Raw genomic sequence first — 461,373 nt, 5'->3', positions numbered from 1 at the left:
TGGAGAAAATAGTACAAACTAAAAAATTTGACTATTTTAGCTCAAAATAGGAAAGCAGCCGAAAAAAGGCACTTCTCCTAGCCCGAAACCGTTGTAGGTCAGTTGTGCCGAAATTACGCAGAAATCTATTTTAAGTTTACAAATTGTTTTCGCAAGATAAAACGCCGACGCTAAATAGCTGCTTAAAATTCAGAAAAGCAGAATCCTGAAAAGCAGAATCCTGAAAAGCAGAATCCTGAAAAGTGGAAACCGAAAAGTGGAAACCGAAAAGTGGAAACTGAAAAGCAGAAACTGAAAAGCAGAAACTGAAAAGCAGAGACTGAAAAGCAGAGACTGAAAAGCAGAAACTGAAAAGCAGAAACTGAAAAGCAGAAACTGAAAAGCAGGAACCGAAAAGCAGAAACTGAAAAGCAGAAACTGAAAAGTGGAAACTGAAAAAATAGAAACCGAAAAGTGGAAACTGTAATGTTGAAACAAAAATGCAACAACCGAAAAGCAGGCGCAGAAAATAGCAAAATAGAATTACGTTAGTTTAGTAATTTCTACTTCACAACCGCCCTACAACACACACTACAAGCGATTTGGGTATCTGTCTTGACGGGAAAATGGTTTTGTATTTGGGAATTTTGGCTAATCCGAAAAATAACGCTAATTTAGTCCCAAACCGCGTGTAGCGCGGGAACGTTATAGGCAAGCGTGTCACAAAATTGCACATATTTTAAAATGGAAAATTTCGAAGAAATATTAATTGAAAAAGGATGGTCAAAACGTGAAAAAAAAGCGTCTATTGACTTCAAAGATATTGAAAAAAGTATTGGTTTTAAACTTCCTACTGACTATAAAAGTTATGTGGAAAATTTTTATGGCAACGAAAATTTTATTGGAAATGAATATGTAAAACTTTGGGATGCAGAAAATGAATTGCTTGAAAATAATGAAGGCTACAGAATTACTGAAAATTTAAAAAATACATTTGGAATTGGCGGAAATGGAAGCGGAGAATTTATCGCAATTGAATATTTTAAAAATGACAATTACAGAATTGTATTGTCGCCTTTTATTGATTTAAGCAAAGAATCTTTTATAGAAATTGGAATTTCATTTTCTGATTTCTTAAACCGACTGAAAAATGGAAAGAATTGGTTTGAATAGATAAAACGCCTGCCTATAACAGCGGTTTAGTCTTAATACGCTTGTGAAGTATATATTTTATTGGCACTCACAAAATTTAAAAATCCTTTAGTACAACATAAGTACAACAAATCAAAAACTTTTTACAGAACTATAAATACCCAATTGATTAAGCTGCGCTTGGCGGTTCATCATTTGATATTCTGCGAGCTGGCCGCAGTAATATTGTTGTGTTGCTTTTGCATACCCATTGATCAAAAGCAAATCATTCAAACATTCTCCTCCTGGTAATATTACATATCCTAATTGTCTGTTCCAGTAGTCGTAGTAGTTCTCCTGTTCTGTAATGATAGTTACAGCCGTTTTAGGCGGTGCAACCGACAAAACGAAGTGTAAGGATTGCAAACCAAATTGGAGCAATAATTGGGCAGGTAAACTGCTTTTCGCCTCATCCTCTATCATCTTCCTATTAATCTTTACTTCTGGTGCATCTAAACCATAAAGACGGATTTCTTTTTTCATTTGAGTGAAACGATGGCAAATGATGATGCTATCCCCATCAAGGACTTCTTCAATTTGCCAATGGGTTTCCACTATGCACGGTGCTTTTGCGTTGTATTGCATTGATTTACAGTTATTTAAGTTATTGATATTCAAAGATAATCATTGAAATTTGTCTTATGAATTTTATCTAATTATTAACTTTTTAAATCTTAAAAAAATGGCAAGACAAAAAGGTGTTATTAAGTACGTTGGAACTCTTGGAGATATCCGACACTTCAAAATTAAAGGACAGGAAGGCTACTTCGCTGGAATGGTTGGTGGACCAACTGGCGACCAAGTATTATCTGCTCCTGAATTTGAGAGAACTCGTGAGAATATGAACGAATTTGGCGCTTGTGCCAAAGCCGGGAAATCTGTTCGAACTGGTTTATCTCAAGTGATGAAACAAATGGCGGACAGCCAAGTAACTGGAAGATTAACTTCTATTATGAAGAAAATCAACCTTGAAGACCAAACGGAAGCCAGAGGTTACCGTAAAATTGAAATCACTACGCAACGTAGTTACTTGAAAGGATTTGAGTTTGACAAAAACTCTTCTTTCAATGGGATTTTCAACGCTCCTTACTCATTAACTCACGGAGTTGCTAGAGAAACTGGTGATTTTGTTGTTGATGCTTTTAATCCAGCGAATTTGGTTAATGCTCCATCAGGTGCAACTCATTTCCGTTTGATTACTTCGCTTTCTGTAGTGAGTGATTTTGAATACAACGCTACCACAAACAGTTATGATCCTATGGATGCAGACTTGAATGAGGTAAACGATATTCAATACAGTGCTTTCTTGGACTTGTATGCTCCAGTTCCTTCTACAACTGTAACAGCAACTTTACCTGGTGCAGTTCTTCCGACAGCAAATGTTACTGTTTTGCAATGTATCGGAATTGAGTTCTACCAACAAGTTGGTGGAAATTACTACTTGTTTTCTAGTGGTAACTGCTTGAAAGTTGAGGATGCTTTTTAGAAAAACCTTCCGAAAATCCCTCGCCAAAAGTGAGGGATTTTTTGTTTAATCTCAAATCTATCAAAACTATGGAAAGCAAAATAATAAGAGTAGCACAAGGCAAAGAAAGTACATTGAGCCAGTTATACATTAACGGCATCTTTCAATGTTATTTGTTGGAGGATAAAATTAGAGAAGTGAAAATTCCTTCTCAAACTGCTATACCAAAAGGTGTATTTAGTTTGAAATTGAACACTATTGGAGCTAAAAATGTGGATTACAAAAAAGCTTTTGGAAAGCTGCACGAAGGAATGATTGAGATAAGTGGTTTACCAAACTATAGTTTTGTTTATATCCATACCGGAAATACCATAAAAGATACTGCCGGTTGTCCGCTTTGTGGTTTTGGTTTCCAGTTTGTAGATGGTAATTATCAAGTTACCCAAAGTGTGGCAGCTTACAAAATGATTTATCCCAAATTGGTAGCATTGGCAAAAACCACATTCAATTCAATGATCATTGAAAATAATTTTCAATTCTAAAAAGTTCAAACAATGGAAAACATAAACATCATCGCAACACTTTTTGGAACACTCATCACCTTACTACTGTCTATTGTGGCTTATTTTATCAAGCAATTGCACACTGATTTTAAGAGTATGGAAAAAGATTTGGTTGAAGTAAAAACGATGGCTTTAATTATCAAAACCGAGTTTAAAAGTGGTAATGACTTACTGAACCAGAAAGTAGAATATTTAGAAAAAAGAGTACAAATAATTGAATTAACAATCTTAAAAAGTCAAGATTATGAAAAATAAAAATATGAATATAGTCGAGCGTGTTGTCGCTCCTACTCCAAAATGGTTTAAAATTCTTCGCACTGTTGGAATTGCTTTGGCTTCTGTTGGAGGTGCAATCATTGCTTCTCCTGTTGCGTTGCCAGTCGGATTAGTTTCGGCAGCTGGTTACTTGGTTCTTGGTGGAAGTATCATTTCGGTAGTTTCACAAACGGCGGTTAAAGCTGAAGAGCAGCCAGAACCAAAGGAATAAAAAACCAATAAAATGACTTTAGAAGCTCCGTTTTTCGGGGCTTCTTTTGTTTATAGCAGTCAATAAATTACAATTGCTTTGCTTTTCTCCGTTTTATTTAAGTGGTGCAATCATATTGCACTTATGCGTTGGTTTGCTTGGGAATAAGGTGCAAACAATCCTAGTCCGAAAGGACCAGGATTGTTTTATTTTCTATGGTAGCGGTATAAAATGGCTCTGCGAAGGTCATTAATGAGCATCATATCTTCTTTGTATTGCTTTTCTTTTTTCTCCAAAAGTTTGAGAGCTGCAACATTTTTTTGGTGCTGCTCGTGTTCCACCATCAACAAATTAGCTTGTGGATTGAATTGTTTTTTGAAATCATTAAGGCGTAAAAACGGAATTACAGAACCAACTAAATGTTGATGCCAGAATTTTGTTTGCCATAAACTATAAGCAATGAAAAAAAGGCTTTCGCAGTCCTCCTCGTTTTGAAAAATGATAACAAAACTGTTAGTAAATGGCTCTTTTTGTGGCTTTCCGCTGTTCATCCCTTTGTTAAGTAGGAATAGATGCGGTTTTGAATAAATCGTTCCAACTCGGTGAGTTTTGATGATAAAATTGGTCATAACATTCGGCTTTAAAAATTGATTAGATTTTCAATTTTTCGCGGATTTTCTCTTGAAATGCAGGTGTGCCTCGCTACGCTCGACCTATAAAATTTTTCAAAAGAAAAAAAAGAAAAAAAGAAAGCCGTCTGTTCAAGTGGAAGGTTTCAGATAAAAAAGTTTTTTAAAAAAAATACTACCCGATACATCATCGGAAGTGTGGGCGTTAAAGCGGAATTGAATGTTGATGCGAAACGTTATGGGTGGAGATTTTTTTTAAAACCCGTAGGGCTTGAACTTTTTTTTCTGAATACCTGGAACTTATCTTTGCTCTCTTTTTTTTTATTTTTTGTTTTGAATATCCAATCGAAGTTTTTATTGTTTTTTTAAAGGTGATTGAGAATAGCCATTTCAATAAAATCGGAATTGTGTTTTTTTAGTTGGCTATTTCCAATCGGAATGTTCTTGTTTAAACGGATTTAATCTGAAGGAATGGGAGTTGATTTGAAAGATGGTCGTCTTCGGAAAGGGTATCAAATTCTTTGGATGGATGAAAAAACCAAATTAAAAAATAAAAATGCTTTTCATCCGGCCAAAGAATTTGATACTCTTTCGTTTGCAAGAGTTTATTGATTTTTATTGGTCAAACGTAATGGTCTTTTTTATTGGAATTGTTCTTGGTGACCATTTCTTGGATTTGATTTTTGAGGATGCTTAATCGTCTTATGAAATGAGAAGTTTCAATTTAAACGGAATGTTGTACTGAAAATGGAAAGCATCTTCAAAAAACAATGCATTATAATACCGAGTGCGACGGTGCAGTAGCGCGTGCAAGTGTATCATTATTTTATTTGCTGACTGCGATGTTTCTGATTGCTTTTGTGGAAAAGTTGATGCCATAGATTTGAAAGAAAGATAATGCTTCAAGCTTATACCATTTATTATTAGGAACGGTATGGCATCGGCTTTTCCGCTGAAGTAATTACTTGGGATTTTCTGGCAAATAAAAAAATGATACTCTTGCTGGCTTCTCTTGATTTTGTGGGTGTTGAAAAATGCTTATACCTATATCGTGAATATTAGAAATAGAGTTGATAAGCATTTTACAACACTTACAAAAGCAATGCAAATACTACCGATTTATGCGTAAAGTTGTTAAAAACAGTTACCGTGAACGTTCTTGAAAGCAAGTATAACCGTAAAGTTTCCGATGAAATGGCGGACGTTGTTAAAGACAGTGGCGAAGGACGGTGTTTTTTGTGGCTGGGTGATGCGATGGGAGCTGCAAAAAATGTTGTCCTGGAGCCACTGGCAAGCGCGTTGGGTGTGGCGGCTGTTTTACATAAATGATATTATAGCTTCATTGCAAAAACCAAAAAAACAATAAACTCGCTTTGTGATGAACTATAATACTCAATTATGTAACACAGCTTGGGGAAAAAAATTACTGGCGCAAGTTGCGAAGCGTACGTGTTTTTTCTAAAAACTGTGCCAGTAATTTTTTTTGGAGCGTTGGCGAAGGAGTGGCATTTGAAATGTAAAACGTTCTTTTTACCACCGGACGAAAAATGATATTCTTGTTACTGTAAATGAAATTAGCGAAATGAAACAAACAAAGATGTGAGTTTAGGAATACTTGGACTAAACGAGGATTTTGTGCAGATGAATGAGATAATGAGTTATTTTAAAATTATGTTAATTGATAATTTAAGAATAATAGATTTTATAATAAACATAATACTACATAGAAGCTTTATTTTCTATTTCGTTTATTAACTTAATTAATTTATTAATTGGATTAACTTCCTTGTTGAAAGCAATAGAGTAAAACAATTCAATATCCAACTCCTTGCATTTTTCAATTATTGATGGGTTTGGCAATTCTCGACAAACAAGGATAGATTTAGCAATTACTCCACCATAGGTTTGCTTTACAATTTTCATTTTATTTATGTCCTCTTGTTTTACTAAACCGGATTTACATTCGATAAATATTAATTTTTTACCCGTATTGATTAAAATATCAATCTCGTTTTTTGTTGTATTCTTATCCGATTTGAAATTAAGTTCAAAACCTAAAAATAATTCTTTAAACTTTATTGATTTAGCAATTTCTTGAGCAATTATTAATTCCCACCAAACTGCCTTAAACATAATGTCTTGGACAATCTTTGAATTTAATTTTAAAATATTCTTATTATTAGATTCAATATTTATTGAAGTTTCATCCCAAATAACTCTAAGATTATTATTTACTAATTCATTACCCTTTATTGGTAGTAAAGTATTTTTATTTAAATATTTCTTTCTAAAAGCACCAATAATCACTTTGTATCTATTGTCGTTATTAGCAAAATTTTTGATTTTTTCAGCTGTTTTAAAATCTTCTTCTTTAAAATCTGTTATTGCTTTAAAATTATAAGTTTTATGACCGCTTAAATCAAAAAACTCGTTTGCCGCTAATTCTATACTAATATTTTTCCTTTCGTAAGACGGAAGCACTAAATACGAATCATCTTGATTTATATAAAATCCATTTAACCCTTTTTCATGGATAATGGCTTGACATGCCAATACCATTATTTTAGTACCACCAGTTAGATTAAAAGTAATTGAATCTTCGGGATTTATTTTTTGGATTATTTTTTCACAAATCGACTTTATTTCATAAAAATCAAAGGCATTACATCTATACTCATTTTGTGAAATACCCTTAATCATTGGTTTTAAATTATTAAGACTTTCTATTGATTCCTTTGATACAATAAAGTGAATTTTATCAGGGCTAAACTCTTTAATACCAACATATATTGGTAATAGTTGGCCTCCTACTAAAGCTATTTGATGTTTCATAATAGAAATATTTCGGGTTGATTTACCAGAGGATCATAAACGATATTTAAAATTTCAGAACCTGGCATCGGTTTTCTTAATTCTTTCAAATATTCTTTAAAATCAACATATACAATTTTACAACCATAATCTTTACCAAAGATACTTGCGGCAGCTACCATAGATTTTTTTCCTCCAGTTATATCAAGTGTCACATTAGAATTTGGATTCAAAATCAAAGTTTCTTTTAATGCTTTATAAATAGTATCAAAATTTTCATCATCGATATAAATCATTTCATAATTTGATTCCAAAAATTTCTCTAAATAATCATTACCCTCACTTTGATTATTTGTTGTGAAAATAATATGCTTTTCTGGTTCAACAGCTTTGGCAGTTAAAATAATTGGTTCCGGAGAAAATCCTAAAATTGAAAATAGCACACCTCCTGAAGGAATACTATCTTGATAATTAGTTTTAAAATTATCGATTACTGCCTCGAAAAGATTATCATAATAAAGCTCTTGTGCTTTATTGAAATTTCCTGAATTTGCTAATTCAAGCCATTCATTTAAATATGGTATGTTCTTTTTCATTATTCTATTTCTAATGTTAAATTAAAAAATTTAAGAAAATATTTTTCTATATTAAATTGAAAGTATTGCTTTTTAACGATTGTAAAGGTATTCCCTTCAAAAACACAATCATAAGTATAATTACCAACTGTTAAATGAGTATTTTTTTCTGATATTCCATAAAAAATCGGAAGTTTAACAAAATCGCCTTTTTCAACATTAATACCTGTATTTGCTTTTACTACAAGGTCTTGTGGGATTAAAGGAGGAGATATATTTTTATACTTTTCATAATTTATATATGTTTTAATTAATTCCATTCTTTGAGGAGCAATTTTATATATATAATTACTGTGATTGATTAAATATTTATGAAAATCAAGGAAATCTGCTCTTTGTTTTTCATCCAATTTGCAACCTACTTCAAACCCGTTAATTAAACCGTGATTTCCATCAATATTGGCAGTAAAAATTAAACCATCAGCTTCGGATATTACTCCTTTAGAATGATTATCAAAATTACCGAAAATATTACAACCTTTTTTTGCTAAAACTTCCGAAGCTGATAAATGATCATTTCTATAATTCATACCTCTACAGAATATGAACACTTTAACTCCTCTTATCACAGCATTTTCTAGCGTATCTACTAGCTTTTGAATATGTTCTAAACCAACAATACTATAGGTCGATAAATAAAGGTATTCATTTGCATTATCAATAATATTAATAATTTCGTCAAGAAGATTTAATGTGATATCTAAATAAGTAAATCTCAAATTAGAGTCTGTTGCTTTTGGCAGATTATCAAATGCATAATTTATTTGAGAATAGTTGACCATCATTTTCCCCTTCTTTGACGAATCAATAAATCCAGAATAATTAGTCCCCTTGATATAAATAATATCAAAAAGTTTATCTAATTCCTCACTACTGTTTTTGTTTAAGTAAATTCCGGATTCCGTATTTTCATTTAAGGATGGCGTGGTTAAATTAGCACTCATAATGAAACCAAATCCTCTATCAGCAATAATAAACTTAGCATGAGCAGATTCAGATGCTCTGACATGAACTCCATTATCTGTTAATTTTTTTATATTATTTAAATGAATTGAAGATGTTTTATCACTCATTTCCTCTTCCGTTAAAAATTCACTTAATGATGAAAGATTATTTAGCTTTGATTTATCTAGTTGTGTTAATATAAATATTGCAACATTTGTACTTGTCGCTTTTTCTAGTATTAAATCAAATAATTCTTTATCTGTTATAATAAAACTACAGATTTTAAGAACAGTGGTACTATTATTAATAATTTTAATTATTTCTTCTTTTAGTCTTACATTATTATTTTGGGTTATAAAGACTGTTTCATTTTTAGTATAATTTTTATACGTTTCAGCATCAACGTTACTTATAAACGCTCCTGTTTCTAAATTATCTGTATGTTTTATATTGATTATCATATTTATAAAGCTAACATGTGTTGATTGACATCTAATTTTTCTAATACCTCATACTCACCTGCAGCTACCATATAATTTCTTAGGTTATCTTTATATTCAGGGTAATTAATTAGGAATGTGTCTACGTCCATTTCAGAAACTTTAATATTATTTAAAATGCTTTTTAATGCAACAACTTTCTTGACAAATTCGTCAGTAGTCTTATAATATATATACAATATAAATACATTATTATCAGTGTTTCCAAACTTGTAATCTCTCTTTCTAATAATATTAGAAATTAATTTTTTGCGATCTGGAGCATTTAATAACATTTCTTTATTAATATCTATACTTATTTCTGAATCTTCATTAACAATGTTTTCGGAATGAGCATTTTTTATATCAAATGTTTTTTCAATTACCTTAATTAAATCTTCGCTACTAAAAGAGAAGCATTTATTTTCACTTTCGTTATGCCTATCAATTTCTTGCCAATTAGATGTTAGTATTGGTTTAAAATTTTCATTATTTTCTTCTCTTTGTCTTGGTACAACTATTTTGAACTGAAGATTTTTAATTCGGTCTTTTAAATTATTTTCAAAAGAATAAACATTTTTCCTTGCTGCATCATAATATGTTGTGCTATCTGATAAAGAAAAAATAGGATAACCATCTAAAAGTTCCTTCTTCAGGGTGTTGTCTTTTTTTGTAACATTAACGATGCAGTGAAGAGTCAACTTTGAGAACGATAAGTCTTCAATTTCCATCAATCCCAAAGGAATATTCATTTCATCTCTATTTTGAAACTCTATGCTTTTGATTTCATCAATTATTTTAGATTTGGAAAGTGGTGTGTGAACAATATCTGGACCAAATGGTTTTATTAATTTGGTTACTCCATATGAATTTGTCCTCAAATAAGAATCACTTTCATTTAAATATTTTGAACTGTAAAATGTATAAAAGATTTTTGAAAGTGGTTTTAATGAAATGCCATCAATAAAAAAATCATATGACTTTTTGTGCTGTCTTATAATTGATTCATGTACAAAAACTTCAGTCCCAAGTTCGCTTAAAAAATAATTATTGTTTTCTGTTATCAAATGCCCATCATAAATCAACTTATTTATTCTAAACTCAATTAATGATTTTGATGCTCCTAATAAAGCACCTAATTGTTGAAGTGAATAATTCGGTTTAGCAATTAAAAAATCAACAATAACTTTATCTAAACTATCTAACGGATCTTTAGTGCTATCTAAAACAACAGAATGAATGCAATAAATCGGATATTGAATGCAAAACATACCCAAAATTTGCTCTCCTTTTGAAGACAAATCTTCATATAACTTTTCAAAATCTATACTAAATAATCCCATATTATAACTTTAATGAAATTTGTTGTTTTTTATAATCTATTTCAAAGATTTCTACTTCAATAAAATCATGTAATTTCAAATTCTTGTTTTTAGGAATTTGTCTATTATGTAACAATCCTTCGTATTCACTTTCAAATTTAATGAAATAGCCAAAATTTACTTGATTCACAACTTTCCCTTTAATTTTTTTTCCAATTACTAAATCATCTTTGATTTGAGACCAAATTCTTTTCCTTTTTTCAATAATAGATTCTTTACTGTAGCTATTATTTTCAACTACACTTTTTTTAGGTCTTATTTCTGCTTTTGGGAAATTTAAAGTAACTCTTTCGTTTTGCGTATCAAAACCATGAATAATTAATCTTAATTCATAACCAATATCTAGTAATTTAACTGAATTTTTAAATTGCATTGACATAAACGAAACTGGCAACAAGCATTCGAATCCATCAACTAAGAAAAATGCTCCAAAAAAGACATCCTTATTAGTTCCTAAAGATTTGAATGTTGCTTTTACTTCATTACCGATTTGATATCTAGTTACTATCTTTTCAAATGGAGAGGAGCCATTATGATAATCAGCTATATTTATGAAATTACCCATTTCATCATTTTTACTTAACTGGACTAACTTTCTAAAAAGGTTTGTATAATTAAATATTCCATCAAAATGAGAACGGAAGTCAATTAGCGTCACTTCGTTACCTACTAATATCAATTTCTTTTTAGCTCTACTAAATGCGACATTTAACCTTCTTGCATCATCTAAAAATCCTACTTTGAGATATTTTTTCTTACCATCAATAAATTTTACTTTACTGTGATCTGTTGACCTAGTAAAACTAAAAATAATAATATCGTATTCTTTTCCTTGGAAGGAATCCAATGTAGCAACATCAATATTTTTATTTTGACAAGCAACAGACTTTTTTATAAATTCTTTTATGTTGGATACCTGAAACTTATATGGGGCTATGATAGCTATATCTTCTGTTTTGACATTGTTATCTAATAATTTAGGCAACACAAACTCTGTTATGATTTCCGCCTCAGTATCATTCTTTACAGAGTTTCCTTCTTTCTGTTCATAAGGGTTTTTAGAATTTGATGTATCAAAAAACACGATTTCTTTATCAAAAGGATTTGCCATATCAATTCTATTTAAATGGGTTCTACTACCCATAAAAACTTTAGAACCATAAAATGACTCTGAAACAAAATTTCCAATATTTGGATGCATTCTGTGCTGGTAATTTAGCATTTCTTTATTCTCAGAAGGAAATTGTTTACTGTCAATTCTGTTAATCAAGAACTCAAAAAAAGATGTTTTCAAGGCGTGCGTGATTTCATCAGGGGCATACTCTTTACCATAAATTGAATTTGGAAAACTCTTTGGGTCTTCTTTATCAATTAAAGAACTATCCATATATGGTGGTAATTGCATTTGATCACCTACTAATATTACTTTTTTACCAAGCTCTATGGCTACTAATGTTTCAGCAATATTTGCTTTACCAGCTTCATCAATAATTACTGTGTCAAATTTGAAATTACTTTCTTTGAATATTTTATCGCCTTTAATGCCAATACATGTGGCAAAAACAACATCAACAGAATTATAAATAATAGGTTGAAGTAAAATTTCATATTCGTTGTTAAATGAATTTTCCCAATGTGAAAGTGCCTGGATTGTCTCAAAAAGTTCTTTTACTGATAAACCAGATAAACTATCTCTTAAAATAAAATGCTTCTGTTTAAAAGTTTCTTTTAGATAAATATAATCTCGTGTGAGCTCATTCACTTTCTCATTGAAACCTTCTAAAATACTTTTCTTATCCATGTCCGTTTTAATAAACTTCAAAAACACTTCTGTTAGCGTTTTTTGATTTTTAATAAAACACTTATAGTCTATTTTGTATTCTTCAACCAGATTCTCGTAGCAATATTTTAATAAGTTTTTATCAATACGTTCAGGATTACCAACTCGAAGTAAATTTAAATTAGGGTTTTTAGCCATTTTTTCAAGAACATTGTCAACGGCAACATGGTTTTGACCTGAAACTAATATCTTTTCATTATTGGCTGTTAATTGCTCTATTATCTCGGCAATTACTGTTGTTTTTCCAGTACCAGGAGGACCTTGCACTAAAAAAATATTTTGGTTTCCAATTGCCTTTTTAACTGCTCTAACTTGAATGTTATCCGGCTGTTCAATTTCTGTTCTTACTAAATCACTATTCTTAAAATTTATACTTTTTAAAATTGGAGTTTTAACTTTCGATGGATTTACCAATAAAGATTCTATATGATCAATTTTAATCTTTTTGTCTAGAAAATCTTTTATTATTTCCCTTTGTATATCAAACTGTTTAGTAGAAACCCTCTTATCAATATAAAATCCATTTTGCAATAATTCAACAAGAATATCTCTATTGAAGTTTAAGATGTAATTTTCCTCTTGTATTGCAATAAAACCATCTGATAATTTCGACAGTTTCTCTTTTTCATATAATCTAACATTTAAAACGGTTCCTTCCTCTAACTCTAATTTATCTCCTATCTCTCTCGGGAGTTTGATTGAAATACCACCAAAGCTACTATTGATTTTCTCGAATTTTTCAACAAATACATTATTCTCCTTTTCATTAGCCAATAAACTAATTTGATATTCTAGAAATTTGTCAATTATTGCTAATGTTCTGCCTTCTTGTCTTAATATTTCACTAGTATCATTCCTTAATTGTTCAATTATTTGAAAACACTCTAGCTTTGTTAAACTGTAGTTCAAGAACTCTTTCTGAGAATCATCAAAGGGTAATGCTCCCAAAGGAGAAATTATTTTTAATTTATTAGAAAATAGAAATGAACCATATTTTGCATTGTTTTTCTTTGCATTTGTTGCGGCCGAAAAACTTTGTCCGAAACTAAAGTTTTTAATTAAAAATCTAACATCTTTCTTGTCTTTTGAAATTACTACTTCTCCAAAAAAATTGGTTTCATCATTATATAATGAAAATTCAATAGTTTCAAATTTATTTGCATCATTCTTGGAATTACTCTTCTCTCTTTTGTTTATTTTGAACCAATACTTTTCATTAGACAGCTTTTCAAGTACACTTTTTTCATTTTGTTCATTGTATAGTTCGCCCTCTAAAAAATATGGAATTGCTTGATTTTTGAATGTATTTTCAAAAGAACCATCACTCATCAAAAATTGAATATAAAGTGTTATACCTGTATCAATTTCTTTGCTGAAAATATTTATATCTAAATCAAAACCATCTTTTATTTTTTGAACTTGTTTATCTGTAGCCTTTTGTCCTAAAAGTGTTTTTTTAAATTTATTAAATGATTGTAATTCATCTTCAATAAAATTTAAATGATCTTTATATTGTTCTTCAATTTCTAAATCATCGAATTGTTCCTGATGGGATGGAACAAAATCTATCAAACTAGATTCTTCAAATTTGCTGTTAATTTTTAATCGTAACTCTTTTGTTTGATTATTAAGAAGTGATTTTCTAACAATCCCAAATAATTTATTTTTGGTTTGAACTAGGTAAGTATTATTTAAGTCCTGAATGATTTCGACATCAAACTCTTCACCTCGTTCTAATCTTTCCCATTTAACTGTTTGAATTAATGGCTTAGCAAGATGTTTTTGCGTTATTATTACTTGTTTACTATTTTCATCAACGTTGAAAATAACACATTCAATTATATCCCCAATTTTATATTTTTTAAATAGCTGTTCACTTTGAGGTAATGACCAAGCAATATCAACTAAAGAAAGTCTTCCTATGTAACCGCCCACATAGTCCGTAATGATTTGAGATGGAGCAACAATTTTTGATATTTTAACTTTTACAACATTTCCTGGTGTAAATAGTTTTTTATCATTTTTAATTTCTTTTATTTTCGACTTTATTGAAATATTTTGGGGAACAACTATATTTTCTAAATTGCCAATTATTGATGAACTAATCGTATTATTTGAGATTTCATCCATTCTCTTTTTAAATGAGAACTGATATGCTAAAATTTCATATTCCTTTTGATTGATTTTAGTATTTGGGTTACTTTCAATAAAAATACCATTCTCCTTTAAAAAATCCACAGCTCTTTCAAGAGAAACATTTAATTCTCGAAGGACTTTATTAATGCGTATATTCCTTTCTGACATATTTAAAATTTTCTAATCAATAATGCTTTTAAATCTATTTTTTTTGACCAAAAACATAACTGTAATTGTCTTTCGATTTATCAATTAATTCACTATTTATTTTTTCAAAGTCTAATCTAACAAAATCTAGAATTGATATTGTGTCAGTTACTCCATCTGAACATATAACAAAACTGGAATAATCATAATTCATAATTTCAAAATATCCCTTTTCAATTATTTCTCTTTTACCAGAGATAGACTTTGTTACAATATGTTTATATTTTTCTATATTTTCAGAAGAAATAATATTTCCCATATCCAACATTTCATTTATTAAAGAATGTGATTTTGATTTAAATATCTGATTATCATCTTTAAATAAATACAATGAAACATCACCAACCCAAAATAGAAAAGATTTTTCTTGACCTAGTATTAAACATCCTAAAGTTGCTCCAGACTTAGTGTCATATTGGTCAATTAACCCCTTTATTGATAAATTAGCTTTTTTTATAGCTTCATCTATTGATGTTGAGTTGACTTGGTTACAATTCCTTAGGTAATTAAAAACTGTCCCTGCAACTAAATCAGCAGCTTTCTTCCCATTTTCATAACCACCCATACCATCAGCAATTAAATAAATTTGAGTATCCGAAGATAATTCCTCAATGAGAATAATATCCTGATTTTCCTTTCTTTTACCGATACCTGTATGTGAAATAATATTCATTATTTTCTATCTGCTTTTAAAGTTGCTCCACCATGTTTAGTAAATCGAGGTCTAGTTGAGATTTTAACTGGATTGTTTGTGATACCTAACTCTGTTGCTTTAGATGACCAGAGAAAACCTTCTCCTGGTTTTAACATACTTAAATCATTAGCTGATAAGTTTCCTAATTGATTTATTGACTTTTGTATATGCTTTAGCCATTGAGGAGAATTAAATTTATGTAATAAAACAACTGAGCTTAATTCAATTATTTCATTTGGTAAACTTGGTGGGTCTTGACTTGCTATCATTATACTAACACCTTTATGACGCATTTCTCTAATAGCAGTCACAATATTATTTGTTAAATCTTTGTTGTCCATGTACTTGTGAGCTTCATCAAATACAATAAACTTATTAAACGGTTTTTCATTATAAACTTTTACCCCAGAGAAAATGTTTAACATTATTACAAATAAACCTAAAGCTTCATCTTTTACAATAAATTCATCTCTTAAGTCTACAATAATTAATCTGCCTGGTCTTATTATTTCTTTAATATACAAATCATCATTAATATATTCTTGAGCAAAATTTAATTTCTGACGTGCTAAAGCTTTTTGAGAAGAAGTAAGCAGTTCCGATTCTTCAACACTCTCGCGTAAACCAACTAATGAAAGATCATTTCTTTGAGCTCTCATAATAGCTTTAAGTTGTCTTATGTATGCAGAATCGTTACCAATTGCACCTAAAAGAAACATCCAATCTTGAACATTTAATTCTTTTGAATTAAAAGAAATTGGCAAGACTTCAATTGAAGGAAACTCAAGTCTTCTCTCTTCAATTTTATCTATAGGTGATAATAAGACAACATCTTCAATTGATGCTGGATTTGCCCCATATTTTTCTTTTAAGATAGCAAGTTCACGTTGTTGATCATTTTCAAAAATCATAGAAGTGAACTCTGGCTCATAATCCATGCTTTCACTATAATGAAAAATAACTCCTGCCAAAGGTGAGTTCAAAATATTTACATTTTGAACTTGTTTTAATACCATTTCTGAAATGGTACCAATTGTGTAACTTTTACCACCACCTTGAATACCAAATAAACTTATGGTATTTGTTTCAGATAAATCTATTGCTATTTTTTTATTATGAATTGACGTGCCCAGTAAACCAAACTGTTCAGACGATGACGATTTACCTATTAAAATATCATATTCAGGAGCTGTAAAACTTTCAAAATTGTTTTTTTTATCTGAATCTATTTCAACAATTTCAGATTTTTCAATTGCTATTATTTCATTATTATCAAGCAAATGCTCATCTTCCAATTTAGGATTTTCCTCGATTTCTAATTCTTTATTCTCATCCTTTTTCTCAATAGTGTGATTTTGTGAACCGGGTCTTTTTTCCTTCTCCACTTCAGAATCACTTCGCATATTTTCGTCGTTTGACGGTTTTAGTTTCGGTTCATATTTTTTTAGAAATGGTTTTAGTTTTTCATTTGCATTAATACTAATAGCTAAATCTTTTGTTAAATCAAGGTCCTCTAATCTTTGTGTATTTAAATCTGAATCGACGTCCAATATTTCTTTAATTAGTGAATGCCCAAAAGTAAAGATTGTAGTGTTTTCATCTAAAATCTGTTTTAAATGTTTTTTATCAAATGAAAAATCAAAAATAAATCCAACTCTATTAAATTTTAAAGTATAACCATCATTCAAGGTTTGAATAAAGTTAATATATGAATTATAGGCATTGTCAGAAAGATATTGATATCGAAAAGCTCTCTCAATGTAAAATTCTAAGATACGTTTAAATTCTAAATTTTTTATTTCTCTATCTAATCTATCTTGCGATTTATAGTTATTTGGGTCAAAATGTGTTTTTAAAGCAAGTATCGTATTTTCGATTTGCTCCATCATCTTACTTTTTAATTCATCTCTTTCACTTGTACTTAAATATGTTCTACATTTAATTTCTAAAACAGAAATGTTTATTTCTCTTGTTTGAGTATTTACAGTAAAAACTAAATTATCAGCTCTACTTTTAGAATTTGAACTTAAATTCTCAAATAATTCTTGATGCAAGTCTATTGGAACTATAAAAGCATTTTCTAAAAGACCTTTCTTTTGCAGAACTCTTTTTGAAAAGGCAGAACCAATAACTTCAAATGCTTTATTTTTTGAAGAATTTAATTGTAAAACCAAGGAACTACTAATTGCTCTTAAATCTTCTAATAAAGTTTTAATACAGATTATATCTTTTTCATTAGTTACATCTAAACCAAATTCTTCAAAATGTGGACTCAACAGACCTACGATTTCAGATGAAGGTTTTGTTGTTAAATAAGATGAAATCCCAGAAATATCTTCACTTGGTATATAATCTAAGAGGAAAGGTATTTCATTATCAACCGATGGTTGGTCAAATATTTGAGGACCTAAATTTTTATCAAAAGTTATCACCCAATCTGAGTATTCATGTAAATGAGAAATTAAGACTTTATCGCGGTCATTTAAATCCAATTGTATTGCTGGTATTGCATCTGTATTATGTGAAGCTAGTGCACATGCAATATTTTTTTGAAAATTAGTAAATATTGAAGTTGAAAAAATTGATTTTGCTTTATTAACATCAATATAATTTATCCATCGCATCGTATCTGTACCTTTATCAAAGAATGCATCCGTTGTATTTATTGTAAATAAACCATTTAAGAAATCGGATTTGAAATCTAAATTTGGTTTAGTTAATGTAATTTTTGATGTAAAAGGATTTACAAGGAAACTTAAATGAGCATTGAATTCTTCAGGTGTTGTAAGGAAATCTTCAATACTATTAATTGAAAATCTCAACTTTGGAAACAGTCTATTTTCAGAAGCTTGAGAAAACAATTCAGCTTCTTCAGATATATTAGTCTCTGGATTTATTAACTCTTTTAAAGCATTTCCAGGCTCAATTAAAGAAACATTACCAATAAAAATACGAACCTCAAATTTAGTGTCAGAATATTCATTTATTCGGCTTAGTTCCACAAAAGCATCTGCAAATTTGTCTGCATCGCCAACGTTGAATAAATTAATAACTAACTTATCTGTATATGGGTGCTGAATCAAAAAGTTTTTAAGATGTTTTACCAATAATGTTTTACTTACTTCATTATCAGTATAATTATCTTTAGATATATTTAGAATTGATTTATAATAATGCTTTAATTGATGGGTTACAGGTACAAGGTTGTCTTTACCTTTTAGATTTTCAACATTAAAATAAATACCCCAACCAAAAGTTATTTCACCAGAATATTCATAATTAATAAAATTTGAAGGATCGACAAATACATAAGGATTATTGCTAGGATGTATTTTACCAAGAAAAATCTCTTGTAATCTATTCCAATCCTTCGCGTGATCGATATATTTTATAGTTTTATCTTGCCAATTTTCAAAGACTTCTATTAGATTATAAAACCACGCTAACCTTAATGGATGCAATGGCGATATTAAAACTGCACTAACACTTTCATTATTTGGTAACTTTGTTTTAACTTTAACTAGATCTAAAAACTGAATTTCTGAATAAACTAACTTAAGCTTTTCTTTGTCACTTTCGTCAAAATCAGTCTTACTAATTTTTTTGTTTAATTCGTTAATCCAATTATTATATCTGTCAAGATATTCTTTAATTTCTTCTTTGAAATCAGCGATATTAGCAGTTTCAAAAATTCCATTTTGATTATTGTTTGATGCTAATATTTTTTTAAATAATTTCTCTCTTGCTATTAGTAATTTTTTTGGTGCAATCTCATTTAAATTACTTGGTAAAAATTCTATACTTTCAAATCCTATTGAAGTCTGATTGTTGCTAACTTTAGCATTCACATAACCAATTGAAGAAGAATTTTGTAAAAACTCTTCTTCAATTTTACGAAGTTTCGAGGAAACTATAATTTGATAGTTATGTTTCTGACTATAATTTATATGAAATATTGAGTTTGTTTTCTCTTTTTCATCATTTAGCCAAATATTTGATGTTTCACTTGGTGTAGGATTTTGAGAGTCTGAACCTTCTTTCAATAATTCAATATTAAATTTAAAGTGACCTTGTAAGACATTATTCAATTTATCCTTTCTTTGATTTTCTTCTTTATCAGGATTCTCACTTATTTCATATTCAAAGTCTTCAGTATCAGAACTTAATTTGAAATTATAATTTTGTTTGGATTCTTTTGTCTTACCATCCTTTTCCCATGCTTCTTGAATTTTATCACTCAAAAAATCATCGTTTATATTTAAAATGTTTCCATTTTCATCTTCAGCAATTATTTTAAAAAAATAGGACCCTTCTTCTAAATTATTTGTGTTTAATTGTACAGTAGCTTCCCTATATTCTTGTTTAGCATTTGAATTTCCTAATTTTCTCAAAGTATTTATTTCAACACCAGCATAACCATCTACTTCCATTAATAGAACTCTAAAAAACTTTAATTCATTAACTTGATTTGGTGGTGGTGTTGTTTTAAAACGTATAGTGACATTTGAGTTAGAGTTTTCTTTCGCTTTTAAAACTTTTCTTCCTTCTTCTTCTACAAAATCTGTTGAACGAACTTCTAATACTTTTAGCTTTATTTCTTTAAAATTTAAATTTGGTATTTTCCAATTGTTAAACCACAGATTTGGATATTTATTTGAGACAATATCTACTAAATCAGAAATTGATTTAAGTTCCGATTCTTTTTTAAACAAATCAACAATCTCTTTTTGAATTGAATCTTTTTCAATCTCTAAACTTTCAACTCTTTCATATAGTGTTTTGTTAAAAGTAGAAAGCGTTTGACAACTTTGAAGATTAAGTGATAATCTTGATCTTATTGAATTAAAATCATTTAAGAGTGCTTCATCTGGTAGAATTTCTAAAAAATTGAGTGATTTACCAAATGATATTTTGTCATACGAATTATCTTTAATACTAATTAAAAATAATATGTAATTAAATTTGTTACTTTTTGAAGGTTTTAAGATGTCTTCAATTGCTTTTATTACAATTTTGAATTCAGAAGGTATATCACTAATCAATTCTTTCAATAACTCATTTTCTATATTATCTAAAGCTATTTCCTTAAATGTCGCATTACCATATGAATCCTCTGCAGCTGTCCTATTGTTGGCTGGGATTAAAATTAATAGAGGTTTGCTTTGATTATTTCTTAATTCAATTAATTTAGTTGCTGAAATAAAACAATCTTGTTCTTCAATTTCATTAACAATAAAAACATCAATATTAGGAAAACAAATAGTAAGTTCTTGCCACAGTACCTTTAATTGATCTTCACCTAGACCAGTTATTTTCATACAATGCCCAGGCTTGGCAGTTTCAAATTCATTGTTATGTAGCTTAGTTATTAAGCTTACTATTCTTGAGTAATATATTTCTTTATAATTATTTTTCATCTTAAAAAAATTTAATCCATTTGATATCTAGGTCTTACCTTTTGTAGAATATATGCATCACTTAAATCGTTATAAAAGCCAATTTGTCTTAATTTAAATTTAAACGCTTCAACATTTTCTTTGAAGGCCAAAATAGTATTTACATCAGCATTACTAAATCTTTCCTCACTTAACCCATTGATAACAAGACCGTATCTTTCTCGTAAATTCTTAGTTAATTCTTCTATTGACAAACTTTTTGTAACAAAACGATCGTTCTCTAAATGTAAAACCTGAATTTGAACTAGCGTTTCTAAAAGTCTGGTTCCTAAGACATATCTTCTAGGGTGTTTTTTGCTTCTACCCTGTGCGAGATAGCCTCTTTCATTATTTTTTTGAGAAATACTATCCATAAATTGAGGATAATATTTCAATTGATATGGCCCCTTTATTTTCATTAATAATTCTACATATCGATCAAAATAAGTAGTTTCATATTTTACCATTTCGTTAACCAAGTCTTTATCTTCTTGTTCGAAGTTTCCATAAATGTAATCCCAATGTGTTTCAAACTTTAACTCGAAAGATTCGCTTTTTTCCTTTAATATTCTTAAAACTTCTATTAATGAATCTGAATCGGTCTTATCTAATTTAAATCTTGCAATTACTGCATTTATTTGAAAAGTAGCTTTTATGTAATTATACAATGAATTATAATTTTTAGCAGCATCTTCGATGGCTATTGAAGATATTTTACTTTCAAAATTATCGGTAACATCAACTACAATGTTCCAATCTTCTTCCATTTTTAGATTACCTTTTTCTATTAATTGAGGTAATGAAGAAATAACTTTATTTACGTACAATGACAAATGAAATGAAGTGATTGTTTTTAAATAATCAATTAGAACATTTCTAGGAATTTCATTTTTATAAACTAATAATTTATGGACATCATCACAATACAGTTCCGCCTGTTTTTTATTAATTGGAGATATTTTATTCAGTTCTGAATTACTTTCTAAAAACCCAGGATTAATATTTTTTATTAAATGTAAAATCCCTAAGCTATCTACATCCAAGTTATTACCATTTAAAAATTGACTTTGGCTTGCATCCCAACCCTCCATTAAGAAATTTTTTAATTCGTTTTTAACTGCTGGCTTTTGACTTAACATTAAATATAATTGATCAGCACTAAAGAAATCTCTAGTTTGTTGCGCATTACGAACTCTGTAGCTTTCAAGATGAATTGGTCTTAAAGAAGATATTTTTTCTTTTTCTGAATTTCCTCTATTTACAAGATTTATTAAATTTGTTCTTAACCATAATTCAACCGCCTCGGGGTTTTCTTTAAATCCTTCAATACCTCCATCTTCTTCTAACTTTATAAAGATTTCTTTTAGTTTTTCCAATTTAATGAATACATTTTCGCCTTTACGTGCTCTTTGTTTTGGTCTTACGCCATTATGTTTTAACAGCATAAACAAATTTACTAGTGTGCTATCTATATTGTTTACTTTGGCATCGGCAGTAAATATTAGTTCATTACGGAAAATGCCTTCATCTTTATTTAAATTTATTGCCATACCTATATTGTTACTTTTTTAATTGCTATTTTACTAGAACCCATTTTTTTGATTGAAAAGAATTCCTTATTGTTTGGAGTTACAACAATTTCATCATATTTAAGATTTTCTAATAGATTTTTAAACACTATTAGTTCCACAAATTTTCCTTTTAAATCATTTAATGATGGGCTAAATCCTTTTTGAATAAAATGAAGCATTTCATATAAATCTAAAGAAATGGTTAAGCTAATATGTTTGTGTTTTTTATGCCTAAAAATTAAACTATCCGCTTCATACTCTATGTATTTTGTGAGATGCTCTGATTTATTTACAAATAAATCAAATTCTTCTAATGGGAAGAGTTTGAAAGATTTTCCATAAAGATCTTTAATTTCAGTTGAAGCTAATACTAAATTTTTCTCATCTAAATCTTGATTGTTACAACCTTCATTTAAAGAAACCGCACGAGATATCGATTTTTTTATAGAATCATCTAATTCTGATTTGCTCAAAACGTTGACGAAATCATAAACTGATTTATATGGCAATCTTAATAAGTAGCCGGGTTTACCTAATTCAACATCTTTATTTTCACCTTCATTACTTTTATGTATTGTATTTATCTTGCCAAAGAATTTACCTTCATAGAATTGGTGTCTAACAAATACTTTTTGTCTGTTTCTTATTCTTTCAATATACTCATCACTTTGGTCATAAGCAGCCTTATAGTTTTTTGCTTCATTGAAAATTTCTAAAAAATCAAAATTCCTTTCTTCAAATAGCAAATAATCTTTATGGTAATGTTTGTTAAAAAATAATTCTCTATCTAAATTAGGAATCGCTACTTCACCAATATCTGTTTCCCTTATTAATTTAATAAGACGGTCTTTGTTTCCCGAATCTATTATTTTAGGGTTAGAAATATTGAAATAATAATATTGCCATAAACTTTCAATGTCATTTTTATTGTTTTCTAGTAATTCCGGAATGTCTTCACAAGCGACATCTCTAGTTAAAAGAAAAGCGATGAAAGATCTTACATCACGCATAGTAATATGTAATTCTCTTTTTAAGCTGACAGTTCTCAAGAGCCATTCTAACCTGTTTATAACTGAATCTCCAGAAATATCATCATTTAAGGTCTTTACATTGTAATTAATAAAACATGAATTAGCTAAATCACAACCTTCACAATTTCTCCAAAGTTCTTTTCTTGTGAGTTGTTTGACTTGTTTTTTAAACAAACTACCAATTGCATCATTATCTGAAACAACAGAACGGAGATTAAGATTTATAACTAAAATACCTTCTGGAAGGTCAACATTACCCTCTTCATAAAAATAATCTTCAATGCTTTTTGATAATTTTTTATGTTTTGTAGAAGTTGTCAAAAATTCTACTAAACGACCTTCGTTGATTGCTATTATTCTTCCTTCAGAAGCTCTGTTGTAATTTAAAAGATTTTCGAATGGATTAAAAAACTTCTCTAAAACTTCTGTGTTATCAATATCTTTTTCGTCTTGAGATCCATCATAATTACTTTCATAATTAACACCATTTATCATGAAACGTGCCCCATTATTATGTTCAAAATGTTGGATGTTTTTTACTGATGGATTTTGCTCAATTTTTTTTACGAAAGCTGTTTTACCATCACCTGCATTTCCTGTAATAATTACTAGTTTATATTTACCATCAATTATTGCTGGCAAAAGCGTTTTATCAAGTTTTGTTGGAGTATAGGTTTCATCATCTAATTCACTTGTTTTGATATTTACTCTAGTACCAAAATTTCCATATTTTGATTGACTATACAATGAATTGACATAATCAACCATGTTTATTCCTTCTACTGAAATTTTATGCGACTTGATTTTGTCTTTGTTTTTATCAAACAAATCTTTAATTGCATTATAAACTCTATCGACATTGCCAGGATTAAAATTACGGGCACCACCATTCCAAAAGACTTCATTGATAATCATTTCATCATCTACCTTTAGGACTAACTTAATTTTTTCTCCTAAGTCAATAGAGGTTTTGTATTTTTCAATATTATCTTTAAATCTTTCAAGTGCGTTTTGTATGGCAGCATGTAAGTCAACATAGGTATTATTACTATTGTGTAATTTTAAATTGAATGACGGTGATTGTATTATTGAAATTTGGGTATGATATAATTTGTTTCTTGAACTAGCTTCCTTTATATTTGGAACAATTTCTTCTAATAAATTTGACTCTAAATTTTTGAGAGTTGAAAGCATTTCTTCAGCTGTTTTGAATCTATCTTCCGTATTAGTTTCAATTGCTTTTGAAATGAAGTTTGAAAATTCATTTGAAATACGAGGTTCAATTGATTTTGGAGTATTGGCTTTCCTATCTCGTATAGGCATTTTATTGGGATGCCAAGGATATTGTTTACAAATTAACTCAAATAAAGTAACACCTAAAGCAAACAAATCAGCGGATAAATCCCAGTTTACTTTATAATTACTTTCTATTAAATCAGGAGCTAAATATGGGTTCGTACCTACAAAATCTTTGTTTTGATTCATAGTTGAAGCTACATTAAAATCAATCAACACAAAACGTTCACCATTATCCCAAATGATGTTTTGCGGTTTAATATCCCTATGAATTATTGGTTTTTCTCTGTTTTGCATCGCAACTAATGCGGAAAGAATATCTACGCCAACATTATACGCTTGATGTATTGGTAGACTTATATCTGTTGAAGTATATTGTCTTAGATTCTCTCCTTCTAAGTATTCCATCAATGTGTAAAATTGACCGGAAGGTGTTTCACCATTCCACTTAAATTTGACAATATTTTGATGGTTTAATTCGATTAAAGCTGCGTATTCATCTTTTACAGAATTTACATTTACACTATCGTTAAAAAGTTTCAGCGTATAAAAATTATCTTGCAAACGATGCTTTACCTTAAAAACTTTAGAATATCCACCTTTGCCTAAAACTTTATGTATTGCAAAATCGCCAATTGTATCTCCTTCTTTAATTTCTTCAAAAGATATTATTTTCGATGGCTCGTTTTTTTCCTCATCCTTTTTACTTTTAGTTGTATTTAAAGATATAGCATTGTCAATTATCTCTTGTAGTTTTTCAATACTTTTAATACGCTGAAACTCATCTGTAATTATAGTCTTAGAACAAATTTCGTCAATCCATTTAGGAAGATTAGTGTTTACATGAGATGGCATTAGATTATCTGTTAATTTACCACCTAAATTATTTAGCTCAAAAGGTGAAGAAAAAGGCTCTTTGTCTGTGAATAACCAATAAATCAATACACCTAAAGAATAAACGTCTGAGGCAATAGAAGCATCACCAATAGTCAATTCTAATGGATGATATGCAGTTGCATTACTTTGATTTATGGTTGGCATAACCGTATAACCTTCATCTGAATGGTCCATAAAATATGACTTACCAAAGTTTCCTAAATAAGCATATCCACTGTTTAAATAAATGTTGTCTGGATTGATGTCTCTATGGAAAATATTTTCTTTATGTGCTTCTTTTAAAGCCACCATTACGTTTTTGATAATATCAACCTTTTCTTTGAACGTAAATGTTTTAATTCGAGATTCAGAACGCAAAGAGTTTTCATCCATGAGATCTGATATTTCGTAGAATAAATGGTTTTCCTCATCAATTCTAAAATCAACGTTCAAAATAAAAGGTTTTCCTTTTATATTTTTGAGTGCATTGTATTGGTTTTTAATTTTGTCTTCTCTATTTTTTAATTCCTTAGGAGACAAACCAACCACCTGCATAGCGTACTCTTTTATTCTTCTGTTTGATGATGTTGATCCGATTTGCTTCGCCAAGTATTCTACAAAATTGTTTTCTTGATGAAGTATTTTGATAATTTCAAATTCATATATGCGTTTCTTTTCTTCTGCTCTTTTTTGATTTTGCTGACCCGTTAGATAATTAAGAATTGGTTTTTGAATGTCTTCAATTGCATCTTCACTTTTATTTAATTCACCGGCATCTGTAATAAAATTGATTAACCTTTTATTTAGTTGAAAGGTTAGTTTATCGTCTTCAGGAGTAATAATAGGAAATGTATAGTTATCATAGGAAAGAGTAACGATATTTTGAACCCAAGCTCTTGCCCAAGATGGATTGAACTCTTTTAGCTTTGATGCTAAAATTGCCGATTTTTGACGGTTGGTTCGTAAAGGATTTCTACGAGGTTGGTCGTTTAAATACCAAGTATTATCATCTCCTTCTATACGACCACGCCAATCTTTATTTTCAATATTAAAAATCGCATGTGGTGCAATTACAATTAGATCATATTCCCAATATTGAGTAAGATTATTTTTTGTGTTTGTAGAAATTAATTCAACATTAGGAATTAAATAGAAATCATCTGGAAGATTGACTTCTAAAAAATCCATTAGTTTTTTTTCTCCAGCGTTTACTACACTATCAAAATAGGTTGGTTTAACTATTATTGCCATGCGTCTATTTCTTTTTCGATTAAGTCTATTGCTTGGTTTTCTTTATTGGTAGCTTTGTCTAAAGCATTTATATAATTTTCAACTTTTTCTGAAATTAGATTTTGTAATTTCTCATCTAAAATAGGAATATCAATGTCTCCTATTAAATCTTCATTCAACGTTATTATAACAGAGCCAAAAGATGATGCCTCCATTGTCTTTTTACCAGTTTTTGTTTTAAGAAATGCAAAAACATAGTTTGGCGAAATTTTTGCTGAATCAATTTTTAATCGTAAAGCATGCTCTGATACCACAATACCATTAAGCGAATCTCCAACTAAAATAGTATTACCAACTGTCCCAGATCTCGAAATTAAAATATCATATTTTTCTACTTTCATTGACTTTAATCCTGGCGTATTATTGCTAATATACTTTGTAGTTCTTACAGGATTAAATAGCATCATATCAGAAGATGACAAAAACGGAGTGCCATTAGAAACATAATTTCTTTTACCTCTACCGCCCACAAATATGTTACTCGCTAAATCATTGATTTTTAAATATTTTAATTCCTTGTATTCACTTTTAATTTTCTTCCATAAAACTTGATATTGGCTATCAAATCTTTTATTTTTTGAAAAAATATTACTAGATGAAATTCTATCAAATTGATAACCTAAATTTACTTCACAATCGTTTAATTCATTTTCAAACAATTCTATAGATTCTCGCAATAAATTATTTGCTTTAACTCTTATCTGAGCTGAATCCATAATTAAATTATGGACTTCTAATTGTTTGTTTTCTGGTAGTAATGGAACAGGAACATCTTTAATGTGATTTGGTTCAATATGTTGAATTACTGCGCCATAAGTTCCTTGAGTTAAAAAACTATAACCATATTTAGAAGATAAATAAGCGTATAAATATCCCGATTTAATATTATCATTTGGTATAACTCTCATTATATGTTGTGAGGCAGTTTTCCCTATAAAATCATCATTTGTATAAACAGTGTTTCCTATAGTGCCAGAACATGAAACTAATATCCAATTTTTTTCTAAAATTAATTTGTTAATATTCTTAGAATATTTATTTGAAATGTATTTCAAATCATCAATATGCAACTTAAGCATATCAGAACTGCCCATAAAAGGAATCCCAAATTGCCTATCTCTAACATAATATCTTTTAAATCTAGCACCATTAAAAATACTAGATGTTAGATTTTTTAGGAATTCTATTTTATATTTTGATTTATAAATTTTGATTTGATTTAAACTTCCTTCATTAAGATATGATTTAGAATCTAGTCTTTTATCTTTTTCAAATAGATGTTTACTTGAAACTATTTGTGTATTCATAAAACATTATTTTAGTTATTATTTTTTAAATATGCCTCCACAATTTTTGGTAAATCGTCGTCTAACCTTTTTTGTTTTTCTCTACGAACTTTTACTTCTTTAGTTTCGTCTTTATTTGTAATTACATATTTGTTGTCAACTGTGTAAAGAATTTCGGCACCATCTTCATCACGAACATAAATAGGATTTCCTCTTCGGTCTTTGCCTAATTTTTCAGCGATAGCCATAAACACTTCATAATCTTCATCTGTTTCTCGTGCAATACTTTTAGTATTATCAGTTTTCTTTTCTAAAAACAAAAGTGAAGATTGAACTCCTACCTGTGGCAAGAAGGCTTCAACTGCTAAATCTATAGACGCTAAAATTTTGAAATTTTCTAAAATCCATTCTCTTACTGGTAAAGTATTAGGGTTTCCTAAAATACCATCGGGTAGAACTATTGCCATTTTACCGCCTGGTTTTAATAAATTGTAACAAGCTTCTATAAAGAGTACTTCTGGAGCATCTGAATATTTAGATAAATAGTATTTAGCAGCAATTTCTTTTTCTACTTTAACTTTAGCACCAAAAGGAGGATTCGTGAAAATCATATCGAATTTACCGCGAGCATCATCCGTATAATTGTTATCGATGTCTTTCATTTTATCTAAGCTCTTTTTTATAGATGCTTTAATTTTTTCTAATTCGTTAGGATCTTCCCAGTCTGGGTAATCTAAAGAATTTACGTGAAAAATATTTGCGTGACCATCACCAGCCATCACCATGTTCATACGAGCTGCTTTTTTTAAATCTGGATCAAAATCAAAACCATAAATATTGGTTTCGGCATATTTACGAACTCTTTCATTTACTTCATATGTATTGAATTTTTCAATTAGCAAAACCTCTTCCAAATCAGGATATAATTCTTTTGCAATTTGTTTCCTTACATGTTCTAATACCATAACTAAAAAACCTCCTGAACCACATGCTGGGTCCAAAACACGAGTTTTTTCGTTAGGATTAAGCATTTCAACCATTGCTCTAACGATGTTTCTTGGTGTGAAAAATTGACCTGCTTCTTGTTTTAAAGTGTTGCTTACAATAGTTTCATATGCCATTCCTTTAACATCAACAGTTGCATCTAGAAATGAATATTTAGCTAATTCACTAGCAATAAAAGCAATCCCTTTATCTGTAAGTGCTATTGCTTCGTTTCCATCGAAAACATCTGAAAAGGTACTTTCACCTTTTAATTCTTCAAATATATCTTTTATACGTTTGGCGACACTTTTTCTTCCTTCATCAGTATTTTTTTCTTTTATTCCAACCCAAAATTTTCTGCGGTAAGATTCACCAGTTTCTATACAAATAAATCGTCTTTTTTCATCGTATAGTTTACAAAAGATAAGGTATAACAATTGCCAAAAGGCATCTTTTTTTCGCCCTTCATTGCCATAAATATAGTCGTGAGAACGTTTGAAAACCTTTATTAAAGAGTCATTTGCTGGTTTACGGCTATGAGAACGGTCAGCACGATCAAGATCATCGATAGATTCACCATGTCCTGGAATATCTGCTAAATCAGAAAAGATAAAATCGAAACCTAAAGTATCGTCTTCTTTTTGAAGGTATTTTAAATCATTGCCATTCGTCCAAAGACCGAAATCACAATTATCTAAAGCAGCTAGAGCATTCTCTAAAGTGATGGTAACACCTTTCTTTTTATCGTTTTCCTTTATTTTCTCATCTTGAACGACTGCGATTCTAATAATGTCTTCTTGATTTTGATTGGAATTTTCTTGATAAACAACTACTTCAACTTTTTGTTTTTTTGTCTTAGCAGTGTCCGGATCTACGAATGTTATATTTATATCACGAGCAATGTTTTTTAAATCAAAACCATACTCTTCACTAAGCATACGGATTATAGATTGTATATTTTTTTCTTGTGAAGTTGCTTTTTTTGGTTTGTCTGTTAAAAAACAAACTAATTGATTGTCTTCAATAATAATTTCTTCAGTTGCCATATTTAGTTTTGTTATTTTTTTAATTGATTTACGATTATTTGAATACATTCGTATAATTCATCGAATTGTAAACCTGTGTGTGTTTCTATCATTTGATTTAAAAGTATGCTCCCTTCTTTCTTTTCTAGTTCAACATTTAGCGTGGCAATTAAAAAATCTAGAAGCTTTGCATTATCTTTAACTAACTCTTTTAGATCAATTCCTATTAAACTTGAACTAGCTTTAAGTTCAGTATAATTTTCAATATCATATACTTGATCATAATATTCTGTTGCTGCTCTTTCATCATTAATATTTAAATAGTTCTTCATAATGAAGACTAAGTCATCAGCATCTTTATTTACTTTTTGATTTCGGTCTCTCCAGGCAACAATTTTTAAAAGGAAGATGCCTATTAGGTTTACTACATCAAATTCAATTTCATCATCTAATGTTACAGAAACAGTTGCTTTTTGAACTTCATTAAAGCCTAATACAGTCATTGCGAAGTCTTGGTCTGGAGGCCAATAGATTTTATCATTTTCCTCCATTATATCTCCATACGGAACAATATCTAATTCAAATTTATCCAAATATAAAAACCTTTGTTTTTGATTTTTATCCTTAGAAAAATTATCAAGTTTAGTAAGCTCTTCTGAAATTTCTTTGAACTTTTCCCATTTATCAATAGTAATTGCAATATCAATATCTTGAGTTCTTCTTCCTGATTGCTCACCATTTATTTCTAAAATAATATCTCTTGCTGTTGCACCTATAACAAAAAATTTAACTCCTTCTTTTTCAAAAAAAGGAATTAATTCTTCGAGTAAAGGCTTCAATAATGGATGCTCTATTTTTTCGCTACTTATTTTATAACTCATTTTCTAATATCATTTTAGCAGCTTCTATATTTCTACTATTATTTGTTCCCATTAAATCGGCATAAACAACCAGAGATGGTGCCAGATTATTATTAATTTTTGATAAACTTTCTAACCAACAAGTGTTATAAATCTTAACATTACCGTTATTATCAGGGATTAATTTTAACTCTTTGCCTAAATTTGTTAATTCCTCGTTTGAATAAATTGTATATTCTAGAGGTTTAAGGTAGTTTGTTATTTTTTCAGCAGCAGGTTCACCTCCGAAAAATATATTATTGTTTTTATTATTATTTACGGATAACCGTAATTGTTCAATATTTATAGCCTTATATGCTTTTCTAAACAATCTAGGCTTTAAGGTTTCATTGTATGCAATAAACCATCTTTCTATAAGTTCATCAATATTTTTAAGGATTCTTTTTTCTTTTGATTTTAAGATATAATTATTATTCTCTAATTCTTTCATTATTTGACTCACAGAACCTAACGCAATATTAGATTGATCAGCCAATACTCTGTATGAAAAATCAAGAGATTCTTTATTAGTAATTAACAATAATATCAACTTCAAACCAGCTTCTTGAAATACTCTAGCTTGATTAACATTTTTAGGTTTGATATGTTTTCTTCCTTCAATAATTATCTTTAAATCTTTTGTGTTTATATAACAATTTCCTGCTACATCTAAATAATTGATTTTGTTTTCAATTAATGAATCTGCGACATCTTTTGCTATATATTCACCAACAAAAAGTGTGTTTTTATTGTTTATTATTGAATTCCTAAATTCATTTATTTGATTAATTATTATGCTCAAATTAGAATTTCTGGCGTTTTTCTTGGCTATACAATAAAACGTTTGATCATTGATTTGTATAACAGCGTCATAAGGCTTCCTATTACTATCAATAGTAATTTCAGACTTTATAAGTTCTTGTAAATTAGAGAAGGCTTCGTAGACAAAATCATTATCCTTATACATGGTGTTCAATATTTATTACTGTTCATTGACAATGAACGTTCAAATATAATGAACATAATATTAATAAAAAAATTATTCTATGAAAAAAAACAACTTCAAATGTATTTAATATTAAAAAGGCAAGGAGGGTAAGGTAATTAGGGATAAAAGATTTTTTATTTTTTTAAAAAATAAAAAACAGATTTATGTGGCTTTTCGGGCGCAAAGTGGAACTGCAACTTTATCTTTTTGCATTATTGTAGTCTTATGCTACCCGATTTTTTGAAAAGGAAAAAAATAAAAAATGTTTGTTGCGTTTTTTGCTTACCCTGCCTGCCCTTTGAATTTAGTGCAAAATGGTAGAAAGAAAAGAAACAAAAAAAAGTGACTAAATATTGAATTTAGTCACTGATTAAATTGATTAGCACAGATAACAATTGCTATTGTTCTTCGTCTACAGTTTTGTTTTTATTGTCAACTTCTTCATAGGTGTTTTCGATTAAAGCATATACTGCCAAGCCATTTTTTTTTAGTCTGATGAAGTTGTGTTTTTTTAATGCTTTCCCTAATTTGTTTATTGTTGCATCATTAATATTTATTTTAGCTTTTTCAGCAATTTTTGATGCTATCTGAGAAGCATTTAAAAAAATATTTGCTTTGTCTCTCTCGCAAGGTGAAAACCACGTTAACAATAATTCTTCTTCTGGGCTATGTAGTTGGTATTGTTCGTTATTTGCTGTTATATTCTTGATTTCTTCCTGGTCAAACCAAAATCTAAATTCACTTTTGAAGAGAAATAAAGCTTGTGAAAAAGCCATATTAATATCTACTTCGTGTTGGTATTTTATGCCTTCTAATTCAAAACAAAGAAACCTTCTGCTTCCTGTACTATCATTTAAGAACTGTGCTGTATTGACACTTCCGGCAAAGGATGCGCGTCTTGGCATTGTTTCATTGTTGTGACCGTAGGCTTTTCTCATTCTGATTTGTGTTTTTGTTATTATTTCTTTGAGGGATCCAATTTCGGAACGGTTTAGGTTTTCGAGTTCGTCCAAGTTGATTAACATACATTCCGCCAGTTGTACCAATGTATCTTTATTGTTTGGGTTTATAGTACCAGAAAATAAATACTCTTTCAAAGGTTTTGGGACTAGCTTTTCAACCCAAGTTGTTTTACCTAATCCTTGTTTGCCACTGAAGACAATAACCGTGTGATTGATTACTTTTTCATCGAGTACACAACCGACCATAGCCACTAACCATTTTTTGAAACATTGTTGCCAAAGTTCTTGTTTTGTGGTTGTTATTGTGTTGGCTAATTCGGTAATGTAATCTGTCTTTTCATCATAGGTTGGTAAATTGAAAAAGTAATCTTCAAAGGGATTGAACAGCTCACAGAAATCAGAATAAAGCAAGTTTCGTAATGAGGATAAGTTGGTTTTAATTCGACCTTTGAGACATTCTCTAAGCATTGAATTTTCAATAAAATCATTCATCACATTCCATTTCTTTTTACCGAAATACTGGAACTCTAACTTACCTGAAACGATATTATGACGAAATACATATCTTGTTGATAAAAACAGTTCTAAACGGTCTATTTGTGTTGGTTTTGGTTTGTCTTCGTCGTCTTCATCAGTTGTATCTGTAATTGAAAAATTGGCTGCCTTTTTTGGTTTATTAGGTTGCTCAAATTTTTCATTTTTACCAAACTCGTGAATGTTTCCATAGGCACTGTTGACTGCTTGTGTTACTTCTTTTTCATCATAGCCAAAATCGGTTAGAATATATCCTAGAGCTTGTTGTAATGCAATACCTTTTCGGTTTAGGTTACACGCCAATTGATGAACGAATACGTTGCGACTACCATTCACGAATTGCACTTTTTTTTCGGTGAAATTTACGCAGTGGTTGTAAATAGCGTCGCTGTTGTTGGTTGTCGGTTGTTGAGTTCCCTCGACTACGCTCGGGATGACAGTTTGGGCAGACACTGAAACAAGTTCAGTGTGAAAAGTTGAAGCGTTTTCGTTGCGATATAAATTTTCATCCCAGGAATAAAAGCATAACCTGGTTAAATCTTTGCCTGATTTGTCTATTTCTAGTTTTAAAATATTCTCATAATGAGCTTGAACCTTTAGGAACGTTTCTTTATGTTCGGTTTTTGGAGTTTCTATTTTTACTAGAATTTTTAAACCGTTTCCAGAAGGACTTATAAAACACGCATAAGTAAACTCACTTTGTGCAGCTATACTTTTTGATTTTTGTAAATCGTTTGTACTTAATTTGTCAATGTCTAAGATTATAAACTTTGAATATTCTGTTAGGAATTCTAATTTACGACCACCAACAAATTTTCCTGAAGGTGTAAATGCTGGAAGTGATTTTTTGGCTTTGTTGTATGCTTCCTCTTTCTTTTCAGCCAATGATTTACGCAAGTAAATTATGCCGGGTTTGTACTTTCCTGTTTTGATTTCTTCTAAAATTGTTGGAATTGTTTTGTGTTCTACAACTTCGTTGAAATTCTTGAATATAGTTACCATAGTTTAAAGTTGATAGTTGTTTGGTGGCAGTTGTTGGTTCTCATTTTTGTGAGTTTTGAAATCGAAAAACTCACAAGTTCCATTGCAGCTGCTCATACTATCGTCCTTTGAATGATTTGTTGTAATGCTCTTGTAATAGCTTTTCAACATCGGAAAGTTTGTAGTAGATTTTGTTTCCTACTTGACTGAATGAAATTTTGCCTTCGTCTCTCCAGGTTTGAGCTGTACGTTTTGAAATTTTCATCAGTAATAGGAATTCTTGATTGTCTAAAAAGGTTTCTTTCTTTGGGTCTGCCTTGATTGAAAGTTGGGATTGAATAGTGTCTAATTTGGTCATTAGATCTGTGAACTGGTCTTTTGTGAAGATAATTGCATCCATTTTTAAAAGTTTTAAATTGTTATGATGCAAATGTGAGAAGTAGTAAAAAGTCCAAAAGTCCTGAAATGGTCTTTCAGGACTATTTTGTTTTAGAGCATTTTGTCGATGTCTATTCTTTTATGGGGTTTCGGACGTTTTTCGGTTCTCGAAGGAGTAAGTATTGTTTTGACTGTTTCAGGACTTATTTCTTTTCCGTCTTTGTCAACATAGGAATTTACGATGATTGCCACCAAGTCATTCACTGAACCATCAATCATTGATTTTCCATCTACAAATAACTCTCTCGTAAACTGGTAATGGATATCAATAAACTGGTTTAGATTGCAATTGATTTGCATCTTTTTGAATGGTAATTGGTTTTGATTTTGTTCTCTTTTGGTTTGTTCTACAGCTGCTTGTAATTTTTGTAAGGCATAAATATGCTCGATTTCTTTAGCACATTGCACATCATACATTGGCGTTTTTTGATTGATAAACTCGATACTTGCTTGTTGGTATTCAAACATTTCTTTGGTTAACAATAGTATTTTTTCATCATCGCTTTCACAATTGACCAATTGCTTTTTGATTTCATAAAACGAAAAATGACGGTCTTCACTTTCGGCATTAATGAATTTCTTAGGTGTTTTTGCAACTGGTTCTTTTACGCTCGAAGATTGCAGCTCTGTTCGTTTTTTTTCGATTAAGATATAGAGTTTATTGTATCTACTCATTGCCGTTTTGGAGCTGAAAAAAGCTTCATTGTTGGCTAATAGTTTTTCGAGTTTGCAAATCCATACCTCTGGGTTTTTCACCAGGTTGAATTGATAATCGATAAATGCAGGAAATTGAGATTGTTTGAGTTCTAGAATTTTTGCAATTATAGCATTGCAATAATTTTGAATGTTGATTTTGTCTTCGACAATAATATCAAATAAAGGATTTTTGGCTTGTGCCGCAGGCACTGCCAATAATTCTACAAACTCTGCGGTTTGCATATTTTGATCCTTTGAATTCAATTGTAATATTGTCTTTTTTGTTATTCATTTATTTAAAAATTGTAACTAAAAGCGGATTAAAATTTGATGTTTTCTTGTTGCTGTTTGGCTTATAAAGAGCAATCATCTTTTTTTCGATTTGTTTGCTTTGAAAATTACTAGATTTCTATTTCGCAAAAATATAAATTTAAAAAAATCCTTGTTAAAAGATTTTAAATGAGTTATTAACAACTTTGATTTACCTTGATTTTATTGGCTCTACAGAGTACGAGAGTAAAAAACAATGAATTTTACTCTCGAAAAAAAAACGAAGGTAAATGTTACCTTCGTTCACTTTTAGAATATGTAATTGTCAACTGCTTTGTCCAATTCTTCGCTGATGATTTTGGCATATATCTGCGTTGTGCTGATGTCTGTGTGGTCCATTAATTTAGAAACGTGCTCAATTCTCATTCCATTATTTAACGCATTTGTTGCAAAACTGTGTCGCGATAAATGGAACGAAAGTGGAAACGGTAGTTTCAACATTTTACCCATTCGGTTGAGTTGGAAATTTGCAGAATGATTTTCTCTTTGTGAAATGAAATAACGTATTTCTTCGCTCTTGTTGTATGATTTTTTATCGGTGATTATTGGGAAAATATAATCGTCAGCTTGTGCATCTTCTTTGATGTATTTATTCAGAATATCTATCGCCACTTTACCAATTTTAAACTGGTGTAATCTTCCTGTTTTGCGGATTACTTTTTTTATTCGTTGCTCTTCGCTATTGTAATTGGTGTATTGCAGCTCGATAACATCGCTAAATCTTAATCCTCCGGCATAAATAGAGAAAAGGAATAAATCACGCCATAAGTCGGCTTTCTTTCCTTCTTTGAGCTCTAAATTGGTTAGTTTTTCGATTTGGTCTTTGTTTAGGAATACTCTTTTCTCGGTATCTTTTTTTAATGTCAGTTTGTTGAATGGATACATATATTCTGGAATGATGTCTTCTTTGATGGCTTCCTTGAACATTATCGCCAAGATCATTATGGAATAGCGTTGTGTTGTCGCTCCGTTTTTTGAAACATTTCCCATATGAGCCATATAGTCCTTTAAAACCGAAACGGTAATATTATCAAAATAAACATCATTAGTTCCAACATACTTTTCAAATTTCTTAGTGTAAAGCATATAATTTTTATAGGTTCCAAACGAAACGCTGCCTTTAATTTTCTCACATCGAGCATAAGCATATTGAAAAAAGTTTGGCACTTCTTTTCCCTTTATGGCTTCTTTTAGTTTTTTGATGGAAACGGTTTTTACCTTTCTTTCCATATCGGCAACCTGACCTTCAGCATCTGCAATTTTTTGAGATAGGTTGGCATTCATCCTCGCGCTGTTTGGATGGTTCTTTTTTACTTTCTGCTTTACTTCATCCCACTCGTTCTCTTTGAGCTTAACTCCAGCAGTGATAAATTTCGTTTTTCTATCTTTTATAATTCGAATGTACAAAGGGCTGTGTCCGGTTTGGTCTGCCTGGTGTGTTCTTAAAATTAGTTTAATTGATGCCATAGTGCTAGGAAATTAGAAATGTTGTACTATATTTGTAAAGCAATGCAAACGAGTGAAAGTATTGTAAATACTAGGTTTTCATTCGGGTGCATCGTGATACGAAGGTACAACATTGGGTACAACAAAACAAGTATTTCATTGCTTTTTTATGCTTAAAATTGCATTGTCAAATTTCATAAAGTCAATAAATACAACACTTTAAGTGCAATTGAGAACTGGCAGTTATAAAATGAGGATAACAGCCGTTTCAAGAAATGGCGAGGCACGGGATTTATCAGAAATTGGAAAGGTAATTAATTAAAAGTTTTGTCTATATTTGTGAAGGCTTGGTCTTGGTTCATCGCCACTTCTTGAAGCCGCGACACGTTATGCCTAAGCTTAGGACCGACTCAACACAAGAAAAGACAATGAGAAAAAAACTAATATTATTGACAACTGTTTTGACAATTTTGATTTCTTGTAACCGAACAGAAAACAAAGAAATTAATAGTTCTGTTTATTCTGTTAGAACTGTAAATAAGGGTAATGTAGAAAAAAACCACAAAACAGATACTCTTGAGATAGCACAGACAGATCTTGGGCTTGGATTAGTTGTGATAAACTTTGACGACAAAACGACCTTACAATTCTATTCGACACCTAACGATAAAGAAGCCAAAAGAACAATTCAGTTTTTTAACGACAAGACAATTAATAGTTGGAATATTCGTGACCTTGACAAACAAAAAAAATGGTTAAAACCAGAGATTCTGTGGCTTGACTACTCCCAATTCGTTTTTCGCTGCATAGCAGTTCAGGACAATTGGTTAAAAGTTATGGTTAACAATGAATCCGAAGAAACTTTATGGCTCAAAAAAAGCGACTTGACAACTTTTAGAGATTGGGGAAACTTTTTAAAGGAAATGTTCGGAGTTGCAAGAATAATTGACAAGCAACAAAAAATTAGAACTTTACCATCTGAAAGTTCAGAAGAAATTATGTACGAAGGACAAGACTGTTTTCAAGTAAAATCAATAAAAGGAGATTGGATTGAAATTTTTACGGCAGATTATTGTGACGAAAGCTACACAGAAAGCGAAACGAAAATAAAATCAGGTTGGATAAAGTGGAGACAAGGAAATAAACTATTAATTGAATATTTCACAACGAGCTGACAAACAAATGAAAAAAAAGCCTAGGCATAACACACGCTACAAGCAATTTGGGTATTAGGCTTAATGGAAAAATGGTTTTGTAGTTGGGTATTTCAGCTAATCCGAAAAATAGCGCTAATTTAGTCCCAAACCGCGTGTAGCGCGGGAACGTTATGTGCAATTATGAGCTCGAAACCTGATAAATAGCTTAAAATTGGATTAAAAAGGAAAACGTTTAAAGCGGAAAATAAAGAATTTAATTTTTCGTCAAGCCTTGCAAACGAGATTTGCTGAAAATGTATTTTCAAAGCGAAGACGCTTAAAGGGCTTGCCAAAGTTATAAGAAAAAAACCAGAAAGTCAAGTGTTTTTTTATTCTAACTAATTAAACGTTAGACTTTAGCAATTTTTAAGCTAAGATTTTAAAAGACTACTCCTATCCGTACGGTAGGATAAGATCAATCTTTTAAAATCATTTATCTAGTTTTCTCACATCCTAACTGTTCCTGCTTTTCTTTTCGCGGCAGAAAAGAAAACAGCACATAACACGGGCTAAGAGAAATGCCTTGCGCTTTCCTGGAGAAAATAGTACAAACTAAAAAATTTGACTATTTTAGCTAAAAATAGGAAAGCAGCCGAAAAAAGGCACTTCTCCTAGCCCGAAACCGTTAACTGCCATTTTACCAAACCGAGAAGAATTAAGAAAATAATTTAAAAACAGAAAATTTGAATATAGAAATAAATATTAATGAAGTTATTTCTTTAAAAGATTTTGAATTAGGATGGAGATTTGAAAAAACTCATAATCCAAATATAACAGAATTAGAAAAGCAACAAATTCAACCATTATCTGAATCTGAATCGAAACGATTAAACAAAATCATCGATTACTTTGAAATTGAACAAAACTTATTAGAAAAATATTCTCAAACAGATTGGTTTAGTGCGAATTCTGAAAATAATCTAAAAATTGAAAGGTTTAGAAATGAACTTGAAAGAATTATTAAACCTTGGGATGAAGAAATAATAATAACTTGGAAAAGAGGTGTAACATTAAAAACAACTAAAAATATATTTTTAAAATATTGGACTGATTTCCTATATCCAAGTTCAGATGATGTTACAATTATTTCTAAAAAAACGAATTGGATAATTTTTTATCGACATTTTGAAGTTGCAAATATTTGGACAAAAAAATAGAAAAAAAATGATGTCAAAAAAACAATTATTATTACTCTTTCTAATATCGTCTGAACCAGGAATAAGAGGAATTTATTCACTGACAAAATTTTTTAATAGAGTAGATTTTCCAGCAAGAATTGAAGAAAGTCTTAACCATTTAATTGAAAACAACCTAATAATCGTTTCTGAAAACTATGAAAATGGAACTGCAAAAGAATTTCAAATTTCAGAAAAAGGCAGAATGATTTTAATAAACGAATTCATTGATTCCGAAATCATTGATTATGTAAAAGAATTGGACGAGCCAAAATTAATTTTAGAAATTACAGAAATATACATAAAGAAAAAAAACGGCAGTTAACAGGCGTTTGGCAAGATTGCGAATTTTGTAGTAAATTCACGTTTATTTCTCGCAAGAAATTTTATCTTTGATAGAAAATAATCGGTTCCGAACTTCGCAACCTCGCCAAGCGCCGGACCGTTAGCGGATAGACTACCAAAATTGCGGTAAAATATGAAAATACCAAAAAAAAGAACATTAATCGATACAAAAAATATATTCATAATCTCAATGCTTGTAATTATTATTACAATATTATGCGTTTGGTTTTATGGAATTGGAAAACACAAAACAGTTATTGAAAACTCATTGATTTCAACTTCAATTATTTCAGTTGCTTTTTTCCTTTTCATCTCAATTAGTTTATTTAACGGAACTAAACTGAAAGACAATGTTGGAAAAATAAATGATAAAATAGAGTCAAAAAAATTAGACATCTTAAAAGATTTAACACCGACGAATTTAAATGGGTTGGAACTTGGAGCAGATATTGGGGAAGGTATTGGAGGAATTATTATAAGCATAATTTTATGGATTATTGTCACTATTGTTTTAAGTTTTTTATTTTACGCATTAGGAACAATGATTTGGTTTTCAATTTTAGTATTTCTAGGAATGTTGTATTGGATATTTTTTAGAGCTTTGAGATTAATATTTAAAAAATCTGCTGAATGTAGCGGGAATTTTGAACTGAGTTTATTTTACGGAATTGCATATACAATTTTATATAATTTTTGGATTTACGGAATAATTCTGTTGACAAAAATATATTAAAAATGAAAAAAGTCCATCCGCTAACAGGCGTTTGGCAAGATTGCGAATTTTGTAGTAAATTCACGTTTATTTCTCGCAAGAAATTTTATCTTTGATAGAAAATAATCAGTTCCGAACTTCGCAACCTCGCCAAGCGCCGGAACGTTATGTGCAATTATGAGCTCGAAACCTGATAAATAGCTTAAAATTGGATTAAAAAGGAAAACGTTTAAAGCGGAAAATAAAGAATTTAATTTTTCGTCAAGCCTTGCAAACGAGATTTGCTGAAAATGTATTTTCAAAGCGAAGACGCTTAAAGGGCTTGCCAAAGTTATAAGAAAAAAACCAGAAAGTCAAGTGTTTTTTTATTCTAACTAATTAAACGTTAGACTTTAGCAATTTTTAAGCTAAGATTTTAAAAGACTACTCCTATCCGTACGGTAGGATAAGATCAATCTTTTAAAATCATTTATCTAGTTTTCTCACATCCTAACTGTTCCTGCTTTTCTTTTCGCGGCAGAAAAGAAAACAGCACATAACACGGGCTAAGAGAAATGCCTTGCGCTTTCCTGGAGAAAATAGTACAAACTAAAAAATTTGACTATTTTAGCTCAAAATAGGAAAGCAGCCGAAAAAAGGCACTTCTCCTAGCCCGAAACCGTTACCAGCAATAGAACCGCAACTAACCGCTTAAAATGAAAATCTCCAAAACTATCTTAGAAACTATATTACCAATTACAGTTGGAACGTTGCTTTTTATCTCATACTTTTTTGTTTCTGACAAGTTTGCGACAAACGAAGCTGAATTAGAAACGTGTGAAAGATATGAATTGAGTACTTCAGTATATTTAATATTCGCATTTGTAATAATATTAATTTCAAGCTTGTATCAAATAGTTGTTGGAAATTGGATTCTGAAAAGAAACTGGAATAAGTTTGTGTTAAACATTGTAAACAGCATAGTTTTTAGCATAATTTTCGTCTTAATATTTATTGGAATGAAATTTTTTAATGGTAAGACAATCGAAGTAAAGTTTAGCGCTGGATTATTTTTAGCAATGTTACTTTTAGGATTGCTAATCTCAGTATTGAAAAGTATTACCGAAAAGTATTCGAACAAATTTTGAGGAATAAAATCTACTGCTGGTAACAGGCGTTTGGCAAGATTGCGAATTTTGTAGTAAATACACGTTTATTTCTCGCAAGAAATTTTATTTTTGATAGAAAATAATCGGTTCCGAACTTCGCAACCTCGCCAAGCGCCGGGACGTTATGTGCAATTATGAGCTCGAAACCTGATAAATAGCTTAAAATTGGATTAAAAAGGAAAACGTTTAAAGCGGAAAATAAAGAATTTAATTTTTCGTCAAGCCTTGCAAACGAGATTTGCTGAAAATGTATTTTCAAAGCGAAGACGCTTAAAGGGCTTGCCAAAGTTATAAGAAAAAAACCAGAAAGTCAAGTGTTTTTTTATTCTAACTAATTAAACGTTAGACTTTAGCAATTTTTAAGCTAAGATTTTAAAAGACTACTCCTATCCGTACGGTAGGATAAGATCAATCTTTTAAAATCATTTATCTAGTTTTCTCACATCCTAACTGTTCCTGCTTTTCTTTTCGCGGCAGAAAAGAAAACAGCACATAACACGGGCTAAGAGAAATGCCTTGCGCTTTCCTGGAGAAAATAGTACAAACTAAAAAATTTGACTATTTTAGCTAAAAATAGGAAAGCAGCCGAAAAAAGGCACTTCTCCTAGCCCGAAACCGTTAGTGGCAAGTTCCCAAGATTGCGAAAAATACAATATGAAACATAAAATCTTAATATTCTTTTTAACTATATTCCTTAACTGCTATTCTCAAAAAATAGAAAAGAGAATTGGTGCTTTCAAAATTAAAAAAGAAAGTTTCTTAATCGAAAAGAAAAAAAAAATTAGTAAATCAGATTTTTATTTCAATTCTTCTGGAATGATTCTGGAAAAAATTAAATATGGAAAACATCATTTTAATAAACTTAATACCATAGGTGAAATTGAGCAATTTTTATATTCAAATGATAAATTAGAATTAACGAGAAAATATATTTCAGATTGTCAAAATTGCTCGTATTATCAATACTATTCAAAATTAAAATACAATTTTGATAATAAGTTAATAAACCAAAATACATTTCGAGGAGAAAATGATTCTCTTTTTATGTCGGCTCAATATATCTATAAACCAAAAATTGAGGAAATTCATTTTAATTCGTTAACGTATTATGAAAATAAATATGATAATGAAAATAGAATTATTGAACAGAATCAAATCTTTGAGAAAACTAATAAAATTAGATGGAAAAAAGAATTTGCATATTTAAAAAATAAAAGAGTATGTAAATTTCAAACTTATTATGGTGATAACAATGAAAATTCTGAAGTAGAAATTACAACCTATAATTCTGAAAATGAAATAATTTCGAGAGAAACATTTCGAGAAAAAAACAAAACAAGACTTCAATATTACTACAATAAACGCGGAATTATTGAAGAAATAGAAGAATATGAAAGTATTGAAAAAAGTGAATATGAATTAAAATATAGCACAAAATTTAAAATCTGTAAAAAAATAAAAAATATTAATAAAAAAGTCATTGAAGAGATAAACAAAGAACTTATTGGAGAAAAAACCAGCCACTAACAGGCGTTTGGCAAGATTGCGAATTTTGTAGTAAATTCACGTTTATTTCTCGCAAGAAATTTTATTTTTGATAGAAAATAATCGGTTCCGAAGTTCGCAACCTCGCCAAGCGCCGGAACGTTAGTGGTAATGCCTCAAGAAAACGAGAAAATGAGTAGAAGAAACAAACAAAATTCATTAACAAAAAGAAAAAAAAATGAACCACAAAAGTTAATTTATATTTTCTTGATTGGTTTAGTTGCGATGTTTTCATTTGTTTATTCGTTGAGAGAATATAATAACTTTACAATTATTAGCTTTAAAATTTTGGTTTTTATATTTCTAATATCAGGTATTATAATTTCAAGTATATTTTATCTTTCAAGAGAAAAAGAAAGCAAGAAAAATGTAAAATTGTATGATTATTTCGCATTAAAAACAATCACTTATGGTTCTATTTTTTGTTCAATATTTTTTCTCACAAATAAATATTTATCAACTGAAAAAGAATATTTAGTTAAATCATTAATATTAGAAAAGCATAAGGAATATAGAAATTCGCCGAATTATATCATTACAGAAATAAAAGGAACGGAAAGAGAAATTAACATTCATAATTATAGTTTTGAAGAACTATCGGAATTTAACAAAATAGAAATTAAAATGAAAAAAGGTTTTTGGGGTTTTCAAATTATTACAGAAATAAAATTAACAAAATAGAATTGAAACAAGCACTACCACTAACAGGCGTTTGGCAAGATTGCGAATTTTGTAGTAAATTCACGTTTATTTCTCGCAAGAAATTTTATCTTTAGCAGAAAATAATCGGTTCCGAAGTTCGCAACCTCGCCAAGCGCCGGAACGTTATGTGCAATTATGAGCTCGAAACCTGATAAATAGCTTAAAATTGGATTAAAAAGGAAAACGTTTAAAGCGGAAAATAAAGAATTTAATTTTTCGTCAAGCCTTGCAAACGAGATTTGCTGAAAATGTATTTTCAAAGCGAAGACGCTTAAAGGGCTTGCCAAAGTTATAAGAAAAAAACCAGAAAGTCAAGTGTTTTTTTATTCTAACTAATTAAACGTTAGACTTTAGCAATTTTTAAGCTAAGATTTTAAAAGACTACTCCTATCCGTACGGTAGGATAAGATCAATCTTTTAAAATCATTTATCTAGTTTTCTCACATCCTAACTGTTCCTGCTTTTCTTTTCGCGGCAGAAAAGAAAACAGCACATAACACGGGCTAAGAGAAATGCCTTGCGCTTTCCTGGAGAAAATAGTACAAACTAAAAAATTTGACTATTTTAGCTCAAAATAGGAAAGCAGCCGAAAAAAGGCACTTCTCCTAGCCCGAAACCGTTGTAGGTCAGTTGTGCCGAAATTACGCAGAAATCTATTTTAAGTTTACAAATTGTTTTCGCAAGATAAAACGCCGACGCTAAATAGCTGCTTAAAATTCAGAAAAGCAGAATCCTGAAAAGCAGAATCCTGAAAAGCAGAATCCTGAAAAGTGGAAACCGAAAAGTGGAAACCGAAAAGTGGAAACTGAAAAGCAGAAACTGAAAAGCAGAAACTGAAAAGCAGAGACTGAAAAGCAGAGACTGAAAAGCAGAAACTGAAAAGCAGAAACTGAAAAGCAGAAACTGAAAAGCAGGAACCGAAAAGCAGAAACTGAAAAGCAGAAACTGAAAAGTGGAAACTGAAAAAATAGAAACCGAAAAGTGGAAACTGTAATGTTGAAACAAAAATGCAACAACCGAAAAGCAGGCGCAGAAAATAGCAAAATAGAATTACGTTAGTTTAGTAATTTCTACTTCACAACCGCCCTACAACACACACTACAAGCGATTTGGGTATCTGTCTTGACGGGAAAATGGTTTTGTATTTGGGAATTTTGGCTAATCCGAAAAATAACGCTAATTTAGTCCCAAACCGCGTGTAGCGCGGGAACGTTGGCAGAAATATTACCAAAAAAACCGCAAAATAGAATAACTACTTATGGAAGAAAGTTTAAAAACTTACGAGAAAAATATTGAAAAAAAACATAGTTTTGGTTGGACACCAAAATATGAAGAAGAATTTAGAACTAACTTAAATGAAAAAGTTTTTATACCAATTGCAGAAAAAACGTTTGAAAAACTCGATTGGGATTTAGTTTTTAAAGACGACACAAATATTGAAGCAAAAAGGAAAGAAAGTAGTTTAGGATTTGAAAAATGGACAGAGTCTATTACAATTTCATATAGCCACGGAAAAATTAATGTAAAAAGTGAATCTTTGGGAAATGAAATGTGGGATAATGGTAGAAACTCAAAAAGAGTGAAATTATTTATTCACGCATTTAAGGAAACAGAAAAAAGTTTTGACAGAGAATCTCTTGAAAAATTAGAACTTGAAGTTGAAAGAAAAAATAATTGGGATGATTATGTTATTCCTGAAAATTTGCCAAAACCAAATGAAATCAAAAAACCAAATTTTGTAATTCCGATAGTTGGTGGAATTTTCGTATCTATTGTTTTAGCGTTCGTTTTAGCCAAAGTTTCTGTAAGTGGAATTTACATAATTGGTTTATTTGAGGTTTTGGTTGCAGTAGCAATCGGTTTTTCTTTAAAATATCTTATCAAATTGTCAAATTTTACAGAGTTTTTAAAACTTAAGTATTTATTGATTGGAATGATAATTCTAATTTATGTTTTAAATCAGTATTTCCAATATGAAATAATTTTAAGAGAAAATAACTACGACAGAATAGGATTTTTTGAATTTATTAAATTAAGATTTGAACAAGGAGTGACAATAAAAAAACTTAATACAGGTTGGATTGGGTTAATTATAAGTTGGGTTTTACAAATTGTGATAACTTACTATGTTGGATTGTTGAGGCTTATCACAAGTATTACATCCTATCAATTAGAAAGAATTCCAATGGAAGTCGTTGATTTCGCATTTTATCATTTTGTAAAAGAAAAAACAGAAGAGCAAGTTAGAAATGAATTAAAAAATAAAGGTTGGACTGAAAAGCAAAATCAAGACGAGGTGTTTGAAGCCATTGAAGCAATTTACGGTGCGAATGAACTGAATCGTATGAAATAAATACTTCTGCCAACACACGTTTGGCGCAATTGCGAATTTTGTAGTAAATTCACGTTTACGTTTCGCAAGAAATATTATCTTTAACAGAAAATAATCAGTTCCGAAGTTCGCAACTGACGCCAAGCGTGGGAACGTTATGTGCAATTATGAGCTCGAAACCTGATAAATAGCTTAAAATTGGATTAAAAAGGAAAACGTTTAAAGCGGAAAATAAAGAATTTAATTTTTCGTCAAGCCTTGCAAACGAGATTTGCTGAAAATGTATTTTCAAAGCGAAGACGCTTAAAGGGCTTGCCAAAGTTATAAGAAAAAAACCAGAAAGTCAAGTGTTTTTTTATTCTAACTAATTAAACGTTAGACTTTAGCAATTTTTAAGCTAAGATTTTAAAAGACTACTCCTATCCGTACGGTAGGATAAGATCAATCTTTTAAAATCATTTATCTAGTTTTCTCACATCCTAACTGTTCCTGCTTTTCTTTTCGCGGCAGAAAAGAAAACAGCACATAACACGGGCTAAGAGAAATGCCTTGCGCTTTCCTGGAGAAAATAGTACAAACTAAAAAATTTGACTATTTTAGCTCAAAATAGGAAAGCAGCCGAAAAAAGGCACTTCTCCTAGCCCGAAACCGTTAGCAACCATATCAGAAATGAAGCAACTAAATATCATAATTATAATTTTGACTTTCATCTTTTTTGGATGTGAAAAAAAAGTCTCTGAAGCGGAATTTGAACAAAATGTCTTTGACGAAGTGTTTATAAAGATTGTAGATTCAACCTACATCGACAAAAGACTTTATACTCTTTTTCCAAAACAAGGAAAACCTATCTATGACAAAAAAGGCAAATGGATAGGTTTGGATTCGACAGGGCAAAAACAAAGAGATAAAGAGTGTGAAATTAAAAGGACAGCTTTGAAAAAAGACACACTTAATCTTGTTATTGCAGTTGGAAATGACGGTATAATAAACAGCAAAACTAACGTCGAAAAATACAACAATAAAAAATTTATTTTTAAGCATTTTGATGAACTTCCCAAAGTTGAAGAATATAAAAATTGGGAAACTAAATATCCAAAATTTGCTGGTACAATGTCTTTCTCTCATATAAAATTCGATGCCAAAAAAGAATCTGGTGTTTTAAATGTAAGTTATAGTTGTGGCGGAAAATGTGGCTTAGGATATTCAGTTGTCATCAAAAAAATAAAGAATAAATGGTTTATTGCTAAAATTGAGGAAACCTGGATTTCATAAAGATACGGTTGCTAACACACGCTACAAGCAATTTGGGGATTTGGCTTAATGGAAAAATTGGTTTGTATTTGTGATGATTTGGCAAATCCGAATAATGGGCTTAATTTAGTCCCAAACTGCCTGTAGCGCGGGAACGTTATGAGCCATTAATCAAGAAATTCGGTGAAAAGACAACATTTATTTACATTGTTAATTATTACAGCATTTTCTTCTTGTTCAGAAGAGAAGGAAACTGTTTTTTGGAATTGGTTTTCAGCAAACGAATACAAAATTTATGACAATCTGGAACACTTGACAATGAACGACCCGATAGTCGATGAGTTAGCTGAAAAACTAAAGGAAGTTGACAGCAATCTGGTATTTGAAATTGGCCCGAAAAAAGTTAATGGAAAAGCCGAGATTTCTATATCTGCGGATGGTATGGAGGAATCCTTTTCGTCTGTCATAAACCTTGTCCAACGCAAGCCAGAAATTCACAAGTGGAATATTATCGCTTTTAGACAACGTAATCAGGGTGATGAGTTATACTTGGAATATCAAAATTATAAGATTGGGTATGACGATATCTACTTCGAGTACGAAATGAATCAGAATAGTGAGCTAGATATTAAGTTATACATTTCAAATTATGACAACTCTGGAAATATGCAGAATGCAGTCTTTCTACTATTGGATTCTCTACATGGTGAATATGACGCTGTAAAAAAAATTTCTAGTATTGAATGGTATAATTTATCTGGACACGAGAAAACCAAATTTCATAAATTAGTTGCACTTCGGAAAGTCGTGGATAATATTAACGGCTCATAACAGCTAGTAAGCAATAGTCGGGAATTAGGCTTAAATGAAATATTGTTTTGTATTTGGAAAATTTGTGATAATCCGAAAATAATTGCTTTACTTAGCCCGACCATCGCCTACTAGCAAGACGTTATGTGCAATTATGAGCTCGAAACCTGATAAATAGCTTAAAATTGGATTAAAAAGGAAAACGTTTAAAGCGGAAAATAAAGAATTTAATTTTTCGTCAAGCCTTGCAAACGAGATTTGCTGAAAATGTATTTTCAAAGCGAAGACGCTTAAAGGGCTTGCCAAAGTTATAAGAAAAAAACCAGAAAGTCAAGTGTTTTTTTATTCTAACTAATTAAACGTTAGACTTTAGCAATTTTTAAGCTAAGATTTTAAAAGACTACTCCTATCCGTACGGTAGGATAAGATCAATCTTTTAAAATCATTTATCTAGTTTTCTCACATCCTAACTGTTCCTGCTTTTCTTTTCGCGGCAGAAAAGAAAACAGCACATAACACGGGCTAAGAGAAATGCCTTGCGCTTTCCTGGAGAAAATAGTACAAACTAAAAAATTTGACTATTTTAGCTCAAAATAGGAAAGCAGCCGAAAAAAGGCACTTCTCCTAGCCCGAAACCGTTAGCGGATATTTTCGAGAAACCGAAACTTAAATAAATATAAAAACTATTAATTGAATATTTCTTGAGAAAAAAACGAAACCAAAAGATAACAGAAAATAGAAAGTATTTTAACAATGAGAAAAAAATAGAACGAATTCATTATTTTCTTTTAGTATTTTCTTTGATTTTTTGCGTTGTAAATTTAGTATTTATCGAAAGTGAAACTATTGGACACGATGAAAAATATGAAATTTATATATTTTGGTTGCCAATAATTGTAGGAATATTTTTTTTCGGAATTTACAGAAAAGATTTTTTAATTAGAAAGTATTTAAGTTTTAAGGAAACATATGCCAAAATATATGTGATTGGATTTTATTTTGTACAAGGAATTTTGGTTTCATATTTAAGTTTCGGACAAATAGCAAGTGTAATATGGAATTGCATAAATAAATTTGAAGCAAAAAAAAATCAAACTGAAATAATAACTTGTAAAGTTACTGGGTTTTACACAAAAAAAAATCCAACTGTAAGTTTTAATTTTAAAAATCAAACTGAAGTTTTCAATGTTAGTTCTGAAACAAATCGTGATAATTATGATCGCAATCCAAAAGATTATGAAATAGAAATAAGTGTGAAAAAAGGAATTTGGAATTACTATATAGTTGAACATTGGGAATTAAAAAACATCCGGTAACACACGCTACAAGCAATTTGGGTATTAGGCTTAATTTAAAAAATGGTCTTGTATTTGGAAGATTTGGCAAATCCGAAGAATGGGCTTAATTTAGTCCCAAACTACTTGTAGCGCGGGAACGTTAGCGGCAAGACCACAACATTGCACAAAAAAAGACTTACCAGTTTTGATAAGTCTTCTTTGTTTTCTTGAACTTGGTTACGTTATCCGAAGATAAGAGGCTTGACCAAGCATCACAGGACAAAATTAAGTATATTTGTCGATATAACCAAATAAAAATATGAAATATAACGATTTTACTAAATTCTTTTCAAATTCAAGAATAAATAGATATTATGTTGCGTGTGGAAATTCCAAGCCTAAAGCAGCCAAACTTTACAAAGCAAATTTAAAAATTGCACAAGCTTTTCACCCATTATTAGGAGTATTAGAAGTAGTATTAAGAAATAGCATAAATGATGTTCTATCCAGCCATTTCGGAGATAATGATTGGATAATTAATCAGAAAGCAGGATTTATGATTGACCCATCATTAACTTTTACATATAAGAAAACTGGAACAGTTAAAACAAACAACTATCTCTTACGAGAAGTTAAAAAAGCTGAAAGCAGATTGAGAAAATCGGGAACTGCGATAACAAGTGGTAAGGTTTTATCCGAACAAACATTGGGATTTTGGACTGATCTTTTTGCAGTTCATAATTATAAAATATTAAGAGGTAAGCCAATTAAAATTTTCACATCGCTTCCTGCTGGTCATGGAAGAAAACAAGTAACAGATGAGTTAAATAATATAAGGCGATTTAGAAATAGAATCAATCATAATGAACCTATTTGTTTTTCTGGAATAGTAATTGACTTTGCTGACACAGAAGAGGTCTATCAATCTATAGTAAATTTATTAAATTGGATTAATCCTGAACTCATTAAGTTTTGTTCCGATATAGATAAAGTTAATAAAAGTATAGAATCTGCAAGAAAAATATAATGTCCTGCCGCTAACAGCCGTTTCTCGCAATTTCGAATTTTGTGGTAATTCACGTTTGCGTTTCGCAAGAATTTTTATCTTTAACGGAAAATAATTCGTTCCGAAGTTCGCAACTGACGAGAAGCGGCGGAACGTTGGCAGTAATTTTAAAAATCCGAATGAAAAAGACATTTATCTTATTATTTACATTTTTTTTATTTTCTTGTAGTTCAGAATTTAAAGTAATTGAAAAACCGACAGACTACTCCGAAATAATAAAACGAAGACAAATAGTTGGTGCCAAATTTTCTGAAAATGGAGACTGTTTTATGCGTTTACAACACGTAAAAAGATTTACACCAAACCTTGACGAAATTAAAAATACCGAAAATATTTTGAGGAAAAATATTCGAAAAACTAATTCAAAAAAAATCAATCAAGGAGACGGTTGTCCAAGAATTCATAATAACCTAAATCTTTTTAGAAGACAATATTGGGGCTATTATAACGAAAAGAATGAAAAAGTGATTTACGTAACTTTTAATAAAAATAAACTCAGACTTATAGAAAAGATTAAAGGTTTTCAAAAAGACGAAAGTGATAGATGGAAAAAGGAAAGGGAAAGTTGGGAAGATGGTTGCAGTAATCATTGGGAAATTAAAATTAACTTAACAACAAAAGAATTATTTGAATTTGGAGTTAATGGAATTGGATAAAAAAACTACTGCCAACACACGCTACAAGCGATTTGGGCATTTGTCTTGACGGGAAAATGGTTTTGTATTTGCGAATTTGGGCTAATCCGAAAAATAACGCTAATTTAGTCCCAAACCGCTTGTAGCGCGGGAACGTTGTAGGTCAGTTGTGCCGAAATTACGCAGAAATCTATTTTAAGTTTACAAATTGTTTTCGCAAGATAAAAACGCCGACGCTAAATAGCTGCTTAAAATTCAGAAAAGCAGAATCCTGAAAAGCAGAATCCTGAAAAGCAGAAACTGAAAAGCAGAAACTGAAAAGCAGAAACTGAAAAGCAGAAACTGAAAAGCAGAAACTGAAAAGCAGAAACTGAAAAGCAGAAACTGAAAAGCAGAAACTGAAAAGCAGAAACTGAAAAGCAGAAACTGAAAAGCAGAAACTGAAAAGCAGAAACTGAAAAGCAGGAACCGAAAAGCAGGAACCGAAAAGCAGGAACTGAAAAGTGGAAACTGAAAAAATAGAAACCGAAAAGTGGAAACTGTAATGTTGAAACAAAAATGCAACAACCGAAAAGCAGGCGCAGAAAATAGCAAAATAGAATTAAGTTAGTTTAGTAATTTCTACTTCACAACCGCCCTACAACACACGCTACAAGCGATTTGGGTATCTGTCTTGACGGGGAAATGGTTTTGTATTTGGGAATTTTGGCTAATCCGAAAAATAACGCTAATTTAGTCCCAAACCGCGTGTAGCGCGGGAACGTTGTAGGTCAGTTGTGCCGAAATTACGCAGAAATCTATTTTAAGTTTACAAATTGTTTTCGCAAGATAAAAACGCCGACGCTAAATAGCTGCTTAAAATTCAGAAAAGCAGAATCCTGAAAAGCAGAATCCTGAAAAGCAGAATCCTGAAAAGTGGAAACCGAAAAGTGGAAACCGAAAAGTGGAAACCGAAAAGTGGAAACTGAAAAGCAGAAACTGAAAAGCAGGAACTGAAAAGCAGAAACTGAAAAGTGGAAACTGAAAAAATAGAAACCGAAAAGTGGAAACTGTAATGTTGAAACAAAAATGCAACAACCGAAAAGCAGGCGCAGAAAATAGCAAAATAGAATTAAGTTAGTTTAGTAATTTCTACTTCACAACCGCCCTACAACACACGCTACAAGCGATTTGGGTATCTGTCTTGACGGGAAAATGGTTTTGTATTTGGGAATTTTGGCTAATCCGAAAAATAACGCTAATTTAGTCCCAAACCGCGTGTAGCGCGGGAACGTTATGCGGTATATCACGCCAAATGCAGAAAATCGACCAAAATAGATACTTGAAAATGGGAATACTTGAAAAAATATTTGGAAAGCCGAAACCGAAAAATCCTGAAGATAATTTTATAGTGACAATTACTGATGAATTCATTAGAGTCGAGCATCCGAAAAGAGAAACCGAAGAAATTTTATGGAATGATATTGAAGAAATAAAATTAATAAATACTGATGCGGGACCTTTTGCACCTGATGTTTGGTTAGCATTGCTTGGCAACAACTCAGGATGCCTAATTCCACAAGGCGCTAAAGGATTTGAAACTGTTTATGATATTATATCAAAATATGAAAATTTCAATTTTGAAAATTTTATTTCTTCAATGTCATGTACTGATAATGAAGAGTTTTTATTGTGGAAAAAGAAATAAATACACCGCATAACAGCTAGTAAGCAATAGTCGGGAATTAGGCTGAAATGAAAATGGTTTTTTACTTGGAAAAATAGTGATTATCCGAAATAATGGCTTTACTTAGCCCGACCATCGCCTACTAGCGGGACGTTATATGCCACTTATCTGCGGCAAAAAACATAAATTCGTCGAACATCACTTCTACCCTACTTTTCGACTTTAAAACGCAACGGAATAATTCTGAAAAGTAGAAACTGAAAAGTAGAAACTGAAAAGCAGAAACTGAAAAGCAGAAACTGAAAAGCAGAAACTGAAAAGTGAAAACTGAAAAACGAAACTTGAAAGCAGAAACCGAAAAGCAGAAACCGAAAAGCAGAAACCGAAAAGCAGAAACCAAAAAGTAAAAACTGAAAAGCAGAAACTGAAAAGCAGAAACTGAAAAGCAGAAACTGAAAAGCAGAAACTGAAAAGCAGAAACTGAAAAGCAGAAACTGAAAAGCAGAAACTGAAAAGCAGAAACTGAAAAGCAGAAACTGAAAAGCAAAAACTGAAAAGCAATAACTGAAAAGCAGAAACTGAAAAACAGAAATCGAAAAGCAGAAACCGAAAAGTGATATTTAAAAGTAGAAACCGAAAAGTGGAATCTGAAAAGTGGAATCTGAAAAGTGGAATCTGAAAAATGTAAACCTGAAAATTGGTCAAGAAAAAAGTTTAAGCGGCATATAACAGCCGTCTCAAGCCATTGCGAATTTTTTCCTAAATTGACGATTTCGTTTCGCAAGTTTATTTATCTTAGCCGAAACTGATCGGTCCCGAAGTTCGCAACGGCATGAGGCGTCGGGACGTTGTGCGTTATCTTACCCGAACTAAATGGAAAATATGGAATTATACAAAAGAATTGTTGAAATTATAGATGCGAATACTATTCACTGTATTATTCCAATAATTTTGACATTAATTGTCGTTGAATTTATATTTAAGAAACGTTTTGAAACAAAAAAAATACTGAATTTGATTTGTAAATTTATCATTTTGTATTCTATAATTACTTGGACTTATTCATTAATTGGAATGATATTTTATCCTGAAAAATTTGCTTTTATTCAAAGAGCAACTGGTCCATATGCATGGGCATATTGGATCATGTTCTTATCTGCTTTAATTTTACCATTTACACTATTTATTAAGAAAATTGCATCGAATTTTTATTATGTAATGTTTGTCGCAATTTTTATGAAAATCGGATTTTATTTAGAGCGTTTTGTTATTATTGTGACGAGTTATCACAGAGATTATGGAGAAGAAATCAGAAACGTTGAATTCATAGATTCATTCACATTTAGAGTAATAATGCTATTTATTCAAGGATTTATAATAGCTTTAACCTTATTAGGAATATTTGAAATTTTAAAAAAGAAAAGATTACAAAATAAGGGTTTTGTAAACGGCTTGTGAAAATAATCTTGAAAATTTAATGCTGAAATATAAAAACTGAAAAGAATTCATCGACAATAATAAGAAAAAGACAACGCACAACACACGCTACAAGCAATTTGGGTATTAGGCTTAATTTGAAGTTGGTTTTGTATTTGGAAGATTTGGCAAATCCGAAAATAGGGCTTAATTTAGTCCCAAACTGCTTGTAGCGCGGGAACGTTATGTGCAATTATGAGCTCGAAACCTGATAAATAGCTTAAAATTGGATTAAAAAGGAAAACGTTTAAAGCGGAAAATAAAGAATTTAATTTTTCGTCAAGCCTTGCAAACGAGATTTGCTGAAAATGTATTTTCAAAGCGAAGACGCTTAAAGGGCTTGCCAAAGTTATAAGAAAAAAACCAGAAAGTCAAGTGTTTTTTTATTCTAACTAATTAAACGTTAGACTTTAGCAATTTTTAAGCTAAGATTTTAAAAGACTACTCCTATCCGTACGGTAGGATAAGATCAATCTTTTAAAATCATTTATCTAGTTTTCTCACATCCTAACTGTTCCTGCTTTTCTTTTCGCGGCAGAAAAGAAAACAGCACATAACACGGGCTAAGAGAAATGCCTTGCGCTTTCCTGGAGAAAATAGTACAAACTAAAAAATTTGACTATTTTAGCTCAAAATAGGAAAGCAGCCGAAAAAAGGCACTTCTCCTAGCCCGAAACCGTTATGCGTGAGTTTTGGAATTTACGCAGACATTAAGAATTAGAAATAAAATTAACTTTCCGCCAGAGTTTTTGAAAGCAGAAACTTGAATGCAGAAACTTGAAAGTGAATCTTGAAAGCAAAAACCTGAAAGAAGAAGCCTGAAAGCAGTAAACTGAAAGCAGAAACTTGAAAGCAGAAACTTGAATGCAGAAACTTGAATGCAGAAATTTGAAAGCAGAAACTTGAAAGCGAAACTTGGAAACTGAAATTTGAAAAGCATTATCCGAAAAATAGATAGAAATAAGTTTTTCCAAAAAAATAAACCCACGCATAACAGCCGTCTCAAGCCATTGCGAATTTTCTCCTAAATTGACGCTTACGTTTCGCAAGTTTATTTATCTTAGCCGAAACTAATCGGGGCCGAAGTTCGCAACGGCATGAGGCCGCGGGACGTTAGTTGCAACCATAGACGACCAACAACAAGAAACAACTATTAATATTTGAAAGCAGAAAGATGAATATTGAGCTAATATTTCAAGACAAAACGTCTAAAAGAATAAAAAGTGTAAATGACTTTATCTACAACATTAATGACATTGTGAACATACAATTTATTAATTATGACAAAGAGGATATTAAGGTCATAGAAAGCAAATTCAATTTAGATACGACTATTTTAAATACCGAGGACGACATTGAAATTAGCTCTCATTACTGGGAAACGGAAAATCAAATTGCGATTAATTTTTCTGTGCCTTATTTCAATACTGAATATAAGATTAGCGAAGCAATAGTTAGCATAATTTTAAAAGACAATACATTATTCACGTTTGCTACGGTCGCCTTTGAAGACATTCTACCTTTCAAACAAAGGCAATTTCATTTGGACAAATTAGACAGTTTGATAGATACTAATGCCTTCTTCGTATTGATTGTTGGTTTTGTTTCTGATTACTTTGCCGATTTAACAGAGATAATTTCAAAAAAAATAAAAAATTGTTACTTCGAAATTTTAAAAGAGAATAAATTTTCCGAACAAGAATTAGATAGACTCACCACTTTTAGCTTCAATAATTTAATAATTGAAGAAGCTAATAATGAATATAGAAGAATAATACATCTACTAAGAAAAAGTAAAAAACTAAACAGCGAAATAAAGGAAAATTTTTATACTGAACTCAATGACTTATCTGTAATAAATGAATACTTACAAAATAACTTTAAAAGAATTGACGACTTAAAGCAAAATATATCCAGTAAAATAGAGTTGGAACAAAATAGAATTTTTAAAACTCTTACAATTGTAACTATGTGCATTTCATTGCCAATGTTAGTAGCTGGAGTTTATGGTATGAACTTTAAATTCATGCCTGAATTGGAATGGAAATATGGCTATTTATACGTGTTAATATTAATAGTGCTAAGTTTTACATTTCCTATTCTTTGGTTTAGAAAAAAGAAATGGTTTTAAAAATGGCAGCAACTAACACAAGCTACAACGGATTTGGGCAATTGGCTTAATGGAAAGTTGGTTTTGTATTTGGGATAATTTGGCAAATCCGAATAATGGGCTTAATTTAGTCCCAAACCCGCTGTAGCGCGAGAACGTTACCTGCAAGCTTAAGAGAACCAAAACATGAGAAGAACTGTAATACTTTTACTGACAATTTTTATCTCAAATCTATCTTACGGACAGAGAACAGAAACAGTTTACTTAGATGAAAAAGACAGCACCTCAAATATGTTCATAGCTGTTTTTCCAAAAAATGAAAGTGTAAAATCGTTTATGATACTGTTGGATGGTTTTGGAAATTCACCAAATACTGTATTATCACAAACAGAAATTCCAAAATTCGCTTCGAAAAATGGCATTTTGACAATTATGCCAGTTTTAAAGACAGGCTCTACATATTGGGGAAGTGATAAGGCTTCTCAAGAATCATTAAAAGAAATTATTCATATTGTTGTTTCTAAATATCAACTCAAAGACAAAGATTTTTATATTGGCGGATTTGGAATTGGCGGGACTTGTGCTGTAAAATATTCTGAATTAGCAGTTCAAGAAAATTATGAAATTAAACCGAAAGCAATTTTTGCAATTAATCCAATTCTTGATTGGGAACGTTATTATAATGGAGCAAAAAGAGTTATAAGACTTTCAGACACTACAAAAGTTAATGATGAAGTTTTCTATATGATAAGCCGAATAGAAAAAGTAATGGGCGGAAAACCAGAAACAGCATTGGAAAATTATCATTCTCAATCACCATATTCGTTCTCTGACACCACACAAAAAGCAATAAAAAACTTAATCAAAATTCCAATTATGATTATTTCAGAACCTGACATTCAGTGGTACTTAAAAGAACGTAATTATGATTGTTCATATAACAACATTTTTGACCAAGTAGCAATGATTAATGAGTTACAAAGATTAGGTAATAAAAATGCTGTTTTAATTACGACAACTAACAAAGGTTACAGAATGCCGAATAAAGTTAGACATCCTAATTCTTGGAGCATTGCAGACCCGAAACAAATAATAAAATGGCTAGAAAGACTCTGATAACAAAGTCAGCAGGTAACAGCCGTTTGGCAAGATTGCGAATTTTGTTGTAAATTCACGCTTGCGTTCCGCAAGAAAAATTATCTTAGTGGAAAATAAACGGTTACGAAGCTCGCAACCTCGCCAAGCGGCGGAACGTTGTAAGCAATTTTCAGAAACTCGCATAATGAAAGACATTCAGAAATTATTAAAACCAAAAGTCACCGAATTCAAGAATAAGTTTCCTGCTTCAAATCCTGAAATCTTTAATATAAGTTATGATTTGTGGACTTTGAAAATATCATTGGGTTTTGATGGAATCAATAAACCAATCTATATTATTTTTAAGAATGTTATTGGATTTAGAGTATTAGACGAGGGAAATCTTTTAGAATTTTGGGATAAAGAAGTTAGAGCTTCTGGATGGCTTTGGAAAGTTGAAAGTAGAGGTTGGTTTGAACTTGAAAAATTAAGGTCAGGATTTTTAGCACAACATCATGGAGAAAGTCATAATGAATTTTTAGTTGCTGGAATCAATGATTGTGTGAGTGTGTTAGCGGAATCAGAACCGATAATTTTTGATTCAGAATAAAAAAACTGCTTACAACAGCCGTTTCTCGCAATTGCGAATTTTGTGGTAAGTTCACGTTTACGTTTCGCAAAAATTTTTATCTTTAACAGAAAATAATTCGTTCCGAAGTTCGCAACTGATGCCAATGTGCGGAACTTATGTGCCATTTTGCAAAACTGCTAAAATCTAGTAGATAATGATATTAGAAACTGAAAAAATATTATCGAAAAAGGACCCTATACTTGCAAAGATAATCCTTCAAATTCCAAAGCCAGAAATTGAATCCACAAACGATGTTTTTCACGATTTAATGAGTTGCATTTTTGAACAACAAATTCATTACAGAAGCACAAAAAGAATCTTTGCAAAAGCATTAGAAAAGTCATCCATTAAACACTTGACTTTAGAAAACTTTTATTTGGTAGAGGAACATTATTTGAAAAACTCAAATTTGGCAACAGGCAAGTATGAAACCTTACTTGCTTTTATCGATTATTGGAGCAACAATACCAAAGATTTCAACTCACTTTCAGATAATGAAGTAGTGAAAGAACTATCATCTATAAAAGGTATTGGAAAATGGACACTAGATATGATTTTGTTGTATACCTTACAGCGACAAAACGTTTTTCCGTATGATGATTTTCATTTAAAACAAATTATGGTTCCATTGTACGGACTTAATGAAAAAGTAAAACTGAAAGCACAAATGTTGGAGATTGCTGAAAATTGGGGAGAGCATAAATCATTAGCAGTTTTATATTTGTTAGCTTTTAAAAAATTCGGAACACAACTATGAAAACAGAACGAATCATTTGCCAAAATTGTAAAAGGTCAATACCAAACTTGAAAAGTTATCACTATTGTAAAGAAGTGGCAATTGACGAATTGTTTTTGAAAAAATCAGATGAAGTCGTTTTAGTATTTGATAGACTATTAGAACATTTGTCCGCTTACGAAAATATATAAATAAGTGCAACCAAAAATTGTATCGTTTTTGTGAGAAACAAAACATTTGTAGTAGCCAAACCAATGACAAAATGTTTAGAGATTAAATTTTATTCCAATGTACCAATAGACGATGAAGAACTGTACAAATGCCATTTGTGGAGTAGTAAGTATGAATCCATCATTAGAATTGACAATGAAAGTCAATTAAGACCCAGACATTTTCAGTATTTTAGAAATTCATATTTAATATCATAGGTAGTGAAAAAGCAGAATAAAACTTTACAACCAACGACAAATTAGAAGCGCTTTTGCAAAAAGAAGAAGACGAATCATGGAAAAATGGTTGAAGGAACTATAAACGGATTTTCAAAAAATGAAGAAAATAAAAACGATACATAACATATTTTGGCAAAAGTGGGGCTTTGTTGCTAGGCTGAACATTTGTATTTTCTATTAGCTGTTGTACTAAATTTGAACATTAGTACTTTTTAAACCCCACCTTCTTTAAACAAAAAAAACGTTAGTGCTGATGCCTTAATCCTGATATGAAGAAATTATCAATTTACGAGCCAAATCCGCTTTATCCAAGCCGTACTGTGATATTGTACTCTATTATTATAGTTCTATTAGCTTCTGCAATAATCACTCAAAAAATATACGACACACACGAAAATATTATTTTTCAAACCTTAATCTATTTAGCTGGAGGGGCATTTATATTTGGATTAATGATTTCATTTTTTGGAGTAGGAAAAACTAAACCCTTATATGGTAAAATCATAGGTTACATAAATTTCACAAAGGAAGAAATAACTATCGGACAAAAAGTAATCGAAATTACTAAAATCAACAAAATAGAATTTGAAGGCGTTGATTGGTTAGAATTATATGACGGTTATCAGACATTCTCGTTTGAAAACAAATTATCAAACGGAACTAAAAACTGGCTTATAATTAACACTGAAAGTGCAGTCATAAAAGTTAGATTTCAAAAAAATGGAGCCTGTGAACTATCAGAATTTCAGGAAGAGTTTATGGAATATTATAAACTTGGAAAAATTAGTTATTTACAGTTAATCGATAATCTTTGTATAAACTCTACAGAAGAACAAAAAGAATTGAAATCTAGCAAATTATAACGGCACAACTACTAAAAGCCGTTTCACGAAATTATGAATTTTGTGTTAAGTTCACGTTTTTGTTTTGCACTAAATTGATAATCGAAAATAATAAAATCTAGGACAATATTGGATTGATTATTTACGACAACTAATTAAAAAATCGCGCAACAACAATGCATATAAAATTGATCTCTTGACTTTACTTTAAAGTTTTTGTTTACATTTATATATGATTCTCAGTGATTCCAGTGAGATAAGTAATTACAAATATTCAAGATTTAACATTTAGCAAATTTTATTTACACTCTTTAACTTTTAAAAATAAAGTAAGTATGGAAAATACCTCGATCCTCATTAAAGAACTTCGTAGAGAGTGGATGGATTCAGTTGGCTTTTGCTTGGGATGGTTTGCAATATTTGGGCAATTTATTTTGATGCTATAAAACAGGCAAACAACTGTTTTAGAAACTATAATTCGGTTTTTCAGTTTTTTTACAATTCTTACCAATATATTTGTTGCGCTCTACTTTACATCACGACTGCCAATATTTGAAAACTCTACACTTGCAAAATTTTATGAAAAAAGATACAAATTTATAACCATAAAAAATCTTATTACAAGCCTAACATACTTTTAACTAAACTATCTAACTAATGAAAAGAGATAAAATTATATTTTGGACAGCAACAAGCATCATTGCATTATTTGAGGGACTGATGCCTGCATTGACTTCACAAACTGAATTGGCAAAAGAAGGTATCAGACATTTGGGCTATCCCGAATATTTTGGTAATGCCTTAGTCGTTTTTAAAGTACTTGGCGTGCTAGCGCTAATAATTCCTAAAATTCCCAAACGTATAAAAGAATGGGCTTACGCTGGTTTTGGATTCGATTTTATTTTTGCTGCAATCAGCCATGGAGCTGTTGATGGCATAAACGGACAAACTTTTTTTCCGTTTGTCGCACTAGCAATTCTTGCGGTTTCGTATTTTTACTATCACAAATTAAATCCACCTCAAATCACATAGTTTAACTATTGGATAACACTATTTTCTGATAATTAACTATTTTTTTTTCATTCATATCAAAACTATAATCCGTTAGTGAATCCAGTAAACAAAATATCAATAATGAATCAAAATCGTAGAAATTTAAACTTTCTACTTCTTGTAGTAATGCTTTGCCTATGGTCATCTTGCAAAGAGAACGATCAAATAAAGGCAATTAGTAAAGGTGTACAAGCTAAATTGATAAAAAAAAGAAGTCCTGGCAATGTGCAAAGCAGTTTAGAAGATAAAAATGGGATACTTTGGTTTGGAACTACTAACAATGGATTGTATCGTTATGATGGGACGAAATTTGATCAAATACTCAAAAGTAATGAACACCAAATAAATGCTATTTCTTGTCTTTTTGAAGATCAAAATGGAGCAATTTGGATAGGCACCGAAAACGGACTTTTTATTTACCAAGGAAAAACTTTCCGAAAAATTACGATTCCTCTTCAAGTCAATCAACCTTCTAACAAAAATAAATATTATGGTAAATCAAAAGCTATCTTTAATATTATACAAACGAAAGACAGAAAAATTTGGTTTGCTACTATTAATGGCGTTTTTACTTATGACGGTAAATCAATCACTCCTTTTGTCATAAATAAAAATGGAGGTGGCTATATGAATTCTAACAATAATATCGAATACATGTTAGAAGACAAATCTGGAAACATTTGGTTTGGTGGTCGCGGCAACGAAGGTGTGTACCGTTATGATGGAAAATCAATCATCAACTTGAAATTACAAGAATTGACGCTGCAAGTTAGTAATCGTAAAGTCAGTCATAACTGGGCATGGCCACAATTACAAGACAAAAATGGAAACATTTGGTTCAGTAACTGGGCTGGAGTATACCGATACGACGGTCTAAAATTTATTAGTTTTACAAAAAAAGACGGACTACCGGGTTACAATGGACTGGTCTCTAAAATCATTGAGGATAAAAATGGGATACTTTGGTTTGGAGGAGATGCTGGACTTTCCCGCTTTGACGGAAAAAAATTCATCAATTATCGAAAAGGATTACGCAATCCCTGGATTTGGACTATTTTAGAGGCTAAAAATGGTGCTATTTGGGTAGGAACCCGAGACACTGGACTGTACCTTTTTGATGGAACTACATTTATCAATTACACAGAAGAACGTAACTAGTTTGCTTTTTTTGAAAATCAAAAACGAAAAACCCCTAACCATTAACTTAAAGAATAAATTTTTCAAAAGGTATTCAAACTCAAATTTTGAAATCATAAAATTTACGATTTTTCTTGTATTTTAATCCTTTCTATTTACATAAATAGCTATATTGCAGCAAATAATCTCGCCTTCTTTAAAGGCTTAGATGCAGCAGTTACTTGAATTGTAAAACTTACAAATACCAATTTACAAATTTATGGCAAAAGCAAACAAAACTACAGAAACAGAGGTCAATATTACTGATTTCATCAACTCGTATGTTGATAATGACCAAAAAAAAATAGAAAGTTTTCAACTAGTCGAACTAATGTCTAAATGGTCAGGAACAAAACCAAAAATGTGGGGACCAACGATAATTGGCTTTGGCAACTATCATTACACATACGCTAGCGGCCATGAGGGAGAGTCTATGTTAATTGGATTTTCACCAAGAAAAGCAGCCTTTTCTTTATACGTGACTACAGAAACCCATGACAACCAAGAATTGTTAGGCCAATTAGGGAAGTTCAAAATGGGTAAAGCTTGCATCTATGTCAAAAAATTAGCAGATATCAACATAGAAATTTTCGAACAAATTTGCTGCACAACAATAGAAAAAATAAAGCAATCAAACTAAATCAAAAATTTAATATACAGTAAATAAAACCGCATACAAAATTTATTTAAATGCTCCAGTGATTCCCAGAAAATGCAAAAACTATGAAAAAAAATTATCTTCTAGTACTACTTTTAATTTTTACAATTAATTTACAATCCCAATGTTGGAAATCAATAGCAGCTGGCGGGAATCATACTTTGGCACTAAAAAACGATGGTACCCTCTGGGCATGGGGTCTCAACGAAAGCTATCAATTAGGAGATGGAACACTAATTGCCAAACCTACATCAACACAAATTGGTATAGAAAATAACTGGGCCTACGTTTCACTCGGTTTTTATCAATCTTTTGCTATAAAAACTGATGGTACACTTTGGAGTTGGGGTCCAAATTTTTTGGGGTTAATTGGACAAGGTGAACTCCTGCGCTCAACAACTCCTATACAAATAGGGACTGATAACAATTGGAAAACTGTTGCAGCTGGCTTACACCATAATTTTGCAATAAAAACAAATGGAACGCTCTGGGCTTGGGGACAAAACGACAATGGCAATCTTGGTGACGGAACATTAACAACACGTCTTTCACCTGTTCAAATAGGAACCGATACTGACTGGCAGCAAGTAAGTCCCGGATCAAATTTTTCTATTGCATTAAAAACTAATGGCTCTTTATGGGGTTGGGGCTCGGAAGAAGATGGTAAATTGGGCAATGATCCGATTTTAAATTACAAAACATTTAAATCACCAATATCTTTAAGTTCAGATACTAACTGGAAATCTATAGCCACGGGAATAAATCACGCAATTGCTTTAAGAACAGATGGTAGCATCTGGACTTGGGGAGATAATGAAGCAGGTCAAATTGGAAATGGTTCTCTAACTGATCAACTAAAAATTACACAACTTGGCACCGATACTAATTGGGTCAATATAGCTGCAGGAGCTTACTTTAATCTTGCTAATAAAAGTGATGGAACAGTTTGGGCTTGGGGCAGTAATACATCTGGTCAATTAGCTGATGGTTCTCAAAACATAGCACGTATCCCTATTAAAACAACCATCACAGGTACTATTTTACAAATCGCAGCAGGTGGATACCATGCTTTATACCTCAACGGAAATAATAAAGTATTGTCTTGGGGTTATGCCGAATTTGGTCAATTGGGCAATAGCACAGCACTTTTTGAGCTTGTCCCGCGTGAAGTTATCTGCAGTACTCTAAGCCTTAATGAATACGCTGATCAACAAGTTATCAAGATTTATCCAAATCCTACCAAAGATTTCTTAGAACTAAATTTTTTAGAGAATGATCAAATTGAGAAGATATCCATTTTGGATATTTCAGGAAAGTTGATCCTTGAAAAAAGTTCAAACGTTAAAACAATTGATGTTCAAAAACTTCAAAAAGGTATCTATTTAGTACAAGTCAAAACAGCAAAAAAAACAATGACTTATAAATTCGTAAAAGAATAGTAAATCAGACTATTTATCACCAGGTTATTAAGTAGTCATTTAACTTTAAATTAGGCCTATGAAGAGGATTATTATCAGCAATTATAATCCTTTTACGGACAGACTCAAAAATAGTAATTCTGAAAGTAATGACTAATGGTACGATGAATCATAATGAAATTTCTTTGAAACATACATTTTTATCCCATTATCAACCGAAGTTTCTTATAAAATAATATATCTTCGCAAAATAACTAAACTTCTTAAGTAAACATCATGCTGGGAATTTTGTGTGATAACGATACACAAAATAGTATTTAAAAAAAATTAAAAAAGAACTTTAAAAAAATGAAAAAACAACTCTTAATTCTACTAATCAGCTTTCTAAGTCTTAATTCTTTTGCACAAGTCATTTTCGAGAAAGGCTATATTATTAACAACAAAGATCAAAAAGTTGAATGTTTGATACTAAATATTGATTGGAAGAACAATCCAACAGAATTTGATTATAAATTAAATGAAAATAGTGAACCTATTAAGGGCACTCTTGGTCAAGTAAAAGAATTTGGGATAGCCAATGCATTTAAATACATCAGAAGAGACGTTAAAATTGATAGATCTGGAACTACTGTCGATAATTTGAGTAATGATAAAGATCCAAAATTTAATGATGAGCAACTCTTTTTAAAAGCTTTGGTAGAGGGAAAAGCAAATTTATACGAATATTCAGATCGTAGCATAAAAAGGTATTTTTACAACAAAGGCGACAATACCATCGAGCAACTGGTTTACAAAACATATTTGGTAACAGATAGTGATGTTGCAAAAAACAATAAATTTAGACAGCAATTATGGATGGATTTGCAATGTCAAAACATTACATTGAGCGACGTGGAGAAAGTGGAATATAAAAAGAAAGACTTAATAAAATTTTTCACAAAGTACGCCGAGTGTTTTAATGATGGTGTGGTAAATTTTGCTCCTAAAGAAAAGAAAGACCTTTTCAATCTCACGCTAAGACCTCGAATCAACAATTCGTCATTAACAATTGACAATTCAAGTTCTAAACAACGAAACACTGATTTTGGTAGCAAAACCGGTTTTGGATTTGGAGTTGAAGCAGAATACATTTTACCATTTAATAAAAACAAGTGGTCTATTGCCATTGAGCCAACTTTTCAAAATTTTAAAGCTCAAAAAACCAGTAATGTTACTGATGTTAGCGGAGGTGTCCAAAACGTAAATGTTGATTATAGTTCAATTGAAATTCCGATTACCTTTAGACATTATTTCTTTTTAAATAAAAATTCTAAATTGTTCTTAAATGCATCTTACATAATTGATTTACCATCAAAATCTACAGTTGAATTTACCCGTAACGATGGTTCTAGTTTTAATACACTTGATATTAAGTCAAGAAATAATCCAGCATTAGGTTTAGGTTTTAAACAAAATGATAAGATTAGCCTCGAACTAAGATACCAAACCACAAGAGAAATTTTAGGAAACTATGTATTTTGGAACTCAAACTACAACACAGTTTCGTTTATATTTGGATACTCCTTTTTCTAGAGCACCAAACCAGCTAAAAAAATAATACTAGGCATCTGGAAAATAAATTTTTCAATAATTTATCTTTTAGATGCTTTTTTCTGTTTACAACATTCAAAATAGATAATTCAATTATCTCTTTTATCCTACTCTATCTTAACTTTACATTTAGAACTACATTTTATTCTTCAAATTATCCTACGCAGATCACAGTAAGTAACAGTATACTTGAAACTGCTTCGAAATTGTGTTCTGTGAAAAAATAACTATCTTTACCCCTAGTTACAAACCTTATAGATCGCTTTTTGTCGAACAAATTGCGCAGCAGCAGTACACACCTTGCATGATAAGATTTGGAACAATAAATATACATTTGGTCACCTTAAATACCACTTAAAAGATGATTAGACTTTATCCCATGGAGGAATTTCGAGAAATCGAAATAGATTATCCTTTGCGCAAGCGCTACGCCGTATCCAACAGAGGGCGTTTAATGAGTTTCACCGAGTCATTCTCCGATGGACAAATACTGAATGGAGGCATGTCGAGCGGCTATAACACACTAAGGTACAAAACCAATAAGAATGGCAAAATTGTAGAAAAAGGCATTTTATTGTACCGCGTCATTGCTGAACTTTTTATTCCAAAACCTTCAGAAGAACATACCCATGTAATTCACTTGGATTTTTCTCGCGATAACGACCACGTCAATAATTTACGTTGGGCAACGCCTGCGGAAATGATGGCACATCGCAACAAAAACCCAAAAGTGCAGGGAATTGTTGATAAAGTACGTGAAACTAAACAAAAATCTGATGGCAGAAAACTAACCATTACACAAGTCATTCGCTTGAAAAAAATATTAAACGATCCTAGTCGTAAAACCAGAGCTAAAATACTTGCCAAACAATTTGGAATTAGCGAAATGCAAGTTAGCCGCATAAAAAGCGGTGAAAATTGGGGACACATCAAAGTTTAAAAGAAGGACAATTATACTTTCCTCATTCTTTGTAAAACGATAGAGCGCAAAGTAGTGTAGCGTTTTGTAATTTGGATTTAAAACACGCCTTATAAAGCGCCTTAAATTAGAGATAAAAGAGATCAAAAGTTACCTAGGAGTGTGAAATTTGTAAGCGCTTATTTTGTCTCAAAAGGAAATTAAAAACAATTGCTATTACTATTAAATTTTATCGCTTTTGAGCAACCTTTACAATCGTTATATCGGTTTGGGTACAAAGCACAAAAAAAGCCTTGAATTTCTTCAAGGCTTTTGCTTTCTGGGTGGAAGACGGGGCTCGAACCCGCGACCCTCGGTACCACAAACCGATGCTCTAACCAACTGAGCTACAACCACCATTTGCTTAGCGGTGGCAAAGATACAACTAAAGTTGAGTTGTGCAAAGGTTTTTTGAAAAAAAATTCAATAAATTTAACGCAAATCCCCTAAACTATTGACAGCCAAATACCTTTCTACGGTAAAACCTTCGGCATATTCTACGCCTGTTAACCTACCTAAATCCCTAGAGCGGTAACTGAGGCTTTCTAGGAAATTTTTACTGGTTATCGGAGATTCTGGTTCATCTGATTCCGGATCATAAAATTGTGTACGGTACGCCAAAATAGAGGCAATCTTTTGTTCATTAAAACCAGTAATATCCACTACAAAGTCGGGCTCTATATTTTTCCATTGCAAATAATGGTAAACTACTTTAGGTCGCCAAGCCAACTGTTTTTGACCGTCAAGCTCTGTTTCTATTTTAATCAGGCCCGACAAAAAGCAAGCATCCGAAACTAATTTACTCCCTTTTGCATGATCAATATGTCGGTCATCAATGGCATTGCAAAGCACAATTTCTGGCTGGTATTTTCGAATCATTTTAATAATCTCGCGTTGGTGTTTTTCATCGTTTACAAAAAAACCATCACGCATTTGCAAATTCTCTCGCACGCTCACTCCTAAAATTGCAGCTGCAGCACTTGCTTCTTGATCCCGGGTTTCGGCTGTACCGCGCGTGCCCAATTCACCACGAGTCAAATCAACAATACCAACCTTTTTCCCTAAAGAAATTTCTTTTAATATGGTTCCTGCACAACCTAGTTCTACATCGTCAGGATGCGCTCCAAATGCTAAAATATCTAATTTCATTCTTCTCTCTTTATTTGTTACTTCAATACCAATTGACCTACTTTAATTAACTAAAAACCTTTTTCATGGTCGATGATTTGTTGACACTCTCCTCCCATTCTTTCGCAGGATTACTATCTTTGGTCACTCCACAACCCATGTACAATTGCACTTTAACATCCAATTTATCTTGTTGTATTCCTTTTTGCATATCAATTTGCATGCACCGTAAATTGACAAACAAATCAGAGTCTTTTCTTTCTTCTCCAAAAGTGACATTTAATTCTCCCAAATAACCAGTATAAAATTGTCTATCATAGTTTTCATTCTCTACAATAAATTGCTTCGCTTTATTTGTTGGTAAACCACAAACCGCTGGCGTAGGATGCAGTAAATCGACTAAATCTTGAATTTTGGTTGCAAGGCCTAACTGCCCCGAGACAACCGTTTTAATATGCCATATTGCACCTGCTTGAATGCTAAATGGTGGCGTAACTACTAAATTTTCCGAAACAGGTTTCAATTTAGCAACCAAAAAATCGGTAACAAATTGCTGCTCTTCTTGCTCTTTCAACCCCCAATTAATTACCTCAACACCAGTTGCTTTTTGAGTTCCAGCTAATGCAATAGTTTCAAATGTAGTCCCGCGAATTTGCAACAACTGTTCGGGAGTTGCTCCCATCCAAAGTCCTACCTGCGGATGGTAAAAACAATACACACAAGTGGCAGGATACAAGTTAATCAATTTTTCAAAAACTTCTAATAGGTCAAAATCATTTACTGAAATGATTTCCGCACGTGATAACACCACTTTCTCCAAAACACCCTCACGAATTTCAGTAACCCCGGCATGAACTAAATTTTGAAAAAATTCTTCCTCTTGCTCAGACACCATTGAAAAATGAGATCCTTTCGAATTTATTGTTTTGGGTACGAATGGGGCTGCAAGTACTTCAGCAGCTTCTTCTGGTATCAAATACTTTTTAGAGCCATCAAATGACGCAAATACAAATCCGCTTTCTGTAAAATCCGCCACTTGATACAAATGATTGTCTTTTTGAAAAAAACCAATGACCTCATCACTTTGCGGCTTGTGATACAAAACAAAGGGCAAATTAGCCTGCCTTTGTTGCTGGGCTCTACGCAGTAGGTTTTCCATTATTTTTCTTGACTTTTTCTTTTTGGGAGAATCATATTTGTAAGCTTACACAAAGAAATTAATTGATCGCGCTCATCTGTAATTTTTATTTCCCATAAGTGAATACTTCTACCTTTATGCACGCATCTTGCAGTTGCGGTAACTATTCCGTCACGCTTTGCTTTTAAATGATTGGCAGCAATTTCAATTCCACGAACTTCGCTAACCTCTGAATTAACAAATAACATAGAGGCTGCACTACCTACGCTTTCTGCCAAGGCCACTGATGCACCACCGTGAAGCAATCCCATCGGTTGATGCACTTGCGGTGTAACAGGCATAGTCGCAACCAAGAAATCTTCGCCAGCATCAGTGTAGACTATGTTAAGTGTTTCCATCAAAGTATTTTTCGAAACATGATTGCACCAATGCAGTATTTTTTCTTTATCAAAAGTCATTTTAGTATATTTTTTTAAAATGTAAAATTAACGAAAAGATGAGAGACAATCCTGATATTGTGATTGTAATTCTGATTTCGAAAATAGTTTTTCGCTATTTTTACCAAAAAAAAGAAGCCATGCGCCTTAGAGTACTTTTGATTATCATCGGAATTGTTGCCAGTTTATCTGCTTGTAGAACTGATTTTGAAACTGTGGCCAGTGCGGGAGATCTTGAATTTTCAAGAGATACAGTGTATTTGGATACCGTTTTTTCTAACATTGGATCAAGCACATACCGACTAAAAGTATACAACCGAAGCAAAAAAGACATTTCAATACCGACGGTACAATTGGGCAAAGGTTTGAATTCAAAATACCGTATGACTGTTGATGGAATGCAAGGTAACAATGGTAAAATTTTTAATGATGTTACGCTTTTAGCAAAAGACAGCCTGTTCATTTTTATTGAAACTACTGCTTCTATTACAGATGCGAATGCAACCGATTTTTTGTACACGGATTTTATTCAATTTGATAGTGGTGAAAATCTGCAGAAAGTAGAACTCGTGACCTTGATTCAAGATGCCGTTTTTTTATATCCACAACTTTTTGCTGATGGTACAACCGAGACATTACCAATTGGCTCAGATAAGATCGAGGGCTTTTATTTAGATGAAAACGACCCGATTAACGGGAATGAACTGATTTTTACGAATAAAAAACCTTATGTAATTTATGGTTATGCAGCTGTGCCACCTAACAAAACAGTCCTTTTTGAAGCAGGCAGTCGGGTGCATTTTCATGCAAACTCTGGTTTAATCGTGGCGAACAAAGCCTCGCTTATGGTTGATGGAAAAACCTCTTTGACGTCACAATTAGAGAATGAAGTAATTTTTGAAGGTGACCGACTTGAACCAGAATTTGATAATATTCCTGGGCAATGGGGCACAATTTGGCTTACTGACGGGAGTACGAACAATAGCATTAATCATTTGACTATTAAAAATGGTACCATTGGGCTTTTGATTCAAAATAATGACAATACGACGGTACAACTCAAAAACAGTCAAATTTATAATAATAGTAATTTTGGGATTTTGGCACAAACTGCCAAGATTAATGCCGAAAATCTTGTTGTAAACACAGCAGGAACAGCTAGTGTAGCGTGTACTTACGGAGGAGACTATACCTTTACCCATTGCACGATCAATAACAATTGGAATAGCTCTGAACAATTAGCATTACTCGTAAGCAATAATTTACGAGGAGCTATACCGGAAGTTAAAAACCTCACCAAAGCACAATTTAACAACTGCATCATTTACGGCCCTTACAACACAGAGCTGAGTTTGAATAAAAAAGAAGGTGCCGCTTTCGAATATCAATTTAATAGTTGCTTGATAAAGTTTGAGACGAACAGCACTTCAGTTCAAAATAATCCACTTTATCAATTTACTTCTGATCCGACACATTACACAGCAATTCTATTAAATAAAGACCCATTGTTTTTTAATGTGAGGCAAAACAAGCTAAATATTGATGAAAAGTCAGCTGCTTTTGGTATGGGAAATCCTTCATTTTTGATACCGCAAGATATTTTAGGATTTAGTCGAAGTTTGCCACCAGACTTGGGTGCTTATCAAAACAAACCCTTTCCAAAAAACTAAAGAAATTAGAAATGGTAATTTAAACATTTCATAACGTTTGAAAATCATTGGAAAAAACTATTTTTGCCACCGAAAATTTTCCAAAACAAACTAATATGAAACAACTTTACAAATTTCTATTTTTATTTATTTGCACCTCAGCTCTAGCGCAAGCTCCTGCAGGCTACTACTCTACTGCAACAGGAACAGGCTATGCCTTAAAAACGCAATTGTACAACATTATTAAAGGACATACAACGCTATCTTACGCTGATTTGTATGTTACCTACGAAACATCAGATGTAGACAACTTTTTTGAAAAAGACGGTTCGGTTTTAGACATGTATTCTGAAAACCCAGCCGGAGCCGATCCTTATAATTATGCTATTACAGCAACAAAAAGGTGCGGAAACTACTCTGTTGAAGGAGATTGTTATAACAGAGAGCACATTATTCCTCAGTCGATTTTTAACGAACAATCACCAATGGTATCTGATGCTCATTTTATCACTCCAACAGATGGAAAGGTAAACGGAATTCGTTCTAACTTCCCTCATGCCAATGTAACTGTTGTTAGTGAGACTTCCCGAAATGGAAGTAAATTAGGAACAGGATCGATATCAGGTTACACAGGTCAAGTTTTTGAACCGATTGATGAATTTAAAGGTGATATTGCAAGGATGTATTTCTATTTTGCCACACGATATGAAAATACAGTTGCGGGCTATAACTACCCAATGTTTAACAATTCTACAGGAAAGGTTTTTACTGATAGCTTTTTAGCACAATTAATTGCTTGGCACAACCAAGATCCCGTAAGCGAAAGAGAAATTGCGAGAAACAATGCTATTTATGCGAGACAAAACAATAGAAATCCGTACATCGACAATCCAAGTTATGTTGCTGCCGTTTGGACAACTGAGCCAGCAGATACGCAAGCTCCGACTGCCGTAACCAATTTAACAGTAAGTGCAACTACGTCTAATTCAGTAACGCTAACTTGGGCAGCCGCCACAGATAATGTTGCTGTAACTGGTTATGATGTATATATGAATGGTTCGTTAAAAACTACGACAAAGGAACTTACAACTGTTATAACAGGTTTAGTTGCTTCTACAAAATACAATTTTTATATCATTACTCGTGATGATGCAAGAAACTCATCTGTGGCCAGTACAAATGTAGAAGGAACAACAACTGCAGCTCCTACGGGCGGAACTGGAGCAAAAGAACTTTTCTTTTCAGAGTATGTAGAAGGAAGCGGCTTCAATAAAGCATTAGAAATAGCAAACTTTACAGGAGCTGCAGTTGATTTAACTGGGTATTCCATTCGTAAACAATCAAACGGAGCCGGACCATGGACTGCGGGCCTTAACTTAAGCGGTACGTTAAATTCTGGTGCCGTATTTGTATTAGTAGACCCACAAATGGCAACAACTTGCTACCCAGTAGCTAGTGCAAATTTATCATCTGCACAAGAGGCTTTTAATGGAGATGATCCAATGGGATTATTCAAAAACGGAGTATTGATTGATATCATAGGAACTTTAAACGGTGGTACCGCTAAATTTGGTGAAAATGTTACTTTGAGAAGAAAAGCAAGCATTACTGCTCCAAATACAACTTTTGATAAAACAGCAGAATGGGATTCATTTGCTAGTAACACTTGTGATGGTCTGGGTGCACATGCTATTTCTAATTTAGCAAATCCTGATTTCGAAAAAAATGGCTTTACAATGTACCCAAATCCTTCTAATGGAAATGTGAAAATCAATTTTGAAAATGCAAATGAAAAACACAACGTTCAAGTTTTCTCACTAATCGGGCAAAAAGTTTTTGAGAAAAATTTTGACAATACCAGCACGGCATTAATTGATCATTTAAATAATGGTGTTTATTTGATAAAAGTATCATCAGAAACAGCTACCGTAACCAAAAAACTGATTGTAAATTAAATTTCACGATCAAAAATATTTCAAGCGGCACAATGTGCCGCTTTTTTTTCACTTAAAATAAATGAAAAATTACATCTAATTAAATATTTAGCCAAATTCTTATGTTATAACAAAAAAAATTAGATATATATTTTTAAATTCACATTAAGTTAACATTAAAAAGGGTTTAAGTTATAAATTTGCCACGGATTACAAGAGACATTGTAAGCCAAATCCAAAAGCAAATTATAATTTAAAACCACAAAAAAACCAATGAAAAAACTTTACGCTGCAGCATTACTATTTGTATTTTTTGCAACACACGCACAAGCACCAAGCGGATACTACAGTACTGCTACGGGTTCTGGCTACACCCTAAAAACACAACTTTACAACATTATTAAAGGTCATACTGATCAAGGGTACTCTGGATTATGGACAACCTATGCTACATCTGACAGAGATCATCAAAACGAGAATGACAACACGATTTTCGATTTATATTCTGAAATTCAAAGCGGACCAGATCCATACAACTATACGCTAACAACAAACCAGTGTGGAACGTACGCCGTGGAAGGTGATTGCTACAATAGAGAGCACGTAATTCCACAATCTACTTTTAACTCTGCAGCACCTATGGTATCTGATGCGCATTTTATCCCACCAACAGATGGAAAAGTTAACGGCATACGTTCTAGTTTTCCACATGGTAACGTTGCAACAGCATCAACAACCACCAGAAACGGCAGTAAACTTGGTACAAGTGCTGTATCTGGCTATACAGGAACCGTATTTGAGCCTGCAGCAGCTTTTAAAGGCGACATAGCTCGTATGTATTTTTACTTTGCTACTCGTTATGAAAACACGGTAGCTGGTTATCCTTATGCTATGTTCAATGGAACGAGTAACCAAGTATTTACAACAGCTTTCTTAAACTTGTTACTTACTTGGCATGCTAATGATCCTGTAAGTTCAAGAGAAATTGAAAGAAACAATGCTATTTATGCACGCCAAGGAAATAGAAATCCTTTTATCGACAACCCTGCTTACGTGAATGCTATTTGGGGTGGAACTACTGGTGGCGGAACAACAGATACTACAGTTCCTAGCACACCAACATCGCTAACATCAACAGCTAAAACGACAACATCTGTAACACTTGCCTGGAATGCCTCTACTGATAACGTAGGCGTAACAGGCTATAATGTATATGTAAATGGTGTTTTGAGAACGACGGTTACCACTTTAAACACGGTTGTGGGTAGCTTGACAGCAGCTACTAGCTATACCTTTACTGTGCGAGCTAAAGATGCAGCAGGAAATTTATCTGCAACAAGTAATTCTTTGACTGTTGTTACTAATTCAAATACTACTTCAACTGAGTTGATGTTCTCTGAATATATTGAGGGTTCGTCAAACAACAAAGCTTTAGAAATTGCTAATAAAACAAGTGGCGCTATAAACCTTTCGGCTTACAGCATCAAAAAACAAACTAACGGCGCTGGAGCATGGAGTACTGGCTTAGCTTTATCAGGAACCATAAACAGTGGTGCAAAATACACTATTGTAAATAGTTTGATGGCTTCTAGTTGCTATGCTACCAGTTCAGCTAACCTGTCAACATCTGCAACTGAAATGGCTTTTAATGGAAATGATGCCGTAGGATTGTTTAAAAATGGAGTTCTTATTGACATAATTGGCACTTTTAATGGTGGAACTGCTAACTTCTCGGCTGATGAAACCATCCGTAGAAAATCAACTGTAACTGCACCTTCAACTACTTTTAACAAAGCTACTCAATGGGATGTATTTGCATTGGACACCTGCTCAAACCTTGGAAGCCGAACAGCTGGTACCAAAAAATCAGCAAGTGCAAACATAGAAGAAACACTTGTTATATATCCAAATCCATCACACGGAACTTTTTACATTAATAATGCCACAAAACCTTACAATGTAGAGATCTATTCTATTTTGGGACAAAAAATATACAGTGCTCAAAACAAAACTCAATCTGAAATAGCAATACCAACCATTGCAAAAGGAACCTACTTGATTCGAATTGAAATCGGAACCGAAAACTTCGCAAAAAAAATTGTTATAGATTAGATAAAAAAGCGGCAAAATTTCCGCTTTTTTTTTGTATCTTTCATCATTGTTCACTTGATAGTATTGTCTTTTAATCGTAACCTGATTTAATTTTGATTTGCTTTTGAACCAAAACAAAGATTATAGATATTAAAAAATAAAGATTATTTTTTTCAATTGAAATCAGAAAATTAAATCAATTGTTTGTTTAAACTGAAAGCAATTTGAGCATTCGTGATAATTTGAAAATCATTTGACCTTTTGAAGATTTTGTAAGAAAGAAAAATAATACTATTTTGCATCCAAATTGTATCTGTTATAGGAACTTTAATCTTTAATAAAAACACTATGAATTTAACCCTTTCAGAAAGCTCTATTATCTCAATAATTATTTTCCTTTTTTTATGGTATCTAGTTTTGACTATTAAGATTTTAAGAAGCTCTGTGAATTTACAAGAAAAAACACTACTGCTTATTTTCCTTTGGTGCGTTCCTATTATTGGACTACTTGCTTTTTTTCTTTTAAAAAAACAAAAAGTAACCAACTGATAATTTTAGTGAAATTTGCCTGAAAAGATTACTACTATTGTAGCATTGATAAAACTGAATATTGTTTTATGATTTGAATTAAAATTTACAACTTCAAGTATTTAATTAGTATTACTTAATTACAATCGGATTGCAACAAAAAAAGCGGCAAAATTGCCGCTTTTTTTATGCACGTAATTTAATCTTAATTACCTAAATTTGCATCACAATACAACAAACTACACAACAATGATTCATTTCTTTGAAAACCAAAGTAAAACCGTTTTTGCAGTACAAACGCAAAACGAAATCTCAGCTCAAGACATATCAAAACTCAATTGGCTTTTTGCCTACGCACATATCCTAGAAAAATCCGTACTTACGGATTTTTTTGTTGGACCACGTGCCGCTATGGTTACGCCATGGAGTACCAACGCAGTGGAAATCACCCAAAACATGGGGATTTCTGGAATTATTAGAATTGAAGAATTCGAAAAAGTAACTGCTGATTTTAATGATTTTGATCCGATGTTACTTCAAAAATACACCGAATTAAATCAAGATATTTTTACAATTGCAATTCAACCAGAAGCTATTTTAGAAATTGATAATATTGATGCCTACAACAAACAAGAAGGTTTAGCTTTAAGTGCAGAAGAAGTAGAATACTTAGACAATTTAGCTACTAAATTAGGAAGAAAATTAACGGATTCTGAAATTTTCGCTTTCTCACAAGCCAATTCAGAGCACTGCCGTCATAAAATTTTCAACGGGACTTTTGTAGTAGATGGAGAAGAAAAACCTACATCATTATTCAAATTAATCAAAAAAACATCTCAAGAAAACCCTAACGATATCGTTTCGGCTTACAAAGATAATGTGGCTTTTGTAAAAGGTCCAAAAGTGATTCAATTTGCACCAAAAAGCGCAGACAAACCCGATTTTTATGAAGAAAAAGAATTTGATTCTGTATTGTCTTTAAAAGCAGAAACACATAATTTCCCAACAACAGTTGAGCCTTTCAACGGAGCTGCAACAGGTTCTGGAGGAGAAATTCGTGACCGATTGGCTGGTGGACAAGGTTCATTACCTTTGGCAGGAACAGCGGTTTACATGACTTCTTATTCGAGATTGACTAACAATCGTAAGCACGAAGAAGCGATGGCAGAACGTCCTTGGTTGTATCAAACACCAATGGATATTCTGATAAAAGCCTCAAATGGAGCTTCGGATTTTGGAAATAAATTCGGGCAACCGTTAATTACTGGTTCGGTTTTGACTTTTGAACATGAAGAAGAAAATCGCAAAATTGGTTACGATAAAGTAATCATGCAAGCAGGTGGAATTGGTTACGGAAAATTAGATCAAGCCATTAAAAAGAAACCACAAGAAGGCGATAAAATTGTCATTCTTGGTGGAGAGAATTATAGAATTGGAATGGGTGGAGCTGCTGTTTCCTCAGCAGACACAGGTGCTTTTGGTTCAGGAATTGAATTAAATGCTATCCAACGTTCTAATCCAGAAATGCAAAAACGTGCTGCAAATGCTATTCGTGCTTTGGTGGAAAGTGACCACAATCCGATTGTTTCGATTCATGATCATGGTGCAGGTGGACACTTAAATTGTTTGTCTGAATTAGTCGAAGAAACTGGTGGATTAATCGATTTAGATAAATTACCAGTTGGAGATCCAACACTTTCCGCTAAAGAAATCATCGGAAACGAATCTCAAGAAAGAATGGGATTAGTGATTGGTGCGAAAGACATGGACATCTTACAAAGAATTGCGGATAGAGAACGTTCGCCAATGTATGAAGTTGGTGTAGTTACTAATGACCACAGATTTACATTCGAATCGAAATCTACAGGTTTAAAACCAATGGATTATGCTTTGGAAGACTTTTTCGGAAGTTCACCAAAAACCATTATGACAGACCAAACTATTACTAGAAATTATAGTAATCCAGAATATAATTCAAACGAAATTCCAACCTATTTAGAACAAGTTTTACAACTTGAAGCTGTGGCTTGTAAAGATTGGCTAACGAACAAAGTTGACCGTTGTGTAGGTGGAAAAGTAGCCAAACAACAATGTGCTGGACCGTTACAATTGCCTTTAAACAATGTAGGTGTAATGGCTTTAGACTTTAAAGGAAAAGAAGGAATTGCGACATCTATTGGCCACGCTCCTATTTCATCTTTAATTGATCCAGTTGCTGGTACAAGAAATGCTATTGCTGAGTCACTTTCTAATTTAGTTTGGGCGCCGTTAAAAGATGGTTTAAATTCCGTTTCATTATCCGCAAACTGGATGTGGGCTTGTAAAAATGAAGGTGAAGATGCTCGTTTATATGAAGCAGTTCAAGCTTGTTCAGATTTTGCTATCGAATTAGGAATCAATATTCCAACAGGAAAAGATTCGCTTTCCATGAAGCAAAAATATCCGAATGATGAGGTAATTGCACCAGGAACAGTGATTATTTCTGCAGCTGGAAATTGTTCGAATATCACGAAAGTTGTAGAACCTGTTTTGCAACGAAATGGTGGAAACATTTACTACTTAAACTTATCACAAGATACTTTTAAATTAGGAGGTTCGTCCTTCAATCAAACACAAAATAAAGTTGGAAATGAAACGCCAACGATCAAAAATGCTGCTTTCTTCAAAAGTGCATTTAATACGTTACAAGATTTAATTAAAGAAAGAAAAATCAAAGCTGGACACGATATTGGAAGTGGTGGTTTAATCACAACTTTATTAGAAATGTGTTTTGCCGATGTGAATTTAGGTGCGAATTTCGACTTAACTGCTATCAATGAAATCGATTCTACTAAATTATTGTTCTCTGAAAATATTGCGGTTGTTTTCCAAGCTGATGCAGAAGTGGAAGCTATTTTTAAAGCCAATGGCGTTGAAATTTTCAATATTGGAACGGTAACGAATTCGGATACAATTTCAATTGTAAATCATAAAGATTCCTTTGAATTTTCTTCAAAAAAATATAGAGAAATTTGGTTTGAAACTTCCTTCTTATTAGATCAAAAACAAACTAAAAACGGAAAATCGTTAGAGCGTTTTGAAAATTTTGCGAATCAGCCTTTGCAATTTACGTTTCCATCGCACTTCACTGGTAAATTACCTGTCGCTTCGAGCGCAGTCGAGAAGCCAAAAGCAGCAATTATTCGTGAAAAAGGAAGTAATTCGGAGCGTGAAATGGCGAATGCTATGTACTTAGCTGGTTTTGATGTAAAAGACGTTCACATGACGGATTTAATTTCTGGTCGTGAAACGTTGGAAGATATTCAATTTATTGGAGCTGTTGGAGGTTTCTCTAATTCAGATGTATTAGGTTCTGCAAAAGGATGGGCTGGTGCGTTTTTATACAATGAAAAAGCAAATACCGCCTTGAAAAACTTCTTTAAAAGAGAAGATACTCTTTCTGTTGGAATTTGTAATGGTTGTCAGTTAATGATGGAATTAGAATTAATCAATCCAGAACATAAAATACATGGAAAGATGAAGCACAACGATTCACACAAACATGAAAGCGGATTTACATCTGTAAAAATTCAGAGAAACAACTCTGTGATGTTATCTAGTTTGGAAGGTGCCACTTTAGGCGTTTGGATATCTCATGGCGAAGGAAAATTCCACTTACCAATGGCGGAAGAAAATTATAATATCGTGGCTAAATATGGATATGAGGGCTATCCTGCTAATCCAAATGGATCGGACTACAACACGGCTATGATGTGTGATACTACTGGAAGACATTTAGTAATGATGCCGCATATTGAACGTTCTACTTTCCCTTGGAACTGGGCAAACTATCCAGAAAGAGATCAAAAAGACGAAGCTTCACCTTGGTTAGAAGCCTTTGTAAATGCTAGAACTTGGATAGATAATCAAAAATAAAATAAAAAATCAGCTCTTAAAAAAGCTGATTTTTTTTGAAAACAAAAACCGAGATAATATTTAGTACAAAATGCTTCATCTTAATAACCTTCTGACCAACTGAACTTTTTTGAAACAATATTGTCGCGTTCTTTTTTCATATAGTTCAAAAATGAAGTGGCAACAGGCGAATGTTTTTTCCCTTTAGGCCAAATTAAACTCCACGTTGTCTTAACTGGCAGCCCTGCATAAGGTATTATCTGTAGTTCATGATTGAGCAGTTCATTTTTGATACCTATCAAAGGCATTATAGAACAGCCTATACCCGCGATAACAGCTTGCTTAACAGCTTCGTTTGAGGTAAGCTCCATTTTTTTGGGAATAAAAATACCGTTACTTTGAATAAATTCCTCCATCACTTGTCGGGTACCAGAACCTTTTTCACGAAAAATAAGAGGCATATCGTTAAATACAGATGAGGAATCTGCACCACGTTTTAATTTCAAATTAGAATTAGCCACCAAATACAATCTATTTTGCATTAAATCTAATTGATCCACATTCAAACCACTTGGTAATACCGAAACTAATGCAAAATCTACCTCATTATTTTCCAAACTACTCAATACTCTACTTTTATTTGTAACATCCATTTGCAGATCGATTCCAACATTTTTTTTGACAAAATCAGCTAAAAAATAGGGCATTACGTACTTACCTGTAGACACAATAGTTACCTTTAGCCTTCCACTCAATTGCCCTTTGTAAGCTCTTGTTTTATAATTAATAGTTTCAATTTGTTGAATAATCGTTTGAGCAACCTGCGCAATCTCTTGACCAAAATCAGTAACATATAATTTTCTACCCACAATTTCAGTCAAAGGCACATCAAATTGATCCTGAAAATTTCGGAGTTGAATTGATACAGCTGGTTGCGTTAAATGCAACTCTTGTGCAGCTTTCGTGATACTCTGCGTTTTGACCACTTTCAAAAATATTTGTAACTGATGTAAGGTGTAATTCATAAAAAATCCTTATGATTATTATTAAAAATATAAATGCAAATTAATAAAAAATAATTTTTATTTTTAACGAATTAATAAAGTAAAAAGTCATTAATTATTAAATATATATACAATATTATTGATTTTTATGTAAAATACTACACATATCGGAATTACTGCCTTTCTTAAAAGGTTAAATTGGTGCTCTCTTGCGAATCATTTTCTACTATTTTGAATTAGTAACCAAATTTTAGAATACCACCACGGAGTCACTATTACATCGCTTAGTTAAAACTAAGTTTGACTAAGCGAAGTAATTCCATTATCAAAATCAGGTTTAATGCCCATCCTCTTCTCTATTTTAAGTCTTTCAAAAAAACAGCTTAATCGAATTACTGATCAGAATCATACATTAATTTATAGCTTATTTGGCTGTCAAATCGACATATAATTACATATTTTAAAATTTTATAACTATTTTTATTTTAATTTGCATAAAAATCCAATATCCCAATAATGATAAATATCACACGCCTCTTTGATTTTCCGTATTATCAGCAGGAAAAATACAATTCCATCCCAGATGCTTTAGTAAGCAAACAAGATGGTACCTGGATTAAAACTTCAACACAAGAATATATTGCCAAGGCAAACGCCATTTCACGTGGACTTTTGCGTCTTGGGGTACAGAAAAACGATAAAATTGCACTCATTTCATCCAACAATCGTACAGAATGGAATATCATGGATATTGGTGTCCTACAAACCGGAGCGCAAACTGTGCCCATCTATCCTACTATTTCTGAAGATGATTACGAATACATTTTAAATCACTCAGGTGCTATTTATTGTTTTGTTTCAGACGCCGAAGTTTTACGAAAAGTAAACCTAATCAAACACAAAGTTCCTTTACTTAAGGAAGTGTATACCTTTAATACTATTGAAGGTAATGCGCATTGGTCAGCAGTACTTGATTTAGGTGCTGATACTAGCAATCAAAATGAAGTGGAGGAAAGAAAAAACAATGTGGCAACAGAAGAATTAGCTACAATAATTTATACCTCAGGTACTACCGGAAAACCAAAGGGAGTTATGTTATCGCATCAAAATATTGTTTCAAATGTTTTAGATAGTGCGCCTCGTATCCCTTTTGAAGCAGGTAAAAGTAGAGCATTGAGTTTCTTACCAATTTGCCATATTTTTGAAAGAATGATTTTGTATCTCTACCAATATTATGGAGTGTCTATTTATTTTGGAGAATCAATTGAAAAAATTAGCGACAATATTAAAGAAGTACAACCTACTGTAATTACTGCTGTACCTAGATTACTTGAAAAAGTATATGATAAAATTTATGCTAAAGGAACTGAGTTAACTGGAATCAAGAAAAAACTATTTTTCTGGGCTATTGATTTAGGTTTAAAATACCAACCTTACGGTAAAAACGGGATTTGGTACGAGCTACAACTTGGTATTGCAAGAAAACTAATTTTCAGTAAATGGAAAGAAGGCCTTGGCGGAAAACTAGATTTGATGGTTTCGGGTAGTGCAGCCTTACAACCTCGTTTGGCTAGAATATTTGCAGCAGCACAAATCCCTGTAATGGAAGGCTATGGTCTAACCGAAACGTCTCCAGTAATCTCAGTAAACGACCTAAGAAACAAAGGTTTTCGAGTAGGAACCGTGGGCAAACCTATTGTAAACGTTTCTGTTAAAATAGCTGAAGACGGAGAAATTCTCTGCAAAGGAAAAAATGTAATGATGGGTTACTACAAAGACGAAAAATTAACCAACGAGGTAATTGTAGATGGCTATTTCCATACGGGTGATATCGGCGAATTTGACTCAGATGGATTTTTAAAAATCACCGATAGAAAAAAAGAAATGTTTAAAACCTCAGGAGGAAAATACATTGCACCACAATCTATCGAAAATACAATGAAACAATCTCGTTTTATAGAGCAAATTATGGTGATTGGTGATGGTCAAAAAATGCCTGCTGCTTTCATTCAACCAAGTTTTGACTTTTTACGCGAATGGGCAAACATTCACAAAATCGATATTGGAAAAACCAATAAAGAGATTAGTACAAATGCACAAGTAATTGAGCGCATTCAGGAGGAAGTAGATACCTTGAATGAAAAATTTGGAAATTGGGAAAAAATCAAACGCTTTGAGCTTACATCAGATGTTTGGTCTATTGAAGGTGGAGAGCTTACGCCAACTCTAAAATTGAAACGTAAAATTGTTTTACAAAAATACGCTGACTTGTTTGACAAAATTTACAATTAACACCGAATCGTAATGAAGAAACTTTCAGTCATGATGAGTGCCGTTTTGTTGCTAGTTTTATTGACAACATGTCAAGAAGCTGCAAAAACCAATGAGATTAGAGATAACTATTTGGATTTTAGTCAACGTGACGATCAATTGACTGGAGGTATAAAAATGATTCCTATCAAAACACCAAAGGGAACCTTTAACGTTTGGACCAAACGTGTTGGGAATAATCCTAAGATAAAAGTACTGTTACTTCATGGTGGTCCTGGTTTGACTCATGAATTGTACGAGGCATTTGATGGCTATTTCCCAAACGAGAGTATTGAATATATTTATTACGATCAATTGGGATCATATTATAGTGATCAGCCAAAAGATAATAGTCTTTGGACAAACGAACGTTTTGTTGAAGAGGTAGAGCAAGTGCGAATAGCACTTGGATTAAATAGTTCGAACTTTTTCCTGATGGGACAATCGTGGGGTGGTATTTTAGCTATGGAATATGCTTTAAAATATCAAAAAAACTTAAAGGGATTAATAATATCTAACATGATGGCTAGTGCAGCAGAGTACAATGCTTATGCAAAAAATGTATTAGCACCACAGTTAGAGCCTTCAATTTTAAAGCAATTGCAGGATTTGGAGAAAAACAATGATTTCGACAACCCTAAATACAGCGAATTACTGTTTCAGCATTATTATACGAAACATATTTTGAGAATGCCGCTAGACAAATGGCCCGAATCAATCAACCGCTGTTTTAAGCATCTTAATCTAAATGTTTATGTGTATATGCAAGGCCACAGTGAATTTGGCATTACTGGAAATGCGACTTTGAAAAATTGGGATGTTAAAAACAAACTTAAAACAATCAAAGTACCTACCTTAAGCATAGGCTCAAAATACGACACCATGGATCCCGAACATATGAAATGGATTGCCAATGAAGTTCAGAACGGTAGATTTTTATTTTGTCCAAACGGAAGTCATTTATCACAGTACGACGACCCTAAAAATTACTTTACTGGAGTTATTCAATTTTTAAGAGATGTTGACAACAAAACTTTTAAAAAGAAAAATAATTAAAATCGAAAAGCACTTATGAATTGACATCAGTGCTTTTTTTATGCATTCTATTTTCACAAACACAATCAAGATATGCATTTGTCCACAAATTTACACCTCTACCAAGGTTGTTCATTTTCGCATGAGGGATAGCAGTGGCATCCTTTTATAGGGTGACTTTTTACAAGTCACCCTATAAAAGATAAAACGAATAGCCCGACCCAATGGGACATGCCCTAAGTCAAAAAACCCCTACCACACTGATATACAAATACTATTCTATCACTAACTCATTATTTTTGAAAAAAAAATTAAATATATTATGCGTGCATAGTATTATTTTTATTATATTTGAAATCGATATAGTTACACATGAAAGAAAAAACGATAGATTATATTTTACGTGCCACTTGGCAAGCCGTTGCTAGAATGTATAACGAGGAAGCTTCGAAGTACGATGCTAGTATGGCAACAGGTTTTGCTTTGTTAAGTATTGATAAAGAAGGTGGCACACCCTCTACTTCTTTAGGACCTAAAATGGGAATGGAAGCCACAAGCTTAACCAGAACATTAAAATCTATGGAAGAGAAAGGACTAATCACAAGAAAAAAAAATCCCGAAGACGGACGTGGTGTATTAATTTATTTGACTCCTTTTGGAAAAGAAAAAAGAGATTTATCTAAAAACACAGTGTTAAAATTTAACGAGGCTGTGAGAACACATGTTTCTGAAGATAAATTACAACATTTTATAGAAGTAGCTGAAATTATCAATGAATTGATTGTCGATAAAAATATTTTCCCAACATCAGATAAAAAAGAATACATCACGGAATTAGTTTCTAATACAAAATTATAAACAACATTAATAAAAGTAGTAGTGTTCCAAGCTCAAAGCTGTTGCACTGCGGCGCTAAAACAAATCAAAACAAGTATGAAACGCACCATTAAAAAAGTTGCAGTAATTGGGTCTGGAATCATGGGTTCTGGAATTGCTTGCCATTTTGCAAACATTGGAGTTGAAGTATTACTCTTGGATATTGTACCGAGAGAATTAACAGAGGCCGAAGCAAAAAAAGGCTTGACATTAGAGAGTAAAATTGTTAGAAATCGTTTGGTAAATGATAGTCTAGCCAATTCGTTAAAATCGAAACCATCCCCTATTTACAGTCAAAAATTTGCAAGCCGCATTACAACTGGAAATACTACCGATGACATGGCAAAAATTGCTGGTGTTGATTGGATTATTGAAGTTGTTGTAGAGCGATTGGATGTTAAAAAACTTGTTTTTGAGCAAATTGAAAAATTCAGAAAACCGGGTACACTTGTTACTTCAAACACATCTGGTATTCCGATTCATTTTATGAGTGAAGGTCGTAGTGAAGATTTCCAGAAACATTTTTGTGGAACCCACTTTTTCAACCCTGCTCGTTACCTAAAATTATTCGAAATTATCCCAGGACCTCATACTTCAACCGAAGTACTTGACTTCCTTACTGTTTATGGAGAGAAATTTTTAGGAAAAACATCGGTTGTTGCAAAAGATACTCCTGCTTTTATTGGCAATAGAATTGGTATCTACGGTATTCAAAGTTTATTTCACCTTGTTCAAGAAATGGGATTAACTATTGAAGAAGTTGATAAATTAACTGGACCTGTTATTGGTCGACCAAAATCAGCAACATTCAGGACTGTGGACGTTGTTGGTCTTGACACATTGGTGCACGTTGCCAACGGTATTTATGAAAACTGCCCAACTGATGAGCAACATGATTTGTTTAAGCTGCCAACATTTGTGAGCAAAATGATGGAAAACAAATGGCTTGGTAGTAAAACGGGCCAAGGTTTTTACAAAAAAGAAGGGAAAGAAATCCTTACGCTTGATTTAGATACTTTAACCTACAGAGCGGCTAAAAAAGCATCATTTGGAACTTTAGAATTAACCAAAACTATTGATAAACCAATCAACCGTTTTAAAGTTTTAGTGAAAGGAAAAGACAAAGCTGGGGAATTTTATAGAAAGAGTTTTGCTGGTTTATTTGCTTACGTATCAAACCGTATTCCTGAAATAGCAGACGAATTGTACAAGATAGACGATGCCATGAAGGCAGGTTTTGGATGGGAAAATGGTCCATTCGAAATTTGGGATGCTATTGGTGTTGCAAAAGGAATTGAAATCATGAAAGCCGAAGGTTTAACTCCTGCTGCTTGGGTTGAAGAGATGTTAGCTTCTGGAAGCAACAGTTTTTATACTGTAAAAGAAGGAGCTACTTATTTTTACAACATTCCTACTAAAAACCAGATCAAAGTTCCTGGTCAAGATGCATTTATCATTTTGAACAACATTCGCGAAAGCAAAAAAGTTTGGAGCAACAGCGGAGCTATTATTCAAGATTTAGGAGACGGAATTTTAAACCTAGAATTCCAATCAAAAATGAATACTATTGGTGGCGATGTGTTACAAGCTATCAATAAAGGGATTGATTTGGCTGAAAAAGAATATCAAGGATTGGTTATAGGAAATCAAGCTGCTAATTTCTCAGTTGGAGCCAACATCGGAATGATTTTCATGATGGCCGTAGAGCAAGAGTATGATGAATTGAACATGGCGATCAAAATGTTCCAAGATACCATGATGCGTGTGCGCTACTCTGGCATTCCAGTTGTAGTAGCTCCTCACGGAATGACGTTTGGTGGTGGTTGCGAAATGAGTTTGCATGCTGATAAAGTTGTTGCTGCGGCAGAGACTTACATGGGACTTGTAGAGTTTGGCGTAGGTGTTATTCCAGGTGGTGGTGGATCAAAAGAATTGACACTACGTGCTGCTGATTTATTTCATAAAAACGACGTAGAGTTGAATGTATTACAAGAGTACTTCTTGACTATTGCTATGGCAAAAGTATCTACCTCTGGTTATGAAGCTTTTGATACAGGATTGTTGCAACATGGTAAAGATATCATTGTTGTAAACAAAGATCGTCAAATTGCTGAGGCTAAAAAGCACGCATTGTTAATGGCCGAAGCAGGTTACACGCAACCGATTCAACGTAAAGACATTAAAGTATTAGGTAAGCAAGCATTAGGAATGTTCTTAGTAGGAACAGATCAAATGCAAGCAGGTAAATACATCTCTGAACACGATAAAAAAATCGCTAACAAATTAGCTTATGTAATGGCTGGAGGAGATTTATCTGAGCCAACTTTAGTAAGCGAGCAATACTTGTTAGACATTGAGAGAGAAGCCTTTTTATCACTTTGTACAGAGAGAAAAACTTTAGAACGCATTCAATTTATGCTAACTAAAGGGAAACCGTTGAGAAATTAATTATAAATTATAAATGATGATTTGTAGAGTTAAAATGATTTTAATTTTAAACTTACAATTCATAATTCAAAATACAAGTTATGAAAACAGCCTATATAGTTAAAGCATACAGAACAGCTGTGGGGAAAGCTCCAAAGGGATTGTTCCGATTTAAAAGACCTGATGAATTGGCAGCAGAAACCATCGAATTCATGATGAACGAGTTGCCTGATTTTGATAAAACACGTATCGATGACGTAATGGTAGGTAATGCCATGCCGGAAGCTGAACAAGGTTTAAACGTAGCTCGATTAATTTCCTTAATGGGATTAAAAGTAGAGGATGTTCCCGGAGTTACTGTAAATAGATACTGTGCTTCTGGTCTTGAAACAATTGGAATGGCGACTGCTAAAATCCAATCAGGAATGGCGCACTGTATTATTGCAGGTGGAGCAGAAAGTATGAGTTTTATTCCAATGGGAGGTTACAAGCCAACTCCTGATTATGCTGTAGCAAAAGCAGGAAACGAAGACTATTACTGGGGAATGGGATTAACTGCTGAAGCTGTAGCACAACAGTTTAAAGTATCTCGTGAAGACCAAGATGAGTTTGCTTATAATTCACACATGAAAGCATTGCAAGCACAGGCAGACGGGAAATTTGACAAACAAATTGTACCAATTACTGTAGAGCAAACGTTTTTGAATGAAAATGGAAAAAAAGAAACCAAATCATACGTTGTAAATAAAGACGAAGGTCCAAGAGCTGGTACATCAAAAGAAGCTTTGGCTGGATTGCGTCCTGTTTTTGAAGCAAATGGTAGTGTAACTGCAGGAAACTCATCACAAATGAGTGATGGAGCAGCTTTTGTTTTGATCATGAGCGAAGAAATGGTGAAAGAATTGAACATTACACCTATTGCGCGTTTAGTAAATTTTGCATCAGCTGGAGTAGAGCCAAGAATCATGGGTATTGGACCAGTAAAAGCAATTCCAAAGGTTTTAAAACAAGCAGGTTTAACAATTAATGACATTGATTTAATTGAGCTGAATGAAGCTTTTGCCTCTCAAGCATTAGCTGTAACTCGTGAGCTTGATTTGAACCCAGAAATTATTAACGTGAATGGTGGTGCAATTGCATTAGGTCATCCTCTAGGATGTACTGGTGCTAAACTTTCTGTTCAATTATTTGACGAAATGCAACGTCGCGGCAGCAAATATGGAATTGTTTCTATGTGTGTTGGAACTGGTCAAGGTTCTGCGGGTGTTTTCGAACTTTTGTAAGCTTAGATTTAAAATAAAACATATTAAAAAAATAAAAAAATGGCAGATACAATTGAAAAAGACGTAACCCGCGGTGGTCAGTTTTTAGTAAAAGAAACAAAATGTGAAGATATTTTCACACCAGAAGATTTTACAGAAGAGCAATTAATGATGCGTGACTCTGTAAAAGAGTTTGTAGACAAAGAATTGTGGGCACACAAAGATCGTTTTGAGAAAAAAGATTATGCGTACACACAAGAAACAATGAAAAAAGCTGGAGATTTAGGATTGCTAGGAGTAGCTGTTCCTGAGGCTTACGGCGGATTAGGAATGGGATTCGTATCTACAATGCTTGTATGTGATTATATCTCAGGAGCAACAGGATCTTTCTCAACTGCATTTGGAGCTCATACCGGAATTGGAACTATGCCAATTACACTTTATGGGTCTGAAGAGCAAAAGCAAAAGTATGTACCAAAATTAGCTTCTGGCGAATGGTTTGGTGCTTACTGTTTGACAGAACCAGGTGCTGGATCGGATGCCAATTCTGGAAAAACGAAAGCAGTTTTATCTGAAGACGGTACCCACTACTCTATCACTGGTCAAAAAATGTGGATTTCGAATGCAGGATTCTGTAGTGTTTTTATCGTATTCGCAAGAATTGGTGATGACAAAAACATTACTGGTTTTATCGTAGAAAACACTCCTGATAACGGAATTTCAATGGGAGAAGAAGAGCACAAATTAGGTATTCGTGCCTCATCTACTCGCCAAGTATTTTTTAACGAAACAAAAGTTCCTGTAGAAAACATGTTATCTGAAAGAGGTAACGGTTTCAAAATTGCAATGAATGCACTTAACGTAGGCCGTATCAAATTGGCAGCTGCTTGTTTAGATGCACAACGTAGAGTAATTACTGGAGCAGTTAAATATGCTAATGAAAGAATCCAATTTAATACTGCAATTTCTCAGTTTGGTGCAATTCGTGCTAAATTAGCGGATATGGCAACTAGCTGTTATGCTGGAGAAAGCGCATCATACCGTGCTGCAAAAGACATTGAAGATCGTATCATTGCGCGTGAGGCTGCAGGAGTTTCGCACCAAGAAGCTGAATTAAAAGGTGTTGAAGAATACGCTATCGAATGTTCTATCTTAAAAGTAGCGGTTTCAGAGGATGTTCAAAACTGTTCAGACGAAGGGATTCAAATTTTTGGAGGAATGGGATTCTCTGAAGATACACCAATGGAAAGCGCTTGGAGAGATGCACGTATTGCACGTATCTACGAAGGAACAAATGAGATCAACAGAATGCTATCAGTAGGAATGTTGATTAAAAAAGCGATGAAAGGACACGTTGATTTATTAGGACCAGCTACTAAAGTTGGCGAAGAATTAATGGGTATTCCATCTTTTGACACTCCTGATTACTCTGAATTACTTGCTGAAGAAAAAGAGATGATCGTGAAGTTGAAAAAAGCATTCATGATGGTTGCAGGAAGTGCCGTTCAAAAATTTGGAACCGAATTAGATTCACACCAACAAATCTTAATGTCTGCATCTGATATGTTGATCGAGATTTACATGGCAGAAAGTACTTTGCTTAGAACTGAAAAATTAGCCAAAAAAGAAGGCGAAGACAAAGTAAAAGAGCAAATTGCAATGGCACAATTGTACTTGTACCAAGCAGTAGATATTGTTACTCAAAAAGGAAAAGAAGCGATTATATCTTTTGCTGAAGGCGATGAACAACGCATGATGCTTATGGGATTACGTCGTTTTACAAAATATACCAACATGCCAAACGTAGTGGCATTGAAAGAAACAATTACGGCAAAATTAGTAGCCGAAAACGAATATTGTTTCTAATAAATTTAGTTTTTAGTTTTTTTTTAACCGCCTTGGATCCTCAAAGAACAAGGCGGTTTTTTTATGTCTTAGTTTTTGAATTAAAGCGACTTACTTTCTTTTCGGAACTTCTAAAACTTCAACTTTAATAGCAACCGCATAGGCATTAGGAATGATTTTATTTCCATGAGAATTAGCATAAACTTTAGTGAACTCGGCACCAAAATATAAAATAATAGCCGAATAATATACCCAAACTAAAATAATAACTACTGATCCGGCAGCACCATAAACAGTGGCTACGGTAGAACTACCCAAATAAAAACCAATCGCAAACTTACCAATCATAAAAAAAAGTGAAGTAAAACTAGAGCCAATCAATGCATCTTTCCAAACAATTTCACCGTCTGGTAACGTTTTAAAAATCACAGCAAACAAAATGGTGGTGGTTACAAAGAGTAGCAAAATATTAAAAATATAAAAGATATACACCGTTGTATCTGGAAAATAAACCAGTAATCTGGCATTTATGATATCCATAACGGTATTTACCATTAAACTTACCATCAATAAAAAACCCACAGAAGCAATCATAGAAAAAGACATTAATCTGTTTTTTATAAATTTCACAATGCCTTTATTGGGTTTTGCTCTAAGACCCCAAATAAAATTAATGGAACTTTGAATCTCAGCAAAAACTCCAGAAGCTCCAATCAAAAGCATAATCCCTCCAAAAGTAGCTGCAAATGCATTACTGTCAGACAATTCGATATTTCTAATCGTTTCTTGAATTTGCAAAGCTGCTTGATTACCGACCATACCATTAATCTGTCCAAAAAACCTACCGTTAACAGCCTCTTTTCCAAAGAAAAAACTAAAAACTGATAAAATAATAATCAGTAAAGGCGGTAGCGAAAAAATAGTATAATAGGACAACGACGCGCTTAATTTTATAGCGTTATCAGTATTAAACTCGTCAAATGTTTGCACCAGCATGGTCCAGCCATTTTTTGCAATTTCTTTTTTATTCATAGTTTTACTTTTACTCGATAAACCAACAAGATAATTTTAACTTAGGAAGCAAATTTACAAACTAAAACAATTGCTTTTATTTCAGTTTTTTATATAATTACACTTAAAACCATAATTTACAACGCAATATTATAGTAGTAGGATCATCAAAATTTAAGTGATTCTTAACTTGAAATACTATTTAAAAAACTAATTTTAAGGATTAAAATACAACTCTAATTAGTATAAAAAATAAACCGTCATGGAAAACAACAATAGCCGCAGAAACTTTTTAAAACAAACAGCTCTATTATCTACAGGAACAATTCTAGGATCTAGTTTGTTAAGTCAAACTTTTGCAAATGACAAGCTTTTAACTTTACCTCAAAATGAAGCTGTAATTGATGTTATGGGAACATATTCTTTACCTAAACTACCCTACGCGTACGATGCTTTAGAACCTCATTTTGACAAAGCAACCATGGAAATTCATTATAGCAAACACCATCAAGCTTATGTCACTAATTTGAACAAAGCATTGGAAACGGTTGACAAAAACCTAGTTACAATGGGTGTTACATTGGAATCAATTTTTGAAAACATCAATAAATTTCCAGAAGGAATTCGCAATAACGCCGGAGGCCATTACAATCACTCATTATTTTGGAACTTGTTAAGCCCAAAAGGCGGCGGAGTACCTCAAGGATCACTTGCTACAGCTATAAATTCTAGTTTTGGCTCCTTTGAAGAGTTTAAAAAACAATTTACAGATGCAGCGACTAAACGCTTTGGTTCAGGTTGGGCTTGGCTTGTAGTTAAAGATGGTAAACTTGTTATAGGATCTACAGCAAATCAAGATAATCCTTTGATGCGTTTGAAAGGAACTGGACTGAAAGGCAAACCGGTATTGGCTCTTGACGTTTGGGAACATGCCTATTACCTAAAAAATCAAAACCGTAGAGCAGATTACATTGCTTCGTTTTGGAATGTAGTTAATTGGGAAGAAGCTGAAAAGTTATTCAAAGCTTAATTTAAGTGTGAAAAAGAATTACTTAAGCTCCTGGACAGTAGTTTAGGAGCTTTTGTTATTTTGAATTTCTTTCGTTGAGAAAGCGGGAAAAATTAGAAAAAACACTTGTAGTTATATTCCTTTTGAACTAATTGTAATTTGTTTGTTAAACTAAAAAAGTAGCTTCAAAAACTAATCTAAAATAGTATAGCTTTGCAGTCTCAAAATTAAACAATGATTAACCCATCAACATCAGGTTGGATCGATAAATTTTTCGCCGAACAGCATTTTACAAATGAAATTGTTTCGGTTGACAATGCTAGCTTTTATCAAAAAGTACGAGCAACTGGATTTATTTACGGCCATATTATTGATTTTGACCTTCCAAATCCAATTGAAACAAAAGGTTGGTTTAAAGAGGAAATCTCAAAAGTAGCTTTACTTAATGCATTATACAGCGTTTTTTGCCAAAGTACAACTGCAATAGATACCAGTATTTTTGCACAACGAGCAGTTGCTTTTTACAACGAAATGAATCCAGAAGGATTTAGTTTGTTGAAAAAAATACTCCCAAAAAACTCTACGTCACTAACCTTAGAGAAAATTATTGACCAAAGAGTACAAACCAATGACAGTATTATAAGCAAGAATTTTTCTCACTTGGTTACTAATGCACTACTTTTTATAGATGTCTTGGCATTTAGACAGTATTTAGTTCATGGTGAAATACCTGAGAAATACCTAAAAAAAATTGAAGAAACCATTGTAAATTTAGTAACTCTAGCTTTAAAAATAAAATCTACAAAATCACAATATGATGATTTGTTAATCAAATTATTTGAAGCTTCTATAAGATACAGTAAGTTTTCAAAAGTAACCGCTCAAAGTATTGATGCCCTACAACTCGAGTACTTTACACACGAATTGGAAAAAAAATATTTCATTGATTTGGTAGGAATGGCTTTGTGGAGTGATCAAGAAATCGAAAACGACGAAGCCTATTTTTTACATTCCTTGGGTACTACGCTACAAGTATCCGAAGAATTCGTGGAGGAAAGTGTCAAAAATGCACATGATTTCATTGCACGATACAAAAAAGAAATTCCTTATTTTAACTACTCGAATCCAGTAAAACACTTTTATGATCAAACAACTCAAAGTGTTGTAACACTTATAAGCCGCAATAAAAATAGATTATTGAAAGAATTGCTACAAAGCAAAGAATTAATGGTGTTACTAGCCCATTCTACGCACCGCGATCTAGAAGAAAAAGAAAAGAGAAAGGTAAAAAAGCAACTGTTGGAAATATGCAAAACGATTCCTTCACTAACAATATTTTTGCTTCCAGGCGGTAGTTTGTTGTTGCCTATCTTAGTTAAATTTATACCCAAATTATTGCCTTCAGCGTTTAATGAAAATTTGGAAGAAGAATAAAAAAGCCGCTAGTTAGCGGCTAAATATTTAAAATTTTAGTTGATATACATCATCTAAATCTTTTTCAGAACTGATGTTTACCTCTAAATCAGTTACAAAACCCGAATTTAAACCATAAACCCAACCATGTAAAGTCAGATCTTGACCATTACTCCATGCGCCTTGAACGATTGATGTTTTGGCCAAATCAAAAACTTGTTCTTTCACGTTCAATTCTACGAAAGTATTAAAACGAGTAGTTTCATCTGCAATCGTGTCCAGGTGCGCATGATGCAAACGGTACACATCTTTTATGTGTCGAATCCAGTTGTCAATAATTCCAATAGATTGATTGCCCATGGCTGCCTTTACACCTCCGCAACCATAGTGCCCGCAGACAATCACGTGCTTTACTTTTAAAACATTAACAGCATAATCAAGCACACTCAACATATTCATATCAGAGTGGACCACCATGTTGGCAATATTTCTATGAACAAAAACTTCGCCTGGTTTTGCTCCTACAATTTCGTTTGCAGGAACGCGACTATCAGAACAGCCTATCCATAACAATTGCGGATTTTGTCCTTTAGCCAAATCTTTAAAAAAATCTTTATCAACAGCCAATTGACTCTCAACCCATTCTTTATTATTTTCTAGTAATTTTTGATAATATTCGCTCATGATTTTTATTGATCCTAAAAATAAAAAAACCATTAATCTTGCTAATTAATGGTTTTTAGTATTACAATTAAATTATTTAGTTGTTGATAAAAGAGGCATCTTCATAAAAAGTAACTTCACCTGTTTCTAAATTATGCATTGCTCCAATAATACCAATTTCACCATTTTCAATCATTTGCTTTAGGATTGGGCTTCGTTCTAGAATACTGTTTACATTTCTTTTTACATTGATTTGAGATACGTTTTCAACGAAAGTTGCATTTTTTGAACTTCTCTCCGTTAGAGTTTCACTCTCTTGATAAACTGAGGGTTGAATTTTAGACAACAATTCGGTTAAATTCCCCATTTCAACATGATCACAAGCGCCTTTTATTGCACCACATTTGGTATGCCCCAAAACCACGATAAGCTTAGAACCAGCAACTTTACATGCAAATTCCATACTTCCCAAAATATCAGTATTCACAACATTACCTGCAATTCTAACCGAAAAAACATCTCCTAGACCTTGATCAAAAATCAGTTCTGCCGATGTTCTACTATCGATGCAACTTAATATGGTTGCAAATGGCCATTGACCATCAACTGTTGCATTGGCTTGTTCTAACAAATCTCTATGAGCTTTCAAATTACTCATAAATCTTTGATTTCCTTCTTTTAAATAATCCAACGCTTTTTGTGGCGTCATTTGAGCTTGCGATTCTCTATTATGTGCTTTCATATTTTTTAATTTTTGTAATTATTTTTTTTTGGATTCAACAAAAACGTGCTTTTCATCTTCACCACTATTTTCAAGATCATAGGCTTCTTTAAAGCCAATTAGTTTTACTTTAATATTTTCTTCTTTTGACCTAATTTTCTTAAATTCTTTAATTAAATCTAATACATCGTGCGCAATATATACCGTATCGGATGCATTGATAATCACTTTTGAATTTGAAGGAATAGATGCAATTGTTTCTTTAATAGCTGCTTTATTCAAAAAAGAAACCTCTTGAGCCAAGTCGATATGAATAACATCTCCATCTTGGTATTGTTCTTTTCTAAAATTATAAGCGCGTTTCATATTTCCTTTTAAAACGAAAATAACACTAATTATCATCCCTAAAGCAACTCCTTTTAACAAATCTGTGAAAACTACGGCCGCAAATGTTGCTATAAATGGTATGAATTGATATTTCCCTTTTTCCCAAAAATGCTTTACCGTAGCTGGATTTGCTAATTTATAACCTACCATCAGTAGCACGGCTGCCAATGTTGCTAAGGGAATTTTATTCAATATCGATGGTATTGCCAAAACACTTACAAGCAAAAGACCACCATGAATTATTGTAGACATTTTTGATTTTGCTCCTGCAGTGTTATTAGCAGTAGTTCTAACAACTACTGAAGTCATTGGCAAACCGCCTAAAAGAGCACTTAAAATATTACCAATTCCTTGTGCTTTTAATTCTACATTAGTATTGGTATATCGTTTTAAAGCATCCATCCTATCAGAGGCTTCAATACACAATAAAGTTTCAATAGAGGCAACTACCGCAATCGTAACAGCAACAATCCAAACTTTAGAATTTGAAATAGCAGTGAAATCAGGTGTAACAATGATATTTTTGAATTCTTCTAACGAAGTTGGAACCGGCAGACTCACCAAATGCTCTTTTAAAATAGCTAAACTACTGCCTGATTGAATAAAAAATTCGTTTATTAAAATACTCACTATTACCGCAACTAAAGCTGGCGGAACTAGCTTTATACTTTTCAAAAAGGTAATTTTATTCCAAAGTATTAAAATAGCAAGTGATATCAAGGCTATAATTATGGATCCTAATTGAACATGATTCACTACTTGAAATATTTCAGAAAATGAATTTTGCCCATCTAGTTGAAAAAAGGATTCGTCTCCTTCAAAATCTGGATCATAACCAAACGCATGCGGAATTTGTTTGAGAATGATAATCACACCTATACCAGCAAGCATTCCCTCGATAACATTGTTGGGAAAATAATTTGATATCGTACCCGCTTTTATAAAACCTAAAATTAATTGAATGATTCCGGCAATTAATACGGCTAAAAGAAAAGAATCAAACGAACCCAAATCGGTAATAGCTGTTAAAACAATTGCTGTTAAACCCGCTGCGGGACCAGAGACGCTAAGATGAGATTGACTTAAATAGCCTACCACTATCCCACCAATTACTCCTGAAATAATACCCGAAAATAAAGGTGCTCCACTTGCCAAAGCAATACCGAGACACAGTGGCAAAGCCACAAGAAAAACTACTAAACCTGAAGAAAAATCAGATTTTAAATTCGCAAAAAGATTGATTTTTTTGGTCATACCATTAAATTATTTAAACATGTAACTGGTTTTCAAACAATTTGAAAACGATCTAAAATGTATTAAATAAATTCTGGCGGTGGAGAAAATATTTTTTCTAAAACAGTGTCATGACGAGATAAGTTTTCCGAAATAATTTCAGAATTCAAAGATGGCTTAGCAACGACAATTGGATAATCAAAATTTTGCTTTAATTCTGCTTTTATTTCCTTGAAATTTTTATTTACTTCTTCCTCTGAGAAACTGTAAAACATGCTAATATCAGTATCATTTTCTATCAAACTCACAATAGTCGGCGTTGACAAAAAAGCAATAAAAAAGAAAAGTAAAATAGGAGCTACTGACTTCATGTGGCAAAAATATCTTTTTAGTTAAGAAAAATGGCAGAACATTTCATATTTTTTAACTAAAATACTAAAAATATTTAAGTTTTTAGAAGTTAAAAAACATATAAATTAAATCGATAGTTTTTATCTTTGTATAAAATTTTATTATTCGATGACAATTACTCAATTAAAATACGTTTTGGCGGTAGCCGAATATAAAAACTTCACTCTCGCGGCTGAAAAGTGCTTTGTTACACAACCTACTTTGAGCATGCAAATTCAAAAAATTGAGGAAGAACTCAATATTCAAATTTTTGATAGAACTAAAAAACCAATTCAATTAACGGATATTGGCCAAAAGATTGTAAATCAAGCAAAAAATATTGTAGTAGAGGCTGATCGGATTCAAGATATTGTAGAGCAACAAAAAGGATTTATAGGTGGTGAATTCAGGCTTGGCATTATTCCAACCATCATGCCTACACTTTTGCCCATGTTTTTGAACAATTTCATTAAAAAATATCCAAAAGTAAAATTGATCATTGAGGAATTAAACACTTCAGAGATTATTACTAAATTGAATAACGGTCATCTTGATGCTGGAATAGCGGCAACGCCACTTCTGGAAGAAAAAATTAAAGAAATAGTTCTTTATTACGAACCCTTCGTGGCTTACATACCTGAAAGTCATCATCACTTTCAAAAAAATGAAATTGAAGTAGCTGATTTAAATTTAGATGAAATTCTATTATTACAAGACGGACATTGCTTTAGAGACGGCATACTCAACTTATGCAAAACTGGTGACCGCAATGAAATTAGTCATTTTCAAATTGAAAGTGGCAGTTTTGAAACCCTTATTAAGTTAGCTGATGAAGGTTTGGGCACCACGCTACTGCCTTACTTACATACTTTAGATTTAAAAGAAAAAGACAAACTAAAACTTCGTCATTTTAAAGAACCAAAACCTGCAAGAGAAGTAAGTTTAATATTTCCTAAAAACGAATTAAAAATTCAAATTATCGATGCATTACGTAGCACGATTGCCGGCGTCATCAAAGGAGCAATTGTGTTTCAAAATATAGAAATCATCAGTTCAATGCCGAAAAAATAACATAAAAAAAGTCGGAATTTGATTCCGACTTTTTTTATACTCTATTATTTTTCTATTGTTTACGAATTGACTAAAATCAAACATTGTTTTAACTCTGGTTTCTCAACTGTAAAATTTAAAAGCCATTCGCGCAATTGTTCCAACTCATAAGGAAGAAGCGTTTTAATAGCTTTTTCTAACTCTTTGCAAAATAAAGTGGGATCAAAACTTACTCTTTCCAAAATTGATTTTGTATAATCATACATGATTTTCGACATAGTAAATGAAGATTTAATTGATATTTTGATTGTTTTTTTTGTAAAAATACTACAATTTTATTACCTGCACATAAATTTAACGTTGTATTAGCTATTTTAGTATCCTAGTACAATAATAACCACTACGACCCTATTTACTTTTTAAATGCCCTAAACATTTCTCTTTTGCCAGGTGGTCCCGCTAATTTTTCGACCGTAAAACCAACCTCAATCATACTCCTTTTAACTACTCCGCGCGCTGCATAAGTCACTAAAACACCTCCTGATTTTAATGATTTATACATTTTTTCAAAAATGGCGGTACTCCAAAGTTCAGGTTGCACACGGTAGCCAAAAGCATCAAAATAAATTAAATCAAAACAATCACTATCAGTAATATTTTCAAAAAACTGTTGCCTTTTTAAAAGGGTAAAATTATTTTTTAAAATAGTACTTTCTCCCCAAGGGCATTGATGCATTTTTTGAAATAGCTCCAATTTATCACCGGCGTTTAGCTCGGCGACGTAATTCATTTGTAAAACTTCTTCGGCAGCAACAGGATAAGCCTCTACTCCCACATAATGAATAGTTTGGTTTCTTTTCTCGGACTCTAACAATGTAATGAAAGCATTGAGCCCAGTTCCAAAACCAATTTCGAGTAACGCTATTTCTTGATTTGGAAATAGAGCCAATCCGTTTTTAATGAATACATGCTGTGCTTCTTGTATAGCACCGTGCTTAGAGTGGTAACATTCGTCCCAATCTGTTAAATGTATGGTTGTTGAACCATCAAGTGTTTGAATAATTTCTCTTTTCAACGTGTTACTCTTAGTTATTGATGTTTAAATTGCATTAAAACCCTCTTCAAAATTAATCAAATCTAAAATGATAGCCCTAAAATCTGCATGTTTTTTGCACAAAACTCGCATAAAACAAACAAGTTCGAATGGATTTTTTACAAAATAAACAAATCTCACCAAAAAGACATAATTAATAGTTTATTGATAAGAATTGTACTGAATTTTATTTAATTTTGCAAATATTAAGGGAGGCCCTGCGAGCAATGCAAGAAATGCAGGCTTTCATTTAAAATAAAATCAAAAAACAGTATACAACTATGAGTACTACTCAAACTACCCAAATTGAAATTATAAAAGCTGCGACTACCAAAATAAACGACGTAGATTTTGGCAACTTAAGCTTTGGGTCTGTATTTACGGATCACTTATTTGAATGCGACTTTAAAAATGGAGAATGGCAACAACCAGTTATTAAACCATATGCGCCTTTTTTATTAGACCCTTCAACAAGAGTTTTTCATTACGGGCAAGCCATTTTTGAAGGAATGAAAGCCTATAAAAATGAAGCAGATGAAATTTGGCTTTTTAGACCTGACGAAAATTTCAATAGATTTAATAAATCAGCAGTGCGTATGGCAATGCCTGAAGTACCAGAAGAACTTTTTATGAGTGGTCTTCGTCAATTGTTGCAACTTGATGAAGCTTGGATCAAAAAAGGAAAAGGAAACGCCATGTACATTAGACCGTTTATGATTGCAAACGGAACGGGAGTAATCGCAAATCCATCAGACGATTATAAATTTATGATCATTTTGTCGCCAGTAACATCCTATTATGCTGGAGATGTCAAAGTACTTATCGCAGAACACTACAGTCGCGCAGCTAATGGCGGTATTGGAGCAGCCAAAGCGGCTGGAAATTACGGAGCACAATTTTACCCAACAACACTTGCCAATAAGCAAGGTTTTCAACAAGTAATTTGGACTGACGATGCAACACATACAAAATTAGAAGAGGCGGGAACCATGAACGTGTTTTTCAGAATCAACAACAAACTTCTTACAGCTCCTGTTAGCGAACGTATTTTGGACGGTGTTACTAGAAAAACCTTGATTGAATTAGCAAAAAGCGAAGGCATTAACGTAGAGGTACGCTCTGTATTGGTAGATGAGCTTGTTGCTGCCGCAAAAGATGGAACTTTACAAGAAATTTTTGGAGCAGGTACTGCAGCTGTCGTAAGTCCAATATCTGGATTTTCTTATAAAGACGAATATTTTGAATTACCTAAGCTTGAATCTACGGTAGCTAATCAATTGAAAGATAAGCTAACAAACATTCAAAACAAATTAGAAGAAGATACTTTTGGATGGACCGTTAAAATTTAATAATACCTCCAAATTAGGATATAAAAAAAGCGATTTTCTCTGTGAAAATCGCTTTTTTTTTACAATCAAATTAGGTTTTCCTTATTCATTGTCAAAAATCGATGAAAAATCAGGTTTGAAGTAGTTTGGCCCTTTCAAAACTTTACCATCTTCACGATAAATAGGTTGCCCATTTTCATCGAGTTTACTCATGTTACTTCGCTGGATTTCATCAAAAACAGCTTCTATTTTATCTTGCAAACCGTGCTCAATAATGGTCCCACATAAAATGTAAAGCATATCCCCCAAAGCATCAGCAATTTCAACTAAATCACCATTTTTAGCTGCCTCAAGATACTCTTCGTTTTCTTCCTTCATGAGTTCAAACCTAAGTTCTTCTTTATTGTTTGCAAGCACCGCAAGAGGAGCCTCACTGTAACCAAGTCTATAAGCAGTATGAAATTCTTTTACTGCATCAATTTGTTTTTCCATCCTTAAAATTTGTTAATTGCAAGGGCAAATTAGTAACTATTTCTAAACTATTACCTAAATTTACCAAAAATAAAATTAACTATGTTCAGTAAAGGTCAACTCGTATTTGCGGTCTTATTTTTTATATCATTTATAATTGCAGCGGTCTACTCCTATCGCAAAGACATCAATATTCACAAGCAGTTTTACAAAGGAAACTATAAAATACTTATTGGTTTTCTTGCATTTATTGCAATTTTGTTTGTCATTAAAGTATTTTTTAAAAGATAATTAAACATATTTAAAAATTGTCTGCTATCTTGTGCGCATTTTATAGAGCGATGTATATTTTTTAAAATATGTAAGTGAATCTCTTATAAACAGAAAATACAAAATTATTAAGATGATAATTTAACTTGTTCTAAAACTCTTACCAAGACTACAAGTAAATTATTATTTAAATTTAAGCCAATCAAAAACGTATTACCATGAGAATTTTAAAATACTTGTTTCTTTTATTGCTGCTCAGTTTTGTTGCGGCAACAGTATTTGTAGCTACACAAAAGGGAGATTTTACTGTAGAAAGAAGTCTGGTAATTCCAACTCAAAGGAACACTGTTTTTAATTACATTAACGATTTAAAAAACTGGGAAGATTTTACCTCTTGGACCATTGATCAACCTGAAACAACATTTTCATATTCAGTTGTAAGTGCAGGAGCTGGTGCGAAATACAGTTGGACTAACAGCAATAAAACGGGAAGTATACGCAACATAACCACAAAAGAGAACGATAGTATTGCTCAAAAAATGGACTATGATGGCACTGAAACTGACGTAACTTTAAAATTTAAGGATACTATAGGAGGAACTAAAGTAACTTGGAAATCTAAAGGGAAAATGAGTTTCACAATGAAAATTTATGCCACCTTTAATGGAGGTGCAGAAAAAATAATAGGAAGTTTGTACGAAAAAAGCTTAGCAAACTTAAACAAAACCCTAAACTACAAGTTGAAAACATTCGAAGTAACCTCAAATGGAATAGTTAAAAAAGCAGGAACTTTTTATTTAAAACAAACTTACTCCACAAAAACTGCTCATATTTATAAAAACGCTCGTATCATTATTTACAAACTGAATACGTTTTGCAAACAAAACAATATTGAATTAAACGGCAAGCCCTTTTTATTATTTCTTGCTTACGACAATGCGAGAGATGTGGCTAAAGTTTCATTTTGCGTTCCCATAAAATACCAAATCGCTACCAGTATGGGAAGCGACATTTTGGTTGATAAATTAGAAACTTTCGAAGCAGTAAAAACAACCTTAACCGGAGATTATACGCACCTAAACAAAGCATACGTAAAATCAAAAAATTATATCAACACCAATAAAATCGTCGTAGGAAACCAATTTTTAAAGTTAGAGGTACTAAATAAAAGTCGATTTGAAATTAAAAACCCATCCAAATGGGAAACTGAAATTTATATTCCTATGATGCCCAAAGCTGTCGTTATTCCTGCAACAATTCCTATTGAAAACGAAACTTCAGCAATAGCACCTCCAAAATCAGTTCAACCAAAAGCTATTAAAGAACAAGACTTATCTGAATTCTAGATAATTTTTTTTAATAAGTACTACTAAATTAAAAACACCATTTTGCAAGAAGAACAGGAATTTATAAACCAATTGCTAAACCCTAAAACGCAAAATGTTGCGTTTCAGCGTTTGCTTTCGGAGTATCAAAGACCTTTATACAATCACATCAGATTGATAGTTTTGAATCATGATGATGCTGATGATGTGTTGCAAAATTGTTTTATAAAAATATTTCAGCACCTAAAAAACTTTAAAGGCGAAAGCAAACTTTTTTCATGGATGTATCGCATAGCTACAAACGAGGCATTAACTTTTTTAAAACAAAAGGCAAAAGCAAATCACATTACATCAGAAGCATTACAAAACAAAACTATTGAAAATCTTGAAGCAGATGTTTTTTTTGATGGTAACGAGATGCAATTAAAGTTACAAAAAGCTATTGCCCAGTTGCCCGAAAAACAGCAATTAGTTTTTAAAATGAAATATTTTGAAGAACTGAAATACGAAGAAATATCAGAAATACTCGGAACATCGGTTGGAGGTTTAAAAGCATCCTACCATTTGGCTGTAAAAAAAATAGAGGCTTTTGTAGCCAACAATTAAACCTTTTATAAATTAAACGGTCTAAACTCATTATGAAGACATTTAAATTAGATAACGAACCGAAAATTGAGGCTGGATTTGCAGTGCCAGATGCTTATTTTGATACTTTTTCAAGCAAATTATTAGCTCGATTACCGCAAGAAGAAACTAAAGTAATATCATTATTTCAAAAAAGAAAAAAAGTTTTAATGATGATTGCAGCAGTTTTAGTGATGGCGTTAATGATTCCTGTTTTTTATACATCGGATCCAATGAATGCAAAAGTAGATCCTGTTGCCTTGGAAAATTACATTACTTACCAATCCTCCGTAAATCAATATGATTTACTGAATAATTTAGACGCTGAAGATCTGGAAAAAATCAACACATCGATAGTTTTAGAAGACGAAAGTATTGAAGAACACTTTTCTACAAATGCTAATCTTGAAAATTTAATCTTGGAGTAAGATAAAAATGTCTCCAATTTTTTTACAACTAAATATAATTACAATGAAATTAAAACAATTATTCCCCTTACTCTTCTTGATGATTTCGCTCCAGTTTTACGGACAAGGCGAAAGCATGAAAGAAAAAAGAGAGCAAATAAAAGCCTTAAAAGTTGCATTTTTTACTACTGAACTTGATTTTTCTAGTAGTGAAGCCGCTCGTTTTTGGCCAATTTACAATGCGTACGATGACAAACAATTTGAACTAAGACACCAAAAAATGAAAAGTTATGTTCGAAGAATGAACGACGGATCTTTGGATAAAATTACTGAAAAAGAGGCAAATATTTTTTTGGCACAAATTGAAGATACAGAAGAAGAACTTTTTTTAGTTCGTAAAAAATTCATGCAAAATATTCGAACGATATTGCCAGCAATAAAAATTGTAAAATTAAAAAAAGCAGAAGAAGACTTCAACCGAAAGTTACTACAGCAATACCGAAACCACGGATCTCGTAAATAAAATTACTTTTATTAATTCAAAAAAAACACTCTAAATTGTAAAACTAGAGTGTTTTTTTGTTTTTAAAAGAACTGAATTCGAATCATTTTTTGTTGACCTGCAGCTATAGCTGTTGTTCTATTTATGAACCGGATAGTGTTTAAAGAGGAATCTGAAAGAAGTAATTTCCAACTTTGGCCTGAATCAGCAGAATAATACAAACCAGAAAAACCTACTGAAACCAATTCTTTACCAGCACCTCCGGGTACAAACTGTACACAAGAAGCATAGCCAAACCCTTGATTTTCGGCAACCAACTTCCAAGTTTTCCCGCCATCTATTGTGATAGCTTTGTTACCAAAATTTTGGTTTCTATTTTCATAATCTCCACCCGATATAAATCCGATTTTACTATTGTAAAAATCAGCAGTAAAAATTCCAGTCATAGCGCGTCCTTGCACAATTGGTGTATTGTAAACTGTCCAACTTCGTCCTCGATCACCAGAATAAAACACCCTCGATTGCGTACCACCTGAAACAATCCAAGTATCATTTCCCTTAACAATTATATTTGTATTACTCGCAGCAAAAGCTGCTTCGCCTTGTTTAACGGTTGGTAAAACAGTAGTTGCAATTTTTGACCAAGTAGCACCTCCGTCTCTGGTTATAATAATATTTAAGCAATCAGCTACAGGGTCTCCCATTGCAATACCTTCGTTGGCATCCCAAAAACGCATACTGTCGAAAAAAACTTTTTCATTACTTTCTTGATAAACTACTTTAGGTACACGAGAATTTTTCGGAATTTGATATAAAAATGCAGGATTACCCACATTTACAATAAATACAGACTTTTTATTTTGAGTAATACTTCTAAATTCTAGTAGTGCTGTACCGTTACCAATTAATTGCTCTTTGCGCTCATTTTTGTTTATATCAAATGATCCAAAACGACCTTTATCTGCAGCGTACCAGACTGTGTTTCCATCAATTTCAATGGCACGAATACTTATTTTATCTTTAAAAAGAGTATCAATTTTCACTGAATTAAAAGATTTTTTAACCGCAGTATTTTTATTCGTAGTACAAGCCAAACAACTTGTCAAAAGCAATAAAATCAATAGTTTATTTATCATAATATATCTTTATTTTAAAGCTAAAATACAATTTTAAAGTGGAGCACCAAACCTATTAAAATACATTGGCACAGTAATTGGTTCTTGAAAAAAAGAAAAACCTAAAATTTTATAACATGAAAACGAAAGTACTTTTACTTGCCCTTCTGATTCCTGTTTTCAGTATTCAATTGCAAGCACAAAAAAGGTCTTCTGTGCAAGCAACAAGTTCGGAAATCAGTGATAATCTAGATCTACGTGCGGTAGCATCCATTTTTGGAGAAGCGCGCGATTTACAAGATTTTGAACGACGCCTTAACGATCCTGATGCACAAATTTCAAATCTTGACTTGAACGATGACCAAGAAGTTGATTATCTACGCGTAATCGAAACCGTAGAAAACAGAACACACCTAATTATTGTACAAGCGGTTTTAGATCGCGATGTATACCAAGACGTTGCCACAATTGATGTTGAAAAAGATCAATACAACAAGGTACATGTACAAGTGGTTGGAGATACTTTTTTGTATGGAGCCAATTACATTTATGAGCCTGTGTATTATAGTACACCCGTTTTATATGCCTCTTTTTGGAGACCATCTTATAGACCTTACTGTTCAACTTGGAACTGGGGTTATTACCCAAGTTACTACAGAGCATGGAATCCTTTTCCAGTTTTTAGATATAGAAACAATATCAATATCACCTTAAATTTTAACAACAACTACAACTATGTCAATTATAGACGCAGCAACCAAGCAATAGTTTTATATAATTCTAGACGCTCTAACGGATATGAAAGACAACACCCACATTATTCTTTTTCGCACCGAAACGCAACGGTTACCAACCGCTATGAATTAGATCGACAAAGATCTTCACGAGGCAATATTACTTATGCAAACCGACGAACTAGTACTGAAAATCGATACAACACGAATGCAAGTCGTAACACACAAGAAACAGACCGATTTGCTACTCCAAGAGGATCTTCAAACGATAGGTCAACCGCAAATGATTCGTACTCTAATCGATCAAATCGAAATACAGACGCAATTGGTCGTAGTTCAAGAGTTGATGCACCAAGTAGAAGTACCCGTGGCTCGTTAGAAACAAGAAGCGAAGCAAGTAATCGCTACACTCCATCAAGAGCACGAGAGAATGAAGGCGCCAAAGTTGAAAGCCGAACAAGCAACCCGAGATCAGGACGAATCGAAAACCGCAGTTACGGTTCTAGTCGCGATGAACGTAGTACAATGGGAGAAAGAAGTCAAAATAGAACTTTTTCACAAAACAGAGTTGAAAATAGATCTTCTAATAGAAACTCGAACGCAACTCCTGCCCCACGTGACAATAGCAGAGGTAATGCACCCCAACGTACAGAAAACCAGAGAGGCAATTCAGGCAGAAGTGAGAATAGAAGATCTTAGTAGAACTACCAAATTGTTAAAAACACGGCCATCCAGCCGTGTTTTTTTTCTTAAAGAGTTCTTAATTTATTTAAAAAGTGTAAATTTGAGCACTTTTATAAATATTTTTCATGAACACTTCACACAAAGACCTCCATAGTAAATGGACATTAGGTGGATTATTAATTTCATTAGGAATCATTTACGGAGACATAGGTACATCCCCTTTGTATGTAATGAAAGCCATATTAGGTACTCATCTCATCAACGCTGATATTGTACTAGGAGGTATCTCTTGCGTATTTTGGACCTTAACTTTACAAACTACAATAAAGTATGTAATTATCACTTTAAGTGCAGATAATCATGGAGAAGGTGGTATTTTTGCCCTCTATGCTTTGGTCAAAAAAACTAAAATTAAGTGGTTAATTGTACCAGCAATTATTGGAGGTAGTGCCTTACTTGCTGACGGGATTATTACACCACCTATTTCCGTATCTTCAGCAGTTGAAGGTATCAGAACGTACTATCCAGAAATAAATACGATTCCTATCGTTATCAGTATTTTGTTCGTACTGTTTGCAATCCAGCAATTCGGCACCAAGCTTGTAGGCAAATTTTTTGCTCCAATGATGTTCGTTTGGTTTGCCATGCTTGCAACCTTGGGAGTATCTCAAATAATGCATAATACTAGTGTTTTAAACGCAATAAATCCGTACTATGCGTACCATTTGCTAAGCATTCACCCAGAAGGATTTTTCGTACTTGGATTCGTATTTTTATGTACAACTGGTGCAGAAGCATTATACTCTGATATGGGGCATTGTGGTCGAAAAAACATCCGTATCAGTTGGATTTTCGTAAAAATTGCTTTAGTCCTGAACTATTTCGGACAAGGAGCATATTTAATGCAACATGAAGGTGCAACTCTTCAAAGTATTGGTGGAAAAAACGGGAATCCGTTTTACCTCATAATGCCAGATTGGTTTCAACCTATTGGAATTGTTGTAGCTACACTTGCGGCGGTAATTGCATCACAGGCATTAATAAGTGGCTCATTTACTTTGATAAACGAAGCTATGAGACTAAATTTCTGGCCAAAGGTAAAAATCAAATACCCAACAGAATTAAAAGGACAATTGTATATACCATCAATAAACTGGTTATTATTTATTGGTTGCGTTGGTATCGTATTGCATTTTGAAGAGTCTAGCAACATGGAACATGCTTACGGATTAGCAATTATCTTATGCATGATCATGACTACAATTTTATTAAATTACTACCTGATAATGAAGCGCGTACCGTTGTACTTTATCGTACCGCTGATTACTGTGTACTTAATGATCGAATTTAGTTTCTTAGCAGCAAACATCACCAAATTTGCCGAAGGTGGCTACGTAACATTATTAATTGCAATCGCACTAATATCTGTCATGACCATTTGGTATGTGGCTAAAAAAATCAACAAGAGCTATACAAAGATTGTTAAGATTGAAGATTACAAAAAAGTACTTGTTGAGTTGAGTGCTGATCTTTCTATTCCAAAATACGCAACCCATTTAGTATACATGACTAATGCCGGAAGAGTTGATGAAATTGAAGAAAAAGTAATGTACTCTATTTTACAAAAACGTCCAAAAAGAGCTGACATCTATTGGTTTGTACATGTAAATATTTTAACAGAACCCTACAAAACAGAATATAAAGTAACCGAAATTGTCAAAGATGATTTGTATCGCGTAGACTTTAATTTAGGTTTTAGAGAGCCTACAAAAATCAATTTGATGTTTAGAGAAGTGATTCGCGACATGGTAAAAAAAGGAGAAGTAGATATTACCAGTCGATACGAATCATTAAATAAGAACAATATTATTGGAGATTTCAAATTTGTATTATCTGAAAAATTCCTATCTAATGACAGCGATTTAAGATGGCACGAAAAAATAGTAATGAACTCTTATTTCTTTATAAAAAAGCTAAGTTTGTCAGAAGAAAGAGCTTTTGGATTAGATAGTAGTTCTGTTAAAATAGAAAAATTCCCAATGGTGTTACATGCACCTGAAAACATAGGATTAACGCGAGTGAAATAATTTTTTCTCACTTATCTAATAAAAAACATTGTATTTATACGGTGTTTTTTTTTGGAAAAAAATTAAAATACAATAATCGGTATTTAAAAACAATACATTAAAGTCAATAAATAGTACCTTTGCACCTCAATTATTTAAAATGAGATTACACAGAAATTTAGTTTACACTACAATAGACGCCTTAAATGCTATTTTTAACGAAGGCGAATATGCTGATAAAGTAGTAGCCCGATCCCTAAAAAAAGACAAAAGATGGGGCAGTTCAGACAGAAAATTTGTCGCAGAAACAATATACGAAATCGTTCGTTGGAAACGATTATACTCTGAAATTGCAGAGGTTAAAGAGCCTTTTGACAGAGACAACTTATGGAGAATGTTCTCAGTATGGGCTGTTTTAAGAGGTTATCCTATTCCTGATTGGCGCCAATTAGAAGGAACACCGGAACGTAAAATTAAAGGTCGTTTTGATGAATTATCAAAAGTTCGTGCAATTAAAGAGTCTATTCCAGATTGGATGGACGAATTGGGCGTACAAGAACTTGGTGAAAAAGTTTGGGCTACTGAAATTGCAGCACAAAACCAGCCTGCTCGTGTTATTTTACGTGTAAACACACTTAAAACAACTCGTGAAGCATTACGTGCTATTTTGATGGACTTGAACATTGAAACTGAAACCTTAAAGGCACAACCTGATGCTTTAGTTTTAAAAGAAAGAGCAAATGTGTTTTTAACAGATGCTTTCAAGCAAGGTTTTTTTGAAGTTCAAGATGCCAATTCGCAACTGGTAGCCGCCTTTTTAGATGTGAAGCCAGGAATGCGTGTTGTTGATACTTGTGCGGGTGCAGGCGGAAAAACATTACACATTGCCTCCTTGATGGAAAACAAAGGACAATTAATTGCTATGGACTTGTACGAAAGTAAATTAAAGCAATTGAAAATCAGAGCGAAAAGAGACGGCGCGTTCAATATTGAATACCGCATTATCGACTCGACAAAAGTTATTAAAAAACTACACGAGAGAGCAGATCGTGTATTAATTGATGCACCTTGTAGTGGTTTAGGCGTTTTAAAAAGAAACCCTGATGCAAAATGGAAACTAAAACCTGAATTTATTGATAACATTCGTAAAGTACAATCAGAAGTTTTAGAAAGCTATTCAAAAATTGTAAAACCAGGTGGGAAACTTGTTTATGCCACTTGCTCTATATTACCATCAGAAAATCAAGAACAAGTAAAACGTTTTTTAACTACCGAAATTGGAAAGCAATTTACCTTTGTAAAAGAACACAAAATTTTAGCTTCTGAATCTGGCTTTGATGGTTTTTACATGGCATTGATGGAAAGAAAAGTATAAATAGACTTTTATTCTCTATAAAAAAAGCTCCGACTAAAATCGGAGCTTTTTTATTGCTATAAACTGAACTTGTTAAAAAAATATATTTTTTAAGCTTCCAAAACTTCTTCGACTTCGCCATCGGCTTCCCATTTACCCACCACAGAAGTTGCAAGTGCATTCCCTAAAACATTGGTAGCACTTCTGAACATATCACAAAAATGATCAATTGGCAAAATTAAAGCTATCCCTTCAATAGGAATATCAAACATCCCACAAGTAGCAGCTACCACGACCAAACTAGCTCTTGGAACTCCTGCAATACCCTTACTGGTAAGCATTAGCACCAATAACATGGTCATTTGTGTACCTAAATCTAAATCGATTCCGTAAGCTTGCGCAATAAAAACACTTGCAAAAGTCATATACATCATACTTCCATCTAGGTTGAATGAATACCCCAATGGTAACATAAAAGATACAATTCTATCCTTAACTCCAAAACGCTCCAATTCCTCAGTTAATTTAGGAAAAACAGCTTCACTACTTGTTGTACCAAAAGCAATAATTAAAGGACTAACAATTCGTTTAAGTAAAACTGGCATTCTACTTTTTAGAAAGATAAAACCAACTGCAATTAAAACTACCCATAGGGATGAAATTCCGATTAGAAACGAACCAAAAAACTTAAAATAAGTAATCGCCAATTCCTGGAAATCACGTACTGCAAACACACCTGCTATAGCACCAAAAACACCAATTGGAGCAAATTTCATCACATAATTAACCATTTTTAGCACAATATGTGAGGTTTTATCGAGCGCATTAATTACCGGCTTTACGTAATCACCTAATGAAGCTGCAGCTAAACCAAAAAAGATAGAAAAGATCACAATTTGTAAAATCTCATTAGTTGCCATTGCTTCAAAAATACTTTTGGGGACAATATGCTCAATAAAATTTTCAAACGAAATGTTTTGTGTTTTCGCTGTAACCTCTGCCACAGAGCCTAATTCAACATTTGATAAATTTAAACCAACACCAGGCTCAAGAATATTTACAAAAAACATCCCTAGCAATAACGATATAAATGATGCCGTAAAAAACCATCCCATAGCCTTACCACCTATGCGACCAACTGCTTTGATATCGCCTAATTTAGCAATTCCAACAACTAGCGTTGTGAAAACTAATGGCGAGATAATCATTTGCACCAAGCGAATAAAAACAGTCGCTAAAATTTTAATTTTAGTACTAAAAGCTTGAGCTGATTCTGCATCAATGTTATTATGAATAACAATTCCTAAAATAGCCCCAAGTATCATGGCTACTAAAATTTGTCCTGTTAATCCTGAAAAAAAAGATGCTTTTTTTGTGGTAATATTATCCATTAAAAAGTTTTAAAATTTATAAAAATGACATTTTTCTGAGCTCGACTATTTAAAAATCAAGAAAAACAACCTTGCTTAAATTGGATGTAAAAATAGCTTTAATATATTTTATTTATCAAATAAAAATCAGCAATTACTATGGCAGCCATCGCCTCTACAATTGGTACTGCACGAGGTACTACGCACGGATCATGACGGCCTTTACCTGTCATCTCTGTTATTGCTCCTTTGTTATCTAAAGATTCTTGCTTTTGCATGATCGTTGCTACAGGCTTAAATGCTACATTGAAGTAAATATCCATTCCGTTACTAATTCCGCCCTGAATTCCGCCTGAACGATTGGTCTTGGTAGTACCATCAGCGTAATATAAATCGTTATGCTCACTACCCTTCATTTTAGCACCTTCAAAACCACTGCCATATTCAAAACCTTTTACGGCATTGATTGATAACATTGCTTTACCTAATTCAGCATGTAGTTTATCAAAAACTGGTTCTCCTAAACCTACAGGAACGTTTTTAATAACACAAGTAACCGCACCTCCTACAGTATCACCTTGCTTGCGTATGTCCTTTATGTAAGCTTCCATCTCGGCCGCAGTCGCAGCGTCTGGACAACGTACTGGATTATTTTCAATAGAATTAAAATCTAATTCTTGATACGGAATATCTAACGTTATTGGTCCAACTGCAGAAACATAAGCGTGGATTTTAATTTCGGGAAGCATTTGTTTTGCAATAGCTCCTGCAACTACTCTGCTTGCCGTTTCACGAGCTGAACTTCTACCACCACCACGGTAATCACGAAAACCATATTTTTGATCGTAAACATAATCCGCATGACTCGGGCGGTAATTATCCTTTATATGTGAGTAATCATCTGATTTTTGATTGGTATTGGGAATAATAAAACCAATTGGTGTACCCGTAGTTTTACCTTCAAAAAGACCTGATAAAAACTGTACATCATCTGGTTCTTTTCGCTGAGTGACAATTGCTGATTGCCCTGGTTTTCTGCGCGCCATTTCCGCTTGAATTGCTTCAAGATCAATACTGATTCCGGGAGGACATCCATCAATAATACCTCCTAACGCTTCACCATGAGATTCTCCAAAAGTTGTTAATTTAAATAAGGTTCCGTAGCTGTTACCTGCCATTGTAGTTAGTTTTTAACAAAAGTACCATTTTACTTCAAAGTTCAAAAGTTTAGTGTTTAAAGTTTTAGACCAAAGAGGATATTTATTGTTGTAAAAATTCATTGAATGGGACTGCATTATATCACAAAGCGGAATAAGAAGTCCCCAATTCTAGTTCAAGTAGTTCTCAACACAAATTGAAGAGTAATATAATTACGTTGTGGTTAGAAAATTTGAGATTTATACCAATTACATTAGATTATATAAGAAATACCAAAAATGATATAAAGCATACGCTAACTTATGACCTATCTTTGTAAAAACAAAAAGAAACAATTTATGAAAAAGATTATTTTATCAGCGATTATGCTAATGGGGTTAGCATTTACTGCTCAAGCACAAAAAATATCTAAAAATGCTTTAGGTTTACGTTTTGGTGGAAGCAATGGATTTGGAACTGAAGTTTCTTATCAAAGAGGTTTATCAGACAACAACCGTTTAGAATTAGATTTAGGTTGGAGAAACAGAAAAGATTATAATGGATATGATGATGATGCTGTAAAACTAACAGGTATCTACCAATGGGTGTGGAATATTGATGGAGGTTTCAACTGGTACGCAGGTGTTGGTGGAGGTGTTGGAACATACGATAGAAAATATTCTGACAACAGAGTATATGACGACGGATTATTTGCTTTTGCTGCAGGAAACATTGGAATTGAATATGATTTTGATATTCCATTGTTAATCTCACTTGATTTTAGACCAGAATTTGGTGGTAACGGTGGGTACTATAACAATAATTACGGAAGTGATGTTGCTGTATCTCTAAGATACCAGTTCTAAAAAGCAATAGCTATATAGTAAAAAGGCCATTCTTGATCAAGAATGGCCTTTTTGTTATTTAAAAATGATAGGTTTTTTTGAATTAATTTTCAAAACACAAAACGGATTTGATAATGATTGAACTACCATACTTCCGGGCTCAGGTACTTGCTCCTTTACAGTTACAATGATATAGGTATCTGTCTCAACTACCGTCTCAACTCCTATTGCATATCCTCCACTAGATTTCTCACCCATATTTAAAATAACAAAATTCGATTTTTGAACATCTTCAGGAGTTATTTTATTTTTTAAGTTTTCATCGTTTTGTAACATTGCAATTTCATTTGGAGCAGATAAAATTTCAAAAAAACGAATTGAAGCACCACCGTTACTTTGTTGTGTTAACACTTCGAAAAGTGAACTAGAGCTTTGATTTTTTGTATTTGTCGTACCACAAGAAAAAAGTACTACTGCAATAAATGAGCCTACTAATCTTTTCATAATTCTTGGTTTTGTATTACTTGTATTTTTGAATTGCTTTTTCATAAAGCGCCTCATACAAAGGTAAAATATTCTTAATATCGAACTGTTGCGCCACTTGAAATGCATTCTCCTTAAAACTAGCTAACGTTGCATCATCTTTAAGAATTTTCAAAGCGTTTTGAGCCATTTCTTCAGTATTACCAACATCACTTAAAAAACCAGAAATTCCTTCAAAGTTTACTTCTGGCAAGCCTCCGGAATTACTTGAAATAACAGGCACACTGCAAGCCATAGCCTCAAGAGCAGCCAATCCAAAACTTTCAGTTTGCGACGGCAACAAAAATAAATCAGTAAAACAAAGGATTTTATCAATTTCGTTACTATTTCCAAAAAAGATAACCTTATCAGAGATTCCTAATTCTTGGCACAATTGCTCAGCTTTTTCTTTTTCAGGTCCATCACCTACCATCATCAATTTGGCCGGGATTTCTTTTTGAATATTATAAAAAACCTGAACTACATCAGGAATTCGTTTTACTTTTCTAAAATTACTAATGTGTGTTACGATGCGTTCATTTGTATTTGCCATCACCGATCGCTGACAAGGCAAACTTCCCTCTTTAGCCGTTTTTTCAAGCTCAATAAAGTTAGGAATAACTTCAATTTCATTTTTAATATTAAAAAGTTTCAAAGTATCCTCTTTTAAACTTTGAGAAACAGAAGTAACCACATCTGATTTATTGATACTAAAAGTAACCGCAGGCTTATAAAAAGGATGGTTTCCAACCAATGTAATATCTGTACCGTGTAAAGTAGTTACCATCGGAATATTAATACCTTCATCTTTCAGCATTTGCTTGGCCATGTAGCCTGCATAGGCATGAGGAATGGCATAATGCACGTGCAATAGTTCAATATTGTGCAATTTTACCATATCTACCAATTTGCTCGAAAGCGCTAATTCATAAGGCTGATAATGAAACAAAGGATATTCAGGAACATTTACTTCGTGGTAATGCACATTTGGACTTAAAAGAGCCAATCGAACTGGTTGCCTGTATGTAATAAAATGAATTTCATGGCCACGACGCGCCAATTCTAAACCAAGCTCTGTTGCGACAACACCGCTACCTCCAAAAGTAGGATAACAAACAATTGCAATTTTCATGTATGTAATTTAATAGCACGAATGTACTAAAATTTGAAATGGCAATATCGATTTAAAGTCTTAAATAGCTCTTAAAAAAAGGAAAAATTACAATTTGTTAACTTAAAAAACTAGCCAGATAAAGTTCAAAAAATGGAATAATCAAAAATAAAAAAAGCAGCAACTTACATTTTTATAAAAGTAAGTTGCTACTTGTTACTTAGCCCAGCACTTTGGATAAAACCAAGTTTAGCTATTAATAAATAGTTTTTTTATTCGAACATTAAAAAAAGCGGCTATGCCAGCTGTCAGCTGCTGCAACTTCCCAAGATTCATTGAATTCTTGTACGTTGTTAACCAAATTATTAAACACAATTGTATTTTCGGTAACGGCTTTATCTTTAACCATTTTTTTAAAATCAAGCAATGGTTTGTGAGCAATATGTTCGCCAAGCTTAAAAGTCACGTTCATTTTGTCTAACAAATCAACCGAATACTTTTTTTCAAGACTTTGAATAAATTCAACTGATGCGTCTATAGAACAGCCTGTAGACATTTGAACGTCTTGATTTACTGCTAGAATGATAAACCTATTGTACTTAAGTTGGTACGAAGCTTCAAGACTTGTACCGTGTGCAGCCCATTCGTTTAAGAAAGACTGAACTGCTGTGTCAATTTCAGCAAATTCCGCATCTGAAAACTTTCTATTAGATTGGTAAATCCAAATTCGAGATTCTTCAGGTAAATTTTCAAAAGGAACGTACATAGTTATTGTTTTATAATAGATACAGAATGATTTACTGTTTTTCTATATTGTTTATAATTTTAAAATAGCGAAATTCATTTGTTTTCACATCTAAAAGTTCTATTTCGCTGTAACCGATTTTTAATTCATATTACAGATCTTGTGCATTAGCAATAAGCTCCGCAATGTCCATAACTTTTACCTCACCTTCTTTTTCTTTATTCTTAATTCCGTCACTCATCATCGTGTTACAAAACGGACAACCTGCGGCAATAATTTCTGGTTGAGTCTCAAGCGCATCTTCAGTACGCTCAATATTGACTTCTTTATTTCCGTTTTCGGCATCTTTGAACATTTGCGCTCCACCTGCACCACAACACAATCCGTTTGCTTTGGAACGTTTCATTTCAACCAATGCAGCATCTAATTTAGAAATTAATTCTCTTGGTGCTTCATAAACATTATTGGCACGACCTAAATAACAAGGATCATGAAAAGTAATACGCTTACCTTTGAACTGACCACCTTCAATAGTCAGCCTTCCATCGTCAAGCAATGATTTTAAAAATTCAGTATGATGAATTACTTCATATTGACCACCTAATTCAGGATACTCATTTTTAAGGGTATTAAAACAATGCGGGCAAGCTGTCACAATTTTTTTTGCTTCATAGGCATTCAAAACCTCGATATTCATCATGGCTTGCATTTGAAACAAAAACTCATTACCTGCTCTTTTTGCTGGATCACCAGTACAACTTTCTTCAGTACCAAGCACAGCAAATTCTACTTTAGCACGATTTAAAATACGCACGAAAGCTTTAGTTATTTTTTTAGCTCTATCATCAAAACTTCCGGCACAACCTACCCAAAACAAAACCTCTGGTTGTTTTCCCTGGGCTAACATTTCGGCCATTGTAGGCACTATTAAATTTTCTGACATACTCTATATATTGATAGTGTTATAGTATAATTTGAACTCAATTCATTTTTGCTTTCGCCAAAAAAACTACTCGTTTTTCCAGTTCAAACGGTCTTGTTGATTGTACTGCCATGGTGCTCCATTGTTTTCGATATTGGTCATCATAGCGTTTAAAGGCATCGGTGCAGCACTTTGTTCCATAACCAAGTAACGACGCATATCTAAAATAATAGATAAAGGACTAATGTTTACTGGACACTCTTCCACACACGCATTACATGAAGTACATGCCCACAATTCCTCAGGGGTGATGTAATCGTTTAATAATGTTTTGTTATCTGGAATAAAAATTCCTTTGTTTGCATCAATGTTGCGACCTACTTCTTCTAATCGGTCTCTGGTATCCATCATAATTTTACGCGGAGACAATTTCTTTCCAGTAATATTTGCAGGACATGATGACGTACAACGCCCACATTCAGTACACGTGTAAGCATTTAAAAGTTGAACCCAATTTAAGTCTTGAACATCACTTGCTCCAAATTTACTCGGAACCGCATTCTCATCAACTGGTGCAGCTGCAAATGGATCAACATTTGGATCCATCATTAACTTTACTTCTTTGGTAACCGAAGCTAAGTTATCAAATTCACCTTGCGGATTCAAATTAGCAAAATAGGTATTAGGAAACGCTAGCAAAATGTGTAAATGCTTAGAGTAATACAAGTAATTCATAAAAATCAAAATACCCACAATGTGTAACCACCAGAATAACTCCGAAAGCAACATCACTAACTCGTTCGAAACACCATCAAATAGTGGCGCAATAAACTGACTTATTGGGAATGAACCTGCTTGGATAAAATGAGAGTAGCCACCCGGAACATTTTGCAAATGTAAATCGGTTGCATTCATTAGCAAAAATAGTGTCATCAATACCACCTCAAAATACAAGATGTAATTGGCGTCATTTTTTGGCCAACCTTTAAGATCGCTGCTAACAAAACGTTTCAATTTAATCACGTTTCTTCTTGTCCAGAATGCAAAAACTGCAAAAAGTACCAAACCAGCTAAAATTTCAAAAGATGCTATCAAAACATCATAAGTAACTCCAATAAATGCAAATATTCTGTGCGTACCAAAAAGTCCATCAATTATAATTTCGAGCAACTCAATATTGATAACAATAAAACCTACATAAACAATGATATGCAAAATTCCAGCAATAGGACGCTTTACCATTTTTGATTGCCCAAGAGCAATCATGGCCATATTGGTCCATCTTGCTTTTGGATTGTCGGTACGATCAACGTTTGTACCCAGATTGATGTTTCTCCTTAATTTTTTTACGTTATTAAAAAAATAACCAAAACCAACTGCCAATAAAATGGCAAATAAAATGTTGTCTAGATAACTCATATTATTTATTTATTTTGTCTTGCGGGATAGAATCATTTTGTGGACCTGTATAAGGCTTGTTTTTTTTACCAAACAAAGAAATATTTACATATCGTGTAGGATACAAGCGTACGTCTTGCAATAACAATTCTAATTCTTTCGTCGAAGCTTTAATGTTGTTGTAAAAAGCTTCATCTTGCAACAACTTGCCCATTGAGCCTTTACCTTCCTCCAGCTTTTTCATGATTCCATCTACACGAGCCAAGGTAGCGTTTAGATTTTTAGCGGATTTACCTAAATCAGCTTTAACCAACGAATCAGAAATTTTGGAGAAATTACTAGAAATTTTACTGAAATTTGATACTACTCCGTTTAGCTGTGTTTTATTGGTACTAAGCAACTCATTCACACTAACAGAAAGTTTATGAAACTCCGCTACTGTTTGGCTCATTTCCGATAGGGTTAGCTTTAAATCTTGCTGCCCTTTTTGATCCAATACGTTGTTTAGACCTGAAATAAGTTTATCGCTGCTACCAAGTAATTTTTCTAATTTTTCTTGTAATGGAGCCAATTGATCACCCACTTTGTCTGCTAATCCCATTTTGGAGGTTGCTAACAATCGTTGTCCGTCTTCGGCTAACGTTTTATCATTAAAATTAGGTACAATGGCAATTTGTTTTCCACCAATAAAACCAGGCTCATAAATCATAGCAGCACTTGATTTAGAAATAGGAAAATCTGTTTGTAATTGCAATTCTACAAGCAAAGCACCTGTATTTTCATCAATTGCTATTTCATTCACTTTACCAATTACCAAACCGTTAAGTGTTACAGGAGCAGATTTTGCTAAACCTTCAACACTTTTGTATTCAACATAAAAGGTTTTATAGTTACCAAAAAGATCTTTGCCTTTTAAAAAGCTATATCCCCAAATAAACAATAATATCGATGCAATTACGAGAACTGCTGCTTTTATTTCTCTAGTTATTTTCAAAATTTCTGTATTTTCTACAAATTTAATATAAAAAAATCGACTTGTAATAATTATTTCAATGCTTCTTTAAGACTAATCGTTTGCCCGTTTTTCACTGCAATTATGTATGCCGAAGTATAGCCTTTATCTTGTACGACCTTTAAGTTTTGCTTAGCAATTTCATAACTTGTTGTGTTACCATACCTATAATTAAATAATTTACCGCTGGTTGATACCACAGATACGTCTTTTAAGCCTTTAAAGTTTGATGGGACTAATTTTAATTCTCTTGTTCCAGCAGCAAATTGCACTAAAAACGAAACTTTATCATTTTCACTTGTGCTTTTACTTGCGGTTATTCCTTTACCATTGCGTTCGTTTTTACTGACCTCTTTATTAGCGCTTTTGCTATCATCATTTGTTACAGAAGTACTTCTATCGTCAAAATATTCTCTTTTATAATCCACAATAGCAGTTGCAATTGCTTCAGCCATTTGGCTTTGGCCCGCATCTGAATTCAAATACAAACCTTCGTTTTTATTACTCAAAAAACCCAACTCAATTAAAACACTTGGCATAAATACCGCATCTAAAACCCATAGAGGAGTTTGCTTAATACCCCTTGACTTTCGATTTAATTGCTTCACAAAATTATTCTGGATTTTTGATGCCAATGCAATACTTCTGTTCATATAATCTTCTTGAAGCATTTGCAAACCTACCATTCCCAGCGGATTTTTAGGATCAAAACCTTTGTAAGCACTCTTATAATCTTTTTCGAGTAATATTACCGAATTCTCTTGTTTCGCAATTTCTAAATTCCCTTTACTTCGAGATAGTCCCATTACAAAAGTCTCCGTACCGTATGGCTCAGGATTAGTTACAGAATTGCAATGCACCGAGACAAACAAATTTGCATGAAGTGAATTGGCTTTGCGAGGACGATCTTTAAGTGGGATAAAAACATCACTTTCTCTAGTGTAGACAATTTGAATATCTTTGTGTTTTTTTAAAAATTGCTCTAATTTTAGAGAAGTTTTGAGCGCGATTTCTTTCTCTACAAAACCGTGGTAGGAGTTTCCAGGGTCTTTTCCACCGTGTCCGGCATCTAAAATTATGACGAACTTATTTTTTGATTGGGCCAGAATCGGCACAGTAACAAGGAGAGCTAAAATAACTAAAAAGATACGACAAGGGTGTAATGTAATTTTCAAAATAAGGGTGGGAATAGAAATTGTGTTGCAATATTATTGAATTGCTTCTTGAATGTTTATCTTTTTTCCTTGTTTAAATGCAATTAAAAAAGAAGAGCTGTAGCCTTTCTCTTTGGCTTGCTTTAAGTCTTTTTTTGCAGCCTCAAAGTTATTTGCATTACCGTACAAGTACTTGTACACTCGATCTTCGTATAATACAGATACATCAGACAATCCATTGAAATTTTGTGCCGACAAGTCAATTTTTTTGGAACTCGCCATCAATTGCACTTTAAAAACTATACCTGGATTGGTAGTTGTCACTGTCACGACTGGTGCAACAACTTTTGGAACAGCAGCAGCTGTAGTAACAGGAGCAACAGTTTGTAATGCGGCTGCGGCATCGTTGTTAACTGGAGTCCCTGATTGCATTTCGTTTTTACTATTTTCAATCATTTTTTCAGAAGGAGTCTCTGCAGGTGCTTCCACTTCGCCTTCTCCAAAATACTCCTTTTTATAACTTACAATAGCGCCAGCAATTGCTTTTGCAATTTCATCTTGACCTTCTTCAGAGTTTAATCGATTACCTTCAACAGTATTTGATATGAATCCCATTTCAATAAGGACTCTCGGCATGTATGCTTTATGCAACACCATAAATGGGGCTTGCTTTACTCCTTCTCCACGAATTTTCTTTCCCAAATCACCAAAAGCTTCTTCAACTTTACTGGCTAATGCAATACTATTTTCTAAATATTCTTCTTGCATCAAGGTCATACCAATCATGGTTTCTGGAGAGTTAGGGTCAAAACCTTCGTATTTTTGTTTGTAATCTTTCTCTAAAGTCACTACCGAATTTTCCTTTTTTGCAGCTTCTAAATTGGAAGCTACTTTACTCAAACCCATTACATAAGTTTCAGTACCATCTGCAACAGTATTTCTGTTTGCGTTACAGTGAATAGATACAAAAATGTGAGCATTGACACGATTGGCAATATTTGCTCTTTCAATCAAATCAATAAAGACATCTGTCTTACGAGTATAATTGACCTGCATCTGCGGCGTAGCTTCTAGAATTTTACCCACCTTGAGAACCACAGCTAAGGCTATATTTTTTTCAATTCGACCCTCGTAAACAGCACCAAAATCATGTGCTCCATGTCCTGCATCAAGCGTGACTTTAAAAGCATTAGTTTGACCATATCCTACCACGGAAAATAAGGCAAGACAAATTGGCAAAAAGAATTTGATTTTACTAGAAATGTGCATAAAGCTATTCGTTAATTTTATTAAAAGACTACGGTTATAAAATTATTTAATTGACTATTTTTGACAAAAAATAATATGTAAGTTTGACATGTCAAAAAACAGGCCATAATTTTACAAAAATAGCATTTATACCGTTGCATACAAACTTATTTAATATCGTTTTATTATCATTATTCCTTTCTCTGGGTTCTGGTAAAGTATATTCACAAGATATCGTCAAAAAGAAAGCTGCGATACCAGCTCCTTCTAAAAAAAATACAACAACTAGTCCAACGTTGCCAGTTCCTACACCAAAACCAGTGGTAATAGTAGCTACAGACAGTACAAAAAAAGACAGTGTAAAACCTAAGAAAGCTTTTTTAGACGGAAAAGTGCGCTACAAGGCCGAACAGTACGTTAAAATAGATCAAAAGAAAAAACAAATCACTTTATACGATCAAGCCGAATTGTATTACGAAGACGTTGAGCTAAAGTCCGGAAAAATTATCATGGACTACGAAAAAAACGAAGTCTATGCCGGTAGATTAAAGGATTCGACTGGAGCTTATACGCAATACCCAAATTTTAAACAAGGTGCCAATGTTGTGGAACCAGACTCTATTCGATTCAATTTTAAAACAAAAAAAGCATTGATTTGGAATTCAAGATCTGATCAAGGAGAGTTTAAAATTAAGGCCGCTGTAACCAAAAAAGAAAATGATTCGGTATACTTTTTAAAAGGAGCACGTTTTACCACATCAAAAGATGTTGATAATCCTGAATACTACTTTCAAACCAATAAAGTAAAATTTATTCCTGGCAAAAAAGTAGTCACTGGCTTGACAAATATGGTTATTGCCAATGTACCAACACCTATTGCATTGCCTTTTGCTTTTTTTCCAATGAGTAAAGAAAATAGCGTTTCAGGTTTGATTTTACCAAGTTATAATGACTCGAACACTAGAGGATTTTCATTGCAAAACTTAGGCTATTATTTTGCCTTGAGCGATAATTACGATTTGACCGTGCTGGGTGATTATTACACGAATGGCAGTTACGGTATGCGTTTTGAATCGGCTTATGCCAAAAGATATAACTACAGAGGAAACATCAATGTTCGTTTTGAAAACTTAATCACCAGCGAAAGAGGATATCCTGATTACTCAAAACAGAACATTTATAACATTCAATGGTCACATTCTAAAGATACTAAGGCCAGCCCAAATTCTACCTTTTCGGCATCTGTAAACTTAGGAAGTAGTCGCTATTTTCAACAATCTATAAATCAAGTAAATATTGGTTCTAATTTAAATAACACGTTAAGCTCTTCTGTATCTTACTCAAAAACATTCAATACCGTTCCTCAATTGCGTATGTCATTAACAGCTACGCATTCGCAAAACACACAGACGCAAGAAATCAACATGACTTTACCTACTTTGCAAGTGAGTGTTGATCGTATTTATCCTTTTTCTAGTAAAGATGGACCTCGTAAGGGATTTATTAAAAACATCAATTTGCAATACAACTTAAACGGTCGTAACAGTATTGTAACTAACGACTCGCTATTCTTTAAACCGCAAATGTTTCGCGATGCAAGAGTAGGTTTTCAACACAGTATTCCTTTGAGCACCAACTTCAAATTATTCAAATATTTTAGCGCTACTAGCTCAGTAAATTACGAAGAAATTTGGACTACTAAAACAATCGAAAGAAGTTTTGATGTTGACCAAAGTCAAGTAGTAGACAAAACGGTGAACGAATTCGATGCGTTTAGAACTTATAATTTTTCAACCAGCATTGGTACAACAATTTACGGGACGTTTAATTTTGGAGAAAATAAAAAAATTAAATCGATACGTCACGTCATGCGTCCTTCTGTATCTTACGGGTATACTCCGAGCTTTGAAAAATACTACGACACTTATGCTACCGATGCATCAGGAACAATGCGCCAGCAATATACTCGTTTTGAAAACGGTCTTTACGGAGCTCCTGGACTGAATAATGCAAACACACTCGGTTTTGATTTGAGCAATACATTTGAGGCTAAAGTAACTGATAAAGACAGCACCAAGGTAGAACCTAAAAAAATAATGTTATTAAATAATTTAAACCTTTCAACATCCTATAATTTAGATGCTGACGGTGTGACCTCACTGGCCTTTGCCCCTATTCGTGTAAGTGGCGGAACGAATTTATTAGACAACAAAATGAACGTCAATTTTGGAGCTACACTAGATCCATACGCAGTTGATAATTCTGGAAACCGAATCAATGTATTTAACATTAACAATGGTGGAAGTTTGTTTAGAATGACGAGCTCAAATATGACAATTAATTATTCCCTATCAAGCCAAGGAAAAGATAAAAAGAAGAAAGACAAGAATTCATTAAGTCAACGTAATGGTGGTCGAGAAGATGACTTGTTTGGTACCAACACCGATTTGGGAGACAGCCGTAGAAGTCAATTTGATGATGAAGAAGAAGACGAAGGCGAAGATAAAATTGCAGAGTTTTTTAATGCAAAATTACCTTGGGATATGACTTTTGCTTACTCCCTTACCTACGGAAATAACAATCGAGAAAATCAAATTATTGGTAACTCCATTATGATTTCTGCTAATGCAGATTTGACACCAAAATGGAAAGCAGGAATATCAACCGGATATGATTTTGTTCAAAAAGGTGTCACTTTTACGCAACTGCGTTTTGAAAGAGATTTGCTAAGCTGGAGAATGGACTTTAATTGGTCACCGTTTGGAGAAAATGCCAACTGGGGATTTTTTATTGGTATTAAATCAGGAATCCTAAGTGATATTAAGTGGGATAAAAGAAGTGTAATAAATCGTTAAGATCTTCTTTTAAATTTTCTTAGCTTTAATTCTATATTCAAAAACAAAACTATTTTTATGAAAAAAGTAATATTTACAACAGCTGCACCGGCTCCTATAGGACCATATAGTCAAGCTATTTTATCCGGAAACACCTTATACACATCAGGACAAATTGCATTACACCCTGAAACTGGCGAACTAGTAACTGCAAGCATTAAAGAAGAAACAGAACAAGTAATGCAAAATATGAAAGCCGTTTTAGCTGCTGCAGGAATGACTTTTGATCACGTTGTTAAAACAACCATCTTCATTATGGATATGAATGATTTTGGAGCAATCAATAGCGTTTATGGTGCTTACTTTAACGAAGAAACCGCTCCAGCTAGAGAAACTGTACAAGTGGCTTGTTTACCAAAAAATGTAAATGTTGAAATTTCCATGATTGCTGTTTTGTAAAACACTAGCGATGCTAAAATAAAAAAACACTATCTTCTCAAATGAGTAAATAGTGTTTTTTTTATGCGAGTAATTTTGAACTGGTTTATTTGTTCAAGTTATGATAAGCAATCAAACCATCGATAGGTCTGCGCAATACGTTTCCTAATTGCAATTCGTATTTATCAAAAGTTTCCTGTAATTCCTCTTTTAAGTAAAAAGCAATTGACCCAACAAAATGTACTGGTACTTCTTTATGGTTGTCGTATTGCTTGATGTAGTTCTTTACAAAAGATTTCATCCCTTTAAAAATGATTTTTCTGCAAAACTCAGAATCTTTATGTTGAATTAAAAATTTAGCAAAAGTCGCTAAATAAGCATTAGGATTAGGCTCTTTGTACAATTTGCTTTTAATTGCATCTGGGTCTAAATCATATTCTTTCTCGAACGCCTCAGCTAATTCTTTTGGCATTTTGTTGAAATAATACTTTCTGATCAATTCTTTCCCAAATACGTTTCCGCTACAATCATCCATAGCAATGTAGCCAAGTGATTGTACTTTTTGAAACAACTCTTTGCCATCAAAATAACTACAATTAGATCCTGTTCCCAAAATAGAAACTATAGCTTTTTCGCCAACAGGAGTTGTAGCGTACACAGCAGCATAGGTATCCTCACGAACATCGATAATGGCGTTAACAAAATACTTTTGAAAAACTTGCGAAAGCGTCACTTTCATTTTTTCGGTTCCACATCCTGCACCATAAAAAAACAAATGCGTTGCATTTTTCTTGTTGTGTAAAATATCAAAACGGTCATTTAGACGCTCAATAATTTCATCTTCCTCCAAAACTTCTGGATTTAGACCTAGTGTTTGGGTAGTAAATAATATTTTGCCATTATCATCAATCGCAATCCAATCGGCTTTTGTAGAACCACTATCAACTATTAATCTCATTTTCTATTGGTTTATTTTGGTTTGGCTACGCTTTGATAAATTAAAACAATAAGGTTTAAATCTGCAATGCGTTAAAAATAAAATCCCGTTATACATGTACATAACGGGATTTGTAAATATATAAATTATTATTTTAAACCAGCAATGTGCACTGATAAATCAATCAATTTACTAGAATAACCGTACTCATTATCGTACCAAGAAACTAGTTTGAAGAAAGTAGAATTCAATCCGATACCAGCAGTAGCATCGATGATAGAGGTTCTTTTGTCAGAAATAAAATCTTGAGATACAACCGCATCTTCAGTATATCCTAAAATACCTTTCATTGTAGTTTCAGAAGCCTTTTTCAATACTGCCATAATCTCTTCGTATGAAGTTTCTTTAGCAACTTTTACCGTTAAATCTACCGCTGATACATCAACAGTAGGAACACGAAAAGCCATACCAGTTAATTTCCCATTCAGTTCTGGAATAACTTTTCCAACTGCTTTTGCAGCACCTGTTGATGAAGGAATTATGTTAACACTCGCAGCACGTCCGCCTCTCCAGTCTTTTCTTGACGGTCCATCAGCAGTCATTTGAGTTGATGTTGTAGCGTGTACTGTAGTCATTAAAGCTTCAACAATTCCGAAGTTATCGTGAATTACTTTAGCCAAAGGAGCCAAACAGTTTGTTGTACATGATGCGTTTGAAACGATTAAATCTGTTGCTTTTGCAGATTCGTGGTTTACACCCATTACAAACATTGGAGCATCAGCTGATGGCGCAGAAATAATTACTTTTTTAGCTCCACCTTTAATGTGCTCATTTGCAGTTTCGATAGTTGTAAAAATACCCGTACATTCTGCAACTACATCTACATCTACTTCATTCCATTTCAAATCTGCAGGATTTCTTTCGGCAGTAATACGAATATTTCTTCCGTTTACAAATAATTTTCCTTCTTTAACCTCTACTTCACCATCAAAACGACCGTGAACAGAATCATATTTTAATAAGTAAGCTAAGTGATCTACATCTAACAAGTCATTGATTGCAACAACTTCTACATTGTCTCTATTGAAAGATTCTCTGAAAACAATTCTTCCAATTCTTCCAAATCCGTTTATTCCTAATTTTACTTTTGACATTTTACTTTAATTTTTGTTTATTTTACTTCGCTCTTCCTAAAGTCTAATTTCCTCACAATAAACTTTAATTATTTATGTAGACATAATGTCTGATACTCTCAATAATTCACGATCAATCATCGTTTTCCCTTTAATAGCCTGCTCTAATGGCGTAAGTGCTACTTGATCATTTTGCAATCCTACCATGTAATTTGATTTACCATCGATCAAGGATTCTACAGCTTTTACACCCAATCGGCTAGCTAGCACACGGTCAAAACAAGAGGGTGAACCACCACGCTGCATGTGTCCTAGTACTGAAACACGCACATCATATTCTGGTAAATTGGCTTCAACATAATCTTTCAACTCAAAAACGTTTTTACCAATTTTATCGCCCTCTGCAATAACCACAATACTTGATGATTTTCCTGATGCTTTACTTTTTTGTAAAGATTCTAGTAAACGATCTAAACCTAAATCTTCTTCTGGAATTAAAATTTCCTCTGCTCCTGCGCCAATACCTGCGTTTAATGCAATATGGCCGGCATCGCGTCCCATTACTTCTACAAAGAATAATCTGTTGTGAGAGCTGGCTGTATCTCTAATTTTATCAATTACATCAACAACGGTATTTAGAGCCGTATCATACCCGAGAGTGTGACTGGTTCCAAAAATATCATTGTCTATAGTTCCAGGAATTCCCATTATAGGGAAATTAAATTCAGAGTTAAAAATCAATCCTCCCGTAAAAGTTCCATCTCCACCAATAACTACTATAGCATCAATTCCTGCTTTAGTTAAATTTTCGTGGGCCTTTTTTCTACCTTCTGGAGTTTTAAATTCTAGTGAACGGGCAGATTTTAAGATGGTTCCACCTTTGTTTACAATATTATTTACACTTCGAGGTCCCATTTCTTTGAAGTCGCCTTCAATCATTCCTTGATAACCTCTATAAATTCCTATACATTCTATGTTGTGATATGCGCAAGTTCGTACTACTGATCGAATCGCAGCATTCATTCCAGGGGAATCACCTCCGGAGGTTAAAACCCCAACTTTTTTTATTGTTTTTGGCATTATTTAAGTATTAAAGTGTAAAACTAGCAAACATTAACCACTTATGAGACAGTGTTTTTATTTAATTAAGAACGAAATAGAAATTCAAACGTTTTCGTTGATAAGTTTTTTGTTTCGTGAATAAACTTGCATTTTATTTAACAAAACTCAAAAAAGCATACATTTAATTTAACAATTAGCAACTTGCTCCTTTTTTTAAGTAATCAAGACCGTGTTTGAAAAAGTGATTTTGTACTACTTTCTGTAAAATTTAAAACAAAAGAAAAAGTAATAAATTGAGTTTCATTGTTTTGTTAAAAAACTCATTTTTGAAATAAATAGCGACTAATATTCCTCTGGGAGTGTGCTTTCTTGATTCTTTTTAACAGGAATTGAAGACTTTTGTGGATTAGAAGACTTTTTATTTTTACTGCTATTGAAATTTATGTACTCTGGTGAAAGGTTAGAATCTTGATCTTCAGCAGCAGGCACCGTATAGCGCTCGATTTTTAAGTTCTTAAATATTTTATTAGCGAACTCTTTAAAGGTATCAAAATCAACTTCGTATGAAACCCCTAAACCTTGAGTATAGCCAATACCTTGACCAACATAATTAATGTCATTTTCCTTATTGAATAAGCGCAAATTCAAAGTTCCATCGTCATTAACACGGTATAAAACTTCGACATCACCTACGATTGCTGATTCATTAATTCCGCCAAACGGTACTCCCAATTTACCATTAATGGTTACGCGTTCGTTAATTTTAGATGAAATTGTAGCTACAAATCGGCCGTCCGTTTCTTTACCAATTCGTCTGTCAGCGCCAATAAAATTAAGCCCTACTTTAAATTTCTCATCATCAGAGCGAATAATACCACCCAAAATACTCGATGCCGTTTCAAATAAACTTCCTGAAAAGTCAGATTGACTAACACCCTCTGGGCTCAAAAATCCTCCTGATGACAATAAATACAAGGCCTGTGTTTGTCGCACATCTTTGTCATTCAACTTGTATTGAATCTCTGATTTTAGAACATTACTTACCGTTGGGAATTCGATATTAAAATCAGGCTCTGGACTAGTTAAATCGCCGCGAACACCAATTACTACCTCTACTGGAACCTTGGAGTTGAATGAAGCATTATCTAACAATACTGCGGGATTAGCAATCGTTTTATATACAGCCTCAAGATTCAATTGCGCACGCATCGGGTTACCTTCCCACGAGATCGATCCTCCTTTTCGAACTTGAAATTTTTTATCAATTAAACCACCATATTTAAAATTATAGGTCCCTTCATAAGCCTGAAAATCGCCCCACATATTGAATTTCCCTAAAGTATTGATTTTAAATAACAACGATCCAAATCCCTTACCTTTCATTCCATGACCTGTATTACGGTCCAAGATCACCTCTACTTCGGCATCTGGCGTGATATCAAAATCAAATTCTAATTCTAATCCATTATAATTTCTAAGATTATCTACAATTCCGTTTTTTAGGTTGTATTTTTCTCTTTCAGTTACAAAGTGCATAAACACATTATCACTTACACTCTCAGCATTATTTATCGGAATTTTAATGGCAGTGCCTTTTTCTGATTTAGCATCTACTTTTATAAAAAGGGCGTTAGTAGGTCCTTTTATAGTAGCCATTCCATCAATAAAAGCGGTTCCGTAATAGGCTGCATCCTCGGTATCTTTAGTATCTAGCGCCACCAATCGATTAGAACTTATAGCTAGATCGAGCTTCCAATCGCCAAAATTATTATGTTCGATACTTCCGTTTAAACTACCATTTGTATCGTATTTTGTGTCGGTAAGACTGTTATTTCTAAACAAAAACTTTTCATCCGTTAGATCAATAATAGAATTATCTTTAAGAGCATAATCCACATTCAAATACGGAACTGTAACTCCTGCTCCATCTAGAAACAGTCGTCCATTAATTGCTGGTTTTTTTAAATTACCTTCGATTGTAGCATTTCCTCCAACGGAACCACGAATATTAGACAATACATCACCACCTAAGGCATTAAGTGTTGCTAATTTGAATTTATCAAATTTTAAATTTAAATCAAGAATGGTCTCTTTGTTGACAATTTCAAAACTTCCATCAGCAACAAACGAGTCAATATTTTCATTTTCTAAATTAGAGTCGATTGTAAATTTGCGCAAACTTTGATCGCCTTCAATATCAAAATTTAGCGTTCCAAGTGGCGTTTTATTCATTACCAAATTATCGATTACTATCGATGCTGTTGGCTGAAAAACATTTTTATTTTGCTTAAAATCAACTTCACCATTAATATTTCCGAAAAAAGCAAATTTGTTACTAGCAGGCGTAATTTGATTCAAATCGACATCTTTAAAACTGAGATTTAGGTCTTTAAAATCAGCATTATTAAACACCCCATCTAATGTAATCGCTTGATTTTCGTGCGACATTATTAAATTATCCAACTTGAAATTATTGAATGACTTATCGAAAACAATTTGATTATCAGCACCTTCTTGCTCATTCAAAAACCAGAGATAATCTTTAAATTTCACCTCCGATTTACTAATACCCACCACATTGTTATTGTCCTTATTTATGGTATGATACAAGTTCAAGTTGTAATAATCCTTAGCTTTATTACCACCCTTGAATTCAGACCTAAAGAACAAAGTATCCTTCATGGTAACGTTAATCAAACTAAAATCTCGGATTTTATAGTATTTAGTTTTGATACTATCCAATTCAATAAAAGCATTGTACAACGGATTTTTATTATCGATTGCTACATTAATATTGTCAAAAACAATATCAGATGCTTTTATTTGAGGCGAATTAAAATTCAATTTAAAATCTTGATTATCTGACGTTATAGCGCCTTTAATAACCGTATTAGCGCCAATAGCCACATCAGGATAAAAAATCTCAATAATCTTGTTGTAAATAGAGAAATTGAATTTTAAAAACTGCCCTTTATTGACTTTTATGGGCTTAAAATTGGTATACAAACTTCCCAAAGAGTTTTTAATTAAACTTTGCACCTGATTAAAAGCATAGCGACCTACTATTTCACCTTGCACAATGTCTGGCGAATTTACCGTGATGGTGCGCACTTTTTCTCCATCAAAAACAGAGTTGATAGTAAAATCATCAAAATTGTAGGTGTCTTTTGTGTTTTGATACGAAGTTTTGTTGATGTAAATATTTCCTTGAAAGTTTTCAATTGAGTTTCCTGAAGCTTTAACTACCACATCACCTTTAAATATAGAAGTGGCATCTTTCATGAAATTCAAAGTATTCAAGTTGGCATACACCACATTTACATGAAAATCATATTGACTGTCTTTTTTACTTAAATCAAGTAAGCCTTCAAAATTAAGTTTAACATTGGGATCATTAATCGCTAGTTGTCCCTCATAAATTGGGCTTTTCAAAACACCATTAACGTCAATGTTAGTGTATTTATAATTTTTAAAAACCAATTCACTCACTTCACCTTGCAACGCCGTGTTTAAATATTTTTGGTTAAAACCCTTACCGTCAACATCCATGTTCATACTCACAAAACCAAAATCTTTTTGATTAAACAAGGTTCCAACATCAAAACGATCAAAAATCACGTTGCCTTTGTAAGCCGCTTTATCAATTACATCAATATTTTGTATTGCCAAAGCTGCCGTCACTTTACCCAAAGCAGTAGTCATCGAAAAATCAGCTGAAACAGCAGTCGTTGATACAGTTGAAGTCCCAATAGCCGAAAATCTTCCTAATTTTTGAAGGGAAGTTGGCAATTTGTTTCCTAAAATATTGGGTAAAATAACAACCAAGTCCTCATAGCTTGAACTCAATTTGTCAAATTTGGCAAACATGGAAAATTTTTGACCTTTTTTTGCAAATAGATTTTTGAAGTTTATGAAACCGATAAGGGTAGTTTTTCGACCGTCAATTAAATTTAATTCACTGAACTCAAGATCATTTAAGGTTCCCTTAATTTTTGATTTGATAAAAAACTGCTGGTTCTTACCTAGTTCATCGTAATAATAACGAATGTCATTTGAAGCGATTTTAGCTTTATCTAATTGAATATCAAACAAAACTTTATCATTAAAATTGACAAAATCTTCACGTTTATATTTTAAGATAACCGTACCTGCAAAAGCCGATTCCTTGGTAAGAATGTTTAATTTTTCGAATTTGATACTTTTTTTAGAATACGAAAAGTCGGATTGCAAGTTCCTTACATACAAACCTCTAAAATCAAAAAAAGACATCTTATTTATTGATGCAGATACATCAGGTCCAAAAATCAAAAAATTAGTTACTGATGCGTTTAATTTTGTAAAATGAAGATTTTTTTCAATTTCGCGGTTCTCATCAATCAAAACAAATCTGCTGTTGTATAATTTTAAGTTATTGGCTTTTAATAAAAATTTACGCTTGGCTTTTTTCCCAGTATCAAAAGCTTTTACAAAAATGTCTAAGTTGGTGTCCTTGACATTTTTATACGTTTTTAAGTTAAAGAAGAACCCATTGATATCGAGATTATCAAACAAAAGATCACCATCTAATAGCTTTTTGCCATCAAGAACTGTTGTGGAAATTCGTTCTGCGGCCAACAAAGTATCTTTTCGATGGTCTCTAATAACCACATTTTTGAACTTCACCCCTCCAAAAACAGATACGGCTACCCCTTCAATAGCAATGTTAGTTCCAAAATCTTCATTGATACTTTTCGTAAAATATTGTGCAATTTTAGTTTGAACAAAAGGCATCGTCAGCGCAATTCCTGTCACTAATAAAAGCAAGACAAGACCAATGAGCACACGTAAAATTATTTTTAATACTTTTTTGATACCTATTTACTATTTAATGTTCTAAAATTTGTTTTTGCCTTGGCAAACACACGCACCTTAACTAAAAATTATCTAATTTTGGCTTTTACAAATTGATTTTTCAAAGTTGTTAGGTCAAATATAAATCAAAATTAATGCCTTTTTATGCAAAATCCCGAGGTTTTTATTCTTGCGATCGAAAGTTCTTGCGATGATACCGCAGCAGCTGTTTTACACAACGATAAAGTACTAGCCAATGTTGTAGCCAATCAACTTATTCACAATCAATACGGAGGCGTGGTACCTGAACTTGCTTCAAGAGCGCACCAGCAAAACATTGTTCCTGTGGTTGATGCTGCCTTACGAAAGGCAAATATACAAAAAGAACAACTCTCTGCAATTGCCTTTACACAAGGCCCTGGATTGATGGGCTCTTTATTAGTGGGTGGATCATTTTCAAAATCCATGTCGGCTGCACTTGAAATACCTCTTATAGCTGTCAATCACATGCATGCACACGTTTTGGCCCACTTTATAGACGAGGATGGTTTTGACAAACCTTCTTTCCCTTTTTTAGCCTTAACCATCAGTGGCGGACATACTCAAATTATAAGAGTAGATTCGTTTTTTGACATGACTATTATTGGTGAAACTACTGATGATGCCGTTGGAGAAGCTTTTGACAAAAGCGCCAAAATACTAGGACTTCCTTATCCTGGAGGACCGTTAATTGACAAATATGCTCAACTGGGAAACCCAAAAGCATTTGCCTTTACCAAACCAAAAGTTGCTGGATTAGATTTTAGTTTTTCTGGATTAAAAACAGCAATACTGTATTTTATTCAGAAGCAAAAGTTAGAAAATCCCGATTTTATTACTGAAAACTTGAATGATATTTGCGCTTCAATTCAACATACTATCATCGAGATTTTAATGGATAAAATAAAACTAGCTGTAAAAGAAACAGGTATTAAACAAGTTGCAATTGGAGGCGGCGTATCTGCTAACTCCGGAATTCGCGCTGCTTTAAAAGAAACTGAGGCCCGTTATGGCTGGAAAACTTTTATACCAAAATTTGAATACACCACTGATAATGCAGCCATGATTGGCATTGTAGGCTATCAAAAATTTTTAAATCAACATTTTGAAACTGCAGCAGTGGTTTCAAAAGCAAGAATTCAATTCTAAACTATGCAATTATTTTACAATCCGACAATAAACGAAACAACTGAAGTTTTCTCTTTTGACAAAGAGGAAAGCAAACATATTATCAAAGTATTACGAAAAAAAGATACAGATATCCTACACGTAACTAATGGATTAGGATTTTTATTTACCACCGAAATCACTTTGGCATCTGATAGTAAATGTACAGTAAAAGTAAATAGTTTTACCAAAGCAGACCAACCCAATTACAATTTGCACCTAGCGGTAGCACCAACCAAAATGAATGATCGTTTTGAATGGTTTTTGGAAAAAGCTACCGAAATTGGAATTCACGAAATCACACCTATCATTTGCGATCACTCTGAAAGAAAAACAGTCAATGTAGAACGATTTGAAAAAATTATTCTTACAGCAATGAAGCAATCCAATGCGCTATTTTTACCAAAACTAAATCCGGCAATCTCCTTTAAAGATTTTATAAAACAGCATCAAAATGGCACAAAGCTCATTGCACACTGCGAAGAAACAGACAAAAAATCACTTAAATCAATACTACAAAAAGATACCAATTACACGATTTTAATTGGCCCAGAAGGTGATTTTTCTAATAAAGAAATCCAATTAGCTTTAGAAAACACTTTTATACCTATCACGCTTGGGACTACTCGACTACGCACCGAAACTGCTGCAGTAGTTGCCTGCCATAGCATTGCATTTACTAACGAAGCTTAAAATATAGACCGTCACGATGAAAAAAATAACTTACCTCCTACTCCTTTTAACAAGTTCTATGTGGGCTCAAGAAATTGCATTGGTAAAATATAGTGGCGGTGGTGATTGGTATGCAAACCCAACATCTTTACCTAATTTAATACAATTTTGCAATACTTCAATTCAAACTAGAATAAAAACCAAACCGGCAACGGTAGAAACGGCTAGTCCTGATTTACACTCTTATCCTTATGTGCACCTGACAGGTCATGGCAATGTGGTTTTTAATGATGCCGAAGTGAATAATTTACGAGATTACCTAATGGCAGGTGGCTTTTTACACATTGATGACAATTATGGTTTGGACCAATACATTCGTAAAGAAATAAAAAAGATATTCCCTAATAATGAATTAATTGAACTTCCCGCTACTCACGCTATTTTTCAAAAACCGTATTCATTCCCGAACGGTTTGCCTAAAATTCACGAGCATGATGGCAAGCGACCACAAGCCTTTGGGATTTTTATTGCTAATAAACTCGTTTTACTTTACACATATGAGTGTGATTTAGGCGATGGCTGGGAAGATGGCGAAGTTAATAATGATCCTAAAGATGTACGTGATAAAGCCCTGAAAATGGGCGCAAACATCATTCATTACGTCTTTAATAACTAGGAACACCTTTCTTTATCCTACTACTTCATTTACTGAATAACCTTTGAAAGGCCACGGATTTTATGTTTCCGTACAGCAAAATGAAAACAAAACATTAAATCTTTAATCTGAATTGCAAAAAAATATTTTTAATCAAGAATTTCAAGGATTTAATTTTTAACACTTTTTAACAAATGAAAAGCTTCACCGATTTAAAATACGGGTACTGAATACCCAATTAATTCGTTTTAAAATACTGTTATTTCATTCAAAAAAAACGGTAAATAACTACTAAAACGATAAACTAAAATATTACTTATTTCATAAAATATTCTACTTTTTTTAAACAATAGCTCAATAATAATACTAAATACTACACAGTATTGACAAGATAAGAGGAGAAATGAAACTTTATTAAAACCTCTCAGGTATCAGAAAAAACTGCGACTTCAAAAAAAATAATTTTACGGAAACCCGTAAAATCAAAGAGTTAAAAAAAAATTAAAAAAATAAATTCAGAAAATTTTTTTTTATTAAATTTTTGTTCTAGAATTGCTAAATAATTAACCAATCTATTGATTTTATAACAAATTTATTATGAAAAAAATTCTTTTATCAGTAGCGACTGCCTTGTTGTTGTTTTCATGTCAAAACGACACCACAGAGACTAACGCTCCAGAAGCAAGTGTGGTTGCAAAAAGAGGCTGTGCAGCGGAACAAGTATTGGCCCGTCAGTTACAAGAGGACCCAACCTTAGCTTTGCGTATGAACAAAATTGAAGAGCTTACAAGCAGAGCAATTGCATCAGGTCGTTTAGTTAACGGTAAAGTTGAAATTCCGGTTGTAGTTAATGTGCTGTACAGAACAGCAGAAGAAAACATTTCATTAGCTCAAATCCAATCTCAGATTGATGTTTTAAATGCTGATTTCAATGCTACAAATTCAGATTTTAGTAGTACACCTGCGATGTTCACAGGAGTAGCAGCAAATGTTGGAATTACTTTCGTGTTAGAAACTGTAAACAGAAAAGCAACTACAAAAACGTCATGGGGTACTAGAGATGCTATGAAAAAAACAAAACAAGGAGGTTTAGATCCAACTTCACCAACCACTAAATTAAATATGTGGGCTTGTACAATTGGTGGTGGAATTTTAGGATACGCACAATTTCCTGGTGGTGCAGCTGCAACAGATGGAGTTGTTGTTGATTCGAAATACTTTGGACTATCTGGATCAGGCGCTTTTCCTTACAACTTAGGAAGAACTATGACTCACGAAGTAGGACACTGGATGAACCTACGTCACATTTGGGGAGATGCAAACTGTGGATCTGACTTAGTAGCTGATACACCTACGCACGACTCTGCTAACTATGGTGTTCCTGCTTATCCTCACTACAGTACTTGTACAGGTACTCCAGTTGAAATGACAATGAACTACATGGATTACACAGACGATAGAGGAATGTACATGTTCTCTAACGGTCAAAAATCTAGAATATCAGCTCTTTTCGTTACCGGTGGAGCAAGAGCTAGTTTCGGTATCTAATCTTAATCACACAAACTAAAAAAGTGGTGATTACCCAATCACCACTTTTTTATTGATTTAAATAAAAATTATTTCAAGTTATTATCATTACATTTCCCTAGAAATACCACAATTAAATAAGAAATAGAAGGAAATTGTAAAAAATCCAAAAACAAATACTATTAACTCTTTTATAAAAAACCCCATGAAGAAATTCCTATTATCAGCTGCGGCATTATTAATGCTTTTTTCTTGTCAAAATGACACCACAGAAACCAATAATTTAGAAGCATCTGTAGCTGCGCGCCGCGGTTGTGCGTCAGATGAAGTGTTAAAAAAACAACTTGCTGCAGATCCTACATTAGCCTTGAGAATGAATAAAATTGAGGCAATAACCAATGAGGCAATTGCATCAGGACGTTTAGTTAACGGTAAAGTAGTAATTCCGGTGGTAGTAAATGTTTTATACAGAACCACTGCAGAAAATATTTCTTTAGCACAAATTCAATCACAGATTGATATCTTGAATAGAGATTTTAATGCTTTAAATTCTGACTTCAACCAAGTACCAACAGCATTCTCATCTGTAAAAGCTAATGTCGGAATCTCATTTGAACTAGATGCTGTTTACAGAAAATCAACTACCAAATCTTCTTGGGGAACAAACGATGCGATGAAACTTGCATCACAAGGCGGAATTGCTGCTACTACTCCAACTACAAAAATGAATTTATGGGTTTGTACCATTGGCGGCGGAACATTAGGATATGCACAATTTCCTGGTGGCGCTTCATCAACTGATGGCGTAGTAATCGATTCTAAATACGTTGGAAATACTGGAACAGCAACTGCTCCGTTCAACTTAGGAAGAACAGCTACTCACGAAGTAGGTCACTGGTTGAATTTACGTCACATTTGGGGTGATGCTACATGTGGATCTGATTTAGTTTCTGATACACCAACGCATGATTCTCCAAACTACGGAGTACCTGCATCAGGACACAGAAGTACTTGTTCAGGTACACCACTAGAAATGTACATGAACTACATGGATTACACTGACGATAGAGGAATGTTCATGTTCTCTAACGGACAAAAATCTAGAATGAATGCGTTATTCCTTTCAGGTGGAGCTAGAAGAAGCTTCGCTCTTTAATTGAATTACCTCTCATAAATATTAAAACTCGCTAGTGATAGCGAGTTTTTTTTATCTTTACCGTAAAAATTTAGACTATGATTACCTCTAAAATTATTGCCAACGGAATTGTGAAAGCAATATTAATTCTATTAGGACTAAGCCTTGCTGTATTTTTTTTATATCAAATTCAGTCTGTGATTATCTATTTGTTGATTTCATTAATTTTGACCCTAATTGGTAATCCTATTTTAGATTTCTTAAAAAAAAGACTTAAATTCAATCACCTTTTTGCAACCATAACTACGGTACTTTTTTTCGTGCTTTTGATTGTTGGTTTCATTATGCTATTTATTCCTTTGATTGTTTCTCAAGGTCAAAATTTATCATTACTCAATACCGGCGCTATCGAAAAAGACGTATTGCGACTTGTAGATCAATTGACTGTATTTTTAGAAGGACATGGTATAAATGCAGAGCAGTTACTACAAGAGTCTAAAATCACCTCAAAACTGAATTTTAATTTCATACCCAATTTCATTAATGGAATTTTAAACACATTGAGCAGCTTTGGAGTAGCATTAGGTTCCATTTTGTTTATTACCTTTTTCTTTTTAAAAGACCGAGTACAATTTATTGTTGGGACTAAAAAAATACTTCCAAGCAGTCACGAAGAGCAAATTTTAAACTCACTAGAAAAAATCAACCAATTATTATCACGCTATTTTATTGGTTTACTGCTACAATTATTTATTGTTTTTATTTTATATATAATTGTCTTGCTGATATTTGGTGTTCCTAATGCAATAGTAATTGCGTTTTTGTGTGCTGTTTTAAATATCATTCCATACGTGGGCCCATTAATTGCTTCTGTTTTGGCAGCAGTTTTATGCATGCTTAGTAATTTAGGCAGCGATTTTCAAACCATCATTTTACCCACCACGATTTATGTTTTAATTGGCTTTTGGATTGTACAATTAATTGATAATAATTTTTCGCAACCGATTATTTTTTCAAAAAGCGTTAGTTCACATCCTTTAGAAATTTTTCTTGTTATTTTAGCCGCCGGATTTTTATTTGGTATTTTAGGAATGGTTATAGCCGTCCCTTTGTACACCATTCTAAAAGTGATTGGTAAAGAATTTTTTCCAGAAAACAAGATTATTAAAATACTCACCAAAGACATTTAACGTGAACAAAGCTTTATTGAATCCGGAGATTCAAGACTACATCAATACCAATATTGGGCAAAATATATCCACATTGGCTTTACAAAAAAATCCATTTCCAGATGTGAATTGGATGGATATCTTAAAGCAAATTGAAGCTAAAACCAAGGCGAAAGAAAAACTACCTACTTGGTTCGCTCAAAAAAATATTATTTATCCGAGTAAAATTTCAGTAGAACAAACATCATCAGAGAAAACCGCTCAATACAAAGCATCATTGATTAAAGGTGAATCATTAATTGATTTAACAGGAGGTTTTGGGGTAGACGATTTTTATTTTGCTAAAACAATTCATGAACTAGCGCATTGCGAGATGAATACCGATTTATCAGCAATTGTACAACATAATTACACCCAACTTAATGTATCCAACATTAAAACTTATGTAGGCGACAGCCTGGGTACTTTGCAACAACTCAACCAAAAATGGGATTGGATTTACATAGATCCTTCTCGCCGAAGTGACTTCAAAGGAAAAGTGTTTCTGCTCAAAGATTGCTTGCCCAATGTACCCGAAAATCTAAATATCTATTTCAATTACTCGAAAAACATACTCATAAAAACAGCTCCTTTATTAGATTTAACTGCAGGATTAGCAGAGCTTAGCTTTGTAAAAACCATTCACATTATCGCAGTAGAAAACGAGGTAAAAGAATTGCTTTGGGAAATTGAACAAAATTACTTGGAAAAACCGCGCGTAAAAACTGTGAATTTGAGACAAAATCAAATTGACACTTTTGAATACGATTGGAATGGAGAAACAAGTCCCGTAAGTCTTTCTGCACCATTACGATACTTGTACGAGCCCAACAGCGCCATTATGAAATCAGGAGGATTTGATGCAGTAGCGCAGCAGTACCAGCTACAAAAATTACAAAAACATTCGCACCTTTACACCTTGGATGAACTAGTACCATTTCCTGGTCGGATTTTTGAAATTCAAGATAAATTTGAATATTCTAAACCAAACATGAAAAAATATCTGGAAAACCAAAAAATCAACATTACCACTCGTAATTTCCCTGAAACTGTAGCAGAGATTCGCAAAAAATGGAAAATAAAAGAGGGCGGTTCTAACTATTGTTTTTTCTCAACCGACTCAAATAATCGCAAAATTGTATTAATTTGCGCCAAAATCGAACATTTATGAAACTTCTTTTTACACTAGCTTTTGTCCTTTCTACAATCTCATTCTACGCACAAAAAAACTGTGAATACAGTGCAAATGTCACTGATTCTATAGGAACGTACAAATCAACTAAAGAATATTTAATAACCGAGAAAAACTTTGGTGGTAACTCTGACTACTTTTTCTTTTCTTTGGCCTTGACCGATAATATTCCAACTTTGACTTTACAACAAGTTCAAAAAAGTAAAGACTTTTTAAAAGTAAATTGCTTTGACAAAAACTCTAAATTGTATTTGCAATTAGCAAGTGGAAAAATCATTACCTTACATCATATCGATCAAGAAAACTGTGGAACATTAATTCGTGACGAAAAAGGATTTGACAACCGTGTCAATTCAGGTACATTTTTTATTATCAGAAATGATTTTGAAGATTTAAAAAGCTCTCCGGTTACTATGATTCGAATTAAATACTTAACAAGTACCGAGGATTATGTTCTTAAAAAAGAGTTTACTTCCGAACTTACTTCACAAGTTTATTATCCAGAAAGTTATTTCATCAATAACATAAAATGCATCGAATAAATTAGTCACATATCCATTTAATATTTGAAACCGGATCCTTTAAACCTACTTTTAAATTATAATGCCACCACTCTAATTCGAATGCATTAAATCCGTTGCGCGTCATAATTGATTTGAGCAAGTTTCTGTTCTTTTTCACTTGTTTTGAAACGCCTTTGTAGCTGTGCGCTGCTTCTTTGCCAAAATGGTCAAAAGCAGTTCCCAGATCTAAATAGCTACCATTGGCAGTCACCAATGTAATATCAATAGCACCACCGCGGTTATGAATAGAACCTTTTACTGGGTTAGCTACATATTTTGAATTTGGAACTATTACCCACATTTTTTTTTGAATATCTAATGGTCGGTAGCAATCGTACAATTTTATTTTATACCCCTTTTTAATAAATTGCTCATTGGCTTTTATTAGTGCCTTTACCGTTTTTAGTCGCAAATAGCACGAGGCACAATCATACACTTGTTGTTTTAAGAAATTATCTGCGGTGGCATACTTCATATCGTAAACAAAATCATCGCTGTACGCTTTTAAATCTACAAAAGTAGAATCAGTAATAAGTGTTGTATTTTTCTCTTTATTCTGCCCTAAACTTAGTTGAAAAACTAATATCCATAAACTGACAAGCCAAAATTTAAAAGTAAACGACGCCATATAATTATTTTAAGAATATTTATTTTTATGACGCCAAGGTACAAAACAAAAGCAACCAAAAAAAAACACTTTAAGCCTTAGTTTACCCAAAGTGTTTATGAATTTCAATTTAATCCCAGTAAAGCTAGAACGCTACTCTTAAAACTTATTTTGCCGCTATAAGATTTAACAACTTATGTTAAACCATTGGAAAAATTAGCTTCGAGATTTGGTGTTTCTGTTGTAGCGCTTATTTTAAAAAGTTGTCGCTCTAAAATTGAATAATCCTTAATTACTTTAATCGCAATGATTGCAAGTGGAATACCTAAAACATGCCCCACCATGCTGATAATTGTAGCATTTGACAATTCATCAAGTGATACCGCGTCATTAGAATATCGAAATACAAATTGTCCAAATATACTATTAACAATCCAAAGTCCCCACCACCAACCGATGTGATTAACCGTGAAATTTGCTGGAGTATTCAATCCATTTTTTTCAATCAGCACATGAGTTTCATTATACAATTCCTTCATTATCTGATAAGGTCTTGATAAGTTAATAATGGGAACAAACCAGCTACCTGCGGCCCAACCTTCTGTGAATGAAAGTTCTTCAGCTCTCAAATGCAAATTATAATAAGCTCTCCTAAACCATTGAATAAAAGTAACTGCAGAGGTAAGTAAGACAATCAAATTAATAACGGCAATTACTTGCTCTCTTAAATCATTGGCATTGGCTGCTTCTGGAGAAATTCCTCCACCGTTTATTGCAATAGCGATTAACTCAAATTGAACAAAGCCAGAAATTAAAGAAATCACCTCCACTGCTAATGCAATCCATATTAAAGTAATCGCGTTTTTTGCTCTTTGTTTGTTTGGTCTTAATATTTCCATTGATTATTTGTAAAGAAGTACAACTGTGTTACTTTCAATTATTATTTTCTGTTTTTTTTTTAAGTTTAAAAAGTAACTCTCGTTGGTGGCAAATGTAGGAATTATAAAGTAAAAAAAGGCAAAAAACGCAATATTCCAAGTAGGATTTGTTGTAAAAGGAACGAATTCGAAATTTAGAACGTCCGGTTTATAAAACCGGGATTTTTTATACTTTGAACAAATTTATTTTGGAAGAAAGTACTTTTTTTCTTTTAACGTTTTGAAAACACCTTGGGATAAACATATTAAAAACAAAAAACCCACCAAATTGGTGGGTTCTGTGAAGGCAGAAGGATTCGAACCTTCGACCGCCTGCTTAGAAGGCAGGTGCTCTATCCAGCTGAGCTATGCCTCCATTTTAAAAATCTAATTCGACTTTTAAAAGTCGGGGTGGCAGGATTCGAACCTGCGGCCTCCTGCTCCCAAAGCAGGCGCGATAACCGAGCTACGCTACACCCCGAAAAACAAAATTAAAAAGCGGAGGGACAGGGACTCGAACCCTGGCACCGATCACTCGATGACAGTTTAGCAAACTGCTCCATTACCACTCTGGCACCCCTCCAAGCTCAAGAAAACGTGTTCTGTTTTGCGGTTGCAAATTTAAGACATCTTCAGACTTCTCGCAACTATTTTGCGACTTTTTTTTATATTTTTTTTAATAAAAGTCAAAAAAGCTTCACAATCAAAGATATAGAATAAAAAATATTTTTAAACTGATAAAGCATTTTCCAAAATATGAAATTACTTAAAAAAGAGTAAATTTGCTTCATAAACTAACATTATGAAAGTCATGAACAAAAGAGTTGTTATCGTTTCTGCCGTTAGAACACCTATCGGAAGTTTTATGGGGGGATTATCTACTGTCACCGCACCACAATTAGGTGCAGCTGCCATTAAAGGCGCTTTAGACAAAATACAATTAAACCCTAATTTAATTGATGAAGTATACATGGGCCAAGTCGTACAGGCTGGAGCAGGACAAGCACCTGCAAGACAAGCAGCACTTTTTGCTGGATTGCCTCACCACGTAGCTTGTACCACTGTAAACAAAGTATGTGCCTCTGGTATGAAAGCTGTAATGCTTGGCGCGCAAGCTATTCAATGCGGCGATGCTGAAATTGTAGTAGCTGGTGGAATGGAAAATATGAGTTTGATTCCGCATTACATGAACCTACGTACAGGAACTAAATTTGGCCCTACTACTATGGTTGATGGAATGCAAAAAGACGGATTACAGGACGCTTACGATAACAGTGCGATGGGAGTTTGCGCTGATTTATGTGCTACTGAATACGGATTTTCACGCGAAGACCAAGACGCATTTGCAATTCAATCGTACGAGCGTAGTGCTGCTGCATGGAACGCAGGTAAATTTGATAATGAAGTAGTTCCTGTTGCTGTTCCTCAGCGCAAAGGCGACCCGATCATGGTTACTAAAGACGAAGAGTACAGCAATGTAAAACTAGATAAAATTCCAACTTTAAGTGCTGTTTTCACAAAAGGAGGAACAGTTACTGCTGCTAACGCATCAACAATTAATGACGGAGCTGCTGCAGTAATCTTAATGAGCGAAGAAAAAGCAATCGAATTAGGCTTGAAACCATTAGCTTTTATTAAAGGGTATGCCGATGCGGAGCAAGAACCAAAATGGTTCACGACAACACCTGCAAAAGCAGTTCCAAAAGCTTTAGCAAAAGCAGGAATCACATTAGACGATGTTGACTTTTTTGAGTTTAACGAAGCGTTTTCTGTAGTAGGCTTGGCTAACTCTAAAATTCTTGGATTAGACGGATCTAAAGTGAACGTAAATGGTGGTGCAGTATCATTAGGTCACCCTCTAGGGTGTTCTGGTGTTCGTATCATTGTTACTTTGCTTAATGTATTGGAGCAAAATGATGCCAAAATTGGTACTGCTGCAATTTGTAATGGTGGCGGTGGCGCATCTGCAATTGTTGTAGAAAGAATATAATTTTTTTATCAGTTATGAGTTGTATCAAGTGGTACAGCTCATAACTTTTTTAACAATAAATCAAAACCTTCATGTTCGGAATTTGTAATTTAGCCATGATCCCGCTTCGTGCAGAAGCTAGCGACCGCAGTGAAATTGTATCGCAAGTATTATTTGGAGAGCATTTTACTGTAGTAGAACAATCCAAACAATGGTACAAAATTAAATTACAATACGACAATTACGAAGGATGGATTGATGGCAAGCAATGCCAACTGATTTCCTCTGAAAGTTACAAGCAGCTTAGTAATGAGGCCATCGTTCTCAATGCAGACTTAATTGATTACATTACAGCGCCGTCTAATTTTATGTTGCCTATTCCTCTGGGAGCGTCGCTTTCCTTTTTGCACCATCCTGAAATTAACAGTACGCAATTTGAATTCGAAGGCACTAAAACTAGTGGTAAAAAAGAAAAATTCAACCTCATCAACACAGCATTACTTTATTTGAATGCTCCTTATTTATGGGGCGGAAAAACACCTTTTGGTATTGATTGTTCTGGTTTTACACAAATGGTGTATAAATTAAATGGTCATTCACTTTTACGAGACGCATCGCAACAAGCAACTCAGGGTGAAGCGCTAAGTTTTATTGAAGAAAGTGAGCCGGGAGATTTGGCTTTTTTTGACAATGAAGAAGGTAGTATTATTCATGTCGGTATTATCATGGCTGATAACTACATCATTCACGCTAGCGGTAGAGTGCGTATTGACAGACTCGATCATTTAGGTATTTTTAATGCCGAAACTAACAAACACACTCATAAGCTACGTGTAATAAAAAAAATAATTTAAACGCTATTGAGTTACAATTCCGTTTTGGTCAACTAAATACAGTAGCGAAGCCATAGCAGCAGCTCCTAATTCAAGCTCCCTTTTATTGACAGCATCAAACGTATCATTAGCTGCATGATGATGGTCAAAATAACGTTGCGAATCAGGTTGTAAACCCACTTTTACAATTTTCTTGGATTGCAACGGTCCGATATCAACTCCAGAACTTCCTTTTACAAATTTGTGAATCAAATACGGTTCAAATAAAGTACCCCAATTTTTGATTTGGTTAAAATTAGCGTCATCTCCATCAATTGAGAAACCTCTTGGCGAAAAACCTCCCGCATCACTCTCTAGTGCAAAAATATGGTTCTCTCCTTTTTTAGCCGACTGATTTTCATACTCTTTACCACCACGAACGCCATTTTCCTCGTTCATAAACAATACCACTCGCAAAGTGTTTTTTGGCTTGTAACCAATGTTTTTGAAGATATTTAAAACTTCCATACTTTGTACACAACCCGCTCCATCATCGTGTGAACCATCGCCTAAGTCCCAAGAATCAAGGTGACCTCCTACTACCATAATTTTCTCTGGATGCTCAGTACCTATCATTTCTGCCACCACATTGTACGACAGTACATCATCAAAAGTTTGACACGATTGCTTTAGATAAAAAGTTGCATTGGGATTCGATTTTAAACTTTTGCTCAATAGTTCAGCACCATTGGTACTTATTGCAGCTGCAGGAATACGTTGGTCTTTACTAATATCACCATAATTAGTAGCGCCTGTATGAGGCAAATCATCCATACGCAAATTCATTGAGCGCACAATTACGGCCAAAGCACCTAATTTTCCGGCCTCTCTAGCTCCTGATGATCTTTGATCTACACAACCGCTGTAGGCTTTAAAAGTCTCCACAAATTCAGGATTCATAGGTCGGTTAAAAAACACGATTTTTCCTTTTACTTTTGCTTCACCTAAAGCAGTTAATTCTTCTAGGCTTTTTACTTCAATCACGCTAGCATTTAAACCTGATTTTGGAGTCGCAACCGATCCGCCTAAAGCACAAATAGGAAAAGTAATTTTTTGTTTTCCTAGCTGTAAATAACCTACTTCTTTTTCGCCTCTCACCCATTTTGGCACCATCACTTCTTGAAGGTACACTTTGTCAACTCCTAAAGTTTCTAACTGTGCTTTGGTGTATAAAACCGCTTTTTCGGCACCAATAGAGGCTGATAATCGAGAACCAATATTGTTAGATAAATGATCCAGCCAAGGATAACATTTTGCCTTGGTTAATGATGATTTGTAAATTTCTTTTAAGGTTAGCTCCGCAGTGGTTTGCGCTAAGAGCGGTAATGTGCCGCAGAAAAGTGCAGCCATAACAATTGATTTTTTCATAGTTTAAAAAAGTTATTACAAATGATTGTTTTTTTGTTCTAATATGCCAGCAATTTCGGCATTCTGTTTGGAATTTTTGCTTTCGCCAAAAAAAAACCTGCAAGAATTATACTCTTGCAGGTTTTGAAATTATGGAATTGGCTCAAAACTAACCGCTGTACCGCCACCTGCGGCCAAGATTAATTTTAGTTTTGATTTACTAGTGACCGTCATTGTTTTTATTTGATATGCAATTGGATTGTTTTTCCAGTGTGCGTTGGCTGCATCGGCATATACAGTTGCTTTGTACTTTTTACCGGGAGTAAGAAAATCCAATTTCACTTCTGAAGATTTTGCATTTTCATCCGTGATTGCTCCTAAAAACCATGTTTCTTTTCCTTTTGTTTTTCGGGCAACGGTAACATAATCTCCCGGTTCAGCTTCTAAATATATACTTTCATCCCAATCTGTTTCCACATCTTTGATAAACTGAAAAGCATCTGGATATTTCTCGTAATTCTCAAGCAAGTCAGCTGCCATTTGCAGCGGCGAATACATCGTAACATACAGAGCCAATTGTTTAGCAAGAGTAGTATGCACTTGTTCTGTTTTGTTTTTGTCGTAATAGCTCATTTTTACTTCAAAAATTCCCGGCGTATAATCCATTGGGCCACCCAATTGTCTGGTAAATGGCAAAATAGTTTCGTGTGCAGGCGGGTTTCCTACGCTCCAAGCATTGAATTCGTTACCGCGAGCCGCTTCGGCAGCAATATAGTTCGGATACGTTCTACCCACACCAGTTGGTCGAGAAGATTCGTGAGAGTTGATCATAATTTTATAATCAGCAGCGCGCTTTGCAACGAAATTAAAATGGTTTACCATCGATTGCCCGTCATGAAATTCACCACGCGGAATAATTCTGCCTACATAGCCCGATTTTACTGCTGGATAATCGTATTTTTTCATCAAATCAAAAGCGCGATCCAGGTGTCTTTCATAATTCCCTACCGATCCCGATGTTTCATGATGCATAATCATTTTGACGTTCTTTTCTTTGGCGTATGCCGAAAGCGCTGCAATATCAAAATCAGGATACGGCGTTGTAAAGTCAAAAACTTCCTCTTTCCAGTTGCCATTCCAATCTTCCCAACCTACATTCCAACCTTCAACCAAAACGCCATCAAAACCATTTTTAGCAGCAAAATCGATGTATCGTTTCATATTTTCGGTTGTTGCACCATGTTTTCCTGAGGCTTTTGGAGCATCGGCAAAATTAGTAGCATTTTGAGATCCTGCATAATCCCAAGTTGATTTTCCTACGTGCATTTCCCACCAAATACCAACATATTTCATCGGTTTTATCCAAGAAGTATCTTCAATTTTTGACGGTTCATTGAGGTTCAAAATCATTTTAGAAGCCACAATATCTCTGGCATCATCACTAATCATGATAGTTCTCCAAGGCGAAACACAAGGCGTTTGCAAATAAGCTTTGTCACCAATAGCATTCGGAACTAATTCGGCTTTTAATTTATAATTTGTCACATCGGCATTCAAATGCATTACGGGATAATTAACCACCGCTGCTTCAAAAATATTCAGATACAAACCAGATGGTGCTTTCATCATCAATGGCGTTTGAACGGTATATTTTCCGGGAATCGATTTTACTCCAATACCGTTGTTCATATTGATTTTGGAATTATCAATTTCAGAAAATTTCGTTTCGTTGTATTCATATTCATTACTATCAAAATCACCCGGAATCCAAAATACTTTGTTGTTTTCGGTTAGATTAAATTGAGTAAGCTCATCAGAAATGATGAAATAATTCAGCTCTGCTTGTTTTGGAAAATCATATCTAAAAGCGACACCTTCATCAAAAACTCTAAAAATGATATTCATTTTCACTTTCGTTTCCTTGTTGATGAGCGAAAGAGTAAGTTCATTATAGTGATTTTTAATACTCGACTGCTCTCCTAAAACGGGCTTCCATGATTCGTTGAAACTGGAAGTTTTTGAATCCAGAATATCAAAATTTGAGTCTAAAGCTGGTTTATCTTTTAATTTGATTCCTAGAGCGCTTTCTAAAACCACTGGCTTATTATTGTAATTCACAGAGTAGCTTGGTTGCCCTTTGGCAGCTAGTTTAAAATTTACAGCAATTTTACCCGACGGTGATTGAATGCTTTGAGCAACAGCAAGATTAACAAAGACCAGTAGGGAAATAAGGATTACTTTTTTCATTTTTTTGTAAATTTATTTGTTTAGCAATTCAAAAACTTGTTTGGCAATTTCAACTTCTTCATTGGTTGGAATCACTAAAATTTTTGTTTTTGAATCGGCTGTATTGATTTCGCGAATCTCTTTGGATCGAATTTCATTTTTGGATGCATCTAGTTGTAACCCGAAATAATCCATGTCGGTACACACTAAATTCCTAATGTATGATGAATTTTCTCCGATTCCGGCGGTAAACACAATAGCATCTAATCCGTTTAAAACCGCAGCATAAGAACCTATGTATTTCTTGATACGGTAGGCATTCATGGCCAAAGCCAATTGACAATCAACATCGCCTCTTTCTGCTCTTGATTCAATATCTCTTAAATCACTGTAACCCGTAAGTCCTAACATGCCGCTCTGTTTTTGAAGCATGGTATTTACGGCATCGAGAGAATATCCTAAAGTATTCACCAAATAAAAAATAACTGATTGATCGACATCACCGCTACGAGTACCCATAATTAATCCGTTCATCGGACCAAAACCTAAGGTATGATCGATACTTTTTCCGTCTTTAATAGCAGTCATGCTGCAACCATTACCAAGATGAATGGTAATAATTTTTGAACCTAACAAATTTGTATTTTGTTTTAAATACTCAATTGCTTTTTGTGAAACATACTTGTGACTGGTACCATGAAAACCATATAATCTAATTTTACTATCGGTAAAAAGATGTTTAGGAATAGGATATTGATGCGCTACCACTGGAATCGTTTGGTGGAAAGCAGTGTCAAAAACAGCAATTTGTTGTGCCGATTTAAAGATTTCTTCAGCAACAGCTATTCCCTCTAAATTAGCTGGATTGTGCAATGGAGCCAAATCAAAAAGTTGTTTTATTTTTTCTTTGACCTCGTCTGTAATTTGCACGGTGTCGGTAAAATCGCTTCCGCCATGAACCACACGATGTCCTACGGCTTGAATTTCGTCAGTACTTTTGATTACTCCTATTTTTTCATCCATCAACAAATTGGCAATTTTCTCTAAACCAACTTTATGATTGGGAATAGAAAGTGTTTCCTCTAATTTGGTAAAACTTGTTACGTAAGTTAAATTAGAACCTTCGAGTCCAATTCGGTCAATCATCCCAGAACAAATCACTTCGCTAGAGGGCATGTCAAGTAATTGATATTTTATCGATGAACTTCCTGAATTTATTATTACTATTTTCATTTAATTTTTATTTTTTTATGGTTCTAAGGTTCAAAGGCACTAAGGCGCTTAGTTACTTAGAACCTTAGTACCTTTTTATAATCCTTGCGCTTGAATAGCCGTAATCACGACAGTATTAATGATATCATCAACCGTACAGCCGCGACTTAAATCATTAACCGGTTTATTCAATCCTTGCAACATCGGGCCAATAGCCAACGCTCCGGTTTCTCTTTGTACAGCTTTATAGGTATTATTCCCAGTGTTCAAATCCGGAAAAATGAGTACGCTCGCTTGACCTGCTACTTCAGAATTGGGTAATTTACTTTGCCCAACAGCCATATCAACGGCAGCATCATATTGTATAGGACCTTCAATTTTTAAATCAGGACGTTTTTGGCGAACAATCTCCGTAGCCGTGCGAACTTTATCGACCTCATCACCTTTTCCAGAAGCTCCAGATGAGTAAGAAAGCATAGCGATTTTTGGTTCAATACCAAAAGCCAAACTTGAATCGGCAGAAGAAATAGCTATTTCAGCTAATTGCTCTGCTGTAGGATTCGGATTAATGGCACAGTCTCCAAATACAGAAACTCGATCCTCTAAACACATAAAAAATACTGATGAAACCACTGACGAATTGGGTTTGGTTTTAATAAACTGCAAAGCCGGTAAAATGGTATGTTGAGTGGTATGTGCCGCGCCAGAAACCATTCCGTCAGCGTGACCTTTGTATACCATCATTGTCCCGAAATAGGAAACATCTTCCATTAAATCTTTGGCCATACCGATGGTTACATTCTTCGCTTTGCGCAATTCGTAATATGTATTGACATAATCATCGTAATGTTTAGATTCGATAGGATTTATGATTTCAACTTTATCAAAATCAAAATACAAACCTAATTCTGCGACCTTACTTTCTATTTGTTTTTTATTACCAATAATCGAAATATCTACTACATCCATTTCGAGCAATCGAGATGCCGCCATCAAAATTCGATCGTCATTCCCTTCAGGCAAAACAATGTGTTTTCTATGTTGTCTGGCACGTTGAACCAAGTTGTATTGAAACATTTTAGGAGTCATTCCTTCAGGTTCAAAGGTGATTAACTTTTCGGAAAGCAAATCTACTTCGACAAACTTCTCAAATGTAGAAATTGAAAGTTCAATTTTCTGTTTGTTATTTGCGTAAATTTTAGATTTTATACTGCCAATTTTGTTGGTGATGTAGTACGTTCCCTCCTCCACGGCGATGATAGGTACAATGGTTGAAAGACCTTCAATCAGCTTTAAAATACTAATTTCAGGCAAAATATTTCCGGTAAGAACAATACCTGAAATCGATGGATAATTAGCCGATTCATTGGCTTGTAGGGCTCCCAAAATGATATCAGCACGATCGCCAGGAGTGATTACCAAACTATTATCCTTTAAATGCAATAAATAGTTACGAAGCTGCATGGCTCCAACGCTAAAATTACCAGTTTGATTATTCAAATGGGCTTCGCCGAACAATACTTTTGCACCTAATTCTTTTACAATTTCTTGAACGGTCGGGTTATTTAAATTGTATATCAACGGGATGGCATTGACCAAAATACCTTTTGGTAAATTTTTGGTGAGTCCGTTGGTTACTAATTCAATGTTCTCGGGTTGTACTTTATTGGCAATTACCGCAAGCACCTCGACATCTTTCACTTTGAAAGAATCGTAGGCTAAATATAAACTGTCAATTAACTCCTCGAGTGTTTTGCCTACACCAGAGCCTACAATCATGGTAGGAATTCCAAGATTTTTGGCAATGAGCACGTTCATATCCAATTCGATAACCGTGCCCTCACCTGTAAAACTGGTTCCTTCTACCAAAATAAAATCAAAACGTTGCTCTAGTTTTTTATACTTTTCGATAATCAAATCGAGAACTTCGCCTATTTTACCTTTGTTTTTCTTTTTAATCAATTTGCTTTTGGTAATAGCATAGGCGTCTGCAAAATCGATATCCAAACCAAAATGACCAATAACCGTTTCGATATGGTTGTCGAAACCACCTTCTTCAATATCCTCGATGATAGGTCTAAAATAACCTACTTTGGCAGTTTTTCCGATGAGCATACTCATTAAACCCAGCGTAATAATTGACTTACCGCTATTTTGCTCGCTTGTTGCTATGTAAATTGCTTTATTCATTTATTAGTTTTTAGGAACATATTAAATTTTTTTGTCAAGGAAAAATATCAAAACCATCGTCGTTTTTTGAAATACACGATCATACCAATTACTAGCAAAAACATGACCCCCATAACTATTGGGTAGCCGTAAGCACTTTTCAATTCGGGCATGTTTTCAAAATTCATTCCGTATACGCCTACAATAAACGTTAGCGGAATAAAAATTGAAGACACAATGGTCAACGTTTTCATAACTTCATTCATTTTGTGCGTTTGTGCCGAAAAAAAGAAATTAGAAGCACTTTCTAGCGTATCCATATCAGAATCAATTTGCTCCAAAAGCTCTAAACTTTTTTGATGCAAACGCGCAAAAAAACTAAAGGTATCGTCTTGAATTTCATTAAAAACAGTATCGTCTTTTATACTTTTAATTTCGTACAAAGAATCGCGAAGCGGAATAATTGATCGTTTCAAAAAATTAAAATTATCACGGTGTTTCTCAATGCGTTCTAAAATAACGGGATTCGGATTTTGCTTGGTCATATCAATCAGCTCCTCTACTTTATCCTCTTCGTTTTCGAGAGTGATGTAAAAATTTTCCATGATTGAGTCTAACAAAATATATAACAAATAATCGGCTTTACGAGTGCGTACCAAACCTGAATGGCTGCGAATGCGCTCCCTGATATGGATAAAGAAATCGCTTCTTTTTTCTTGAAAGGAAAGCAAAACATCTTTTTTTAGTAAAAAACTTATTTGCTCCACCTCAATAGTATCTGAACCTTCAGAAGGCAATAAAGACTTGATATTAAAAAACAAACAATCGTTAGTTTCTTCTAATTTCGTTCTTCGTACCGTATTCAAAATATCGGCTAACATAAAATTATCAATAGAAAAATAATCCCCAATTGCTTGCAGCCACTCCACATTATTTAAACCATGAATATTTAGCCAATTTACTTTATCATCAACTAAAAACTTATCCAAATGAATCAATTTAAATGCTTCATATTCGGCTAAATTCTTATCATCATATACAAAAAGTTGCAACTCAGATTTTATATTTTTATGACTACCGGTATATTCTAACACATAAGGTTGTAAACGTTTTCCTTTTTTATATTTAATTTTCCTCATGAAATCAGAACAGTTTAAAATTTATAACAAAAAGTATCGTCGTAGCGACCGAGAATAAAGATATTTACTACTCCTGCTTTTAACAAAAGTACTAAGAATTTTCAAGTGTTTTTTTGATGACTTAAAGTTTAACTACACATTCTTAAATTGCTTTACAATTGTTAATTAATGTTAATGTTTTACAAATGAAATTAGAAAACTGCATATTGTGAAAATATATCAATAGATTTGAAAATTAATGCTGAATTTATACCATATCCTTAGTATAATTCGGTAAAAAACTAATTATTAACCGTAAGATGTAGAATTACATGATTCAAAAAAAACTAACTCTATTGATGTTATGTCTATTATCTTTTTCAGCTACTGAGACATTTGCTCAAAGCAAAAAAAAGAAAAAGAACGACAAAACTGCTGTTGCTGTACCAATGGCTAAGCCAGCTGAAGGCAAAAAAGAACCTAAGCCTTACAAAAAAGTAATTGACTCAACTGCAGTCACACAAAAAGGCTTGATTGACGTTCACAAAGCGGACAACAAGTACCTATTTGAAATTCCAGATTCCCTTTTAGGAGGCGAAATTATGACTATCACCCGTTATTCAAAAACACCAGCAGGTGGAGGAATTTTTGGTGGAGAAGAAATCAACCGCCAAGTAATTCGTTTTGAAAAAGGACCAAACAACAACATTTTAATGCGTTCTGTAACGTACGTAATTATGTCTCCTGACCAAGACAAACCATTGGCGCAAGCGGTTAAAAATTCAACTGCTGACCCAATTATTGGAAACTTTGATGTTCTTGCTTACAAAAAAGACAATGACGGAAAAATAACTGGTTACGTAATTGATATGACCACTACTTTTGATGCGGATGTTCAAACATTCTCATTAGATCCGATCAAGAAACAATTATTAAACATCCAAACGTTTCAAAAAGATCGTTCTTACATTTCAAAAATCAGTAGTTTCCCAATCAACACTGAAATTAGAACTGTAAAAACTTTTACTACAACACCACCTAGGATTAGTACAACTCCTACTCCGCAAATCGGTGTCAATCTGCCTTCAGCTTTAGATGCGGGAGTTTTGACTGTAGAAATGAACACTTCTATGATTTTGCTTCCTAAAACACCAATGCGTAAAAGAGAATTTGATGCACGTGTAGGATATTTCGCAAATGAATACGGCGTTTTTGAAGAAGAATCTCAAAAATCAGATACTAAAACTTTTGCGGTGAGATGGCGTTTAGAGCCTAAATCTCCAGAGGATGCTGCCAAGCAAAAGAAAGGAGAGCTTATTGAGCCTTTAAAACCAATTGTGTACTACATTGACCCTGCTACTCCAGACAAATGGAAAAAATTCATCAAACAAGGTATTGATGATTGGCAAGTAGCGTTTGAAGCTGCTGGATGGAAAAATGCAATTCGCGGAGAATACTGGCCAGAAAATGATCCAACAATGAGTTTAGAAGATGCACGTTTCTCTGTATTGAGATACTTTGCAGCTGAAATTCAAAATGCTTACGGACCAAACGTTCACGATCCGAGAAGTGGTGAAATTTTAGAAAGTCACATTGGTTGGTACCATAACATCATGAGCTTATTGCGCAATTGGTACTTAATCCAAACAGCAGCAGTAGATCCTGCAGCAAGAAAAAAACAATTTGATGACAACTTGATGGGCGAATTGATTCGTTTTGTATCGTCTCATGAAGTAGGACATACTTTAGGATTACGTCACAACATGGGAGCTAGCTCTGCAACTCCTGTTGAAAAACTTAGAGATGCCGCTTACCAAGAGAAAAATGGCCACACTTCTTCTATCATGGATTATGCTCGTTTTAACTACGTAGCACAACCAGAAGATAATGTAAAACACTTGTTCCCTAGAATTGGTGATTACGACAAATGGGCTATCAAATGGGGTTATTCTTACTTTGAAGATGCTAAAACCGAAGCAGAAGAAAAAGCGGTATTGAATAACATGACTAAAGAAGCGTACAAAAACAACAGATTGTGGTTCGGTACAGAATCTAGTCCGTACGACCCAAGATATCAAACAGAAGATATTGGAGACAATGCCATGAGAGCTTCTGAATATGGTATTAAAAATTTGAAAAGAATTTTACCAAACCTTTTAACTTGGTCTAAAGAAGATGGCGAAAGCTATGCAGAATTAGATGAATTGTACGGTGCTTTAACGGGTCAGTTCAGAAGATATATGGGTCATGTAACTAAAAACGTAGGAGGTATTTACGACAATCCTAAAACTTATGACATGACAGGTAATCAATTTGAAGTGGTACCAAAAAGCATTCAAAAAGATGCTATTTCGTTCTTAAACACACAATTATTCAATACACCAAAATGGTTGTTAGATCAAAATGTACTTTCTAAAATTAATCCAGATAGTGGCGTTGAAGCAATCAAATCAATGCAAGATGCTACCTTGTCAAGTTTAATGGCAGGAGATCGTATGGTGCGTTTAATGGAAACATCTGTTGCAAGCAAAGACAATTATAGCGCAGATGAAATGGTAACAGACTTGAAAAAAGGAATTTTCTCAGAGTTGAAATCAAATGGTGCGATTGACATGTACCGTAGAAATATTCAAAAAATCTACGTTGACAAATTGATTGAGTTACTAAAACCAGGAACTACTATCGTTCGCTCTAATGTAGTTGGTGCTACTTATGGCTTCAATACAAGAAGAGTGAATTTAGCTCAAACTGATTTACCTTCTATAGCAAGAGGGCAATTAGTTGCTTTGAAAAACGAATTAAAAATCGCATCTGGTCAAATGACAGATCGTTTGAGTAAATACCATACTCAAGATTTAATTTCGAGAATTAGCGAAGCATTGGATCCGAAATAGTACAATTATAATTGTAAAATAGAAAGGGGAAATGAGCAATTCATTTCCCCTTTTTTTATGTCTAATACTAAACAAATAATCTTTCGCCTTTATTTAAAATACTAATAAGTCTTTTATCGGTAAGACTCCAGTACACAGTTAAATTTTAAAGTAAAACAATAACAAGGTATAATAAAAGATGTAGTTGTTAACAGTACAACACATTTGTACAGAAGGTTATAACTAATCGAAAAATAGTATTAGTTAGCAGAAATCAGAGATAGCGTTTCGACTATTCTACTTTCAATATATAAAAAAACCGAGCTATTTCTAGCCCGGTTCATGACTACATTATAATAAAAAAAGAAAATTAATCTTTAGAGGACTTCACAGCAAGACTGTAGATTACTAAACCAAAGCCAATCTTGTTGATTGCATCTGCAATGTTGTACGCTACATCAATATTCCCTGATGGAATTAGACCATTGTACCAGCCTGTTGTTCCCATCATGTATCCTAAAGGATAAATTGCCCAACCTACTAACACGAACCAACATAAAATTTTGTGTGCTTTTTGCACTTCGCCACCGGCTGCTGCTGCTAATTTAGAAGCTTCACCTAACCAAATTTCATACACAATTAAGAAGTACGCCGCTCCTGAAATACCACCCCAAAGTGCAGCACTTTCTGGTGCAACAACCTCACCAAAATAACCTGTTACAAGCATGATTACTGAATAAACAATCATTTTCCATAATAATGACTGCTTAGCTCCTGCTACTTTTAAAATTAAATAGAACTCTAAACACATTAACGGCACGGTCAATACCCAGTCTACATAACGAAAGAATGTAGGCGACTCACCAAACGAAGCCCAATAATCTCTCATGTAAAAATAGTGCACAGCTGCAATAAAAGTAATTAAACCAGAAACCAATACTGATGTACGCCATTTTTTATCAAATTGACTTAATGACAAAAAGAAAAATGCTGATGCAGCCATCATGGCCATACAACCTACAAAAAAGGTAAACCCAACATAATCGGTTGGAGATAATTTACCCACTAATCCTGAAATAAACATAAAATTTGTCATAAAATAATAGTTTTTAAATGGTTTTGTTTATCCAAATATAAAAAATGTTAAACACAAAAAATAATTTTTGTTTAAATATTTTTGCGTAATTTTAAACAAAAATTATTTTTTTATGCGCAAATATTCGAATATCGCAATGGTAGCAAGCTTTTTTGGACTATGGCTAGATTCCTATCTATCAGATTCAAAACAAATTTATTTAGGTTTTTTCTTAATTTTTACTTTTGGAATCTTACATGGAGCGAATGATTTGATGTTGATTAAAACGATTAAAAATGATGAACAAAAAAAATCTTGGCTAAAAGTACTATCGTATTACGTAGTCGTGGTGCTTTCCGGAATTGCACTTTTTTATTTAATACCACAATTTGCACTTCTATTATTCATACTCGTAAGTGCGTACCATTTTGGAGAGCAAGAATGGCAACAAACCCTATTGCAACACGGTAAATGGTTTACTTTTACTTTTCAAAGTATTTATGGTCTACTCATTTTATCGTTGTTATTTATTTTCCACAAACAACAAGTGCAAGAAATCATTTTAAACATTTGCCAATTTCAAGTACCAACCGCATACTTTAGTGTATTATTCGGAATTGTATTGGGACTCTTTTTAAGCTTGTGCTCTGTAGTTTATTTGCAAAACAAAAATCAGATCCAAAATATACTACAAGAATGTTTTTACATCCTTTTGTATGCTATCATTTTTAGATCATCAAGTTTGATATGGGGTTTTGCTATTTACTTTGTTATTTGGCACAGCATACCATCAATAATGGATCAAATTCGTTTTTTGGATGGAACATATACCACTACAAATTTTATCAATTATTGTAAAAATGCAGCTTTGTATTGGTTTATTTCTATAATGGGTATCGTATTTATCTATTACTTTTTTTCAGGGCAAGAGCAGCTTTTTAATGCATTGTTTTTCTCTTTTTTAGCAGCTATTACATTTCCACATGCGGCAGTTATCAGTACCATGTTTCATCACTCAGCAGTAGTTCCTAAAAAATAAGACAAAAAAAACCGTTTACCAGTGGCAAACGGTTTCTAAATCAACAGTTAAGACAGACGAAAGTCTATCTGTACTGGAAATTATTATTTAACTTCTTCGAATTCTACGTCTTCAACATTGTCTCCTTGAGTAGCTTCACCTTGTGGTTGAGCTCCAGCTTGACCTTGTTCTCCTTGAGCATACATCGCTTCAGTTGCTTTTTTCCAAGCAGCGTTGATGTTGTCAAGAGCAGTTTGAATTGCAGGAATATCTTGAGATTGGTGTGCCATTCTCAATTCAGTTAATGCATACTCAACAGCAACTTTATTGTCATCAGAAAGTTTATCTCCAAGCTCTTTCAATTGCGTCTCAGTTTGGAAGATCATTCCGTCTGCCTCGTTCAATTTCTCAGCTCTTTCTCTTAACAATTTGTCTGACTCAGCGTTAGCTTCAGCATCTTGTTTCATTCTTTCGATTTCTTCAGATGTTAATCCAGAAGAAGCTTCGATACGAATATCGTGAGATTTACCAGTTCCTTTGTCAGTAGCAGATACTTTGATGATACCGTTTGCATCAATATCAAAAGTTACCTCGATTTGAGGAACTCCTCTTGGTGCTGGTGGGATACCATCTAAGTTGAAACGACCAATAGTTTTGTTATCAGCAGCCATTGCTCTTGCACCTTGTAATACGTGCAATTCAACAGTTGGTTGAGAATCTGCAGCAGTAGAGAATACTTGAGATTTTTTAGTTGGGATTGTAGTGTTAGCTTCAATCAAAGTAGTCATTACACCACCCATAGTTTCGATACCTAAAGATAAAGGCGTAACGTCAAGTAACAATACATCTTTTACATCTCCAGAAAGAACTCCACCTTGAATAGCTGCTCCAATTGCAACAACCTCATCAGGGTTTACTCCTTTAGATGCTTTTTTACCGAAGAATTTTTCAACTTCGTCAGCAATTCTTGGCATACGAGTAGAACCACCTACAAGGATAACTTCGTCAATGTCAGAAACTGATAAACCAGCATCTTTCAAAGCTCTAGCAACTGGAGCCATAGAACGTTTTACTAAAGAATCTGATAATTGCTCAAATTTAGCTCTTGATAATTTTTTAACTAAGTGTTTTGGTCCTGAAGCTGTAGCTGTAACGTATGGCAAGTTGATTTCAGTCTCAGCAGATGAAGACAACTCAATTTTAGCTTTCTCAGCAGCTTCTTTAATTCTTTGTAAAGACATTGGGTCTAAACGTAAGTCAATACCTTCTTCAGCGTTGAATTCGTCAGCTAACCAGTCAATAATCACTTGGTCAAAATCGTCTCCTCCTAAGTGAGTATCACCGTTTGTAGACAATACTTCGAAAACTCCGTCACCTAATTCAAGAACAGAGATATCAAATGTACCTCCACCTAAATCGTAAACAGCAATTTTTTGATCAGTACCTTTTTTATCTAATCCGTAAGCTAATGCAGCAGCAGTTGGCTCGTTGATGATACGCATTACTTTAAGACCTGCAATTTCTCCAGCTTCTTTAGTAGCTTGACGTTGCGCATCGTTAAAATATGCTGGTACAGTAATAACCGCTTCAGTTACAGTTTGACCTAAGTAGTCTTCAGCAGTTTTTTTCATTTTTTGAAGAGTCATTGCTGACAATTCTTGTGCAGTATACAAACGACCGTCAATATCAACACGTGGTGTATTGTTATCTCCTTTTACGATGCTGTAAGGAACTCTTTTTGCTTCAGTAGAAACTTCACCAAAACCTTGTCCCATAAAACGTTTGATAGAAGCAATAGTCTTAGTTGGATTAGTTACTGCTTGTCTCTTTGCAGGATCACCTACTTTAATTTCTCCACCTTCTACAAAAGCGATGATAGATGGTGTTGTTCTTTTTCCTTCTGCGTTAGGGATAACAACTGCTTCGTTACCTTCCATTACAGAAACACAAGAGTTGGTCGTACCTAAATCAATTCCGATTATTTTACCCATTTTTAATATATTTAATTTTATTGTATATTCAGTTACATTACTTGCTGACCGTAAGTCAATCTTTATGCCAATACAAAACAGCTCTGTAAATTGTCAGTTTGTGTTAAAAATGACATAAAATAATATGACAAGATGACATTTGTAAGTGCCAAGTTGAAAGCGACAATCTTCAAAAAAGAGTTTAGACTGCAAGCATGGCGGATCACGAACCGTTAATTGCTTAACAAACGAACCCATTACTATAAGCAATACAGATATGCCTTTGGAAAGCAAAATTTAGCAAGACAAAAAAGTATAAAAAAGACTCAATACCTTTTTAATAAATTTTATTTTTCATGTACGACAAATCACCTATATTTACGGAAAAATTGAAACGAAACGTTATGCGAAAATTAATTCTTAGTGCTATTACTCTAGCATTAGTTAGTTGTGGAGCAAGTATTAAATCTAATTTCACCACCCAACTAGCGCCAATTTCTATGGACCAGAAAGTAGCAATACTTGATTTAAAAAACGAAGTCCCTTCAGGAGCACAAAAAATAGGGACAGCTTCATACGGTGACACCGGTTTTTCTACTGATTGTGATTTTAATACCAATTTAATTAATGCTCGTAAAATTGCACGACAAAACGGAGCTAATGTAATTAAGGTCACTGAAAAAAAAGAACCTAATTTTTTTGGTTCGTCATGCTACCGAATAAAAGTTGATTTTTATTCTTACCAAGGCGATGTGACTCAACTAGACCAATATCAAATTCAAATAAACTAATCATAATTTATAAAATGAAAAAATCATTTATTTCTGCCTCTTTAGCTTTTGTTCTTTTATGCTCCAGCTGTGCAACTATTGTTTCAGGTTCAAAACAAAATGTAAAATTCGAGAGTAACCCAAGCCAAGCTACTATTTTAATTGATGAAGTTGAAGTGGGAAAAACACCATTCGAGATGAAACTTTCTCGTAAAAGCGAACACGAAGTTTTAATCAAATTAGACGGTTACAAAAACTATCAAACTACCTTAACTAAAAAATTCAATGCTTGGTATTTAGGAAATATTTTGATTGGAGGGCTTGTAGGTTTAATTATTGATCCAGTTACTGGAGCAATTTACAACCTAACACCAAAACAAGTAAATGCCGAAATGACAAAAGGAACTGCATTTAATTACAAAAAAGGAGACGTTTATGTTGCCGTAGCTTTAGAGGTTGATCCTAACTGGAACAAAGTAGGTCAATTGAGTAGCGCACAATAAACCCCTATGTCCTAAAAGAATTATAATGCTTGATTGCGAATTTTGTTACTCAAACAAAATTCGCAATCTTTGTTTTAGGATAAATCTTAATCAAAACTTAGAAGCATGACTTCAACCAATTATCAATTTAAAAAAGCTACAACAGCTGATCATGCATCTATCTGGGAAATTTTAGCCGATGCAATCGAGCGAAGAAAAAAAGACGGAAGTGCGCAATGGCAAGACGGTTACCCCAACCCTACCGTTATTGAAAACGATATTAATCAAGGTTTTGGATTTGTACTTCTAGAAAATAATAAAATAGTAGGATATTGCGCTTTGATTCTAAATTACGAACCTGCTTATGAAGCCATTGAAGGCAAATGGCTCTCGAATCAAGATTTTGTAGTCATTCATCGTGTAGCAATTGCGCAGGAACAACTCGGAAAAGGCTTGGCAAAGAAAATAATGACTGAAATAGAAAACTTTGCTTTGCAACAAAATATTTTCAGCATCAAAGCCGATACAAACTTTGATAACTTTCCCATGCTACATTTGTTTGAAAAATTAGGATATAGTTATTGTGGCGAAGTTTATTTTAGAGGAAGCGCTAGAAAGGCATTTGAAAAAGTATTAAAGTAAAACCTCTCATTATAATATGAAGCTTAAAAAAAATGCAATCAAAAATTGTACATTTTGACAATTTTTGATTGCATTTCACCTTTATTATTATCTTCTAAATTTACTCAACTTCTTCAGATACAAATTCCATGTGATCAATCACTTCAGCTTCAACTTCAGGCTTTGATGCTTTTATTGCATTGAATTTTTCAATTTTTTCTAAATCTTCTTCTTCTCCACTGAAATAAGGAAAAACATCTAGTATTGGTGATTCGGCAATAGCTGGAATCGTATAATCGCCCATAGTACCTTTCATTACGGTAACCGTATTATCGTACGCTTCTTTTACATCATTGGCTTGAACCAAAAGATACATATTGGTTTTACGCTCTTTTCCGCTTTCTTCATCGTAAGCAAGTAACGAAACTTTAGATCTAAACCAACGATCAGCATTTTCAAAAGGATGAATTTCGGCGTAATTAGCGACCTTAATTGTTGTTATTTTAAATTCTTCACTAATATAAGCTGACATTTCCTCGTTTATTCTGCTCTCTGCTTCCGTATACGATAAAGCATCAACTAAATAAGGTTCATTTGCCATTTTTTGAACACCCGTTTCATCTGTTTTTCTATATTTTACTTTGCATTCGTACCAAATTGTGCTCATCTTTCTATCTGTTTTTTTTTAAGGAGACCAAAGATAAATCTTCGAATTATTAAAAACGCAAAACCAAAAAATAGATATTCACAATTTGAAACAACGAGCTGGAACCAAATAAACAAACACCAATAAAATTCTTGAATTCAACTATTTATGATCTACATCATTTTTACAATTCAAAATTCATTTTCCTGCTCGAACAAACTTTTTTCTTGCTAAAATAGCGTTAAATGCATGTTAAAAAAAATTAAACAAGTGTTTAAATTAAACAAGTGTTTAAATTTGTATGAGAGAAAAAAAATAGCAAGTGACCACTAGCTTCAACGATAAGCAAATTCAAATTATACAAGTTGCCGAAACCCTTTTTGCTGAAAAAGGTTTTGATGGCACTTCAATACGCGCTATTGCCAAATTAGCACAAATAAATGTTGCTATGGTGTCGTATTATTTTGGTTCAAAGGAGCGCTTACTTGAAGCACTTTTAATCTACCGAACTTCCGACCTAAAGAGACAACTCGAAAATTTATTACAAGAAGATTTACAGCCTTTAGAAAAAATCAATAAATTAATCGAACTATACATTAGTAGAATTAGTTCTAATAAAGGGATTTATCGCATTTTACACTTTGAATTTTCATCAAAAAAAAGAGAGCAAAACCTCGAAGTTTTTACCGAATTGCGCAAAGGAAACTTAAAGGCGCTGGAATCTATCATTCAAGAAGGCCAACAAAAAGGAATTTTCAGAAAAGATGTGATTATACCTTTAATTACACCAACCATTTTAGGCACTTTTTTTCATTTCCATATGAATAAATCTTTCTTCCAAAACTTGCTGCAATTGCATACCGAAGATTTGTACAATAATTACATCAAGACGAATTTGACCCAGCACATTCAACAAACAATAAAAGCACTTCTTATCTATGAAAGTTAATCAAATCATGCTCTATGGAATGTTCTTTATTGGACTATACTCTGTTAAGGCACAAGAAAAAACAAGTTTAAGCTTAAGTGAAGCCATAAACAAAGCTTGGGACAAAAGCAACGAAGTATCACTTGCCAATACAAAGGTACAGTCTAAAAAACTTGAATTACAAGCCGCTAAAAACAATCAATACCCCGACTTAAAAGCTTCTGGCCAATACCAGCGATTGACTAATGCTTCAGTAAATTTTAAATTAAACCAAGGCAATAATAGTCCAGCACCTGCCGTGAACCAATTAATGGTGGGGCAAATAACGACTGCTATACCAGTTTTTTCTGGCTTTAAAATTCAAAACGGAATTAAAGCACAAGACCAATTGTACCAAGCAGAAATGGCTACATCATTGCAAACAAAAGAAGATGTTGCATTGCGTGTTATCGAATATTACGCTAGCCTATACAAAGCACAAAAAACAATTGAACTTTTAAAGGAAAATCAAAAAAGTGCCAAGCAGCGTGTAAAAGATTTTATTGAATTGGAAAAAAATGAAATCATCCCTCGCAATGATTTATTGAAAGCCAAGTTACAGGTTTCTAAAATTCAGTTGTCATTAGACGAAGCTTCTAATAACTTAAAAACGATCAATTTTTACCTAACCACACTATTAAAATTAAGTCCGGACACGCAACTTGAAATTCGAGAAGGCGATTTTGCTGATTTTCAAATGAACAATGTCCCTGACAATGACCTTCCAGCACTCGAAAATCGTAAGGACTTACAATCTATTCGACTAAAGAGCAAAGCTAGCGAAACAAATATCAAAATTGCCAAAAGTGCCTACTACCCTACTTTAGCAATAGTTGGTGGTTACACGGCATTAGACCTAAGCAATGTAATTACGGTTCAAAATGCCATGAATATTGGCATAGGAATATCATACGATTTGAGTGCACTAATTAAAAATGCGACCATGGTAAAACTAGCCGAAAGCAGATTATCCGAGGTTCAAAATAATGAAGCGCTACTTGTAGATTACATCAAAGTTCAAGTTCATAAAGCTATCGAAGATTATGAACTTGCAATAAAGCAAAGTTTAGTTTACAATGAAGCTCAAGAGCAAGCCAGCGAAAACTACCGCATTGTCAAGGACAAATACGACAACGGCTTATCAGACACTAACGATTTGTTAGAAGCTGATGTCGAGCAACTCAATGCAACCATCAACAAAGCTTTGGCTCGAGCCAATACCATCCAAAAATATTACGAGTTACTAGCAGTAACAGGACAGTTATCACAATCATTCACATTAGCTCAAAAATAATTATACTACCATGGAAAAGAAAAAAACAAACAAAAAATTCATCATTATCCTTGTAGCTCTGGTAGTTTTGGGTGGGACGTATGGTACATACAAATACATGCATTCACAAGCTCATGAGGAAACTGATGATGCTCAAATTGAAAAAAATATGAACCCAATTATTCCAAGGGTTTCCGGATACGTTGATAAAGTGTACATCAAAGACAATGATTTTGTAAAAAAAGGCGACACCTTGTTTACCATTGACAAAAGAGATTACTTACTTAAAATTGACGAAGCTACCGCCGCATTAATTGGCGCCGAAGGGAATCTTGAAGTCTCAAAAGCTGACATTGGTAGTGCCTTGGCTAGCATCTCGGTTTCTGATGCCAATGTACTTTCAGCTGGAGGTAATATTGAGTCGGCTAAAATTCGTTTAGACCGAGTAACAAGTGATTTTAATCGCTATGAAAATCTATATAAAAGTCACTCGATTACCAAGCAACAATTCGAACAAGCGCTTGCTGCCAAATTAGAAGCTGAAAATCAAATAAAAATTCTGAAACAGCAAGAACGAGCTACTGCTTTTCAGAAATCTGTCATCATTGCTAAATCTAAGGTTTCGAATAAGCAAACCGAAGTAGCAGCCGCTAACATTAAAAAAGCACAAGCACAATTGGATGCAGCAAAATTGAACTTAACCTACACGGTAGTAACTGCTGCAATTGACGGGCAAGTATCTAAAATTGACATTCAACCGGGACAATTAGTGCAACCGGGACAGTCTTTATTTTACATCATCAACAATAAGGAAGCTTGGGTAATTGCTAATTTTAAAGAAACGCAATTGAACAAAATGGTTAAAGGTCAAAAGGTAACCGTAAAAGTAGATGCCTATCCTGGCTATTTATTTCAAGGTACCATCACCTCATTTTCACCTGCAACAGGATCTCGCTTTTCATTACTTCCGCCAGATAACGCCACAGGAAATTTTGTAAAAACCATTCAACGTTTGCCAGTAAAAATTAGTTTAGACCCTTCAAACGATCCTGAAAAAATAAAATTGCTTCGACCAGGAATGAATGTGGATGTAGACGTACATTTGAAATAAAAGCAAACTTATCAGTAAAAATACTTTCAATTAAAGCAATCTGGATTTCCAATTATAGACAAAATGGTGCAAACAGGAGAAGACGACTTAGTAGAATACGGCTTTAGAAGGGTAATTATTACCATTACAGCTGTACTGTGTGCAATGCTTGAAATTGTAGACACTACAATTGTAAATGTAGCACTAAACAACATGCGTGGAAGTTTAGGCGCCTCTTTAACTGATGTGGCTTGGGTCATAACAGCCTATGCCATTGCTAACGTTATCGTAATCCCGATGACAAGTTGGTTGTCACAACAATTTGGACGTCGCAACTATTTTGCTGTTTCTATTGTCATTTTTACAGCTGCTTCATTCCTTTGCGGAAATGCAACGAATATTTGGGAACTTGTAACTTTTCGTTTCATCCAAGGGTTAGGTGGTGGAGCATTGCTGGTTACAGCACAAACTATAATTACTGAAAGTTATCCGGTTGCTAAACGAGGTATGGCGCAAGCCATCTATGGTATGGGCGTAATTGTAGGACCTACTCTAGGACCACCCTTGGGAGGTTATATTGTAGATCATTTTTCATGGCCCTACATTTTTTACATCAATATTCCAATCGGAATTGTAGCTACTTTACTCACCTTATCATTTGTAAAAAGTCCAAAATACGGTACAAAACTAAAAGCCAGCCAAGTAGATTGGTGGGGAATTGTTTTGTTATCAGCTTTTATTGGTTCGTTGCAATACGTTTTGGAACACGGACAGCAGGACGATTGGTTTAATAACTTAACCATTGTAATATTAACTGTTATTACTGTTTTTGGTTTCATTTTATTTATTTGGAGAGAGCTTACTTATGAGCATCCAATAGTAAACCTGCGTGTTTTAAAAGACACCAATTTACGAGTTGGAACAATTATGTGTTTTATACTCGGTTTTGGGTTGTACGGTTCTACTTTTATTATTCCAATTTACACTCAATCGGTTTTAGGTTGGAGTGCATTAGACGCTGGTTTGTTGCTTATTCCTAGTTCGATAACTACCGGAATCATGATGCCTTTTATTGGTAAAATGATTCAGCGCGGAATTCCGCAAGCCTACATGGTTGCTGCTGGTTTTTTTCTGTTTTTCTTGTTTACTTTTTGGATGCAGCAAGTGATAACTCCTGACAGTTCCGAAGCGCACTTGTACTGGCCTTTGATTTTGAGAGGAGTTGGATTAGGATTACTTTTTGTACCAATTACGACTTTATCATTATCTACTTTAAAAGGAAAAAGTATTGGCGAGGGAGCAGCTTTTACAGGAATGATGCGCCAGTTAGGTGGGTCGTTTGGAATTGCAATTATCACGACTTTCTTGGCACGTTTTAATCAAGAACACCGTGTCAACTTGGTATCACACCTAAATAAATCATCGTTTGAAGTACAGCAAACAGTAAAAGAATTACAAATAGGATTCATGTCAAAAGGTTTCTCTGCCAATGAATCGCTAGCAAAAGCTTACAAAGCATTAGAATTCAAAGTAATGCTACAAAGCAGTGTACTCTCTTACATGGATGTTTTTTTATATTTAGGTGGACTATTTTTACTTTGCATCCCTTTTATTCTGTTGATTAAAAAAGGAAAAAACAAAATAAATCCTGCTGATGCAATGCACTAGCAGGATCTCCATTTTTATTTGCTTTTTAAATTATCTAGTAAAAATAAGATTATTCCCCTTTGACAAGTTGGCATCAAATTGATAGCCGTCATAGTTGAATCCTTTTAAATCTTCTAAAGTTTCGGCATTAGTATCAATGATGTAGCGCACCATTATACCTCTGGCTTTTTTGGCAAAAAAACTAATAATTTTTAGCTTCCCATTTTTGTAGTCTTTAAACTCAGGTGTAATTACCGGAACTTTTAGCGCTTTTACATCTACTGCCGAAAAATATTCTGTGCTTGCCAAATTAACAAAAAGTTCGTCATCAGCTAACTCATTATTTAAGGCTTTGGTAATAATGGGTTTCCAAAACTCATATAAGTTTTTATTATCGCCAACCGCCATTTTCGTTCCCATTTCTAAACGATAAGCCTGTATCAAATCTAAAGGTTTTAGTAAACCATACAAACCCGACAAAATGCGTAAACGATCTTGTAATAAATCAATTTTTTCTGGCGCAAGTTCATAAGCATTCAATCCCGAATAAACATCACCATCAAAAGTATAAACCGCAGGGCGTGCATTTTCAGTATTAAAGGGAGTTTTCCATTGTTGGTTGCGCTGCCAATTCAAATCTGCTAATTTTTCAGAAATACTCATCAAACTTGATAAACCCGTTGGATTAATTTGTTTTAAAACTTGCTGCACTTTTTTTGATTCTTTCAAGAATAAAGCTTCAGAAAATTGAGTTGTTGGCAAAGCTTTTTCGAATTCTAATGATTTGGCTGGAGAAATGACAATTTTCATATGCTAGTAAGTACTACTTTTTTATAATTTGACTCAAAAGTAATGATTGCAAAATAAAATCCAAGGCTTAATATATCGATTTGTCGAATACCGTTATAGAAATTGAAAATTACCATTTCTTTACCTTATTTTTGAAAATCAAACATCACATTTATGGATTCGCTTATCATTGAAACTGCTACACTAGCTCATCTCGAACAATTACAAAAATTGAGTATTATTACTTTTACCGAAACTTTTGCAAAAGTAAATACAGCCGAAAACTTGCAAAAATACTTGGATAAAAGTTTTAATAAAGAGCAACTCACTGCAGAAATCAACGATGAAAATTCAAAATTTTTTATTGCTTTTTCAAATGAAATTCCAGTAGGCTACGCCAAAATAAATATAAACACAGCACAAACAGAGCAACATAATTTAGCCGCCATGGAATTGCATCGAATTTATGTGCTACAAGAATTTCATGGTAAAAAAGTAGCTCAAAAATTATTTGAAAAAATATTACAAATTGCACGAGAAAAAGAAGTTCCACAATTGTGGTTAGGTGTTTGGGAAGAAAATAAGCGAGCCTTACAATTTTATAAAAACAATGGTTTTACAATTTTCGATCAACATGATTTTTGGATGGGAGATGACAAACAAACTGATTTACTTTTACAGCGTACACCCTAAAAAAATTAAAAATCAATATTATTACACCTACTTCCAATAGCAACAAAACACATATTTACGCTATTTTTGTAGTGAGCAAGACATATAAAAAATGAAACAAGATATTATAATAGTTGGCGCAGGTTTGGCCGGATTAGCCGCGGCTGTACACTTGCACCGTCAAGGACGAAAAGTACTTTTATTAGAAGCTTCAGACCGACCTGGTGGACGATTAAAAACAGACTTACACGAAGGTTTTTTATTAGACAGAGGATTTCAAGTTCTATTAACTGCCTACCCAGAATCAAAAGCACTTCTTGATTACAAAACATTACGATTAAAAAAAATGCTACCCGGAGCAACCGTTCTTTATGAAAAAGGACAATTCGAAATAGCTGACCCTATGCGCCGGCCTTCTGCTGCTTGGGCAACTCTTATTGCTCCTGTTGGTACCATAAAAGATAAATTAAATACCCTGTGGCTAAAGAATCGCTTGCAGAAATTAACTATTGACCAAATATTTAGTCAAACTGAGAATACAACCGCTGCACAATTAAAAGAATATGGCTTTAGCGAAAAAATGATTGAACGATTTTATCGCCCTTTTCTATCTGGTATTTTTTTAGAAAATCAGTTAACTACTTCCCGACGCATGTTCGATTTTGTAATGAAAATGTTTTCAGATGGCGATGTTGCCGTACCTGAATTAGGAATGGAGGAAATCCCAAAACAATTGGTTGCCCTATTACCACAAGACAGTATTCGATGCAATACCGAAGTCGTAAGTCTTGATCAAAACAAAATTACAACCGCAGATGGCACTGTTTATGAAGCCAATCAAATTCTTTTGGCTACCAATACCAATAAGTTCTTATCGAAAATAGTTCCTGAAACCAAAACTACAGCGCACCAAGTAACTTGTGTATATTTCGAAACCCGTCTGCCACCATCACAAAAAGCGGTAGTGATTTTGAACGCAGCTCAAAATAAAAAATGGGTCAATAATTTAACAGTAATGAGTGCCGTTTCGGCTGCTTATGCTCCCAAAGGTAAAGCACTAATATCCGTTTCATATAACGGAATTCCAGATATTGATGATGCAATACTAGCTGAAAATATGAAAGAAGAGATATCTCATTGGTATGGAGCCGATGCGGCATCTTGGAAAATGCTAAAAGCCTATCGAATCAGCTATGCTTTACCAACACAAGAGAATGTATCTAATAATAAAGATCTGGACACTTTCAAAATTTCAGATTCGCTATTTATTTGTGGTGATCATCTTTTAAACGGTTCCATAAATGCAGCGCTACAATCTGGCCGATTAGCAGCTGAAGCAATGCAACAATAAATAGAAAACCATCAAAACAGTTGTTACTTACGGCTGTCTTGATGGTTTTATTTTAATATCTACTACATTATGCGAGAACTTGATTTAATTAATCTTCAAGTAGATTTTCAATTCTATAAGTGAAACTTTTTGCAAAATTTCTAAAACTGCGATAGAAATTGTTTAACTTTGCGCCAGTTTACCTTTTTTTTTCTGCTAGTACTACAAAAATTAAGTTTCGATTCTTAGAAACGAAAACAAAAAATGCTTTCAATAGCGTGCGAGCAATTTCTTTGGTAAAACTACTTGACACTATTACAATCAACTATGAGAATATTACCAACACTATTGTTGTTCTTAACTGTAACAGCTGGCTACTCGCAATCCGTAAGTGAGTATTTTGAAAAAATCAGAGACAATGAAGCTGAATTGACCGCTTTTTTCTCTCAAATGCCAAAAGGTGGCGATTTACACCATCATTTTTCAGGTTCTATTTACGCAGAACCTTTACTACAGCATGCAATTCAAACAGACTTTTACCTGAATACCGAAAGCATGGACGTACGCAAGGAAAAAGAATCTACTGGCAATTGGAAATTATTTTCTGAACTAAAGGCCAACGGTACACTAGAGCTATACAAACAAAAAATCATGCAAAAATGGTCTATCAAAGACTATAATTATGTTGATTATCCATCTGATAAGTTGTTTTTCGAATCTTTCATGAAATTTGAACCAGCCATTAAAGGTAATTTCGGACAGGGATTAGTGGAGTTGAAAAAAAGAGCAATTGCTGAAAATGTGAGCTACATTGAAACGCAACTCTCAACCATTCCAAACACCATGAATACGGATGATTTAGTTACTTTTAACGCTAAACTTCGTGAATATGCTCTAGCTAAAAACGAGAAAGAAGTACTCAAAACTTTAGACCTAATGTATAAAAGCATACTTCAAAAAAATGCCAACACTTATGCTAAAGAATTCAACAATAATTTTGTTACCAAGTTACACAACGATCTAAAAATTGATGATGCCCAATTTAAAATGCGTTATCAAAATTTTGTGTTACGTTTTATGGAACCTGTTGATTTGTTTAAAAATTTGGTTATTGCATTCATCTCTGCCAATGAAAGTGATTTGATGGCTGGTGTCAACATTGTGTCACCAGAAGACGGCGAAACTTCGATGAAAGATTATTGGTTGCACATGATGATGTTTAAATTTTGCAACTCGAAATACCCAAATGTAAAATATACCATGCACGCTGGTGAGCTTACTTTAGGACTGGTTCAACCTGAAGAACTTACTTGGCATATTGGCGCTGCAGTACATACCGCTGGCGCACATAGAATTGGCCATGGTGTAGATATGCCTTATGAAAAAGATTCATACGAATTGCTACGCCATATGGCGCAAAAAAATATTCCTATTGAAATAAACTTAGTGAGTAATGAATTTATTTTGAAGGTCAAAGAAAATCGTCACCCGCTTTCCTTGTACAAAAAATTTGGAGTTCCAATTGTAATTAGCACTGATGATGCTGGGATTTTACGAACTAATATGAGTGAACAATATGTACTATTGGCAAAAAGGTATAAAGATATTTCGTATCAAGACATTAAACAATTTGTGTTCAATAGCATCAAATTTAGCTTTATAAAATCGGCTTCAGTTAGATCACAACTACTGTCAGATTTAGAAAGGCGATTTACTACTTTCGAAAAAGAATTCACGAAACAATAAAACAAAAAAAAATCTGCTCGAAAGCAGATTTTTTTATCGTGTTTAAATTTATGAAGGATTTAAAATAAGATCAATTCTCTTTATCGCATCGGCATAATGATATTTTGTTTCCGTGTTTACAGCTGCAGCTTTGGCAATATTTAATGTTGCTTTCAAAGCGACCAACTCACCGCGCACTAAAGCACGTACATCTGATTGCGCTACATTATAATATTCTGATGGGCGACCGCCTTTTATTTCTTCTTTCATCAAAACAGCCATTCGCTCAATATAGGCTCTTTGCAAATTTCTTCTGTAAATAGTTACATTAGTTCCTGCTGAAGCTTCTTTCCAGATTCCTTTGCGCATATCACTTAATAAATCAAGTGCTTTGTAATTATTATTTCCCTGAATTTCGGCATCTAATAAACGTCCTAAACGATCAAAACTCATCACATTATTTAAGTGGCGTACCTGTAAACTTCTGAAACGCTCTGTATAACCAGCATAATCAATATTACGCAAAGTACTCACGTTAACCAACCAAGTTGGCGATGCAAAAGCATTTGCTTGCAACCATTGCATGGCTTCTTGCTGCTGTGCTTTTGAAACCACTTCATAAATCATCCCCTTTTGGTTTGGTTTTTTCGTCGCCTCAAAAACACCTCCTACATTTGTCACTACGTGTCCTACATATCGTCCCCAAACATCGAGCATTTCTTTATACAATTCGTCTAAATCATCGTAATTGTTGGTTTTATCGCTTGTCCACTCGTGTAAATGTGCAGCAACATATTGCAAATTTTTCAGTCCGTATGTACTTGCTTTCATAGAATTGTTTCCTATATCTTCGGTTTGCGAAGTAGGATCAAAACTACTGCTTTGTTTTCCGAACTTGTAAATAGGATTGTCTGCTTTTTCCATAATCCATTTGTCTAAAGTTGATACTTCAGCTTCTGGCGAAGAAGCATTAGGAATATAACGGTAACCCCAGTTGGTTGCATAATGATCATATGGTCCCATTTGACGGATGAATCGAACATTTTTATCACCCGGTTGTGCAATGTAGTTAAAACGCGCATAATCCATCAAACTGGCTGCAATTCCGTTTTTTTGTGTGAATTCACTATTACGGTATGATTCGGTATCATAAGCACAACTCGCTCCCATATTGTGCGGAAATCCTAGCGCGTGTCCTACTTCATGTGCGATTACCATGCGCATCATATCACCCATCTCTTCATCACTTGTTTGCAAAGTTCGCGCAGTTGGATTGGCTGCTCCAGTTTCTAATAAATAACGATTTCTGTAGGAACGCAAATGGTTGTGGTACCAAATAACATCACTTTCGATAATTTCACCTGTTCTTGGGTCGGAAACACTTGGCCCAACCGCATTTCGGGTGGTACTTGCTACATAACGAATTACAGAGTAGCGAATATCCTCTGGACTAAAATCAGGATCTTCCTCTTTTGTTGGTGGATCTTTAGCAATAATTGCATTTTTAAATCCGGCGGTTTCAAAAGGCTTTTGCCAATCTTCAATACCTTGCTTGATGTATTTTCGCAATTTTTAAGGAGTTGCAGGATCAAGATAATACACAATTGGTTTTATTGGTTCTACCAGCTCTCCTTTCGCGTAAGCTACAGGATCTTTTGGTTCCAATCGCCATCTGCGAATATAGGTTTTCACATCCGACTTCAATTCGTTACTTCCATAATCAATTTGATCTATGGTAAACCAACCCACGCGCGGGTCAGCCAAACGAGGTTGCATTGGCTTTTCTGGTAACAAAATCATCGATTGATTCATTTGAATACTAATTGTCTCCGCATCTCCTTGTACCGGTGGTTTGGCTGCATTGTAACTAAAGTCCTGAATGACTTCAATATTCATCGGGAAACTTTTCATGGTATTGATAAAACTACGTGATTCATCCAACCCACGTACTTTATAAGTTTCACGCATATCGGCCGATAGTCCGCTGATTGCTTTTACATCAGTACCATAAAACTTGCTTACATCAATTACTGTATTTGCCGAATCCTTACTAAAAGCTACAATATCAAATGCGAACAAAGTTGGCTCGTAATTGTTTGCTTTTACTGAAATGCTAATAGGCAAACTGTCATTCGCCACGGCATTAAATGATTTGATTTTAATGACAATCTTATCCTGAAAACGTTGCCAAACAATCAACTGTTCATTGGTTTCTGAACCTGCATTGACATAACCGCCTCCTAAATTAGCAGGTAGTTTAGCTAATCTACTTACCAAAAGCATGTCTTTGTTCAAAAGGGTATTCGGGATTTCAAAAAAATATTTTTTATCTACTTTGTGCACGGTAAACAAACCAGCATCGCTAATGGCATCTTTGGTGATCACTTTGCTGTAATCCTTAATAGCCGATTCTGGTTTTTTCTCTGGCATTGGAGCTACAGCAACAGCATTTTTGTCTTTTTTCTTTTTTGACTGCGAATAAGCAGCAGGTGGCGCAAGGGCAAGCGCAGCAATCGCTGATAAAATGAAAACTTTCTTCATTTAGTGGTTATTTTTTGGTTAATCAATATCAAAAATAGAGGGAAGCATTCTAAAAATGAATAGTATTCATTGGTTTAACTTTTAATTAACAACGGTTTATTTTAAGAATTTTGCATACAAGTAGAAGCCCTTAAATTGAAGTAATTACTTTTCCAAAAAAAGCATAAAAAAACCCAAAGCTAATGTTGCTTTGGGTTTTGTATGAGTTTCAATTGAATTATGCTTCACTTTCATCATCAGTTTGGTGCGACTTCGAGTAGCCTCGCCATTTTTCGATACAATTCACAAAATCTTGAGGCAATTCAGTGTCAAAACGCATCATTTCGCCCGTTGTAGGATGAATAAACCCGAGCGTTTTAGCATGCAATGCTTGCCTTGGCAATGCCTTAAAACAGTTCTCAATAAATTGCTTGTATTTTGTAAAAGTGGTTCCTTTTAAAATTAAATGGCCACCGTAACGCTCGTCATTAAACAAAGGATGACCTATATGTTTCATGTGTGCTCTAATTTGGTGCGTACGTCCTGTTTCTAACTGACATGAAACAAGAGTTACGTAACCAAACCGTTCTAAAACTTTATAATGTGTAATCGCAGGTTTACCAATTTCTGGATCAGCAAATACAGCCATTTGCATACGATCTTTCAAGTGTCTGGCTAAGTTTCCTTCTATTGTTCCCGCATCATCAGCAACGTTACCCCAAACTAAGGCAATATATTCGCGCTCTGAAGTTTTTGCCTCAAATTGTTTAGCCAAGTGTGTCATCGCCGCCTCTGTTTTGGCAACAACCAATAAACCCGAAGTATCCTTATCAATACGGTGTACCAAACCCGGACGTTCGCTACTGTTCATTGGTAAATTATCAAAATGATAAGCCAAGGCATGTACCAAAGTTCCCGTGTAATTACCATGACCAGGATGCACCACCATTCCTGGCAATTTATTGATTAACAACAAAGTATCATCTTCATAAACAATATCTAGCGGAATGTTCTCCGGAATAATATGATTTTCATACGGCGGGTGCGAAAGCATCACACGCACCACATCAAAAGGCTTAACTTTATAATTGGATTTTACGATAGCATCATTCACAAAAATATTTCCCTCTGCTGCTGCCGTTTGTATTTTGTTGCGAGTGGCATTTTGAATCAGTCCCATCAAGTATTTGTCAATGCGCAAAGTGGCTTGACCTTTGGGTACCTCAAATTTAAAATGCTCAAATAACTCGTCTTCTAAATCTAGTGTTTCTATATTATTGTTCATCAACTGGTATTTCTTCTTCTAGTGGTGCGGCTAAAGTATCAGCAGCACTCTCTTCTTCTTCATAACTCATTTTCCCATCACCAAGGACTAAATCAATCTTACTGGATTTTAAAACACGATCTCCTGCCTTCAAATTACGCCCTTTGTAACGCATTTCTAGCACCATATCTTTACCTAAATTGGGTACATAGGTTATATTTCCTTCTTCAAGACCAAGCGCTTTTAAGGTTGGCACAGCCTCACGGTAGGTTTTGTTTACCAAATCAGGAATACGAACTGATGAGTATCCGGCAGTATTTATTTTAATATAAATCTTGCGCCCCACTTTTACCTTAGTTCCTGGCAAAGGATCTTGTTCTACGACACTAAACTGCGGAAAATCACTTCTAAAATCCACACTATCCAATAAAACATAGTCTAAATCTAGCTCGTCTAATTTTTCTTCTACCTGCTCCTCCGTCAATTTACTCAAATTAGGAACCGAAATTTCATTGCCATGATCGGTTGTAAACGTGAGCCAATGCATGAAAAAATAACCCAAAGCAGCAATAATAGCTAATGCAACAAAGACTTGTCCAAAGAAAACGCGACTAGTAAGATACTTCCGTAAACTCATAAATTTATTTTTATATGCCACAAAGATAAACCTATTTCGTTTCAAAAAAAATGATAATTTTGTTTAATCGTTTTTAGCACAAACAACTCCTTTTTTTAGGAGCTTTTTCCCGCTATTCGCTTGTATCTTTGCTTTTTTTTGACAAAAAAACCAAAGGATACCGCTGCTATCGGGGCTAATTCAAAACAGCAGTAAAGTAGGCTATTTGGTGCTTAAAAGACCTCAATTAAAACAGTAAAAAATGAAAAACATTGCCATCATCATGGGCGGGTATTCCAGCGAATACAAAATATCTTTAATCAGCGGCAATGTCGTGTTCCAATACTTAGACAAAACCAAATACAACGGCTTTCGCATTCACATATACAAAGAAAAATGGGTTTATGTTGATGCACAAGATCAAGAATTTCCAATCGACAAAAATGATTTTTCGGTTACTGTTGCTGGACAAAAAATAAGTTTCGATTGTGTATTTAACGCCATACACGGCACGCCGGGCGAAGATGGTTTAATGCAAGCCTACTTCGAATTATTGCAAATTCCACAAACAGCCTGCGATTATTACCAAGCAGCGCTTACATTCAATAAACGAGACTTGCTTTCGGTTTTAAAACCCTACGGTATCAAAACTGCCACTTCTTTTTATCTAAACAAAGGCGATGTTGTTGATACAACTGCCATTGTAAACAAAGTAGGATTGCCTTGTTTTGTAAAACCAAATAAAGCAGGCTCTAGTTTTGGAATCTCAAAAGTAAAAACGGAAGCCGAATTGCCAACTGCAATTGAAACGGCTTACAAAGAAGATAACGAAATTATAATTGAGAGTTTTCTGGACGGAACCGAAGTTTCTGTTGGAGTTATCAATTACCAAGGCGCCATTACAGTTTTGCCAATTACTGAAATTGTCTCCGAAAATGATTTCTTTGATTATGAAGCAAAATACTTAGGCAAATCGCAAGAAATTACGCCTGCACGAATCTCTGACGAAATGACTCAAAAAGTGGGAGCTATTGCCAAACGTGCCTACGAAGTGCTTAAAATGAAAGGTTTCTCCCGTAGCGAATTTATTATTGTTGACGGCGAGCCACACATGCTCGAAATGAATACCATTCCGGGTTTAACCACCGAAAGTTTAATTCCGCAACAAGCCAAAGCGGCAGGAATTGAGCTAAAAGACTTGTTTACCAACGCCATCGAATTGGCATTAGCATAACCCTCTACCATGAGAAAAGCAATATTTCCGGGTTCGTTTGACCCAATTACACTTGGTCATGAAGACATCATTAAACGGAGCTTGCCTCTTTTTGATGAAATCGTGATCGCCATTGGCGTTAATGCCGAAAAAAAATACATGTTCTCCTTAGAAGATAGAAAACGATTTATCGAAGAAACTTTTCAACACGAACCTAAAATTTCAGTAATCACCTACGAAGGATTAACTACTGACTTGTGCCGAAAACTCAATGCCGATTTTATTCTGAGAGGTCTACGCAACCCTGCGGATTTCGAATTTGAAAAAGCAATTGCACACACCAACAGACGCCTCGCCAAGATTGAAACCGTATTTTTACTAACGGCCGCCAAAACATCTTACATCAGCTCCAGTATTGTTCGTGATGTCATTCGCAACAACGGACAATACGAAATGCTAGTTCCTGATGCGGTTCGAGTAACCAAATAATTTTTTTTTTAGAAAGCGAATTTTCGCAACAAAAACAACAACAAAACAATGAGCATCGAAAGAGAATTAATGAAACGAAGTGGCGGAAAATGCGAACTATCAGGCGTTACCGAAGACCTACAAGTATACACCCTCACTCCTACACGCCGTGGTGGAATCGATGAAAACGTACTAATTGCAAAACACTTAATTGCACAAATTGAGCAAGCCGAAACTATGGATCCAAATTCATGGCGATGCTTAAACGACAGTATGTGGAGCGAACACGAAGCGGTTCAAGTATTATCGTGGCGCATGTTAAGCCGTTTAGGAAATCAAGAATTACTGGAGCAAATGTACCTTGACGAAGAAACATTGGCTTGGGCACAAGCAACAGGCGAAGGTCAAGAGGATGAAAATAAAATAGTGCATCGCGATAGCAATGGCGTTGTATTGCAAACGGGCGATTCAGTAGTTTTAATTAAAGACCTAAAAGTTAAAGGTTCTAGTATGGTTGCCAAGCAAGGTACAGCAGTGCGTAACATCAGATTAGATCATGAAAACGCCGAATATATTGAAGGACGCGTTGACGGACAAACTATTGTAATTATTACACAATACGTGAAGAAGACATAGTTGGTAGTTTGCAGTCGCGCTCTGCAGCTAGAGGTCTCAGTATTAAGTTTGCAGTCGCAGTCTCAGAGTGCAGTGATTAGCGTGGAAAATTCAGCTTGCAGTCTCAGTCTCAGAATGCAGTATTTAAAGTGGAGAAATCATTTTGCAGTCGCAGTCTCACTAAAGAGTTTAAAGTGAAGAGAATCAATTTAGATTTCCAGTGAACAATTAGAACCAACCAAAAAAGATCGAAATGAAAATTGCATCTAAAAATAAAATGAATACCAGTCCAATGACCAATCCTAAAAAATTGGACGTGTCAATTTTTTTAAATAACGAGCAATTGCAAAAATTAAAATTGGGATTAATTCCAAACCAGATGGAAGACAAATGGTTTGCCTATTTTAATAATGAATACATCCATTTTCACCGTTCTTGGACTGGATATGAAATATTTAAAGCAAAAGTAAACACTAACGACAAAGGTTGCCAAATAAATGAATTTTGGGTTGAACAGAATTTGGACAAATACAATGAACAAATTGACGAGATAAATATTTCAAATTTCAAAAGTCACATTGATTATCTTTCAAATAGAGTAATTGATAACCCTATAAAAAATGGAATTTGGGGTTTAGTTATTGGAGATTCTTTAGGAGTTCCTGTGGAGTTTAAAAGTAGAGATTATCTAAGACAATATCCTTTGACCGATATGATTGGTTTTGGGACTTATAATCAACCTGAGGGAACCTGGTCTGATGACAGTTCTTTAGCCCTTTGCCTTGCTGATGAATTAACGAAAGGTTTTAATATTCAAGAAATTGGAAATAGTTTTGTCAAATGGTTTTACGAAAATCATTGGACACCTCATGGAGAAGTTTTCGATATTGGAATTTCTACAAGAGAAGCGATTATTCGATTACAAAAAGGAGAAAAAGCTGAAATAGCAGGAGGCTCAGAAGAAAAATCAAACGGAAATGGTTCACTGATGCGAATTCTTCCTTTACTTTTTGAGGTGCAGAATATTAAAGATAGAGAGGAAAGATTTGAATTAATAAAAAAAGTTTCAAGTATCACTCACGGTCACATAAGGTCTTGTTTAGCTTGTTTTTATTATTTAGAATTCGCTTCATTTTTGAGTGCCGAAATAAAATATCCAATAACTGACGCTTATAAAGCAGCCAATTATTCATTAACACAACTTATTACAAAATTAAACATCAACTTAAAAGAAGTTGAACTATTTAGTAGAATTACTAATGGTAAAATAATCGAATTACAAGAAAATGACATACAATCATCGGGTTATGTAATTCACACACTTGAGGCTTCAGTTTGGTGTTTATTAACTACACAATCGTATGAACAAGCAGTTTTAAAAGCTGTAAATTTGGGAGGAGACACTGATACAACAGGTGCAGTTGCTGGAGGTCTTGCAGGATTGTATTACGGAATAAAATCAATACCAGAAAATTGGATTAACAAAATTGCAAGAAAAGAAGATATCGAAGAGTTAACAAACAGATTAAGTGACAAATATGAAATTGCCCGGTGCTAGCGCACTCTCAAAGCAATTTGAGAATGAAACTTAATTTAAAAATGATTGTAGGTTTGAAAGAATTTGGTTTAACCTAAAAACAACGCTAATTTGGTTCCAAACTTCTTGTAGCGGAATAACCTTTAGACCATATAATCTCCATTTGCCAAATATTTAAACCACAAAAACATAATTAAAAACTAACATAAAACTAAAAACCGTTGCTAATAAATTAAACTTACTAGCAACGGTTTCTTTATAAAAAATAATCTTGATTCTTAATACTGAGACTGAAAACTGTAACTGCAAACTGCGACTGAATACTGCAAATGAATACTGTAACTGCAAACTGAGACTGAGCACTAAAAACTTACTCCTCTTCTTTCTTAATCACTTTTCGGGCTACTTCAATTTTAAACTTTTTACCCTTCATTTTTTCGTCTTTAATTGCATGCAACAAATCTTTTACTTTGTTGAATTTTACGGCTGCAAACGAGATAAAATCTTTTACTTCGATAAGTCCTAAATCACCTTTTTCGAGTTTTCCTTTTTGCGAAAAGAAACCAACAATATCAATTTTATTCAACTTGTTTTTCTTTCCACCACTAATATAAATGGTTTGAAACTGCGGCGGTTTTGGTAAAGCTTTGGCTTGATCTACTGCCAAAACTTCCATTGAATAATCAAGATAATCCAATTTTTTTTCACTTTCATGCGCGACAATATAAGCTGTACCCGAGGCTTGCATACGTGCTGTACGCCCGTTACGGTGTGTAAACTCGTCTTCCTTTGCAGGCAAATGATAATGAATAACATGTTTCATTTCTGGAATATCAAGTCCACGTGCGGCTAAATCAGTAGTAATTAAATAACTCATACTGCCATTTCTAAACTGTATCAAGGCGCGCTCGCGTTCCTCTTGATCCATTCCGCCATGATAGTACGTAGCGTAAATTCCCTTTTCGTTCAAAGTATCGCTAATTCGCTCCGCCGCATCGCGATGGTTGCAAAACACAATTGCAGCTTCTGACTTCAAAGAGCAAATCAGTTGAAACAAGGTATTGATTTTATCTTTTTCTTTAGATAAAACCAATTTCATTGATAAGTTGGAAACCGCCTCCTCTTCAGGAATAAAATCTAAAACCACAGGATTAACCACGCGAGTGTATTTCGGAATCTCAATATCGGACGTAGCCGAAACCAGAACTCTTTTGTTCACCTTAGTCAATTGCCCAATGATGTATGACATCTGCTCATGAAAACCCAGTTGCAAAGATTTATCAAATTCATCCAAAACAATAGTTTGAATTTTATCCAAACGAAACGTACCACGATCGATATGATCAGCTATTCTGCCCGGAGTTCCAATTAAAACTGCAGGCGGATTGCTTAAATTTTTTATTTCGGTTTCAATTGAGTGCCCGCCATAACAAGTATTAACTTTGTATGCGGTACCCATTTTTTTCCAAACTTGCTCAATTTGAAGTCCTAATTCACGAGAAGGAACCAAAATCAAACATTGAACCGATAAAATTTCAGCTTGCAAAAGTTCAAAAACAGGAAGTAAAAATGCGAGTGTTTTACCCGAACCTGTTGGCGAAAGCAGCAAAGTATTATTTTCGTTTAAAATGGTATCGTGTGCAACTTCTTGCATTTCATTCCAACTTGTAATGCCTAAATTGGAAAGTATCGTGGTAGCGGATTGCTTTGTATTCATATTTTAAATTTGTGCAAAGGTAATTTTAAAAAACGACTAAACTCATGAGCTGCTGTTTGTTTTTACACAACCACTTGACAAGAATTGCACATTGCTACTTTTCAATCAGGACAAAACTTAGAATCCTTTTATTTTTGTAAGTAATCCAAAAATAGTCCAGCGAAGGAAAAGGCGGCTATTTTTTTAAAGAACTTCGCTGAGAATTCTGTAAAAAAAGTTACATTTGGAAGACTTTTTTTAAACTAAAATCATGAAAAACCTTCCAATTTATCTCTTATTCCTAATGGTATGCAGTTGGGGTCAAGCCCAAAATAAATACGCCACAGTTTTTGAAAAAGGAAACGGAAACCAATCCGCAACCTACGCCGAAACTATTGCTTACTACCAATTATTGGCACAAGATTTTCCTACCATTGAAATACAAGAAATGGGTTTAACGGATAGCGGATTACCTTTGCACATCGTCATTTTTAATCCTGAAAAAAACTTCAATTTTGAAGAAATCAAAAAAAATAAAGCTGTTGTTTTAATCAATAATGGCATACATGCAGGAGAGCCAGACGGAATTGATGCCAGCATGCAATTGTACCGCGACTTAGCATTAGGTAAAGTAAAAGCACCAAAAAATACGGTTTTAGTTTGTATACCTGTTTACAACATTGGCGGCGCATTAAACAGAAACTCCAGCACAAGAGCCAACCAAGATGGACCCGAAGAATATGGCTTTCGCGGAAACGCCAGAAATTATGACCTCAATCGGGATTTCATGAAATCGGACACTAGAAATACCAAAAGTTTTGTTTCTATTTTTCATAAAATAAACGCCGATGTGTTCATTGATAATCATGTGAGTAATGGTGCTGATTACCAATACAAGCTCACCTACATCATGACACAACACAACAAACTAGGAACAGTTTTGGGAGGTTTTTTAAACACCGAAATGATGCCTGCTGTTGTACAAGATTTACAAAAGAAAAAAATTGAATCAACTCCCTATGTGAACGCTTTTCAAGAAACGCCGGACAAAGGATTTGCACAATTTTTTGAGAGTCCAAGATTTGCCACAGGCTATACCTCATTATACAACACGCTTGGTTTTGTGGTAGAAACCCACATGCTGAAAAAATATGCTGAACGTGTAAAAGTTACTTATGAATACATGCGCTCTACAATAGATTTTACCGATGCCAATTACGCCAAGATAAAAGAGCTCCGTTTGCAAAACGAAAAACAATATCAAGCAGGTAAAAAATACGCCATTAAATGGGAAATTGACACCACAAAAACCACCAATTTTTCTTTCCTAGGCTACGAAGCTGGATATAAAAATAGCGAAGCTACCACAGGCAAACGTTTGTTTTACGACCGAAACAAACCCTTTAAAAAAGACGTTCCTTACCAAAAAGAATACAAAGCTACCAAGGAGGTAATAATTCCTGAAGCTTACATAATCCCGAGAGGTTTTTGGCATATAATTGACGTATTGAAAAGCAATAATATCGAATTCAAAGTTTTACCAAAAGACACTATAATTGCAGTAGAAAGCTACCGCATTGCCGATTATAAAACAGGATCATCTGCATACGAAGGGCATTACTTGCATAGAAATACTTCTGTAACAAGTAGTACAGAACAAAAGGCTTTCGCCAAAGGAGATTTCTATGTACCTACCAACCAAAAAGGGATAAAATATTTGCTCGAAGCGTTGGAGCCTGAAGCGATGGATTCATTTTTCAATTGGAATTTCTTCGATACTATGTTACAACAAAAAGAAGGTTACTCGGATTATGTATTTGAAGATACTGCAGCACAATTGCTACAAAAAAATCCAGATTTAAAGTCTAAGCTTAAAAGCAAAAAACAAAGTGATCCTAAATTTGCAGGTAGTCCAGAGGCACAACTCGATTGGATTTATAAAAACTCGATTTACTATGAGAAAGCCCATTTACAGTATCCTATTTATCGAATCATGAAACCATAAAAAAAGTCCCCAAATAATTCATTTGGGGACTTTTATTTTAGAGCTCTATTAAATTACTTTCTCTTCTTCAAAAAGTAATTTGATATTTTCATACGAGTTTGTGAGTGCTTCCCTAATTTGTTCTGGGTTCAACCACGCAACTTTTTCAATTCCTTCCTCTAATTGACCTTGTGGTGTTCCTTCAAAATCAGATTGCATTTCGAACCAATGCGTAATCTTCAATTTGTATTTTCCATTTCGTCTGAAAACATGGTAAGTTTTTTGTAATTTTTGGCCAATGGTTAGCTTATTAACACCTGTCTCTTCCTCTACTTCGCGCATGGCAGTATCTTCAATATCCTCTCCTTTTTCGATTCCGCCCTTCGGTAAATCCCATTTTCCATTTCGAAAAATAAATAAAACCTCACCTTTTTTATTGTAAACCAAACCACCGCCCGCTTTACAAACAGGAATCTTAGCTTTTAAGGTCTTCAAAATCAAGCTTTCGTCCGGATGGTACAAATAGGCCTTATTAATTTTATTTTGAAATATTTTCACAATAAGTTGCTCAATATCAATACTCTCCAATAGAAATAATTGAAAATCAGTCTCCTTGGAGATCTCATTTGTCAAAAAAAGTGGTTTGTCGTTAACAAAAACTTTATACATTTGTACTATGATTTTTAATAAAGATACAGCCGAAAAAACAGCCGAATTCCTATTGCAAATAAATGCAATTAAATTGAATCCAAGAAATCCTTTTACATGGGCTTCAGGATGGAAATCGCCTATTTATTGTGACAACCGCTTAATACTCTCATTCCCAGCGGTGCGAAATTATGTTCGTGATGAATTTTCAAAGAACATTGAAAAACAATTTGGAAAACCAGATGTTATTGCTGGTGTAGCCACAGGCGCCATTGGTATTGGAATGCTTGTAGCCGAAAGCATGGGTCTGCCTTTTGTTTACGTGCGCCCTGAGCCAAAAAAACATGGTAGACAAAATCAAGTAGAAGGTTTTCTACAAAAAGGTCAAAACGTAGTAGTTGTTGAAGATCTAATAAGTACCGGAAACAGTAGTCTACAAGCTGTGGAAGCACTACGTGAAGCAGGAGCCAATATTAAAGGAATGGCAGCCATTTTTACTTATGGATTTCCAGTAGCTGATGCTAATTTTAAAACTGCCAAGATCGATTTGTACACCTTAAGTAATTATCAAAACTTACTTAACTTGGCTGTTGCAAAGCGTTACATCACCGAGGTGGAAGAGCAAACATTAAGAGAATGGAACCAAAGTCCATCTACATGGAATGTTGAAGTTTAAAACCCAAATCTAATAAATACACCAATGAATTTAGAAAGTCCAAAAGTTACCGTAGAAAAATCAGCTCAAGACCTGTTTACTGCTTTGAGCGATGTAAAGAATTTTGAAAAACTAATGCCTGAAAATATTGCAAAATTTGAAGTACTAGGCGATGATGCTTTTATATTTGGACTTAAAGGCATGCCAGAAATCAAATTAAAAATGAAAGAAAAAGTAGCACCAAGCAAAATTGTTCTAGGAGCTGCGAGCGATAAATTGCCTTTCACTTTAATAGCTACGATTGAAGCACTAACGGAACAAAGTAGTGCTGTAAAATTAGATTTCGAAGGAGACTTCAACCCAATGATGGCTATGATGATTAAAGGACCAATTGGAAAATTCATTGAAACTTTGGCTACGAACATGCCAAAACTATAAACTAAAAAATTATCAAAATACAAAAAGTCTTCTCGCAATAGCTAGAAGACTTTTTTATTAATACAACATTTGAACTTCTTTAATATCAAACTCTTCAACTGTATCATCTTCTAGCATTATCTGCAATTTTCCAATTGGAGAGACTCCCGTAATTATACCCATAAAACGACCTTTCCTAGGTGCTTCAAACGCCATGGGAACTCCTTTTTTGAACAAAACTCCATCGTATTGATTCCAATAAAAAGCTCCTTTACTCTTCATATCTGAAGTTATTTTAAAAATCGCTTCACCCATTTTGACAGCTAAACTATCCACTTCAAAATTACGATTGGTCACCACTGCTAAAGATGACGCTTTGGGCAACATTTCAAAATTAGTTTGATTCACATTAAGACCAAGACCAACAATGGAGCTAAATGTCGCATCACTTTTAATGCTATTTTCAATTAAAATGCCACCAATTTTTTTATTGTATGACATTATGTCGTTAGGCCATTTTATACTCAATTCAGGAATATCCATTTCCTTTAAAACCGAATGAACCGCTACTGCAACAGCAATGTTTAAATCGAACAAACGATTAATATCCGATAAGAAATCCTTAACCAAAATACTCATTATTAGATTTTTACCAGATTCTGTATTCCAAACCGAGCCCATCTGCCCTTTACCTTTTGTTTGATTTTTAGCCGTAACAATTGTATAATTATCAACCTCTTGTTTGTTTGCCAAGCCTTTTAAGAACTCGTTTGTAGAATCTATGGCATCGAGTTTGATTACTTTCATAAACATTATTTTGTGAAACAGAATTTAAACTTGTGTTAAGGTTCAAAAATAACCACAAAAAATGGTAACTTTACAAACTTATATTAAAAATAATTCATGGCGAAAAAGACTATAAATAATGACTTGCTTTTGGCAAATATCATTAAAGGAATTGAAGAAGTAAAAGGAAATGACATTACCATCTTGGACTTAAGAGATATCGATACATCAGTGTGCGATTATTTCGTAATCTCAAACGGTGGATCTAACACACAAGTAAACGCCATTGTAAACTCTATCCAAAAAACAGTTTCAAAAGAAATGAAAGACAAGCCTTGGCATGTTGAAGGAACTGATAATGCAGAATGGGTTTTGATGGATTACGTTAATATCGTAGTACATGTATTTCAAAAACACATCAGAGAATATTACAACATCGAAAGTTTATGGGGCGATGCTAAAATAACAACCATAGAAAACAAATACTAAAGACACACATTCATAGTAATGGCCAAAGAAAACAATCCAAACCCAAATAAGTTTAAAGTAAGCCCTTGGCTGCTTTATACTGCTGTAATTTTAATATTGCTGTTCATTAGTTTCATGACTGGTGGTTCAAGCTTAAGCGAACCGGGACAATTAACCTCTTCTAAATTCAATGAATATTTGGAGAAAGGTCAAATTGAGCGCGTAATTGTTTACAATAAAGCAGAAGCGGAAGTTTTTTTAACCCCTGCTGCTATTAAAGACCTAACTCATAAAAAAGTAGCAAAAGACGTATTTAACGAGCCTAACAAAGGCCCGCACTACACTTTTGAAATTGGAAATGATCAAATCTTTCAAACTAAACTTGAAAAAGCAGTTAAAGAAGGAAAATTAAAAGACTTTAACTTCAAAGTACAAAATAATTGGTCGGACATCTTTTTTAGCTTATTACCAATAATTGTCATCATTGCTGTTTGGCTTTTTATCATGCGCAGAATGTCAGGCGGTGGTGCAGGTGGCGGAGGTCAAATATTCAATATTGGTAAATCGAAAGCGAAACTTTTTGACGAAAAAACAGATATTAAAACCACATTTAAAGATGTAGCTGGTTTAGAAGGAGCTAAAGAGGAAATTCAAGAAATTGTAGAATTCCTTAAAAACCCTGAAAAATACACGAATTTGGGAGGTAAAATTCCAAAGGGTGCCTTATTAGTAGGTCCTCCGGGAACTGGAAAAACTTTGTTAGCCAAAGCCGTAGCTGGCGAAGCGCAAGTACCTTTCTTTTCTATGTCAGGATCTGACTTTGTAGAGATGTTCGTAGGTGTGGGTGCTTCTCGAGTACGTGATTTATTTAAACAAGCTAAAGAAAAATCTCCAGCTATCATTTTTATTGATGAGATTGACGCCGTAGGTAGAGCAAGAGGAAAAAGCAACATGTCTGGCGGAAACGACGAGCGTGAAAACACTTTGAATCAATTATTAACTGAAATGGATGGTTTTGGAACCAACTCGAACGTAATTGTTTTAGCTGCTACTAACCGTGCTGATGTATTGGATAAAGCCTTAATGCGTGCTGGACGTTTTGACCGACAAATATTTGTAGACTTACCAGACATTAGAGAACGTGCTGAAATTTTTCAAGTACACTTGGCTGCTTTGAAAAAAGCAGAAGGTTTAGATACTGATTTTTTAGCAAAACAAACTCCAGGATTCTCAGGAGCTGACATTGCAAATGTTTGTAACGAAGCGGCTTTAATTGCTGCTCGTAACAACAAGACTGCAGTTGAAAAACAAGATTTCTTGGATGCGGTAGACCGTATTGTTGGAGGTTTAGAAAAGAAAAACAAGATTGTTACTCCAGAAGAGAAAAAAGCAATTGCCATACACGAAGCTGGACACGCTACAGTTAGCTGGATGTTAGAGCACGCAGCACCACTAATTAAAGTTACTATTGTACCAAGAGGACAAAGTTTAGGAGCAGCGTGGTACTTGCCGGAAGAACGTTTAATTGTGCGACCAGACCAAATGCTAGACGAAATGTGTGCTACCATGGGAGGAAGAGCTGCTGAAAAGGTAACTTTTAACAGAATTTCAACTGGCGCATTAAGTGACCTTGAAAAAGTAACCAAACAAGCGAGAGCAATGGTAACTGTTTATGGATTGAATGATAAAATTGGAAATGTTACTTACTACGACTCAACAGGTCAAAGCGAGTACAACTTCTCAAAACCATATTCAGAAGAAACTGCGAAAGTTATTGATACTGAAATTTCATTACTAATTGAGGGCCAGTACCAAAGAGCTATTCAAATTCTAGAAGAAAACAAAGACAAACTGAATCAACTGGCTGATATTTTAATTGAAAAGGAAGTTATTTTTAAAGACGACCTTGAAGCAATCTTCGGAAAACGTACTTTTGACAAAAATCTAAGTGAAGTGGTTTCCTAAAAATTAGAGCCTTTTTTCAAATATTCTTAAAATCTTAATTCAAAAACTACTTTTGAATTAAGATTTTTTTATCTTTGGACGTTTTCAAATACAAATTATAGCTGTTAAAAAAATATGAGTCTTTTTAGAAAATTATTTAGTTCACATCAACCTGCTTCTGAAGAGGAGAAAGAAAGCGAATTTAACCTTTCTGCTTCTGAAAAAGCTATATCTATTGACGAACACTTTATTTTCAACTTCAAAAAAAATGGCGGCAAGTTCTTATACTGTGAAAATTCGCAAGAGATAAAAGAACAATTTGAAAATATCTTAGAGGAAAATGACTGGTTTGAAAACGAGGTTTTGTGCTTCAATCCAACTTTATTCCCATTATTAGAATACAATAAATTACCCTATACGGTTATTAGTAATCCGAAATTTCTTTTTGCTACATGTGAAAGTTTAATTGCTGAAGAAGGTTCTATTCTATTTTCATCAAAACAGATCAAGCAACATAAACCAAATGATTTACCTGCCAATATCATTGTAATTGCTAAAACAAGCGAAATTGTTGCTACAAAAAGCGATGGTTTAAGTTCTATAAAAAAGAAATACGAGCGCGATTTACCTACCAATATTACGACGATAAAATATTTCGAAAAAGCAAAAGAAGAAGATTTTACACAATACGGAAGTTCTGCAAAAAACTTGTATTTGTTGCTACTTGAAGATTTATAAAATGAATGAAACTCTAAAACGAGGGATATCAGGAGTTGTTTATATAGTTTTATTAATCAGTTCTATTTTATATTCGACCGAAACTTTTTTTATTCTTTTTGGATTATTCCTACTCATTGCCGTTTACGAATTTTGTAATTTAGTTCAAATACAAAAAATATTCCCGCTGGTATTTGCAACTGTATCGTACACTAGTATCACACTACTAAGTCATTACAATGATGTAACAGAAAACTTCATCAATGAACAATTTGATACGAAGCTATCTCTAAAAGTAAATATTGAGCAGCTCAATATTGTTCTTTTAGTTACAACACTTGTAGTTTCTGTAAAATGTATCTTATTTTTATTTTACGATAAAATTCAAACGATTAGCACATCTTCAAAATACCTATATCTGTTAGGATATATCATTTTACCATTTATTTTTATCACAAAGATTTCATTCGGAATCAATGATTACAATCCAAAAATCATCATTGGTCTGTTTATATTAATATGGACCAATGATACGTTTGCATATATAGTCGGAAAATCAATAGGACGAACTAAATTACTAGAAAAAATATCTCCCAAAAAAACCATAGAAGGCTTTGCTGGCGGGATTGTGTTTGCAATATTTGCAGGTTTTTTAATCTCAAAATATTACATTAAAGCCAAACCCGAATTTAGCGAAAGATCTATTTTAATTTGGACTTCAATAGCCTTAATCGTTGGGGTTGCCGGCACTATTGGCGACTTAATTGAATCTAAATTCAAACGAATTGCTGCTGTAAAAGACAGTGGAAACATCATGCCAGGACACGGAGGCATTCTAGATCGACTAGATAGTGTTATATTTGTAGCACCTTTAATATTTTTATTTTATCAAATTTTAAATTATGTTTCATAAAGAAGGAACCCCGTCAATTTTATTAGGTACAATTTTTACCTCAGTTGTGCTGTTGTTAGCTGACAATTTTATTTCAAGCAGTTGGTTAAAAATGGCGATCCAAATAGCTACATTACTACTATTAATTATCATATTACAATTTTTTAGAAATCCTAAAAGAAGTGTGATTTTGAATGAAAATCAAATAATCGCACCCGTAGACGGTAAAGTGGTAGTTATTGAAGAGGTTTACGAAGGTGAATATTTTAAAGAAAACAGATTACAAGTTTCGATATTTATGTCACCAATCAACGTACACGTAACGCGTTATGCTATGAGTGGAGTTATTAAATTTAGTAAATACCATCCCGGTAAATTTTTAGTAGCTTGGCATCCAAAAGCTAGCGAGGAAAACGAAAGAACTACTGTGGTGATCGAAAATAAAAATTTTGGCGAAATATTATACCGTCAAATAGCTGGAGCACTTGCCCGAAGAATTGTTAATTATGCAGAACAAGGAATGCAAGTTGTACAAGGTACCGACGCTGGTTTCATCAAATTTGGTTCTCGTGTAGATTTGTTTTTACCTTTAGGAACACCAATAAATGTGGTTTTAAATCAAAAAGCAATTGGTGGAAAAACAATTATTGCAACTACAAAATGATGACTGACGCTACGTTAGAAAATCGATTTTTAGAAGCTGTACAAAAAGCTTCAGAAATGACGCAAGCCTCGTTGCCACAAGACGTGCAATTGCGTTTATACGCATTTTACAAACAGGCAACCTTTGGCTATCTTGATTTAAAGCAAAATCCATCCTATCATTTAAGAGATGCTTTTAAAACCAACGCATGGATGCAAATTAGCCATCTTAGTGCCGACGAAGCCAAAGAAAATTACATTGAAATCATAAATTCATTATCACAAAAATAATTCACGATGAGAAAATTACAAGTAATCCTTCCTATCTTGTTTTGTTGCGTATACTTACAAGGATGTAAGGACGATAAATTAATTGAAGTGGTTGAAGTACCACTACCTGAGGAGACGGAACAAAAAACCGTAGTAGGTAATCCTGATGATGTTGTGGCTGATCCAGGCTCGTTTCAAGTAGAAAAACTACCTTATGGTTATGATGCCCTAACACCAAGTATCAGTATTAAAACATTAGAAACACATTACTCCAAACATTACCTTACATACACCAATAACCTAAACAAAGCGCTTGTTGGAACTGCTTTAGAAAATCTTACCATTGAAGAAGTTCTTGCCAAACTAGACCCCAACGATGCAGCGCTACGAAACAACGCTGGCGGTTATTATAATCATTCTTTATACTGGAAATGTATGGCTCCAAAATCTGGAGGTCAACCAACTGGTACACTATTAGAAGCTATAAATAAAGACTTTGGATCGTATGATTTATTTGTTTCACAATTTAAAAACGAAGCAATCAAACACTTTGGATCAGGTTGGGTTTGGCTTCTTGTTGATCGAAGCGGGAAATTAGTTGTCACAACAACTGCAAACCAAGACAATCCATTAATGCGAAATGCATTGGTACCAGGAAAACCAATTTTGGCTCTTGATGTTTGGGAACATGCTTATTATTTGGATTATCAGTACCGAAGAACCAATTATATCGATGGCTTTTTTAATGTTATCAATTGGAAAAAAATTCAAGAAAATTTTGAAAATACCCAACTATAAAAAAAGCTGCAGCCTATTAGACTGCAGCTTTTTTTTTGGAACTATATTGTAGCTTCTACAATACTTTCATTATTTTATAATTGAAAAATAAACGATTCTGATGGCGCAATTGTCACTTTCAATTTCCCTTCACCGTTTTGAACTTCTAGTGTTGCAGTTTGTTTTTGGTACAACTGGTCAGTAAGCGTGTACGAACCGTCTCTTAAATTCCATTTAGTGATGATGTCTGCCGGCACGATCAGGTCAAAAGAACTTGTAGTTAACCAAGAAAAATTAGTTACAACCAGCAATTTTTGTTGATCAGACCAACGTGCGTACGAATAAATACCAGGATCATAACTAGCGGCACGCTCTCTGTTTACCGATTGAATCTCCTGAAATTGCCCCATCAATGCCGAACTATTTCTAGAAAAATTTAATAGTCTTTTGTAAAAATCACGTAAATCTTTCTCCTCTTGAGTTGATTGACCTCCGTCAAATTTACCATTATTCATCCATCGTTGATGATTTGGCACTCCGATATAATCAAAAATTGAAGTTCTAGAATGGGTGCCAAAACCAGCATTTTCATTACCTGCCTCGCCTACTTCTTGACCAAAGTACACCATTGTTGGTGACGAACTAATTGTAGTTGAAACCACCATTAGCGGCTTACCTTTTTGTGGGGTTCCCGCAAATTCTGGACTTGCCAATCGCTGTTCATCATGATTATCCAAAAAATGAAGCATGTGATGTTCAATATCAGCCATACGATTTTGAATGTTTGATAAATCATCTGGCAAAGCTTTACCTTGAATAATATCTTTTAACTTATCATAAGTCTCCACTTTATCATACAAGTAATCCATTTTTCCTAAACGAATGTAATTGCGGTATTCAGCTGGATTATATACTTCGGCTAGTAAAAAAGCATCTGAATTGCGCACTTTAATAGCCGAGTTCATGTAACTCCAAAATTCATACGGAACCATTTCGGCCATGTCAAACCTGAAACCATCTACACCTTTATCAGTCCAATAAAGCGCAATATCCCTAAATTTTTTCCAAGAATCTGGAACGTCTTTGTCTTTCCAAAAATCAAAATGCTCTTTATATGATTTAGTATCAAATCCCGCTGGAAGTTCTGGAAAATCTTTCGAACCATCTGGGCGGATTCCATAATTTACTTTCACCGTTTCGTACCAATCATTGCGATCTGGTTTTGCCATTCGGGAACCGTTACCTGTCCATTTTGCAGGAAACTCAGCAAATTTACCATCAATTGCAGGATTAAATTCTCCGTTCAATGGCTTAGCAGTATCTGGAATTTCGAAGGCAGTATTTGGAATATAATAAAAGTTATTATCACGTTTATATTCTACAGAAACATCATCATTGGCTCCAAAATCAACTACACCTTTTGGATTGTTTTTGCCCTCATACTTGCGCGCAATATGATTGGGAACAATATCTATCAAAACTTTCAGGCCCACTTTATGCGTTCTAGCAATTAATTCTTCAAATTCCTGCAAACGGTTGGCAGGATTCATTGCCAAATCTGGATTAACATTATAATAATCTTTCACTGCATAAGGAGAACCCGCACGACCTTTTACAACTTCAGGATCATCATTTGAAATGCCTATATTAGTATAATCTCTAATCACAGCATGATGCGGAACACCGGTGTACCAAATATAGGTAGCTCCCAAATCTTTTATCTCAAAAAGAGCTTTGTCGGTGAAGTCATTAAATTTCCCTACTCCATTATCTTCAATGGTTCCCCATGGTTTGTTGGTAGTGTTTTTATTCCCAAACAAGCGTGTAAAAACCTGATAAACAACTTCTTTTTGTTTCACATTGGTTTCTTGATTTGTTTTATCCATGGTATTCATTTTAGTTTTACAAGCTGTTGCACAAAGCACGGCACTCAGTCCTACAACGATAGTTATTTTTTTCATGATATAAATTTATCTAAACTGCTTTAAGATGTATTACACCTTAAAAAGAAATTAAAGTTGAAATTTAATATATTTTTTCTGCAACTTTGGTTTTGCATAAAAATTTTATTCCCCATGACTTACTTTCAAATTTACTACATCGAAAGAGTTTGACAAACTGTTGATAACTTTGACTTAAACAGCATAACCATCCTACTAAGACCGCTTATAAATAATTCTTAATATCGATTAGAGTTGCTTGCTTTTTCATAAATTTGTGAAAAATTTAATCCTTTGAAAAAATTGCTGCTTTTTGCTCGCTTTGCTTTCCTATTTTTGGTTAGCAGCACCCTTTTGGCACAAGCTCCCAAAAAAATAATTATCGAAAATGCTGATTTTTCAGATGTGAATCAAGTTGAAGTTCCTGATGCTGTTTTGTTGATAGGGAATGTTCGTGTGAATCACGACGGCATCGTGCTCACCTGCAACAAAGCCTACTATTTCGAGAAAGAAAAATACATCAAAGCCTTTGGAAATGTACAAATGGTTCAAGGAGATACATTATTCTTGAACAGTAAATATGCTGAATACAATGGCATGGTAAAAAAAGCCTATGCTTCGGGAGAGGCTGTCATGAGTTCGCCTAACGCCACTTTAATGACTGAAGTTCTTAATTTTGACCGTAACATTCAAGAGGTGTATTACGACACACCCGGCACTATCATCAATAAAGACAATACGCTGAAGAGTAATTCTGGGCGGTATTACGTTGAGGAAAAAAAGTTTCAATTTTTAACGGCTGTTAGCATCACCAATCCTACCTACGTTATCAAGTCGAATCACTTGGATTATTTTAGTAACTCTGGCCACTCCTATTTGTTAGGACCATCAACAATCACTAGTAAAGCCAACTATATTTATACTGAAAAAGGTTTTTACGATACTAAAAAAAACCTCGCGCATTTTTTAAACAAATCCTATATCAGGTATGACGATCGGTTAATAAAAGGAGATAGTTTGTACTACGACAGAAACCGTGAATTTGCATCGGCTAGTAGAAACGTAAAAATAACCGACTCTATAAATCGCGGAATAGTCAGAGGACATTACGCTGAAGTTTACAAAAAACTAGACTCCATGTTTGTTACCAAAAGAGCGGTTGCGGTGAATTTTGTAGAAAATGACTCGGTTTACATTCACGGAAAAAAATTAATGGTGACAGGGAAAGAGGGAAATCGAATTATTAGAGCTTTTAACAATGTTCGGTTTTTCAAAAAAGATATGAGTGGTAAATGTGATTCGATTCATTCTAGCTCAAAGACTGCTTTAACAAAACTCATTGGAAATCCGATTTTGTGGAACGCTGAAAACCAAATCACGGGCGATGTCATGCATTTGATTGGTAACAACAAAACAGAAAAGTTGGATTCGCTTAAAGTTCTCGAAAATACGTTTATTGTCTCCAAAGACACCATTGGTACTGGATACAATCAAGTCAAAGGGCAAAATTTATACGGAAAATTTGAGGAAGGAAAACTGCACGATGTAGATGTAGTAAAAAATACTGAAGTCATTTATTACATGCGTAATGACGATCAAGAATTGATAGGTATTAATAAAAATAAAAGCAGTAAAATCAATTTGATTTTAGAAAACAATGAAGTAGAAACCATAACTTTTTTCCAACAAGTTGACGGCGATATTTTTCCTGAAAAAGAATTACCTGAAAACGCTCGAATTCTGCGAGGTTTTGTTTGGCGTGGCGATGAACGCATCAAATCAAAAGATGATATTTTTCCGCCAGAAGAAAATATCGACAATGATAAAATTGAAAAGGCTTTAAAAACTGCAATAGCCAAGAAAAATGTTCCATTGAAAACTAGGAAAGAAACGCTGAATTATGACAAAAAGAAGACTAAGAAATAGTCGCAGTGGGCAGTCGCAGTGAACAGTGGCAGTAAGCAGTCACAGTTTACAGTTAGCTAGATCAAAAAATCATCAAATAAACGATTAAACAATAATTTGTGAAGACAGATTTTTTAACATACCAAGCTCAAACTTCTCCGTATCCGCTAGGAATGGAAATATCGCATGCGGTAGGAAGCTATATTTACAATACAAATCAACAAAAATACCTTGACTTTGTAGCAGGCGTTTCAGCTTGTTCACTTGGTCATCAACACCCACGAGTGAACCAAGCTATTAAAGATCAGCTAGACAAATATTCACACGTGATGGTTTATGGCGAATACGCTCAAAGTCCAGCCGTAGAATATTGCAAACTTATGGCATCCCTTCTACCCGATCCATTAGATACCACCTATTTAGTAAATTCAGGTACAGAGGCAATCGAAGGTGCGCTAAAATTGGCCCGAAGAGTTACGGGGCGCAGTCAGCTAATATCCTGCCACAACGCCTATCATGGTAATACAATGGGATCGTTGAGCGTGATGGGATTTGAAGAACGCAAACAAGTTTTCAGACCGCTGATTCCTGATGTAGATTTTATTACCTTTAATAACGAAGCCGATTTAGAAAAAATTACCACCAAAACAGCTGGGATTTTACTAGAAACCATTCAAGGAGGAGCCGGTTTTATACAACCAGAGAACGATTTTTTACAAAAAGTACGTGCTCGTTGTAACGAGGTTGGCGCATTATTAATTTTAGATGAAATCCAACCTGGATTTGGTCGTACAGGAAAACTGTTTGGTTTTGAACATTACAATGCAATTCCGGATATTGTAGTCATGGGTAAAGGAATGGGTGGCGGCATGCCGGTGGGCGCATTTACAGCTTCTGCTGAAATGATGAAACTTTTGAGTCACAACCCTAAACTAGGACATATAACTACTTTTGGAGGACATCCTGTCATTGCGGCAGCTTGTTTGGCTACTTTGAAAGAAATTACAGAGACAAATTTAATGGCCGAAGCGCTTGAGAAGGAAAAGCTGTTTCGCTCGCTTTTGGTACACCCTTTGATACAAGAAGTAAGAGGAAAAGGATTGATGCTGGCCGCAATGACCGCAGATCCAGAAATAACAAACGAAGTAATTTTAACCTGTCAAGACAGAGGATTGATTTTATTTTGGTTACTTTTTGAAGGATGTGCTATCAGAATCACACCTCCATTAACCATTTCTGAAGATGAAATACGCGAAGGTTGCACCATCATTTTAGAAGTTATGGATGAAATCCATACCCGAAATAACAAATAAAAACGGAAAAGCTTAAACAAGTTCAAGTTTGATGTCAGGCAGAAAATGATTAAACTATTTAACCGAAGAGTTAAAAGGCTAATATTCCAAATAGCTTTCTCTGACGATACAAAACTACAAAGGCGTGTTAATTAAATTGTTCACAACAATTTGACAGAGCAACCTCAGTACAAAACCGAATACCTAATTTTAGGTAAGTCAATTAAAAACACAAAGTATGCAATTAAGCAACGAAGAAGAAGACTATAACTTATCTCTTTCCAAATTTGAATCGATGCTGAAAACCAACAAGGTTTTCTTTTTTGACTCAGAAGAATTTGAAGAAATAATCCTGCATTATCTTGATATGGGCAAGGCTTCTTTGGCAAAAAAAGCACTCAAATTAGCCCTAGAACAACACCCTAGATCAACTGGTTTAAAGTTGGTTCAAGTGGAAATGTTGGTCTACGATGACAAACTAGAATTGGCTGAAAAATTGCTGAACGAATTGTATGCTATTGAACCTAATAACGAGGAAATTTACATCCAAAAAGCAAATATTTGTTCCAAAAGAGACCAACACGAAAAAGCAGTTGAATTGCTTAAAATTGCTTTACAATACACCGATGATTTGGCTGATGTGTACAACTTAATTGGAATGGAGTACCTTTTTATGGATAATTTTGAATTGGCAAAAACAAACTTCATCAATTGTTTAGAGGAAGATCTTGAAGATCAATCGGCGTTGTACAACGTAGTGTATTGCTTTGAGTTTTTGGACCAAAATCAAGATGCAATCGCGTTTTTAAAAAGCTATATCGACAAAAAACCATATAGCGAAATTGCTTGGCACCAATTAGGTCGCTTGCATTACAGTGAAAAAGAATACCAAGATGCCATTCGCGCCTTTGAATATGCTACGCTAATTGATGACGAATTTTTAGGTGCTTTTATGGAAAAAGCCAAAGCCTACGAACGACTCAAAAAATACGAAGAAGCCATTGAAAGTTATACGCGTACCATCGAATTGGATGATGCTACTTCTTATGCTTTGTTGCGATTAGGGAAATGCCACGAAAAATTAGGCAATAGTGCCTTGGCAATCAAATTTTACAACCAAACCGTACACGAAGACCCTTTGTTAGATAAAGGTTGGATTGCCATTACTGATTTTTATGTTCGATTAAAAAATTATCAAAAAGCATTGTTTTTTGTCAATAAAGCGTTGGCAATTGACAATCAAAACCGCTTGTATTGGAAACGTTACGCGAGTATCAACAAGCAAATGAACTTTTTTGAAGAAGCAGAATTTGGCTATCGAAAAGCGGTTGAATTTGGAGAAACCGGCTTAGAAACTTGGCTTTTTTGGGTAGATATTTTGCAGTTTTTAGGCGAATTTGAGAGTGCCGTGCAAACTTTATTGCAAGCCTCTGAGTATTTCCCAGAAGAAAACGAAATAGAATACCGCTTGGCTGGAATTTATTACATGATTTCTGATGCGACTAAAGCTAAGTTTCATTTGAGCAATGGATTGCGCTTGAATTTTGAAAATCATACCCTTCTTGAGGAATTATTCCCGGTGGTTTGGGCCAAAAAATCTGTGCAAAACTATATTGCTAAAAATAGAAAATAAAGATGAGTGAATTGCTTCGTAAACGTTTTGGGTTATTAGGACGCAACATTAGCTATTCTTTTTCGAAAGGATATTTTACAGAAAAATTTGCCAACCCAAATTTTGAAGGTCACAGTTACGAGAATTTTGATATTACTACGATTGAAGAATTTCCAGAAGTTATAAGCAACAACAAAGATTTAAAAGGTCTAAATGTAACCATTCCGTACAAAGAGGCGATCATTCCTTACTTGCAAAAACTATCTAAAAAAGCAGCTCAAATTGGTGCTGTGAACACCATCAAAATCACAAAAAAAGGAAATTTAAAAGGCTACAATACGGATTATTTTGGTTTTAAAAAATCACTAGAACCCTTGTTGCAACCTAACCACAAAAAAGCGTTAATTTTAGGTACAGGCGGCGCCTCAAAAGGAGTAGCATTTGCGCTAGAGGAACTCGATATTCCGTTCACTTTTGTTTCTCGTGAAAGTAAGGAAAACAGTATTGGATATGAGTTGATCAATGCAACTACTTTTGATAACTACCAAATCATCATCAACGCAACTCCCGTAGGTACGAGTCCAAACACCGATGTGTGCCCTGATTTGCCTTATGAATTTTTCACGGCAAAACACATTGCTTACGATTTAATTTACAATCCAGCAGAAACGCTATTTCTAAAAAAAGCGGCGGCACAAGGCGCACAAACCAAAAATGGTTTAGACATGCTGATTTTTCAGGCTGAAAAAGCTTGGAAGATTTGGAATAGGTAAACACTCTCACTTAGATTAAAATATCAAGACATACCACTTCCTTTACGTTGTGATCCATCAAAGGATGTTAAAACACAATTTAAAGAGAGCTTTTTTGTGTTAAAAATAACGTAAGCATATACTGTACGAAGTTTATTTCAAAAATTATTTCTTAAATTTAACTAGCAATAAAACAGTTACTTAAATTTAAGATTTTAAATTATGATCAAAAGAACAATTCTAATCGAAAATAAATCTTCAATTACAACCAAAAACCAACAACTTGTAATTAAAACCGAAATTAGAGAAAGTACCATCCCAATTGAAGACATTGGCTTTTTGGTACTTGATCATGCTGAAATTTACTTAAGCATTCCCGCGATGAATCTCGTTGTAGAACAAAACACTGCAATTATTATATGTGGCAACAACCATCTACCAAACGGAATGTTACTAAACCTCAACAGCCACCACATCCAGCAAGAAATTTTTAAGAATCAGATCGAGGCATCGATACCGCTGAAAAAAAAATTATGGCAGCAGACAATTGTCGAAAAAATTAAAAATCAGGGTGAACTTTTAAACCGAATTACAGGAGCAAAAAACACATTCGAATTTTTAGCCAGCAAAGTATTAAGCGGTGATACATCCAACATGGAGGGTGTTGCTGCACAACAATATTGGAAAAATTTCCCATTGCCACAACTAGAAAGTGATGGCATCAAAAGAGAGCGTTATGGAGCGTATCCTAATAATTTTTTAAACTACGGATACGCAATTTTAAGAGCCGCCACAGCACGTGCGCTGTCCGGAAGTGGCCTGCTCAATACTTTAGGTATTCATCATAAAAGCAAGTACAATGCCTTTGCCCTTGCAGATGATATTATGGAACCTTTTAGACCGCTTGTTGATCAAAAAGTATACGAAATCATGCAACAACATACAGAGCAAGAACTTACCACCGTCATAAAAGCCGAATTATTGCAACTCCTTACACAAACTGTTTATTTTAATGGCGAGAAAAGTCCGTTGATGGTAGGTTTACAAAAAACGGCAAGCTCCTTGCAACAATGCTTTACTGGAGAACGTAAAAAAATTAAATATCCAGCATTATGGAGCTTAACGGATACCGAATAATGTGGCTATTTGTGTTTTTTGATTTACCAACAGATACCAAAAAAGACAGAAGAAATGCCTCGGGTTTTAGGAATAATTTACTAAAAGATGGTTTTTCGATGATGCAATATTCCGTTTATGTGCGGCATTGTGCCAGTAGCGAAAGCGCAGATGTGCATGAAAAACGCATACACCGCTTATTGCCACCGCTAGGCAAAGTGAGTATTTTACGAATTACAGACAAGCAATTTGGTAATATTTTAAATTTTTGGGGCCAAGCCGAAGTACCCAAAGCACCACAACCCACACAGCTCGAACTGTTCTAAATTTCCCCGCCACTTAAAGGGTGCCCAAAGGACGGGGCGGTTGCGACAAACAAAAAAATGCCTCAATATTGGGTTATCACATCAATAAAGAGGCATTTTTTTAAACGATATTTACTTTTAATTCTATGATAATCAGAAGGTAACAAGCCAACTAATATCGTGTTTTCTAATCTTTAATCAAACCACAACGTAGCTAAAGAACTTGCAGCCGCATCAAAAAATATCGTGTTTTCTAATCTTTAATCAAACCACAACTAATCCAGCAAGAGAATTAGCGAAGTCAAAAATATCGTGTTTTCTAATCTTTAATCAAACCACAACTCGTTTGACCAACCACAAAAAACGTCTCCTAATATCGTGTTTTCTAATCTTTAATCAAACCACAACTGTATTTCAATTTTTATGTCTTCTAAATATAATATCGTGTTTTCTAATCTTTAATCAAACCACAACGTTGCTTGGCAATGTTGCCGAAAACGTAAAAATATCGTGTTTTCTAATCTTTAATCAAACCACAACTATTTCTGCCGTAGTATTGTCATTGTTTCAATATCGTGTTTTCTAATCTTTAATCAAACCACAACTTGTTAGTATCGATTAAATCATCTGTTAAAATATCGTGTTTTCTAATCTTTAATCAAACCACAACGTTGTTTGTATTGATACTGATTTTACGCAAAATATCGTGTTTTCTAATCTTTAATCAAACCACAACGCCTTAACATCTGTTTCAAACGTAACTAATAATATCGTGTTTTCTAATCTTTAATCAAACCACAACTTGGTATCTACTGAAAGGATATTTATAATAATATCGTGTTTTCTAATCTTTAATCAAACCACAACTATCCAACGGCTTATTGCTAATTGCTTGTGAATATCGTGTTTTCTAATCTTTAATCAAACCACAACAATAGCGGTGTTGCAGTAGTTACAGCCACAAATATCGTGTTTTCTAATCTTTAATCAAACCACAACTATCTAACGGCTTATTGCTAATTGCTTGTGAATATCGTGTTTTCTAATCTTTAATCAAACCACAACGTGCAAGTGCTTGAAGAGTTCGCTAGAACAATATCGTGTTTTCTAATCTTTAATCAAACCACAACCTGTTATAAATAATTTTGTCATACTGTTTCAATATCGTGTTTTCTAATCTTTAATCAAACCACAACGAACACAAATGATTATCTAATTTTGTTTGAAATATCGTGTTTTCTAATCTTTAATCAAACCACAACGTTATTTGTATTGATACTGATTTCACTCAAAATATCGTGTTTTCTAATCTTTAATCAAACCACAACATATAAACAGCATCTTCTTTATGTGTTAGGAATATCGTGTTTTCTAATCTTTAATCAAACCACAACAAGAAGATTAGAAAAAACTTTTAAAATACCAATATCGTGTTTTCTAATCTTTAATCAAACCACAACATCATCGCAAAGAATACACAATCAGCAATAAATATCGTGTTTTCTAATCTTTAATCAAACCACAACACAGTAGTACTAATACCTGTTTTACTCAAAAATATCGTGTTTTCTAATCTTTAATCAAACCACAACTACAGAGCACCGTGGCGAGGCTTTCGCTTAAATATCGTGTTTTCTAATCTTTAATCAAACCACAACACGGTTCTGCCTTTCCTCTCTTCGGTGAACAATATCGTGTTTTCTAATCTTTAATCAAACCACAACAATAGTAGCGTTATGAATATCACTTTGCAAAATATCGTGTTTTCTAATCTTTAATCAAACCACAACTCGATATTACCCGGTTGTAACGATCTGGCCAATATCGTGTTTTCTAATCTTTAATCAAACCACAACAAGGTGGATGCAGTAGAAAATATTCGTTATAATATCGTGTTTTCTAATCTTTAATCAAACCACAACGTTGGAGAATGGGATGTTGATATTTTGAATAATATCGTGTTTTCTAATCTTTAATCAAACCACAACGGTGAATGGTTTGATTTAGCATCAAATGATAATATCGTGTTTTCTAATCTTTAATCAAACCACAACTTGTTTAGTAATTCACAAAACTCGATTAAAAATATCGTGTTTTCTAATCTTTAATCAAACCACAACTACGAGCAAACACCAAATGACGCTTTTCATAATATCGTGTTTTCTAATCTTTAATCAAACCACAACTAGTGGCTGTGGCACCAATAGCTTGCAATAAATATCGTGTTTTCTAATCTTTAATCAAACCACAACTTTACAGTGTTGCCTGTCCTGTACTTAATTAATATCGTGTTTTCTAATCTTTAATCAAACCACAACATAGGATACTAAAAGTGTTTAATTTTTAGTAATATCGTGTTTTCTAATCTTTAATCAAACCACAACAAAGCTTCTCCTCTCAATTCCATCAATTTAAATATCGTGTTTTCTAATCTTTAATCAAACCACAACTACATCTTTCGATATATAAAATCTCAGTTAAATATCGTGTTTTCTAATCTTTAATCAAACCACAACGGTCCCGTTGTTACTCCTGCGTGCTTGTGAATATCGTGTTTTCTAATCTTTAATCAAACCACAACGGAGTTTAAGAAGTTTCGACCAACGAACCAATATCGTGTTTTCTAATCTTTAATCAAACCACAACGCATAAACAGAATTCAACAAAGTATCAATTAATATCGTGTTTTCTAATCTTTAATCAAACCACAACGCTAAATTAGCCATCAATGGAAATACCTGAAATATCGTGTTTTCTAATCTTTAATCAAACCACAACGGACCTTATAAAAACCGGTTTTATTATGGAAATATCGTGTTTTCTAATCTTTAATCAAACCACAACTTGAGAGATAGCCAATCACCAACAACTGGTAATATCGTGTTTTCTAATCTTTAATCAAACCACAACGCTTTAACATCTGTTTCAAACGTAACTAATAATATCGTGTTTTCTAATCTTTAATCAAACCACAACGCATCGTTAATGTGATCCAAACCACTCGTTAATATCGTGTTTTCTAATCTTTAATCAAACCACAACGAGCCGTTGCCCCTAGTGCGCATAAAAATAAATATCGTGTTTTCTAATCTTTAATCAAACCACAACATAAAACATTTTTAATATTCCTTTCAAAACAATATCGTGTTTTCTAATCTTTAATCAAACCACAACTTTCTTTCTACAACGCATTGTTCTTTTTATAATATCGTGTTTTCTAATCTTTAATCAAACCACAACTATGAATCAACAAACAAAACTTTAGTTTCTAATATCGTGTTTTCTAATCTTTAATCAAACCACAACTTAAGCGTACATTTGCTTATGTAATTTAAAAATATCGTGTTTTCTAATCTTTAATCAAACCACAACACAATATGCACATAAATCATTGTGTCGGTGAATATCGTGTTTTCTAATCTTTAATCAAACCACAACTGCTTTTAACATTGCATCGGCAATTCTGTAAATATCGTGTTTTCTAATCTTTAATCAAACCACAACGTTCCAAACGGTTTTAACTTAAAAGGCAATAATATCGTGTTTTCTAATCTTTAATCAAACCACAACCGAACTGATACTATTTTGATACCTCCCTCGAATATCGTGTTTTCTAATCTTTAATCAAACCACAACCAAAGATCCGTATCAATGAGCATAACAATCAATATCGTGTTTTCTAATCTTTAATCAAACCACAACGTTAATTCTCTAGGCTTTAATCTAACAGGAAATATCGTGTTTTCTAATCTTTAATCAAACCACAACAGTTTTCCTATACTAATGTGTTCATTATCAATATCGTGTTTTCTAATCTTTAATCAAACCACAACTCTACATAAGTTTTTGTAGACATCTTTTTAATATCGTGTTTTCTAATCTTTAATCAAACCACAACGTTTTCTCTCTTGCTACATTTTTAGCAAATAATATCGTGTTTTCTAATCTTTAATCAAACCACAACTCAATTGCGAGGTTTTCATACCTTCCATTAAATATCGTGTTTTCTAATCTTTAATCAAACCACAACAGTTGCTCAGCATTTAAGTAGCTTCCGTTTAATATCGTGTTTTCTAATCTTTAATCAAACCACAACATTCTTCAAGAGGTTTAGTTTCTTTTGCTTAATATCGTGTTTTCTAATCTTTAATCAAACCACAACTCACTTGTTGTGCTTAGTAACGTTTCGTTCAATATCGTGTTTTCTAATCTTTAATCAAACCACAACAGAGTGAGCTATCGCCGAAACTCCGTTGTGGTTTGAGCTGTTTAAGAATTTGAAAATCTTATGTCAAAGAACTATTAAAAATTTTGTCTGCCAATGATTGCCATAATTTCAATTTCATCTGCATTGATTTTATAAAAAATGGTATATACACCACAAACACAATAACGATATCCTTTTTTATAATGATTAGCACTGGGAAACAAAAAATGATTTGATGTTATTTTAGAAAAACATTCAAAAAACATTTCGTAATATTTATCTGCTTGTTCTAACCCAAATTGACCAATACCATATTCAAAAATACGAGTTAAATCTTCTTCAACTTGAACATTAAGTTTATAACTATACATTCAATTTTTTCTTAATTTCTGCTAATAATTCTTCTTTTGTTTTGGTGCTAAAACCACTTTTTTCCGCTTTTTCTAATTTCATTCGCACAAATTCTACGTAAGCATCTTGCTCACGTGCTTGCTTAATCAAATAATTTACAGCTTCACTTTTGCTGGTAAACTCTTCGTTGGCTACTTGTTGTTTTAACCATTCATCGTTTTGATTGGCTAATGTGATACTTTGTCTTGCCATGATAATTTAATTTAGTGGTGTAAATATACACCAAATAAAATTGTTTTACAACTTTTGAATTTTCCCAGAAACGGATATTTTAACTTTTATTGGATTAAAAGTAAACCATCCAGTTTTTCCTTCACCAAAACCCCTAATCTGTCTATAATCATCATCAGTAACAGTAGATGATTTATGTTTTCTAAAGAAATAGTCCCCAGATGTTAATTTCTGAACCCTATACAAATGATCTTTCAAATCTTCATAATCTGGATTTTCCCAATTGATTTCATCTTCATTTAACCCTAATAAAAACATATCATTAATATGTAACGTAGTTACCATTTCTTTTCCATCAATTGGTAATTGGTAAGCGGTTTGCCCTGTTCTTTTTCGTTCCACAACGGTCCAGAAAGTAACAACCTCTTCTTTTAAATTTCCTTTATCATCTTTGTAAATTAAAACGTGATGGTTTTTATTGGGGTCAACAAACTGCTTAATTTTGTCATTGACTCTTTCAGCTTTTCCTAAAACTTTTTTAATTCTGACTTTTTTAATTGGAACTGGGACTCTTTCTATATCATTTGGCTCAACTTTATTAAGTCTTGCATATCTTCTACCTTCATTTGGCATAAAGAATGATGTTTCTTTTAAAATTTTATCAATTTTCTCTTTAATCTTTTTCTGTTGATTTTTATCTAAATTCTTAACTTTTGAATTCATCATATTAAAAAATTCAATTTCTGTCGACTCTAATTTTTTGAAAATTTCATTTAAAATTACTTGCTTCAAATTCAAATCGACTATGCTTGTTAATTGAGAAAAACTTAAATTATTTATATCAACTCTATAAACATATTCATCTGATTTACAATTCTTATTTTGCCCATAAACGGTTTCTAAATGCAACTGTCCACGAGCGGCAACTCCAACATTCACATGAGTTTTTTCGTTTTTTTCACACTTATGTGTTCTAACGGTAATATCGTTTGAAACTTTTTTGTGCGACACTAATATTTTATCTACTGAAACTTCCGCATCTTTTCTGAAAGTTTCCCAAGGCAATGGAAAGTTTTTTAATTCAGAATTTCTATTATAACGATTCCATTTTGATAATTCTTGCACATAAGAAATTTTAGTACACGCCATTACTAAAGCATCTACTGCATGATGGCGATGATCTTCTCTTGTTTTCTCATTTTCATCATTTAAAATGTTATTCATTCCCCATTTTTGGCGCAAGTTTGATGTAGCTTGTCCAGGAGAAACCATCACATTTTTACAAACTTTTGACAAATAATTTTTGGCTTCTTTACTGATATATCTTGTATCATTTAATTGACGAGACGAAAAATCATCATCAAATTTAAACTGAATAAAACGTTTGAATTTTTGATAGGCGTTTGGATATTCTTTTGTGTCAGAAAATAATTTCAAGGCACGTTCTTTTATGGATGACCAATTGGCTTGGTCACTTCCGTAGAACTCAAAAGGAGTTTTATTCCCTTTATTTCGATTTTCATCTGCATAGCATAATGTTTTATTCGAAAAACTATCATTCAAAGAACGACTCCAAGGATGAATATGCTCAATTTGAACTTCTCCTGAAAATAATTGTGAAACAGAAATTGGTTTTCCGGTATAAGGACACGTTTTTTTACATTCTTCCCACAACTTATAAAGTAAAATATTATCATGGGTAATTCTCACATCATTTTCACGAAGTCTATCTTTTACCCTATCGTTTTCTCTTTCTAATCGTTTTTGTTCTTTTCGAATTTTATTTCTTTGCGATTTTGAAATTTTCAAATCACGAGCCATTTCCACTTTTATTTCATCAATTGTACCGTGTTCTTCAATTAGCTCATTAACCAATTTTCGCAGTTCAAACAAGGCCGTAATTACAATTGGATTTCTAATCGCTTGAATTTCTTTATCAGCGTCTTTTCCAACTGGTAATTTTTCTAATAATTCAGTAACATCAATAGTAGACGAGTGATGATATAATTTTCGTAATTGATTATCGGAAATATTATAATCATCTCTAAGAATATCTTTGATTATAGCAATAAATCCTCCTTTGTTTTTTGAACGAATAATTTCATAAACATTGTCCGTAAAGAAATCCCTTTTTTCATCAGAAAGTTTATCCCAATTGGAACCAAAAACATTTTTAATTCCACCAAGCACAACAGCAACATCATAAGTAAATCCTAATTTTAAAAATGGTAAAATGTTTGAAATTGCTTTTCTACTCAAACTAGAATAACCGTCTTTTACATTAAATTTTGCTATTGATTCCGCTTGCTCTTCAGTGAAATTCCAATTATTAATGGCATATTCTTTTAAATTAGATTTACTATCAAAGAAATATAATACATGCCAAATATCCTCTTGTTCTTTTTGTGTAAACTCAAACCATTTTTTACCGAAATATTTTTTGTTAGATAAATTTGAAATCGTATGAGTTCCTACTATCTTATCATCATCTTTATAGTTGAATTTGAATTCAGCACTTTCTTTTCCAATTACTTTTCGAATTTTCTTGAATTCTGGTTTTTCATTGGCGTATAAAAAATCTACTATTTTCTCTTTCTCTTCTTCTGAAATTTTCATTCCATTATATTCAACGGTATTCACCCATTGCCAAACTCTAAATTGTTCAAATGGTATAGCACTAATTGGACATTTTGTTTTTGTTGGTTCAAAAGAACAATTCCCTACTAAATGTTTTTGAGAGCGCAAAGGACGTTGATGAAATAATATTCCGTCTTCTTTGTAACCGTCTAATTTTCTACCACCGAATAAGGTTTTTAATTCATCAGTAAGTTCAGTATGAAACTGTGATTGTTTGTTCCAAATCAATTCAAATTCCTCAACGTACATTTTGCGCGTTGTGTATCGATTACGAATGCGTTCCAAACCATCTTGAAAGGGTTGATTTTCTTTTGGATAAATTTCAAACAAATAGGAACCTAACGTTTTATCTTGAATACTATCTTGCGTTTCTGTAATTCCAATTTTACCTTCTTTTGGATTTCCTTTAAAAATAGCTCCGTCATCACTTCCACCTTTTCTACTGTTACTCAAAAATCCACGTCTTTGAATTAAATGATAAAAAATTCTACCAATTTCTTCTAGTGATAATTTTTCATTTAAAGCTTTTTGACGCAACTCGTAGGGATTTAAAGCAAACCAATTAGTTAATTTTTCTCTAGGAAATTCTTTTGTTTTCTTCCAATCTTCAAAATCTTGAGCAACCATTGGACACATTTTATTTTCAGATAGTGCTTTCAATAAAACTTTCTTTCTCAATTTTCTTCTGAAAAATTGTCGTCTTACACCTCTTGCTCCGGTTCGACTTGCATTTTTAGAAATTTCTCCATCACCATCACCTAAATTTTCAACACCCATAGGAAATATTCTACTTCCTACGCCTAAAATTTTATTTTGAACATCATCAATTAATGCCCACCCAATACTATTTGTTCCTAGATCTAATCCTAATATTTTTGTCATCTTAATTTATGTTTTGTAAGAATATTTAAAAGTACAATTAAAATAATTATTCCTTTTACGGTTTTCCGCATTGTAAGTAAAGTATTTTTTGTTTAGGTTTGTACCAGATTAAAACAATTCTAATCTTTAATCTTATCACAATAAGGCTATATGCCGTAGATGAAAATCTTTAGTCCTGCTTCGGTGGGACTTTTTCATTTTATCAAAGTTGTTTTCTTTAATTTTATAACAATAATCCGCCGCGGCGGAGTAGATGAAAATCTTGAGTCCTGCTTCGGTGGGACTTTTTCATTTTATCAAAGTTGTTTTCTTTAATTTTATAACAATAATCCGCCGTGGCGTAGTAGATGAAATCCTTCTTTTGCACTTACATTAAGAAAGTACGTTGTATATTTTGTATTTTCGAACGGCTTTACTACCTTTCGACTTGATTATAAACCACAACTTATACATTGAACCAATGTTAGAAGAACAGAACGATAACCTGTTGCGTACGAAAAACGACACAGATGGAAACACCGCACATCACGAAGCAACTGAACCAACTGTTGCTACTACTGAACCGCAAACGGATACCCAATCACAAGCCGTAGAAGCTATTGCAGCTACTAATGCCGCTGAAAGTGAAGAGGCTACGCCTAATGAGGAATTGCAAATTCCGATGCAAGATTATGAGGCTTTACCATTAGAAGATTTGGTGAGCGCACTAAAAGATTTTGTGAGTAAGGATCAACCTTTGGCCTACAAAGAACACATTGAGGAGATTAAAAAAGCATTTTTGGCTAAATACAATCACTTAATTGAAGAAAAAAGAGCTGCTTTTTTAGCTGAAAATCAAGACCCAACTGAGGATTTTGAATACCACTCGCCACTGAAAGCACAGTTTGATAGCTATTTTTCAAAATACAGAGAACTAAAAAACAATCACTTTAAAAGTGTACAAAATAATTTAAAAGCGAATTTAGAGGAACGTTTGGCTATTGTCGAAGCGCTAAAAGAGCTTATTGACCCACAAGCAAATATCAAGGATATCTTGAAACCCTTTAATGAATTGCGTGAGCGTTGGAAAAATGCGGGTCCGATTCCTAAAGACAAATACAACCATGTTTGGAACAACTACCATTTTCATGTAGAGAATTTTTACGATTATTTGCACCTTGACAGAGAAGCGCGCGACCTTGATTTTAAACACAATTTAGAGCAAAAACAAAAAATTGTAGCGCGTGTAGAAGCCTTGGTTCATGAAGAAGATGTTGCTAAAGCTTTTAGAGAATTACAAGATTTGCACCGTATTTGGAAAGAGGATATTGGTCCTGTTTCACGTGAGCACAGAGAAAGTATTTGGAATCGTTTTAGTGAACTTACTAAACAAATGCACGATAAAAGAGAACTTTTGTTTGAAAACCAACGTGCAATTGAAAATGATAATTTGAAACGCAAAGAGGAAATTATTGCGCAAATTGAAGTCTTGGCTACAGAAAAAGTAGAGGCTCATACGCAATGGCTGGCACAGATTGCAAAAGTGGAAGCTTTGAGAAACGCCTTTTTTGAGGCAGGAAAAGTCCCTGCTGAAGTCAACGAAGCTACTTGGAACCGTTTTAAAACGGCAGTTCGCAACTTCAATACATTTAAGAATTCGTTTTACAAAGACATCAAAAAAGACCAAAACGACAATTTGAATAAAAAATTGGCTTTGGTTGCCAAAGCACAAGAGCTTCAAGAAAGCACTGACTTTGCTGCTACCACACCTATCATGAAGCAAATTCAAGAAGAATGGAAAACTATTGGTCATGTGCCAAGAAAACATTCTGAGAAAATTTGGAAAGATTTTAGAGCGGCTTGCAACCACTATTTTGATCAATTGAAAGCACACCAAAACGACGAAAATAACGAAGAGGTTGTTGCTTTTGAAAATAAGAAAAATTATTTAGAGGGCTTGCGCACTTTTGAACTATCAGGAGAGCACAAAGCCGATTTAGATGCTATTAAATTACATATTGAAACTTGGAAAAACTTTGGTAAAGTACCGTTCCCAAGAAGACATATTGAAGGCAAATTCAATAAAATATTAGATGCTCTTTTTGAAAAATTAAGTTTGAGTAAAAAAGATACTGATATGATGCGTTTTGCTAACAGAATGGATCAATTGTCAGAAAGTAATGATAGCCGTAAACTGGATAGCGAGAAGATTTTTATCATGCGCAAAATAGAAGAAGTTCAGAATGAAATTTTTCAATTGGAAAACAACATTCAGTTTTTTACCAATACTAAAAATGCCAAAAAAGAAAATTCAATTGTGCTAGAGGTTCGTAAAAACATCGCTATTCACAAAGAAGGTCTTGAAGTTTGGAAAGAAAAACTAAAACAATTAAAAAGTATTACTATCGAGTAAGTCTTTTTTGAAAAGTTATTTAAAAAGGTTGTCTGTACTAGACAGCCTTTTTTTGTGGATAGTAAAAACAGCATACATGACAATTATCATTTTAATAATTGTGGAATCACTATACTTTTGAGATCAATAAAACGATTTCAAAATGCAAAATTCCTTACTTCAAAAATATAATGTTCCCGGCCCTAGATATACGAGCTACCCTACTGTTCCGTATTGGGATGAGTCTCTTTTTAATGAGCAAATTTGGACCCAAACAGTAAAGCAATCCTTTGCAGAGAGCAATGACACCGAAGGGATTAGTCTATACATTCACTTGCCCTTTTGCGAAAGTTTATGCACTTTTTGCGGCTGCAACAAACGCATTACTAAAAATCATGATGTAGAACATCCATACATTGAAGCTTTGTTGCGTGAGTGGCGCTTGTATTGTAAAATTCTTGGCAAAAAACCTACTGTCAAAGAGATTCACTTGGGCGGTGGCACACCTACTTTTTTTTCTACCAAAAATTTAGAAGATTTAATTAATGGTGTTTTTTCGCAAGCCAATAAAGCAATCGACTATGAATTTAGTTTTGAAGGACATCCAAACAATACCAGCTACGCCCATTTGCAAAAGCTATATGATTTGGGTTTTAGAAGAGTGAGTTTTGGAGTTCAGGATTACTCTCAAAAAGTTCAAAAGGCAATACACCGCATACAGCCATTTCATCATGTGGCTAAAGTGACGCTTTGGGCTCGCGAAATTGGGTACACATCCATAGGTCATGACATTATTTTTGGTTTGCCTTTTCAAGAGTTAGAAGATGTGGTAGATACTATTGAAAAAACAAATTCATTACAGCCTGACCGATTGGCTTTTTACAGTTATGCGCACGTTCCTTGGATAAAGGGTAACGGGCAACGCGGTTTTAAGGACGAAGATATTCCGAAAGACCATAAAAAGAGAATGCTTTATGAAACTGGTAAAAAATTGTTGCACAAAAATGGTTATCATGAAATTGGCATGGATCATTTTGCATTAAAAACAGATGCCCTACACCAGGCTTTCCAAAATGGTAGCTTACATCGCAATTTCATGGGATATAGCGCTTCAAAAACACGATTAATGATTGGTTTAGGCGTTTCGTCAATAAGTGATAGTTGGTACGGTTTTGCACAAAATGTAAAAAACTTAGAAGATTATTACCAGCTTTTAGAATGGAATAAATTGCCTATTTTTAGAGGTCATGCGTTAACAAAAGAAGACCTCATCATACGTCAACACATCTTAAATTTGATGTGCCAATTTGAAACATCTTGGAGCGAAAACGACCTTTATTTTGATGAAATACCTGAAATACTCTTTCAATTGCACGAAATGGAACAAGACGGATTGTTGCAAATAAAAAATAATGGTATTACAGTTACAGAAAAAGGAAAACCTTATGTTCGTAATGTTTGTATGGCATTTGATTTGAGATTAAAACGAAAAGCTCCTGAAACCGAATTGTTTTCGATGACAATATAAGGTTACCCTTTTTTGCTAAATATAAGAAAGCACGCTGTAGTAAGCGTGCTTTTTTTATGGAAAATAAAACCCAACTAATGACAATTGGGGCTAGCTTGTATGAATAAACTTGTAGTTGCTGGAGAAAGATAGGGAATACCTAAGCCAAGACCACGCAAGACAAATAAGCAAGCAATAGCGACCACCACATAAGGAACAGCTTTTTGAATTCGGTTTCGAATAGCAGTTGTTAAAAACACATTAACATAAAGCACGCAACTCATGAGTGGTATCGTTCCTATGCCGAAAAGTATCATATACAGTACTCCCAAACTTGCGCTCTGCATGGCAATGGCTCCAAATAAAGCTACATAAACCATTCCGCAAGGCAAAAAACCATTAAGCAAACCAATAGTATAAAATGAGCGGTAACTCTTGTTTTTGAATTGGCTACCGAGAGCGGTCTTAATTTTAGAAATTATTTTAAAAACCGGTTTTGAAAAATTGTACTTCGACAACAATTTTTCTGGAATAAGTACTAACGCTATCATTGACAAACCAATGAATAAAGATAAATTTTGCTGAAAACCAGCCATAAAAAATCCTTTGCCAAGTAAGCCAAAAACAAGTCCGATTGAAGCATAGGCTGTTAACCTTCCCAAATTATAGATTAGAATCTGAATTGTTTTTTTAGCGGAATTGCTTCGATCAACAGGTAACATTAATGCTATTGGTCCGCACATCCCTATACAATGAAAACTACTGATTATACCAAAAAGAAAGGCAGTGTAAAGCATTTTTAGAGTATGATGTCATAAAGTCAAAAGTCTTAAAGTCATTTACTAACTTTCTACTTTTGACTTTAAAACTAATTGAAATAAATCGTTTCTTTTGACAAATAAGATTTTCCTTTATATTGCCATTCCATATTAATGTCCCATCGACCGCCTGCCAAACTTTTTTTAGGTATGAGCAAAGTAGTGGCATTAGATAGTGAAATTGGAACTTCAAAATCTAATTTTTTGTTAGACGGTCTGTACAGGGACACTTTTCCAGTTACATCTTTGGCAATAAAATCTTCAGGAAAAATAATTTCAATTCCGCTTGAAACCGTGTTAATAATCGGTTTTTGAGCCAAGTTGGTTGCGTTTTCTATGCGAGTCATTTCTTCGCCAAAATGCGCATCATGTTTATAATACTCTTCAACAACTAATTCATTGTCATACTTTGAGTCGGATTGTACTGTAAAAACAAAATACAAAATAAACGTCATAAATAACCCAAAAGCAATTACGACTCCCGTTCCCCAACCAATACCCTTGAACTTTAACGAAGAAACCTGAGCTGTGCTCTTGCTTTCCTTTCCTATTTGATTTTCCATATTGCTTCTATTTTTAGTCTTTTTTTAAGATTTTTGCATCAGAATAAAATCGAATCAATCAAAACTACGTGGACTTAAAAAATTAGTGTTCGTAGTTTGAATTTTTTCATTTCCGTTATAAACCTCAATTTTTAATTTGGTCTTATCGCTTTCTAATAGATATTGATTGATTTCAATAAACAAAGTACCGCTACTCATGCCTTGTTTAGGCACTTGTAAATCTTGATTACCAACCACTTTTAAGGTCCCTTTGATATCTTTTAATTGAAAACGAATAGCCTTAAAATCAGAATTGGTTTTATTGATAATTTTAAAAGTGTATACATTACTAATACGATCTCCTTTATGCTGAAATAATTGGCCTGGTAGCCTAAAAATTGTTGCCTCAACATCAGAACGTAAAAACAATAATCCAACCAAAACAGCAATTAACAGCAACAGAACAGCAGAATACGCTTTCATTCGAGGAGAAAACTGAAAAGCTACTTTTTTCTCGATTTCATCCTCTGATGCGTATCTAATTAACCCTTTCGGCAAGCCTACTTGCTCCATCATGGTATCGCACTCATCAATACAAGCAGTACAATTAATACATTCTAATTGTGTTCCGTTACGAATGTCGATTCCTGTTGGGCAAACATTGACACATTGCTTGCAATCAATACAATCGCCCTTTCCTGTTACAGCTCTATTCGCCAGTTTATTGAATTTGGCTCGACCAGACTCTTTTTCGCCGCGAACAAAATCATAGGCTACATTTATCGATTTATTATCCAATAAAACACCTTGTAATCTTCCGTAAGGACAAGCAATAATACAGACTTGCTCGCGGAACCAGGTAAAAACAAAATAAAAAACTCCTGTAAAAATCAGCAGTGAAACCAAGGTGCTCAAATGACTTTTGGGCCCTTCTTTCATCATCAAAAATAAACTATCGCTGCTTATGAGATAGGCTAAGAAAACATTAGCAATAAAAAATGAGATTATCAAAAACAAGAACCATTTGAGTCCTTTTTTTCTTACTTTCTCAGCGTTCCATGCTTGTTTATTGAGCTTGATTTGCGCGCCACGATCACCCTCAATCCAATATTCAATTCTGCGAAAAACCATTTCTAAAAAAATGGTTTGCGGACAAACCCAACCGCAAAATAGACGGCCAAAAATTACTGTGAATAAGATGACGAAAACTACTCCAATAATCATAAAAAGAACAAAGAGGTAAAAATCCTGAGGCCAAAATGGAAACCCAAAAATATTAAATCGTCGTTCTAAAATATTGAACATCATGAATTGATTGCCATTGACTTTTACAAACGGATTAACCACAAGAACGAGGAGCAAAAAATAACTCACCCATTTTCTATAGGTATACAATTTGCCAGAGGGCTTTTTGGGAAAAATAAATTTCCTTTTACCCTCTGCGTCAATAGTGCCAATGGAATCTCTAAATGTTTCAAATTGTAATTTTGACATTTTTTACTAGATAACAACACATTATGGTACAACATTTAAAGCTATGAACTTGTTGCCATTATGTGCAGATTGCACTTATTTTGTTGTTGTTTCGGCTTTTTCATCTACCCAAACTTCGCCCTCCGCCGCTTTGGCATCAGGAGGATTAGATCCTTGCAGGGAAAGTATGTAACTAGCTACTTTCTGCATTTCTTTTGGCTTCAAAGTACCTTTCCAAGAAATCATACCTTTTCCGTCACGACCACCGTTGACCAAAGTGTGAAAAATATTTTTTATACCACCACCTAAAATCCAACGATCATCGGTTAAATTGGGTCCTATTTGCCCACCTCCATCGGCTCTATGACATGCGGCGCAATTGGTACTAAAAATTTCTTTTCCGATGGCTAAATCTGCTGGATCGGTTAGTAAAGTCACTGATTTTTCGTCCATTAAATCTGGAGCTGTTTTCATGTATTCGGCTATTTCTATTTTAGCTTGTGCAACTTCTTTTTTGAGCTCCATTTCCTGATTATCTGCCCCAAAAACCTCGTATCTAAGCATATAAACTACTCCAAAAACAATGCACAAATAAAACAAGTACACCCACCACGGCGGCAAATTATTATCTAACTCTTTGATCCCATCATAATCATGATCCAATAACAATTGCTCTTGACTGGCCTTGTCATGGTTGTTGGTTAATTTAGCGACTAGGTTTTTGTACCATTGCTTTTCTTTCAAACTGCTATTTTCAGCTTGATTTACCTTTATTTTTTCTTCTTCAGAAAGTATTTGGTATGTAATATTATCTACTGCTTGAAACATCAATTCTATCGCCACTAAAAGGAATAGAAAAATGACCAAAAAAAGTGAAAGCATCGGGAATTTGACAAAAGCTGGTCGGTCTCCGGAGTCTATCAAATATTCCATTGCTATCATTACAGCAAAGAAAACAACAGGTATTCTAACGTATACAGGAATTATTTTTTTCATGTTTTACATTTTAAAAAATCACATTTATTATTTGTTTTTCAGAGGAATCTGGCTCAGTTCTGCTATTTTTTCTTTTTTATAAGAGAAAACCCAAAACCCAAGGACAACAAAAAAGATGAAAAAAATTAATAATGATAATATTGGATAAATAGCAACTCCGTCTATTGTTTCCATGTTGTGTTTTATTTGTTCAAACATAATGTATCTTATTTAGTACCGTCTTTAACTTTGATATCTGTTCCTAACCTTTGCATGTAGGCAATTAAAGCAATGATTTCTCTTTGGTTCATAGGAACAAATTTTTCTCCTCTTGCTTTTGCTTTCTTTTGGCTTTCCTCGTAACTTTTTACAAAATCAGGATCATTTTTTAAATTCTCCTCAATGGCAATAGCTTGTTTTCGTAAATCATCAAGGCCGCTCGCAATCTGGGCTTGTGTGTATGGCACTCCCAAAGTTTGCATGACTTGCATTTTCTTTTGCGTTAGTGAAATATCCATTGGCTTATTATCAAATAACCATTTGTATCCTGGCATAATAGAACCTGCAGAAATACTTTGTGGATTCCAAAAATGATTAAAATGCCAATTGTCATTGTACTTCTCGCCTACTCGTAATAAATCAGGTCCAGTACGTTTTGATCCCCATAAAAATGGATGGTCGTATACAAATTCGCCTGCTTTAGATTGTGGCCCGTAGCGCTCTACTTCGCTACGAAACGGTCGAACAGATTGTGAGTGACAACCCACGCAACCTTCACGTATGTACAAATCGCGTCCCTCTAATTCCAATGGCGTGTAAGGTTTAACACTAGCAATAGTAGGAATATTAGAATCAACCATTATGGTAGGAACAATTTGAATAACTCCTCCAATTAAAATGGCTATCGTTGCTAAAATGGTCAACTGTATTGGTTTGCGCTCTAACCAAGGATGAAATTTTTCACCTTTAACTCTACCCGCACTGATTTTGATTAATTCAGGTGCTTCGGCTAATTCATCTTCAATTTTAGCGCTGCTACGCACGGTTTGAATGATGTTGTAAACCAAAATCACCATTCCTACTAAATACATGGTACCACCAATAGCTCTCATCCAATACATTGGAATAATTTGAGTAACCGTTTCAAGGAAATTACCGTAGGTTAAAGTACCGTCAGGATTAAACTGTTTCCACATCGATGCTTGCAAAAATCCAGCAACATACATCGGAATTGAATATAAAATAATACCTAGTGTTCCAATCCAGAAATGAATATTAGCCAATTTAACTGAGTACAAACTTGATTTTGTCATTCGAGGAATCAACCAATAAATCATACCAAAAGCCATAAACCCGTTCCAAGCTAATGCTCCTACGTGTACGTGAGCAATAATCCAATCAGTGTAATGCGCAATAGCGTTAACGTTTTTTAAAGACAACATCGGACCTTCAAAAGTTGCCATTCCGTAACCGGTGATTGCCACCACAAAAAACTTCAAAACTGGCTCCACACGCACCTTATCCCAAACACCACGCAGGGTTAAAAGTCCATTGATCATTCCGCCCCAAGATGGCGCAATTAACATGATAGAAAAAGCTACTCCTAGATTTTGAGCCCAGTTTGGCAAAGCCGAATACAATAAATGGTGTGGTCCTGCCCAGATATAAATAAAAATCAATGACCAAAAATGCACAATAGACAACCTGTATGAGTACACCGGTCTGTTAGCCGCTTTAGGAATAAAATAATACATCAAACCTAAAAATGGAGTAGTCAAGAAAAAAGCAACCGCATTATGACCGTACCACCATTGTACCAATGCATCTTGAACACCTGCATAGACTGAATAACTTTTTAGCCCGGAAACTGGCAATGATAAACTATTAAAAATGTGCAAAACGGCTACTGTTACAAATGTTGCTAGATAAAACCAAATGGCAACATACAAATGGCGCTCTCTACGTTTTAAAATAGTTCCAATCATGTTGATCCCAAATACAACCCAAATTAATGCAATTGCAATGTCAATTGGCCACTCTAGCTCCGCGTACTCTTTTGACGAACTATAGCCTAATGGTAACGAAATTGCAGCAGCTACAATAATCAATTGCCAACCCCAAAAATTAAGGTTACTCAAAAAATCACTGAACATTCGCGCCTTCAACAATCGCTGTAAAGAATAATAAATTCCAGCAAACATGGCATTTCCTATAAAGGCAAAAATGACCGCATTGGTGTGTAAAGGTCTTAATCTACCGAAACTCAACCACGGTATTCCATCTGTTATATTGGGAAAGAGGAACATAAAAGCCAGTGCAAGCCCGACTAACATTCCCACTACTCCAAACACAATGGTAGCGTAAATGAATTTTTTTACAATTTTGTTATCATAATAAAACTGCTGCATTTCCATATAAATAGTTAATTTTAAGGTTGTTTATTGCTTGATTTTTTTGCTAAAGAATTATAGAATCATTTTTTTGATTTGTTCTTTTTAGCTCCTGACTTGATAAGCTCATCATCAAAAAGCATTCTGACTGATGGCGTATAATCATCATCATATTGTCCGGTTTTTACAGCGTACACAAATGCAATAAAAAAACCAATGGCAACGATGATGCTTATTGTGATTAATAAATAGATGACGCTCATACCTTATATTTGTGTTAACAAATTTACTTTTAGGGTTCGTAGTAAAGTATGACATTTGTCATGCTTACTACTCTTTATTGTGTTACCGAAACCGTTTTCAATTGTTTTTTTTACCTGCGTAATAATTGCTCATAATGGTTACAAAACTTACAATAGTTATAGTACTTAAAGGCATAATAATGGCTGCTACAAGTGGCAATAAATTACCAGTTATGGCAAACAACAAGCCCACAACATTGTACAATAGCGAAAGCACGAAACTCATTTTAATGGTTCTCATTGCATTATGAGATAAGGTCAAGAAATAGCTTAATTTATCGAATTCACTTGCGTCTAAAATTGCGTCACATGCTGGTGAAAAAACATTGACATTTTCAGAAATTGAGATTCCAACATTACTTTGCGCCAGTGCGCCTGCATCATTTAAGCCATCGCCTACCATCATGACATTTTTGCCTTGATCTTGTAATGTTTTAATATATTCTAATTTTTCCTCTGGTTTTTGATTGAAAAATAATGCCGTGCCTTTCGGCAAAAGTTGCTCAAGATTCGCTCGTTCGCCATCATTATCACCAGATAAAACTTGAAGCTGATACTGCTTGCTCAAATTTTTAAAAAGTACCGCAAGTCCTTCTCGATATTGCGTATGAAATAGAAATTTACCCAGATAAACATCATTAATCTTAACATGAACCGAGGTTTGTTGCTTGCTTTCCTCGGGGGCTTTATCTACAAAAGAAGCAGAACCAATTAGGATTTGATTACCAAATACAGTAGCTCGAATCCCTTTTCCAGTGATTTCTTCGAAAGCATCAATTCCTACCTCATTTGTAAAATCTGCTCCTGGATTTTTTACAACAGTGAGAGATAAATTATCATACAACATGCGGCTTAGCGGATGATTAGAGGCTCGAAGCACCATTTTTATTAGAACTAAATTTTCATCTGTAAGCGGAGTTCCTTCATAAGAAATAGAAGATTTTTTATTGGTGGTAATGGTTCCCGTTTTATCAAACACGATGGTATCTACCTTGGCCAATTGCTCAATTACCAAAGCATTTTTAAGATAAAATTTTTGTTTACCCAATATGCGCAAAATGTTTCCAAAAGTAAACGGAGCTGTCAATGCTAAGGCACAAGGGCAAGCTACAATCAATACAGCCGTAAAAACATTAAAAGCGGTGGTTGTATCAATAAAAATCCAATAACCAAAGCCTGCAAAAGCAATCAACAACAAAATTGGTGTAAAATAGCGGCTGATGCTATCTGTAATTGTCTTATGATTTTGTGTTACCTCTTTTTGAAAGATAGCGTTACTCCATAGTTGGGTTAAATAACTTTGTGAAACAGATTTTAAAACTTCCATTTCAATAGGCTTTCCTATTTGCTTACCTCCTGCAAATAATTTATCGCCAGATTGTTTGCTGATAGGGACGGCCTCGCCTGTTACAAAACTATAGTCAATTTCAGCTTTACCCGTAATTAAAACTCCATCAACCGGGATAAGTTCTTGGTTCCTAATAAGCACTCGATCTCCTTTTTGCAACTCATAAATAGCAATACTTTCTTCAGATGAATCAGGATTAATTTTAGTAATTGCAATTGGAAAATACGACTTAAAATCTCTTTCAAAACTTAAAAAACTATAGGTTTTAATTTGGAACATTTTCCCCAATAACATAAAGAAAATCAAACCTGTAAGGCTATCAAAAAAGCCCGAACCATAATCCATAATGATATCAACAGCGCTTCGAACAAACATGACCACAATTCCCAAAGCAATTGGAATATCAATATTGAGCATTTTGGATGTGATACTTTTGTAAGCAGACACGTAATATCCGCTTGCCGAATAGAAAAAACTAGGAAGTGATAAAGCAAATATCAACCATCTAAAAAATCCTCGGTATTGGTCTAACCAATATTCTTTCACCTCAAAATACTCAGGAAAAGAAAGTAACATGACGTTCCCGAAACAAAAGAAAGCGACCCCTAATTTATAAGTCAAACTCCGGTCAATAGATGTTTTTCCTGTCTCATAATTTTCTAGACTAATGTGCGGCTCATAACCAATTGAACTTAATAAGTTAACAATCGATTTGATAGAAACTACCTCAGGATTAAAGGTAATTCGAACCTTTTTCTCAGGAAAATTAACCTGCGAAGTACTTATTCCTTTTTCAAGACGCTGTAGATTTTCCAGAATCCAAATACACGAACTACAGTGAATATGAGGAATGTTAAGTGAAATAATTGCAGTTGAATTCTCTTGGAATTCCAATAGTTTAGAAGCAATACTTTCATTTTCTAAAAAGTCATATTTATCAATATTATTTTGGGGTGTTGCTCCAGGGCATTTTTCAAAATCATAATAGAAAGTCAAATCATTTGTACTAAAAATTTCATACACAGTTTTGCACCCTGCACAGCAGAAACTTTTAGAATCGAAAACAATTTCATCAGCCTTTACAATATCTAAACCACAATGGAAACAGTTTTGTGTGTCCATAACTTTGCTCTTTTACCTTTGGCAAAGAACTTAAACAATTGTCAACTAAAATATGATATTTATCATGCTAAAGCACTAAATTTGCGATAGAATTGTAATTAAAAAACAACCGTTATGAGCAAATGTGAGCAATGTATTGTACGAGAATTCAGTTCTTTAAAAGCTCTTACAAAAGACGAATTACTAAAACTTTCAGACTGCAAAACATCCTATACTTTAAAAAAAGGAGCCGTTATATTTGAAGAAGGCGAAAATGTAAATGGTATTTATTGTATTAAGGATGGTGTTTGTAAACTCACAAAACTAAGTGCAAATGGTAAGGATCATATTGTCAAATTAGTTACAAAAGGAGAATTATTAGGTCAACGCTCTATGATTAGCGATGAGCCTGTAAACTTAAGCGCCGTAGCTTTAAATGACATGCAGGTTTGCTTTATTCCCAAAGCAGAAGTGATGAGTTATTTTGACAACAATAATAATTTCTCAATGAATGTCATGAAAACCATGTGCGGAGACTTGAAAGACGCTGATGTACAGACGGTAAATTTGGCACAAAAAACAGTAAAAGAACGTTTAGCCGCCACCTTACTTTATTTACACCAATCTTTTGGTGAAAATGCGGACAAATCTTTGAAAATTCAACTTTCAAGAGAAGAATTGGCAAGTATGATTGGTACCGCCACCGAAAGTTGTATTCGTTTATTATCTGATTTTAACAAACAAGAATTAATTGCCCTTGACGGAAAAAAAATAATTTTAAAGGATATTCCTTCACTCAAAAAAATGGCGAACTAATTTTTGAATTGTTAGCAAAAACAACAATTGCATTGCATTTGCGAAAGTAATTACGATTATTTTCGCAGCAAATCCAATCGCCCCAGGAAGCACCATTTTTTTATAAGGCGCCAATAATTCATTGCTTGAGTTGTATAACTTAGCTGTACTTAATCCTTCTTAGTCAAGCAAAACACTATTGTTCTTTTTTATTCATCACTAAATAATATACCGGAATTCCCAAAGCCACGATACACAACCCCAAACCTGTATTGAAGGTATCGTAAATCAATAAAGTGATACAAATTGCAACCGTTACTATAATATAAAGTGCAGGAACTACAGGATAGCCAAATGCTTTGTAAGGTCTATCAGCATTAGGTTCTTTTTTACGTAAAATAAAAACTCCCAGAATAGTAAGAATATAAAACAACAAGGACGCAAAAGTGGCATAGGTCAATAAATCGCCAAACTTACCCGAGATACACAACACACATGCCCAAATACATTGTACCCACAAGGCTTTTGCAGGAACTTGATTTTTATTTAGCTCCGTAGCTTGTTTAAAAAACAAACCATCTTTGGCCATGGCAAAAAATAACCGTCCACCCGAAAGAATCAAGCCACTATTACAACCAAAAGTAGACACCATAATCAAAGCTGCCATTACAAAAACACTCGCATTACCCATGATCATACTTGCAGCTGCCGCTCCCACTCTATCGTTACTGGCAAACATGATTCCGTTGGCAGCAATATCAGTAGCTGCAGGTGTTCCTTGCAAAGGTAATAATGCCAAATAAGCCACATTGGCTAAAACGTAAACCACGGTAACGATTAAAGTTCCCAGAAACAAACTACGTGGAATATTCTTTTTAGGATCTTTGATTTCACCGGCAATAAAAGTCACATTGTTCCAAGCGTCACTAGAGAAGAAAGAGTTAATTATTGTTGCTCCTGCGGCTCCCAAAAGCGCCATTCCAGCAAGTTTTGTCACAGTGACTGAACCGTCAGGTTGTACTACGGTTTTACTAGCGTCCCACATGTTTTCGAAATTATCCGATAAAACATTGGTTTGCAACCCCACATATAATCCTAAAATAATCAATGCAAAAAGCGCAATCAATTTGGCAGATGTAAAAATAAGTTGGACTGTTTTACCGCTTTCAACTCCTTTGGTATTGATGTAGGTTAGTAAAACAATACTAAAAATGGCCAATACTTTTTGGTACGAAAAAACAAAAGTTTCGCCTACTGTAAATAACGTTTGATCTAAAACCGGAAAAAAAATAGCGGCATAATTTGCAAAAGTTACTGCGATCGCTGCAATAACTCCAGTTTGAATTACCGTAAAAACAGTCCAGCCGTAAAGAAAAGAAACCAACCTACCGTAAGCGCGCTGTATGTACACAAATTGTCCACCGGCTTTTGGCATCATACCTGCCAGTTCCCCGTAGCTCAATGCGGCAGCCACAGTAATGATTCCGGTTATGATCCAAATAACTAACAACCAAGCGGCTGAACCAATATCTCTGGCCATTGCTGATGTTACAATAAAAATTCCAGAACCAATCATGGAGCCAGCAACTAAACTCGTGGCATCAATTAATCCTAATGATCTTTTTAACTCGGTTTTATCTTCTGACATTGGTAATTTTTTATAAATCTAAAACTAAACTTTAACACTGAAAACAAAAACTACAATTTCTTCGCTTCTTCCCAAAATTAAGTTATTTGGAAATCATAGATTTCCAATTCCTATTTTTTGGGAAGACGCTTCGCTTCTTCCCAAAAAACATCCATTTCTGCTAATGTCATATCCATAAGAGGTTTTCCCATTTCACCAGCTTTACTCTCTAAATACTGAAAACGTTTGATGAATTTTTTATTGGTTCTTTCTAATGCATCTTCGGGATTTACTTTCAAGAAACGCGCGTAATTGATCATCGAAAACAAGACATCGCCAAACTCCGCTTCAATTTTATCTTGATCGCCAGCGGCAACCTCCACTTGTAATTCTTGCAATTCCTCTTGTACTTTGTCCCACACTTGTTGTGGCTCTTCCCAATCAAATCCAACGCCTTTCACTTTATCTTGAATTCGGCTGGCTTTCACTAAGGCTGGTAAACTTTTTGGAACTCCTTCTAAAACTGATTTCTTGCCCTCTTTAAGTTTAAGTTTCTCCCAATTTTGTTTTACTTCTTCTTCATCTGCAACAACAACGTCTCCGTAAATGTGAGGGTGGCGGTGAATCAATTTCTCTGAAATTTCATTACACACATCAGCAATGTCAAAATCATTAGTCTCGCTTCCTATTTTGGCGTAAAAAACCAAATGCAACAACAAGTCGCCCAACTCCTTTTTTACTTCGATCAGATCATTATCCAAAATAGCATCGCCCAGCTCATAAGTTTCCTCAATGGTAAGGTGACGTAAGCTTTGCATGGTTTGCTTTTTATCCCAAGGACATTTTTCACGCAAATCATCCATAATGTCCAATAATCGTTCGAAAGCTATAAGTTGGTTTGCTCTAGAGTTCATCTGTATTGTTTTTTAGTAAAAATAAAAAAATCCTGTTCAGAAAAAACTGAAACAGGATTAATTTGTTATTTAGTTATGCGCTATTCTTTTTTAGCTTTTGCTTTTTTAGCAGGCGCTTTTTCTTCGGTTCCTTCCGTTGCTTCTACCTCTGGAGTCACTTCTGCGGCAGCAGGGCTTACCAATAAATCTTTTGCTTGCAAAATACCGTACCAGTTTAAAATTTTCTTGATATCTGATGGGTACACGCGCTCTTCATCGTAATTTGGCAAGATTTCTTTAAAGTAAGCTGCTAATTTAGCGTTGTCTTCTTTGTGTGATAATGCTGGACCGTTATTTTCTTTATCAGCAATAGTTTGCATGATTTCGGCCAACGGTTTTTCACCTTCGTAAGTATAAATTGAAATTTCAGAAAGCAAACTTACATTGCTTTTTAAATTTACTGTAATTTTTTTTCCATCAGCCAATGATTCAGCTACGAATCCAGTTCTAGTTTGTACTCTCAAAATGTATAAACCTGGTTTCCCAGAAATAGCTAATATTTTTTCTAAATTCATGTTGGTGTAATTATTATTAAGAATTTGATTAATTTGTTGCTGCATGTGGACCAAAAATTATTCCATTTTTAACGTTTGGAATTTATCTTCCTTTTTTACCAAAAAATTTCATTCGGTATTCTTGGAAAGTCTTTCCTTCAAGGATATTTTTTAATTTCTTTTGAATCAATCTTTTTTTCAAAGAAGATATTTTATCGGTAAATAAAATTCCTTCAATATGATCGTATTCATGTTGAATTACGCGAGCGATGAGTCCGTCAAAAACTTCTGTTTTTACCACAAAATCTTCTTCACAATATTCTAAAGTGATAGTAGGATTACGATATACATCTTCACGAACGTCTGGAATACTCAAACATCCTTCGTTAAAAACCCACTCTTCGCCTTCTTCTTTGATCATTTTGGCGTTGATGAACGTTTTTTTGAAACCATTCAATTTTTGTTGTTCGGTGGCCGCTAAGTCGTCATCATCACTAAAAGGAGTAGTATCGATTACGAATAATCGCAAGGCCAAACCTACCTGAGGAGCAGCCAAGCCCACACCATGCGCATTATACATGGTCTCGTACATGTTCGCGATAGTTTCTTTTAAATTAGGATGTTCAGGTGTTACTACCTCGCCTACTTTTCTTAAAACGGGATCACCGTATCCTATAATTGGTAAAATCATGGTGTTGAATTATTAATGAAAAACCGAAGCGAAGGCAGCATTGCCTTTTGAATCGGTGTGCAAAAATAGTAAAAAATTAGACATTGAATAATACGTCCTGCATTATTCGTTACAATTGGATCAATTAAATAAAAGGAACCCGCATTTTTTTGTATCCCAACTCGAAAACGTATCTTTGTAACAAGACCATTTTATGCTACAATCCATTTCAAAAGTAACCAATACCACCTATTTTACCAGCGCCGTAAAAGTGACCTTGGCTGCGGTATTCCCGGTACTTATTTTGTCCTATTTTGATCATTTTCAGTGGGGATTTACGATGGCTTTGGGAGCAATTTTTGTTTATCCAACTGATATTCCATCTAGTACGGCACACAAGATAAAAGGAATGCTTTTTACAGCATTATTAGTAAGTGCTTTGACGGCACTTGTGCATTTATTGATGCCTTATCCATTTGTATTTTACCCCTTGATGATCGTATTGCTATTTTTCATTTCAATGCTTTCAGTATATGGGCAGCGAGCCAGTATGGTATCGTTTACAGCACTTATCGCTATTTCTTTGGCTTTCGCCAATATAAGTACGGGAATTGAAATAGTAATTCACGCTGCATTTGTTTTAGCTGGAGGATTACTTTATTTGATGCTTTCGCTACTATTTCACTATATAAAACCCAATCGATACGTAGCGTTAGAAATAGCAGCTTGTATCAAACTTACTGCAAAATATTTAAAATTAAGAGGTGATTTATGGAGTATTAATGCAGACCGAAAATCAATTATAGAGCAACAATTGCAATTGCAAATGGAACTCAACGTAACGCAACAAAATTTAAGAGAAGTTTTAATTGGAAGTCAAACTGCCTCAGGCTCCTCTGAACAAAACAGAAAAATGCTTTTGGTCTTCATTTCTTTGGTCGAAATTCAAGAGTTGGCTCTTTCTACAGCATTTGACCATGATACCTTACATAAAAAATTTGACGATCATCCGTACGTATTGCGAACGTACCAAAATTTAGCCTACAACTTGGCTTCGAGTCTCAAAAAAGTATCCAAAAACATCAAAAAAAGTAGCCCTAAGGACAACTCCAACACTTTATTAAATGATTTAAATGCATTACAAACGGCTATTACCAAATATCAAAATGAGTTAGGAGCTCTGGCTTCCGCCGAAGGTGTTCTAATGCTAACAACGATGTTGCATTATGCGGAAAAACAAGTTGAAAAAATCAAAATTGTAACTCGCGCTTTTTCTAACTCCTTCAACAATGCCGAGTGGAAAGGAATTGATAAAGATTTAGAAAAATTTTTAACTCCTGAATATTATCCTTGGCGGACATTAGCTCAAAATTTCAGTTTTTCTTCCACTATCTTCCGACATTCGTTACGACTCACCATAACACTTGCTATTGGATTCGCGCTAGGGCAAAGCTATGATTTTCAAAACGCTTATTGGATTTTACTAACCATTATCGTTATCATGAGACCAGGTTACGGACTCACCAAGGAACGTTCTTTTCAGCGTACAGTGGGAACTATTTTTGGCGGACTGATCGCTTTCGGGCTTTTATTCGTGATAAATAATACCTCAATATTAGCAGTACTATCAATTATTTGTATGCTACTCGGCTTTACTTTTACACAAGTGAATTACAAAATCAGCGCTACTTTTGTCACGATGTACGTTGTTTTTATCTACGGAATTTTAACCCCAAACAGCAATGACTTAGTTCAGTTTCGAATTTTAGATACCGCTATTGGTGCCGGTTTGGCATTTTTAGCCAACTACTTTTTGTGGCCTTCATGGGAGTTTTTACACGTTCCAAAACATCTTGAAAAAGCTATCAAGGCCAATCAAGATTACTTAAAAGAAATTGCTTCTTTTTATCAAAACAAAGGTACCATCAGCACTTCCTACCGATTGGCTCGAAAAAATGCTTTTGTAGAAACAGGAAATCTCATGGCCTCCTTTCAAAGAATGGTACAAGAGCCAAAGTCCAAACAAGTACATTTGGCACAAACCTATAAATTGGCGGTACTCAACCATTCCTTACTTTCTTCACTTGCTTCAGTGGGAACTTATATACAATCACATAAAACAACAAAAGCTTCTGAAGCATTTCAAATTGTTGTGCAAGCCGCCATTCAAAATTTAGAACAAGCTATTTTGATTTTACAAGCAAACGCAACTAACGAAATATTTGAAACTGATACCGAAGCAGTAAAAATTCGATTTTCGGAACTTCAGCAGGTAAAAGAAAACGAAATTAAAGCTAACAGCGGTTTGAATGAAGAGGATTATCAGGTTAAAATGCAAGAAGCCCAATTAATTATTGAGCAATTACTTTGGCTCACCAGTTTATCAAGAAACATTGTAAAAGTGACACAAAGTATGCGATAAAAAAAGGTACTAGTTAGAAATTTTTCTACTTAGTACCTTTTTAATCAAAATGACAAAGTTTTAGTTCGTCAATTTCAGAACTTTGGATGTTTCTTCACGAACTTGCGCTAACAAAGCTGGATTTTCATTCAACTTTTGACCATAGGAAGGAATCATTTTCTTTAATTTATCTTGCCACTCAGCTGTTTTCATTTCTTCTTTGTAACAACGCCCTAGCAAATCAATCATAATTGAAACTGCTGTTGAAGCTCCAGGTGATGCGCCTAATAAAACAGAAAGCGTTCCATCAGCAGTAGCGATTACCTCGGTACCAAATTCTAGCACACCGCCTTCTTTTTCATCTTTTTTAATAACCTGTACACGTTGACCGGCACGTTCTAGAACCCAATCCTTAGATCTTGCTCCTGGCACATATTCACGCAGGGCATTGATTCTGTCTTTAGGAGATTGGCGTACTTGTTCAATCAAATATTTGGTTAACGGAATATTTTTGATACCCGCAGCAATCATCGGAATAATATTATCTGGTTTTATTGAAAGAGGCAAATCAGAATACGAACCATTTTTTAAGAAACGAGTTGAAAATCCTGCAAAAGGACCAAAAAGCAATTGTTTTTCACCATTAATCATTCTAGAATCAATATGCGGAACCGACATTGGTGGTGCACCCACACTTGCTTTTCCGTAAACTTTCGCTTCGTGTTTGGCGATTACCTCTGGATTAGTACATTTTAGCCATTGTCCGCTAACTGGAAAACCACCGTAGCCTTTTCCTTCTGGAACATCAGCTTTTTCAAGCAAAGGCAATGAACCTCCACCAGCACCAATAAATACGAATTTTGTGTAAGCTTTTCGTTTTTGTCCCGTGGCCAAATCGGTAATTTTAATTCGCCACGATTTATCATCACGTTGTTTTAATTTTTGCACCTCATGATTAAAATGCATGGTAACGCCATCCATTTTGGTAAGATATTTAAAAATACTGCGTGTTAATTCTCCAAAATTCACATCAGTACCTAATGCCATCGATGTAGCTGCTACTTTTTCACCTTCTTTTCTACCTTCCATCACAAGCGGCATCCAATTTTTAAGTTCGGCAACATCTTCGCTGTATACCATTTCTTTAAACAAAGGACTTGTTTGCAAAGCTGCTAATCTGTTTTTGAGGTACTGTACATTTTTTTCACCCCAAACAAAGCTCAGGTGTGGTATGCTTTTGATAAAATTTTCTGGAGAAGGTACTTTATTTTCTTGCACTAAATAAGCCCAAAATTGTCTAGAAACCTCAAATGATTCAGCAATACTGATGGCTTTATTGGGATTAATGCTACCATCTTCTGATTCAGGAGTATAATTTAATTCACAAAAAGCAGAATGCCCAGTTCCTGCATTATTCCATGCATCTGAACTTTCGGCAGCCGCCATATCTAATCGTTCGTAAATTTCTATTTTAATATCCGGCTGTAATTCTTTCAGAATTAAACCTAGAGTAGCACTCATTATTCCAGCTCCAATAAGCACTACTTCACTATTTGTACGTATGGTTGTATCAGACATAACTCGGTTTTAGACTGCAAAGATAAATCATATAATTGCAAAAAAAAGCATAAAATAAGCCCGAAAATCTACATTTTTCAAAACATTTTGGTTCAAAAACGTTATTTTTTCTTGATAACGCTATTTTTTGCGAGCTAAATAATCCTGCAACATAATTGTTGCTGAAATTTCATCAATCAAACCTTTATCCTGACGCTTCTTTTTACTCATTCCGCTATCAATCATAGTTTGAAAAGCCATTTTTGAGGTAAAGCGTTCGTCCATTCTAATTACAGGCATATCTGGAAAGTGATTGCTAAAATGATTTACAAAACCTTTTATGATGGATGCGCTTTCAGAAGGCTGTCCGTTCATTTGTTTAGGTTCTCCTATCAAAACAGCCTCGACTTTTTCTTTACTAAAATACTCTTTCAAAAAAGGAATAGCTGTTGCTGAAGGAATAGTTGTTAATCCTGATGCTATAATTTGCATTTCATCAGTAACTGCGATTCCAGTACGTTTTTGACCGTAATCAATAGATAGAATTCTTGGCATTGTTTTTTTTGACAAAGATAACTATTTGAATCATCTATTAAACATCATAGATTTACGCTACTTTTGACCTCTAAAAATCATTTCTGTTAAACAGAAACTACAGGTCAATTATAAAGTTAGAAATGTAACATTTTGATACAATTTTGCTATTTTGCTTGTGTCTAAAAATGGTATATTTGCCAAAAATTTATAACATGAATCCATTACAAACAATTATAGAACAAGCTTGGGAAAACCGAGCCTTATTGCAAGAAACTACAACTACTGATGCCATTAGAGCGGTAATCGAGCTAGTTGACAACGGACAACTTCGTGTTGCTGAACCAGTTGCTGACGGATGGCAAGTAAACGAATGGGTAAAGAAAGCGGTAGTAATGTACTTCCCTATTCAAAAAATGGAAACATGGGAATCTGGTATTTTTGAGTACCATGATAAAATGTTACTAAAAACAGGTTACGCCGAAAAAGGAATTCGCGTAGTTCCAAATGCTGTTGCACGTTACGGAGCTTACATTTCGAGTGGTGTAATCTTGATGCCAAGTTATGTGAATATTGGTGCTTATGTTGACGAAGGTACAATGGTAGATACGTGGGCTACTGTAGGCAGCTGTGCACAAATTGGCAAACACGTTCACTTGAGCGGTGGTGTGGGTATTGGTGGTGTTTTAGAGCCATTACAAGCTGCGCCAGTAATCATTGAGGACGGTGCTTTTATTGGATCTCGTTGTATTGTTGTTGAAGGTGTACACGTAGGAAAAGAAGCGGTTTTGGGAGCAAACGTTTGCTTAACTGCCTCAACAAAAATCATTGACGTAACCGGAGAAACTCCAGTTGAAATGAAAGGATATGTACCGGCTCGTTCAGTAGTTATCCCAGGAAGTTATACTAAATCATTCCCTGCAGGAGATTTTCAAGTTCCTTGTGCATTAATCATCGGACAAAGAAAAGCTTCGACTAATTTAAAAACATCTTTAAATGATGCTTTACGTGAGTATAACGTAGCCGTATAAATTAATCTCTTTACTACTTATTCTATTGGATATATCAATAATCATTGTCAATTACCGCGGCTGGAAAGCGCTAAACGAGTGTTTAGAATCGCTAACAAAAATCAGTGAATCACAGCACTCATTTGAGGTTATTGTGATTGATAATTTTTCGAATGACGGTCAATTGCCGAACTTTCAAGTCAAATATCCACAGTTTATTTTTAAAGAAAACACAGGTAATAATGGTTTCTCTAATGGTTGCAACACAGGTGCAACCATGGCAAAGGGAAACCATTTCCTTTTTTTAAATCCTGACACCAAACTCACTACTGCAGCTTTAACTGTTTTGGTAGAAACTGCAATTGCGAAACCTGAAATTGGAATTTTATCTTGTTTGCAGATCAATGAAAATGATAAATACTACAAACAAAATAATTTATTTCCAGCAGCAGGACGTTTTTTTGGTATATCGCGAGCCATATATCGTAAGTGGAATGCAAATGCTTTAAAAAATCGATTTCAAAACACAAATGAATTGTTTTACCCTGATTGGGTGACTGGTGCTGTTGTAATGATCAGTAGATCGTGGTTCGAACGAATTAATGGTTGGAACGAGGATTATTGGTTGTATTTTGAAGATGTTGATCTTTGTAAAAAAGCAGTTAAAATGGGAGCTAAAATAGCGGTGACTCGCAAAGCAACCATTTTTCATCAACATGGAGGTGCCTCTCGCTTGAATGTAGTAACCAAAGCGCTTACAAAAACAGAGGTTATTATTTCTAAACACACCTTCATAAGCAATGAATTTACAGGCTTTAGTAAGTCATATTTTCAATTCATATTAGTAGTAAGTGTATTACTTGAAAAAAGTATTTTGTCCCTTTTTAGTTTGGTTTTATTTTTTGTTCCAAAACTAAAAGTACACCGACTCATGCTGCGAAATTTAACCACATACTACATCCATGTTCTTCAAAACAAAACTTGGATTAGTCCACGCGCAATGAATTTTAAAAGAAAAAGTGTTCTTTAAACCAACTTGATTGTTTCCATGAAAATATTAGTAATTCAGCAAAAAATGATCGGTGATGTATTGGTAAGCTCTATTTTGTGTGATAATTTGCGCAAAGCGTATCCTAATGCACAAATTGATTACATGGTTTATCAATCAACAACTCCAGTGCTAGAAGGACATAAAAGTTTCGACAAATTAATCCTATTCGAAAAAAAACATCAAAATAGTAGATGGGAATACTTCAAATTCATTCGATCGATCCGAAAAGAGAGATATGATATCGTTATTGACGCTTACTCGAAACTTGAAAGCTGGTTGGTCGTCTTATTTTCAGGAGCAACTAAAAAAATATCATACTGGAAAAAAGGGCGTTCTTTTTTATACACTGATACCGTTGTCAGACACGAGCAAGCCACGAGCAATGCGGGTCTAATTATAGAACAACGTTTATCATTACTCAATCCCTTGCAATTGAATGTAAGCTTGGACAATTTTCCTAAAATTTATGTAGCTGAACATGAAAAAGCATTTGCCAAAAAACTGTTCGAAGAACAAGAAGTTGATACAACCAAAAAAACAATAATGTTAAGTATTCTTGGCAGCAGCCACGATAAAACTTATCCTTTGGCGTACATGGCTCTAGTAATAGATTTCATTGCCGACCATAGCGATGCTAACCTACTTTTTAATTACATGCCTCAACAAAGCAGCGAAGCTACTGAACTATACGAGGCTTGTAAATTGAGTACCCAAAGTAAAATTTATCCAAAAGCAATTGGCCACAGCATACGCGATTTTATTGCCATTATGAATGCTTGTGATTTTATTGTTGGCAATGATGGAGGCGCTATCAACATGGCAAAAGCACTCAACAAACCCTCATTTATCATCTTTTCTCCTTGGATTGATAAAAAAGGCTGGGCGACTTTTGAAGATGGAATTCGACATGTATCGTTGCATTTGAAAGAATTCAATCCTGAATTGTTTTTATCAAAATCAGCGAAAGAAATCAAGCAAGAAAGTGACAATTTATACCAAAAATTTTACCCTGATTTAATTTTTCCTGCTCTAAAGAATTTTTTAAATACGCATGCTAAATGAACTATTTGAGTGCAATTTCTCAAATACAAACGTTTACTTTTGTTTTTAAAACCAATCCTAGATAATGACCACAGATTTCCCACTTGCTTTATCCGTTTTGATCATTACGCTAAATGAGGAGCTGCAAATGCATACCTTATTGAGTGGTCTTGATTTTGCAAGCGAAATTATAGTAGTTGATTCCTTTAGTACAGATGGGACAGCAGAAGTCTCCAAAGGGTTTTCTAAAGTAAAATTTTATCAAAACAAGTTTGAAAACTATGCTGCGCAGCGCAATTATGCATTATCATTAGCCAGCAATGATTGGATTTTATTTCTAGATGCAGACGAACGTTTGACACCAGAATTGCAAAATGAAATTAAAACTACATTACAGAATCCTGCCGCAGTAGCGTATTTGTTTAGGCGCACATTTATGTTTCAAAATGAGTTATTACGTTTTAGCGGAAATCAAACCGATAAAATATTCAGGCTTTTTAACAAAAAATATGCTCAGTACGCCAATGATAAATTGGTTCATGAAAAGCTGCAGGTTCAAGGTAAAATTGCAACCTTACACCATCGTTTGATTCACTATTCATATACCGACTATAATTCATACAAAGCGAAAACAGTCAGATATGGTGAATTAAAGGCTCAGGAGAAGTTTTTAAAAAATGAAAAAGTGTTACTTGGCAGTTCTTTTTTTCATCCCCTCTATAATTTTTTGTACAATTATATTGCTAGATTGGGTTTTTTAGATGGCAAAAAGGGACTAATCATTTGCTACCTAAATGCTAATTCGGTTCGAGTTCGATATCAAAAATTAAAACAACTTTGGAAGGAATCAAATTTACCTCCAAAAAAGTAGTTTCTGCTTTCGAGCGCGCTTTCTGTGAAATTTGGTTTGAAAATTGATCGTGTAAAAATTCATTTTTGCAAAAACCTCATCGTAAGGAATAGCAGCTAATTTGCTGTACTCATCACTCATAACTGCAATCATTTCTTCTTTTGGCGTAAGCCTAGAAAAGTTTTTCATTCGCAAGTCAAAACTCATTTCATGATGAAAATTCATTCGGTTCAAATCAACTAAATAAAAACTATAGCGTCCGTTTCCCTCGTTTTTTATGAGTGTGTTTCCAGGTGAATGATCTAAAAACTCGATTCCTTTTTCATGCAACAAAAAAGTAAAAGCGGTAAATTGACGTAGAATATTTTCATGATCCGGATAATCAGGCTGCAGGACTAATTCTCGGTAAGTTAACTCTGTTTGTAAATGCGCACTTGCATAAAAACTAGATTGCAAACCCAACCAATTAAAATGTTCTACATAGGCCAAAGGTTGTGGTGTACCAATACCATTTTCTAACAGTCGAGTAGCATATTCATAAGAGCGTCGCGCTTTTGACTTACGAAAATATTTGTACGCAATTTGATTGATAATATTAGGAATTTTAAATGATTTGATATTTATCACCGCACCATCCACTGTAAATAATTTGATGATGTTTCGCTGACCGTCACCAAAAACAGTTCCTGTGGTTTTAAAATTCTTTATGCAATCGGCTATAGATTGAGGGACCATCATTTTTTCCTAATTATTTTTTATATTGCTGTAAAAGTGGTTTCCAAAAATGGGTAACCTTATTTTTATTAATGCCATGACAACCAAAAGGCATTTGATTGTTATTCAATTTCAAAGCCAATTCCGGCTTTCTATCCATAGCAAAACCAAGAGCTTCTTGATACAGAGGGATTTTAAAATTAGGATATAATTCTGGTACACGAATTGACCAAAAGACATCTTCAATGGCGCATAAATCGCGTTCTTTATCGGCTAACAATTTTTTAATAGCGTCTTTTTGTTCGGTCGCAATTTTTAAATGAGTAGCCGTTTTACGTAATGAAAATCCACCATTACCTACTTTATAAAAAATCACATCCCTTCTTTTGGTGCGGTGTGATTTAAATGGTTTTAGCAAAGCATTAATTTGTTTTAAAGGGAATTTTTCTTGAGTTGCAATCCACGGTGCTCCAACATAATCATAGTCCTTGGCACACCAATCGGCCAATTGATCAAAAAAAACAAAGGCATCCAACTGGTAAATTAAAATAAAGTCCGACTCAATGAAACGTTCATAAAAAGTAGCAGAAAGTAACAACTCATTGTATCCATCTATACTCTGAAAATAAGTTTTTGGAAAATACTCGATCTGTACTTTTGGATACTTTCCCGTAATAAAACTTGTATCTAAACCTTCTGGTTGCACTAACACAATGTCGTAACTGGATAATACAGCGTGACATTGAACAAAGGATTCTTCCTCTAATTCTCCAAAAAAACTTCGATAGACAGGAATAACTACTTTTACTTTTTGACTCATTCGATCTTGAATTGATACTAACATACACCAACTTAAAAACTACTTTAAAGGCCGTACATGTTATGAATTGACAAAAATAATCTTATAATTAAGAAAAACATATTTATTGAAAATTAAATTTATAGCAATCCTCTAGGATATTGCTTAATTTTGCATCGAATTTATCTCAGAAAAATGGATATTAATAACGAAATACACAAAGCTTACGAAGTTATCAAGGAAGGCGGAATTATCTTGTACCCTACTGATACTATTTGGGGAATTGGCTGCGATGCCACAAATCCTGATGCTGTAGCCAAAATATACAAACTTAAACAAAGAGCCGAAACGCAAAGCATGATTGTGTTGATGAATGGTGAAAAAATGATGTACAATGTTTTTAAAGACATTCCGGAGGTAGCTTGGCAAATAATCGATTTATCTGAAAAACCAACTACTTTAATCCTAGACAACCCACGAAATGTAGCGCCAAATGTTATTTCGGCAGATAAATCGCTTGGTGTACGACTAGTAAAAGAACCGTTTTGCTTTAAGCTGATGGAAAAGATGAAAAAGCCATTGGTATCAACATCAGCAAATATCTCTGGCCAACCCACTCCTATTGCATTCAAAGATATCAATCCAGAAATTATAAAAGGTGTGGACTATGTTGTAAATTTGCATCAAGATAAAATTGGAGGGAAACCATCAACTATTATAAAATTAACAAGCGATTCGCAGGTGAAGGTTATTCGTAAATAATTATCTAATAATGCTTTTCACCGCAGATTCGCAGATTATTAATTCATTTCCTCCTTTATGTCAGAAGTATATTTAAATAAAGATGAAACGTACCAAATAATTGGAATTCTGTTTGAAGTGCATAAAAACTTAGGCAAAGGATTTTCTGAAATTGTTTACAAAGATGCAATAGAATACGAATTAAACGAAAATAATATAATTTTTGAACGTGAAAAGGAGTTTGAAGTAAATTACAAAAACACAACCTTGAAACATAAATTCTATGCAGATTTTGTCGTGTTTGGTAATATCATTCTTGAAGTTAAAACTGTAGATTGTTTCAACAATAACCACTACAATCAATGTATTAATTACCTAAAAGTCTCTAGATATGAATTGGCTTTATTAGCTAATTTCAATTCAAAATCCCTCGAATATAAGCGTATCGTCAATACAAAAAATTAAAAATAAATCTGCGAATCTGCGGTTAAACAATGAATTACAAGCAAGCATTAAACAATAAAATATTCGAAATCATCTCCCAAGCTTCGCAAGAATTGAACGTAGAAAGCTATGTGATTGGAGGCTTCGTGAGAGATTTCATTTTAGGAAGAGATTTCAAAAAAGATATTGATGTCGTTGCCGTTGGTAGTGGTATCGAACTAGCATTAAAAGTATCGCAACTTTTGCCAAACAAACCAAAAGTACAAGTTTTTAAAACCTATGGCACCGCTATGCTGCGTTTTGAAGATACAGAAATTGAATTTGTTGGTGCCCGAAAAGAGTCTTATCAATCGGATAGTCGCAACCCTATTGTTGAAAATGGTACTTTAAAAGATGATCAAGACCGACGCGATTTTACGATCAATGCCTTGGCAATTTCCTTGAATGAAGGAACTTATGGCGACTTGCTTGATCCGTTTCAAGGTCTGCAAGACATGGATAAAAAGATTCTGAAAACACCTTTAAATCCTGATATTACTTATTCTGACGATCCGTTACGAATGATGCGCGCTATTCGATTTGCAACGCAATTAAATTTTGAAATTGAAACCGAATCATTGCAAGCGATCACTAAAAACGCCGAGCGAATTAAAATCATTTCGGGCGAACGCATCGTTGATGAACTCAACAAAATTTTACAAACTGATAAACCTTCTATTGGCTTTTTATTATTGTATCAAACAGGCTTGTTGGATTTAATTTTGCCTGAGCTTACGGCCTTAAATCAAGTAGAAGAAATTGAAGGTCATACACATAAAAATAATTTTTACCACACTCTAGAAGTGGTCGACAATATTTGCCCAAATACGGATGATGTTTGGTTGCGATGGGCTGCTTTGTTGCACGATATTGGTAAAGCACCTACCAAACGATTCAATAAAAAACAAGGATGGACGTTTCACGGACACGAATTTTTGGGCGGTAAAATGGCCAAAAAAATATTCGAACGACTGCACATGCCTTTGAACCACAAAATGAAATTTGTTCAAAAAATGGTTTCAATGAGTTCAAGACCGATCGTTTTGTCTCAGGATTTGGTAACTGATAGTGCGGTTCGACGATTGGTTTTTGATGCCGGTGAAGATGTTGAAAATTTAATGATTTTGTGCGAGGCAGACATCACCACTAAAAATCCAAACAAGTTCAAGAAATACCACAAGAATTTTGAAATAGTTCGCAAAAAAATTATTGAGGTAGAAGAGCGTGATCATGTTCGTAATTTTCAACCGCCAATAAGTGGAGAAGAAATCATGGCGATTTTCAACTTAAAACCTTCTATGGAAATTGGCCGTTTGAAAGAAGCGATTAAAGAAGCAATTTTAGAAGGCGAAATCCCGAACGAATATCAAGCAGCATATGATTTTATGTTGATCAAAGCAGCAAAGATGGGTTTGGCCAAAGTTTAACTATTGTTTCAAATAGCAATGCTGGACTTTTAGCTACTTTTGCAACAGCAAAACAATTGCAATTTTAGCGCTAAAAAAATAAAAAATGGTCGATAGATAGACCTCAATTTTTCTACCAATTCAGATGAAAAAATACTTTTTAAAATCAGCAAAAATAGCCTTAGTATTGGTTTATTTGGTCATATTTGCCGGAGCTTTTGTTCGATTAACAGGCTCTGGAATGGGATGCCCAGATTGGCCAAAATGTTTTGGATACTACATTCCACCAACCGAAAAAAGTCAACTCCTTTTTACACCGTCTAAACAGTATGAAAAAGGGCAAGTGATTATTAAGGATGAAGCGCTTTTGGTGGCTAAAACTGACTTTACCTCAACAAGTAGTTTTGACAATGCAAACTGGGAGAAATATACCAAACACGACTACGCCATTTTTAACCCGATGCACACTTGGGTAGAATTTATAAATCGACTTTTTGGAGCTCTCGCAGGTATAGCTTGCGTCATTACATTCGCGTTAGCATTTGGATACCGCAAGGAAAATAGCAAACTAATTTACCTTTCCTTTGCTGTTTGCTTACTGATGGGATTTCAGGCCTGGCTAGGCAAAACAGTTGTCGACTCTGATTTGAGCCCTTATAAAATTACCACACACATGCTCGCGGCACTACTTATTGTTGCATTGCAATTGTATGTTATTTTTAATGTTCAAAAAAACAATCAACCTGCAGTTAACGCACCTACGAAATATAAAAATCTTTTAATCTTGGCTTTGTTGTTAACTTTGGTTCAAATTATTTTGGGTACTGATGTTCGTGAACAAGTTGATATCGTTGTGAAAACAGGAGCGCCGGAGATCATGTGGTTGCAAAACCCAAGTTGGATTTTCTACTTTCACCGTTCCTTTTCAATAATTGTTTTGGCTATTAATGCCTATTTATTGTACCTCAACAACCAATCAAATTTAGGATACAGCAAAACCAAATGGATTATGTATTTGCTTGCTGTAGAAATCGCTTCGGGCATTGCCATGTATTACTTTGATTTTCCTTTTGGAACGCAAACGATTCATTTGGTTTTAGCAACAGTGTTGTTTGGTGTGCAATTTTACCTATTTTTGGAAACCAGAAAGAAAAATATCCTTTCTGTATAATACCTAGACTATATTGTCGCAGTTCTTGTTGCCTATTTTAAATTAAAATGTCAAAACTTGCTAGCCAAGATCAGTTTTTAGATTTGTCTGATTACGGAAGATCATTTGGAAGATTGCTTGCCAATCAATTAAAAAACACTCGCTTTACACCCATACACGTTACCTTACTTTTTGGCCTCTCAGGTTTAACAGCAATCTATTGCATGCTAGTAGGCGCTTATATTTGGGCTGCTTTTTTTATAGTTCTCAAGTCAGGTATTGATGCCGCTGATGGCGAATTGGCTCGACTTAAAAATACTCCATCATACACCGGAAGGTATCTAGATAGTGTGTTTGACATTATCCTAAATTTTATGTTTTTGATGACAATTTGTTATATCTCAAAAACAACTTTGTTACCAACATTGCTTGCCTTTTTTGGTATTCAGCTTCAAGGCACATTGTATAATTATTATTACGTTATTTTACGCAACAAATCAGTTGGCGGTGATAGTACAAGCAAAATATTCGAATACAAATCTCCACGCGCTTTGCCAGGCGAAACGCAAAAATCAGTAGATATTTTATTCAAAATTTACACTATTGTTTATGGCTTGTTTGACAAAATCATCCACACGCTTGATGCTGATGCGTACAAAGTAAAAACATTCCCAAACTGGTTCATGACCCTACTTTCAATTTATGGTTTAGGTTTTCAACTGTTACTAATTGCCGCTTTACTTGCCTTTGACAAAGTAGAATGGATTATTCCCTTTTTCATTTTTTATACAGGGTTTATTTTGGTTTTAATTGCTATTCGAAAAATATTCTTCAAGGTTTAAATCAAAATAGATTTAATCTATAACTCTACACTAAAGCACTATAAACCAGTTTCTATTGTGTTTTATATTAAAGTTAAACAAGAAGTATTTTTATATGGTTTTCAAAAAAAGCAAATGGTCTAATGGAAAGCTCATCTTTTAAAAGTTATTAAATCAGAAACGCACCAAGGTTTACATGCGGTTAAAATCATGTATTTTTTCTTTTTAATTTGTCCCAAAATAACCATTTAAAATTAAGGAAAATCATCACCACTAAGATAAGGCCGATCCAGAAATAGTCAAGTAACGAAATGTTTTTGTAGTGCGGCTGACTTATCTTTCCGTATATACCAATAGTATAAGGAACAAGTAAATAAACTGTTGCCAACAAAAATAAAATTTTCAAACATTTTTTCATAAAAATGAACTTATAATTTTAGAATTGGGAACATCTTCAAACTGCGATTAAGCAGCAAAACTAACAGTTAATAACCGTAAAAAAGTGGTTATTTTGAAACAAGATCTTTTAAAATTTCGTGCAAATGATTTTCCGAATTTAGTAAGCTATTTTCTGCTTTTGTAAATTCGTTTAATACCTTATCGAATAAATCTTCAAGATTTTCTGCCAGCACAAACATGTCTTCTTCATCTCGACCAAAATTGATAACTTGTCCCCATTTTCCTTTTGAATCGGGGTCAAGATCAATTCCGATATAGTTGCCACCATAATCTGAAAATATAGGCAACCATTTAAAATGAAAATATTTTTTTTTGATTGCTTGCGGCGGAGTTGACGTGAATGGAATTTCCTGATCAAAGTCATATGCAAATCGCTCCAATTCATAATTTCCATCTGAAAAAAGTACAAATCGTAACTCGTCCCAGCGATAAGTTGGCTGTTCAAGATTATACAACTCATTGACATATTCTTCAATTTCACTTGTATCTACCCGCATTATCTCTCTGTTATGAGCTGTTGTGCTTTCAGATTTATAAAGATAAGGACCGCCAAAACTATTGAGCCCACATTGAAATTCTATTTTATACCAAGCTTTTTTTAAGCCAAAAAAGCTTTTCTTAGGAGCTTTACTGCTGTAGAAATTAACAATTTTCTTTATGAGATACTCTGATTGATCAGGGGTCGCAATGGTATTTTCTTCATATTTTATTAGAGTTCTACTAAAATTCAATTGTCGAATAATTTCCTCCGAGTTGCAAAATTGTTCTCCAAAAAAAATACCATTGCCACTATCATTCTGCCCATTTGCATATTCATAAAGTGCAATAATTTCATTAGGTAATTTTTCTTCTAGCAAGGCTTCTATTTCTTGAATTCCATTACTATCAATTGGCTGATTCAGCGCTCCCAATTTCATTTTAGTTTGTTCTTCTTGAACTCTTATAATTTTCTGAAGTTTTTCTACAACATTCATACGCAATTCTGTTTCGTCATAAATTATTCTAACTAAGTTATTTTTAGCCCAACCAATTTTTAAAATCAGCCACTTTTTCGCGGCTTACCACTACCTCATCTTCTTTATACGTTGGCAACACTACACGCAAGCGCGAATTACTGTACATGACAATTTCTTTAATGGCTTTCATTGGCACAATAAATTTTCGGCTAATGCGATAAAAATCCTTCGGATCCAATTCTTGCTCAAGCTGCTCCAAGGTAGACTCAATCAAGTAATTCCGATTGTCAACAGTATGCAAGTATGTTCCTTTGTTTTCACTAAAAATACATTCAATTTCGTCAACGGCTACTACTTTTAAATGCTGACCAATTTTTACAGTAAAGCGTTTCTTGTAGCTTTTGTCAAACGGATTTGCTAACATTTTTTTTATCTGCTCAAAATCGATTCCTAAATTTGGTGTCGACACTACTTCTTTGGGCAACAATGATTTGAATTTACTTACCGCAACTTCAAGATCATCCTCATCAATTGGTTTTAAGAGATAGTCAATACTGTTTAACTTGAAGGCTCGCAAGGCATATTCATCGTAAGCCGTTGTAAAAATGACAGCACTTTTAATTTCAACTTTTTCGAAAATTTCAAACGATAAACCGTCAGACAATTGAATGTCTAAAAAAATCAAATCGGGATGTTCGTTTGCAGAAAACCATTCGACCGCCTCCTCAACAGAGTGAAGCATCGTTTGCACTTGTACGCCTAACTTTTCTACTTTACGTTGTAAAAGTCGTGCTGCTGGTTTTTCGTCTTCTATAATTAATGTTGTCATGAATGGCTATGCTTGCTTTATAATTGATAGTTTGGCCCATCTCGGAGAGTAAAAATAAGAATTTAGTTATTCCCAATTCGAGTTTTTTTGCTTTTCCATAAGTTCTTTGATTTTACGTTCTTCCCAATCGCGTCCTAAAAATACTGGAGGTACAAAAACCGATAATCCATGCGCGGCTAGACCAATTCCCCAAAAAATTGCAGTAGCAAAATTTCCCCATTGAAAATAGCTTTCATCTGGCTTAAGGTCTTGTGTATTCAACACTATAATCATTATGTTAATGACTATGTAAACAATAAGGTGCGTATAAAAACCTTTAATTTTTTTTACACGTTTCAGTGCATTATCGTATGCTATTTGATCTGTTGTAGTCATGATTACTCGTAGGTGTTAGTTTTGTTTTTCTCTTCTTTTATGTATTGTTGAATTTTTCTCTCTTCCCAGTTCTGTCCAAAAAACGGAAGCCAATTGAAAACTCTAATGGCGTGAAATAAAAGTCCAATTCCCCAACTTCCGAAAGTCCAAAAGAAAAATATATGGTTTGGAGAATATCTAAAATTTATCAATATCAGAATTCCATTTACAAGTACAAATGAAGCAAGATGCGAATAAAACCCTTTTAACTCCTCCACTTGCTTCTTGGCTTTTTGATACTCCTCAAATTCGTTATTGTTTGGTTTATTTAGTTCCATTTGTTTGTTTTGTTTTTGTTTAAAATCTGTTGAATTTTTTGTTCTTCCCAATTTTTGCCGTAGCCAAAGGTCTCGAGTGCGTGAAACGTTAATCCCATTCCCCAACCCAGAAGCGGGAACCAAAACCACTGAAAAGGATGCGGCGAACTCAGGTTAACGATGATTAAAATTGGGATTACAATACAGTACGAAATTAAATTTCCGTAAAATCCTTTTAATTTTTCTACCCTTTCTTTAGCTCTTGTGTAAGCTAAATTTTCGTTGCTAATTGTATTTGTTTCCATAGCGGCTATTTGTTTGGTTAAAATAGGAATCAGTACTTTAAAGTGTGTTTCCGTTTGTTCTACTAAAACTTTTCTTTTTGATAGCAAGGCATAACGGCTTACAATATTTTGCAATCCTACACCTTGACGGTCTTGTAATACTTCTTTTTTTTGCAAATTATTTTGAACTACGAGGTAATTATCCTGAATGAATATGGTAATTTGCAAGGGTTTATTTTCACTTACTACGTTATGCTTGATGGTGTTTTCTAGTAATAATTGCAAGGATAATGGCACTACTTTAGCCTCTGTATTCTCAAAATCTGTTGGCAATTGAAAGTTAATACTGTTTTCAAATCGCATTTTCAATAGATTCATATAGGTTTTGGCAAAAGCCAATTCCTCGGCAACACTCACTAATTCTTTATCTTTTTGCTCTAAAACATATCGATAAATTTTAGATAAAGAGGTTGTAAAACGCTGTGCATTTTCAGGATTTTCCTCTATTAGTGAACTCAAAACATTCAAACTATTGAACAAAAAATGTGGGTCAATTTGGTTTTTTAAACTCTCGAATTTGGCATTGGCTGTACCTGCAATAATTTTTTGTTCCTTGACTTTGTTCTCATTGTACGCTTTGTAAAACGAAATAGCGTGCACGGAGAGGGTTACAAAAAAAGTAATAATAATAGCAAACAAATATTTTGAAGGTTTTTCGTTTGCCAAAAAATAATCAAATGTTTGATTTTCATACACTACCACTTCAAAAACATGCATTAAGAAAATCACTAGCAATGAAACTAAAAAAGAACCTATAAAACCTGCCACTAATCTCTTAATTGAAAATCGATCTGTAAAAAAAGAGTCTAATTTTATAAACAAAACCGCATTTGCTGCATAAAGTGAAAATGTATACAAGGCCGTAAATAAAAACTGCGTCACTAATTGTTGATTTAGTTTTACAGTACTTCCCATGACAGCGTTTATGATTTGCATAATAACAAATATCAACACGGTGAGTTTAATTACTTTTTGGAGTTGTTTATAAAGTATGTTCATTTTATAAGTTCTTTAGTTTCCTGCTAGCCACAGCAACGTCAATTGTTTAATTTTATTTACAATTTTTTTGAGCCATTTGTGCTCTTTCTAATCCCCATGAAGGTGAAAAAACTGTTTCAGGTTTAAAAGTAGCAAAAAGTCCAATAGCTTTGTCAATTTGCGCACACATTGGTTTCGTATCCGTTCCCCAGAATTTCGCTCCGCCTATTTCAAATTCGGCTTCACAAAACACAACTCTAGGGTTTTCAGGAGCAATGGCCTTTGCTTTTCCATACAATTCCATTACCGGTCCGGCCAATTTTTGTCCGTTTGTCATGGGATCAAATGCAATCCAGGCGGTATGAATCATGGCTTGAACTACAAGCAACTCAGCATTATTAGGGTTTTTATCCATTTCAGCATCAAGGGCTTTTTGAGCTTTATCAAGCAATAAACTTACTTGCTCTTTATCCTTTGTGGCAAAAGCAGCATTTGTATTTACCAGTGCCACATAATAATTAGGCAACCAGCTTGATTTTTCGGCAGCAGCAATTCTTTCAAATAAGGCGGATGCTTCGGTACTTTTTCCTTCACCCCACAATTGAAGTGCTTTACCCATACCTTGTTCAAATTGGCCTTGAGCCGAAACATAAGAACTGATAAACAATACGATGGTAACAATAATTTTACTCATAACTTTAGTTGTTTTAATTGGATTTTGGTTCATTGTTGTTTTCATGATTTTTTGATTTTAAGATTATTTGATATGATGTTTGAAACGCTTTGTTTTAATTACACTTCAAAAGTAGATTGCTTTTTACAGCTTAAAAATTGATTCCTACCGAACTGTAGAATTTAATGGATGAGTTGTGTTTTGAATAGATATTTATTTGTAATTTTGATAAAAAGACTTGAAGATGAGCACTGCTGAATTAAAATTAAAATTATTCCGTGAAATCGATAATTTGGAGAAAACCAAACTAGAGAAAGTGTACGGGTTACTATTAAATTTTATTAATTCGGAGAATAATGGCAATGAATGGGAAGTAATGTCATTAGCTCAGCAACAAGGACTACAAGACGCAATAGAAGAACTGGATTCAAATTCTGGTATTAATCATCAAACTGTTTTGGATAAATACAAAACAAGATATGAATAAAGCAATCAGGTGGTCTTCATTTGCTGACAAAGACCTTGCTAACCTATTAGAATATCTTGATGCAAAATGGAACAAATCAGTTTGTTTAAACTTTATTGACCATTTGGATTATTGCATAACTTTAATCCAAGAAAACCCTGCGCAATTCCCGTTTATCAATAAAAAACTCCAAATTAGAAAGTGTGTAGTCACTAAACAAAATTCTCTTTACTACAGAGAAACAGACACTACTATTGACATTTTACGGCTGTATGACACCAGGCAACATCCTACAACTTTAATTTGAGATAAAAGTCATAAAGTAACATGAGTTTACATATATCAGGCCTTTAGACCTTTTACTTTAAGACATTATGACTAATTTAAAGATTCCTTAACTGATTGTCTTTTTTATCGTTACTGATAGTCCAAAAGAAACCTACAAAGAAAAAACGATCTGCTGTAGGAGTAATTTCTCTACGGTTGTAAATTCCAACGTTGTTTGGATTTTTAGCGTATTCGTACCCAAATACATTTTGAGATCCTAAAATATTTGAGACAGAGAAATATAAAATTTTCTGTGGAGCCAATAAGTACGCCCAATTAAAGCTTAAATTGTTAAAATCTTTCGTTTTTCCGTTCATAAATTTTGTTTCATTCGGATTGTTGTACGGTCGGCCAGAACTGTAGGAATTCGTAAATCCTATTTGCGATTTCCAGTTTGTAATAAAGTATTTTGTAACGATAGACAAGCTATGATCAGCAACAAAACTTGGTGTGACTGCAGCCTTGAAATTTCTATAATCTCTTTCGGTATCTATGTAAGAATAGGAAATCCAATACTCAAGATTTTTGATTGAATTGTTGTCGCGCCAAAACAAGTCTAAACCTGTAGCGTATCCTGAACCAGAATTATCATAATTTGAATTGAAAGCAGCTACATCAGTTTCAAATTTCACTAAATCACGATAGTTTTTGTAATAGGTTTCGGCTCTAAAAGTTTTTCCATTTTTAGCATACTGAAAATTTAAAAGATAATGTGATGCTTTTTCACTTTCTAAAGGATTATTTGCCGTATACTTGAGATAATCAGCGTTAGGAGTTTGAGTAAAATCACCATAAGCAAATGAAAACTGACTGTTTTTAGCCATTTTGTAAGCAAAAGAAATTCTTGGCGAAATAGCGTTTTCATTTAGAACACTGTTATTTGCTGCGCGTATTCCCACTTTTGCAGCCCATTTTTTAGAGAAGAAAATATCAGCCTCAGAGTACACTGCTGCTATGTTTGAATCATATCCACTGTTAAAAACCATACCTGAATTTTGCCTGAAATCCTCATTGAATTGCGTAACAAAATAATCAGCTCCAAAAGAAAGTTTTAATCGATCTGAGAAACTTTTTTTCAACTTCACTTTTAAATGTGCTGCATTTTCTTCATTGACCACTTTATCTGAATCTACGTTTATGGCATTATTGCTGTAGCCATAACTCAATCCAGAGGTGATTTGCCAGTTGCTCCCAAAAACTCCTTTGTAAGACGTATTAAAATAGAAATTGTTGTTGTTTAAATCTACTCTTATCTTCTCTGGAGCATTGATAATTTCTTGATTGATATCAAATTTTGAAGCATCAAATGCAGCGTATACTTTTAAAATACCATTATTAAAATTATAGCGATACACCGTTTCACCAGACAGGGATTGAAAAGGACTGTTCCAATCTACGTTTTGAGGAATCGCAGCTTGATAAGGAGCCAGATTCAAATAATTAGCATTCACACTCAGGGAACTTTTTTTCCATTTTTGGGTATTCCCAATTCCTAAACCTACGGTCATCAAACTAATTTCAGTTTTGTTTTGATCTGGATTATCCTGCGTATTGAGTAATAATACACTGGATAAAGCTTCGCCATATTCTGCAGAATAGCCACCGGTAGAAAAAGCGATTCCGCTAAATAAAAACGGTGAAAATCGGCCGCGAGTAGGTAAATTGTTCGCTGTTGCACCATAAGGTTGCGCTACTCTAATACCATCTACAAATGTTTGTGTCTCATTAGCCTCGCCACCACGAACAAACAATCTTCCGTCCTCGCCTACCGTTTGTGTTCCTGGCAACGTTTGCAAAGCTGCAATAATATTCCCTGCTGATCCTGCTGTGGTAACAATATCTAAGGGTTTTAACACCGAAACTCTCGATTTATCACCCGCTTCAAATGTTCCTGCAGTAATGACCACGGCATCAAGCGCTGTAACACTTGAACGGAGCTTAATGGTTATATCTGTAAAAGTAGCCACATCAATTGCAGTTCTTGAAGTTTCGTAAATCAAAAAGCTAACTACTAAGGTTTGATTTCCCGTAGCTGTGGTTGTAAAACTAAAACTACCAGAATCAGAACTTGTGGCGCCGTCATAGGTTCCTTCTAAAAAAATATTAGCCCCTGCAACAGGCTTTCCTTTTTCATCAACTATTTTACCTGAGATTGTTTTTTGTGCTAAAAGAAAAGAGCTAACTACTAAAAATATAAATGTGAGTGTGGTTTTCATAATGTTGTGATAATTTGATGAACCAAAAGTATCTCAGAAAAAAAGCTTTGAAAACAGAACCTTACTCAACTGTTGAAAATACCGTCTGAGTTGTAGAATTTTTAATTTTAGGCTATATTTACCTAGTTGCAAAAGATAAGTATGCTGCGAGTCGCGTGAGGGATAGTAGTGAAAATCCTTTGCTGACCCGTTGCAAAAAAGGGGCAGCAAAGATTGTAACGAATAGCCCGACCGGAGCTTTTGCGGAGGGCACGCCCAAAAAAATAAAACCCAATGGAATTGAAATCGGAGAAAGAAAAAATGATTACTGGCGAATATTATTCGGCTGGCGATCCGGTGTTAGTAAAAGACCGCCGACGAGCCAAGTTATTGTTGCACCGCTTGAATGTGACAGAGTATAGAATGACCAAAAAAGCGCGCGAAATTATTCAGGAATTGATTCCCAATGTTGGGACCAACTTATATATTGAACCACCATTTCATTGTGATTACGGGTACAATATCGTGTGTGGCGACAATGTGTATTTTAACGTAAACTGTGTGGTGCTGGATTGTGCCACGGTAACTATAGGATCGAATGTTTTTATAGCGCCTAACGTGCAATTATACACCGCTACGCACCCACTTGATGCGGAATTGCGCAAAACGCTCGAAAACGCTTTACCTATAACTATTGGCGATGATTGCTGGATAGGCGGTAATAGTGTGATTTGCCCCGGTGTAACGATAGGTGCGGGTTGTGTAATTGGCGCAGGATCTGTGGTTACGAGAGATATTCAAGACAACTCACTCGCGGTAGGAAATCCTGCGAGAGTGATTCGGAATTTAAAAGCATAAGGTTTTTGTAATTTTTTTTGGCGGCTACAAAAAAATCCTATCTTTGGTTTACTAACAACAAAAACATAGAAAATGAAACAACTTAAATTAGTATTGGTATTTGCTTTATTTGTCGTTGCCAGTTCAGTATCGGCACAAAGTACTTTTGACAAATGGCCGGCAATTAAAGAATTTCACGGAGTAATGTCGGAAACTTTTCATCCAGCAGAAGAAGGTAATTTAGCACCAATCAAGGCACGCTCTGAAGAAATGGTTCAAAAAGCAGCTTCGTTATTAAAGTCTGACATTCCTACTGAGTTTAGAACAGATGCTATTTTGGCTTCGGCAGAACGTTTGCAATTGCAAAGCAAAGCCTTACACAAATTAGTTGTAGCTAAAGGCGATGATGCTGCTATTGTAAAATCGATTACTACATTGCACGATACCTTTCATGAAATTGTAGGTTTGTGCTCCGACTCTAAAAAATAAAACACCAAGCCCAATCGAGTGATTGGGCTTTTTTTTGCTTACTTCTTATGCTTTCACTTTCAAAAATTCACCATATCGCTGTAATTTGCAGTGATTATCAAAAATCTAAACAATTTTATACTGAGTTTCTCGGCTTGCAAATTCTTCAAGAAGTGTATCGCGAAGATCGCCAATCGTACAAACTAGACTTAGCGCTGAATGGCGATTATGTGCTTGAGTTGTTTTCATTCGCAAATCCGCCCCAAAGGCTGTCTCGTCCAGAAGCGGCGGGTTTGCGTCATTTGGCATTTGAGGTAAATGACATTGCAGCTACTAGCCATTTGTGCCTGCTTGAAGGCGTAAGTGCGGAAGAAATTCGCGTAGATGAATACACCAATAAATCCTTTTTCTTTATCAGTGATCCTGATGGTTTACCGATAGAGTTTTATGAAAAATAAAGTCTAAAAATTTGGCTTGCTTTGAAATCAGGACGATGGCAATGCACAAAAATCTTATCAACAAATCGAGAAAGTAAAATTTAAATCTGAAATTAAATTTTACCTTTGACCTTTCAATAAAAACAACGATTATGGTTTATAAATTTAGAGTCATTCTAGACGCCGAGGAAGATATTTTTAGAGACATTGCAATACTTGAAGACGATACTTTAGAGGATTTACATAATGCTATTTTCAATTCTTTTGGTTTTGATGGAATGGAAGTAGCTTCTTTTTACACATGTGATGAAACGTGGAATCAAGAAGAAGAAATTCCGATGTTTGATACCGGCGATGTTCCTGGCGAACAAAAAACCATGAGTGACTACAAATTATCAGACATTTTAGATAAAGAAAATACGAAAATCATTTACGTGTACGACTTTATCAACATGTGGACATTTTTAGTAGAATTGGCCGCTGTTGAAGAGCAAGTGGCTGGAAATTTCTATCCTGAAACTTTATTTTCTCACGGTGAAATGCCCGATGAAGCGATGGAAAAAAACTTTGAAGCTGATAATGCCGACGATTACAATGATGAATTCGAAGACGGTTTTGATGAAGATGATTTAGACATGTTTGAAGGCGATGACAGTTTTGAAGACTACGGTTTTGAAGAGAATTGGAATTAAATTTAAAAAGGGACTGAGGAACTAAGCGGCAAAGGTTCTGAGGTTTGAAGTAAAAAAGATTCAAAGGATTTTAAAATTAATACAAATGAGTACATTTCGAGACTTACTAATTTGGCAAAAATCGATGATTCTAGTTACGGATATTTATCAGTTAACAAATACATTTCCAAAAGAAGAAATTTACGGATTAACTTCACAAATTAGAAGGTGTTCGGTATCAATTCCAAGTAATATTGATGAAGGATACGGAAGAGATGGCAACAAAGATTATTTGAAATTTTTAAATATCGCAACCGCATCCCTGTTTGAAATACAAACGCAAATAGAAATAGCATTCAATTTAAAATACATCACTGAATTACAATTTAACAATATATACGAAGCAAGTAGAGAACTAGAAAGAATGATGTGTTCCTTTATTAGAAAAGTAAAGGAACGAAATTAAAACCTTTGTTTCTTTGCCACTTTGCTGCTTTGCACCTTACCAAATAATATGATCAACTTATTCAACACCCATATCGAAAATTTATCCATTCACAGAGTGGGTAACAAGAGTAGAAACGAAGCTATATTTCTATCTGAGCAACCGTATGCGTTGCAAGATGAAATTGTGCCTTTGATGAAAGAATTTTTCTTTAAACCGTTTCGTGAGAAAGAGGAAAATTATTTCCAATTTGCACACGAAATCGATTTGGATTACAACGACATGTTCAAATATGCCACCGAGATTTTTGACAATCCGAATAGCGTTCACGAGGTTTCAAAAAAAATCACTACGCATTTGTTTGAGCAATCCAATCACCCACATATCAAAAACGGTGAGGTTTACGTAACTTATTTAACCAATTTAAGCATTGACAACAATGTGGTTGATGCCATTGGTATTTTTAAGAGTGAAATTCAAGCTGACTTTTTACAATTTGAAGAAAAGGCCTCTCAGTTAGAAATGATTTTGCAACAAGGTGTAAGTTTGAACAAGCTTGACAAAGGCTGTTTGATTTTTAACTACAAAAAAGAAGAAGGATATAAAATTTTGACCGTAGATAGCAACCGTTATGACGCACGCTACTGGTTGGAGCACTTTTTATCAGTAGATGCTTTTGAAGATGAAAATTTCATCACTAAAAAGTATTTGAAATTCTGTCAAAACTTTGCAAAAGATGTTGTTTTCCCGGCCGAAGACAAAAAAGAAGAAGTGATGTTCATGAACCGATCTGTGAATTATTTTGCCAAAAACGATCAGTTTGAAGAAACTAACTTTTTAAATGAAGTTTTAGATAATCCAGATTTGATTCCGGAGTTTAAAAACTATAAAACCGATAAAGGCGAGAAATACAGTATTGAGGATGTTACCTCCTTCCCTATTGCCAATGCAGCAGTATCTGATGCCAGAAAATCAATAAAAAATGTCATCAATTTAGATACGCACATTCAAATTAAAATGGATTTTATCAATCCTGAAAGTGCTGAAAAATTTGTTGAAAAAGGTTGGGACGAAGAAAAACAAATGTACTATTACCTGGTTTACTTCAACAAAGAAGAAAAAAACTAATATTTACCTGCAAGAAAAGAATCTTTACTCGAATTACCATTATATCTCCAAATGCCAAGTGTATTTGGAGATTTTTTTTGGAAAAATAAAATGATTAATTAGCAACGAAAAACTGTGGTTTCTTTGTAAATTTACCCTTCAAAAAAACACAAAAAATGGCGCAATTTTTCTTTAAAGAAAGTCCGTTCAAAACCTTAATTTCTTTTCACAAACTCATTGAAAATTTAGAAGAAATTGCCAATAGCGATGTGGATTATAGAGCCAAATACGCTCAAGCTCTTTTACAAGAAATTGCACCTTTTCCAGAGTTTAGAACGGGTATTGAAGATTTTGATGTGATTTTTGAAAAATCTGCTTTGATTAAAAATTTATTGGCTGATTTGTTTCCGACAGCATTGACGCACAACGAAATTAAAGCAGTAGCCATTCCATTTCAAAATTTTACATTTAATTACACCGAACGCTTTAAAAAAATCGTTGACGAAGCCGGTGTTTTGTTTGATATTGCCATAAAAGACTTTGATGCCGATCAATTTTACGTCATGAGTTGTACACTCATTCTAAACGAAATTTACGGTCAGCATATTGATTTTAACAAACCTTTGTTTTATGAAATTCCGAATAAAAAAGGAATCATGAACCAATACCGAATTTTGTACAATGCTGACTTTTTAGAAATATTACCAACGGATTCAGCTCCTGAAATTACTCCTGAAGACATTGATTTACTGATGGATAATTTTGATAATATTGCTTTGTGGAAAGAAAAATTCCCGGTAGAAAGTTGGATTTTAAAAGGATTTGGTATTGCCATTTTATTCGATGCTACAACAGAAAGTTCGATATCAAAACTAAAAAGTAATCTTTTAAAACCTGATAAAGAACAAATTGCAATTCAAGAAAATTCTGAGTCAATCTTTAGATCTATATTTAAAATAGCCGACTTGCGGGTGGGAGTCCTTATGTACAATGCGGAAGAAGATCAATTTATAAAGCCCACCATTAACGACAGTAGCTTGCATAGTTTTATACTAAATGAACAGCAGGAAATAGCTTGTCAAGATGGCTTTTTGGGCTGTTCGTTCGAGAATTTGTTATCCAATAATCAAATTGTATCTATTTCTAGTGTGTCCAATTTTAGTCGAATAGCAGGTAATGAACAATTGGGACAACACTTATTAACCCAAAACATTCAGAGTTGTGTTTTTGCACCTATTCTTAAAAACGGCTTATTACTTGGTGTACTGGAACTCGTTTCAGCAAATGCACGAGCATTAAATAGCATCAATGCTAGTAAACTAGATTTGATTTTACCGTATTTAATTGATACCGTAGAACGATACAATATTGATATGCAAAACCAAATTGAAGCGGTTATTCAACGTGAATACACCGCAATTCATCAAAGTGTGTATTGGAAATTCAGAAAAGAAGCGCTCAAGTACGTACAATTACAAACACGAGATTACATTTTTAAAGAAATTGTTTTCAAAGAAGTGTATCCGCTGTACGGCCAAATTGATATTAAAGGCTCATCAGAACATCGCAATAAGACCGTTACTGATGATTTGAAAAACCAAATACAATCGCTCCTAAACTTGTTTAGCAACGATAATTCGAGTACTAATTTGGTACTTGTAGAACAACGAAAATTTGAACTTCAAACGCTAATTACCGAACTTGATCAGCCCTTTAAAGCAGATACAGAGCAGCAAATTCAGCATTATATTGAAAATGAGATTCATCCGATTTTAAAAACTACAGATTTTAACGAGACTACGCAAATCGAGGTCAATCGTTATTTTGAGAGTTTGGACGAAAAATCTGGGCTATTTTATCACTCCCGAAAAAAGTTTGACAATGCGCTTTCCATCGTTAATAAAAAACTAGCTTCATTATTAGATGCTAAACAAGCAGAAGCGCAGAAAATTTTTCCACACTACTACGAGCGTTTTAAAACGGATGGAGTAGAACACAATTTATACATTGGCGCCTCTATTGCACCAACCAAAAATTTCGAAAATTTGTATCTGCATAATTTGAGACTATGGCAATTACAAACCTTGTGCGAAATGGTTATGGAGCACAACCAACTTAAGTTTTCATTACCTTATGAACTGGATGTAACTGCTTTGATACTAGTTTTTAGCTCTCCTATTTCTATTCGTTTTCGAATGGACGAAAAGCGTTTTGATGTTGACGGCACCTACAACGCTCGCTATGAAGTTGTCAAAAAACGAATTGACAAAGCACACATCAAAAACAAAGAAGAGCGCATTACAGGACAAGAAAAAATTACGATTGTGTATTCGCACAATAACGAGGAACAAGAATACCTCAACTACATCAAATTTTTGCAATTCAAAAAAATACTCGAACCTACAATTGAACAGTTTGAAGTAGAGGATTTACAAGGTGTTTCGGGCTTGCGCGCCATTCGAGTCAAAGTATGCAACAACATATCATCTCCGTTAGAAAAATTGTATTCATACCAAGATTTACTTGATGAAATTCAATAATGTTATGCCATTTTAAAGGCAATGACAAACGCAATTACGGAGACAATAATTCCGATCATAAAAAAATTGTAAGTTAAACGCAAAAGGCGGTATTTTTTTTCGAGCACCACACCCAAATAATACAAATCTTTTATCATTGAATTGTATAAATAATCTTTGTCTTTCATCATCTCATTCATTGCCCATTGGTACTCTTCGAGTGGCATTTTATAAAAATTTCCAAAGAAAAGTAAATTGACTTTTTGATTCTCAATATCTTGGCGCGAAAAAACGCCTTTCGTCACCTTTGGGCGTGTCGATAAAATAGCAAAAATGATTGTGGTCACACTTGACATCAACATGATGAATGTCGGAATCATCAAATGCACATTTTTTGGACTATCTAATTTGGGAATTAAAATGGATAACGCAATAGAAATAATAATAGCATTTACAGATAATAAAATATTGGCTTTACTATCTGCAATCCCGCTCAATGTCGTATGATTGTTGAGCGTGACTCTAAACAAAGTATCAACGGCACGATCGGGCTTTTCCTCTTTTTTACGGTTTTCAGCAACCAATACTTCCTTTTTTGAATTTATTCTCAATTTATCAATTTTCTTTTGCAATCTTTTCTTGTTTTTATCTTTTAAAGGTTGCCAATTGGTAATGGCAAATGTGGTGTAATATTGGTGTATGTTGGTAAGAAAGTTTAAATTTTCCTGCCACCACTCTGCATCCGAAAATGTTTTTTGATCCAAATTATGCCATTCCGCGCGCAATGCTCCACAAGAATCTACATATTCTCGTTTTGATAGATGGTAATAATCGGCATCCTTGATAATTTTTTCTAATTTATTTTGAGGCTCATAGCTGTAAACCGTCGTCATTATGAGTTGTGCAACTTGTTCTTGATAAGCAGTGGCATTGGGTTGTGTGGCTAAAAACTCCTTTAAAAACACTACACTACTCTCTTCGTGTTTTTGACAGCCATTGATATAACCTATATCATGAAACCAAGCAGCAAGAAGCAACATTTCAAGCTCATTCTCCGTTACACCTTCATGTGCAGCAATAATTTCAACAGCGGCCACAACATCTTTTGTATGACTGATATTATGATAGGTATATGAACTAGAAAGTTTATCTTTGAACTGTTTTTCTACGAATTCTTTGGCTTGTTCTATTAAATTCATGGATGTATTTTTACTCAACTAAATTATGAAATTATTTTCAGATAGCCGTTTTAAAGCTTTGATTAAACGAGTTCTTTTTTTAATTGTGCTGATACTCATTATGCAATCGTGTGCTACTTATCATGCGCAATATGGCAAAAACAGCAAAAACCCAACTCAAAACGTAGTTGATAGTTCAAAAATTGCCCATACCTTTTTTTTAATTGGCGATGCAGGAAATGCCAACGAAAAACGAGCGCAAGAAACGCTACAATTACTTCAAAAACAACTTTCAAAAGCACCTAAAAAAAGTACTTTGCTATTTTTGGGCGATAACATTTACCCGAAAGGCTTGCCCGATCATGAATTTACCAATGAAGGATTGATTGCCGAGGACAAACTGACCAAACAACTCGATTTGTCTAAAAACTTTAAGGGATCAACCATCTTTATTCCTGGTAATCACGATTGGTACAGCGGTTTAAAAGGATTAGAACGTCAAGCTCAATTTGTTACCAATTTCTTGAATAATAAAAAATCTTTTTTACCAAGTAAAAATTGTGCTATTGAAGACTTAGAACTGAACGACAACCTGACTTTAGTTACTATTGACAGCCAATGGTTTTTAGAAAATTGGGATAAGCATCCTACCATAAACGATGAATGCAGCATCAAAACACGCGAAGATTTTTTTACGGAACTGGAAAGCATTTTGGTGAAAAATCAAGACAAAACAGTCGTTCTTGCGGTACACCATCCACTAATGAGCAACGGATCACATGGCGGACAATTTTCATTGCAAAAACAGTTGTTTCCACTCGAAAAGAAAATTCCGTTACCAATAATCGGCTCATTAATTAATTTAATCCGAAAAACATCTGGAATAAGTCCGCAAGATTTACAAAACAAACCGTACGATCTTTTTACAAAAAGAGTAAAAACCTTGCTACAAAGTCACGCTAATGTTATTGTTGTTTCCGGTCACGACCACAATTTACAATACCTAGAAAAAGACAACATCAAACAAATAATTAGCGGCGCTGGCTCAAAACATGAAGCCGCAAAGGCTGTTTTTCCAAACGATTTTTCATACGGAAAAAATGGTTTTGCCAAGTTGTCTATTTTTGAAAACGGAGCTTCGAAAGTTGCTTTTTTCGGAATCGAAAACCATCAAGAAAAATTACTTTTTGAAAAACAAATCAGCACAGCTAAGCAGGATCATGATATTAAAAGTTTAGCTGAAAATTTTCCTAAGCAAACAACCACTCAAATATATAGCGCCTCACAAACAAAAAAGTCAGGTGCATATCGTTTTTTCTTTGGTAAACATTACAGAACGTATTATAGCCAACCCATTACTGTACCTACAGCAACCTTAGATACACTTTTGGGCGGACTCACACCCAATCGAGCTGGCGGCGGACACCAATCTAACTCTTTGCGCTTACTTGACAGCAACGATCGCGAGTACGTAATGCGTGGCATGAAAAAAAGTACAACACGCTTCCTGCAAGCTGTTGCTTTTAAAAAACAATTCATTCAAGATGAATTTGAAAACACCTATGCCGAAAGTTTACTCGCTGACTTTTACACCACTGCACATCCTTATACTCCGTTTGCTGTTGGAAACTTGGCTGAAACAATTGGAGTAGCGCATACCAATCCAAAATTATTTTATGTCCCGAAGCACGCGGCATTAGGAAATTTTAATGAACAATATGGTGACGAACTGTACCTCATTGAAGAACGCCCAACGGACAGCCAACTTGGCGTAAAAAATTTTGGTTCTCCTACCGCAATTGTAGGTACTGATGATGTTTTAAAGAACTTACGAAAAGACGAAAAATATGCCGTTGATGAAAATGCCTATATCAGAGCGCGCTTGTTTGATATTTTAATTGGTGATTGGGACCGTCACGAAGACCAATGGCGCTGGGGCGAATACCGTGTGGGTGAAAAAATAATTTACAAACCTATTCCTAGGGATCGCGATCAAGCTTTTAGCAAATACGATGGCACTTTGGTATTTGTATTGATGAATAACGTGCAGTTGCGACACATGCAAACGTTTAAAGACCATTTAAAAAAAGTAAAAATTATGAGCCGCGAGGCCTACCCGCTTGATTTGGCTTTTTTAAAAACTAGTACTTTGGTAAATTGGATGCAAGAAGCCACTTTCATTCAGAACGAATTGACAGATAAAGCAATTGACAAGGCCTTTAATTCTTTACCAAAAGAAGTTCAGGACGGTACCATTGAATCTATTAAAGCAAAACTAAGAAAACGTAAAAAACAATTGTTGCTTGCAGCTGAAACTTATTACAAAGTGTTACAACATACTGTTTTATTGGTTGGTACGGATAAAAAAGATCGATTTGAAATTCGAAAAAACAATAAAAATCAAGTTGAAGTCGCTGTTTTTAGAAAGAAAAAGTCAGGTGATGAACTGCAATACAGCAAGCAATTTTCAGACATTACTACCAAAAAAATATGGATTTATGGTCTTGATGATGATGACGAATTTCAAGTTACAGGTACAGCATCGTCTAGCATAAAAATACGTTTGATTGGCGGCCAAAACGAGGATACATATCAAGTAGAAAAAGGCAAAAAAGTTAAAATTCACGATTTTAAAAGCAAAAACAACAATTACCAAGTTGATGCCGCAACAAGAATGCGCATAACTGATAATTATGAAAGCAATTTATACAACTACAAAAAACCAAATTATAATTATTTTACAGGCTTGCCCAATATTGGTTTTAATCCTGATGACGGTATTAAACTAGGAATTGTAACAGGTTACATCGTGAACGATTACAAACAAAATCCGTACACCCAAAAACATACTTTAAAAACCAACTATTACTTTGCTACAAGTGGTTATGAAGCCATTTATAACGGTAAATTCCCAAAGCTTTTTGGTAAATGGGACGCCGATATTGAAGGACGATTTACAAGTCCAAACTTCTCTATCAACTATTTTGGTTATGGAAACGAGACAACGAATAATGAGAAAGATTTTGGGCGTGATTTCAATAGGGTAAAAATTAGAATCTTAAAGGTCATGCCATCACTTAAAAAAATTGGCTTGTTTGGTGGTACATTTCAATTGCAAACCGTTTATGAACGCATTAATGTTGAAGAAACTCCAAACCGTTTTATTGAGAATTCAACTCAAGTGCGACCAGAGGTTTTTACCAATCAGCATTTTGCAGGAGCAATGGTTAAATATAGTTTTGAAAACTATGATGAACCTGCATTTCCTTCAATGGGAATGGGATTTAGCATTAGCGGAAGCTGGAAAACAAATCTTGAAGATAGCAAGCGTAATTTCCCTACGATTGAAAGCAAACTGAATTTTAATCATAAAATTGATGCCAAAGGAAAGGTTGTACTAGCTACGATTGTAAAAGCCAAACACGTGTTAAACTCTAACTTTGAGTTTTATCAAGCTGCTACTTTGGGCGGAGATTACGATTTGCGTGGTTTTAGAAACGAACGATTTTTAGGAAACCAATCATTTTATCAAAGCAGTGATTTACGTTTTAACATCGGAAAAATTAAACGCAGTATCATCCCGATGAGTTTTGGAGTTTTGGCTGGCTACGATTACGGCCGCGTTTGGCTGAAGGGAGAAGAATCAGGCAAATGGCATCAATCAATTGGAGGTGGTGTATGGCTGAACGGACTCAATGCGCTCACGGCCAGACTCACCTACTTTAAAAGCAACGGCGAGCCAGCGCGCATCGCTTTTGGTTTAGGATTTGGATTTTAGGTTCTTTAAACTAGTTTTATAGAGTTTTCCGCCATCGCTTCCCGCTTTTTCATCAGCAATGAGAATCGTGTCAGCATCAATGAATACGGCCGACTCTTTTTGCGAAAAATGACCTAGCTCTAAATTAGATTGTGTTCCGTTTAAAAAATTTCCATTGGAATAACCCTCCAAAAGAATTAGTTTATCGTGCGTGAGTAAAGCAACTTTTGTTCCGTCAGGACTTATTGTGGCACTTGTTATCGCGCAATGATTGTAATTGTCGCAAGTTTTTAAGGAACCTAACAATACGGCCGCATGAGTTCCGGCTTGGTTAGGCACTTGATACAAGAGAGCTGTGCCATCAAAATTTTTACTACGGTTTTTGGTAAACAGATAAAAATACCCTTGGTGCTCAAAAAAACCCTCTACATCGTACAAAAGTTCTTTCTTAGAAGGTGGGAATTCCTTTTGCTCCGGATAATAAAAAGCTATTTCGTAGGCTGCATTTACTTCGCCATCCGTTAAAGACGAATGATCTACTTTATAAATCACCAAATCCTTGCGTTCATTATCGTTATTTCCAAAATCACCAATGTAAATATTGCCCTCTTTATCTTGAGTAATATCTTCCCAATCGGTATTAGTTGCATTTGTAATTTCGCAGGTCTTGGCAATCGACCCGTTTTTATCTAAACCATAAATCTTATTTGGGTTTCCACTGTCTGCAAGCGCCCATAGCATTTCAGCTTTGGTATCAAAAGTGATTCCTGAAACTTCCTTTAACTTTTTTGGAAGCTCGTATTGTTCTTGCAATACAGTTGAATCTTGTTGACAGGCTCCAGCAAGAAGTGCTATAATTGGTATCCAATGTTTTTTCATACTCGATTTTTTTATCTAACCTTTATTTTGGTTGTTATATTTAAGAAACGGAAATCCGTTACATTTTATTTTTAAACAAATTAGCATTTTTGAAATTCCGAATAATGAACTCAAAAGCAGCTGACATAACAGTTCCCATTGATTTTGCTTTTTTAAAATTCATGTCATTGGTGTAGCGATACAATTCCATTTTGAGCTGTTGCAAATGAGCCTCAGGTGCTAATTCGTCTTCGCCCATAATTTCGAGCAAACGATTAATACGATTTTCGGCCGACAGAATTCGTTTGGCCAAAACGGCACGTTCTTCATCTTTGTATTGCTCAATCGAACTTTCTTGCAATTTGTCTTTCACCAATTTTACCATCGGATAATTTTCCTTGAAAAATTGCGGACGATATACTTTAAAATTGCCTTCGTAACACTGTTGATCAAAATCAATTGCTCGAATTTTATACACCACATGGTCAAAATCGTGTATTGGAACAATCACATAATTATAGGAGCGCATGTCACCCAGCAAACGAATCATACAGCGTTCATTGAATTTTACAAACTCTTTAGCAATTTGTGCTTTTTCAGTTTCAGAACGCTCTTGCAAAAGGGTTTTGATAAAAACATCTCCAGGAATTCCCATAATATGCTCTTCGATAAGCGTATCTTTATAAACCAAAAAATTGATTTTGTCAGGCGATAAAATGTGCTCTAGCTCTAAACCATAAATACGTGATGCATCAGCTTTTTTGACATAAAAATGCGTGTAATTGTCGTTTAGAATATTTCGAACCTTTATTCGGAATGGTTTTGAATTCCCAAACGTACAATAATCTATAGAATCAATATTTAAAAACTTGATGATGCTCAAATTTCCATCAGAGTGTAATAAAGAATATATTTTTTTTAAATTTAAATCAATTTCATTACGCTCAAATTCACTGTAGTAAACCCTAATCCATAAAGTATCCTGATCCAATCGATCGTAAACAGTAACCGAGCCAGAAAAACGCAGCAAGTCATCATAAAAAACAGACACTTCAGACAAACGATCAAAGCGTTCAAGGTATTCTAAGAGCGCCGGATTTACAGGATACGAAGGTTTTTTAAAGATCATTATTGGCTCATTCATATCGGATGGATTTATAACAAATTTACAATAAAACTGAAGATTCGCAGTTGATACCTCCCTAGAAAAATAGAATTTTTCGAAAGCTACTAAATCACAGATGATATAAGAAAAGTAGTTAAAAAATACTTTTTCGTTTCCTATTTATCTCAATATTCAGAAATAAAAACCTAAACCATTGATAAGAAATCAATTAGGTAAAATTTTTAAATTATTAATCATAAATCTTAATTTTTTATGTTAAAAAAAGAGGTTCCCTGAATTTAAATTTTATATTTGGACGCCAAAAATTAATTAAATTTATATACCACATAACTAATGACGGATAAGCTTGAACTCTATTTCAAGGCTGCACAATCAGCTAAGATTGGCATCTGGAAAATGAATTTGGACACCAATGAAATTTTTTGGGATGCTGTGACCAAAAGAATTCTTGAACTTCCTGATGATTTTATTCCTGTTAAAGGAAGTGGTATTAAGTTTTACTCCGAAGGTGATAATAGAGAACGCATTTCCCATTATATGCGGCGGGCGGTCGAGGAAGGGCAATCGTTTAATGACAAATTTCAAATTACAACGGCAAAAAACAATATTCGTTACATAGAATGTATTTGCCAAGTTGAATTTAAGGATGGAAAAGCAACCAATTTGCTTGGTACTTTTCAGGATATCACCAATGAACAAAACCTTATTAATGAGCTGCAGCTGAACGTAGAAAAATTTTCATCCATTTTCTCTAGTGCCAATGATGCCATTTTTATCATTAATACTTCAAGCGGTTTTATAACCGATTGCAACCCAAGATCTAAAGAACTTACAGGTTATCAATTATCTGAATTAAAAGGACTACATAACTCACAACTTTTTCCAGAAGAAGCACGAAAAGAGGCGCGATTATTTTTAAAATACAACTTAGAACGGAATGAGTACACCGTAAACGAAACCGTTTTAAAAGCCAAATGTGGTGAACTTATACCTGTAGAAATTGCTTCGGGTAAAAAGTTTATGGTAGACAATATCACTTATTTAGTATGTTACATTAGAGATATCAGCGAGCGGAAAAAATCTGAAAAAGAACTCAATTTACTATCGCTTGCAGCTTCTGAAACGACTGATACTATCGTTATTGCAAATGAAAAAGGTAATGCAGTTTGGGCCAATCAAGCCTATTTAGATTTAACTGGACTGACTATGGAAGAAGTAATCGGGCATAAACCAGGATACCTATCTATTGGACCCGAGACCGATCCTAAAACCAGTGAATTATTACGACTAGCAGTAAAAAACAAAGAAAGTATAAAAATTACGATCTTGAATTATAACAAGCAAGGCGAAAAGTACTGGTACGAACTTAATATCACCACCGCCTTTGATGCGCAAAATAATTTTGTGAATTTTATTGGCGTAGGTCGCAATGTAACTTCAAGAATCGAGAAGCAACTAGAATTAAAAAAATTACTAGAAGTTACGAGCAATCAAAACAATAAACTTTTCAACTTCACACATATTGTTTCACATAACATTCGTTCACACACCAGTAATTTAGCGATGGTAGTTGATGTAATTGAAAATACGGATGATATTAACGAAAAATTATCCTACTTTGATTTGTTCAAGGAAGGTACCCAAAAACTATCTGAATCGATTGATTATTTGAATGAAATTATTACCATTCAACAAAAAACTAATATCGAAAAGAAAAACATCTTACTGAAAGAACAAATAGAGAAAACTAAAATGGCATTGCGTCTCGCAATTCGCGAAAGTAAAATCATTATTACTGACTCTATTCCGGAGGATTTAACCGTACCAGCGATCCCCGCCTATTTAGACAGTATTCTGTTAAATTTGTTTACTAACGCTATAAAATACAAATCAGCTAAGCATACAGCTACCTTGCACATTGAATTCGAAAAAGTAGATTCGTATACCGTACTTCATTTTAGAGATAATGGGCTTGGACTAAACCTCAATAAAAACGGTCATAAAATTTTTGGTATGTACAAAACCTTTCATGGTAATGAAGATGCCAAGGGTATTGGATTGTTTATTACCAAGAATCAATTAGAAGCTATGAATGGCAAAATTGAAGTTGAAAGTATCGAAGGAGAAGGGTCTAATTTTAAAATTTATTTCAATGAAAAATAAATTGACCTATATCATTGACGATGACAAGTTAACGGCTCGATTGATGACTATTTTAATTACCAAAAATAATTTTTGCGAAAAAATAGAATCGTTTCCAAATGCGCAAAGCGCTATCGATGTACTGCGCGAAAATGTGCGTAATCAAGCGGAGCTACCTGATGCCATTTTGCTAGATTTGAACATGCCGATGATGGATGGCTGGCAATTTTTAGATGAATTTATGCTGCTGCCATTTCTGAAGGACATTCATGTTTTTATCATGACCTCATCTATCGACCCCGTAGATATTGAAAAGGCAAAAAAATATGCCGTAGTAAAATACTATATTGACAAACCCATCACTATTCAAAAACTGCAATACATGCAGGAAATTATCGAAGGAACAAATTAAAGCAACAATTTAGTAACAAAATAGGCACTATTTCGTCCTACTTTTAAACTAAACAACGAAACCTTTGAAACCTATCCTTACTATTGAAAACCTCAACAAGCGTTACGGCTCCGTTCAAGCACTAAATAATGTTTCCTTTACTATTCAAAAAGGTAATGTTTACGGAATTCTTGGTCCCAACGGAAGCGGAAAATCAACAACATTGGGTATTGTACTTAATGTAGTCAACAAAACTTCGGGCCAATACAGTTGGTTTGGAGGTAGTATGGCTACGCACGATGCGCTAAAGAAAGTAGGTGCCATTATTGAAAGACCTAACTTTTATCCGTACATGACAGCACAAGAAAATTTAGAATTAGTGTGCAAAATTAAAGGCATTAACTACGCTAAGGTTCATGAAAAACTGGAACTTGTAGGACTCCTTGAACGTAAAAACAGCAAATTCACTACCTTTTCACTAGGGATGAAACAACGATTAGCAATCGCTTCGGCTTTGTTGAACGATCCCGAAATTTTAATTTTAGACGAACCTACAAACGGCCTTGACCCCCAAGGAATACATCAAATTCGAGATATTATAAAAGTAATTGCTGCGCAAGGAACCACTATTCTACTTGCCTCACACTTGCTTGACGAAGTAGAAAAAGTGTGCACACATGTCGTGGTGTTAAGAAAGGGTATAATTTTATATACTGGTTTAGTAGATGGAATGGCTGCAAATGAAGGCTTTTTTGAACTACAAGCAGCAAATAATGAAGAATTACAAAATACACTTGTACAGCATCCTGCAGTACAAAAGTGTTCTATTGAAAATGAGAAAGTTTTAGTGTACTTAAAAGAGCCGCTTGAAGCCAAAGATTTGAATCAATTTCTGTTTGAACGCCAAATTGTGTTACAACATTTGGTAAAAAGAAAAAACAGTCTTGAAGAGCAATTTTTGACACTTACTGGTCAAAAATAAAAACGCCTCACCAAATCATGCCGGCGCATCTGCCAGGCCCAACTATTAATTTCGTTCTAAAACTACAATCCATGAAGAGACTTCTTACTATCGAACTACAAAAAATATGGAAAAATAAAGCCAGTAGAGTTTTAACCCTTACCTATTTTATCTTACTCACCTTTATAGCCCTTATTGCTTCAATCAAATTTGACATCGGTATTTTCAAATTCCATTTAGCCGAAATGGGTATTTTTAATTTCCCTTTTATTTGGCATTTTAACACCTACATCGCTGCAATTTTAAAATTATTCTTAGCTATTGTCATCGTGTCAATGATGGCCAACGAATACAGTTATGGCACACTGAAACAAAACTTAATTGACGGAATGAGCAAAAAAGAATTCATTCAATCTAAGTTTTTAACCGTCGTGTTATTTGCTACTTTATCAACTCTTTTTATTTTTATACTTTCACTTATTTTAGGATTTAGCTTTTCATCGTACACAGAATTTGGAATTGTATTTTCTGATCTAGAATATCTTTTGGCTTATTTTGTAAAATTAATTGGATTTTTCTCCTTCTGTTTATTCCTTGGAATATTAGTAAAACGTTCTGCTTTTGCACTTGGATTTTTGTTTGTTTGGAATATTATTGAAGGTGTTATCATCGGTATTTTAACCTTTAAAATTTTCCCTCAAAGCGATACTGCTGCGAAAATTACACAATTTTTGCCTTTGCAATCAATGTCTAATTTGATTGTTATGCCCTTTACACGTTTATCGGTTGTTAAAAATTTAGGTAATCAAATAGGCGTTGAAAACACAACTAGTTATGCTGTTGAGCCAAGCGCAATAGTAATAGTATTGATTTGGACCTTAATTTTTATTTACTCTTCTTATCGTTTGTTAGAAAAAAGAGATTTGTAGTACCTTTATCGGATGAAAAATCCGGTTTTCAAATTTAAATTATTTACAATAATTGCTTGCGCTAGTTGGTTTTCACGAGCGCAAGCAATTCGTATTGATGACACTTTTACTGCCAACCAACTAGTACAAAATGTACTTACAAATAGTTCGTGCATTGCAACTCAAAATGCTAATGCTACAGGAGATGATTTTTCAGGAAGCAAAAAAAGTTATGCCTATTTTAATGCCAATGGGAGTAATTTTCCGTTCCAAGAAGGAGTAATTCTAAGCACATCTAGCAGTCAAAATGCTGCTGGGCCGTATACCAATAGTGAAGGTGAAGGAGATTTACGTTGGTTGGGTGACCGAGATTTACAAATAGCTTTAGGCAGAAATAATACCATCAATGCCACAGTGCTTGAATTCGATTTTACCGCCTTGACCAATACCATTAGCTTTAATTATTTGTTTGCTTCAAATGAATATCAATTGTATTTTCCTTGTGAATTTTCAGATGGTTTTGCATTTTTAATTAAAGAAGTAGGTAGCACGGAACCCTACCGAAATATTGCCACCATTCCCAACACAACCATTCCTGTTTCATCAACCAATATCAGACCTTTTACGCCTGCTTTTAACAATGGGGTAATCTCTAAACCAAGTTGCGATGCTATGAATCAGGAGTATTTTGCAGGCTTTAACTCTACCGCAAGCCCAATTAATTACAGTGCGCAAACTGTTATTTTAAACGCAAAAACAACCGTAGTTGCAGGAAGAAATTATCACATAAAACTTGTGATAGCCGATGATTCAAATGAATTATTCGATTCGGCAGTGTTTATAGAAGCCGGAAGCTTTCAACCGCAAATCAATCTAGGACCAGAACAAACCGTTTGTAACGGGGAATCAGTAGTTTTAGACACTGGCTTTAGCAATACTAATTATCAATACCAATGGTTTAAAGATGGATCAACTGTACCTATTGCAGGTGCCAACAACCCAACTTTCCAGGCTACTGATGCGGGAGAATATACTGCAAAAGTAACGCTCAACGGCTCTGGAATTACTGCTTGTGCAGCAACAGGCAATACAAAAATCACCTATAAACCAACCCTGCGCACCACATTAATGCAGTGCGGAGATAGTACCAATCAAGCATTTTTTGATTTATCAAGCGCTACAAATGATTTAAGAATTTCAGATAGTAGTATCATGACCTTTTATGAAACCTTTGCTGATTATCAACAAAAGGGAAATCTTATAACTAATTTAAAAAATTATTACTCGTCAACAACAATTATTCACGCCAGTATTGCAAGCCCACAAGGTAGTTGCCAGGACTATGCTGCAGTGCAACTCACTGTTTTACCACTAGACTCAAACTTGCCAACCATAATCTTGTGCGATAATGATGCGAATCAAGATAGTATTATGACTTTTGATCCCGAAAAAGTATTGAGTCCAAAAATTTCTCCTAGTACGGTAGTTGCGACAAGCAAACTAACATATTATTACAATCAAGAAGATGCTGCTATGAAACGTAATCAGCTCAACAATAATTTCACCACAACCACTAATCCGCAAATTCTTTATGTTCGTGTAGAAAACAATGCTAATTGTTCGGGCATTTACCAAATTGCAGTTGCAATTCAACCGTACACAAATGCATCAAGTAATCTTATAGAAACTATTATGGTTAGTGATTTTTCTAATAATAACACTGCTAAAATCAACACCATCCCATCGGGTAATTATGAGTATTCTATTGATGGAATTACTTTTCAAAGTAGCGCTACTTTTTCAAGTTTATCAGCCGGTAAGTACGTCGCATATGTCCGAGATATAGAAAATTGTAAAATCGATTCCCGTCAATTTTTAGTATTAGATTATCCCAATTTTTTTACTCCAAACGGGGATGGTTTTAATGATACGTGGTCCATCAAAAACCTTGAATTATACCCAAAAGCCACCTTATCTATTTTTGATCGCTATGGAAAATTACTCCGCGAAGTTTCAGGAATTAATACTGCTTGGAACGGAATTTATGATGGTCAACTTTTACCTGCAACAGATTATTGGTTTCGATTGGTTTTAGATCAAGACAACATCATAAAAGGGCATTTTTCTTTGAAAAGATAAATTTTTATTTGCTATTTTTAGCGCATGAAAAAAACATTACTCGCTCTCTTTCTGTTACTTTCGGTTGCTACATTTGCACAATTTAGTAAAACACATTACATACCGCCCTTGTCAGGCTCAGATTTAATTGCTGCTCAAGATCAATTTCTATACATCTCAACACCAAGTACAACTCCCGTTAAAGTAAAAATTAACGCTATTGGTGCTGGTACTACTGAAATCACCGTATCTAAAAATGCTCCAATTGCTTATAATGTGGGGTTTGGTACAAATACACAGTTGCATGCAGATCCTAGCCTTCTGAATACACCTATTTCAAATAGAGGTTTTATTATTGAGGCCGAAAGTTTGATTTATGTTGCAGCAAGAGTATTAGCAGGCGGAAACAATCAAGCAGGTTCACTCGTATCCAAAGGACTTTCTGCCATTGGACAAGAATTTAGAGTTGGTGCTTATGTGAATACGCGAACAACTAATAATGCAGTTTTCCGCTATACTTTTATCTCTGTATTAGCTACAGAAAACAATACGGTAGTAGAATTCGATGATATTAAAGAAGGGGTAACTTTAATAGGAAACCCAGGCGTGGGTAATACGCCTCCAAGTGTAACTCTAAATAGAGGGCAAAGTTATATTATAGCAACCGAAGATACTAGTTTAGCCAACAAAGATGGTCTAATAGGTGCCTTAGTTAAGGCAGACAAACCCATCGTAATGAATTGCGGATCTTTTGGAGGAACTAATGGTGACGTAAATGGAAATCTAGATTTAGGTTTTGACCAGATTGTACCAGCCACAATTGTAGGACAAGAATATATTTTTGTGCGTGGAGCAGGGCTAGATATTACAGAACGCCCACTTTTGGTCATACATGAAAACAACACAGATATATATTTAAACGACAGTACCACTCCTTTTAATACTACACCATTAAATGCAGGTCAATATGTTATTCTTGATGGTACAAACTATTCTGCCAATGGTAGTTTATATGTACGAGCTACCAAAAAAGTGTTTGCCTACCAAAGTGTTGGTGGTACAACGCAGGCCAATCAAGAGCTTTTCTTTGTACCCGCTTTAAATTGTTCAACTCCCAATATTGTAGATAATATTCCATTAATTGAAGAGATTGGATCAAGAACATTCACCACAAACAGTGGCTTAAACATTGTAACTGAAAAAGGGGCAACCATTGAAATTGCGATCAATGGAGTTCGTCAGCCAATTGGAGTCGCACCCCGAGACGTGATTGGTAACCCTGGCTTCGAAACGTATTCCTTATTTGGTTTAACGGGCAACATAGGCGTTTTTTCAACAAAACAAGTATATGTTTCGTATTTTGGTTCTAACAGTGCGGCTACTTACGGTGGTTACTACTCAGGCTTTGATATTAAACCCGAAGTAATTAGTGAGGGAATTACTGCGACTGGTTCCAGTTGTATACCAAACGTAACACTCCGTGTGAGTTCGCTGTCCTCCTATGATTCATTTGAATGGTTTTTCAATAATACGCGAATTCCAAATTCAAATTTCAATTTCTATAAGCCAACCCAACCAGGTTATTACCAAGTAAAAGGCAGTATTTCAGGATGTTCAACACCACCTGTTTTATCTGATTTAATACCAGTTAGCGCATGTACCACTGACATGGACAACGATGGTACAAACGACAATATTGATATTGACAATGACCAAGACGGAATTACAAATTGCACGGAGTCCTACGGAAACATTAGCGTTGACATTAGCAATCCAACTAGTGGAACTATCGTTATCGGTAATTACTCCAACTCTTTTACAGCAGCTACTAGCACATCATCAACAGCAAGTTTAACGCCATTTACAGGGAAAAATGATGGAAGTTTTGTCTCTGAAGTACCGGCTGGGAAAGGAAATTTTGTAACCTATACTGCTAACTTTAATAAACCAATGACGGTTGGAATTAGGTATGTAAAAACGGCAAATAGTTCTAATTTGATTAACGCCGATGCGGAATATATAATTAACTCAGAAGTAAATAAAAACATTACAGTTATAAACCCTACAGATCAACTTTTGATTGACACGAATTATGATGGTATTTATGAAAGTGGTGTCACTGAATTTTCGTCTTTCGAAATTCGATTTCGCCTAAAGAGCAATACACCTTTAGCAGCTGGCACTGGTACTTTTCAGTTTTTAACTTACTTAGCCAATTCAATCAAATTCACCCACAAAAATCTGTCTGAAAGCAGTAGCAATAAATCTACATTTGAATTGTTTGCAGGTTGTGTTCCAAAAGATTCAGATGGCGATAGTACAGCGGATCAATTGGATGTTGATAGCGACAATGATGGTATTTCAGATCTAATCGAGGCGCAAAACAATACTTTCAAACCTATTGCTAATACTGATACCAATAAAAATGGTTTAGATAATGCTTTTGAACCAGGCTTTACTCCTTTTGATAACGACCAAGATGATATTCCTGATTATTTAGATTTAGACAGTGACAATGATGGAATTCTTGATGCTGTAGAAACCGGAAACGACCCAGATGCTGACGGTTTGCGCAATTTTAGAGATCTAGATAGCGATAATGATTTATGTACCGATGTTATCGAAGCAGGTTTTATTGATTCAAATAATGACGGTTTACTTGGTGGTGTACCTATTTTGGTAGACCCAAATGGTTTAGTTACAAGCGGAACTGGATATACAACTCCAAATGCAAACTATTTGATAGCAGCACCAATTGTAATTAATACGCAACCTGTAGCTACGCCTACATGCGACATGCAAGGAACAACGATTTCTGTAAGTGACAATGGTGGGAATACTTACCAATGGCAAGTGAACACAAATGGAACAACTTGGAATACTATTTCAAATGGTGCAACCTACACTGGCGTTAACACCAGTAATTTACAAATTGTAAGTGTAAGCACTTCCATGAATGGTTTTAAATATCGTGTAATTTTAAACAAAATTGGCAACTCATGCGGATTAACATCTAGTGAAACTACCTTAACCGTTTACACACTTCCGGTAGTAAACGCGACTACAATCATTCAATGCGACGATGATTTAGATGCCATTACAACCTTTAACTTAACCGTGAAAAACACAGAGATATCAAGTAATGCCAGTAACGAAACTTTTACTTACTTCACCACTTTTAACGGCGCTACCACTGACGATCCATCAACTAAAATCAATACTCCAACTGCATTTACAAACACCATTCCAGCTAACATGTCGGTATGGGCTCGTGTTCAAAATAGCAATTCTTGTTTTAGCGTAGCCGAAATTAAACTGCAAGTATTAGCCACACAAATACCAAGTACTTTCCAAAGAAGTTTTGTGGTATGCGATGATTTTCTAGATAGTAATGGAGCAAATACAGCAGCAAATAATGACCGCGACGGTATTAGTGCATTTGACTTTAGTAGTACAGCAACCGAAATTCGAAATTTGTTACCAGCTGGAAATTACACTGTAAATTTTTACAAAAATCAAGCGGATGCACTAGCTGAAACAAATGCAATTACCGATATTTCAAACTACAGAAATATTGATTATCCTAATTCACAATTAATTTGGGGTCGAGTAGATAGTGATGTAAATAATGCTTGTTATGGTTTAGGTCCTTACGTTTCGCTAACTGTCGAAAAACTACCGACTGCAAATCCTGTTATAATTCCTAATCAATGTGATGACGATCAAGATGGCTCTTTTGTTTTTGACACCTCTACATTAGAAACTAATCTTTTACAAGGCCAAACCAATGTAACAGTTTCTTATTTTGATGCAAATGGAAATGTTTTACCGAGTCCATTTCCGGCAACATTTAGAACATCAACGCAAACAATACGTGCAGTTGTCACTAATAATACACCGAATAAATGTGAAGATGAAACTACAATTTCTTTTGTAGTTGACAAACTTCCACAAGCTTTTGCGGTACCTCTAGCATTAACAACAACGTGTGATGACGAAGCTGACCCTTTATTGCAAGACGAGCAGTTTGCATTTAACACAACTGGGATTGATCAAATCATTAGAGGAAATCAAACGGATATAACCGTGACCTATCTAGATCAAAATGGAGCAGCATTAACTAGTCCATTACCGAATCCTTTCATTACAAAAACACAAGAAATCACAGCAGTAGTTACTAACAATCAAAACACCACTTGTACAGCCACTACTGTATTGCGTTTTGTTGTAAATCCGCTACCACCAATAAACCTAAATTTGGATGGTAAAGATGATCAGCTTGTATGCTCAAACATCCCTACATTTATGGTCGAACTTAATGCAGGATTACAAAGTGGTTCATCAACTACTGATTATAATTACAAATGGTTTAAAGATAACGTACTTCTACCATTAGAGACTAATTATACTATAAAAGTAAATACAGCGGGAACTTATAGTGTAGAAGTTGGTACTGCTCAAGGATGCTCTAGAACGAGGATTATCAAAGTAACCGCTTCAGACATTGCAACAATAAACAGCATAGAAATCGAAGATCTTACGGATATAAGTACTGTAATTATTAAAGTAAGCGGTTCAGGTGATTATCAATACAGCATTGATGATAGCGAAAGTCTTTTTCAGGACAGTAATGAGTTTACCAATATTCCGCCAGGTATTCACGAAGTGTATGTAAGAGACAAAAATGGCTGTGGCGTGGTTAAAAAAATAATTGCGATAACTGGCGTACCAAAGTATTTTACTCCAAATGGTGATGGATATAATGATTTTTGGAATGTGAAAGGAATAAACAATGAATTTAATCCCAACACAATCATTTACATTTTTGATCGCTATGGCAAATTAATTAAACAAGTTTTAGCAACTGGCCAAGGCTGGGATGGAACTTTTGCGGGACAACCCATGCCATCTGATGATTATTGGTACACTGTAAAACTACAAGACGGAAGGGAAATAAAAGGTCATTTTAGTTTAAAAAGATAATCCTTAAAACTCTTTAAACGTAAAGCTATTCACGATTTAAAGTAAGAGAGCGTTGTATAAAAAGACGGACTATTACTTTAAATCGTGTTATAAATAAAATATCAATGAAGAATTATATCAAATATCTCGCAATGTTGATATTGATTTTAGGATCAATGACGAGTGAGTGTTTCCCTAATTCTGAAATCAGCTATACTTCCTATTATCAAGGCTTAAATTTCAAAAAAAGTACTGAAGCAGAAAATCTAAAAGGAACAAAATTTCTTTTTGACACCATTCATGATGTAAAATCAAGCTTTAAAATTACCTTTGATATTAATCCCAAGTATCTTAATCCAGCTGATGTTACATATATTACCAAATTTAAATTACAAAGTGAATTATTTCAAATATTGAAACCACTTCTGCATCAAAAACTATATCTAAAAGCATTATTTGATTTCACTAATTATACCCTTTAATTCCAAACATAGTTTGAAATTTATTTTTAAATCTTTTCTATGATTTAAAAAAACAAAAAGGTGTGTAATATAACGAAATAAAAATGCGTAAACTTAAAAATACAAATAGCCTAACTACTTGTAAAAGAATAATTACTGGAATAAAAAAGAAATTAATTGTAAGTCTTACTTCAATAATGCTAGGAATTGCGATGGGGTTAAATGAAAATGAAAGCGTACTTCATAAAAACTCAAAACAATCAGAATGGCAAAATAAAAAAGAATAAAAAATTCAAAAGATAATTTAAGTTTCTTCTGATTATTTGCCTTCTTAAAAGTAGATTTTCTTTTACCCCTGATGGAAACGGCATCCTTTTATAACACCCCTTTTTTGGGGTGGTATAAAAGATATAGTGTACAGCAGGATTAGGTTCAAAAAAAAAACCATCAACTTACGCTGATGGTTTTAAATACAATTCAAATAAATTAGATTTTGAATCTTTTTCTATCTGTTTCTGTCAAATATATTTTTCTTAAACGAATAGATTTTGGTGTAACCTCAACATACTCATCTTTTTGAATATATTCTAAAGCTTCCTCTAATGAGAAAATAATTGGAGGGATGATTCTAGCTTTGTCATCATTTCCAGATGAACGTACGTTAGATTGTTTTTTCTCTTTTGTTACGTTAACACACATATCATCTCCACGAGAGTTTTCACCAATTACTTGACCTTCGTAAATTTCAGCATTTGGCTCTACGAAGAACTTACCACGATCTTGTAATTTATCGATAGAGTAAGGAATTGCTTTTCCTTTTTCCATAGAGATCAATGAACCTTTGTTACGTCCAGCAATTTCTCCTTTGTAAGGCTCATATCCAATAAAACGGTGTGCCATAATAGCCTCACCAGCAGTTGCAGTTAGCAATTGATTACGTAAACCAATGATTCCACGAGATGGAATATTGAATTTTACAATCATACGCTCCCCTTTCGTTTCCATACTTAACATTTCACCTTTACGCATAGTTACAAACTCAACCGCTCTACCTGAAAGATTTTCTGGTAAATCAATGGTTAATTCCTCAATTGGTTCACATTTTTTACCATCAATTTCTTTGATAATAACTTGTGGTTGACCAATTTGTAATTCATATCCTTCTCTTCTCATTGTTTCAATAAGAACAGACAAGTGAAGTACTCCACGACCAAAAACCATGAATTTATCAGCAGAATCAGTTTCACCTAACTTCATAGCTAAGTTTTTCTCTAATTCTTTTGTCAAACGATCTCTAATGTGTCTAGAAGTTACAAATTTACCCTCTTTACCAAAGAATGGAGAGTCATTAATTGTAAACAACATACTCATTGTAGGCTCATCAATATCGATTGTTTTCAAACCTTCTGGGTTTTCATGATCAGCGATAGTATCACCAATTTCGAAACCTTCAACACCAATAATTGCACAAATATCGCCAGCGATAACTTGTTCTACTTTTTTACGACCAAGTCCTTCGAAAGTATGCAATTCTTTGATACGAGATTTAGATACAGTACCGTCTCTTTTTACTAATGAGATTGGCATACCTTCCTTTAAAACACCTCTTTCAAGACGACCAATAGCGATACGACCTGTAAAAGCTGAGAAATCAAGAGATGTAATCAACATTTGTGGAGTTCCTTCAGAAACTTTTGGAGCAGGTACATTAGCAACAACCATATCTAATAATGCTTCCACATTATCAGTTACATTTTCCCAGTGGTCAGACATCCAGTTGTTTTTCGCTGAACCGTAAACTGTTGGGAAATCTAACTGCCATTCTTGAGCACCTAATTCAAACATTAAGTCAAAAACTTTTTCATGTACTTCCTCAGGAGTACAGTTTTCTTTATCAACTTTATTGATAACTACACAAGGTTTAAGACCTAAGTCAATCGCTTTTTGTAATACAAAACGCGTTTGAGGCATCGGACCTTCAAAGGCATCCACTAGCAAACACACACCATCGGCCATGTTCAATACACGTTCAACTTCACCACCAAAATCGGCGTGACCAGGAGTATCAATAATATTGATTTTAGTTCCTTTATACTGAACTGATACGTTTTTAGAAGTAATTGTAATACCTCTTTCGCGTTCTAAGTCGTTGTTATCAAGTATTAAATCACCTGTGTTTTCGTTGTCACGAAATAATTGACAGTGATACATAATTTTGTCTACCAATGTAGTTTTACCGTGATCGACGTGAGCAATAATTGCAATGTTTCTAATAGATTCCATCTGAGATTTTTAATGGGTGCAAAGGTACACTTTATTTTCATATAAAAAATAATTATACAATAGTTTACATATACTTAACTCATTACGATCAAAAATCGATTGATTAAAAAAATAAGTTGAACACGAAACTTACTAGTTAATTAATTATTATTTATATTTGAGTAATGAAAAGCAAAACCAACCAAGTTACACTCATATACATAATCATTTCGCTTTTTGTAGCAATTGTTAGCTACAAAATTGCTTGGCATTATATCCAACCTCAACACCTCTACCTCTACTCTTTTGCTAAAGATTGCATTTTTATAATACTGACAGGAATTCTTTTTCGATTCATTCTAGCCAAAAATGACAACCGTAGTATTGCTATTTTCAAACAGTTGAAAAAAACAAATGACGAAATAAGAGAGTCAAACGAAAAATATGACATTGTAGCTAAAGCAACAAGTGACACTATCTGGGATTGGACACTCGAAGACGATAATTTCACATGGAATAAAGGAATTGAATCTGTATTTGGCTACCAAATTAATGAGGTCGGAAACACATCAACTTGGTGGTTTGACAAAATTCATCCCGAAGACAGCATTAAAATGTCAATTAGGCTTTACTCCTTCATTGAACAGAAAACTGAGAAATGGCAAGATCAATACCGATTCAAATGCGCTGATAACACATACAAATATGTATTAGACCGCGGTTTTTTAATCAAAGATGAATCAGGCAAAGTAACCAGAATGATTGGGGCCATACAAGATATCACCAAACAAAAAGAAGAAGAACAAAGACTCAAACTTTTAGAGACTGTTATTACACAATCAAAAGATTCTGTTTTAATTACAGAAGCACACTCGGATAAAAATCAAATTCCAAACATCATTTATACCAATCCCGCTTTTAGCCAAATGACAGGATACACAAGCGAAGAAATGTTTGGCAAAGCACCTAACTTTTTTAATAGTCCAAAATCAGACCTAGATGCACTACAAACTATTTTAAATGCTATCGACAAAAAAGAAGAATGCTTAATTGAAACGGTAAGTCTTTCTAAAAATAAAGAAGAATATTGGATTCGTCTTTCAATGATACCTATTTTTAATACTGAAAACGAAATCTCGCATTGGATTTCCATCCAAAGGGACATTAGCGAAGATAAAAAACGTGAAAAAGAAAAGGAACAATTAATTAGAGAATTAACTCAAAACAATAAAGACTTAAAACAATTCTCCTATATTACGTCACACAACTTAAGAGCCCCATTATCCAACCTCACCGGATTGCTCAATTTACTGGAAGACATGCCAATTGAGAATCAAGAACTTCAAGAAATCCTAACGGGATTCAGTAAATCTACCCATTTACTTAACGAAACCATCAACGATCTCGTTAAAGTTATTATTATTAAAGATAATCCTTCCATTAAAAAAGAGGACATTCAAATTGCTGATATTTTTGAAAATGTTTTCAATCAACTCAGTTTTCAAATTGAATTATACAAGCCAATTATAAAATTAAACTTTGCAAATGTTTCTATAATAAATACCAACAAAGCATATATTGAAAGTATTTTGCTAAATTTACTATCAAATTCTATTAAATACAAGTCAGAAGACAGAAAATTAAAAATCACAATAGCTTCACAAAAAACTGATGAAGGTATTTTATTATTATTTAAAGATAATGGAATCGGTATCGATTTAGATCTGCACAGAAATAAAGTATTTGGATTATACCAAAGATTTCATAATTACCCAGACAGCAAAGGACTTGGTTTATACCTGGTGAAATCGCAAATAGAAACGATGGGAGGATCAATTGAAATTGAGAGCGAAGTAAACAAAGGAACCACCTTTACATTAATATTTAAAAACAAAAACTAATGTTAAATCAAATTCTATTTATTGATGACGATCCCATTACGCTTATGTTATGCAAAAAAGTAATAGCCCGAGCTGACTTTTGCCACGAAATTATAACATCATCTAACGGAGAGGAAGCATTGCAACATTTCACGGCAATGAAAAAAAATAGAGATTTAATTCGTCCAGACCTCATTTTTCTTGACCTAAACATGCCTATTATGGGCGGTTGGGAGTTCTTGAATTATTTCGAAAAAATAGAATTTTCAGAATTTAAAACAATAAAAGTGGTAGTATTATCATCAACAATTGACCCCGAAGATTTAGAAAAATCAAAGCAATACGAAATGGTTATCGATTTTTTACCAAAACCAATTAGCACACAAATGCTAACCTACCTATCTGACAAAATGGGTTTTTAGTTCAACAAGGTAACACCATTCAATAAAAAAATAAAAACACTTCACATATAACAAAAAACAAAAAAGCCTCACAAATGTGAGGCTTTATTGTAATTGTATATCTTAAACTATAGTTTTGAAACTAATTTAGTTAATTTAGATTTCAAGTTAGAAGCTTTGTTATCATGAATGATATTCTTTTTAGCCAACTTATCAATCATTGAAATCACACTTGACAATTTAGCACTAGCATCAGATTTATCAGTAGCCAATCTCAACGCTTTTATCGCGTTACGAGTTGTTTTGTGTTGGTATCTGTTTAATACTCTTTTCTTTTCGTTACTTCTAATTCTCTTTAGAGCTGATTTATGATTTGCCATTTTATTGCTTTTTTTATCTTTTTATTATTTTTTTTAATTAGTCTTTGTTAAATAACTCAAAAGCTATTTTAAATAAACAGAGCATCAAGACTCAAAAACTCTGTTCCAACACTAAACTAAGAAAAAGTAGTAGCCCGTAGCGGAATCGAACCGCTCTTACATGGATGAAAACCATGCGTCCTAACCGATAGACGAACGGGCCATTATTCTAATTAAAGTTTAGAAAACTTAGCACAGTAAAAAAGTAGTAGCCCGTAGCGGAATCGAACCGCTCTTACATGGATGAAAACCATGCGTCCTAACCGATAGACGAACGGGCCTTGCTTCTCTAATGCGGATGCAAAAATACAACTATTTTTAGAACGCACAATAGGTTCTGCATTTTTTTTTATTTTTTTTTAATACGCCTTCGCAAAGAGCACTCTTCCCGCCGATGGCGCACCTGTAAGCACACAAACTCCCTGTTCTTTCTCTTGATCAAGAGGCACACATCGGATGGTTGCTTTGGTTAAATCTTTTATTTTTTCTTCGGTAGTTGCAGTACCATCCCAATGAGCTGATACAAATCCTCCTTTAGTCTCTAAAATCTCTTTAAACTCATCAAAATTAGAAACTTTTGTAATATGCGTATTTCTGTACTCTAAAGCTTTACCAAACAAATCGGCTTGAATTTGCGCCAATAAGTCCTGGATATAAACTTCAATTCCCTCACTTGAAACCACTGTTTTAGTCAGCGTATCGCGACGCGCAACTTCAAAAGTGCCATTTTCAAGATCTTTAGGACCTACTGCTATACGAACCGGAACCCCTTTTAACTCCCACTCCGCAAATTTAAACCCAGGTTTTTGAGTAGTTCTATCGTCAAATTTGACAGTAATATTTAATTTTCGCAATGCTAGAACTAAGCTATTCACTGCCTCTTTGATAGTAGCTAACTGCTCATCACTCTTGTATATTGGTACAATTACCACTTGAATTGGTGCTAAACTTGGTGGCAATACCAAACCTTGATCATCTGAATGCGTCATCACCAACGCCCCCATTAAGCGCGTTGAAACACCCCAAGATGTTCCCCAAACATACTCTTGTTTTCCTTCAGCAGTAGCAAATTTAACATCAAAAGCTTTCGCAAAGTTTTGGCCTAAAAAGTGCGATGTACCAGCTTGTAATGCTTTTCCATCTTGCATCAATGCCTCTATACAATAGGTTTCTTCAGCACCTGCAAAACGCTCTGTTTCTGTTTTTATTCCTTTAACTACAGGAATAGCCATAAATCCTTCTACAAAATCAGCATACACATTCATCATTTTTTCTGACTCTTCAACAGCTTCTGTTCGCGTTGCGTGCGCCGTATGACCTTCTTGCCATAAAAACTCTGCAGTACGCAAAAACAAGCGTGTTCTCATTTCCCAACGTACTACATTTGCCCACTGATTTATCAATAGTGGCAAATCTCTATACGATTGTACCCAACCTTTATAAGTAGACCAAATAATAGCTTCACTCGTAGGTCTAACTATTAATTCTTCTTCTAATTTTGCATTTGGATCAACGATTAGTTTTCCAGGTTTATCAGGATCGTTTTTTAATCTATAATGTGTAACTACTGCACATTCTTTTGCAAAACCTTCGGCATTCTTCTCTTCAGCCTCGAACATGCTTTTGGGTACAAACAACGGAAAATATGCGTTTTGATGACCTGTTTCTTTGAACATTCGATCTAATTCAGCTTGCATCTTTTCCCATATTGCATAGCCATAAGGTTTAATAACCATACATCCTCTAACCCCTGAATTTTCGGCTAAATCAGCTTTTACAACTAATTCATTATACCATTTCGAATAATCTTCCGCTCTTGTAGTTATGTTCTTACTCATACTGATATAGTTTGGCACAAATATTGCTCTGTTAATTTAAAATAAATAGTTCAGCAAAACTAACTATTTTTGTAATGTGCAACAATAAAATCTCCATATATATGAAAACTAGTACCCTTACTTTAAAAAATCGTGCGCTGCTATCCTCCATGGGGATTTGGTGCATTTTATTTGCATCTTGTGGCTCATATCAAAACAGTTCTTACTACGATTCAGATGGTATTTATGGCGCAACTTACGAGCGTGCACCTGAAACAAAAGTAGTAGTGGATAATAGTAGTCCGTACAAAGACTATTTTAGCTCTTTACAAAACAATGATCAAAAGGTAACCATTTTTACAGATGTAGATACCTACAATTCATACGATACAGAAAACGATTCTATCGCCAACAACAGCTATCCTGGATGGGGCAGCAATCCTCAAACTGTAGACATCAACATCTACAACAATGGTTGGGGCGCTAATAATTGGGGCTGGAATGGCGGTTTTGGATGGAACAATTGGGGATGGAACAATAATTTTGGATGGGGTGGATACCCAGGTTGGGGATGGAACAATTGGGGCTGGAACAACAACTTTGGTTGGAGCGGCTATCCTGGCTGGGGATGGAACGCCGGTTTTGGATGGAACAGTTGGTACGGAAACAATTGGGGCTATACCACAGCATACAACAATCAGGCATATACACGTAATGCTGGACGAAGAGGATCTTACACCACTACGGCAAACAATTCTGGACGAAGTGTAAACGCTTACAACCGAAACGCTACAATCAATAATGGAAGAAGAAGCGGTGAAACTTTCAACAGAAATGGCGAAACTTTAAATAGAAATAATACAACAACCTTTGGTCGAGGGTCAGCAACAAGATTTAGCAGAACGAACCAGACCGCTACACAAAGTGAATCCCGAAACAATATAGGAACTAATCGCAGAGGCTCTTACAATACACAAAACCAAAGCGAAACAAGAACATATACCCCGTCTAGAACCGAAAATAGTAGTCGATCTTACACTCCTAGCTCAAGCTCTTCAAGAGGTGGAGGTGGCAGCTACGGCGGTGGCGGTGGAGGAAGATCTACTGGAGGCGGCGGCCGAGGTGGTCGAGGTTAAAATGTGTAATTAAACAAAATAGATATAAACAAATCTTTGATTTAGATGAAAAAATATTTTTTAGTAGCAGTTTTGGGTCTTACCGCAATTGCTACGCAAGCACAAGAGGTAGGAGATGCATTGCGCTACGCCCAGGACAATCTAACAGGAACAGCGCGGTTTAGAGCCCTGAGCGGAGCATTTGGAGCACTTGGAGGTGATTTATCCTCATTAAACGTGAATCCTGCTGGTTCAGCCATATTTGCAAACAATCAAATGACTGTGACCTTAAGCAACTTTAATAACAAAAACAATTCAACTTACTTTGGCGAAACTAACGCAGAGAAAACCAATACATTCGACTTGAATCAAGCTGGAGCTGTTTTTATTTTTGGGTCAAAAAACAATGGCGATTGGAAAAAAATTGCAATTGGTGTTAATTACGAAAACACAAATAATTTTAACAATGGTGTTTTTTCTGCTGGAACCAATCCAACTAATTCGATAGATCAATATTTCTTAGCATTTGCAAACAGAGGCAACAATGGAGCTCCAGTACCACAGCAATTTGTTAACCGAGAACCCGGAGAAACAATAAGTGATTTGTACTCTTTTTTAGGACGTAATTTACCCAACACTCAATTTCCTGGACTTAATGGCTTTGATGCGCAGCAAGCGTTTCTTGGTTTTCAAGGTTTTTTATTGGATGCCGTTGATGAAAACAATGAAAATTCAGCTTATGTTTCAAATGTTCCGGGAGGAGGAAATTATTTCCAAACTAACGAAGTCTACAGTACAGGATACAATGGTAAATTATCTTTTAATTTATCTACCTCTTACAAAGATAAATTTTATTTCGGATTGAATCTAAATTCCCACTTTACTGACTACACCAAATCATCTTCATTTACAGAACGCAACAATGCAACTTTATCGAGTAACTATACAGTTTCAAGATTACGCTTCAACAATGACTTAAATACCTACGGAACCGGATTTTCATTTCAATTAGGAGCAATAGCTAAATTGACAAACGAAATTCGTGTAGGACTAGCGTACGAATCGTCGACTTGGTATAATTTAACGGATGAATTATCTCAAAGTTTAACGGTAGTAAGCGCAAATACAAGCGGCGAATTGCCTGCTGATATAATTGCACCGCAAGTCATCAATGTATACGAACCTTATAAATTGCAAACACCAAGCAGAGTAACAGGAAGTTTCGCCTATGTATTTGGAAAAAAAGGATTATTAAGTATTGATTATGCTTTAAAAAACTACGGTAGCACTCAATTTAAACCTGCTAATGATTTCTTTTTTAATTCGTTAAACAATGAAATGAGTCGCACACTAGACACAAGCGGAGAACTTCGCATTGGAGGTGAGTACAAAATTGAACGTTTAAGCCTAAGAGGTGGTTATCGTTACGAACAAAGTCCTTACGTTGACAATACTACTATTGGCGACCTAAATGGATTTTCAGCTGGATTGGGTTATAATTTCGGATCAACTAAAGTCGATTTAGCGTATGCATACGCTAAGAGAAATACGCAGCAAGGTTTTTTTAATCAAGGATTTACAGATGGCGCTAGCATTGACGCCATAAACAACACCGTTTCGCTAACGTTGTTATTCGAATTATAAAAAGATCTATCATATAAATGAAATCCGTTTCAGTAATTGAAACGGATTTTTTTTTAAAATCAATACAACCTTTTATAGATCCTTACTTGAAGACAACATCTAAAAATTGAAAAAAACAGTAAAAAATAGCTGTTTGAATAAAAAAGTGTAATTTTGCAAAATTCCTAAAATATCAGGATTCTAATGTTATGAGAACGAAATCTTTAAAAAAGAACAAAATAAACGTAATTACCCTTGGGTGTTCAAAAAATGTGTATGATAGTGAAGTCCTTATGGGTCAACTTCGCGCCAATGGAAAAGAAGTAACACATGAAGCTGCAGCAGCTGATGAAGGCAATATTATCGTGATTAACACTTGTGGTTTTATTGATAATGCAAAAGCAGAATCGGTTAATATGATTTTGGAATATGCCGATAAAAAAGAAAAAGGATTAGTAGACAAAGTATTTGTAACCGGATGCCTTTCAGAAAGATACCGCCCAGATTTAGAAAAAGAAATCCCAAATGTGGATCAATTTTTTGGCACTACAGAACTACCTCAACTTCTAAAAGCACTTGGCGCCGATTACAAACATGAATTACTAGGGGAGCGATTAACTACTACTCCAAAAAACTATGCCTATCTAAAAATTTCTGAAGGATGTGATAGACCATGTAGTTTTTGTGCTATTCCTTTAATGCGTGGAAAAAATGTTTCACAAACTATTGAAAAACTAGTTAAAGAAGCAGAAGGTTTGGCGAGAGACGGCGTTAAAGAATTGATTTTAATTGCACAAGATTTAACTTATTACGGACTAGATTTATACAAAAAAAGAGCTTTAGGCGATTTACTTGAGGCGCTTGTTAAAGTAGAAGGAATTGAGTGGATTCGTTTGCATTACGCCTTCCCTACTGGATTTCCTATGGAGGTTTTGGAAATCATGAAACGAGAGCCAAAAATTTGTAACTATATTGATATTCCTTTGCAGCACATCGCAGATTCTGTTTTAAAATCAATGCGAAGAGGAACTACACGAGAAAAAACAACTAAACTATTAAAAGACTTTCGTGCAGCTGTGCCAGGAATGGCCATCAGAACAACATTAATTGTAGGATATCCTGGTGAAACTCAAGAAGACTTCAATATTTTGAAAGAATTTGTTCAAGAAATGAAATTTGACAGAATGGGTTGTTTTGCCTATTCACATGAAGAAAACACACACGCCTACTTACTTGAAGATGATGTTCCGGATCAAGTAAAACAAGATCGCGCTAACGAAATTATGGAATTGCAATCGCAAATTTCTTGGGACTTGAATCAAGAAAAAATCGGACAAACCTATAAATGTATTATTGACAGAAAAGAAGGTGCTCACTTTGTTGGCCGAACTGAATTTGATAGTCCTGATGTAGATAACGAAGTATTGATTGATGCATCTAAGCACTATTTAAAAACAGGGGAATTCGCGATGATAAAAATCACCGAAGCTACTGAATTTGATTTATACGGAGAACCAGCATAACGTTTATCTTTTAAAAACAACACCTATGAAAGCAGTCTTTTACGGAATCGCATTAGTTACAACCTTATTCTTTTCGAACGAAATTTCAGCACAATACGGGTACGGAAATGGGTATGGAAACGGCTATGGTATGAATAGACGAATGGCTGGTGGTATGGACCAAAACAGACAACCAGACAAACCGAAAGAAATTCCGGTAGAGGTAACTGTAGCAAAACTCATGGAACGTTTGACACCAGATCTTTCATTGGATGAATTACAAGCTATTGCGATAAGTAATATCATAACGGAAAGTATGAAAGAGCAAGGTATTTTACTAAAAGCCGAAGTCTCTCAGGAAGAAAAATCGAATAACATAAAAGTGCTTTCTGAAACCACTAACCGAAAGATCAATGATTTACTAAATCCAGATCAAAAAGAAAAATTCAAGGCTCTCAACAGTGAGTCAAGGGGTTCTAAAAAAGTAAAAAATAAAAAGAAAGCAGAGGAGCAATAGTTCCTGATGTACAAAATCAGCTCGTTTAATTATGAAAATTACCCTGTATTATTTCCTTTTGCTTGTGCTGTTTTTTTCTTGCGCACCGAAACCTTTTCCAGCCAACGAAAAAACATATGACACAAATTTAACAACCCTAAAGGAAACCATTTCAAATAAAGAAGCTCAGACGTTACCTGTGATTCCGTTTGTACCAATTCCGATTGATACACTGTACAGGCAACAACTTCATACCTACAAGGATACTTTATTCAAAATGAATGCAGCTAGTTTACAAAATGGCATTAGTACAGAATGGGTTAGCTCTGTAAATTTCAATCTTCGCAAACCCAATTTTGTAATTATTCATCATACTGCTCAAGATTCGCTTCCGCAAACGATAAAAACTTTTACAAAAACAACTACTCAAGTAAGCGCACATTACGTAATTGGAGACGACGGAAAAGTGGTTCAAATGCTTAATGATTACTTAAGAGCTTGGCATGCTGGAAATGGCTCTTGGGGCAAGAACACTGATTTAAATTCATGTTCGATAGGTATTGAGTTAGACAATAACGGTACAGAACCTTTCTCAGAAATGCAAATCAATAGTTTATTAGCGCTGTTGACCAAATTAAAGAAAGACTACAATATACCGCAACAAAATTTTATTGGCCATGCTGATATAGCACCCTCTCGAAAAAAAGATCCAAGTGCTTTGTTTCCTTGGAAAATTCTTGCTGAAAAAGGTTTTGGATTATGGCCAGACGAGTTTTTAATGACAGCTCCCATCGATTTCAATCCTGAACTAGGACTGCGATTAATCGGTTATGACACCAAAAATTTGGCCGCTGCAGTAACAGCATTTAAATTACATTACATACAAAACGAAGTCAACAATTTATTGGATCCACTAACAATAAATACTATTTACTCCATTTACAAGCAACAGTAGAACGAAAGGAGCACAATTTTTAAATTCGAAAAAAAAACTGCCAAGAAAACTTGTTCCTTGACAGTTAAAAAAAAAATTAGAATGTATAAGTCGTAGCTAATAATGTGTATGCTGTGAGTCCCTTTGGAGCGGCAGCACTATTTGTAAATATATCTTCTGAGGCAGTATCTACTCTAAACTCTGGAATAATGGTTAAATTACCTACTTTGTAATTCAACGATAACGTATTTCCAACAACTGTTGTACCTGTTAATAATCGCAATGCTGGCGTAGCTTCTTTTGCATCTAAATACTCTAATCTATAGGCAAGACTTAGTGATTCTTTCAATGAAACAGTCGCATAACCTACCAATGAAAACCATTCACCATTAAGATCGCTATCCAGATCATCTTTAGTCATTGCATACGTTCCATTAAAACCAAGCGAAAAAGAATCACTTACTTTTTTTGTACCCACAAAGTCAAATTGCGTTTTATTTTCAGTAGATGAAGGATTACTACTGCCGGAGGTTACGTTAAAAAAGGCACTACCTGTATCTCCTGCAAAAGCCAATTGGCCAATAAATGTTTTTTGAGAAGAACCCGCTTCAATGGCAGTTTTAAAATCAGTTGGATTAGAAACTCCAGCCATAAAACTAAATTTACCCGAAGTATATTGCGCTTTAATCCCTGTATTAAAGAAGGGACCATAGGTAAAAGCATACGACATACTATAATTTTTATTATCAACTGCATCTACCAATTCGTAACCCAAATGAGTTCCAAAACTACCCGCAGTAACTTTAAACTTATCTGAAAACTCATAAGTAAAATTCAATTGTTTAATCATAAAGCTAGTAGCCTCGTCATTATAAGTAAATTGTGCTGCTCTGTTACCAAAACCTAAGTCAACAAAAACGGAAGCTTTTCCCCTTTTATGGGAAGCTTCGATTGATGCCATTCCGAGTTCAAAAGAATTATGTGAATTGCTAAAGCTTGTCAAACTGTTGTCTACCTTTGCAAAATCATATTTGTAGTACGCATCTGCAGAACCTGCAAATGTGGTAGTTGGAATTGTTGCAGACTCCTGTGCAAACGCAATAACGGATACAAGCAGCGAAGCAATAATAGCTAGTTGATTTTTCATTTTTAGTTGGTTTTAATTAGTAATTAAGATTAATAATCTTACGGATTTATTACTGCTATTACTGTCGCGAACCAATAGCAAAAAAGAATAAAAAGAAAATAGTTCGATGCTATCTTCTTGTTTTTTATGCTTTTACCTAAAGCGAATTTATTAACTTTTATTTACCAATAATTACGAATTAGAAGTTTTTTGACAGCCGAGATAGCAGAATTATGAATTACAGAAAATCAATAAAAATTAATAAGCATTCCCTATTTTAAAGTTTATTTTTTAAAAAATCAATAATAAAAAATTTATCATACACCCTATCGAAATAAAGATTATTGCAAAAAATAATTTAAAAAACATACTAAATAAGACATTTTAATAAAAATAAAATAACATGCCCCTATCGAAATAGAGGTAATTATTTAAATATATAAATTAAATAGAAAAATAAATTAGGTTTATTGGAGGAAAAACCGTCTTCTATTTATCTATTATGAACCAAAGAAAAAATCCTTACCAAGCTATATTTAAGAAAAATTTAAAAAATAATAATTTCCTTTTTTTTACCTTTAGATTGTGAAAAAGCAAGGATGGAAAGTGGTGTTTTCATCACCATTTTTTTGCTTTGCTACCGTCTCCACTTTTGGACTAAAGAAATAGTTTTTCAGTAAAGCAACACTGCACTCAAAAAGAGTTGACAAAATTTGAGTTAACAAAAAAACAAACAACTTAAAAAAAAACATAATGAAATATTTAATTACACTTGCATTATTAATTTGTGCCACTGCCAACTTTGCTCAAACTCATAAATTTGAGCAACATAATGGTCAAAAAATTGAAGTAAATTATATTAAAACGGAAGACAACCTTTTGTTTTTCTCATTGCCTAATAGTACTGAAGAAAAAACGATTAGCAAATTTGCAATAGCACAAATGCACGAAAACAATAAAAAAAATAGTGTCGAAGTGAGTGAAAAAGTAATCCTCCAAGATGCAGCTGATTACCACAAAGTTGTCGCCCTTACTAACAAACAGACTGCGGGTCTACAAAAAGCAGGATCTGTTTCAAGTTTTTTGGGAAAAACCAAAGGAGATACTAATCAAGCTTTTAAAGACCAATCAATCAAAAGGCTACAACAATTAGCCGCCAAAAAAGGTGCTCCTTTTATGGTCATTACATCAAGTTCGCCTCAAAATCTGAAAGCAGAATTGTACACGTACTAAGCTTTAAAAGCTCCATGTAAACATAAAAAAGCCGAAAATTAGAACTACAAGATCTATTTTCGGCTTTTATTATTTGAAACACTGACAAGTTAACCTACAACTATCGATTTTACATTGAGAAATTCTTTTAGTCCTATCGCTCCAAGTTCTCTTCCGTAACCTGACTTTTTAATTCCTCCAAACGAAACTTGTGAGTCTGAACGAACCAAAGAATTGATAAAAACAGATCCCGCTTCAATTTTTCTAGCCAGTTGCTGCGCATTTTCTACATCTTCTGACCAAATAGCCGCTGCCAAACCATATCGATGTTGATTAGCGAGAGTAATGGCCTCTTCTTCATTTTTGGCACGAACAATTGCAGCTAGAGGTCCGAATGTTTCTTCTTGAAAGGCAATGTTTTTCACATGAACATGATCTATTATTGTTGGCTGAAAATTACATTGTTCTCGCTTACCTCCCAAAAGTAATTGAGCACCTTGTTCTAAAGCTGTTTGCAATTGTAGTTCTAATTTTTCAGCCAAATCGATGCGAGCCAATGGTCCCATTTGATTTTGAGCATTCAATGGATCGCCTTGTTGTATCTCTTTAACCTTTTCGATAAAAAGAGAAGTAAAATCATTTGCAACTGATTCAGTAACAATAAATCGCTTGGCACAAATGCAAGCTTGCCCTGCATTACCCATTCTAGATTGCGCAGCTACTGTAGCAGCGGCTTCTAAGTTAGCATCATCAAAAACAATAAAAGCATCAGACCCGCCAAGTTCTAAAACTGATTTTTTAATGTGTTTCCCCGCCAACGACGCCACAGCAGCGCCAGCTGCTTCACTACCTGTCAAGGTCACACCACATACAATATTGGAAGCAATTACTTCCTCTACTTGCGGCACATCAATAGCGAGCTCTTGAAAAACACCTTCAGGAAAACCAGCCTCAAGAAACAATCGCGCAATTGCCTTAGCACATCCCATAACATTTGGTGCATGCTTTAGTAATGTTACATTTCCAGCCATTATTGTAGGAGCTGCATATCTAAATACTTGCCAAAAAGGATAGTTCCAAGGCATAATTGCAAAAACTGCACCTAAAGGATCATAGACGGTTTTGCTATTAAATCTAGTAGAGTTGATTACTTCTTTCAGTAATTGTTCTGCTTTTTCTGCGTAATATTCGCAATTCAGGGCTGATTTATCAATTTCGGCCTCACTTTCAGCTAAAACCTTTCCCATTTCGGAAGTAATTAGTAGCGCTAATTCGGTTTTATTTAACCGAAGTAAATCGGCTAAGCGTTTCATTTTTACTGTGCGATCCTCGAAAGAAGTTGTTTTCCAATAATGAAACCCTTTATCAGCAAGACTTATTTTTTGACGAAGTTGTACCGAAGTTAAAATAGGGTGTGTCGTAACGATCTCTTGGGTATAAGGATTGATTGATTTGAAAATCATACAAGTATTTTTTCTGGTAAATTTAAGTCTAATTTATAAAACAAAAACCCAACAAAAACATAAATACTATCTGTAAAAGCTTGGTCTAATTCCTCGAAGATTGCGTAAAATCAGCAAAAACAGAATCAAGAATCTCAAATACTTTTTCTTTTTGAAGTGGTTTAGAAATGTAAGAAGTAAATCCAAACTGCATAATTCTCTCCCTATCTTCAACAGAAGAGTATGCAGTATGCGCAATAATTGGCAAATCGGGGCGGTTCATTCTAATTTGTTCAAAAGCCTCATAGCCATTAAGTACTGGCATTTTTAAGTCCATAAAAACCAAACTAATATCTTTATGCTCTTTGCACATAGCAACTGCCTCTTGACCATTTACGGCACGAAGAACAGTGTGCTTTTTATGTTGAATTAATTTTTTCAGTAATAGATAGTTTACGTTATCATCCTCAGCAACTAAAATTACTTCATCATCAGTACCTTGCACTAAAGCTGGAGTTTTCAAGGGTGTTACTAAAGCTACATTTTCATCAATTACTAGCGGAATGGTAAAAGAAAAAATAGAGCCTTTACCAATAGCTGATTTTACTTCTATTTTACCACCTAACATTTCAACATAAGCTTTGGTAATAGAAAGCCCTAGACCGAGACCTGTCAATTCTGGAGATATTGTAGCTTCTATTTGTCGAAATCGATCAAAAATCACTTTTAGATAATCTTTACTAATACCATTGCCCGTATCCTCAACAGTGAATTCTAAAAAACCTTTCTTTTTATGCACTGAATAACCAAAATTGATCGACCCTGACTCTGTAAATTTAATTGCATTAGTAATCAAATTGATCAATATTTGCTTGAGTTTCGTTTCGTCTGTTAGTACTTTTTGTTCTAATGGTTTAGAGGAAGTCTTTAAGTAAAAAACAATTTCTTTTGATGGTGGAATGGTTACTTTTAAAGAGGAATACAACTCTTTCATACAAGCCTCAAGATCTACAGCTGCAAAATTGGGAACAATTTGATTAGCATCAATTTTAGACATTTCTATTAAATCTTCAATAATAGACACTAAGTTTGAACCACTATCCTTAATAATTTTTAGGTACTGTTTTTTCTCGTTTTCCGATAAACTGTCGTCTCCCAATAAATCACTGAAACCCATAATGGCATTCATTGGGGTGCGGATTTCGTGTGACAAATTTGCAAGGAAAGATGATTTTAGCGTATCACTTTCTTCCGCTTTACGTTTTGCTTTCTCAAGTTGTTTTCGTTGAATGTTATTTTCTTCAAATAAATTACCAATATAACCAAATTCACCTGGTACTTTTTTTAAGGCACTAATTGCAGATTGATTGGTAGTTTCTAATATGCTTTTAACTAGTTTTAATGGATCGTACACCCATTTTTTGGTACAAAATACATAAATTAGAATACTGAGAAGCGAAACTAATAATACCACAAAAAGAATTTCTTTTGTGTTTTTATAGTTAAGGGTAAATGGCCGCTTAAAAAGTAACTTACAGGTAGTTTGATTTTTCCAATCTTTCAAATCTAAACTTACCACTATCAAATTACCCTCTTTTTCGAGTACATGGTTTGAGTTCACAGGAACAACCTCCGAACTACTAATTCGTCCTAAAGAGTTAAAAAAAACTTGATCCAACAATCTCGCAATTATGAAATAACCTTCGGGTTTTGTTTTGTTTTTTTTTGGATCAGAAGCAGGATGAATTGTAGCAGAAAACACTTCAACAATACCCTCGGGCACTGACAAATAAAAGCGTTTCAATCTCGATCTACGTACTGCTTTTAAAATCTCTGGAGAAATTTTAATTCCATTTTTTAATTTTTTTGTTCCTGTTTTGTTGATCAACTGCGAGTCTAGTCCATAAATTCCAATATAATCAGCTTCGTAAGCATCAAACTCTTTGACAATATTTTGCTGAAACCATTGTTCATCTTTAGACTTTGTAAATTGAACAAGTTCATCCCAATACGTAACATCAATGATAGTGGCAGTAGCTGTTTTTGAATTTAAACGAAAGAGTGATTTGACCTCTTTTTCATATTGTTGATAGGTAATGTCGTAAAAATGTCGTTCTTCCTGAACAGTGTAGAGATAAAGTGTAATGTAGATAAATATAAAAAAAAGTGTTGTTGATGCAATCAACAAAATTAACTTGGAGTAGGTATTTAAATGACAAAATTTATTCATAAATCGGAAAAACCATTACATCAAATTAATAAAATCGTATTTTTTTTGTAAGATATATCACTTTTTTTAGCGCGTGCAAGTTAGCTCTTTTTATCTTAAAAAAAAACATCTTATGATTTTAAAAAAAAATAACAAATAAATAACCTCTTACACATCAATACGATAGCAAAACCCTAGCAATAGTTGGGTGTTACAAGACAAGTCCATTTTTTCAAATCTCGTAGAAATAAAAAAATCCTCATCAAAAACATGAATACTTAAACAAGTACATTTCGTTTTTGATGAGGAAAATCTTATTGATACTGCTTCCAATATCGGATTTACAGCGGAATATTGCCGTGCTTTCTGTTAGGCAATACCACTTCTTTTGTTTCTAACATACTAAAAGCTTTCAACAACTTTCGTCGAGTATCTTGAGGATGAATGACCTCATCAATGAATCCGCGTTGCGCTGCTGTATATGGATTAGCAAATAAATTGGCGTACTCTGCTTCTTTTTCAAGTAATTTTGCTTCGTGATCAGCGGCTTCGTTTATTTCCTTTTTAAAGATAATTTCAGATGCTCCTTTTGCCCCCATAACTGCGATTTCGGCAGTAGGCCAAGCAAAATTCATATCGGCTCCAATGTGTTTGGAATTCATTACATCATAAGCGCCACCATAAGCTTTTCTAGTAATCAAAGTAACCTTGGGCACTGTAGCTTCACTTAGGGCATACAATAGTTTGGCACCATGAATAATGATACCATTCCACTCTTGATCTGTTCCAGGTAAAAAACCAGGTACATCTACAAGAACAAGTAATGGAATATTGAATGCATCACAGAAACGAGTAAAACGAGCTGCTTTTTTAGAACTATTAACATCCAAACAACCTGCCAAAACCATAGGCTGATTAGCGATTATACCAATGCTTTTTCCACCTAATCGTGCAAAGCCAACGATAATATTTTCGGCATAATTTTTATGAATTTCAAAAAACGAATCGGCATCGATTACCCCTTTGATTACCTCATGCATATCATAAGGTTTGTTGGGATTATCTGGAATAATTTGCTCTAATTGTTCACGCAGTTCAGTGTCTAATTGATACGGTAAATCAGCTACTTTTTCTTTATTACTTTGAGGCAAATAACTTAACAAACGCTTCAAATCATCCAAACATTGCACATCATTTGTAGAGGTGATGTGTGCTACGCCAGATTTGGTTGAATGCGTACTGGCACCACCTAATTCTTCTGAAGTTACTGTTTCGTTTGTAACCGTTTTAACTACGTTTGGACCGGTAACAAACATATAACTGGTATCCTCGACCATCATCGTAAAGTCAGTCATTGCAGGAGAATATACAGCACCACCAGCGCAAGGACCCATTATAGCAGATATTTGGGGAATCACACCACTTGCTTGTACATTGCGGTAAAAAATATCAGCATAACCACCCAAAGAACGAACACCCTCTTGAATTCGTGCACCACCAGAATCATTTAAACCAATCATAGGTACACTCATTTTAACTGCCATATCCATGATTTTACAAATTTTCTCGGCTTGTGTCTCGGACAAAGAACCTCCAAAAACGGTAAAGTCTTGAGCAAAAACGCATACCAATCGGCCATTAATAGTTCCATAGCCCGTAATTACACCATCACCGTAATACTGCTCTTTTTCCATTCCAAAATCGGTTGTACGATGCGTAACAAGCATCCCGATTTCTTCAAATGAACCTTCGTCAAGCAAATATTCTACGCGCTCTCTTGCTGTAAGCTTTTTGTTTCCGTGTTGTTTGGCAATTCTGTTTTTACCTCCACCCAAATGCGCTTCGGCTATTTTATCGTTTAAAATTTTTATTTTGTCTTTCATCTTTATCTTTTTTAGCTCGAACTAATATTTATTCTTAAATCACAAACGAATCTTTAGTTCGGCAATCGTACCTTTTTTTGATCTTCAAAATACTGTTTCAAAGCTACTAAGGCTGCAATTTGAGCTTCTTTTTGAGTTTGATCTTTTAACTTTTCAGGACTGTAATATTTTTTAACAAAATGAGTATCAAAATCACCGGAACGGAAAGCCTCATGCTCAAAAACAAATTTCCCAAAAGGCAAGGTAGTCTCGACTCCTTTAACTTGATAAGCGGCTATGGCTTTGATCATGATTTGAATAGCTTCTTCACGAGTTTGACCATAAGTAATTAGTTTAGCCAACATGGGATCGTAATAAATAGGAATATCCATACCTTGTTCAAAACCATTATCAACACGTACACCTTCGCCTTCAGGCAATTGATATACCTCTAAATTACCTACGCTTGGCAAAAAATCATTCAAAGGATCCTCAGCATATACGCGCAACTCCATGGCATGACCTAAAATTTTTAAATCTTCTTGTTTCATCGCCAAAGCCTCGCCACGAGCTACTTTTATTTGAAGTTCAACTAAATCAGTCCTCGTGATTAATTCTGTCACCGGATGCTCTACTTGCAAACGCGTATTCATTTCAAGGAAATAGAAATTTAGGTTTTCATCCAATAAAAACTCAACTGTTCCTGCTCCTAAATAATCACAAGATTTGGCTACTAAAACAGCCGCTTCTCCCATTCTTTTTCGCAATTCAGGCGTTAATACTGATGAAGGAGCTTCTTCAATTACTTTTTGATGGCGGCGCTGAATGCTGCACTCTCTTTCAAAAAAGTACAATACATTACCATGACTGTCTGCCATGATTTGAATTTCGATGTGTCGCGGTGAGCCTACGTATTTTTCGATAAAAACCGAACCATCGCCAAAAGCCGCTACTGCCTCACTGATAGCACGATCCATTTGCGATTCAAAGTCTGATTCTTGTTCTACCACACGCATCCCTTTTCCACCGCCACCTGCAGAGGCTTTGATTAAAATAGGAAAACCAATTTCTTGAGCAACTAATTTGGCTTTTTCAACATCAGTAATAGCTTGATCATATCCTGGAACCATGGGGATATTGTATTGTTTAACAGCTTCTTTAGCTGCTAATTTACTTCCCATTACATGAATTGCTTTTGATTTTGGGCCAATGAATATGATATTATTTTTTTCGCACTCTTCAGCAAAATCAGCATTTTCACTCAAAAATCCATATCCTGGGTGAATAGCATCTACTTGAAGTGACAATGCTACTTCAATAATTTTATTTCCCAATAAATAAGACTCACTTGAAGGCGCAGCGCCAATACAAACGGCTTCGTCAGCAAACTTAACATGAGGTGCATTACGATCTATGGTAGAATATACGGCTACTGTTTTTATGCCCATTTTTTGTGCGGTTTTCATCACTCTAATAGCAATTTCACCTCTATTGGCAACTAGTATTTTTTTCATTTTTTAGATTTTAACGGAGTTATCAGTTTTAAAATATATTGCAACAAACTTTTAAGCAGTGCAAAATTTTAAGCTAGTAAAACTCACAGGCGTTACTTATTCAAATTCAATTAATAGCTGTCCTTTATCAACCGCATCACCTGTTTGCACAGCAATGGTTTTAATTACTCCATCTCTTGGTGATAAAAAACTGTTTTCCATTTTCATGGCACCAAGAATAATCAAATTGTCATTTTCTTGGACCGTTTGACCTACAACAACATTAATTTCTAGAATTAATCCTGGCATTGGAGCTTTGATGGCATTAATTTGTTTGGAAAGCCCTGTTTCAAAGCCCATCTCCTTAATCAAAGTGTCAAGTGGATTGGCAATATCGACTTCGAAAACCGAATTATTGACTTTGACAGTGTATTTTTTTTGAAGAAAATCAGCAGCTAAAATAGCTACTTCATAAGGTTTGCTATCGTGTAAAACATGATATGCATTAGAACTTAAATGCACGGCATCAAGTTGATTCGTACTTTCCTGATCCAAATCAAAAAGGAAAGTATCGTTTACGTTCACTTTATAAGTAGTACTCATTGTTTACTTTTTTAGAATCGTAAAAATAAGTAAAAGAAAACGTTTTCGTAAACCAAAAAATCACTTTTTTGGTCGTGTAAACAAGGATTATTTTAAAGTATAAGCAAGCCGTAATCGCGCAGTGTTTTAATTGGTTTAGAGAACCAAAAGAGTTCAAAGTCTTCAAGAGTTAGTTCAAAATCGGATTTTATTTCATGAAAAGTATAAACTTTAGTTTGAGACACCGAAATTCTTTCAAGCAACTGTTGCAACCACTCTCCTTCTTGGGCACTGGTTTGAATTGAAAAACTATCTTTTTTATCATGAAAAGTGAAAGACATCATATTCCATGTTCTCCCTTTTTTAGACTTTGTAAATGCTTCTGCAAAAGGTTTTCCTCCCAACCAAACCACTTTTGCCGTGGGCTTAGTAGAAAAATCTTCTGCTTCATTTAAGGCATTAAGGATGAAATCAGGATGGATTTTGGTTTTTGGAATTTTGAACTCAAACCAATCCTGTAACGGATAATCAAAACAAATACCGTGCATAAAATTGAAAAGGGATTTCTTTAATCCGAAGCTAAATTTATCATGATCAATCCCCGTAGCATCCGTATAATTAATATCGTTGTTGGCAAAAGTACCTATAGCTTCAGTTTCTTTTTTTACACCAAATTTTTCGGGATACATCCCAACAGGGCTGTGAGCTGTCATGGCAAATTGATGCCAAAATCCTGATTGTAAAATTCCCGCCTCGAACAATTGACGCACCATTTCAAGACTATCAATCGTTTCTTGAACCGTTTGAGTAGGATAGCCATACATTAAATATGCATGTACCATCACTCCTGCTTCGGTAAAATGGCGTGTAACTCGTGCGACTTGCTCTACAGTAACTCCTTTATCAATCAATTTTAGCAATCGATCAGATGCGACTTCGAGTCCGCCCGAAACCGCAATACAACCTGATGCTTTGAGCAATAAACATAAATCTTTGGTGAAACTTTTTTCGAATCGAATGTTCGTCCACCACGTCACTGACAATTTTCTACGCAGGATTTCTAGAGCCAATGCTCGCATTAAAGCTGGCGGCGCTGCTTCGTCAACAAAGTGAAAACCATTTTCTCCTGTTTGAGCAATCATTTCCTCCATTCGATCGCAGAGTAATGCTGCAGAAACGGGTTCGTAAATTTTGATGTAATCTAATGAAATATCACAAAAAGTACATTTGCCCCAATAGCAACCGTGCGCCATGGTAAGCTTATTCCATCTGCCATCGCTCCACATGCGGTGCATCGGGTTGACAATTTCGATTACCGAAATGTATTTATCCAAAAGTAAATCAGAATAATCAGGAGTACCCACTTGGGATTGCTTGTAATCTGGTTTAGCGGAATTGTTTTTATAAACTACTTCCCCGTCTTCTAAAAGGAAAGTTCGTTTATATTGCTTCTCGACTGCACTAGACGAGATAGCGTTAATTAGTTCTTCAATAGGTGTTTCGCCATCATCTAACGTAATAAAATCAAAAAACTCAAAAACGCGTGCGTCAGAAAGGGAGCGCAATTCCGTATTTGGGAAACCGCCTCCCATAGAAATTTTAATTTCAGGAAAATGTTTTTTAACCCATTGCGCACAACGAAAAGCCGAATACAAATTTCCTGGAAAAGGCACCGATATCAAAAATAATGTGGGCTGTACTTTTTCAATTCTTTCTTTCAGAAGAGAAAACAAAACCGAATCGATGTAAGTAGGCTCCTGCTGCAAGGCTTCGTACAATTCGTCAAAAGAATTAGCGCTTCGCCCCAATCGTTCCGCATACCGACTGAAACCAAAATTAGCATCAACACATTCAACTATAAAATCTGAAATATCTTCGAGATACAAAGTGGCTAAGTGCTTGGCTTTATCCTGAGTTCCCATTGTTCCGAACGCCCAATCGAGTTCTTCTAATTGTGCAAAGCGTGAAGCCTCTGGCAAAAAATCTTCTTGACAAATTTGAAGCGCTAATGTTGGATTTTTGCCTTGCAAAAAAGCAATTACGGGATTGATTGTTTTTAAGTATTCGTCTTGTAAAGCAAAAATTCTTTTGGAATTATCTGAGATCTTTCCAGCTTTAAACTTTTGACTTCCTGCTTGAAACAAATCTGTTAATCCTTCCTTCGAAAATAATTTCAAAATCACCTCGATACCCAAATCAGCCTGTACAGACTCAATATTTAAAGTATTCAGAAAGCCTTTGATGTATGCCGTCGCCGGATACGGGGTATTCAGTTGGGTAAAAGGTGGCGTGATGAGAAAAAGTTTCGTTTTCAAGTGGAATTATTTTGTGCAAAAATAAGGGATAATTGTGGTGTTTTATGAAAAATGTTTTTGAGTTTAAAAGTGAAATCCACTAGCTTAATAGTATCAAAAAATCAGCAGCCGCATGAAATGGAGTCAAGCAAATGTAAATCACTTGAAAAAAACAGACATAACGTTCCCGCGCAAAAAGCAGTTTAGGACTAAATTAAGCCTAGTACAAAAGTGTTTGTAGCTTGTTGTGCATCGTTTTTGGTTAGTATTTCCACTCGCCTTCATTTTCTGCTTTTTTCTTAATTCCATCGATTAATGATTTCTCATCAATTGTTATTTTTTCCCCTTTTAATTTTTTAAACTCTGTGAATATCTGGTGTAATGCAAAATTATTCCAGTTATTTAATCTGTTTAATGTTATTTTTTTCTTAGCGCTTTTGAATACTATCTTATATCCAATTACACTTCCAGTTTTTGATACACGTTTTCTAATGTGGATATTTACTTTCTTAATTTCAAATTTTTCGATCCAATCATTATCAAAATTGCTACCAGAAATTTTTACGTTTTCATTTTCAAATTCAATTTTGTATACAAACTCTTTTGATTCATCATATGTTATAGATATGAATACAAATAAAAAAAAGAGAATAAATAATATTGACATAATATTAAATTCACCAAAAGAGAATATTGGGATTGATAAAAAAATTATAATGCCAAAAAATTTAATTTTAATATCTTTTTTGCATCTTTCCTTAAATGGAATTTTTTCAGTTTCAAATATTGTTTTTTCCAAAGATATCTTCGTTTTAATATTAAATTGACGCACACTACTCGCATTTGAATAATAAATCACAACTAACTTATTCCTTACTAAAACTCCTGCTTGTCCTTTTTAATAATCAAAAAAGCAAGTAATGAAACGGTTGCTGTAGCAGTCAAATAAAAACCGACGTAAGTTAAATTGTAAGTAGTGGCCAGCCAAATTGCAATCATTGGCGCAAAAGCAGCGCCTAAAATTCCAGCTAAATTAAAGGTTAACGAGGCACCTGTGTAACGCAACTGAGTTGGAAAAAGCTCCGAAAGAAAAGTTCCTAAAGGCCCATAGGTAAATCCCATCAAGGCCATACCCATACAAACAAAAGTAGTTATCAAACTATTTTGTCCCGAGTTTAAGAAAAACGAAAAGAAAAAACCAAAAACAGCGATTAGCGCGGTGGCCAGCATAAGAATTTTTCGGCGTCCAAATCGATCAGCTACCACTGCCGAAACAGGAATACAGAGAGCAAAAAACAAAACCGAAAACAACTGAAGTAACAAAGCATCTCGCTTGCTGTAACCCAAGTCGGATGTGGCCCAACTCAAAGTAAAAACGGTCATTAAATAGAAAACTAAAAAAGTGGTTACCGCCGCTAATGTTCCAAAAATAAGTTGATTTTTATAGGATTTGACAAGGCTGAAAAACGGAATTTTCACAGCCGCTTGCTCCTTTTTTGAATTTTCAAACGAAGGTGTTTCCGTAATTTTGGTCCTAATATAAAAACCTACTAATACCAAAAGAGAACTTGCTATAAATGGAATTCGCCAACCATAACTCATAAAATCTTCGTTGCTCATCGTGTCGGTTAGTATTAAAAAAGTTCCTCCAGAAAGCAATAATCCAATTGGAGCGCCTAATTGCGGAAACATTCCGTACCAAGCTCTTTTATTAGGAGGCGCATTTTCAATAGCAAGCAATACAGCACCACCCCATTCGCCTCCCAAACCTACACCTTGACCAAAACGACATAACATTAACAACAAAGGAGCAGCAATACCAATACTAGTATAGCTTGGTAAAAAACCAATGGCTACCGTTGATATTCCCATGGTTAACAAAGCTGCGACCAAAGTAAACTTACGACCAATTTTATCACCATAATGTCCAAAAAAAGCCGAACCAAGCGGACGCGACAAAAAAGCAATTGAAAAAGTAGCCAATGATTGTAAGGTGGCCAATGTAGCATCCGAACTCGGAAAAAACAGCTGCGGAAACACCAAAACGGCCGCATTAGCAAAAATATAAAAGTCAAAAAACTCTATTGTAGTTCCTATCAAGCTCCCAAAAAGCACATGTTTTACGGTATTTTTTGTTGGTTTGTTGGTCATATTCTTTGTAAAAACGTTAATATTATTAGATAAAAGTGATGCTATTTTTCGAAAGTAACAAATAAAAAATTCCAATAATAAGTGGTATTTTAGCAACATATAAAATTAAATTATGCCAACCGACTGTATCAGCTATCAGCACTCTGGATATTTTTCTGCTTTAATGAATGATTATTTAGATCAAAAACCACAATTATCTGCTCTTTACAACAGGTTTCCAGCTCTCGAAAACTTTGAAGAACAAATAGCTGAAAAACAAAATAATTTTAATCACAGCTCTCGAGCAATACTTGTAGAGGCACTTTTACAACAGTACAATAACTGTGAGACTACTGAAGCTACAAATGCAAACATTAAATCATTAGCCTCAAACAATACTTTTACAATTACAACAGGGCACCAACTAAATTTATTTACAGGTCCGTTGTACTTTTTGTACAAAATAATTTCTACAATTAACTTAACCAAAAAACTTCAAAGTAAATACCCTGAACAGCATTTTGTTCCCGTTTATTGGATGGCTACCGAAGATCACGATTTTGAAGAAATCAATTACTTTAATTTCAAGGGTAAAAAATTCAGATGGAACCAAGAAAGCACGGGACCTGTAGGCCGTTTGAGTACCGAAGGATTAAATGAATTTTTAGAGGTCTATCAATTAGAATTAGGCAGCAGTAGCAATGCAACTGTATTAAAGAAGTTATTTGAAGATGCATACATCAAACACAGCAATCTAGCTGACGCAACGCGTTTTCTGGCAAATGAACTATTTGGAGCCTACGGTTTGGTAATTATTGATGCTGATGCTGCACAATTAAAACGACTTTTTATCCCATACGTAAAACAGGAGTTGCTGCAGCAAAGCGCTTTTGAAAAGGTGACAGCCTCGATTGCTTTGCTTAAAGAGTATACGGTACAAGTAAACCCGAGAGAAATAAACTTGTTTTATATTGAAAACGACCTACGCGAACGCATTCTGTTTGAAAATGGCCTATATAAGGTAAATCATACTAAGCTTTCATTTTCAGAGACTGAAATTTTGGATCTTTTAGAATCAAATACTGAAAAATTCAGTCCCAATGTAATCATGCGTCCGCTATATCAAGAAGTAATTCTGCCTAACCTCTGCTACATTGGCGGCGGCGGAGAAATAGCGTATTGGTTGGAATTAAAATCATATTTCGAAGCTTCTAACATTACCTTTCCAATGCTACTATTGCGTAATTCTGTAGTTTTGGCAAGCGAAAAACAAGCAAAAAAGGCGGATAAATTACAATTATCTTGGACAGATTTATTCAAAAAACAAGCCGATTTAGTTAATCAAAAAACAATTGAATTATCTGAGTTTTCTATCGAATTAACAGACTTAAAAGCGCAGTTACAAACACAATTCAAACAATTGTATGACATAGCTGAGAAGACTGACGAATCTTTTATCGGTGCTCTTAAAGCACAAGAAACCAAACAAATTAAAGGACTTCAGCAACTAGAAAAACGCCTGTTAAAAGCTCAAAAACGTAATTTAAGTGAAATTCTAGAACGTATAAGCGCCATTCAAAATGAATTATTCCCAAACGGAAGTTTGCAAGAAAGACAAACGAACTTCGCAGAGTTTTATCTAGAATACGGCGAAAATCTTATCCCAAACTTGATTCAAAAATTAGATCCATTAGATACTAAATTTGATATCATTGTACTTTAGTGAAATATTACGGGATTGAATGTTATATTTGTAAAAATAATAGATAAAAAAATCCTATTTTTGCACAAAATTTAAAAATTTACACAATGGCTACAAATAGAACATTTACTATGATTAAGCCTGATGCTGTTGCTAACGGACACATCGGAAACATTCTTGCAATGATTACTAATGCAGGATTCAAAATCGTATCTTTAAAATTAACTCAACTTACTGTTGCTGATGCACAAGCATTTTACGCAGTACACGCTGCAAGACCTTTTTACGGTGAATTAGTTGAATTCATGTCAAGAGGACCAATCGTTGCTGCTATCTTAGAGAAAGAAAATGCAGTTGAAGATTTCAGAACTTTAATTGGAGCTACAAATCCAGCAGAAGCTGCTGAAGGAACTATCCGTAAAGCTTACGCAACTTCTATCGGAGAGAATGCAGTACACGGATCTGACAGCGACGAAAATGCTGCTATCGAAGGTGCATTCCACTTTGCAGGAAGAGAGCAATTCTAGTAGTTAAATCTCAGTCTCAGTTTGAGAGTGACAGATTATAATAAAATAGAAATCCCGTTTCAAATTATTGAAACGGGATTTTTTATATACAATCATACTGAAAACTACCTCAACACCACATCTTTCACTACATCTCGCCTTAATTCCTCATTAATCATCGCCACAATTTTAGACTTACCGTGGCTTAACTCCTCTCTCAATACTGATGAAGTGAGCTCAACATACAAGGTACTTCCTTTCAAAACTACATTGTTCGTATAACTATTTACACCATTACCCATCAGGTTTTTCCAAGCATCTTTCACATCAATTTGATCCATACCAGGTTGCAACTTATTGGTTTGAATAATCTGCTTTAGCACATCACCAACCGTGCTTTCATTATTTAACCTTTTTGCCATCTCCTAATAAATTTATCGCTGTTGCTCTTTTATAATGATATTCTCCTCTTTCTTTGTTCAACAAAACCAATTGCTCATTTGTTAAGCCAATAATTTCCTCGCTCCATTTCATATAAGGCGTTACATAATCTAAAAAAACACCATCTGGCGTATAACGCACAGAAACTTTCTCGAAAACATCATTCACTAAAAAAGTACCGTTAAGTTGCGGCATTACTTTTTTGCGAATCCCTTTATTATTCTCAATTTTGAAATAATCATAAACCTCATTCATGCGGTATTCCTTATCGTCGATGGAGTCAAAAACTACTTTCTCTACCTCCCAATATCCATTCAACAAGGCAACATCTTCCTTTTTAATATCTTGTTTGCAACTAGTAATTACCAAAACCAATACGGCAAAAATCAAATACTTTTTCATCTTCAAATTATTTTTTTTAGGAGCTATTTCCTGCTGTCCGCTGTATCTTTTTCTGGCCAACTTCCTGCGTCAGCTTTGGCCAAAAAAAGGATGTCGCTTCCATCAGGGCTAGTCCGTTCTACTCAAATTAAGATTTTTAATTTTCAGTACTCTATCCAAAATGCGGAGTACAAAGAATAAAAAAACCAACAATTGTTTAGCAACATGTTGGTTTAAATCAACCGCTTCATGAAACGATTTCTAAATCAATTAAAACCTACTGTTTTGATTTGATTCGCAACAAAAAACCAGCAACACAACACATAACTCCCACAAGAAGTAATGCATAGTAAAAACTAATCGTTTGATCGCGAACAACATTAGCAAGCACAAAACAAAGCATACTTACCAAATAAAAATACAGAGGCGAAATATTTTTTAAAGAAGAAAAATTCATAGTGCTATTATTTAAAAAAACTATCTACAAACTCATATTTGTTAAAAACCTGCAAATCATTTATACCCTCACCCACTCCAATATATTTAACAGGAATTTGAAACTGATCCGAAATACCAATCACCACACCACCTTTGGCAGTACCGTCTAATTTAGTAACGGCCAAACAACTTACTTCAGTTGCTGCGGTAAATTGTTTTGCTTGTTCAAAGGCATTTTGACCAGTAGAACCATCTAGTACCAAAAGTACATCATGAGGTGCATCAGCTACAACTTTCTGCATCACACGCTTCACTTTTGACAATTCGTTCATCAAGTTAATTTTATTATGTAAACGACCTGCAGTATCAATAATAACAATATCTGCTTGTTGAGCCACTGCTGATTGCAAAGTATCAAAAGCCACAGAAGCAGGATCACTACCCATTTCTTGGCGTACAATAGGCACACCTACGCGATCAGCCCAAATTTGCAGTTGATCAATAGCAGCTGCTCTAAATGTATCTGCAGCACCTAAAACTACTTTGTAACCTTGATTTTTAAACTGATGCGCCAATTTGCCAATGGTAGTCGTTTTACCAACTCCATTAACACCCACCACCATAATTACATACGGCGTGGCATTAGATGGCTTTACAAAACCTGTTGCGTCTTCTGTATTTGTTTCAGATAATAACCCAGCTATTTCATCTCGTAAAATATGATTAAGCTCCGCAGTACCCAGATATTTATCGGCTGCAACTCTCTTTTCAATTCGAGATATAATTTTCAAGGTAGTATTTACTCCTACATCCGAAGCAACCAAAACTTCTTCAAGGTTATCTAAAACCTCATCATCAACTTTTGATTTTCCGGCAACAGCTTTGGTAAGTTTTGAGAAAAAGTTAGTTTTCGATTTTTCAAGTCCTTTATCCAACACCTCTTTAGCTTGTTCGCTAAAATTTGGGTCTTTTTTATCAGATGAAAATATTTTTTTAAAAAAACTCATAATATAAATAATATTAAGAATGAGCGCATTAGAAGTTCTTCGCCCATTCATTTTCGGCACCGTAAATATAGAAAATAAAAAAGCTACTTCCGAGTGAAAGTAGCTTTTCTATATAATGTATTTGTTAATTATTTCTTTTTCAAGAATTCATCAACAGCTTCAGGAGCCATAATAGATTCTACGAATGTATATGCACCTGTTTTTGGAGATTTCACCATTTTGATGGCTTTTGATAATCTCTTAGAAGATGTTTGTAACGATGCTACGGTTTTCTTTGCCATGATTCAAATGTTTTAAAAATTAGAATAAGTGTCTCAAGTATAGTGCTTTACATTTAAAAGGCAGTTCTTGAGATTATTATTAAAATCTCGTGTTATTATTTAATTTCTTTGTGAACAGTTACACGCTTCAAGATTGGATTAAATTTTTTAATCTCTAATCTATCTGGAGTATTTTTCTTGTTCTTAGTAGTGATGTATCTTGAAGTTCCTGCAACACCAGTAGTCTTGTGCTCAGTACATTCTAAAATTACCTGGATTCTATTACCTTTCTTTGCCATCTTGCTATTTTTTTATTTTGGAACAGATTATTTAATAAATCCTTCTGACTGTGCTTTTTTCAAAACAGCAGCGATTCCATTTTTATTAATTGTTTTTATCGTAGATGCAGCTACTCTTAGAGTAATCCATCTATCTTCTTCTGGAAGATAAAAACGCTTTTTAACTAAGTTCACAGAAAATTTTCTCTTAGTTTTGTTCATAGCGTGAGAAACGTTATTTCCTACCATCGCTCTTTTACCTGTAAGGTCACAAACTCTTGACATTATACTTATCTTTTATCGTTATTCAAAATCAGGGTGCAAAGAAAAGAAAAATAAACCTATAAAGCAACATTCTTAACGCACATTTTTTAAAATTTCTTTCTGAAGCAATTCTAAACTTTTTATTACAGCTCTATCTATCACTTTTTCACGGGGTTGGCCAAAATTGTATTCTTCTACAATTATTTCTCTTGGTCCCGCAATTGCAATAAAAACAGTTCCTATTTCAGCATCAGAGTCTCCTTTTGAAGGTCCTGCATTGCCAGTTGTAGCAATTGCAAAATCTACATTTAATTTGGCTTTTGCTTGCTGTGCCATGGCTTCGGCTACTTCTTTACTAACAACAGAGTGTTCCCGTATCAACGCCTCAGGAACTCCCAAAAGATCTACTTTTAGCGCCGTAGCATAGGTAACCACGCCTCCTTTAAAATATTCCGAAGAACCAGCAACGCTCGAAACAAGCTGTGCAATTTTACCACCAGTGCAACTCTCGGCGGTTCCTACACTATATTTTTGTTGAGCTAGCAATCGTCCAACCACAACCTCTATAGTGTCCTCTTCATCAAAACCAACAATGATATCACCTATTAAACCTTGTAAAGTTTTTACATTCTCGGCTAACGCATTTTGCAAAACCTCTTTATCTGTGCCTCTTGCAGTTAATCGTAGTCGTACTCGACCTGGCGCTGGCAAATAGGCTAACTTTATGAATTCTGGTAAATTATCTTCCCAAGCTTCAATGCGTTCCGCTACCAAACTTTCACCTTGCCCATACGTAAGCACAGTTTGATGAATGATATACGGCCGTTCGTACTCACGAACTATTTTGGGTACAATTTCCTGCTCTACCAAATACTTCATTTCATACGGAACCCCCGGAAGCGAGATAAAAACAGTATTCTCTTTCTGCATCCACATTCCTGGCGCAGTCCCTACTTGATTGTGCAAAACCGTACAAGTGGAAGGAACTAATGCTTGATCTTTATTGACTTGCGAGGCAGACCTATTCATTACGCGCTCAATCAAGGCTATTACATGCGCTTCTACAGCCTTATCAACAACTAGATAATCATCAAAATAAGAGCAAAATGTTTTTTTAGTAACATCGTCTTTTGTAGGGCCTAATCCTCCGGTTATAATTACAAAATCTACTTTATTTTGTAAAGCTACGAAAGTGTCTAAAATATGATTTTGATCATCACTAATCGAAAGCATTTCTTGTACTTGAACACCTATTCTATCCAATGCCTTTGCAATAAATCCCGAGTTGGTATCAACAATTTGCCCAATCAAAATTTCATCTCCAATAGTAACTACAGCTGCTTTCATTTATCAAATGTATTTTTTTCTATTCCTAAAAAAAATGCCAGTGTAACATTTGCTTTTTTTACTTAAAAAAATAACAAATATCGCATTGACAAATCCTTAAAGCTGCTTTTGTTTTAAAAAAACATCTTATTTTTATATTTTCATTAATCTATTTCTAAAAAACAAACCTCAATCGAAAAGCTCCCAAAAAAAGTTAATATTCAAGTTTTAAAAACTACAAGTCGAAATCTTTTTTAATTTCTTTAATAGCCTCATTCACTTGATTTTTTACACTTTTGAAAGTTTCTTTAATATCTTTCTTCTTGCCTTCGGTCTTGGTCCAAGCTTCAATTTGCAGAATCTCTTCAAAAGCTACATTCATGCCCAACAAATCCAGAGTAGGTTTGATTTTGTGCGCATAAGCATAAGCATGCTTGTGATCCTTCTTGGTGATTCCTTCTTTAATCTGAACCATATCCATAGGAACTTCAGTTACAAAGAGCGTTAAAATCTCATTAACAAACTCTGCATCGTTATCTGAAAGCGCGTACACTTTCGAAAGGTTGTAATGTATAGCCATTATTTTACTTGTATTCTAAATAGTTGTTTTCCCTCTAAAAATCCTTCTAAAACATCATCCGGTTGCACCGCAGCAACACCTTCCGGAGTTCCTGTAAAAATAATATCACCAATTTTTAATGTGAAGAATTGCGAAACATAAGCAATCAGTTCGTCAATTTTCCACAGCATCAGATCAGAATTTCCCTTTTGTACCGTTTGCGAATTCTTGGTTAACTCAAATGTAAGATTTTCTAGGGAAGAAAATTCACTTTTAGGTAAAAATTCTCCAATAACTGCTGATCCATCAAATGCTTTGGCTTTTTCCCATGGTAAACCCTTTGCTTTTAGTTTATCCTGCAGATCACGTGCGGTAAAATCGATTCCTACACTGATTTCGTTATAATACTTATGAGCAAATTTTGGCTCGATGTACTTCCCAACTTTACTAATTTTTACAATAAGTTCAATTTCGTGATGCACATCATTTGAAAATTCAGGAAGTACAAATGGATGTTGCTTTAGCAATACAGCCGAATCTGGCTTCATAAAAACAACAGGCTCCGTTGGACGTTCGTTTTGCAATTCTTCGATGTGATTGGTATAATTTCTACCGATACAGATTATTTTCATTTCTTACTTAAAAAAATTAATGGTTGAAAGATTCAAAAATTAGCTTAATTTATTATTCAGTTTTCGAAGTTTAATCGCCGTTAAAACTTTCTTGGTATATAACGGAAAGTCGGCATTTTGAATCCAACTAAAATAACCTGGTTCACTTTCAAGTACTTTCTCTACTTTTACTCCTTTGTGTTTCCCGAAGGTGAAAATCTCCTCATCATCTTTATCAAAAGCAATCATACCTGCAAAATCAGCGATCTTTTTACGAGTTGTGAACTCAGACAAAGCCTTCATATCGTTTTCTAATTCTGGATAACGATCCAATTGCGCTTTCAAAATTTCGTAAGTAGCCATGGTATCTGCTTCGGCTGAATGTGCATTTTCGAGTGTTTTACCACAATAAAATTTCAAAGCAGCACTTAAAGTACGTTCCTCCATTTTGTGAAAAACCGTTTGGACATCTACCGAAACTCTGTTTTTCATGTCAAAATCAACGCCAGCACGCAACATTTCTTCTGCTAATAACGGAATATCAAAACGATCTGAATTGAACCCCGCCAAATCACTATCCTTGATCATAGCGTAAACTTGCGCAGCCAAATCTTTAAAAGTGGGCTCATTAGCCACTTTTTCATCCGTAATACCATGCACCGCTGTAGTTTGTGGCGGAATTGGAATAGTTGGATTAACTGACCACGTTTTGCTTTCTTTGTTTCCGTTAGGAAAAACTTTAAATATTGAAATTTCTACAATTCTATCCTTTCCGATATCAATTCCTGTGGTTTCTAGGTCGAAAAAGCAAATTGGTTTATTGAGTTTAAGTTCCATTTTATATGTGTAAGAAGGCAAAGATAGAAATTTGTTATGGAAATTACAGAAAGTTACCAATCAAACTTATGTTGAAAAGCTACAAACAAAAAACCCGATAGCTTGATAGCCATCGGGTTTTTATTTTATTTCAATTTGTGAATTAAAAATCTCTATTCACATCAAATGCTTCTAAATATTCAGCAACTCGTTTTACAAAACTACCTCCAAGTGCTCCGTCTACCACACGATGATCGTATGAATGAGACAAGAACATTTTTTGACGAATACCAATAAAGTCACCTTCAGGCGTTTCGATAACAGCTGGCACTTTACGAATAGCTCCCAAAGCTAGAATCCCAACTTGTGGTTGATTAATAATAGGAGTACCAAAAACACTGCCAAAAGTTCCTACGTTGGTTACGGTATACGTTCCGCCTTGCGTATCATCTGGCTTCAATTTTCCAGCTTTAGCACGATTACCAAGATCGTTTACCGCCTTAGCCATTCCAACTAGGTTTAATTGGTCTGCATTTTTGATAACAGGAACAATTAAATTCCCGTTTGGTAAAGCTGCAGCCATTCCTAAATTGATATTTTTCTTTTTGATGATGTAATCGCCATCAACCGAAATATTCATTCCAGGGAAATCTTTCAATGCTTTGGCAACTGCCTCCATCATAATAGGAGTAAAAGTAAGTTTTTCACCTTCGCGTTTTTCAAAAGCATCTTTTACTTTGTTTCTCCATTTAACGATGTTAGTCACATCTACCTCGATAAAGGATTGCACGTGCGCCGATGTTTGCACAGAAGCTACCATGTATCCAGAAATCAATTTACGCATGCGATCCATCTCTACGATTTCATCACCTCCGTTTACTGATACTGGAGCTGCTTTTTGCGCTACTGCAACAGGTGCCGCAACCGGCGTTGGAGCTGACGCAACCACAGGTTGCGCTACTGGAGCAGCTGTTCTGTTTTTCACATAAGCCAATATATCATTTTTGGTTACTCGACCTTCTTTACCTGTTCCTTGAATAGTTGCTAACTCAGCGACAGAAACGCCTTCTTCTTTAGCTATATTTTTTACCAACGGAGACAAAAATTGCTCTGATGTTGAAAAATCTACCGCAACAGGCGCAGGAGCACTTACACTCTCTTGTACCGCAGCAATTGTTTTTTCAATAACAGCTACTTCTGGTGCTGGGGCACTCGCGGCATCACCATCAGTTTCAATGATTGCAATGGTTTGCCCTACTTGCACTAAATCATCTTTACCAAAAAGTTTTTCTACCAAAACACCCGAAACCTCACTTGGCACTTCACTATCTACCTTATCAGTAGCAATTTCAAGTACTGCCTCGTCCGCTTCGATTTTGTCGCCAACTTCTTTTAACCAGTTTGTAATGGTTGCCTCAGCAACGCTTTCTCCCATTTTCGGAAGTTTTAATTCAAATCTTGCCATATTGTTAACCTAAAAGGTGATATTGATTTTCAGTTTGCGAAATTACTAAAATTTACAAATATAATTTACACTTAATGTAATTTTTTATACTATTTCTATAATCTCACCTCTGCTATTACTATTGTTGCTTCCTATTAAGAAATTAGCGCTTTTAGGTAGAATTTTAAATGTAAATCCTTTATTTCTTGCAGATTCGAGAAACGATATACACTCTTTAAAAGTCATATGTTCCGAATCAAGAATTATTTCTACCCGTTTTTCGCTTTTTTCAGCAAACGAAAATACCATTTTTTCTGAGGTAATATCATGAAAAACGACATTATTTTGTAAAATACTAGCTAGTTTATTGGCTAACAATTTATTTTTTGAAAACAAAATATATCCATCAGGAGCTTGCGTCTGTTGCCATTTGCCTGCAGAAGATCCTTGTAGCATTTTTATAAATGAGAAAAAGGAAATCCCTACTTGCATAAAAAAATGGAACAACAACGATACTTTAAAATGCTTTTGATAAAAAAAAGTCATCGCCTCTTGAAAGCGCTTCATATAAGATGCATCTTTAATCGTGCTTTCTCCCTTATAATGAATAACAATGGTTTCGTGGAAATAAAAATTGCTTTTTCCAGCTAAGAGCGCTCGATACGATAAGTCAATATCATCCGAATACATAAAACAGTTTTCATCAAAACCTTTTAATTCAGTATACAAATCCTTTTTTAAAACCATGAATGCTCCAACCAAAATAGATACTGGACCTGACTCATTTTCATTTAAATGCTGTGCATAATATTTGCCAAAAAGCTGTTTTGACCATTTGTATTGTGGAAAAATGCGATACAAACCCGCAATTTTAGTAAACGCAACCCAAGGCGTTGGCATACCGCGCTTGCTTTCTGGTAAAAAATTACCCGCACCATCAATCAATTTAACGCCTATAATTCCGCAATTATTTTGCCTTTCGGCGAAAGCCAAAACTTTTACAAAAGTATCTTCGGCAACCACCGTATCTGGATTCAAAATACAAACATAGTCTCCTTGAGCAACTGCGACACCTACATTATTACCCTTTGGAAAACCCAAATTTTCATCATTTTGAATGAGTTTTACATCAGGAAAACGTTCTTTCATCATCGACACACTATCATCTGCCGAATTATTATCAACTACAATAATTTCGGCATCAAGATGCAGCAAAGCACTTTGTACGCTAAGCACGCACTGCTCCAAAAAATGGCGCACATTGTAATTAAGAATAACAACTGATAATTGCAAAGGTGATTTTTTTGATTGATTAAGTAACTTTGTTACTCCTATTTATAGCTTGGTTCAAAACTACATTCTTTTCTTCAAATCTAAAAATAAGCTATGACTTCTCTTTCATCAAAGTGCTAATTGGTCAAACCATTAAAAAAATAAAATGAACTATCTATTTACAAGCACACCCCATCGATTGCTACTACTTCGTTGAAATAATGTACTTTTGCCAAAAATAGAGACTCGTGAATTACCTTTCAGTAGAAAACATATCAAAATCCTTTGGAGAACGTACCTTGTTTAAAGACATTTCGTTCGGGATCAATAAAGACCAAAAAATTGCTTTTATAGCCAAAAACGGTTCAGGAAAAACCACAATTATGAGTATTCTTAATGGTTTGGAAGAATCAGATACGGGTCAAGTGGTGCTTCGTAAAGGAATCAAAATGGCTTTTTTGTCGCAAAACAACAATTTACAAGATGAATTGACCATTGAAGAGAGCATTTTTGCATCGGATAACGAAACCTTAAAAGTAATTGAAGCCTACGAAAAAGCATTAGAAAATCCAGAAGACGAAGAAGCTTACCAAAAAGCTTTTGACGGCATGGACCAGCACAACGCTTGGGATTTTGAAACCCAGTACAAGCAGATTTTATTCAAATTGAAGTTAGAAAATTTCAAATTGAAAGTAAAAAACCTTTCGGGAGGTCAGAAAAAAAGATTGTCGCTTGCCATTATTTTGATCAATCGTCCGGATTTATTAATTCTTGACGAACCTACCAACCATTTGGATTTAGAGATGATTGAATGGTTAGAAAGCTATTTTGCAAAAGAAAATATTACGCTGTTTATGGTTACGCACGACCGTTTTTTCTTAGAGCGTGTGTGTAATGAAATTATTGAATTAGACAACGGAAAATTATACCAATATAAAGGCAACTACTCCTATTACTTAGAGAAAAAAGAAGAACGTATTGCCTCTGAAAACTCGAGTGTCGATAAAGCGCTAAATCTTTTTGTAAAGGAATTAGAGTGGATGCGCCGTCAACCAAAAGCGCGAACCACCAAATCAAAATCCAGACAAGATGATTTTTATGTAATTAAGGAAAAAGCACAAAGCAGACGCCGCGAGAACAAAGTGGAGCTTGAAATCAACATGGAACGCATGGGAAGCAAAATTATTGAGCTTCACAAAATTTCAAAAAAATTCAAGGACCATGTCATCATGGATAATTTTAGTTTTGATTTTCAGCGTGGCGAACGCATAGGAATCATTGGTAAAAACGGAACAGGTAAATCGACTTTCTTAAATCTCTTGACAGGAACTTTGCCACTGGATTCTGGAAAAGTGGTAGTTGGCGAAACCATTAAAGTTGGGTATTACACACAAAGCGGAATCAATCCTAAACCGGGTCAGCGAGTTATTGATGTGATCAAGGAATACGGAGAATTTATTCCGTTGATGAAAGGAAAGTTAATTTCGGCATCGCAATTATTGGAACGATTTTTATTTGATGCTAAAAAGCAATACGATTTTGTAGACCGATTGAGTGGTGGCGAATTGAAGCGTTTGTATTTGTGTACTGTTTTGATTCAGAATCCAAACTTCTTGATTCTTGATGAGCCTACAAATGACTTGGATATTGTAACACTAAACGTTTTAGAAAGTTTTTTGCTTGATTATCCGGGTTGTCTTTTAGTAGTTTCGCACGATAGGTATTTCATGGATAAAATTGTAGATCACTTGTTCATTTTTAGAGGTGACGGTGTGGTTGAAGATTTTCCGGGTAACTATTCTGATTTCAGAGCTTACGAAGACAGTGCTGATGTGGCTCAAAAAGAGGAAAACAAAGCAGAAAAGAAAGATTGGAAACAAAACAATCCTACTGGAAATTTGACCTTTAACGAACAAAAAGAATTTCAGAAAATAGAGCGCGAAATCAAAGATTTAGAAGTAGAAAAAGCCAAAATTGAGCAGCTTTTTGCAGACGGAAAAGTAGCTGATGCGGATATTGAAAAAAAAGCCAAAGAGCTAGAAACGATAATTGCTAAGATTGAACTTAAAGAAGAGCGCTGGTTTGAATTGAGTGCTAAAATTGAGGGTTAGAAGCCAGTCGCAGTTGGCAGTCGCAGTTGACAGTCACGGTTCATATTAAATACAATTAGCACAGAATAGCGAAAGCATAAAATTTAAAAACCCACAATAAATTTTGATTTTATTGTGGGTTTTTTGAAATTAGATAACTACTACAATTGAATAAAAAAAGTAAACCAAATGACCCTAATTGACAAAATAGCATGGATATTCATTGAAAATCGTCGTATCCTTTCAACCAAAAGCTTTGGTAAAGACAAATATTATCTGCCGGGAGGAAAACGAGAAGGAAACGAAACGGATCAGCAAACCTTGGTTCGGGAAATTAAAGAAGAATTAAATGTGGCAATCAACCAACAAAGTATTAATTATTTTGGCACTTTTAAAGCCCAAGCACATGGACATGCTCCTAACACAATAGTACAAATGACTTGCTACAAAGCAACATATACTGGCACTCTTGAAGCACGCTCCGAGATTGAAGAAATAAAATGGCTGCAGTATTGTGATCGAGAAAATATTTCTGCTGTCGATCAAATCATTTTTGAAGAATTAAAAGCCAGAAACGAAATCGACTAAACTTGTCAAAAATTAATGCAAAATGCGAGTAAACTAAAATTGGCTATGTATCTTCGCATTGATTTTATTTCAATTTTGTTTACAACTACTATGCTTTTTCAAATACATGCTTACTTGCGCTTTTTATGGCATTCAAAGAACGAACATGCTGTACACTCGCCATTTGTTTTTAATTTGCTCACCAAATGTTTTTACGATACTAAAAATCGTGCTGCCTACGATGTTTTTAAAAAGTACCGTCAGCAACAATTAAGCAATAAAAACACGCTACAGATCACCGATTTTGGTGCTGGATCTCGTGTATTTTCCTCCAATAATCGAGTAATTAGCAAGATTGCCAAAACAGCGGGAATCAGTCAAAAAAGAGGTAAATTATTAGTCCGACTTGTCGAATATTTCGATACAAAAACAATTTTAGAACTCGGAACTTCTCTCGGAATTGCTACCTCAGCAATGCATATTGGTACTAATAAAAACAATGAAATCACAAAAATAATTTCACTCGAAGGTTGCCCTGAAACAGCTAATTACGCTCGTACACAATTACAAGAATCTGAGTTCAAAAACATAGAAGTTGTTACAACAGAGTTCAGCGATTATTTTAAACAATTGCAACCACAAAACTTCGATTTTATTTATTTTGATGGCAATCATTCTGAAAAAGCAACCTTAGAATATTTTGAACTTTTATTACCTACAGCACACAATGACAGCGTTTGGATTTTTGATGACATCCACTGGTCTAAAGGAATGGAGCAAGCTTGGGAGCAAATCAAGAAACATCCGAAAGTATCTGTCACCATAGATACTTTTCAATGGGGATTTGTTTTTTTTAGAAGAGAACAACCGAAAGAGCATTTTATAATTCGAGCATAAAAAAAATGACAGCCCTTACGGACTGCCATCTTCAACTTGTATTAGTAACCAAATCGTTTTTGTTGCTTATTGTTTTGCTCTTTGCATTTCACCTGATTTGGCTCCCATTCTATTTAAAGTATACATTGGCGCAAACTTCAATTTCAAACCTGCTATTTTACGGTTATCATCACTTGACAAACCTTCTTTTTCAACGGTATTTTTGCGACTATCTAATGCTTCATACATCAATTTAATTTCATCCCAATCCTCGCGAGAATAACTATCCTTATTTTTTTGAACTGCATCAACAAACTGCTGGTAAACAGCCAAAGCGTTTGTTTTATTAACCCAGCTAAAGTTCATGTCCTCTCCTACTCTTCCTTCACCAAAAAGTGTATTTCTTATTTTTTGCTGTGGACTTGCTGCCTGTTCAACCAAAGCAGCAGCTTTTTGAGCGGCAATCTTAGTTTTTATAGTTTCGTATTTAGCTCTACTAGCTTCAATTCGCGCCTTAGCCTCACCATTTTCACCTAAATCAGCCATAGATTGGTCAAGATTTGCCATACGAGTTTGGTAATCAGCCTCGATAGCTTCCCAGTTTTTTTCTACCTCGTTACCTGCCACATTTTCAAGCGAGTCTACATACATTACATAACTCTCTACTTCTTTTTCTGCAGCAGTTTGCTTTTCATTTTTACAAGCCGAAACGCTTAACGCAAGTACTGCTAATCCTAAACTTAATTTTAAAGTTTTCATATTATTTTGGTTTATTTGTTAATGATAGGGTAAAAGTAGAACACAATATCTCCACAGCAATACAAATCAAATAATTATACAATAGAATCCTAAAATTCTACAAATCAAACCGTAAAGACTTTTAAAAAACTGAAAATCAATTTTAAATTGCATACTTTTCGCAAGTTGAAACTATCAAAGGTGTAAATCCTCAATATTTCGCAAAAACCTTGTTTAATACGTGTAACAAATCACAAAATGAGCTACTAACCCGATAATCAAAAGTTTTTGTACTTTGAAAAAAGCAAACTTAAATACCGCCGAAGTTCCGACTAAGGTTTAAATCATACACTGCAATGGCAAACCCGTTAATTAAAATAAGTGATATTAAAAGAAACTTTGTACTAGGCAATGAAATCGTGTACGTACTTAAAGGAATCGATTTAGAAATTAACAAAGGAGAATATGTAGCCCTAATGGGACCATCGGGATCAGGAAAATCGACCTTGATGAACTTACTAGGCTGTCTTGACACACCAACATCAGGAAGTTACATCCTAAACAGTAAAGACGTTAGTAAAATGCGTGATGACGAATTAGCCGAAATTCGAAACAAAGAAATCGGATTCGTTTTTCAAACATTCAACTTATTGCCAAGAACAACTGCACTTGACAATGTGGCCTTGCCAATGATTTATGCTGGCTATTCAAAATCAGAACGCAGTAAAAGAGCTACTGAAGTTTTACAGCAGGTAAATTTATCTGACAGAATGGATCACCAACCCAATCAGCTTTCTGGAGGGCAGCGTCAGCGTGTAGCCATTGCTAGAGCTCTGGTTAACAAACCCTCAATCATCCTAGCCGATGAGCCAACCGGAAACTTAGATAGTAAGACATCTGTTGAAATTATGAAGTTATTTGGCGACATTCACGCCCAAGGCAACACCGTAATTTTAGTAACACACGAAGAAGAAATTGCCGCCTACGCCAACCGTGTCATCAGACTTAGAGATGGTGTAATTGAAAGCGACACCTCAAAATAATTTTTTCAGGAGCTAATCCGGCTATACGCTACAATCTTTTGTAGAACCTCACAGCCTTTTGAGGGCTGTAAGGTTCTACAAAAGGATTTCCGCTGCTATCCGGGCTAGGAAATCCCACCGCTAATCACGTATAGCATTACCATTAAAAATCCTAAAAAATGAAAATCGCACTACTAACTTGCGAAAAACTGCCCCTATTAAATCCCGAAGACCAACCGTTAATTCCTGCTTTAGCGGAAAATGGTATTACAGCAATTCCTGCAATTTGGAGCGATAAAACAATCGATTGGACTGTATTTGATTATCTGATCTTCCGCAACACTTGGGATTATTTCGAAAAAGAAACTGAATTCAGAGCCTGGCTCGACCAAATCGAAAAATTAGGTATTAAAACCCTAAATCCAATTGAGTTGGTCAAACAAAATATTCATAAGTTTTACCTGCGTGATTTGGAGCAACAAGGAGTAATTATTTTACCCACTGTATTTATCGATCGTACTACTAAACTGGATTTGGCGGCTCTGCTTCCTGCCTCTTGGAAACAAGCCGTAATAAAACCCGCTTTTTCAGCAGGATCGTATTTAACGACGGTATTTAATACAGCAGATGCCAATAGCATCAACGAAGAGTATAGCAAAATTGCAGCACAAAAAGAGCTTTTATTACAAGAGTTTCGCCCAGAGATTCAAACCATAGGCGAAACGTCATTTATTTTTTTCAACAAACAATTTTCACATGCCGTAAACAAAAAACCTGTTGACGGCGACTTCAGAGTGCAAACGCTGTTTGGAGGTAAATACAATTTGGTAAACCCATCAGAACATTTAATTGCAAGCGCTCAAAAAATCATCGCAAATTTTCCAGATCCACTGCTTTACGCCCGCGTTGATGGCATCATCATCAACGACCAATTGCAGTTGATGGAGGTTGAATGCATTGAACCCGATTTGTATTTTAACTTAAGTACTACTGCATTGAGTCAGTTTGTTGCTGCAATAGTAAAATTAATAGCCTAAATTTGTCTTTTCAACATATCAATAGCATTTTACATGAAAGTATATACTAAAACGGGCGACAAAGGAACTACTTCATTATTTGGAGGTACCAGAGTTCCTAAAGATCACGCACGTATTGAAAGCTACGGAACGGTAGACGAATTAAACTCTTACATCGGACTCATCAGAGACCAAGAAATAAACACTAGCTACAAAGCTATTTTAATTGAGGTACAAGACCGACTTTTTACAGTAGGTGCAATTTTAGCCACGCCACCTGAAAAAGAGGTTAAAAAAAATGGCGAATTGCGTTTGCAAAATTTAGGAATTGTACCCACTGATATTGAATTACTCGAAAACGAAATCGATCAAATGGAAGAATCTCTTCCGCCAATGACCCACTTTGTTTTACCAGGCGGACATACTACCGTGTCATATTGTCATATCGCACGCTGCGTTTGCCGCAGAGCAGAGCGCTTAGCAGTGCATTTAAGTCATAATGAACCTGTTCCTGAAATTGCAATTACGTATTTAAACCGACTTTCTGACTACCTTTTTGTGCTGGCACGAAAGTTGTCCCATGACCTACAAGCGGATGAAGTAAAATGGATTCCGAGAAAGTAGAAGTCAGTGAGCAGTGTACTACAGTCTCAGTTTGCAGTTTGCAGTTTGCAGTTTTATCTTGATCATGAAAAACTGATCACTTAAGACCGAACACTTAAGACCGAACACTGAAAACTGATTATTGAAAACTGATCACTGAAGACTAAAAATAAACGTTCTTAACTTTAACCAAAAATAAATCGTTTTTTACTTGTATTTTTCAGTAAAAAATTTATTTTTGCACAAAACTAAATCGACAACAGATGTATTGGACATTAGAATTAGCATCGTATTTAAGTGATGCACCGTGGCCTGCGAACAAAGACGAATTAATCGACTACGCCATTAGAGCAGGAGCTCCTTTAGAGGTTGTAGAAAACCTTCAATCTATTGAAGATGAAGGCGAGATATATGAATCAATGGAAGAAATATGGCCGGATTATCCTACAGACGAAGACTATCTTTGGAATGAGGATGAATATTAAAAGGTAAACCAATAAAAAGTCTCAAAAGAGGCTTTTTTTTGGTTTAAATGTATAGAATAACACAATTAGAAATAAAAACATATCATGAGTTTCATCAACAGTATTATCAAGATCTTTGTAGGCGACAAGTCTCAAAATGATGTCAAAAGCTTACAACCGTATCTTACCAAAATAAAAACCTTCGAAACTGCCCTTAAAGCATTGTCTCATGATGAATTGAGAGCAAAAACGGCTGAGTTTAAAGAAAAAATAAAACAAGCACGCGCCGAAAAAGACAGCAAAATCGCTGCTTTGAAAGCCGATGTTGAACTCATCGAAGACATCGATAAAAGAGAAGATATTTATGTAAGTATTGACGCTTTAGAAAAAGAGGCCTACGAAATCTCTGAAAAAGTGTTGATGGATATTTTACCTGAGGCTTTTGCTGTGGTAAAAGAAACAGCAAGCCGTTTCAAAGAAAACACACATATCGAAGTTACCGCTACCGCAAAAGATCGTGAACTTTCTGCTACCAAAACTTACATCACTCTTGAAGGCGACAAAGCGATTTGGGCCAACTCTTGGAGTGCAGCTGGTAAAGAAATTACCTGGGACATGATTCACTACGATGTACAATTAATTGGTGGTATGGTTTTGCACCAAGGAAAAGTAGCTGAAATGCAAACAGGTGAAGGTAAAACGTTAGTGGCTACTTTACCTCTTTACTTAAATGCACTTACGGGTAATGGCGTACACTTAGTAACCGTGAATGATTACTTGGCTAAACGTGATAGTACTTGGAAAGCACCTTTATTCGAATTCCACGGTATGTCAGTTGAATGTATTGACAATTACCAACCAAGCTCTGAAGGTCGTAAAAAAGCTTATGATGCTGATATTACTTATGGTACTAACAACGAATTTGGTTTTGACTACCTAAGAGACAACATGGCGCACTCGCCAGAAGATTTGGTACAAAGAAAACACAACTACGCTATTGTCGATGAGGTGGATTCGGTTTTGATTGATGATGCAAGAACGCCATTAATTATCTCAGGTCCTGTACCACAAGGTGACCGTCACGAATTTGTTGAAATGAAACCAAAAATCGAAAATTTGGTGAGTTTGCAAAGACAATTGGCTAACGGTTTCTTGGCAGAAGCTAAAAAACTTATCAAAGAAGGAAATACCAAAGATGGTGGATTCCAACTTTTAAGAGCTTACAGAGCATTACCTAAAAACAAAGCTTTGATTAAGTTTTTGAGTGAAGAAGGAATCAAACAATTGCTTCAAAAAACTGAAAATCAATACATGCAAGACAACAAAAGAGAAATGCATAAAATTGATGAAGCATTGTATTTTGTAATCGAAGAAAAAAACAATCAAGTAGAATTATCTGACAACGGTATCAAATACCTTTCTGGCGATACAGACTCTGACTTTTTCGTACTTCCAGACATCGGAACTGAAATTGCTGCTATCGAAAGCAGAAAATTAGATAAAGATCAAGAAGCAGAAGAAAAAGAAAAATTATTCCAAGATTTTGGTATCAAAAGCGAGCGTATCCACACGCTTACGCAACTGTTGAAAGCCTACACTTTATTCGAAAAAGATGTAGAGTATGTAATCATGGACAACAAAATCATGATTGTAGACGAGCAAACAGGTCGTATCATGGACGGACGTCGTTACTCTGACGGATTGCACCAAGCGATCGAAGCGAAAGAGAATGTAAAAATCGAGGCTGCAACTCAAACATTTGCAACAGTTACTTTGCAAAACTATTTCAGAATGTACAACAAACTGGGCGGAATGACGGGAACAGCCGTTACTGAAGCAGGTGAATTGTGGCAGATCTATAAATTAGACGTAGTTGAAATTCCAACCAACAGAGGAATTGCACGTAAAGATAAAGAAGACTTTATCTACAAAACAACACGTGAAAAATTCAATGCAGTTATTGAAGATGTAACTGAATTATCAAAAGCTGGAAGACCAGTTCTTATTGGAACAACATCGGTTGAAATTTCTGAATTGTTAAGCCGAATGCTTAAAATGCGTGGCATCACTCACAATGTATTGAACGCCAAAATGCACAAGCAAGAAGCTCAAATTGTAGAAGAGGCAGGTAAACCAGGAGTAGTAACAATTGCGACCAATATGGCCGGTCGTGGTACCGATATCAAATTATCTCCAGAAGTTAAAGCTGCAGGAGGTTTAGCCATTGTTGGTACTGAGCGTCATGATTCTCGTCGAGTTGACCGCCAATTACGTGGTCGTGCCGGACGTCAAGGTGACCCAGGAAGTTCTCAATTTTACGTTTCACTTGAAGACAACTTAATGCGTTTATTTGGTTCTGAAAGAGTAGCCAAAGTAATGGACCGCATGGGATTACAAGAAGGTGAAGTAATTCAGCACTCTATGATGACCAAATCTATTGAGCGTGCACAGAAAAAAGTAGAAGAAAACAACTTTGGAGTGCGTAAACGTTTGTTAGAGTATGATGATGTTATGAACGCACAGCGTGAGGTAGTTTACAAGCGTCGTCGCCACGCCTTATTTGGTGAGCGTTTAAAACTTGACATTGCCAACATGTTGTACGATACCTGCGAAGTTATTGTAAGCCAAAACAAAGGAACAAACGATTTCAAAAACTTTGAGTTTGAATTAATTCGTTACTTCTCTATCACGTCGCCAATTAGCGAAAGTGACTTTGCCAAAAGCAATGAAACAGACATTACTAATAAACTATATAAAGTAACTTTAGAGTACTATACTGAGAAAACAGCTCGTAGTGCACGTGAGGCTTTCCCAATTATCAAGAGCGTTTACGAAGACCAAAACAATCAATTCGAGCGTATTGTAGTGCCATTTACTGACGGTATTAAATCACTAAATGTGGTAACCGACTTGAAAAAAGCATACGAAACTGCAGGCGCGCAATTGATAGCTGATTTCGAGAAAAACATCACTCTAGCCATTGTTGATGAAGCTTGGAAAAAGCATTTACGCAAAATGGACGAATTGAAACAATCTGTACAATTGGCCGTGCACGAACAAAAAGATCCGTTGCTAATTTACAAGTTAGAGGCTTTCAATTTGTTTAGAGCCATGATTGACAATGTAAACAAAGAGGTAATCTCGTTCTTGTTCAAAGGTGATTTACCAGCACAAGAAAACCAGCGAGTTCAAGAAGCTATTGATGTAACGCCAGTTGAAGATTACACCGTTTCAAAAGACGAAATTGTAAGTAGCGAAGCCGCCAATCAAGAGGCAATGCAAACACAAACCCGTCAGGTAACAGAAACCATCACACGCGATCAACCAAAAATCAATCGCAATGATAACGTGACCATTCAAAACGTGGCCAACGGACAAATTCAAGAAATGAAATACAAAAAAGCCGAAAGCTTAATCGCTTCAGGACAATGGGTTTTAGTAAACTAATCCTTTTATTTCAAAATATATCAAACTCCACTGCGCAAGTAGTGGAGTTTTTTTATGCTATTTTTTTCAGGAGCTATTCCTGCCATACACTCCAAGCTATTGGGTTGCCAACTCTTTTTATAGGCGCTTGCAGGAGCTTCCTGCGGTCGCTCTGCCAGACACCATAAAAGGTAGTTGGCAACCGGCATAGGCTTTTCGCTGCTGTCAGGGCTAAGCGTTTACTCCTGACTAGTTCCTTTTAGGTTTCTAATTACAATCATCTTAAATTAATCGAAACTAACTTTTAAGACTTTAAAAAAAAGATAAGATTTTTATGTAAATAGTTTCTATATTTGATTAAAATCAACTTTGATTTTTTTACAGCACGAGTCAAAAAAATGTGCTCAAAATAAAATTAAAATATGATACTTCGAAATAAGTTGGTATCACTGAAACAGCAAGATGGGAATATTTGACATTTTTAAAAAGAAACCAAAATTTGTAGATGATTTATTTGGCGAATTAAGTTATTCCAAATTTAGTGACAGCAAGAAAAATTTTTATGACGGTACTGCAAAGTTCAATTCAAAAGAAGTTGGAATAACTATTGACGCTGATGAGAATGGACCAACAGAAAGCCAAAAAGATTTTTTTAATAAATTACAGAGCAAATATGCTTCATTAAAAGTGGACATACTTATTCCGTACTTAAATAAAGAATTGGAAGATTGGAATAATGAAAATCAAATTGTTGACTTTGATAAAGAATTCACTATTGATGGAATTTCATTATCAAGAATAATGGGCAATTCTGTTAATTGGTCACTAACGCTATACTCTACTAAAATTAATCATTATGTTACAATTGAATTTATCGACTTCGAACCACAGCACGGAATTACGGTTGATGGCTAAATCAATAGCACTAAAAAAACATGGCTATTATCCCGCTTATTGGGGAATTGACGAAAATGGCGCTATTACCTCATTAGTACTTGATTTTTTTGTTTTAGATTTACCAAGCATCAACAATTAATTTTCAAAGAGCAGCGTTAGTTTGTAAAAGTAATTGCTAATTCCTTTTTCACAACCTAATTAAGTTGGGAAGCCAAACAGAAAACATTATGAAAACCAGCATGATTAGCAATTTAGAGATAAAAAAAGGAGAGGAAATACTCGGACGCGATATCCGAGAAGGGATTTTCAACCTAATACAAACCGACTTCCCGAATTTTAGTTTGAACGATGCTATATCTATTGAGGAATTGAATCGGTACCGACGCTTGTATTTAACCTCGCTAATCCAGCAAGAAAAAGGTGAAATTGCAGCCATCGACCAAGATGTGCTGAACGCCATAAAAAACAACTCGATTCTTTCCGAAAACATTCAAGACGAAATTGAAGCCGAACTTACCTTCGGTCAAAAACTAGCTGATGGTGTGGCTGCCTTTGGCGGAAGTTGGGCTTTCATCATCACTTTTTTTTCCTTTATATTAATTTGGATGATCATTAATATTTGGTTTTTAACTACCAAACCATTTGACCCCTTCCCTTTTATATTACTGAATTTAATACTTTCTTGCTTGGCAGCCATTCAGGCACCAATTATAATGATGAGCCAAAACCGACAAGAACAAAAAGACCGTCAACGAAGCGAACATGATTATAAAATTAACTTAAAAGCCGAACTAGAAATCAAACTTTTAAGTGAAAAAATTGACCATTTATTAGCCCATCAAAACAAAAAACTCCTTGAAATTCAAGAACTACAAACCGATTATTTAGAAGACTTAATGAAAGAATTAAAAAAGTCTTAACAATATACAGTGAAACAAATAAGGCTTTGATTAAGTTGAAATCAGATTTTAGAGTAAATTAATCAGTCAAAGCCACTAGTTGTGCGTCATAATACCAAAAATGAGTAGAAAAGAACTAACAAAAGAAGATATTTCTAAAATAAAAAAAATTAATCTTTTTAGATTAAGCAATGATTGGTATTCAGTTTTGTATGGTTCAACAGTATTAATATATGCGTATTCATTTTTCTTTCCATATTATGGTTGGAGAAGAAAACCGACACATATTCCAGAAAATACTGAAGAATATATAAATGCAGTTATAGATTTACATTTATTTTTTTTACCTCTTGTTGTTTTATCAATTTCGAATATATTAGTTAAAAAAATCGAAGTTCTGAAAAATTGTAAAACAGAAAAAAAAGCTAAAGTGGTTCTGAAGTTTAAAATTTTCAAACGGGTTAGAATTATAATATTCAACTCTTATCATTTATTATTTTTTAGTAATACTTTTAAATATAGCGACGTCGAAAGAAATGATAATGTGACAATTGAAAATACATATTTTGGAAGATTATTAAATTACAAAAAAGAAGCATAAAATTACGAACGCACAACACACGCTACAAGCAATTTGGGCAATAGGCTTAATGGAAAAATTGGTTTGTATTTGTAAGATTTGGCAAATCCGAATAATGGGCTTAATTTAGTCCCAAACTGCTTGTAGCGCGGGGACGTTGACGGTAATTGTAAAAGACGACAGTGCAACAATAAAAACAGACAGTGACGGTAAAAATTAACGACGAATGACAACAGAAAAAATTATAATTTGACAGTAAAGGGTAAGTCAGTGACCTAAATTCTTATAAATATGCTAATGAATAAGGCTAAAACTTTTAATGAACTACACTTTCTTATTGTGAAAAACTTACCTAACTGTTTTAAAACAGCCATTTGTTTTGGTAGTTGGGATATGTTGTTCCTCATACAATTTATCCAACAGCTTATCATTGCAAACCAAGCGATCTATTACCATTTTCGGGACTTGCTTCACAGAAAAGTTCTATTAATTGCTACCATACGGGTATTCAATCCGAACCCAAATTATTGGAATGGTTCGCAATGGAATATCCAAAAAATACTAGGCAAAAACTTAATATGGGCAAAAGTTGTATTCGTTTTACTAAACCGGGCTACATTTCATACAAACGCTATGACGAACTAATAAAAAATGAGTGCGAAAGAATAGATAAATATTAATGAACCTAATTAAAAAAAATAAACAATGAAAAAAATAAAAATTGAAATCAAATGGGCAATTTTATTCTCAATAATGACATTGCTTTGGATGGTAATAGAAAAGTTAAGTGGACTGCACGGCAAATACATCGACTATCATCTTTATCTTACCAACCTTTTTGCAATTCCTGCGATTTTGTTTATGATTCTTGGGTTAAAAGAAAAAAAGAAAGTTTTCTATGATGGACAAATGAACTATAAACAAGGACTTATATCAGGAATCGTGTTGTCTTTAATTATTGCTATATTAAGTCCATTGACACAATGGGTAATAACCTACATCATTTCACCAGAGTATTTCCCGAATGTCATTAAACGTTCAGTTGAAATTGGTTACTTCAAATCGACAGCAGAAGCAGAAGCAAACTTTAACTATATGAATTATGCTAAACAAAGTGCAATAGGTGCTTTGGTAATGGGAATTGTGACGACAGCAATTGCAATGATTTTTATACGAACAAAAAAAACGGAATAACAACGAACTACTGACAGCACCTACAAGAAATTGGGGGTTCCGTTGTTAAATGAAGCTTTGTGCTTCGAAATCGCCAACTTCTTGTAGCTTGCTAAACGCTAGCAGTAAGCCAAAGAGAATAAATGTTTACAAAAAGAAAAATATTAATATACACAATCACTTTAACGTTCACTTTAGTGTTCGTCAATTTTTGCATTCTTATACTATTGAAAAATAAAAATTTCGAAAAAGAATATTCGTTTGACATATCTTTTCCTTCAGAAAATTTTTATGAAGATTGTTGTGGATGTTCTCTGGAAAAGATATTAAATTTTAGAAAATTTACAACTTTTAAATTGACGAATGATTTTAAAAAGGATAATATTCTATTCGAAAAAATTCAATTGCAAGTCAGAAATCTAATCAGGAACAATGATTCCGCAAATGGAATTCATGTGAAATTTAATCGAAAAACGAAGTATGAAGATGTAATCAAGATATTAGACATTTGTGTAATAGAAAAAGTTCCAACTTACATTTTGAAAGATTATGATGTTTGGATAATGACTAGTTCGAACGCCGAATTAGCAAAAAATTGTCCTTTCAAATACCCAAAAAAATAATTGCCTTTTGCTTGCTTGTTAGTAAGTTTAATACAAAAAACTAACCCCAAATGGAAAAATACTTGATTCTAATCATTATTAGTTTAAGTTTCACTTCTTTCGGGCAGAATTGCTCTATGCTGAAAAATGGAAAATACGAAATCCATTATGACGAAAAAGAACGAAGTTCAAGTTTAATTAAAATCAACGGAAATCATTATTACATTTACCAAGGTGACGAAAAAAAAGACTATGAAATTAAATTGCTAGATAATTGTAGTTTCCAAGTAAAAAATAATGAAAAAGTTGATGAATCTAAACGTACAGAATTTCAAAGGATAATCTCCAAACAAAACTCTTTTTTTGAAATTATTAAAGTAGAAGGAAGCGTTTATTATTTTGTTTGCAGAGTAGATTTACATATTCAATGTGGAACTGGAAAGTTTATCAAAAAAGAAGATTAAAACCAGCCTACAAAAGCCGTTTCGTAAGATTGCGAATTTTGTAGTAAATTCAAGTTTATATTCCACAAGAAATTTTATCTTTCCCCGAAAATAATAGGTTCCGTAGTTCGAAATCTAGCCAAACTGTAAAAGTTTTTTGTAATATCACCAAATCAACAGTGCTAACACAAATCAAGAATAAAAAATGGAACAATCAGAACGAAAAAAACATTGGGAAAACATCTATCAGACCAAAGAATTGAAGGATGTGAGTTGGTATCAACCAACACCAACAACTTCGCTAGAGTTTTTTAAACAGTTTAACATTTCGACAACTGCAAAAATCATCGACATTGGCGGCGGTGACAGTTTTTTAGTAGACCATTTGCTTGACTTGGGTTATACAGACCTCACTGTACTTGACATTTCAGCGGCTTCACTTGACAGAGCAAAGCTACGCCTTGGCGACCGAGCGACAAAAGTGAAATGGATAGTTACTGATGTATCTAATTTCAAACCTACGGAAAAATACGACTTCTGGCACGACAGAGCTGCATTTCATTTTTTAACACAAGAAAAAGAAATCACAAATTATATCGATACAATTCAAAAAAGCATCATGCCAACAGGTGTTTTAATAATCGGGACTTTTTCAGAACAAGGGCCAAAAAAATGTAGTGGTATAGATATCAAGCAATATTCGGAGGAAACAATGACTGACCGACTGAAAATATTTTTTGAAAAAGTAAATTGCATAACAGTTGACCATAAGACACCGTTTGACACCATTCAGAATTTTATCTTTTGCAGTTTTAAGAAATTGGAAACAACTTAACTGATATTTATTACATTCATGCCCTTGAAAACAATCTTTTTCATCCTGTCAATTTATGTTGCTGTTCTCTCTACAATTCCATGTTGTACAGACGACAATTGCAATGATGAAATAAAAACGGAACAAATTGACAATAATTCAGAAGATCATCAAGAAAAAGAATGTAATTCGTGCTCTCCCTTCTTCACTTGCGGAGATTGTTCAGGTTTTGTCAGAACAAATATAAATTTTGATCTTGCAGAAGCCATTTTCATTATTAATAAGTTAGTTTCAAATTACAAATCCCAATTTATAAACAGTTTTATTGTAAGAATTTGGCAACCGCCCAAATTAAGTTAATGAATATTGTGACTTCGCCACAATACAAAAAAAGGGCTGCTTTTCACCGCCTTTAATCTTCATTTCATTAATTAAAATAATAATCAAAATGCAAAAAATAATTTTGCCATTATTGGCATTCATATATTCCATAGTGGCTTTCGGACAAAATACATTCAAAGCACAAATTAAAAATGCTGAAACCAAAGATGTGCTAATTGGAGCAACCGCAATATTGAAAGGCACATCTAATAGTTCAAGTGCAGACCCAAACGGCTTTATTGAAATCAAAAACATACCTAACGGTAAACAGATCATTATTTTCCGCTACATTGGATATCAAGATAGAAGTGACACAATTACTTTTCCTTTTGTGCAAACAGAACCTTTAGAAATTTTACTCAGTGAAGAAGGAGAAGAGATGGAAGAGGTAATTGTTTCATCAACACGTTCAAGCAGAAGTATTGATAATCTTCCCACAAGAATTGAGGCTATTTCGGGTGAAGAATTAGAAGAGAAAGGAAATATGAAACCTGGAGATATACGAATGATGTTAAATGAAAGTACTGGAATACAAACTCAACAGACATCAGCAACGAGTTATAATTCTTCTATTCGAATTCAAGGCCTAGACGGAAAATACACTCAAATACTTAGGGATGGGCTTCCTCTATATTCAGGATTTTCGGGTGGCTTAAGTTTATTACAAATCGCTCCGCTTGACTTGAAGCAAGTAGAGGTGATTAAAGGCGCATCTTCAACACTTTATGGTGGTGGTGCAATTGCAGGTTTAGTAAATCTCATTTCAAAAGTACCAAAGGAAAAAAGAGAACTTAGCTTTATGCTCAATGGTACATCAGCATTATGTTTAGATGCAAGCGGATTTTATTCCCAAAAATTCAAAAAGATTGGCACAACTATTTTTGCTTCATACAATTTAGGCTCACCTTACGACCCCGCAAAGATTGGTTTTACAGCAATTCCTAAGTACAAAAGATACACATTTAATCCGAAATTATTTGTTTACTTTAGTGACAAAACAGCTCTTAATTTAGGAATTAACAGTACTATTGAAGACCGTATTGGTGGCGATATAAAGTACATTAAAAATAAAAGTGATGGTACTGATAATTATTTTGAAAGAAATAGAACAAATCGTAACAGCACACAATTAGAACTTGAACATGAAATTAATGATAATTCAAAATTGTCTTTTAAAAATAGTGTCAGTTACTACGACCGTACGATCGAAATTCCTACATTTAAATTCTCAGGTATCCAATTATCATCATTTACAGAAGCCAACCATAAGCATACAAATGAAAAATCAGAATGGATAACAGGTTTGAACCTTTGGACAGACAAATTCAATCAAAACAAAATTGACAATTCAAAAGTTGTTGATTACAATTATACAACCTTTGGTGCATTTGTTCAAAACACATGGAATGCAACAGAAAAATTTGTACTCGAAACAGGCTTACGCGGCGATTATCAAAACAAGTATGGTTTTTTTGCATTACCCCGAATTTCAGGACTTTTAAAAACTAGCCCGAAATTATCCATGCGACTTGGCGGTGGTTTAGGTTACAAAACACCAACGGTATTTACAGAAGATGCGGAACGAATGCAGTTTAGGAATGTACTGCCAATTGACATTTCAAAAACAAAAGCCGAACAATCAATTGGTGGGAATTTTGACATCAATTACAAAACACCAATTAACGACAAAATGTTTTTTAGTGTAAATACGTTGTTGTTTTACACTCAAGTAAAAAATCCATTGACCCTAGTCTCAACATCAACAAACTTACTTGAATTTAAGCAACCCAATGGTTACATAGATACTAAGGGTGCTGAAACAAATATTAAATTAACTTACAGTGATTTTAAACTTTTTATTGGTTACACTTTCGCTGATGTAAAGCAACATTACAATGGAGAAGAAACAACATTTCCCTTAGTTGCCCAACATCGTCTTAATAATGTATTAATGTACGAAGTAGAAGAAAAACTCAAAGTTGGTTTAGAGGCATATTATTTTAGTCCACAAAAACTAAATGACGGTGCAACAGGAAAACAATATTGGATTTGTGGTCTAATGATAGAAAAATTGTGGGAGAACATGTCAGTTTTTATAAACTTTGAAAACTTCTTAAACACGAGACAAACAAGGTTCGATACAATTTATACAGGTTCGATTACCAATCCAAAATTCAGAGACATTTATGCTCCTGTAGACGGTTTCGTAATTAATGGTGGTATAAAAATAAAACTATAAATCCGTTTCTATAAAATGTTTGAGAGTAAAGGCTACACCCAATATGAGTCGGGCAAAAGTAGAAGTTCAGTACTCCGCAGACTCATCTATGCGAAGTTTCCCGACTTCGTCCAACCAACTTTTAGATTTTATTACTTAACTATCGCTCGAATGTCAAATCCTCAAAATAGCGTACTTTAGCTCCAAACCCGACCAATCCCGCAAGAATGTTTCTTAAAATGATTAAAAAACAAATGACAACTACAGATAAGCTCTCTTTATTATTCAGCAATGAGTTTCCTTTTAACAAAGAAGGTTTAGAGGAATTTGTAAATACTTTTGTCATCAAATCATATAAAAAAGGAGAAATCATTTTACAAAGTGACACCATCGAAAATGAACTCCGATTTTTAGATCAAGGAATCATTCGCGAATATTATGCTAGCAACGAGAAGGAAAAAAATATAAATTTCTATACCAATCCGACTTTCATAACCGATTTCAGTTCCTTTACTCATGCTTCTCCAACAAAAAAATATCAAGAATGTTTGATTGATGTCGATTTGAGAGTTTTATCGAAAGAAAAATTCTTGGCTTTTACCAATCAATACCAATGTGGCAAACTATTTATTGAAACTATTTTCCAAAGAATTGTTGTTAATAAGGAAACCGAAGAATTTAACCATTTTGTAAATACTGCAGAAGAATTGTATCTCGATATTATGAAAAATAAACCAGATTGGTTGTTACAAATTCCTCAATATCATATTGCTTCTTATTTAGGGATTACGCCCGAAACATTGAGCAGAATTAGAAAAAGAATTTAATTTATTGATTTCAATCAATGGAATCTATTTTAGCAATGAGCAACTTTGGACTTTCAATTTAAAACTATTAAATAATGAAGGTACATCATTTGCGAAATGCCACTTTAGTCATAGAAACTGGAAATAAAGTCATTCTAGTTGACCCAATGCTTGGAAAAAAAGGAACCGCTGGCCCAACATTTACACTTTTCCGTTTTAAACCTCAACGCAATCCAATTGTGGATTTACCACACAATGCAATGGACATTGTTGAAAAAACAACCCATTGCTTACTTACACATTTGCACCCAGACCATTTAGACAAGGAGGCTGAAAATTTTCTTCGCTCCAAACAAATTCCTGTTATTTGTAGCATAAAAGACGAAGCTACATTAAGAAAAAAAGGATTGAACGTTACCCAAACAGTTGACTATTGGATTGAAAGCCCTTTTTTAGGCGGAGCAATTTTAGGTATTCCAGCGGTTCATGGTTACGGATTTGTAGCTAAACCAATGGGGAATGTAATGGGATTTTATATCAAATTACCAAACGAAAAATCAATCTACCTGAGCGCAGATACCGTTTATACTGACGATGTACACCGAGTGCTCACAGAACTAAAACCTGAAGTTGCTGTAGCAGCTTGTGGAACAGCACAACTGGATATTTTTCAACCTTTATTAATGCGAATGGACGACATTTTAAAATTCGTAAAAAATGCACCAAACCAAGTTATCGCTAATCATTTAGAAGCCGTCAATCATTGCCCTACAACACGAGAACAGTTACAAATAGAAGTTGCCAAAATTGGACTTTCTGACAAGGTTTTTATTCCAAATGATGGAGAAAGTAGGATGTTCTAATCAGACAACCATATAACCTTAAAATAGTAATTAAAAATTCAGCTAGGCGAAGTCTCCCAATTTCGCCCAGCGACTTTTAGATTTTTTTACTCCAATTCAAACTCAGTTTTATTTTACTTTAAATCATCAATCTTTTCTAGCATCATTTTAAGGTATTACCGTCTTTTAGCCCGCGCAGCTGACAAATACATGCAACAGCAGCGAGGACTGTATGGACCGTAGACCACAAAAACAGACCTCTTTTGTTGAATCTGATGCAGCAAAAAATTGCAACAACCTTAAGCAAATTCTTAATTTAGCGGCATCCAAAAAACAATTGTCAACTATTCTAGACTCTAAAATAATAGTACATTTGACTCAGATAAAAAGGCAATACAACTTTATTACAAAAGCAATTCAATAAAAATTCGAAAAATGACAGGACCTGACAAGGATAGTGTTTTTCCTCTAGCCAATTACGACCGACTATGCTTTTTAAAAAATACAATCAAAAATCCTAACATCATCGTGGGCGATTACACGTACTATGACGACTTTGAAGATGTGTCTAATTTTGAGAAAAATGTAAAATACCATTTCGATTTTATTGGCGATCAACTCGTTATTGGTAAATTTTGCATGATTGCCTCAGGTGCCACTTTTATTATGAATGGCGCCAATCATTTAACCAGCGCACTTAGCTCCTATCCGTTTGCAATTTTTGGTAACGGTTGGGAACATGCCATGCAAGATAAAAGCTATCCGAACAAAGGCAATATCAACATTGACAACGATGTTTGGATTGGTTACAACGCCACTATAATGGCCGGTGTTACCATTGGCGATGGTGCTATTATTGCAGCAAATGCTACCGTGACAACTGATGTACCGCCCTATACCATTGTAGGAGGAAATCCCGCTCGCGAAATTAAAAAACGATTTCCAGATGAAGTGATCACAAAACTATTAGAAATGCAATGGTGGCATTGGCCTATTGAAAGAATAACCCGAAATGTAGAACACCTAACAGCTTGTGATTGGGATAAATTAGTCGAATAACATCAATTTAAATCACAACTATGATCTCCGAATTATTCGAAATTATCGGTTTACTTTTATCATCAAATACTCCCGAAAAAAAATACAATCGCGCTGAAAAAGTAATACTTTGCTTTTCCTTTTTCATTTTATCTGTTGCTGGGATTTTTGTAATACCGCTCTACAAAACGGTTGTTCATTCAGGAATTACTGCTGTCGAACTTTGCTGGTTTATCATGGCGTCGGTTGCACTTACAGTTGTCAGTTTACTTCTTTTCAAAAACAATAATTGGCTTTCCAATATTCGGTTTTTCTCGTTTGTAATGCTTTTGATTGCATTGCTGCTTTTATTTTTTTTCGTTTTAATTTTAGCTTACAATCATCTGTTTTAAACTTTTAAAATCTGAAATGGGGTTACAAAACCGATGAAATCCTACCCTATTTACAAGAATTCCGCAACTGTATTTGAACAGATTTCTCTTTTATATCAATAGGATTTCTATTACTACAAAGAACAAAAAAGCAAGGTGTGGAAAATAGAAGAAAGAGCAACTCCAGGCTATGTCATTTGGAAAAATAATGACAAGAAATTAGAGCTGTTGTTCTGTTTGGTGCAAATAAAACTGAATTTTTAACGTAGTTGATTACACCAAGCTGTGGTCGCTGAAATAAAAAATCGCTTGTTTGAAAAACCTCATTGAATTATATAAATAGATTTCTGATTGCTAAATCATTACGAAATAAAACTTAACCAAAAGGTAACGCAACCAAAAGCTCCATTAGTTATCTTTAAAAAAATATTTAACTATGAAAAAAATAGTACTTCTCTTGCTGGTTTCAATTTTGTTTGTTTCGTGTTGGCTACCAAATGAACCTAATGAATTTCCGAGACAAGAATACCAACCTGTCATTATCACTCGGAGCGCCCTCGAAACCTCTATCGCTTTTCAAAACGCTCAGCCCATTGTTAAATCAGGAAAAATTTATATTAAAGGAGATTTAATGTTTATTAACGATGTCAACAAAGGGTTTCATGTATACGATTATGCAAACCCAAGCAAACCTGAACGACTCTTTTTTATAAAGGCGCCAGGAGCCACGGATTTAGCTGTTAAAGGCAATACCATGTACATCAATCAAGCCGTAGATTTGGTTACGGCTACCTTCGATCCCGCTACAAGAATTTTTAAGGTCACCAACCGAAATAAAAATGTGTTTCCGCAAAAGCAAGCACCAAATGGTTTTCAAGGCTACACGAAAGAAAATGAAATCATAATTGACTGGAATTTAAAAAAATAATCATGAAAAAAATTATATTCATATTTCTATTAACGCTTTCATTCGGTTGCTCTGACAGTGATAGCACATCAAACGATAGCACCGGACAAGGCGGCTCACTCGCTGTTTTTGCCCTAAAAGACAACTATCTTTACAGCGTAGACCACATGAAATTAAATGTGTTTTCGTTAATAAATGGCGAAAAACCAGTTAAAGTGAACGATATTCCTATTGGCTTTGACATCGAAACGCTATTCGCTTATGGAGACAACTTATTTATTGGTTCAAGAAACGGAATGTTTATTTATTCAATAAGTAATCCTGAAAACCCAACCAAATTATCAAGTGTACAACATTTTACCGCTTGCGACCCTGTAATTGCCAATAGCACGCATTCCTTTGTAACATTGAACTCAAACACTACTTGTGGGAATAACATAAACGTTTTACAAGTTTACGACACTAAGGACCTTAAAAACCCGAAGTTAATTCACAGTCGAAACCTTATGCAACCTAAAGGTATAGGTTTTTATACTGCAAAATACCTATTGGTTTGCGACGATGTAATCAAAATATTCAACATTGAAAATCCAGTAGAACCTATTTTGGTTCATGCTATTGACAAAAATTGCTTTGATGTAATTATTCGAGACAATACCTTGTTTGCTATTGGAGATAAAGGGGTATACCGTTATAAAATGAATCCAAACGATATCAAAGACATCCAACTAGAGAGCGAAACAAATTTTTAATTTTTCTCCTTCTAAGAATAGTTAAAACGACTTTTTTCAAAGTCGTTTTTTTTTATGTAAAACGAGTACATTTACCTTAATTAGGAAGTTAAATCATTCAAATTGTTTTTGTAGTTCTGAGATCAATTAAAATAAAAAAACGAATAAACTAAAATGTCCGAAATCATCATAATAAAAAACAAACCGAATTGGATTATTGCCCTAACATTTCCTTTTGTGTTGTTAGTTTTAATAATGATAATGCTAGTTTTTTTACCAATTTTCTCGGCAAGCAATACGTACTTACTATCTATTATAAATTATATTTTTGCTCTAACTCCGTTCCTAGGATTCTTTATACTCTTCCTTTACATTTGGTTATGGAATACTTTCGGTAAAGTGATTTTAGAAATTTCTCCAAAAAAAATAAAGGTCATGAATAAAAATAAACTTTTCGATAAGCCAAAAGAATATCTTAAATCTAAAATTCAAAAAATTAGCATAGTAAATTTTGACATAGAGAAAACAAGTTATTTTACTCGTTTGAATTATCTATTTTCAAATTCAAACTAGTCCGTTACGATAAAAAAAGGCAGCCATAATATCAGAATTGTTGATTGGCTTAGTAGTGAACGCGCCAAAGATATTCTTGAGAAGCTAATTAACTATAATAAAAAAATATTAAAAGCATTTCGATAATTTGGAATGCTTTTAATATTTTATTTTTTGTCCACTGAGTTGGAGATGAAAAAAAAATAATTACTTTAGTTTTTTAAAACTTTTTTAAACACACAGATATAAAAATTAACACAAAACCATTCATAAATGAAAAAACTACTTCCACTTCTGTTATTAATAGTTATCTCTTGTTCAAAAAATGAAGAAAGTGATACCAACAACGCATTCGGAAAATTAGTTGATCGTGATGGCAACACCTATAAAACTTTAAAAATAGGCAATCAAACATGGATGTTAGAAAACTTAAAAACAACGAAATATAACGATGGAACACCAATTCCTAAATATGCTCTTTCAGATAAATGGAATAGTATTGCTCACTACCAATGGGCCAATACAAATGATTTAAACAATGTGTTTTCCGAAGAATTACCTTCAAATTACTATGGAGCAATGTACAGCGATCTTGTATTAGATAGTGGAAAACTCGCTCCAACTGGATGGAGAATACCTAGTAAAAAAGATTTCGAAATTTTAGAAAATTACCTCAAAACAAATGGACATAGTGGTAATGAAGGGAAAGCTTTAAAGTCAAAAACAGGATGGATTCGCTCAGGATTTGGCACTGATACCATTGGCTTTAATGGATTAGCAAATGGATATGTTGATGCTCTTGGTACACCAAAAGCCAGTGAAATAATTTCTAATTGGGCTACAACAACTAAAACTTCAGATGGTTTTCACAGAATAGTGATTAACTTGGTATACGACCAAAATACTATCTCCTATGCAGAAAACATCATTAATATTGGTGTAGGAGTGCGATGTATTAAAGAGTAACTACTGTCTTTCTAATTTTTTTATAAGGAGTGATCATATCAAATTTATATCCCCCGCTAGCGCGAGCGTCTCGCTCGTGACCACAAAGAATACAAACTTTGCAAAAATTTAAGCTCAATAACACGGATTTGCTGGCTATTTTTACACCCTATTCAAAAGCAAATCCTAAAATTTAGTAATTTAGGAGAAAGTCACAAAGTTCTATCTCTCCTATTTTCAACCAAACAGTAACCTAAAAACAAAAATGGATCTAAAAATTACGGCCGCACTCAGATATCATTTTTTGACGTAAATTGCTTAAAATAAAATTTGATATGCGATTACTATTTATTTTGATTTGTTTGTGTTGTTTCAGTTGTACAAGTAAAAAAAATGTCAAAAATCTAGCACAAGTCTTAGCACTAGAAAAGAGAATTAGGCCTTTTCATGATACAATTGGTTTTACAAAATACAGTTGGCAATTAGATTCTATTTATAACCGTTTAGGAATTAAGGATTCTAAAAATAAGATGCAATGGAAAGCAGCTATAAGTCCGCATGACGATTATAAATACGCCGGACGATTGTACTACGAATCGCTTAAAGGAATTAATGCCAACACAATTATTTTAATTGGTGTTGCACATCGCGCTCGAAACTTTACCCTTCAAGACAAAATCATCTTTGGAGATTTCACACATTGGCAATCGCCTTATGGTGATGTAAAAGTGTCTGATTTAAATGCGGAAATCATGGCGCAACTACCAAAATCATCCTACCTAGTTCATAACGACATGCAAGAGTTAGAACATTCATTAGAAGCTATAGTACCTTTTTTACATCGCAAAAACAAGAACCTACAAATTATTCCGATACTTGTGCCATACATCAATTACGAAACAATAGATAGCATAAGCGATGCACTTTCTGATGTGGTGTCAAAAATTTTAAAAGAAAAACATCTTAAGTATGGCAAAGACGTCGCAGTTGTCATTTCTAACGATGCCGTACATTATGGCAATGAAGAATGGAGTGGTGATTTGGCCCCTTTCGGAGTTGATGATGAAGGCACCAAAAAAGCTAGAGCTTTAGATATGGAGATTATCGAGAAGTGTTTAGTAAACGAAATTAGTACAGAAAAAGTAAAAAACTTTACCGAATACACCGTCAAAAAGACAGATTACAAAGAATATAAATGGGTTTGGTGTGGGCGTTATTCGGTGCCATTTGGAGTGAGTTTCGCCAATAAATTAAATCTGGCATTATCAAACAAACCACTGAAAGGGACTTTTTTAAACTATGCATCAAGTATTGATCATGAACTTATAAAAGTAGAAGATTTAGGTATGGGAACTACAGCTATAGCCACTCAAAAACATTGGGTGGGATATGCGAGTATAAAATATGAATAGTTATTAGTTTAACGGACAAAAGTAAAAGTAGTATTTTCATCTATCAATTTTACACGAAGCTAAAATGTAATCATTACAGCGATATAGCAGCTCTTTTAATTTTTTTTTAAATTTGTTTGATAACCTAAACAAATAATTTAAAACTGTAGCGCTATGAAAAATTCAGCTCCGATTGAAATTGCACTTAGTAAAACCAAAATGCAATTTTTACTTTTAGGATCCATTTTATTTGTACTAATTGGTATTTGGTTTGTCTCTAATCCGCCTCAAGGTTCGAGCAATTGGTTTAAAAATGAAACCGTGATGCGAATTTTAGGAGGTCTTGCGATTGTGTTTTTTGGAGGTCTAGCAATTAGTATTTCCCGAAAATACAACGATAAAAAACCGGGTTTACAAATAGATCAAGCCGGAATCACAGACAATTCAAGTGCTGTATCTGCTGGATTAATACCATGGGATGATATCACCGCGGTAGAGATTGCACAAGTAATGATCCAGCAATTTTTATTGATTATGGTGCGCAACCCTGAGGATTACATCAATCAAATCACCAATCCGATTAAAAAAGGAGCTGTCAGAATGAATTACCAGTCTTATGGCACACCAATCACTATAACTTCTACCGCATTAGAGATTGATTTTAATGAACTACAAAAGGTAATACTTGAGCAAATGCAAGATTACAAAGCATAATAATTGTAGTTTATAACTATTGCAGCAAACAATTTGTATCTAAATTTCACTGTAGTAACGAGCTTCAATCCTTTTAATATCTTTTATAGATTTTTTGGCCCACTCCAATCGTTTTTCTAGTATTTCGTTTTCGGTTAAGTGCCAATCAATATTAGAATTGCGCAATCTATTGGTTAAATTTTGAATAATAATTGCTGCCGAAACGGAGATATTCAAACTTTCAGTGAAACCCACCATGGGGATTTTTAAAAAACCATCGGCACGTTGCAAGATTTCCTCAGATAAACCGTCGCGTTCGGTGCCAAAAAATAAAGCACTGGGTTTAGATATATCAAAATCTTCCATCAAACAATCGTTGTCGTGTGGCGTGGTAGCAATGATTTGATACCCTTTATTTTTTAAAGTGTCAACACAAGTGGTTACACTGTCAAACGTGTTAATGTCAACCCATTTTTGGGCGCCCATGGCAATTTCTTTATCGATATTTTTTCCGTAGCGTTGCTCAATTACGTTCAGTTCTTGAATACCAAAAACCTCACAACTACGCATCACGGCGCTAGTGTTGTGCATTTGGAATACATCTTCAACAGCTATGGTAAAATGTTTGGTTCTGTTTTGCAATACTTTCAAGAATTTCTCTTTGCGATTATCTGTGAGGATATTTTCAAGAAACTCGAGATATTTTAAATCGATCATGTGGGATTATTTTTTGGCAAAAATAGTAAAAAAGAGTAGTTTTATGTTTTAAAGAGCAGCGAGTATTGATCTCTTACGAATTGTGCTTTGAAAGTTAAACGAAGTACGCTTACGGGATTTGCGTGAGGGATTGAAGCGGCATCCTTTATGGGCTTTTTTTGCCCATAAAGATATAGCAGAAAGCCCGGTCGCCTCGGCGAACACGCCCAAAAAATTAGAACATGAAAAAGAAATTAGTAGTTTTGACTGGCGCTGGAATTAGTGCTGAAAGCGGTATTAAAACGTTTCGGGATAGTGACGGACTCTGGGAAGGGCATAACGTTCAAGATGTGGCTACGCCCGAAGGTTGGCACAAAAATTCGGCTTTGGTCCTTGATTTTTACAACCAAAGGCGCCGACAGCTCAAAGAGGTTACTCCTAATGCAGCTCATTATATTTTGGCAGAATTGGAGTCGGAATTTAATGTGCATATCATCACTCAAAATGTAGACGATTTGCACGAGCGTGCTGGCAGTACGCAAATATTGCACCTACATGGAGAATTGTTAAAAGTGCGCAGTACGCGCAACCCCGATTATATTTTGAACTGGAGTGAAGATTTAAATTTTGGCGACTTTGATGAAAATCAAAATCAATTGCGTCCACACATTGTTTGGTTCGGCGAAGAAGTTCCTGCACTGGAAGAAGCGGTTGCAATTACAGAAACTGCTGATTATTTTGCAGTGATAGGCACCTCGTTACAAGTGTATCCAGCGGCAGGTTTGATTGATTTTACCAAAGTGACAACACCACTATTTTACATTGACCCCAAACCGATTAAAATTCCGAATTTGAGAAATCAACTGCAGGTAATTCCTGAAATGGCTTCGAAAGGAGTTGAAATCATGAAAAATAAATTACTACATAAAATACCATAAGAATGGTAATAGCAATGGCAAAAAATCAATTATTGGAGCAATAAAAGTCTAAACTTATCATCCATTACTTGTAACTTATAACTATTTTTGTGCCTTTCGAACAAACAACTAAACAATGACTACTTTAAACGAATTGAATGCTATTTCTCCAATTGATGGAAGATATAGAAGTAAAACCCTTTCTTTAGCTCCATTTTTCTCTGAAGAAGCTTTGATCAAATACCGCGTACTGGTTGAAATTGAATATTTCATTGCTTTGTGCGAAGTGCCTTTGCCACAACTTGCTGGGGTAAATTCGGATTTATTTGAAAGTTTACGCAACATTTACCAAAATTTTTCGACAGAAGATGCCCTTTGGATTAAAGAAACAGAAAAAGTAACCAACCACGATGTAAAAGCGGTAGAATACTTTATCAAAGATGCTTTTGAAAAACTAGGTTTATCACAATACAAAGAGTTCATTCATTTTGGGTTGACTTCTCAGGACATCAATAATACTGCGATTCCGTTATCTACAAAAGAAGCGTTTGAAAAAGTATACATGCCCTCGTTAATCGCTTTGACAGCAAAGTTGAAAGAATTAAGCATGGAATGGAAAGACGTACCAATGCTAGCTCGTACACACGGACAGCCTGCCTCACCTACTCGATTGGGTAAAGAAATTGGCGTTTTTGTAGAACGACTAGAGGAGCAAATGCGTTTGTTATTCAATATTCCGTTTGCAGCTAAATTTGGCGGTGCTACTGGAAATTACAATGCACACCATGTAGCCTACCCACAAATTGATTGGAAACAATTTGGAGGAAAATTTGTCGAAGATATTTTAGGATTACACCACTCCTTCCCAACCACACAAATAGAACATTACGATCATTTTGCAGCGTTTTTTGATTCCTTAAAAAGAATAAACACTATTATCATTGACTTGGATAGAGACATTTGGACTTATGTTTCAATGGAGTATTTCAAGCAAAAAATAAAAGCAGGCGAAATTGGTTCATCAGCCATGCCGCACAAAGTAAACCCAATTGATTTTGAAAACTCAGAAGGAAACTTAGGGATTGCCAATGCAATTTTTGAACACCTTTCGGCAAAATTACCAATTTCAAGATTGCAACGTGATTTAACAGATAGCACCGTTCTTAGAAATGTAGGCGTACCAATCGGTCATACCATCATAGGATTTGAAGCTACCTTGAAAGGATTAAATAAATTACTCTTGAACGAACCTAAATTTCACGAAGATTTAGAGAAAAATTGGGCCGTTGTTGCGGAGGCAATCCAGACTATTTTACGTCGGGAAGGTTATCCAAATCCGTATGAAGCCTTGAAAGGGTTGACACGAACTAATGAAGCGATTGATAAAAATGCCATTCATGGTTTTATTGCAACACTGGATGTATCTGAAGCGATAAAAGCCGAATTAATGCAAATTACACCAAGCAATTTCTTGGGAATCTAAGACTAAATATTGCTATACTTTTCTAAAATCTGCTTTTGTCACTTGATAAAAGCAGATTTTTTTGTTATTTTAGTCAAAATTCAAAATTTATGTTTCCCTTTTTATCCACTTCAATAGTTCATTTACCCGATTTAATAACTGATTTAGGTTTAATCTTAATCACTGCAGCCATAGCTGTGTTGTTATTTCGAATTATGAAACAGCCTTTGGTTTTAGGGTATTTGGTTGCAGGATTTTTAGCCAGTTCTGAATTTGATTTTTTCCCCAATGTAAAAGATGTTAACAGTGTAAAAGTTTGGGCCGAGATAGGCGTTATTTTTTTACTGTTCAGTTTAGGACTCGAGTTCAGTTTTAAAAAACTGGTAAAAGTAGGTGGGACTGCCACTATCACAGCGTTTACACAAATTATTTCACTCGTTACCTTAGGCTTTTTTACCGGTCAATTTTTGGGATGGAATAAAATGAACAGTATTTTTCTGGGCGTGATATTATCTATTTCATCCACTACCATCATTTTGAAAACCTTTGATGAACTGGGCGTAAAATCGCAAAAGTTTGCTGGAAACGTAATCGGCTCCCTTATTGTTCAAGATATTATTGCCATTTTGATGATGGTTTTACTCTCAACAGTTGCGGTGAGTCAGCAGTTTTCAGGAATGGAATTAGTGCAGTCCGTATTAAAACTGATTTTCTTTTTAACCATTTGGTTTGTAGTAGGAATCTTTTTTATACCAACATTATTAAAAAAAGCCAAACATTTATTAACCGATGAAATGATGTTGATCATTTCGTTAGCCTTGTGTTTACTAATGGTGATTTTTGCAGCAAATGTTGGATTTTCGCCAGCTCTTGGTGCCTTTATTATGGGATCTATCATTGCCGAAACTACACAAGCAGAACACATAGAACATTTGGTAAAACCCGTAAAAGACTTATTTGGGGCTGTGTTCTTTGTATCCGTTGGAATGTTAATTGATCCCAATACACTGCTAGAATATGCTTTTCCTGTCGCTGTTTTAACATTAATCGTAATCTTTGGGCAATCCATTAGTTCTACAATAGGCTCTTTGCTATCGGGACAACCGCTAAAACAATCCATACAATCCGGAATGAGTTTATCTCAAATTGGGGAATTTTCATTTATCATTGCCACATTGGGAACCACCCTAAAAGTAACAAGTGATTTTTTATATCCCATTGTAGTCGCCGTATCTGCAATTACCACTTTTACCACACCTTTCATGGTCAAGTTTGCCGAACCGTTTTCGGTTTTTGTTGAAAAGAAACTCCCTAAAAGATGGGTAAAAAGAATTCAATTATACAGCTCTAATACCGAAGAAATAAAATCATTAAGCAATTGGCAAATTGTGATGCGAAGTTATCTCACACAAGTTGTGCTGCATTCTATCATTATAGTTGCCATTATTTTACTTTCGTCAAATTTTATACTTCCGTTAGTAGAACATTCCAAATTTGGAAATGCAATTGCTGCATTGATAACACTGATAATTTTATCACCATTCTTGTGGGCGCTCTCGTTAAGAAGAGTTGCAGTGAAACAAGTTCAAATTTTATTAGAGCAAAAAAAACATTATGGACCAATTATCATGTTGGTACTTTTTAGAATTGCTCTTGCTCTATTTTACGTTGGATTTATTTTAAATACATTTTTCTCTGCAGGAATTGCTGCAATAGCTTTTTTAATTGCGATAGGTGCTTATATCTTATTCCCGAAAAAATTACATGCAGTTTACCATAAAATTGAAGATCATTTTATGAGCAACTATAATGATCGAGAAATTAGAAAAGAAAATAAACGCCAAAATACGCTCTCTCCTTGGGATGGTCACATGACAGAGTTTGAAATTGCCAAAGAATCTAATCTAGCTGGAAAAACACTTGAAGAATTAAAAATTAGAGAACAGTTTGAAATCAACATCGCCTCAATTAAAAGAGGAGAGGTAGTAATTAATATTCCTTTGAAAACCGACAGATTGTTTCCTGGAGATGAAATAAATATTATCGGAACGGATGCACAAGTCAAACAATTTAAAATCTATTTGGATAAAAATGAAATTGATGTTGCCGAAAAAGTGGTTGAGACTGACATTATCCTTCAAAAACTAGAACTAAAAAACCGTGTTTGTATCGGCAAAAGTATTCGAGAATCGCAAATTCGAGAAAACACCCATGGTATTATTGTTGGGATTGAGCGCAACGGAAAACGTATGTTAAATCCTGAATCTCACTTGGTATTAGAGGAAAGTGATATTTTATGGATTGCAGGCGAGAAGAAAAAAATTGCCGCCTTTTTGAGAGCTTAGTTTAACTTCAATAAAAAAACCATTAAGAAAATTACGTTTCAACAGCAATTGAAATCTTGTATAATTTTCTTAATGGTTTTATTTTAACTTATTGCAATCCGTCAGCTATTTCAAATAGTCATCTGAAATTATCTCAGAAACTATCTTGAATAATTCGGAGCTTCTTTTGTAATGGTTACGTTATGTGGGTGACTTTCATTAATTCCGCTAGCAGTAATGCGCACAAAACTACCTGTTTCTTGCAGGGTTGGAATGTCTTTTGAACCACAATATCCCATTCCGGCACGAAGACCACCAATGAATTGTTGCATACTTTCGTTCAACTCTCCTTTGTATGGTACACGACCTACAATTCCTTCAGGAACTAATTTTTTTACGTCATCCTCTACGTCTTGAAAGTATCTGTCTTTTGATCCTTCTTGCATGGCTTCAACTGAACCCATACCACGGTAGGATTTGAATTTACGTCCTTCAAATATGATTGTTTCTCCTGGAGACTCCTTGGTACCTGCTAATAAAGACCCTAACATCACACAATCAGCACCTGCAGCAATCGCTTTTGGGATATCACCAGTGTAACGAATTCCACCATCAGCAATAACTGGAACTCCTGTTCCTTTGATAGCAGCAGCTACTTCAAGCACAGCAGAAAATTGAGGAAAACCAACTCCAGCAACGATACGAGTAGTACAAATTGAACCAGGCCCAATTCCTACTTTTACACCATCAGCACCATTTTCAACTAAATAACGTGCAGCTTCAGCAGTAGCAATATTACCAACAATTACGTCAATCTGCGGGAATTTTGATTTTACTTCTTTCAAAGTATTTACCACACCTTGTGTATGTCCGTGAGCGGTATCGATAATAATAGCATCTACACCTGCATTTACAAGTGCTTCGGCTCTTAACACTGCATCACCAGTTACACCAATAGCTGCGGCAACGCGCAAACGTCCGTATACATCTTTGTTGGCAATCGGTTTTTGGGTTAATTTAGTAATGTCTCTAAAAGTGATTAAACCCACCAATTTATAATCTGTATTTACAACAGGTAATTTCTCAATTTTGTAACCTTGTAAAACTACTTCGGCTTGTTCTAATGAAGTTCCTTCGGCAACAGTAACTAGATTTTCGCTAGTCATTACCTCAACAATTGGTCGAGAACCGTTTTTTTCAAAACGTAAATCTCTATTGGTAACAATCCCTTTTAATGTTTTACTTTCATCAACAATTGGAATACCGCCAATACCATATTCTTTCATGGCATTTTTAGCATCGGCAACAGTAGAACTTAATGGTAATGTTACTGGATCGATAATCATACCTGACTCCGCACGCTTTACTTTTCTAACCTTTGCAGCTTGTTGCTCAATAGTCATATTTTTATGTAAAACACCAATTCCACCTTCTTGAGCCATAGCTATTGCCATAGCACTTTCGGTAACTGTATCCATAGCAGCAGATACAATTGGAACATTTAGCGTAATATTTTTAGAAAATTTTGATTGAATACTCACTTCGCGAGGAAGCACATTTGAGTAGTTAGGAACTAATAAAACATCATCGTAAGTTAAGCCTTCACCGATAATTTTAGAGTTGTGTGCGATCATTGCAATTGTAGTTGGAGTTTAATTGCGTGCAAATATACACAATCTTACGCTAAAAATAAAGAACAAAGCTTATAATTGATAAAAAAACCATTAATTAACAACATCTTAAGATTAAGAGTAGCGCTTGCCGCTGGTAGAAAAGAATTGATTTTTAGCTGAAACATGCTCAAAATAATACCTGCACATTTATTCAACGATAAAGTCGAATTTCATCTAAACAGTAGTTATAAGGACAACTATCGCACCAAAACATTGAGACCAAACTGAAAACCAAGACTGTTTGCTTTGGTTACATCCCGATATTCTAATAAGTTATCCGCGAGAATATAAAAATTTACAGGACCTGCTTGCGTTGCAATTCCTAAACCTAAATTAGAATAAGAATACGAGTCTAACGTATAAGTTGCTTTGGCGTGAAAACCTTTTAAAATTTTACGTTGGTAATAAGCCGTCAGTGCCATCATGGGAGTTTTTGGCAAAGTCATCATAAAAAATTGAGCTCCAAAAGCGCTTTTGTAGGTTGGTTTTCCATTGCCATCTGAGCAGTTACATTCATCAGAGCGTTCCTCATCAAATGAATATTGAACGGAAGTATTAAATTTTGCAGGACGCCAAGTGGTGTATTTTACATTTAAAGTGTCTAAAGGAATGGCATCTTTAAAATCTTGAAAAACAGTTCCCGGGTCGTTTTGCTGGTTAAAATTAGGGACAACACCTTTGTATGCATAAGTTCCATTTAAGGTATAACTTTCTACATCTTTGCTGTGTTTAATAAAACCAACATCAATTATACTTCCTGTAATTTGAACATTTTCTTTAGGATAATAGGTGAATCCTAAATCAAAACCTAAGCCCAAATTACCTCCTAGCAATGTTCTTTTGGTAACATCTTTTTGAACATCAACTTCATTATTTGAATCAAAATAACTGGCTAAACCGGATGTGTTTAATTGCAATTGCGAGTAAATTTGCTGCTCATACACTGCGTCTGAGGAAGGAATCGTGTAAATGTATCCACTATTATTGGTACTACTAGCGTTGTAAATACTCGAATAAATCTTTGCTCGAGCTCCAACAATAAAATTAGAATTTAGTTTGGTTTGATAGCCCACATGAAAAACTGAAAGTAACTCTGCTTTCATGCTAATATCACTTAAATCAAATACTTTACCGATGTAATTTTGATTGCCCTCCAAAGCCAAAATAAGTGGATCTTTTGGGACATAAGTCAAAAAATCAAATTCTTGATACAAACCAAATGAAAGATAGGAATCAGTCTCGTCTCCCAAAGAGGATTTTAATTTAAAACCACCGCTTAAGATTTCTAATTGTTCATTGATTGCCATTCTATCTTTTGCTGTAGTAGAAAAGATAACATTTCTTAATTTGGTATTGAAATCGACACCATTATCAGCTAAAAGATCATACGCAGAAAATCCAGTGGAGCCGAAATTTGCCGAAACTCCAGATAAAAACGGAATCCCCGCATACCATTTATACGAAACATCAGCTCCTGGATTATACATTGCAGACTGCGGAATTGCTGCAAAATTGTATAGTATTTGCTTATTTTGAGACCACGAAACGACCGAAATTAACAAAAGGAAAGTTACTATCTTTTTCATTCGACAACTAAATAAGTAGTGGCACTTGAACGCAATATTAAATTCCCTGGACTTGAGGTTGTAAGTGCCGGTCCTGCCAACATTTGAACTCGAAAACCAATTCTGCGGGTTCTTTTTAGTAAATCTAGCTGCGCATTTTCAAAAATTTCGGTGCGACTTACTTTATTAGTACTACCAGTGTAGGCTGGAATATTAAAATTTGCACTGTAAACTGCTTGATTATTTACATCTAAAAAAACAACATCAATAACATAATTTCGAGCAATTGTATTTTCTAACTCAATAAAAATTTCAGCTTTCTTGAGTCTTTCTCTAAAAAACTTATCGTTAAAAAAATCAACAGTTGGAATATCCGACAATACGGTTTGCTCTTGTCCGTTACGAATGAAATCAGGTGCAGCAATATTGAAGTATGCCAAATTTGCTACAACAACGGGCTCAATTTTAATATCATTAACTTGATCAAAATCAAGATCACTAGCACACGAGAAGGAACAAATCCCGATAAAGAGCAAAAACACAAAACGCTGCAAGCTACAAATTTTCATAATCGAGTCTGAATAAAAAAGGTACAATATATTTTAGTAACGTAGCATCAACACGCTTATTGTAAAAACCACAAATGGTTGTGTTAATGGTACTCTCCAAATAACTTCGATGCTTCATTGTAAGCACTCTCAAAACTCATCGGACTCATGCCAGAATATTCTTTTTGAGCCGTGAAATAAGATAAGAGTTTCTCAGTTGGCATATTCCCCGTCAATTGATCTGTTGCCATCGGGCAGCCGCCAAACCCTTGAATCGCACCGTCAAAACGGCGACATCCTGCTTTGTAAGCTGCATCAATTTTTTCGAACCATTTATCTGGAGTGGTGTGCAAATGTGCTCCAAACTCTATTTCTGGATATTGCGGTATGAGTTCCGAAAACAAATACGAAATCACATCAGGAGTTGAACTACCTACAGTATCAGAAAGCGACAAAATTTTTACTCCCATCGAAGCTAATTTTTGAGTCCACTCGCCTACAATTTCAACATTCCAAGGATCACCATACGGATTTCCAAACCCCATAGATAGATAAGCTACCACCTCTTTATTCGATTGATCAGCAATATTTAAAATTTCGTTTAAAGTAATCAAAGATTCAGCAATAGTCTTGTGGGTATTGCGCATCTGAAAATTTTCAGAAATGGAAAATGGAAATCCTAAATATTGAATTTCAGAATGAGTTGCTGCTATACTTGCACCCTGAGTATTCGCAATAATAGCCAATAGTTTGCTTTTGGTTTGTGATAAATCCAATTGAGCCAAAACTTCGGCAGTATCTTGCATTTGAGGAATCGCTTTGGCTGAAACGAAACTACCAAAATCAATGCTGTCAAATCCAACACGTAGTAGTGCTTGTAAATAACTTACTTTTTTTTCGGTTGGTATAAAGGGCTTAATGCCTTGCATGGCATCACGCGGACATTCTATAATTTTTATTGGTTCCATAGAAAATCAAAGATAAAAAAAACAATTAGGATTAAAAAACGAAACTGCTACCCGATTTTTTAAACTTAATTATTTTTAAGAAGCTGCTTATTTATGGCTTTGATTAAAGCAGGACCTTCATAAATAAAGCCAGTGTACAATTGCAATAAACTGGCACCTGCTTCCAGTTTTTCTATGGCATCTTCAACAGTGTGAATACCTCCTACTCCAATGATAGGAAATGCTTTGTTACTCTTTTCACTTAAAAACCGAATCACTTCAGTCGCTCTTTTGGTTAATGGCTTACCTGACAAACCTCCCATTTCAGATTGATTTTCAGATTGTAATCCTTCTCTAGAAATAGTGGTATTTGTTGCAATTACTCCCGCTATTTGAGTCTCGGCAACAATATCAATAATGTCTAAAAGCTGCTCATCAGTTAAATCTGGTGCTATTTTCAATAGAATTGGTTTCTGCTTGGGCATAGCCTTATTTTGATTTTGAAGCGTTTGCAACAGCGCCGTAAGAGGCTCTTTGTCCTGTAAGGCTCTTAGATTGGGCGTATTTGGTGAGCTCACATTTACTACAAAATAATCTACATGGTCATAAAGTGCAGCAAAACAATACTCATAATCTGAAGTTGCCTCTTCATTGGGCGTTAATTTATTTTTACCAATGTTTCCACCAATTAAAACTCCATTGTTGCGTTGCAATCGCAACACAGCAGCGTCAACTCCACCATTATTAAACCCCATTCGATTAATAATTGCTGAATCTTCTTTTAAACGAAACAATCTTTTTTTAGGATTACCATCTTGCGCTTTAGGCGTTAGGGTTCCAATTTCGATAAAGCCAAATCCAAAATGCGACAACTCTTTGTACAATTTGGAATCTTTATCAAATCCTGCAGCAAGACCAACAGGGTTTTTAAACTTAAGACCAAAAACTTCTCTTTCGAGACGTTTATCCTCTACCCCATACAATTGTTTAAAAAACCATGGCATAGCTGGGATTTTCGATAAAAAACGAATAGCAGAAAAAGTAAAATAATGAACTTGTTCTGGATCAAAGCAAAAAAGTATTGGACGAATGATAATTTTGTACATAAATAAAGTAGTTGTGTGGTCACAAAAATAGAATTATCTGACCGATTATTACCCATCTATGCAAAAAAATACACAAGGAAATGGTTAGAATAACTTGTTTTAGCCATAAGTAATTTTCTTAACTGCAGTAATAACTTTCTGAAAAACAAATAGAAACAAAAAAATATCTAAATTAGTGGTTAAAGAACATGACATGTGCCAAAAATGGCATAGTTATGGGTATTTATAAGGAAGTATCTTAAAAATAAGATGCAATTGTTTAATAAATTTAAAAATAAACACCATGAAAATTAAAATCATAACCACTTTAGTACTACTGTTTAGTATTCAATTATTTTTTGCTCAAGAAGTTAAAACGGATAGTATTCCTTCAAAAGCAACCATTCTAGCAACGAATGACAGTATTAAAAAAGCTACTGCAGCAACTGAAAAAGCAATACGAGTAGAAGCTAAAGAGTTAAAAAAACAACTTAAAGAAGAAAAAGCAGCTTTACGCGAAGCTAAAAAAGAAGAAAAAGAGCAAAAACGATTTGAGAAAGAAAAAAAGCAGTTTGAAAGAAAACAAAATCGTATTGTAGCTGCTGAGAAATCAGTGAATAAAATCAAAACTCGAATTGTAAAAGCTGAAAAAGATTTAATTTCGAAAACTGAAAAATTAGAAAAAAAGAAATCGCGTAATAATTTAGATTCTACTCAAGTAGAAAAGGAAAATATTAAAATAAGTAAACAGCAAATAAAAATTAACGACTTGCAGGCCAAACTTGTTAAAGCCGAAGAAAAACTTAGCAAACTAAGATCTTAATATAAAGCCACCTTCGGGGTGGTTTTATATTGATTTGTATATCCTTAATTCACTTTTAAAAACAGCTTAGAGAACATTATAAAAGATATTTTTTTGCTACTGAAAGACTACAAATCCTCATAAAAAAAAGATTATATTTGCACAAAAACCAACAAAAATGCAACATATAATAGACCGTTTCATCAGTTACGTTATTATAGATACAGAGTCTGATGCGAGCTCACCTACTACACCAAGTACCCCAAAACAATGGGATTTAGCCAACAAATTAGTCGAAGAATTAAAATCAATTGGCATGCAAGACGTGACCATTGATGATAAGGCTTACATCATGGCAACATTGCCAAGCAACGTTTCGCATCATGTGCCTACAATCGGGTTTATTTCGCATTTTGATACCTCGCCTGATTTTTCTGGCGCCAATGTAAAACCTCAAATTATACCTAATTATGACGGAAAAGACATTGTATTAAATGCCGAAAAAAACATCATTTTGTCGCCAAGTTATTTCAAAGATTTGTTGCAATACAAAGGACAAACATTAATTACCACTGATGGAACGACTTTATTAGGTGCTGATGACAAAGCAGGAATTACAGAGATTGTATCTGCAATGGAGTTTTTAATTCAAAATCCAGAAATCAAACACGGAACCATCAAAGTAGGATTTACACCAGATGAAGAAATTGGTCGTGGTGCGCATCATTTTGATGTTGAAAAATTTGGCGCAGACTGGGCCTACACCATGGATGGTAGCCAAGTGGGCGAACTTGAATATGAGAATTTTAATGCTGCTGGAGCAAAAATTACATTCAAAGGTAAAAGCGTGCATCCTGGTTATGCTAAAGGCAAAATGATCAATTCGATGTTGATTGCTAACGATTTTATCAATGAACTACCAAAAGGTGAAACACCAGAAGAAACCAAAGGTTATGAAGGTTTTTTTCATGTACATCATTTGAACGGAACTATTGAAGAAACCGTTTTAGAACTTATTATTCGGGATCACAACAAGAAAAAATTCGAAAAACGCAAAGAGTTAATTGAAAAAATTGCTCGAAAAATCAACAAGAAATTTGCCAAGCAATTTGGAGAAGATATTGTAATCGCAGAAATCGCAGATCAATATTATAATATGAAGGAAAAAGTACTTCCTGTAAAATATATTGTTGACATTGCTGAAAAAGCAATGAAAGAACTCAAAATTAAACCATTAATTAAGCCCATTCGTGGTGGAACTGATGGCTCTCAATTATCCTACAAAGGATTGCCTTGCCCGAATATCTTTGCTGGAGGACATAATTTTCACGGAAAATACGAATACGTACCTGCCGAAAGTATGCAAAAAGCAGTGGAAGTAATTGTTAAAATAGCCGAATTGACAGCAAAACTATAACTGCATAATCCAATTCATAATACTAAAGTCTCCAAATTAATTGGAGACTTTTTTTTTGATATCAATCAAAATGACAAAAAGAAACGTACAACATGAAAACTTAACATTGATGAACGATTATAATCATTATATTTACTAACGTTAAAATAACAATTTGTTAACATTGAAATATAATTAACACTAAATAGTAATAAACTACTTACTCTATGACAACACAACAAGACGAAACAAACCTCCAACCAGAATCGACACCAACACCTGAGTCGCCAAAGCCTGCAAGAGCAAGACGCGCTCCAGTAGCAAAAAAAACGCCTTCTTCAGCAATAACTGCTACCACTGCTGAAAACCCAAGTGTTGATAGTGAAACTACTGATATTGAAAAACCAGCATCAGAAGACGAAGCTGCGAATTATCCTATCGAAGAAGTAAAGAACGAAGAGAATAAAAAGGAGAAGAAAGACAAAAAGGACAAAAAAGAAAAGGATAAAAACAAAGTAAAAATGAAAGATAAAGAAAAGAAAAAAGTAGCAAAGGCGAACGCCAAAGAAAAAGCTAAAGCCAAAGCTAAAAAAGCAAAGAAGGCAAAAAAAGAGAAAGCAAAAAAAGCCAAAGCGAAAGCAAAAATTAAAGCTAAAAAAGCAAAAGCCAAATCAAAAAAGGCCAAGAAAAACAAAAAGAATAAAAAGAACAAAAAATAAGAGTTCCTCATAAACGCAAAAAAGTCCCAAATTAAAATTCTAATTTGGGACTTTTTTTAGTGTTCGTAATTACTATTTCTTCAATAAAGCTGCGCTCATTTCCATTGAAATTGCGGAACGCTCCATTTTTAACTTACCAGACATTGTTTCAATAATTACTGTAGTATCTGCTAACTCTGAAACTTTACCGTGAAGGCCGCTTTTGGTAATAATTTTATCTCCCACTTTTAAGCTACTTTCAAATGCTTTCTCATTTTTAGCTCTTTTTTGTTGTGGTCTAATCATAAAAAAATAGATCACGACGAACATTAATAAAAAAGGTGCAAACTGCTGTAATTGTTCCATAATGCTTTTGTATTTGTGTTTTTGTATTACATCAAGCCACGACCAGCTTTGACGATTCGTTTGTTTGTATTTAATTCTTTTACCAAATTATCTAGAATTCCGTTGATAAAAATACTACTTTTTGGAGTAGAATATTCTTTTGCAATTTCTAAATATTCGTTCAATGTTACTTTAACAGGAATTGATGGGAATTTTAAAAATTCGCAAATAGCCATTTTTAAAATGATGGTATCAATTTCGGCGATACGCTCACTGTCCCAATTTGGCGTTTTATCCAAATATTCTTTGGCTAAATCTTTCTCATTCAAAACTGTTTTGCGAAACAAATCGCGACCAAAATCACGGTCTTCAATATCTTTAAACAATTTAGGAACTCTAAAATTATCATCTTCACCGTCCTTAATCGCCTTTAATTGCTTAGTAATTTGCGTGTTCACTACAGGAATATCGTCTACCCATGTCAACTTATCATCTTCAAGGTAGTCGTATAATTTTTCATTAGGAACAATAACTTCAGCAAAAAGGTCCGCTACAAATTGACGATCTTCTTCAAAGGTGTTTACTGAATTACGCATGTAATTGGCGTACAACTCGCTCGCTTTTACCTCATTCAACAACAACAAAATATAATCGTCGTTAAGTGACCAGTTGTTGATTTTACGATTTTCTAGAGCAATACTTAAGGAATTGTTGTCAGCTAAAATCTGAAAAATCTTGTTTTTAATAAATTTCTCGTTTGGTTTGCGTTCCTCCGGAGTTGCAAGATGTTTCAAGCTTGACTTATGCAAATAAACCGCTTCGGTTTTACATATTTCGATCAAGGAAGAAAGCATTATGAGGTATAAATCTTGAATATTATCGATACTGTAAAAAAGGAATTTTTCTTCTTTTTCCAAATTATCTGAACCGCTTTGATGCATCGCATATATGGATTGCATAACTTTCACGCGAATGTGTCTTCTATTTACCACCTGATAAGAACTTTTTAATTAGGGCGCAAAAATAAGTATTTCCTTTTTTAAAATAAAATTTATCCTTGCTTATTTTAGAGGTAATCGGTGTCCAGTCTCGGTTTTCAGTAAAACCTAATCACCAAGACTGAACACTAATTACTAACTATTTTGTACTATTTTCAATTTTTCTTTGATTGATTCTATTTTGTGCAATAGTCAATGCAGCATGATGCGTAGTCAAGTTGTTTGCTGTTGCAAAATCAAAAATCTCTAAAGTTGTATTGTAGATATTTTCTGTTTTACGCATGATTTCTTCTTTACCATAGTGCGCTAACTCAGCATAAACATTGATAATTCCGCCCGCATTAATCAAGAAATCAGGTGCGTATAAAATTCCTCTTTCTTGCAAAATAGCTCCGTGAACATTTTCATCTGCCAACTGATTGTTTGCTGCACCAGCAATAACTTTTGCATTGATTTTATAAATCGTATCGTTGTTAATAGTTGCTCCCATTGCACATGGCGCATAAATATCAACATCGGCAGTGTAAACATCTTCGCCACGATAAATTTGAGCTTGGTATTTTGAACTAACCTCAGCTAATTTTTCTTCGTTGATATCAGCAATAGTTACTATCGCTCCTTCTTTCGATAAATAATCTACTAGTGATTCTCCAACGTGGCCAATTCCTTGTACCAACACTTTTTTACCACTCAATACATCAGATCCAAATTGTTGCTTAGCAGCTGCTTTCATTCCAAGATACACACCGTAAGCTGTAATTGGTGAAGGATTTCCAGCACCACCGCGTGACTCAGAAATACCAGTTACATAAGGCGTAACATCTCTTACCAAATCCATATCAGCAGTTTCCATTCCTACATCTTCAGCAGTTATATAACGTCCACTTAATGAATGTACAAACTCTCCAAATTTACGCATCAACTCAGGTGTTTTTTGTGTTTTGGCATCACCGATAATAACAGCTTTACCTCCACCAATATTCAAACCAGTGATTGCTGATTTAAAAGTCATTCCTCTTGATAAGCGCAAAACATCATTCAAGGCATCCCACTCATTGGCATAATTAAACATCCTGGTACCGCCCAAAGCTGGTCCCATTACTGAATTATGAATACCAATAATTGCTTTTAAACCCGTATCTTTGTCATTGCAAAAAACAATTTGTTCGTGATCATCAAATGACAATTGACCAAATACCGGATCCATTTTTTGAAGTTCCTTTCCAGTTGTGAAAGCTGCATTCATAGTGTAAGTTTTTATAGTGATAAAATTATGAATTTGTCAAAAAGACATTTCAAATGTAAACAAATAATACAAAAACCATGCATTTTGATTTAAAAAACAGCAAATCAGCAATTTTACAGATTTAAAAAATAAGCAACACTATCAACTAAATAAGCATTTTATCACAAGATAAAATCCATTTCAACACAGAATTTTAAACAAAAATGAAAGAATTACGTTATTTAAATAAATATTTCGTCAAATACAAATACAGCTTTTTATTGGGAATTCTCTTTACGATTATTGCCCAAATATTCATGTTGTACACCCCAAAACTTATCAGTCAATCATTTAAAGCGATTGAGGCTTTCGCCAAAGATACAACGGTATCCAAAGACGTAATTTATGAGGAGCTAGTTTCGAATATCCTGATGATCATCGCAACTACAATTGTAGCTGGATTTTTAACTTTTTTGATGCGCCAAACACTTATTGTGATGTCTAGGCATATCGAATTTGATTTGAAAAATGAGGTTTTCCGTCAGTATGAAAATTTATCTCAGAATTTTTACAAACAAAACCGAACTGGCGATTTAATGAACCGCATAAGCGAGGACGTTTCTAAAGTGCGTATGTACGTGGGCCCAGCAGTGATGTACACCATCAATACCGTTTTTAGGTTTGCCATTGTGATTGTGTACATGTACAACGTTTCGCCAACTTTAACATTGTACACCTTGTTACCGTTGCCGATTTTGTCCTATGCCATTTTTAAATTAAGTTCTGAAATTAACGTTCGAAGTACTATTTTCCAGCAGTATCTTTCTAAAGTATCTAGTTTTTCGCAAGAGATTTTTTCTGGCATACGTGTCATAAAAGCTTATTCACTTGAAGAACAACATCAAGCCAATATGGTCGATTTAGCTACCGAAAGTAAAAATAAAAGTTTGAGCTTAGCCAAAGTACAATCGTTATTCGGTCCGTTAATGTTGGCCTTAATCGGCATAAGTAACTTGGTCGTGATTTATTTCGGCGGGATGATGTATATCGATGGAACAATAAAAAGCATTGGTATTATTGCAGAATTTATCTTGTACGTGAACATGCTGACTTGGCCTGTAGCCTCATTAGGTTGGGTATCGTCAATGGTGCAAGAAGCAGAAGCATCCCAAAAGCGACTCAATGAATTTTTAAAAATTGAACCTGAAATTCAAAACAAGACTACTCAAAAATCAATTATCGAAGGCGCCATTGCTTTTGACAATGTAAGCTACACCTACGAAGACACGAATATAACCGCATTGCATAACATCTCTTTTACGGTTAAAAAAGGAGAAACCTTAGCAATATTAGGAAAAACAGGATCTGGAAAGTCGACCATTTTATCGCTCATTTCACGAATGTACGATGTAACTAGCGGTACAATTTCTATTGATGGCAATGAAATTAGTACCGTCAACTTATTCGATTTACGAAACAGTATTGGTATAGTTCCTCAAGATGCGTTCCTATTTTCGGACAGTATCAAAAACAACATCAAGTTTGGAAAGGAGAACGCCACTGACGAAGAAGTACAAAATGCAGCCAAAAGCGCCGTGGTGCATGACAATATTATGGGCTTTAACAAACAATACGAGACCGTTTTGGGCGAGCGTGGAATTACACTTTCAGGCGGACAGAAACAGCGCGTATCGATTGCGAGAGCCATCATTAAAAACCCACCTATTTTACTATTTGATGACTGCTTATCTGCTGTAGATACGGAGACGGAAGAAACTATTTTGAACAACTTGTTTCAAATTTGCAAAGACAAAACAACAATCATTGTGAGTCACCGTATTTCATCTGCTAAAAATGCCGATAGAATTCTGATTGTAGACAACGGACAAATCATTCAACAAGGTTCTCATAATCAATTGATAAATGAAGAAGGCTATTATGCCGACCTATATTTGAAACAACTTTCAGAAAAAGAAATGCTGTAAATGTTGGATAATCCATATTTTTTATAGATTTTTGGAAGCTAGTTAACAACCATAAATTGACTGAAAGGATTATGAGAGAACATGACATGTTAGAAAAAGAGGAGATTTTTTCTAAAGTTTTAAGAGCTGGAAGAAGAACTTATTTCTTTGATGTGAGAGCAACTAAAGCAGACGATTACTACATTACCATCACTGAAAGTAAAAAATTTACTGAAGAAGACGGTTCTTTTCATTTTAAAAAACACAAAATCTACTTGTACAAAGAAGATTTTGCTGCCTTTGCAGAGATTTTAGAAGAAATGACCTCTTACGTTTTAAACCATAAAGGTGAAGAAGTAATTTCAGAAAGACATCAAAAAGATTTCAAAAAAGAATATGCAACCGAACGTTTTGAAGACGATGCATTACCACAAACATCAAACTTTACCGATTTAGATTTTGATGATATTTAATTTTCAGTTACTTACTTACCCAAAAAAAGTCCAAGAAATTCAATTTTTTTGGACTTTTTTTATTCCTACACTAATCTGATTTTAAAGACTCATGACAACACCTTTAGTAAGCACTGAATGGCTTTTAGAACATTTGCACGATCCTGACCTCATCTTACTTGATGCTACGGCCAATGAGAATCAGGCACAACTACAGCATGATCAAACAGACATAGAAATTGAAGGCAGTCGTTTTTTTGATCTCAAAAATAATTTTAGTAAAAAGAACAGCTCCTTGCCCAACATGCTGCTTCATCCTGATGATTTTGAAAAAGAAGCGCGTGCACTTGGAATCAATAATTCGAGTAAGATTGTAATTTATGATCGTTTAGGAATCTATTTCAGTCCCAGAGTTTGGTGGATGTTCTCGATCATGGGAGCACAACAAGTAGCGGTATTAAACGGCGGGATGCCCGAGTGGATTAAAAATGGCTTACCTACACAAGCAAAAACCAAAAATCCTAGGTTTGCCACTGGTGATTTTACTGCACAATTCTGCGAGAATGCGGTTCGTAATAAAGATGAAATACTTGTAAATCTGAACACAAAAACCGAAATTGTCATTGACGCTCGCGAGGCAAATCGATTTGAAGGAAAAGTACAAGAAACTCGCAAAGGGCTTCGGTCGGGTCACATTCGCGAGTCAATAAATATTCCTTACACAAACGTACTAAACAATGGGAAGTTCAAAACAATTCCAGAATTGAAGCAAGTGCTACCTCAACTTAATAAACCTGCCATTTTTAGTTGCGGCTCCGGAATCACGGCTTGCATTACCTTACTCGCTTTTGAACTTATTCAACAAAAAAACAATGCTGTTTATGATGGTTCTTGGACAGAATGGGGTTCAAACAATGATTTACCAATAGCATAAAAACACTTAACCAATTCGCAATCCATTTTCAACCTTAAAATCGGGCGCAAGCAAAACAATATCGCCCTCAGCTCCTACTGATCCTAAAACCAAACATTCGCTAAAAAACTTCCCAATTTGTTTCCTGGGAAAATTTACAACAGCAACAATTTGTCGATGTAATAAATCTTCTTTTTGGTATCGTTGCGTAATTTGCGCAGATGATTTTTTAATTCCAATATCACTTCCAAAATCAATTGTCAATTGATAAGCCGGTTTTCGGGCTTCTGGAAAATCGTTTACTGCGGTAATTGTGCCTACACGCATTTCTACTCTTTCAAATTCGCTCCAGTTTAAAGCTGTATTTTCTGTTTCCATTTCATACTGTTTTAGTCTTTCAATAATAAAAAAAAACTCCCAAAATTTTCATCTTGGGAGTTGCTTTATCAGGTTAGAAAGATGCAATTATTTTACATCCATTAATTCTACATCAAAAATTAGAGTAGCATTTGGTGGAATAACTCCTCCAGCTCCTCTTGGACCGTATCCTAAGTCAGATGGAATTACAAAACGAGCCTTATCTCCTACTCGCAATAATGCAATACCTTCGTCCCATCCTTCGATTACTTGACCTTGACCCAATTTAAAATCGATTGGCTTTTTTCTTGGGTATGATGAATCAAAAACTTTACCATTGTCTAATGAACCTTGGTAATGAACAGAAACTGTTTTTCCGTTTTCAGCTTGCTTTCCGTCACCTTTTTGGATGAATTGGTAACGTAATCCACTTGCTGTTTTTTCAAATCCAGCTGCTAATTTTTCCATTGCCGCCTCTGCTTCTGCTTTCAATGCTGCGTCTCTTTTGTTGCGCTCTCCTTTAAAAGTAATAAAAGCCTCAATTGGATTCCAATTTTTAGCTTCGTCACCTTCGCGAATAATTTCAATTGACTCTAGTGTATCACCTTGAGCAACAGCATCAACAACATCTTGTCCTTCAACAACATGACCAAATACAGTGTGTTTGTTATCCAACCAATCTGTATTTACGTGTGTGATGTAAAACTGAGAACCATTTGTTCCAGGTCCTGAATTGGCCATCGCCAAAACTCCCGGACGGTTGTGCTTTAAACTTGGGTGAAATTCATCATCAAATTTATAACCCGGATCTCCAGTACCTGTTCCTAACGGGCAACCACCTTGAATCATGAAATCAGGAATAACGCGGTGAAATTTTAAACCATCGTAAAACTTTACTCCTTGCGGTTTAATTTTATTTTCTAAATTCCCTTCTGCTAATCCTACGAAGTTACCTACCGTTCCCGGCGTTAAATCGTGTGTGAGTTTTACTAAAATAGCACCTTTTGTGGTGTTGAATTTAGCATATATTCCGTTTTCCATTTTTTATAATTTTTATTGAAGTGCAAATTTACGAAAATAAATTTAAAAAGGGAATTGGAGGATTTGTCGATTAAAAAGTAACAAAAAAAGGCGCGATTGCTGCCAATTTTAGTTTAGATTTGATTTGCAGTATAATTACTAGCAGCGCGATTCTTATTTGTATTTTTGTTCGTTTTCCTCAACCCTAAAGAGTACTATTTTTTCAATCAAATCATAAGGAATTGGTTGCTTTAACGGAAACTGCACAGATCCTTTTCCTTGCTTGTATTTTGATAACGCTTCAGCAAATGCTGCGTGACCCGTTGGTGTGGCATAAAAGCCGATATGATTTTTAAATCCCGCAAAATACACCAAGGGTTTGCCGAATGTTTTGTAAGCAGGCATTCCGTAGGAAATACTTTCAACAGCTGTTGGCGTATTTTTAATAATTGTCAACCGAATATTCTCCAAAAGCAATTGCATCGTTTGAGGAAATGATTTTATGTATTCGTCTACAGATTGAAAATCAGTTTTCATAATTCCATTTCTTGATGATATTGGCGTTTGAAGTTACTAACGCCAAATTAAGATTTATCTTGTGGCACGACAGCGGGTTTAAGCATAAAATAAGCTCTATTTTCGGATTTACCACTCGAGCAATTACGAACAGTCGATGCAAATCATCCCAAATACAGGACTATTTCTCCATTAATCCAATTGCCCAGATCCGTTGAAGTGGAAGTTATATGCTCGCTTTTTTCCTTCCATTTCTCTCTACATATAATTTTCATCTTGCATTTTTCTAAACTCTTCTTTTGAAAATTTAAATTTCGAATTTGATCATCCTTGCTAATAAAAACGATTGCTTCGTTCCAAAAATCTTTTTGAGTCAATTGTTGATTGAGCCTTTTTAAAATTGATTCAGCTTCACCAATATACACTTGGTCTCTGCCCGTATCATCTTTACCAAAGAGTAAATACACTCCTGTGCTTTTTAAGTCATCACGATCTGAACAATCCTTAATTTTAATTCTTGGGATTTTATATGCTTTTCCTGACCAGTTGGAAAGTTCGCAACTCATTCGTCCATTTGGTTCTCCGTCAATGAGAAAAATTTTTATTGTCTTTCCGAATTTCGTTATTTAATAAGTATTAAGTTCACAAATTACTGGCAGGTGATCGCTATATTTTAACCAATTTTCAATAGTCGCTACTTCAATACTTCTCATGCACTCTTCAATTGCTTTTGACGCGAAAATATAGTCTATGTGATATGGTTTTCCTCTATTTTTTTGATGATAAAAAGTTGGCTTTGATTCTTTACCTTGTTGCTCATTAAAATGGCTATGATACAAACTGTTGACGTCCATTTTTGATAATTCCTGCACCACATCAGAATGATTCCACCATCTATCCCATTCATCCCAGATCGAATTGCTATTGAAATCACCTGCTACAACTATTTTATTAAATTTATGTTTATTTATCTCTAAATATTTCCATAATTGTCCAATGTAGCCAAAGTTTGGTGATTTATTTTGACTTGTCCATACACTCAACAATTGAAAATCATTATTCACAAGACAAGGCAAAAAGTACTTTACTTCATGGTCTTTGTAGGTATCACTCCAGTTCAGCGCTTCGATTGATGTATTGTTTTTCGCAAAAATCCCAAGCCCTTTGTTTTTATTGTCACCTTTCCATAAATAATTTCCTGCCCAAGCAGAATAATGCTGATGTTTTGCTAATTCAGGATTTTCACATTCTTGTATAATGTAAAGATCAGCATTAAGGTCTGAAAGATGTTCATATTTATTCCTCAATGCGCCATTACAATTCCAAGTAACTATTTTCATTATTTATTCTATCTTTAAAAAAAGGAGTCAGAACCCCAAAATATGTAATATTCAGTAGTCACGAGCAGTTAGAGCCATCATATCCAACTCCCCAAATATATAAATAATTAGTTACAAAGCAGTAAACACACTTTGCGAAAAAGAATAGTTTTCGTACTTGTACAACCGAAAACTATCTTGAAATACGTACGCCCTAGCCCAGATAGCAGTGGAAATCCTTATGCGCCAGTCCCGAAACCTCGGGATGGCGTATAAGATTGTAACGTATAGCTGGATCAAGCTCCTAAAGAAAAGTTTAATGGTTCAATTGGCTATTTGATTATTAGAAAACCTTAGCAACTTTGTATCTTTGTCGCTTAGAACCTTTTTAAGAAAAATTATGCGCATTGATATTGTTACCGTTTTGCCTGAGTTGTTACGAAGCCCTTTTGAAGCTTCGATTATGAAACGTGCTATTGATAAAGGTTTGGTGGAGGTTCATTTTCATAACCTGCGCGATTACACGACTAACAAACAAAAAAGCGTTGACGATTATCCGTACGGAGGCGGCGCTGGAATGGTGATGACGGTGCAACCTATTGATGCTTGCATTACGCACTTAAAAAGCGAACGTACCTACGACGAAGTGATTTACATGTCGCCCGACGGTGAAACGCTCAACCAGAAAATGGCAAATACGATGTCATTGTATGAAAACATTATTATTTTGTGTGGGCACTACAAAGGTGTAGACCAGCGTGTGCGCGATCATTTTATTACTAAAGAAATTTCTATCGGCGATTATGTTTTATCGGGTGGTGAATTGGGAGCTTTGGTTTTATCGGATGCTTTAATTCGGTTGATTCCTGGAGTATTGAGTGATGAAACTTCGGCTCTGACTGATAGTTTTCAAGATGGCTTACTTTCGGGACCTATTTATACACGACCTGCAGACTACAAAGGATGGAAAGTGCCTGAAGTTTTAACGAGTGGTAACTTTGCCAAAATTGATCAATGGCGCGAAGATATGGCCTATGAGCAAACTAAAAATAGAAGACCGGATTTGTTGGAAGAGTAAAAATTAGTTTCAAGATTCAGGTTTAAAGTTGTGATTCAATAACTGCTGAACTTTAAACAAGAAAAACTTTAAACTTTAAACATTTTTTTCTACTTTTGCACCCACATTAAGTTAACCTCTGGCGAGATCCGTGAATGTTGACCTAAATTAAACCATAATAAAATAAAATCATGGCAGATTTATTGAAATTCGTTCAAGACGAGTTTGTAACAAGAAAAGATTTCCCAGTTTTTGCAGCTGGAGACACAATCACCGTTTACTACGAAATTAGAGAGGGTGAAAAAACAAGAACTCAGTTCTTTAAAGGTGTGGTTATTCAAAGAAGAGGTTCAGCTAACACTGAAACTTTCACCATCCGTAAAATGTCTGGTGCAATTGGAGTAGAGCGTATTTTCCCAGTGAACTTACCTGCATTACAAAAAATTGAAATCAACAAAAAAGGTGCAGTTCGTAGAGCTAGAATTTTCTACTTCAGAGAACTTACTGGTAAGAAAGCAAAAATTAAAGATAAAAGAAGATAGTTTTATCTCTTTGAATCATAAAAGTCCCAACTCGTTTTGGGACTTTTTTTTGCTCTAATTTTATCAAATCCACCATCAAACAAACACCAAATGAAAGAGTAAATATCACAATCCAAAACGAACACGTTATAATCTGAAAATTGATGTTTTTCTCGCGTAATTCGGGCCTCAATTACATCTGATTTTCATATCTTTGTGCGCCTTATTTCAAGAATAAACCTTTAAATAAGCTACTTTTAACGCTATTGGATTATAAAAATAAAAAAATGACACAGAAATCAAAGATTTTTTACACGCTTACTGACGAAGCGCCATTATTGGCCACTTATTCATTTTTACCTATCGTTCAAGCCTTTACAGGTACTGCTGCTATCGAAATTGAAACAAGAGACATTTCATTAGCTGGTAGAATTATCGCCAACTTCCCTGAGTTTTTGACAGATGCTCAAAAAACCAACGATGCTTTGGCTGAACTAGGTCAATTAGCTACTACGCCAGAAGCAAACATTATAAAATTACCAAACGTATCAGCCTCTGTACCGCAATTGAAAGCTGCTATTGCTGAGCTTCAAGCACACGGATACGCTGTTCCTAGTTATCCAGAAGAACCACAAAACGATGCAGAAACAGCTATCAAAGCTAAATTTGCAAAAATTTTAGGATCTGCGGTAAACCCTGTTTTACGTGAAGGAAACTCTGACCGTAGAGCACCAAAAGCAGTTAAAAATTATGCAAAAGCAAACCCACACAGTATGGGTGCTTGGAGTGCAGACTCAAAAACATACGTAGCATCAATGGAAAGTGGTGATTTTTACGGAAGTGAAAAATCAGTAACCATTACTACTCCAACTGACGTAAAAATTGAATTGGTTGCTGAAGATGGTTCGACTACAACACTAAAAGCGAGTACACCATTAAAAGCAGGTGAAATCATTGATACTGCTGTACTGAATGTAAACGCATTAAAATCATTTGTAGCGCAAACGATTGCTGATGCTAAAAAACAAAACATTCTATTATCAGTGCACTTAAAAGCGACGATGATGAAGGTATCTGACCCAATCATTTTTGGTGCTATCGTAGAGGTTTACTTTGCAGATGTTTTCGAAAAATACGCAACTTTATTCCAAGAATTAAACATTGATACCCGCAACGGTCTTGGTGACGTTTATGCTAAAATCGCTGGAAATCCATTGCAAGCTGAAGTAGAAGCCGCATTAAACGCAGCTATCGAAAATGGTCCTGCATTGGCAATGGTAAACTCTGATAAAGGAATTACCAACTTACACGTTCCATCTGACGTAATTGTAGATGCTTCGATGCCTGCTATGATTCGTACTTCTGGACAGATGTACAATAAAGAAGGAAAACAACAAGATACTGTTGCACTTATTCCAGACCGCTCTTACGCTGGTGTATATACTGCCACAATTGATTTTTGTAAAAAACACGGTGCTTTTGACCCAACTACCATGGGAAGTGTTCCTAACGTAGGTTTGATGGCTCAAAAGGCAGAAGAATACGGATCACACGACAAAACATTCCAAATTACAACCAACGGAACTGTTCGTGTTGTGGATACAAATGGCATTGTTTTAATGGAACAAGCCGTTCAAACTAATGATATCTTTAGAATGTGTCAGGCAAAAGATGCTCCTATTCAAGACTGGGTAAAACTAGCCGTAAACAGAGCGCGCTTGTCAAGTACTCCAGCTGTTTTCTGGTTGGATGACAAAAGAGCACACGATAGAGAATTGATCGTAAAAGTAAATCATTACTTGAAAGATTTTGATACAACTGGCTTAGACATTCGCATCTTGAATCCAGTTGATGCTACTCAATTTACTTTAGAAAGAATTGTACAAGGTTTGGATACTATCTCAGTTACTGGAAACGTATTGCGTGATTACCTAACTGATTTATTCCCAATTTTAGAAGTTGGAACTTCTGCTAAAATGCTTTCTATTGTTCCGTTAATGAACGGTGGTGGATTGTTTGAAACGGGTGCAGGCGGATCAGCTCCAAAACACGTTGAGCAATTTACAGAAGAAGGATATTTGCGTTGGGATTCATTGGGTGAGTTTTTAGCACTAGGAGCTTCATTAGAGCACTTAGGTCAAACTTTAAACAACACAAAAGCAATTGTCTTAGCAGAAACTTTAGATGTAGCTACTGAGAAATTTTTAGCGAATGACAAATCTCCTGCACGTAAAGTAGGTGGAATTGACAATAGAGGATCACAATTCTACTTAGCTATGTACTGGGCTGAAGCTTTGGCAGCACAATCAAAAGATGCTGAATTGCAAGCGACTTTTGCTCCAATTGCAGCAGAACTTTTGAGTAACGAAGCTACAATTAACGCTGAATTAATTGCAGCACAAGGAAAAGCGCAAGAAATTAAAGGTCATTACCATCCAATTCCGGAATTGACTAGCAAAGCGATGCGTCCGAGTGCAACGTTCAATGCTATTATCGGAAAGATCGCATAATTAAATGCACAAATAAGGATAACTATAAAAGACAACTCATTGAGTTGTCTTTTTTTTATTAGTAATACCTTAACATCCGTTATAATAAAATTAAGAATACAAAGTTTGTTCTTTGTAGCTTATATTTCGTTAAACAACTTTTTATGGATTTTATGAAAAAATACCTATTGCTGTTTCTTTTATTTGGCGCTTTGCCAGCTTTGGCCCAAGATAAATTCACACTGAGTGGTACTGTGATTGATGCCAATAGCAATGAAACGTTGATTGGAGTAAATGTGGTGGTTACCGAGTTAAAAACGGGAGTTACTACCAATGAATATGGTTTTTACTCGATTACATTACCCAAAGGGACTTATACCGTCCAAGTAAGTTATTTGGGATACAAAACCATTGAACAAACTTTAAATCTAAATCAAAACGTTAAAAATAATTTCAATTTATTTGGTAACGAAACCACTTTGAAAGAGGTCATCATTACCGATAATAAAACCAAGATCGATATCAAAAAACCCGAGATGAGTGTTAACAAACTCTCGATTTCAGCCATTAAAAAAATGCCTGTTGTTCTAGGTGAAGTAGATGTTTTAAAATCTATTTTATTATTGCCAGGAGTTACAAACGCGGGCGAAGGCGCCTCGGGTTTTAACGTTCGTGGTGGCGGTGCCGATCAAAATTTAATTTTACTAGACGAAGCAACCATTTTTAACTCCTCGCATGTTTTTGGTTTTTTCTCCGTTTTCAATCCAGATGCTATAAAAGATTTAAAACTATATAAGGGCGGAATTCCAGCGCGTTTTGGAGGAAGAGCTTCCTCTGTTTTAGATATTTATCAAAAAGATGGCAACAGTAAAGATTTTCATGTAAATGGAGGAATCGGTTTGATCAGTAGCCGCATTCTTGCCGAAGGACCTTTAGTAAAAGATAAAGGTTCGTTTTTAATTGGCGGTCGCAGCTCGTACGCCCATTTATTTTTAAAACTTTCCGAAGAACAAAAGGACAACGCCGCTTATTTTTATGACCTCAACACCAAATTAAGCTACAAACTAAATCCCAATAACAGTTTGTATTTATCCGGTTATTTTGGTCGTGATGTTTTCAGTTTAAGAGATAGTTTTTCTAACATTTACGGAAACACCACGGTGAACTTGCGTTGGAATCATTTGTTTTCTGAAAAATTATTCTCTAACCTGTCCTTGATATACAGTGATTATTATTACGGTTTAGACCTTGATTTTGTAGGTTTCAAATGGGATTCTGGTATTAAGAACTACAACATCAAATACGATTTCAAAAACTATATTTCGGATAAATTCAAATTGAATTACGGAATGAACAGTATTTATTACGAGTTCAATCCGGGAACTATCAGACCATCCAAACCCGATAGTGGAATTAACTTTGCACAATTAGATAAAAAATACGCTTTCGAACCTGCATTATACCTAAATGCCGATCATGATATTAGCAACAAAATTTCACTTTCTTACGGATTGCGCTACAGTATGTTCTACCGTTTGGGTGCATCGGATGTTAATCTTTACCAAGACAACAACCCAGTATTGTTTAATCCTGAGTTGAAAATTTATGAAAAAGCAACTCCTATCGGTCAAAAATCATTTTCCCGTAACCAAGTAATTGAAAGCTTCAACTACCTTGAACCGCGATTTTCTGCTGCTTATCAAATAAATGATGAACAATCCATAAAAGCGAGTTACAACCGCATGGTGCAGTATTTGCAACTCATCTCAAATACCTCATCTCCTACTCCGCTTGATATTTGGACACCAAGTGATAATTTCATCAAACCACAAATTGCCGATCAAGTTGCCTTAGGATTTTTCAAAAATTTCAGCAACGACCAATATTCTTTTGAAGTAGAAACCTACTATAAAAAAGTACAAAACCGTTTGGATTATATTGATGGAGCCGATTTGATTGCCAACAATGCAATCGAGCAAATCATTCTTAACGGGCAATTACGTTCCTACGGACTCGAACTTTTACTTCGTAAAAACGAAGGAAAACTGAACGGTTGGATCTCTTATACCCTATCACGTTCAGAGCAGCAAACTCCCGGACGAACTCCACTTGAAACCGGCATCAACAATGGGCAGTGGTACAATTCTGTTTATGACAAACTGCATAACCTAGCAGTTACTTCTTCTTATACCTTGAATGACAAATGGTCTTTTGGAGCTAATTTTGCACTACAAAGTGGCCAACCAGTAACCTTCCCAACTGGGCAATACGAGTACTTGGACATTGTGGTTCCTAGTTATGGCTTGCGCAATAAAAATAGATTGCCAGCATACCACCATTTAGATATTGCTGCAACTTTAACACCAAAAAGTAATGCTAACCGCCAATGGAAAGGCGAATGGGTTTTCAGTATTTACAACCTATACAACAGGCGCAACGCAGCATCAATTAATTTCAGGCAAAATGCGGATACAGGTGCTAATGAAGCCGTTCGTACCTCAATTTTTGGAGTAGTTCCTGCTGTGAGTTATAATTTTAAGTTTTAAATTCTTTTTGACACCATGAAATCAACAAAAAATATCCTCAAACAAAGCCTTCTTTTTCTTGCACTTATACTCTCTTTTTTGGTGAGTAGTTGCGAAGATGTAATTGCAGTTGACTTAGATGAAGCCGCTCCAAAATTAGTTATCGAAGCAGCTATCAACTGGCAAAAAGGCACCTCAGGAAATACCCAAAAAATAAAATTGACTACTACAACTGGCTTTTACAGTGCCCAAATACCAAAAGTAAGCGGCACCAATGTGACTATCAAAAACAGTCAAAATACAGTTTTTGTCTTCAACGAAGTAGGAACAACAGGCGAGTACGTTTGTAGCAATTTTGCACCGGTAATTAACGAAACTTATACCTTAACCATCATCAGTAACGGCAATACCTACACTGCATCCGAGACTCTGAAAGCGGTCGCACCAATTAGCCGAATCGAGCAAAACAACCAAGGCGGTTTTACAGGAAACGAAAAGGAAATTAAAACCTTTTATCTTGATCCTGCCGGCGAACCTAATTATTACCTGTATAAATATTCGTATTCAAACCAACGCAAGTCAGACTTTTACGTAGACCGTGACGAATTTTTTGATGGCAACGAGTTTTTCAGTATTTCGCAAAACGATGAACTAAAAAAAGACGATAAAATCGAGGTTACTCATTACGGCATTTCTCGCGCCTATTACAACTACATGAGCGTGCTCGTGAGCATTGCAGGCAACAGCGGCGGCGGCCCATTTCAGTCACCACCGGCAACCGTGCGCGGCAACATTGTCAATACCACCGCTCCTGAAAATTTCCCGCTAGGTTTTTTTAGCCTAAGCGAGATTGCAGTTGCCAATTACACCGTACAATAATTAGTAGCTTATCCAGCTGTTCATTACAACCCACAACCGCTCTTGAACTGTTTTGTAGCTTGTATAAGGAGCTTCCTTTGGTCGCTCTTCTACAAGCACAAAACAAATGTTCAAGAGCGGTTCTTGGTTTTCATTTCCATCTTGGCTAGGGCATTCGGCAATAACAGAACTTTTATTTACTTTTACAATCCTATTTCAAAACCGCAATACCATGTCTTCACATCATATCGTTCGAGACGATCAAGAACCTGCTTTAATAATTGCCAATGGTGCCGCTTGCAATCCTGAACTTTTGGGGCAGTTGTTAGAGTGGTCTCCGCTTGTGATTGTGCTTGACTCGGCCATGGAACGCGTGATGGACTTGAACATAAAAGTTGATGTTTTGTTGGGCGATTTCGATCGAGATTTCAATACAGAGCGATACCAAACCTTGCAATACCCAATTGATATCATTCATACGCCGGACCAAAACAAAACCGACCTAGAAAAAGCTTTTGATTACCTAATTGAACGCAAAATTCCCGCTGTAAATGTAGTTTGGGCCACCGGACGAAGAGCCGATCATACCATTACCAACATTACCAACATTGTCCGCTACAAAGACCTCATTAAAATTGTAGTTCTTGACGACCATTCGAAAATTTTCCTTCTACCACGACAATTCGAAAAATGGTATACGGCCAACACTCCTATTTCTCTCATTCCCGTTGGTGAAGTTTCAGGAATTCATTCCAGTAATTTGTATTATCCTTTACAAAATGACACCCTCACTATTGGGTATCGCACCGGTAGTAGCAATCATGTCGCCAAAGATGGACTAGTAAGTATTTCGCACCAATCAGGCGATTTATTGTTAATGGAATGTTTTGATTAGTTGTGTGGAAGTTTACAAAAAAATCTACGGTAAAAAGAAATCCAAAACAGAAACAAAAATGGTAAAAAATAATAAAATTTTGATAGTTTGTGTTTTGCTACTTGGCTTTTATTTATTCAAAAATTTCTTGTCCAAAAATATGATTTCGGGAACTTATGTTAGTAATAACAAACAAAGTTTAATTGACGGACCAAATTTTGGAGATACTTTGAAAATTTACAGTAATGATAGATTTGAAAGTCAAACTTGGGGAAATGGAAAGTATAAACTAAAATATTCACTGAAAGGAACTAATATTCAATTAAATTATAGATTTGAATTTGGAGAAGCTAGTTATGAAATGAATATTTATAGAAGTTTTTTTTCTAAACCCAGAATTAATTTAGACAGTGATTTAGAATATTATTTTGAAAAAGTAGATTAAAATGGCTGTACAAATTTGTCCAAAGTGTAAAACAGATAATTTTTTTTGGAATATTGATGTTAGCGAAACTACATTGACAAAATGGAGCTGTCTACGTTGTAAATATATTGCAGTCGAAAATGAAACCGATGAAAGAAAATGTCTCAAATGCAATCAAAAAACTGAAACAAAATTAATAGATAAAATAGAAGAATTTTGTTGGTGTAGTAATTGCAACTCTACAACAAAAATTTAATAAAAAACCAGCACAAAACAGCTACTAAATCGGATTTGGACAATTAGCTTTAAGGATAACTAGTTTTGTATTTAACTTCAAACTAGTTAACGAAAAATTGATTTTACTTTAGAACAGAACACCTTTATTTTCAGAAGCTCTACTACAACTTTAAAACAGCATCTCTCACGATGTCGTAATGACTCCACGGAATAAAATGATTGGCATTTTCAATCACAATGGCATTTAAACTTGCTGCATTGCTAAAATTTTCTTTCATAAAATCAACATTACTAAACGGTACCAAATCATCTTTGGTCCCGTGAATAATTGTAACTCCTGACGTAATCTTAGGCAACTTTGGTTTCAAAGCAATCAAATCTTCTTTCAACCACCACAATTCATCGTTCGATGGTCGCAACGCACCCGGAATCAAATACCGTAACGGTGGCGAAAGGATCACAGTGCGCCATTTTTCTGGCTTTTCGGCAGCAGGATCGAGCGAGCCCGCCAAAATAACTAAGTGTTTGTATCGATTGGGATAATCCGCAGCAAGTTGCGTTATAACGGGTCCGCCCATCGAATGACCAATCAACACAACCTCTTTTTGATTACTCATTTTCGCAATAAATTGGGCAATGTACTTCGACTGAACAGCTAAGTTTTCGGCCATCCCAAAATCGCTATACCCAAAACCCGGACGGTCAATGGCAATCATTCGGTATTTTTTCAGCAATAAACTATCTTTTAAATAATCCTTGTAGGCGTTCCAACTTCCTGGCGAACCGTGAATAAAAAACAGCGTAGGTTTTGCCGCATCACCAGTTTGAATATAATGTATTTGATGGCCGTCTATACTAAGGTACTTGTCTTGAATTTGAACTTCGTTTTCAGTAAAAAACTGCTTTGTTTCCTTGGCACTGTAGCGCATTCGCATACACGACTGACTCATTACCACATAGCTCAAAAATAAGACATAGGCAATGTAGCGTTTTCTAAATCGGAATCGGTTCAACGTAAAATTCATTAGTGTTTTTGTTATAAAAGTAACCGTTTTTTGTGGCAACTAAAAGCCTTGAAGCTACAATTTTTACACCAACTCAAAATGCTATTTTCTCTTAAGCAACCGCCTAACCATTTACAAGTTAGGATTGACTATCTTTGCACTGAAATTAAAAAAATGAAAGCAACAACAAGCATCCTTAAAACAAATTTACATCCTCGAAATCTTGATCGTGAAGGGTATAATTTTGAACAATTGTCGGCCGTAAATCCTGAGCTTAGCCAACATGTATTTGTGAATGAATATCAAACACAAACCATCAATTTTAGCGATCCTCTAGCCGTAAAGGCGCTCAATAAAGCATTGCTTGCTTTTCATTTTAACATCAAAAATTGGGACATACCAGCCCAATACCTTTGTCCGCCAATTCCCGGTCGCGCAGATTACATTCATTACCTAGCCGATCTATTGGCTTCAAGTAACAATGGTGTAATCCCTGAAGGTGATTCCGTACTTGGCCTTGATATTGGTGTAGGTGCCAATTGCATTTATCCTATTTTAGGAAACGCAATTTATGGTTGGAATTTTGTCGGTACCGATATTGACCTTACAGCGATTGAAAATTGTAGTAGCATTTTGAGTGACAATCCAAAACTTGGTGAAGCCATCAGTTTGCAACAGCAAACGGAGTCGCGATTTATTTTTAAAAACATCATCACGCCTGAAGATCGTTTTACGTTTACAATTTGCAATCCGCCTTTTCATGCCTCGGCAGATGAAGCTACCAAAAGCAGTCTTCGAAAGGTGAACACACTCGAAAAAACAAAAACAAAAGAACTTGTTCTTAATTTTGGTGGACAAAATGCCGAACTATGGTGTGCTGGTGGCGAACTAGGATTTTTGACCCAAATGATTTTTGAAAGTGCCAAATACCCAATGCAATGCTTGTGGTATACCACTTTGGTGTCTAAAAAGGAAAATCTTTACAGCTTAAACAAAACCTTACAAAAGGTAAGCGCTGTAACAGTACGTACCATTGATATGGCGCAAGGCCAAAAAACAAGTCGAATTTTAGCTTGGACATTTCATAGCGAAGCCCAACAAAAAGCGTGGAAATTTTAGTTTTTAAAAACCGTTTGTCAAATTCCTTAGTATCTTTGTGAACTAGCACTGTACCCACATGAAGTTCCAAGTAGTATCCGATTACCAGCCCAAAGGCGACCAACCTGTAGCCATTCAAAAATTAGCACAAGGTATTATTGATGGCGATCCTTTTCAAACCCTTTTGGGAGTTACAGGATCCGGAAAAACATTTACAGTGGCCAATGTAATTCAGGAAGTGCAGCGTCCTACTTTGGTTTTGGCACACAACAAAACCCTTGCGGCACAGTTGTACTCTGAATTCAAACAGTTTTTCCCGAATAATGCGGTAGAATATTTCGTATCCTACTATGATTATTATCAACCGGAAGCCTTTATGCCGGTTACCGGAGTTTTCATAGAAAAAGATTTATCTATTAATGAGGAATTGGAGAAAATGCGTATGTCGACAACGGCTTCGCTACTTTCTGGTCGTCGTGATATTTTAGTTGTAGCATCGGTATCTTGTTTGTACGGTATCGGAAACCCAATTGAATTTCAGAAAAATTTAATTCCGCTTGAGCGCGGTCAAATGATTTCGCGAACTAAATTGCTACATCAATTAGTACAAAGTTTGTATTCCAGAACGGAAGCCGACTTTAATCCAGGCAGTTTTAGAATTAAAGGTGATACCGTTGATGTGTACCCAAGTTATGCTGACGAAGCCTACCGAGTTCATTTTTTTGGTGATGAAATTGAAGAAATTGAAAGTTTTGATACCAAAACATCCCAAGTTTTAGAAAAATTCGAACGATTAACAATTTATCCTGCCAATATGTTTGTTACCTCGCCCGATGTGCTGCAAAATGCCATTTGGGAAATCCAGCAAGATTTAGTCAAACAAGTTGATTATTTTAAAGAAATAGGCAAACATCTGGAAGCAAAACGACTCGAAGAACGTACTAATTTCGACTTAGAAATGATTCGAGAATTGGGTTATTGCTCCGGAATTGAAAACTACTCTCGTTATTTAGATGGCCGTTTGCCAGGCACAAGACCTTTTTGCTTACTAGATTATTTTCCTAAAGATTATTTGATGGTGGTTGATGAAAGTCACGTTACCTTATCACAAGTAAGTGCTATGTATGGAGGCGACCGCAGCCGTAAAGAAAACTTAGTAGAATATGGTTTCCGACTTCCCGCTGCGATGGACAACCGTCCATTAAAATTTGAGGAATTTGAAGCCATGCAAAACCAAGTCATTTATGTATCTGCTACTCCCGCGGATTATGAATTGCAAAAAACAGAAGGTGTTGTCGTAGAGCAAGTAATTCGTCCTACCGGATTGTTAGACCCTATTATTGAAATTAGGCCAAGTTTAAATCAAATTGACGATTTAATTGAAGAAATTCAACAACGAGCCGAACAAGATGAACGGGTTTTAGTGACTACTTTGACCAAAAGAATGGCTGAAGAGTTGGCTAAATATTTAACTAAAGTTCATATTCGTTGTCGTTATATTCATTCAGAAGTAGACACTTTGGAACGAATTGAAATCATGCAAGATTTACGAAAAGGTATTTTTGATGTATTAATAGGTGTAAACTTATTGCGTGAAGGTCTTGATTTACCTGAAGTTTCTCTTGTTGCGATTTTAGATGCCGACAAAGAAGGTTTTTTACGTAGCCACCGATCTTTAACGCAGACTATTGGTCGTGCGGCAAGAAACCTGAACGGAAAAGCTATCATGTATGCTGATAAAATTACAGACAGCATGCAAAAAACAATTGATGAAACCTCATACCGCAGAACCAAACAAATCAATTACAACGTTGCAAACAATGTAGTTCCGCAAGCGCTGAACAAAAAAATCGAAAGCGCATTTACCAAAAATACTTTGGTAGATTACGAACTGGGCAACAGCGCACCAGTAGCCGCAGAGCCAGTAAATGCCTATTTATCGAAACCTGAAATTGAAAAATTGATTCGGGAGAAAAGAAAAAACATGGAAAAAGCAGCCAAAGAATTAGACTTTATGCAGGCGGCCAAATTCCGTGATGAAATCAAAGCATTACAAGAGCAACTTACTTAATTGTGTTGCTCTTGAAAAATAGTCAATAGAACTTCGCTCTCAATAATAGAGAAAGGTGCTTGTTCCATTAATTTTAAAATGCGTTTAGTCGCGTGCGGATTCAACCCCATTTTAATAGCAATTTGCTGAATGGCGGCTAATTCTTTGTCATGCAAAACGCCATCGCAATGCATAAGCAATGCCAATCGATAAAATTGCTGTATGCGCATAAACTCTGAGCGAATAGGAAGCTCGGGCAATTCTTCATGAAATAGCGCTTGAAAATCAGCAGTATTAAAACCTAATTCAACAGCCACAATTCGCAAGAACTCGTATTCTCTTGGATGTAGTTTACCATCAACCGTGGCAAAAGCAATTAATTCTAAAAGTAAACTTCTCTTTTCTTCGAAAGTAGCCATCAAATTCCTATTTTTAGCTAAATTATAGTTTTTAGATCACATACACAAAATCACTTTTATGACAGTGAAATTTTTATCCGTTTACTTGTTGTTATTATTTACAGTAATAGCTCAAGGTCAATCAAGTACCGCATCCAAACAAGTAAGTACTTTTGAAATTAAAGCTCCACAACTTCAAACCACCAAAAAAATCTGGGTGTACTTGCCCAAAAATTACAAAAGTTCCAAAAAGAAATATCCCGTGATGTACATGCACGACGGTCAAAATCTATTCGATGCTGCAACTTCTTATAGTGGCGAGTGGAATATTGATGAAAAACTCGATAGTTTGCAAGCACAAATTATCGTTATCGGAATTGCGCATGGCAATGAAAAAAGGCTAGACGAACTCACGCCTTTTAAAAACGAAAAATATGGAGGCGGCAAAGCAGACGAATACTTAGAATTCATCACCAAAACACTAAAACCGTATATTGATCAAAACTTTAGAACCAAAACCGATAAAAATCATACGCTGATTATGGGAAGTTCTTTGGGTGGACTCAACTCCTTTTACGCCGTTTTAAAATATCCTGAAATATTTGGCAAAGCAGGTGTTTTTTCACCTTCGTTTTGGTTTTCGAAAGAGATTTACACGTTCATGGAAAACAGTAAAAAAACAAAAGCCAAAATCTATTTTCTTTGTGGAGACAATGAAAGTCCAGAAATGGTTTCTGACCTGATCAAGATGGAATACCTATTAAACTCCAACCGCTGTTATTGCTTAAACAGAAACGAGAAAAAGATAGTTAAAGGTGGCCAACATAATGAAAAACTGTGGAGAGATGGTTTTGTGGACGCGCTATTATGGCTTGGCTATTAATTTTGAAAATGATTGAATCCTATGAAACTTTTATTGCATCAATACGATTTAAAACTCAAACATACTTTTACGATTTCGAGAAAATCAATCAACAAGCAGCCTACATTAATTGTCGAGCTACAAAGTGGCGGTTGCTCTGGTTATGGTGAAGCTACCGCAAATCCGTATTATAATATTACGGTACCCATGATGGTCGAAGATTTAAAGAAGTTAGAGTCCATTTTAGCCCCCCTTAAACCTTGCAAACCAGAAGAATTTTGGAAGCAAGTAGCACCTTTTTTAACACATAATAAATTTGCATTGTGTGCTTTAGACAATGCTTACAACGATTGGTATGCGCGATCTAAAGGTTTGAAATTATACGAATTATGGAACTACAATACTTTAAATAATCCGCTGAGCAATTATACGATTGGAATTGATTCTATTGACAAAATGATTGCAAAAATGGAAGAATTGCCATGGCCGATTTATAAAATTAAATTAGGTACAGCTGAAGATTTGGCAATCGTAAAAGCACTTCGCAAACATACCAATGCCATTTTTAGAATTGATGCCAACTGCGGATGGACCGTTGACGAAACACTTAAAAATGCAAAGGAATTGCAACAGCTTGGCGTAGAATTTTTAGAACAACCTTTGCCTGCAAACGATTGGGAAGGTCATAAAAAAGTATTTGAAAACTCCGTTTTACCTATTATTGCTGATGAAAGTTGCATTGTTGAAACAGATGTAGCGAAATGTCACCAACATTTTCACGGTATAAATATCAAACTAACCAAGTGTGGCGGCTTGACTCCTGGCCGACGCATGTTAGCCGAAGCCAAGAAACTAGGAATGAAAACCATGGTTGGTTGCATGACCGAATCAACCGTGGGCATCTCCTCTATCGCGCATTTACTCCCTGAATTAGATTTTGTAGACATGGATGGCGCATTATTGTTGCAAGAAGACATCGCAACAGGAATTAAATTAGAATTTGGCAGAACAATCTACGCTGCCACTGCTGGAAATGGTGTGCAACTTTTGTAAACTAGCAATGGAAAGCGACTATTAAAAAAAACAACCGCTAATTACTTATAAACCGTACCTTTGCTAAAAATACATACCATGACAAATAACGATATCTTCAAAAAACTTCGCGTAGCATTGATGTTACGTGACGATCAAATAGTAGAAATTCTAGAATTAGTTGATTTTAGAATTACAAAATCTGAATTAGGCGCTTTTTTTAGAGATGAAAAGCACGAAAATTATATGGAATGCGGAGATCAAGTGTTGCGTAATTTCTTGAACGGATTGGTAATTCACTTGCGTGGAACGAAAGAAAACCCGAAGAACCCAAAAGACGTTTTAGCCAAACACAAAGCGCAAATTCCTGTGAAAGACGGTGCTGAAAACAGACCTGAATTTAAAGCAAAACCAAGAGACCCGGAAGGTGCACGCGGAGATGAAGCTCCTGCTAAAGCAAAACCGGCTGCAAAAAAACCGTTCAAAAAAACTTTCGCAAAAGGAACTCCTAAAGTACAAGTGGTTGAAAAAGTAAAATACAACTTCGGTAAAAACAAAAAATAAGCCGAATGAAAACAGCGATTGTTATTGGAAGCACCGGATTGATTGGCTCTGCCTTGGTACAACTTTTATTAGAGAGTGCTGATTACAGTAAAGTCATTACTTTCGTAAAAAGAGATACAGGTTTGCAACATCCTAAACTCATGCAACATCAAATTGATTTCGATGCACCAGAAAGTTTCCAACAGTACGTCGTGGGTGATGATTTGTTTTGCACTATTGGAACAACTATCAAAAATGCAGGAAGCCAAGAAGCGTTTAGAAAAGTAGATTTTGAATACCCAAAACAGTTTGCAAGTATTGCTGTAGCACAGAATGTAAAACAGTTTTTATTGATTTCTTCATTGAACGCATCGGCAACATCAACTAATTTTTACCTAAAAACCAAAGGTGAAATTCAGGATTTTTTAAAAACCTTACCTTTTGAGAACGTTGCTATTTTACAACCTTCGCTATTACTTGGTCCAAGAGCTGAATTTAGGTTTGGCGAAAAAGTAGGTGCATTTTTTATGAAAATATTTTCCTTTATATTTCAAGGGAACTTAAAAAAATATAAAGCCATACATGGCGCTACCGTTGCCAAAGCCATGTACACACTAGCTCAAAAAAACACAGTAGGTTTTCATATTTATGAATCGGACGTGCTTGAAGAACTCGGTAAATAAAACTCATTCAAAATCCTGATAAGTCATCAGGATTTTTTTTAACCAAAATCAAATGCTATGGAACGTCTTTTTTGTTTACTCTTTCTATTTTTTGCACTAAATCTATCTGCTCAAACTAAAAAAGTTGCCGATCCTGCTTTCTTTTTTGATGGTAAATTGGTTTCGCAACAAACCATTGCTTACATCGAACCCGACCTTATTGCAACCGTTAATGTCATAAAAAGAGATACAGTAATAAACAATGTCCGCTTTGAAAGTCAACTTTTTATTCAATCCAAAAATCCGAAACAGTTTGACTTCATGACTTTGGAACAAATAAAAAATGAATATACCAAGGTCAAAACCAAAAGTGTGGGATACGCAATCAATGGCGAAATAATCAAAGACGACATCGAGACGATACAGTTAAATCGCAATTATATCCTAGAGGTCAATACAACGAACACCACCGAATTTTACAATTTAAGTTCTGGAGAAATTCAATCAGACATTATACATGTTCTTGGAAAAACTGCAAAAAACATCAAGGATAAAAAGGAGCAAATTTTAAAAGATGCTTCAAAAAAAGAATAAAACGAAAAGTGAAAAATTTTGCTTTGCGGTTTACGAACTACAACTCAACATGCTACAACCTACTTTTTCGCGAGCCCAATCTGGTCTTTTGGCAAACCATTTTTCAAACTCAGGTTGCTCGTCGTATGGTTTCTGAAGCACATTAAATAATTCTTCTACAATTGAATAGTCCCCTTTTTCGGCTGCATCAATCGCTAATTGGGCCATATAATTACGTAACACATATTTCGGATTACAAGTATTCATTTTGTTTGCTCGCTCTTCATCTGAAATAGTTTCCTTTTGTAAACGATTCAAATAATTTTGCAACCATTGCACCCACTCGGCTCGCACATTTTGAGGCAATTGTTCTTCATTGTAAAATGCTAAGCAAATAATATCAAAAGCTGCTTCAACAGCGTTCTCTTTCTTTATTTTACTCAGCATTCTAAAAAAGAGTGTCATGTCCATTTCTGCCTTTTCTAATAATTGCACCAAAGTACCAATTAAAACCAAATCATTTTCGGCGTCGCCGGTTAATCCCAATTTATCCTGCATCATTTGTAAATAATCCTTTTCGTAATCAGATCGAAAAGACTCTAAAACAGCTTCTAAAGGCGCTGCTTCCTCAATAAGAGGAAATAAAGCATTTGCCAATTGATACAAGTTCCACAACGCAATTTCGGCTTGATTACCAAATCGATATCTTTTATATTGAGCATCAGTCGTATTGGGTGTCCAACCTGAGTTGTAATCCTCAAGCCAGCCGTAAGGTCCATAATCAATCGTAATTCCGTGAATAGACATATTATCGGTATTCATTACACCATGCACAAAACCCACGCGTTGCCAATGAATAATCATGGTACGAGTCGCTTTTGCAACAGCACTAAAAAAGGCAACATATTTCGATACGCTTTCTTCCTTTATATCTGAAAAATGATGTTTGATGGTATAATCAGCCAATAATCTTAGATTTGCAAGGTCATTGCGTGCTGCAAAAATCTCGAAGCTTCCAAAACGAATAAAAGAAGGCGCTACTCTACATACCACAGCACCTTTTTCATAAGCAGGATTGCCATTGTATAAAATATCACGTAAAACCGGATCACCTGTTTCCATCAACGATAAAGAGCGAGTTGTAGGAACTCCTAAATGATGCATGGCCTCAGCACACAAATATTCACGGATAGACGAGCGCAAAACCGCAAAACCGTCTGCATTGCGGGAATAAGGTGTAGGTCCCGCACCCTTCAATTGGAGCGTATACAGCTGATCATTATTTATAACCTCAGTCAAATTTATAGCACGACCATCTCCCAACTGCCCAGCCCAATTGCCAAACTGATGTCCTGCATAACACATCGCATACGGTTTAGTATCCGGATAAACTGTCGATCCTGAAAAGACCTTTAAAAACTCAGTACTGGACAAATCAGTTTGTGATAATCCAATATTGTCTGCAACTTCAGCAACAGCATGAATTAACACAGGATTAGATGGCACCACCGGTTGCACATATGAAAAACAAGCTTTTTCCACTTGACGCGGTGTATTATTTTGATCTTTATCAGCCGGTAATTCGGTAATAAAGCTATTATGTATGTGAAGTTTCATAAACTGATTATTGATGAGACAAAGGTAAATCAAAGGGCTAACAAAACACTTTCTGTTATAATTTTATTAGCAATAGTTTAGGACAAAGTAAAATCAAAGCAAAAAAAAACCTGTTTGCCAGAGACAAACAGGTTTGTAATATATAACAAAAAATAAATTAAGAAAGCGCCGCTTGTACTTGATCAGCTGCTTCTTGAAATTCAACAGCAGATAAAATTGGCATTCCTGAATTATCGATTAATTCTTTTGCAATAGCTGCATTGGTACCTTGTAAACGAACAATGATTGGTACTTTAATAGCATCACCCATATTTTTGTAAGCATCAACAACACCTTGTGCCACACGGTCACAACGTACAATTCCACCAAAAATATTAATCAAAATCGCTTTAACGTTTTGATCTTTCAAGATAATACGGAAAGCAGTTTCAACACGTTTTGCATCAGCAGTTCCTCCTACGTCAAGGAAGTTAGCAGGCTCAAAACCAGCATATTTAATTAAATCCATAGTTGCCATTGCAAGACCTGCTCCGTTTACCATACATCCTACAGTACCGTCAAGGTCAACATAGTTCAATCCTACTTCTTTTGCTTCAACTTCGATTGGATTCTCCTCACGAACGTCACGCATGTCAGCATATTTTGCTTGTCTGTACAAAGCATTATCATCGATATTTACTTTAGCATCAACAGCCATAATTTTATTATCAGATGTTTTCAAAACCGGGTTGATTTCGAACATAGAAGCATCTGATCCGATGTATGCATTGTATAAAGAGTCGATGAATTTCACCATTTCTTTAAAAGCATTTCCAGAAAGACCTAAGTTAAAAGCAATTCTTCTTGCTTGAAAACCTTGTAACCCTACAGAAGGATCAATTTCTTCAGTAAAAATCAAATGTGGTGTGTGCTCAGCAACTTCTTCAATATCCATTCCACCTTCAGTAGAATACATGATCATGTTACGACCTGTAGCTCTATTCAATAAAACAGAAACATAAAATTCAGAAGTTTCACTTTCACCAGGATAGTATACATCTTCAGCAATTAATACTTTGTGTACTTTTTTACCTTCAGCAGAAGTTTGAGGCGTGATCAATTGCATTCCGATGATTTGTTCTGCAATTTCTTCTACTTGCTGTAAGTTTTTAGCAAGCTTAACTCCTCCACCTTTTCCACGTCCACCTGCGTGAATTTGTGCTTTTACCACATACCAACTAGTACCGGTTTCAGTTGTTAATTGTTTGGCAGCAGCTACCGCTTCTACTGGGCTATTAGCAACGATTCCGCGTTGAATACGCACTCCGTAGCTAGCTAAAATCTCTTTTCCTTGATATTCGTGTATGTTCATAATATAGAATTTGTCTGGCTTCTGAAATTTTTTCAGATTTTAAAGTGGCACAAAAATAGCAAAATTATGTGTAACTGCTCTTTTTTTTCCTAAAAAATTGGGGAATTATTAGTCATGAAATACTACTGAAACGGTGTCAACCAAAACAAATTTAAGCTTATGTTATAATTTTGTTATATTTTTTTATCTCAAGTTGAAAATCAGCATTATTTAGATGTTTCTGCTTGCAATTTGTCTATTTGTAGACTCGAATTTTATCGAAAAAACAAATCACCTCCCTTTAAATCGCGTTTTTGTATTTTTCACAACGTTTTTCTGTTATTACTATAAAAAATACTCGTATTTAACCAATTTGACTAATAATCCATACTAAATATTTAATTTTGAAGAAAAAAATTAAGCATGAAAGTTAAAGAACAAGGTCTGTATTTGCCCGAATTTGAACACGATAATTGCGGAGCAGGATTTATTTGTAATCTAAATGGAATTAAGTCGAACGATATTATTCACAAAGCACTTGACATTTTAATCAAGTTAGAACATCGCGGTGCCGTAAGTTCTGACGGACGCACAGGAGACGGCGCTGGAATTTTATTTGATATTCCTCACGCTTTTTTTAAAAAAGCATGTGATTTTGAAATCCCTGAAATAAGAGAATATGCAGTAGGAATGTTGTTTATGCCTAAAAGTGCGAACCAACTTTTATTTTGTAAAACTACTTTTGAAAAAGCCATTCAAGATCAAAACTTATCCATTTTAGGCTGGCGTACCGTTCCAGTTGATGTTACGAACTTGGGTGCAATTGCTGCCGAAAAAGAACCTAATGTAGTTCAAGTTTTTGTGGGTAAAAATGGGCAAGATTTAACAGAACAAGCCTTCAATGCCAAAATGTTTGCTGCAAGAAAAATAGCAGAACATACCGTATTAAATTCCAGAATATCCGAGAGCTATCGTTTTTATTTCTCCAGTTTTTCTACCACTACAATAATATATAAAGGTTTATTGATGCCAGAAGACATCAGTAGGTATTACACCGATTTGCTTGATGATGACTTGGTAACCCGATTGGCATTGGTTCACCAACGTTTTTCTACCAATACTTTTCCGTCTTGGGAACTCGCGCAACCGTTTCGCTATATGTGTCACAATGGAGAAATCAACACTTTGCGCGGAAACATTAGCCGCATGCGTGCACGTGAGGAGTTAATGAAAAGTGATGTTTTTGGCGAAGACATCAAAAAGCTTTTCCCAATTATTCTGGAAGGAAAATCAGATTCTGCTTCAATGGATATGGTAATTGAACTGTTATTAATGACAGGTCGTTCTCTGCCGGAAGCAATGATGATGGTTGTTCCTGAAGCTTGGGAAAAACACCAAACGATGTCAGCCGATAAAAAAGCCTTTTACGAATACAATGCTTGTATTATGGAACCTTGGGATGGACCAGCTTCTATTCCTTTTACAGATGGTAACGTTATTGGCGCTTTATTGGATAGAAATGGTTTACGTCCATCTCGTTATACATTGACTAAAAGTGGCTTCGTAATTATGTCTTCAGAGATTGGAGTTCTTGACATCAAACCAGAAGATGTGATTCAGCACGGTCGATTAGAACCAGGAAAAATGTTTTTGGTTGACATGAACGAAGGCCGAATTATAGAAGATGACGAAATCAAAAATGCAATTGTCACCAAACGTCCTTACAAACAATGGTTGGATGAAAATTTACTACCATTAGCGCAAATTCCTTACACTGATAATCCTATTCCTGTTGAAAATATAGATTTCGAAACTAGACAGCGTCTCTTTGGATATACGATTGAAGATTTAAAAACCATCATCAACCCAATGGGTGCCGAAGGAGCCGAGGCGCTAAGTTCTATGGGTAACGATACGCCGCTTGCCGTTTTATCAGATCAGCCACAGCTTTTATATAACTATTTCAAGCAATTATTTGCTCAGGTTACTAATCCACCATTGGATGGTATTCGTGAGGAAATCATTACTGATATCAGTTTAGCGATTGGTGGAGATTTTAATATTTTTGATATTGAGCCTAAGCATTGCAAAAAACTAAAAATCCAAAATCCTGTTATTTCCAACGAAGATTTAGATAAAATAAGAAATATTGATCATGCTGATTTCAAATCAGTCACTATTTCTACATTATACGATATCAAAAAAGGAGTTAATGGATTAGAACGTGCATTAGAAAAAGCAGTTCAAGCCACTTTCAAAGCAGTTTCAGAAGGTTGTAACATTGTGATTCTTTCGGACAGAGGAGTAAGTGAAAAAATGGCTCCAATACCAATGTTATTGGCCTGTTCTTACATTCATCATTCGTTAAACATTCTCAAAGTTCGATCAAAATTTGGTATTCTTATCGAATCGGCTGAACCACGTGAGCCGCATCATTTTGCGCTTTTATTCGGTTACGGCGCAAGTGCTATAAACCCGTACATGGTTAATGAAATTATTCACAATCAAGTAAATGCAGGATTTATCACTGGCGTAAAAGCCGATTATGCCATCAAAAATTACAACAAAGCCATTGCAAAAGGGATTCTGAAAATCATGAATAAAATCGGAATTTCTACTTTGCATTCTTACAGAGCGGCACAAATTTTCGAAATCCTAGGACTGAACAAAACTTTTACTTCTAAATATTTCCCATACACACCATCTCGAATTGAAGGAATTGGATTGATGGAAATTGAAAAAGAAGTCAAAAAAAGATATCAAAAAGCCTTTCCAAATTCTAAAGTCAGTAATTTACTTCCACTTGAAATTGGCGGTGTTTACAGATGGAGAAGATCAGGTGAAAAGCACATGTTCAACCCAACCACGATTTCTAAATTACAACAAGCTGTTCGCTTAAACAGTCCTGAAAGTTATAAGGAGTATTCAAAAATGGTCAATGATCAAAGTGAAAATTTGATGACCATAAGAGGTTTATTTGAATTCAACAACTTAGACCCTATACCTCTAGATGAAGTAGAACCTTGGACTGAAATTGTAAAAAAATTCAAAACAGGTGCCATGTCTTATGGATCCATTAGCCAAGAAGCACATGAAAACCTAGCGATCGCCATGAACAGAATTGGTGGTAAAAGCAATTCAGGAGAAGGAGGAGAAGATCCAAAACGTTTTCAAAAAGACTTAAATGGAGACTCTAGAAATAGCGCTATCAAACAAGTTGCTTCTGGCCGTTTTGGGGTTTCGATCAACTATTTGACCAACGCTCGTGAGATACAAATCAAAATGGCACAAGGCGCCAAACCTGGTGAAGGCGGACAATTACCTGGCGAAAAAGTAGTGCCTTGGATTGCCGAAACACGAAATTCAACACCATATGTTGGCTTAATTTCGCCACCACCGCACCATGATATTTATTCAATTGAAGATTTATCGCAGTTGATTTTTGACCTAAAAAATGCCAATCGCGAAGCTAGAATTAATGTCAAATTAGTTTCTGAAGTTGGTGTTGGAACAATAGCCGCTGGAGTTGCAAAGGCAAAAGCAGATGTGATTTTAATTTCAGGATACGACGGAGGAACTGGAGCCGCTCCATTGACTTCATTAACACATACCGGAATTCCTTGGGAACTTGGACTTGCCGAAGCGCAACAAACATTGATTTTAAACGATTTGAGAAGCCGTATCGTTTTAGAATGTGATGGCCAATTAAAAACGGGTCGCGATGTGGCTATAGCAGCCTTACTAGGAGCGGAGGAATTTGGTTTTGCAACAGCGCCATTAGTAGCTTCAGGTTGTATCATGATGCGAGCTTGTCACTTGAATACATGTCCGGTAGGAATTGCAACACAAGATCCTGAATTGAGAAAAAATTTCAAAGGAACGCCAGAGCACATAATCAACTTCATGTATTTTATTGCCGAAGAATTGCGCGAAATTATGGCTCAATTAGGCTTTAGAACCTTAAAAGAAATGGTTGGACAATCACAAAAACTGAATGTAAACAAAGCTATTAAGCATTATAAAGCAAGTGGACTAGATTTGTCTTCCATTTTATACAAGCCTGAAAAAGCAAAAGAAGTTCCCAATCACAATACAACTACTCAAGATCATGCTTTAGAGCACGTTTTGGATTTTGATATTATCAAAGCTGCGATTCCATCAATTTACAGAAAAGAAAAAACAAGAGTCACCTTCGATATCAAAAACACCGATCGTTCTGTAGGAGCAATTCTGAGTAACGAAATTTCAAAAATATACGGTGCGCAGGGTTTACCCGAAGACACTATTTTAGTTGATTTTACAGGATCCGCTGGACAAAGTTTTGGCGCTTTTGCAACAAATGGTTTATCTTTTAAAATTCACGGCAACTGTAATGATTATCTTGGCAAAGGGCTTTCTGGCGGAAAACTAATCATTAAAGTTCCTCCTACTGCTACTTTCAAACCCGAAGAAAATATCATTATTGGTAACGTGGCGCTATACGGGGCTATTACTGGCGAAGCCTACATTAATGGTATGGCGGGAGAACGTTTTTGTGTTCGAAATTCAGGAGCGACAGCTGTGGTAGAAGGAATTGGAGATCATGGTTGCGAATATATGACTGGAGGAACTGTAGTGGTTTTAGGAAAAACCGGAAGGAATTTTGCAGCTGGTATGAGCGGTGGAATTGCGTATGTTTTTGATCCCAACAAAAAATTTGATGCACGAGTTTGCAACATGGAAATGGTTGGCTTGGAATCTTTAGAAGAAGACGATTTTACCAAACTACGTCGTTTGATTAAAAATCATTCGCTGTATACGAGTAGTCCTTTAGCAAAAAGGATTCTGGAAGATTGGGAAAATCAACAGCAGCATTTTGTAAAAGTAATGCCCACTGATTACAAAAAAGCATTACAACGCCTAGCCGAAGAAAAAGAAATTAAAGAACTTATAGCGTCATAGTCATGGGAAAAATAGGAGGATTTAAAGAATATTCTAGAACCGACGAAAGTAATGTTGCAGTTCCAGAAAGAGTAACAAATTATAATGAATTTACAATTCCGTTAACCAAAGATAAAATCAAAGAACAAGGTTCCAGATGTATGGATTGCGGCATTCCCTTTTGTCACAGCTCGTGTCCGTTAGGAAATTTAATTCCTGATTTTAACGATATGGTGCATCAGGAGGAATGGGAAAGTGCATTGAAAATATTACAATCTACCAATAATTTTCCTGAATTTACAGGAAGACTTTGCCCAGCTCCTTGCGAAAAATCATGTGTATTAGGAATAATTAGCGAGCCAGTTGCTATCGAAAATATTGAAAAAAATATAATTGAAAGAGGCTTTGCCGAAGGTTGGATCAAACCACAACCTCCAGAGGTTAGAACCGGAAAAGCAGTTGCCGTAATTGGCTCTGGACCTGCTGGTCTTGCAGCAGCACAACAATTAAATCGTGCTGGACATACTGTTACCGTCTTTGAAAGAGACAATGCCATTGGTGGATTATTGCGTTATGGAATTCCAAATTTCAAACTTGAAAAAGGAATTATTGACAGACGTATAAAAGTACTCGAAGCGGAGGGAATTACTTTTAAAACCAATGTCAATGTAGGAGTAAATTATGAAATTTCAGAACTCAATAACTTCGATTCAGTTGTATTATGCGGTGGTGCTACAGAGCGTCGAAGTTTACCTACCAAAGGAATTGAAAGCAAAGGTGTGGTGCAGGCAATGGACTTTTTAACACAGCAAACCAAAGCATTATACGGTGAATCAATTCCTGATCAAATCAAAGCAACTGATAAAAATGTTATCGTTATTGGCGGTGGAGATACCGGCTCAGATTGTGTAGGAACGTCAAACCGCCATGGTGCCAAATCAGTCACTAATTTTGAAATTTTACCAAAACCTCCGGTAAGCCGAAGCGAATCCACTCCATGGCCCTTTTGGCCCTTGCAATTAAAAACGTCTAGCTCTCATGAAGAAGGTTGCGATAGAAACTGGCTCATCAATACAAAGGAATTTATAGCCAATGAAGCCGGAGAGTTGGTTGGATTAAAAACCGTTGAAGTGTCATGGAAAATGACTCCTGGTCAGCGACCTGAAATAATTGAAAAAGAAGGTTCAGAAAAAATCTGGCCTTGTGACTTAGCTTTGTTAGCACTCGGTTTTACAGGTCCCGAGAAAACATTAAGCGAGCAGCTAGGTATCAAAATTGACAGCCGTAACAACTATCAAGCTACCAATTACCAAACCAATATTCCGCATATTTTCACTGCAGGCGACATGCGTAGAGGGCAATCCTTAATTGTTTGGGCAATTTCTGAAGGTCGCGAAGCCGCCAGAGAAGTAGATAAATACTTGATGGGTTATACCAATTTACCAACCAAAGGAAATGGCGATTTGCCTAGCCTATAAATAGTTTTTAAAAATCAAAAAATGACTGTCAATTCGTTTATCGGCAGTCATTTGATTTTTTAGGAGGTGCCCCTACCTCCACTATCGTTTCGGTCGCGTCGGGCTGTTCGCTTCAAGTCCTCGCCGCTTTCGTAAAAACTACAGCGTCTGTGGGCTATCCGCTGCCATCCCTCACCCAAAATGAAAATTCTTATCTAAAACACTAATTTTGTTTAAAATATAACTTTTTGTTACAATTTGTTAGAATTCATATCTCCCCTTGCGGGACTAAATAAAGAGTAATAAATTTGCTCAAAATTAATAATTATGCAATCAAAAGACTTAGTACAATTAGCAGAACAATTTGGTAGTCCATTATATGTATATGATGCCGAAAAAATACAATCTCAATACAACAGATTATCCAAAGCTTTTTCTAAGGTAAAACAGTTGCGCATCAATTATGCAATGAAAGCCTTATCAAACGTGGCGATACTGCAATTGTTACGAGAAATGGGTTCAGGTTTAGATACTGTTTCTATTCAAGAAGTACAATTAGGCTTGCACGCAGGCTACGAACCTGAAAAAATATTTTATACTCCAAACGGTGTTTCTCTTGAAGAAATCGAAGAAGTTGCCGCTTTGGGAGTACAAGTAAACATTGATAATTTATCAATTTTGGAACAATTTGGAACAAAATATCCAAATGTACCAGTTTGCATCCGAATCAATCCTCACGTGATGGCAGGTGGAAACGCTAATATATCTGTAGGTCATATTGATAGTAAATTTGGAATTTCAGTTCACCAATTACCACATTTGGTTCGAATTGTCGAAAATACAAAAATGAACATTGTTGGTATACATATGCACACTGGTTCCGATATTTTAGATATTGAAGTATTTTTATATGCAGCTGAAATATTATTTGATGCAGCCAGAAATTTCAAAAACTTAGAATTCTTAGATTTCGGAAGCGGATTTAAAGTACCTTACAAAAAAGACGATATCGAAACAGACATTGAAGAATTGGGTAAAAAATTATCAAAAAGATTCAACGCTTTCTGTGATGAGTACGGCAAAGAATTAACATTAATTTTCGAACCTGGAAAATTCCTTGTAAGTGAAGCTGGATATTTCTTAGCAAAAGTTAATGTCGTTAAACAAACTACTTCAACCGTATTCGCTGGAATCGATAGTGGTTTCAATCACTTAATTCGTCCAATGTTTTACGGTTCACAGCACCATATAGAAAACATCTCAAATCCAAAAGGGAAAGAGCGTTTTTATTCCGTAGTGGGATATATTTGTGAAACAGACACATTTGCAAACAACAGAAAAATTGCAGAAATCAAAGAAGGTGATATACTCTCTTTTAGAAATGCAGGAGCCTATTGTTTCTCTATGGCATCAAACTATAACTCCAGATACAAACCTGCCGAAGTTTTATGGATGAATGGCGAAGGGCATTTAATCAGAGCCCACGAAACATTTGAAGATTTATTAAAAAATCAAATTCCGTTACCACAAGCAATAGCAGCGGTTTAAAATAGAAAATCCCATTTACAGTCAATCAGATGTAAATGGGATTTTTTCAATTCAAAAACCTTTTATTTATCAAGTAAAGATTCTAAAACCTCTGACTCAGTGCCATTCGGAAACGGAATTTTTAACATTTGAGACAACGTAGGTGCAATTTGAGTAATATATTTTTTAGCGTGTAATTCTCCTTTAGGTACATGCCATCCATAAAAAAGAAGCGGTACATGAGTATCATAACTATTTGGAGATCCATGCGTTGTTCCTGTTGCCTGATATTCCATATACCCAGTCTTATCTAGAATCACTAACTCACCATTCTGTTTAGGATCATAACCTTTAGCTATGGAACTCAAAAAATAATCATCACCAGATGAAGCTAAAATTTCTTCCTCAGTATACACTCTTTTGATATGCTCTTGTGTCATCAAAAAGCTTTTAAAGCTCTCCTTAACTTTTGTCAATTCTAAACCTTTTTGTTTTACCAAGTCCATATTAAAAAATACATTAAAATTAGAATAGTCAAGGATTAGATCTGAGCCAAAAGTTTCATTTGAAAATTTCTTTATGGATTCCACAAAACCTTTAGTAGGAACATTTTTTACATTGTATTTATTATCCTTTAAATAGTTTGGGTTTTCAGCTCCAGCATGATCAGCTGTTAGAAAAACTAAATAATTGTCCTTTCCAACTGTCTTGTCTAAGTAATTTAAAAATTGATCTATATTTTGATCAAGTCGTAAATAGGTATCTTGGAGCTCTATTGAACGAGGCCCAAAAGTATGACCAACATAATCTGTTGAAGAAAAACTAACTGTTAAAAAATCAGTTATATCGTCTTTTCCTAACTCCTCTTTTTCAATAGCTTTCATAGCTAAATCTGCCAAAATATCATTCCCAAAAGGGGTAGTTCGTAACACATCAGCTCCTTTTTCTTTATAGATCTTAGCTAAATCATAAGGAAAAACAGGACCATTAGCTTTATCTAATTTCCCCTCGTAAGGATTATCATCAGCTAAACTTTCATTGTAGCTAGCTAGCGGCTTCAATAAATTCCAACCTTTATTGATATAGTTCATATACCTTTTTTCTTGGTTGAATTCCTTTACCCAATTTGGCAAATTTGCACCATAAAAAGTACTTGAAATAAAGGAACCTGTTGATCCATACCAAAATGCCCAATTTGCAAAGTGCCCTGCTGGTAAAATAGCACCACGATCTTTAATACTCAATCCAATAACTTTACCTTTAAAATTTGTAGCCATCCGCAACTCATCTGTAATAGTAGTACTTAAAAGATTTCTAGGAGACATTGCACCCTCTTTATCCGTACCATCACCTACTGTTTTAACAGATGCATCATCTGTACAATATATATCTTTTCCTGTAGCTTTATTGAACCAATCATTTCCAACAATACCATGCGTTGATGGAGTGGCACCGGTATAGATACTGGCGTGACCTGGCGCAGTATAAGTTGGCACATAATTATAATGCATATTATGAAAAGTATATCCATTATTCATTAATCTTTTAAATCCATTAGCAGAAAAATCATCTGAAAAACGATATAAGTATTCCATTTTCATTTGATCTACTACGATACCCACTACCAATTTAGGACGTTGCTGAGCTTGTGAGTTTAAAGACAAAATAACTGTCAAAAACAAAATAATTCTCTTCATTTTATATATTTATATTTTAGGCAAAAATACAACATAATGTTCAAACCTACTCTTCACAACTACTTCATGATACTAAATTAATAAATTGTTAACTCCAAAATAATAGAAAAGATAGCCTCTTTAATTCATAGACTAAGATAGACAACATAAAAAAATTAGAAATCTTTTAAAAAAGTAATAAAAAATAGATTAATAAATTTTAAAAAATCATTGTTTCAAAGACAGATATAATCACAAATTGTCTAAACAAAAAACTCCAACACGTATGTGTTGGAGTTTCAAGAGTACTCAGAGCGGGACTTGAACCCGCACGAACATTGCTGTTCACTGGATTTTAAGTCCAGCGTGTCTACCAATTTCACCATCCGAGCGAGCTTTGGTTGTGGTACCTCCAGGGATCGAACCAGGGACACATGGATTTTCAGTCCATTGCTCTACCATCTGAGCTAAGGTACCTTACTTGTAAAAAGTAAATGATAAAAAAAAGCCCATCCGATTAGAATGGGCTTTCAAAGAAAGGCAACGACATACTCTCCCACATAACTGCAGTACCATCTGCGCTGGCGGGCTTAACTACTCTGTTCGGGATGGGAAGAGGTGAGCCCCGCCGCAATAATCACCTTAAGATTATTGTTTAAGGAGTTTCAAGTTTTTATAGTTTCAAGTTTTTCAACCTGCAACATTAAACTTCAAACTTTAAACATCCGCCGCGGCGGACAAATATCTTAACATACTGAGATAAAGAATATAAAAAAGTATACATTGAAGTATTAGAAAGTTTCTCCCTCCCGATTACTCGGGAGGAAAAGGGTGTACATAAGCTTACGGGTTATTAGTACTACTCGACTATGACATTACTGCCTTTACATCTATAGCCTATCAACGTGGTCATCTCCCACGACCCTTAAAAGAAATCTCATCTTGTGGTGGGTTTCGCGCTTATATGCTTTCAGCGCTTATCCCTTCCAAACGTAGCTACTCTGCGGTGCCACTGGCGTGACAACAGATACACTAGAGGTTTGTCCAATTCGGTCCTCTCGTACTAGAATCAGATCCACTCAAATTTCTTGCGCCCACAGTAGATAGAGACCGAACTGTCTCACGACGTTCTGAACCCAGCTCGCGTGCCACTTTAATGGGCGAACAGCCCAACCCTTGGGACCTTCTCCAGCCCCAGGATGTGACGAGCCGACATCGAGGTGCCAAACCCCCCCGTCGATATGAGCTCTTGGGGGAGATCAGCCTGTTATCCCCGGCGTACCTTTTATCCTTTGAGCGATGGCCCTTCCATGCGGAACCACCGGATCACTATGCTCTACTTTCGTACCTGATCGACCTGTATGTCTCTCAGTCAAGCTCCCTTATGCCATTGCACTCTACGCACGGTTACCAAGCGTACTGAGGGAACCTTTAGAAGCCTCCGTTACTCTTTTGGAGGCGACCACCCCAGTCAAACTACCCACCAAGCAATGTCCTCCGCAATGCGGAGTTAGGCCTCAGATAAACAAAGGGTTGTATTTCAACAATGACTCCACAACGCCTAGCGACGCCACTTCACAGTCTCCAACCTATCCTACACATCATTTATCCAAGGTCAATACTAAGCTATAGTAAAGGTGCACAGGGTCTTTTCGTCCCACTGCGGGTAAGCGGCATCTTCACCGCTACTACAATTTCACCGAGCTCATGGCTGAGACAGTGTCCAGATCGTTACACCATTCGTGCAGGTCGGAACTTACCCGACAAGGAATTTCGCTACCTTAGGACCGTTATAGTTACGGCCGCCGTTTACTGGGGCTTCATTTCAATGCTTCTCCGAAGATAACATCTCCACTTAACCTTCCAGCACCGGGCAGGTGTCAGGCCCTATACTTCATCTTACGATTTTGCAGAGCCCTGTGTTTTTGATAAACAGTCGCCTGGACCTCTTCACTGCGGCCAGCATTGCTGCTGGCGACCCTTCTCCCGAAGTTACGGGTCTATTTTGCCTAATTCCTTAGCCATGAATCTCTCGAGCACCTTAGGATTCTCTCCTCGACTACCTGTGTCGGTTTGCGGTACGGGTACTTATTACCTGAAGTTTAGAGGTTTTTCTTGGAAGCCCTTAGGCGCACTATCTCTTCTACCGAAGTATCCGAGTACTATCGTATTTCCCCAAAACCCGTGGATTTGCCTGCGGGTCTTATAGGTAGGTACTTCAACGAACTATTCCGTCAGTTCGCGGCGCTTTCATCACTCCGTCACCCCATCACAGTAATAACTAGTACGGGAATATTAACCCGTTGTCCATCGACTGTCCCTTTCGGGTTCGCCTTAGGTCCCGACTAACCCACAGCTGATTAGCATAGCTGTGGAAACCTTAGTCTTTCGGTGTGCGGGTTTCTCGCCCGCATTATCGTTACTTATGCCTACATTTTCTTTTCTAACCAGTCCAGCATACCTTACGATACACCTTCTACCCTGTTAGAATGCTCCCCTACCACTTACAATAAATTGTAAATCCATAGCTTCGGTAATACGCTTATGCCCGATTATTATCCATGCTCGTCCGCTCGACTAGTGAGCTGTTACGCACTCTTTAAATGAATGGCTGCTTCCAAGCCAACATCCTAGCTGTCTGGGCAGACAAACCTCGTTCTTTCAACTTAGCGTATATTTGGGGACCTTAGCTGATGGTCTGGGTTCTTTCCCTCTCGGACTTGGACCTTAGCACCCAAGCCCTCACTGCACGGAAACATTATATAGCATTCGGAGTTTGTCAGGAATTGGTAGGCGGTGAAGCCCCCGCATCCAATCAGTAGCTCTACCTCTATATAACTTTATGCCGTGCGCTGCACCTAAATGCATTTCGGGGAGTACGAGCTATTTCCGAGTTTGATTGGCCTTTCACCCCTACCCACAGGTCATCCGAAGACTTTTCAACGTCAACCGGTTCGGACCTCCACACTGTGTTACCAGCGCTTCATCCTGCCCATGGGTAGATCACACGGTTTCGCGTCTAACACTACTGACTAAAGCGCCCTATTCAGACTCGCTTTCGCTACGGATCCGTGGCTTAACCACTTATCCTTGCCAGCAACGTTAACTCGTAGGCTCATTATGCAAAAGGCACGCCGTCACCCCACTAAAGGGCTCCGACCGCTTGTAAGCGTATGGTTTCAGGATCTATTTCACTCCGTTATTCACGGTTCTTTTCACCTTTCCCTCACGGTACTGGTTCACTATCGGTCTCTCAGGAGTATTTAGCCTTAGCGGATGGTCCCGCCAAATTCAGACAGGGTTTCACGTGCCCCGCCCTACTCAGGATACCACTATTTATTATACTCGTTACCCATACGGGACTATCACCCTCTATGGTTCGACTTTCCAGTCAATTCCGGTTCCTTGTACATAAAATATCGTGGTCCTACAACCCCAACATTGCCGTAACAACATTGGTTTGGGCTAATCCGCGTTCGCTCGCCACTACTTACGGAATCACTTTTGTTTTCTTCTCCTCCGCCTACTTAGATGTTTCAGTTCAGCGGGTTTGCCCACCTATCGGTGTACTATCTCTTCAAGATAGTGGGTTGCCCCATTCAGGTATCTACGGATCAATTGGTGTGTGCCCATCCCCGTAGCTTTTCGCAGCTTATCACGCCTTTCATCGCCTCTGAGAGCCTAGGCATCCCCCATACGCCCTTATTTTGCTTATTGTACCAATCGTAAAATTAATTACGACCGTTTTTTTTCGCTTTTTCTAATAAATTAGAAAAAACTGCTTTCTACTTTTTATTATTTCTTATCTCAATATGTCAATGAACTTTATTTAGGTCAAAAGTTGTAAAGCCTAAGGTCATAAAGTCATACTTTTGACTTTCAGACTTTAGTCTTTCGACTAAATTTGTGGAGAATAACGGAGTCGAACCGTTGACCTCCTGCGTGCAAGGCAGGCGCTCTAGCCAGCTGAGCTAATCCCCCAATCTATTTATGAATTGTGAATTATGAATTATGAATGTCGATTCATAACCTCTCAACTCTAGAATTTCCTTCCGAATGGCTAAAATAGTAGTCCCGGGCAGACTCGAACTGCCGACCCCTACATTATCAGTGTAGTACTCTAACCAGCTGAGCTACGAGACTCTGTTTTACTTCATTCTTCTTTTCAATTTCTTTAAATTAACAGCAAGAGTAATAGAACTTCTTTATTTAGTAAGTCCCTCTATCATTTATCTTTTTCCCTAGCGTGTATTGCTACTAACACTAAGGCTCTAGAAAGGAGGTGTTCCAGCCGCACCTTCCGGTACGGCTACCTTGTTACGACTTAGCCCTAGTTACCAGTTTTACCCTAGGCAGCTCCTTGCGGTCACCGACTTCAGGCACCCCCAGCTTCCATGGCTTGACGGGCGGTGTGTACAAGGCCCGGGAACGTATTCACCGGATCATGGCTGATATCCGATTACTAGCGATTCCAGCTTCACGGAGTCGAGTTGCAGACTCCGATCCGAACTGTGACCGGTTTTATAGATTCGCTCCTGGTCACCCAGTGGCTGCTCTCTGTACCGGCCATTGTAGCACGTGTGTAGCCCAAGGCGTAAGGGCCGTGATGATTTGACGTCATCCCCACCTTCCTCACAGTTTGCACTGGCAGTCTTGTTAGAGTTCCCGACATGACTCGCTGGCAACTAACAACAGGGGTTGCGCTCGTTATAGGACTTAACCTGACACCTCACGGCACGAGCTGACGACAACCATGCAGCACCTTGTAAATTGTCTTGCGAAAAGTCTGTTTCCAAACCGGTCAATCTACATTTAAGCCTTGGTAAGGTTCCTCGCGTATCATCGAATTAAACCACATGCTCCACCGCTTGTGCGGGCCCCCGTCAATTCCTTTGAGTTTCATTCTTGCGAACGTACTCCCCAGGTGGGATACTTATCACTTTCGCTTAGCCACTGAGATTGCTCCCAACAGCTAGTATCCATCGTTTACGGCGTGGACTACCAGGGTATCTAATCCTGTTCGCTACCCACGCTTTCGTCCATCAGCGTCAATCCATTAGTAGTAACCTGCCTTCGCAATTGGTATTCCATGTAATCTCTAAGCATTTCACCGCTACACTACATATTCTAGTTACTTCCTAATAATTCAAGTTTAGCAGTATCAATGGCCGTTCCACCGTTGAGCGATGGGCTTTCACCACTGACTTACTAAACCGCCTACGGACCCTTTAAACCCAATGATTCCGGATAACGCTTGGATCCTCCGTATTACCGCGGCTGCTGGCACGGAGTTAGCCGATCCTTATTCTTACGATACCGTCAAGCTCCTACACGTAGGAGTGTTTCTTCTCGTACAAAAGCAGTTTACAATCCATAGGACCGTCATCCTGCACGCGGCATGGCTGGTTCAGACTTGCGTCCATTGACCAATATTCCTCACTGCTGCCTCCCGTAGGAGTCTGGTCCGTGTCTCAGTACCAGTGTGGGGGATCTCCCTCTCAGGACCCCTACCCATCGTCGCCATGGTAAGCCGTTACCTTACCATCTAGCTAATGGGACGCATGCTCATCTTTTACCGTTGGAACTTTAATAATCTCTTCATGCGAAAAAACTATACTATGGGGCATTAATCCAAATTTCTCTGGGCTATTCCCCTGTAAAAGGTAGATTGCATACGCGTTACGCACCCGTGCGCCGGTCTCTAGTTCCGAAGAACTATACCCCTCGACTTGCATGTGTTAAGCCTGCCGCTAGCGTTCATCCTGAGCCAGGATCAAACTCTTCATCGTATATTGTTTGTCCGCCGTGGCGGACTGTTGTATGACGATAAACTCTATCGGTTCTTTTCAAATCTCTCGATTCTATTACTCTTATTCTTTTGTTTTGAAATCTCTTTCAAAACGGCTGTCAATTCAATATGTCTAGGAACGTATTCTTCTTTATTTAATGCGCTTTTCGTGTGTCTCAAAGCGGGTGCAAAAGTAGAAATTTCTTTTTAACTATGCAAGAAAAATTTAAAGTTTTTTTCGAAAATGTTTTTCTCGATTTTCTTTCCTTTTTCTCTCAATATGTCATAAGAACTCTGCTCTATTGCGGGGTGCAAAGGTAACATCTATTTTAACTCTGGCAAACTTTTTGCAATCTTTTTTTAAAAATTGTTTCTTCGTTTGTTTCAGGTTTTTAGTAGAACGTTGCGCTGATTGCGGGTGCAAAACTACAACCTTTATTCGCTTTTACAAGCCTTTTTTAAACTTAATTGTAAACTATTTTTTAATTGTCTTAAAATCAAAGGGGTTAAATATAAAGTTTTTTTGGTTGGTAAGATAGTTGGGGTGGTTTTGAGGGGTTGATGAGGGAATTGGGCAGTGATTTGATAATTCGTCTCACTATATATAGTCTTCAATAAAGCTTTACTATATAATAGGTAGCTCTTGCAAAATTCGTCTTTAATAAGAATAGCTCGCGTTAGGGATAGCAGCGGAAAGCCCGCAGGAACGACCGTCTTGAGGGAGTGGCGAGGACTTGTAGCGGATAGCCCGACGACTTGCTTGCGCTTGCCAAACCAAAAGGCAAGAGCAAGAATGGCGTAACGCCAAAAATTTAATTATTGACTTAATAATCCCAACGGCGGGTTTTATTGAGTTCTTCTTGCTCTTGAATGATCTCGGCGGGAATAACTTTAAGGAATGAGGGATGTTGTTCGATGGCGTACTCTACTTTCTCTACAATCTCTTCGATAGTATCGTTATCGTAATCTATTTCTAACGGCTCCTTAATAATGAAAGATTGTAGTATGCCCTTCTTTTTCATGCGAAGCCCTTTTTTGTCGAAAGAGCGGCGGAAACCGTCGATCACTATAGGAACAACGATTGGTCTGTGTTGTTTTATGATGTGCGCAGTTCCTTTACGAACTGGCTTAAATGATTTGGTAGTACCTTGTGGAAAGGTGATTACCCAGCCGTCTTTGAGAGCAATCTTGATATTTTCGGTATCATCAGGATTGATATCTTTTTTCTCTTGAACATCGACTCCTTTTGCTCGCCACGTACGCTCAACCGATATTGCACCTGCATACGCCATAATACGAGGTAGTAGTCCTGCTCTCATGGTTTCTTTTGCTGCTACATAATATATGTTCATTTTTGGCTGCCATAGATACCCGACATTTACAATATTATCTTCGCGACCACTCAAACTAGCGTTAAAAACATGAAACATAGCCACGACATCAGCAAAATAGGTTTGATGATTGGAAATAAAAAGTACATTTTGGTCTGGCAGGTTGCGAATAATCTCGGAACCTTCTATTTGTAATTCGTTAAAGCCTCTGTAACGGCGGTGCGTGACAGCGCCAAAAATACGGATTAACCATTTTTTGAGAAAGAGTATATGACCAAAAGGATTTCTTTTCAACAATCCCATAACGTGTATTTATTTAAATGATTTAAAAAGCAAACTTACAAAAATATATTTTGTTGCTGTTTTCAACTGCCTTTAACTACAATTTAAAGTGCTTTTATTTGATGTATTTAATCAAAACCTCTTTTAACTCACTGAGCATCATAGCCGTTGCTCCCCAAACCATGTGCCCCTTAACATTAAAAGCAGGAACGGTACTGTTTTTTACCGAAGAAGTATCGAGATTTGTGGTCACGACAATAGAATCGTCTAAAAATACTTGTAGCGGTAATTCTATTATGCCTGCTACTTCACTGGCTTGGGGTGCAAATACCAACTCTTGTTTGCTAATCCCTAAAAAAGGATGCACCAAAAAATTACTTGGCGGAATGTACAAACTAGTAAACGGTTTAACGATTTCAATATAATCCATGATTACTCCAATTTCCTCTTCTGTTTCGCGCAATGCAGTAAATGCGAAATCTAGATCATCTAATTCAAATTTACCTCCTGGAAAAGCAATTTGAGAAGAATGAACTCCATTGTATGAATTTCTGAGGATCAAAACCAAATGAGTGATTCCGTCTTTTGGATACAAAAGCATCATGACCGCCGCTTGTTTTGGATTTATTTGTTGCGAAGACCATTCTCTTAATGATGGAATACGCTCAACAGGAGCCATTTTGATGTGCGCATTAAACGCAGGCAATTCAGCTTGAGCTAATTGTGGAACAAATTGTAATAAATATTGAAAATCCATAATCAAATTCTATTTTTGTAGATTGAAAAATAAGCCTAAATGTAGTTCACAAATTAGAACTGCACAAGAAATAAAAGGGAACAAAAAACAATTGATATGTATAGTAAAGAGGAAACACAAAGATTGAAGCGCGAATTTTGGGTAGCATTTGCCGAGAAATATCCAAGAAAATGGGTTTTGTACGATACTAAAATCAAAGATTTCTCTTTTAAATTTTACGTTGACAATAAAAAAGCCCAAGTTTTAATTGACATTGAACCCAGAAGTAACGAAAAACGTATTGCTTACTTTGAAAAACTGGAAGCCTTGAAATCAATTTTAGAGGATGAGTTTGTAAAAGATTTGGTCTATGAACGCGACTACACTTTAGAGAGCGGCAAAACCATCAGCAGAATTTGGGTTGAATTGACTGGCGTTGGCGTAAGCAACAGGAATAATTGGGACGCTATTTTTTCATTTTACTTTGAAAAAATGAACGCCCTTGAACTATTTTTTCAGGAATACGATGAATTTATAAAGGATATTGAAATTGTGTAATCGCTTTAATTGCTTCGTTACATATTAAAGATATTGTAAACAATGACGCGGTTATCGTAGGTAATATACAATTGCTTACGGTTGTCTTGTTTTTTTCTGGTAATTATGGATAAGGTGCAATCTTCACCTTCGTTATTTTTACACGTAAAGCCATACACCAGATCAGTTTCATTTTCTTCAACAGGATGGTATTCTATTATTTCAAATAGTTGAATAATTTGCGAGTAAACTACAATGCGACTTTTGTTAGTGTCTAAAGTTACTAGCAAATTGGTAAGATTTAAATCAGTCCATTTTCCCCATTTCCCTTTATCGTTTTTTTCGAGTACACTAAAACCAGAAGTTTTAAATTTATAAGTTTGCGCAGAAGCGGTAGTTATGCCTGCGCAAAACATTCCCACGAGAGCTAGTAATTGTAATTTAGTCATCATTTAAAAATTTAGCTGAGCTACATGTTGTTTTGCTTTTTCAAAATCGGCAATCATCTCGTCAATTATTGCTGCAGCTGGTTTGATGTCGTGAATAAGGCCTGCAATTTGACCAATTTCGAGTTCCCCTTCAATTAAATCGCCTTCAAACATTCCTCTTTTAGCGCGGGCCCTACCAAGAAGTGTTTGCAATTCTTCTTTTGTTGGTGCTGTTTCATACAAACTTTGTACATCATCAAAGAATTTATTTTTTATTAATCGGACAGGAGCTAGTTCTTTTAGAGTTAACTGCGTGCCTCCCTCCTTTGTATCTACAACAGTGTTTTTAAAATCAATGTGCGCAGATGATTCCGTTGATGCTACGAACCTACTCCCTACCTGAACGCCATCAGCACCCAAAGTCATAGCAGCAAGCATTCCTGCACCTGTAGCGATACCTCCGGCAGCGATGAGTGGAATGGTAATTTTCTCTTTCACCATCGGAATTAAAGTTAATGTTGTCGTTTCTTCGCGACCATTATGTCCACCCGCCTCAAAACCTTCGGCAACTACAGCATCTACGCCCGCATCTTGTGCCTTTAAGGCAAAAACGGAACTACTCACAACATGTACAACAGTTACACCGTGTTGCTTTAAAAAGGAAGTCCATGTTTTTGGATTACCTGCCGAAGTGAATACAATTTTGACATTTTCCTCAATGATGATTTTCATAATCTCATCAATATTAGGATAAAGCATTGGGATGTTTACACCAAAAGGCTTTGACGTTGCCAATTTACACTTTTGAATGTGTTCACGCAAAACCTCTGGATACATTGATCCAGCACCAATTAATCCTAAACCACCAGCATTACTAACCGCACTTGCTAACTTGTATCCACTGTTCCAAATCATTCCACCTTGAATGATTGGATATTTTATATTGAAAAGAGAGGTAATCTTATTCATTTTTTTAATTAAAAATTATTGTTTTACTAATTTTCCTGATGTAGAATAAACTGCAGAAAGATATCGGTAGAAATAAATACCGTTGGTTATACTTTGAAGATTTATATCTGTGGTCGATTGAGAAATAGTCTGCTCAATCATTTTTTGTCCCAAAACATTATAAACAATAAACAAACCGTTTACCGCACTTCCGGGAAGTTGTACCGTCACAAAGTCCGCAGCAGGATTCGGGAACACTACTAAACTCTCCTGACTTGGGAACGTTATACCCAAATTGGTAGTGAGAGCAGATGCAAAATCAGGAATACCATAACCGTATTGATTATCGGGAACTAGAAACCTATCAGCCGACTGAATTATGATATCTCTAATTTCCTTGTTTGTTTTTTGCGGAAGCGCTTGCCACAAGCAGGCTACTAAACCCGCCATAATCGGACTGGAGAAGGAAGTTCCATTAGCTGTTCTCGAATTACCAAATTCATCAGAAACCACTGCCGCTTGGCCTTGTGCCATAACTTCTGGTTTAATCCGACCGTCAAAAGAAGGCCCGATTGAACTAAATGAAGTTCGAACTTCTGACGAATTTACTGCACCAATTGCAAGTACAGAAATAGCATCAGCTGGAACTGCAATTGTTGGACTTGAAGAATTTCCTGAATTTCCTGCCGAAGTTACAACCAACATCCCTTTATCAAAAGCAATATCAGCGGCACGCGACATGAATGCGGTTTTTCCGTTCATTTCGCTATAAGTATGGTTATAAGCCGGATTATCAAAATCAAAATAGCCCAACGAAGTATTAATCACATCAACTCCCAAACTATCTGCTTTTTCTGCAGCTTCAACCCAAAGCGATTCCTCAACGGGATTTTCTGAAGATTCATTTTCGGTTATAAAAAGATAATATGAAGCATCGGGAGAAGTACCAACAAGTACATTTTCTGTATAACCGCCCATAGTTGATAAAACTGATGTACCGTGCGAACCTCCTGAGTAAAAGTTAGGATCACGCTGCACGTAATTGTACCCACCTAAAATTTGATTATTATCGCGCAAACGTTTAAAAGGTAATGCTGTGTTGACTCCTGGAAAACCTGAATCCATCACGGCAATTATTTTTCCTGCACCAGTAAAATTTTGTTGATGCATAACATCGCCTTGTAACATTTTTATTTGGTTCGTAGAGGAACCGTACGCATACTCGACTTTTGTTTTTTGAATTTTCAGTGTTTTTTTAGAAGTCGCTAGTATTTTGGCACCGGAATTTTGATTTAAAGATTTATCTGCGAAATCAACTCTCGAAACAAATGCTAAATTTTTAAGTGCATTAATATTACTTTGCGAACCTCTAACATGTAGCGCATTCAACCACTTTGACTGTGCTAGAATAGTAATTCCATTTGAGTTACGAACTTGCAATCGATAGGCATTTTCTAAAGGCACATCTCGCAAATCCAATTCTATTTTTTGAGTTGCTCTTCTCTCCAACGAACGGGGAGAAAGCATCTTTGTGGGTGTTTCAAAAAAAGTTGCTGCACTTGGCTTGTCCTTAAAGTAAACCCACGCATCTTGTTGCGCAAGACACGACAGAGAGATTAGGAAAAAAAAAAGTAGGTGGCGCTTTTTCATCTTTCTTATTTTTTATAAAGATACTATTCTTGCAGCAAATGAAAAAGGCAATTTCTACAATTTCATTAGGAAATAACTCCTGAGCCTATCAATTCATCATCATGGTACCAAGCAGCAAATTGACCTTCGGTGATGGCAGATTGAGGTTCGTCAAATAATAGATACAAACCACTTGCTAATTGATGAAGGGTAGCTTTTTGCAAAGGTTGACGGTACCTAATTCTAGCCATCACCTCCATTTTTTCGTCATTTTTTAACGCTAAATCTTCTCTAATCCAGTGAATTTCTTCGGTGGCAATTCGGAGACCTTTTTTAAACAAACCAGGATGCTGACTTGTAAGCCCCGTGTAAATGGTATTTGTTTCGACATCAGTGGCAATTACGAATAAAGGATCTGTAGTACCTCCAACGTTCAAACCTTTTCGTTGTCCGTTGGTAAAATAATGAGCACCTTGGTGCTTCCCTACTACTTTTCCCATTTGCGGATTGTAGTTTCTTTTAGCGGCATGAAATTGTAATTCTTGTTCTGTTGTACTATCCGCTGGTAATTCGGTTTGATAGATAAGATCATTTTTGTCAACTTGAACAATCAATCCTTCTTTAGGTTGTAATTTTTGTTGTAAAAATTCAGGCAAACGTACTTTACCGATAAAGCACAAACCTTGTGAATCTTTCTTTTCGGCAGTTACCAATTCCATTTCTGCAGCAATTTCGCGCACTTCAGGCTTGGTCAATTCTCCGATAGGAAATAAAGACTTCGCTAATTGCTCTTGCGATAATTGGCATAAAAAATAAGACTGATCCTTGTTATTGTCGGCACCAGCTTTTAATTGGTAAATAACTTGACCGTCTTGTTCAAATTCTGTTTTTCTACAATAATGCCCAGTTGCAACATAATCTGCACCAAGACTTAATGCGATTTTCATAAAAACATCAAACTTGATTTCACGATTACAAAGCACATCAGGATTAGGAGTTCTTCCTTTTTCGTACTCATTAAACATGTAGTCAACGATTTTTTCTTGGTATTGTTCGCTCAAATCAACCGTTTGAAAAGGAATTCCAAGCTTTTCAGCGACTAACAAAGCGTCATTGCTATCTTCAAGCCATGGACATTCGTTTGAAATTGTAACTGAATCGTCATGCCAATTTTTCATAAAAAGCCCAATCACCTCATAGCCTTGCTTTTGTAATAAATACGCAGCAACACTTGAATCGACACCACCAGAAAGACCTACAACTACACGTTTCATTTTGGAAAAATTAAAATTTTACAAGGGTGCAAAGGTACAAAAACATTTAGTAGTCCTATTGCTGAAAATGGTGTTAATTTGTTTTGACTTTTACCATTTTAGGATCCGCACTCATATTGGTTTCTTTAACTAATTTGCCTTTCTCAAAAAACTGCCAAATTCCCGCTTTTTTACCTTTAACAAAAATACCTTGCGACACTATATTTTCGAATACATCCCTAAAGATGGCTTTTCCTTCGTACTGGTCATTTTTATAATTTGATTCTTCTAAAACAACACCACGCTCAGTATATTTCTTGTAAAGCCCATTTTTCAAATTATTTGCAAAAGTGATTTCTTCAGCCAAAGCTCCACTGACATAAAACACTTTCCGAACACCTTCCAGCTTGCCTTTTTTGTAAAATTCGGTAGTCATAATGTTTTTTGAGTCTTTGTGGTAATATGTCCAAACGCCCTCAAAAAGTTTATTTACTACATTGCCTTCGCTTACTTTATTCTTATTTTGATCAAAAAATATGGTGTACGCTCCATTGTCTTTTGTATTAAACTCGCGCGTAGCAATTACTGATTTCGCTTTGGTATCATCATAAAAGTAAAAAACACCAACCTCTTTTCCGTGGTCAAATGTCCCCTCGTAACGAGGACGTTTAGATTGCTCGTAAAAACCTTTGCATAATCCGTGCTTTTTACCCTGCGGATCCATTTTATTAAAATCCGCTTGAGAATGCGCTATGCCAAAGATCATTAAAAAAATGAAAAACAAAAAAATATTACTTTCAGACTTAATCATATTTACTATTATTTACGCTGTGTATAACAACTCTAATTTTCCGAATTTAGTACTGCAAAATTAGAAATTTCACACATTCTAAATTAAAACTTTTACCACTTTGAACTGATTCAATTTTTGAAACAAAAAGCAAGAGAAACAAAAAGATAATTCTGAGTTTAATTTGCTATGAATAAAAAATAAAAAAACCTCAATAAAAATATTGAGGTTTTAAATATGAACTTTATTGTTTATTCTTTTTATCTAGGGCTTTTTGAGCTTCGGCTTGTTCCATCACTTCTTGTAACTTGCGCTGGAATTTACCTTGCTTTTTAGGCTCTTTTAATTTGTTCTCTTGAATTTGAGCATGAATTTTATCTCCATCGATAAAATACTTTTTGATTACGATCATGATTCCAATAGTAATCAAGTTCGAAATAAAGTTATACAAACTCAAACCTGCACCATAACTATTAAAGAATAACAACATCATGATTGGTGAAACATAAATCATGATTTTCATCATCTTAGCCATATCTGGCATTCCTTCTTGCTGTGGTGCCGCCATTTGCTGATCACCGCTTGTCATTTTCATGTAGAAGAAAATCGCGATAGCTGCAAAAATTGGAAACAAACTAATGTGGTCTCCGTACAACGGAATGTTAAATGGTAATTTTACAACTTCATCAAAAGAAGATAAATCGTCAGCCCATAAAAAGCTTTTTTGTCTTAACTCAAAAGCAGATGGGAAAAACTGAAACGAAGCCATCAAGAAAGGCATTTGAATCAAAGCAGGAATACATCCCGCCATTGGGTTCACGCCAGCTTTATTGTACAATTTCATCGTTTCTTGCTGCTTTTTCATTGGATCTTTCTTAAACTTTTCACCCAACTCAGCAATTTCAGGACGCAATACTTTCATTTTTGCCTGTGAAAGGAACGATTTAAAAGTAATCGGCGACATTGCTAATTTAATCAAGATTGTAAAAATGATAATTGCAATTCCGTATGCAATGTATGATCCTAAGAAACCAAAAAGTGGCACAAAAATAAATCTGTTGATCCAACCGATGATTCCCCATCCAAGAGTAATAATTTTTTCAAGATTTAAATCATAGTTTGATAAAGTCTTGTAGTCAGACGGTCCCATGTACCAACTTAACTTATAATCAATTTCACCATTGGTAAAAGCCAAAGGCAAATTAGCGTTGAATGATTTGGTGAAAGTAGTATCAACTTCCTCGTTAATTACTAAATTTTTTGAACTTACGACTGCATTTTCAAATGGTGTTTTAGAAACTAAAATTGAACTGAAAAAGTGCTGTTTGAAAGCGATGAAAGTTGGTTGTTCCAATTCTTCTTTTTCCTCAGCTCCTAAGCCTGCGTAATCTACTTTGCCGTCTTTATGTTCAAAATAGATTTCAGTGTATTTGTTCTCGTAAGAAATACTTTTTTCATTTCTGAATGATTTTAAACTCCATTCTAAGTCTAAAGGTTTTGCCGTACTGATTACTTTATTTAATCCTTGGGAACGAATATCAAAACCAATCATATAATCTTTTGGTTTCAAAATGTATTTGTACTCTAGAAATTCATTAGCGCCTGCTTTCAATTTCATAGACAAAATTTGATCCTCACCAATTTTGGTTAAGCTTGGCTCAAAATAAAGGTCTTTTGTGTTAAGCGTACGATTGTCGTTAGTCATCAACTGTACATTCAAACTTGCATTATTGTCCTTAATTAATTGAACAGTCTCGCCAGAGCCTTTTTTGTATTTTTCAAAACCTTTCAAGGTTGCTTCTACAATGTATCCTCCTTTGTTCGCAACGGTAAGTTTTAAAACCTCATTTTCTAGGGTTGTAACTCCTCCTTTTGCAGATGGCAAAGTAGCAGAATAGGCAAAACTTCCTAATGATTTTTGCAATTGTGCCAATTGAGTTGAGTCGCCTGTTGTTGCTACAGCCATTGCTGCTTTTTCAACTGCTTTTATTTCAATTTCTTTTGCTTTTGCTTTTTGAATCAACAATTCCTTTTGCGCTTTTTCAGCAGCAACTACCTTTGGATCGGGTTGGTTGGTGTACGTTATGTAAGCCAAGATTCCAAAAATCAAGGCAAAACCAATAATCGAATTAAGGTCAAATTTCTTTTGTTCCATTATAATATTTAAAAGTGTTTACACTGTTAGTAGCAAGTTGCAAAATTTGTTTCAAAAGCAACTTACTATTTCTTTTTTGCTTGCACCGCAGCAGCAACAAAATTTACAAAAATTGGGTGCGGATTAGCAACTGTACTCTTGTATTCTGGGTGGTATTGTACGCCAATAAAAAACGGATGATCTTTAATCTCTACAATTTCAACCAATCCCGTATCAGGATTTGTACCCGTGGCCAATAATCCGGCATTATGCAATTGCTCTACATAACTGCTGTTGTATTCGTAGCGGTGACGGTGACGTTCAGAAATCGAATCTGTTCCATAAATTTTATATGCTAACGAATCTTTTTGGATGTCGCATTTCCAAGCGCCTAAACGCATTGTACCACCTTTATCTGTCACTGTTTTTTGTTCTTCCATTAAATTCACAACAGGATGTGCTGTGTGTGCATTCATTTCGGTTGAATTGGCATCGGAATACCCCAAAACGTTACGTGCATGCTCAATAACTGCCATTTGCATGCCAAGACAAATTCCGAAAAACGGAACTTTATTTTCACGTGCATATTGTACCGCAGCAATTTTTCCTTCGATACCGCGCTCACCAAAACCTGGCGCTACTAAAATAGCATCTAAATTGGCAAATTTTTCTTTGATAGTACTCGCATCAATATGCTCAGAGTGAATAGAAATTACATTTACTTTTGTCTCATTGGCAGCACCTGCATGTATAAATGCCTCCAAAATAGACTTATAGCAATCTTGCATTTCTACGTATTTCCCAACCAAACCGATATTTACGGTGTGCTTTGGATTTTTTAAACGCTTTAAAAAGATGTTCCAATTTTTAAGATCTGGAGCTGCCTTTTTAGGTAAATCTAATTTTTTCAAAGCCACAACATCAAGCCCTTCTTCCAACATTAAATTAGGTACTTCGTAGATTGTCGAAGCATCAATCGACTGAATCACAGCTTCTCTTTTTACATTACAAAATAGTGCTAATTTGTTGCGCAACTCCTCTGTAATTTCGTGCTCCGTTCTGCATACCAAGATATCGGCTTTGATACCACTTTCCATCAAAGTTTTTACAGAATGTTGTGTTGGTTTTGTTTTTAATTCTCCGGCTGCAGCCAAATATGGCACAAGCGTTAGGTGAATCACAATTCCGTTGTGCTCTCCTAATTCCCATACTAATTGACGTACGGATTCGATGTAAGGCAAAGACTCAATATCTCCTACAGTTCCTCCAATTTCGGTAATTACGATATCATAATCGCCCGAATTGCCTAGCAACTGCATTCTATCTTTTATTTCGTTTGTGATGTGAGGTACAACTTGCACCGTTTTACCTAAAAACTCACCACGTCTTTCTTTTTCAATAACAGATAAATAGATTCTACCTGTAGTGACATTGTTCGCTTGAGAGGTTGGAACATTTAAAAAACGCTCGTAGTGTCCCAAATCTAAGTCGGTTTCAGCACCATCATCCGTTACGTAACATTCTCCGTGTTCGTAAGGATTTAGCGTTCCTGGATCGACATTAATATACGGGTCGAATTTTTGAATAGTAGTACGGTAACCTCTTGCTTGTAATAATTTAGCTAATGACGCAGCAATAATTCCCTTTCCTAAAGAAGAGGTCACACCGCCAGTAACAAAAATATATTTCGTTTGATTCATTGTATTGTGTTTTGTGTTGTGTTTAGTGTTGTAGTTGTGTAAAAAACTTGGCAAAAGTACAAATTTAATTGGACTATTGGAAGATATGTTTCTCAGTTTTTATTGTCTAAAAAACCAATTTGCACTAGACCATTTTTCCAGAGATTTTGAAGTATACAAGTACAGTTACGGCTTTGGGTATTGCTTTTTAATATTGCGAATCAAATCTTCTAAGCCGTTTAATTTCAATTCATAAACCAATTGTAATTGCACTCCCAATTCGCCTTTTGGAAATCCTTTATTGCTATACCAAACAATGTAGTACTCTGGAATATCAATAAGAAACCAGCCTTCGTATTTGCCGAAAGGCATTTTGGTATGCGCCAGTTTTATGAGCTGTTTTTGATTTTGATCCATAGTGTTATAAAAAAGAAGCAAGAACTCTGGGTACTTGCTTCTTTGTTTCATTCTTAATTATTTTTAAATCCAATCGAAAGTGATTCGTTTTTCGATATCTGGATGCAAACTCAAAAAAACAGGACAGGTCATTGCCGCACGTTCTAATATTATTTTCTGCTTGCTGTCATCCGTTCCTTTTAGTGCAAAAATAATCTCAATTGCTCCTATGCGTCTTGGCTCGGCATTCATTATTTTAGTTACTTCAGCTACTGATCCCGAAAGATCTACTTCTAAATCTCTTGCTTTTATTCCCATAATGGTAAGCATACAAGAAGCTAACGCATTGGCTACGGTATCTGTTGGAGAGAACGCCTCGCCTTTGCCATTGTTATCTAATGGCGCATCAGATATAATTTCTGTTCCCGATTGTAAATGAATCGATGATGTTCTTAAATCTCCGAGATAGGTTACTTTTGATGTCATTATCTAGCTTCTTTTATTTTTAAATCGCTTTCGTATTGCAAAATGTAAATTCCTTTATTGATGAAAGCGCCCTCGTTGTTTTTATAAAACTCAAATTTATTATCCATTTGCTCTGTTGCGGTACTGCCAACGGTTTCTAAATAACTTTTATCTTGTGCCAAACGCATCATTGTATCAAAAGTCACATCAAATCCTCGGATGGCAAAAACACTCGGATTGCTTTTATTTTTTTTCTTGAACTCTTTTTCAAAAATAGCAGCTTTATCAGAATAACTTTCGCGCGTTACCGAAGGATACATCAGTTTTAGCTTCACCAAATTATTGAAGTTAATTTCGTCCGTATCTAGCGTTTCATTTGGCTCTAAAATAACTAGCTGCACTTTATACGTCGCCATGGCGCTCATTAGGCTCGCAACAGTTGATTTGATCATTCCTGTATTAGCCGTTTCCATAATAACATAATTAATTTTATCTTTTTTCAACATGCCTTTGATACTCTCTGCTGTTACACCGCCGGTCGCTGTTAAAGGAACAAATCGAACATCAGGATGTGTATCAGTTATATATTTAATCACAGAAACTTTCTTTTTATCCACTACGGCAATTATGTTTCCTCCTTTGCTTCGCATAAAATCGAAAACGGCATTTTTAACCGCAATAGGATCCGGAATAGATTGCACTAAATTAGGATATGAAACTCCCAAATCTTTAGATAAAGGCGACACTACAGGAACTTGATTGACAGCTAAAATTTCGGCAGCTTTCTCGACATTGTTTTGATAGAATGGTCCTATCACAGCATCAAAACTTGATAAACCTTCTGATTTGATCAAAGCTGCAACGGCAGTACTGTTTTTAGTTTCTTGCGAATCTAAAATTTTAATATCCATATTCAAGCCTAAAACTTTTGCTGAGTCAATAGCCATCATGGCACCCGCATAAAAATCTAAGGTCATGTTTAAAAACTTGTCTTTTTTGATACGAGAACTGATTGAATTGACCGTATCGTTTTCAATTTTAAAAATATTGAATGGTAACAGCAATGCTAATTTTTTCTTAGCGTTACTTTTTTTGCTAATTGTTGCGTAATCTTTTTTCGCTTCCGCAGAAGCTGTACTTGCTGCTGTTTCAGGAATTTTGATTTCCATTCCTACCTCAACTCCGTTGGCCAAAGCTGGATTTTGTTGCAACAACTCCTCTTGTGAAATCCCTGCCATTTTTGACAAACTATAAAGCGTTTCTTTTGGTTTTATCTCATAGTTTATATATTTCACTTTAGCTACATTCGCAGCCGGTACCGTAGGAGCAACTTCTTTTTTAACTTCTGCAACTGCCGTAGGTTTTGTCGTTTTATTTGTAGTGCCTTTGATGGTTAATTCATAGCCAACAGGCAAATTAGCAACAATTTCAGGATTTTTTTTCTCTAATTCTTCAACAGTCAGTCCGTATTTTTTTGCTATCGAATACTTAGTCTCTTTAGCAAGTACGGTATGAAAAATAGCTGACTCTACTTTTTGTTTTGATACAGATTTCATTTCTCCTGCCCCAGGAATAGTAAGAACTTGGCCAATTTGCAATCCTTCTGATTCTAAAAACGGATTAGCTGCTTTTAGCGCTTCATCAGTAATGCCGTATTTTTTTTCAATACCATAAAGTGTCTCTTTGGGTTGCACTTCGTGAGAAGTTACCTTAGCTTTTGCGGAAGCAGAAACGATTGCTTTTTTACTTGCTTTTGTTGGAATAATTAAAACGCTATTTGGTTTTAAACCGCTTTGAGCATCTGGATTTAACTGGTAAATATCAAAAGGGGTAACTTGATACTTCTGCGCAATTTGATTAATTGTTTCTCCTTTTTCAACCTTGTGAGTACTTGATTTAGCTTGTGCTTGACCATTTTGGTGAAACATCAAAACCGATAGGCAAATTGCAAAAAAATATTTCATTGTATTAGTTGTCTAAATTATTTAAATCTATTAATGAAGCAACGGTATCAAATTTTATTCCAAAAATCTGATACCGTCACTTGTTGTATTTACCAAAGAGAACTCAATTTTACTTTAATTCAGCGTGAAATTAATCTGGAAAACTGCGTTTTTATTACTGCTTATTCCCACTCTATAGTTGCTGGTGGCTTAGAGCTAATATCATAAACTACTCTATTTACACCTTTTACTTTATTGATAATGTCATTTGATACTTTCATTAAAAACTCATAAGGTAAGTGCACCCAGTCAGCTGTCATTCCGTCTGTTGATTCTACAGCACGTAACGCAATTACTTTCTCATAAGTACGCTCGTCACCCATTACTCCTACACTATTTACAGGAAGCAAAATGGCGCCTGCTTGCCAAACTTTATCGTACAATCCCCATGATTTTAAGCCATCAATAAAAACAGCATCAACATCTTGCAGAATTTGTACTTTTTCTGGTGTAATATCTCCTAAAATTCTGATCGATAAACCTGGACCTGGAAAAGGATGTCTGCCCAACAATTCTGGATCGATACCCAAAGAGGCTCCTACTCTACGAACTTCATCTTTGAAAAGCATTCGTAAAGGCTCCACAATTTTTAATTTCATATAATCAGGCAAACCACCTACGTTGTGGTGCGATTTAATGGTTGCTGATGGGCCTTTAACAGATACTGATTCAATAACATCAGGATAAATAGTTCCTTGAGCCAGCCATTTTACATCTTCGATAATTTTTGATTCATCGTCAAAAACTTCAATAAAAACGCGGCCGATTGTTTTTCTTTTGGTTTCAGGATCACTGATACCTGCCAATTCTGATAAGAAACGATCTCCTGCATCAACGCCTTTCACGTTTAGCCCCATACCTTTGTACTGGTCTAAAACATTTTGAAATTCATTTTTACGAAGCAAACCGTTGTTTACAAAAATGCAATATAAATTTTTACCGATAGCTTGGTTCAAAAGTACCGCAGCTACAGTCGAATCAACTCCGCCTGAAAGTCCTAATACGACTTTATCGTCTTGTAATTTTTCTTTTAATTCGGCAACCATATCCTGCACGAATGCATTTGGGGTAAAGGTTTGTGGAACCTCGGCTATTTTTACCAAAAAGTTTTCGAGCATTTTTGCTCCATCTGTAGAGTGGAAAACCTCAGGATGATATTGAATCGCATAAGTAGTTTCGCCTTCAATTTTGTAAGCAGCAAACTCCACATCGTGCGTACTTGCTAGCTTCACTCCATTGGTTGGAAGCGCCTTGATACTATCACTATGACTCATCCAAACTTGACTATTTTCGGCTACACCCTCAAAAAACACTTCATTTTGTTTGATGAAGGATAAATTGGCACGACCGTATTCACGCGTGTTTGATGCTGCTACTTCGCCTCCGCTAAAGTGAGCCAAATATTGCGCTCCGTAACATACGGCTAGCAAAGGTAGTTTACCTCTGATTTGCGATAAATCAGGGTGAGGCGCATCTTCGGCACGAACAGAGAAAGGTGAACCACCTAAAATGACTGCTTTATACGGCGATAAATCTGTTGGAAAATTATTGAATGGGAAAATTTCGCAGAATATATTTAATTCGCGAACTCTACGCGCAATAAGCTGTGTGTATTGCGATCCGAAATCTAAAATAAGTACGTTGTGTTGCATGCGCAAAAATACTTTTTATATTTTGATTTGAAAAATTGAATTTTGAAAAAAAATTAATTTCTTTGGTACGAAAGATAAAAAGATTGGTCTAACCGTTTATATTTTAAACCCAACTGCAAAAAATATCGTAAATGCAAACACAATTCAAATAACACAAAAAACAATTCTTTATGAAAAATTCTATTTTCACAGGACTAGTAGCCCTATTTTTATGTTGTTCCTCATGCAATGTAATAGACGATTTATTAACTTTTAACATCGAAAATCAAACTAGTTTTAAAATCGAAAGTGCCTTTCCGATTGGTACTGCCATGTCGATTGTTACTCCCGAGGTGACTACCAACTCTAGCAGCACATTTGAAAACAACAATACTCGAGCTGATTTGGTAAAGGATGTCAAATTATCTCAATTGCGAGTTAATATTACGAATCCGAGTGGTAAAAATTTCAGCTTTTTAAAATCGATTGTTCTATTTATTTCAACTGATGGTAATGACGAAATTGAACTAGCCAAATTGGAAAACATTAATAGTTCATCCAATACATTAGACTTAATTTGCACCATAGCAAAATTAGACAAATATGTAAAAGCTTCAAAGTATAAGATTAGAACACAAGCGGTAATAAAAGAGTCTATCACCGAAGATATCACCGTAAATGCAGCAATGAAGTTTAGGGTTACTGCTGATCCATTCTAAAATATAAAGACACAAAAAAAGACTCTTGAATTCTCAATCAAGAGTCTTTTTTTTATCAGCTATCAAATACAATTTATTCTTTTACCAAAATTATAGTCGCTTTAAAACCAGTACCCAAATTCCATTGACTGGCTGATATTAGTGCTCCTTTGTCATCATACACTTTGAATTCGGCGGTATTTGGTCCTGAACTTCCTTGATTAATCGCTTCGAAATCAATTTTATTAAAACCTTTTTCGAGCACAATTTCAAAACCTTTATAGTTTGTATCGAGGTATACTTGATTTTGAATCACCTTATCATTTAAATATACGCGAATCAAATCACCATCGACATAGGCCGCGTCGCGGTACATTACTTTCGCGGATACTGACCCTGTGGGAAAACTACCTAAATCTTGGTTTCGTCTGTAAACTACTCCTTCTGGATCAGGTTCCTTTTTGTTGAATTTATCTCGCAGTATATCTCCCGGATTGATAAATTCATTTTTTGGAGTCATTGAAATTTCCTTTTCTGGCAAGTTTGGCTCTGTAACTATTGGATTAGGATTTATCACTTTTGGCGTGTTTGGCGAACTAATTGGCGGAATATCAATTTTTGGTGGCGTTGTTTTCTTAATTTTTGGCGTATTGTTCTTTGGCGGAATGGCTTTAAATTTAGAACTAAACTCACTCTGAGCCTGCCCTGAGTACGAGAATCCTAACAGTAAGAGTAAAAATAATATCCTTTTCATAATATGCTACTAAACGTTTTTAATATTTTTTTCCGGCCTAAAAATAGAAAATGAAATGTGTAAAATAAGGCCAATTGCTATACTTTAACTTTCATTTATAACTATGCTTTTCTAGTTTTAGTGCCTGTTTACCAAAAAATAGGTTTTTCAAATCCACTTCTTTAGAAAATCAAAAATGTCTTGCTTTGCCTAATTTTTTTTAGTTTGCACCAAAAAGCATGCCACTAGAAACAAGTTTAATGTGACAGTACAAGAGCTTTCAAATTATTAACCTATCTTACGTTGTACCCTTGCCTTAATTAAGAAAGTGATACTTTTGTAAATAAAATGTCCGTAACCGTATGAAAGGTGCCCCACTATCACCAAAATTGATTGCAATAGCACAATGGCTTTTACTTGCTTTGCTTATAGGTAGTGCAGCAGGATCCGCATCAGCTTTTTTCTTGGTGAGTTTAGATTGGGTTACAAAATTTAGAGAGCAACAACCTGAAATTATATGGCTGTTACCAATCGGCGGCTTATTCATAGGTTTAGTCTACCACTATTACGGGCAAAGTGTAGTTGCCGGAAATAATTTAATCTTACAAGAATACAAGCAGCCAAAAAGAACGATTCCTTTAAAAATGGCGCCATTCGTTTTAATCGGAACCTTAATCACACATCTATTTGGAGGTTCAGCCGGTCGAGAAGGTACCGCAGTGCAAATGGGAGCAGCAATAGCTGATCAATTTACACGCATTTTTAAATTAGAGGCAATTGATCGTAAAACCATCTTGATTATGGGTATCAGTGGTGGTTTTGCAGCGGTTTTTGGTACTCCGCTTGCAGGTGCATTGTTTGCTGTAGAAGTTGTTTATTTTAGTGGTTTAAAACCTAGAAGTATTGTTTGGAGTTTTGTCACTGCATATGTGGCGCACTATACCGTTTTGCTTTGGTCAGTTTCACATACGCATTATCACATTCCCGAAATTCCTGAATTGAGCATGAGCGTAATTTTTTGGGTAGTAGGATGCAGTATTTTATTTGGATTTGCATCAATGCTATTCTCTCGAAGTACACAATTTTGGTCGCGTATATTCAGTTTAGTTACTTATCCGCCATTACGCCCTTTTATTGGAGGAATAATAATTGCAAGCGTAGTTTATGCAATTGACACTACAAAGTACATTGGCTTAGGAATACCAATGCTTACGGGAGCATTCGTACAAGCAAATGCCATGCAAGATTTTGCTATAAAGATTTTATTTACAAGTTTTACTCTAGGCGCTGGATTTAAAGGTGGCGAAGTAACTCCTTTATTTATTGTAGGAGCTACTTTAGGAAGTGCCTTATCTGTATTTGTGCCTTTACCAATTGCGTTATTGGCAGGATTGGGTTTTGTTGCTGTATTTTCAGGCGCTACACATACTCCTATTGCATGCTCCGTTATGGGCATTGAACTTTTTGGGATAGAAAGCGGCATCTATATTGCGCTGGCTTGCATAGTTGCTTACCTGTTTTCGGGTCCCGTTGGAATCTATAAATCGCAAATTTTAGGAGGACCAAAAATGAAACTTTACCAATGGCTAAAACTCAAATTTTAGGCTGATTAATTACTTTCAAAAACTTTGTTAATTGTATAAATCATTTCAATAGTAGCGCAAAAAAATGTAATTTCGCAAACTATGAATACACAAGATATACAAGCGACAGAGTCGCTATTGGCTAGTCCAAAAAAAATTGCAATCATTCCGCACCGTGGCCCTGACGGTGATGCTATGGGTTCAACCTTAGGATTGTATCATTTTTTACTCAAAAACAATCACCAACCCACTGTTATTTCACCTAATGAATTCCCTGATTTTTTAGCATGGATGCCGGGTTCAGATACTATCAAAATCTACGAAAAAGATAAAATCAATTGTACGGCGATCTTACAAGATGCAGACTTGATTTTCACACTCGATTTTAACGCTTTTCATCGCACGGGCGAAATGGAACAAGTGTTACAAACACTTACCGCTCCTTTTGTAATGATTGATCATCACCAAAAACCGGATGATTATGCAACGGTAACTTTTAGCGATACCGCCTATGGATCAACTTGCGAAATGCTGTATCATTTTATATCCTATTTAGGAAAAAAAGCCGACATTGATACTACAATTGGAACCTGCATCTATACTGGTATTTTAACTGATTCTGGTTCATTTCGTTTTCCAAAAACCACAGGAACTACACACCGAATTGTTGCTGATTTAATCGATTTAGGGGTTGACAATACAGCCATTCCTAGTTTACTATTTGATAACAGTTCATACAATAGATTACAACTCTTGGGTAGAGCATTGCAAAATATGATCATTCATCCGCAATACAAAACAGCTTACATCACTTTGAGCCAGCAAGAATTAGACGAGTTTAATTATATAAAAGGTGATACCGAAGGCATTGTAAATTACGGATTAAGTATCAAAGGCATTGACTTCGCGGCCATTTTTATTGAAAATAAAGACGAAAACATTATCAAAATATCGTTTCGTTCCCAAGGTGATTTTGATGTGAATCAATTTGCTCGCGACCACTTTAATGGCGGCGGACATCGCAATGCGGCAGGCGGAAAATCAGACCTATCGTTACAAGAAACGCAACAAAAATTTGAAGCCTTACTAACACAAATAAGCATCTAATTCTATGAAAAATAGCAAACCTATTGCCCTCGTGATTATTATGTTATTACTCATAAGCAGCTGCAAGCAGTCGCAAGATGCACGTAGACCAATATCGCATTCATCAGGTAGTTTTATGAAAAAATCAATTCTTAGAAATAAAAAATTGGTGGCTACAGAAGAATTACAAATCCAAAACGTAATCAAAAACAATCCCAACATTGTTTATCTCGCATCCAAAAAAGGCTATTGGTACAGTTACGAGACTCGCAATACAACGGATACTCTCACCCCAAAAAAGGGAGATGTTGCTTTATTTGATTACGAAATAAAAGATTTAGCCGGAACAGTAATTTATAGTCAGAGCGAATTAGCTCCACAAACCTATTACGTAGACAAACAAAATATCTTGATGGGATTACGTGATGGCATCAAACTCATGCGTAAAAACGAAAAAGTCAACTTCCTTTTTCCATCAAATATGGGTTATGGCTACCGAGGTGACAGCAAAAAAATCGGCACGAATCAACCATTGATTTGTTCCGTATTTTTGCGTGATTTCATGTCTGAAAACAAATACAAAATGGCAATATCAAGCCCCACAACTGCAACTATTGATAGTATTGTCAAACCTAAAAAAACAAAAAAGATCAAAGTTGGTACTAAACTTGCTACCGACACTTTAAACTAAAACAGAATTACAACAATGAAAAAAAAGATTTTAATTGCCCTAGTAGCTATTGCGAGTTTATACTCGTGTAAAGAAGATCACAACAATTTACCAGACGGATTATACGCCAAAATTGAAACCAACAAAGGCGAAATAATTGTTCAATTAGATTTTGAAAAAGCACCAATCACTGTAGCCAATTATGTGGCTCTTGCCGAAGGGAAAAATGACTTTGTAACCAATGAAAATTTAAAGAACAAGCCCTTTTTTGATGGATTAAAATTTCACCGTGTGATAGCTGATTTTATGATTCAAACCGGTGATCCTTTAGGAACGGGTTCAGGAGATACTGGATATAAATTCAAAGATGAATTTTCAGATTTACGTTTTGACAAAGGTGGTGTTTTAGCAATGGCCAATAACGGTCCGGCAACTAACAGCAGTCAGTTTTTCATCACCCATTTGGCAACGCCTTGGTTAGATGGTAAACATACTATTTTTGGCCATGTTGTAGAAAAAGGAATGGACATAGTCAATACCATCCAGCAAGACGACTACATTAAAACGGTTACTATAATTCGCAACGGCGAAAAAGCTAAAAAATTCAATGCAGAGAAAGTTTTTACAGATTATTTTGCTGTAGAATCTGAAAACCAGAAGAAAAAAGCAGCGCTCGACGCAGAGAGCAAACGTATTTATAACGAGAAATACAAAGTTGTTCGCGAAGCTAAATTAGCGGAATTTGCAGCACTAAAAAGCAAAGCGACCATAACACCAAGCGGCTTAAAATATAATATTACACGTAAAAGCGGAGGAAAAAAACCTGCCAATGGTGCAAGCGTTTTTATTCACTATGCAGGCTTCCTTGAAGATGGTGAATTGTTTGATACAAGCATTGACAACGTAGCTAAAACTTTTGGAAAATACGACGAAAATAGAGCTGCTCAAAACGGATACCAACCGATTCCGTTTACTGCTGGACAAAAAGAAGGATTGATTGCTGGTTTTATCGAAGGAATTGAACAGTTATCATTTGGCGATAAAGCTATAATTTTTATCCCTTCTCGTTTAGGATATGGAGCTGCTGGCGCTGGTGGCGTTATTCCGCCAAATGCGAACATCATCTTCGAAATTGAACTTTTAGAAAAAATGCCACAATAATATTAACACGAACCATGAACACTATGAAAATTAAAATGCTTCTTGTATTTCTTTTTGGAATCGTAAGCCTTCAAGCACAATCAGTTAAAAAACCTGTTCCTGCCAAAAAACCTGTAACCACTGCTGCCGCAAAAGCAAAAGTTACACCAAAAGCAGCTGCTAAACCTGTTGCAAAAGCAGCCGTTAAACCTGCAACAACAGATGCTATTTATGCTACCATTGCAACTAACAAAGGAGATATTGTATTGGAACTCGCTTTTAAAAAAGCACCGGTTACTGTTGCGAATTTTATAGCACTTGCTGAAGGTAAACATCCTTATGTTACTGTTGAAAGTTTAAAAGGAAAACCGTTTTACGATGGTTTAAAATTTCACCGCGTAATAAATGATTTTATGATTCAAGGTGGAGACCCTTCTGGAAACGGATCGGGTGGCCCAGGGTATTCTTTCAAAGATGAAATTACCGATTTAAAACACAATAAAGCAGGAACCTTGTCTATGGCCAACTCAGGTCCAGCTACTAATGGAAGTCAATTCTTTATTACTCACAAAGATACGCCTTGGCTAGATGGAAAACACACCGTTTTTGGTTATGTTACTGAAGGAATGCCAATTGTTAACGCTATTGTTGGAAACGACGTAATCACAAAAGTTACCATCACTCGCAAAGGACCTTTGGCAGAAAAATTCGACGCACCAAAAGTTTTCTCTGATTACTTTAAAAACAAAGCGGAAGATCAAAAAAAGCAAGACGCAGCAAATGCTGAGGCAAAAGCTAAGCAAATAGCCTTTTTAGAACAATCTAAAAAAGCATACAACGAAAAATATGGTGCTGTAATTGGAAATAAAAAATCCTATTTTGCCAATTTAAAAACCACTGCTACCACAACTCCATCTGGCTTGATGTATGCCATAACTCAAAAAGGAACTGGAGTAAAACCGGCAGCTGGAACAACCTTTTACTTTCATTACGCAGGCTTTTTTGAAGATGGAAATTTATTTGATAGCAGCATGGAAGAAGTGAACAAAACCTTCGGAAAATTTGATGCCAATCGCGCTGCTCAAAACGGCTACCGCCCTTTTCCATTCGAAGCAGGTAAGAAAGACGGAATGATTCCTGGCTTTATTGAAGGACTTGAAAATATGGGCTTTGGTGACAAAGCAGTTGTTTTCATACCATCAAACCTTGCTTACGGCGAGCGTGGAGCAGGTGGCGTAATTCCACCAAATACAATGCTTATTTTCGAATTAGAAATGCGCGAAAAACAAGAGTAAATCTCTAATCAAAATCATAAAAAACCCGCTTTAACATTGCTAAAGCGGGTTTCTCTTTTTTAAACTATTTTAAAAAGATTACTTTTTACCAAACTTCCAGTCAAATTCATCTTTTTGATTGATAATGGCACCAATTTCAAACTTAACCACCTCATCAAATTCAGTCTGGAAAATCATCCAATTTTCTTCATTGAAATAATTTTCGAAAGTATCAAATTCTTCCTGAGTAAATTTTGTAATTGCTTTTGCAGTAAGATCTTTTTTTACATCACTAATCTTCTTGTTGATTATTTTATTTCCAAAAAGAAGCAATTCCGGACTTGAAGCCACGATATATCCTAATTTTAAATCCTCTTCAACGTAAAATGTCAAACGCATTTTTAGTTTGTTGTAAGCAAAAATAACATTATTGTCTTCGTCTTTGTAATTGCGATCTGGTTTTCCGTAGACTGCCGTTACATCAGTTTGTTTCATTCCGAAAATGAGCTTATCAATTCCGATTTTTGGATTTATTTTCATGTTTTTGATTTAATTAAAATTATCAATTGGCTTCTTCATTCGAAAAATCACCAATGTAAGACCGCAAAGTTCGTAAAGATTTAAGCAACTTTCACTATTTACTTTATCAATTTTATCCCAAGCAAATTAGTTGTTTCTCATAATAAAAAAATTAGACAACCATTGAAAAGCAATAAAAGCCAAGATGTAAATAGTACTAAAAATAGAATACAACTCATTAGTAGCAACTACGACTGCAATTGAGGCAAATCCTAAAAGGGCTAAACCAATGGCATAACTTGTAAAAAACAGTCTTGGTTTTGCATACAACTTGCCCAACGGCAGCATCATTGAAAACCCAAATGCGACCAAAACGGCACCCAAATTCATGTTTACAAACAAGACTCCTAAACCAGTAAGTAGCAAGAGCAAACTACCCCCTACCCAGTTGGCACATTTTATTTCTGTGCTAGTTAGTAAATGTTTGCCATACGGATTCAAGCGAAATAACAAATTACTCAAAGGTGCGATCACCCATGTGGAGAAAGCAAAGATGGCTAACAATACGATTATTGGAGACAAATAAGTATCTAAAACTTCGTTCGTGTTTGCCAAAGCGCGCAACCCTTTTGTAGATAAGTAGAAACCTATGATAAAAACCCATTGATTTTTAGAGGTCATGTTTTGCATCCAAAAACTATAACGTAAAAACCATCGATACAAAATGTATTTGGCTTTAAGCGCCTCTGCCATTCCCGCTTGTGCGTACTCGGAGTTAGGATTATTTTTAAGTGATTCTCTAAAATGAACCAGAGCCTTGTCATTTTGACCTTTTTCAAGCAAACCCCAGCCATAATTGGCGTGTGTGTTGGCATTGTTTGGATCTTGTTCCAAAGCTTCTTCTATAGTTGCAAATGAATCTTCTTTTCGATTGAGTTTTAGTAAGGCCGTACTGCGAACATTGAGTCCTAAAATATGCGAGGCATCAATTGCTAGTGCTTGATTTGCTGCTTCTAGTGCAGCTGTAAAATCTTTCTTTGTATTCAAAATAAAACCCTGAAGCGCGTAATAATCCGACTCATAAGGATCTAAAATCAAGGCTTCGTTCAATACTTGCAACGCAGCATCTGGCTGACCTTTTTCCAGTAAAATGCGTGCTTTGGTATGGTATAACGGGTCAAAATCAGGATCCAAACCAATGGCATCATTTACTATTGTAAGCGCCTCTTCAATGCGATCACTGTCAATTTTTATTTCTGCCAACATCAGCAAACATTGTATATTGCCCGGCTCCATTGCCAAAACTTCAAGTATGCTTTTCTCTGCTTCGGCATATCGCTTTTGTTGAAAAAGAACGTAGGCCCTTTCCATGATTACATCCGTCATCGGTACTATTTTTTTATTTTTAAAAACTGTAAAATAGGATCATACAATCCCGACTCGTTGGCATACAAAGCAAAATTCTTCGCCGTTTGAAACCACTCTTTGGTACTTGGTTTGTGTTTTTTTGATGCCTCAATTAAATCCTGATTCCCTAATGGTTCCGGAATTCCTGTTTTAAAGGCAACTTCCAACTTTTTTTCGATGGCAATATCAATTACAGCACCAATGTCAGCCCCTGAAAAATCAGTGAGCGACTTCACTACTTTTTTGTAATCGATTTGCTGCAGTGGTTTGTCTTTCAATTTAATTTCCAAAATTGATTCTTTGGCAGCATCATCTGGTGGTGGTACAAAAATAATACGATCAAATCGGCCTGGACGTCTAAATGCATTATCCAAATGCCAAGGCGCGTTGGTTGCTCCCAAAATTAGCACGCCATCATTAGAGGTATCAACCCCATCTAACTCTTGTAAAAACTGATTGATTAATACTTTGCTACTCGAATGTTTCATATCATTTCGGCTGGCGCCAAGAGCATCAATCTCATCAAAAAACAAAACACAAGGCGTGTTGCGACGGGCATATTCAAAAACTTCATGCAAATTTTTCTCACTATTACCTACCCACATATCCAAAATGTCATTCAACCCTACCGTAATAAAATTGGCATTGATTTGACCAGCTGTAGCTTTTGCGATAAAAGTTTTTCCGCAACCCGGAGGACCGTATAATAAAATTCCTCCACCCGTTTTTTTACCATACGATTTGTACAAATCAGCAAAATTCAAAGGATGGATAATTTTCATTTCAATTTCCTTTTTCACTTCTTCCATGCCGCCCACATGTTCAAAATTGACAGAAGGTTTGGTAGTTATGAAAGCTTTTTCGATCGCTTCATTAGCATCTTCATCATTGTTGCCGAATGGTTTTGCATCTGTCAAAGTACTTCTTTTTAAAATAGCATCTAACTCTTCATCTTGAAATTGAGGTTGTATAGCTAGTATTTTTTGATAGCTTTCAATAGCTTCAGCAATAGAGTTTTCTTGAACCAAAACGCGTGTGTACAAAAGCAAGGCACTCACATTTGAAGGCTGCATGCGCAAAACGTCTTCTAAAATAACGATACTTTTGGAGTAAGCCGCTTGCTGAAAATAGACAGACGACAAACCTAATTTGGCCTCAATGTGATTGGAATCTAAGTTTAAGATGGCCAAATAATGAGCCTCTGCCTCTGGAAAACGGATTTTTTTTGCTAAAGTGTTGGCAAGCAACAACCTCAAGGGAATATTGTTGGGTGAAAACTGCAAGGCTTCTTCTAAGCTATCGATAGTATCCATTACGGGTATAATTTTAAATTTTGAATAACGAATTTAGGACTTCTTTTTCAATTCTGTCACAAATTACTTTTAAAAAGCAATCTAAATCTTGTGGTTAAGCTTTTTGATGAAAATACAAATTGTAACAACAGAATTTAAATTTTCACCTTTAAAAGTCTACTAAAACAATTGACGAAACAAACTCCAACCACAATTATTTGAAAGTAAATTATTATATTTACAAGTTCTCATTTTACAGATAAAATAAAATAAACTGACACCATTTTTTACTCCATGAAAACGATCACACTTGCCTTAGATTGGACTCCCAACGTAAACCACATAGGAATTTTAATCGCAAAAGAATTAGGATATTACACAGAATTAGGAATAGATTTAGAAATAGTAAGTCCGCTAACCGACAATTACCAACGCACACCGGGCAAGAAACTCGAATTGCAGCTCGCTACTTTTGTACTAGCGCCATTTGAAACCGTTATTAGTTTAAACAACAAAGCCAACAAAGTAGAAGCACGCGCTATTTATGCTTTGCTACAGGAAGATTTGAGCAGCATAGCCTCTTTATCCAGTTCAAAAATGACAAGTCCACGTCAATTAGATGGAAAAATTTACGCATCCTACCAAGCCCGATACGAAGACAAAATTGTGCAAGAACTCGTAAAAAACGACGGCGGAACAGGTGATTTTGAGATTTCTTATCCCGCCAAATTAGGAATTTGGAATACCTTATTATCCAAACAAGCAGATGCAACTTGGATTTTCAATAACTGGGAAGGTATTGAGGCCAAGAACCAAAACATTGCTCTCGAGTGTTGGTCGATGAAAGACTATGGTATTCCTTATGGATATTCGCCGGTAGTAATTACTACACAAAAAACCATTGACGACCAAGCCGAACTTTGCGAAACATTTGTAAGAGCAACCCAACGTGGTTATTTATTTGCTTCGCAGAATAAAGAAAAAGCAGTTGCAATTTTGAGTCAATTCGTCACTGAAGAAGACAGAGCCGCAATTGATCTAACGCAAGCGCTTGAAGCAACGATACCCTATTTTGGAGAAGAAAACAAAATGGGTTTCATGAAATCAGAACGTGTTGAATCCTTCTTGAAATGGCTCGTAACTCATAATTTAGAACAAGAGCAAATTTTAAGTCAAAGCTTGTATAGCAATGCTTTTGTCGCTAATTGATGCTCTAAAAAACACCTATCAAACTCAAAAAATTTGCAAAAATAAAAACTAAAAAACTAAAACTATGAGCGGAACCATCATGCAATCCATATTCGAAAGATCAAGAGATACGAAAGAAATAATTTCTATTTGGCAATACAACAGCGACAAAGGTTCGCTAGTAGGCTACATTACTGAAATTAGCGAAGAATATATCGGGTTTCGTCATTTTACAAGATTTGGAAAAGCAGATGGTATTATTTTTATCAAAGTGGGAAATATCAAAAGTGTCGATTTTAACGATGATTACACCAAGGTAATGGAATGTTTGATCGAATACTCCAATATCATTGATCAACCCTCGCAGTTTAACCTCAATTTACAACTGTCGGATTATTGGCAGCACCAAGCCATTACGCAATTATTTGCCGCAACAGATCAAATTGCTAGTTTCGAAATCAACGGAAATGATTATTTCACCGGCTTTGTTCACTCCTATTCTGAAGAAGATTTTATCTAACGTTGCATTGCCAAAAACGGTGAAGATTTGGGAACTTCTTTATTCAAAATCGAAGATGTCACTGAAATTCGAGTAAATGACATTGACGATCGCAGGCGTTTGGTTTTGTATAAATGGCGAAAAGCAATTTTATAAAGCCAACGACTGTTTTCATTTTAGCATCATTAAAATATATTTGACATGGAACGAAACCAATACCTATCAAACCGCCTTCGCGAAGTTTTTCTAACTGGAACTTGGATTGCAAACACCAATTATCAAGAGCAATTGAAACAAACAAACTGGGAAGAAGCCAATTTCAAAATAGGAAATTTGAATACCATCGGCAACCTGACTTTTCACATTAATTATTATCTAGAAGGGCTTTTGAGTACTTTCAAGACGGGCCAACTCACCATCAGAGATCAATTTAGTTATGACGATACGCCAGTAACTTCTGCCGAAGATTGGAACCAAAGATTCACTCAGTTCCTGAACAATGTCGAAGATTTTGCAACAACAGTCGCTCAATTCAATGATGCTGTATTAGATGAAGATTTTATCGATGCAAGATACGGAAGCTATTTGCGAAATATTGAAGGAGTTATCGAGCACAGCTATTACCATTTGGGACAAATTGTTTTACTTAAAAAATTAATTGCCTCTACCACTAAATAAATTCTAACCTTTAGTTTTTCATTAGAGTATTGTCTTAAAATTATGGATTTATACGTACTTTTAACTGCTCAAAAAACAACCAAAATCAACTCCATGAGATCATTTTACTTCTTGCTTGCAGCTTGCCTAATCTTTGGTAGCGGTAGCAGTTTTGCTCAAAATCAAAAATCCTCCGAATTTAAAGTCGAGTTTGAAAAATTTACACTTCCTAACGGTTTACAAGTTATTCTACATGTTGACCGCTCCGATCCTGTTGTAGCCGTTGCGCTCACGAGCCACGTAGGATCAGCAAGAGAAAAAGCAGGCCGTACCGGCTTTGCCCATTTGTTTGAACATTTGCTTTTTTTAGAATCTGAAAATTTAGGAAAAGGAGGATTGGATAAAATGAGTGCTCGCATTGGTGGCGAAGGCGCTAATGGCTCAACCAGTCGCGATCGAACTAATTATTTTCAAACCGTTCCGAAAGACGCTCTCGAAAAAATGATTTGGGCCGAGGCAGATAAACTCGGTTTTTTTATCAATACCGTTACTGAACCCGTTTTGGCAAAAGAAAAACAGGTCGTAAAAAACGAGAAACGCCAAAGCTACGACAACCGCCCTTATGGCCACAATTTTTCAGTGATATCAAACAATCTTTATCCAGCATCTCATCCGTATAGCTGGGAAGTTATTGGTTCTCTTGAAGATTTGCAAAACGCGACACTTGAGGATGTAAAAGCATTCTACAACCGTTGGTACGTTCCCAACAATGTAACCTTGACTATTTCGGGCGACTTTGATGTGGCACAAACTAAAATTTGGGTCGAAAAATATTTCGGCGAAATCAAGCGCGGTGAAGCGATCCCAAAAATGGAAAAACAAGCCGTTGCACTAGCTACTACTAAAAAACTATTTTACGAAGATAATTTTGCCAAACTACCGCAACTTACCTTAACTTGGCCTTCTGTTTACGAATACCATCCTGACAGTTATGCGCTAGAAGTTTTGGCTAGTTATTTATCAAAAGGTAAAAAAGCACCTTTGTATAAAACGTTAGTCGAGCAAAAAAAGCTAACTGATGGCGTTGATGTTTTTCAATACAATTCAGAAATAGCGGGTCAATACATGCTTACCGTAACTGCTTTTGACCAAACCAACCTCAACTTGGTACAGGCAGGAATTGAAGAAGCTTTCAAAAATTTTGAAGCCGAAGGCATTTCACAACAAAACCTAGACCGTATCAAAGCAGGCCAAGAAACCGCATTTTACACCACCTTATCGAGTGTTTTAGGAAAAGGTTTTCAGCTTGCGCAATATGAAATATTTGCAGGAACACCAGAATACATCAACCAAGATGTAAAAAATATTTTAGCCGTAACGCGAGAAGATGTGATGCGCGTGTACCAAAAATATGTAAAAGGCAAAAATTTTGTGGCCACCAGCTTTGTTCCGAAAGGACAAAAAAACCTGATTCTTGACGGCTCTATTTTGGCAGATGTGGTCGAAGAAAAAATTATTGAAGGAAAAGAAGAAGCATTTGATGCGAGCATAGCCGCTACCTATAAAAAAACACCTTCGAAATTTGATCGCAGCATTGAGCCACCTTACGGCGCAAGTCCTGATGTGATTTTGCCAAGCGTTTGGAAAAACCAACTATCATCTGGTTTAAAAGTATTTGGTATCGCCAATGAAGAAGTGCCACTGGTACAATTTCAATTGCAGTTAAAAGGCGGCATGTTATTAGAACCTAAAAATAAAACCGGCGTAGCTAGTATTCTGGCCGATTTAATGACCAAAGGAACCAAAAATAAAACTCCAGAACAACTCGAAAATGCTATCGAAAGTCTCGGAGCTACCATTCGTGCTACTGCCACTGACGAATCGATACTGATTTCAGGAACGAGTTTGGCCAAAAACTACAACGCGACAATGGCCTTGGTATCTGAAATTATTTTGCAACCAAGATGGGATGCAGCCGAATTTGAGCTTATCAAACAAAGTACTTTGAGTCAAATTTTACAACAAAAAGCCGACCCAAACAGCATTGCCAGAAATGAGTATAAAAAATTAATTTATGGTGCCAATTCGGTTTTGGCCAACAATCGTGTGGGAACTGAAAGCAGTATAAAAAGTATCACGCTAGAGGACGTAAAAAATTATTACTACCAAAATAGCAGCCCAACATTGGCGCAATTACACATTGTTGGCGCGATTGCTACGAACGATGCGATAGCTGCACTTAATGATTTAAACAAAAAATGGGAGCCAAAAAATGTTAGTTTTCCTGCGGTAGCAACACCTAAAGAAATTACCGCTTCGAAAATCTATTTTTATGATGTACCCGGTGCAAAACAATCGGTTATTCGTATTGGGTATCCCGCTTTAGCGGCTACAGATGCTGATTTTTACCCAGCTCAAATTTTAAATTACCGCTTAGGTGGCGGCGGATTTGCATCGCAACTTACGCAAGAATTGCGCGAAGGCAAAGGATATACGTACGGCATCAGCTCCTCGTTTAGTGGCAGCGCTAACAAAGGTCCGTTTACAATTGCAAGTGGTGTGCGCTCCAACGTAACTTTTGAGGCCGTGCAACTTATCAAAGATATCGTGAGCAACTATGGCAAAAACTTTAATGAAAATGATTTGGAAGTAACTAAAGGATACCTCATCAAAAGTAACGCCAGAGCTTTTGAAACCTTGTCTTCAAAACTTGAAATGCTTTACGATATCAGCAATTACAACTACGCTGATGATTATGCCAAACAACAAGAAAACATCGTGAAAAATATTAGCATGGACGAGTTGAAACAATTTTCAGACTTGTATTTAAATGCCAACAAAATGATTTACCTCATTGTAGGTGATGCGGCCACACAATTGACTAAATTGGAGCAATTAGGCTTTGGCAAACCCGTTTTATTGAATTCTGCAACGACAAAATAAAGCGATTAGCATTTTTAGTAGCACAAGCGTTTTGCTTAGCAAACGAGTACTCCCGCTGTACGCTATATCTTGCTGGCCATCCCGAAGTTTCGGGATTTGCCAGCAAGGATGTCGCTTCCATCGCGGCTAAACAAGGCGTTTAATTTTCAGCACAAAAAAAACAGAAGCAATCTTATTTTAAAAGATTGCTTCTGTTTTTTTATTTGATAATAGAACTGCTTACGATAAACTCAAATTGAAGAACTCAAACGTCATTTCAGCAACAAACGCTAGTAGCCCAGACCGAACTGAAAATCCCGATTTTAAAAAAAAATAAATTTTTCTAGTCCTGAAAGAGCGACCAACGGAAGCTCCTTGCAGGATGTAGAAAAATATTTTTTTTGAAAGCGGATTGTAAGAAAGGGCTGGAAATAGCTCCTAAAACAACTAGTCGTTCATTTCGTCGTAGCGCTGTGGCACTTGCGGATCGTACAACGGGCATTTGAACTCTTCGAGTGTGTCAGCCAGTAAATTCATGGTTTTACCCTCGGTGCCGTAACAGTCAATTTGGATGCTTTTCGGAGTGGTTTTTACTTGAAAAGCGCCTTTACCTTTGGTGTTTTTCCAACTATTTTCGTCTACTTTTTCCCAACTAGAAAAAACAGTCGCCAAGCGATTTAAAATCACTTGCACTGGCAATTCCTCTAGACCTTCAACGGTTTGTTCCTCCAGCAGCGCCTCGTAAACAAGCTGGTGATTAAGGTACACTTCATCCTCGTATTTCCAAAAAACTAGTTCGTACATGGGTAACAATTTATTTTTTATCGCAAAAAGCAGCTTTCACTGTGCCTCTTGATTTTATAATTAATATTCGAAAGTGCCGTATTCACTAGTAATAGTGAGTTTTTTGGTAGTTGCTTCCTCCACTCTACCAACAATTTGCGCCTCAACATTAAAAGATTGAGCAATGGCAATAATGTCTTGCGCAACAGCTTCGGGCACGTATAATTCCATACGGTGACCGCAATTGAACACTTGGTACATCTCTTTCCAATCGGTTTTAGACTGCTCCTGAATCAATTGAAATAAAGGCGGCACCGGAAACAAATTATCCTTGATGATGTGTAGGTTTTCTACAAAGTGTAAAATTTTAGTTTGCGCACCACCGCTGCAATGCACCATTCCGTGAATTTCATTGGATGAATATTGGTCTAAAATTTTCTTGATAATTGGTGCATAAGTCCTAGTTGGCGATAACACCAATTGCCCGGCATCGATAGGTGAATTAGCTACAGCATCTGTAAGTTGCACCTGACCACTATAAATAAGTTCATTAGGCACCGCTGCGTCATAACTTTCTGGATATTTATCCGCTAAATATTTAGCAAAAACATCGTGACGGGCAGAGGTTAGACCGTTGCTACCCATACCGCCATTATAACTTTTTTCGTAAGTAGCTTGACCAAATGAGGCCATACCTACAATTACATCTCCCGCCTGAATATTGGCGTTGTCAATAACATCTTTACGTTTCATGCGAGCTGTCACGGTCGAATCGACGATAATGGTACGCACAATATCACCTACATCGGCAGTTTCTCCACCTGTAGAATGAATGGTTACGCCAAAGGTTTTGAGTTCTTGAATAAGTTCTTCGGTTCCATTGATAATAGCTGAAATAACTTCGGCAGGAATTAAATTTTTATTGCGACCAATAGTCGATGACAGCAAAATATTATCGGTTGCACCCACACAAAGCAGGTCATCAATATTCATGATCAAAGCATCTTGTGCAATGCCTTTCCACACCGAGATATCACCCGTTTCTTTCCAATACAAATACGCTAAAGACGATTTTGTTCCTGCGCCATCAGCGTGCATGATCAAGCAATGCTCTGGATCGTTAGTTAAATAATCGGGTACAATTTTGCAAAAAGCCTGCGGAAACAAACCCTTGTCAATATTTTTGATTGCATTGTGCACATCTTCTTTTGATGCCGAAACACCGCGAAGTGCATACCTTTTTGAAGTATCTGAACTCATGTAATTTAGTTGTGAAGTCTGCTTTTAAGCAGCTAGTTGTCGGGCAAAGATACTAATTTGATTTAGGAATAAAGAAACCCATTTTAGGATTTGTTGCACTATTTTTGGACAATGAGAATCTCTACTCTGCGATTGGCAGCTCGTTCTTTTTCGTTTTTTTCAGGAAGTATAAATAGCGGTTTATTACTGCCAAATCCCTTGTAAGAAAGTCTTTGCTGCGAAATACCGTTCGAAATAAGATAATCCCGAACCGCTTTAGCGCGTCTTGTAGATAATTTAATATCATTTGGATCACTGTTGCAACAGATATGCCCTTGAATTTCAATTTTTAAAATTGGTTCCAATTGCATAAAGTGTAATAATTCTTTTAAAATTTCAGTTGCGGGATCAACCATCACTTCAGAATTGAATTTAAAATTTACATTTTGTAAAATTATAAATTCTCCCGCCTTAGCTTTTTGAAGTTGTGTGGTTAAGTCAATTGAAGTCAATGTTACTGGCGCTTCTATAGGATTTACCGGTTTTTTATTTTGTACCAATGACGGAATTATCAAATCAGACTTTGGAACTATTTTTTGATAAAAAATAACAACTTTTCGATGAATGCCATGATGTGTTGCTCCTTTGAAATCTTCACCAAATGCAACAATAATTGTGGCAGAATCAACAAGAATTGTATTTTCCTCTAACCACTTTTTGATATGCTCTGCTCTTTTATATGCGAGTCGTTTATTATATAAAAAACTAGCTGTACTATCGCAGTAGGCTTCAATTCGGGAAATTTTAATTTGCTGATTATCTTGTAACCATTTGTTAAATTTTACTTCAGAAGTACGGTTGAGATAATCTTGATCAACATCAAAATAAAAAGTAGCTTGGTGTTGAGAAAATATTGTTCCGCTCCATAGCAGGCAAACAAAGAATAAATATTTAATCATCTTTTATAATTTCCATTAGTATAAAATTATAAACTTTTGGCTTGTATCTGAACTAAATCGAACCATTTTAAAAAACCAGAAGCAATGCTTAGCTACTAGAACGAAAAAAGCATCCATTTCTTATAAAAGGATGCTTTTTTTGAAGTTTAATATGTATTGCTATTTTTATTCCCAATCGGGCATACTTGCATTACCGAATAAAATGGTTCGTGAAGCACCTGTATTATTTAGCGCTGGAGTAAACTTGACAATATTTTTTATCGATAGACCATCATTTGAGGTGTTCATCATTATATATTCTGCTTCGTTTGGTGAGTATCTTACATCAATATCTATAGTCCCTGAAGGTTTTTCAATACTCATTTCTGTAACTACACCTGAACTTAGCACCGCTTGAAAAACCCTGCTATCTAATTGTCTGTAGGTAGCATCTTCAAATCCGGAGACGTCACGTGTAAATAGCAAACGTTGCCCATTTATAGAAAAATTCAAACTTCCAATCGCTCCATCAAAACCAGACACAACTTGATTTAAAACATCTCCAGAATTATTTATAACATATACCTCAGTATTATAACCCCCAGCATCATTTACTTTTAGAGCAATTTTGGAACTGTCATTACTCCAGTCACATTCTGAAATGAATTTTCCGTTTGGAGTTTGATACAATCTTGTCAAGCCACTTCCGTCAGCATTAATGCGATACAATTTGTCAAAGTAAGGATAGATTATCTGGCTGCCTGAAGTGTTCCAAGAAAAAGTGAGATAATCCGAATTAAATCCCGAAATAGGCACAGAATTTGTCACTTTTAAAACATTTGACCCATCAAAATCCATCGTGTAAATATGATTTTGCCCACCATTGGATCTAATAAATGCAATTTTCTTGCTTTGATTATTTTTTCGAGGACGCCAACTGTTTACTGTTGCACTTGTTAATTGCACTAGATTGCCAGTATCATCGCCAGAGTAAATCACATAGTTGTTGCTTTCTTTTTTGACAAATGAAAAGCGCCCATTTGGAAAAGAAGTAGTTGTAAACGCTCTTATTGGACTTAAAACTGCTGGATTAATCCCATCACTCACCGAAACTTGCCAGTAATACTTGGTATTGTAGGATAGGTTTTTTAGCAATAAACTTTTCTTACTTCCATTTTGATACGTAACTACCTCTGTACTATTCTCCTTTCTTAAAGTAATATCAAACTTTAAACTGTCTTTTTCAATATCTGTGGCAGTCCAAGATAAATTCAATTCGATAGCTTGATTAGTGGCATTGTCAGAAGGCGTTATCAAAGTTGGGGTTGTAGGTGGTTTATTATTTGAGGTTGATAATTTCAGTTCAAAAACTAAATTTGTTGCTTTATTTGCGTTTACTGTAGCTGGTTCAAATTTAGCAATATACCCGTCTTTTTGTGCCTCAAAAGAATAATCGCCAACTTTTACATCTTTTATCACAAACCTACCTTGATCATCAGTAAATACAATACTGCTGCTAGGGTTAGAAAACACTTTTGCATTAGCAAGGGGCTTGAAATCGACTGCACTTACGACTTTACCTTCAATTGTACCGAATTCTTCGCCTGCAAATTTTTCTTCGGCACAGGAAACGAAAAACAAAAGTAAAGCCACAAAGGCTATTTTAAAACTTAGCTTTTCAGTCTTTGCGAATGCCGAATTGAAGATATGTTCTTTTTTCATCATTTTTTTAAATTTGAAATCCCACCAGATTTTGGATTTACTTTTTTATTTGGAAAATAATAGTTCAGTCCTAGGCCAAAACGGAAATAATAATCATCTCGAATTCCTCGTTCTAGGTAATCAATTGTATCACTAAAATTAACGTTTTGTTCAGCAAAAATCTTAATTCCAACCGTATTGCTAACGAGATATTCTAGTCCTGCTCCATATTGTACCTTTGCATGTACATTATCAAAAACTTTATTGGCTCCAACACCAAAACCACCATATAAAAAGGGAGTAAATTTATCTTTAGGCAAAAGAATTAGTTCTGCATTACAATCAAAAGTACCATAGCCTACATCAAGTAAACCTTTGTTTGCTAATTTGAAAACTGAAGCCGAAGTACTTATATTAAAACTTGGAGTAAAAAAATATTTAAATCCTACTCTACCCATTGGACGAAATATGGGACTGCTATAATCCCCGTCCATCAAAGTTACCCCTGCAGCTGCTTCAATACCAAAACGACCTCTTTTTTCCGTTTTATCTCTTCCATGTAGCATAGTAACTTCAGCTTCTTCTTTCTCGTTAGAATAACTTGCTATATAATCATCCACGGCTTTTTGAGGTTCCGATGATTTCCAAATTCCATCTTTTAAACCCTCTAATACTAAAGACTGAACCGCTTTTTCAATAGCTTCTGTAACAGCCATATGCACAGGTTCATTTGTAGTAAAACCTGTTTCAACCTCTAATAATCTTTTAAAATTGACATAGCGAAACAAGCTTTGGTCAATTGCTTGTGAAAGGATGGTTTTTGAAACGTAAACTGACTTTAAGATTTTACCATTAGCTGTAGAAATCATCCTCAAATAAATACTCACTCGGTCTTGTCTGTACTTGACAGATCCTCCTGCACCAAAGTAACGTGCCCCAAAACCTCCTGTTAAAATATTAGAATCGTATGAAATTATTCCTCCTTCTAATAATACTCCAGCATATAACAAAGGTGTAATTTGAACTTCATTTGGATTAGTACTTTTTGAATACTCCTGACGAGTTGAACGAATAAGATTACGCTCTTGCAATAAATTTCCAATATTTTCTCTTTCAATTGGAACAAACCATTTGGAATCCTCTAGTGCCTTAATCAATATTGAGGTCGCACCTTGCGTAACTGCGGTACTAAAAGTAGTTCCGGTTTCGGCTTCTTTGTATTGTCCGGTTTGATCTCTAAATTTGTATATCCCCACAACCACGGGTTCTTGAGGTTTAGGCAGATTTTTCAATAATGAAGTAGCTGGCGTACTCTCTCCTATTACGGCTTTCTGCACTCCTTTGGGTTGATTAAAATAAGCCCCACAACTCGTAAGCATAATGACCAAAGTCATTAGTAGATACTTTTGATTTCTCATACTATTTTTTTGGTATTATCACAGTAGTTTGCTCCCCTGTATTGGTATCCAAAATAGTTACACTAAGTCCTCCCTCTGAGGGATAAATATCTACAGACAAACTTCCAAATGTATAAGAACCTTCAGTTACACCTGAAGTACCAAATTGTTGCGTAAAAAGAGATCTAGTGATTTGATTTAACAATTGAGAATTCAAGCTCTCCGTAAACCTTTCAAGTTCCGTTTTTTCAACTTTTTCCAGAGATTTATCTTTGAATTTATTTTGATTTTCAGCAGAGCTCATTAACCACTGATAATTAAAAGTGTCACCACCAAATGCAGGGTTTCTTGGTTTATAGACCAAACTCTGTGCAAATAAAGCAGGACTAAAAAGGCAAATAAAAAGTAGGGTTAAAATTGGTTTCATGGTTAAAAAAAATTAATATTGAATGAAATATTTGCTTTGTTTTTCTAGTTCTTTAAAAAACTGATAAGTACCCTCAACCGATTCTTGTGCAACCGACTCTAAGTATTCATCATCTGGACGAGCTAGAAACTCATACACTACTGAATTGTCTATACTTATCAAAATTTTTGTGTTTCGTGCAAATGTGAACTCTTCACTTATAACTACAATTTTCTTAGCATTTACCCCAATTTCATTATACTTGTAATAATATCGATCATAAAAATCCTGTCCAATTCGTGTCTTAGTTTCGTTGAGTACAACCCCTCGCAACTCAAAACCATCAATAGGTATTTTTATTTCATCTTTTTTTTTGCTCGCCAAGCACTACTCTGTCTTTGCTGATAATTTGTTTTTTTTCATCATAAAAAAGCAACATAACAATTACTTCATCACCATTATCGATGTTTATTTCAGTAGAAGAAAGTTTTTTAAACTCACCACGATTTAAAGTAAACATACCTTCTTGAGCATTATTTGTTTGATTATTATTGATATTATTTTTTTTTATCACAGTTAATTTATAGCTAGCACTTTTTAAAATATCTGAAGTATTTTCAGCAGTACCTGTAATAATAGCATTCCCTTCAACATCTTTAATTTCAATTTTGGCTTTAATCTCATCTTGAACTACTTGAGCATTAATCCCATTGAGAAAAATAAAAAAGAATAAATAAAAGTTAAGTCTAAACATTGTACTATTTCAAATTGACTACTATAACTGTTGACCCATTACCACTTTGTGTTATTTTCATGTCTTTTGAAAGTGAATTGCTTCCAAAAGAATGAATACTTTGATTGTTCCCTTTTTGAATAAAATCTAAAGAAACAACATGATTAGAATAACCACCATAATCAAAAACGGTGTTATTATCACCTTTTTGTATTATTCTTTGCTGTACCGAAACAGCTTCTTTTGAAACGGCTATACTATTGCCATCACCTTGTTGGTAAAGCTTTATTTCAGCACTATTTGCAAGTACATTAGTGCTTACTGAATTAAAATCCCCAATTTGCTGTATATACACCCCATTATTATTACCAATATTGCCAATTGCTTTTTCATATTGATTTGACAATAATATTTGTGTTTCAGCTTTAGTATAATTTTCAGCTAATGCAAACTGCGTCTGAGCATAGTTATTATACTGGAAAAGAAAAAACAATCCGGTAAATGCAATAAATTTTTTCATTTTGAGAAAATTTAAAAAAACTGGATGAATTGCATTAAACAATTCATCCAGTTAAGATTATTTTTAGTTAGACTGCAATACTAAAGCAGTATTTGCAGTTCCATTTTGGAAAGTGGCACTAACATTACCTGTTCCTGATTGCCCAGTACCTGACATGTTTGATGTTCCAATTTGCAACGATCTTGAGAAATTGCCATCACCTAATTGTCCTGATCCAGCAATATTTCCACTACCATATTGAAAACTTTTGGTGTTGTTTCCAATACCATCTTGCCAACTGTACGATTGATTTAATTGTCCGCCTTGACTAGCATAGGCAACATTACTGTCTCCCATTTGTACTTGAACTGCCAAATTTGATCCGTGTGGTGCAAAAGGAACTGCAACTCCACCAACAGCGGTTATGTCGATTGTTCCAAAATCAGCTGCCAAAGGCAAATCGTTTCCAGAAGTACCTTGATCTACAGCTGCATAATTACCATTTCCTTCTTGTATTTGATAAGCTTGATCGCTTCCTAATGATCCTGGTTGGTCTTGCCATATTACAGCGCTGTTACTATCTCCAACTTGTGATTGACCGGCAATATTATTAAGATTGGATTGAGATACATAGGCATTATTACCACTACCAGATTGCATTTGATTTGATGTATTGTTATCTCCACTTTGATAAGATAAAGCAACATTACTTAGACCCATTTGATCTTGAATGGCATTATGATTAGTTCCTGATTGATTGACGGTAGCAGAATTACTACTTCCATCTTGGTTTTGCCATGAAGTATTGTCATCACCATTTTGTGTAGCAAGTGCAGTATTTCCAGGAGATTGATTTGGACCTGAGTTTTGATTTTGGGTCGCTTTATTTCTATCACCATTTTGCAATACAGTTGCCATGTTATTGTCAAATCTTTGAGTTTGACTAGAGGTATTCATGTCACCATCCTGAGTTGTATAAGCCGAATTGGTTTCTGCATTTCCAACTCCTTGATCAATTTTTGCTTTATTTTTGTCTCCTAATTGAGAAACTGAGCCAAAATTTTGATCCCCTGCTTGTTTAACATCAGATTTGTTTTTCTTACCGTTTTGCATTACTTGAGCATTATTATAATGCCCTCCATCAACGAAATTAGACCCTAATTGATTAACTTTAGAATCGTTTAGATTACCAGTTTGGTTTACAGCTGCATTGTTGCCTGTTCCAACAGAACTAACGGTACTTGTATTGGCTTGTGCAAATCCGATAACGGACATCAGCATCGCGGAGATGCTTAAAACTACTTTTTTCATAATAAATATATTTAATTGGTTGTTAATACAAGTTATTATGTAGGTTCAAAAAAGTGATTTGGGGAATCCTTCTTCATATTTTATTACAAAAAAAAAATATCTTTTTTGTCTTTCAACATATCAAAGGTAGAAAAGACGAATCAAAAAAAGCAGGTATAAATACCTGTTTTTCAATTTAGTAAATTGTTTTTCGATGAAAAGTAATCCTACATCGACGAACTACACTTTAGCGAAATAAAATAACAGAATTTTTTGTACTAAATTGTAAATACCATTAAATGTTAGCTTTTACATTGCCAATTTATCATGGATACAAGTATTTATTTAACAATATATACTTAAACATTTCTTAATATAAAATGATGATTTCTACATAAAAAACTTTGTAGAGCACAACTCCATAAATTGCGAAACTAAAAAAAGCTCCTCTTGGTAGAGGAGCTTTTTGGTAAAACGTATTCTCAAATTATTTTGTAAACAGCAGTTCACGGTATTTGGTCAGCGTCCAAATTTCATTATCAACAAGTAACTCCAATTTATCACAATGATTGCGGATAATTTCAAAGTAAGGTTTCACATTGTTGCAGTACGCCTCTGCCATTTCTTGAGCATCAGTTAATGTGTTAGCCGCTCTTCGTTCATTTGTCATCTCTTCCACTTTAGAATTGATTCCTTCAATATGTCCAGATATTTCCTTGATCAAGATAATTTGCTCTTTGGCGATAGTTTCAAATTCTGCCCCAAAAATATCTTTCAATCCTTTTACATTCGCTATTAATGTATTTTGGTAACGAATGGCAGTTGGTATTACATGATTTTTAGAAATATCACCTAGTACACGTCCTTCAATTTGAATTTTCTTAGTGTATTCTTCTAATTCGATCTCGTAGCGTGCTTCAACTTCAACATGATTCATGATGTTTAACTCTGAGAACAAGTCTAGAGATTGATTTGAAATTCTAGCTTTTAAAGCCTCGGGCGTAGTTTTAAAATTACTCAAGCCACGTTTTTTAGCTTCAACTTCCCACTCTTCACTATAACCATCGCCTTCAAAAAGGATTTTTTTAGATTGCTTGATGTATTCTCTCAACACATTAAAAATCGCATCATCCTTTTTCATATCCTTTGAATCAATGAGCGCATCAACCTCAACTTTAAAGTCACGCAATTGCTTGGCAACAATAGCATTTAAGGTAGTCATCGCGTTAGAGCAATTGGCTGTTGATCCTACCGCTCTAAATTCAAATTTATTTCCTGTAAAAGCAAACGGAGAAGTTCTGTTTCTATCTGTGTTATCTAAAAGTACGTCTGGAATTTTACCTACCACATTCAGTTTTAATTCTGTTTTTTCTTCTGGTGATAATTTACCAGCGGTAACACCTTCTAACTCGGCCAAAACTTTGGTCAATTGTTCGCCTATAAAAACCGAAATTATGGCTGGTGGAGCTTCATTAGCGCCAAGCCTATGATCATTACTAGCTGATGCAATAGCGGCTCTTAGCAAGGATTCGTTATCATTAACTGCTTTTATCGTATTGATGAAAAAGGTTAAAAATTGCAGGTTACTCATTGGTGTTTTGCTCGGACTCAATAAATTAACTCCTGTATCAGTAGCCAAAGACCAATTGTTATGCTTACCTGAACCGTTTACTCCTTTGAATGGCTTTTCGTGAAACAACACCATCAAATCATGACGCTCCGCAACTTTTTGCATCACATCCATTAACAAACAATTGTGGTCTACGGCAAGATTGGTTTCTTCAAAAATAGGAGCCAATTCAAATTGATTTGGCGCTACTTCGTTATGTCTGGTTTTAACTGGAATGCCAAGTAACATGCATTCTTGCTCCAAATCTCTCATATACGTAAGAGCTCGCGTTGGAATCGATCCAAAATAATGATCGTCTAACTGCTGTCCTTTGGCAGATGTATGTCCTAAAAGTGTTCGTCCGGTCATAATCAAATCCGGACGTGAATTGGCTAATGCGCGGTCAATCAGAAAATATTCTTGTTCCCAACCTAATGTGGCAGTAACTTTTTTTACATTTTTATCAAAATATTTACAAACTTCAGTAGCGGCCTCGTCCATAACCATTAAGGCACGAAGCAAAGGTGTTTTATAATCTAAAGCCTCTCCCGTATAAGAAATAAAAACGGTAGGAATACATAAGGTTGTTCCAAAAATAAAGGCCGGAGAAGTAGGATCCCAAGCAGTATATCCTCGAGCTTCAAAAGTATTTCGAATACCACCATTAGGAAAGCTTGAGGCATCAGGCTCTTGTTGAACCAATTGCGCACCACCAAATTTTTCTACCGGATCACTACCATCAAACGAAGTTTCAAAAAAAGCATCGTGCTTCTCAGCAGTTGTTCCTGTCAAAGGCTGAAACCAATGCGTGTAATGTGTCACTCCTTTTGAAAGTGCCCATTCTTTCATTCCCATGGCAATATAATCTGCTAGTTTGCGATCAATTTTAGTACCATGTTGCACTGCATTTTGTATTCCTTTTAACGCATCAGAGGTCAAAAATTGTCTCATGGCTTTGTCATTAAATACATTTGAACCAAAAATGACTGATTTTTTTCCTGTTTCATCAAATTGAACGGGCTTTCTAGTTGCTGCTTCTCTTAAAGCTTGAAAACGTAATGTTGGCATGTTGTTCTTATTTAAGTTAGTATTCCTGATTTTGATAAAGGTCAAATATAAGCAATTTGGTTTGAAAATCGAATTCAGCATTTATAGAATTCTATTTTTAACCCCTATAAAATTACCGATAGACAACTTTACCCCTATCAAAAATAAGCATATTCAAAAAATACACATTAAATTATAAAAACAACCCCCTAAATTTTATGGTTAAAAAAATTATTTTACTTTTGTACCATTAATAATCACGAAGTAATTTAAATTGTCATGGCGAAAATAAAATTAGAGTACATTTGGTTAGACGGTTATGAACCAACACAAAATCTTAGAAGCAAAACAAAAGTTGAAGAGCATGAAAACTTTCAAGGAACTTTAGAAGAACTTGGAAATTGGTCTTTTGATGGTTCATCTACTAGACAAGCCGAAGGTGGTTCGTCTGATTGTTTATTAGTTCCAGTTGCAATTTATCCAGATCCTACTCGTATCAATGGTTATTTAGTAATGACTGAGGTTATGAATGCAGATGGCACACCACATCCTTCAAACGGAAGAGCTACTATTGATGATGATGGTGATTTTTGGTTCGGATTTGAGCAAGAGTATTTTATTATGGATACCAAAACGCTATTGCCTCTTGGTTTCCCAATTGGAGGTTATCCAGCACCACAAGGAATGTACTACTGTTCAGTAGGTGGAAAAAATACTCATGGAAGAAAATTAGTTGAAGAGCATGCTGATCTTTGTATTGCTGCAGGAATTAACTTTGAAGGAATCAACCAAGAAGTTGCTTGTGGACAATGGGAATTTCAATTATTTGCAAAAGGAGCTAAAAAAGCAGGTGACGAAATTTGGGTAGCGCGCTATTTACTAGATCGCTTGACTGAAAAATACGGATATTATATTGAATACCACCCAAAACCACTTGGAGATACTGATTGGAATGGTTCTGGTATGCACGCCAACTTCTCTAACGAAGTATTAAGAACATGTGGTTCTCAAGAAACTTACGAAAAAATTTGTGAAGCATTTAGACCTGTAACTGCTGAACACATTGCGGTTTATGGAGCCTACAATGACCAGCGTTTGACTGGAAAGCACGAAACAGCTTCAATCAACGATTTCTCTTACGGAGTATCTGACAGAGGATGTTCAATCCGTATTCCTTTAATGACTGTTCAAAATGGATGGAAAGGATGGCTTGAAGATCGTAGACCAGCTTCAAACGGTGACCCGTACAAAATTGCAGCTAGAATTATCAAAACAGTAAACTCTGCTTTATAATTTTAACACTATATTTTTTGAATTAAAATGCCTTCACTCTTGAGGGCATTTTTTTTAACTATCTTTTAATATTTAGTCCTCAACTTTATCTGCAATACTATTCTTGTTTCAAGATTCTCGAACTATCTTTGTGCTACATTTTAAAATAAAACTTATGATTGTTTGGATCACTTTTTTAGCTGCAGTTCTCGTTTTTCTAGCATTAGACTTGGGAGTATTTAATAAAAACCCACATATCATTAGCTCAAAAGAAGCTGGGAAATGGACTGCAATATGGGTTACTTTATCGTTTCTTTTCTCCGGAGTTGTTTACTGGCTTTATACCACCAATTATATTCCCAACCCAGATGCACTTAAACCTAGTGCAGCTGCAATGAAATTTATAACAGGCTATCTAATCGAACTTTCGTTAAGTATTGACAACATTTTTGTGATAGCTATTATTTTTGCAGCTTTCAAAATCCCACAAAAATACCAACACCGTGTTTTATTTTGGGGCATACTTGGAGCTATTATTTTTAGAGGTTTAATGATCTTTTTTGGTGTAATGTTGATCAATAAGTTTTCATGGATGACCTACATTTTTGGTGCATTCTTGATTTACACCGCAATGAAAATGTTGTTTAGTGGCGATGACGAGCAATTTCAACCCAAAAAATCATTCGTTTACAAGAGTCTAAAAAAAATAATGCCAATCTCGAATCATATTGATGAGGAACATTTTTTTGTAAAAAGAAGACATATTACTGCTGCAACCCCACTTTTTGTAGCACTAGTTGTTATAGAGGTGATGGATGTTGTCTTTGCAATAGATAGTGTACCAGCTATTTTAGCTATTACCAATGATCCTTTTCTAGTTTTTAGTTCCAATATCTTTGCTATTTTAGGATTGCGTTCTATGTATTTTTTCCTTGCCAATATGCTGGCTAAATTTAGCTACTTAGAATACAGCTTGATTGCAATATTGAGTTTTGTAGGTGTTAAAATGATTGCTCATGATTATATAAAATTGCCTGAATGGGTTTCGTTAGCTTTTATAGCCGTTGCTTTAGGCGTAGGGATAATTGTTTCGCTACAAAAAGCGAAACAATCAGAGTAAAAATAAAAAAAGGAAATCGAGAGATTTCCTTTTTTCTTATAACTATAATTTAAATTACAAATTGATCTTTTTAACATCGGCTTGTGACACCTTTAAAGCGGATAATACGGAATTCATATTATTTTTATCTACAGCTTTTGCAAAACCGTCAGGGATAATCACAATTTTAAAAGTTTGATTTTGCGTCCAATCTGGCGGCAAAGTATTCAAATCAAAATTAGCTGTAAGGTAAATATCAACATACGACCTAGTATAGTCAAAGTTAAAATCTAATTCATCTCCTCCAGAGAAATAATAGGTTTGCGGCATTAATTTCCAAACATCTTGGCCATTTACTACGTCATACAAGTGATATACCAAAACCGAATCAGAAGAGTATATTGGTGGATCAAAAATCACTCTTCTTTCGTAATTATTCAATCTGTTAAATGAAGTGTTTACTTCAAATACTTCTGTTCTTGGTGCATCTGTCTCATCATATATTTCTGTAACTTCACAGCTTGTTAGTGTAATCATCCCGATGAAAACCAACAATAAGGTAATTTTTTTCATGATCTCTATGTTTTTATGGTTTGTGTTGAAATTGACTATTCATGAACTATGCCAAACTTTTTTATTTCATTTAAACCACTTTAAAAAAATGGACACAAAACTCAAATTATACATGATCATGCTAGGCTGCAAGCCGCATGGACGATTTACAGAACAGCATGATATTTTTTTTGGAATAGGAACTTCACTCAAAGATTTAGTTCCTCAAATGAAAGCTTTTTGGCCTGAAGCTAAAGGCAAAATTCATATTGATGCTTGGCGCGAAGTGACTCAAGTAAATAATTACCATATTGAAATTGTGCCGCGCGAACATGTGGATGAAAGTAGCACAGAAAAATTATTTTTTCTCAATTTGGGTGGATACAAAGAAAATGACTTTGAAGAATACCATTATAAAATGCTAACTGTTTCAAAATCCTTAGGATTGGCAACACGAAAATCGAAAACCACTGCCTTTTTTAAACATTGTGGTTTTAAAGGTGCGGAATCACATATTGATGAAAAATATGGAGTTGATGTGGATGATCGCTATCGGGTTGATGATATGCTTCCTGCAGCATCGAAATTACTTTATGGTTTAAAAATAACAAAATCAGAAACTGTTGTCGATGATGATCAGTTACATATTGGTTATGTGAAAATTAGTGGTTTAAAATAATACTTTTACAAGCTTTCTTTTGCTTAACTCCACAAAAAAGGTCTTTCAGTTATTTCTGAAAGACCTTTTTTTAGAACTAAATCATACTAATTTAGGGAACCAAAACTCCATTACTTTTTAATACTCCTTGAAAAAATAACAAATGAGTTGGTAAAGCACTTTCCCAATATTCCCAAGTGTGTGCTCCCGGGCGTTCGATATATTCGTGCGGTACTTTGGCATATACCAACCTGCGGTGCAGTTCCCTATTTGTTTCAATTAAAAAATCATCTACTCCGCAATCAATTATGGTAGGTAGTTTATTTATTTTGATCTTATCAACCATATTCATCACCGCATTGGCAGCATAAACTTCTTGAGGAGCACCATTAGGTCCAAATACAGGCTCTAACAATTTTGTCATTCTCTCTTTGCTTTCAGGAGTAACAATGCTACCCATATCAAGCGCACCGCTCATACTCCCTACAGCACTATACAATTCAGGATGTTTGGTTGAAAGATACATAGCGCCGTGTCCTCCCATTGATAAGCCAGAAATTACCCTGCCTTTTTTATCAGCTACTGTTCTGTAGGTTTGATCAATTTTTTGAACTACTTCTTTGGTGATATAGGTTTCAAATTGACTGCCCTTATTTACCGGACTATCTAAGTAAAAACTAAAAGTTTCGCCTTCGGGCATGACGATAATAATGTTGTATTTATCTGCTAAATTATGCACTAACATTTTATCGGGAGTTTTAGATAGCCAATCATTAAAATGTCCATACGCACCGTGTAACAAATACAAAACTGGGTAATTACTTTTGCTTTTTGCGTACGAATTAGGCAAAACAACAGCTGCTTTATAAGTTTTGCTCATTGCAATACTTGGAATTTGCAATGTATCCACCTTCGCGGCATTCATATTCAATGTCCCCACTAACAAGCAGAAAACCAGTAATAAATGAGATTTTTTCATAGTTATAAAGTTTATTATGTAAATATAACACATTACTTTTAACTGATTTTGAAGTTCACAAAACAAACAAAGGCCTTTCTGTGAAGAAAGACCTTTGCATTATTATTGCAATTAAGCTTGACTTAAATTTTATTTGATAAAATCCCGCCAAATGCGGGATAAGCAACTCGCACACTTTTTTGCTCCGCAAAAAGTGGTTCTCTGCTTACATATTTCTGCGGTACTGTCCGCCTACTTCAAACAAAGCGGCTGTTATTTGCCCAAGCGAACATACTTTAGTTGCTTCCATCAAATGTTCAAATAAATTTTGGTTTTTAATGGCCGCTTCTTGAATATTGTTTAACTGTTCTTTTACTTTTTCTGGATGTAATTGGTGCAAGTTATTCAACATATCGATCTGATATTGTTTTTCTTCTTCGGTAGCACGAATTACTTCGGCAGGAATTACTGTTGGAGAACCTTTTGAACTCAAGAACGTATTTACTCCCACAATTGGGAATTCGCCAGTATGTTTTAGGGTTTCGTAATACAAACTTTCTTCTTGAATTTTACTACGCTGATACATTGTTTCCATAGCACCAAGAACGCCACCACGCTCTGTAATTCGGTCAAATTCTAACAATACCGCAGCCTCAACAAGATCTGTCAATTCTTCAATGATAAAAGCACCTTGAATAGGGTTTTCGTTTTTGGCTAGACCTAACTCTTTATTGATGATTAATTGAATAGCCATCGCACGACGTACTGATTCTTCCGTAGGCGTTGTAATTGCTTCGTCATATGCATTGGTATGCAATGAGTTACAGTTATCATAAATCGCATACAAAGCTTGTAAAGTCGTACGAATATCATTGAAATCAATTTCTTGTGCGTGCAATGAACGTCCTGAAGTTTGAATGTGGTATTTCAACATTTGTGCTCTCTCGTTCGCTCCGTATTTGTTTTTCATGGCTTTCGCCCAAATTTTACGTGCTACACGACCAATTACTGCATATTCTGGATCGACACCATTTGAGAAGAAAAACGATAAGTTTGGTCCGAAATCATTGATATTCATACCACGACTCAAGTAGTACTCTACGTAAGTGAATCCGTTAGACAAGGTAAATGCCAATTGCGTAATTGGATTTGCACCCGCCTCAGCAATGTGATATCCTGAGATAGAAACCGAGTAAAAATTACGAACGTTTTTAGCAATGAAATATTCTTGAACGTCACCCATTAATCGGAGGGCAAATTCAGTAGAAAAGATACAAGTGTTTTGTGCTTGATCTTCTTTTAAAATATCTGCTTGAACAGTTCCACGAACTTGTGATAAAGTTCTTGCTTTAATTTCGGAATATACATTTTGTGGTAAAACCTGATCACCAGTAACACCCAAAAGCATTAATCCCAAACCGTCATTACCAGCTGGCAATTCGCCTTGATATTTTGGTCTTGCTACACCTTTTTCTTTGTAGATCGCTTCAATTTTAGCGGTAACCTCAGCTTCTAAATCATGGGCTTTGATGTACAATTCGCACTGCTGATCAATAGCTGCATTCATAAAAAACCCAAGCAACATAGGTGCTGGGCCGTTAATGGTCATACTTACTGATGTCATAGCATGAACCAAATCAAAACCAGAGTATAATTTTTTAGCATCATCAAGACAACAGATTGATACTCCTGCATTTCCAATTTTTCCGTAAATATCAGGACGTACGTGAGGATCATTTCCGTACAATGTCACACTATCAAAAGCAGTAGACAAACGTTTTGCAGGCAATCCTGCGCTCACATAATGAAAACGTTTGTTGGTTCTTTCAGGTCCGCCTTCTCCAGCAAACATACGCGATGGATCTTCGCCTTCACGTTTAAAAGGATACAATCCAGCAGCGAAAGGGAATTCACCTGGTACATTTTCTTGCAACGACCAACGTAAAATATCACCCCAAGCTTGGTACTTTGGCAAAGCAATTTTTGGTATTTGCGTATGCGATAGCGACTCTGTATGCGTAGCCATTTTAATTTCGCGATCACGCACCTTGAAGGTATACACCGGATTTTTATATTTATCTACTTTCTCTTTCCATGTTAATATGATTTCCCAGTTGTAGGGATCTAAATTCATTTTCACACGATCAAATTCTTTCAATAACAACTGTAAAAAGAGTTGTGATTCTGGCTGACTAGCGCTCACAAAAGCATCATCAATTCCGGCTTTGTTTAAAACTAAAGTCGTATTCGAAACTGACTCCACCGTTTTGTAAATACCGTATAATTTTTGAGCTACCTCTACTTGAGAAAGTGCAGTTTCGTCATATTTTCGGTTATTCTCGGCAATTTCAGAAAGGTAACGCGTACGATGTGGCGGAATTACGAAAATTTTCTCGCTCATTTCGCGCGTAATCTGGAACGTCGATTTTAAGTCAGAATTTGTTTTCTCGTCTACTTTGTCCATGATGGCTTTGTAGAGCGTATTCATTCCTGGATCATTAAATTGCGAAGCAATAGTCCCAAAAACGGGTAGCGAATCTAAATCAGCATCCCATAAATTGTGGTTGCGCTGGTATTGTTTTTTAACATCGCGTAACGCATCAAGTGAACCTCGTTTGTCGAATTTATTGATTGCTACTAAATCAGCAAAATCAAGCATGTCGATTTTTTCTAATTGCGTAGCGGCACCAAATTCTGGTGTCATTACATATAAAGACACATCAGAGTGGTCCATGATTTCAGTATCAGACTGGCCGATTCCTGAAGTTTCTAAAATTATAATATCGTAGTTAGCTGCTTTGATTACTTGAATGGCATCGGCAACGTATTTTGACAAAGCCAAATTAGATTGACGTGTAGCCAAAGAGCGCATATAAACACGAGGATTATTTATAGCATTCATACGAATACGATCGCCTAAAAGTGCACCACCTGTTTTTCGTTTAGATGGGTCAACAGAAATTAAACCGATTGTTTTTTCAGGAAAATCAATCAAGAAACGACGCACTAATTCATCAACCAAAGATGATTTACCTGCACCACCTGTACCTGTGATTCCTAAAACGGGAGTAGTACTATTGGCGTTTTTTTCTTGAATTACTTCTAAAGTTTTAGCGGCAACTTCAGGGAAATTTTCGGCTGCAGAGATAATACGCGCTAATGCTGTTGGATTTTTAGACTCTAATTGCTCCAACTCATTAGTCAATTGATTACCTGTTGGGAAATCAGCTTTTTGAACTAAATCGTTTATCATTCCTTGTAATCCCATGGCACGCCCATCATCAGGTGCGTAAATGCGGGTAATTCCGTAAGCTTGTAATTCTGCAATTTCAGAAGGCAGGATTACACCACCACCACCACCAAATATTTTGATTTGACCCGCTCCCTTTTCTTGAAGTAAGTCATACATGTATTTAAAATACTCATTGTGACCACCTTGATAAGAGGTAATGGCAATAGCATTTGCATCTTCTTGAATGGCAGTATTCACAACCTCTTCGACACTGCGGTCGTGACCTAAGTGAATCACTTCGACACCGGTAGATTGGATAATTCGGCGCATGATATTGATTGCTGCATCATGGCCATCAAAAAGAGCTGCTGCCGTTACAATTCTTACTTTATTGTTAGGGATATATGGTATTTGTTGTTCCATTTTATGAATATGATAATTTAAGCCTGCAATTTACAATTTTATTTTAAAAAACTATTTGAAGTTGCATGATGTTATTCACAATCGAAGCAAAAAATAGCTATTCTAGACCCGATTGCAGCGGCATCCCTCGCTTTTTTGGGAGCGAGGATACAGCGGAAAGCGGGAGAAGCCGTCATTTGAAAACAAAAACGCCTGCTGCTTGTCAATAATTGGCTTTGTTTTTGCATTTGTTGTATTTTTACCAATGCCAGATGGCCAATTAATGTAACCGATTCTTTTTATGAAAAAAATTATAGTTTTAGCAGTCGCACTTTCGTTATCGAGTTGTGCCGAAATGCAGCAAGTGATGAGTCAATTTCCGCAAACACAAGGTATAGGCGGCGTGGATATTGCGGGTGGATTAAAAGAAGCGTTGAACAACGGAATTTCGAAACAAGTAAGCAAATTAACAGCAACTGACGGGTTTTATCGCAACGAGGCTGTGAAAATTTTACTTCCTACTGAATTGAGAAAAGTAGATGCGGGCTTGCGCAAAATTGGATTAAGTTCCTTGGCTGACGAGGGTTTAAAAGTTTTGAATCGTGCTGCAGAAGATGCCGTGAAACAAGCCACTCCAATTTTCGTAGACGCGGTGCGCAATATGAGTTTTGCCGATGCTAAAACTATTTTATTGGGCAACCAAAGCGCAGCAACAACTTACTTGCAAAATAGTACGAGTACAGCTTTGTACGGAAAATTCAATCCAGTGATAAAAAATTCATTTACTAAAGTAGGCGCTGATAAAGTTTGGGCTAATATTATTACCAAATACAACAGCATCCCGCTTGTGAATAAAGTGAATCCTGATTTGACAGACTATGTGACTAATCAAGCTTTGAACGGCGTATTTAAAATGGTGGCCGTTGAGGAGCAAAACATTAGAACCAATTTGAGCGCACGAACTTCTGTTTTGTTGCAACGTGTTTTTGCCTTGCAAGACAAAAAATAACTAGTCAACTTTTTTTTAAAACATATTTGGTTACCTCAGCGGTTTTTTAAACGAATTGATTGGGTTATTTTTGATACAATTAACTGAATTAAAGCACCGAAAACAATTCCTAATGCAAAAAATAACCTTACTCATACATTGTAAAGATCAAAAAGGCATCATTGCCGCTGTAACCAATTACATTGCCAGCATTGACGGCAATATTGTGTATTTAGACCAACATGTAGACGAGGACGAAGATGTTTTTTTTATGCGCATTGAATGCGAGTTTAAAGATCCGAATAATGATTTGAAGGCGCTAGAAAAAGATTTTGAGCAGCGATTGGCAGCGCCTTTCGAAATGACTTGGCAATTGTTTACCCAAGAGCAAAAACCAAAGATGGCAATTTTTGTATCCAAATACGATCATTGTTTGTATGATATTTTGGGGCGTTACCGAGCTAATGAGTTGCCGCTTGAAATTAGTGTAATCATTAGTAATCATAGAGAATTAGAACCCGTTGCGCAACAATTTGGGATTCCGTTTTACCATGTCCCTTTTACAAAAGAAATAAAAGAACAAGGCGAACAGCAACAGCTAGAAATACTCCACAAATACGAGATTGACTTTATTGTTTTGGCGCGCTACATGCAAATTATAACTCCAAACTTGATTGCGCGTTACAAAAACAGAATTATCAATATTCACCATTCATTTTTGCCTGCTTTTCCTGGTGCCAAGCCGTATCATTCTGCTTTTAAACGCGGTGTGAAAATTATTGGTGCCACCAGTCATTATGTGACCGAGGGGCTAGACGAAGGACCAATTATTGAGCAAGATATTGCGCGTGTATCGCATAGTCATTCTATTGAAGATTTTATAACTAAAGGTCGTGATGTAGAACGAATGGTATTGGCGCGAGCCGTAAAACTTCATGCAGAGCACAAGACGATGGTGTACAATAATAAGACAGTTGTGTTTCTATAATTAAAAAACAAAACACTGATTGTCAGTTTTTTAATCATTAAAAAAACTTAATCACACCGCGACTCAAAATCTTAACGAATGGTTCGCAAAGTAATAACAAAATCTTAACAACGATATTTCAACTTGTTGCCGACCTTTGTACAGTAATAAACTGGTTATTTATTATTTTGGTTTTGGTTAGTTAAAGATTTGCTCGCACAACTTGTGCGGGCATTTTTTTTTAGTGGGCTGTTTTAAGGAAAGAAAGCACCACATCATTAAAAATATTGGGCTGCTCCACGTTTACTACGTGTCCTGAATTTTGAACAACAAAAAGCTTGGATGACTTGTAATGACTTTCGACCACCTTACGAACTGACGGTAAAAACATATAATCCTCCTCGCCCATTACGTAAAGTGTTGGGATATTCAATTCCACTTGACGGAACCATTTGAGTACCGGATTTATCTCGGCCGTAAGCTTAAACCATTTGATAAATTCTTTTTGATACAATTTTTTTGCCTCATTGATAAAAAGTAGTCGCGATTGTTTGTGACTTTTCTTAGGCATGATCACAAAGGCGAAAAATTGATACAAAACCAAATATGGAAGCACATATTTGAACATATTACCTAATCGCATCAAAACTTGCGAGCGAAAATTCATTTTTAAAATAGCGCCTCCCAAAATCATACTTTGCACGCGCTCCGGATACATTTCGGCTAATTGCCTTATTAAAATAGTACCTAGTGATATACCAACAAAATGTGATTTCTTAATTTGTAAATGATCTAGAACTTCGAGTATGTCATTTGCCAAAGCAGAAAAGGTATACTTTTGTTTGAAGGCCGTTTTTAACGTTGTTTTTGATTCGCCGTGTCCGCGAAGATCTAAAAGTAAAACATTGTACTGCTTTTTAAAATCTCTAATTTGTTTGAACCAAATAGACGAACTCCCTCCTGCACCATGGACAAAAGTAACCCATTGGTCAGTTGAAGCATTGTTATATATGGTGTAACTAATCACGTGTTTTTTTTGGTAAAAATAGCACATTAAATCGAAATCTCAATCTTAACAAAAAATATTGCGAATTTTATAAAAGTAAGCCTTAAATTTGCAAAAAAATTGCACCCATGAAAGGATTATTGAAAGAGAAGCGTGAAATAGAAAAACTCATTGAAGAATACCAGTTCTTAGCCACTGTTAATTTTGACCTCTCCAAAATTGAATTGGAATCAAGTATATACCAAGAAGAATGCGTTCTAGAAGAATGTGAACTATAATTTTTGGTGTAACTTCATAAAATAATCAAACGCTTTAAGCAACCTGCTGCCGTACCAAGAAAACATTTCGCCATCTACGAATATCGTTTTGGCGTGGTGCGTATGTACACCAATTTCAAAAGCATGTTGCTCTGTGAAGGGAAAAGGCTCCGATGATAAAAATATAATGGCAGGATCACCTTCGGCACGAATCTTATTGATTTCTACTTCTGGATATCGGCCTCTGTCTTCGTATATATTTTCAAAATGATTCAGTTTAAGAAGTTCATTTATAAAGTTAGATCCGCCGGCTACCATATAAGGATCCTTCCAAATGAAATAAGCTACTTTTTTAATAGGTTTATCAGCAATAAAACTTTTGAAGTTTGCCAAAGCAAATTTTAACTTATCGTTCCATTTTTGAGCTTCGGTACGGGCATTGAAAAGTTGCCCAAAATCAGTAATCATTTGTAAATTGTCCTCGATAGTACAAATATCTGTAACCCAAACGGTGGCTATTTTCCGTAATTCGACCACCATCTCTTCGGTATTTTCCTCTTTGTTACAAATAATAATATCGGGTTGCAAAAGTTTTATTTTCTCGAAATGAACTTTTTTTGTACCACCAACAATTTTTTTGGTCGATTTAAAATGATAAGGATGCACACAAAATTTGGTAATCCCAACAATTTTTTCCTCTAAACCCAATTCATACAATAATTCTGTTTGCGAGGGCACAAGTGAAATAATACGCTGCGGAGCAGATTCAAAGGAATGAGAAATACCGAGTTGGTCAGAGTATGTTTTCATTAAAAGTCGGGAAATTAAAAAAAATTAAAAGTCCAAGTACTGCCTAGTTCGAAAATTTACCTTCTAAAATTACTTGCATTTCTTGCTGCATTTTAAGTGCTTCTGCACGAGCTTTTGCGGCAAAATCAAGTTCGTTGGATGCGTAGAGAATCGCTCGAGACGAATTTATTAGCAATCCCACTTGATCATTCATTCCGTGCGCGCACACTTCAGCTAGATTGCCACCTTGCGCACCTACTCCTGGAACTAATAAAAAACTGTCAGGTACAATTTTTCGAATTTCTGAAAAATAAGTGGCCTTTGTAGCACCTACCACATACATTAAATTTTTGCTGTTGGTCCAGTTTTTAGAGGTTTCTAAAACTTGTTGATACAATTCTGCTTCGGGAAGTTTTTCAGATTTGGAGTTTAACGTTTGAAAATCAAATGCACCTGTGTTTGAAGTTAAAGCCAAAAGTATAGTGTGCTTGTTTTCAAAAGCCAAAAAAGGCTCGACAGAATCTTTACCCATGTAAGGCGCCACGGTAACACTGTCAAAATTTAAATCTTCAAAAAATGCTTTGGCGTACATTGAAGAGGTATTTCCAATATCACCACGTTTAGCATCGGCAATGGTAAACAAATCTGGATAATTCTCGTTGATATAATTAATTGTTTTTTGAAGTGAAATCCAACCTTTTATTCCGTAAGCTTCATAAAAAGCCGTGTTTGGCTTGTAGGATACTGCTAAGTCGTGGGTTGCATCAATAATAGCCTTATTAAACTCAAAAATAGGATCTTCGAGTGCTAATAAATGTTGCGGAATTTTAGTCAAATCGACATCTAAACCAACGCAAAGAAAAGATTTTTTGAGTTGAATTTGTTCAAATAATTGTTGTGTAGTCATGTTGTTGTAGTTGTGCTGCAAAACTACAAACAAAGGAGCAAAATTTGCTATTGTACTGTAATAAAAAAACAAAACAAGTGAAAAAACATAGACAACAAGAGACCAAATAGTCTCCAGAGTTGAAAGCAAATTACCTAAAAGTGAAATATTAAAATTAGTAATAATACTACTAAAAATATCACAAAATTAACTTTTGTTCACTCTTTAGCAAAATAGATAAATCAATTATACTACCTAAGAAAACACATGCAATCACCTCATAATCAAAAACAAAATACATCATCATAACAAAATTGTTTGTAACTATCAAGCCTCTAACATGGCGTATACACTAAGAACTTTTTTTTGTGACGAACAACATTATTGTTAAAAGAACAGTTTTCATATCTTTACTACATTAAACAACAATTTTTATGAAAGTATATTTAAAATTCGATTATGTACAATTGACAAAAAAAATTGTTCAAGATAGACTGACCGAGCTGGGATATAAATTCAATATTATCGGATTCGGTGAATTTAATTTTTTAGAAAAAGTACCCACCTCGAAAATGGACGAACTCACTAGCGTTTTTAGAGAATACGGTATTGATATTGTAGAAAATCAAAAAAGCGTTTTGGTTCAAAAGATTAAAGATGCCATTATCGAGATGGTGCACAGCGAAAAACCCTTGCAAGTAAAAAGTTCGGTTTACATAGCTGATAAACTAAATTTGAGCTATGCCTATTTATCAAATGTTTTTTCGGAGGTTACGTATACCTCTATTGAAAACTTTATTATCATCCAAAAAATTGAATTGGCCAAACAGCTGATGATTAATACTCCTATGAATTTAACTGAAATTTCGATTCAACTGAATTATTCAAGTGTGGCTCACCTTAGTACGCAATTCAAACACACAACGGGAATGACACCCTCAGCCTTTCAAAAAATTATTCAAAAACGTAGAGCTTTAAGTACGAAAAACTCAATTTAAACAAAACAACGATGAATACTGACTTTATAAATATATGCCTTGCTGATGATGATGAAGACGACAGATTGTTTTTTACTGACGCCTTTGAAGAACTCAAAATGAAAACCAATGTAATGACATTTAACGATGGTGTTGAGCTGATGGACTACTTGAATCACGGCGATTCTATTTTGCCAAATGTGCTGTTTTTAGACTTGAATATGCCAAAAAAAAATGGTGTAGAATGTTTACTTGAGATCAAACAGAACGAAAAACTAAGTGATATCGCAATTGCCATTTACTCTACCTCATCCTCTGAAGAGCACATTGAAGAGACTTTTGTAAATGGAGCCAATATTTACATCAAAAAACCAAGTGACTTTGAAGATCTTAAAAAAATCCTATCAGAAGTTGTTACCATAAACTGGCAATATCATACTTCTGGATTAAATAAAGACAATTTTTTAATGCGTCTATAAAATGAAATACATTCAAATTCATAAATCACCCCTGTTTTAAAAATTATATTTACTGTCTCGGTGGCAGTTATATTTTTTATTGGCGGCATTACTTTTAAACACATTACTGTTTTAAAAAAATCATCCCACTTTGTAACCAATAGCCATGCGGTGAACACTGAATTAGAACGTTTAATATCCTACATGAAAGATGCTGAAACTGGGCAGCGAGGATATTTATTATCTAAAGACACCGCATTTTTAACACCTTACAATAATTCGAAAGAACTGATTAAAAATTCATTCAACGAATTATCAAAACTCACCAAAAACAGTCGAACGCAACAGGCCAATTTAAAAAAACTTCTTTTTTACATAAATAAAAAACAAAATTACCTTTCGAAAAACATTTATATAACCCAGCAAAAAAACTATAAAGAAGCAGATTTAAGCTATAACTTAACCATCGGTAGACAAGCCATGGACTCTATTCGCAAAAAAATAGACGAAATGATTACTACTCAGAAAATCCTTTTAACCAATAGACAACAGGATTATGATTCAACTATGAGTTATACGCCATTGTTAATATATCTTACATTACTTTTTACCTTAGTTTTGATTACCATTGCTTTTGTTAAAATGAATCGTGACCTAGTATTACTTAAAAACACCATTAATACCTTGACCGTAGCCAATGAAGCTAGCAATTTAGCCGAAATTGTGGGAGGGTTTGGTAGCTGGCAATATAACATCGATAGCGGAAAATTTACTTTTTCTGATAATGAATACCGTCTTTTAGGTTGTGCACCACAGTCTTTCGAAGCGAGTTCTGAGGAATTTTACAAATTCGTTCACCCAGAAGATTTACAATATGTCATAGAAAGTTCTAAAAGCGTACAGGAGAAAACCAATTTAAATCCATTTACTTATCGCATAATTCGCAAGGATGGAGAAATTCGATACTTTAAAGCCTCGGGCCGTGTGGTTACCGTTGCCTCAGGAGAACGCACACACATTGGTACTACTAGTGATGTAACGGAACAAGTATACGCACAAAATTACATTGAGGAACGAAACAGAGAACTTGAAAACAACAATAAAGAATTAACCGCTTTTAATTATATCGCAAGTCATGACTTGCAAGAACCTCTGCGCAAAATAGAAACCTTCTTATCTCGATTAATAAGTAAGGACTATGAAAACATGTCTAAATCTGGGCAACAATATGTTAATAGCATACAAGCTTCGGCAAAAAGAATGCGTATGCTCATTGAAGATTTATTACAGTTCTCTCGAACTAATAAAGCGGAGAAGGTTTTTGAACAAGCTGATTTAAATGAACTTTTAGATCATGTAAAACAAGAACTTGTTCAAGTAATTGATGATAAAAAAGGAACAATTGAAAGCGAGAACTTACCTAGTTTGAATGTCATTCCGTTTCAAATTCAGCAATTATTCACCAACTTGATAAATAATTCCTTGAAATATAGTAAAACGGATGTACCGCCAATTATCACTATCAAATCTAAGTTAGTTAGTGCCTTAGACGAAGAATTGTTACCTCACAATACACTCGCTCATTACCATAAAATCATATTTACTGATAATGGTATCGGATTTGAACAAGAGTATGCTAAAAAGATATTCATTCTTTTTAATCGATTACACAACAAAAACGAATACGATGGTACTGGAATAGGTTTAGCTATTTGTAAAAAAATTGCCGACAACCACAAAGGATATTTATTTGCCAAAGGTGAGTTGGGTGTGGGAGCCACTTTTACCCTATTTTTACCCGCAGTATAAATCAAAATTTAAAATATACCTAATTACAGCAGTTCGACTTTTAAAGTCTAACTGCTGTTTTTTTTGTGGCCTTACTTGACATTTTCAAAAATCATTACTGCTGCAAATAGTGATATTATGTAACACCTTTCATGAAAAAATTTTAATTGCATTAAAATGAAAAATTATCAATAACACATTAACAATAAAGGATTTAAAAACTATTTCCCCATCAAAAAAAACTACAAGACAAGTATTTAACTAGATCATAAAAATCTATGTAACTAATAACATCTGTAAATTCTATAACAAATCAATAAATTGATGTAACACGCAATTAGTGAAGTGATCGCATCTTTGTAAAAACAAAACAACACATTAAACTACAAACGATATGAAAAACTTAAAACGCATTTTAGCAGGAGTATCGCAAATACAAGCACAATTAACCTAAAAACATAAAGTCATGCAAAATTTATTATACGTAGCAGCAGTAGTATTAGTTATACTATGGGCATTAGGATTCTTCGTTTACAGCGCAGGAGGAATCATTCACGTTCTATTAGTAATTGCATTAATTGCAATTTTATTAAGAGTAATTAAAGGATAACAATCATAAAAACTATATATCATGAAAAATAGCAATTTAGCAGTAGGAATATTAGGTGGACTAGCCGTAGGAACCGTTTTGGGAATTTTATTTGCACCTGCAAAAGGTAGCGAGACACGCAAAAAAATCGTGGATAAAAGCACCGATTTAAAAGACAAAGTTGTTGAAACAACTGGAAAATTCTCAGATAAAATTTCACAAACTGTGCAAGATTTCAAAAGAGAATCACAAGAACTTTTAGGACATACGAAAGAGATCATGAAAGAAGAGGTTCAAAATTTTGATCATCTAGCTGCCATTAACAAGCAAAAATAAGAGATCAATTCAGTACAATTCACACTATCACAAGTAGTGTGAATTTTGCTGTTTAAACCAGTAGCATAATTGCTTTTTTTTACTGATTGTCCTTTAAAAACAAATACACAAAATAAAAAAAAATACCATTTCTGCTAAACAACCACTAATAAAAAACCAACCAAAACACAAGCCATTGCAAACACTCGATTGACAGTGTAAATCAAAAGCATCAAAACATTGTTCAGTGCAAGGAATACTGATCCCATATAAGAAATACAAAATGAAAAATGCAGCAAAACTTATAGTACTTCTTACCCTATGCTTCACTATATTTTCGTGTAAAAGTGAGGCTGAAAAAAAGGTAGAAATCGTAACTAATAATTATGTACGATTTGTAGACTCTGTTACTTCTAGAAATAAAGCAGATGCAAAAGCAAATTGGAATAAAATTGAAACGGCTTTTGAAAAAAAGACCATTGAACTCAATTTTAAAATGGATAATTTAGAAGATTCTAAAAACTTAGGCGTCAAAATGGATTCTGCTACCAAAAAATACAAATCCTTTAAGCAAGCACTATTTGGTTTCGCTATCGAAGCTGATACTAGTTTGTTCATTGAATGATAAAAAGGTATTATTAATTCAAAAAAAATACCGTGTCCAAAAGGCACGGTATTTTTTATTTTTAAAAAGAAATTGAAATTTAAAAAACTTCGCTCGCTTCTTTTAATTTTTCCATATTGTTCACCAATTGCAATTCGTCAACAATTTTTTGAATATCCCCATTCATGATATTACCCAAATCATAAAGGGTCAAGCCCACACGGTGGTCTGTCACACGTCCTTGCGCATAGTTATACGTTCTAATTTTAGCCGAACGGTCACCCGAACTTACCTGCGAAGTACGTTTAGAGGCATCTTCAGCTTGCTTTTTAGCTAATTCCTGCTCGTATAAACGAGAACGCAATACACCAAAAGCTTTATCTTTATTTTT

The 461,373-nt window shown here is 34.7% G+C and carries 385 protein-coding genes, 10 tRNA genes, 3 rRNA genes, 2 pseudogenes and 1 CRISPR repeat array (1 of these 401 running past the window's edge); of the genes and pseudogenes, 214 read left to right on the top strand and 186 right to left on the bottom strand.

Annotated features, from left to right (window positions below; genetic code table 11):
* The first annotated feature begins 723 nt into the window (after positions 1 to 723).
* Positions 724 to 1,152: an SMI1/KNR4 family protein gene (locus ACXX8U_RS05090; protein ID WP_458564899.1), complete on the top strand. Its 429-nt coding sequence runs from the start codon at positions 724 to 726 to the stop codon at positions 1,150 to 1,152.
* 111 nt (positions 1,153 to 1,263) lie between these two features.
* Here the strand turns inward: ACXX8U_RS05090 and ACXX8U_RS05085 are convergent, their stop codons facing one another.
* A complete protein-coding gene (locus ACXX8U_RS05085; protein ID WP_458564898.1) occupies positions 1,264 to 1,755 on the bottom strand; it encodes a thermonuclease family protein in 492 nt (163 codons plus the stop codon).
* 97 nt (positions 1,756 to 1,852) lie between these two features.
* On the opposite strand from ACXX8U_RS05085, the gene ACXX8U_RS05080 reads away from it, so the two are divergent.
* The 4 genes from ACXX8U_RS05080 (at position 1,853) to ACXX8U_RS05065 (ending at position 3,685) form a co-directional block, all read left to right on the top strand.
* A complete protein-coding gene (locus tag ACXX8U_RS05080; RefSeq protein ID WP_458564897.1) occupies positions 1,853 to 2,656 on the top strand; it encodes a hypothetical protein in 804 nt (267 codons plus the stop codon).
* Between the two features lie 68 nt (positions 2,657 to 2,724).
* On the top strand, positions 2,725 to 3,177 hold the full coding sequence (locus ACXX8U_RS05075) for a DUF5675 family protein (RefSeq protein WP_458564896.1): 453 nt from the start codon (positions 2,725 to 2,727) through the stop codon (positions 3,175 to 3,177).
* Positions 3,178 to 3,189: 12 nt separating this feature from the next.
* Entirely contained in the window at positions 3,190 to 3,453 is a 264-nt protein-coding gene (locus tag ACXX8U_RS05070) for a hypothetical protein (RefSeq protein WP_103726998.1), read from the top strand.
* A complete protein-coding gene (locus ACXX8U_RS05065; protein WP_458564895.1) occupies positions 3,443 to 3,685 on the top strand; it encodes a hypothetical protein in 243 nt (80 codons plus the stop codon). Before ACXX8U_RS05070 ends, ACXX8U_RS05065 begins: the two co-directional genes overlap by 11 nt.
* Before the next feature lie 185 nt (positions 3,686 to 3,870).
* On the opposite strand, the gene ACXX8U_RS05060 is transcribed toward ACXX8U_RS05065, so the two are convergent.
* On the bottom strand, positions 3,871 to 4,293 hold the full coding sequence (locus ACXX8U_RS05060; protein ID WP_458564894.1) for a DUF6943 family protein: 423 nt from the start codon (positions 4,291 to 4,293) through the stop codon (positions 3,871 to 3,873).
* 471 nt (positions 4,294 to 4,764) lie between these two features.
* Here ACXX8U_RS05060 and ACXX8U_RS05055 point away from each other — a divergent pair, with 471 nt between their 5' ends.
* Together ACXX8U_RS05055 and ACXX8U_RS05050 are read left to right on the top strand one after the other, a co-directional pair.
* Positions 4,765 to 4,905 carry a hypothetical protein gene (locus ACXX8U_RS05055; protein WP_458564893.1) on the top strand — a complete coding sequence of 47 codons (141 nt, stop codon included), beginning with the start codon at positions 4,765 to 4,767 and terminating at the stop codon, positions 4,903 to 4,905.
* Between the two features lie 537 nt (positions 4,906 to 5,442).
* On the top strand, positions 5,443 to 5,622 hold the full coding sequence (locus ACXX8U_RS05050; protein ID WP_458564892.1) for a hypothetical protein: 180 nt from the start codon (positions 5,443 to 5,445) through the stop codon (positions 5,620 to 5,622).
* Positions 5,623 to 6,012: 390 nt separating this feature from the next.
* On the opposite strand, the gene ACXX8U_RS05045 is transcribed toward ACXX8U_RS05050, so the two are convergent.
* The 18 genes and pseudogenes from ACXX8U_RS05045 to ACXX8U_RS04960 all read right to left on the bottom strand — a co-directional run bounded on the left by ACXX8U_RS05045 (position 6,013) and on the right by ACXX8U_RS04960 (position 37,511).
* Positions 6,013 to 7,125, bottom strand: coding sequence for a Card1-like endonuclease domain-containing protein (locus ACXX8U_RS05045; RefSeq protein ID WP_458564891.1), 1,113 nt, complete (start codon positions 7,123 to 7,125; stop codon positions 6,013 to 6,015).
* Positions 7,122 to 7,700 carry a hypothetical protein gene (locus ACXX8U_RS05040; protein ID WP_458564890.1) on the bottom strand — a complete coding sequence of 193 codons (579 nt, stop codon included), beginning with the start codon at positions 7,698 to 7,700 and terminating at the stop codon, positions 7,122 to 7,124. The genes ACXX8U_RS05045 and ACXX8U_RS05040 overlap by 4 nt, the downstream gene beginning before the upstream one ends.
* Positions 7,700 to 9,145 (bottom strand): phospholipase D-like domain-containing protein, encoded by a 1,446-nt coding sequence (locus tag ACXX8U_RS05035; RefSeq protein WP_458564889.1) that lies wholly within the window; start codon positions 9,143 to 9,145, stop codon positions 7,700 to 7,702. The genes ACXX8U_RS05040 and ACXX8U_RS05035 overlap by 1 nt, the downstream gene beginning before the upstream one ends.
* Before the next feature lie 2 nt (positions 9,146 to 9,147).
* The gene (locus ACXX8U_RS05030; RefSeq protein WP_458564888.1) at positions 9,148 to 10,506 is read right to left on the bottom strand and encodes a hypothetical protein; all 1,359 of its coding nucleotides are present in this window, start codon (positions 10,504 to 10,506) and stop codon (positions 9,148 to 9,150) included.
* Position 10,507: 1 nt separating this feature from the next.
* Positions 10,508 to 13,714, bottom strand: coding sequence for an AAA domain-containing protein (locus ACXX8U_RS05025; RefSeq protein ID WP_458566388.1), 3,207 nt, complete (start codon positions 13,712 to 13,714; stop codon positions 10,508 to 10,510).
* Between the two features lie 786 nt (positions 13,715 to 14,500).
* A pseudogene (locus ACXX8U_RS05020) lies at positions 14,501 to 14,689 on the bottom strand (hypothetical protein); the annotation flags it as partial.
* Positions 14,690 to 14,723: 34 nt separating this feature from the next.
* Positions 14,724 to 15,401 (bottom strand): PP2C family protein-serine/threonine phosphatase, encoded by a 678-nt coding sequence (locus tag ACXX8U_RS05015; RefSeq protein WP_458564887.1) that lies wholly within the window; start codon positions 15,399 to 15,401, stop codon positions 14,724 to 14,726.
* Positions 15,401 to 20,839 (bottom strand): methylation-associated defense system ATP-binding protein MAD8, encoded by a 5,439-nt coding sequence (gene mads8 / locus ACXX8U_RS05010; protein WP_458564886.1) that lies wholly within the window; start codon positions 20,837 to 20,839, stop codon positions 15,401 to 15,403. Before mads8 ends, ACXX8U_RS05015 begins: the two co-directional genes overlap by 1 nt.
* Positions 20,840 to 20,850: 11 nt before the next feature.
* Positions 20,851 to 22,407 carry a methylation-associated defense system protein MAD7 gene (mads7, locus tag ACXX8U_RS05005; RefSeq protein ID WP_458564885.1) on the bottom strand — a complete coding sequence of 519 codons (1,557 nt, stop codon included), beginning with the start codon at positions 22,405 to 22,407 and terminating at the stop codon, positions 20,851 to 20,853.
* Between the two features lie 2 nt (positions 22,408 to 22,409).
* Positions 22,410 to 26,882 carry a methylation-associated defense system protein kinase MAD6 gene (gene mads6, locus ACXX8U_RS05000; RefSeq protein WP_458564884.1) on the bottom strand — a complete coding sequence of 1,491 codons (4,473 nt, stop codon included), beginning with the start codon at positions 26,880 to 26,882 and terminating at the stop codon, positions 22,410 to 22,412.
* Positions 26,873 to 28,228 carry a methylation-associated defense system restriction endonuclease subunit S MAD5 gene (mads5, locus tag ACXX8U_RS04995; RefSeq protein ID WP_458564883.1) on the bottom strand — a complete coding sequence of 452 codons (1,356 nt, stop codon included), beginning with the start codon at positions 28,226 to 28,228 and terminating at the stop codon, positions 26,873 to 26,875. The genes mads6 and mads5 overlap by 10 nt, the downstream gene beginning before the upstream one ends.
* 11 nt (positions 28,229 to 28,239) lie before the next feature.
* Positions 28,240 to 30,237, bottom strand: a complete 1,998-nt coding sequence (gene mads2 / locus ACXX8U_RS04990; RefSeq protein WP_458564882.1) for a methylation-associated defense system DNA methyltransferase MAD2 — start codon at positions 30,235 to 30,237, stop codon at positions 28,240 to 28,242.
* A gap of 11 nt (positions 30,238 to 30,248) precedes the next feature.
* Entirely contained in the window at positions 30,249 to 31,097 is an 849-nt protein-coding gene (locus ACXX8U_RS04985; RefSeq protein ID WP_458564881.1) for a nucleotidyl transferase AbiEii/AbiGii toxin family protein, read from the bottom strand.
* Positions 31,087 to 32,082, bottom strand: coding sequence for a type IV toxin-antitoxin system AbiEi family antitoxin (locus ACXX8U_RS04980; RefSeq protein WP_458564880.1), 996 nt, complete (start codon positions 32,080 to 32,082; stop codon positions 31,087 to 31,089). The genes ACXX8U_RS04985 and ACXX8U_RS04980 overlap by 11 nt, the downstream gene beginning before the upstream one ends.
* Positions 32,083 to 32,501: 419 nt before the next feature.
* On the bottom strand, positions 32,502 to 34,601 hold the full coding sequence (locus ACXX8U_RS04975; protein WP_458564879.1) for a VapE domain-containing protein: 2,100 nt from the start codon (positions 34,599 to 34,601) through the stop codon (positions 32,502 to 32,504).
* A 97-nt stretch (positions 34,602 to 34,698) separates the two neighbouring features.
* On the bottom strand, positions 34,699 to 34,980 hold the full coding sequence (locus ACXX8U_RS04970) for a helix-turn-helix domain-containing protein (RefSeq protein WP_188601235.1): 282 nt from the start codon (positions 34,978 to 34,980) through the stop codon (positions 34,699 to 34,701).
* Positions 34,981 to 35,069: 89 nt separating this feature from the next.
* On the bottom strand, positions 35,070 to 35,957 hold the full coding sequence (locus tag ACXX8U_RS04965) for a hypothetical protein (protein ID WP_458564878.1): 888 nt from the start codon (positions 35,955 to 35,957) through the stop codon (positions 35,070 to 35,072).
* A gap of 336 nt (positions 35,958 to 36,293) precedes the next feature.
* Positions 36,294 to 37,511 carry a tyrosine-type recombinase/integrase gene (locus ACXX8U_RS04960; protein WP_458564877.1) on the bottom strand — a complete coding sequence of 406 codons (1,218 nt, stop codon included), beginning with the start codon at positions 37,509 to 37,511 and terminating at the stop codon, positions 36,294 to 36,296.
* A gap of 407 nt (positions 37,512 to 37,918) precedes the next feature.
* Between ACXX8U_RS04960 and ACXX8U_RS04955 the strand changes: the two genes are divergently transcribed.
* The 26 genes from ACXX8U_RS04955 (at position 37,919) to ACXX8U_RS04830 (ending at position 67,506) form a co-directional block, all read left to right on the top strand.
* Positions 37,919 to 38,665: a hypothetical protein gene (locus ACXX8U_RS04955; RefSeq protein ID WP_458564876.1), complete on the top strand. Its 747-nt coding sequence runs from the start codon at positions 37,919 to 37,921 to the stop codon at positions 38,663 to 38,665.
* Positions 38,666 to 39,369: 704 nt separating this feature from the next.
* Positions 39,370 to 39,843, top strand: coding sequence for a DUF2947 family protein (locus ACXX8U_RS04950; RefSeq protein WP_458564875.1), 474 nt, complete (start codon positions 39,370 to 39,372; stop codon positions 39,841 to 39,843).
* A gap of 7 nt (positions 39,844 to 39,850) precedes the next feature.
* Positions 39,851 to 40,186, top strand: coding sequence for a hypothetical protein (locus ACXX8U_RS04945; protein ID WP_458564874.1), 336 nt, complete (start codon positions 39,851 to 39,853; stop codon positions 40,184 to 40,186).
* 153 nt (positions 40,187 to 40,339) lie between these two features.
* Entirely contained in the window at positions 40,340 to 40,939 is a 600-nt protein-coding gene (locus ACXX8U_RS04940; RefSeq protein WP_458564873.1) for a hypothetical protein, read from the top strand.
* Positions 40,940 to 41,613: 674 nt separating this feature from the next.
* Positions 41,614 to 42,045, top strand: a complete 432-nt coding sequence (locus tag ACXX8U_RS04935; RefSeq protein WP_458564872.1) for a hypothetical protein — start codon at positions 41,614 to 41,616, stop codon at positions 42,043 to 42,045.
* 675 nt (positions 42,046 to 42,720) lie between these two features.
* Positions 42,721 to 43,593, top strand: coding sequence for a hypothetical protein (locus tag ACXX8U_RS04930; protein WP_458564871.1), 873 nt, complete (start codon positions 42,721 to 42,723; stop codon positions 43,591 to 43,593).
* Positions 43,594 to 43,722: 129 nt separating this feature from the next.
* Positions 43,723 to 44,292, top strand: a complete 570-nt coding sequence (locus ACXX8U_RS04925; protein WP_458564870.1) for a hypothetical protein — start codon at positions 43,723 to 43,725, stop codon at positions 44,290 to 44,292.
* Positions 44,293 to 45,571: 1,279 nt separating this feature from the next.
* Positions 45,572 to 46,666, top strand: a complete 1,095-nt coding sequence (locus tag ACXX8U_RS04920) for a hypothetical protein (protein ID WP_458564869.1) — start codon at positions 45,572 to 45,574, stop codon at positions 46,664 to 46,666.
* A gap of 648 nt (positions 46,667 to 47,314) precedes the next feature.
* The gene (locus ACXX8U_RS04915) at positions 47,315 to 47,917 is read left to right on the top strand and encodes a hypothetical protein (protein WP_458564868.1); all 603 of its coding nucleotides are present in this window, start codon (positions 47,315 to 47,317) and stop codon (positions 47,915 to 47,917) included.
* Positions 47,918 to 48,079: 162 nt separating this feature from the next.
* Entirely contained in the window at positions 48,080 to 48,727 is a 648-nt protein-coding gene (locus ACXX8U_RS04910) for a hypothetical protein (RefSeq protein WP_458564867.1), read from the top strand.
* A 680-nt stretch (positions 48,728 to 49,407) separates the two neighbouring features.
* Complete coding sequence (locus ACXX8U_RS04905; RefSeq protein WP_458564866.1) at positions 49,408 to 50,022, top strand: hypothetical protein; 615 nt, start codon at positions 49,408 to 49,410, stop codon at positions 50,020 to 50,022.
* A gap of 280 nt (positions 50,023 to 50,302) precedes the next feature.
* Positions 50,303 to 51,010 (top strand): hypothetical protein, encoded by a 708-nt coding sequence (locus ACXX8U_RS04900; protein WP_458564865.1) that lies wholly within the window; start codon positions 50,303 to 50,305, stop codon positions 51,008 to 51,010.
* A gap of 158 nt (positions 51,011 to 51,168) precedes the next feature.
* Positions 51,169 to 51,705, top strand: coding sequence for a hypothetical protein (locus tag ACXX8U_RS04895; protein ID WP_458564864.1), 537 nt, complete (start codon positions 51,169 to 51,171; stop codon positions 51,703 to 51,705).
* A 1,306-nt stretch (positions 51,706 to 53,011) separates the two neighbouring features.
* The gene (locus ACXX8U_RS04890; protein WP_458564863.1) at positions 53,012 to 53,371 is read left to right on the top strand and encodes a hypothetical protein; all 360 of its coding nucleotides are present in this window, start codon (positions 53,012 to 53,014) and stop codon (positions 53,369 to 53,371) included.
* 861 nt (positions 53,372 to 54,232) lie between these two features.
* Positions 54,233 to 54,808 carry a hypothetical protein gene (locus tag ACXX8U_RS04885; RefSeq protein ID WP_458564862.1) on the top strand — a complete coding sequence of 192 codons (576 nt, stop codon included), beginning with the start codon at positions 54,233 to 54,235 and terminating at the stop codon, positions 54,806 to 54,808.
* A 1,192-nt stretch (positions 54,809 to 56,000) separates the two neighbouring features.
* Positions 56,001 to 56,957 (top strand): CorA family divalent cation transporter, encoded by a 957-nt coding sequence (locus tag ACXX8U_RS04880; protein WP_458564861.1) that lies wholly within the window; start codon positions 56,001 to 56,003, stop codon positions 56,955 to 56,957.
* A 165-nt stretch (positions 56,958 to 57,122) separates the two neighbouring features.
* Complete coding sequence (locus ACXX8U_RS04875) at positions 57,123 to 58,052, top strand: alpha/beta hydrolase (RefSeq protein ID WP_458564860.1); 930 nt, start codon at positions 57,123 to 57,125, stop codon at positions 58,050 to 58,052.
* 166 nt (positions 58,053 to 58,218) lie between these two features.
* The gene (locus tag ACXX8U_RS04870; protein WP_458564859.1) at positions 58,219 to 58,623 is read left to right on the top strand and encodes a hypothetical protein; all 405 of its coding nucleotides are present in this window, start codon (positions 58,219 to 58,221) and stop codon (positions 58,621 to 58,623) included.
* Between the two features lie 175 nt (positions 58,624 to 58,798).
* On the top strand, positions 58,799 to 59,401 hold the full coding sequence (locus tag ACXX8U_RS04865; protein ID WP_458564858.1) for a DNA-3-methyladenine glycosylase family protein: 603 nt from the start codon (positions 58,799 to 58,801) through the stop codon (positions 59,399 to 59,401).
* 697 nt (positions 59,402 to 60,098) lie between these two features.
* The gene (locus tag ACXX8U_RS04860; RefSeq protein ID WP_458564857.1) at positions 60,099 to 60,692 is read left to right on the top strand and encodes a hypothetical protein; all 594 of its coding nucleotides are present in this window, start codon (positions 60,099 to 60,101) and stop codon (positions 60,690 to 60,692) included.
* 636 nt (positions 60,693 to 61,328) lie between these two features.
* A complete protein-coding gene (locus ACXX8U_RS04855) occupies positions 61,329 to 61,703 on the top strand; it encodes a DoxX family protein (RefSeq protein WP_458564856.1) in 375 nt (124 codons plus the stop codon).
* Between the two features lie 102 nt (positions 61,704 to 61,805).
* The gene (locus ACXX8U_RS04850) at positions 61,806 to 62,882 is read left to right on the top strand and encodes a ligand-binding sensor domain-containing protein (RefSeq protein ID WP_458564855.1); all 1,077 of its coding nucleotides are present in this window, start codon (positions 61,806 to 61,808) and stop codon (positions 62,880 to 62,882) included.
* A gap of 238 nt (positions 62,883 to 63,120) precedes the next feature.
* On the top strand, positions 63,121 to 63,540 hold the full coding sequence (locus ACXX8U_RS04845; RefSeq protein ID WP_458564854.1) for a DUF1801 domain-containing protein: 420 nt from the start codon (positions 63,121 to 63,123) through the stop codon (positions 63,538 to 63,540).
* Between the two features lie 83 nt (positions 63,541 to 63,623).
* On the top strand, positions 63,624 to 64,997 hold the full coding sequence (locus ACXX8U_RS04840; protein WP_458564853.1) for an RCC1 domain-containing protein: 1,374 nt from the start codon (positions 63,624 to 63,626) through the stop codon (positions 64,995 to 64,997).
* A 327-nt stretch (positions 64,998 to 65,324) separates the two neighbouring features.
* Positions 65,325 to 66,548, top strand: coding sequence for a putative outer membrane beta-barrel protein (locus ACXX8U_RS04835; RefSeq protein WP_458564852.1), 1,224 nt, complete (start codon positions 65,325 to 65,327; stop codon positions 66,546 to 66,548).
* A gap of 379 nt (positions 66,549 to 66,927) precedes the next feature.
* A complete protein-coding gene (locus tag ACXX8U_RS04830; protein WP_458564851.1) occupies positions 66,928 to 67,506 on the top strand; it encodes an NUMOD4 domain-containing protein in 579 nt (192 codons plus the stop codon).
* Between the two features lie 300 nt (positions 67,507 to 67,806).
* On the opposite strand, the gene ACXX8U_RS04825 is transcribed toward ACXX8U_RS04830, so the two are convergent.
* From ACXX8U_RS04825 to ACXX8U_RS04810, 4 genes are all read right to left on the bottom strand, one after another.
* A tRNA-His gene (locus tag ACXX8U_RS04825) sits at positions 67,807 to 67,882 on the bottom strand.
* A 74-nt stretch (positions 67,883 to 67,956) separates the two neighbouring features.
* Positions 67,957 to 68,673: a bacillithiol biosynthesis deacetylase BshB1 gene (gene bshB1, locus ACXX8U_RS04820; protein ID WP_458564850.1), complete on the bottom strand. Its 717-nt coding sequence runs from the start codon at positions 68,671 to 68,673 to the stop codon at positions 67,957 to 67,959.
* 46 nt (positions 68,674 to 68,719) lie between these two features.
* Positions 68,720 to 69,811 (bottom strand): chorismate-binding protein, encoded by a 1,092-nt coding sequence (locus ACXX8U_RS04815; protein ID WP_458564849.1) that lies wholly within the window; start codon positions 69,809 to 69,811, stop codon positions 68,720 to 68,722.
* Entirely contained in the window at positions 69,811 to 70,248 is a 438-nt protein-coding gene (locus ACXX8U_RS04810; protein ID WP_458564848.1) for a PaaI family thioesterase, read from the bottom strand. Before ACXX8U_RS04810 ends, ACXX8U_RS04815 begins: the two co-directional genes overlap by 1 nt.
* A 119-nt stretch (positions 70,249 to 70,367) precedes the next feature.
* Between ACXX8U_RS04810 and ACXX8U_RS04805 the strand changes: the two genes are divergently transcribed.
* The 4 genes from ACXX8U_RS04805 to purL all read left to right on the top strand — a co-directional run bounded on the left by ACXX8U_RS04805 (position 70,368) and on the right by purL (position 80,344).
* Positions 70,368 to 71,897: a hypothetical protein gene (locus tag ACXX8U_RS04805; RefSeq protein WP_458566387.1), complete on the top strand. Its 1,530-nt coding sequence runs from the start codon at positions 70,368 to 70,370 to the stop codon at positions 71,895 to 71,897.
* Between the two features lie 95 nt (positions 71,898 to 71,992).
* On the top strand, positions 71,993 to 73,831 hold the full coding sequence (locus ACXX8U_RS04800; protein ID WP_458564847.1) for an endonuclease: 1,839 nt from the start codon (positions 71,993 to 71,995) through the stop codon (positions 73,829 to 73,831).
* A gap of 252 nt (positions 73,832 to 74,083) precedes the next feature.
* Entirely contained in the window at positions 74,084 to 75,922 is a 1,839-nt protein-coding gene (locus tag ACXX8U_RS04795) for an endonuclease (protein WP_458564846.1), read from the top strand.
* A 756-nt stretch (positions 75,923 to 76,678) separates the two neighbouring features.
* Entirely contained in the window at positions 76,679 to 80,344 is a 3,666-nt protein-coding gene (gene purL, locus ACXX8U_RS04790) for a phosphoribosylformylglycinamidine synthase (protein WP_458564845.1), read from the top strand.
* Between the two features lie 80 nt (positions 80,345 to 80,424).
* Here purL and ACXX8U_RS04785 read toward each other — a convergent pair whose 3' ends face one another.
* Positions 80,425 to 81,348 carry a LysR family transcriptional regulator gene (locus ACXX8U_RS04785; RefSeq protein WP_458564844.1) on the bottom strand — a complete coding sequence of 308 codons (924 nt, stop codon included), beginning with the start codon at positions 81,346 to 81,348 and terminating at the stop codon, positions 80,425 to 80,427.
* Between the two features lie 495 nt (positions 81,349 to 81,843).
* Here ACXX8U_RS04785 and ACXX8U_RS04780 point away from each other — a divergent pair, with 495 nt between their 5' ends.
* The 6 genes from ACXX8U_RS04780 to ACXX8U_RS04755 all read left to right on the top strand — a co-directional run bounded on the left by ACXX8U_RS04780 (position 81,844) and on the right by ACXX8U_RS04755 (position 91,103).
* Complete coding sequence (locus ACXX8U_RS04780; RefSeq protein ID WP_458564843.1) at positions 81,844 to 83,619, top strand: AMP-dependent synthetase/ligase; 1,776 nt, start codon at positions 81,844 to 81,846, stop codon at positions 83,617 to 83,619.
* 12 nt (positions 83,620 to 83,631) lie between these two features.
* Positions 83,632 to 84,693 carry a proline iminopeptidase-family hydrolase gene (locus tag ACXX8U_RS04775; RefSeq protein WP_458564842.1) on the top strand — a complete coding sequence of 354 codons (1,062 nt, stop codon included), beginning with the start codon at positions 83,632 to 83,634 and terminating at the stop codon, positions 84,691 to 84,693.
* Positions 84,694 to 85,044: 351 nt separating this feature from the next.
* Positions 85,045 to 85,530: a MarR family winged helix-turn-helix transcriptional regulator gene (locus tag ACXX8U_RS04770; protein ID WP_458564841.1), complete on the top strand. Its 486-nt coding sequence runs from the start codon at positions 85,045 to 85,047 to the stop codon at positions 85,528 to 85,530.
* Between the two features lie 75 nt (positions 85,531 to 85,605).
* Positions 85,606 to 87,996, top strand: coding sequence for a 3-hydroxyacyl-CoA dehydrogenase/enoyl-CoA hydratase family protein (locus ACXX8U_RS04765; protein ID WP_458564840.1), 2,391 nt, complete (start codon positions 85,606 to 85,608; stop codon positions 87,994 to 87,996).
* An 80-nt stretch (positions 87,997 to 88,076) separates the two neighbouring features.
* On the top strand, positions 88,077 to 89,258 hold the full coding sequence (locus tag ACXX8U_RS04760) for an acetyl-CoA C-acyltransferase (protein WP_458564839.1): 1,182 nt from the start codon (positions 88,077 to 88,079) through the stop codon (positions 89,256 to 89,258).
* 39 nt (positions 89,259 to 89,297) lie between these two features.
* The gene (locus ACXX8U_RS04755) at positions 89,298 to 91,103 is read left to right on the top strand and encodes an acyl-CoA dehydrogenase FadE (protein ID WP_166135429.1); all 1,806 of its coding nucleotides are present in this window, start codon (positions 89,298 to 89,300) and stop codon (positions 91,101 to 91,103) included.
* A 90-nt stretch (positions 91,104 to 91,193) separates the two neighbouring features.
* Here ACXX8U_RS04755 and ACXX8U_RS04750 read toward each other — a convergent pair whose 3' ends face one another.
* Positions 91,194 to 92,114: a YihY/virulence factor BrkB family protein gene (locus ACXX8U_RS04750; protein WP_458564838.1), complete on the bottom strand. Its 921-nt coding sequence runs from the start codon at positions 92,112 to 92,114 to the stop codon at positions 91,194 to 91,196.
* A 388-nt stretch (positions 92,115 to 92,502) separates the two neighbouring features.
* On the opposite strand from ACXX8U_RS04750, the gene ACXX8U_RS04745 reads away from it, so the two are divergent.
* Entirely contained in the window at positions 92,503 to 93,123 is a 621-nt protein-coding gene (locus ACXX8U_RS04745) for a superoxide dismutase (RefSeq protein ID WP_458566386.1), read from the top strand.
* 213 nt (positions 93,124 to 93,336) lie between these two features.
* The gene (locus ACXX8U_RS04740) at positions 93,337 to 94,536 is read left to right on the top strand and encodes an LETM1-related biofilm-associated protein (protein ID WP_458564837.1); all 1,200 of its coding nucleotides are present in this window, start codon (positions 93,337 to 93,339) and stop codon (positions 94,534 to 94,536) included.
* Positions 94,537 to 94,563: 27 nt separating this feature from the next.
* Here ACXX8U_RS04740 and can read toward each other — a convergent pair whose 3' ends face one another.
* The 4 genes from can to ACXX8U_RS04720 all read right to left on the bottom strand — a co-directional run bounded on the left by can (position 94,564) and on the right by ACXX8U_RS04720 (position 97,890).
* Positions 94,564 to 95,199, bottom strand: a complete 636-nt coding sequence (gene can, locus ACXX8U_RS04735; protein ID WP_458564836.1) for a carbonate dehydratase — start codon at positions 95,197 to 95,199, stop codon at positions 94,564 to 94,566.
* Between the two features lie 76 nt (positions 95,200 to 95,275).
* Positions 95,276 to 95,920 (bottom strand): carbonic anhydrase family protein, encoded by a 645-nt coding sequence (locus tag ACXX8U_RS04730; protein WP_458564835.1) that lies wholly within the window; start codon positions 95,918 to 95,920, stop codon positions 95,276 to 95,278.
* Positions 95,921 to 95,938: 18 nt separating this feature from the next.
* The gene (locus ACXX8U_RS04725; protein ID WP_458564834.1) at positions 95,939 to 97,540 is read right to left on the bottom strand and encodes a SulP family inorganic anion transporter; all 1,602 of its coding nucleotides are present in this window, start codon (positions 97,538 to 97,540) and stop codon (positions 95,939 to 95,941) included.
* A 62-nt stretch (positions 97,541 to 97,602) separates the two neighbouring features.
* Positions 97,603 to 97,890, bottom strand: a complete 288-nt coding sequence (locus tag ACXX8U_RS04720) for a hypothetical protein (protein WP_210788481.1) — start codon at positions 97,888 to 97,890, stop codon at positions 97,603 to 97,605.
* Between the two features lie 148 nt (positions 97,891 to 98,038).
* Here ACXX8U_RS04720 and ACXX8U_RS04715 point away from each other — a divergent pair, with 148 nt between their 5' ends.
* Positions 98,039 to 98,980, top strand: a complete 942-nt coding sequence (locus ACXX8U_RS04715; protein WP_458564833.1) for a LysR substrate-binding domain-containing protein — start codon at positions 98,039 to 98,041, stop codon at positions 98,978 to 98,980.
* Between the two features lie 59 nt (positions 98,981 to 99,039).
* Here the strand turns inward: ACXX8U_RS04715 and ACXX8U_RS04710 are convergent, their stop codons facing one another.
* Both ACXX8U_RS04710 and mnmC2 read right to left on the bottom strand, forming a co-directional pair.
* A complete protein-coding gene (locus ACXX8U_RS04710) occupies positions 99,040 to 99,237 on the bottom strand; it encodes a hypothetical protein (RefSeq protein ID WP_166135405.1) in 198 nt (65 codons plus the stop codon).
* Positions 99,238 to 99,371: 134 nt separating this feature from the next.
* The gene (gene mnmC2, locus ACXX8U_RS04705) at positions 99,372 to 100,034 is read right to left on the bottom strand and encodes a tRNA (5-methylaminomethyl-2-thiouridine)(34)-methyltransferase MnmC2 (RefSeq protein WP_458564832.1); all 663 of its coding nucleotides are present in this window, start codon (positions 100,032 to 100,034) and stop codon (positions 99,372 to 99,374) included.
* Positions 100,035 to 100,333: 299 nt separating this feature from the next.
* Between mnmC2 and ACXX8U_RS04700 the strand changes: the two genes are divergently transcribed.
* Positions 100,334 to 101,401: a branched-chain amino acid aminotransferase gene (locus ACXX8U_RS04700; RefSeq protein WP_458564831.1), complete on the top strand. Its 1,068-nt coding sequence runs from the start codon at positions 100,334 to 100,336 to the stop codon at positions 101,399 to 101,401.
* Positions 101,402 to 101,482: 81 nt separating this feature from the next.
* Here the strand turns inward: ACXX8U_RS04700 and ACXX8U_RS04695 are convergent, their stop codons facing one another.
* Complete coding sequence (locus tag ACXX8U_RS04695; protein WP_458564830.1) at positions 101,483 to 101,872, bottom strand: pyrophosphohydrolase domain-containing protein; 390 nt, start codon at positions 101,870 to 101,872, stop codon at positions 101,483 to 101,485.
* Positions 101,873 to 102,339: 467 nt separating this feature from the next.
* Here ACXX8U_RS04695 and ACXX8U_RS04690 point away from each other — a divergent pair, with 467 nt between their 5' ends.
* From ACXX8U_RS04690 to ACXX8U_RS04675, 4 genes are read left to right on the top strand one after another with little or no spacing between them, the layout of a single operon-like run.
* Entirely contained in the window at positions 102,340 to 103,467 is a 1,128-nt protein-coding gene (locus ACXX8U_RS04690; RefSeq protein WP_458564829.1) for an SRPBCC family protein, read from the top strand.
* Between the two features lie 42 nt (positions 103,468 to 103,509).
* Positions 103,510 to 104,052 (top strand): RNA polymerase sigma factor, encoded by a 543-nt coding sequence (locus ACXX8U_RS04685; RefSeq protein ID WP_306261432.1) that lies wholly within the window; start codon positions 103,510 to 103,512, stop codon positions 104,050 to 104,052.
* A 32-nt stretch (positions 104,053 to 104,084) separates the two neighbouring features.
* Entirely contained in the window at positions 104,085 to 104,498 is a 414-nt protein-coding gene (locus ACXX8U_RS04680) for a hypothetical protein (protein ID WP_458564828.1), read from the top strand.
* 43 nt (positions 104,499 to 104,541) lie between these two features.
* Positions 104,542 to 105,000, top strand: a complete 459-nt coding sequence (locus tag ACXX8U_RS04675) for a sensor of ECF-type sigma factor (RefSeq protein ID WP_458564827.1) — start codon at positions 104,542 to 104,544, stop codon at positions 104,998 to 105,000.
* A 62-nt stretch (positions 105,001 to 105,062) separates the two neighbouring features.
* On the opposite strand, the gene ACXX8U_RS04670 is transcribed toward ACXX8U_RS04675, so the two are convergent.
* Entirely contained in the window at positions 105,063 to 106,115 is a 1,053-nt protein-coding gene (locus tag ACXX8U_RS04670) for a WD40/YVTN/BNR-like repeat-containing protein (protein WP_458564826.1), read from the bottom strand.
* A gap of 116 nt (positions 106,116 to 106,231) precedes the next feature.
* Between ACXX8U_RS04670 and ACXX8U_RS04665 the strand changes: the two genes are divergently transcribed.
* The 3 genes from ACXX8U_RS04665 to ACXX8U_RS04655 all read left to right on the top strand — a co-directional run bounded on the left by ACXX8U_RS04665 (position 106,232) and on the right by ACXX8U_RS04655 (position 110,953).
* Positions 106,232 to 107,527, top strand: a complete 1,296-nt coding sequence (locus tag ACXX8U_RS04665) for a hypothetical protein (protein ID WP_458564825.1) — start codon at positions 106,232 to 106,234, stop codon at positions 107,525 to 107,527.
* Between the two features lie 110 nt (positions 107,528 to 107,637).
* Entirely contained in the window at positions 107,638 to 109,599 is a 1,962-nt protein-coding gene (locus tag ACXX8U_RS04660) for a KUP/HAK/KT family potassium transporter (RefSeq protein WP_458564824.1), read from the top strand.
* A 139-nt stretch (positions 109,600 to 109,738) separates the two neighbouring features.
* On the top strand, positions 109,739 to 110,953 hold the full coding sequence (locus ACXX8U_RS04655) for an RsmB/NOP family class I SAM-dependent RNA methyltransferase (protein ID WP_458564823.1): 1,215 nt from the start codon (positions 109,739 to 109,741) through the stop codon (positions 110,951 to 110,953).
* Positions 110,954 to 111,042: 89 nt separating this feature from the next.
* Here the strand turns inward: ACXX8U_RS04655 and ACXX8U_RS04650 are convergent, their stop codons facing one another.
* Positions 111,043 to 112,323 (bottom strand): dicarboxylate/amino acid:cation symporter, encoded by a 1,281-nt coding sequence (locus ACXX8U_RS04650; protein WP_210788494.1) that lies wholly within the window; start codon positions 112,321 to 112,323, stop codon positions 111,043 to 111,045.
* A gap of 98 nt (positions 112,324 to 112,421) precedes the next feature.
* Positions 112,422 to 113,480: a chorismate synthase gene (gene aroC, locus ACXX8U_RS04645; protein WP_458564822.1), complete on the bottom strand. Its 1,059-nt coding sequence runs from the start codon at positions 113,478 to 113,480 to the stop codon at positions 112,422 to 112,424.
* 318 nt (positions 113,481 to 113,798) lie between these two features.
* On the opposite strand from aroC, the gene ACXX8U_RS04640 reads away from it, so the two are divergent.
* The gene (locus ACXX8U_RS04640) at positions 113,799 to 114,305 is read left to right on the top strand and encodes a hypothetical protein (protein ID WP_458564821.1); all 507 of its coding nucleotides are present in this window, start codon (positions 113,799 to 113,801) and stop codon (positions 114,303 to 114,305) included.
* 54 nt (positions 114,306 to 114,359) lie between these two features.
* On the opposite strand, the gene ACXX8U_RS04635 is transcribed toward ACXX8U_RS04640, so the two are convergent.
* The 8 genes from ACXX8U_RS04635 to ACXX8U_RS04600 all read right to left on the bottom strand — a co-directional run bounded on the left by ACXX8U_RS04635 (position 114,360) and on the right by ACXX8U_RS04600 (position 122,417).
* Positions 114,360 to 114,788, bottom strand: a complete 429-nt coding sequence (locus ACXX8U_RS04635) for a protease complex subunit PrcB family protein (RefSeq protein ID WP_458564820.1) — start codon at positions 114,786 to 114,788, stop codon at positions 114,360 to 114,362.
* A gap of 16 nt (positions 114,789 to 114,804) precedes the next feature.
* Positions 114,805 to 115,938 (bottom strand): N-acetyl-alpha-D-glucosaminyl L-malate synthase BshA, encoded by a 1,134-nt coding sequence (gene bshA / locus ACXX8U_RS04630; protein ID WP_458564819.1) that lies wholly within the window; start codon positions 115,936 to 115,938, stop codon positions 114,805 to 114,807.
* Between the two features lie 262 nt (positions 115,939 to 116,200).
* Positions 116,201 to 116,683 (bottom strand): ABC transporter ATPase, encoded by a 483-nt coding sequence (locus tag ACXX8U_RS04625; protein ID WP_458564818.1) that lies wholly within the window; start codon positions 116,681 to 116,683, stop codon positions 116,201 to 116,203.
* A gap of 130 nt (positions 116,684 to 116,813) precedes the next feature.
* A complete protein-coding gene (locus tag ACXX8U_RS04620) occupies positions 116,814 to 117,605 on the bottom strand; it encodes a (Fe-S)-binding protein (RefSeq protein ID WP_458564817.1) in 792 nt (263 codons plus the stop codon).
* Between the two features lie 66 nt (positions 117,606 to 117,671).
* Positions 117,672 to 119,003, bottom strand: a complete 1,332-nt coding sequence (locus ACXX8U_RS04615; protein WP_458564816.1) for a 4Fe-4S dicluster domain-containing protein — start codon at positions 119,001 to 119,003, stop codon at positions 117,672 to 117,674.
* Position 119,004: 1 nt separating this feature from the next.
* The gene (locus ACXX8U_RS04610; protein WP_458564815.1) at positions 119,005 to 119,976 is read right to left on the bottom strand and encodes an MlaD family protein; all 972 of its coding nucleotides are present in this window, start codon (positions 119,974 to 119,976) and stop codon (positions 119,005 to 119,007) included.
* Positions 119,977 to 120,026: 50 nt separating this feature from the next.
* Positions 120,027 to 121,169, bottom strand: coding sequence for an N-acetylmuramoyl-L-alanine amidase family protein (locus tag ACXX8U_RS04605; RefSeq protein WP_458564814.1), 1,143 nt, complete (start codon positions 121,167 to 121,169; stop codon positions 120,027 to 120,029).
* Positions 121,170 to 121,202: 33 nt separating this feature from the next.
* On the bottom strand, positions 121,203 to 122,417 hold the full coding sequence (locus tag ACXX8U_RS04600; RefSeq protein WP_458564813.1) for an N-acetylmuramoyl-L-alanine amidase family protein: 1,215 nt from the start codon (positions 122,415 to 122,417) through the stop codon (positions 121,203 to 121,205).
* Between the two features lie 83 nt (positions 122,418 to 122,500).
* Between ACXX8U_RS04600 and ACXX8U_RS04595 the strand changes: the two genes are divergently transcribed.
* Both ACXX8U_RS04595 and ACXX8U_RS04590 read left to right on the top strand, forming a co-directional pair.
* Entirely contained in the window at positions 122,501 to 125,251 is a 2,751-nt protein-coding gene (locus ACXX8U_RS04595) for a putative LPS assembly protein LptD (protein ID WP_458564812.1), read from the top strand.
* Positions 125,252 to 125,308: 57 nt separating this feature from the next.
* Positions 125,309 to 125,689, top strand: a complete 381-nt coding sequence (locus ACXX8U_RS04590; protein WP_306261399.1) for a RidA family protein — start codon at positions 125,309 to 125,311, stop codon at positions 125,687 to 125,689.
* Positions 125,690 to 125,774: 85 nt separating this feature from the next.
* On the opposite strand, the gene ACXX8U_RS04585 is transcribed toward ACXX8U_RS04590, so the two are convergent.
* From ACXX8U_RS04585 to ACXX8U_RS04570, 4 genes are all read right to left on the bottom strand, one after another.
* Positions 125,775 to 126,626 carry an N-acetylglucosamine kinase gene (locus ACXX8U_RS04585; protein WP_458564811.1) on the bottom strand — a complete coding sequence of 284 codons (852 nt, stop codon included), beginning with the start codon at positions 126,624 to 126,626 and terminating at the stop codon, positions 125,775 to 125,777.
* A 128-nt stretch (positions 126,627 to 126,754) separates the two neighbouring features.
* Positions 126,755 to 127,759 carry a type I glyceraldehyde-3-phosphate dehydrogenase gene (gene gap / locus ACXX8U_RS04580; protein ID WP_458564810.1) on the bottom strand — a complete coding sequence of 335 codons (1,005 nt, stop codon included), beginning with the start codon at positions 127,757 to 127,759 and terminating at the stop codon, positions 126,755 to 126,757.
* Positions 127,760 to 127,831: 72 nt separating this feature from the next.
* On the bottom strand, positions 127,832 to 128,818 hold the full coding sequence (gene pfkA / locus ACXX8U_RS04575; RefSeq protein ID WP_458564809.1) for a 6-phosphofructokinase: 987 nt from the start codon (positions 128,816 to 128,818) through the stop codon (positions 127,832 to 127,834).
* Between the two features lie 324 nt (positions 128,819 to 129,142).
* Complete coding sequence (locus tag ACXX8U_RS04570) at positions 129,143 to 133,621, bottom strand: translocation/assembly module TamB domain-containing protein (protein ID WP_458564808.1); 4,479 nt, start codon at positions 133,619 to 133,621, stop codon at positions 129,143 to 129,145.
* Between the two features lie 174 nt (positions 133,622 to 133,795).
* On the opposite strand from ACXX8U_RS04570, the gene tsaD reads away from it, so the two are divergent.
* The 8 genes from tsaD to ACXX8U_RS04530 all read left to right on the top strand — a co-directional run bounded on the left by tsaD (position 133,796) and on the right by ACXX8U_RS04530 (position 141,767).
* Positions 133,796 to 134,818 carry a tRNA (adenosine(37)-N6)-threonylcarbamoyltransferase complex transferase subunit TsaD gene (tsaD, locus tag ACXX8U_RS04565; RefSeq protein WP_458564807.1) on the top strand — a complete coding sequence of 341 codons (1,023 nt, stop codon included), beginning with the start codon at positions 133,796 to 133,798 and terminating at the stop codon, positions 134,816 to 134,818.
* A gap of 3 nt (positions 134,819 to 134,821) precedes the next feature.
* Complete coding sequence (locus ACXX8U_RS04560; RefSeq protein WP_458564806.1) at positions 134,822 to 135,529, top strand: 16S rRNA (uracil(1498)-N(3))-methyltransferase; 708 nt, start codon at positions 134,822 to 134,824, stop codon at positions 135,527 to 135,529.
* Between the two features lie 16 nt (positions 135,530 to 135,545).
* Entirely contained in the window at positions 135,546 to 136,184 is a 639-nt protein-coding gene (locus tag ACXX8U_RS04555) for a DUF4159 domain-containing protein (protein ID WP_458564805.1), read from the top strand.
* 576 nt (positions 136,185 to 136,760) lie between these two features.
* Positions 136,761 to 137,711 (top strand): zinc metalloprotease, encoded by a 951-nt coding sequence (locus ACXX8U_RS04550; protein WP_458564804.1) that lies wholly within the window; start codon positions 136,761 to 136,763, stop codon positions 137,709 to 137,711.
* A 184-nt stretch (positions 137,712 to 137,895) separates the two neighbouring features.
* Positions 137,896 to 138,846, top strand: a complete 951-nt coding sequence (locus ACXX8U_RS04545) for a zinc metalloprotease (RefSeq protein WP_458564803.1) — start codon at positions 137,896 to 137,898, stop codon at positions 138,844 to 138,846.
* A 77-nt stretch (positions 138,847 to 138,923) separates the two neighbouring features.
* Entirely contained in the window at positions 138,924 to 140,015 is a 1,092-nt protein-coding gene (locus ACXX8U_RS04540; protein WP_458564802.1) for an AI-2E family transporter, read from the top strand.
* A 1-nt stretch (position 140,016) separates the two neighbouring features.
* Positions 140,017 to 141,204 (top strand): THUMP-like domain-containing protein, encoded by a 1,188-nt coding sequence (locus ACXX8U_RS04535; RefSeq protein WP_458564801.1) that lies wholly within the window; start codon positions 140,017 to 140,019, stop codon positions 141,202 to 141,204.
* Positions 141,201 to 141,767 carry a hypothetical protein gene (locus ACXX8U_RS04530; protein WP_458564800.1) on the top strand — a complete coding sequence of 189 codons (567 nt, stop codon included), beginning with the start codon at positions 141,201 to 141,203 and terminating at the stop codon, positions 141,765 to 141,767. The genes ACXX8U_RS04535 and ACXX8U_RS04530 overlap by 4 nt, the downstream gene beginning before the upstream one ends.
* A 1-nt stretch (position 141,768) precedes the next feature.
* Here ACXX8U_RS04530 and ACXX8U_RS04525 read toward each other — a convergent pair whose 3' ends face one another.
* From ACXX8U_RS04525 to ACXX8U_RS04505, 5 genes are all read right to left on the bottom strand, one after another.
* Positions 141,769 to 142,416, bottom strand: coding sequence for a M15 family metallopeptidase (locus ACXX8U_RS04525; protein ID WP_458564799.1), 648 nt, complete (start codon positions 142,414 to 142,416; stop codon positions 141,769 to 141,771).
* Positions 142,417 to 142,589: 173 nt separating this feature from the next.
* Positions 142,590 to 143,294 carry a DUF4328 domain-containing protein gene (locus ACXX8U_RS04520; protein ID WP_458564798.1) on the bottom strand — a complete coding sequence of 235 codons (705 nt, stop codon included), beginning with the start codon at positions 143,292 to 143,294 and terminating at the stop codon, positions 142,590 to 142,592.
* Positions 143,295 to 143,614: 320 nt separating this feature from the next.
* Positions 143,615 to 143,688: transfer RNA gene (locus tag ACXX8U_RS04515), tRNA-Arg, on the bottom strand.
* A 30-nt stretch (positions 143,689 to 143,718) separates the two neighbouring features.
* Positions 143,719 to 143,793: transfer RNA gene (locus ACXX8U_RS04510), tRNA-Pro, on the bottom strand.
* Between the two features lie 18 nt (positions 143,794 to 143,811).
* Positions 143,812 to 143,895, bottom strand: a tRNA-Ser gene (locus ACXX8U_RS04505).
* Positions 143,896 to 144,123: 228 nt separating this feature from the next.
* On the opposite strand from ACXX8U_RS04505, the gene ACXX8U_RS04500 reads away from it, so the two are divergent.
* Both ACXX8U_RS04500 and ACXX8U_RS04495 read left to right on the top strand, forming a co-directional pair.
* Complete coding sequence (locus tag ACXX8U_RS04500) at positions 144,124 to 145,302, top strand: acetyl-CoA C-acyltransferase (RefSeq protein WP_166135294.1); 1,179 nt, start codon at positions 144,124 to 144,126, stop codon at positions 145,300 to 145,302.
* 71 nt (positions 145,303 to 145,373) lie between these two features.
* On the top strand, positions 145,374 to 146,135 hold the full coding sequence (locus ACXX8U_RS04495) for a C40 family peptidase (RefSeq protein WP_458564797.1): 762 nt from the start codon (positions 145,374 to 145,376) through the stop codon (positions 146,133 to 146,135).
* A 3-nt stretch (positions 146,136 to 146,138) separates the two neighbouring features.
* Here ACXX8U_RS04495 and ACXX8U_RS04490 read toward each other — a convergent pair whose 3' ends face one another.
* The 5 genes from ACXX8U_RS04490 to corA form a co-directional block, all read right to left on the bottom strand.
* Positions 146,139 to 147,521 carry a M28 family peptidase gene (locus ACXX8U_RS04490; RefSeq protein WP_458564796.1) on the bottom strand — a complete coding sequence of 461 codons (1,383 nt, stop codon included), beginning with the start codon at positions 147,519 to 147,521 and terminating at the stop codon, positions 146,139 to 146,141.
* Between the two features lie 129 nt (positions 147,522 to 147,650).
* The gene (locus ACXX8U_RS04485) at positions 147,651 to 149,747 is read right to left on the bottom strand and encodes a glycoside hydrolase family 97 protein (RefSeq protein ID WP_458564795.1); all 2,097 of its coding nucleotides are present in this window, start codon (positions 149,745 to 149,747) and stop codon (positions 147,651 to 147,653) included.
* A 12-nt stretch (positions 149,748 to 149,759) separates the two neighbouring features.
* Positions 149,760 to 150,959 carry an acetate/propionate family kinase gene (locus tag ACXX8U_RS04480; protein WP_458564794.1) on the bottom strand — a complete coding sequence of 400 codons (1,200 nt, stop codon included), beginning with the start codon at positions 150,957 to 150,959 and terminating at the stop codon, positions 149,760 to 149,762.
* A gap of 75 nt (positions 150,960 to 151,034) precedes the next feature.
* Positions 151,035 to 153,128, bottom strand: coding sequence for a phosphate acetyltransferase (gene pta / locus ACXX8U_RS04475; RefSeq protein WP_458564793.1), 2,094 nt, complete (start codon positions 153,126 to 153,128; stop codon positions 151,035 to 151,037).
* A 47-nt stretch (positions 153,129 to 153,175) separates the two neighbouring features.
* Entirely contained in the window at positions 153,176 to 154,246 is a 1,071-nt protein-coding gene (gene corA, locus ACXX8U_RS04470; protein WP_458564792.1) for a magnesium/cobalt transporter CorA, read from the bottom strand.
* 338 nt (positions 154,247 to 154,584) lie between these two features.
* Between corA and ACXX8U_RS04465 the strand changes: the two genes are divergently transcribed.
* Positions 154,585 to 157,119 (top strand): zinc-dependent metalloprotease, encoded by a 2,535-nt coding sequence (locus ACXX8U_RS04465; RefSeq protein ID WP_458564791.1) that lies wholly within the window; start codon positions 154,585 to 154,587, stop codon positions 157,117 to 157,119.
* 349 nt (positions 157,120 to 157,468) lie between these two features.
* On the opposite strand, the gene ACXX8U_RS04460 is transcribed toward ACXX8U_RS04465, so the two are convergent.
* Positions 157,469 to 158,194 carry a bacteriorhodopsin-like gene (locus ACXX8U_RS04460; RefSeq protein ID WP_458564790.1) on the bottom strand — a complete coding sequence of 242 codons (726 nt, stop codon included), beginning with the start codon at positions 158,192 to 158,194 and terminating at the stop codon, positions 157,469 to 157,471.
* A 112-nt stretch (positions 158,195 to 158,306) separates the two neighbouring features.
* Between ACXX8U_RS04460 and ACXX8U_RS04455 the strand changes: the two genes are divergently transcribed.
* Positions 158,307 to 159,212 carry a Brp/Blh family beta-carotene 15,15'-dioxygenase gene (locus ACXX8U_RS04455; RefSeq protein WP_210788525.1) on the top strand — a complete coding sequence of 302 codons (906 nt, stop codon included), beginning with the start codon at positions 158,307 to 158,309 and terminating at the stop codon, positions 159,210 to 159,212.
* A gap of 83 nt (positions 159,213 to 159,295) precedes the next feature.
* Here the strand turns inward: ACXX8U_RS04455 and dnaK are convergent, their stop codons facing one another.
* Positions 159,296 to 161,182, bottom strand: a complete 1,887-nt coding sequence (gene dnaK, locus ACXX8U_RS04450; RefSeq protein WP_458564789.1) for a molecular chaperone DnaK — start codon at positions 161,180 to 161,182, stop codon at positions 159,296 to 159,298.
* Between the two features lie 383 nt (positions 161,183 to 161,565).
* Between dnaK and ACXX8U_RS04445 the strand changes: the two genes are divergently transcribed.
* The 3 genes from ACXX8U_RS04445 to ACXX8U_RS04435 all read left to right on the top strand — a co-directional run bounded on the left by ACXX8U_RS04445 (position 161,566) and on the right by ACXX8U_RS04435 (position 163,055).
* Positions 161,566 to 161,952 carry a hypothetical protein gene (locus ACXX8U_RS04445; protein WP_458564788.1) on the top strand — a complete coding sequence of 129 codons (387 nt, stop codon included), beginning with the start codon at positions 161,566 to 161,568 and terminating at the stop codon, positions 161,950 to 161,952.
* Between the two features lie 14 nt (positions 161,953 to 161,966).
* Positions 161,967 to 162,434, top strand: coding sequence for a PEGA domain-containing protein (locus ACXX8U_RS04440; RefSeq protein ID WP_458564787.1), 468 nt, complete (start codon positions 161,967 to 161,969; stop codon positions 162,432 to 162,434).
* A 105-nt stretch (positions 162,435 to 162,539) separates the two neighbouring features.
* On the top strand, positions 162,540 to 163,055 hold the full coding sequence (locus ACXX8U_RS04435) for a GNAT family N-acetyltransferase (protein WP_458564786.1): 516 nt from the start codon (positions 162,540 to 162,542) through the stop codon (positions 163,053 to 163,055).
* 100 nt (positions 163,056 to 163,155) lie between these two features.
* Here the strand turns inward: ACXX8U_RS04435 and ACXX8U_RS04430 are convergent, their stop codons facing one another.
* Positions 163,156 to 163,701, bottom strand: coding sequence for a DUF4494 domain-containing protein (locus tag ACXX8U_RS04430; protein WP_458564785.1), 546 nt, complete (start codon positions 163,699 to 163,701; stop codon positions 163,156 to 163,158).
* Between the two features lie 301 nt (positions 163,702 to 164,002).
* Here ACXX8U_RS04430 and ACXX8U_RS04425 point away from each other — a divergent pair, with 301 nt between their 5' ends.
* From ACXX8U_RS04425 to ACXX8U_RS04410, 4 genes are all read left to right on the top strand, one after another.
* Positions 164,003 to 164,629, top strand: coding sequence for a TetR/AcrR family transcriptional regulator (locus tag ACXX8U_RS04425; protein ID WP_458564784.1), 627 nt, complete (start codon positions 164,003 to 164,005; stop codon positions 164,627 to 164,629).
* Positions 164,619 to 165,941 (top strand): TolC family protein, encoded by a 1,323-nt coding sequence (locus ACXX8U_RS04420; RefSeq protein WP_458564783.1) that lies wholly within the window; start codon positions 164,619 to 164,621, stop codon positions 165,939 to 165,941. The genes ACXX8U_RS04425 and ACXX8U_RS04420 overlap by 11 nt, the downstream gene beginning before the upstream one ends.
* 10 nt (positions 165,942 to 165,951) lie before the next feature.
* Positions 165,952 to 167,031 (top strand): HlyD family secretion protein, encoded by a 1,080-nt coding sequence (locus tag ACXX8U_RS04415; RefSeq protein ID WP_458564782.1) that lies wholly within the window; start codon positions 165,952 to 165,954, stop codon positions 167,029 to 167,031.
* Positions 167,032 to 167,094: 63 nt separating this feature from the next.
* Entirely contained in the window at positions 167,095 to 168,678 is a 1,584-nt protein-coding gene (locus ACXX8U_RS04410) for a DHA2 family efflux MFS transporter permease subunit (RefSeq protein ID WP_458564781.1), read from the top strand.
* 30 nt (positions 168,679 to 168,708) lie between these two features.
* On the opposite strand, the gene yaaA is transcribed toward ACXX8U_RS04410, so the two are convergent.
* Positions 168,709 to 169,467 carry a peroxide stress protein YaaA gene (yaaA, locus tag ACXX8U_RS04405; RefSeq protein ID WP_458564780.1) on the bottom strand — a complete coding sequence of 253 codons (759 nt, stop codon included), beginning with the start codon at positions 169,465 to 169,467 and terminating at the stop codon, positions 168,709 to 168,711.
* Positions 169,468 to 169,620: 153 nt separating this feature from the next.
* On the opposite strand from yaaA, the gene ACXX8U_RS04400 reads away from it, so the two are divergent.
* From ACXX8U_RS04400 to ACXX8U_RS04390, 3 genes are all read left to right on the top strand, one after another.
* A complete protein-coding gene (locus ACXX8U_RS04400; protein WP_458564779.1) occupies positions 169,621 to 170,139 on the top strand; it encodes a GNAT family N-acetyltransferase in 519 nt (172 codons plus the stop codon).
* Between the two features lie 91 nt (positions 170,140 to 170,230).
* On the top strand, positions 170,231 to 171,469 hold the full coding sequence (locus ACXX8U_RS04395) for an NAD(P)/FAD-dependent oxidoreductase (protein WP_458564778.1): 1,239 nt from the start codon (positions 170,231 to 170,233) through the stop codon (positions 171,467 to 171,469).
* Positions 171,470 to 171,775: 306 nt separating this feature from the next.
* Positions 171,776 to 173,194, top strand: a complete 1,419-nt coding sequence (locus ACXX8U_RS04390; protein WP_458564777.1) for an adenosine deaminase — start codon at positions 171,776 to 171,778, stop codon at positions 173,192 to 173,194.
* Positions 173,195 to 173,242: 48 nt separating this feature from the next.
* On the opposite strand, the pseudogene ACXX8U_RS04385 reads toward ACXX8U_RS04390, so the two are convergent.
* The 3 genes and pseudogenes from ACXX8U_RS04385 to ACXX8U_RS04375 form a co-directional block, all read right to left on the bottom strand.
* Positions 173,243 to 175,714: pseudogene (locus tag ACXX8U_RS04385) on the bottom strand (zinc-dependent metalloprotease).
* A 217-nt stretch (positions 175,715 to 175,931) separates the two neighbouring features.
* The gene (locus tag ACXX8U_RS04380; RefSeq protein WP_458564776.1) at positions 175,932 to 176,978 is read right to left on the bottom strand and encodes an RluA family pseudouridine synthase; all 1,047 of its coding nucleotides are present in this window, start codon (positions 176,976 to 176,978) and stop codon (positions 175,932 to 175,934) included.
* The gene (locus tag ACXX8U_RS04375) at positions 176,968 to 177,594 is read right to left on the bottom strand and encodes a PASTA domain-containing protein (protein WP_458564775.1); all 627 of its coding nucleotides are present in this window, start codon (positions 177,592 to 177,594) and stop codon (positions 176,968 to 176,970) included. The genes ACXX8U_RS04380 and ACXX8U_RS04375 overlap by 11 nt, the downstream gene beginning before the upstream one ends.
* Before the next feature lie 241 nt (positions 177,595 to 177,835).
* On the opposite strand from ACXX8U_RS04375, the gene ACXX8U_RS04370 reads away from it, so the two are divergent.
* The 4 genes from ACXX8U_RS04370 (at position 177,836) to ACXX8U_RS04355 (ending at position 181,427) form a co-directional block, all read left to right on the top strand.
* Positions 177,836 to 178,807 carry a D-alanine--D-alanine ligase gene (locus ACXX8U_RS04370; RefSeq protein WP_458564774.1) on the top strand — a complete coding sequence of 324 codons (972 nt, stop codon included), beginning with the start codon at positions 177,836 to 177,838 and terminating at the stop codon, positions 178,805 to 178,807.
* Positions 178,808 to 178,816: 9 nt separating this feature from the next.
* On the top strand, positions 178,817 to 179,275 hold the full coding sequence (coaD, locus tag ACXX8U_RS04365; protein WP_210788542.1) for a pantetheine-phosphate adenylyltransferase: 459 nt from the start codon (positions 178,817 to 178,819) through the stop codon (positions 179,273 to 179,275).
* Positions 179,276 to 179,323: 48 nt separating this feature from the next.
* The gene (locus ACXX8U_RS04360) at positions 179,324 to 179,890 is read left to right on the top strand and encodes a PhnA domain-containing protein (RefSeq protein ID WP_458564773.1); all 567 of its coding nucleotides are present in this window, start codon (positions 179,324 to 179,326) and stop codon (positions 179,888 to 179,890) included.
* A 232-nt stretch (positions 179,891 to 180,122) separates the two neighbouring features.
* Positions 180,123 to 181,427, top strand: a complete 1,305-nt coding sequence (locus ACXX8U_RS04355; protein ID WP_458564772.1) for an ADP-ribosylglycohydrolase family protein — start codon at positions 180,123 to 180,125, stop codon at positions 181,425 to 181,427.
* Between the two features lie 349 nt (positions 181,428 to 181,776).
* Here ACXX8U_RS04355 and ACXX8U_RS04350 read toward each other — a convergent pair whose 3' ends face one another.
* Positions 181,777 to 183,123, bottom strand: a complete 1,347-nt coding sequence (locus ACXX8U_RS04350) for a DEAD/DEAH box helicase (RefSeq protein ID WP_458564771.1) — start codon at positions 183,121 to 183,123, stop codon at positions 181,777 to 181,779.
* A gap of 250 nt (positions 183,124 to 183,373) precedes the next feature.
* Here ACXX8U_RS04350 and ACXX8U_RS04345 point away from each other — a divergent pair, with 250 nt between their 5' ends.
* Entirely contained in the window at positions 183,374 to 185,107 is a 1,734-nt protein-coding gene (locus ACXX8U_RS04345; RefSeq protein ID WP_458564770.1) for a M14 family metallopeptidase, read from the top strand.
* A gap of 48 nt (positions 185,108 to 185,155) precedes the next feature.
* Here ACXX8U_RS04345 and ACXX8U_RS04340 read toward each other — a convergent pair whose 3' ends face one another.
* Entirely contained in the window at positions 185,156 to 185,755 is a 600-nt protein-coding gene (locus ACXX8U_RS04340; protein ID WP_458564769.1) for an NUDIX hydrolase, read from the bottom strand.
* Positions 185,756 to 185,762: 7 nt separating this feature from the next.
* Between ACXX8U_RS04340 and pyrE the strand changes: the two genes are divergently transcribed.
* Both pyrE and ACXX8U_RS04330 read left to right on the top strand, forming a co-directional pair.
* Positions 185,763 to 186,410, top strand: a complete 648-nt coding sequence (gene pyrE, locus ACXX8U_RS04335) for an orotate phosphoribosyltransferase (RefSeq protein WP_458564768.1) — start codon at positions 185,763 to 185,765, stop codon at positions 186,408 to 186,410.
* Positions 186,411 to 186,434: 24 nt separating this feature from the next.
* Positions 186,435 to 186,827: an SRPBCC family protein gene (locus ACXX8U_RS04330; protein ID WP_458564767.1), complete on the top strand. Its 393-nt coding sequence runs from the start codon at positions 186,435 to 186,437 to the stop codon at positions 186,825 to 186,827.
* Between the two features lie 57 nt (positions 186,828 to 186,884).
* On the opposite strand, the gene ACXX8U_RS04325 is transcribed toward ACXX8U_RS04330, so the two are convergent.
* Entirely contained in the window at positions 186,885 to 187,613 is a 729-nt protein-coding gene (locus ACXX8U_RS04325) for a biotin--[acetyl-CoA-carboxylase] ligase (RefSeq protein WP_458564766.1), read from the bottom strand.
* 96 nt (positions 187,614 to 187,709) lie between these two features.
* Here ACXX8U_RS04325 and rsfS point away from each other — a divergent pair, with 96 nt between their 5' ends.
* The 7 genes from rsfS (at position 187,710) to ACXX8U_RS04290 (ending at position 193,323) form a co-directional block, all read left to right on the top strand.
* Positions 187,710 to 188,081: a ribosome silencing factor gene (gene rsfS / locus ACXX8U_RS04320; protein ID WP_166135181.1), complete on the top strand. Its 372-nt coding sequence runs from the start codon at positions 187,710 to 187,712 to the stop codon at positions 188,079 to 188,081.
* Between the two features lie 18 nt (positions 188,082 to 188,099).
* Positions 188,100 to 190,025: an ATP-dependent zinc metalloprotease FtsH gene (gene ftsH, locus ACXX8U_RS04315; RefSeq protein WP_458564765.1), complete on the top strand. Its 1,926-nt coding sequence runs from the start codon at positions 188,100 to 188,102 to the stop codon at positions 190,023 to 190,025.
* Between the two features lie 114 nt (positions 190,026 to 190,139).
* Positions 190,140 to 190,742 carry an LUD domain-containing protein gene (locus tag ACXX8U_RS04310; protein ID WP_458564764.1) on the top strand — a complete coding sequence of 201 codons (603 nt, stop codon included), beginning with the start codon at positions 190,140 to 190,142 and terminating at the stop codon, positions 190,740 to 190,742.
* Position 190,743: 1 nt separating this feature from the next.
* A complete protein-coding gene (locus ACXX8U_RS04305) occupies positions 190,744 to 191,634 on the top strand; it encodes a phosphatidate cytidylyltransferase (RefSeq protein ID WP_458564763.1) in 891 nt (296 codons plus the stop codon).
* On the top strand, positions 191,624 to 192,277 hold the full coding sequence (locus ACXX8U_RS04300; protein ID WP_458564762.1) for a phosphatidylserine decarboxylase family protein: 654 nt from the start codon (positions 191,624 to 191,626) through the stop codon (positions 192,275 to 192,277). Before ACXX8U_RS04305 ends, ACXX8U_RS04300 begins: the two co-directional genes overlap by 11 nt.
* Positions 192,277 to 192,546, top strand: coding sequence for an acyl-CoA-binding protein (locus ACXX8U_RS04295; protein WP_210788554.1), 270 nt, complete (start codon positions 192,277 to 192,279; stop codon positions 192,544 to 192,546). Before ACXX8U_RS04300 ends, ACXX8U_RS04295 begins: the two co-directional genes overlap by 1 nt.
* Before the next feature lie 6 nt (positions 192,547 to 192,552).
* Positions 192,553 to 193,323 carry a superoxide dismutase gene (locus tag ACXX8U_RS04290; protein WP_458564761.1) on the top strand — a complete coding sequence of 257 codons (771 nt, stop codon included), beginning with the start codon at positions 192,553 to 192,555 and terminating at the stop codon, positions 193,321 to 193,323.
* A 74-nt stretch (positions 193,324 to 193,397) separates the two neighbouring features.
* On the opposite strand, the gene ACXX8U_RS04285 is transcribed toward ACXX8U_RS04290, so the two are convergent.
* Positions 193,398 to 195,263, bottom strand: coding sequence for an alpha-amylase family protein (locus ACXX8U_RS04285; protein WP_458564760.1), 1,866 nt, complete (start codon positions 195,261 to 195,263; stop codon positions 193,398 to 193,400).
* Positions 195,264 to 195,536: 273 nt separating this feature from the next.
* On the opposite strand from ACXX8U_RS04285, the gene ACXX8U_RS04280 reads away from it, so the two are divergent.
* The 6 genes from ACXX8U_RS04280 to cas2 all read left to right on the top strand — a co-directional run bounded on the left by ACXX8U_RS04280 (position 195,537) and on the right by cas2 (position 202,245).
* A complete protein-coding gene (locus ACXX8U_RS04280; protein WP_458564759.1) occupies positions 195,537 to 197,168 on the top strand; it encodes an OstA-like protein in 1,632 nt (543 codons plus the stop codon).
* 152 nt (positions 197,169 to 197,320) lie between these two features.
* Positions 197,321 to 198,460 (top strand): aspartate aminotransferase family protein, encoded by a 1,140-nt coding sequence (locus ACXX8U_RS04275; protein WP_458566385.1) that lies wholly within the window; start codon positions 197,321 to 197,323, stop codon positions 198,458 to 198,460.
* 217 nt (positions 198,461 to 198,677) lie between these two features.
* On the top strand, positions 198,678 to 200,072 hold the full coding sequence (locus tag ACXX8U_RS04270) for a tetratricopeptide repeat protein (RefSeq protein ID WP_458564758.1): 1,395 nt from the start codon (positions 198,678 to 198,680) through the stop codon (positions 200,070 to 200,072).
* Between the two features lie 2 nt (positions 200,073 to 200,074).
* The gene (locus ACXX8U_RS04265; protein ID WP_458564757.1) at positions 200,075 to 200,824 is read left to right on the top strand and encodes a shikimate dehydrogenase family protein; all 750 of its coding nucleotides are present in this window, start codon (positions 200,075 to 200,077) and stop codon (positions 200,822 to 200,824) included.
* Positions 200,825 to 201,025: 201 nt separating this feature from the next.
* A complete protein-coding gene (gene cas1, locus ACXX8U_RS04260) occupies positions 201,026 to 201,940 on the top strand; it encodes a type II CRISPR-associated endonuclease Cas1 (protein ID WP_458564756.1) in 915 nt (304 codons plus the stop codon).
* Entirely contained in the window at positions 201,916 to 202,245 is a 330-nt protein-coding gene (gene cas2, locus ACXX8U_RS04255; RefSeq protein ID WP_458564755.1) for a CRISPR-associated endonuclease Cas2, read from the top strand. Before cas1 ends, cas2 begins: the two co-directional genes overlap by 25 nt.
* Before the next feature lie 153 nt (positions 202,246 to 202,398).
* Positions 202,399 to 206,452: a CRISPR direct-repeat array (repeat unit 36 nt; unit sequence AATATCGTGTTTTCTAATCTTTAATCAAACCACAAC).
* 74 nt (positions 206,453 to 206,526) lie between these two features.
* On the opposite strand, the gene ACXX8U_RS04250 is transcribed toward cas2, so the two are convergent.
* From ACXX8U_RS04250 to cas9, 3 genes are read right to left on the bottom strand one after another with little or no spacing between them, the layout of a single operon-like run.
* Positions 206,527 to 206,802 carry a type II toxin-antitoxin system RelE/ParE family toxin gene (locus ACXX8U_RS04250; protein WP_458564754.1) on the bottom strand — a complete coding sequence of 92 codons (276 nt, stop codon included), beginning with the start codon at positions 206,800 to 206,802 and terminating at the stop codon, positions 206,527 to 206,529.
* Positions 206,795 to 207,034, bottom strand: a complete 240-nt coding sequence (locus ACXX8U_RS04245; RefSeq protein ID WP_113988202.1) for a ribbon-helix-helix domain-containing protein — start codon at positions 207,032 to 207,034, stop codon at positions 206,795 to 206,797. The genes ACXX8U_RS04250 and ACXX8U_RS04245 overlap by 8 nt, the downstream gene beginning before the upstream one ends.
* 45 nt (positions 207,035 to 207,079) lie before the next feature.
* On the bottom strand, positions 207,080 to 210,532 hold the full coding sequence (gene cas9, locus ACXX8U_RS04240) for a type II CRISPR RNA-guided endonuclease Cas9 (RefSeq protein ID WP_458564753.1): 3,453 nt from the start codon (positions 210,530 to 210,532) through the stop codon (positions 207,080 to 207,082).
* 460 nt (positions 210,533 to 210,992) lie between these two features.
* Here cas9 and ACXX8U_RS04235 point away from each other — a divergent pair, with 460 nt between their 5' ends.
* Together ACXX8U_RS04235 and hemN are read left to right on the top strand one after the other, a co-directional pair.
* Positions 210,993 to 212,924: a DUF349 domain-containing protein gene (locus tag ACXX8U_RS04235; protein WP_458564752.1), complete on the top strand. Its 1,932-nt coding sequence runs from the start codon at positions 210,993 to 210,995 to the stop codon at positions 212,922 to 212,924.
* 142 nt (positions 212,925 to 213,066) lie between these two features.
* Positions 213,067 to 214,431 carry an oxygen-independent coproporphyrinogen III oxidase gene (gene hemN / locus ACXX8U_RS04230; protein ID WP_458564751.1) on the top strand — a complete coding sequence of 455 codons (1,365 nt, stop codon included), beginning with the start codon at positions 213,067 to 213,069 and terminating at the stop codon, positions 214,429 to 214,431.
* 74 nt (positions 214,432 to 214,505) lie between these two features.
* Here hemN and ACXX8U_RS04225 read toward each other — a convergent pair whose 3' ends face one another.
* From ACXX8U_RS04225 to ACXX8U_RS04190, 8 genes are all read right to left on the bottom strand, one after another.
* Positions 214,506 to 215,207: a sulfite exporter TauE/SafE family protein gene (locus ACXX8U_RS04225; RefSeq protein ID WP_458564750.1), complete on the bottom strand. Its 702-nt coding sequence runs from the start codon at positions 215,205 to 215,207 to the stop codon at positions 214,506 to 214,508.
* Positions 215,208 to 215,278: 71 nt separating this feature from the next.
* Entirely contained in the window at positions 215,279 to 215,791 is a 513-nt protein-coding gene (locus tag ACXX8U_RS04220; RefSeq protein WP_458564749.1) for a FixH family protein, read from the bottom strand.
* Positions 215,792 to 215,845: 54 nt separating this feature from the next.
* On the bottom strand, positions 215,846 to 217,264 hold the full coding sequence (ccoG, locus tag ACXX8U_RS04215) for a cytochrome c oxidase accessory protein CcoG (RefSeq protein ID WP_458564748.1): 1,419 nt from the start codon (positions 217,262 to 217,264) through the stop codon (positions 215,846 to 215,848).
* 75 nt (positions 217,265 to 217,339) lie between these two features.
* Positions 217,340 to 218,239: a cbb3-type cytochrome c oxidase N-terminal domain-containing protein gene (locus ACXX8U_RS04210; RefSeq protein ID WP_458564747.1), complete on the bottom strand. Its 900-nt coding sequence runs from the start codon at positions 218,237 to 218,239 to the stop codon at positions 217,340 to 217,342.
* A 27-nt stretch (positions 218,240 to 218,266) separates the two neighbouring features.
* Positions 218,267 to 218,413: a CcoQ/FixQ family Cbb3-type cytochrome c oxidase assembly chaperone gene (locus tag ACXX8U_RS04205; RefSeq protein ID WP_394369363.1), complete on the bottom strand. Its 147-nt coding sequence runs from the start codon at positions 218,411 to 218,413 to the stop codon at positions 218,267 to 218,269.
* Between the two features lie 32 nt (positions 218,414 to 218,445).
* The gene (gene ccoN / locus ACXX8U_RS04200) at positions 218,446 to 220,632 is read right to left on the bottom strand and encodes a cytochrome-c oxidase, cbb3-type subunit I (RefSeq protein ID WP_458564746.1); all 2,187 of its coding nucleotides are present in this window, start codon (positions 220,630 to 220,632) and stop codon (positions 218,446 to 218,448) included.
* Positions 220,633 to 220,691: 59 nt separating this feature from the next.
* The gene (gene ccoS / locus ACXX8U_RS04195; protein ID WP_458564745.1) at positions 220,692 to 220,871 is read right to left on the bottom strand and encodes a cbb3-type cytochrome oxidase assembly protein CcoS; all 180 of its coding nucleotides are present in this window, start codon (positions 220,869 to 220,871) and stop codon (positions 220,692 to 220,694) included.
* A gap of 97 nt (positions 220,872 to 220,968) precedes the next feature.
* Positions 220,969 to 223,380: a heavy metal translocating P-type ATPase metal-binding domain-containing protein gene (locus tag ACXX8U_RS04190; protein WP_458564744.1), complete on the bottom strand. Its 2,412-nt coding sequence runs from the start codon at positions 223,378 to 223,380 to the stop codon at positions 220,969 to 220,971.
* A 114-nt stretch (positions 223,381 to 223,494) separates the two neighbouring features.
* On the opposite strand from ACXX8U_RS04190, the gene ACXX8U_RS04185 reads away from it, so the two are divergent.
* On the top strand, positions 223,495 to 224,175 hold the full coding sequence (locus ACXX8U_RS04185) for a Crp/Fnr family transcriptional regulator (RefSeq protein ID WP_458564743.1): 681 nt from the start codon (positions 223,495 to 223,497) through the stop codon (positions 224,173 to 224,175).
* Between the two features lie 175 nt (positions 224,176 to 224,350).
* Here ACXX8U_RS04185 and ACXX8U_RS04180 read toward each other — a convergent pair whose 3' ends face one another.
* From ACXX8U_RS04180 to def, 4 genes are all read right to left on the bottom strand, one after another.
* Positions 224,351 to 225,802: an APC family permease gene (locus tag ACXX8U_RS04180; RefSeq protein WP_458564742.1), complete on the bottom strand. Its 1,452-nt coding sequence runs from the start codon at positions 225,800 to 225,802 to the stop codon at positions 224,351 to 224,353.
* A gap of 110 nt (positions 225,803 to 225,912) precedes the next feature.
* Positions 225,913 to 226,695, bottom strand: a complete 783-nt coding sequence (gene mazG, locus ACXX8U_RS04175) for a nucleoside triphosphate pyrophosphohydrolase (RefSeq protein ID WP_458564741.1) — start codon at positions 226,693 to 226,695, stop codon at positions 225,913 to 225,915.
* 80 nt (positions 226,696 to 226,775) lie between these two features.
* Entirely contained in the window at positions 226,776 to 227,249 is a 474-nt protein-coding gene (locus tag ACXX8U_RS04170) for a DUF5606 family protein (protein WP_458566384.1), read from the bottom strand.
* A gap of 82 nt (positions 227,250 to 227,331) precedes the next feature.
* A complete protein-coding gene (gene def, locus ACXX8U_RS04165) occupies positions 227,332 to 227,919 on the bottom strand; it encodes a peptide deformylase (protein WP_458564740.1) in 588 nt (195 codons plus the stop codon).
* Positions 227,920 to 228,112: 193 nt separating this feature from the next.
* Here def and ACXX8U_RS04160 point away from each other — a divergent pair, with 193 nt between their 5' ends.
* Complete coding sequence (locus tag ACXX8U_RS04160) at positions 228,113 to 230,320, top strand: FUSC family protein (protein ID WP_458564739.1); 2,208 nt, start codon at positions 228,113 to 228,115, stop codon at positions 230,318 to 230,320.
* A 60-nt stretch (positions 230,321 to 230,380) separates the two neighbouring features.
* Here ACXX8U_RS04160 and ACXX8U_RS04155 read toward each other — a convergent pair whose 3' ends face one another.
* Together ACXX8U_RS04155 and ruvX are read right to left on the bottom strand one after the other, a co-directional pair.
* Entirely contained in the window at positions 230,381 to 231,877 is a 1,497-nt protein-coding gene (locus tag ACXX8U_RS04155; RefSeq protein ID WP_458564738.1) for a malate:quinone oxidoreductase, read from the bottom strand.
* Between the two features lie 120 nt (positions 231,878 to 231,997).
* A complete protein-coding gene (gene ruvX, locus ACXX8U_RS04150) occupies positions 231,998 to 232,411 on the bottom strand; it encodes a Holliday junction resolvase RuvX (protein ID WP_458564737.1) in 414 nt (137 codons plus the stop codon).
* 194 nt (positions 232,412 to 232,605) lie between these two features.
* Here ruvX and ACXX8U_RS04145 point away from each other — a divergent pair, with 194 nt between their 5' ends.
* From ACXX8U_RS04145 to ACXX8U_RS04130, 4 genes are all read left to right on the top strand, one after another.
* Positions 232,606 to 233,421, top strand: coding sequence for a 2,3,4,5-tetrahydropyridine-2,6-dicarboxylate N-succinyltransferase (locus ACXX8U_RS04145; protein WP_458564736.1), 816 nt, complete (start codon positions 232,606 to 232,608; stop codon positions 233,419 to 233,421).
* 25 nt (positions 233,422 to 233,446) lie between these two features.
* Positions 233,447 to 234,430 carry a glycosyltransferase family 2 protein gene (locus ACXX8U_RS04140; RefSeq protein ID WP_458564735.1) on the top strand — a complete coding sequence of 328 codons (984 nt, stop codon included), beginning with the start codon at positions 233,447 to 233,449 and terminating at the stop codon, positions 234,428 to 234,430.
* 18 nt (positions 234,431 to 234,448) lie between these two features.
* Positions 234,449 to 235,513, top strand: a complete 1,065-nt coding sequence (locus tag ACXX8U_RS04135; protein ID WP_458564734.1) for a glycosyltransferase family 9 protein — start codon at positions 234,449 to 234,451, stop codon at positions 235,511 to 235,513.
* A gap of 64 nt (positions 235,514 to 235,577) precedes the next feature.
* A complete protein-coding gene (locus tag ACXX8U_RS04130; RefSeq protein ID WP_458564733.1) occupies positions 235,578 to 236,363 on the top strand; it encodes a glycosyltransferase family 2 protein in 786 nt (261 codons plus the stop codon).
* Here ACXX8U_RS04130 and ACXX8U_RS04125 read toward each other — a convergent pair.
* Together ACXX8U_RS04125 and ACXX8U_RS04120 are read right to left on the bottom strand one after the other, a co-directional pair.
* Complete coding sequence (locus ACXX8U_RS04125) at positions 236,346 to 237,080, bottom strand: Kdo domain containing protein (RefSeq protein ID WP_458564732.1); 735 nt, start codon at positions 237,078 to 237,080, stop codon at positions 236,346 to 236,348. The genes ACXX8U_RS04130 and ACXX8U_RS04125 overlap by 18 nt on opposite strands.
* Before the next feature lie 10 nt (positions 237,081 to 237,090).
* Entirely contained in the window at positions 237,091 to 237,876 is a 786-nt protein-coding gene (locus tag ACXX8U_RS04120) for a DUF5672 family protein (protein WP_458564731.1), read from the bottom strand.
* 174 nt (positions 237,877 to 238,050) lie between these two features.
* Here ACXX8U_RS04120 and ACXX8U_RS04115 point away from each other — a divergent pair, with 174 nt between their 5' ends.
* The 5 genes from ACXX8U_RS04115 to ACXX8U_RS04095 all read left to right on the top strand — a co-directional run bounded on the left by ACXX8U_RS04115 (position 238,051) and on the right by ACXX8U_RS04095 (position 242,477).
* On the top strand, positions 238,051 to 238,617 hold the full coding sequence (locus ACXX8U_RS04115; RefSeq protein WP_458564730.1) for an L-threonylcarbamoyladenylate synthase: 567 nt from the start codon (positions 238,051 to 238,053) through the stop codon (positions 238,615 to 238,617).
* Positions 238,618 to 238,674: 57 nt separating this feature from the next.
* Complete coding sequence (locus ACXX8U_RS04110; protein WP_458564729.1) at positions 238,675 to 239,061, top strand: GxxExxY protein; 387 nt, start codon at positions 238,675 to 238,677, stop codon at positions 239,059 to 239,061.
* Positions 239,062 to 239,090: 29 nt separating this feature from the next.
* Entirely contained in the window at positions 239,091 to 240,506 is a 1,416-nt protein-coding gene (locus ACXX8U_RS04105) for a CCA tRNA nucleotidyltransferase (RefSeq protein WP_458564728.1), read from the top strand.
* Positions 240,507 to 240,630: 124 nt separating this feature from the next.
* On the top strand, positions 240,631 to 241,656 hold the full coding sequence (locus tag ACXX8U_RS04100; RefSeq protein ID WP_458564727.1) for a COX15/CtaA family protein: 1,026 nt from the start codon (positions 240,631 to 240,633) through the stop codon (positions 241,654 to 241,656).
* Positions 241,657 to 241,703: 47 nt separating this feature from the next.
* Entirely contained in the window at positions 241,704 to 242,477 is a 774-nt protein-coding gene (locus tag ACXX8U_RS04095) for a CDP-alcohol phosphatidyltransferase family protein (RefSeq protein ID WP_458564726.1), read from the top strand.
* Positions 242,478 to 242,962: 485 nt separating this feature from the next.
* Here ACXX8U_RS04095 and ACXX8U_RS04090 read toward each other — a convergent pair whose 3' ends face one another.
* The 6 genes from ACXX8U_RS04090 to ACXX8U_RS04065 all read right to left on the bottom strand — a co-directional run bounded on the left by ACXX8U_RS04090 (position 242,963) and on the right by ACXX8U_RS04065 (position 247,387).
* Positions 242,963 to 243,889 carry an SMI1/KNR4 family protein gene (locus ACXX8U_RS04090; protein WP_458564725.1) on the bottom strand — a complete coding sequence of 309 codons (927 nt, stop codon included), beginning with the start codon at positions 243,887 to 243,889 and terminating at the stop codon, positions 242,963 to 242,965.
* A 43-nt stretch (positions 243,890 to 243,932) separates the two neighbouring features.
* Positions 243,933 to 244,700: a LytR/AlgR family response regulator transcription factor gene (locus ACXX8U_RS04085; RefSeq protein ID WP_458564724.1), complete on the bottom strand. Its 768-nt coding sequence runs from the start codon at positions 244,698 to 244,700 to the stop codon at positions 243,933 to 243,935.
* Between the two features lie 66 nt (positions 244,701 to 244,766).
* The gene (locus ACXX8U_RS04080) at positions 244,767 to 245,075 is read right to left on the bottom strand and encodes a 2TM domain-containing protein (protein WP_458564723.1); all 309 of its coding nucleotides are present in this window, start codon (positions 245,073 to 245,075) and stop codon (positions 244,767 to 244,769) included.
* A gap of 2 nt (positions 245,076 to 245,077) precedes the next feature.
* Positions 245,078 to 245,392, bottom strand: coding sequence for a 2TM domain-containing protein (locus ACXX8U_RS04075; protein WP_458564722.1), 315 nt, complete (start codon positions 245,390 to 245,392; stop codon positions 245,078 to 245,080).
* The gene (locus ACXX8U_RS04070) at positions 245,383 to 246,714 is read right to left on the bottom strand and encodes a 2TM domain-containing protein (RefSeq protein ID WP_458564721.1); all 1,332 of its coding nucleotides are present in this window, start codon (positions 246,712 to 246,714) and stop codon (positions 245,383 to 245,385) included. Before ACXX8U_RS04070 ends, ACXX8U_RS04075 begins: the two co-directional genes overlap by 10 nt.
* A gap of 52 nt (positions 246,715 to 246,766) precedes the next feature.
* Positions 246,767 to 247,387 carry a hypothetical protein gene (locus ACXX8U_RS04065; RefSeq protein ID WP_458566383.1) on the bottom strand — a complete coding sequence of 207 codons (621 nt, stop codon included), beginning with the start codon at positions 247,385 to 247,387 and terminating at the stop codon, positions 246,767 to 246,769.
* 223 nt (positions 247,388 to 247,610) lie between these two features.
* On the opposite strand from ACXX8U_RS04065, the gene ACXX8U_RS04060 reads away from it, so the two are divergent.
* Both ACXX8U_RS04060 and ACXX8U_RS04055 read left to right on the top strand, forming a co-directional pair.
* Entirely contained in the window at positions 247,611 to 247,853 is a 243-nt protein-coding gene (locus ACXX8U_RS04060; RefSeq protein WP_458564720.1) for a hypothetical protein, read from the top strand.
* On the top strand, positions 247,846 to 248,139 hold the full coding sequence (locus tag ACXX8U_RS04055; RefSeq protein WP_458564719.1) for a type II toxin-antitoxin system RelE/ParE family toxin: 294 nt from the start codon (positions 247,846 to 247,848) through the stop codon (positions 248,137 to 248,139). Before ACXX8U_RS04060 ends, ACXX8U_RS04055 begins: the two co-directional genes overlap by 8 nt.
* 76 nt (positions 248,140 to 248,215) lie before the next feature.
* On the opposite strand, the gene ACXX8U_RS04050 is transcribed toward ACXX8U_RS04055, so the two are convergent.
* Entirely contained in the window at positions 248,216 to 250,375 is a 2,160-nt protein-coding gene (locus ACXX8U_RS04050) for a TonB-dependent receptor (RefSeq protein WP_458564718.1), read from the bottom strand.
* 279 nt (positions 250,376 to 250,654) lie between these two features.
* On the opposite strand from ACXX8U_RS04050, the gene ACXX8U_RS04045 reads away from it, so the two are divergent.
* From ACXX8U_RS04045 to ACXX8U_RS04015, 7 genes are all read left to right on the top strand, one after another.
* Positions 250,655 to 251,212, top strand: coding sequence for a sugar O-acetyltransferase (locus tag ACXX8U_RS04045; RefSeq protein ID WP_458566382.1), 558 nt, complete (start codon positions 250,655 to 250,657; stop codon positions 251,210 to 251,212).
* A 72-nt stretch (positions 251,213 to 251,284) separates the two neighbouring features.
* Positions 251,285 to 251,680 carry a hypothetical protein gene (locus ACXX8U_RS04040; RefSeq protein ID WP_166135064.1) on the top strand — a complete coding sequence of 132 codons (396 nt, stop codon included), beginning with the start codon at positions 251,285 to 251,287 and terminating at the stop codon, positions 251,678 to 251,680.
* 47 nt (positions 251,681 to 251,727) lie between these two features.
* Positions 251,728 to 252,117, top strand: coding sequence for an SMU1112c/YaeR family gloxylase I-like metalloprotein (gene gloA2 / locus ACXX8U_RS04035; protein WP_458564717.1), 390 nt, complete (start codon positions 251,728 to 251,730; stop codon positions 252,115 to 252,117).
* Positions 252,118 to 252,248: 131 nt separating this feature from the next.
* Positions 252,249 to 252,788, top strand: coding sequence for an IS1096 element passenger TnpR family protein (locus tag ACXX8U_RS04030; protein ID WP_458564716.1), 540 nt, complete (start codon positions 252,249 to 252,251; stop codon positions 252,786 to 252,788).
* A gap of 85 nt (positions 252,789 to 252,873) precedes the next feature.
* Complete coding sequence (locus tag ACXX8U_RS04025) at positions 252,874 to 253,233, top strand: four helix bundle protein (RefSeq protein WP_458564715.1); 360 nt, start codon at positions 252,874 to 252,876, stop codon at positions 253,231 to 253,233.
* 48 nt (positions 253,234 to 253,281) lie between these two features.
* Complete coding sequence (locus tag ACXX8U_RS04020; RefSeq protein ID WP_166135052.1) at positions 253,282 to 254,340, top strand: nucleoid-associated protein; 1,059 nt, start codon at positions 253,282 to 253,284, stop codon at positions 254,338 to 254,340.
* Positions 254,341 to 254,495: 155 nt separating this feature from the next.
* On the top strand, positions 254,496 to 256,859 hold the full coding sequence (locus tag ACXX8U_RS04015; RefSeq protein WP_458564714.1) for a GAF domain-containing protein: 2,364 nt from the start codon (positions 254,496 to 254,498) through the stop codon (positions 256,857 to 256,859).
* A gap of 2 nt (positions 256,860 to 256,861) precedes the next feature.
* Here ACXX8U_RS04015 and ACXX8U_RS04010 read toward each other — a convergent pair whose 3' ends face one another.
* Positions 256,862 to 258,037 (bottom strand): Pycsar system effector family protein, encoded by a 1,176-nt coding sequence (locus tag ACXX8U_RS04010; protein ID WP_458564713.1) that lies wholly within the window; start codon positions 258,035 to 258,037, stop codon positions 256,862 to 256,864.
* A gap of 25 nt (positions 258,038 to 258,062) precedes the next feature.
* Between ACXX8U_RS04010 and ACXX8U_RS04005 the strand changes: the two genes are divergently transcribed.
* Entirely contained in the window at positions 258,063 to 261,794 is a 3,732-nt protein-coding gene (locus tag ACXX8U_RS04005) for a metallophosphoesterase (protein ID WP_458564712.1), read from the top strand.
* Here the strand turns inward: ACXX8U_RS04005 and ACXX8U_RS04000 are convergent.
* Together ACXX8U_RS04000 and ACXX8U_RS03995 are read right to left on the bottom strand one after the other, a co-directional pair.
* Positions 261,777 to 262,652, bottom strand: a complete 876-nt coding sequence (locus tag ACXX8U_RS04000) for an SdiA-regulated domain-containing protein (protein ID WP_458564711.1) — start codon at positions 262,650 to 262,652, stop codon at positions 261,777 to 261,779. The two genes, ACXX8U_RS04005 and ACXX8U_RS04000, sit on opposite strands and share 18 nt — an antisense overlap.
* Before the next feature lie 58 nt (positions 262,653 to 262,710).
* The gene (locus tag ACXX8U_RS03995; protein WP_458564710.1) at positions 262,711 to 263,775 is read right to left on the bottom strand and encodes a hypothetical protein; all 1,065 of its coding nucleotides are present in this window, start codon (positions 263,773 to 263,775) and stop codon (positions 262,711 to 262,713) included.
* Between the two features lie 315 nt (positions 263,776 to 264,090).
* Here ACXX8U_RS03995 and ACXX8U_RS03990 point away from each other — a divergent pair, with 315 nt between their 5' ends.
* The 8 genes from ACXX8U_RS03990 (at position 264,091) to ACXX8U_RS03955 (ending at position 275,987) form a co-directional block, all read left to right on the top strand.
* The gene (locus tag ACXX8U_RS03990; protein ID WP_458564709.1) at positions 264,091 to 265,920 is read left to right on the top strand and encodes a sensor histidine kinase; all 1,830 of its coding nucleotides are present in this window, start codon (positions 264,091 to 264,093) and stop codon (positions 265,918 to 265,920) included.
* Positions 265,910 to 266,311 (top strand): response regulator, encoded by a 402-nt coding sequence (locus ACXX8U_RS03985; RefSeq protein ID WP_458564708.1) that lies wholly within the window; start codon positions 265,910 to 265,912, stop codon positions 266,309 to 266,311. Before ACXX8U_RS03990 ends, ACXX8U_RS03985 begins: the two co-directional genes overlap by 11 nt.
* 64 nt (positions 266,312 to 266,375) lie before the next feature.
* Positions 266,376 to 267,272, top strand: a complete 897-nt coding sequence (locus ACXX8U_RS03980) for an ABC transporter ATP-binding protein (RefSeq protein ID WP_458564707.1) — start codon at positions 266,376 to 266,378, stop codon at positions 267,270 to 267,272.
* A gap of 71 nt (positions 267,273 to 267,343) precedes the next feature.
* Positions 267,344 to 268,180 (top strand): ABC transporter permease, encoded by an 837-nt coding sequence (locus tag ACXX8U_RS03975; protein ID WP_458564706.1) that lies wholly within the window; start codon positions 267,344 to 267,346, stop codon positions 268,178 to 268,180.
* A 12-nt stretch (positions 268,181 to 268,192) separates the two neighbouring features.
* On the top strand, positions 268,193 to 270,298 hold the full coding sequence (locus ACXX8U_RS03970) for a choice-of-anchor L domain-containing protein (RefSeq protein WP_458564705.1): 2,106 nt from the start codon (positions 268,193 to 268,195) through the stop codon (positions 270,296 to 270,298).
* Positions 270,299 to 270,322: 24 nt separating this feature from the next.
* On the top strand, positions 270,323 to 275,260 hold the full coding sequence (locus ACXX8U_RS03965) for an FIDD domain-containing protein (protein ID WP_458564704.1): 4,938 nt from the start codon (positions 270,323 to 270,325) through the stop codon (positions 275,258 to 275,260).
* 104 nt (positions 275,261 to 275,364) lie between these two features.
* Positions 275,365 to 275,721 carry a hypothetical protein gene (locus tag ACXX8U_RS03960; protein ID WP_458564703.1) on the top strand — a complete coding sequence of 119 codons (357 nt, stop codon included), beginning with the start codon at positions 275,365 to 275,367 and terminating at the stop codon, positions 275,719 to 275,721.
* 83 nt (positions 275,722 to 275,804) lie between these two features.
* Complete coding sequence (locus tag ACXX8U_RS03955; protein WP_458564702.1) at positions 275,805 to 275,987, top strand: hypothetical protein; 183 nt, start codon at positions 275,805 to 275,807, stop codon at positions 275,985 to 275,987.
* Positions 275,988 to 276,186: 199 nt separating this feature from the next.
* Here the strand turns inward: ACXX8U_RS03955 and typA are convergent, their stop codons facing one another.
* Positions 276,187 to 277,983 (bottom strand): translational GTPase TypA, encoded by a 1,797-nt coding sequence (gene typA / locus ACXX8U_RS03950; RefSeq protein ID WP_458564701.1) that lies wholly within the window; start codon positions 277,981 to 277,983, stop codon positions 276,187 to 276,189.
* Positions 277,984 to 278,147: 164 nt separating this feature from the next.
* On the opposite strand from typA, the gene ACXX8U_RS03945 reads away from it, so the two are divergent.
* Positions 278,148 to 279,863, top strand: coding sequence for a PAS domain-containing sensor histidine kinase (locus ACXX8U_RS03945; RefSeq protein WP_458564700.1), 1,716 nt, complete (start codon positions 278,148 to 278,150; stop codon positions 279,861 to 279,863).
* The gene (locus ACXX8U_RS03940; RefSeq protein ID WP_458564699.1) at positions 279,863 to 280,264 is read left to right on the top strand and encodes a response regulator; all 402 of its coding nucleotides are present in this window, start codon (positions 279,863 to 279,865) and stop codon (positions 280,262 to 280,264) included. The genes ACXX8U_RS03945 and ACXX8U_RS03940 overlap by 1 nt, the downstream gene beginning before the upstream one ends.
* Positions 280,265 to 280,371: 107 nt before the next feature.
* On the opposite strand, the gene rpsT is transcribed toward ACXX8U_RS03940, so the two are convergent.
* From rpsT to proS, 4 genes are all read right to left on the bottom strand, one after another.
* Positions 280,372 to 280,623, bottom strand: a complete 252-nt coding sequence (gene rpsT, locus ACXX8U_RS03935) for a 30S ribosomal protein S20 (RefSeq protein ID WP_166135008.1) — start codon at positions 280,621 to 280,623, stop codon at positions 280,372 to 280,374.
* A 130-nt stretch (positions 280,624 to 280,753) separates the two neighbouring features.
* A tRNA-Glu gene (locus tag ACXX8U_RS03930) sits at positions 280,754 to 280,825 on the bottom strand.
* A gap of 46 nt (positions 280,826 to 280,871) precedes the next feature.
* Positions 280,872 to 280,943: transfer RNA gene (locus tag ACXX8U_RS03925), tRNA-Glu, on the bottom strand.
* 78 nt (positions 280,944 to 281,021) lie between these two features.
* Positions 281,022 to 282,500 carry a proline--tRNA ligase gene (gene proS / locus ACXX8U_RS03920; RefSeq protein WP_458564698.1) on the bottom strand — a complete coding sequence of 493 codons (1,479 nt, stop codon included), beginning with the start codon at positions 282,498 to 282,500 and terminating at the stop codon, positions 281,022 to 281,024.
* A 101-nt stretch (positions 282,501 to 282,601) separates the two neighbouring features.
* Between proS and ACXX8U_RS03915 the strand changes: the two genes are divergently transcribed.
* The 5 genes from ACXX8U_RS03915 to ACXX8U_RS03895 all read left to right on the top strand — a co-directional run bounded on the left by ACXX8U_RS03915 (position 282,602) and on the right by ACXX8U_RS03895 (position 288,170).
* Positions 282,602 to 283,615 carry a hypothetical protein gene (locus ACXX8U_RS03915; RefSeq protein ID WP_458564697.1) on the top strand — a complete coding sequence of 338 codons (1,014 nt, stop codon included), beginning with the start codon at positions 282,602 to 282,604 and terminating at the stop codon, positions 283,613 to 283,615.
* 45 nt (positions 283,616 to 283,660) lie between these two features.
* On the top strand, positions 283,661 to 285,238 hold the full coding sequence (locus ACXX8U_RS03910; RefSeq protein WP_458564696.1) for an OmpP1/FadL family transporter: 1,578 nt from the start codon (positions 283,661 to 283,663) through the stop codon (positions 285,236 to 285,238).
* Positions 285,239 to 285,426: 188 nt separating this feature from the next.
* Entirely contained in the window at positions 285,427 to 286,740 is a 1,314-nt protein-coding gene (rimO, locus tag ACXX8U_RS03905) for a 30S ribosomal protein S12 methylthiotransferase RimO (protein WP_210788615.1), read from the top strand.
* A 25-nt stretch (positions 286,741 to 286,765) separates the two neighbouring features.
* The gene (locus tag ACXX8U_RS03900; RefSeq protein ID WP_458564695.1) at positions 286,766 to 287,236 is read left to right on the top strand and encodes a hypothetical protein; all 471 of its coding nucleotides are present in this window, start codon (positions 286,766 to 286,768) and stop codon (positions 287,234 to 287,236) included.
* A 31-nt stretch (positions 287,237 to 287,267) separates the two neighbouring features.
* The gene (locus ACXX8U_RS03895; RefSeq protein ID WP_458564694.1) at positions 287,268 to 288,170 is read left to right on the top strand and encodes an N-acetylmuramoyl-L-alanine amidase; all 903 of its coding nucleotides are present in this window, start codon (positions 287,268 to 287,270) and stop codon (positions 288,168 to 288,170) included.
* Between the two features lie 76 nt (positions 288,171 to 288,246).
* Here the strand turns inward: ACXX8U_RS03895 and ACXX8U_RS03890 are convergent, their stop codons facing one another.
* Positions 288,247 to 289,296: an outer membrane beta-barrel protein gene (locus tag ACXX8U_RS03890; RefSeq protein WP_458564693.1), complete on the bottom strand. Its 1,050-nt coding sequence runs from the start codon at positions 289,294 to 289,296 to the stop codon at positions 288,247 to 288,249.
* 732 nt (positions 289,297 to 290,028) lie between these two features.
* Here ACXX8U_RS03890 and ACXX8U_RS03885 point away from each other — a divergent pair.
* On the top strand, positions 290,029 to 290,508 hold the full coding sequence (locus ACXX8U_RS03885; protein WP_458564692.1) for a hypothetical protein: 480 nt from the start codon (positions 290,029 to 290,031) through the stop codon (positions 290,506 to 290,508).
* A gap of 89 nt (positions 290,509 to 290,597) precedes the next feature.
* On the opposite strand, the gene ACXX8U_RS03880 is transcribed toward ACXX8U_RS03885, so the two are convergent.
* From ACXX8U_RS03880 to ACXX8U_RS03845, 8 genes are all read right to left on the bottom strand, one after another.
* Positions 290,598 to 291,950 (bottom strand): NAD-dependent succinate-semialdehyde dehydrogenase, encoded by a 1,353-nt coding sequence (locus tag ACXX8U_RS03880; protein WP_458564691.1) that lies wholly within the window; start codon positions 291,948 to 291,950, stop codon positions 290,598 to 290,600.
* An 85-nt stretch (positions 291,951 to 292,035) separates the two neighbouring features.
* The gene (locus tag ACXX8U_RS03875; protein WP_458564690.1) at positions 292,036 to 294,159 is read right to left on the bottom strand and encodes an ATP-binding protein; all 2,124 of its coding nucleotides are present in this window, start codon (positions 294,157 to 294,159) and stop codon (positions 292,036 to 292,038) included.
* 320 nt (positions 294,160 to 294,479) lie between these two features.
* Positions 294,480 to 296,021, bottom strand: a complete 1,542-nt coding sequence (locus tag ACXX8U_RS03870) for an acyl-CoA carboxylase subunit beta (RefSeq protein ID WP_458564689.1) — start codon at positions 296,019 to 296,021, stop codon at positions 294,480 to 294,482.
* 53 nt (positions 296,022 to 296,074) lie between these two features.
* Positions 296,075 to 297,514 carry an acetyl-CoA carboxylase biotin carboxylase subunit gene (accC, locus tag ACXX8U_RS03865; RefSeq protein ID WP_458564688.1) on the bottom strand — a complete coding sequence of 480 codons (1,440 nt, stop codon included), beginning with the start codon at positions 297,512 to 297,514 and terminating at the stop codon, positions 296,075 to 296,077.
* Between the two features lie 96 nt (positions 297,515 to 297,610).
* On the bottom strand, positions 297,611 to 298,096 hold the full coding sequence (locus tag ACXX8U_RS03860) for an acyl-CoA carboxylase biotin carboxyl carrier protein subunit (RefSeq protein ID WP_210788625.1): 486 nt from the start codon (positions 298,094 to 298,096) through the stop codon (positions 297,611 to 297,613).
* A 92-nt stretch (positions 298,097 to 298,188) separates the two neighbouring features.
* Entirely contained in the window at positions 298,189 to 300,390 is a 2,202-nt protein-coding gene (locus ACXX8U_RS03855) for a B12-binding domain-containing radical SAM protein (RefSeq protein ID WP_458564687.1), read from the bottom strand.
* Between the two features lie 241 nt (positions 300,391 to 300,631).
* Positions 300,632 to 301,168 carry a hypothetical protein gene (locus tag ACXX8U_RS03850; RefSeq protein ID WP_458564686.1) on the bottom strand — a complete coding sequence of 179 codons (537 nt, stop codon included), beginning with the start codon at positions 301,166 to 301,168 and terminating at the stop codon, positions 300,632 to 300,634.
* A 77-nt stretch (positions 301,169 to 301,245) separates the two neighbouring features.
* The gene (locus ACXX8U_RS03845; protein ID WP_458564685.1) at positions 301,246 to 302,520 is read right to left on the bottom strand and encodes an MFS transporter; all 1,275 of its coding nucleotides are present in this window, start codon (positions 302,518 to 302,520) and stop codon (positions 301,246 to 301,248) included.
* Positions 302,521 to 302,632: 112 nt separating this feature from the next.
* On the opposite strand from ACXX8U_RS03845, the gene bshC reads away from it, so the two are divergent.
* The gene (bshC, locus tag ACXX8U_RS03840) at positions 302,633 to 304,222 is read left to right on the top strand and encodes a bacillithiol biosynthesis cysteine-adding enzyme BshC (RefSeq protein ID WP_458564684.1); all 1,590 of its coding nucleotides are present in this window, start codon (positions 302,633 to 302,635) and stop codon (positions 304,220 to 304,222) included.
* Positions 304,223 to 304,308: 86 nt separating this feature from the next.
* A complete protein-coding gene (locus ACXX8U_RS03835) occupies positions 304,309 to 304,728 on the top strand; it encodes a nucleoside-diphosphate kinase (protein ID WP_166134949.1) in 420 nt (139 codons plus the stop codon).
* A gap of 104 nt (positions 304,729 to 304,832) precedes the next feature.
* Here ACXX8U_RS03835 and ACXX8U_RS03830 read toward each other — a convergent pair whose 3' ends face one another.
* The 12 genes from ACXX8U_RS03830 to ACXX8U_RS03775 all read right to left on the bottom strand — a co-directional run bounded on the left by ACXX8U_RS03830 (position 304,833) and on the right by ACXX8U_RS03775 (position 313,825).
* Positions 304,833 to 305,129 (bottom strand): DciA family protein, encoded by a 297-nt coding sequence (locus ACXX8U_RS03830; protein WP_166134946.1) that lies wholly within the window; start codon positions 305,127 to 305,129, stop codon positions 304,833 to 304,835.
* Complete coding sequence (locus ACXX8U_RS03825) at positions 305,110 to 305,550, bottom strand: hypothetical protein (RefSeq protein WP_458564683.1); 441 nt, start codon at positions 305,548 to 305,550, stop codon at positions 305,110 to 305,112. The genes ACXX8U_RS03830 and ACXX8U_RS03825 overlap by 20 nt, the downstream gene beginning before the upstream one ends.
* 443 nt (positions 305,551 to 305,993) lie before the next feature.
* Complete coding sequence (gene ftsY / locus ACXX8U_RS03820) at positions 305,994 to 306,974, bottom strand: signal recognition particle-docking protein FtsY (RefSeq protein ID WP_236363259.1); 981 nt, start codon at positions 306,972 to 306,974, stop codon at positions 305,994 to 305,996.
* Between the two features lie 128 nt (positions 306,975 to 307,102).
* Positions 307,103 to 307,255: a DUF4295 domain-containing protein gene (locus tag ACXX8U_RS03815; protein WP_073370281.1), complete on the bottom strand. Its 153-nt coding sequence runs from the start codon at positions 307,253 to 307,255 to the stop codon at positions 307,103 to 307,105.
* 95 nt (positions 307,256 to 307,350) lie between these two features.
* Positions 307,351 to 307,533 (bottom strand): 50S ribosomal protein L33, encoded by a 183-nt coding sequence (rpmG, locus tag ACXX8U_RS03810; protein WP_007805817.1) that lies wholly within the window; start codon positions 307,531 to 307,533, stop codon positions 307,351 to 307,353.
* 27 nt (positions 307,534 to 307,560) lie between these two features.
* Positions 307,561 to 307,797 carry a 50S ribosomal protein L28 gene (gene rpmB / locus ACXX8U_RS03805; protein ID WP_024980263.1) on the bottom strand — a complete coding sequence of 79 codons (237 nt, stop codon included), beginning with the start codon at positions 307,795 to 307,797 and terminating at the stop codon, positions 307,561 to 307,563.
* Between the two features lie 72 nt (positions 307,798 to 307,869).
* Positions 307,870 to 309,123, bottom strand: coding sequence for a CinA family nicotinamide mononucleotide deamidase-related protein (locus ACXX8U_RS03800; RefSeq protein WP_458564682.1), 1,254 nt, complete (start codon positions 309,121 to 309,123; stop codon positions 307,870 to 307,872).
* A 214-nt stretch (positions 309,124 to 309,337) separates the two neighbouring features.
* Positions 309,338 to 309,682 carry an Hpt domain-containing protein gene (locus ACXX8U_RS03795; RefSeq protein ID WP_458564681.1) on the bottom strand — a complete coding sequence of 115 codons (345 nt, stop codon included), beginning with the start codon at positions 309,680 to 309,682 and terminating at the stop codon, positions 309,338 to 309,340.
* On the bottom strand, positions 309,682 to 310,293 hold the full coding sequence (locus ACXX8U_RS03790; protein WP_458564680.1) for a fumarylacetoacetate hydrolase family protein: 612 nt from the start codon (positions 310,291 to 310,293) through the stop codon (positions 309,682 to 309,684). The genes ACXX8U_RS03795 and ACXX8U_RS03790 overlap by 1 nt, the downstream gene beginning before the upstream one ends.
* Before the next feature lie 39 nt (positions 310,294 to 310,332).
* A complete protein-coding gene (locus tag ACXX8U_RS03785) occupies positions 310,333 to 311,109 on the bottom strand; it encodes an exonuclease domain-containing protein (protein WP_458564679.1) in 777 nt (258 codons plus the stop codon).
* 142 nt (positions 311,110 to 311,251) lie between these two features.
* The gene (locus ACXX8U_RS03780) at positions 311,252 to 312,553 is read right to left on the bottom strand and encodes a dihydrolipoamide acetyltransferase family protein (RefSeq protein WP_458564678.1); all 1,302 of its coding nucleotides are present in this window, start codon (positions 312,551 to 312,553) and stop codon (positions 311,252 to 311,254) included.
* An 84-nt stretch (positions 312,554 to 312,637) separates the two neighbouring features.
* Positions 312,638 to 313,825, bottom strand: coding sequence for a glycosyltransferase family 2 protein (locus ACXX8U_RS03775; RefSeq protein WP_458564677.1), 1,188 nt, complete (start codon positions 313,823 to 313,825; stop codon positions 312,638 to 312,640).
* Positions 313,826 to 314,052: 227 nt separating this feature from the next.
* On the opposite strand from ACXX8U_RS03775, the gene ACXX8U_RS03770 reads away from it, so the two are divergent.
* The 3 genes from ACXX8U_RS03770 to ACXX8U_RS03760 all read left to right on the top strand — a co-directional run bounded on the left by ACXX8U_RS03770 (position 314,053) and on the right by ACXX8U_RS03760 (position 317,358).
* Entirely contained in the window at positions 314,053 to 315,915 is a 1,863-nt protein-coding gene (locus ACXX8U_RS03770; protein WP_458564676.1) for an ABC-F family ATP-binding cassette domain-containing protein, read from the top strand.
* 168 nt (positions 315,916 to 316,083) lie between these two features.
* Positions 316,084 to 316,482 (top strand): NUDIX hydrolase, encoded by a 399-nt coding sequence (locus ACXX8U_RS03765; protein ID WP_458564675.1) that lies wholly within the window; start codon positions 316,084 to 316,086, stop codon positions 316,480 to 316,482.
* Between the two features lie 90 nt (positions 316,483 to 316,572).
* A complete protein-coding gene (locus ACXX8U_RS03760; protein ID WP_458566381.1) occupies positions 316,573 to 317,358 on the top strand; it encodes an O-methyltransferase in 786 nt (261 codons plus the stop codon).
* A gap of 66 nt (positions 317,359 to 317,424) precedes the next feature.
* Here the strand turns inward: ACXX8U_RS03760 and ACXX8U_RS03755 are convergent, their stop codons facing one another.
* Positions 317,425 to 318,096, bottom strand: coding sequence for a DUF6565 domain-containing protein (locus tag ACXX8U_RS03755; RefSeq protein ID WP_458564674.1), 672 nt, complete (start codon positions 318,094 to 318,096; stop codon positions 317,425 to 317,427).
* A 335-nt stretch (positions 318,097 to 318,431) separates the two neighbouring features.
* Between ACXX8U_RS03755 and ACXX8U_RS03750 the strand changes: the two genes are divergently transcribed.
* The 22 genes from ACXX8U_RS03750 to ACXX8U_RS03645 all read left to right on the top strand — a co-directional run bounded on the left by ACXX8U_RS03750 (position 318,432) and on the right by ACXX8U_RS03645 (position 340,910).
* A complete protein-coding gene (locus tag ACXX8U_RS03750; protein ID WP_458564673.1) occupies positions 318,432 to 319,118 on the top strand; it encodes an ABC transporter ATP-binding protein in 687 nt (228 codons plus the stop codon).
* Positions 319,119 to 319,276: 158 nt separating this feature from the next.
* Positions 319,277 to 320,134, top strand: a complete 858-nt coding sequence (locus tag ACXX8U_RS03745; RefSeq protein WP_458564672.1) for an ATP-grasp domain-containing protein — start codon at positions 319,277 to 319,279, stop codon at positions 320,132 to 320,134.
* A gap of 33 nt (positions 320,135 to 320,167) precedes the next feature.
* The gene (locus ACXX8U_RS03740; protein ID WP_458564671.1) at positions 320,168 to 320,737 is read left to right on the top strand and encodes a cob(I)yrinic acid a,c-diamide adenosyltransferase; all 570 of its coding nucleotides are present in this window, start codon (positions 320,168 to 320,170) and stop codon (positions 320,735 to 320,737) included.
* 242 nt (positions 320,738 to 320,979) lie between these two features.
* Positions 320,980 to 321,201, top strand: a complete 222-nt coding sequence (locus ACXX8U_RS03735) for a DUF2795 domain-containing protein (protein ID WP_007138072.1) — start codon at positions 320,980 to 320,982, stop codon at positions 321,199 to 321,201.
* A gap of 84 nt (positions 321,202 to 321,285) precedes the next feature.
* A complete protein-coding gene (secA, locus tag ACXX8U_RS03730) occupies positions 321,286 to 324,627 on the top strand; it encodes a preprotein translocase subunit SecA (RefSeq protein WP_458564670.1) in 3,342 nt (1,113 codons plus the stop codon).
* 441 nt (positions 324,628 to 325,068) lie between these two features.
* Positions 325,069 to 325,521 (top strand): hypothetical protein, encoded by a 453-nt coding sequence (locus ACXX8U_RS03725; RefSeq protein WP_458564669.1) that lies wholly within the window; start codon positions 325,069 to 325,071, stop codon positions 325,519 to 325,521.
* The gene (locus tag ACXX8U_RS03720; RefSeq protein WP_458564668.1) at positions 325,514 to 325,642 is read left to right on the top strand and encodes a hypothetical protein; all 129 of its coding nucleotides are present in this window, start codon (positions 325,514 to 325,516) and stop codon (positions 325,640 to 325,642) included. Before ACXX8U_RS03725 ends, ACXX8U_RS03720 begins: the two co-directional genes overlap by 8 nt.
* Before the next feature lie 88 nt (positions 325,643 to 325,730).
* Positions 325,731 to 326,423, top strand: coding sequence for a DUF1003 domain-containing protein (locus ACXX8U_RS03715; RefSeq protein ID WP_458564667.1), 693 nt, complete (start codon positions 325,731 to 325,733; stop codon positions 326,421 to 326,423).
* Between the two features lie 100 nt (positions 326,424 to 326,523).
* A complete protein-coding gene (locus tag ACXX8U_RS03710) occupies positions 326,524 to 327,003 on the top strand; it encodes a hypothetical protein (RefSeq protein WP_458564666.1) in 480 nt (159 codons plus the stop codon).
* 684 nt (positions 327,004 to 327,687) lie between these two features.
* Positions 327,688 to 328,176 (top strand): DUF4199 domain-containing protein, encoded by a 489-nt coding sequence (locus tag ACXX8U_RS03705; protein ID WP_458564665.1) that lies wholly within the window; start codon positions 327,688 to 327,690, stop codon positions 328,174 to 328,176.
* Positions 328,177 to 328,828: 652 nt separating this feature from the next.
* A complete protein-coding gene (locus tag ACXX8U_RS03700) occupies positions 328,829 to 329,221 on the top strand; it encodes a hypothetical protein (protein WP_458564664.1) in 393 nt (130 codons plus the stop codon).
* A gap of 184 nt (positions 329,222 to 329,405) precedes the next feature.
* Positions 329,406 to 330,035, top strand: a complete 630-nt coding sequence (locus tag ACXX8U_RS03695; protein ID WP_458564663.1) for a class I SAM-dependent methyltransferase — start codon at positions 329,406 to 329,408, stop codon at positions 330,033 to 330,035.
* 18 nt (positions 330,036 to 330,053) lie between these two features.
* A complete protein-coding gene (locus ACXX8U_RS03690; protein WP_458564662.1) occupies positions 330,054 to 330,374 on the top strand; it encodes a DUF6660 family protein in 321 nt (106 codons plus the stop codon).
* Between the two features lie 88 nt (positions 330,375 to 330,462).
* Complete coding sequence (locus ACXX8U_RS03685) at positions 330,463 to 332,634, top strand: TonB-dependent receptor (RefSeq protein ID WP_458564661.1); 2,172 nt, start codon at positions 330,463 to 330,465, stop codon at positions 332,632 to 332,634.
* Positions 332,635 to 332,867: 233 nt separating this feature from the next.
* Positions 332,868 to 333,440, top strand: a complete 573-nt coding sequence (locus ACXX8U_RS03680) for a Crp/Fnr family transcriptional regulator (RefSeq protein WP_458564660.1) — start codon at positions 332,868 to 332,870, stop codon at positions 333,438 to 333,440.
* A gap of 74 nt (positions 333,441 to 333,514) precedes the next feature.
* Positions 333,515 to 334,282, top strand: coding sequence for an MBL fold metallo-hydrolase (locus ACXX8U_RS03675; protein WP_458564659.1), 768 nt, complete (start codon positions 333,515 to 333,517; stop codon positions 334,280 to 334,282).
* 414 nt (positions 334,283 to 334,696) lie between these two features.
* The gene (locus ACXX8U_RS03670) at positions 334,697 to 335,320 is read left to right on the top strand and encodes a CatB-related O-acetyltransferase (protein WP_458564658.1); all 624 of its coding nucleotides are present in this window, start codon (positions 334,697 to 334,699) and stop codon (positions 335,318 to 335,320) included.
* Between the two features lie 786 nt (positions 335,321 to 336,106).
* Entirely contained in the window at positions 336,107 to 336,598 is a 492-nt protein-coding gene (locus ACXX8U_RS03665) for a hypothetical protein (RefSeq protein ID WP_458564657.1), read from the top strand.
* Positions 336,599 to 336,600: 2 nt separating this feature from the next.
* Positions 336,601 to 337,329 (top strand): LVIVD repeat-containing protein, encoded by a 729-nt coding sequence (locus ACXX8U_RS03660; RefSeq protein ID WP_458564656.1) that lies wholly within the window; start codon positions 336,601 to 336,603, stop codon positions 337,327 to 337,329.
* A gap of 804 nt (positions 337,330 to 338,133) precedes the next feature.
* Positions 338,134 to 338,826, top strand: a complete 693-nt coding sequence (locus tag ACXX8U_RS03655; protein WP_458564655.1) for an FISUMP domain-containing protein — start codon at positions 338,134 to 338,136, stop codon at positions 338,824 to 338,826.
* A gap of 314 nt (positions 338,827 to 339,140) precedes the next feature.
* On the top strand, positions 339,141 to 340,217 hold the full coding sequence (gene amrB, locus ACXX8U_RS03650; RefSeq protein ID WP_458564654.1) for an AmmeMemoRadiSam system protein B: 1,077 nt from the start codon (positions 339,141 to 339,143) through the stop codon (positions 340,215 to 340,217).
* 153 nt (positions 340,218 to 340,370) lie between these two features.
* Positions 340,371 to 340,910: an STM3941 family protein gene (locus ACXX8U_RS03645; RefSeq protein WP_458564653.1), complete on the top strand. Its 540-nt coding sequence runs from the start codon at positions 340,371 to 340,373 to the stop codon at positions 340,908 to 340,910.
* A 39-nt stretch (positions 340,911 to 340,949) separates the two neighbouring features.
* Here ACXX8U_RS03645 and ACXX8U_RS03640 read toward each other — a convergent pair whose 3' ends face one another.
* Complete coding sequence (locus ACXX8U_RS03640) at positions 340,950 to 341,606, bottom strand: TrmH family RNA methyltransferase (protein ID WP_458564652.1); 657 nt, start codon at positions 341,604 to 341,606, stop codon at positions 340,950 to 340,952.
* A 221-nt stretch (positions 341,607 to 341,827) separates the two neighbouring features.
* Between ACXX8U_RS03640 and ACXX8U_RS03635 the strand changes: the two genes are divergently transcribed.
* From ACXX8U_RS03635 to ACXX8U_RS03625, 3 genes are all read left to right on the top strand, one after another.
* Entirely contained in the window at positions 341,828 to 342,523 is a 696-nt protein-coding gene (locus ACXX8U_RS03635) for a Sir2 family NAD-dependent protein deacetylase (protein WP_458564651.1), read from the top strand.
* A 115-nt stretch (positions 342,524 to 342,638) separates the two neighbouring features.
* On the top strand, positions 342,639 to 343,985 hold the full coding sequence (gene purB / locus ACXX8U_RS03630) for an adenylosuccinate lyase (protein WP_458564650.1): 1,347 nt from the start codon (positions 342,639 to 342,641) through the stop codon (positions 343,983 to 343,985).
* 89 nt (positions 343,986 to 344,074) lie between these two features.
* A complete protein-coding gene (locus ACXX8U_RS03625) occupies positions 344,075 to 346,309 on the top strand; it encodes a cation:proton antiporter domain-containing protein (RefSeq protein ID WP_458564649.1) in 2,235 nt (744 codons plus the stop codon).
* A 140-nt stretch (positions 346,310 to 346,449) separates the two neighbouring features.
* Here ACXX8U_RS03625 and guaB read toward each other — a convergent pair whose 3' ends face one another.
* The 5 genes from guaB to ACXX8U_RS03600 form a co-directional block, all read right to left on the bottom strand.
* Positions 346,450 to 347,922 (bottom strand): IMP dehydrogenase, encoded by a 1,473-nt coding sequence (guaB, locus tag ACXX8U_RS03620; RefSeq protein ID WP_458564648.1) that lies wholly within the window; start codon positions 347,920 to 347,922, stop codon positions 346,450 to 346,452.
* 236 nt (positions 347,923 to 348,158) lie between these two features.
* Positions 348,159 to 349,547 carry a DUF5723 family protein gene (locus tag ACXX8U_RS03615; protein WP_458564647.1) on the bottom strand — a complete coding sequence of 463 codons (1,389 nt, stop codon included), beginning with the start codon at positions 349,545 to 349,547 and terminating at the stop codon, positions 348,159 to 348,161.
* The gene (locus tag ACXX8U_RS03610) at positions 349,544 to 350,095 is read right to left on the bottom strand and encodes a hypothetical protein (RefSeq protein WP_458564646.1); all 552 of its coding nucleotides are present in this window, start codon (positions 350,093 to 350,095) and stop codon (positions 349,544 to 349,546) included. Before ACXX8U_RS03610 ends, ACXX8U_RS03615 begins: the two co-directional genes overlap by 4 nt.
* Positions 350,096 to 350,178: 83 nt before the next feature.
* The gene (locus tag ACXX8U_RS03605; RefSeq protein WP_458564645.1) at positions 350,179 to 351,042 is read right to left on the bottom strand and encodes a hydroxymethylglutaryl-CoA lyase; all 864 of its coding nucleotides are present in this window, start codon (positions 351,040 to 351,042) and stop codon (positions 350,179 to 350,181) included.
* 65 nt (positions 351,043 to 351,107) lie between these two features.
* Positions 351,108 to 352,127, bottom strand: coding sequence for a quinone-dependent dihydroorotate dehydrogenase (locus tag ACXX8U_RS03600; RefSeq protein ID WP_458564644.1), 1,020 nt, complete (start codon positions 352,125 to 352,127; stop codon positions 351,108 to 351,110).
* 283 nt (positions 352,128 to 352,410) lie between these two features.
* On the opposite strand from ACXX8U_RS03600, the gene ACXX8U_RS03595 reads away from it, so the two are divergent.
* From ACXX8U_RS03595 to ACXX8U_RS03585, 3 genes are all read left to right on the top strand, one after another.
* Positions 352,411 to 352,929, top strand: coding sequence for a hypothetical protein (locus ACXX8U_RS03595; protein ID WP_458564643.1), 519 nt, complete (start codon positions 352,411 to 352,413; stop codon positions 352,927 to 352,929).
* A gap of 157 nt (positions 352,930 to 353,086) precedes the next feature.
* Positions 353,087 to 354,325, top strand: a complete 1,239-nt coding sequence (gene pepT / locus ACXX8U_RS03590) for a peptidase T (RefSeq protein ID WP_458564642.1) — start codon at positions 353,087 to 353,089, stop codon at positions 354,323 to 354,325.
* Between the two features lie 206 nt (positions 354,326 to 354,531).
* Positions 354,532 to 355,023 carry a hypothetical protein gene (locus tag ACXX8U_RS03585; protein ID WP_458564641.1) on the top strand — a complete coding sequence of 164 codons (492 nt, stop codon included), beginning with the start codon at positions 354,532 to 354,534 and terminating at the stop codon, positions 355,021 to 355,023.
* Positions 355,024 to 355,095: 72 nt separating this feature from the next.
* Here the strand turns inward: ACXX8U_RS03585 and yajC are convergent, their stop codons facing one another.
* The 3 genes from yajC to ACXX8U_RS03570 all read right to left on the bottom strand — a co-directional run bounded on the left by yajC (position 355,096) and on the right by ACXX8U_RS03570 (position 357,591).
* Positions 355,096 to 355,368, bottom strand: coding sequence for a preprotein translocase subunit YajC (gene yajC, locus ACXX8U_RS03580; protein ID WP_458564640.1), 273 nt, complete (start codon positions 355,366 to 355,368; stop codon positions 355,096 to 355,098).
* A 26-nt stretch (positions 355,369 to 355,394) separates the two neighbouring features.
* Complete coding sequence (gene nusB / locus ACXX8U_RS03575; protein WP_236363446.1) at positions 355,395 to 356,306, bottom strand: transcription antitermination factor NusB; 912 nt, start codon at positions 356,304 to 356,306, stop codon at positions 355,395 to 355,397.
* A 178-nt stretch (positions 356,307 to 356,484) separates the two neighbouring features.
* Complete coding sequence (locus ACXX8U_RS03570) at positions 356,485 to 357,591, bottom strand: Glu/Leu/Phe/Val family dehydrogenase (RefSeq protein WP_458564639.1); 1,107 nt, start codon at positions 357,589 to 357,591, stop codon at positions 356,485 to 356,487.
* A gap of 203 nt (positions 357,592 to 357,794) precedes the next feature.
* Here ACXX8U_RS03570 and ACXX8U_RS03565 point away from each other — a divergent pair, with 203 nt between their 5' ends.
* The 3 genes from ACXX8U_RS03565 to ACXX8U_RS03555 all read left to right on the top strand — a co-directional run bounded on the left by ACXX8U_RS03565 (position 357,795) and on the right by ACXX8U_RS03555 (position 360,920).
* A complete protein-coding gene (locus tag ACXX8U_RS03565; protein WP_458564638.1) occupies positions 357,795 to 359,555 on the top strand; it encodes an ABC transporter ATP-binding protein in 1,761 nt (586 codons plus the stop codon).
* Between the two features lie 71 nt (positions 359,556 to 359,626).
* Complete coding sequence (locus ACXX8U_RS03560) at positions 359,627 to 360,007, top strand: PUR family DNA/RNA-binding protein (RefSeq protein WP_166134790.1); 381 nt, start codon at positions 359,627 to 359,629, stop codon at positions 360,005 to 360,007.
* Positions 360,008 to 360,098: 91 nt separating this feature from the next.
* Entirely contained in the window at positions 360,099 to 360,920 is an 822-nt protein-coding gene (locus ACXX8U_RS03555) for a sulfurtransferase (RefSeq protein ID WP_458564637.1), read from the top strand.
* 6 nt (positions 360,921 to 360,926) lie between these two features.
* Here ACXX8U_RS03555 and ACXX8U_RS03550 read toward each other — a convergent pair whose 3' ends face one another.
* From ACXX8U_RS03550 to ACXX8U_RS03530, 5 genes are all read right to left on the bottom strand, one after another.
* Positions 360,927 to 361,277, bottom strand: coding sequence for a tRNA-binding protein (locus ACXX8U_RS03550; RefSeq protein WP_458564636.1), 351 nt, complete (start codon positions 361,275 to 361,277; stop codon positions 360,927 to 360,929).
* 87 nt (positions 361,278 to 361,364) lie between these two features.
* The gene (locus tag ACXX8U_RS03545; RefSeq protein WP_458564635.1) at positions 361,365 to 362,297 is read right to left on the bottom strand and encodes a peptidylprolyl isomerase; all 933 of its coding nucleotides are present in this window, start codon (positions 362,295 to 362,297) and stop codon (positions 361,365 to 361,367) included.
* Between the two features lie 153 nt (positions 362,298 to 362,450).
* Entirely contained in the window at positions 362,451 to 362,813 is a 363-nt protein-coding gene (locus tag ACXX8U_RS03540) for an iron chaperone (protein WP_458564634.1), read from the bottom strand.
* Between the two features lie 143 nt (positions 362,814 to 362,956).
* Complete coding sequence (locus tag ACXX8U_RS03535; protein WP_458564633.1) at positions 362,957 to 363,358, bottom strand: GIY-YIG nuclease family protein; 402 nt, start codon at positions 363,356 to 363,358, stop codon at positions 362,957 to 362,959.
* Between the two features lie 60 nt (positions 363,359 to 363,418).
* Positions 363,419 to 364,132, bottom strand: a complete 714-nt coding sequence (locus ACXX8U_RS03530; protein WP_458564632.1) for an endonuclease/exonuclease/phosphatase family protein — start codon at positions 364,130 to 364,132, stop codon at positions 363,419 to 363,421.
* Between the two features lie 379 nt (positions 364,133 to 364,511).
* Between ACXX8U_RS03530 and trmD the strand changes: the two genes are divergently transcribed.
* The 7 genes from trmD (at position 364,512) to ACXX8U_RS03495 (ending at position 372,880) form a co-directional block, all read left to right on the top strand.
* Entirely contained in the window at positions 364,512 to 365,189 is a 678-nt protein-coding gene (gene trmD, locus ACXX8U_RS03525) for a tRNA (guanosine(37)-N1)-methyltransferase TrmD (RefSeq protein WP_458564631.1), read from the top strand.
* 170 nt (positions 365,190 to 365,359) lie between these two features.
* Complete coding sequence (rplS, locus tag ACXX8U_RS03520; protein WP_210791752.1) at positions 365,360 to 365,710, top strand: 50S ribosomal protein L19; 351 nt, start codon at positions 365,360 to 365,362, stop codon at positions 365,708 to 365,710.
* Positions 365,711 to 365,976: 266 nt separating this feature from the next.
* Positions 365,977 to 368,199 (top strand): NADP-dependent isocitrate dehydrogenase, encoded by a 2,223-nt coding sequence (locus ACXX8U_RS03515; RefSeq protein WP_458564630.1) that lies wholly within the window; start codon positions 365,977 to 365,979, stop codon positions 368,197 to 368,199.
* A 152-nt stretch (positions 368,200 to 368,351) separates the two neighbouring features.
* Positions 368,352 to 370,724: a TonB-dependent receptor gene (locus ACXX8U_RS03510; protein ID WP_458566380.1), complete on the top strand. Its 2,373-nt coding sequence runs from the start codon at positions 368,352 to 368,354 to the stop codon at positions 370,722 to 370,724.
* 15 nt (positions 370,725 to 370,739) lie between these two features.
* A complete protein-coding gene (locus ACXX8U_RS03505; protein WP_458564629.1) occupies positions 370,740 to 371,582 on the top strand; it encodes a DUF4249 domain-containing protein in 843 nt (280 codons plus the stop codon).
* Positions 371,583 to 371,793: 211 nt separating this feature from the next.
* Positions 371,794 to 372,456 (top strand): thiamine diphosphokinase, encoded by a 663-nt coding sequence (locus tag ACXX8U_RS03500; RefSeq protein WP_458564628.1) that lies wholly within the window; start codon positions 371,794 to 371,796, stop codon positions 372,454 to 372,456.
* Positions 372,457 to 372,514: 58 nt separating this feature from the next.
* Positions 372,515 to 372,880 carry a hypothetical protein gene (locus ACXX8U_RS03495; RefSeq protein ID WP_236363202.1) on the top strand — a complete coding sequence of 122 codons (366 nt, stop codon included), beginning with the start codon at positions 372,515 to 372,517 and terminating at the stop codon, positions 372,878 to 372,880.
* Between the two features lie 377 nt (positions 372,881 to 373,257).
* Here ACXX8U_RS03495 and ACXX8U_RS03490 read toward each other — a convergent pair whose 3' ends face one another.
* Positions 373,258 to 374,121 carry an alpha/beta fold hydrolase gene (locus ACXX8U_RS03490; RefSeq protein ID WP_458564627.1) on the bottom strand — a complete coding sequence of 288 codons (864 nt, stop codon included), beginning with the start codon at positions 374,119 to 374,121 and terminating at the stop codon, positions 373,258 to 373,260.
* A gap of 153 nt (positions 374,122 to 374,274) precedes the next feature.
* On the opposite strand from ACXX8U_RS03490, the gene rlmF reads away from it, so the two are divergent.
* Together rlmF and uvrB are read left to right on the top strand one after the other, a co-directional pair.
* A complete protein-coding gene (gene rlmF / locus ACXX8U_RS03485; RefSeq protein ID WP_458564626.1) occupies positions 374,275 to 375,219 on the top strand; it encodes a 23S rRNA (adenine(1618)-N(6))-methyltransferase RlmF in 945 nt (314 codons plus the stop codon).
* Between the two features lie 58 nt (positions 375,220 to 375,277).
* Positions 375,278 to 377,269 (top strand): excinuclease ABC subunit UvrB, encoded by a 1,992-nt coding sequence (gene uvrB, locus ACXX8U_RS03480; protein ID WP_458564625.1) that lies wholly within the window; start codon positions 375,278 to 375,280, stop codon positions 377,267 to 377,269.
* On the opposite strand, the gene ACXX8U_RS03475 is transcribed toward uvrB, so the two are convergent.
* Entirely contained in the window at positions 377,266 to 377,667 is a 402-nt protein-coding gene (locus ACXX8U_RS03475; RefSeq protein ID WP_458564624.1) for a TerB family tellurite resistance protein, read from the bottom strand. The two genes, uvrB and ACXX8U_RS03475, sit on opposite strands and share 4 nt — an antisense overlap.
* A gap of 58 nt (positions 377,668 to 377,725) precedes the next feature.
* Between ACXX8U_RS03475 and ACXX8U_RS03470 the strand changes: the two genes are divergently transcribed.
* The 5 genes from ACXX8U_RS03470 (at position 377,726) to ACXX8U_RS03450 (ending at position 381,339) form a co-directional block, all read left to right on the top strand.
* A complete protein-coding gene (locus ACXX8U_RS03470) occupies positions 377,726 to 378,529 on the top strand; it encodes an alpha/beta hydrolase (protein ID WP_458564623.1) in 804 nt (267 codons plus the stop codon).
* Positions 378,530 to 378,550: 21 nt separating this feature from the next.
* Entirely contained in the window at positions 378,551 to 379,561 is a 1,011-nt protein-coding gene (locus ACXX8U_RS03465; RefSeq protein WP_458564622.1) for a dipeptide epimerase, read from the top strand.
* 78 nt (positions 379,562 to 379,639) lie between these two features.
* Positions 379,640 to 380,104: a DUF1456 family protein gene (locus ACXX8U_RS03460; RefSeq protein ID WP_458564621.1), complete on the top strand. Its 465-nt coding sequence runs from the start codon at positions 379,640 to 379,642 to the stop codon at positions 380,102 to 380,104.
* 5 nt (positions 380,105 to 380,109) lie between these two features.
* On the top strand, positions 380,110 to 380,766 hold the full coding sequence (locus ACXX8U_RS03455) for an NAD(P)H-binding protein (RefSeq protein WP_458564620.1): 657 nt from the start codon (positions 380,110 to 380,112) through the stop codon (positions 380,764 to 380,766).
* A 57-nt stretch (positions 380,767 to 380,823) separates the two neighbouring features.
* Positions 380,824 to 381,339 (top strand): hypothetical protein, encoded by a 516-nt coding sequence (locus tag ACXX8U_RS03450; RefSeq protein ID WP_458564619.1) that lies wholly within the window; start codon positions 380,824 to 380,826, stop codon positions 381,337 to 381,339.
* A gap of 30 nt (positions 381,340 to 381,369) precedes the next feature.
* Here the strand turns inward: ACXX8U_RS03450 and ACXX8U_RS03445 are convergent, their stop codons facing one another.
* On the bottom strand, positions 381,370 to 382,935 hold the full coding sequence (locus ACXX8U_RS03445) for a protein adenylyltransferase SelO (protein WP_458564618.1): 1,566 nt from the start codon (positions 382,933 to 382,935) through the stop codon (positions 381,370 to 381,372).
* A 157-nt stretch (positions 382,936 to 383,092) separates the two neighbouring features.
* The gene (gene sucC, locus ACXX8U_RS03440) at positions 383,093 to 384,286 is read right to left on the bottom strand and encodes an ADP-forming succinate--CoA ligase subunit beta (RefSeq protein ID WP_306261006.1); all 1,194 of its coding nucleotides are present in this window, start codon (positions 384,284 to 384,286) and stop codon (positions 383,093 to 383,095) included.
* A 402-nt stretch (positions 384,287 to 384,688) separates the two neighbouring features.
* On the opposite strand from sucC, the gene gltB reads away from it, so the two are divergent.
* The 3 genes from gltB (at position 384,689) to lysA (ending at position 392,190) form a co-directional block, all read left to right on the top strand.
* Positions 384,689 to 389,206: a glutamate synthase large subunit gene (gene gltB / locus ACXX8U_RS03435; RefSeq protein WP_458564617.1), complete on the top strand. Its 4,518-nt coding sequence runs from the start codon at positions 384,689 to 384,691 to the stop codon at positions 389,204 to 389,206.
* 2 nt (positions 389,207 to 389,208) lie between these two features.
* Positions 389,209 to 390,663 carry a glutamate synthase subunit beta gene (locus ACXX8U_RS03430; RefSeq protein ID WP_458564616.1) on the top strand — a complete coding sequence of 485 codons (1,455 nt, stop codon included), beginning with the start codon at positions 389,209 to 389,211 and terminating at the stop codon, positions 390,661 to 390,663.
* Between the two features lie 306 nt (positions 390,664 to 390,969).
* Positions 390,970 to 392,190 (top strand): diaminopimelate decarboxylase, encoded by a 1,221-nt coding sequence (gene lysA, locus ACXX8U_RS03425; RefSeq protein WP_458564615.1) that lies wholly within the window; start codon positions 390,970 to 390,972, stop codon positions 392,188 to 392,190.
* 62 nt (positions 392,191 to 392,252) lie between these two features.
* Here lysA and pafA read toward each other — a convergent pair whose 3' ends face one another.
* The 10 genes from pafA to ACXX8U_RS03375 all read right to left on the bottom strand — a co-directional run bounded on the left by pafA (position 392,253) and on the right by ACXX8U_RS03375 (position 402,003).
* A complete protein-coding gene (gene pafA, locus ACXX8U_RS03420; protein WP_458564614.1) occupies positions 392,253 to 393,866 on the bottom strand; it encodes an alkaline phosphatase PafA in 1,614 nt (537 codons plus the stop codon).
* 285 nt (positions 393,867 to 394,151) lie between these two features.
* Positions 394,152 to 394,237, bottom strand: a tRNA-Leu gene (locus ACXX8U_RS03415).
* A gap of 12 nt (positions 394,238 to 394,249) precedes the next feature.
* Positions 394,250 to 394,322, bottom strand: a tRNA-Phe gene (locus ACXX8U_RS03410).
* Between the two features lie 58 nt (positions 394,323 to 394,380).
* Positions 394,381 to 394,490 (bottom strand): 5S ribosomal RNA (rrf, locus tag ACXX8U_RS03405).
* Between the two features lie 188 nt (positions 394,491 to 394,678).
* Positions 394,679 to 397,562, bottom strand: a 23S ribosomal RNA gene (locus ACXX8U_RS03400).
* A gap of 190 nt (positions 397,563 to 397,752) precedes the next feature.
* A tRNA-Ala gene (locus ACXX8U_RS03395) sits at positions 397,753 to 397,826 on the bottom strand.
* 88 nt (positions 397,827 to 397,914) lie between these two features.
* Positions 397,915 to 397,988: transfer RNA gene (locus tag ACXX8U_RS03390), tRNA-Ile, on the bottom strand.
* Positions 397,989 to 398,120: 132 nt separating this feature from the next.
* Positions 398,121 to 399,634, bottom strand: a 16S ribosomal RNA gene (locus ACXX8U_RS03385).
* The 16S, 23S and 5S rRNA genes sit together here with 4 tRNA genes alongside, the layout of an rRNA operon.
* A gap of 823 nt (positions 399,635 to 400,457) precedes the next feature.
* Complete coding sequence (locus ACXX8U_RS03380; protein WP_458564613.1) at positions 400,458 to 401,267, bottom strand: lysophospholipid acyltransferase family protein; 810 nt, start codon at positions 401,265 to 401,267, stop codon at positions 400,458 to 400,460.
* Between the two features lie 94 nt (positions 401,268 to 401,361).
* Positions 401,362 to 402,003 carry an NUDIX hydrolase gene (locus tag ACXX8U_RS03375; protein WP_458564612.1) on the bottom strand — a complete coding sequence of 214 codons (642 nt, stop codon included), beginning with the start codon at positions 402,001 to 402,003 and terminating at the stop codon, positions 401,362 to 401,364.
* Positions 402,004 to 402,099: 96 nt separating this feature from the next.
* Between ACXX8U_RS03375 and ACXX8U_RS03370 the strand changes: the two genes are divergently transcribed.
* A complete protein-coding gene (locus ACXX8U_RS03370) occupies positions 402,100 to 402,540 on the top strand; it encodes a DUF4268 domain-containing protein (RefSeq protein ID WP_306260994.1) in 441 nt (146 codons plus the stop codon).
* Between the two features lie 17 nt (positions 402,541 to 402,557).
* Here the strand turns inward: ACXX8U_RS03370 and ACXX8U_RS03365 are convergent, their stop codons facing one another.
* The 11 genes from ACXX8U_RS03365 to guaA form a co-directional block, all read right to left on the bottom strand.
* Positions 402,558 to 402,968, bottom strand: a complete 411-nt coding sequence (locus tag ACXX8U_RS03365) for a hypothetical protein (RefSeq protein ID WP_458564611.1) — start codon at positions 402,966 to 402,968, stop codon at positions 402,558 to 402,560.
* Between the two features lie 3 nt (positions 402,969 to 402,971).
* Positions 402,972 to 403,916 carry an NAD(P)H-dependent flavin oxidoreductase gene (locus ACXX8U_RS03360; RefSeq protein ID WP_458564610.1) on the bottom strand — a complete coding sequence of 315 codons (945 nt, stop codon included), beginning with the start codon at positions 403,914 to 403,916 and terminating at the stop codon, positions 402,972 to 402,974.
* A 15-nt stretch (positions 403,917 to 403,931) separates the two neighbouring features.
* Positions 403,932 to 405,545 carry a S8 family serine peptidase gene (locus tag ACXX8U_RS03355; protein ID WP_505307831.1) on the bottom strand — a complete coding sequence of 538 codons (1,614 nt, stop codon included), beginning with the start codon at positions 405,543 to 405,545 and terminating at the stop codon, positions 403,932 to 403,934.
* 65 nt (positions 405,546 to 405,610) lie between these two features.
* A complete protein-coding gene (gene mnmA / locus ACXX8U_RS03350) occupies positions 405,611 to 406,798 on the bottom strand; it encodes a tRNA 2-thiouridine(34) synthase MnmA (protein WP_458564608.1) in 1,188 nt (395 codons plus the stop codon).
* Between the two features lie 73 nt (positions 406,799 to 406,871).
* A complete protein-coding gene (locus tag ACXX8U_RS03345; protein ID WP_458564607.1) occupies positions 406,872 to 407,543 on the bottom strand; it encodes a toxin-antitoxin system YwqK family antitoxin in 672 nt (223 codons plus the stop codon).
* Positions 407,544 to 407,811: 268 nt separating this feature from the next.
* Positions 407,812 to 409,722, bottom strand: a complete 1,911-nt coding sequence (yidC, locus tag ACXX8U_RS03340) for a membrane protein insertase YidC (protein ID WP_458564606.1) — start codon at positions 409,720 to 409,722, stop codon at positions 407,812 to 407,814.
* Positions 409,723 to 409,787: 65 nt separating this feature from the next.
* Positions 409,788 to 411,401, bottom strand: coding sequence for a CTP synthase (pyrG, locus tag ACXX8U_RS03335; RefSeq protein ID WP_210791727.1), 1,614 nt, complete (start codon positions 411,399 to 411,401; stop codon positions 409,788 to 409,790).
* Positions 411,402 to 411,566: 165 nt separating this feature from the next.
* Complete coding sequence (locus ACXX8U_RS03330) at positions 411,567 to 411,797, bottom strand: DUF3820 family protein (protein ID WP_306264678.1); 231 nt, start codon at positions 411,795 to 411,797, stop codon at positions 411,567 to 411,569.
* Positions 411,798 to 411,860: 63 nt separating this feature from the next.
* On the bottom strand, positions 411,861 to 412,262 hold the full coding sequence (locus ACXX8U_RS03325) for an OsmC family protein (RefSeq protein WP_458564605.1): 402 nt from the start codon (positions 412,260 to 412,262) through the stop codon (positions 411,861 to 411,863).
* Positions 412,262 to 414,205 carry a PBP1 and LysM peptidoglycan-binding domain-containing protein gene (locus ACXX8U_RS03320; RefSeq protein WP_458564604.1) on the bottom strand — a complete coding sequence of 648 codons (1,944 nt, stop codon included), beginning with the start codon at positions 414,203 to 414,205 and terminating at the stop codon, positions 412,262 to 412,264. Before ACXX8U_RS03320 ends, ACXX8U_RS03325 begins: the two co-directional genes overlap by 1 nt.
* A 161-nt stretch (positions 414,206 to 414,366) precedes the next feature.
* On the bottom strand, positions 414,367 to 415,896 hold the full coding sequence (gene guaA / locus ACXX8U_RS03315; protein ID WP_458564603.1) for a glutamine-hydrolyzing GMP synthase: 1,530 nt from the start codon (positions 415,894 to 415,896) through the stop codon (positions 414,367 to 414,369).
* Between the two features lie 170 nt (positions 415,897 to 416,066).
* On the opposite strand from guaA, the gene ACXX8U_RS03310 reads away from it, so the two are divergent.
* Complete coding sequence (locus tag ACXX8U_RS03310; RefSeq protein ID WP_458564602.1) at positions 416,067 to 416,594, top strand: hypothetical protein; 528 nt, start codon at positions 416,067 to 416,069, stop codon at positions 416,592 to 416,594.
* Between the two features lie 73 nt (positions 416,595 to 416,667).
* On the opposite strand, the gene ACXX8U_RS03305 is transcribed toward ACXX8U_RS03310, so the two are convergent.
* Positions 416,668 to 417,327, bottom strand: a complete 660-nt coding sequence (locus tag ACXX8U_RS03305) for a hypothetical protein (RefSeq protein ID WP_458564601.1) — start codon at positions 417,325 to 417,327, stop codon at positions 416,668 to 416,670.
* Between the two features lie 341 nt (positions 417,328 to 417,668).
* Here ACXX8U_RS03305 and ACXX8U_RS03300 point away from each other — a divergent pair, with 341 nt between their 5' ends.
* The 5 genes from ACXX8U_RS03300 (at position 417,669) to ACXX8U_RS03280 (ending at position 423,080) form a co-directional block, all read left to right on the top strand.
* A complete protein-coding gene (locus ACXX8U_RS03300) occupies positions 417,669 to 418,910 on the top strand; it encodes a voltage-gated chloride channel family protein (RefSeq protein WP_458564600.1) in 1,242 nt (413 codons plus the stop codon).
* An 81-nt stretch (positions 418,911 to 418,991) separates the two neighbouring features.
* A complete protein-coding gene (locus ACXX8U_RS03295) occupies positions 418,992 to 419,996 on the top strand; it encodes a DHH family phosphoesterase (protein WP_458564599.1) in 1,005 nt (334 codons plus the stop codon).
* Positions 419,997 to 420,000: 4 nt separating this feature from the next.
* Positions 420,001 to 420,666 (top strand): gliding motility-associated peptidyl-prolyl isomerase GldI, encoded by a 666-nt coding sequence (gene gldI / locus ACXX8U_RS03290; protein WP_458564598.1) that lies wholly within the window; start codon positions 420,001 to 420,003, stop codon positions 420,664 to 420,666.
* A 15-nt stretch (positions 420,667 to 420,681) separates the two neighbouring features.
* On the top strand, positions 420,682 to 421,806 hold the full coding sequence (locus tag ACXX8U_RS03285; RefSeq protein ID WP_458564597.1) for a peptidylprolyl isomerase: 1,125 nt from the start codon (positions 420,682 to 420,684) through the stop codon (positions 421,804 to 421,806).
* 23 nt (positions 421,807 to 421,829) lie between these two features.
* Positions 421,830 to 423,080, top strand: coding sequence for a peptidylprolyl isomerase (locus ACXX8U_RS03280; RefSeq protein WP_458564596.1), 1,251 nt, complete (start codon positions 421,830 to 421,832; stop codon positions 423,078 to 423,080).
* A 78-nt stretch (positions 423,081 to 423,158) separates the two neighbouring features.
* On the opposite strand, the gene ACXX8U_RS03275 is transcribed toward ACXX8U_RS03280, so the two are convergent.
* From ACXX8U_RS03275 to ACXX8U_RS03265, 3 genes are all read right to left on the bottom strand, one after another.
* On the bottom strand, positions 423,159 to 423,599 hold the full coding sequence (locus tag ACXX8U_RS03275) for a hypothetical protein (RefSeq protein WP_458564595.1): 441 nt from the start codon (positions 423,597 to 423,599) through the stop codon (positions 423,159 to 423,161).
* 126 nt (positions 423,600 to 423,725) lie between these two features.
* Positions 423,726 to 424,964 (bottom strand): tetratricopeptide repeat protein, encoded by a 1,239-nt coding sequence (locus ACXX8U_RS03270; protein WP_458564594.1) that lies wholly within the window; start codon positions 424,962 to 424,964, stop codon positions 423,726 to 423,728.
* A gap of 5 nt (positions 424,965 to 424,969) precedes the next feature.
* A complete protein-coding gene (locus ACXX8U_RS03265; RefSeq protein ID WP_458564593.1) occupies positions 424,970 to 426,298 on the bottom strand; it encodes an AAA family ATPase in 1,329 nt (442 codons plus the stop codon).
* Positions 426,299 to 426,571: 273 nt separating this feature from the next.
* On the opposite strand from ACXX8U_RS03265, the gene ACXX8U_RS03260 reads away from it, so the two are divergent.
* The 4 genes from ACXX8U_RS03260 to ACXX8U_RS03245 all read left to right on the top strand — a co-directional run bounded on the left by ACXX8U_RS03260 (position 426,572) and on the right by ACXX8U_RS03245 (position 431,564).
* Positions 426,572 to 427,486 carry an ABC transporter substrate-binding protein gene (locus ACXX8U_RS03260; RefSeq protein ID WP_458564592.1) on the top strand — a complete coding sequence of 305 codons (915 nt, stop codon included), beginning with the start codon at positions 426,572 to 426,574 and terminating at the stop codon, positions 427,484 to 427,486.
* Positions 427,487 to 427,550: 64 nt separating this feature from the next.
* Positions 427,551 to 427,985, top strand: coding sequence for a hypothetical protein (locus ACXX8U_RS03255; protein ID WP_458564591.1), 435 nt, complete (start codon positions 427,551 to 427,553; stop codon positions 427,983 to 427,985).
* Positions 427,986 to 428,165: 180 nt separating this feature from the next.
* Positions 428,166 to 428,642, top strand: a complete 477-nt coding sequence (locus ACXX8U_RS03250) for a DinB family protein (protein WP_458564590.1) — start codon at positions 428,166 to 428,168, stop codon at positions 428,640 to 428,642.
* Positions 428,643 to 428,684: 42 nt separating this feature from the next.
* A complete protein-coding gene (locus ACXX8U_RS03245; RefSeq protein WP_458564589.1) occupies positions 428,685 to 431,564 on the top strand; it encodes a M16 family metallopeptidase in 2,880 nt (959 codons plus the stop codon).
* A gap of 426 nt (positions 431,565 to 431,990) precedes the next feature.
* Here ACXX8U_RS03245 and ACXX8U_RS03240 read toward each other — a convergent pair whose 3' ends face one another.
* The 11 genes from ACXX8U_RS03240 to ACXX8U_RS03190 form a co-directional block, all read right to left on the bottom strand.
* Positions 431,991 to 432,347, bottom strand: coding sequence for a hypothetical protein (locus ACXX8U_RS03240; protein ID WP_458564588.1), 357 nt, complete (start codon positions 432,345 to 432,347; stop codon positions 431,991 to 431,993).
* A 60-nt stretch (positions 432,348 to 432,407) separates the two neighbouring features.
* Positions 432,408 to 433,586 (bottom strand): AIR synthase related protein, encoded by a 1,179-nt coding sequence (locus tag ACXX8U_RS03235; RefSeq protein ID WP_458564587.1) that lies wholly within the window; start codon positions 433,584 to 433,586, stop codon positions 432,408 to 432,410.
* Between the two features lie 98 nt (positions 433,587 to 433,684).
* Positions 433,685 to 434,524 (bottom strand): OmpA family protein, encoded by an 840-nt coding sequence (locus ACXX8U_RS03230; RefSeq protein WP_458564586.1) that lies wholly within the window; start codon positions 434,522 to 434,524, stop codon positions 433,685 to 433,687.
* A gap of 165 nt (positions 434,525 to 434,689) precedes the next feature.
* Positions 434,690 to 436,228 carry a carboxypeptidase regulatory-like domain-containing protein gene (locus ACXX8U_RS03225; RefSeq protein ID WP_458564585.1) on the bottom strand — a complete coding sequence of 513 codons (1,539 nt, stop codon included), beginning with the start codon at positions 436,226 to 436,228 and terminating at the stop codon, positions 434,690 to 434,692.
* Complete coding sequence (locus tag ACXX8U_RS03220; RefSeq protein ID WP_458564584.1) at positions 436,225 to 437,598, bottom strand: CsgG/HfaB family protein; 1,374 nt, start codon at positions 437,596 to 437,598, stop codon at positions 436,225 to 436,227. Before ACXX8U_RS03220 ends, ACXX8U_RS03225 begins: the two co-directional genes overlap by 4 nt.
* A 25-nt stretch (positions 437,599 to 437,623) precedes the next feature.
* Positions 437,624 to 438,028: a curli production assembly/transport component CsgF gene (locus ACXX8U_RS03215; RefSeq protein WP_458564583.1), complete on the bottom strand. Its 405-nt coding sequence runs from the start codon at positions 438,026 to 438,028 to the stop codon at positions 437,624 to 437,626.
* Between the two features lie 12 nt (positions 438,029 to 438,040).
* The gene (locus ACXX8U_RS03210; protein ID WP_458564582.1) at positions 438,041 to 438,391 is read right to left on the bottom strand and encodes a CsgE family curli-type amyloid fiber assembly protein; all 351 of its coding nucleotides are present in this window, start codon (positions 438,389 to 438,391) and stop codon (positions 438,041 to 438,043) included.
* Positions 438,369 to 438,761: a hypothetical protein gene (locus ACXX8U_RS03205; protein ID WP_458564581.1), complete on the bottom strand. Its 393-nt coding sequence runs from the start codon at positions 438,759 to 438,761 to the stop codon at positions 438,369 to 438,371. Before ACXX8U_RS03205 ends, ACXX8U_RS03210 begins: the two co-directional genes overlap by 23 nt.
* 4 nt (positions 438,762 to 438,765) lie before the next feature.
* Positions 438,766 to 439,260, bottom strand: coding sequence for an uL18 family ribosomal protein (locus ACXX8U_RS03200; RefSeq protein ID WP_458564580.1), 495 nt, complete (start codon positions 439,258 to 439,260; stop codon positions 438,766 to 438,768).
* Between the two features lie 63 nt (positions 439,261 to 439,323).
* Positions 439,324 to 440,550 carry a hypothetical protein gene (locus ACXX8U_RS03195; RefSeq protein WP_458564579.1) on the bottom strand — a complete coding sequence of 409 codons (1,227 nt, stop codon included), beginning with the start codon at positions 440,548 to 440,550 and terminating at the stop codon, positions 439,324 to 439,326.
* 466 nt (positions 440,551 to 441,016) lie between these two features.
* Positions 441,017 to 443,206: a glutamine synthetase III family protein gene (locus ACXX8U_RS03190; RefSeq protein WP_458564578.1), complete on the bottom strand. Its 2,190-nt coding sequence runs from the start codon at positions 443,204 to 443,206 to the stop codon at positions 441,017 to 441,019.
* Positions 443,207 to 443,464: 258 nt separating this feature from the next.
* Between ACXX8U_RS03190 and ACXX8U_RS03185 the strand changes: the two genes are divergently transcribed.
* Together ACXX8U_RS03185 and ACXX8U_RS03180 are read left to right on the top strand one after the other, a co-directional pair.
* On the top strand, positions 443,465 to 444,478 hold the full coding sequence (locus ACXX8U_RS03185) for a glutamine synthetase beta-grasp domain-containing protein (RefSeq protein ID WP_458564577.1): 1,014 nt from the start codon (positions 443,465 to 443,467) through the stop codon (positions 444,476 to 444,478).
* 154 nt (positions 444,479 to 444,632) lie between these two features.
* The gene (locus tag ACXX8U_RS03180; protein ID WP_458564576.1) at positions 444,633 to 445,577 is read left to right on the top strand and encodes a TerC family protein; all 945 of its coding nucleotides are present in this window, start codon (positions 444,633 to 444,635) and stop codon (positions 445,575 to 445,577) included.
* 54 nt (positions 445,578 to 445,631) lie between these two features.
* On the opposite strand, the gene ACXX8U_RS03175 is transcribed toward ACXX8U_RS03180, so the two are convergent.
* Positions 445,632 to 446,129 carry a hypothetical protein gene (locus ACXX8U_RS03175; protein ID WP_458564575.1) on the bottom strand — a complete coding sequence of 166 codons (498 nt, stop codon included), beginning with the start codon at positions 446,127 to 446,129 and terminating at the stop codon, positions 445,632 to 445,634.
* 112 nt (positions 446,130 to 446,241) lie between these two features.
* Here ACXX8U_RS03175 and ACXX8U_RS03170 point away from each other — a divergent pair, with 112 nt between their 5' ends.
* Entirely contained in the window at positions 446,242 to 446,787 is a 546-nt protein-coding gene (locus ACXX8U_RS03170; protein WP_458564574.1) for a DUF1543 domain-containing protein, read from the top strand.
* Positions 446,788 to 446,878: 91 nt separating this feature from the next.
* Here ACXX8U_RS03170 and ACXX8U_RS03165 read toward each other — a convergent pair whose 3' ends face one another.
* Both ACXX8U_RS03165 and ACXX8U_RS03160 read right to left on the bottom strand, forming a co-directional pair.
* Complete coding sequence (locus ACXX8U_RS03165; RefSeq protein ID WP_458564573.1) at positions 446,879 to 447,745, bottom strand: alpha/beta hydrolase; 867 nt, start codon at positions 447,743 to 447,745, stop codon at positions 446,879 to 446,881.
* A 205-nt stretch (positions 447,746 to 447,950) separates the two neighbouring features.
* Positions 447,951 to 451,379 carry a methylmalonyl-CoA mutase family protein gene (locus ACXX8U_RS03160; protein WP_458564572.1) on the bottom strand — a complete coding sequence of 1,143 codons (3,429 nt, stop codon included), beginning with the start codon at positions 451,377 to 451,379 and terminating at the stop codon, positions 447,951 to 447,953.
* A 280-nt stretch (positions 451,380 to 451,659) separates the two neighbouring features.
* Here ACXX8U_RS03160 and ACXX8U_RS03155 point away from each other — a divergent pair, with 280 nt between their 5' ends.
* A complete protein-coding gene (locus ACXX8U_RS03155) occupies positions 451,660 to 452,367 on the top strand; it encodes a DUF4197 domain-containing protein (protein ID WP_458564571.1) in 708 nt (235 codons plus the stop codon).
* Between the two features lie 112 nt (positions 452,368 to 452,479).
* A complete protein-coding gene (gene purU / locus ACXX8U_RS03150; protein ID WP_458564570.1) occupies positions 452,480 to 453,334 on the top strand; it encodes a formyltetrahydrofolate deformylase in 855 nt (284 codons plus the stop codon).
* 220 nt (positions 453,335 to 453,554) lie between these two features.
* Here the strand turns inward: purU and ACXX8U_RS03145 are convergent, their stop codons facing one another.
* Positions 453,555 to 454,340, bottom strand: a complete 786-nt coding sequence (locus ACXX8U_RS03145) for an alpha/beta fold hydrolase (protein ID WP_210788696.1) — start codon at positions 454,338 to 454,340, stop codon at positions 453,555 to 453,557.
* A 107-nt stretch (positions 454,341 to 454,447) separates the two neighbouring features.
* Here ACXX8U_RS03145 and ACXX8U_RS03140 point away from each other — a divergent pair, with 107 nt between their 5' ends.
* On the top strand, positions 454,448 to 454,597 hold the full coding sequence (locus ACXX8U_RS03140; protein ID WP_210788697.1) for a hypothetical protein: 150 nt from the start codon (positions 454,448 to 454,450) through the stop codon (positions 454,595 to 454,597).
* Here ACXX8U_RS03140 and ACXX8U_RS03135 read toward each other — a convergent pair.
* Complete coding sequence (locus ACXX8U_RS03135) at positions 454,592 to 455,386, bottom strand: ABC transporter substrate-binding protein (RefSeq protein WP_458564569.1); 795 nt, start codon at positions 455,384 to 455,386, stop codon at positions 454,592 to 454,594. The genes ACXX8U_RS03140 and ACXX8U_RS03135 overlap by 6 nt on opposite strands.
* A 43-nt stretch (positions 455,387 to 455,429) precedes the next feature.
* Positions 455,430 to 456,272, bottom strand: a complete 843-nt coding sequence (pyrF, locus tag ACXX8U_RS03130) for an orotidine-5'-phosphate decarboxylase (RefSeq protein WP_458564568.1) — start codon at positions 456,270 to 456,272, stop codon at positions 455,430 to 455,432.
* A gap of 413 nt (positions 456,273 to 456,685) precedes the next feature.
* Between pyrF and ACXX8U_RS03125 the strand changes: the two genes are divergently transcribed.
* The 6 genes from ACXX8U_RS03125 (at position 456,686) to ACXX8U_RS03100 (ending at position 461,003) form a co-directional block, all read left to right on the top strand.
* Complete coding sequence (locus ACXX8U_RS03125; RefSeq protein ID WP_236363875.1) at positions 456,686 to 457,249, top strand: helix-turn-helix domain-containing protein; 564 nt, start codon at positions 456,686 to 456,688, stop codon at positions 457,247 to 457,249.
* Between the two features lie 11 nt (positions 457,250 to 457,260).
* Entirely contained in the window at positions 457,261 to 457,707 is a 447-nt protein-coding gene (locus ACXX8U_RS03120) for a response regulator (protein WP_166136824.1), read from the top strand.
* A 60-nt stretch (positions 457,708 to 457,767) separates the two neighbouring features.
* Positions 457,768 to 459,495, top strand: coding sequence for a sensor histidine kinase (locus ACXX8U_RS03115; protein ID WP_458564567.1), 1,728 nt, complete (start codon positions 457,768 to 457,770; stop codon positions 459,493 to 459,495).
* A 445-nt stretch (positions 459,496 to 459,940) separates the two neighbouring features.
* On the top strand, positions 459,941 to 460,084 hold the full coding sequence (locus ACXX8U_RS03110; protein WP_236363871.1) for a lmo0937 family membrane protein: 144 nt from the start codon (positions 459,941 to 459,943) through the stop codon (positions 460,082 to 460,084).
* Between the two features lie 21 nt (positions 460,085 to 460,105).
* Positions 460,106 to 460,399: a YtxH domain-containing protein gene (locus ACXX8U_RS03105; RefSeq protein ID WP_458564566.1), complete on the top strand. Its 294-nt coding sequence runs from the start codon at positions 460,106 to 460,108 to the stop codon at positions 460,397 to 460,399.
* A 262-nt stretch (positions 460,400 to 460,661) separates the two neighbouring features.
* The gene (locus tag ACXX8U_RS03100; RefSeq protein WP_458564565.1) at positions 460,662 to 461,003 is read left to right on the top strand and encodes a hypothetical protein; all 342 of its coding nucleotides are present in this window, start codon (positions 460,662 to 460,664) and stop codon (positions 461,001 to 461,003) included.
* Between the two features lie 79 nt (positions 461,004 to 461,082).
* Here ACXX8U_RS03100 and prfA read toward each other — a convergent pair whose 3' ends face one another.
* On the bottom strand, positions 461,083 to 461,373 hold the 3' portion of the coding sequence (prfA, locus tag ACXX8U_RS03095) for a peptide chain release factor 1 (RefSeq protein WP_210788706.1). 786 nt of this gene lie beyond the right edge of the window; 291 of the gene's 1,077 nt are visible here — the last part of the coding sequence; its start codon lies off the right edge, out of view — the gene reads right to left on this strand; its stop codon occupies positions 461,083 to 461,085.

Source organism: Flavobacterium sp. GNP001, assembly GCF_054343775.1.
Note: the sequence above shows the minus strand (reverse complement) of the source record. Positions and strands in the feature narration are given on the sequence as shown.

Bases quoted from the DNA above. Each gene is read 5' to 3' on its own strand.
- ACXX8U_RS05090 (WP_458564899.1), top strand. From the start codon at position 724: ATGGAAAATTTCGAAGAAATATTAATTGAAAAAGGATGGTCAAAACGT.
- ACXX8U_RS05085 (WP_458564898.1), bottom strand. From the start codon at position 1,755: ATGCAATACAACGCAAAAGCACCGTGCATAGTGGAAACCCATTGGCAA.
- ACXX8U_RS05080 (WP_458564897.1), top strand. From the start codon at position 1,853: ATGGCAAGACAAAAAGGTGTTATTAAGTACGTTGGAACTCTTGGAGAT.
- ACXX8U_RS05075 (WP_458564896.1), top strand. From the start codon at position 2,725: ATGGAAAGCAAAATAATAAGAGTAGCACAAGGCAAAGAAAGTACATTG.
- ACXX8U_RS05070 (WP_103726998.1), top strand. From the start codon at position 3,190: ATGGAAAACATAAACATCATCGCAACACTTTTTGGAACACTCATCACC.
- ACXX8U_RS05065 (WP_458564895.1), top strand. From the start codon at position 3,443: ATGAAAAATAAAAATATGAATATAGTCGAGCGTGTTGTCGCTCCTACT.
- ACXX8U_RS05060 (WP_458564894.1), bottom strand. From the start codon at position 4,293: ATGACCAATTTTATCATCAAAACTCACCGAGTTGGAACGATTTATTCA.
- ACXX8U_RS05055 (WP_458564893.1), top strand. From the start codon at position 4,765: ATGGGAGTTGATTTGAAAGATGGTCGTCTTCGGAAAGGGTATCAAATT.
- ACXX8U_RS05045 (WP_458564891.1), bottom strand. From the start codon at position 7,125: ATGAAACATCAAATAGCTTTAGTAGGAGGCCAACTATTACCAATATAT.
- ACXX8U_RS05040 (WP_458564890.1), bottom strand. From the start codon at position 7,700: ATGAAAAAGAACATACCATATTTAAATGAATGGCTTGAATTAGCAAAT.
- ACXX8U_RS05035 (WP_458564889.1), bottom strand. From the start codon at position 9,145: ATGATAATCAATATAAAACATACAGATAATTTAGAAACAGGAGCGTTT.
- ACXX8U_RS05030 (WP_458564888.1), bottom strand. From the start codon at position 10,506: ATGGGATTATTTAGTATAGATTTTGAAAAGTTATATGAAGATTTGTCT.
- ACXX8U_RS05025 (WP_458566388.1), bottom strand. From the start codon at position 13,714: ATGAGTGATGGTTCTTTTGAAAATACATTCAAAAATCAAGCAATTCCA.
- ACXX8U_RS05015 (WP_458564887.1), bottom strand. From the start codon at position 15,401: ATGAATATTATTTCACATACAGGTATCGGTAAAAGAAAGGAAAATCAG.
- mads8 (WP_458564886.1), bottom strand. From the start codon at position 20,839: ATGAAAAATAATTATAAAGAAATATATTACTCAAGAATAGTAAGCTTA.
- mads7 (WP_458564885.1), bottom strand. From the start codon at position 22,407: ATGGCAATAAATTTAAATAAAGATGAAGGCATTTTCCGTAATGAACTA.
- mads6 (WP_458564884.1), bottom strand. From the start codon at position 26,882: ATGGCAATAATAGTTAAACCAACCTATTTTGATAGTGTAGTAAACGCT.
- mads5 (WP_458564883.1), bottom strand. From the start codon at position 28,228: ATGAATACACAAATAGTTTCAAGTAAACATCTATTTGAAAAAGATAAA.
- mads2 (WP_458564882.1), bottom strand. From the start codon at position 30,237: ATGGCAACTGAAGAAATTATTATTGAAGACAATCAATTAGTTTGTTTT.
- ACXX8U_RS04985 (WP_458564881.1), bottom strand. From the start codon at position 31,097: ATGAGTTATAAAATAAGTAGCGAAAAAATAGAGCATCCATTATTGAAG.
- ACXX8U_RS04980 (WP_458564880.1), bottom strand. From the start codon at position 32,082: ATGTATAAGGATAATGATTTTGTCTACGAAGCCTTCTCTAATTTACAA.
- ACXX8U_RS04975 (WP_458564879.1), bottom strand. From the start codon at position 34,601: ATGGTAACTATATTCAAGAATTTCAACGAAGTTGTAGAACACAAAACA.
- ACXX8U_RS04970 (WP_188601235.1), bottom strand. From the start codon at position 34,980: ATGGATGCAATTATCTTCACAAAAGACCAGTTCACAGATCTAATGACC.
- ACXX8U_RS04965 (WP_458564878.1), bottom strand. From the start codon at position 35,957: ATGCAAACCGCAGAGTTTGTAGAATTATTGGCAGTGCCTGCGGCACAA.
- ACXX8U_RS04960 (WP_458564877.1), bottom strand. From the start codon at position 37,511: ATGGCATCAATTAAACTAATTTTAAGAACACACCAGGCAGACCAAACC.
- ACXX8U_RS04955 (WP_458564876.1), top strand. From the start codon at position 37,919: ATGAGAAAAAAACTAATATTATTGACAACTGTTTTGACAATTTTGATT.
- ACXX8U_RS04945 (WP_458564874.1), top strand. From the start codon at position 39,851: ATGATGTCAAAAAAACAATTATTATTACTCTTTCTAATATCGTCTGAA.
- ACXX8U_RS04940 (WP_458564873.1), top strand. From the start codon at position 40,340: ATGAAAATACCAAAAAAAAGAACATTAATCGATACAAAAAATATATTC.
- ACXX8U_RS04935 (WP_458564872.1), top strand. From the start codon at position 41,614: ATGAAAATCTCCAAAACTATCTTAGAAACTATATTACCAATTACAGTT.
- ACXX8U_RS04930 (WP_458564871.1), top strand. From the start codon at position 42,721: ATGAAACATAAAATCTTAATATTCTTTTTAACTATATTCCTTAACTGC.
- ACXX8U_RS04925 (WP_458564870.1), top strand. From the start codon at position 43,723: ATGCCTCAAGAAAACGAGAAAATGAGTAGAAGAAACAAACAAAATTCA.
- ACXX8U_RS04920 (WP_458564869.1), top strand. From the start codon at position 45,572: ATGGAAGAAAGTTTAAAAACTTACGAGAAAAATATTGAAAAAAAACAT.
- ACXX8U_RS04915 (WP_458564868.1), top strand. From the start codon at position 47,315: ATGAAGCAACTAAATATCATAATTATAATTTTGACTTTCATCTTTTTT.
- ACXX8U_RS04900 (WP_458564865.1), top strand. From the start codon at position 50,303: ATGAAATATAACGATTTTACTAAATTCTTTTCAAATTCAAGAATAAAT.
- ACXX8U_RS04895 (WP_458564864.1), top strand. From the start codon at position 51,169: ATGAAAAAGACATTTATCTTATTATTTACATTTTTTTTATTTTCTTGT.
- ACXX8U_RS04890 (WP_458564863.1), top strand. From the start codon at position 53,012: ATGGGAATACTTGAAAAAATATTTGGAAAGCCGAAACCGAAAAATCCT.
- ACXX8U_RS04885 (WP_458564862.1), top strand. From the start codon at position 54,233: ATGGAATTATACAAAAGAATTGTTGAAATTATAGATGCGAATACTATT.
- ACXX8U_RS04880 (WP_458564861.1), top strand. From the start codon at position 56,001: ATGAATATTGAGCTAATATTTCAAGACAAAACGTCTAAAAGAATAAAA.
- ACXX8U_RS04875 (WP_458564860.1), top strand. From the start codon at position 57,123: ATGAGAAGAACTGTAATACTTTTACTGACAATTTTTATCTCAAATCTA.
- ACXX8U_RS04870 (WP_458564859.1), top strand. From the start codon at position 58,219: ATGAAAGACATTCAGAAATTATTAAAACCAAAAGTCACCGAATTCAAG.
- ACXX8U_RS04865 (WP_458564858.1), top strand. From the start codon at position 58,799: ATGATATTAGAAACTGAAAAAATATTATCGAAAAAGGACCCTATACTT.
- ACXX8U_RS04860 (WP_458564857.1), top strand. From the start codon at position 60,099: ATGAAGAAATTATCAATTTACGAGCCAAATCCGCTTTATCCAAGCCGT.
- ACXX8U_RS04855 (WP_458564856.1), top strand. From the start codon at position 61,329: ATGAAAAGAGATAAAATTATATTTTGGACAGCAACAAGCATCATTGCA.
- ACXX8U_RS04850 (WP_458564855.1), top strand. From the start codon at position 61,806: ATGAATCAAAATCGTAGAAATTTAAACTTTCTACTTCTTGTAGTAATG.
- ACXX8U_RS04845 (WP_458564854.1), top strand. From the start codon at position 63,121: ATGGCAAAAGCAAACAAAACTACAGAAACAGAGGTCAATATTACTGAT.
- ACXX8U_RS04840 (WP_458564853.1), top strand. From the start codon at position 63,624: ATGAAAAAAAATTATCTTCTAGTACTACTTTTAATTTTTACAATTAAT.
- ACXX8U_RS04835 (WP_458564852.1), top strand. From the start codon at position 65,325: ATGAAAAAACAACTCTTAATTCTACTAATCAGCTTTCTAAGTCTTAAT.
- ACXX8U_RS04830 (WP_458564851.1), top strand. From the start codon at position 66,928: ATGATTAGACTTTATCCCATGGAGGAATTTCGAGAAATCGAAATAGAT.
- bshB1 (WP_458564850.1), bottom strand. From the start codon at position 68,673: ATGAAATTAGATATTTTAGCATTTGGAGCGCATCCTGACGATGTAGAA.
- ACXX8U_RS04815 (WP_458564849.1), bottom strand. From the start codon at position 69,811: ATGGAAAACCTACTGCGTAGAGCCCAGCAACAAAGGCAGGCTAATTTG.
- ACXX8U_RS04810 (WP_458564848.1), bottom strand. From the start codon at position 70,248: ATGACTTTTGATAAAGAAAAAATACTGCATTGGTGCAATCATGTTTCG.
- ACXX8U_RS04805 (WP_458566387.1), top strand. From the start codon at position 70,368: ATGCGCCTTAGAGTACTTTTGATTATCATCGGAATTGTTGCCAGTTTA.
- ACXX8U_RS04800 (WP_458564847.1), top strand. From the start codon at position 71,993: ATGAAACAACTTTACAAATTTCTATTTTTATTTATTTGCACCTCAGCT.
- ACXX8U_RS04795 (WP_458564846.1), top strand. From the start codon at position 74,084: ATGAAAAAACTTTACGCTGCAGCATTACTATTTGTATTTTTTGCAACA.
- purL (WP_458564845.1), top strand. From the start codon at position 76,679: ATGATTCATTTCTTTGAAAACCAAAGTAAAACCGTTTTTGCAGTACAA.
- ACXX8U_RS04785 (WP_458564844.1), bottom strand. From the start codon at position 81,348: ATGAATTACACCTTACATCAGTTACAAATATTTTTGAAAGTGGTCAAA.
- ACXX8U_RS04780 (WP_458564843.1), top strand. From the start codon at position 81,844: ATGATAAATATCACACGCCTCTTTGATTTTCCGTATTATCAGCAGGAA.
- ACXX8U_RS04775 (WP_458564842.1), top strand. From the start codon at position 83,632: ATGAAGAAACTTTCAGTCATGATGAGTGCCGTTTTGTTGCTAGTTTTA.
- ACXX8U_RS04770 (WP_458564841.1), top strand. From the start codon at position 85,045: ATGAAAGAAAAAACGATAGATTATATTTTACGTGCCACTTGGCAAGCC.
- ACXX8U_RS04765 (WP_458564840.1), top strand. From the start codon at position 85,606: ATGAAACGCACCATTAAAAAAGTTGCAGTAATTGGGTCTGGAATCATG.
- ACXX8U_RS04760 (WP_458564839.1), top strand. From the start codon at position 88,077: ATGAAAACAGCCTATATAGTTAAAGCATACAGAACAGCTGTGGGGAAA.
- ACXX8U_RS04755 (WP_166135429.1), top strand. From the start codon at position 89,298: ATGGCAGATACAATTGAAAAAGACGTAACCCGCGGTGGTCAGTTTTTA.
- ACXX8U_RS04750 (WP_458564838.1), bottom strand. From the start codon at position 92,114: ATGAATAAAAAAGAAATTGCAAAAAATGGCTGGACCATGCTGGTGCAA.
- ACXX8U_RS04745 (WP_458566386.1), top strand. From the start codon at position 92,503: ATGGGAACATATTCTTTACCTAAACTACCCTACGCGTACGATGCTTTA.
- ACXX8U_RS04740 (WP_458564837.1), top strand. From the start codon at position 93,337: ATGATTAACCCATCAACATCAGGTTGGATCGATAAATTTTTCGCCGAA.
- can (WP_458564836.1), bottom strand. From the start codon at position 95,199: ATGAGCGAATATTATCAAAAATTACTAGAAAATAATAAAGAATGGGTT.
- ACXX8U_RS04730 (WP_458564835.1), bottom strand. From the start codon at position 95,920: ATGAAAGCACATAATAGAGAATCGCAAGCTCAAATGACGCCACAAAAA.
- ACXX8U_RS04725 (WP_458564834.1), bottom strand. From the start codon at position 97,540: ATGACCAAAAAAATCAATCTTTTTGCGAATTTAAAATCTGATTTTTCT.
- ACXX8U_RS04720 (WP_210788481.1), bottom strand. From the start codon at position 97,890: ATGAAGTCAGTAGCTCCTATTTTACTTTTCTTTTTTATTGCTTTTTTG.
- ACXX8U_RS04715 (WP_458564833.1), top strand. From the start codon at position 98,039: ATGACAATTACTCAATTAAAATACGTTTTGGCGGTAGCCGAATATAAA.
- ACXX8U_RS04710 (WP_166135405.1), bottom strand. From the start codon at position 99,237: ATGTCGAAAATCATGTATGATTATACAAAATCAATTTTGGAAAGAGTA.
- ACXX8U_RS04700 (WP_458564831.1), top strand. From the start codon at position 100,334: ATGAGTACTACTCAAACTACCCAAATTGAAATTATAAAAGCTGCGACT.
- ACXX8U_RS04695 (WP_458564830.1), bottom strand. From the start codon at position 101,872: ATGGAAAAACAAATTGATGCAGTAAAAGAATTTCATACTGCTTATAGA.
- ACXX8U_RS04690 (WP_458564829.1), top strand. From the start codon at position 102,340: ATGAGAATTTTAAAATACTTGTTTCTTTTATTGCTGCTCAGTTTTGTT.
- ACXX8U_RS04680 (WP_458564828.1), top strand. From the start codon at position 104,085: ATGAAGACATTTAAATTAGATAACGAACCGAAAATTGAGGCTGGATTT.
- ACXX8U_RS04675 (WP_458564827.1), top strand. From the start codon at position 104,542: ATGAAATTAAAACAATTATTCCCCTTACTCTTCTTGATGATTTCGCTC.
- ACXX8U_RS04670 (WP_458564826.1), bottom strand. From the start codon at position 106,115: ATGATAAATAAACTATTGATTTTATTGCTTTTGACAAGTTGTTTGGCT.
- ACXX8U_RS04665 (WP_458564825.1), top strand. From the start codon at position 106,232: ATGAAAACGAAAGTACTTTTACTTGCCCTTCTGATTCCTGTTTTCAGT.
- ACXX8U_RS04660 (WP_458564824.1), top strand. From the start codon at position 107,638: ATGAACACTTCACACAAAGACCTCCATAGTAAATGGACATTAGGTGGA.
- ACXX8U_RS04655 (WP_458564823.1), top strand. From the start codon at position 109,739: ATGAGATTACACAGAAATTTAGTTTACACTACAATAGACGCCTTAAAT.
- ACXX8U_RS04650 (WP_210788494.1), bottom strand. From the start codon at position 112,323: ATGGATAATATTACCACAAAAAAAGCATCTTTTTTTTCAGGATTAACA.
- aroC (WP_458564822.1), bottom strand. From the start codon at position 113,480: ATGGCAGGTAACAGCTACGGAACCTTATTTAAATTAACAACTTTTGGA.
- ACXX8U_RS04640 (WP_458564821.1), top strand. From the start codon at position 113,799: ATGAAAAAGATTATTTTATCAGCGATTATGCTAATGGGGTTAGCATTT.
- ACXX8U_RS04635 (WP_458564820.1), bottom strand. From the start codon at position 114,788: ATGAAAAGATTAGTAGGCTCATTTATTGCAGTAGTACTTTTTTCTTGT.
- bshA (WP_458564819.1), bottom strand. From the start codon at position 115,938: ATGAAAATTGCAATTGTTTGTTATCCTACTTTTGGAGGTAGCGGTGTT.
- ACXX8U_RS04625 (WP_458564818.1), bottom strand. From the start codon at position 116,683: ATGTACGTTCCTTTTGAAAATTTACCTGAAGAATCTCGAATTTGGATT.
- ACXX8U_RS04620 (WP_458564817.1), bottom strand. From the start codon at position 117,605: ATGTCAGAAAATTTAATAGTGCCTACAATGGCCGAAATGTTAGCCCAG.
- ACXX8U_RS04615 (WP_458564816.1), bottom strand. From the start codon at position 119,003: ATGAGTTATCTAGACAACATTTTATTTGCCATTTTATTGGCAGTTGGT.
- ACXX8U_RS04600 (WP_458564813.1), bottom strand. From the start codon at position 122,417: ATGCACATTTCTAGTAAAATCAAATTCTTTTTGCCAATTTGTCTTGCC.
- ACXX8U_RS04590 (WP_306261399.1), top strand. From the start codon at position 125,309: ATGAAAAAAGTAATATTTACAACAGCTGCACCGGCTCCTATAGGACCA.
- ACXX8U_RS04585 (WP_458564811.1), bottom strand. From the start codon at position 126,626: ATGAGATTAATAGTTGATAGTGGTTCTACAAAAGCCGATTGGATTGCG.
- gap (WP_458564810.1), bottom strand. From the start codon at position 127,759: ATGTCAAAAGTAAAATTAGGAATAAACGGATTTGGAAGAATTGGAAGA.
- pfkA (WP_458564809.1), bottom strand. From the start codon at position 128,818: ATGCCAAAAACAATAAAAAAAGTTGGGGTTTTAACCTCCGGAGGTGAT.
- tsaD (WP_458564807.1), top strand. From the start codon at position 133,796: ATGCAAAATCCCGAGGTTTTTATTCTTGCGATCGAAAGTTCTTGCGAT.
- ACXX8U_RS04560 (WP_458564806.1), top strand. From the start codon at position 134,822: ATGCAATTATTTTACAATCCGACAATAAACGAAACAACTGAAGTTTTC.
- ACXX8U_RS04555 (WP_458564805.1), top strand. From the start codon at position 135,546: ATGAAAAAAATAACTTACCTCCTACTCCTTTTAACAAGTTCTATGTGG.
- ACXX8U_RS04550 (WP_458564804.1), top strand. From the start codon at position 136,761: ATGAAAAAAATTCTTTTATCAGTAGCGACTGCCTTGTTGTTGTTTTCA.
- ACXX8U_RS04545 (WP_458564803.1), top strand. From the start codon at position 137,896: ATGAAGAAATTCCTATTATCAGCTGCGGCATTATTAATGCTTTTTTCT.
- ACXX8U_RS04540 (WP_458564802.1), top strand. From the start codon at position 138,924: ATGATTACCTCTAAAATTATTGCCAACGGAATTGTGAAAGCAATATTA.
- ACXX8U_RS04530 (WP_458564800.1), top strand. From the start codon at position 141,201: ATGAAACTTCTTTTTACACTAGCTTTTGTCCTTTCTACAATCTCATTC.
- ACXX8U_RS04525 (WP_458564799.1), bottom strand. From the start codon at position 142,416: ATGGCGTCGTTTACTTTTAAATTTTGGCTTGTCAGTTTATGGATATTA.
- ACXX8U_RS04520 (WP_458564798.1), bottom strand. From the start codon at position 143,294: ATGGAAATATTAAGACCAAACAAACAAAGAGCAAAAAACGCGATTACT.
- ACXX8U_RS04500 (WP_166135294.1), top strand. From the start codon at position 144,124: ATGAACAAAAGAGTTGTTATCGTTTCTGCCGTTAGAACACCTATCGGA.
- ACXX8U_RS04495 (WP_458564797.1), top strand. From the start codon at position 145,374: ATGTTCGGAATTTGTAATTTAGCCATGATCCCGCTTCGTGCAGAAGCT.
- ACXX8U_RS04490 (WP_458564796.1), bottom strand. From the start codon at position 147,521: ATGAAAAAATCAATTGTTATGGCTGCACTTTTCTGCGGCACATTACCG.
- ACXX8U_RS04485 (WP_458564795.1), bottom strand. From the start codon at position 149,747: ATGAAAAAAGTAATCCTTATTTCCCTACTGGTCTTTGTTAATCTTGCT.
- ACXX8U_RS04480 (WP_458564794.1), bottom strand. From the start codon at position 150,959: ATGAAAATAGTAATAATAAATTCAGGAAGTTCATCGATAAAATATCAA.
- pta (WP_458564793.1), bottom strand. From the start codon at position 153,128: ATGAATAAAGCAATTTACATAGCAACAAGCGAGCAAAATAGCGGTAAG.
- corA (WP_458564792.1), bottom strand. From the start codon at position 154,246: ATGAGGAAAATTAAATATAAAAAAGGAAAACGTTTACAACCTTATGTG.
- ACXX8U_RS04465 (WP_458564791.1), top strand. From the start codon at position 154,585: ATGTTATGTCTATTATCTTTTTCAGCTACTGAGACATTTGCTCAAAGC.
- ACXX8U_RS04460 (WP_458564790.1), bottom strand. From the start codon at position 158,194: ATGACAAATTTTATGTTTATTTCAGGATTAGTGGGTAAATTATCTCCA.
- ACXX8U_RS04455 (WP_210788525.1), top strand. From the start codon at position 158,307: ATGCGCAAATATTCGAATATCGCAATGGTAGCAAGCTTTTTTGGACTA.
- dnaK (WP_458564789.1), bottom strand. From the start codon at position 161,182: ATGGGTAAAATAATCGGAATTGATTTAGGTACGACCAACTCTTGTGTT.
- ACXX8U_RS04445 (WP_458564788.1), top strand. From the start codon at position 161,566: ATGCGAAAATTAATTCTTAGTGCTATTACTCTAGCATTAGTTAGTTGT.
- ACXX8U_RS04440 (WP_458564787.1), top strand. From the start codon at position 161,967: ATGAAAAAATCATTTATTTCTGCCTCTTTAGCTTTTGTTCTTTTATGC.
- ACXX8U_RS04435 (WP_458564786.1), top strand. From the start codon at position 162,540: ATGACTTCAACCAATTATCAATTTAAAAAAGCTACAACAGCTGATCAT.
- ACXX8U_RS04430 (WP_458564785.1), bottom strand. From the start codon at position 163,701: ATGAGCACAATTTGGTACGAATGCAAAGTAAAATATAGAAAAACAGAT.
- ACXX8U_RS04420 (WP_458564783.1), top strand. From the start codon at position 164,619: ATGAAAGTTAATCAAATCATGCTCTATGGAATGTTCTTTATTGGACTA.
- ACXX8U_RS04415 (WP_458564782.1), top strand. From the start codon at position 165,952: ATGGAAAAGAAAAAAACAAACAAAAAATTCATCATTATCCTTGTAGCT.
- ACXX8U_RS04410 (WP_458564781.1), top strand. From the start codon at position 167,095: ATGGTGCAAACAGGAGAAGACGACTTAGTAGAATACGGCTTTAGAAGG.
- yaaA (WP_458564780.1), bottom strand. From the start codon at position 169,467: ATGAAAATTGTCATTTCTCCAGCCAAATCATTAGAATTCGAAAAAGCT.
- ACXX8U_RS04400 (WP_458564779.1), top strand. From the start codon at position 169,621: ATGGATTCGCTTATCATTGAAACTGCTACACTAGCTCATCTCGAACAA.
- ACXX8U_RS04395 (WP_458564778.1), top strand. From the start codon at position 170,231: ATGAAACAAGATATTATAATAGTTGGCGCAGGTTTGGCCGGATTAGCC.
- ACXX8U_RS04390 (WP_458564777.1), top strand. From the start codon at position 171,776: ATGAGAATATTACCAACACTATTGTTGTTCTTAACTGTAACAGCTGGC.
- ACXX8U_RS04380 (WP_458564776.1), bottom strand. From the start codon at position 176,978: ATGAACAATAATATAGAAACACTAGATTTAGAAGACGAGTTATTTGAG.
- ACXX8U_RS04375 (WP_458564775.1), bottom strand. From the start codon at position 177,594: ATGAGTTTACGGAAGTATCTTACTAGTCGCGTTTTCTTTGGACAAGTC.
- ACXX8U_RS04370 (WP_458564774.1), top strand. From the start codon at position 177,836: ATGAAAAACATTGCCATCATCATGGGCGGGTATTCCAGCGAATACAAA.
- coaD (WP_210788542.1), top strand. From the start codon at position 178,817: ATGAGAAAAGCAATATTTCCGGGTTCGTTTGACCCAATTACACTTGGT.
- ACXX8U_RS04360 (WP_458564773.1), top strand. From the start codon at position 179,324: ATGAGCATCGAAAGAGAATTAATGAAACGAAGTGGCGGAAAATGCGAA.
- ACXX8U_RS04355 (WP_458564772.1), top strand. From the start codon at position 180,123: ATGAAAATTGCATCTAAAAATAAAATGAATACCAGTCCAATGACCAAT.
- ACXX8U_RS04350 (WP_458564771.1), bottom strand. From the start codon at position 183,123: ATGAATACAAAGCAATCCGCTACCACGATACTTTCCAATTTAGGCATT.
- ACXX8U_RS04345 (WP_458564770.1), top strand. From the start codon at position 183,374: ATGAAAAACCTTCCAATTTATCTCTTATTCCTAATGGTATGCAGTTGG.
- ACXX8U_RS04340 (WP_458564769.1), bottom strand. From the start codon at position 185,755: ATGTATAAAGTTTTTGTTAACGACAAACCACTTTTTTTGACAAATGAG.
- pyrE (WP_458564768.1), top strand. From the start codon at position 185,763: ATGATTTTTAATAAAGATACAGCCGAAAAAACAGCCGAATTCCTATTG.
- ACXX8U_RS04330 (WP_458564767.1), top strand. From the start codon at position 186,435: ATGAATTTAGAAAGTCCAAAAGTTACCGTAGAAAAATCAGCTCAAGAC.
- ACXX8U_RS04325 (WP_458564766.1), bottom strand. From the start codon at position 187,613: ATGAAAGTAATCAAACTCGATGCCATAGATTCTACAAACGAGTTCTTA.
- rsfS (WP_166135181.1), top strand. From the start codon at position 187,710: ATGGCGAAAAAGACTATAAATAATGACTTGCTTTTGGCAAATATCATT.
- ftsH (WP_458564765.1), top strand. From the start codon at position 188,100: ATGGCCAAAGAAAACAATCCAAACCCAAATAAGTTTAAAGTAAGCCCT.
- ACXX8U_RS04310 (WP_458564764.1), top strand. From the start codon at position 190,140: ATGAGTCTTTTTAGAAAATTATTTAGTTCACATCAACCTGCTTCTGAA.
- ACXX8U_RS04305 (WP_458564763.1), top strand. From the start codon at position 190,744: ATGAATGAAACTCTAAAACGAGGGATATCAGGAGTTGTTTATATAGTT.
- ACXX8U_RS04300 (WP_458564762.1), top strand. From the start codon at position 191,624: ATGTTTCATAAAGAAGGAACCCCGTCAATTTTATTAGGTACAATTTTT.
- ACXX8U_RS04295 (WP_210788554.1), top strand. From the start codon at position 192,277: ATGACTGACGCTACGTTAGAAAATCGATTTTTAGAAGCTGTACAAAAA.
- ACXX8U_RS04290 (WP_458564761.1), top strand. From the start codon at position 192,553: ATGAGAAAATTACAAGTAATCCTTCCTATCTTGTTTTGTTGCGTATAC.
- ACXX8U_RS04285 (WP_458564760.1), bottom strand. From the start codon at position 195,263: ATGAAAAAAATAACTATCGTTGTAGGACTGAGTGCCGTGCTTTGTGCA.
- ACXX8U_RS04275 (WP_458566385.1), top strand. From the start codon at position 197,321: ATGGAAATATCGCATGCGGTAGGAAGCTATATTTACAATACAAATCAA.
- ACXX8U_RS04270 (WP_458564758.1), top strand. From the start codon at position 198,678: ATGCAATTAAGCAACGAAGAAGAAGACTATAACTTATCTCTTTCCAAA.
- ACXX8U_RS04265 (WP_458564757.1), top strand. From the start codon at position 200,075: ATGAGTGAATTGCTTCGTAAACGTTTTGGGTTATTAGGACGCAACATT.
- cas1 (WP_458564756.1), top strand. From the start codon at position 201,026: ATGATCAAAAGAACAATTCTAATCGAAAATAAATCTTCAATTACAACC.
- cas2 (WP_458564755.1), top strand. From the start codon at position 201,916: ATGGAGCTTAACGGATACCGAATAATGTGGCTATTTGTGTTTTTTGAT.
- ACXX8U_RS04250 (WP_458564754.1), bottom strand. From the start codon at position 206,802: ATGTATAGTTATAAACTTAATGTTCAAGTTGAAGAAGATTTAACTCGT.
- ACXX8U_RS04245 (WP_113988202.1), bottom strand. From the start codon at position 207,034: ATGGCAAGACAAAGTATCACATTAGCCAATCAAAACGATGAATGGTTA.
- cas9 (WP_458564753.1), bottom strand. From the start codon at position 210,532: ATGACAAAAATATTAGGATTAGATCTAGGAACAAATAGTATTGGGTGG.
- ACXX8U_RS04235 (WP_458564752.1), top strand. From the start codon at position 210,993: ATGTTAGAAGAACAGAACGATAACCTGTTGCGTACGAAAAACGACACA.
- hemN (WP_458564751.1), top strand. From the start codon at position 213,067: ATGCAAAATTCCTTACTTCAAAAATATAATGTTCCCGGCCCTAGATAT.
- ACXX8U_RS04225 (WP_458564750.1), bottom strand. From the start codon at position 215,207: ATGCTTTACACTGCCTTTCTTTTTGGTATAATCAGTAGTTTTCATTGT.
- ACXX8U_RS04220 (WP_458564749.1), bottom strand. From the start codon at position 215,791: ATGGAAAATCAAATAGGAAAGGAAAGCAAGAGCACAGCTCAGGTTTCT.
- ccoG (WP_458564748.1), bottom strand. From the start codon at position 217,264: ATGTCAAAATTACAATTTGAAACATTTAGAGATTCCATTGGCACTATT.
- ACXX8U_RS04210 (WP_458564747.1), bottom strand. From the start codon at position 218,239: ATGAAAAAAATAATTCCTGTATACGTTAGAATACCTGTTGTTTTCTTT.
- ACXX8U_RS04205 (WP_394369363.1), bottom strand. From the start codon at position 218,413: ATGGAAACAATAGACGGAGTTGCTATTTATCCAATATTATCATTATTA.
- ccoN (WP_458564746.1), bottom strand. From the start codon at position 220,632: ATGGAAATGCAGCAGTTTTATTATGATAACAAAATTGTAAAAAAATTC.
- ccoS (WP_458564745.1), bottom strand. From the start codon at position 220,871: ATGAGCGTCATCTATTTATTAATCACAATAAGCATCATCGTTGCCATT.
- ACXX8U_RS04190 (WP_458564744.1), bottom strand. From the start codon at position 223,380: ATGGACACACAAAACTGTTTCCATTGTGGTTTAGATATTGTAAAGGCT.
- ACXX8U_RS04185 (WP_458564743.1), top strand. From the start codon at position 223,495: ATGAGCAAATGTGAGCAATGTATTGTACGAGAATTCAGTTCTTTAAAA.
- ACXX8U_RS04180 (WP_458564742.1), bottom strand. From the start codon at position 225,802: ATGTCAGAAGATAAAACCGAGTTAAAAAGATCATTAGGATTAATTGAT.
- mazG (WP_458564741.1), bottom strand. From the start codon at position 226,695: ATGAACTCTAGAGCAAACCAACTTATAGCTTTCGAACGATTATTGGAC.
- ACXX8U_RS04170 (WP_458566384.1), bottom strand. From the start codon at position 227,249: ATGAATTTAGAAAAAATATTAGCTATTTCTGGGAAACCAGGTTTATAC.
- def (WP_458564740.1), bottom strand. From the start codon at position 227,919: ATGATTTTACCAATTATAGGATACGGTGATCCCGTTTTAAGAAAAGTA.
- ACXX8U_RS04160 (WP_458564739.1), top strand. From the start codon at position 228,113: ATGCTACAATCCATTTCAAAAGTAACCAATACCACCTATTTTACCAGC.
- ACXX8U_RS04155 (WP_458564738.1), bottom strand. From the start codon at position 231,877: ATGTCTGATACAACCATACGTACAAATAGTGAAGTAGTGCTTATTGGA.
- ruvX (WP_458564737.1), bottom strand. From the start codon at position 232,411: ATGCCAAGAATTCTATCTATTGATTACGGTCAAAAACGTACTGGAATC.
- ACXX8U_RS04145 (WP_458564736.1), top strand. From the start codon at position 232,606: ATGAATCCATTACAAACAATTATAGAACAAGCTTGGGAAAACCGAGCC.
- ACXX8U_RS04135 (WP_458564734.1), top strand. From the start codon at position 234,449: ATGAAAATATTAGTAATTCAGCAAAAAATGATCGGTGATGTATTGGTA.
- ACXX8U_RS04130 (WP_458564733.1), top strand. From the start codon at position 235,578: ATGACCACAGATTTCCCACTTGCTTTATCCGTTTTGATCATTACGCTA.
- ACXX8U_RS04125 (WP_458564732.1), bottom strand. From the start codon at position 237,080: ATGATGGTCCCTCAATCTATAGCCGATTGCATAAAGAATTTTAAAACC.
- ACXX8U_RS04120 (WP_458564731.1), bottom strand. From the start codon at position 237,876: ATGAGTCAAAAAGTAAAAGTAGTTATTCCTGTCTATCGAAGTTTTTTT.
- ACXX8U_RS04115 (WP_458564730.1), top strand. From the start codon at position 238,051: ATGGATATTAATAACGAAATACACAAAGCTTACGAAGTTATCAAGGAA.
- ACXX8U_RS04110 (WP_458564729.1), top strand. From the start codon at position 238,675: ATGTCAGAAGTATATTTAAATAAAGATGAAACGTACCAAATAATTGGA.
- ACXX8U_RS04105 (WP_458564728.1), top strand. From the start codon at position 239,091: ATGAATTACAAGCAAGCATTAAACAATAAAATATTCGAAATCATCTCC.
- ACXX8U_RS04100 (WP_458564727.1), top strand. From the start codon at position 240,631: ATGAAAAAATACTTTTTAAAATCAGCAAAAATAGCCTTAGTATTGGTT.
- ACXX8U_RS04095 (WP_458564726.1), top strand. From the start codon at position 241,704: ATGTCAAAACTTGCTAGCCAAGATCAGTTTTTAGATTTGTCTGATTAC.
- ACXX8U_RS04090 (WP_458564725.1), bottom strand. From the start codon at position 243,889: ATGAATGTTGTAGAAAAACTTCAGAAAATTATAAGAGTTCAAGAAGAA.
- ACXX8U_RS04085 (WP_458564724.1), bottom strand. From the start codon at position 244,700: ATGACAACATTAATTATAGAAGACGAAAAACCAGCAGCACGACTTTTA.
- ACXX8U_RS04080 (WP_458564723.1), bottom strand. From the start codon at position 245,075: ATGACTACAACAGATCAAATAGCATACGATAATGCACTGAAACGTGTA.
- ACXX8U_RS04075 (WP_458564722.1), bottom strand. From the start codon at position 245,392: ATGGAACTAAATAAACCAAACAATAACGAATTTGAGGAGTATCAAAAA.
- ACXX8U_RS04070 (WP_458564721.1), bottom strand. From the start codon at position 246,714: ATGAACATACTTTATAAACAACTCCAAAAAGTAATTAAACTCACCGTG.
- ACXX8U_RS04065 (WP_458566383.1), bottom strand. From the start codon at position 247,387: ATGAGTAAAATTATTGTTACCATCGTATTGTTTATCAGTTCTTATGTT.
- ACXX8U_RS04060 (WP_458564720.1), top strand. From the start codon at position 247,611: ATGAGCACTGCTGAATTAAAATTAAAATTATTCCGTGAAATCGATAAT.
- ACXX8U_RS04055 (WP_458564719.1), top strand. From the start codon at position 247,846: ATGAATAAAGCAATCAGGTGGTCTTCATTTGCTGACAAAGACCTTGCT.
- ACXX8U_RS04050 (WP_458564718.1), bottom strand. From the start codon at position 250,375: ATGAAAACCACACTCACATTTATATTTTTAGTAGTTAGCTCTTTTCTT.
- ACXX8U_RS04040 (WP_166135064.1), top strand. From the start codon at position 251,285: ATGAAACAACTTAAATTAGTATTGGTATTTGCTTTATTTGTCGTTGCC.
- gloA2 (WP_458564717.1), top strand. From the start codon at position 251,728: ATGCTTTCACTTTCAAAAATTCACCATATCGCTGTAATTTGCAGTGAT.
- ACXX8U_RS04030 (WP_458564716.1), top strand. From the start codon at position 252,249: ATGGTTTATAAATTTAGAGTCATTCTAGACGCCGAGGAAGATATTTTT.
- ACXX8U_RS04025 (WP_458564715.1), top strand. From the start codon at position 252,874: ATGAGTACATTTCGAGACTTACTAATTTGGCAAAAATCGATGATTCTA.
- ACXX8U_RS04020 (WP_166135052.1), top strand. From the start codon at position 253,282: ATGATCAACTTATTCAACACCCATATCGAAAATTTATCCATTCACAGA.
- ACXX8U_RS04015 (WP_458564714.1), top strand. From the start codon at position 254,496: ATGGCGCAATTTTTCTTTAAAGAAAGTCCGTTCAAAACCTTAATTTCT.
- ACXX8U_RS04010 (WP_458564713.1), bottom strand. From the start codon at position 258,037: ATGAATTTAATAGAACAAGCCAAAGAATTCGTAGAAAAACAGTTCAAA.
- ACXX8U_RS04005 (WP_458564712.1), top strand. From the start codon at position 258,063: ATGAAATTATTTTCAGATAGCCGTTTTAAAGCTTTGATTAAACGAGTT.
- ACXX8U_RS04000 (WP_458564711.1), bottom strand. From the start codon at position 262,652: ATGAAAAAACATTGGATACCAATTATAGCACTTCTTGCTGGAGCCTGT.
- ACXX8U_RS03995 (WP_458564710.1), bottom strand. From the start codon at position 263,775: ATGAATGAGCCAATAATGATCTTTAAAAAACCTTCGTATCCTGTAAAT.
- ACXX8U_RS03990 (WP_458564709.1), top strand. From the start codon at position 264,091: ATGACGGATAAGCTTGAACTCTATTTCAAGGCTGCACAATCAGCTAAG.
- ACXX8U_RS03985 (WP_458564708.1), top strand. From the start codon at position 265,910: ATGAAAAATAAATTGACCTATATCATTGACGATGACAAGTTAACGGCT.
- ACXX8U_RS03975 (WP_458564706.1), top strand. From the start codon at position 267,344: ATGAAGAGACTTCTTACTATCGAACTACAAAAAATATGGAAAAATAAA.
- ACXX8U_RS03970 (WP_458564705.1), top strand. From the start codon at position 268,193: ATGAAAAATCCGGTTTTCAAATTTAAATTATTTACAATAATTGCTTGC.
- ACXX8U_RS03965 (WP_458564704.1), top strand. From the start codon at position 270,323: ATGAAAAAAACATTACTCGCTCTCTTTCTGTTACTTTCGGTTGCTACA.
- ACXX8U_RS03960 (WP_458564703.1), top strand. From the start codon at position 275,365: ATGAAGAATTATATCAAATATCTCGCAATGTTGATATTGATTTTAGGA.
- ACXX8U_RS03955 (WP_458564702.1), top strand. From the start codon at position 275,805: ATGCGTAAACTTAAAAATACAAATAGCCTAACTACTTGTAAAAGAATA.
- typA (WP_458564701.1), bottom strand. From the start codon at position 277,983: ATGGAATCTATTAGAAACATTGCAATTATTGCTCACGTCGATCACGGT.
- ACXX8U_RS03945 (WP_458564700.1), top strand. From the start codon at position 278,148: ATGAAAAGCAAAACCAACCAAGTTACACTCATATACATAATCATTTCG.
- ACXX8U_RS03940 (WP_458564699.1), top strand. From the start codon at position 279,863: ATGTTAAATCAAATTCTATTTATTGATGACGATCCCATTACGCTTATG.
- rpsT (WP_166135008.1), bottom strand. From the start codon at position 280,623: ATGGCAAATCATAAATCAGCTCTAAAGAGAATTAGAAGTAACGAAAAG.
- proS (WP_458564698.1), bottom strand. From the start codon at position 282,500: ATGAGTAAGAACATAACTACAAGAGCGGAAGATTATTCGAAATGGTAT.
- ACXX8U_RS03915 (WP_458564697.1), top strand. From the start codon at position 282,602: ATGAAAACTAGTACCCTTACTTTAAAAAATCGTGCGCTGCTATCCTCC.
- ACXX8U_RS03910 (WP_458564696.1), top strand. From the start codon at position 283,661: ATGAAAAAATATTTTTTAGTAGCAGTTTTGGGTCTTACCGCAATTGCT.
- rimO (WP_210788615.1), top strand. From the start codon at position 285,427: ATGAGAACGAAATCTTTAAAAAAGAACAAAATAAACGTAATTACCCTT.
- ACXX8U_RS03900 (WP_458564695.1), top strand. From the start codon at position 286,766: ATGAAAGCAGTCTTTTACGGAATCGCATTAGTTACAACCTTATTCTTT.
- ACXX8U_RS03895 (WP_458564694.1), top strand. From the start codon at position 287,268: ATGAAAATTACCCTGTATTATTTCCTTTTGCTTGTGCTGTTTTTTTCT.
- ACXX8U_RS03890 (WP_458564693.1), bottom strand. From the start codon at position 289,296: ATGAAAAATCAACTAGCTATTATTGCTTCGCTGCTTGTATCCGTTATT.
- ACXX8U_RS03885 (WP_458564692.1), top strand. From the start codon at position 290,029: ATGAAATATTTAATTACACTTGCATTATTAATTTGTGCCACTGCCAAC.
- ACXX8U_RS03880 (WP_458564691.1), bottom strand. From the start codon at position 291,950: ATGATTTTCAAATCAATCAATCCTTATACCCAAGAGATCGTTACGACA.
- ACXX8U_RS03875 (WP_458564690.1), bottom strand. From the start codon at position 294,159: ATGAATAAATTTTGTCATTTAAATACCTACTCCAAGTTAATTTTGTTG.
- ACXX8U_RS03870 (WP_458564689.1), bottom strand. From the start codon at position 296,021: ATGAAAGACAAAATAAAAATTTTAAACGATAAAATAGCCGAAGCGCAT.
- accC (WP_458564688.1), bottom strand. From the start codon at position 297,514: ATGAAAAAAATACTAGTTGCCAATAGAGGTGAAATTGCTATTAGAGTG.
- ACXX8U_RS03860 (WP_210788625.1), bottom strand. From the start codon at position 298,096: ATGAGTACTACTTATAAAGTGAACGTAAACGATACTTTCCTTTTTGAT.
- ACXX8U_RS03845 (WP_458564685.1), bottom strand. From the start codon at position 302,520: ATGACCAACAAACCAACAAAAAATACCGTAAAACATGTGCTTTTTGGG.
- bshC (WP_458564684.1), top strand. From the start codon at position 302,633: ATGCCAACCGACTGTATCAGCTATCAGCACTCTGGATATTTTTCTGCT.
- ACXX8U_RS03835 (WP_166134949.1), top strand. From the start codon at position 304,309: ATGGCTACAAATAGAACATTTACTATGATTAAGCCTGATGCTGTTGCT.
- ACXX8U_RS03830 (WP_166134946.1), bottom strand. From the start codon at position 305,129: ATGGCAAAAAGGTTAAATAATGAAAGCACGGTTGGTGATGTGCTAAAG.
- ACXX8U_RS03825 (WP_458564683.1), bottom strand. From the start codon at position 305,550: ATGAAAAAGTATTTGATTTTTGCCGTATTGGTTTTGGTAATTACTAGT.
- ftsY (WP_236363259.1), bottom strand. From the start codon at position 306,974: ATGAGTTTTTTTAAAAAAATATTTTCATCTGATAAAAAAGACCCAAAT.
- ACXX8U_RS03815 (WP_073370281.1), bottom strand. From the start codon at position 307,255: ATGGCAAAGAAAACCGTAGCATCGTTACAAACATCTTCTAAGAGATTA.
- rpmG (WP_007805817.1), bottom strand. From the start codon at position 307,533: ATGGCAAAGAAAGGTAATAGAATCCAGGTAATTTTAGAATGTACTGAG.
- rpmB (WP_024980263.1), bottom strand. From the start codon at position 307,797: ATGTCAAGAGTTTGTGACCTTACAGGTAAAAGAGCGATGGTAGGAAAT.
- ACXX8U_RS03800 (WP_458564682.1), bottom strand. From the start codon at position 309,123: ATGAAAGCAGCTGTAGTTACTATTGGAGATGAAATTTTGATTGGGCAA.
- ACXX8U_RS03795 (WP_458564681.1), bottom strand. From the start codon at position 309,682: ATGGCTATACATTACAACCTTTCGAAAGTGTACGCGCTTTCAGATAAC.
- ACXX8U_RS03790 (WP_458564680.1), bottom strand. From the start codon at position 310,293: ATGAAAATAATCTGTATCGGTAGAAATTATACCAATCACATCGAAGAA.
- ACXX8U_RS03785 (WP_458564679.1), bottom strand. From the start codon at position 311,109: ATGGAACTTAAACTCAATAAACCAATTTGCTTTTTCGACCTAGAAACC.
- ACXX8U_RS03780 (WP_458564678.1), bottom strand. From the start codon at position 312,553: ATGGCAAGATTTGAATTAAAACTTCCGAAAATGGGAGAAAGCGTTGCT.
- ACXX8U_RS03765 (WP_458564675.1), top strand. From the start codon at position 316,084: ATGACCCTAATTGACAAAATAGCATGGATATTCATTGAAAATCGTCGT.
- ACXX8U_RS03760 (WP_458566381.1), top strand. From the start codon at position 316,573: ATGCTTTTTCAAATACATGCTTACTTGCGCTTTTTATGGCATTCAAAG.
- ACXX8U_RS03755 (WP_458564674.1), bottom strand. From the start codon at position 318,096: ATGAAAACTTTAAAATTAAGTTTAGGATTAGCAGTACTTGCGTTAAGC.
- ACXX8U_RS03750 (WP_458564673.1), top strand. From the start codon at position 318,432: ATGGCAAACCCGTTAATTAAAATAAGTGATATTAAAAGAAACTTTGTA.
- ACXX8U_RS03745 (WP_458564672.1), top strand. From the start codon at position 319,277: ATGAAAATCGCACTACTAACTTGCGAAAAACTGCCCCTATTAAATCCC.
- ACXX8U_RS03740 (WP_458564671.1), top strand. From the start codon at position 320,168: ATGAAAGTATATACTAAAACGGGCGACAAAGGAACTACTTCATTATTT.
- ACXX8U_RS03735 (WP_007138072.1), top strand. From the start codon at position 320,980: ATGTATTGGACATTAGAATTAGCATCGTATTTAAGTGATGCACCGTGG.
- secA (WP_458564670.1), top strand. From the start codon at position 321,286: ATGAGTTTCATCAACAGTATTATCAAGATCTTTGTAGGCGACAAGTCT.
- ACXX8U_RS03725 (WP_458564669.1), top strand. From the start codon at position 325,069: ATGGGAATATTTGACATTTTTAAAAAGAAACCAAAATTTGTAGATGAT.
- ACXX8U_RS03720 (WP_458564668.1), top strand. From the start codon at position 325,514: ATGGCTAAATCAATAGCACTAAAAAAACATGGCTATTATCCCGCTTAT.
- ACXX8U_RS03715 (WP_458564667.1), top strand. From the start codon at position 325,731: ATGAAAACCAGCATGATTAGCAATTTAGAGATAAAAAAAGGAGAGGAA.
- ACXX8U_RS03710 (WP_458564666.1), top strand. From the start codon at position 326,524: ATGAGTAGAAAAGAACTAACAAAAGAAGATATTTCTAAAATAAAAAAA.
- ACXX8U_RS03705 (WP_458564665.1), top strand. From the start codon at position 327,688: ATGAAAAAAATAAAAATTGAAATCAAATGGGCAATTTTATTCTCAATA.
- ACXX8U_RS03700 (WP_458564664.1), top strand. From the start codon at position 328,829: ATGGAAAAATACTTGATTCTAATCATTATTAGTTTAAGTTTCACTTCT.
- ACXX8U_RS03695 (WP_458564663.1), top strand. From the start codon at position 329,406: ATGGAACAATCAGAACGAAAAAAACATTGGGAAAACATCTATCAGACC.
- ACXX8U_RS03690 (WP_458564662.1), top strand. From the start codon at position 330,054: ATGCCCTTGAAAACAATCTTTTTCATCCTGTCAATTTATGTTGCTGTT.
- ACXX8U_RS03685 (WP_458564661.1), top strand. From the start codon at position 330,463: ATGCAAAAAATAATTTTGCCATTATTGGCATTCATATATTCCATAGTG.
- ACXX8U_RS03680 (WP_458564660.1), top strand. From the start codon at position 332,868: ATGACAACTACAGATAAGCTCTCTTTATTATTCAGCAATGAGTTTCCT.
- ACXX8U_RS03675 (WP_458564659.1), top strand. From the start codon at position 333,515: ATGAAGGTACATCATTTGCGAAATGCCACTTTAGTCATAGAAACTGGA.
- ACXX8U_RS03670 (WP_458564658.1), top strand. From the start codon at position 334,697: ATGACAGGACCTGACAAGGATAGTGTTTTTCCTCTAGCCAATTACGAC.
- ACXX8U_RS03665 (WP_458564657.1), top strand. From the start codon at position 336,107: ATGAAAAAAATAGTACTTCTCTTGCTGGTTTCAATTTTGTTTGTTTCG.
- ACXX8U_RS03660 (WP_458564656.1), top strand. From the start codon at position 336,601: ATGAAAAAAATTATATTCATATTTCTATTAACGCTTTCATTCGGTTGC.
- ACXX8U_RS03655 (WP_458564655.1), top strand. From the start codon at position 338,134: ATGAAAAAACTACTTCCACTTCTGTTATTAATAGTTATCTCTTGTTCA.
- amrB (WP_458564654.1), top strand. From the start codon at position 339,141: ATGCGATTACTATTTATTTTGATTTGTTTGTGTTGTTTCAGTTGTACA.
- ACXX8U_RS03645 (WP_458564653.1), top strand. From the start codon at position 340,371: ATGAAAAATTCAGCTCCGATTGAAATTGCACTTAGTAAAACCAAAATG.
- ACXX8U_RS03640 (WP_458564652.1), bottom strand. From the start codon at position 341,606: ATGATCGATTTAAAATATCTCGAGTTTCTTGAAAATATCCTCACAGAT.
- ACXX8U_RS03635 (WP_458564651.1), top strand. From the start codon at position 341,828: ATGAAAAAGAAATTAGTAGTTTTGACTGGCGCTGGAATTAGTGCTGAA.
- purB (WP_458564650.1), top strand. From the start codon at position 342,639: ATGACTACTTTAAACGAATTGAATGCTATTTCTCCAATTGATGGAAGA.
- ACXX8U_RS03625 (WP_458564649.1), top strand. From the start codon at position 344,075: ATGTTTCCCTTTTTATCCACTTCAATAGTTCATTTACCCGATTTAATA.
- guaB (WP_458564648.1), bottom strand. From the start codon at position 347,922: ATGATCGCACACAACTCTAAAATTATCGGTGAAGGCTTAACTTACGAT.
- ACXX8U_RS03615 (WP_458564647.1), bottom strand. From the start codon at position 349,547: ATGAAAAAGATAGTAACTTTCCTTTTGTTAATTTCGGTCGTTTCGTGG.
- ACXX8U_RS03610 (WP_458564646.1), bottom strand. From the start codon at position 350,095: ATGAAAATTTGTAGCTTGCAGCGTTTTGTGTTTTTGCTCTTTATCGGG.
- ACXX8U_RS03605 (WP_458564645.1), bottom strand. From the start codon at position 351,042: ATGGAACCAATAAAAATTATAGAATGTCCGCGTGATGCCATGCAAGGC.
- ACXX8U_RS03600 (WP_458564644.1), bottom strand. From the start codon at position 352,127: ATGTACAAAATTATCATTCGTCCAATACTTTTTTGCTTTGATCCAGAA.
- ACXX8U_RS03595 (WP_458564643.1), top strand. From the start codon at position 352,411: ATGAAAATTAAAATCATAACCACTTTAGTACTACTGTTTAGTATTCAA.
- pepT (WP_458564642.1), top strand. From the start codon at position 353,087: ATGCAACATATAATAGACCGTTTCATCAGTTACGTTATTATAGATACA.
- ACXX8U_RS03585 (WP_458564641.1), top strand. From the start codon at position 354,532: ATGACAACACAACAAGACGAAACAAACCTCCAACCAGAATCGACACCA.
- yajC (WP_458564640.1), bottom strand. From the start codon at position 355,368: ATGGAACAATTACAGCAGTTTGCACCTTTTTTATTAATGTTCGTCGTG.
- nusB (WP_236363446.1), bottom strand. From the start codon at position 356,306: ATGCAATCCATATATGCGATGCATCAAAGCGGTTCAGATAATTTGGAA.
- ACXX8U_RS03570 (WP_458564639.1), bottom strand. From the start codon at position 357,591: ATGAATGCAGCTTTCACAACTGGAAAGGAACTTCAAAAAATGGATCCG.
- ACXX8U_RS03565 (WP_458564638.1), top strand. From the start codon at position 357,795: ATGAAAGAATTACGTTATTTAAATAAATATTTCGTCAAATACAAATAC.
- ACXX8U_RS03560 (WP_166134790.1), top strand. From the start codon at position 359,627: ATGAGAGAACATGACATGTTAGAAAAAGAGGAGATTTTTTCTAAAGTT.
- ACXX8U_RS03555 (WP_458564637.1), top strand. From the start codon at position 360,099: ATGACAACACCTTTAGTAAGCACTGAATGGCTTTTAGAACATTTGCAC.
- ACXX8U_RS03550 (WP_458564636.1), bottom strand. From the start codon at position 361,277: ATGGAAACAGAAAATACAGCTTTAAACTGGAGCGAATTTGAAAGAGTA.
- ACXX8U_RS03545 (WP_458564635.1), bottom strand. From the start codon at position 362,297: ATGGAAAACGGAATATATGCTAAATTCAACACCACAAAAGGTGCTATT.
- ACXX8U_RS03540 (WP_458564634.1), bottom strand. From the start codon at position 362,813: ATGAAAACTGATTTTCAATCTGTAGACGAATACATAAAATCATTTCCT.
- ACXX8U_RS03535 (WP_458564633.1), bottom strand. From the start codon at position 363,358: ATGAGTTGCGAACTTTCCAACTGGTCAGGAAAAGCATATAAAATCCCA.
- ACXX8U_RS03530 (WP_458564632.1), bottom strand. From the start codon at position 364,132: ATGAAAATAGTTACTTGGAATTGTAATGGCGCATTGAGGAATAAATAT.
- trmD (WP_458564631.1), top strand. From the start codon at position 364,512: ATGCGCATTGATATTGTTACCGTTTTGCCTGAGTTGTTACGAAGCCCT.
- rplS (WP_210791752.1), top strand. From the start codon at position 365,360: ATGGCAGATTTATTGAAATTCGTTCAAGACGAGTTTGTAACAAGAAAA.
- ACXX8U_RS03515 (WP_458564630.1), top strand. From the start codon at position 365,977: ATGACACAGAAATCAAAGATTTTTTACACGCTTACTGACGAAGCGCCA.
- ACXX8U_RS03510 (WP_458566380.1), top strand. From the start codon at position 368,352: ATGAAAAAATACCTATTGCTGTTTCTTTTATTTGGCGCTTTGCCAGCT.
- ACXX8U_RS03505 (WP_458564629.1), top strand. From the start codon at position 370,740: ATGAAATCAACAAAAAATATCCTCAAACAAAGCCTTCTTTTTCTTGCA.
- ACXX8U_RS03500 (WP_458564628.1), top strand. From the start codon at position 371,794: ATGTCTTCACATCATATCGTTCGAGACGATCAAGAACCTGCTTTAATA.
- ACXX8U_RS03495 (WP_236363202.1), top strand. From the start codon at position 372,515: ATGGTAAAAAATAATAAAATTTTGATAGTTTGTGTTTTGCTACTTGGC.
- ACXX8U_RS03490 (WP_458564627.1), bottom strand. From the start codon at position 374,121: ATGAATTTTACGTTGAACCGATTCCGATTTAGAAAACGCTACATTGCC.
- rlmF (WP_458564626.1), top strand. From the start codon at position 374,275: ATGAAAGCAACAACAAGCATCCTTAAAACAAATTTACATCCTCGAAAT.
- uvrB (WP_458564625.1), top strand. From the start codon at position 375,278: ATGAAGTTCCAAGTAGTATCCGATTACCAGCCCAAAGGCGACCAACCT.
- ACXX8U_RS03475 (WP_458564624.1), bottom strand. From the start codon at position 377,667: ATGGCTACTTTCGAAGAAAAGAGAAGTTTACTTTTAGAATTAATTGCT.
- ACXX8U_RS03470 (WP_458564623.1), top strand. From the start codon at position 377,726: ATGACAGTGAAATTTTTATCCGTTTACTTGTTGTTATTATTTACAGTA.
- ACXX8U_RS03465 (WP_458564622.1), top strand. From the start codon at position 378,551: ATGAAACTTTTATTGCATCAATACGATTTAAAACTCAAACATACTTTT.
- ACXX8U_RS03460 (WP_458564621.1), top strand. From the start codon at position 379,640: ATGACAAATAACGATATCTTCAAAAAACTTCGCGTAGCATTGATGTTA.
- ACXX8U_RS03455 (WP_458564620.1), top strand. From the start codon at position 380,110: ATGAAAACAGCGATTGTTATTGGAAGCACCGGATTGATTGGCTCTGCC.
- ACXX8U_RS03450 (WP_458564619.1), top strand. From the start codon at position 380,824: ATGGAACGTCTTTTTTGTTTACTCTTTCTATTTTTTGCACTAAATCTA.
- ACXX8U_RS03445 (WP_458564618.1), bottom strand. From the start codon at position 382,935: ATGAAACTTCACATACATAATAGCTTTATTACCGAATTACCGGCTGAT.
- sucC (WP_306261006.1), bottom strand. From the start codon at position 384,286: ATGAACATACACGAATATCAAGGAAAAGAGATTTTAGCTAGCTACGGA.
- gltB (WP_458564617.1), top strand. From the start codon at position 384,689: ATGAAAGTTAAAGAACAAGGTCTGTATTTGCCCGAATTTGAACACGAT.
- ACXX8U_RS03430 (WP_458564616.1), top strand. From the start codon at position 389,209: ATGGGAAAAATAGGAGGATTTAAAGAATATTCTAGAACCGACGAAAGT.
- lysA (WP_458564615.1), top strand. From the start codon at position 390,970: ATGCAATCAAAAGACTTAGTACAATTAGCAGAACAATTTGGTAGTCCA.
- pafA (WP_458564614.1), bottom strand. From the start codon at position 393,866: ATGAAGAGAATTATTTTGTTTTTGACAGTTATTTTGTCTTTAAACTCA.
- ACXX8U_RS03380 (WP_458564613.1), bottom strand. From the start codon at position 401,267: ATGGGATTGTTGAAAAGAAATCCTTTTGGTCATATACTCTTTCTCAAA.
- ACXX8U_RS03375 (WP_458564612.1), bottom strand. From the start codon at position 402,003: ATGGATTTTCAATATTTATTACAATTTGTTCCACAATTAGCTCAAGCT.
- ACXX8U_RS03370 (WP_306260994.1), top strand. From the start codon at position 402,100: ATGTATAGTAAAGAGGAAACACAAAGATTGAAGCGCGAATTTTGGGTA.
- ACXX8U_RS03365 (WP_458564611.1), bottom strand. From the start codon at position 402,968: ATGACTAAATTACAATTACTAGCTCTCGTGGGAATGTTTTGCGCAGGC.
- ACXX8U_RS03360 (WP_458564610.1), bottom strand. From the start codon at position 403,916: ATGAATAAGATTACCTCTCTTTTCAATATAAAATATCCAATCATTCAA.
- ACXX8U_RS03355 (WP_505307831.1), bottom strand. From the start codon at position 405,545: ATGAAAAAGCGCCACCTACTTTTTTTTTTCCTAATCTCTCTGTCGTGT.
- mnmA (WP_458564608.1), bottom strand. From the start codon at position 406,798: ATGAAACGTGTAGTTGTAGGTCTTTCTGGTGGTGTCGATTCAAGTGTT.
- ACXX8U_RS03345 (WP_458564607.1), bottom strand. From the start codon at position 407,543: ATGATCTTTGGCATAGCGCATTCTCAAGCGGATTTTAATAAAATGGAT.
- yidC (WP_458564606.1), bottom strand. From the start codon at position 409,722: ATGGAACAAAAGAAATTTGACCTTAATTCGATTATTGGTTTTGCCTTG.
- pyrG (WP_210791727.1), bottom strand. From the start codon at position 411,401: ATGAATCAAACGAAATATATTTTTGTTACTGGCGGTGTGACCTCTTCT.
- ACXX8U_RS03330 (WP_306264678.1), bottom strand. From the start codon at position 411,797: ATGGATCAAAATCAAAAACAGCTCATAAAACTGGCGCATACCAAAATG.
- ACXX8U_RS03325 (WP_458564605.1), bottom strand. From the start codon at position 412,262: ATGACATCAAAAGTAACCTATCTCGGAGATTTAAGAACATCATCGATT.
- ACXX8U_RS03320 (WP_458564604.1), bottom strand. From the start codon at position 414,205: ATGAAATATTTTTTTGCAATTTGCCTATCGGTTTTGATGTTTCACCAA.
- guaA (WP_458564603.1), bottom strand. From the start codon at position 415,896: ATGCAACACAACGTACTTATTTTAGATTTCGGATCGCAATACACACAG.
- ACXX8U_RS03310 (WP_458564602.1), top strand. From the start codon at position 416,067: ATGAAAAATTCTATTTTCACAGGACTAGTAGCCCTATTTTTATGTTGT.
- ACXX8U_RS03305 (WP_458564601.1), bottom strand. From the start codon at position 417,327: ATGAAAAGGATATTATTTTTACTCTTACTGTTAGGATTCTCGTACTCA.
- ACXX8U_RS03300 (WP_458564600.1), top strand. From the start codon at position 417,669: ATGAAAGGTGCCCCACTATCACCAAAATTGATTGCAATAGCACAATGG.
- ACXX8U_RS03295 (WP_458564599.1), top strand. From the start codon at position 418,992: ATGAATACACAAGATATACAAGCGACAGAGTCGCTATTGGCTAGTCCA.
- gldI (WP_458564598.1), top strand. From the start codon at position 420,001: ATGAAAAATAGCAAACCTATTGCCCTCGTGATTATTATGTTATTACTC.
- ACXX8U_RS03285 (WP_458564597.1), top strand. From the start codon at position 420,682: ATGAAAAAAAAGATTTTAATTGCCCTAGTAGCTATTGCGAGTTTATAC.
- ACXX8U_RS03280 (WP_458564596.1), top strand. From the start codon at position 421,830: ATGAAAATTAAAATGCTTCTTGTATTTCTTTTTGGAATCGTAAGCCTT.
- ACXX8U_RS03275 (WP_458564595.1), bottom strand. From the start codon at position 423,599: ATGAAAATAAATCCAAAAATCGGAATTGATAAGCTCATTTTCGGAATG.
- ACXX8U_RS03270 (WP_458564594.1), bottom strand. From the start codon at position 424,964: ATGACGGATGTAATCATGGAAAGGGCCTACGTTCTTTTTCAACAAAAG.
- ACXX8U_RS03265 (WP_458564593.1), bottom strand. From the start codon at position 426,298: ATGGATACTATCGATAGCTTAGAAGAAGCCTTGCAGTTTTCACCCAAC.
- ACXX8U_RS03260 (WP_458564592.1), top strand. From the start codon at position 426,572: ATGAAAACGATCACACTTGCCTTAGATTGGACTCCCAACGTAAACCAC.
- ACXX8U_RS03255 (WP_458564591.1), top strand. From the start codon at position 427,551: ATGAGCGGAACCATCATGCAATCCATATTCGAAAGATCAAGAGATACG.
- ACXX8U_RS03250 (WP_458564590.1), top strand. From the start codon at position 428,166: ATGGAACGAAACCAATACCTATCAAACCGCCTTCGCGAAGTTTTTCTA.
- ACXX8U_RS03245 (WP_458564589.1), top strand. From the start codon at position 428,685: ATGGATTTATACGTACTTTTAACTGCTCAAAAAACAACCAAAATCAAC.
- ACXX8U_RS03240 (WP_458564588.1), bottom strand. From the start codon at position 432,347: ATGTACGAACTAGTTTTTTGGAAATACGAGGATGAAGTGTACCTTAAT.
- ACXX8U_RS03235 (WP_458564587.1), bottom strand. From the start codon at position 433,586: ATGAGTTCAGATACTTCAAAAAGGTATGCACTTCGCGGTGTTTCGGCA.
- ACXX8U_RS03230 (WP_458564586.1), bottom strand. From the start codon at position 434,524: ATGATTAAATATTTATTCTTTGTTTGCCTGCTATGGAGCGGAACAATA.
- ACXX8U_RS03225 (WP_458564585.1), bottom strand. From the start codon at position 436,228: ATGATGAAAAAAGAACATATCTTCAATTCGGCATTCGCAAAGACTGAA.
- ACXX8U_RS03220 (WP_458564584.1), bottom strand. From the start codon at position 437,598: ATGACTTTGGTCATTATGCTTACGAGTTGTGGGGCTTATTTTAATCAA.
- ACXX8U_RS03215 (WP_458564583.1), bottom strand. From the start codon at position 438,028: ATGAAACCAATTTTAACCCTACTTTTTATTTGCCTTTTTAGTCCTGCT.
- ACXX8U_RS03205 (WP_458564581.1), bottom strand. From the start codon at position 438,761: ATGTTTAGACTTAACTTTTATTTATTCTTTTTTATTTTTCTCAATGGG.
- ACXX8U_RS03200 (WP_458564580.1), bottom strand. From the start codon at position 439,260: ATGAAAAAATTTATTGCATTTACCGGATTGTTTTTTCTTTTCCAGTAT.
- ACXX8U_RS03195 (WP_458564579.1), bottom strand. From the start codon at position 440,550: ATGAAAAAAGTAGTTTTAAGCATCTCCGCGATGCTGATGTCCGTTATC.
- ACXX8U_RS03190 (WP_458564578.1), bottom strand. From the start codon at position 443,206: ATGCCAACATTACGTTTTCAAGCTTTAAGAGAAGCAGCAACTAGAAAG.
- ACXX8U_RS03185 (WP_458564577.1), top strand. From the start codon at position 443,465: ATGGCGAAAATAAAATTAGAGTACATTTGGTTAGACGGTTATGAACCA.
- ACXX8U_RS03180 (WP_458564576.1), top strand. From the start codon at position 444,633: ATGATTGTTTGGATCACTTTTTTAGCTGCAGTTCTCGTTTTTCTAGCA.
- ACXX8U_RS03175 (WP_458564575.1), bottom strand. From the start codon at position 446,129: ATGAAAAAAATTACCTTATTGTTGGTTTTCATCGGGATGATTACACTA.
- ACXX8U_RS03170 (WP_458564574.1), top strand. From the start codon at position 446,242: ATGATCATGCTAGGCTGCAAGCCGCATGGACGATTTACAGAACAGCAT.
- ACXX8U_RS03165 (WP_458564573.1), bottom strand. From the start codon at position 447,745: ATGAAAAAATCTCATTTATTACTGGTTTTCTGCTTGTTAGTGGGGACA.
- ACXX8U_RS03160 (WP_458564572.1), bottom strand. From the start codon at position 451,379: ATGGAACAACAAATACCATATATCCCTAACAATAAAGTAAGAATTGTA.
- ACXX8U_RS03155 (WP_458564571.1), top strand. From the start codon at position 451,660: ATGAAAAAAATTATAGTTTTAGCAGTCGCACTTTCGTTATCGAGTTGT.
- purU (WP_458564570.1), top strand. From the start codon at position 452,480: ATGCAAAAAATAACCTTACTCATACATTGTAAAGATCAAAAAGGCATC.
- ACXX8U_RS03140 (WP_210788697.1), top strand. From the start codon at position 454,448: ATGAAAGGATTATTGAAAGAGAAGCGTGAAATAGAAAAACTCATTGAA.
- ACXX8U_RS03135 (WP_458564569.1), bottom strand. From the start codon at position 455,386: ATGAAAACATACTCTGACCAACTCGGTATTTCTCATTCCTTTGAATCT.
- pyrF (WP_458564568.1), bottom strand. From the start codon at position 456,272: ATGACTACACAACAATTATTTGAACAAATTCAACTCAAAAAATCTTTT.
- ACXX8U_RS03125 (WP_236363875.1), top strand. From the start codon at position 456,686: ATGAAAGTATATTTAAAATTCGATTATGTACAATTGACAAAAAAAATT.
- ACXX8U_RS03120 (WP_166136824.1), top strand. From the start codon at position 457,261: ATGAATACTGACTTTATAAATATATGCCTTGCTGATGATGATGAAGAC.
- ACXX8U_RS03110 (WP_236363871.1), top strand. From the start codon at position 459,941: ATGCAAAATTTATTATACGTAGCAGCAGTAGTATTAGTTATACTATGG.
- ACXX8U_RS03105 (WP_458564566.1), top strand. From the start codon at position 460,106: ATGAAAAATAGCAATTTAGCAGTAGGAATATTAGGTGGACTAGCCGTA.
- ACXX8U_RS03100 (WP_458564565.1), top strand. From the start codon at position 460,662: ATGAAAAATGCAGCAAAACTTATAGTACTTCTTACCCTATGCTTCACT.